General features: G+C 64.5%; 404 protein-coding genes, 18 tRNA genes, 5 pseudogenes and 1 riboswitch (1 of these 428 running past the window's edge). Of the genes and pseudogenes, 159 read left to right on the top strand and 268 right to left on the bottom strand.

Annotation, left to right across the window (positions count from 1 at the left end; translation table 11 throughout):
- Positions 1-236 precede the first annotated feature (236 nt).
- The 5 genes from AC0MAZ_RS12370 (at position 237) to AC0MAZ_RS12350 (ending at position 5,404) form a co-directional block, all read left to right on the top strand.
- Complete coding sequence (locus AC0MAZ_RS12370) at positions 237-482, top strand: hypothetical protein (RefSeq protein ID WP_203647436.1); 246 nt, start codon at positions 237-239, stop codon at positions 480-482.
- 138 nt (positions 483-620) lie between these two features.
- Complete coding sequence (locus AC0MAZ_RS12365) at positions 621-890, top strand: DUF3077 domain-containing protein (RefSeq protein ID WP_203647437.1); 270 nt, start codon at positions 621-623, stop codon at positions 888-890.
- Positions 891-1,188: 298 nt separating this feature from the next.
- Positions 1,189-2,196 (top strand): tRNA dihydrouridine(20/20a) synthase DusA, encoded by a 1,008-nt coding sequence (dusA, locus tag AC0MAZ_RS12360; RefSeq protein WP_203647438.1) that lies wholly within the window; start codon positions 1,189-1,191, stop codon positions 2,194-2,196.
- A gap of 214 nt (positions 2,197-2,410) precedes the next feature.
- Positions 2,411-3,331, top strand: coding sequence for a transaldolase (gene tal / locus AC0MAZ_RS12355; RefSeq protein ID WP_280093016.1), 921 nt, complete (start codon positions 2,411-2,413; stop codon positions 3,329-3,331).
- Between the two features lie 216 nt (positions 3,332-3,547).
- Positions 3,548-5,404, top strand: coding sequence for an alkaline phosphatase D family protein (locus tag AC0MAZ_RS12350; RefSeq protein ID WP_475861250.1), 1,857 nt, complete (start codon positions 3,548-3,550; stop codon positions 5,402-5,404).
- Between the two features lie 110 nt (positions 5,405-5,514).
- Here the strand turns inward: AC0MAZ_RS12350 and rssC are convergent, their stop codons facing one another.
- Positions 5,515-5,997, bottom strand: coding sequence for an anti-sigma factor antagonist RssC (rssC, locus tag AC0MAZ_RS12345; RefSeq protein WP_023631332.1), 483 nt, complete (start codon positions 5,995-5,997; stop codon positions 5,515-5,517).
- Entirely contained in the window at positions 5,994-7,178 is a 1,185-nt protein-coding gene (rssB, locus tag AC0MAZ_RS12340; protein ID WP_028692716.1) for a two-component system response regulator RssB, read from the bottom strand. The genes rssC and rssB overlap by 4 nt, the downstream gene beginning before the upstream one ends.
- 269 nt (positions 7,179-7,447) lie before the next feature.
- Here rssB and AC0MAZ_RS12335 point away from each other — a divergent pair, with 269 nt between their 5' ends.
- Complete coding sequence (locus AC0MAZ_RS12335; protein WP_050704859.1) at positions 7,448-7,747, top strand: PilZ domain-containing protein; 300 nt, start codon at positions 7,448-7,450, stop codon at positions 7,745-7,747.
- Between the two features lie 51 nt (positions 7,748-7,798).
- On the opposite strand, the gene AC0MAZ_RS12330 is transcribed toward AC0MAZ_RS12335, so the two are convergent.
- Positions 7,799-8,506: an MlaA family lipoprotein gene (locus tag AC0MAZ_RS12330; RefSeq protein WP_475861249.1), complete on the bottom strand. Its 708-nt coding sequence runs from the start codon at positions 8,504-8,506 to the stop codon at positions 7,799-7,801.
- A gap of 188 nt (positions 8,507-8,694) precedes the next feature.
- On the opposite strand from AC0MAZ_RS12330, the gene AC0MAZ_RS12325 reads away from it, so the two are divergent.
- Together AC0MAZ_RS12325 and AC0MAZ_RS12320 are read left to right on the top strand one after the other, a co-directional pair.
- Complete coding sequence (locus AC0MAZ_RS12325; RefSeq protein ID WP_475861247.1) at positions 8,695-9,246, top strand: phosphonoacetaldehyde phosphonohydrolase-related protein; 552 nt, start codon at positions 8,695-8,697, stop codon at positions 9,244-9,246.
- A gap of 123 nt (positions 9,247-9,369) precedes the next feature.
- Positions 9,370-9,633, top strand: a complete 264-nt coding sequence (locus AC0MAZ_RS12320) for a DUF4404 family protein (protein WP_050704856.1) — start codon at positions 9,370-9,372, stop codon at positions 9,631-9,633.
- A 33-nt stretch (positions 9,634-9,666) separates the two neighbouring features.
- Here AC0MAZ_RS12320 and queF read toward each other — a convergent pair whose 3' ends face one another.
- The gene (queF, locus tag AC0MAZ_RS12315; RefSeq protein WP_203647445.1) at positions 9,667-10,497 is read right to left on the bottom strand and encodes an NADPH-dependent 7-cyano-7-deazaguanine reductase QueF; all 831 of its coding nucleotides are present in this window, start codon (positions 10,495-10,497) and stop codon (positions 9,667-9,669) included.
- A 68-nt stretch (positions 10,498-10,565) separates the two neighbouring features.
- On the bottom strand, positions 10,566-11,081 hold the full coding sequence (locus AC0MAZ_RS12310) for a cupredoxin domain-containing protein (protein ID WP_475861246.1): 516 nt from the start codon (positions 11,079-11,081) through the stop codon (positions 10,566-10,568).
- A 157-nt stretch (positions 11,082-11,238) separates the two neighbouring features.
- Here AC0MAZ_RS12310 and AC0MAZ_RS12305 point away from each other — a divergent pair, with 157 nt between their 5' ends.
- Positions 11,239-11,919, top strand: coding sequence for a heavy metal response regulator transcription factor (locus AC0MAZ_RS12305; protein WP_203647448.1), 681 nt, complete (start codon positions 11,239-11,241; stop codon positions 11,917-11,919).
- Complete coding sequence (locus AC0MAZ_RS12300; RefSeq protein WP_475861245.1) at positions 11,919-13,262, top strand: heavy metal sensor histidine kinase; 1,344 nt, start codon at positions 11,919-11,921, stop codon at positions 13,260-13,262. Before AC0MAZ_RS12305 ends, AC0MAZ_RS12300 begins: the two co-directional genes overlap by 1 nt.
- A 132-nt stretch (positions 13,263-13,394) precedes the next feature.
- On the opposite strand, the gene AC0MAZ_RS12295 is transcribed toward AC0MAZ_RS12300, so the two are convergent.
- The 3 genes from AC0MAZ_RS12295 to AC0MAZ_RS12285 all read right to left on the bottom strand — a co-directional run bounded on the left by AC0MAZ_RS12295 (position 13,395) and on the right by AC0MAZ_RS12285 (position 16,642).
- Positions 13,395-14,639 (bottom strand): lipoprotein-releasing ABC transporter permease subunit, encoded by a 1,245-nt coding sequence (locus AC0MAZ_RS12295; RefSeq protein WP_475861243.1) that lies wholly within the window; start codon positions 14,637-14,639, stop codon positions 13,395-13,397.
- Between the two features lie 61 nt (positions 14,640-14,700).
- On the bottom strand, positions 14,701-15,384 hold the full coding sequence (gene lolD / locus AC0MAZ_RS12290) for a lipoprotein-releasing ABC transporter ATP-binding protein LolD (RefSeq protein WP_475861242.1): 684 nt from the start codon (positions 15,382-15,384) through the stop codon (positions 14,701-14,703).
- A 7-nt stretch (positions 15,385-15,391) separates the two neighbouring features.
- Positions 15,392-16,642 carry a lipoprotein-releasing ABC transporter permease subunit gene (locus tag AC0MAZ_RS12285; RefSeq protein ID WP_186733461.1) on the bottom strand — a complete coding sequence of 417 codons (1,251 nt, stop codon included), beginning with the start codon at positions 16,640-16,642 and terminating at the stop codon, positions 15,392-15,394.
- A 93-nt stretch (positions 16,643-16,735) separates the two neighbouring features.
- On the opposite strand from AC0MAZ_RS12285, the gene AC0MAZ_RS12280 reads away from it, so the two are divergent.
- The gene (locus tag AC0MAZ_RS12280; RefSeq protein WP_475861240.1) at positions 16,736-17,320 is read left to right on the top strand and encodes a PilZ domain-containing protein; all 585 of its coding nucleotides are present in this window, start codon (positions 16,736-16,738) and stop codon (positions 17,318-17,320) included.
- 31 nt (positions 17,321-17,351) lie between these two features.
- On the top strand, positions 17,352-18,068 hold the full coding sequence (locus AC0MAZ_RS12275; protein WP_475861239.1) for a glycerophosphodiester phosphodiesterase: 717 nt from the start codon (positions 17,352-17,354) through the stop codon (positions 18,066-18,068).
- Positions 18,069-18,116: 48 nt separating this feature from the next.
- Here AC0MAZ_RS12275 and sthA read toward each other — a convergent pair whose 3' ends face one another.
- The 3 genes from sthA to AC0MAZ_RS12260 all read right to left on the bottom strand — a co-directional run bounded on the left by sthA (position 18,117) and on the right by AC0MAZ_RS12260 (position 22,399).
- Positions 18,117-19,511: a Si-specific NAD(P)(+) transhydrogenase gene (gene sthA, locus AC0MAZ_RS12270; RefSeq protein WP_023631920.1), complete on the bottom strand. Its 1,395-nt coding sequence runs from the start codon at positions 19,509-19,511 to the stop codon at positions 18,117-18,119.
- Between the two features lie 203 nt (positions 19,512-19,714).
- Positions 19,715-20,713, bottom strand: coding sequence for an FAD:protein FMN transferase (locus tag AC0MAZ_RS12265; protein ID WP_475861237.1), 999 nt, complete (start codon positions 20,711-20,713; stop codon positions 19,715-19,717).
- Positions 20,714-20,935: 222 nt separating this feature from the next.
- On the bottom strand, positions 20,936-22,399 hold the full coding sequence (locus tag AC0MAZ_RS12260) for a glyceraldehyde-3-phosphate dehydrogenase (protein ID WP_110738521.1): 1,464 nt from the start codon (positions 22,397-22,399) through the stop codon (positions 20,936-20,938).
- A 167-nt stretch (positions 22,400-22,566) separates the two neighbouring features.
- On the opposite strand from AC0MAZ_RS12260, the gene mfd reads away from it, so the two are divergent.
- Genes mfd through AC0MAZ_RS12245 form a run of 3 tightly spaced genes read left to right on the top strand, consistent with a single transcriptional unit; the run spans position 22,567 to position 29,905 of the window.
- Positions 22,567-26,016 (top strand): transcription-repair coupling factor, encoded by a 3,450-nt coding sequence (gene mfd / locus AC0MAZ_RS12255; RefSeq protein ID WP_475861235.1) that lies wholly within the window; start codon positions 22,567-22,569, stop codon positions 26,014-26,016.
- A gap of 9 nt (positions 26,017-26,025) precedes the next feature.
- Positions 26,026-26,586 (top strand): CsiV family protein, encoded by a 561-nt coding sequence (locus AC0MAZ_RS12250; RefSeq protein WP_203647454.1) that lies wholly within the window; start codon positions 26,026-26,028, stop codon positions 26,584-26,586.
- 4 nt (positions 26,587-26,590) lie between these two features.
- On the top strand, positions 26,591-29,905 hold the full coding sequence (locus AC0MAZ_RS12245; RefSeq protein ID WP_475861233.1) for a DEAD/DEAH box helicase: 3,315 nt from the start codon (positions 26,591-26,593) through the stop codon (positions 29,903-29,905).
- Positions 29,906-30,025: 120 nt separating this feature from the next.
- On the opposite strand, the gene nagZ is transcribed toward AC0MAZ_RS12245, so the two are convergent.
- Together nagZ and AC0MAZ_RS12235 are read right to left on the bottom strand one after the other, a co-directional pair.
- Positions 30,026-31,024 (bottom strand): beta-N-acetylhexosaminidase, encoded by a 999-nt coding sequence (gene nagZ / locus AC0MAZ_RS12240; protein ID WP_475861416.1) that lies wholly within the window; start codon positions 31,022-31,024, stop codon positions 30,026-30,028.
- A 191-nt stretch (positions 31,025-31,215) separates the two neighbouring features.
- Positions 31,216-31,920, bottom strand: coding sequence for a TetR/AcrR family transcriptional regulator (locus AC0MAZ_RS12235; protein ID WP_203647455.1), 705 nt, complete (start codon positions 31,918-31,920; stop codon positions 31,216-31,218).
- Between the two features lie 219 nt (positions 31,921-32,139).
- On the opposite strand from AC0MAZ_RS12235, the gene lexA reads away from it, so the two are divergent.
- Together lexA and sulA are read left to right on the top strand one after the other, a co-directional pair.
- Entirely contained in the window at positions 32,140-32,748 is a 609-nt protein-coding gene (lexA, locus tag AC0MAZ_RS12230) for a transcriptional repressor LexA (protein WP_234561506.1), read from the top strand.
- Between the two features lie 13 nt (positions 32,749-32,761).
- Positions 32,762-33,238 (top strand): SOS-induced cell division inhibitor SulA, encoded by a 477-nt coding sequence (sulA, locus tag AC0MAZ_RS12225; RefSeq protein WP_203647456.1) that lies wholly within the window; start codon positions 32,762-32,764, stop codon positions 33,236-33,238.
- 51 nt (positions 33,239-33,289) lie between these two features.
- Here the strand turns inward: sulA and AC0MAZ_RS12220 are convergent, their stop codons facing one another.
- The 7 genes from AC0MAZ_RS12220 to AC0MAZ_RS12190 all read right to left on the bottom strand — a co-directional run bounded on the left by AC0MAZ_RS12220 (position 33,290) and on the right by AC0MAZ_RS12190 (position 41,558).
- The gene (locus AC0MAZ_RS12220) at positions 33,290-33,523 is read right to left on the bottom strand and encodes a hypothetical protein (protein WP_203647457.1); all 234 of its coding nucleotides are present in this window, start codon (positions 33,521-33,523) and stop codon (positions 33,290-33,292) included.
- A 51-nt stretch (positions 33,524-33,574) separates the two neighbouring features.
- A complete protein-coding gene (locus AC0MAZ_RS12215) occupies positions 33,575-34,096 on the bottom strand; it encodes a DUF6586 family protein (protein ID WP_475861230.1) in 522 nt (173 codons plus the stop codon).
- A 156-nt stretch (positions 34,097-34,252) separates the two neighbouring features.
- Entirely contained in the window at positions 34,253-36,862 is a 2,610-nt protein-coding gene (gene topA / locus AC0MAZ_RS12210) for a type I DNA topoisomerase (protein ID WP_475861229.1), read from the bottom strand.
- 100 nt (positions 36,863-36,962) lie between these two features.
- Positions 36,963-37,214, bottom strand: coding sequence for a DUF1653 domain-containing protein (locus AC0MAZ_RS12205; protein WP_050704830.1), 252 nt, complete (start codon positions 37,212-37,214; stop codon positions 36,963-36,965).
- Positions 37,215-37,292: 78 nt separating this feature from the next.
- Positions 37,293-38,468, bottom strand: coding sequence for an acetyl-CoA C-acyltransferase FadA (gene fadA, locus AC0MAZ_RS12200; protein WP_232856043.1), 1,176 nt, complete (start codon positions 38,466-38,468; stop codon positions 37,293-37,295).
- Between the two features lie 31 nt (positions 38,469-38,499).
- Positions 38,500-40,647 carry a fatty acid oxidation complex subunit alpha FadB gene (fadB, locus tag AC0MAZ_RS12195; protein WP_050704828.1) on the bottom strand — a complete coding sequence of 716 codons (2,148 nt, stop codon included), beginning with the start codon at positions 40,645-40,647 and terminating at the stop codon, positions 38,500-38,502.
- A gap of 473 nt (positions 40,648-41,120) precedes the next feature.
- On the bottom strand, positions 41,121-41,558 hold the full coding sequence (locus tag AC0MAZ_RS12190; RefSeq protein WP_203647461.1) for a hypothetical protein: 438 nt from the start codon (positions 41,556-41,558) through the stop codon (positions 41,121-41,123).
- Between the two features lie 110 nt (positions 41,559-41,668).
- Between AC0MAZ_RS12190 and AC0MAZ_RS12185 the strand changes: the two genes are divergently transcribed.
- Entirely contained in the window at positions 41,669-42,127 is a 459-nt protein-coding gene (locus tag AC0MAZ_RS12185) for a universal stress protein (protein ID WP_203647462.1), read from the top strand.
- Positions 42,128-42,336: 209 nt separating this feature from the next.
- On the opposite strand, the gene AC0MAZ_RS12180 is transcribed toward AC0MAZ_RS12185, so the two are convergent.
- On the bottom strand, positions 42,337-44,268 hold the full coding sequence (locus AC0MAZ_RS12180) for an ATP-binding cassette domain-containing protein (protein WP_203647463.1): 1,932 nt from the start codon (positions 44,266-44,268) through the stop codon (positions 42,337-42,339).
- A gap of 207 nt (positions 44,269-44,475) precedes the next feature.
- On the opposite strand from AC0MAZ_RS12180, the gene AC0MAZ_RS12175 reads away from it, so the two are divergent.
- The gene (locus AC0MAZ_RS12175; RefSeq protein WP_475861225.1) at positions 44,476-46,404 is read left to right on the top strand and encodes a transglycosylase SLT domain-containing protein; all 1,929 of its coding nucleotides are present in this window, start codon (positions 44,476-44,478) and stop codon (positions 46,402-46,404) included.
- A 66-nt stretch (positions 46,405-46,470) separates the two neighbouring features.
- Here AC0MAZ_RS12175 and AC0MAZ_RS12170 read toward each other — a convergent pair whose 3' ends face one another.
- Complete coding sequence (locus AC0MAZ_RS12170) at positions 46,471-47,274, bottom strand: MOSC domain-containing protein (protein WP_475861223.1); 804 nt, start codon at positions 47,272-47,274, stop codon at positions 46,471-46,473.
- Between the two features lie 40 nt (positions 47,275-47,314).
- Positions 47,315-48,244, bottom strand: coding sequence for a chemotaxis protein CheV (locus tag AC0MAZ_RS12165; RefSeq protein WP_050704823.1), 930 nt, complete (start codon positions 48,242-48,244; stop codon positions 47,315-47,317).
- 338 nt (positions 48,245-48,582) lie between these two features.
- On the opposite strand from AC0MAZ_RS12165, the gene AC0MAZ_RS12160 reads away from it, so the two are divergent.
- The 3 genes from AC0MAZ_RS12160 to AC0MAZ_RS12150 all read left to right on the top strand — a co-directional run bounded on the left by AC0MAZ_RS12160 (position 48,583) and on the right by AC0MAZ_RS12150 (position 51,007).
- Positions 48,583-49,083, top strand: a complete 501-nt coding sequence (locus AC0MAZ_RS12160) for a histidine kinase (protein ID WP_110738562.1) — start codon at positions 48,583-48,585, stop codon at positions 49,081-49,083.
- Positions 49,084-49,461: 378 nt separating this feature from the next.
- Positions 49,462-50,358, top strand: a complete 897-nt coding sequence (locus AC0MAZ_RS12155; RefSeq protein WP_110738535.1) for a sensor histidine kinase — start codon at positions 49,462-49,464, stop codon at positions 50,356-50,358.
- Positions 50,348-51,007 (top strand): response regulator, encoded by a 660-nt coding sequence (locus AC0MAZ_RS12150; RefSeq protein ID WP_203647467.1) that lies wholly within the window; start codon positions 50,348-50,350, stop codon positions 51,005-51,007. Before AC0MAZ_RS12155 ends, AC0MAZ_RS12150 begins: the two co-directional genes overlap by 11 nt.
- On the opposite strand, the gene yegS is transcribed toward AC0MAZ_RS12150, so the two are convergent.
- Positions 50,991-51,878 carry a lipid kinase YegS gene (yegS, locus tag AC0MAZ_RS12145; RefSeq protein ID WP_203647468.1) on the bottom strand — a complete coding sequence of 296 codons (888 nt, stop codon included), beginning with the start codon at positions 51,876-51,878 and terminating at the stop codon, positions 50,991-50,993. The genes AC0MAZ_RS12150 and yegS overlap by 17 nt on opposite strands.
- 266 nt (positions 51,879-52,144) lie before the next feature.
- Between yegS and AC0MAZ_RS12140 the strand changes: the two genes are divergently transcribed.
- Together AC0MAZ_RS12140 and AC0MAZ_RS12135 are read left to right on the top strand one after the other, a co-directional pair.
- Positions 52,145-53,602 (top strand): mannose-1-phosphate guanylyltransferase/mannose-6-phosphate isomerase, encoded by a 1,458-nt coding sequence (locus AC0MAZ_RS12140; RefSeq protein ID WP_475861219.1) that lies wholly within the window; start codon positions 52,145-52,147, stop codon positions 53,600-53,602.
- A gap of 63 nt (positions 53,603-53,665) precedes the next feature.
- Positions 53,666-54,901 carry a glycosyltransferase family 4 protein gene (locus AC0MAZ_RS12135; RefSeq protein ID WP_110738539.1) on the top strand — a complete coding sequence of 412 codons (1,236 nt, stop codon included), beginning with the start codon at positions 53,666-53,668 and terminating at the stop codon, positions 54,899-54,901.
- On the opposite strand, the gene AC0MAZ_RS12130 is transcribed toward AC0MAZ_RS12135, so the two are convergent.
- The gene (locus tag AC0MAZ_RS12130) at positions 54,890-56,110 is read right to left on the bottom strand and encodes a molybdopterin molybdotransferase MoeA (RefSeq protein WP_475861217.1); all 1,221 of its coding nucleotides are present in this window, start codon (positions 56,108-56,110) and stop codon (positions 54,890-54,892) included. The two genes, AC0MAZ_RS12135 and AC0MAZ_RS12130, sit on opposite strands and share 12 nt — an antisense overlap.
- Positions 56,094-56,633, bottom strand: a complete 540-nt coding sequence (moaB, locus tag AC0MAZ_RS12125; RefSeq protein ID WP_046856412.1) for a molybdenum cofactor biosynthesis protein B — start codon at positions 56,631-56,633, stop codon at positions 56,094-56,096. Before moaB ends, AC0MAZ_RS12130 begins: the two co-directional genes overlap by 17 nt.
- Positions 56,634-56,803: 170 nt before the next feature.
- Between moaB and AC0MAZ_RS12120 the strand changes: the two genes are divergently transcribed.
- Together AC0MAZ_RS12120 and AC0MAZ_RS12115 are read left to right on the top strand one after the other, a co-directional pair.
- Positions 56,804-57,025, top strand: a complete 222-nt coding sequence (locus AC0MAZ_RS12120; RefSeq protein WP_023632528.1) for a YgdI/YgdR family lipoprotein — start codon at positions 56,804-56,806, stop codon at positions 57,023-57,025.
- Positions 57,026-57,106: 81 nt separating this feature from the next.
- Positions 57,107-57,183: transfer RNA gene (locus tag AC0MAZ_RS12115), tRNA-Pro, on the top strand.
- A 236-nt stretch (positions 57,184-57,419) separates the two neighbouring features.
- On the opposite strand, the gene mqo is transcribed toward AC0MAZ_RS12115, so the two are convergent.
- The 4 genes and pseudogenes from mqo to AC0MAZ_RS12095 all read right to left on the bottom strand — a co-directional run bounded on the left by mqo (position 57,420) and on the right by AC0MAZ_RS12095 (position 62,960).
- Positions 57,420-58,985 carry a malate dehydrogenase (quinone) gene (mqo, locus tag AC0MAZ_RS12110; protein ID WP_475861215.1) on the bottom strand — a complete coding sequence of 522 codons (1,566 nt, stop codon included), beginning with the start codon at positions 58,983-58,985 and terminating at the stop codon, positions 57,420-57,422.
- Positions 58,986-59,381: 396 nt separating this feature from the next.
- The gene (locus tag AC0MAZ_RS12105; protein WP_442964130.1) at positions 59,382-60,086 is read right to left on the bottom strand and encodes a methyl-accepting chemotaxis protein; all 705 of its coding nucleotides are present in this window, start codon (positions 60,084-60,086) and stop codon (positions 59,382-59,384) included.
- 228 nt (positions 60,087-60,314) lie between these two features.
- Positions 60,315-60,425: pseudogene (locus AC0MAZ_RS12100) on the bottom strand (hypothetical protein); the annotation flags it as partial.
- Between the two features lie 771 nt (positions 60,426-61,196).
- A complete protein-coding gene (locus AC0MAZ_RS12095; protein WP_254463438.1) occupies positions 61,197-62,960 on the bottom strand; it encodes an ABC transporter transmembrane domain-containing protein in 1,764 nt (587 codons plus the stop codon).
- A gap of 248 nt (positions 62,961-63,208) precedes the next feature.
- Between AC0MAZ_RS12095 and AC0MAZ_RS12090 the strand changes: the two genes are divergently transcribed.
- A complete protein-coding gene (locus AC0MAZ_RS12090) occupies positions 63,209-63,379 on the top strand; it encodes a PA1571 family protein (protein ID WP_203647472.1) in 171 nt (56 codons plus the stop codon).
- A gap of 53 nt (positions 63,380-63,432) precedes the next feature.
- Here AC0MAZ_RS12090 and pdxB read toward each other — a convergent pair whose 3' ends face one another.
- The 3 genes from pdxB to rlmM form a co-directional block, all read right to left on the bottom strand.
- Positions 63,433-64,575: a 4-phosphoerythronate dehydrogenase PdxB gene (gene pdxB / locus AC0MAZ_RS12085; protein ID WP_203647473.1), complete on the bottom strand. Its 1,143-nt coding sequence runs from the start codon at positions 64,573-64,575 to the stop codon at positions 63,433-63,435.
- 47 nt (positions 64,576-64,622) lie between these two features.
- Complete coding sequence (tusA, locus tag AC0MAZ_RS12080) at positions 64,623-64,865, bottom strand: sulfurtransferase TusA (protein WP_050704845.1); 243 nt, start codon at positions 64,863-64,865, stop codon at positions 64,623-64,625.
- A 210-nt stretch (positions 64,866-65,075) separates the two neighbouring features.
- Positions 65,076-66,140 (bottom strand): 23S rRNA (cytidine(2498)-2'-O)-methyltransferase RlmM, encoded by a 1,065-nt coding sequence (rlmM, locus tag AC0MAZ_RS12075; protein ID WP_232856035.1) that lies wholly within the window; start codon positions 66,138-66,140, stop codon positions 65,076-65,078.
- A 219-nt stretch (positions 66,141-66,359) separates the two neighbouring features.
- Here rlmM and acnA point away from each other — a divergent pair, with 219 nt between their 5' ends.
- The 3 genes from acnA (at position 66,360) to AC0MAZ_RS12060 (ending at position 71,852) form a co-directional block, all read left to right on the top strand.
- Positions 66,360-69,113: an aconitate hydratase AcnA gene (acnA, locus tag AC0MAZ_RS12070; RefSeq protein ID WP_475861213.1), complete on the top strand. Its 2,754-nt coding sequence runs from the start codon at positions 66,360-66,362 to the stop codon at positions 69,111-69,113.
- A 196-nt stretch (positions 69,114-69,309) separates the two neighbouring features.
- On the top strand, positions 69,310-70,086 hold the full coding sequence (locus AC0MAZ_RS12065) for a CPBP family intramembrane glutamic endopeptidase (protein ID WP_203647474.1): 777 nt from the start codon (positions 69,310-69,312) through the stop codon (positions 70,084-70,086).
- Positions 70,087-70,286: 200 nt separating this feature from the next.
- The gene (locus AC0MAZ_RS12060) at positions 70,287-71,852 is read left to right on the top strand and encodes a methyl-accepting chemotaxis protein (RefSeq protein WP_110738546.1); all 1,566 of its coding nucleotides are present in this window, start codon (positions 70,287-70,289) and stop codon (positions 71,850-71,852) included.
- 224 nt (positions 71,853-72,076) lie between these two features.
- On the opposite strand, the gene AC0MAZ_RS12055 is transcribed toward AC0MAZ_RS12060, so the two are convergent.
- From AC0MAZ_RS12055 to AC0MAZ_RS12040, 4 genes are all read right to left on the bottom strand, one after another.
- A complete protein-coding gene (locus AC0MAZ_RS12055) occupies positions 72,077-72,961 on the bottom strand; it encodes a pseudouridine synthase (protein WP_203652685.1) in 885 nt (294 codons plus the stop codon).
- Positions 72,962-73,011: 50 nt separating this feature from the next.
- Complete coding sequence (locus tag AC0MAZ_RS12050; RefSeq protein WP_203647475.1) at positions 73,012-73,320, bottom strand: transcriptional regulator; 309 nt, start codon at positions 73,318-73,320, stop codon at positions 73,012-73,014.
- Between the two features lie 68 nt (positions 73,321-73,388).
- The gene (locus AC0MAZ_RS12045; RefSeq protein ID WP_050704806.1) at positions 73,389-73,625 is read right to left on the bottom strand and encodes a glutaredoxin family protein; all 237 of its coding nucleotides are present in this window, start codon (positions 73,623-73,625) and stop codon (positions 73,389-73,391) included.
- 72 nt (positions 73,626-73,697) lie between these two features.
- On the bottom strand, positions 73,698-74,906 hold the full coding sequence (locus AC0MAZ_RS12040; RefSeq protein ID WP_232856033.1) for an ammonium transporter: 1,209 nt from the start codon (positions 74,904-74,906) through the stop codon (positions 73,698-73,700).
- A gap of 304 nt (positions 74,907-75,210) precedes the next feature.
- Here AC0MAZ_RS12040 and AC0MAZ_RS12035 point away from each other — a divergent pair, with 304 nt between their 5' ends.
- From AC0MAZ_RS12035 to AC0MAZ_RS12010, 6 genes are all read left to right on the top strand, one after another.
- The gene (locus tag AC0MAZ_RS12035) at positions 75,211-75,522 is read left to right on the top strand and encodes an ElaB/YgaM/YqjD family protein (protein ID WP_186713711.1); all 312 of its coding nucleotides are present in this window, start codon (positions 75,211-75,213) and stop codon (positions 75,520-75,522) included.
- Between the two features lie 9 nt (positions 75,523-75,531).
- A complete protein-coding gene (locus AC0MAZ_RS12030) occupies positions 75,532-75,906 on the top strand; it encodes a phage holin family protein (protein WP_203647476.1) in 375 nt (124 codons plus the stop codon).
- Positions 75,903-76,232 carry a hypothetical protein gene (locus tag AC0MAZ_RS12025; RefSeq protein ID WP_203647477.1) on the top strand — a complete coding sequence of 110 codons (330 nt, stop codon included), beginning with the start codon at positions 75,903-75,905 and terminating at the stop codon, positions 76,230-76,232. Before AC0MAZ_RS12030 ends, AC0MAZ_RS12025 begins: the two co-directional genes overlap by 4 nt.
- A gap of 78 nt (positions 76,233-76,310) precedes the next feature.
- Positions 76,311-77,642, top strand: coding sequence for a deoxyguanosinetriphosphate triphosphohydrolase (locus tag AC0MAZ_RS12020; protein WP_203647478.1), 1,332 nt, complete (start codon positions 76,311-76,313; stop codon positions 77,640-77,642).
- A 792-nt stretch (positions 77,643-78,434) separates the two neighbouring features.
- Positions 78,435-79,055, top strand: coding sequence for a response regulator transcription factor (locus AC0MAZ_RS12015; RefSeq protein ID WP_050704801.1), 621 nt, complete (start codon positions 78,435-78,437; stop codon positions 79,053-79,055).
- A 7-nt stretch (positions 79,056-79,062) separates the two neighbouring features.
- Positions 79,063-82,689 carry a transporter substrate-binding domain-containing protein gene (locus AC0MAZ_RS12010; protein WP_475861413.1) on the top strand — a complete coding sequence of 1,209 codons (3,627 nt, stop codon included), beginning with the start codon at positions 79,063-79,065 and terminating at the stop codon, positions 82,687-82,689.
- Positions 82,690-82,719: 30 nt separating this feature from the next.
- Here AC0MAZ_RS12010 and AC0MAZ_RS12005 read toward each other — a convergent pair whose 3' ends face one another.
- Positions 82,720-83,064, bottom strand: coding sequence for a YggL family protein (locus tag AC0MAZ_RS12005; RefSeq protein ID WP_050704800.1), 345 nt, complete (start codon positions 83,062-83,064; stop codon positions 82,720-82,722).
- Positions 83,065-83,250: 186 nt separating this feature from the next.
- Here AC0MAZ_RS12005 and dacB point away from each other — a divergent pair, with 186 nt between their 5' ends.
- Positions 83,251-84,714 (top strand): D-alanyl-D-alanine carboxypeptidase/D-alanyl-D-alanine endopeptidase, encoded by a 1,464-nt coding sequence (dacB, locus tag AC0MAZ_RS12000; protein ID WP_186713715.1) that lies wholly within the window; start codon positions 83,251-83,253, stop codon positions 84,712-84,714.
- 889 nt (positions 84,715-85,603) lie between these two features.
- Here the strand turns inward: dacB and AC0MAZ_RS11995 are convergent.
- Both AC0MAZ_RS11995 and rlmKL read right to left on the bottom strand, forming a co-directional pair.
- The gene (locus AC0MAZ_RS11995; RefSeq protein WP_475861210.1) at positions 85,604-88,000 is read right to left on the bottom strand and encodes a sensor domain-containing diguanylate cyclase; all 2,397 of its coding nucleotides are present in this window, start codon (positions 87,998-88,000) and stop codon (positions 85,604-85,606) included.
- A 95-nt stretch (positions 88,001-88,095) separates the two neighbouring features.
- Entirely contained in the window at positions 88,096-90,294 is a 2,199-nt protein-coding gene (gene rlmKL / locus AC0MAZ_RS11990) for a bifunctional 23S rRNA (guanine(2069)-N(7))-methyltransferase RlmK/23S rRNA (guanine(2445)-N(2))-methyltransferase RlmL (protein ID WP_475861209.1), read from the bottom strand.
- Between the two features lie 565 nt (positions 90,295-90,859).
- Here rlmKL and rmf point away from each other — a divergent pair.
- Entirely contained in the window at positions 90,860-91,069 is a 210-nt protein-coding gene (gene rmf, locus AC0MAZ_RS11985) for a ribosome modulation factor (protein WP_232856030.1), read from the top strand.
- Between the two features lie 214 nt (positions 91,070-91,283).
- Here rmf and AC0MAZ_RS11980 read toward each other — a convergent pair whose 3' ends face one another.
- A complete protein-coding gene (locus tag AC0MAZ_RS11980; protein WP_203647482.1) occupies positions 91,284-92,309 on the bottom strand; it encodes a quinone-dependent dihydroorotate dehydrogenase in 1,026 nt (341 codons plus the stop codon).
- A gap of 126 nt (positions 92,310-92,435) precedes the next feature.
- Here AC0MAZ_RS11980 and AC0MAZ_RS11975 point away from each other — a divergent pair, with 126 nt between their 5' ends.
- The 4 genes from AC0MAZ_RS11975 (at position 92,436) to AC0MAZ_RS11960 (ending at position 97,420) form a co-directional block, all read left to right on the top strand.
- The gene (locus AC0MAZ_RS11975; protein WP_475861206.1) at positions 92,436-93,650 is read left to right on the top strand and encodes a CmpA/NrtA family ABC transporter substrate-binding protein; all 1,215 of its coding nucleotides are present in this window, start codon (positions 92,436-92,438) and stop codon (positions 93,648-93,650) included.
- A gap of 10 nt (positions 93,651-93,660) precedes the next feature.
- Positions 93,661-94,236, top strand: a complete 576-nt coding sequence (locus AC0MAZ_RS11970; RefSeq protein WP_203647484.1) for an ANTAR domain-containing response regulator — start codon at positions 93,661-93,663, stop codon at positions 94,234-94,236.
- A 304-nt stretch (positions 94,237-94,540) separates the two neighbouring features.
- The gene (locus AC0MAZ_RS11965) at positions 94,541-95,752 is read left to right on the top strand and encodes a nitrate/nitrite transporter (protein ID WP_234561248.1); all 1,212 of its coding nucleotides are present in this window, start codon (positions 94,541-94,543) and stop codon (positions 95,750-95,752) included.
- Positions 95,753-95,761: 9 nt separating this feature from the next.
- A complete protein-coding gene (locus tag AC0MAZ_RS11960) occupies positions 95,762-97,420 on the top strand; it encodes a bifunctional protein-serine/threonine kinase/phosphatase (protein ID WP_475861204.1) in 1,659 nt (552 codons plus the stop codon).
- Positions 97,421-97,643: 223 nt separating this feature from the next.
- On the opposite strand, the gene AC0MAZ_RS11955 is transcribed toward AC0MAZ_RS11960, so the two are convergent.
- The 8 genes from AC0MAZ_RS11955 to ppsA all read right to left on the bottom strand — a co-directional run bounded on the left by AC0MAZ_RS11955 (position 97,644) and on the right by ppsA (position 105,943).
- Positions 97,644-98,684 carry an OmpA family protein gene (locus AC0MAZ_RS11955; RefSeq protein WP_203647486.1) on the bottom strand — a complete coding sequence of 347 codons (1,041 nt, stop codon included), beginning with the start codon at positions 98,682-98,684 and terminating at the stop codon, positions 97,644-97,646.
- Positions 98,685-98,794: 110 nt separating this feature from the next.
- Positions 98,795-99,361 (bottom strand): RNA polymerase sigma factor SigX, encoded by a 567-nt coding sequence (gene sigX, locus AC0MAZ_RS11950; protein WP_050704759.1) that lies wholly within the window; start codon positions 99,359-99,361, stop codon positions 98,795-98,797.
- A 113-nt stretch (positions 99,362-99,474) separates the two neighbouring features.
- The gene (locus tag AC0MAZ_RS11945; RefSeq protein WP_110739094.1) at positions 99,475-100,299 is read right to left on the bottom strand and encodes a mechanosensitive ion channel family protein; all 825 of its coding nucleotides are present in this window, start codon (positions 100,297-100,299) and stop codon (positions 99,475-99,477) included.
- 2 nt (positions 100,300-100,301) lie between these two features.
- A complete protein-coding gene (locus AC0MAZ_RS11940; protein WP_028692938.1) occupies positions 100,302-100,565 on the bottom strand; it encodes a hypothetical protein in 264 nt (87 codons plus the stop codon).
- A 168-nt stretch (positions 100,566-100,733) separates the two neighbouring features.
- Positions 100,734-101,729, bottom strand: a complete 996-nt coding sequence (locus tag AC0MAZ_RS11935) for a zinc transporter ZntB (RefSeq protein ID WP_254463431.1) — start codon at positions 101,727-101,729, stop codon at positions 100,734-100,736.
- 25 nt (positions 101,730-101,754) lie between these two features.
- Complete coding sequence (gene rraA / locus AC0MAZ_RS11930; RefSeq protein ID WP_254463429.1) at positions 101,755-102,246, bottom strand: ribonuclease E activity regulator RraA; 492 nt, start codon at positions 102,244-102,246, stop codon at positions 101,755-101,757.
- 192 nt (positions 102,247-102,438) lie between these two features.
- Complete coding sequence (locus tag AC0MAZ_RS11925; protein WP_203647487.1) at positions 102,439-103,431, bottom strand: alpha/beta fold hydrolase; 993 nt, start codon at positions 103,429-103,431, stop codon at positions 102,439-102,441.
- A 136-nt stretch (positions 103,432-103,567) separates the two neighbouring features.
- Positions 103,568-105,943, bottom strand: coding sequence for a phosphoenolpyruvate synthase (gene ppsA / locus AC0MAZ_RS11920; RefSeq protein ID WP_203647488.1), 2,376 nt, complete (start codon positions 105,941-105,943; stop codon positions 103,568-103,570).
- A 182-nt stretch (positions 105,944-106,125) separates the two neighbouring features.
- Here ppsA and ppsR point away from each other — a divergent pair, with 182 nt between their 5' ends.
- Positions 106,126-106,944, top strand: a complete 819-nt coding sequence (ppsR, locus tag AC0MAZ_RS11915) for a posphoenolpyruvate synthetase regulatory kinase/phosphorylase PpsR (RefSeq protein WP_028692934.1) — start codon at positions 106,126-106,128, stop codon at positions 106,942-106,944.
- Between the two features lie 176 nt (positions 106,945-107,120).
- Here ppsR and AC0MAZ_RS11910 read toward each other — a convergent pair whose 3' ends face one another.
- Entirely contained in the window at positions 107,121-111,986 is a 4,866-nt protein-coding gene (locus AC0MAZ_RS11910; protein WP_234561251.1) for an NAD-glutamate dehydrogenase, read from the bottom strand.
- A gap of 271 nt (positions 111,987-112,257) precedes the next feature.
- Here AC0MAZ_RS11910 and AC0MAZ_RS11905 point away from each other — a divergent pair, with 271 nt between their 5' ends.
- From AC0MAZ_RS11905 to alkB, 5 genes are all read left to right on the top strand, one after another.
- Positions 112,258-112,611: a hypothetical protein gene (locus tag AC0MAZ_RS11905; protein ID WP_203647490.1), complete on the top strand. Its 354-nt coding sequence runs from the start codon at positions 112,258-112,260 to the stop codon at positions 112,609-112,611.
- 218 nt (positions 112,612-112,829) lie between these two features.
- On the top strand, positions 112,830-113,540 hold the full coding sequence (locus AC0MAZ_RS11900; protein WP_232856067.1) for a FadR/GntR family transcriptional regulator: 711 nt from the start codon (positions 112,830-112,832) through the stop codon (positions 113,538-113,540).
- Between the two features lie 102 nt (positions 113,541-113,642).
- Positions 113,643-114,836, top strand: coding sequence for an L-2-hydroxyglutarate oxidase (gene lhgO / locus AC0MAZ_RS11895; protein WP_232856022.1), 1,194 nt, complete (start codon positions 113,643-113,645; stop codon positions 114,834-114,836).
- Between the two features lie 46 nt (positions 114,837-114,882).
- Positions 114,883-116,211: an MFS transporter gene (locus tag AC0MAZ_RS11890; protein WP_203647492.1), complete on the top strand. Its 1,329-nt coding sequence runs from the start codon at positions 114,883-114,885 to the stop codon at positions 116,209-116,211.
- A gap of 336 nt (positions 116,212-116,547) precedes the next feature.
- Complete coding sequence (gene alkB / locus AC0MAZ_RS11885; RefSeq protein WP_198744761.1) at positions 116,548-117,192, top strand: DNA oxidative demethylase AlkB; 645 nt, start codon at positions 116,548-116,550, stop codon at positions 117,190-117,192.
- A gap of 9 nt (positions 117,193-117,201) precedes the next feature.
- Here the strand turns inward: alkB and AC0MAZ_RS11880 are convergent, their stop codons facing one another.
- The 10 genes from AC0MAZ_RS11880 to AC0MAZ_RS11835 form a co-directional block, all read right to left on the bottom strand.
- Positions 117,202-118,164 (bottom strand): LysR family transcriptional regulator, encoded by a 963-nt coding sequence (locus AC0MAZ_RS11880; RefSeq protein ID WP_232856020.1) that lies wholly within the window; start codon positions 118,162-118,164, stop codon positions 117,202-117,204.
- A gap of 57 nt (positions 118,165-118,221) precedes the next feature.
- Complete coding sequence (locus AC0MAZ_RS11875) at positions 118,222-119,181, bottom strand: peptidylprolyl isomerase (RefSeq protein WP_254463418.1); 960 nt, start codon at positions 119,179-119,181, stop codon at positions 118,222-118,224.
- Positions 119,178-119,654: a YbjN domain-containing protein gene (locus tag AC0MAZ_RS11870; protein ID WP_232856018.1), complete on the bottom strand. Its 477-nt coding sequence runs from the start codon at positions 119,652-119,654 to the stop codon at positions 119,178-119,180. The genes AC0MAZ_RS11875 and AC0MAZ_RS11870 overlap by 4 nt, the downstream gene beginning before the upstream one ends.
- 28 nt (positions 119,655-119,682) lie before the next feature.
- Positions 119,683-120,330, bottom strand: a complete 648-nt coding sequence (locus tag AC0MAZ_RS11865; protein WP_203647496.1) for a DNA repair protein — start codon at positions 120,328-120,330, stop codon at positions 119,683-119,685.
- A gap of 15 nt (positions 120,331-120,345) precedes the next feature.
- The gene (locus AC0MAZ_RS11860) at positions 120,346-122,046 is read right to left on the bottom strand and encodes a putative porin (RefSeq protein ID WP_232856017.1); all 1,701 of its coding nucleotides are present in this window, start codon (positions 122,044-122,046) and stop codon (positions 120,346-120,348) included.
- Between the two features lie 38 nt (positions 122,047-122,084).
- Entirely contained in the window at positions 122,085-122,759 is a 675-nt protein-coding gene (locus tag AC0MAZ_RS11855) for an energy transducer TonB family protein (protein ID WP_232856016.1), read from the bottom strand.
- Positions 122,760-122,767: 8 nt separating this feature from the next.
- Positions 122,768-123,193 (bottom strand): ExbD/TolR family protein, encoded by a 426-nt coding sequence (locus tag AC0MAZ_RS11850; RefSeq protein ID WP_050707632.1) that lies wholly within the window; start codon positions 123,191-123,193, stop codon positions 122,768-122,770.
- 10 nt (positions 123,194-123,203) lie between these two features.
- Positions 123,204-125,009 carry a DUF2341 domain-containing protein gene (locus tag AC0MAZ_RS11845; protein ID WP_475861198.1) on the bottom strand — a complete coding sequence of 602 codons (1,806 nt, stop codon included), beginning with the start codon at positions 125,007-125,009 and terminating at the stop codon, positions 123,204-123,206.
- Positions 125,010-125,042: 33 nt separating this feature from the next.
- On the bottom strand, positions 125,043-126,593 hold the full coding sequence (locus AC0MAZ_RS11840; RefSeq protein ID WP_475861197.1) for a ShlB/FhaC/HecB family hemolysin secretion/activation protein: 1,551 nt from the start codon (positions 126,591-126,593) through the stop codon (positions 125,043-125,045).
- A gap of 65 nt (positions 126,594-126,658) precedes the next feature.
- Entirely contained in the window at positions 126,659-127,267 is a 609-nt protein-coding gene (locus tag AC0MAZ_RS11835; protein ID WP_254463413.1) for a transposase, read from the bottom strand.
- A 305-nt stretch (positions 127,268-127,572) separates the two neighbouring features.
- Here AC0MAZ_RS11835 and AC0MAZ_RS11830 point away from each other — a divergent pair, with 305 nt between their 5' ends.
- The 9 genes from AC0MAZ_RS11830 (at position 127,573) to AC0MAZ_RS11790 (ending at position 140,032) form a co-directional block, all read left to right on the top strand.
- Positions 127,573-128,532: an AAA family ATPase gene (locus AC0MAZ_RS11830; RefSeq protein ID WP_203647500.1), complete on the top strand. Its 960-nt coding sequence runs from the start codon at positions 127,573-127,575 to the stop codon at positions 128,530-128,532.
- Between the two features lie 4 nt (positions 128,533-128,536).
- On the top strand, positions 128,537-129,481 hold the full coding sequence (locus AC0MAZ_RS11825; protein WP_203647501.1) for a DUF58 domain-containing protein: 945 nt from the start codon (positions 128,537-128,539) through the stop codon (positions 129,479-129,481).
- Positions 129,478-129,972 (top strand): DUF4381 domain-containing protein, encoded by a 495-nt coding sequence (locus tag AC0MAZ_RS11820; RefSeq protein WP_232856012.1) that lies wholly within the window; start codon positions 129,478-129,480, stop codon positions 129,970-129,972. Before AC0MAZ_RS11825 ends, AC0MAZ_RS11820 begins: the two co-directional genes overlap by 4 nt.
- Positions 129,965-131,041 (top strand): vWA domain-containing protein, encoded by a 1,077-nt coding sequence (locus AC0MAZ_RS11815; protein ID WP_475861194.1) that lies wholly within the window; start codon positions 129,965-129,967, stop codon positions 131,039-131,041. Before AC0MAZ_RS11820 ends, AC0MAZ_RS11815 begins: the two co-directional genes overlap by 8 nt.
- Entirely contained in the window at positions 131,038-132,756 is a 1,719-nt protein-coding gene (locus AC0MAZ_RS11810) for a vWA domain-containing protein (protein WP_475861193.1), read from the top strand. The genes AC0MAZ_RS11815 and AC0MAZ_RS11810 overlap by 4 nt, the downstream gene beginning before the upstream one ends.
- The gene (locus AC0MAZ_RS11805; RefSeq protein ID WP_475861192.1) at positions 132,753-134,378 is read left to right on the top strand and encodes a BatD family protein; all 1,626 of its coding nucleotides are present in this window, start codon (positions 132,753-132,755) and stop codon (positions 134,376-134,378) included. Before AC0MAZ_RS11810 ends, AC0MAZ_RS11805 begins: the two co-directional genes overlap by 4 nt.
- Before the next feature lie 184 nt (positions 134,379-134,562).
- Positions 134,563-135,801: an exonuclease SbcCD subunit D C-terminal domain-containing protein gene (locus tag AC0MAZ_RS11800; protein ID WP_203647505.1), complete on the top strand. Its 1,239-nt coding sequence runs from the start codon at positions 134,563-134,565 to the stop codon at positions 135,799-135,801.
- A complete protein-coding gene (locus tag AC0MAZ_RS11795) occupies positions 135,798-139,442 on the top strand; it encodes an AAA family ATPase (RefSeq protein ID WP_475861191.1) in 3,645 nt (1,214 codons plus the stop codon). Before AC0MAZ_RS11800 ends, AC0MAZ_RS11795 begins: the two co-directional genes overlap by 4 nt.
- Complete coding sequence (locus AC0MAZ_RS11790; RefSeq protein WP_203647506.1) at positions 139,439-140,032, top strand: glutathione S-transferase; 594 nt, start codon at positions 139,439-139,441, stop codon at positions 140,030-140,032. Before AC0MAZ_RS11795 ends, AC0MAZ_RS11790 begins: the two co-directional genes overlap by 4 nt.
- 157 nt (positions 140,033-140,189) lie before the next feature.
- On the opposite strand, the gene AC0MAZ_RS11785 is transcribed toward AC0MAZ_RS11790, so the two are convergent.
- From AC0MAZ_RS11785 to AC0MAZ_RS11735, 11 genes are all read right to left on the bottom strand, one after another.
- Positions 140,190-140,366 (bottom strand): hypothetical protein, encoded by a 177-nt coding sequence (locus AC0MAZ_RS11785; protein WP_167388412.1) that lies wholly within the window; start codon positions 140,364-140,366, stop codon positions 140,190-140,192.
- 270 nt (positions 140,367-140,636) lie between these two features.
- Entirely contained in the window at positions 140,637-141,767 is a 1,131-nt protein-coding gene (locus AC0MAZ_RS11780; RefSeq protein WP_475861189.1) for a lactonase family protein, read from the bottom strand.
- Positions 141,733-142,023 carry a DUF5629 family protein gene (locus tag AC0MAZ_RS11775; RefSeq protein WP_475861188.1) on the bottom strand — a complete coding sequence of 97 codons (291 nt, stop codon included), beginning with the start codon at positions 142,021-142,023 and terminating at the stop codon, positions 141,733-141,735. The genes AC0MAZ_RS11780 and AC0MAZ_RS11775 overlap by 35 nt, the downstream gene beginning before the upstream one ends.
- Positions 142,024-142,158: 135 nt before the next feature.
- Positions 142,159-144,552 carry an efflux RND transporter permease subunit gene (locus tag AC0MAZ_RS11770; RefSeq protein WP_203647508.1) on the bottom strand — a complete coding sequence of 798 codons (2,394 nt, stop codon included), beginning with the start codon at positions 144,550-144,552 and terminating at the stop codon, positions 142,159-142,161.
- On the bottom strand, positions 144,549-145,565 hold the full coding sequence (locus AC0MAZ_RS11765; protein ID WP_475861186.1) for a WD40/YVTN/BNR-like repeat-containing protein: 1,017 nt from the start codon (positions 145,563-145,565) through the stop codon (positions 144,549-144,551). The genes AC0MAZ_RS11770 and AC0MAZ_RS11765 overlap by 4 nt, the downstream gene beginning before the upstream one ends.
- Positions 145,566-145,835: 270 nt before the next feature.
- A complete protein-coding gene (gene pepN / locus AC0MAZ_RS11760; protein ID WP_475861185.1) occupies positions 145,836-148,493 on the bottom strand; it encodes an aminopeptidase N in 2,658 nt (885 codons plus the stop codon).
- A 13-nt stretch (positions 148,494-148,506) separates the two neighbouring features.
- Positions 148,507-149,337 (bottom strand): DUF2797 domain-containing protein, encoded by an 831-nt coding sequence (locus AC0MAZ_RS11755; RefSeq protein WP_028692915.1) that lies wholly within the window; start codon positions 149,335-149,337, stop codon positions 148,507-148,509.
- Positions 149,334-149,594, bottom strand: a complete 261-nt coding sequence (locus AC0MAZ_RS11750; protein WP_011532970.1) for a YeaC family protein — start codon at positions 149,592-149,594, stop codon at positions 149,334-149,336. Before AC0MAZ_RS11750 ends, AC0MAZ_RS11755 begins: the two co-directional genes overlap by 4 nt.
- A gap of 13 nt (positions 149,595-149,607) precedes the next feature.
- Complete coding sequence (locus AC0MAZ_RS11745) at positions 149,608-150,480, bottom strand: rhomboid family intramembrane serine protease (RefSeq protein ID WP_475861183.1); 873 nt, start codon at positions 150,478-150,480, stop codon at positions 149,608-149,610.
- The gene (locus tag AC0MAZ_RS11740; protein ID WP_203647512.1) at positions 150,477-151,448 is read right to left on the bottom strand and encodes a metallophosphoesterase; all 972 of its coding nucleotides are present in this window, start codon (positions 151,446-151,448) and stop codon (positions 150,477-150,479) included. Before AC0MAZ_RS11740 ends, AC0MAZ_RS11745 begins: the two co-directional genes overlap by 4 nt.
- Positions 151,448-152,338: an NAD(+) kinase gene (locus tag AC0MAZ_RS11735; RefSeq protein WP_023632574.1), complete on the bottom strand. Its 891-nt coding sequence runs from the start codon at positions 152,336-152,338 to the stop codon at positions 151,448-151,450. Before AC0MAZ_RS11735 ends, AC0MAZ_RS11740 begins: the two co-directional genes overlap by 1 nt.
- A gap of 44 nt (positions 152,339-152,382) precedes the next feature.
- On the opposite strand from AC0MAZ_RS11735, the gene AC0MAZ_RS11730 reads away from it, so the two are divergent.
- On the top strand, positions 152,383-153,363 hold the full coding sequence (locus tag AC0MAZ_RS11730) for a DUF1853 family protein (protein ID WP_475861181.1): 981 nt from the start codon (positions 152,383-152,385) through the stop codon (positions 153,361-153,363).
- Positions 153,364-153,406: 43 nt separating this feature from the next.
- On the opposite strand, the gene AC0MAZ_RS11725 is transcribed toward AC0MAZ_RS11730, so the two are convergent.
- Positions 153,407-155,026 carry a WG repeat-containing protein gene (locus tag AC0MAZ_RS11725; RefSeq protein WP_475861179.1) on the bottom strand — a complete coding sequence of 540 codons (1,620 nt, stop codon included), beginning with the start codon at positions 155,024-155,026 and terminating at the stop codon, positions 153,407-153,409.
- A gap of 175 nt (positions 155,027-155,201) precedes the next feature.
- On the opposite strand from AC0MAZ_RS11725, the gene AC0MAZ_RS11720 reads away from it, so the two are divergent.
- Positions 155,202-155,747, top strand: a complete 546-nt coding sequence (locus AC0MAZ_RS11720) for a cytochrome b (RefSeq protein ID WP_475861178.1) — start codon at positions 155,202-155,204, stop codon at positions 155,745-155,747.
- On the opposite strand, the gene AC0MAZ_RS11715 is transcribed toward AC0MAZ_RS11720, so the two are convergent.
- The 3 genes from AC0MAZ_RS11715 to AC0MAZ_RS11705 all read right to left on the bottom strand — a co-directional run bounded on the left by AC0MAZ_RS11715 (position 155,738) and on the right by AC0MAZ_RS11705 (position 159,711).
- Positions 155,738-156,631: a 1-aminocyclopropane-1-carboxylate deaminase/D-cysteine desulfhydrase gene (locus AC0MAZ_RS11715; protein ID WP_475861177.1), complete on the bottom strand. Its 894-nt coding sequence runs from the start codon at positions 156,629-156,631 to the stop codon at positions 155,738-155,740. The two genes, AC0MAZ_RS11720 and AC0MAZ_RS11715, sit on opposite strands and share 10 nt — an antisense overlap.
- Positions 156,632-156,640: 9 nt before the next feature.
- A complete protein-coding gene (locus AC0MAZ_RS11710) occupies positions 156,641-156,856 on the bottom strand; it encodes a hypothetical protein (protein ID WP_475861175.1) in 216 nt (71 codons plus the stop codon).
- Between the two features lie 818 nt (positions 156,857-157,674).
- A complete protein-coding gene (locus AC0MAZ_RS11705; protein WP_475861174.1) occupies positions 157,675-159,711 on the bottom strand; it encodes an oxidoreductase in 2,037 nt (678 codons plus the stop codon).
- Positions 159,712-159,917: 206 nt separating this feature from the next.
- Between AC0MAZ_RS11705 and AC0MAZ_RS11700 the strand changes: the two genes are divergently transcribed.
- Both AC0MAZ_RS11700 and AC0MAZ_RS11695 read left to right on the top strand, forming a co-directional pair.
- The gene (locus AC0MAZ_RS11700; RefSeq protein WP_203647518.1) at positions 159,918-161,036 is read left to right on the top strand and encodes a nitrilase-related carbon-nitrogen hydrolase; all 1,119 of its coding nucleotides are present in this window, start codon (positions 159,918-159,920) and stop codon (positions 161,034-161,036) included.
- A 4-nt stretch (positions 161,037-161,040) separates the two neighbouring features.
- Positions 161,041-162,081: an AraC family transcriptional regulator gene (locus AC0MAZ_RS11695; protein ID WP_203647519.1), complete on the top strand. Its 1,041-nt coding sequence runs from the start codon at positions 161,041-161,043 to the stop codon at positions 162,079-162,081.
- Between the two features lie 204 nt (positions 162,082-162,285).
- On the opposite strand, the gene AC0MAZ_RS11690 is transcribed toward AC0MAZ_RS11695, so the two are convergent.
- From AC0MAZ_RS11690 to leuC, 20 genes are all read right to left on the bottom strand, one after another.
- Positions 162,286-163,164: a DUF2242 domain-containing protein gene (locus AC0MAZ_RS11690; protein WP_475861171.1), complete on the bottom strand. Its 879-nt coding sequence runs from the start codon at positions 163,162-163,164 to the stop codon at positions 162,286-162,288.
- Positions 163,165-163,360: 196 nt separating this feature from the next.
- Positions 163,361-163,437: transfer RNA gene (locus AC0MAZ_RS11685), tRNA-Asp, on the bottom strand.
- A 141-nt stretch (positions 163,438-163,578) separates the two neighbouring features.
- Positions 163,579-163,655, bottom strand: a tRNA-Asp gene (locus AC0MAZ_RS11680).
- A gap of 83 nt (positions 163,656-163,738) precedes the next feature.
- Positions 163,739-163,815 (bottom strand) — tRNA-Asp (locus tag AC0MAZ_RS11675).
- Positions 163,816-163,894: 79 nt separating this feature from the next.
- Positions 163,895-163,970 (bottom strand) — tRNA-Val (locus AC0MAZ_RS11670).
- Positions 163,971-164,219: 249 nt separating this feature from the next.
- Entirely contained in the window at positions 164,220-164,993 is a 774-nt protein-coding gene (locus AC0MAZ_RS11665; protein ID WP_203647521.1) for an SDR family oxidoreductase, read from the bottom strand.
- Entirely contained in the window at positions 164,990-166,201 is a 1,212-nt protein-coding gene (locus AC0MAZ_RS11660; protein WP_028690444.1) for an O-succinylhomoserine sulfhydrylase, read from the bottom strand. Before AC0MAZ_RS11660 ends, AC0MAZ_RS11665 begins: the two co-directional genes overlap by 4 nt.
- Before the next feature lie 15 nt (positions 166,202-166,216).
- On the bottom strand, positions 166,217-167,722 hold the full coding sequence (gene purF, locus AC0MAZ_RS11655; RefSeq protein WP_203647522.1) for an amidophosphoribosyltransferase: 1,506 nt from the start codon (positions 167,720-167,722) through the stop codon (positions 166,217-166,219).
- Between the two features lie 42 nt (positions 167,723-167,764).
- Positions 167,765-168,319 (bottom strand): CvpA family protein, encoded by a 555-nt coding sequence (locus AC0MAZ_RS11650; RefSeq protein WP_050704773.1) that lies wholly within the window; start codon positions 168,317-168,319, stop codon positions 167,765-167,767.
- Positions 168,320-168,585: 266 nt separating this feature from the next.
- Complete coding sequence (locus AC0MAZ_RS11645) at positions 168,586-169,260, bottom strand: SPOR domain-containing protein (protein ID WP_232857757.1); 675 nt, start codon at positions 169,258-169,260, stop codon at positions 168,586-168,588.
- Positions 169,244-170,551, bottom strand: a complete 1,308-nt coding sequence (folC, locus tag AC0MAZ_RS11640) for a bifunctional tetrahydrofolate synthase/dihydrofolate synthase (RefSeq protein ID WP_232857756.1) — start codon at positions 170,549-170,551, stop codon at positions 169,244-169,246. The genes AC0MAZ_RS11645 and folC overlap by 17 nt, the downstream gene beginning before the upstream one ends.
- Positions 170,551-171,444, bottom strand: a complete 894-nt coding sequence (gene accD, locus AC0MAZ_RS11635) for an acetyl-CoA carboxylase, carboxyltransferase subunit beta (RefSeq protein WP_028690439.1) — start codon at positions 171,442-171,444, stop codon at positions 170,551-170,553. Before accD ends, folC begins: the two co-directional genes overlap by 1 nt.
- Positions 171,445-171,651: 207 nt before the next feature.
- On the bottom strand, positions 171,652-172,272 hold the full coding sequence (locus AC0MAZ_RS11630) for a phosphoribosylanthranilate isomerase (protein WP_050704770.1): 621 nt from the start codon (positions 172,270-172,272) through the stop codon (positions 171,652-171,654).
- A 59-nt stretch (positions 172,273-172,331) separates the two neighbouring features.
- On the bottom strand, positions 172,332-173,186 hold the full coding sequence (gene truA / locus AC0MAZ_RS11625; RefSeq protein ID WP_475861168.1) for a tRNA pseudouridine(38-40) synthase TruA: 855 nt from the start codon (positions 173,184-173,186) through the stop codon (positions 172,332-172,334).
- A 135-nt stretch (positions 173,187-173,321) separates the two neighbouring features.
- Positions 173,322-176,012: a motility hub landmark protein FimV gene (locus tag AC0MAZ_RS11620; RefSeq protein ID WP_475861167.1), complete on the bottom strand. Its 2,691-nt coding sequence runs from the start codon at positions 176,010-176,012 to the stop codon at positions 173,322-173,324.
- Between the two features lie 71 nt (positions 176,013-176,083).
- Positions 176,084-177,091 carry an aspartate-semialdehyde dehydrogenase gene (locus AC0MAZ_RS11615; protein ID WP_475861165.1) on the bottom strand — a complete coding sequence of 336 codons (1,008 nt, stop codon included), beginning with the start codon at positions 177,089-177,091 and terminating at the stop codon, positions 176,084-176,086.
- Between the two features lie 1,159 nt (positions 177,092-178,250).
- Positions 178,251-179,363, bottom strand: a complete 1,113-nt coding sequence (gene asd, locus AC0MAZ_RS11610; RefSeq protein WP_198743661.1) for an aspartate-semialdehyde dehydrogenase — start codon at positions 179,361-179,363, stop codon at positions 178,251-178,253.
- A 63-nt stretch (positions 179,364-179,426) separates the two neighbouring features.
- Entirely contained in the window at positions 179,427-180,509 is a 1,083-nt protein-coding gene (leuB, locus tag AC0MAZ_RS11605) for a 3-isopropylmalate dehydrogenase (RefSeq protein WP_203647530.1), read from the bottom strand.
- A gap of 90 nt (positions 180,510-180,599) precedes the next feature.
- A complete protein-coding gene (leuD, locus tag AC0MAZ_RS11600; RefSeq protein WP_110739341.1) occupies positions 180,600-181,244 on the bottom strand; it encodes a 3-isopropylmalate dehydratase small subunit in 645 nt (214 codons plus the stop codon).
- A complete protein-coding gene (gene leuC / locus AC0MAZ_RS11595) occupies positions 181,241-182,674 on the bottom strand; it encodes a 3-isopropylmalate dehydratase large subunit (RefSeq protein ID WP_203647531.1) in 1,434 nt (477 codons plus the stop codon). Before leuC ends, leuD begins: the two co-directional genes overlap by 4 nt.
- A gap of 131 nt (positions 182,675-182,805) precedes the next feature.
- Between leuC and AC0MAZ_RS11590 the strand changes: the two genes are divergently transcribed.
- Together AC0MAZ_RS11590 and AC0MAZ_RS11585 are read left to right on the top strand one after the other, a co-directional pair.
- The gene (locus AC0MAZ_RS11590; RefSeq protein ID WP_028690430.1) at positions 182,806-183,684 is read left to right on the top strand and encodes a LysR family transcriptional regulator; all 879 of its coding nucleotides are present in this window, start codon (positions 182,806-182,808) and stop codon (positions 183,682-183,684) included.
- A 61-nt stretch (positions 183,685-183,745) separates the two neighbouring features.
- Complete coding sequence (locus AC0MAZ_RS11585) at positions 183,746-187,042, top strand: PAS domain S-box protein (protein WP_203647532.1); 3,297 nt, start codon at positions 183,746-183,748, stop codon at positions 187,040-187,042.
- A 201-nt stretch (positions 187,043-187,243) separates the two neighbouring features.
- Here AC0MAZ_RS11585 and AC0MAZ_RS11580 read toward each other — a convergent pair whose 3' ends face one another.
- The 12 genes from AC0MAZ_RS11580 to gltX form a co-directional block, all read right to left on the bottom strand.
- The gene (locus tag AC0MAZ_RS11580) at positions 187,244-187,687 is read right to left on the bottom strand and encodes an Hsp20 family protein (RefSeq protein ID WP_198743665.1); all 444 of its coding nucleotides are present in this window, start codon (positions 187,685-187,687) and stop codon (positions 187,244-187,246) included.
- Positions 187,688-187,854: 167 nt separating this feature from the next.
- The gene (locus AC0MAZ_RS11575; RefSeq protein WP_203647533.1) at positions 187,855-188,826 is read right to left on the bottom strand and encodes a tRNA dihydrouridine synthase; all 972 of its coding nucleotides are present in this window, start codon (positions 188,824-188,826) and stop codon (positions 187,855-187,857) included.
- Positions 188,827-188,878: 52 nt separating this feature from the next.
- Positions 188,879-189,313 carry an acyl-CoA thioesterase gene (locus AC0MAZ_RS11570; RefSeq protein ID WP_050704724.1) on the bottom strand — a complete coding sequence of 145 codons (435 nt, stop codon included), beginning with the start codon at positions 189,311-189,313 and terminating at the stop codon, positions 188,879-188,881.
- Positions 189,314-189,464: 151 nt separating this feature from the next.
- Positions 189,465-190,298 carry an alpha/beta fold hydrolase gene (locus AC0MAZ_RS11565; RefSeq protein WP_203647534.1) on the bottom strand — a complete coding sequence of 278 codons (834 nt, stop codon included), beginning with the start codon at positions 190,296-190,298 and terminating at the stop codon, positions 189,465-189,467.
- A gap of 24 nt (positions 190,299-190,322) precedes the next feature.
- Positions 190,323-190,862 carry a TetR/AcrR family transcriptional regulator gene (locus AC0MAZ_RS11560; RefSeq protein ID WP_050704722.1) on the bottom strand — a complete coding sequence of 180 codons (540 nt, stop codon included), beginning with the start codon at positions 190,860-190,862 and terminating at the stop codon, positions 190,323-190,325.
- Positions 190,863-191,033: 171 nt separating this feature from the next.
- A tRNA-Glu gene (locus AC0MAZ_RS11555) sits at positions 191,034-191,109 on the bottom strand.
- Between the two features lie 42 nt (positions 191,110-191,151).
- Positions 191,152-191,227 (bottom strand) — tRNA-Ala (locus AC0MAZ_RS11550).
- Between the two features lie 66 nt (positions 191,228-191,293).
- Positions 191,294-191,369 (bottom strand) — tRNA-Glu (locus tag AC0MAZ_RS11545).
- A 42-nt stretch (positions 191,370-191,411) separates the two neighbouring features.
- Positions 191,412-191,487 (bottom strand) — tRNA-Ala (locus AC0MAZ_RS11540).
- 53 nt (positions 191,488-191,540) lie between these two features.
- A tRNA-Glu gene (locus AC0MAZ_RS11535) sits at positions 191,541-191,616 on the bottom strand.
- Between the two features lie 72 nt (positions 191,617-191,688).
- Positions 191,689-191,764 (bottom strand) — tRNA-Ala (locus tag AC0MAZ_RS11530).
- Positions 191,765-192,088: 324 nt separating this feature from the next.
- The gene (gltX, locus tag AC0MAZ_RS11525) at positions 192,089-193,570 is read right to left on the bottom strand and encodes a glutamate--tRNA ligase (protein WP_203647535.1); all 1,482 of its coding nucleotides are present in this window, start codon (positions 193,568-193,570) and stop codon (positions 192,089-192,091) included.
- A gap of 142 nt (positions 193,571-193,712) precedes the next feature.
- On the opposite strand from gltX, the gene AC0MAZ_RS11520 reads away from it, so the two are divergent.
- Together AC0MAZ_RS11520 and AC0MAZ_RS11515 are read left to right on the top strand one after the other, a co-directional pair.
- Entirely contained in the window at positions 193,713-194,762 is a 1,050-nt protein-coding gene (locus AC0MAZ_RS11520; RefSeq protein WP_232857728.1) for an HlyD family secretion protein, read from the top strand.
- On the top strand, positions 194,752-196,302 hold the full coding sequence (locus AC0MAZ_RS11515) for an MDR family MFS transporter (RefSeq protein ID WP_475861163.1): 1,551 nt from the start codon (positions 194,752-194,754) through the stop codon (positions 196,300-196,302). The genes AC0MAZ_RS11520 and AC0MAZ_RS11515 overlap by 11 nt, the downstream gene beginning before the upstream one ends.
- 135 nt (positions 196,303-196,437) lie before the next feature.
- On the opposite strand, the gene uvrB is transcribed toward AC0MAZ_RS11515, so the two are convergent.
- Complete coding sequence (gene uvrB, locus AC0MAZ_RS11510) at positions 196,438-198,453, bottom strand: excinuclease ABC subunit UvrB (RefSeq protein ID WP_232857729.1); 2,016 nt, start codon at positions 198,451-198,453, stop codon at positions 196,438-196,440.
- A gap of 289 nt (positions 198,454-198,742) precedes the next feature.
- Here uvrB and AC0MAZ_RS11505 point away from each other — a divergent pair, with 289 nt between their 5' ends.
- The 3 genes from AC0MAZ_RS11505 to AC0MAZ_RS11495 all read left to right on the top strand — a co-directional run bounded on the left by AC0MAZ_RS11505 (position 198,743) and on the right by AC0MAZ_RS11495 (position 201,449).
- Positions 198,743-199,939 (top strand): amino acid aminotransferase, encoded by a 1,197-nt coding sequence (locus AC0MAZ_RS11505; RefSeq protein ID WP_186716432.1) that lies wholly within the window; start codon positions 198,743-198,745, stop codon positions 199,937-199,939.
- A gap of 62 nt (positions 199,940-200,001) precedes the next feature.
- A tRNA-Asn gene (locus AC0MAZ_RS11500) sits at positions 200,002-200,077 on the top strand.
- A gap of 127 nt (positions 200,078-200,204) precedes the next feature.
- A complete protein-coding gene (locus AC0MAZ_RS11495) occupies positions 200,205-201,449 on the top strand; it encodes a cytidine/deoxycytidylate deaminase family protein (protein ID WP_475861161.1) in 1,245 nt (414 codons plus the stop codon).
- A gap of 13 nt (positions 201,450-201,462) precedes the next feature.
- Here the strand turns inward: AC0MAZ_RS11495 and AC0MAZ_RS11490 are convergent, their stop codons facing one another.
- The 5 genes from AC0MAZ_RS11490 to AC0MAZ_RS11470 all read right to left on the bottom strand — a co-directional run bounded on the left by AC0MAZ_RS11490 (position 201,463) and on the right by AC0MAZ_RS11470 (position 205,831).
- On the bottom strand, positions 201,463-201,876 hold the full coding sequence (locus tag AC0MAZ_RS11490; protein WP_232857731.1) for a cupin domain-containing protein: 414 nt from the start codon (positions 201,874-201,876) through the stop codon (positions 201,463-201,465).
- Positions 201,877-202,853: 977 nt separating this feature from the next.
- Entirely contained in the window at positions 202,854-203,414 is a 561-nt protein-coding gene (locus AC0MAZ_RS11485; protein ID WP_475861160.1) for a DUF1285 domain-containing protein, read from the bottom strand.
- Positions 203,415-203,425: 11 nt separating this feature from the next.
- Positions 203,426-204,031 carry a DUF4823 domain-containing protein gene (locus AC0MAZ_RS11480; protein WP_050704713.1) on the bottom strand — a complete coding sequence of 202 codons (606 nt, stop codon included), beginning with the start codon at positions 204,029-204,031 and terminating at the stop codon, positions 203,426-203,428.
- A 66-nt stretch (positions 204,032-204,097) separates the two neighbouring features.
- Entirely contained in the window at positions 204,098-205,066 is a 969-nt protein-coding gene (locus AC0MAZ_RS11475) for a GTP 3',8-cyclase MoaA (protein WP_203647540.1), read from the bottom strand.
- Between the two features lie 129 nt (positions 205,067-205,195).
- Positions 205,196-205,831 carry a TetR/AcrR family transcriptional regulator gene (locus AC0MAZ_RS11470; RefSeq protein WP_011532895.1) on the bottom strand — a complete coding sequence of 212 codons (636 nt, stop codon included), beginning with the start codon at positions 205,829-205,831 and terminating at the stop codon, positions 205,196-205,198.
- A 74-nt stretch (positions 205,832-205,905) separates the two neighbouring features.
- Here AC0MAZ_RS11470 and AC0MAZ_RS11465 point away from each other — a divergent pair, with 74 nt between their 5' ends.
- Positions 205,906-207,039: an aminotransferase class V-fold PLP-dependent enzyme gene (locus AC0MAZ_RS11465; RefSeq protein WP_203647541.1), complete on the top strand. Its 1,134-nt coding sequence runs from the start codon at positions 205,906-205,908 to the stop codon at positions 207,037-207,039.
- A 364-nt stretch (positions 207,040-207,403) separates the two neighbouring features.
- Here AC0MAZ_RS11465 and AC0MAZ_RS11460 read toward each other — a convergent pair whose 3' ends face one another.
- Both AC0MAZ_RS11460 and AC0MAZ_RS11455 read right to left on the bottom strand, forming a co-directional pair.
- Positions 207,404-208,186, bottom strand: a complete 783-nt coding sequence (locus AC0MAZ_RS11460; RefSeq protein ID WP_203647542.1) for a TatD family hydrolase — start codon at positions 208,184-208,186, stop codon at positions 207,404-207,406.
- 33 nt (positions 208,187-208,219) lie between these two features.
- The gene (locus AC0MAZ_RS11455) at positions 208,220-209,206 is read right to left on the bottom strand and encodes a DNA polymerase III subunit delta' (RefSeq protein ID WP_475861159.1); all 987 of its coding nucleotides are present in this window, start codon (positions 209,204-209,206) and stop codon (positions 208,220-208,222) included.
- 29 nt (positions 209,207-209,235) lie between these two features.
- Between AC0MAZ_RS11455 and AC0MAZ_RS11450 the strand changes: the two genes are divergently transcribed.
- From AC0MAZ_RS11450 to AC0MAZ_RS11435, 4 genes are all read left to right on the top strand, one after another.
- Positions 209,236-210,147 (top strand): deoxynucleotide monophosphate kinase family protein, encoded by a 912-nt coding sequence (locus AC0MAZ_RS11450; protein ID WP_475861157.1) that lies wholly within the window; start codon positions 209,236-209,238, stop codon positions 210,145-210,147.
- A 93-nt stretch (positions 210,148-210,240) separates the two neighbouring features.
- Complete coding sequence (locus tag AC0MAZ_RS11445; protein WP_475861155.1) at positions 210,241-211,023, top strand: hypothetical protein; 783 nt, start codon at positions 210,241-210,243, stop codon at positions 211,021-211,023.
- A gap of 180 nt (positions 211,024-211,203) precedes the next feature.
- Positions 211,204-211,713 (top strand): AAA family ATPase, encoded by a 510-nt coding sequence (locus AC0MAZ_RS11440; protein ID WP_475861153.1) that lies wholly within the window; start codon positions 211,204-211,206, stop codon positions 211,711-211,713.
- The gene (locus tag AC0MAZ_RS11435) at positions 211,710-212,687 is read left to right on the top strand and encodes an HNH endonuclease (protein WP_475861152.1); all 978 of its coding nucleotides are present in this window, start codon (positions 211,710-211,712) and stop codon (positions 212,685-212,687) included. The genes AC0MAZ_RS11440 and AC0MAZ_RS11435 overlap by 4 nt, the downstream gene beginning before the upstream one ends.
- On the opposite strand, the gene mltG is transcribed toward AC0MAZ_RS11435, so the two are convergent.
- The 9 genes from mltG to AC0MAZ_RS11390 form a co-directional block, all read right to left on the bottom strand.
- Positions 212,605-213,765, bottom strand: coding sequence for an endolytic transglycosylase MltG (mltG, locus tag AC0MAZ_RS11430; RefSeq protein WP_475861150.1), 1,161 nt, complete (start codon positions 213,763-213,765; stop codon positions 212,605-212,607). The genes AC0MAZ_RS11435 and mltG overlap by 83 nt on opposite strands.
- A gap of 4 nt (positions 213,766-213,769) precedes the next feature.
- Positions 213,770-214,585: an aminodeoxychorismate lyase gene (gene pabC, locus AC0MAZ_RS11425; protein WP_475861148.1), complete on the bottom strand. Its 816-nt coding sequence runs from the start codon at positions 214,583-214,585 to the stop codon at positions 213,770-213,772.
- Positions 214,585-215,829 carry a beta-ketoacyl-ACP synthase II gene (gene fabF, locus AC0MAZ_RS11420; protein ID WP_050704704.1) on the bottom strand — a complete coding sequence of 415 codons (1,245 nt, stop codon included), beginning with the start codon at positions 215,827-215,829 and terminating at the stop codon, positions 214,585-214,587. The genes pabC and fabF overlap by 1 nt, the downstream gene beginning before the upstream one ends.
- A gap of 162 nt (positions 215,830-215,991) precedes the next feature.
- Complete coding sequence (gene acpP / locus AC0MAZ_RS11415) at positions 215,992-216,228, bottom strand: acyl carrier protein (protein ID WP_028690990.1); 237 nt, start codon at positions 216,226-216,228, stop codon at positions 215,992-215,994.
- A 204-nt stretch (positions 216,229-216,432) separates the two neighbouring features.
- Complete coding sequence (gene fabG, locus AC0MAZ_RS11410) at positions 216,433-217,173, bottom strand: 3-oxoacyl-ACP reductase FabG (RefSeq protein WP_203647546.1); 741 nt, start codon at positions 217,171-217,173, stop codon at positions 216,433-216,435.
- A gap of 16 nt (positions 217,174-217,189) precedes the next feature.
- A complete protein-coding gene (gene fabD, locus AC0MAZ_RS11405; RefSeq protein ID WP_232857557.1) occupies positions 217,190-218,128 on the bottom strand; it encodes an ACP S-malonyltransferase in 939 nt (312 codons plus the stop codon).
- A gap of 252 nt (positions 218,129-218,380) precedes the next feature.
- Positions 218,381-219,391 carry a phosphate acyltransferase PlsX gene (plsX, locus tag AC0MAZ_RS11400; protein ID WP_442964154.1) on the bottom strand — a complete coding sequence of 337 codons (1,011 nt, stop codon included), beginning with the start codon at positions 219,389-219,391 and terminating at the stop codon, positions 218,381-218,383.
- 3 nt (positions 219,392-219,394) lie between these two features.
- On the bottom strand, positions 219,395-219,577 hold the full coding sequence (gene rpmF / locus AC0MAZ_RS11395) for a 50S ribosomal protein L32 (protein ID WP_028690987.1): 183 nt from the start codon (positions 219,575-219,577) through the stop codon (positions 219,395-219,397).
- A 13-nt stretch (positions 219,578-219,590) separates the two neighbouring features.
- On the bottom strand, positions 219,591-220,118 hold the full coding sequence (locus AC0MAZ_RS11390) for a YceD family protein (RefSeq protein WP_023630499.1): 528 nt from the start codon (positions 220,116-220,118) through the stop codon (positions 219,591-219,593).
- Between the two features lie 96 nt (positions 220,119-220,214).
- Here AC0MAZ_RS11390 and AC0MAZ_RS11385 point away from each other — a divergent pair, with 96 nt between their 5' ends.
- A complete protein-coding gene (locus AC0MAZ_RS11385) occupies positions 220,215-220,793 on the top strand; it encodes a Maf family protein (protein ID WP_232857558.1) in 579 nt (192 codons plus the stop codon).
- Positions 220,794-220,983: 190 nt separating this feature from the next.
- Here the strand turns inward: AC0MAZ_RS11385 and AC0MAZ_RS11380 are convergent, their stop codons facing one another.
- From AC0MAZ_RS11380 to rluC, 3 genes are read right to left on the bottom strand one after another with little or no spacing between them, the layout of a single operon-like run.
- Positions 220,984-221,970: a S49 family peptidase gene (locus AC0MAZ_RS11380; protein WP_232857560.1), complete on the bottom strand. Its 987-nt coding sequence runs from the start codon at positions 221,968-221,970 to the stop codon at positions 220,984-220,986.
- Positions 221,971-221,972: 2 nt separating this feature from the next.
- The gene (locus AC0MAZ_RS11375) at positions 221,973-222,653 is read right to left on the bottom strand and encodes an HAD family hydrolase (RefSeq protein WP_475861145.1); all 681 of its coding nucleotides are present in this window, start codon (positions 222,651-222,653) and stop codon (positions 221,973-221,975) included.
- Between the two features lie 3 nt (positions 222,654-222,656).
- Positions 222,657-223,610, bottom strand: a complete 954-nt coding sequence (gene rluC, locus AC0MAZ_RS11370) for a 23S rRNA pseudouridine(955/2504/2580) synthase RluC (RefSeq protein ID WP_203647551.1) — start codon at positions 223,608-223,610, stop codon at positions 222,657-222,659.
- A 796-nt stretch (positions 223,611-224,406) separates the two neighbouring features.
- Between rluC and rne the strand changes: the two genes are divergently transcribed.
- Entirely contained in the window at positions 224,407-227,634 is a 3,228-nt protein-coding gene (gene rne, locus AC0MAZ_RS11365) for a ribonuclease E (protein ID WP_475861144.1), read from the top strand.
- Between the two features lie 175 nt (positions 227,635-227,809).
- Here the strand turns inward: rne and murB are convergent, their stop codons facing one another.
- The 8 genes from murB to AC0MAZ_RS11325 form a co-directional block, all read right to left on the bottom strand.
- A complete protein-coding gene (gene murB / locus AC0MAZ_RS11360; RefSeq protein WP_203647552.1) occupies positions 227,810-228,829 on the bottom strand; it encodes a UDP-N-acetylmuramate dehydrogenase in 1,020 nt (339 codons plus the stop codon).
- Positions 228,826-229,290, bottom strand: coding sequence for a low molecular weight protein-tyrosine-phosphatase (locus AC0MAZ_RS11355; protein ID WP_232857564.1), 465 nt, complete (start codon positions 229,288-229,290; stop codon positions 228,826-228,828). Before AC0MAZ_RS11355 ends, murB begins: the two co-directional genes overlap by 4 nt.
- A complete protein-coding gene (kdsB, locus tag AC0MAZ_RS11350; protein WP_232857566.1) occupies positions 229,290-230,054 on the bottom strand; it encodes a 3-deoxy-manno-octulosonate cytidylyltransferase in 765 nt (254 codons plus the stop codon). The genes AC0MAZ_RS11355 and kdsB overlap by 1 nt, the downstream gene beginning before the upstream one ends.
- On the bottom strand, positions 230,051-230,236 hold the full coding sequence (locus tag AC0MAZ_RS11345; protein WP_011532874.1) for a Trm112 family protein: 186 nt from the start codon (positions 230,234-230,236) through the stop codon (positions 230,051-230,053). The genes kdsB and AC0MAZ_RS11345 overlap by 4 nt, the downstream gene beginning before the upstream one ends.
- A gap of 34 nt (positions 230,237-230,270) precedes the next feature.
- The gene (gene lpxK / locus AC0MAZ_RS11340; protein WP_475861141.1) at positions 230,271-231,275 is read right to left on the bottom strand and encodes a tetraacyldisaccharide 4'-kinase; all 1,005 of its coding nucleotides are present in this window, start codon (positions 231,273-231,275) and stop codon (positions 230,271-230,273) included.
- A complete protein-coding gene (locus AC0MAZ_RS11335; RefSeq protein WP_110739307.1) occupies positions 231,275-231,709 on the bottom strand; it encodes an ExbD/TolR family protein in 435 nt (144 codons plus the stop codon). Before AC0MAZ_RS11335 ends, lpxK begins: the two co-directional genes overlap by 1 nt.
- Positions 231,706-232,341 carry a MotA/TolQ/ExbB proton channel family protein gene (locus AC0MAZ_RS11330; RefSeq protein ID WP_028690976.1) on the bottom strand — a complete coding sequence of 212 codons (636 nt, stop codon included), beginning with the start codon at positions 232,339-232,341 and terminating at the stop codon, positions 231,706-231,708. Before AC0MAZ_RS11330 ends, AC0MAZ_RS11335 begins: the two co-directional genes overlap by 4 nt.
- A gap of 188 nt (positions 232,342-232,529) precedes the next feature.
- The gene (locus AC0MAZ_RS11325; protein ID WP_475861139.1) at positions 232,530-234,734 is read right to left on the bottom strand and encodes a DNA internalization-related competence protein ComEC/Rec2; all 2,205 of its coding nucleotides are present in this window, start codon (positions 234,732-234,734) and stop codon (positions 232,530-232,532) included.
- 144 nt (positions 234,735-234,878) lie between these two features.
- On the opposite strand from AC0MAZ_RS11325, the gene AC0MAZ_RS11320 reads away from it, so the two are divergent.
- A complete protein-coding gene (locus tag AC0MAZ_RS11320; RefSeq protein WP_139121109.1) occupies positions 234,879-235,520 on the top strand; it encodes a DUF2062 domain-containing protein in 642 nt (213 codons plus the stop codon).
- On the opposite strand, the gene AC0MAZ_RS11315 is transcribed toward AC0MAZ_RS11320, so the two are convergent.
- From AC0MAZ_RS11315 to AC0MAZ_RS11305, 3 genes are all read right to left on the bottom strand, one after another.
- Positions 235,404-236,183 (bottom strand): ABC transporter permease, encoded by a 780-nt coding sequence (locus AC0MAZ_RS11315; protein WP_186716199.1) that lies wholly within the window; start codon positions 236,181-236,183, stop codon positions 235,404-235,406. The genes AC0MAZ_RS11320 and AC0MAZ_RS11315 overlap by 117 nt on opposite strands.
- Positions 236,180-237,112: an ABC transporter ATP-binding protein gene (locus AC0MAZ_RS11310; RefSeq protein ID WP_028690973.1), complete on the bottom strand. Its 933-nt coding sequence runs from the start codon at positions 237,110-237,112 to the stop codon at positions 236,180-236,182. The genes AC0MAZ_RS11315 and AC0MAZ_RS11310 overlap by 4 nt, the downstream gene beginning before the upstream one ends.
- Before the next feature lie 132 nt (positions 237,113-237,244).
- Entirely contained in the window at positions 237,245-237,868 is a 624-nt protein-coding gene (locus tag AC0MAZ_RS11305; RefSeq protein WP_232857570.1) for a glutathione S-transferase, read from the bottom strand.
- Positions 237,869-238,400: 532 nt separating this feature from the next.
- On the opposite strand from AC0MAZ_RS11305, the gene AC0MAZ_RS11300 reads away from it, so the two are divergent.
- The 4 genes from AC0MAZ_RS11300 to AC0MAZ_RS11285 all read left to right on the top strand — a co-directional run bounded on the left by AC0MAZ_RS11300 (position 238,401) and on the right by AC0MAZ_RS11285 (position 242,143).
- The gene (locus AC0MAZ_RS11300) at positions 238,401-238,640 is read left to right on the top strand and encodes a hypothetical protein (protein ID WP_267967160.1); all 240 of its coding nucleotides are present in this window, start codon (positions 238,401-238,403) and stop codon (positions 238,638-238,640) included.
- Entirely contained in the window at positions 238,637-238,876 is a 240-nt protein-coding gene (locus AC0MAZ_RS11295) for a DUF3077 domain-containing protein (RefSeq protein WP_203647563.1), read from the top strand. The genes AC0MAZ_RS11300 and AC0MAZ_RS11295 overlap by 4 nt, the downstream gene beginning before the upstream one ends.
- Positions 238,877-239,110: 234 nt before the next feature.
- Positions 239,111-241,558, top strand: coding sequence for an acyl-CoA dehydrogenase (locus AC0MAZ_RS11290; protein WP_203647564.1), 2,448 nt, complete (start codon positions 239,111-239,113; stop codon positions 241,556-241,558).
- Positions 241,559-241,732: 174 nt separating this feature from the next.
- On the top strand, positions 241,733-242,143 hold the full coding sequence (locus AC0MAZ_RS11285) for a PA2817 family protein (RefSeq protein ID WP_232857572.1): 411 nt from the start codon (positions 241,733-241,735) through the stop codon (positions 242,141-242,143).
- Positions 242,144-242,206: 63 nt separating this feature from the next.
- Here AC0MAZ_RS11285 and AC0MAZ_RS11280 read toward each other — a convergent pair whose 3' ends face one another.
- The 6 genes from AC0MAZ_RS11280 to AC0MAZ_RS11255 form a co-directional block, all read right to left on the bottom strand.
- On the bottom strand, positions 242,207-242,431 hold the full coding sequence (locus AC0MAZ_RS11280) for a hypothetical protein (protein ID WP_232857574.1): 225 nt from the start codon (positions 242,429-242,431) through the stop codon (positions 242,207-242,209).
- 248 nt (positions 242,432-242,679) lie between these two features.
- Positions 242,680-242,755 (bottom strand) — tRNA-Gly (locus AC0MAZ_RS11275).
- Positions 242,756-242,836: 81 nt separating this feature from the next.
- A tRNA-Gly gene (locus AC0MAZ_RS11270) sits at positions 242,837-242,912 on the bottom strand.
- Positions 242,913-242,917: 5 nt separating this feature from the next.
- A tRNA-Glu gene (locus AC0MAZ_RS11265) sits at positions 242,918-242,993 on the bottom strand.
- A gap of 92 nt (positions 242,994-243,085) precedes the next feature.
- Positions 243,086-243,161: transfer RNA gene (locus AC0MAZ_RS11260), tRNA-Gly, on the bottom strand.
- 5 nt (positions 243,162-243,166) lie between these two features.
- A tRNA-Glu gene (locus tag AC0MAZ_RS11255) sits at positions 243,167-243,242 on the bottom strand.
- A 433-nt stretch (positions 243,243-243,675) separates the two neighbouring features.
- On the opposite strand from AC0MAZ_RS11255, the gene AC0MAZ_RS11250 reads away from it, so the two are divergent.
- Positions 243,676-244,443, top strand: a complete 768-nt coding sequence (locus AC0MAZ_RS11250; RefSeq protein WP_050704683.1) for a hypothetical protein — start codon at positions 243,676-243,678, stop codon at positions 244,441-244,443.
- A gap of 162 nt (positions 244,444-244,605) precedes the next feature.
- Here the strand turns inward: AC0MAZ_RS11250 and AC0MAZ_RS11245 are convergent, their stop codons facing one another.
- Positions 244,606-245,088 carry a GAF domain-containing protein gene (locus AC0MAZ_RS11245; RefSeq protein WP_232856389.1) on the bottom strand — a complete coding sequence of 161 codons (483 nt, stop codon included), beginning with the start codon at positions 245,086-245,088 and terminating at the stop codon, positions 244,606-244,608.
- Entirely contained in the window at positions 245,089-245,976 is an 888-nt protein-coding gene (locus tag AC0MAZ_RS11240; RefSeq protein WP_254463839.1) for an ATP-binding protein, read from the bottom strand. It lies immediately after the preceding gene.
- A gap of 167 nt (positions 245,977-246,143) precedes the next feature.
- Here AC0MAZ_RS11240 and AC0MAZ_RS11235 point away from each other — a divergent pair, with 167 nt between their 5' ends.
- Positions 246,144-248,498: a response regulator gene (locus AC0MAZ_RS11235; protein WP_475861135.1), complete on the top strand. Its 2,355-nt coding sequence runs from the start codon at positions 246,144-246,146 to the stop codon at positions 248,496-248,498.
- On the opposite strand, the gene AC0MAZ_RS11230 is transcribed toward AC0MAZ_RS11235, so the two are convergent.
- On the bottom strand, positions 248,488-248,976 hold the full coding sequence (locus tag AC0MAZ_RS11230) for a glutathione peroxidase (protein WP_203647569.1): 489 nt from the start codon (positions 248,974-248,976) through the stop codon (positions 248,488-248,490). The genes AC0MAZ_RS11235 and AC0MAZ_RS11230 overlap by 11 nt on opposite strands.
- Positions 248,977-248,988: 12 nt before the next feature.
- Positions 248,989-249,384 carry a peptide-methionine (R)-S-oxide reductase MsrB gene (gene msrB, locus AC0MAZ_RS11225; protein WP_110736678.1) on the bottom strand — a complete coding sequence of 132 codons (396 nt, stop codon included), beginning with the start codon at positions 249,382-249,384 and terminating at the stop codon, positions 248,989-248,991.
- A gap of 167 nt (positions 249,385-249,551) precedes the next feature.
- Between msrB and AC0MAZ_RS11220 the strand changes: the two genes are divergently transcribed.
- Both AC0MAZ_RS11220 and htpX read left to right on the top strand, forming a co-directional pair.
- Positions 249,552-250,763 carry a pyridoxal phosphate-dependent aminotransferase gene (locus AC0MAZ_RS11220; protein WP_050704677.1) on the top strand — a complete coding sequence of 404 codons (1,212 nt, stop codon included), beginning with the start codon at positions 249,552-249,554 and terminating at the stop codon, positions 250,761-250,763.
- Positions 250,764-251,017: 254 nt separating this feature from the next.
- Positions 251,018-251,905: a protease HtpX gene (gene htpX, locus AC0MAZ_RS11215; RefSeq protein ID WP_038705666.1), complete on the top strand. Its 888-nt coding sequence runs from the start codon at positions 251,018-251,020 to the stop codon at positions 251,903-251,905.
- Between the two features lie 192 nt (positions 251,906-252,097).
- Here htpX and AC0MAZ_RS11210 read toward each other — a convergent pair whose 3' ends face one another.
- Positions 252,098-252,748, bottom strand: coding sequence for a thiopurine S-methyltransferase (locus AC0MAZ_RS11210; protein WP_475861134.1), 651 nt, complete (start codon positions 252,746-252,748; stop codon positions 252,098-252,100).
- Positions 252,749-252,849: 101 nt separating this feature from the next.
- Here AC0MAZ_RS11210 and AC0MAZ_RS11205 point away from each other — a divergent pair, with 101 nt between their 5' ends.
- Positions 252,850-253,602 carry a DODA-type extradiol aromatic ring-opening family dioxygenase gene (locus tag AC0MAZ_RS11205; protein WP_232856395.1) on the top strand — a complete coding sequence of 251 codons (753 nt, stop codon included), beginning with the start codon at positions 252,850-252,852 and terminating at the stop codon, positions 253,600-253,602.
- A gap of 138 nt (positions 253,603-253,740) precedes the next feature.
- On the opposite strand, the gene AC0MAZ_RS11200 is transcribed toward AC0MAZ_RS11205, so the two are convergent.
- Positions 253,741-255,417, bottom strand: coding sequence for a DEAD/DEAH box helicase (locus AC0MAZ_RS11200; protein ID WP_203647573.1), 1,677 nt, complete (start codon positions 255,415-255,417; stop codon positions 253,741-253,743).
- Positions 255,418-255,848: 431 nt separating this feature from the next.
- Positions 255,849-256,604, bottom strand: a complete 756-nt coding sequence (locus tag AC0MAZ_RS11195; RefSeq protein ID WP_475861131.1) for a spermidine synthase — start codon at positions 256,602-256,604, stop codon at positions 255,849-255,851.
- A gap of 116 nt (positions 256,605-256,720) precedes the next feature.
- Between AC0MAZ_RS11195 and AC0MAZ_RS11190 the strand changes: the two genes are divergently transcribed.
- Positions 256,721-258,067: a class II 3-deoxy-7-phosphoheptulonate synthase gene (locus AC0MAZ_RS11190; RefSeq protein ID WP_028691729.1), complete on the top strand. Its 1,347-nt coding sequence runs from the start codon at positions 256,721-256,723 to the stop codon at positions 258,065-258,067.
- Here AC0MAZ_RS11190 and AC0MAZ_RS11185 read toward each other — a convergent pair.
- Entirely contained in the window at positions 258,048-259,316 is a 1,269-nt protein-coding gene (locus tag AC0MAZ_RS11185) for a winged helix-turn-helix domain-containing protein (protein ID WP_475861130.1), read from the bottom strand. The two genes, AC0MAZ_RS11190 and AC0MAZ_RS11185, sit on opposite strands and share 20 nt — an antisense overlap.
- A gap of 108 nt (positions 259,317-259,424) precedes the next feature.
- Complete coding sequence (locus AC0MAZ_RS11180) at positions 259,425-259,643, bottom strand: DUF1127 domain-containing protein (protein ID WP_028691731.1); 219 nt, start codon at positions 259,641-259,643, stop codon at positions 259,425-259,427.
- 96 nt (positions 259,644-259,739) lie between these two features.
- Between AC0MAZ_RS11180 and AC0MAZ_RS11175 the strand changes: the two genes are divergently transcribed.
- A complete protein-coding gene (locus AC0MAZ_RS11175; protein ID WP_028691732.1) occupies positions 259,740-260,591 on the top strand; it encodes a LysR substrate-binding domain-containing protein in 852 nt (283 codons plus the stop codon).
- 66 nt (positions 260,592-260,657) lie between these two features.
- On the opposite strand, the gene AC0MAZ_RS11170 is transcribed toward AC0MAZ_RS11175, so the two are convergent.
- Complete coding sequence (locus AC0MAZ_RS11170; protein ID WP_203647577.1) at positions 260,658-261,407, bottom strand: sulfite exporter TauE/SafE family protein; 750 nt, start codon at positions 261,405-261,407, stop codon at positions 260,658-260,660.
- Between the two features lie 117 nt (positions 261,408-261,524).
- On the opposite strand from AC0MAZ_RS11170, the gene AC0MAZ_RS11165 reads away from it, so the two are divergent.
- The 3 genes from AC0MAZ_RS11165 (at position 261,525) to AC0MAZ_RS11155 (ending at position 263,551) form a co-directional block, all read left to right on the top strand.
- Positions 261,525-262,481 carry a LysR family transcriptional regulator gene (locus AC0MAZ_RS11165; RefSeq protein WP_232856398.1) on the top strand — a complete coding sequence of 319 codons (957 nt, stop codon included), beginning with the start codon at positions 261,525-261,527 and terminating at the stop codon, positions 262,479-262,481.
- A 55-nt stretch (positions 262,482-262,536) separates the two neighbouring features.
- Entirely contained in the window at positions 262,537-262,992 is a 456-nt protein-coding gene (locus AC0MAZ_RS11160; protein WP_203647579.1) for a MarR family winged helix-turn-helix transcriptional regulator, read from the top strand.
- Positions 262,993-263,122: 130 nt separating this feature from the next.
- Entirely contained in the window at positions 263,123-263,551 is a 429-nt protein-coding gene (locus AC0MAZ_RS11155) for an organic hydroperoxide resistance protein (protein ID WP_023632623.1), read from the top strand.
- Positions 263,552-263,764: 213 nt separating this feature from the next.
- On the opposite strand, the gene efp is transcribed toward AC0MAZ_RS11155, so the two are convergent.
- A complete protein-coding gene (efp, locus tag AC0MAZ_RS11150; protein WP_060483780.1) occupies positions 263,765-264,334 on the bottom strand; it encodes an elongation factor P in 570 nt (189 codons plus the stop codon).
- Between the two features lie 48 nt (positions 264,335-264,382).
- The gene (earP, locus tag AC0MAZ_RS11145; protein ID WP_475861127.1) at positions 264,383-265,516 is read right to left on the bottom strand and encodes an elongation factor P maturation arginine rhamnosyltransferase EarP; all 1,134 of its coding nucleotides are present in this window, start codon (positions 265,514-265,516) and stop codon (positions 264,383-264,385) included.
- 134 nt (positions 265,517-265,650) lie between these two features.
- On the opposite strand from earP, the gene AC0MAZ_RS11140 reads away from it, so the two are divergent.
- Positions 265,651-266,049, top strand: coding sequence for a hypothetical protein (locus AC0MAZ_RS11140; RefSeq protein WP_475861125.1), 399 nt, complete (start codon positions 265,651-265,653; stop codon positions 266,047-266,049).
- 2 nt (positions 266,050-266,051) lie between these two features.
- Positions 266,052-266,534 carry a GreA/GreB family elongation factor gene (locus tag AC0MAZ_RS11135; protein ID WP_475861123.1) on the top strand — a complete coding sequence of 161 codons (483 nt, stop codon included), beginning with the start codon at positions 266,052-266,054 and terminating at the stop codon, positions 266,532-266,534.
- A 194-nt stretch (positions 266,535-266,728) separates the two neighbouring features.
- Here the strand turns inward: AC0MAZ_RS11135 and AC0MAZ_RS11130 are convergent, their stop codons facing one another.
- On the bottom strand, positions 266,729-267,661 hold the full coding sequence (locus AC0MAZ_RS11130; RefSeq protein ID WP_232856448.1) for a LysR family transcriptional regulator: 933 nt from the start codon (positions 267,659-267,661) through the stop codon (positions 266,729-266,731).
- Positions 267,662-267,786: 125 nt separating this feature from the next.
- Between AC0MAZ_RS11130 and AC0MAZ_RS11125 the strand changes: the two genes are divergently transcribed.
- Positions 267,787-268,536: a 3-oxoacyl-ACP reductase family protein gene (locus tag AC0MAZ_RS11125; protein ID WP_110736651.1), complete on the top strand. Its 750-nt coding sequence runs from the start codon at positions 267,787-267,789 to the stop codon at positions 268,534-268,536.
- Positions 268,537-268,807: 271 nt separating this feature from the next.
- Here AC0MAZ_RS11125 and AC0MAZ_RS11120 read toward each other — a convergent pair whose 3' ends face one another.
- Positions 268,808-269,692, bottom strand: a complete 885-nt coding sequence (locus AC0MAZ_RS11120) for a LysR family transcriptional regulator (RefSeq protein ID WP_475861122.1) — start codon at positions 269,690-269,692, stop codon at positions 268,808-268,810.
- A 108-nt stretch (positions 269,693-269,800) separates the two neighbouring features.
- Here AC0MAZ_RS11120 and AC0MAZ_RS11115 point away from each other — a divergent pair, with 108 nt between their 5' ends.
- Entirely contained in the window at positions 269,801-271,000 is a 1,200-nt protein-coding gene (locus AC0MAZ_RS11115) for an MFS transporter (protein ID WP_254463845.1), read from the top strand.
- A 131-nt stretch (positions 271,001-271,131) separates the two neighbouring features.
- Here AC0MAZ_RS11115 and AC0MAZ_RS11110 read toward each other — a convergent pair whose 3' ends face one another.
- Genes AC0MAZ_RS11110 through AC0MAZ_RS11090 form a run of 5 tightly spaced genes read right to left on the bottom strand, consistent with a single transcriptional unit; the run spans position 271,132 to position 277,438 of the window.
- Positions 271,132-272,484 (bottom strand): TolC family outer membrane protein, encoded by a 1,353-nt coding sequence (locus AC0MAZ_RS11110; RefSeq protein WP_203647583.1) that lies wholly within the window; start codon positions 272,482-272,484, stop codon positions 271,132-271,134.
- A gap of 10 nt (positions 272,485-272,494) precedes the next feature.
- Entirely contained in the window at positions 272,495-273,787 is a 1,293-nt protein-coding gene (locus tag AC0MAZ_RS11105) for an HlyD family type I secretion periplasmic adaptor subunit (RefSeq protein ID WP_203647584.1), read from the bottom strand.
- Positions 273,784-275,505, bottom strand: coding sequence for a type I secretion system permease/ATPase (locus AC0MAZ_RS11100; RefSeq protein WP_475861120.1), 1,722 nt, complete (start codon positions 275,503-275,505; stop codon positions 273,784-273,786). The genes AC0MAZ_RS11105 and AC0MAZ_RS11100 overlap by 4 nt, the downstream gene beginning before the upstream one ends.
- A 44-nt stretch (positions 275,506-275,549) precedes the next feature.
- On the bottom strand, positions 275,550-275,927 hold the full coding sequence (locus AC0MAZ_RS11095; protein WP_232856403.1) for an AprI/Inh family metalloprotease inhibitor: 378 nt from the start codon (positions 275,925-275,927) through the stop codon (positions 275,550-275,552).
- Between the two features lie 53 nt (positions 275,928-275,980).
- A complete protein-coding gene (locus AC0MAZ_RS11090) occupies positions 275,981-277,438 on the bottom strand; it encodes a serralysin family metalloprotease (protein WP_203647587.1) in 1,458 nt (485 codons plus the stop codon).
- A gap of 441 nt (positions 277,439-277,879) precedes the next feature.
- Between AC0MAZ_RS11090 and AC0MAZ_RS11085 the strand changes: the two genes are divergently transcribed.
- The gene (locus AC0MAZ_RS11085) at positions 277,880-278,257 is read left to right on the top strand and encodes a hypothetical protein (protein ID WP_186712839.1); all 378 of its coding nucleotides are present in this window, start codon (positions 277,880-277,882) and stop codon (positions 278,255-278,257) included.
- A 407-nt stretch (positions 278,258-278,664) separates the two neighbouring features.
- Positions 278,665-280,797, top strand: a complete 2,133-nt coding sequence (locus AC0MAZ_RS11080) for a TonB-dependent siderophore receptor (RefSeq protein WP_475861117.1) — start codon at positions 278,665-278,667, stop codon at positions 280,795-280,797.
- Between the two features lie 132 nt (positions 280,798-280,929).
- Here AC0MAZ_RS11080 and AC0MAZ_RS11075 read toward each other — a convergent pair.
- Positions 280,930-281,019, bottom strand: a tRNA-Ser gene (locus AC0MAZ_RS11075).
- Positions 281,020-281,309: 290 nt separating this feature from the next.
- Here AC0MAZ_RS11075 and AC0MAZ_RS11070 point away from each other — a divergent pair.
- The 3 genes from AC0MAZ_RS11070 (at position 281,310) to AC0MAZ_RS11060 (ending at position 283,950) form a co-directional block, all read left to right on the top strand.
- Entirely contained in the window at positions 281,310-281,999 is a 690-nt protein-coding gene (locus tag AC0MAZ_RS11070) for a crotonase/enoyl-CoA hydratase family protein (RefSeq protein WP_475861115.1), read from the top strand.
- 184 nt (positions 282,000-282,183) lie between these two features.
- Positions 282,184-282,903, top strand: a complete 720-nt coding sequence (locus AC0MAZ_RS11065; protein WP_203647590.1) for a lysophospholipid acyltransferase family protein — start codon at positions 282,184-282,186, stop codon at positions 282,901-282,903.
- 75 nt (positions 282,904-282,978) lie between these two features.
- A complete protein-coding gene (locus AC0MAZ_RS11060; RefSeq protein ID WP_050704649.1) occupies positions 282,979-283,950 on the top strand; it encodes a magnesium and cobalt transport protein CorA in 972 nt (323 codons plus the stop codon).
- 217 nt (positions 283,951-284,167) lie between these two features.
- Here the strand turns inward: AC0MAZ_RS11060 and AC0MAZ_RS11055 are convergent, their stop codons facing one another.
- A complete protein-coding gene (locus AC0MAZ_RS11055) occupies positions 284,168-284,893 on the bottom strand; it encodes an amidotransferase (protein ID WP_186733708.1) in 726 nt (241 codons plus the stop codon).
- Between the two features lie 528 nt (positions 284,894-285,421).
- On the opposite strand from AC0MAZ_RS11055, the gene AC0MAZ_RS11050 reads away from it, so the two are divergent.
- Complete coding sequence (locus AC0MAZ_RS11050; protein ID WP_475861113.1) at positions 285,422-286,225, top strand: c-type cytochrome; 804 nt, start codon at positions 285,422-285,424, stop codon at positions 286,223-286,225.
- A 13-nt stretch (positions 286,226-286,238) separates the two neighbouring features.
- Here AC0MAZ_RS11050 and AC0MAZ_RS11045 read toward each other — a convergent pair whose 3' ends face one another.
- The 4 genes from AC0MAZ_RS11045 to AC0MAZ_RS11030 all read right to left on the bottom strand — a co-directional run bounded on the left by AC0MAZ_RS11045 (position 286,239) and on the right by AC0MAZ_RS11030 (position 289,702).
- Positions 286,239-286,571 carry a ribonuclease E inhibitor RraB gene (locus AC0MAZ_RS11045; protein WP_186712832.1) on the bottom strand — a complete coding sequence of 111 codons (333 nt, stop codon included), beginning with the start codon at positions 286,569-286,571 and terminating at the stop codon, positions 286,239-286,241.
- Between the two features lie 185 nt (positions 286,572-286,756).
- The gene (locus tag AC0MAZ_RS11040; RefSeq protein ID WP_110736624.1) at positions 286,757-286,993 is read right to left on the bottom strand and encodes a hypothetical protein; all 237 of its coding nucleotides are present in this window, start codon (positions 286,991-286,993) and stop codon (positions 286,757-286,759) included.
- A 144-nt stretch (positions 286,994-287,137) separates the two neighbouring features.
- The gene (locus AC0MAZ_RS11035; protein ID WP_475861112.1) at positions 287,138-289,213 is read right to left on the bottom strand and encodes an LTA synthase family protein; all 2,076 of its coding nucleotides are present in this window, start codon (positions 289,211-289,213) and stop codon (positions 287,138-287,140) included.
- Between the two features lie 297 nt (positions 289,214-289,510).
- Positions 289,511-289,702: a PLDc N-terminal domain-containing protein gene (locus AC0MAZ_RS11030; RefSeq protein WP_203647593.1), complete on the bottom strand. Its 192-nt coding sequence runs from the start codon at positions 289,700-289,702 to the stop codon at positions 289,511-289,513.
- A 126-nt stretch (positions 289,703-289,828) separates the two neighbouring features.
- On the opposite strand from AC0MAZ_RS11030, the gene AC0MAZ_RS11025 reads away from it, so the two are divergent.
- Positions 289,829-290,767, top strand: coding sequence for a ZIP family metal transporter (locus AC0MAZ_RS11025; protein ID WP_203647594.1), 939 nt, complete (start codon positions 289,829-289,831; stop codon positions 290,765-290,767).
- Positions 290,768-290,916: 149 nt separating this feature from the next.
- Here AC0MAZ_RS11025 and AC0MAZ_RS11020 read toward each other — a convergent pair whose 3' ends face one another.
- Together AC0MAZ_RS11020 and AC0MAZ_RS11015 are read right to left on the bottom strand one after the other, a co-directional pair.
- Positions 290,917-291,447: a hypothetical protein gene (locus AC0MAZ_RS11020; protein ID WP_232856406.1), complete on the bottom strand. Its 531-nt coding sequence runs from the start codon at positions 291,445-291,447 to the stop codon at positions 290,917-290,919.
- 60 nt (positions 291,448-291,507) lie between these two features.
- The gene (locus AC0MAZ_RS11015; protein ID WP_232856407.1) at positions 291,508-292,029 is read right to left on the bottom strand and encodes an ankyrin repeat domain-containing protein; all 522 of its coding nucleotides are present in this window, start codon (positions 292,027-292,029) and stop codon (positions 291,508-291,510) included.
- Positions 292,030-292,297: 268 nt separating this feature from the next.
- Between AC0MAZ_RS11015 and AC0MAZ_RS11010 the strand changes: the two genes are divergently transcribed.
- Complete coding sequence (locus tag AC0MAZ_RS11010; protein ID WP_203647597.1) at positions 292,298-292,570, top strand: DUF3509 domain-containing protein; 273 nt, start codon at positions 292,298-292,300, stop codon at positions 292,568-292,570.
- Positions 292,571-292,588: 18 nt separating this feature from the next.
- On the opposite strand, the gene AC0MAZ_RS11005 is transcribed toward AC0MAZ_RS11010, so the two are convergent.
- From AC0MAZ_RS11005 to aroC, 3 genes are all read right to left on the bottom strand, one after another.
- Positions 292,589-293,125 carry an oxidase gene (locus tag AC0MAZ_RS11005; protein WP_232856409.1) on the bottom strand — a complete coding sequence of 179 codons (537 nt, stop codon included), beginning with the start codon at positions 293,123-293,125 and terminating at the stop codon, positions 292,589-292,591.
- Entirely contained in the window at positions 293,125-294,279 is a 1,155-nt protein-coding gene (locus AC0MAZ_RS11000; RefSeq protein WP_232856410.1) for an MFS transporter, read from the bottom strand. The genes AC0MAZ_RS11005 and AC0MAZ_RS11000 overlap by 1 nt, the downstream gene beginning before the upstream one ends.
- A gap of 125 nt (positions 294,280-294,404) precedes the next feature.
- Entirely contained in the window at positions 294,405-295,496 is a 1,092-nt protein-coding gene (gene aroC, locus AC0MAZ_RS10995; protein WP_203647600.1) for a chorismate synthase, read from the bottom strand.
- A gap of 276 nt (positions 295,497-295,772) precedes the next feature.
- On the opposite strand from aroC, the gene AC0MAZ_RS10990 reads away from it, so the two are divergent.
- Positions 295,773-296,732, top strand: a complete 960-nt coding sequence (locus AC0MAZ_RS10990) for an alpha/beta hydrolase (protein WP_475861109.1) — start codon at positions 295,773-295,775, stop codon at positions 296,730-296,732.
- A gap of 151 nt (positions 296,733-296,883) precedes the next feature.
- Positions 296,884-297,666 (top strand): hypothetical protein, encoded by a 783-nt coding sequence (locus AC0MAZ_RS10985; protein ID WP_254463850.1) that lies wholly within the window; start codon positions 296,884-296,886, stop codon positions 297,664-297,666.
- 170 nt (positions 297,667-297,836) lie between these two features.
- Here the strand turns inward: AC0MAZ_RS10985 and prmB are convergent, their stop codons facing one another.
- Entirely contained in the window at positions 297,837-298,745 is a 909-nt protein-coding gene (prmB, locus tag AC0MAZ_RS10980; protein ID WP_475861108.1) for a 50S ribosomal protein L3 N(5)-glutamine methyltransferase, read from the bottom strand.
- Between the two features lie 179 nt (positions 298,746-298,924).
- On the opposite strand from prmB, the gene AC0MAZ_RS10975 reads away from it, so the two are divergent.
- The 5 genes from AC0MAZ_RS10975 to AC0MAZ_RS10955 all read left to right on the top strand — a co-directional run bounded on the left by AC0MAZ_RS10975 (position 298,925) and on the right by AC0MAZ_RS10955 (position 301,735).
- Positions 298,925-299,515, top strand: coding sequence for a cysteine hydrolase family protein (locus tag AC0MAZ_RS10975; protein ID WP_050704637.1), 591 nt, complete (start codon positions 298,925-298,927; stop codon positions 299,513-299,515).
- Positions 299,516-299,603: 88 nt separating this feature from the next.
- On the top strand, positions 299,604-299,924 hold the full coding sequence (locus AC0MAZ_RS10970; protein ID WP_203647603.1) for a hypothetical protein: 321 nt from the start codon (positions 299,604-299,606) through the stop codon (positions 299,922-299,924).
- Positions 299,925-300,130: 206 nt separating this feature from the next.
- Positions 300,131-300,691 carry a Smr/MutS family protein gene (locus tag AC0MAZ_RS10965; RefSeq protein WP_232856412.1) on the top strand — a complete coding sequence of 187 codons (561 nt, stop codon included), beginning with the start codon at positions 300,131-300,133 and terminating at the stop codon, positions 300,689-300,691.
- 69 nt (positions 300,692-300,760) lie between these two features.
- Complete coding sequence (folE, locus tag AC0MAZ_RS10960; protein ID WP_110736603.1) at positions 300,761-301,306, top strand: GTP cyclohydrolase I FolE; 546 nt, start codon at positions 300,761-300,763, stop codon at positions 301,304-301,306.
- A gap of 57 nt (positions 301,307-301,363) precedes the next feature.
- Complete coding sequence (locus tag AC0MAZ_RS10955; RefSeq protein WP_232856413.1) at positions 301,364-301,735, top strand: glutathione S-transferase N-terminal domain-containing protein; 372 nt, start codon at positions 301,364-301,366, stop codon at positions 301,733-301,735.
- A gap of 169 nt (positions 301,736-301,904) precedes the next feature.
- On the opposite strand, the gene AC0MAZ_RS10950 is transcribed toward AC0MAZ_RS10955, so the two are convergent.
- Positions 301,905-302,507 (bottom strand): glutathione S-transferase family protein, encoded by a 603-nt coding sequence (locus AC0MAZ_RS10950; protein ID WP_110736600.1) that lies wholly within the window; start codon positions 302,505-302,507, stop codon positions 301,905-301,907.
- Between the two features lie 144 nt (positions 302,508-302,651).
- Between AC0MAZ_RS10950 and AC0MAZ_RS10945 the strand changes: the two genes are divergently transcribed.
- Positions 302,652-303,848 (top strand): benzoate/H(+) symporter BenE family transporter, encoded by a 1,197-nt coding sequence (locus AC0MAZ_RS10945; protein WP_475861106.1) that lies wholly within the window; start codon positions 302,652-302,654, stop codon positions 303,846-303,848.
- A 119-nt stretch (positions 303,849-303,967) separates the two neighbouring features.
- Here AC0MAZ_RS10945 and AC0MAZ_RS10940 read toward each other — a convergent pair whose 3' ends face one another.
- The 3 genes and pseudogenes from AC0MAZ_RS10940 to AC0MAZ_RS10930 all read right to left on the bottom strand — a co-directional run bounded on the left by AC0MAZ_RS10940 (position 303,968) and on the right by AC0MAZ_RS10930 (position 307,420).
- Complete coding sequence (locus AC0MAZ_RS10940) at positions 303,968-304,672, bottom strand: methyl-accepting chemotaxis protein (RefSeq protein ID WP_475861410.1); 705 nt, start codon at positions 304,670-304,672, stop codon at positions 303,968-303,970.
- A 201-nt stretch (positions 304,673-304,873) separates the two neighbouring features.
- Positions 304,874-305,053 (bottom strand): annotated as a pseudogene (locus AC0MAZ_RS10935) (hypothetical protein); the annotation flags it as partial.
- Between the two features lie 969 nt (positions 305,054-306,022).
- The gene (locus tag AC0MAZ_RS10930) at positions 306,023-307,420 is read right to left on the bottom strand and encodes an aminotransferase-like domain-containing protein (RefSeq protein ID WP_232856416.1); all 1,398 of its coding nucleotides are present in this window, start codon (positions 307,418-307,420) and stop codon (positions 306,023-306,025) included.
- A 123-nt stretch (positions 307,421-307,543) separates the two neighbouring features.
- Here AC0MAZ_RS10930 and AC0MAZ_RS10925 point away from each other — a divergent pair, with 123 nt between their 5' ends.
- Positions 307,544-308,719, top strand: a complete 1,176-nt coding sequence (locus AC0MAZ_RS10925; protein WP_475861105.1) for an MFS transporter — start codon at positions 307,544-307,546, stop codon at positions 308,717-308,719.
- 4 nt (positions 308,720-308,723) lie between these two features.
- On the opposite strand, the gene AC0MAZ_RS10920 is transcribed toward AC0MAZ_RS10925, so the two are convergent.
- Positions 308,724-309,485 (bottom strand): SDR family oxidoreductase, encoded by a 762-nt coding sequence (locus tag AC0MAZ_RS10920; protein ID WP_232856418.1) that lies wholly within the window; start codon positions 309,483-309,485, stop codon positions 308,724-308,726.
- A gap of 176 nt (positions 309,486-309,661) precedes the next feature.
- Between AC0MAZ_RS10920 and AC0MAZ_RS10915 the strand changes: the two genes are divergently transcribed.
- Entirely contained in the window at positions 309,662-310,663 is a 1,002-nt protein-coding gene (locus AC0MAZ_RS10915; protein ID WP_232856419.1) for an NADP-dependent oxidoreductase, read from the top strand.
- A gap of 100 nt (positions 310,664-310,763) precedes the next feature.
- On the opposite strand, the gene pyrF is transcribed toward AC0MAZ_RS10915, so the two are convergent.
- Complete coding sequence (gene pyrF / locus AC0MAZ_RS10910) at positions 310,764-311,465, bottom strand: orotidine-5'-phosphate decarboxylase (protein WP_232856420.1); 702 nt, start codon at positions 311,463-311,465, stop codon at positions 310,764-310,766.
- Between the two features lie 182 nt (positions 311,466-311,647).
- Here pyrF and AC0MAZ_RS10905 point away from each other — a divergent pair, with 182 nt between their 5' ends.
- Positions 311,648-311,815, top strand: coding sequence for a DUF2897 family protein (locus AC0MAZ_RS10905; protein WP_139672785.1), 168 nt, complete (start codon positions 311,648-311,650; stop codon positions 311,813-311,815).
- Between the two features lie 46 nt (positions 311,816-311,861).
- Here the strand turns inward: AC0MAZ_RS10905 and AC0MAZ_RS10900 are convergent, their stop codons facing one another.
- Complete coding sequence (locus tag AC0MAZ_RS10900; protein WP_475861102.1) at positions 311,862-312,191, bottom strand: ComEA family DNA-binding protein; 330 nt, start codon at positions 312,189-312,191, stop codon at positions 311,862-311,864.
- 180 nt (positions 312,192-312,371) lie between these two features.
- Here AC0MAZ_RS10900 and AC0MAZ_RS10895 point away from each other — a divergent pair, with 180 nt between their 5' ends.
- From AC0MAZ_RS10895 to AC0MAZ_RS10875, 5 genes and pseudogenes are all read left to right on the top strand, one after another.
- Positions 312,372-313,154, top strand: coding sequence for a metallophosphoesterase (locus tag AC0MAZ_RS10895; protein ID WP_475861101.1), 783 nt, complete (start codon positions 312,372-312,374; stop codon positions 313,152-313,154).
- A gap of 52 nt (positions 313,155-313,206) precedes the next feature.
- On the top strand, positions 313,207-314,253 hold the full coding sequence (locus AC0MAZ_RS10890; protein ID WP_475861099.1) for an acyltransferase family protein: 1,047 nt from the start codon (positions 313,207-313,209) through the stop codon (positions 314,251-314,253).
- A gap of 103 nt (positions 314,254-314,356) precedes the next feature.
- Positions 314,357-314,716 (top strand): IS66 family insertion sequence element accessory protein TnpB, encoded by a 360-nt coding sequence (gene tnpB / locus AC0MAZ_RS10885; protein WP_252090641.1) that lies wholly within the window; start codon positions 314,357-314,359, stop codon positions 314,714-314,716.
- 18 nt (positions 314,717-314,734) lie between these two features.
- Positions 314,735-316,267 (top strand): IS66 family transposase, encoded by a 1,533-nt coding sequence (gene tnpC, locus AC0MAZ_RS10880; protein ID WP_475860792.1) that lies wholly within the window; start codon positions 314,735-314,737, stop codon positions 316,265-316,267.
- Positions 316,268-316,393: 126 nt separating this feature from the next.
- A pseudogene (locus tag AC0MAZ_RS10875) lies at positions 316,394-316,561 on the top strand (transposase domain-containing protein); the annotation flags it as partial.
- A gap of 30 nt (positions 316,562-316,591) precedes the next feature.
- Here AC0MAZ_RS10875 and tnpC (AC0MAZ_RS10870) read toward each other — a convergent pair.
- The 35 genes from tnpC (AC0MAZ_RS10870) to mtnA all read right to left on the bottom strand — a co-directional run bounded on the left by tnpC (AC0MAZ_RS10870) (position 316,592) and on the right by mtnA (position 358,722).
- Positions 316,592-318,124: an IS66 family transposase gene (gene tnpC / locus AC0MAZ_RS10870; protein ID WP_475858570.1), complete on the bottom strand. Its 1,533-nt coding sequence runs from the start codon at positions 318,122-318,124 to the stop codon at positions 316,592-316,594.
- 18 nt (positions 318,125-318,142) lie between these two features.
- Positions 318,143-318,502 carry an IS66 family insertion sequence element accessory protein TnpB gene (gene tnpB / locus AC0MAZ_RS10865; RefSeq protein ID WP_009687920.1) on the bottom strand — a complete coding sequence of 120 codons (360 nt, stop codon included), beginning with the start codon at positions 318,500-318,502 and terminating at the stop codon, positions 318,143-318,145.
- Between the two features lie 216 nt (positions 318,503-318,718).
- A complete protein-coding gene (locus AC0MAZ_RS10860; RefSeq protein WP_475861097.1) occupies positions 318,719-320,743 on the bottom strand; it encodes a polysaccharide biosynthesis protein in 2,025 nt (674 codons plus the stop codon).
- Between the two features lie 57 nt (positions 320,744-320,800).
- Positions 320,801-321,811, bottom strand: a complete 1,011-nt coding sequence (locus AC0MAZ_RS10855; RefSeq protein ID WP_475861095.1) for an MraY family glycosyltransferase — start codon at positions 321,809-321,811, stop codon at positions 320,801-320,803.
- Positions 321,808-322,773 (bottom strand): UDP-glucose 4-epimerase family protein, encoded by a 966-nt coding sequence (locus AC0MAZ_RS10850; RefSeq protein ID WP_475861408.1) that lies wholly within the window; start codon positions 322,771-322,773, stop codon positions 321,808-321,810. The genes AC0MAZ_RS10855 and AC0MAZ_RS10850 overlap by 4 nt, the downstream gene beginning before the upstream one ends.
- Complete coding sequence (locus AC0MAZ_RS10845) at positions 322,773-324,026, bottom strand: glycosyltransferase family 4 protein (RefSeq protein ID WP_475861094.1); 1,254 nt, start codon at positions 324,024-324,026, stop codon at positions 322,773-322,775. The genes AC0MAZ_RS10850 and AC0MAZ_RS10845 overlap by 1 nt, the downstream gene beginning before the upstream one ends.
- A gap of 14 nt (positions 324,027-324,040) precedes the next feature.
- Positions 324,041-325,171, bottom strand: a complete 1,131-nt coding sequence (wecB, locus tag AC0MAZ_RS10840; protein ID WP_475861092.1) for a non-hydrolyzing UDP-N-acetylglucosamine 2-epimerase — start codon at positions 325,169-325,171, stop codon at positions 324,041-324,043.
- Between the two features lie 28 nt (positions 325,172-325,199).
- A complete protein-coding gene (gene wbjC, locus AC0MAZ_RS10835) occupies positions 325,200-326,306 on the bottom strand; it encodes a UDP-2-acetamido-2,6-beta-L-arabino-hexul-4-ose reductase (protein ID WP_475861090.1) in 1,107 nt (368 codons plus the stop codon).
- 3 nt (positions 326,307-326,309) lie between these two features.
- The gene (locus AC0MAZ_RS10830) at positions 326,310-327,344 is read right to left on the bottom strand and encodes a polysaccharide biosynthesis protein (RefSeq protein WP_139672811.1); all 1,035 of its coding nucleotides are present in this window, start codon (positions 327,342-327,344) and stop codon (positions 326,310-326,312) included.
- Between the two features lie 35 nt (positions 327,345-327,379).
- Complete coding sequence (locus AC0MAZ_RS10825) at positions 327,380-328,162, bottom strand: AglZ/HisF2 family acetamidino modification protein (RefSeq protein ID WP_088851836.1); 783 nt, start codon at positions 328,160-328,162, stop codon at positions 327,380-327,382.
- A gap of 1 nt (position 328,163) precedes the next feature.
- Positions 328,164-328,778: an imidazole glycerol phosphate synthase subunit HisH gene (gene hisH, locus AC0MAZ_RS10820; RefSeq protein ID WP_475861089.1), complete on the bottom strand. Its 615-nt coding sequence runs from the start codon at positions 328,776-328,778 to the stop codon at positions 328,164-328,166.
- The gene (locus AC0MAZ_RS10815) at positions 328,775-329,878 is read right to left on the bottom strand and encodes an N-acetyl sugar amidotransferase (protein WP_475861088.1); all 1,104 of its coding nucleotides are present in this window, start codon (positions 329,876-329,878) and stop codon (positions 328,775-328,777) included. Before AC0MAZ_RS10815 ends, hisH begins: the two co-directional genes overlap by 4 nt.
- Positions 329,879-329,953: 75 nt before the next feature.
- Positions 329,954-331,213, bottom strand: a complete 1,260-nt coding sequence (locus AC0MAZ_RS10810) for a hypothetical protein (protein WP_475861087.1) — start codon at positions 331,211-331,213, stop codon at positions 329,954-329,956.
- 50 nt (positions 331,214-331,263) lie between these two features.
- The gene (locus AC0MAZ_RS10805; protein WP_475861085.1) at positions 331,264-332,388 is read right to left on the bottom strand and encodes a lipopolysaccharide biosynthesis protein; all 1,125 of its coding nucleotides are present in this window, start codon (positions 332,386-332,388) and stop codon (positions 331,264-331,266) included.
- Between the two features lie 278 nt (positions 332,389-332,666).
- Complete coding sequence (locus AC0MAZ_RS10800; RefSeq protein WP_475861083.1) at positions 332,667-333,740, bottom strand: hypothetical protein; 1,074 nt, start codon at positions 333,738-333,740, stop codon at positions 332,667-332,669.
- A 255-nt stretch (positions 333,741-333,995) separates the two neighbouring features.
- Complete coding sequence (locus AC0MAZ_RS10795) at positions 333,996-334,754, bottom strand: oxidoreductase (RefSeq protein WP_475861082.1); 759 nt, start codon at positions 334,752-334,754, stop codon at positions 333,996-333,998.
- On the bottom strand, positions 334,744-335,445 hold the full coding sequence (locus tag AC0MAZ_RS10790) for an acylneuraminate cytidylyltransferase family protein (protein ID WP_475861081.1): 702 nt from the start codon (positions 335,443-335,445) through the stop codon (positions 334,744-334,746). The genes AC0MAZ_RS10795 and AC0MAZ_RS10790 overlap by 11 nt, the downstream gene beginning before the upstream one ends.
- Positions 335,445-336,455 (bottom strand): Gfo/Idh/MocA family protein, encoded by a 1,011-nt coding sequence (locus tag AC0MAZ_RS10785; protein WP_475861079.1) that lies wholly within the window; start codon positions 336,453-336,455, stop codon positions 335,445-335,447. The genes AC0MAZ_RS10790 and AC0MAZ_RS10785 overlap by 1 nt, the downstream gene beginning before the upstream one ends.
- The gene (locus tag AC0MAZ_RS10780; protein WP_475861078.1) at positions 336,452-337,498 is read right to left on the bottom strand and encodes a nucleotidyltransferase family protein; all 1,047 of its coding nucleotides are present in this window, start codon (positions 337,496-337,498) and stop codon (positions 336,452-336,454) included. Before AC0MAZ_RS10780 ends, AC0MAZ_RS10785 begins: the two co-directional genes overlap by 4 nt.
- A gap of 21 nt (positions 337,499-337,519) precedes the next feature.
- Positions 337,520-338,188, bottom strand: a complete 669-nt coding sequence (locus AC0MAZ_RS10775) for an acetyltransferase (RefSeq protein ID WP_475861077.1) — start codon at positions 338,186-338,188, stop codon at positions 337,520-337,522.
- Complete coding sequence (gene neuB, locus AC0MAZ_RS10770; protein WP_088851826.1) at positions 338,185-339,270, bottom strand: N-acetylneuraminate synthase; 1,086 nt, start codon at positions 339,268-339,270, stop codon at positions 338,185-338,187. The genes AC0MAZ_RS10775 and neuB overlap by 4 nt, the downstream gene beginning before the upstream one ends.
- 3 nt (positions 339,271-339,273) lie before the next feature.
- Positions 339,274-340,431: a UDP-N-acetylglucosamine 2-epimerase gene (gene neuC, locus AC0MAZ_RS10765; protein ID WP_475861075.1), complete on the bottom strand. Its 1,158-nt coding sequence runs from the start codon at positions 340,429-340,431 to the stop codon at positions 339,274-339,276.
- Positions 340,428-341,579, bottom strand: a complete 1,152-nt coding sequence (locus AC0MAZ_RS10760; protein ID WP_475861073.1) for a LegC family aminotransferase — start codon at positions 341,577-341,579, stop codon at positions 340,428-340,430. Before AC0MAZ_RS10760 ends, neuC begins: the two co-directional genes overlap by 4 nt.
- A gap of 9 nt (positions 341,580-341,588) precedes the next feature.
- Positions 341,589-342,569, bottom strand: coding sequence for an NAD-dependent 4,6-dehydratase LegB (locus tag AC0MAZ_RS10755; RefSeq protein WP_475861071.1), 981 nt, complete (start codon positions 342,567-342,569; stop codon positions 341,589-341,591).
- Between the two features lie 120 nt (positions 342,570-342,689).
- Positions 342,690-344,021 carry a Wzz/FepE/Etk N-terminal domain-containing protein gene (locus tag AC0MAZ_RS10750; RefSeq protein WP_475861070.1) on the bottom strand — a complete coding sequence of 444 codons (1,332 nt, stop codon included), beginning with the start codon at positions 344,019-344,021 and terminating at the stop codon, positions 342,690-342,692.
- Between the two features lie 876 nt (positions 344,022-344,897).
- Complete coding sequence (locus AC0MAZ_RS10745; protein WP_475861068.1) at positions 344,898-345,956, bottom strand: LPS O-antigen chain length determinant protein WzzB; 1,059 nt, start codon at positions 345,954-345,956, stop codon at positions 344,898-344,900.
- A 558-nt stretch (positions 345,957-346,514) separates the two neighbouring features.
- The gene (locus AC0MAZ_RS10740) at positions 346,515-346,766 is read right to left on the bottom strand and encodes a lipopolysaccharide assembly protein LapA domain-containing protein (protein ID WP_475861066.1); all 252 of its coding nucleotides are present in this window, start codon (positions 346,764-346,766) and stop codon (positions 346,515-346,517) included.
- Positions 346,767-346,784: 18 nt separating this feature from the next.
- Positions 346,785-347,081, bottom strand: a complete 297-nt coding sequence (gene ihfB, locus AC0MAZ_RS10735) for an integration host factor subunit beta (RefSeq protein ID WP_475861064.1) — start codon at positions 347,079-347,081, stop codon at positions 346,785-346,787.
- 323 nt (positions 347,082-347,404) lie between these two features.
- Positions 347,405-349,081, bottom strand: coding sequence for a 30S ribosomal protein S1 (rpsA, locus tag AC0MAZ_RS10730; protein ID WP_046856619.1), 1,677 nt, complete (start codon positions 349,079-349,081; stop codon positions 347,405-347,407).
- 123 nt (positions 349,082-349,204) lie between these two features.
- Positions 349,205-349,891: a (d)CMP kinase gene (cmk, locus tag AC0MAZ_RS10725; RefSeq protein ID WP_203647628.1), complete on the bottom strand. Its 687-nt coding sequence runs from the start codon at positions 349,889-349,891 to the stop codon at positions 349,205-349,207.
- Positions 349,888-352,095, bottom strand: a complete 2,208-nt coding sequence (locus tag AC0MAZ_RS10720) for a bifunctional prephenate dehydrogenase/3-phosphoshikimate 1-carboxyvinyltransferase (RefSeq protein WP_232856451.1) — start codon at positions 352,093-352,095, stop codon at positions 349,888-349,890. The genes cmk and AC0MAZ_RS10720 overlap by 4 nt, the downstream gene beginning before the upstream one ends.
- A 128-nt stretch (positions 352,096-352,223) precedes the next feature.
- On the bottom strand, positions 352,224-353,318 hold the full coding sequence (gene pheA / locus AC0MAZ_RS10715; protein ID WP_028690825.1) for a prephenate dehydratase: 1,095 nt from the start codon (positions 353,316-353,318) through the stop codon (positions 352,224-352,226).
- Positions 353,318-354,403 (bottom strand): 3-phosphoserine/phosphohydroxythreonine transaminase, encoded by a 1,086-nt coding sequence (gene serC / locus AC0MAZ_RS10710; protein ID WP_475861063.1) that lies wholly within the window; start codon positions 354,401-354,403, stop codon positions 353,318-353,320. Before serC ends, pheA begins: the two co-directional genes overlap by 1 nt.
- 231 nt (positions 354,404-354,634) lie before the next feature.
- Positions 354,635-357,397, bottom strand: coding sequence for a DNA gyrase subunit A (gyrA, locus tag AC0MAZ_RS10705; RefSeq protein WP_475861061.1), 2,763 nt, complete (start codon positions 357,395-357,397; stop codon positions 354,635-354,637).
- A 248-nt stretch (positions 357,398-357,645) separates the two neighbouring features.
- Complete coding sequence (mtnA, locus tag AC0MAZ_RS10700; RefSeq protein ID WP_203647632.1) at positions 357,646-358,722, bottom strand: S-methyl-5-thioribose-1-phosphate isomerase; 1,077 nt, start codon at positions 358,720-358,722, stop codon at positions 357,646-357,648.
- Positions 358,723-358,833: 111 nt separating this feature from the next.
- Here mtnA and AC0MAZ_RS10695 point away from each other — a divergent pair, with 111 nt between their 5' ends.
- The 4 genes from AC0MAZ_RS10695 (at position 358,834) to AC0MAZ_RS10680 (ending at position 362,475) form a co-directional block, all read left to right on the top strand.
- Positions 358,834-360,159: a TRZ/ATZ family hydrolase gene (locus tag AC0MAZ_RS10695; RefSeq protein ID WP_203647633.1), complete on the top strand. Its 1,326-nt coding sequence runs from the start codon at positions 358,834-358,836 to the stop codon at positions 360,157-360,159.
- A 63-nt stretch (positions 360,160-360,222) separates the two neighbouring features.
- Positions 360,223-360,921 carry a bifunctional 2-polyprenyl-6-hydroxyphenol methylase/3-demethylubiquinol 3-O-methyltransferase UbiG gene (gene ubiG, locus AC0MAZ_RS10690; RefSeq protein WP_050704607.1) on the top strand — a complete coding sequence of 233 codons (699 nt, stop codon included), beginning with the start codon at positions 360,223-360,225 and terminating at the stop codon, positions 360,919-360,921.
- Between the two features lie 2 nt (positions 360,922-360,923).
- The gene (gene mupP, locus AC0MAZ_RS10685; protein WP_475861059.1) at positions 360,924-361,595 is read left to right on the top strand and encodes an N-acetylmuramic acid 6-phosphate phosphatase MupP; all 672 of its coding nucleotides are present in this window, start codon (positions 360,924-360,926) and stop codon (positions 361,593-361,595) included.
- A gap of 139 nt (positions 361,596-361,734) precedes the next feature.
- Positions 361,735-362,475, top strand: a complete 741-nt coding sequence (locus AC0MAZ_RS10680; protein ID WP_203647634.1) for a YciK family oxidoreductase — start codon at positions 361,735-361,737, stop codon at positions 362,473-362,475.
- 244 nt (positions 362,476-362,719) lie between these two features.
- Here the strand turns inward: AC0MAZ_RS10680 and AC0MAZ_RS10675 are convergent, their stop codons facing one another.
- From AC0MAZ_RS10675 to AC0MAZ_RS10645, 7 genes are all read right to left on the bottom strand, one after another.
- Positions 362,720-363,505 (bottom strand): TenA family transcriptional regulator, encoded by a 786-nt coding sequence (locus tag AC0MAZ_RS10675; RefSeq protein WP_203647635.1) that lies wholly within the window; start codon positions 363,503-363,505, stop codon positions 362,720-362,722.
- Positions 363,506-363,543: 38 nt separating this feature from the next.
- Positions 363,544-366,000: an EAL domain-containing protein gene (locus AC0MAZ_RS10670; protein WP_203647636.1), complete on the bottom strand. Its 2,457-nt coding sequence runs from the start codon at positions 365,998-366,000 to the stop codon at positions 363,544-363,546.
- Positions 366,001-366,228: 228 nt separating this feature from the next.
- Positions 366,229-368,061, bottom strand: a complete 1,833-nt coding sequence (locus tag AC0MAZ_RS10665; protein WP_475861057.1) for an ABC transporter ATP-binding protein — start codon at positions 368,059-368,061, stop codon at positions 366,229-366,231.
- On the bottom strand, positions 368,054-368,686 hold the full coding sequence (locus AC0MAZ_RS10660) for a DsbA family protein (RefSeq protein WP_110736506.1): 633 nt from the start codon (positions 368,684-368,686) through the stop codon (positions 368,054-368,056). The genes AC0MAZ_RS10665 and AC0MAZ_RS10660 overlap by 8 nt, the downstream gene beginning before the upstream one ends.
- A gap of 3 nt (positions 368,687-368,689) precedes the next feature.
- Positions 368,690-369,622, bottom strand: a complete 933-nt coding sequence (trhO, locus tag AC0MAZ_RS10655; protein ID WP_110736504.1) for an oxygen-dependent tRNA uridine(34) hydroxylase TrhO — start codon at positions 369,620-369,622, stop codon at positions 368,690-368,692.
- 204 nt (positions 369,623-369,826) lie between these two features.
- Positions 369,827-370,123 (bottom strand): BolA family protein, encoded by a 297-nt coding sequence (locus AC0MAZ_RS10650; RefSeq protein WP_203647638.1) that lies wholly within the window; start codon positions 370,121-370,123, stop codon positions 369,827-369,829.
- 10 nt (positions 370,124-370,133) lie between these two features.
- Entirely contained in the window at positions 370,134-370,658 is a 525-nt protein-coding gene (locus AC0MAZ_RS10645; RefSeq protein ID WP_050704598.1) for a DUF2059 domain-containing protein, read from the bottom strand.
- 153 nt (positions 370,659-370,811) lie between these two features.
- On the opposite strand from AC0MAZ_RS10645, the gene AC0MAZ_RS10640 reads away from it, so the two are divergent.
- The gene (locus tag AC0MAZ_RS10640; protein ID WP_232856440.1) at positions 370,812-372,206 is read left to right on the top strand and encodes a class II fumarate hydratase; all 1,395 of its coding nucleotides are present in this window, start codon (positions 370,812-370,814) and stop codon (positions 372,204-372,206) included.
- Positions 372,207-372,237: 31 nt separating this feature from the next.
- On the opposite strand, the gene AC0MAZ_RS10635 is transcribed toward AC0MAZ_RS10640, so the two are convergent.
- The gene (locus AC0MAZ_RS10635; protein WP_475861053.1) at positions 372,238-373,191 is read right to left on the bottom strand and encodes a DMT family transporter; all 954 of its coding nucleotides are present in this window, start codon (positions 373,189-373,191) and stop codon (positions 372,238-372,240) included.
- A 259-nt stretch (positions 373,192-373,450) separates the two neighbouring features.
- Positions 373,451-374,938 (bottom strand): polyphosphate:AMP phosphotransferase, encoded by a 1,488-nt coding sequence (pap, locus tag AC0MAZ_RS10630; protein ID WP_203647640.1) that lies wholly within the window; start codon positions 374,936-374,938, stop codon positions 373,451-373,453.
- A 135-nt stretch (positions 374,939-375,073) separates the two neighbouring features.
- Between pap and mnmC the strand changes: the two genes are divergently transcribed.
- The 5 genes from mnmC (at position 375,074) to AC0MAZ_RS10605 (ending at position 382,598) form a co-directional block, all read left to right on the top strand.
- Entirely contained in the window at positions 375,074-377,044 is a 1,971-nt protein-coding gene (gene mnmC / locus AC0MAZ_RS10625; RefSeq protein WP_475861052.1) for a bifunctional tRNA (5-methylaminomethyl-2-thiouridine)(34)-methyltransferase MnmC2/FAD-dependent 5-carboxymethylaminomethyl-2-thiouridine(34) oxidoreductase MnmC1, read from the top strand.
- Positions 377,045-377,291: 247 nt separating this feature from the next.
- Entirely contained in the window at positions 377,292-379,079 is a 1,788-nt protein-coding gene (locus AC0MAZ_RS10620) for an N-acetylglutaminylglutamine amidotransferase (protein ID WP_475861050.1), read from the top strand.
- 3 nt (positions 379,080-379,082) lie between these two features.
- Positions 379,083-380,828, top strand: coding sequence for an N-acetylglutaminylglutamine synthetase (gene ngg / locus AC0MAZ_RS10615; protein ID WP_254463859.1), 1,746 nt, complete (start codon positions 379,083-379,085; stop codon positions 380,826-380,828).
- A 181-nt stretch (positions 380,829-381,009) separates the two neighbouring features.
- Entirely contained in the window at positions 381,010-382,194 is a 1,185-nt protein-coding gene (locus tag AC0MAZ_RS10610) for an osmoprotectant NAGGN system M42 family peptidase (RefSeq protein ID WP_203647644.1), read from the top strand.
- A 176-nt stretch (positions 382,195-382,370) separates the two neighbouring features.
- Positions 382,371-382,598, top strand: coding sequence for a YheU family protein (locus AC0MAZ_RS10605; RefSeq protein WP_203647645.1), 228 nt, complete (start codon positions 382,371-382,373; stop codon positions 382,596-382,598).
- A gap of 7 nt (positions 382,599-382,605) precedes the next feature.
- On the opposite strand, the gene csrA is transcribed toward AC0MAZ_RS10605, so the two are convergent.
- Positions 382,606-382,791, bottom strand: a complete 186-nt coding sequence (gene csrA, locus AC0MAZ_RS10600) for a carbon storage regulator CsrA (protein ID WP_234560817.1) — start codon at positions 382,789-382,791, stop codon at positions 382,606-382,608.
- Between the two features lie 124 nt (positions 382,792-382,915).
- The gene (locus AC0MAZ_RS10595; protein ID WP_475861048.1) at positions 382,916-383,731 is read right to left on the bottom strand and encodes an SDR family oxidoreductase; all 816 of its coding nucleotides are present in this window, start codon (positions 383,729-383,731) and stop codon (positions 382,916-382,918) included.
- Between the two features lie 202 nt (positions 383,732-383,933).
- Between AC0MAZ_RS10595 and AC0MAZ_RS10590 the strand changes: the two genes are divergently transcribed.
- Positions 383,934-384,086, top strand: coding sequence for a DUF3309 family protein (locus AC0MAZ_RS10590; protein WP_082337667.1), 153 nt, complete (start codon positions 383,934-383,936; stop codon positions 384,084-384,086).
- 80 nt (positions 384,087-384,166) lie between these two features.
- On the opposite strand, the gene AC0MAZ_RS10585 is transcribed toward AC0MAZ_RS10590, so the two are convergent.
- From AC0MAZ_RS10585 to AC0MAZ_RS10575, 3 genes are all read right to left on the bottom strand, one after another.
- Complete coding sequence (locus tag AC0MAZ_RS10585) at positions 384,167-385,831, bottom strand: cation acetate symporter (protein WP_232856443.1); 1,665 nt, start codon at positions 385,829-385,831, stop codon at positions 384,167-384,169.
- Positions 385,828-386,139, bottom strand: coding sequence for a DUF485 domain-containing protein (locus AC0MAZ_RS10580; RefSeq protein WP_110736475.1), 312 nt, complete (start codon positions 386,137-386,139; stop codon positions 385,828-385,830). The genes AC0MAZ_RS10585 and AC0MAZ_RS10580 overlap by 4 nt, the downstream gene beginning before the upstream one ends.
- Before the next feature lie 247 nt (positions 386,140-386,386).
- On the bottom strand, positions 386,387-387,247 hold the full coding sequence (locus AC0MAZ_RS10575) for a glycine betaine ABC transporter substrate-binding protein (RefSeq protein ID WP_475861045.1): 861 nt from the start codon (positions 387,245-387,247) through the stop codon (positions 386,387-386,389).
- 217 nt (positions 387,248-387,464) lie between these two features.
- On the opposite strand from AC0MAZ_RS10575, the gene AC0MAZ_RS10570 reads away from it, so the two are divergent.
- Complete coding sequence (locus tag AC0MAZ_RS10570) at positions 387,465-389,018, top strand: glycoside hydrolase family 17 protein (protein ID WP_475861043.1); 1,554 nt, start codon at positions 387,465-387,467, stop codon at positions 389,016-389,018.
- Positions 389,019-389,109: 91 nt separating this feature from the next.
- On the opposite strand, the gene AC0MAZ_RS10565 is transcribed toward AC0MAZ_RS10570, so the two are convergent.
- Positions 389,110-389,478, bottom strand: a complete 369-nt coding sequence (locus tag AC0MAZ_RS10565; RefSeq protein WP_475861041.1) for a hypothetical protein — start codon at positions 389,476-389,478, stop codon at positions 389,110-389,112.
- A 216-nt stretch (positions 389,479-389,694) separates the two neighbouring features.
- Here AC0MAZ_RS10565 and AC0MAZ_RS10560 point away from each other — a divergent pair, with 216 nt between their 5' ends.
- Positions 389,695-390,993: an alpha/beta fold hydrolase family protein gene (locus tag AC0MAZ_RS10560; protein WP_475861038.1), complete on the top strand. Its 1,299-nt coding sequence runs from the start codon at positions 389,695-389,697 to the stop codon at positions 390,991-390,993.
- Positions 390,986-391,801, top strand: coding sequence for an MlaA family lipoprotein (locus tag AC0MAZ_RS10555; protein WP_050704582.1), 816 nt, complete (start codon positions 390,986-390,988; stop codon positions 391,799-391,801). The genes AC0MAZ_RS10560 and AC0MAZ_RS10555 overlap by 8 nt, the downstream gene beginning before the upstream one ends.
- Positions 391,802-391,936: 135 nt before the next feature.
- On the opposite strand, the gene AC0MAZ_RS10550 is transcribed toward AC0MAZ_RS10555, so the two are convergent.
- Both AC0MAZ_RS10550 and AC0MAZ_RS10545 read right to left on the bottom strand, forming a co-directional pair.
- Positions 391,937-393,085, bottom strand: coding sequence for a patatin-like phospholipase family protein (locus tag AC0MAZ_RS10550; protein ID WP_232856735.1), 1,149 nt, complete (start codon positions 393,083-393,085; stop codon positions 391,937-391,939).
- Between the two features lie 144 nt (positions 393,086-393,229).
- Entirely contained in the window at positions 393,230-394,165 is a 936-nt protein-coding gene (locus AC0MAZ_RS10545) for a lipid A biosynthesis lauroyl acyltransferase (protein WP_475861037.1), read from the bottom strand.
- A gap of 100 nt (positions 394,166-394,265) precedes the next feature.
- Between AC0MAZ_RS10545 and minC the strand changes: the two genes are divergently transcribed.
- The 7 genes from minC to AC0MAZ_RS10510 all read left to right on the top strand — a co-directional run bounded on the left by minC (position 394,266) and on the right by AC0MAZ_RS10510 (position 401,024).
- Positions 394,266-395,027 carry a septum site-determining protein MinC gene (gene minC, locus AC0MAZ_RS10540; protein ID WP_203647655.1) on the top strand — a complete coding sequence of 254 codons (762 nt, stop codon included), beginning with the start codon at positions 394,266-394,268 and terminating at the stop codon, positions 395,025-395,027.
- Between the two features lie 96 nt (positions 395,028-395,123).
- The gene (gene minD, locus AC0MAZ_RS10535; protein ID WP_203647656.1) at positions 395,124-395,936 is read left to right on the top strand and encodes a septum site-determining protein MinD; all 813 of its coding nucleotides are present in this window, start codon (positions 395,124-395,126) and stop codon (positions 395,934-395,936) included.
- A 3-nt stretch (positions 395,937-395,939) separates the two neighbouring features.
- The gene (gene minE, locus AC0MAZ_RS10530; protein WP_023631120.1) at positions 395,940-396,194 is read left to right on the top strand and encodes a cell division topological specificity factor MinE; all 255 of its coding nucleotides are present in this window, start codon (positions 395,940-395,942) and stop codon (positions 396,192-396,194) included.
- Positions 396,195-396,343: 149 nt separating this feature from the next.
- A complete protein-coding gene (locus tag AC0MAZ_RS10525; protein WP_084941741.1) occupies positions 396,344-396,979 on the top strand; it encodes an RluA family pseudouridine synthase in 636 nt (211 codons plus the stop codon).
- Between the two features lie 162 nt (positions 396,980-397,141).
- Positions 397,142-398,431, top strand: coding sequence for a M18 family aminopeptidase (locus AC0MAZ_RS10520; protein ID WP_203647657.1), 1,290 nt, complete (start codon positions 397,142-397,144; stop codon positions 398,429-398,431).
- Positions 398,432-398,655: 224 nt separating this feature from the next.
- Positions 398,656-398,826, top strand: coding sequence for a hypothetical protein (locus tag AC0MAZ_RS10515; RefSeq protein ID WP_167388396.1), 171 nt, complete (start codon positions 398,656-398,658; stop codon positions 398,824-398,826).
- 44 nt (positions 398,827-398,870) lie between these two features.
- Entirely contained in the window at positions 398,871-401,024 is a 2,154-nt protein-coding gene (locus tag AC0MAZ_RS10510; protein ID WP_254463862.1) for a mechanosensitive ion channel family protein, read from the top strand.
- 99 nt (positions 401,025-401,123) lie between these two features.
- Here AC0MAZ_RS10510 and AC0MAZ_RS10505 read toward each other — a convergent pair whose 3' ends face one another.
- Positions 401,124-401,837, bottom strand: a complete 714-nt coding sequence (locus tag AC0MAZ_RS10505) for a UTRA domain-containing protein (protein WP_198744252.1) — start codon at positions 401,835-401,837, stop codon at positions 401,124-401,126.
- Between the two features lie 327 nt (positions 401,838-402,164).
- Here AC0MAZ_RS10505 and AC0MAZ_RS10500 point away from each other — a divergent pair, with 327 nt between their 5' ends.
- From AC0MAZ_RS10500 to sugE, 8 genes and pseudogenes are all read left to right on the top strand, one after another.
- Positions 402,165-403,223 (top strand): ABC transporter substrate-binding protein, encoded by a 1,059-nt coding sequence (locus tag AC0MAZ_RS10500; protein WP_475861033.1) that lies wholly within the window; start codon positions 402,165-402,167, stop codon positions 403,221-403,223.
- 146 nt (positions 403,224-403,369) lie between these two features.
- Positions 403,370-404,176: an alkaline phosphatase family protein gene (locus AC0MAZ_RS10495; RefSeq protein ID WP_186712771.1), complete on the top strand. Its 807-nt coding sequence runs from the start codon at positions 403,370-403,372 to the stop codon at positions 404,174-404,176.
- Positions 404,173-405,012: an ABC transporter permease gene (locus tag AC0MAZ_RS10490; RefSeq protein WP_475861031.1), complete on the top strand. Its 840-nt coding sequence runs from the start codon at positions 404,173-404,175 to the stop codon at positions 405,010-405,012. The genes AC0MAZ_RS10495 and AC0MAZ_RS10490 overlap by 4 nt, the downstream gene beginning before the upstream one ends.
- Entirely contained in the window at positions 405,002-405,796 is a 795-nt protein-coding gene (locus tag AC0MAZ_RS10485) for an ABC transporter permease (RefSeq protein ID WP_203647660.1), read from the top strand. Before AC0MAZ_RS10490 ends, AC0MAZ_RS10485 begins: the two co-directional genes overlap by 11 nt.
- A 1-nt stretch (position 405,797) precedes the next feature.
- On the top strand, positions 405,798-406,787 hold the full coding sequence (locus tag AC0MAZ_RS10480; RefSeq protein WP_232856727.1) for an ABC transporter ATP-binding protein: 990 nt from the start codon (positions 405,798-405,800) through the stop codon (positions 406,785-406,787).
- Between the two features lie 13 nt (positions 406,788-406,800).
- Positions 406,801-407,454, top strand: a complete 654-nt coding sequence (locus AC0MAZ_RS10475) for an HAD family hydrolase (protein WP_232856726.1) — start codon at positions 406,801-406,803, stop codon at positions 407,452-407,454.
- Between the two features lie 105 nt (positions 407,455-407,559).
- A pseudogene (locus tag AC0MAZ_RS10470) lies at positions 407,560-407,709 on the top strand (HAD family hydrolase); the annotation flags it as partial.
- A 270-nt stretch (positions 407,710-407,979) separates the two neighbouring features.
- Positions 407,980-408,297, top strand: coding sequence for a quaternary ammonium compound efflux SMR transporter SugE (gene sugE, locus AC0MAZ_RS10465; protein WP_203647663.1), 318 nt, complete (start codon positions 407,980-407,982; stop codon positions 408,295-408,297).
- Positions 408,298-408,313: 16 nt separating this feature from the next.
- On the opposite strand, the gene AC0MAZ_RS10460 is transcribed toward sugE, so the two are convergent.
- Positions 408,314-410,188, bottom strand: a complete 1,875-nt coding sequence (locus AC0MAZ_RS10460) for an MFS transporter (protein ID WP_232856725.1) — start codon at positions 410,186-410,188, stop codon at positions 408,314-408,316.
- 270 nt (positions 410,189-410,458) lie between these two features.
- Between AC0MAZ_RS10460 and AC0MAZ_RS10455 the strand changes: the two genes are divergently transcribed.
- Complete coding sequence (locus AC0MAZ_RS10455) at positions 410,459-411,574, top strand: hypothetical protein (protein ID WP_475861029.1); 1,116 nt, start codon at positions 410,459-410,461, stop codon at positions 411,572-411,574.
- 1 nt (position 411,575) lies between these two features.
- On the top strand, positions 411,576-412,145 hold the full coding sequence (locus AC0MAZ_RS10450; RefSeq protein ID WP_475861028.1) for a LemA family protein: 570 nt from the start codon (positions 411,576-411,578) through the stop codon (positions 412,143-412,145).
- Positions 412,146-412,151: 6 nt separating this feature from the next.
- Here the strand turns inward: AC0MAZ_RS10450 and AC0MAZ_RS10445 are convergent, their stop codons facing one another.
- Complete coding sequence (locus AC0MAZ_RS10445; RefSeq protein ID WP_475861026.1) at positions 412,152-413,291, bottom strand: TDT family transporter; 1,140 nt, start codon at positions 413,289-413,291, stop codon at positions 412,152-412,154.
- 172 nt (positions 413,292-413,463) lie between these two features.
- Here AC0MAZ_RS10445 and AC0MAZ_RS10440 point away from each other — a divergent pair, with 172 nt between their 5' ends.
- Together AC0MAZ_RS10440 and AC0MAZ_RS10435 are read left to right on the top strand one after the other, a co-directional pair.
- Positions 413,464-414,645 (top strand): MFS transporter, encoded by a 1,182-nt coding sequence (locus tag AC0MAZ_RS10440; protein WP_475861024.1) that lies wholly within the window; start codon positions 413,464-413,466, stop codon positions 414,643-414,645.
- A gap of 199 nt (positions 414,646-414,844) precedes the next feature.
- Positions 414,845-418,321 (top strand): hybrid sensor histidine kinase/response regulator, encoded by a 3,477-nt coding sequence (locus AC0MAZ_RS10435; protein WP_475861022.1) that lies wholly within the window; start codon positions 414,845-414,847, stop codon positions 418,319-418,321.
- Here the strand turns inward: AC0MAZ_RS10435 and AC0MAZ_RS10430 are convergent.
- Both AC0MAZ_RS10430 and AC0MAZ_RS10425 read right to left on the bottom strand, forming a co-directional pair.
- Positions 418,293-419,651 (bottom strand): DNA recombination protein RmuC, encoded by a 1,359-nt coding sequence (locus AC0MAZ_RS10430; RefSeq protein ID WP_232856738.1) that lies wholly within the window; start codon positions 419,649-419,651, stop codon positions 418,293-418,295. The genes AC0MAZ_RS10435 and AC0MAZ_RS10430 overlap by 29 nt on opposite strands.
- 329 nt (positions 419,652-419,980) lie before the next feature.
- On the bottom strand, positions 419,981-420,400 hold the full coding sequence (locus AC0MAZ_RS10425; RefSeq protein WP_203647670.1) for a tetratricopeptide repeat protein: 420 nt from the start codon (positions 420,398-420,400) through the stop codon (positions 419,981-419,983).
- Between the two features lie 940 nt (positions 420,401-421,340).
- Between AC0MAZ_RS10425 and AC0MAZ_RS10420 the strand changes: the two genes are divergently transcribed.
- From AC0MAZ_RS10420 to AC0MAZ_RS10410, 3 genes are all read left to right on the top strand, one after another.
- The gene (locus AC0MAZ_RS10420) at positions 421,341-421,565 is read left to right on the top strand and encodes a hypothetical protein (protein WP_050704563.1); all 225 of its coding nucleotides are present in this window, start codon (positions 421,341-421,343) and stop codon (positions 421,563-421,565) included.
- A gap of 258 nt (positions 421,566-421,823) precedes the next feature.
- Positions 421,824-422,306, top strand: coding sequence for a hypothetical protein (locus AC0MAZ_RS10415; protein ID WP_232856723.1), 483 nt, complete (start codon positions 421,824-421,826; stop codon positions 422,304-422,306).
- 145 nt (positions 422,307-422,451) lie between these two features.
- A complete protein-coding gene (locus tag AC0MAZ_RS10410) occupies positions 422,452-423,729 on the top strand; it encodes an OmpP1/FadL family transporter (protein ID WP_203647672.1) in 1,278 nt (425 codons plus the stop codon).
- A gap of 43 nt (positions 423,730-423,772) precedes the next feature.
- Here AC0MAZ_RS10410 and AC0MAZ_RS10405 read toward each other — a convergent pair.
- The 17 genes and pseudogenes from AC0MAZ_RS10405 to cobO form a co-directional block, all read right to left on the bottom strand.
- Positions 423,773-423,901 (bottom strand): annotated as a pseudogene (locus AC0MAZ_RS10405) (LysR family transcriptional regulator); the annotation flags it as partial.
- A gap of 128 nt (positions 423,902-424,029) precedes the next feature.
- Complete coding sequence (locus AC0MAZ_RS10400) at positions 424,030-424,809, bottom strand: RHS repeat-associated core domain-containing protein (RefSeq protein WP_475861019.1); 780 nt, start codon at positions 424,807-424,809, stop codon at positions 424,030-424,032.
- 83 nt (positions 424,810-424,892) lie between these two features.
- A complete protein-coding gene (locus tag AC0MAZ_RS10395; protein WP_186712762.1) occupies positions 424,893-425,444 on the bottom strand; it encodes a glutathione peroxidase in 552 nt (183 codons plus the stop codon).
- A 46-nt stretch (positions 425,445-425,490) separates the two neighbouring features.
- Entirely contained in the window at positions 425,491-425,613 is a 123-nt protein-coding gene (locus AC0MAZ_RS10390; protein ID WP_267813785.1) for a hypothetical protein, read from the bottom strand.
- Positions 425,610-426,812 carry an MFS transporter gene (locus AC0MAZ_RS10385; RefSeq protein WP_186712761.1) on the bottom strand — a complete coding sequence of 401 codons (1,203 nt, stop codon included), beginning with the start codon at positions 426,810-426,812 and terminating at the stop codon, positions 425,610-425,612. The genes AC0MAZ_RS10390 and AC0MAZ_RS10385 overlap by 4 nt, the downstream gene beginning before the upstream one ends.
- Before the next feature lie 64 nt (positions 426,813-426,876).
- Positions 426,877-427,281 (bottom strand): MarR family winged helix-turn-helix transcriptional regulator, encoded by a 405-nt coding sequence (locus AC0MAZ_RS10380; RefSeq protein WP_203647674.1) that lies wholly within the window; start codon positions 427,279-427,281, stop codon positions 426,877-426,879.
- Between the two features lie 42 nt (positions 427,282-427,323).
- A complete protein-coding gene (locus AC0MAZ_RS10375; RefSeq protein ID WP_475861407.1) occupies positions 427,324-428,448 on the bottom strand; it encodes a glycoside hydrolase family 5 protein in 1,125 nt (374 codons plus the stop codon).
- Positions 428,449-428,746: 298 nt separating this feature from the next.
- Positions 428,747-429,481: an adenosylcobinamide-GDP ribazoletransferase gene (locus AC0MAZ_RS10370; protein WP_254464766.1), complete on the bottom strand. Its 735-nt coding sequence runs from the start codon at positions 429,479-429,481 to the stop codon at positions 428,747-428,749.
- A gap of 1 nt (position 429,482) precedes the next feature.
- Entirely contained in the window at positions 429,483-430,052 is a 570-nt protein-coding gene (gene cobC / locus AC0MAZ_RS10365; protein WP_475861017.1) for an alpha-ribazole phosphatase family protein, read from the bottom strand.
- Positions 430,049-431,104, bottom strand: coding sequence for a nicotinate-nucleotide--dimethylbenzimidazole phosphoribosyltransferase (gene cobT, locus AC0MAZ_RS10360; protein ID WP_475861015.1), 1,056 nt, complete (start codon positions 431,102-431,104; stop codon positions 430,049-430,051). Before cobT ends, cobC begins: the two co-directional genes overlap by 4 nt.
- Complete coding sequence (gene cobU / locus AC0MAZ_RS10355) at positions 431,101-431,622, bottom strand: bifunctional adenosylcobinamide kinase/adenosylcobinamide-phosphate guanylyltransferase (protein ID WP_203647678.1); 522 nt, start codon at positions 431,620-431,622, stop codon at positions 431,101-431,103. The genes cobT and cobU overlap by 4 nt, the downstream gene beginning before the upstream one ends.
- A gap of 1 nt (position 431,623) precedes the next feature.
- A complete protein-coding gene (locus AC0MAZ_RS10350) occupies positions 431,624-433,078 on the bottom strand; it encodes a cobyric acid synthase (protein ID WP_234560835.1) in 1,455 nt (484 codons plus the stop codon).
- Positions 433,075-434,067: a threonine-phosphate decarboxylase CobD gene (gene cobD, locus AC0MAZ_RS10345; RefSeq protein ID WP_475861013.1), complete on the bottom strand. Its 993-nt coding sequence runs from the start codon at positions 434,065-434,067 to the stop codon at positions 433,075-433,077. Before cobD ends, AC0MAZ_RS10350 begins: the two co-directional genes overlap by 4 nt.
- Positions 434,060-434,968: an adenosylcobinamide-phosphate synthase CbiB gene (gene cbiB, locus AC0MAZ_RS10340; RefSeq protein WP_475861011.1), complete on the bottom strand. Its 909-nt coding sequence runs from the start codon at positions 434,966-434,968 to the stop codon at positions 434,060-434,062. The genes cobD and cbiB overlap by 8 nt, the downstream gene beginning before the upstream one ends.
- Positions 434,965-435,615 (bottom strand): 5,6-dimethylbenzimidazole synthase, encoded by a 651-nt coding sequence (gene bluB / locus AC0MAZ_RS10335; protein WP_028690901.1) that lies wholly within the window; start codon positions 435,613-435,615, stop codon positions 434,965-434,967. The genes cbiB and bluB overlap by 4 nt, the downstream gene beginning before the upstream one ends.
- Entirely contained in the window at positions 435,612-436,907 is a 1,296-nt protein-coding gene (locus AC0MAZ_RS10330; protein ID WP_203647682.1) for a cobyrinate a,c-diamide synthase, read from the bottom strand. Before AC0MAZ_RS10330 ends, bluB begins: the two co-directional genes overlap by 4 nt.
- Positions 436,904-437,515: a cob(I)yrinic acid a,c-diamide adenosyltransferase gene (gene cobO / locus AC0MAZ_RS10325; RefSeq protein WP_236247923.1), complete on the bottom strand. Its 612-nt coding sequence runs from the start codon at positions 437,513-437,515 to the stop codon at positions 436,904-436,906. The genes AC0MAZ_RS10330 and cobO overlap by 4 nt, the downstream gene beginning before the upstream one ends.
- A gap of 113 nt (positions 437,516-437,628) precedes the next feature.
- Positions 437,629-437,847, bottom strand: a riboswitch (cobalamin riboswitch).
- Positions 437,848-438,001: 154 nt separating this feature from the next.
- On the opposite strand from cobO, the gene AC0MAZ_RS10320 reads away from it, so the two are divergent.
- Complete coding sequence (locus tag AC0MAZ_RS10320) at positions 438,002-438,580, top strand: hypothetical protein (RefSeq protein WP_203647683.1); 579 nt, start codon at positions 438,002-438,004, stop codon at positions 438,578-438,580.
- Positions 438,581-438,591: 11 nt separating this feature from the next.
- On the opposite strand, the gene AC0MAZ_RS10315 is transcribed toward AC0MAZ_RS10320, so the two are convergent.
- From AC0MAZ_RS10315 to AC0MAZ_RS10290, 6 genes are all read right to left on the bottom strand, one after another.
- Positions 438,592-441,162, bottom strand: coding sequence for a dermonecrotic toxin domain-containing protein (locus tag AC0MAZ_RS10315; RefSeq protein ID WP_475861007.1), 2,571 nt, complete (start codon positions 441,160-441,162; stop codon positions 438,592-438,594).
- A gap of 152 nt (positions 441,163-441,314) precedes the next feature.
- Entirely contained in the window at positions 441,315-441,848 is a 534-nt protein-coding gene (locus AC0MAZ_RS10310) for a C40 family peptidase (RefSeq protein ID WP_232856710.1), read from the bottom strand.
- A gap of 147 nt (positions 441,849-441,995) precedes the next feature.
- Entirely contained in the window at positions 441,996-442,631 is a 636-nt protein-coding gene (locus AC0MAZ_RS10305; protein WP_110736398.1) for a C40 family peptidase, read from the bottom strand.
- 125 nt (positions 442,632-442,756) lie between these two features.
- A complete protein-coding gene (gene hda / locus AC0MAZ_RS10300; protein ID WP_203647685.1) occupies positions 442,757-443,461 on the bottom strand; it encodes a DnaA regulatory inactivator Hda in 705 nt (234 codons plus the stop codon).
- A 208-nt stretch (positions 443,462-443,669) separates the two neighbouring features.
- On the bottom strand, positions 443,670-444,743 hold the full coding sequence (locus tag AC0MAZ_RS10295) for an AI-2E family transporter (RefSeq protein ID WP_254464775.1): 1,074 nt from the start codon (positions 444,741-444,743) through the stop codon (positions 443,670-443,672).
- An 11-nt stretch (positions 444,744-444,754) separates the two neighbouring features.
- Complete coding sequence (locus AC0MAZ_RS10290; RefSeq protein WP_475861004.1) at positions 444,755-445,810, bottom strand: DUF2066 domain-containing protein; 1,056 nt, start codon at positions 445,808-445,810, stop codon at positions 444,755-444,757.
- Positions 445,811-446,152: 342 nt separating this feature from the next.
- On the opposite strand from AC0MAZ_RS10290, the gene purM reads away from it, so the two are divergent.
- The 4 genes from purM to AC0MAZ_RS10270 all read left to right on the top strand — a co-directional run bounded on the left by purM (position 446,153) and on the right by AC0MAZ_RS10270 (position 449,049).
- Entirely contained in the window at positions 446,153-447,211 is a 1,059-nt protein-coding gene (gene purM / locus AC0MAZ_RS10285; RefSeq protein ID WP_475861003.1) for a phosphoribosylformylglycinamidine cyclo-ligase, read from the top strand.
- Positions 447,211-447,855 carry a phosphoribosylglycinamide formyltransferase gene (gene purN / locus AC0MAZ_RS10280; RefSeq protein WP_203647689.1) on the top strand — a complete coding sequence of 215 codons (645 nt, stop codon included), beginning with the start codon at positions 447,211-447,213 and terminating at the stop codon, positions 447,853-447,855. The genes purM and purN overlap by 1 nt, the downstream gene beginning before the upstream one ends.
- Positions 447,856-447,863: 8 nt before the next feature.
- Positions 447,864-448,574, top strand: coding sequence for a DUF3108 domain-containing protein (locus tag AC0MAZ_RS10275; protein ID WP_050704538.1), 711 nt, complete (start codon positions 447,864-447,866; stop codon positions 448,572-448,574).
- A gap of 292 nt (positions 448,575-448,866) precedes the next feature.
- Positions 448,867-449,049, top strand: a complete 183-nt coding sequence (locus AC0MAZ_RS10270; RefSeq protein WP_203647690.1) for a hypothetical protein — start codon at positions 448,867-448,869, stop codon at positions 449,047-449,049.
- A 46-nt stretch (positions 449,050-449,095) separates the two neighbouring features.
- Here the strand turns inward: AC0MAZ_RS10270 and AC0MAZ_RS10265 are convergent, their stop codons facing one another.
- The 6 genes from AC0MAZ_RS10265 to AC0MAZ_RS10240 form a co-directional block, all read right to left on the bottom strand.
- Entirely contained in the window at positions 449,096-449,635 is a 540-nt protein-coding gene (locus AC0MAZ_RS10265; RefSeq protein ID WP_254464777.1) for a DUF2058 domain-containing protein, read from the bottom strand.
- Positions 449,636-449,661: 26 nt separating this feature from the next.
- Positions 449,662-450,495, bottom strand: coding sequence for a nucleoside triphosphate pyrophosphohydrolase (gene mazG, locus AC0MAZ_RS10260; RefSeq protein ID WP_232856705.1), 834 nt, complete (start codon positions 450,493-450,495; stop codon positions 449,662-449,664).
- Between the two features lie 125 nt (positions 450,496-450,620).
- Complete coding sequence (gene relA / locus AC0MAZ_RS10255) at positions 450,621-452,861, bottom strand: GTP diphosphokinase (protein WP_203647693.1); 2,241 nt, start codon at positions 452,859-452,861, stop codon at positions 450,621-450,623.
- Between the two features lie 99 nt (positions 452,862-452,960).
- Positions 452,961-454,319 carry a 23S rRNA (uracil(1939)-C(5))-methyltransferase RlmD gene (rlmD, locus tag AC0MAZ_RS10250; protein ID WP_203647694.1) on the bottom strand — a complete coding sequence of 453 codons (1,359 nt, stop codon included), beginning with the start codon at positions 454,317-454,319 and terminating at the stop codon, positions 452,961-452,963.
- Positions 454,319-455,218: a cysteine synthase CysM gene (gene cysM / locus AC0MAZ_RS10245; protein WP_203647695.1), complete on the bottom strand. Its 900-nt coding sequence runs from the start codon at positions 455,216-455,218 to the stop codon at positions 454,319-454,321. The genes rlmD and cysM overlap by 1 nt, the downstream gene beginning before the upstream one ends.
- A 324-nt stretch (positions 455,219-455,542) precedes the next feature.
- Positions 455,543-456,772: the 3' portion of a sensor histidine kinase gene (locus AC0MAZ_RS10240; protein ID WP_203647696.1), read on the bottom strand. The gene runs 165 nt beyond the window's last position; the window shows 1,230 of its 1,395 coding nt (coding positions 166-1,395); its start codon lies off the right edge, out of view — the gene reads right to left on this strand; the stop codon is at positions 455,543-455,545.

Raw genomic sequence — 456,772 nt, 5'->3', positions numbered from 1 at the left:
CCTCTTGGGCAGAGCTCTAGTCTCGGGCTGTCGTTGAATATCAACGACACAGCTTTGACAGGCTGTGACGGTAGAATCACGCAGGCAGTCTCCGCTTAATGGTGGCTGTACGTGTGGGCACGCTTGCGTGCGCCGGAACTTTTGCGTGATTTTCCGCCGGTCTGTCAACCCACGTACAGCTGCCACCCTTCTGTTTGACAGCAGGCTGGTGGTGGCACCGTCAACGGTAAATCACCATGTTAAAGATCGTCCCCGATCCACCCCACAACCATTACTCCCTCGAAGACACCCTCATCCAGGCCACCGAGTACGCCCTGTGCGCGCAAAGCGTGGCGCATCAAGCCGTGTTGCTGCAGCCCAAGTCACCCGCCGCGATTCTGATGCTGGCTTCCATGCATGAAATGGAGGCACTGCGCGTACTGCTCGAATCGGCATTGATCCAGGTACAGATGCCGAAGGCGCAGCCGCGTCCGTTGCACTAGATCACAAGGCATGTGGCGCCTGAGTTGACGTCATCGCGGGGCAAGCCCGCTCCCACGCCATTGCGTGCCGACGTGGGAGCGGGCTTGCTCCGCGATAGCGTCAGACCAAGCAGCGGAACACTTCTGGGAGATTCAATGATGACCACAGACACCACCACGCCCCATACCACCGTGGGCAAGACCAAGTTCTACCAGGGCGAAGGCCAGACCGACCCGCTGTTCTGCATCGAACCTGGGATCCCTTGCCAGCATGCTCGGGATCAGGCCTCGGAACTGATGGGTTGCGTTCGCGACCTGACCATCAGCGGGATCATGGAGGAGAAGCCGCAGATGCTTTGGGCAGCGTATTACCTGAGCGCATTGGCCAAGGCGCTGATGGATGATGCGGAGTTGGGGATGAGCCACTGAAGGTCAGCCCGTTTAAGGTGTTGAGCATTGGCGTTCGGCTTGGAACTGCCGGGGTCGCTTTGCGACCCTTTCGCGGCACAAGGCCGCTCCTACAAGGGGCGCGGCCACCTGTAGGAGCAAGCCCGCTCTCACACGGATGATGCTTGCAACGCTGTTCACCTTCGAACCGGCCAGCACCTGATCGCCGATCAAACCGGACGAATCCCGCCATGCTTGGTAAACTGGCAGCCATTCACTCTTTCCATCGCCAGCCAGCGCACCCCGCCGCCTGGCTTCGCTGAGTTCGTGTCCCAGACTTATGCAATCTCAAGCCGCCACACCCGCCACCCTGCGCCCCGAGCCATCCCGCCGCTTCTCCGTAGCGCCCATGATGGACTGGACAGATAGACACTGTAGATTCTTTCTGCGCCTGCTCTCCCAGCACGCCCTGCTCTACACCGAAATGGTCACCACCGGCGCCCTGCTGCACAACGATGCCCAGCGCTTCCTGCGCCATGACCAATCCGAGCACCCGCTGGCCCTGCAGCTGGGCGGCAGCGTGCCGGCGGACCTGGCCGCCTGCGCCCGCCTGGCCGAGGACGCCGGCTACGACGAGGTCAACCTCAACGTCGGCTGCCCCAGCGACCGGGTGCAGAACAACATGATCGGCGCCTGCCTGATGGGCCATCCAGCGCTGGTGGCCGATTGCGTCAAAGCCATGCAGGACGCGGTCGGCATTCCGGTCACGGTCAAGCACCGCATCGGCATCAACGGCCGCGACAGCTACGCCGAGCTGTGCGACTTCGTCGGCCAGGTGCGCGACGCCGGGTGCCGCAGCTTCACCGTGCATGCGCGCATCGCCATCCTCGAAGGCCTGTCGCCCAAGGAGAACCGCGAGATCCCGCCGCTGCGCTATGACGTGGCGGCGCAGCTGAAGGCCGACTTCCCGGACCTGGAGCTGGTGCTCAACGGTGGTATCAAGACCCTCGACGAGTGTCGCACCCACCTGCAGACCTTCGACGGCGTGATGCTCGGGCGCGAGGCGTACCACAACCCGTACCTGCTGGCCGAGGTCGACCAGCAGCTGTTCGGCAGCGCGGCGCCGGTGGTCAGCCGGGCCGAGGCGATGGAAAAGCTGCGTCCGTACATCGTCGCGCACATGCAAAGCGGCGGCGCGATGCATCACATCACCCGGCATATCCTCGGGCTCGGCCAGGGCTTCCCGGGGGCGCGGCGCTTCCGGCAGTTGCTGTCGGCGGACATTCACAAGACCAGCGAGCCATTGAAGGTGCTGGACCAGGCTGCCGAGCTGTTGCAGGGGCGCTGAGGGAACCTGGGGCGGGGTTGGCACTCGAAGGGTTAGCCTTTTACCGCGGCCCTGGCGTTGGCCGGGGCTGCTTTGCAGCCCTTCGCGGGGCAAGCCCGCTCCTACACAGGAGCGCGCGCTGCTTCGAAGGGTTTCCCGATACGCCTGCGACGGGCCTTGAGTGGCTGTCGGGGCTCGGGTAATGTCGAGTCATTGCACAGGACAGAGCACGCCCATGACCTCCAAGCTGGAACAACTCAAGCAGTTCACCACCGTCGTCGCCGACACCGGCGACCTGGACGCCATCACCCGCCTCAAGCCGGTCGACGCCACCACCAACCCTTCGCTGCTGCTCAAGGCCGCCGCCATCCCGGGTTACGCCGACTTGCTCAAGCAGGTCAAGGCCGATGCCAAGGGCAATGTCGACCTGGCCTGCGACAAGTTCGCCGTGTCGGTGGGCTCGGGCATTCTCAAGGTCATTCCGGGGCGCATCTCCACCGAGGTGGACGCGCGACTGTCGTTCGACGAGCCGGCGCTGCTGAAAAAGGCCCGTCAGCTGATCGAGCTGTACGAAGCGGCCGGTGTGCCGAAAGACCGCGTGCTGATCAAGCTGGCTTCCACCTGGGAAGGCATCCGCGCCGCCGAGAAGCTGGAGAAGGAAGGCATCCAGACCAACCTCACCCTGCTGTTCTCCTTCGCCCAGGCCCAGGCCTGTGCCGATGCCGGGGTGTTCCTGATCTCGCCGTTCGTGGGGCGCATCTACGACTGGTACAAGAAAAGCACCGGCAAGGAATACGTCGGCGCCGAGGATCCGGGCGTGCAGTCGGTCACCCGCATCTACGACTACTACAAGAGCAACGGCTACAACACCGTGGTCATGGGCGCGAGCTTCCGCAACATCGGCCAGATCGAGCAACTGGCCGGCTGCGACCGCCTGACCATCAGCCCCGAGCTGCTGCAGCAGCTGTCGGACGACCAGGGCGAGCTGCCACGCCTGCTCAAGCCGGGCAATGCCGGCGAAGCCAAGCAGCAGTTGAACGAAAGCCAGTTCCGCTGGGCGATGAACGAAGACGCCATGGCCACCGAGAAGCTGGCCGAAGGCATCCGCCAGTTCGCCCGCGACCAGGAAAAGCTGGAAGCGCTGATGGCTGGCTGACAAAGGCTGATACATCTTCGGCTTGATCGACGGGCGGTTAATGCAGAGCATTTCCCGCCCGTTTTCGTACCAGACCATAACACGCACCCTGTGGGAGCGGGTTTACCCGCGAACACCGGCGCAGCCGGTGCCAGCCACCGCAGTGCCTTCTTCGCGGGTAAACCCGCTCCCACAGGGCCTGGGCCAGACCCACTTCTCATGTTTTGCTCAAGATAGATGACACCTACCCCGTCGCTCAACCTCGTACTCGCCGGCCCCATCCTGCGCCGCCTGGAACCGCAACGTCTGGCCATCTGGCTGGTCGGCTCGCAACCGCTGCACCCCGAATTCCTCCTCGACCAGGCCGGCATCAGCGCCACTACGCGCTGCGAGGTGATCGCGGTCGGTACGCACGCCTTCATCCACCTGCTGGACATCCACTTCGACCACCCGCTGCCCAGCAACGTGGCGCTCGACTACGACCTGCGCCTGGCCAACGGCCAGGTCATCGCCGACTGGGCCCCGCACCTGCTCTACCCCGGCGCCAGCCGCCCGAGCTTCGTGCTGCGCGAGCGCCTCGACCAGTTGCTCCACGGCTCCTGCCGCAAGCCCCATCACCCGGCCGCCGACGGTCTGCTGTGCGCGGACCGCCTGCTTGCCGCCGGTCCGCGCCCTGAAGAGCGCCCCGCCGTGCTGCTGATGAGCGGCGATCAGGTCTATGCCGACGATGTCGCCGGCCCCATGCTGCGCGCCATCCACGAACTGATCGAACACCTGGGTCTGTTCGACGAGGCGCTCGATGGCGCCCTGGTCGACAGCGGCGCCGCGCTCTATCGCCACCCGGCCTGCTACTACCACCGCGCCGACCTGCTGCCAGCCCAGGAAGGCAACGAGACCCTGCGCGAACGCTTCTTCGGCGGCAAGCGCAAGCCGATCTTTTCGTCCAGCAACGCCGACAACCACCTGGTGACCTTCGCCGAGGTCATGGCCATGTACCTGCTGGTCTGGTCGCCGCTGCCGTGGACGCTGGTGCGGATGGACATGCCAGAGGGCCTGACCGACCAGCGCCAGGCCCGTTATCAGCGCGAACTGCCGCTGATCGAGGCCTTCCGCGACGGCCTCGGCCAGGTAGCGCGGGTGCTGGCCCACCTGCCCTGCCTGATGATCTTCGACGACCACGACATCACCGACGACTGGAACCTGTCGGCGCAATGGGAACAGACCGCCTACGGCCACCCGTTCTCGCGGCGCATCATCGGCAACGCCCTGCTCGGCTATCTGCTGTGCCAGGGCTGGGGCAACGACCCGGACGGTTGCGCGGCGCTGGTCGGGCAATGCCGGCAACTGAACGAGGCCCGGGACGAGCTGATCGGCGAGCTGCTGCGCTTCCAGGGCTGGCAGTACGCGCTGCCCAGCGATCCACCGCTGCTGGTGCTGGACACCCGCACCCGCCGCTGGCGCAGCGAAAGCAGCCTGGGCAAGCCTTCCGGCCTGCTCGATTGGGAGGCGCTGAGCGAACTGCAGCAGGCGCTGCTCGACCATCCTTCGGCGATCATCGTCTCGCCGGCGCCGATCTTCGGGGTCAAGCTGATCGAGACCGTGCAGCGGGTGTTCAGCGCCCTGGGCTACCCGCTGCTGGTGGATGCGGAGAACTGGATGGCCCATCGCGGCGCGGCGCAGGTGATCCTCAACATCTTCCGCCATTCGCGCACGCCGGGGCACTACGTGGTGCTGTCGGGCGACGTGCACTACTCGTTCGTCTACGAAGTGCTGATCCGCCACCGCCAGCGCAGCCCGCACCTGTGGCAGGTGACCAGCAGCGGGATCAAGAACGAGTTTCCCCGGCGCCTGCTGGATGTGCTCGACCGGCTCAACCGCTGGCTGTACTCGCCGCGCTCGCCGCTCAACTGGTTTACCAAGCGCCGGGAAATGGAGGTGGTGCCGCGGACGCCCAGCCGTAGCAAGGCCGGGGAGCGGTTGTGGAACAGCGCGGGGTTGGGGCAGGTGTTCTTCGATGGCCAGGGGCGGCCGGAGCGGGTGTTGCAGCTCAATGCCGATGGCACGGCGGCGACCGAATTCATCAGGCGGGATTGAATAGACGCTTGATACCGCGCCGGCTTCTTCGCGGGTAAACCCGCTCCCACAGGCACCGTATGCTCTGTGGGAGCGGGTTTACCCGCGAAGAAGCCGGCGCAGCACTTGAATCAGGACCGCTCGAGCGCGCTCACCAGGTCATGGAAGGCTTCACGGTTGGAGTCGTTCAAGCCCATGAGGATCTTGTGCGCCTCCAGCACCTTGGAACGCACCACGCTCTCGTCCTGGTCCTGGGACGGCAGGTCGGTCAGGCACTCCGGGCACGGCACCGGGCGGTCGACGATGTTGAACACCTGGTCGAAGCCCATGGACTGCAGCAGGCGGGAAATGTCCGGGTTGGTGGTGACCACGGTCGGCAGCAGGCCGACTTTCTGCCGGGACAGGATCGACAGCTTGGCCAGCAGGCCGAGGGTGGTGCTGTCGATGCTCTCGGTTTCGGTCAGGTCGATGACGATGGCCGAGAAGTTCAGCGCGGTGAAGATCTTCTCGATCGTCGCATCCAGCGCCGAACACAGGGTCAGGCGCACTTCACCGACAAATTTCAGAACGAAGGTCCCGCTTTGTTCGGCGAACTGGATTCTACCAGTACTCATTCAAGGTTCCTGCTCAACACCAATAGGGCGATATCATCCGGCATCTCCCCAAGCGTAGCCAATTCGAATCGTTGGCGCAGCCCCTCCAGGCTACCACCCGCCGCCTTGACGATTTCCGGCAAGGCCGCTTCCTTATCTTTGAGTGTGTCCCCGGGCAAAAGGTCCAGAATGCCATCGGACATCAGGGTGAGGCTGAACTGCGGTGGCAGCTCCAGCACCTGGTCCTGGTAACTGGCCTCGTCGAACAACCCCACCGGCAGGCCGCGGCCTTCCAGGTAGCGGGCCTGGCCCGGGGTGTACAGCACCGGCAGCGGCAAGTGGCCGCCGACGCTGTAGGTGAGCAGGCCGGTGTCCTCGTCGATGACGCCACCGACCATGGTCACATGCTTGCCCAGCTTGCAGTTGATCAGCCCGCGGTTGATGTGGCTGAGCACCTGTGAAGGCTTGAACTCGCGCATCTTGCCGCCACGCTTGAATTCGAACAGCAGGCGCGTGGTCATGAACTTGAGCAGCACCGTGACGAATGCCGACGAGGCACCGTGGCCGGAGACGTCCGCCAGGTAGAAGGCGATGCGCCGGTCATCCACGCGGAAGTAGTCGGCGAAATCGCCCGACAGGTACAGCGACGGGATGATCTGGTGCTCAAAGGCGAACTCGCCGGCCACCCAGGGGTTTTCCGGGAGCATGTTCATCTGCACCTGGCGACCGGCGGTCTGGTCCTCCTGCAGCAGGTGCAGGCTGGCCTCCAGCTCGCGGTTGGCCGCTTCGAGCTTCTCCCGGTAGCGCTGGTTCTCCAGCACCAGGCGCGAGCGATCGAGCGCGCGGCGCACCGAGTGCTCGAGCACGGCCAGGTCTTCCAGGGGCTTGATCAGGTAGTCCGCCGCGCCCAGACGCAGGGCTTCGACCGCGTCGCTCATGACGCCGGCACCGGACACCACGATCACCGGCAACTGCGGCGCGCGCTCGCTGATCCGGCGGATCAGTTCGAGGCCGCCCATCTGCGGCATGCGCAGATCGCAGATCACGAGGTCGGGCTGGTGTGCTTCGAAGACCTGGAGGCCCTGCTGGCCGTTGCCGGCCTGGAGGACGCTGAAGCCGCTGTCTTCCAGATAGGCGGCGAGACTGGCACGGACCACCTCGTCGTCATCGATGATCAGCAGCGTTGCACTGGGTTTCTGCATGTGGGCGAACGGCGCCAGATTTGGGTTGGCGTAGCGGCTGTGAAGGACCGACAGACGGCTACTGGAATGCTCTCTAGCCACTCTCTATTTGAGTTGTAGGACAAGAAGACTGGTCCGGCAAATAGCGAGGTGCCCTGTAAGGCGCTGACGGTACTCCCATCCGCCTGGCGTTTCAAGCATGGCAAGGAAGACTTCCGCGCACTTTACAGGGCAAATCACCCGGCGTTATAAGAAAGCACATCGGCGCAACCTGACGAAAGGATGCAAGCATGTCCCAGCCTCCCGTGGATTACAGCGAAAAACGCGATTTCATACGCATGCGCATTGAAACCGAGGTCAGCCTGCTGCACGCCGGCCAGGTGATCAGCGCCGTGTGCATCGACCTCTCCAGCAGTGGCATGCAGGTCCAGGCACCGCAGCGGTTCAAGGTGGGCGACCAGCTCGAGGTGCGCATCGACTCCGACCATGCCGCCCTCGCCGGCCTGCATGCCAGCACCGAGGTGGTGTGGATCGCCGACCAGCCCGGCGGCGCGCAGAAGTTCGGCCTGCGCATCCTGGCCATGCATTGAACTGTTACGAAAAAGGCGACCCGAAGGTCGCCTTTTGCGTGAGCCGATCAATCAGAAGTCGTCTTCGACCTGGCCGTCCTTGACCTTGAACTCGCGGTTCTGCAGGTAGGCGTTGCGCAGGAAGATGTACTTGTCGCCCTGGATCAGCTTCTCCGCCGACAGCAGGCTGGCGCGGGTGTCGATCACGTCCACTGCCATGAGCGAGTTGCGGGTCGGCACATGGTCGATGTAGCGGTAGGGTTCGGTGTAGGTGTCCGGGTACTTGGCCAGGCCGTCACGCACGGTGCTCGGGCCAAGGAACGGGATGACCACGTACGGCCCGCTGGGCACGCCCCAGTAGCCGAGGGTCTGGCCGAAGTCCTCGTCGTTGCGCTGCAGGCCCATCTTGGTGCCGACATCGAAGAAGCCGCCCAGGCCGAAGGTGGTGTTGACGATCAGCCGCGCCGTGTCGACACCCGCCGCATGGGGCTTGAGCTGCAGCACATTGTTGGCCAGGTTGGTAACGTCACCCAGGTTGCGGAAGACGTTGTGGATGCCATCCTCGAGGAACTGCGGGGTGACATACTGGTAACCCTGGGCCAGCGGCTTGAGGGCATAGGTGTCGAGGACATCGTTGAACCTGAAGATCGGTCGGTTGACCGACTCCCACGGATCCTCCTCGGTGGCCGCCTGGGTGGCTGCCACGGGCGCCAGCAGCAAGCTGGCGCAGACACAGGCCTGGGTGACTCGCTCGATCACTCCGGCACCGATCCTACGCATAGATGTTTCTCCATCGGATTTCACGGCGGCAACGGCCTTTGGCGCGCTGCCCGATAGGGCGCAAGTATACTGGCTTGCTGGCTGAGCGGTAGTTTTACATATCTCTGTCAAGATTTTGTGAACAACTGTAGTCGTCATCCCTTGGTCACAATCGCCGGGTAGCTTGCGGGGTATTTAGGGACGTTGCCATGCGAGACGCACCCGCCTTCACCGCCGTGCTGTTCGGACTGCGCGGCTGTCTGGTCCAGGCAACCGACGGCGGCACCCTGCCCGCCCCCGGTGCCCTGGACTCCCTTCACCACCTGCGCTCACAGGCCGTGCCGTGCATCTGGCTCGACGAACTCAGCGTCGCCCAGGGCAAGCGCCTGAGCAGCGTGCTGCCCGACTGGCTGCCAGGCCACTTGGTCAACGGCTGCAAATGGCCAGCGCCCAACGCCTGCTGGCAGGCGCTGATGAGTCTCGACAGCCAGCGCCTGGACGGCTGCGTGCTGGTCAGCGGCGAGCCGCGGCTGTTGCAGGCTGGGCTCAACGCCGGCCTGTGGACAGTGGGCCTGGCGGCCTGCGACCTGGGCTCCAGCCAATGGCAGGCCATGACCCGGCAGGAACAGGAGCGCACCCGTGGCAAGGCCACCCTGGCGCTGTTCGGCCTGGGCGTGCACTCGGTAATCGATCACCTGGAATCCCTCGACACGTGCCTGGCGGACATCGCCCAGCGCCGGCACAAGGGCGAGAAACCCTGATACATCCCCGTTGATACGGGTCATGCAAAGCTGCGGCAGGTGGATTACGCTAGAAGGCAGGCCAGAACCTTTGCCGCTTCGCCGAGGTCCATGGTTTGCCAAGCCATTGATGGAGAACGAACAATGCCTGCCCGCGAACTGCAAGAGCAACTCGATAGCCTGCGCGAGCAACTGGACCGCAATCCACCGCTCTCGCTGGAAGAGCGCGACCACCTGCATGAACTGATGCAGCAGATCGAAGCCCAGATCAAACTCGAAGAAGCGACCAAGGACAACAACCTGGTCGATGGGGTCAATACCGCCGTCGAACGCTTCGAGGCCGATCACCCAGACCTTACCGCCATCCTGCGCAATATCGCCAATCACCTGCACAGCATGGGGATCTGAACCGAATGGGGCCGCAAACGCGGCCCCATGACATTACTGACGCACCAGTCGCAGATTCTGCGGGCTGATCGCCCCGGTGCTGCGGTACGGGTTGATATCCAGTCCGCCACGGCGCACATACCGCGCATACACTGTCAGGTGCTCAGGCTTGAGCAGGTTTTTCAGGTCCAGGTAGATCCGCTCCACGCATTGTTCGTGGAAGTCGGCATGCTGACGGAAGCTGATCAGGTAGGTCAGCAGGCTGGCATGATCCAGCGCCTGGCCCTTGTACTCCACCACCACGCTACCCCAGTCCGGCTGGCCGGTGACCGGGCAGTTGGATTTGAGCAGGTGGCTGTGCACCGTCTCTTCCACCACGCGCTCCGACGCGCAACGCAGCAGCTCCGGTTGCGGCTGCTCGTAGTTGCTGATGTTCACATCCAGCGCATCGATGCACAGGCCCGGTAGCGCGGTCACGCCCTGCCCCTCGACCTCGGCCAGGGTGCTGACCTTGACCGCGACCGGCTTGCCGGCTGCGGCGGACAGGTCCTGCACCAGGCACGCCTGCAACGCCTCCACCGACTCGAACACCGTCTGGTTCAGCGAGTTGAGGTACAGCTTGAAGGACTTGGACTCGATGATGTTCGGCGAATCGCACGGGATGGCGAACTCACCGATGGCCACCACCGGCTTGCCCGAGGGCAGCAGCCAGGACAGTTCGAAGCAGTTCCAGAAGTCCACGCCCTGCCACGGCAGCGCGTCGCCGCTCACGCCCAGCTCGGCCCATTTGGCCAGGCGGGGAATCGGGAACAGCAGCGCGGGGGTGTAGGTGGCGATGTATTCGCTGGACTTGCCCAGCGGGGAGTGTTCGGCGGCGGGATGCATGGAAACTGACCTGAAGGTTCGAAATTGCCCCTAGTCTACCGGTTTTGCACCCCGCCTTGGAGCCGTTGTCACTCGATGGTCAACGGCCCGACCATGCCTGCCTGGTAGTGGCCAGTCACGTTGCAGGCGAACTCGATGGGCGCCGACTTGCGGAAGGTCCAGGTCAGCTCGGCGCGCTGGCCGGGCTGCAGCAGCACGGTGTTGCCGCCGGCATGGCCGTGGCCACCGCCCATCTTCCCGTGGTCCATCTGGCCATGGTCCATGCCTTCGTGGTTCATGCCGGCGGTGAACATCTTGCCTTGCATGGCGATCATTTCCTTCTGGTGCTCGGCGTGCATGGCCTTGTCGCCCAGGTTGAACTCGTGGGGCAGCTTGCCTTCGTTGACCAGCACGAAGCGCACGGTCTCGCCGGCCTTGACCTTGATGTTCTTGGGTTCGAAGGCGATGTCCTTGAGCACCACCTCGACGGTGCGGGTGGCCTTGGCCGCCTCGGCCGGCTCGCCGAAGGCGAAGGCTTTGCCGCTGTCGGCGAAGCTCGGCAGGCTGACCAGTGCGAGGGCGGCGGCGAAGAACAGGTGTTTCATGGGTGACTCCGGGTCGTTCTGGGAGAATGAGGCCATTCTCGAAAAGGCTGGCTGGCAGCTGGCTGACGGGAAGATTACAACTTTGTCAGCTTGGGCAGGCCGCCGGATCGTCACGTATCATTTCGGCATCACGTTGGCCCGAACCCTTGGTGAACACATGAAACTGCTGATCGTCGAAGACCAGGCCAAGACCGGCCAGTACCTGAGCCAGGGCCTGAGCGAAGCCGGCTTCGCCACTGAGCTGGCCAACGACGGCGACAGCGGCCAGCACCTGGCCCTGACCGGTGACCACGACCTGCTGATCCTCGATGTGATGCTGCCGGGGCGCAACGGCTGGCAGATCCTCCAGGCCGTGCGCCAGGCCGGGCTGGACACGCCGGTGCTGTTCCTCACCGCCCGCGATGCCGTCGAGGACCGTGTCCACGGCCTGGAGCTGGGTGCCGACGACTATCTGGTCAAGCCGTTCGCCTTCTCCGAGCTGCTGGCCCGGGTGCGCAGCCTGCTGCGCCGAGGCGCCAGCGCCAGCCAGGACACCTGCCTGAGCCTGGCCGACCTGCGCCTTGACCTGATCCGCCGCCGCGCCGAGCGGGCCGGCCAGCGCGTCGACCTGACCGCCAAGGAATTCGCCCTGCTCGAACTGCTGCTGCGCCGCCAGGGCGAGGTGCTGCCCAAGTCGCTGATCGCCTCGCAGGTGTGGGACATGAACTTCGACAGCGACACCAACGTCATCGAGGTGGCCATCCGCCGCCTGCGCCTGAAGATCGACGACCTTCACACCACCAAGCTGATCCATACCGTGCGCGGCATGGGCTACGTGCTCGAGGAGCGCCAGGACTGATGCGCCGCCTGTCCCTCGGTAGCCGCCTGGCGCTGCTGTTCGCCGCCTGCACCGCCAGCGTTTCGCTGGGCGCCGGCCTGCTGTTCAGCCGCGCCAGCGAGCAGCATTTCGTCGAACTCGACCAGCAACTGCTCAGCGGTCGTCTGTCGCTGATGCGCAGCCTGCTTGACGGCGTCACCAGTCCCGAGCAACTGGCCACGCGCCTGCCGGGGCTGCTCAACGAGTTGAGCCATCAGTCCGACCTGGCCTTGCGCGTGCGCGCGGTCGACGGCACCACCTGGTTCGCCAGCCGCAGCGACCTGCCAGACGCCCCGGATCAGCCCGGCCTGGCCACCCTGCATACCCAGGGCATCGACTACCGCGGGCTAAGCCTGCCGCTGGACGAAACCCGACCCGCCTCACCGCAGCTGACCCTGTTCCTCGACATCACCCATCACCAGCACTTCCTGCAAGGCATGCAGCGCCTGATCTGGCTCACGGTCGGCCTCAGCGCGCTGGTCACCGCGCTGCTGGGCGCCTGGGCCGTGCGCCGTGGCCTGAAGCCGCTGCGGCGGATGGGCAAGGTCGCCGCCGGCGTCAACGCGCGCTCGCTGACCACCCGCCTGCCGGTCGCCGAAATGCCCGAGGAGCTGGCCGAGCTGGCCGGCACGGTCAACGCCATGCTGCAGCGCCTGGACGACGCCTTCCAGCGCCTGTCGGCATTCTCCGCCGACATCGCCCACGAATTGCGCACACCACTGTCCAACCTGCTGACCCATACCCAGGTCACCCTCACCCGCCCGCGCAGCCTCGAGGAGTACCGCGAGGCCCTGCATGGCAATCTCGAGGAACTGCAGTGGATGGCCCAGCTGGTCAACGACATGCTCTACCTGGCCAAGGCCGACCACGGCCTGCTGATGCCCAATAGCCAGGCGCTGGACCTGGCGACCGAGATCGATGCGCTGCTGGAGTATTACGCGCCGCTGGCCGAGGAAGCCGAGGTCAGGCTGTCACGCGAGGGTCAGGCGCATGTCGAAGGCGACCGGCACATGCTGCGCCGGGCCTTGTCGAACCTGCTGGACAACGCCCTGCGCTTCACCCCGGCGGGTGGCGAGATCCGTGTGAGCCTTGCGCCGGGGTTGCGCATCGAGGTGGCCAACAGTGGGCCGGCGATCGCCCCGCAACTGCTGGAGCGGCTGTTCGACCGTTTCTATCGGGCAGACCCGGCGCGCCAGGAGGGCAGCAGCGAGCATGCGGGACTGGGGCTGGCCATCACCCGCTCGATCGTGCAGGCGCACGGCGGGAAGATTAGAGCGGAGTGTGCAAATGGGTGGACGCGGTTCGTGATCGAGTTGCCTGCGTAGGGGCTGCTGCGCAGCCCATCGCCGGCAAGCCGGCTCCCACAGGGATAGCGCAGTGCTTGAGATCTAAGCGGGCGGGGTGGGAGCCGGCTTGCCGGCGAAAGGGGCGCAAAGCGCCCCCGGTATTGCCATGTCTTACTCGTAGCGCAACGCCATCGCCGGTTCGATCTGCGAGGCGCGGTACGCAGGGTAGATGGTCGCCAGGAAGCTCATCACCAGCCCGGCCACGCAGATGATCGCCACGTCGCCCCACTGCAGTTCCGACGGCAGGCTGCTGATGAAGTAGATGTCGGAGGTGAAGATGTGCTGCCCGCTGACCCGCTCGACCCAGCCGACCACCGCACTGACATTCAGCGCCAGGATCACCCCGAGCACGCCGCCGATCAGCGTGCCGACGATGCCGATCAGACTGCCCTGGACCATGAAGGTGCCCATGATCTGCGCCGGCGTCGCGCCGATGGTGCGCAGGATGGCGATATCCGCGCCCTTGTCGTTCACCACCATCACCAGGGTGGCGATGATGTTGAACGCGGCCACGGCAATGATCATCATCAGCAGCAGGCCGATCATGGTCTTTTCCATCTTCATGGCGCTGAACAGGCTGCCCTGGGTGTGCGACCAGTCATCGGCACGGTAGCCGTCGCCCAACCCGGCGGCGATGGCCTTGGATACCTGCGGCGCGGCGTACAGGTCGTGCAGTTTCAGGCGCACGCCCTGCACCTGGCCCGGCGCCCAGCGCTGCATCTCGCCGGCGTCGGCGACATGGATATAGGCCTGGGAGCCATCCAGCTCGGCGCCGACCTTGAAGATGCCGACCACAGTCAGGCGCTGCATGCGCGGGGTGATGCCGCCTGGCTCCTTGCTGATTTCCGGAACGATCAGGGTCAGCTTGTCGCCGGTGTTCAGGCGAAAACGCCGGGCGGTCAATTCACCGATCACCACGCCGTACTCACCGGGCACCAGCGCCTGCAGGCTGCCCTGGACAATATGCTGGGTGACGATGGAGACGTTGCCCTCTTCGGCCGGGTCGATGCCGGCGACCTGGATCGGCTGCATCGCCCCCTTGTACGAGAGCATGCCTTCCATTTCGGTGATCGGCGCCGCGGCCATCACCGCCGGATTGCCTTCTGCGGCGCTGGCGACCTTGCGCCAGTCATCCAGCGGTTGCGCGCCAAGGATCGCGGCATGGGGCACCAGGCCCAGCACGCGCGAACTCATCTCGCGCTGGAAACCGTTCATCACCGACAGCACCGTGATCATCGCCAGCACGCCAAGCGACAGCCCGATCATCGAGGTCATGGAAATGAACGAGATGAAGTGGTTGCGACGCTTGGCACGGGTGTAGCGAGCACCGATGAACAAGGACAAGGGTCTGAACATGAACAGGGATACCCAATCTAAGTGTGAACCGGGACGCCTGGGGGCGCCCCGCGCAGGCGATTCAGATCGCCACCAGGCGCCCGTCTTCCAGGCTCAGCACGCGGTCCATCTGGCGCGCCAGGTTGAGGTCGTGGGTCACCACCAGGAAGGCGGTCTGCGAATGCGTGGACAGCTCTTGCATCAGCTCCTGGATACCCATGGCCGTGTGGTGGTCGAGGTTGCCGGTGGGCTCGTCGAGCATCACCAGGCCCGGGCGGTTGACCAGGGCACGGGCGATCGCCACGCGCTGGCGCTCGCCACCGGACAGCTCGGCCGGCTTGTGATTCAACCGGTGCCCCAGGCCGACGCGCTTGAGCAGCGCCTCGGCACGCTCGCGGGCCTCGGCGATCGGCGTCTTGCCGATCAGCAGCGGCATGCAGGCGTTTTCCAGGGCGGTGAACTCCGCCAGCAGGTGGTGGAACTGGTAGACGAAGCCCAGGGCGCGGTTGCGCAGCAGGCCACGGGCCCGCTCGCCCAGCGCCGACAGCTCCTCGCCGGCCAGCCAGACGCTGCCCTGGGTCGGCGTGTCGAGGCCGCCGAGCAGGTTGAGCAAGGTACTCTTGCCCGAGCCCGAGCTGCCGACGATGGCCACCCGCTCGCCCGGGTGCAGCTCGAGGTTCAACCCCGACAGGACCTGAACCGACTCCGGGCCTTCCTCGTAGCTCTTGCCCAGGTTGCGGCAGCTCAACACGGCTTTATCACTCATGCGCGACTCACTCATAACGTAGCGCCTCTGCCGGCTGGGTGCGCGAGGCGCGCCAGGCCGGATACAGGGTGGCGAAGAAACTCAGGACCAGCGCCGCGCCACAGACCATGTACACGTCCTGGGCCTGGATCTGCGATGGCAGGTAATCGATGAAGTACACGTCGGCATTGAGGAACTTGTGCCCGATCAGGGTCTCGATGCCGGCGATGGCCGCGCTCACGTTGAGCGCGCCGAGGATGCCCAGCACCGCGCCGATCAGCGTGCCGACCACGCCGATCACCGTGCCCTGGACCATGAAGATGGCCATGATCTGCCCGGGCGTGGCGCCCAGGGTGCGCAGGATGGCGATGTCGCCGCGCTTGTCGTTGACCACCATCACCAAGGTGGAAATGATGTTGAACGCCGCCACCGCGACGATCAGCAACAGCAGCAGGCCGATCATGGATTTCTCCATGCGGATCGCCTGGTACAGGTTGCCGTGGGTGCGGGTCCAGTCACGCGGATAGAACTCCTGCTCGCCCAGCTGCTGGGCGATGGCCCAGGCGGCCCGCGGGGCCTGGAACAGGTCGTCGAACTTCAGGCGCACGCCCTGGACCTGGTCGGCCTTCCAGCGGTGCAGGCGCGACAGGTCGGCTATGTTGGTCAGGCCCAGGTAGCCGTCGATCTCGCCGGCGCCGACATGGAAGGTGCCGACCACGGTGAAGCGCTTCATGCGCGGGAACATCCCCGCCGGGGTGACGCTGACCTCGGGGGCGACGAAGGTCAGCTTGTCGCCGATGCCCACGCCCAGCTTCTGCGCGGCCTTGTCGCCGATCATGATGCCCCACTCGCCCGGCGCCAGCTTGTCGAGGCTGCCGTCGAGGACGAACTTGTCGATGATCGACACCTCGCGCTCGCGGGCCGGGTCGATGCCGTTGAGCAGCACCTTCTGCACCTTGCCTTCATGGGTCAGCAGGCCCTGCATCTGGGTGAACGGCGCGACCGCCAGCACCTGCGGATTCTGCTTTACTTTAGAAGCGAGGGCCTGCCAGTCGTCGATCGGCTGGCCGGTCTCCAGCGTGGCGTGGGGGATCATCCCCAGCACACGGGTACGCATCTCGTGGTCGAACCCGTTCATCACCGAGAGCACCACGATCATCACCACCACGCCCAGGGCGAGGCCGATCATCGAGGTGAGCGAAATGAACGAGACAAAGTGATTGCGGCGCTTGGCACGGGTGTAGCGCGTACCAATGAATACGAATAGAGGTCTGAACATGTCGGGGCTTGTTCGGATGAAAGGGAACGTCCTTGTGGCGAGGCGCCTGCGGCGGCTTTACACTCGGACCACCGCCGTAACCTTGGGTTCGCCATGACGACATTAGACGAAGAAGATCGCCGCGAATACTACCGCATCGAAGATCGGATCGCACTTCAAATCAACCCCCTCAGCGCGGCCGAAGCCCTTGAGACAGAACTGTTGCAGGATGATTCAGAGCTGTTCAACCTGCTCAGCGAGCTGCACCTTTCGGACTTCGAATCACAGCACCTGCTGCGCCAGTTGAGCGAGAAGGACCGTACCCTGGCCGCCTTCCTGCGCGCCCAGAACAAACGCCTCGACCTGCTCAGCGCGGTGGTCGCCCAGAGCCTGATCGGCGAGATCGGCCAGCCGCAACCGGTGATCATCTCCGAAGGCGGCATCGAGTTCGCCCAGGCGCAGAAGATCGCCCCGGGCACCCGGGTCAAGGTAAAGATGGTGCTGATGCCCCGCGCCCATGGCCTGTTGCTGCGTGGCCGGGTCACCCACTGCGACCCGCGCCCGGATGGCAACTACGAGGTAGGCACCGAGTTCATCGACATGACCGACGCCCAGCGCCAGCTGCTGGCCCGCTACATCCTGCAGCGCCAGCAACAGCAACGCCGCCAGGCGCTGGAACAGAACGACCCCGCTTCCTGAAGCCCTTTTTCTCTGATTTGAAGGAACGAACGTGACCTTGATCTATGGCCACCGCGGCGCCAAGGGCGAAGCGCCCGAGAATACCCTGCAGAGCTTTCGCCAGTGCCTGTCCCATGGCGTGGACCGCTGCGAACTCGACCTGCACCTGTCGGCCGACAACGAGCTGATGGTGATCCACGACCCGACCCTCAAGCGCACCACCGGCAGGCGCGGCAAGGTGGTCGAGCACACCGCGGCCGACCTGGTCACCTACGACGCACGCAAGGGCGGCCCGGGCCATGTGCAGCCCTGCCCTATCCCGCGCCTCGAGGAACTGTTCGAGAAGTGCTCGTTCGAACACTGGCAGCTGGAGGTCAAGAGCGCCTCGCGCACCCGCGCCGCCAGCACCGTGCTGGCGATCCGCGAACTGGCCCAGCAGCATGGCCTGCTGGACAAGGTGACCATCACCTCGAGCTCACGAGAAGTGCTGGGCGCCGCCCTGGAACTGGTGCCCGACATCAAGCGCGGACTGGTTGCCGAGTACGCCTGGCTCGACCCGCTGAAGGTCGCGCAGAACTACGACTGCGAGATGCTGGCGCTGAACTGGACGCTGTGCACCCCAGAGCGCCTGATCAAGGCGCAGCGCCAGGGTCTGCACGTGTCGGTATGGACGGTCAACGAACCGGCGCTGATGCGCCGGCTCGCCGACTTTGGCGTGGACAGCCTGATTACAGACTTTCCCGGTTTGGCCAGGACCACCCTCGGGTAGGGCTGAAATCGGTCTCCCCGACCGGCTCAGGCCACCGGTCGGAGCCGCTCAAAAAAGCCGGTTCAGACCATCATAGGCAGCTACCCGATAGGCCTCGGCCATGGTCGGGTAGTTGAAGGTGGTGTTGACGAAGTACTTCAGGTTGTTCTGCTCGCCCGGCTGGTTCATCACCGCCTGGCCGATGTGGACGATCTCCGAGGCCTGGTAGCCGAAGCAGTGCACGCCGAGGACTTCCAGGGTCTCGCGGTGGAACAGGATCTTCAGCATGCCTTGCGGCTCGCCGGCGATCTGTGCGCGGGCCATGCTCTTGAAGAAGGCCTTGCCCACTTCGTAGGGCACCTTGGCCTGGGTCAGTTCCTGCTCGTTCTTGCCGATCGAGCTGATCTCCGGAATGGTGTAGATGCCGGTCGGCACGTCGTTGACGAAGCGCCAGCTGCCGTTGTCGACGATGCTGCCGGCGGCCGAGCGGCCCTGGTCGTGGGCGGCGCTGGCCAGGCTCGGCCAGCCGATCACGTCACCGGCGCCGTAGATGTTCGGCACGCTGGTGCGGTAGGTCTCGTCGACCTCGATCTGGCCACGGCTGTTGACCTTGATGCCGATGTTCTCCAGGCCCAGCTTGTCGGTGTTGCCGGTACGGCCGTTGCACCACAGCAATGCGTCGGCCTTGATCTTCTTGCCCGACTTCAGGTGCAGGATCACCCCGTTGTCCAGGCCTTCGACGCGGTCGTATTCCTCGTTGTGGCGCACGGTGATGTTGTTGTTGCTGAAGTGGTAGCTCAGCGCCTGGGAGATTTCCGAGTCAAGGAAGCTCAGCAGCTGGCCACGGTTGTCGACCAGTTCGACCAGCACGCCCAGGCCGCTGAAGATCGAGGCGTATTCGCAACCGATCACCCCGGCGCCGTAGACGATCAGCTTGCGCGGGGTGTGGCTCAGGCTGAGGATGGTGTCGCTGTCGTAGACGCGCGGGTGGTGGAAGTCGATGTCGGCCGGACGGTACGGGCGCGAGCCGGTGGCGATGATGATGTGCTTGGCGTTGAGCTTCTCGACCACGCCGTTGGGGCAGACCACTTCGACGGTCTGCTCGTCGGCGAAGCTGCCGGTGCCGACGAACACATCGACGCGGTTGCGCGCGTAGTAGCCGGTGCGCGAGGCGACCTGCTTGCTGATGACCTTCTCGGCGCTCTTGAGCACGTCGGGGAAGGAGAACCAGCGCGGCTCGCCGATGGCACGGAACATCGGGTTGGTGTTGAACTGCATGATCTGCCGCACGGAGTGACGCAGCGCCTTGGACGGGATGGTGCCCAGGTGGGTGCAGTTGCCGCCGACCTGGCGACGGCTGTCGACCATGGCCACCTTGCGCCCTGCTTTGGCGGCGTTCATTGCCGCGCCTTCTCCGGCCGGGCCGGAACCCAGCACCACTACGTCGTAGTTGTAGACAGCCATGCGTACTCCTTCAGAACTGGCCCGCCGGCCGGATGGCCGCGGGGCGCGATCATGTCGCCGGGGCGCCATGAGAAAATTCGGGTGCAGTCTAATCAAGCGTGAACGCCGCGCACATTAACCCTTGGTCGCGTCGTAGGCCATTATTGCCTGCACTACATGTCGTTTCACCGTTTCCCTGGCATTGATCATCCGTGGCTTGCCTTTCACTCGCCTTTCACCACCCGCTCGAAGGCCGGCGTGGAACGGGAGACGAAACCACCCTCGACTCTGGTCACCATCACCGCGGCGATGCCGTGGGCGATGGCGAAATCCCAGCCTTGCTGCGGCCCGAGGATCAGCAGCAGGGTCGAGTAGCCGTCGGCCTGCAGCGCCGAGGCGTCGAGCACCGTCACCGCCGCCAGGTCGTGCTCGACCGGACGCCCGAGACGGGCATCGAAGGTGTGCGAATAGCGCCGGCCATTGTCCTCGAAATAATGCCGATAGTCACCCGAGGTCGACACGGCCATGTCCTCCACGCCGATGACCTGGCGGGCGATCTGGCGGTCCTCGCGCGGCAGCTCCAGGGCCACCCGCCAGGCACTGCCATCGGGTTTGCGGCCCACGGCCTTGAGCTCGCCAGTGGCTTCGGCGAGAAACGCCTCGATGCCCATGGCGCGCAGGCGCTTGGCGATCAGGTCGACGGCGTGGCCGGCGGCGATACTGTTGAAATCCAGCTCGATGGGAGCGTCCTTGCACAGGGCGTCACCCTCGATGCGCAGGTGCCGGTAGCCCACGCGCTCACGCGCTCGGGCCAGCGTCTGCGGGTCGGGCACCTGCATCTCGCGGGCCTGGGGGCCGAAGCCCCAGAGGTCGAGCAGCGGCTCGACGGTGAGATCGAAGGCGCCTTGGCTCTGCTCGGCCAAGTGCTGGCCGAAGCTGGCCAGCTCGAACAGGTCGGCGTCGATGGGCAGGCACTGGTTGGCCGCAAGCTGGTTGAAACGGCTGACGGTGGAGTCGCCGCGGTAGGTGGAGTAGCGGGCGTCGATGGCCTGGAGGATGGCCTCGACCTCGGCCTGGACCTGCTCGGGCGCCGGGCCGTCGGGTTGGCGCACGTACTGGATGCTGTAGCTGCTGCCCATGGTCGGGCCGCCGAAGCGCTCGAGGGTGGGGCCTTGATTGCAGGCTGACAGCAACAACAGGCAGAACAGAAGAACTGTGCGCAATATGGATCTCTCGGTTGACCGGTCTCTTTGCAGGAGCGGCCTTGTGCCGCGAAAGGGCCGCAAGGCGGCCCCAGGTTTTCAGCGTCACTGCCACAATTGCCGGGGCTGCTACGCAGCCCTTTCGCGGCACAAGGCCGCTCCTACAAAGAGACCGCGCTGATGCGGGGAGCAAAAAAAACGGGAACCCGAAGGTTCCCGTTTTCTCAACGCATTACAAGCGGATCAGCGTGGAAACGCTGGCGGGTTCACACCGGCCATGTCTTCCATCACGCGTACCACCTGGCAGCTGTAACCGAACTCGTTGTCGTACCACACGTACAGGACAACGCGGTTGTCGTTGCAGATGGTCGCCTCGGCGTCGACCACACCGGCGTGGCGCGAACCAACGAAGTCGGTCGATACCACTTCCTGGGAGCTGACGTAGTCGATCTGCTTGTGCAGCTCCGAGTGCATGGCGGTCTGGCGCAGGTACTCGTTCAGCTCTTCGCGGTTGGTGGCCTTCTCGAGGTTCAGGTTGAGAATGGCCATCGACACGTTCGGCGTCGGCACACGAATGGCGTTGCCGGTCAGCTTGCCCTTGAGCACTGGCAGTGCCTTGGCGGCTGCGGTGGCGGCACCGGTCTCGGTGATGACCATGTTCAGCGGCGCGGCGCGGCCACGACGGCTGCCCTTGTGGAAGTTGTCGATCAGGTTCTGGTCGTTGGTGAACGAGTGAACGGTTTCGACGTGGCCGTTGACGATGCCGTACTGGTCGTTGATGGCCTTGAGCACCGGCACGATGGCGTTGGTGGTGCAGGACGCCGCCGAGATGATCTTGTCGTCGGCGCTGATGTCGCCGTGGTTGATGCCGTGCACGATGTTCTTCAGCGCGCCCTTGCCAGGTGCGGTGAGGATCACGCGGGCGGCGCCCGGGCAGGCCAGGTGCTGGCCGAGGCCGTCGGCGTCACGCCATACGCCGGTGTTGTCGACGATCAGCGCATCGTGGATGCCGTACTGGGTGTAGTCGACTTCGCTCGGGCTCTTGGCGTAGATCACCTGGATCAGGTTGCCATTGGCGGTGATGGTGTTGTTGGCTTCATCGATGACGATGGTGCCGTCGAACGGACCGTGCACCGAGTCGCGGCGCAGCAGGCTGGCGCGCTTGACCAGGTCGTTCTCGGCGCCCTTGCGCACGACGATGGCGCGCAGGCGCAGGCCGTCGCCGCCACCGGTCTTCTCGATGAGGATGCGCGCCAGCAGGCGGCCGATACGGCCGAAACCGTACAGGACGACGTCGGTGCCCTTGCGTGCGGAAGCGTTCTGCTGACCCACGACGTCGGCCAGTTCGTCACGGACGAACTGCTCGGCGCTGCGGCCGTTGCCTTCGACCTTGAACTTGTTGGCCAGCTTGCCCAGGTCCACCGAGGCGGCGCCCAGCTTCAGCTCGCTCATGGCCTTGAGCAGGGGGAACGTCTCGTGGACGGACAGCTCGGTCTCGTCGGTCTGACGGTGACGGGCAAAGCGGTGGGCTTTGAGGATCGAGATAACCGAACGGTTGATCAGGCTGCGGCCATAGATCGAGCTCACCACGTTGTTGTTGCGGTAGAGCTGACCGATAAGCGGGATCATCGCTTCAGCCAGGGCTTCACGATCGATCCACTCACCAAGACACTGGTCGGGCTTCTGAGTCACGGTAACCTTCCACATGTAGGGGAACAAAAAAGGGGCTACATTATGACGCCCCTCGGCGTATCGGGCAATGAGCGCCTGTCGCCGACGCCAGACCCCGTCGTCATGCCCTCGCGAGCCTGACAGCGAGCCCCGTCACCGGTACAATCGACCTCTTTGCCGCAACGCTTGGAGTCCGATCTCCCGTGTCAGTTCTGCGCCTACCGCAAATGTCGGCCACGGCCGGCAAACAAACCTGGGGCAACCTGCCCGGCGCCGCCTTGAGCCTGGCCATCGCCGAGGCGGCCAGTACCGCCGGTCGCTTCACCTTGCTGCTGACCGCCGACAGCCAGGCGGCCGACCGCCTCGAGCAGGAGCTGCGCTTCTTCGCGCCGGCGCTGCCGGTGCTGCCGTTCCCCGATTGGGAAACCCTGCCCTACGACCTGTTCTCGCCGCACCAGGACATCATCTCCCAGCGTATCGCCAGCCTCTACCGGCTGCCGGAGCTGGACCACGGCATCCTCGTCGTGCCGATCACCACTGCCCTGCACCGCCTGGCCCCCACGCGCTTCCTGCTGGGCAGCAGCCTGGTGCTGGACGTCGGCCAGAAGATCGACGTCGAGCAGATGCGCACGCGCCTGGAAGCCAGCGGCTACCGCTGCGTCGACACGGTCTACGAGCATGGCGAGTTCGCCGTGCGCGGCGCGCTGATCGACCTGTTCCCCATGGGCAGCAAGCAGCCGTACCGCATCGACCTGTTCGACGACGAGATCGAGACCCTGCGCACCTTCGACCCGGAGTCGCAGCGCTCGATCGACAAGGTCGACTCGATCCGCCTGTTGCCGGCGCGTGAGTTCCCCATGCAGAAGGACGAGGTTACGCGCTTCAAGGCGCGCTTCCGCGAACGCTTCGACGTGGACTTCCGCCGCAGCGCGATCTTCCAGGACCTCACCAGCGGCATCATTCCCGCCGGTATCGAGTACTACCTGCCGCTGTTCTTCGAAGAGACCGCCACCCTGTTCGACTACCTGCCGGCCGACACCCAGGTGTTCTCCCTGCCGGGCGTGGAGCAGGCCGCCGAGCACTTCTGGAACGACGTGCGCGGGCGCTATGAAGAGCGCCGCGGCGACCTCAGCCGGCCACTGCTGCCGCCGGCGGAGCTGTTCATGCCGGTGGAGGACTGCTTCGCCCGCCTCAAGCAATGGCCACGGGTGGTGATCGGTGCCGACGACGTCGAGCCCGGCGTTGGCCGCGAGCGCTTCCCGGCCCGCGCCCTGCCCAACCTGGCGATCGAGGCCAAGGCCAACCAGCCGCTGGCGGAGCTGTCGAACTTCCTCGACCAGTTCCCCGGCCGCGTGCTGTTCACGGCGGAATCGGCGGGCCGGCGCGAAGTGCTGCTGGAGCTGCTCGAACGCCTGAAGCTGCGCCCCCACACCGTCGACGGCTGGGCCGACTTCGTCAGCGGTGGCGAACGCCTGGCGATCACCATCGCGCCGCTGGACGACGGCCTGCTGCTGGACGACCCCAGCCTGGCCCTGGTCGCCGAAAGCCCGCTGTTCGGCCAGCGCGTGATGCAGCGCCGGCGCCGCGAGAAACGCGGCGAGGCGGCCAACGACGCGGTGATCAAGAACCTCACCGAGCTGCGCGAAGGCGCCCCGGTGGTGCACATCGACCACGGCGTGGGCCGCTACCTGGGCCTGGCAACCCTGGAAATCGACGGCCAGGCCGCCGAGTTCCTCACCCTCGAATACGCCGAGGGCGCCAAGCTCTACGTGCCGGTGGCCAACCTGCACCTGATCGCCCGCTACACCGGCAGCGACGACGCCCTGGCGCCGCTGCACCGGCTGGGCTCCGAAGCCTGGCAGAAAGCCAAGCGCAAGGCTGCCGAACAGGTGCGCGACGTCGCCGCCGAATTGCTCGACATCTACGCCCGCCGCGCCGCGCGCAAAGGCTACGCCTTCGCCGACCCGGCCGCCGACTACGCCACCTTCAGCGCCGGCTTCCCGTTCGAGGAAACCCCCGACCAGCAGGCCGCCATCGAGGCGGTACGCACCGACATGCTCGCCGGCCAGCCGATGGACCGCCTGGTCTGCGGCGACGTCGGCTTCGGCAAGACCGAGGTGGCCATGCGCGCCGCCTTCATCGCCGTGCACGGCGGGCGCCAGGTCGCATTGCTGGTGCCCACCACCCTGCTCGCCCAGCAGCACTACAACAGCTTCCGCGACCGCTTTGCCGACTGGCCGGTGAAGGTCGAGGTGATGAGCCGCTTCAAGTCGGCCAAGGAAGTCGCCAGCGCCGCGGCGGACCTGGCCGAGGGCAAGATCGACATTCTCATCGGCACCCACAAGCTGCTGCAGGACGATGTGCGCTTCAAGGACCTGGGCCTGGCCATCATCGACGAGGAGCACCGCTTCGGCGTGCGCCAGAAAGAGCAGCTCAAGGCCCTGCGCAGCGAGGTGGACATCCTCACCCTGACCGCAACGCCGATTCCGCGCACGCTGAACATGGCGGTGTCGGGCATGCGCGACCTGTCGATCATCGCCACCCCGCCGGCCAGGCGCCTGTCGGTGCGCACCTTCGTCATGGAGCAGAACAAGAGCACGATCAAGGAAGCGCTGCTGCGCGAACTGCTGCGCGGCGGCCAGGTGTACTACCTGCACAACGACGTCAAGACCATCGAGAAGTGCGCTGCGGAACTGGCCGAACTGGTGCCCGAGGCGCGCATCGGCATCGGCCACGGGCAGATGCGCGAGCGCGAACTCGAACAAGTGATGAGCGACTTCTACCACAAGCGCTTCAACGTGCTGATCGCCTCGACCATCATCGAGACCGGCATCGACGTGCCCAGCGCCAACACCATCGTCATCGAGCGCGCCGACAAGTTCGGCCTGGCCCAGCTGCACCAGCTGCGCGGCCGGGTCGGCCGTAGCCACCACCAGGCCTACGCCTACCTGCTGACGCCACCGCGCCAGCAGATCAGCGCCGATGCCGAAAAGCGCCTGGAGGCCATCGCCAACACCCAGGACCTGGGCGCCGGCTTTGTCCTGGCCACCAACGACCTGGAGATCCGTGGTGCCGGCGAGCTGCTCGGCGAAGGCCAGAGCGGGCAGATCCAGGCGGTCGGCTTCACCCTGTACATGGAAATGCTCGAGCGCGCGGTCAAGGCCATCCGCAAGGGCGCCCAGCCGAACCTCGAGCAGCCGCTCGGCGGCGGCCCGGAGATCAACCTGCGCCTGCCGGCGCTGATCCCCGAGGACTACCTGCCCGACGTGCATGCGCGCCTGATCCTCTACAAGCGCATCGCCTCGGCGGCCGACGAAGAGGGCCTCAAGGACCTGCAGGTGGAAATGATCGACCGCTTCGGCCTGCTGCCGGAGCCGACCAAGAACCTGATGCGCCTGACCCTGCTCAAGCTGCAGGCGGAAAAGCTCGGCATCAAGAAAGTCGACGCCGGCCCCAACGGCGGCAAGCTCGAGTTCGAGGCCGAGACACCGGTCGACCCGCTGACCCTGATCAAGCTGATCCAGGGCCAGCCCAAACGCTACAAGTTCGAAGGCGCGACCCAGTTCCGCTTCCTGGTGCCGATGGAACGCCCCGAAGAACGTTTCAACACCCTGGAAGCGCTGTTCGAGCGCCTCACTCCACAGAATCCATAAGGAAGCTTCATGCGTGCCATCCGTTGCCTGACCCTGCTGCTGGCCCTGCTCGCGCCGGCTGCCTTCGCCGCAGGACCCTACCAGGTGGAAATGATCCTGGTGCGGCAGAACGCCGTGCCGGCGATCACCAGCCCATTCGCCCCGGAAGACTGGAGCGCCGGCGCGCCACGCCTGGAAAAAGGCGCCGAGCGCCCGACCGGCCTGGGTGACGAAGTCACCCGCCTGCAGGCCACCGCCGACTACACCGTGCTTCTGCACAGGGCCTGGCAGCAGGACGGCGATGCCGTCGCCGTGAGCGCCGGTGACGAGCAGTTCGGCCACTTCCCCATCGAAGGCAACCTGACCATCAAGGAAGGCCGCTTCATCGCCGTCGACGCCAGCCTCTGGGTCAATCAGCTCGACGCCAACGGCAGTGTGCTGCGCAGCGAGCAGTTCAAGCAGAGCAACAGCAACATGAAGGCCGGCCAGCTGACCTTCCTCGATGGCGGGCACCTGGCGCTGCTGCTCAAGGTCTCGCCGGCCGGCATGCGCAAGATCCCGCTGCCGGATCCGGAAATGATGGAGCAGTGAAACCGTGAACGCCGATGTGCAGAAGCTGGCAGCCGAGAATCCGAGCTGGAAGCGCGATTTTTCCGCGGCCACCCTGCAACGTGGCGAACGCTACGCCGAACAGGGCCTGGTGCAGATCCAGTCCCACGGCGACTCGCGCATCGAGTCCACCTGCCACGGCAGCGGCGGCAACATCTACCGCCAGCGGATCATCATCACTGCCGGCCCCTCCGGGCAATGCCATGTGCGCGGCGACTGCTCCTGTCCGGTGGGCACCAACTGCAAGCACTGCGCCGCAGCGCTCTATACCCTGGCCAACAGCCACGGACACGGCGCGGCCAACGGCGACCAGTTGCCCCATCACCTGCAGCACTGGCTGCAGGGGCTGGAGCCGCCCACATCCCGACAGGGCGACGCCGAAGACAAACGGGGCCGCATGGTCTGCTACCAGCTGGCGCTCAACGACGACCACAGCAGTTGCGCATTGCGTGTGCGCAAGGGCACCCGCGAAGAGCACGGCATTCGCTACAGCCGCATCCAGTCGCTGTACGAACTGCTCTACGAGCCCCCGAAGTTCGTCAAGGAAGAGGACCTGCGCATCCTTCGCCAGCTCTCGGCGCAGACCGCGCCCTACGGCCACGAGCGCGGCTATGCGCTCAAGGGGCTCGAGGGCGGCGAGTTGCTGCAGCGGGCGCTGGACACCGGGCGCCTGATGTTCATCGAAGACCTGCCCCTGCTGACCCAGGGCGCGCCTCGTCAGGCGGACTTCCGCTGGGTACGCCTGGGCAACGGCGACTACAGGGGCATGTGGTACAACGGCGAGGAACCGCTCAATTGCGTGCTGCCGCTGGTGCCGCTGTACTACTTCGACCTCGACACCCATGAGGTCGGCAGCGTTTCCCACGACCTGGATCCGCACACTGCCCTGCAGCTGTCCCTTGCTCCCGATGTACCGGAACACCTCATCGTGCCCCTCAGCCACAAGCTCAACGCCCTCAACCATCACCTGCCGACGCCCACCACCGTGCAGCAGGAGCAGCTCGACGACATCGCGCCGACCCCGCACCTGACCCTCGGCAGCCTCGAGTTCAGCGCCTACACACCCAAGACCGGGCGCATGCAACGGCAGATGCAGCACCGCGCCGCACTGGCGTTCGACTACGACGGCCTGCGCGCCAGTGGCGGCGACGACAAGCCGCTGAGCCGTCTGGTGGGCAGCACCAGCCAACGCATCCGCCGCCAGCCCCAGGCCGAGCAGGCCCTGCGCAAGGCATTGCGCGAGCATGGCTTCAAGCCCGCCACCCGCCAGAGCAAGGCCCTGCCCGACAGCGCCGGCGAGATGTACCAGCTGCCCGACGACGAAGCCTGGCTGCGCTTCGCCCGCGAGGGCCTGCCGCGCCTGCGCGAGGCCGGCTGGGCCATCGATGTGCACCGCGACTTCGCCTTCAACCTGCACGAGGTCGACGACTGGTACGCCACCATCGACGAAGCGCCGGGCCATGAGTGGTTCGACCTGGAGCTGGGCATCGTCGTCGATGGCCAGCGCCACAGCCTGCTGCCCATCGTCCTGCAACTGCTGCGCGCCAGCCCCGAGCTGCTGCGCCCCAGCGAACTGGCACGGCGCAGTGACGACGAACACCTGCTGATCGACCTCAACCGCGCCCGCCACGACAGCCCGGCGCTGCGGGTCGCCCTGCCCTACGGGCGGATCAAGGCAGTGATGGGCACCCTGGGCGAGCTGTACCTGCACAACGACGCCAGCGGCCCGAGCCTGCGCCTGGAGCGCGCCGACGCCGCGCGCCTGAACGACATCGACCACCTGCCGTTGCAGTGGGAGGGAGGGAGTCATGTGCGCGACCTGGGCCGGCGCCTGCGCGACGCCCGCGACCTGCAGGTGGCGCCGCCCAAGGGCCTGAACGCCACCCTGCGCCCCTACCAGCAGCAAGGCCTGAACTGGCTGCAGGCCCTGCGCGAAATGGGCACCGGCGGCATCCTCGGTGACGACATGGGCCTGGGCAAGACCCTGCAGACCCTGGCCCACCTGCTGCTGGAGAAAGAAGCCGGGCGCCTGGCCCACCCGGCGCTGGCGGTGATGCCCACCAGCCTGGTGCCCAACTGGCTCGACGAGGCCCGCCGCTTCGCCCCCGACCTGCGCGTCCTGGCCCTGCACGGCCCCGGGCGCAACAAGCACTTCGCCAAGCTGGCCGACTACGACCTGGTGCTGACCACCTACGCCCTCGTCCCCCGCGACCTGGAACACCTCAAGGTCCAGCCCTGGCACCTGCTGGTGCTGGACGAGGCGCAGAACATCAAGAGCAGCACCAGCAAGGCCGCCCAGGCCGTGCGTGAGCTGCAGGCCAACCAGCGGCTGTGCCTGACCGGCACGCCGATGGAGAACAACCTCGGCGAACTGTGGTCGATCTTCCACTTCCTGATGCCCGGCTGGCTGGGCGAGAGCAAGCGCTTCACCCAGGACTACCGCACCCCGATCGAGCGCCACGGCGACGCCGAGCGCATGGGCCACCTGGCCAGCCGTATCCGCCCGTTCCTGCTGCGCCGCACCAAGGAGCAGGTGGCCACCGAGCTGCCGGCCAAGACCGAGATGATCCACTGGGTCGAGCTCAGCGACGCCCAGCGCGACACCTACGAGGCGGTGCGGGTGGCGATGGACAAGAAGGTCCGCGACGAAATCGCCCGCAACGGCGCCGCCCGCAGCCAGATCGTCATCCTCGACGCCCTGCTCAAGCTGCGCCAGGTATGCTGCGACCTGCGCCTGGTCAAGGGCACCGAGGCCAAGGGCACGTTCGCCGACAAGGGCAAGCTGGGCAGCCTGCTGGAGATGCTCGAGGAGCTGCTCAGCGAGGGGCGCAAGGTGCTGCTGTTCTCGCAGTTCACCTCGATGCTGGCACTGATCGAGTTCGAGCTGGAAAAGCGCGGCATCCGCTACAGCCTGCTGACCGGCGACACCCGCGACCGCCGCGCGCCGGTGCAACAGTTCCAGAACGGCGACAGCGAGGTGTTCCTGATCAGCCTCAAGGCCGGTGGCACCGGGCTGAACCTGACCGCCGCCGACACGGTGATCCACTACGACCCGTGGTGGAACCCGGCCAGCGAGAACCAGGCCACCGACCGCGCCTACCGCATCGGCCAGGACAAGCCGGTGTTCGTGTTCAAGCTGATCACCCGGGGGACGGTGGAGGAGAAGATCCAGCAGTTGCAGCAGGAGAAGGCGGCGCTGGCGGCCGGGCTGCTCGATGGCGGCCAGGCCGGGCAATGGCGGCTGGGCGATGACGAGATCGAGGCGCTGTTCGCACCGTTGCCGGGCAAGCGCGGGCGTTAAGCCTGGCTTTTCCCGTGCTGGCCTCTTCGCGGGTAAACCCGCTCCCACAGGGACGGCGTATTCCTTGAGAAGGACGCCGAACCTGTGGGAGCGGGTTTACCCGCGAAGAAGCCAACGCGGTCAGTCGACCAGCTGGGCTTCCTTCAACGCCCCCAACGCCTCCAGCCAACGCGGCTGCTGGCGGTAATCGGTACGCGCAAAACCCTGCCCGCGCATCCGCGCGATGCGTGGCGACGGCTTGACCTTCATCCGTTGCGCCGCGCTCAGCGCCAGCTCAGCCGCCGCCCGGTCGTTGCACACCAGGCCCATGTCGCAGCCGGCGCTCAGGGCCGCCTCGATACGACTGGCGGCGTCACCCACCACATGAGCGCCGGCCATGGACAGGTCGTCGCTGAAGATCACCCCGTCGAAGCCCAGCTCGCCGCGCAGGATGTCCTGCAGCCAGCGCCGGGAGAAGCCGGCCGGCTGGTTGTCGACCTGCGGATAGATCACATGGGCCGGCATCACCGCCGCCAACTGGCCGCTCAGGCGGGTGAACGGCACCAGGTCGGTAGCGCGCAGCTGCTCGAGGCTGCGTTCGTCGACCGGGATCGCCACATGGGAGTCGGCTTCGGCCCAGCCGTGGCCGGGGAAATGCTTGCCGCAGGCGGCCATGCCCGCGGCGTTCATGCCGCGAATGAACGCGCCGGCCAGTTCGGTGGCACGCTGCGGATTGCCTTCGAAGGCGCGGCTTCCGACCACGGCGCTGCGCTGGTGATCGAGGTCCAGCACCGGGGCGAAGCTCAGGTCCAGGCCCACCGCCAGCACCTCGGTGGCCATCAGCCAGCCGCACTGCTCGGCCAGGTACTCGGCATTGGTGTTGTCGGCGATCGCACGCATGGCCGGCAGGCGCACGAAGCCCTGGCGCAGGCGCTGGACCCGCCCGCCTTCCTGGTCCACGGCGAGGATCAGCTCGGGGCGGATGGCACGGATCGACGCGCACAGCTCGCGCACCTGGCGCGGGCTGTCGATGTTGCGGGCGAAGATGATCAGGCCGGCCACTTCGGGCTGGCGCAGCAGATGGCGGTCTTCGGCGGTCAGCCATTTACCGGCGATATCCACCATCAGGGAGCCTTGCAGGCTGGCAGTCATAGGGAATCCTTCATGGGAGGTCCAGGGGCGCTTGGCCGTGGCGCAGGCGCACGCAAACATCGGACAACGAAGTGCCCGATGGTTCAGTGGCGAAGCGGCCGTGCTGGCGGAAAATGCGGCGGGAGACAAGGTCAGGCATGCGCGCTAGCTTAGCGCAAGCGCCCTGCCCCGCCCAGTACTCAGGCCTTGGCGGGGGTGGCGGACTTGCTGCGCGGACGCAGCTGCGCCGTGGCCATGGCCTCGTCGGTGACGCCGCTGTCGGCGCGCATGCCGGCGGCCAGGAACGGCACCATCAGGCGCATGACCTGCTCGATCGAGGTGTTGATGCCGAAATCGGTCTCGGCGATGGCCCGCAGGGCCTTGATCCCCGACATGCTGAACGCCGCGGCGCCGAGCATGAAGTGCACGCGCCAGAACAGCTCCAGCGGCGGGATGCGTGGCGCGGCCTCGTTGACCAGCAGCATGTAGCGGCGGAACACCTTGCCGTACATGTCTTCCAGATAACGCCGCAGGTGCCCCTGGCTCTGGCTGAAAGCCAGGCCCAGCAGGCGCATGAAGATCGACAGGTCGTTGTTGCTGCGCGGCTGCACGGCCAGGGCCTGCTCCACCAGCATCTCCAGCAGTTCCTCGAGCGAGGCCTTCTGCTCGGGACGCGCCTGGCGGCGCTCCAGCTCGCGCTCCAGGCTTGCGCAGAACGGCCCCAGGAAGCGCGAGAACACCGCCTGGATCAGGGCCTTCTTCGAACCGAAATGGTAGTTCACCGCCGCCAGGTTGACCCCGGCCTTGCTGGTGATCAGCCGCAATGAGGTTTCCGCGAACCCACGCTCCGCGAACAGCTGCTCCGCCGCATCGAGGATGCGTTCAACGGTTTCCGATTGGGCCATGACTACTCCGCCTGACAAACAGTTGTTTGAAACATACGTTTCAGGCCTGCCGATGTCAAGGCTGGGTGACCGGTCGGTCGCCATTTAAAAGCGCCAAGAGTCAGGCTGCAAGCGACAAGATGCGTCGGCGTTTCGATCTTTCTTGGTCCGGGTGGGTTGCAGGCCGCGAGCCACTGTATATAATTCCAGTCACTGTATAAAAAGACAGAGCCCTCGCCCATGCTGAAACTGACGCCACGCCAAGCCGAGATTCTGGCCTTCATCAAGCGCTGCCTCGAAGACAACGGCTTTCCGCCGACCCGCGCCGAGATCGCCCAGGAGCTGGGCTTCAAGTCGCCCAACGCCGCCGAGGAACACCTGAAGGCCCTGGCCCGCAAGGGCGCCATCGAGATGACTCCTGGCGCTTCCCGCGGCATCCGCATTCCCGGCCTTGAGCCAAAGCACGAGGACAGCGGCCTGCCCATCATCGGCCGGGTCGCCGCCGGCGCGCCGATCCTCGCCGAGCAGCACATCGAGGAATCCTGCAACATCAACCCGGCCTTCTTCCATCCCCGTGCCGACTATCTGCTGCGCGTGCACGGCATGAGCATGAAGGACATCGGCATCTTCGACGGCGACCTACTGGCCGTGCACACCACCCGCGAAGCCCGCAATGGCCAGGTGGTGGTGGCCCGCATCGGCGACGAAGTGACCGTCAAGCGCTTCAAGCGCGAAGGCAGCAAGGTCTGGCTGCTCGCCGAAAACCCCGAATTCGCCCCCATCGAAGTTGACCTGAAGGAACAGGAACTGGTGATCGAGGGCTTGAGCGTCGGCGTCCTGCGCCGCTGAACCAGGAGGCGTCATGCAGCCGTTCACCCATGCACCCCAGCAAGCCCAGCTGCCGCTGTTCGAGGCCTTTCTCGCCCAACCGGTGCTGCCAGGCCTCAAGCCCGCCCCGGTGGCGCGCAAGAGCAGCCAGCCAGAGCTGTTCAGCGAACTGGCCCTGCGCGGCGCGCCCGGGCATTGCCAGAGCCTGCTGGCGCCGATCCTGCGCGAACTCAGCGAAGAAGACGACAGCCGCTGGCTGACGCTCATCGCCCCGCCGGGCAGCCTCACCCAGGCCTGGCTGCGCGATGCCGGCCTGAACCGTGAACGCATCCTGCTGCTGCAACCTGGTGGCAAACAGACTGCCCTGCAACTGGCCTGCGAAGCCTTGCGCCTGGGCCACAGCCATACCGTGGTCAGCTGGCTGGGCACCCTCAACGGCAGCGCCCGGCAACAGCTTCAGCGCGCCGCCGCCAGCGGAAACGCACAAAGCCTGAACATCCGCCTCGGCTGATGTTCAGGCTTTGCCTGTCAAACACTTGAAACCCTGAGCCTGTAACCTGCCTCAGTGAAGGACGCGCGGCCCTTCTTCACGCTCAAGCTCACCCTCGACGAGGCGGCCGGCCATCTGCACGCCGACACTGAGCATGGCCTTGGCCACTTCCACATGCTGTCCTTGCAGGAATGCCTTGGCATCCTCGGAGAAATCCAAGGTCACCAGGGAGCCTTCATCCTCGGCACGGCGCAGCTCGATCCGGCCATCAGGCAACTCGACAATTTCTAGAAAGGACGTTGACATAAAGGGCCTGCTTTTCACGAAAGACCATCAGTGTACCAGCCATGGCGGCGGTCAGCACTCACTCAGCGCTTCGCGGAATCGTCTCACCAGGCTTTTCAGGTTCTGTCGCCAGGCTTCAAGCTCCTCCCGGGATAGCTCGGCCGGCTCGGGCTCGTCCAGATTGACGGCCTGGATCAGCGGCTGGGTGACGTCGCCCTTCACGGCTTTCTTCGCGACCGGCGGTCGGAACAAATCGGCATAAGCGGCCAGCAGGCGCGCCAGCCAGGTTTCCGGCTGGCGAGCCAGCTCAAGTAGCTCGGCCATTTCCGGGATCGCCACGCTCTGCAGCACCTCGTCACTGAACAGCAGTTCGGCCCGTGACGCCGAGGCCTGGGGCAGACGGTAGAAGCCGGCGATCTCGTGACACAGCCCCAGCAGCGCGCCATACAGGTGGAACAGCGCCGATTCGCGCTCGGACTGAAGCAAGCCCTGGGCGTTCATGGCCTGGCTGTCGGCGGCCTTGGCCATGGATTCCAGGGCAAGGCCGGCGAAGAACAGCTTCTGGTTGGTGCGGGTGTAGAGTTCCTGGGCCATTTCGACTGACTCCTGAAGGCTGCAAGGCGATACCCCAGTTTCCGGGATTGGCCGACTTTACCGCAAGCACAAACGATCGCGGGGCAAGCCCGCTCCCACGAACACGCAACAGTTTCGTGGGAGCGGGCTTGCCCCGCGATGAGCCTGAGACTCAGATCAGCGCTTGTCTTCGACCTTCCACGCCTTGCCGTCGTAGAACGCCTTCCAGCCGGTCGGCTTGCCGTCGACTTCGGATTGCACGTACTGCTCCTTGGTCTTGCGGCTGTAGCGAATCACCGTCGGGCGACCGTCCGGGTCCTTCTGCGGCGCTTCGCAGAGGAAGTGGTACTTCGGATCGATCTCGTGCTTGTGCGGCACGATCTCCAGCACCAGCGGCGCACGGGTTTCGCGGTTCTTCGGGAACTGGCTGGCAGCCAGGAACAGGCCCGAGGCACCGTCGCGCAGCACGTAGGTGTCGTCGACCTTCTCGCACTTGAGCTCCGGCATGTCCACCTTGTCCATCTTCGGCGGCGCCGCCTCGCCGCTCTTGAGCAGCTTGCGGGTGTTCTTGCAGGCGGCATTGGTGCAACCGAAGAACTTGCCGAAACGGCCAGTCTTGAGCTGCATCTCGCTGCCGCACTTGTCGCATTCCAGGCTCGGGCCTTCGTAGCCCTTGATGCGGTAGCTGCCTTCCTCGATCTCGTAGCCGGCGCAGTCCGGGTTGTTGCCACAGATGTGCAGCTTGCGCTTCTCGTCGAGCAGGTAGGCGTCCATCGCCGTCGAGCAGATCGGGCAACGGTGCTTGCCGCGCAGCACCAGCGACTCGGATTCGCCCTCGTCGTCGGCGGCGATCTCGTCGCCCGGCACCAGGTTGACCGTGGCCTTGCAGCGCTCCTTCGGCGGCAGGCTGTAACCCGAGCAGCCGAGGAACACGCCGGTGGAAGCGGTACGGATCATCATCGGCCGGCCGCACTCCTTGCAGGCGATGTTGGTCAGGGTCGGCTGGTTGGCGCGCATGCCGTGCTCGCTGGACTCGGCCGTATGCAGCTTCTTGCTGAAATCGCCATAGAACTCGTCGAGGACGTTCTTCCAGTCACGCTCGCCCTGGGCCACGTCGTCGAGGTTTTCTTCCATGCCGGCGGTGAAGCCGTAGTCCATCAGGTTGGCGAAGCTCTCGGACAGGCGCTCGGTGACGATGTCGCCCATCTTCTCGGAGTAGAACCGGCGGTTGTGCAGCGTTACATAACCGCGATCCTGGATGGTCGAGATAATCGCCGCGTAGGTCGACGGACGGCCGATGCCGCGCTTTTCCATTTCCTTGACCAGGCTGGCTTCGGTGAAGCGCGCCGGCGGCTTGGTGAAGTGCTGGCTGGGGTCGAGCTGGATCAGCTTGAGCGCCTCACCCTGGGCCATTTCCGGCAGCACGTCGTCTTCGCCCGGCTTGCTCTGCTGCGGCAGGACACGGGTGTAACCGTCGAACTTGAGGATGCGGCCCTTGGCACGCAGCTCGAACTCGCCGGCCACCACGGTGACGCTGGTGGACAGGTATTGCGCCGGCGGCATCTGGCAGGCCAGGAACTGGCGCCAGATCAGCTCGTACAGGCGCTCGGCGTCACGCTCCATGCCGCTGAGCTTGGTCGGATGGGTTGTCACGTCCGACGGGCGAATCGCCTCGTGCGCCTCCTGGGCGCCTTCCTTGCTGCCATAGACGATCGGCGCGGCGGGCAGGTACTGCTTGCCGAATTCTTTCTCGATGTAGCTGCGCGCCATCTCGACGGCGTCGGTCGACAGGTTGGTCGAGTCGGTACGCATGTAGGTGATGTAGCCGGCTTCGTACAGACGCTGGGCCATCATCATGGTCTTCTTCACCCCGAAGCCCAGGCGGTTGCTGGCGGCCTGCTGCAGGGTGGAAGTGATGAACGGGGCCGAAGGCTTGCTGCTGGTCGGCCGGTCCTCGCGCTTGCTCACGCTGTAGCTGGAGGCCTTGAGCTTCTCCAACGCGGCCATGGCCTGGGCTTCGTTGAGCGGCTTGAAGGCCTCGCCCTTCTCGCGGGCCACCTCGAAACGCACCTTGGCGTTCTTGGCGGTGCCCAGGTCGGCGTGGACTTCCCAGTACTCTTCCGGGTTGAACGCGCGGATCTCGCGCTCACGCTCGACCACCAGCTTCACCGCCACCGACTGCACGCGGCCGGCGGACAGGCCACGGGCGATCTTGGCCCACAACAGCGGCGAGACCATGTAGCCGACCACGCGGTCGAGGAAGCGCCGCGCCTGCTGGGCGTTGACCCGGTCGATATCGAGCTCGCCCGGCTGGGAGAAGGCTTCCTGGATAGCCTTTTTGGTGATCTCGTTGAACACCACGCGCTTGTAGCGGCTGTCGTCACCACCGATGGCTTCGCGCAGGTGCCAGGCAATGGCTTCCCCCTCGCGATCCAAGTCGGTTGCGAGATAGATGGTGTCGGCATCCTTGGCCAGGCGGCGCAGCTCCTCGATCACCTTCTCCTTGCCGGGAAGGATCTCGTACTTGGCCTTCCAGCCTGCTTCCGGGTCGACGCCCATGCGCGCGACCAGGGTGCGGCGTGCCTTTTCCTTCGGCGACAAGGCCGGAGCCTCGGCCGCGGCCTTGCCGCGCTTGGCCGCCGGTTCCTTGCTCGCACTGGCGGAACCGCTGGTGGGAAGGTCACGGATGTGGCCGATACTCGACTTCACCACGTACTGGCTGCCCAGGTACTTGTTGATGGTCTTGGCCTTGGCCGGGGATTCCACAATGACCAGCGATTTGCCCATGGATCGGAGTATTCCTGAATCTGAAGATGAAAAACGCGTCAGGTGCCGGACGCGGCACCGCTATATATAGTGGCAAAAGAGTGAGGTCAAGCGTGGTCGATCACTCGTGCGCCTTGCCAAGCCGCTCGCCCAGCCCCTCTTCGGCCTTGACCAAAGCAAAGCGTGGCACCTGCTCGCCGTCAACCTCGACGGACTCCTGGAACATCGAAAGTGGCCTGACCCAGAAGCTGTAGTCACCATACAGGCACTGGTAGAAGACCATCCACTCTTCGCTCTCGGAATGGCGCGCCGCGCTGAACACGCGGTATTCAGGGCCTTTGTAATGCCGGTACACACCAGGTTGTATCTGCATGTCACTCGCCCTCTTGAACAAATCCTGTAAAAAACAAAAGCCGGGGCACATGGCCCCGGCTGCTGTCCCGCAACGCGATCAGACGCGTTCGAAGACAGTGGTGATGCCTTGGCCCAGGCCGACACACATGGTGGCGACGCCCAGGGTACCGCCATTCTGCTTCATGACGTTGAGCAGGGTGCCGGAAATCCGCGCCCCCGAGCAACCGAACGGGTGGCCCAGGGCGATGGCGCCGCCGTGCAGGTTAACCTTCTCATTCATCTTGTCGAGCACTTTCAGATCTTTCAGCACCGGCAGGGCCTGTGCGGCGAAAGCTTCGTTGAGCTCGAAGAAGTCGATGTCGGCGATGGTCAGACCAGCGCGCTTGAGGGCTTTCTGCGTCGACGGGACCGGGCCGTAGCCCATGATTGCAGGGTCTACGCCAGCAACCGCCATGGAGCGAATCACCGCCAATGGCTGGATCCCCAGGTCCATGGCACGCTGCCCGGACATGACGATCATGCACGATGCGCCATCGGTGATCTGCGACGAAGTGCCCGCCGTTACCGTACCACCTTTCGGATTGAAAGCTGGCTTGAGGGCCGCCAGGCTTTCCAGCGTAGTGTCCGGGCGAATGGTTTCATCGTAGTCGAAGACTTTGAGGAAGCCGTTTTCGTCATAGCCCTGCATCGGGATGATTTCGTCCTTGAACTTGCCTTCGAGCGTCGCCTTGTGGGCGAGCTGATGCGAGCGCATGCCGAAGGCATCCTGCTGCTCACGGGTGATCCCGTGCATCTTGCCCAGCATCTCGGCAGTCAGGCCCATCATGCCCGAGGCTTTTGCCGCATGAAGCGACATATGCGGGTTCGGGTCGACACCGTGCATCATGCTGACGTGGCCCATGTGCTCGACACCGCCGATGACGAACACATCACCGTTGCCGGTCATGATCGCCTGGGCGGCGGTGTGCAGCGCGCTCATGGACGAACCGCACAGGCGGCTGACGGTCTGGGCGGCGGAGGTGTGCGGGATCTGGGTCATCAGCGAGGCCATGCGGGCGATGTTCCAGCCCTGCTCCAGGGTCTGGTTGACGCAGCCCCAGATCACGTCCTCGACTTCCTTCGGATCGACCTTGTCGTTGCGCTCCAGCAGCTTGCTGATCAGGTGCGCGGACATGTCCTCGGCACGGGTGTTGCGGTGCATGCCACCCTTGGAACGGCCCATCGGCGTGCGACCGAAGTCGACAATCACCACGTCTCTTGGATTCAGGCTCATATCAATATTCTCGCTCTAGCTCGTTGGGCGCTCAGTTGAAGAAGCGCTGGCCGTTCTTGGCCATTTCGCGCAGCTTCGCAGTGGGGTGGTACAGCGGCCCCAGGTCGGCGTACTTGTCGGCCAGTGCGACGAACTCGGCGACCCCGATCGAATCGATGTAGCGCAGCGCGCCACCACGGAAGGGAGGGAAACCGATGCCGTAGACCAGGCCCATGTCGGCTTCGGCGGCAGTCTCGACGATGCCGTCTTCCAGGCAACGCACGGTCTCCAGGCACAGTGGCACCATCATCCAGTTGATGATGTCCTCATCGCTGACTTCACGCTGTTCGAAGATGACCGGCTTGAGCACGTCGAGCACGCTGGCGTCGGCGACCTTCTTCGGCTTGCCGCGCTTGTCGGTCTCGTAGGCATAGAAGCCCTTGCCGTTCTTCTGGCCCAGGCGGTTGGCCTCGTAGAGGGCGTCGACGGCGGAGCGACGGTCGTCCTTCATGCGGTCCGGGAAGCCTTCGGCCATCACGTCGCGGCCGTGGTGGCCGGTGTCGATGCCGACCACGTCCATCAGGTAGGCCGGGCCCATTGGCCAGCCGAACTTTTCCATGACCTTGTCGATGCGCACGAAGTCGACGCCGGCGCTGACCAGCTTGGCGAAGCCGCCGAAGTACGGGAACAGCACGCGGTTGACCAGGAAGCCCGGGCAGTCGTTGACCACGATCGGGTTCTTGCCCATCTTCTTGGCGTAGGCCACGGTGGTGGCGACAGCCACTTCACTGGACTTCTCGCCGCGGATGACTTCGACCAGCGGCATCATGTGCACCGGATTGAAGAAGTGCATGCCGACGAAGTTTTCCGGACGCTTGAGTGCCTTGGCCAGCAAGTTGATGGAGATGGTCGAGGTGTTGGAGGCCAGGATGGCATCTTCCTTCACCTGGCCTTCCACTTCAGCCAGTACCGCTTGCTTGACCTTCGGGTTCTCGACCACGGCCTCGACGACGATGTCGACGTTGGCGAAATCGCCGTAGGACAGGGTCGGGCGAATGGCATTCAGTGCCTCGGCCATCTTCGCCGGGGTCAGGCGACCCTTCTCGACGCGCTTGCCGAGCAGCTTGGAGGCCTCGTTCAGGCCCAGCTGGATGGCTTCCTCGCGGATGTCCTTCATCAGGATCGGCGTGCCCTTGACCGCCGACTGGTAGGCGATGCCGCCACCCATGATGCCGGCGCCGAGCACGGCGGCCTGCTTCACGTCGTGGGCGATCTCGTCGTGGGCCTTGGCCTTGCGCTTGAGCTCCTGGTCGTTCAGGAACAGGCCGATCAGGCTCTCGGCGACCGAGGTCTTGGCCAGTTTGGCGAAACCTGCGGCTTCGACTTCCAGGGCCTTGTCACGGCCGAAGTTGGCAGCCTTCTGGATGGTCTTGATGGCCTCGACCGGCGCTGGGTAGTTCGGGCCGGCCTGGCCGGCGACGAAGCCCTTGGCGGTCTCGAACGCCATCATCTGCTCGATGGCATTGAGCTTGAGCTTTTCCAGCTTGGGCTGGCGCTTGGCCTTGTGGTCCAGCTCGCCGCTGATGGCGCGCTTGATCAGGTCCAGGGCACCGGCCTGCAACAGCTCGGGGGCGACCACGGCGTCGACGGCGCCGACCTTCAGGGCGTCCTCGGCGCGGTTTTCCTTGCCCGAGGCGATCCATTCGATGGCGTTGTCCGAGCCGATCAGGCGCGGCAGGCGCACGGTGCCGCCGAAGCCTGGGTAGATGCCCAGCTTGACTTCCGGCAGGCCGATCTTGGCGCTGCTGGACATGACCCGGTAGTCGGCGGCCAGGCACATCTCCAGGCCGCCACCCAGGGCGATGCCGTTGATGGCGACAACGGTCGGCACCTGCAGGTCTTCGAAGTCATTGAAAATGCGGTTGGCTTCCAGGTTGCCGGCGACCAGTTCGGCCTCGGGCAGCTTGAAGTTGTCGACGAATTCGGTGATGTCGGCGCCGACGATGAACACGTCCTTGCCACTGCTGACGATCACGCCCTTGATCGAGGCATCGCCCTTGATCACGTCCACGGCCTGACGCAGCTCGTTCAGAGTGAGACGGTTGAACTTGTTGACGGACTCACCCTTGAGGTCGAACTTCAGTTCGACGATGCCGCTTTCAAGAGCCTTAACCGTGATGGCTTTACCTTCGTAAATCATCAACTGATCTCCACGATATGGAAGCTGAACAGTACACGTCGAACGCTGGTGCAAGAGCCGGTCTACCGGTCCCTCGCCCCAGGCACACCCGTCGACGCGCTAATCGGGATTCTGTAAGAGCCGTCTGACATACAAACGCTCAATTCATACGCCCGTTTGACTTGGGTGTGCACACATTCTCCGAAATGAACGGCGTTGTCAAATGCTCGCGAACACCGTGAAAACGCGACTTTCCAGTCATCTTCTACCCGCCGGGTACGAAAACTGATGACAGTGATCGCCGACCATTCATGTCAGCGATAGACCATCACCGACCGCGGACGGCGTTTTTTCTAAACGCATCCGCCAACGATGGCTACACTGGGGCTGCATGAAAGTGTTTCCGGCCTGCCTGGCCTTTTTCTGCGCTGCAGAACGCAAAACGGCGCGCAAGAGCATGGTTGCTCCTGCGCGCCGTTTTGCGTTGGCCAGCTTCAGGCGAGGGTATCGAGGGCCTGGGCAATATCCTGCAAAACAGATTTATCGCCCCGCTCGCTCCAGTACAGGGCGATCATGCGCCGGTCGGCCTCGACCTTGTAGACGGTTTCCGGCAGGCGGGCAAAGACCTCGGCCAGGCGCGGGTCCTCGCAGGGCTCGCGCCACTGGTTCCACCACACGCCAGGGGTGATCTGCCAGTAGCACCAGCAGTCTTCGCGGCCCTTGCGCCGCGCCCGGTGGTATTGCGGACAAGGGCTGGGCGGCTCCTTTTCCAGCCAGTGCGGCCACTGCTGCGGCGCCAGCTGCATGGCCAGGCCCATGCGCCGGCCCTCCAGGCGCAGGCTCATCTGCTCGCCCTGCTTGCGCGACTGGCGCAGCCAGGCCAGCGGGCTGAGCATCAGCGCAAGGATTGACACCACCAGCCATACCGTCATATCTGTAGACCTTATAAAGCGTTGCAAATGAGCGGGTTATCCAGGATTCACGAACGCCCGGCCCGAAAGCGACCATACTTCTACTATCGCGATTGTCAGGAGTACTGCACATGTCCTATGAACATCTTCTGGTCGCCGTCGACCTGACCGAAGAATGCGACCCGGTGATCAAGCGGGCCATGGCAATTGCCATGGACAACAGCGCCAACGACGCCAAAACCACCAAGGTATCCCTGGTGCATATCGTCGAACCCATGGCCATGGCCTTCGGCGGTGACGTGCCGATGGACCTGTCGCAGCTGCAGCAGCAACAGTTCGACCAGGCCAAGGAGCGCATGGAGCGCCTGTTCAACAAGTACCCGGACATCCAGCGAGGTGACTCGCATCTGGTCTATGGCCAACCGCGCCAGGAAATCCATGAACTTGCCAAGAAACAAGCCTGCGACCTGATCGTGGTCGGCAGCCATGGCCGCCATGGCCTGGCGCTGCTGCTGGGCTCCACAGCCAATGACGTGCTGCACGGCGCGCCGTGCGATGTACTGGCGGTGCGCTTGCAGAAGAAAGAATAAGTCAACCTGCTCCGGCCTCTTCGCGGGTAAACCCGCTCCCACAGGCTGGTCACTGCTCCTGAGGCAGCGGCAATCCTGTGGGAGAAATGTGTGTTTGCCTGTACCGGCCTCTTCGCGGGTAAACCCGCTCTCACAGGTTGGTCACCGCTCCTGAGGCAGTGGTAACTCTGTGGGAGCGGGTTTACCCGCGAAAAGGCCAGGACAGGAAATCAACCTTCCAGCTCGGCCCAGCGCTCCACCAGCACGTCCAGCTCGCCCTGCAGCTTCTCCAGCTTGGCCAGCACTGCGGTGGTTTCATCGATCGGACGCTGGTAGAAGTTCGAGGCGCCGACCTCTTCCTGCACCTCGGCAATCTGCCGCTCCAGCGCATCGATCTGCCCTGGCAACGCCTCCAGCTCGCGCTGCAGCTTGTAGCTGAGCTTCTTCTTGCTGGCATCGGCAGCGGGCGCGGCGACGGCCGCAGGCGCCTGCTCTTCCACCGGCTTGGCCACCACCGCACTGTTGAGTTCGGACTTGCCGCCCTTGCTCTCGGTCACGCCCAGCAGCTTCGGCGAACCACCCTGGCGGATCCAGTCCTCATAGCCGCCCACATACTCGCGCACGCGCCCCTCACCCTCGAACACCAGGGTGCTGGTCACCACGTTGTCGAGGAAGGCCCGGTCGTGGCTGACCATCAGCACCGTGCCCTTGTAGTTGGACAGCACTTCCTCGAGCAGCTCCAGGGTCTCGACGTCGAGGTCGTTGGTCGGTTCGTCCAGCACCAGCAGGTTGGCCGGCTTGCTGAACAGCTTGGCCAGCAGCAGGCGCGCACGCTCGCCACCGGACAACGCCTTGACCGGCGTGCGCGCACGCTGCGGGCTGAACAGGAAGTCGCCGAGGTAGCTCAGGACATGGCGGTTCTGGCCATCGATCTCGATGAAATCGCGGCCTTCGGCCAGGTTGTCGATGACGGTCTTTTCCAGGTCCAGCTGATGGCGCATCTGGTCGAAGTAGGCCACTTCCAGCTTGGTGCCGCGCTCGACCTTGCCGCTGGTCGGCTCCAGGTCACCGAGCATCAGCTTGAGCAGGGTGGTCTTGCCGGTACCGTTGGCGCCGAGCAGGCCGATGCGGTCTTCGCGCTGCAGGACCATGGAGAAGTCCTTGACCAGTTTCGGGCCATCCTTGTGGGCGAAGCTGACGTCCTCCAGCACCATCACCTGCTTGCCGGACTTGTCCGCCACCTCGATAAGGATGTTCGCCTTGCCCTGGCGCTCACGGCGCTCGCCGCGCTCCACGCGCAATGCCTTCAAAGCACGCACACGGCCTTCGTTGCGGGTACGCCGGGCCTTGATGCCCTGGCGGATCCACACCTCTTCCTGGGCCAGGCGCTTGTCGAACAGCGCATTGGCGGTGGCCTCGGCGGCAAGCTCGGCCTCCTTGTGCACCAGGAAGCTGGCGTAGTCGCCGTTCCAGTCGATCAGCCCGCCACGGTCCAGTTCAAGGATGCGCGTGGCCAAGTTCTGCAGGAAGGAACGGTCGTGGGTGATGAACAGCACCGCGCCGTTGAAGCCGTTCAGGGCATCTTCCAGCCAGGCGATGGCACCGATATCCAGGTGGTTGGTCGGCTCGTCGAGCAGCAGCAGGTCGGGCTCGGACACCAGCGCCTGGGCCAGCAACACGCGACGGCGCCAGCCGCCGGAGAGCTCGGCCAGGGTCTTGTCGGCCGGCAGTTGCAGGCGGCTCAGGGTGCTTTCCACCACTTGTTGCAGGCGCCAGCCGTCGCGGGCCTCCAACTCGTGCTGGACGTGCATGAGCTTTTCCAGGTCCTCGTCGCCGTGGATGTTCTGGCTCAGGTGGTGGTACTCGGCCAGCAGCTCGCCCACGCCATCCAGGCCCGCAGCCACCACGTCAAAGACGCTGCGCTCGTCGGCCACCGGCAGTTCCTGCGGCAGTTCGCCGATCTTGAGCCCCGGCGCGCGCCAGATATCGCCGTCGTCGGGCTTCTGCTCGCCCTTGACCAGGCGCAGCATGCTCGACTTGCCCGTGCCATTGCGGCCGATGATGCACACCCGCTCGCCACGGGCGATCTGCCAGGACACTTTGTCCAACAGCGGCATGGCGCCGAAGGCGAGGGACACATCGCTGAATTTGAGCAGGGTCATGATCATCTCCAAAAACCGGGCGCGCATTCTACCTGACTTGCCCCTTCACGGCATCAAAAGCCCATCACCGGCAGCAGGGCGTCGGATAACAACTCGATACAAGCACAGTGCTTTCACCGGCCACCGGCAAACGGCTAAGCTAGGCAGTAATACCCAACAGTGCTGGCTCCGCCGTCACTTTCCATGGTTCTACTGCCCGGACGTATCATGCGCAGCCGCCTGTTACAAATTGCTTCCTGCCTGCTGCTCACCGCCACCGCCGCGAGCGCCGCACAGGCCATCGATATCACCCAGCAGCGTCAGTACTATGACGAGGCCAAGCGCGCCCTGGCCAAGGGCGACAAGGGCCCTTACCTGCGTTACGCGCAGGCGCTGCGCGACTATCCGCTCACGCCCTACCTCACCTACGACGAGCTGACCGCCCGCCTGAAGAGCGCCAGCAACGAGGAGATCGAGGGCTTCCTCAAGGCCCACGGCGACCTGCCCCAGGCCAACTGGATGAAACTGCGCTGGTTGCGCTGGCTGGCCGAGCGCGGCGAGTGGAACACCTTCACCCGCTACTACGACCCCAAGCTCAATTTCACCGAACTGGACTGCCTCAACGGCCAGTACCAGCTCTCCCATGGCCTGCGCGCCGAAGGCTTCGCCACCGCCGACAAGCTGTGGAACGTCGGCAAGTCGCAACCCACCGCCTGCGACACCCTGTTCGCCATGTGGGCGGCCGAAGGCCAGCTGACCGAGGCTAAACGCTGGCAGCGCGCCAAGCTGGCGGCCCAGGCACGCAACTACGGCCTGGCCAGCAGCCTGGTCAAGACCCTCACCACCCTCGGCCCCCAGGGCAAGCTGCTGATCGACGTGGCGCAGAAGCCCGAGCTGCTCAACCAGCCGTCGCGTTTCACCCCGGTCAACGAGGCCATGTCCGACGTGGTCAGCCTCGGTCTGCGCCGCCTGGCCCGCCAGGACCCCGAGCAGGCCATGGCGCTGCTCGACGACTACGCCCAGCGCATGCACTTCTCCCGCGACGAGAAGGTCGCCATCGCCCGCGAGATCGGCCTGACCCTGGCGCGGCGCTATGACCCGCGCGCCCTCGATTTGATGACCCGCTACGACCCCGAGCTGCGCGACAACACCGTCAGCGAATGGCGCCTGCGCCTGCTGCTGCGCCTGGGCCGCTGGGAGGACGCCTACGCGCTGACCAAGCGCCTGCCCCAGGACCTGGCCAGCAGCAACCGCTGGAAGTACTGGCAGGCGCGCAGCCTGGAGCTGGCCCAGCCGAACAACCCGCAGGTTCCGCTGCTGTACAAGACCGTCGCCCGCGAGCGCGACTTCTATGGTTTCCTCGCCGCCGACCGGGCGCAGACGCCCTACCAGTTGAACAACAAGCCGCTGGCGCTCAGCCAGGCGGTGATCAACAAGGTTCGCAATACCCCGGGCGTGCGTCGCGCCCTGGAGTTCCATGCCCGCGGCCAGATCGTCGAGGGCCGCCGCGAGTGGTACCACGTCAGCCGTCACTTCAACCGTGACGAAATGGTCGCCCAGGCCCGCCTGGCCTATGACATGCGCTGGTACTTCCCGGCCATCCGCACCATCAGCCAGGCCCAGTACTGGGACGACCTGGACATCCGTTTCCCCATGGCCCACCGCGACACACTGGTGCGCGAAGCCAAGGTCCGCGGCCTGCATTCGAGCTGGGTGTTCGCCATTACCCGCCAGGAAAGCGCCTTCATGGAAGACGCCCGCTCCAGCGTCGGCGCCAGCGGCCTGATGCAGCTGATGCCGGGCACGGCCAAGGAAACCGCGCGCAAGTTCAGCATCCCGCTGGCCTCGCCGGCCCAGGTGTTCAACCCGGACAAGAACATCCAGCTCGGCGCCGCCTACCTGAGCCAGGTGCACAGCCAGTTCAACGGCAACCGAGTGTTGGCCTCGGCCGCCTACAACGCCGGCCCCGGGCGCGTGCGCCAGTGGCTCAAGGGCGCCAAGCACCTGAGCTTCGATGTATGGGTCGAGTCGATCCCGTTCGACGAGACGCGCCAGTACGTGCAGAACGTGCTGTCGTATTCGGTCATCTACGGGCAGAAGCTCAATTCACCGCAGCCGCTGGTGGATTGGCATGAGCGGTATTTCGACGATATGTGATCAGACCCTATCGCGGGGCAAGCCCGCTCCCACGGTGCGTGGGAGCGGGCTTGCCCCGCGATAGCACTATTCGAGGACCTGGACGGCCATCCCCACCTTGAGCTCCCCCTCGCCATCCACCGCCAGGTTCTGGCCAAACAGCACATCCCCTTCCTTCTCACGGAACGTCTTGAGCGTGGTCAACGGCTCACGATCAGGGCTGCGCTCGCCCGTGGCGGGATCGAGGGTGGTGAGGATGCAGCGCACGCTCGGCTTGAGCACGCGAAAAGTCATGTCGCCGATGCGGATGCGCTTCCAGCGGTCCTCGGCAAAGGCCTCGGCCCCCTCGACCACCAGGTTCGGGCGAAAACGCAGCATCTCCATGGAGCGCCCGACCCGACGGCTCAACTCATCCAGCGAGGCCTGACCGATCAGTAGCAATGGAAAACCATCGGGAAAGGCTGCCCGGTCACTATTCAGGCCGTAGCCGCTGGGCAGGTAGCGGGCCCGCTGCTCGGGGCAGTACACCAGCCTTACTGGCTTGCCCAGCAGCTCGCTGAGCCAGGCCGCGGCGGCATCGCCGGCATCGGGCACGCGCAAGGTATCGCGCCAGATGGTGACGCCGCGCAGGGCGTCGTCGGCAGGCGGCACGGGCACCTCCAAGGGTGCCCGCCCCGGCGCCTGGAGCAGCAGTTGGCCCTGCTTGCCATAATCGGCGCCAACCTGCCCCAGCCGGGGCCAGGCCCGCTGGGTCAGGAAGCGGCCATTCTCCTCCTCCACCACCAACCAGCGGCGGTCACCGTCCAGGCCCAGATTGCCGACCGCGGACGCTTGCAGGCCCTGGGCCCGCCCCGATTTCACCGGGTATCGATACAACGCACTCAGAAACATCCCTGCTCACCTGGTTTCCATGGAAAAACCAAGCTTACACCTAGGCGTGATCCATGTTCAGACGCTGACGCACCACATCCACCAGGCGGTCGGGCTGGAACTTGGACAGGAAGTTGTCGCAGCCGACCTTCTTGACCATCGATTCGTTGAAGCTGCCCGACAGCGAGGTGTGCAGCACCACGTAGAGGCCGCGCAGGCGCGGGTCGTTGCGAATCTCGGTGGTCAGCCGGTAACCATCCATCTCGGGCATTTCGGCATCGGTGAAGATCATCAGCAGCTTCTCGCAGACATTCTCCCCGGCGTCGGCCCAGCCCTTGAGCAGGCGCAGGGCCTTGAGGCCGTCACTGGCCACGTGCAGCTTCACCCCCAGTTGCGACAGGGTGTCGCGCAACTGCGCCAGGGCCACGCTGGAGTCGTCCACCAGCAGCACTTCGCGGCCACGCGCACGGGCCAGCACCGGATCTTCCAGCTTGTCGCGGGACACCTTGGCGCTGTACGGCACGATCTCGGCCAGCACCTTCTCCACGTCGATGACCTCAACCAGCTTCTCGTCGACCTTGGTGATCGCCGTGAGGTAGTGCTGGCGACCGGCGCTGGCCGGTGGCGGCATGATGGCTTCCCAGTTCATGTTGACGATACGATCAACGCCGCCCACCAGGAATGCCTGCACCGAGCGGTTGTACTCGGTGACGATGATGGTGCTGTCCGGCCCAGGCTGCAGCGGGCGCATGCCGATCGCCTGGGACAGGTCGATCACCGGCAGCGTCTGGCCACGCAGGTTGACCACGCCGCAGACGAAGGAGTGGCGCTGTGGCATGAGGGTCAGCTTGGGCAGTTGCAGCACCTCCTGGACCTTGAACACGTTGATGGCGAACAACTGTCGGCCGGCCAGGCGGAACATGAGGATTTCCAGGCGGTTCTCACCCACCAGTTGCGTGCGTTGGTCTACCGTGTCGAGAATGCCAGCCATTGGAAAGCCCCCAGGCTTGAGTCGGGAAAAGTGGATGCATCCCCCTGTATCGGCGGATGCGCGCGCAGCTTGACCCCTGATGGAAAAAGCCGCGCCGGGTGATTGATATCACTTTACCATCATGCTTTACTGCTGCCACATCCCGCCGCGTCCGTCGCTCGCAACGAACGACCCACCTGAATCCTCATCAGGGAATCCCCTAGTAGCAATCGGGTGCAACCTGATGTTCGCAATATCCATTAGCCATTAATGTGACGCCATTCTCACTGCATGAACGGAGTCAGGCTTTTGCGAGCGATCATCTTGGTACGGCCAATCCCTGACCACGGGGCGCCATGATGGATAGCACACCACTGCACAACGCCGCCGTGGCGGCCTTTCTGCAGGACGCACAGGTCCTGCTGGCCCGATCCCAGGAATGCCTGCAGCACCTGGAACTGATCGCCAACGACCCGGACGCCTGCCACAGTCTCACCACGGCACTTGATACCCTGGCCCGCCGTGCCGACGCGCTCGGCCTGCTCGAGGTCGCCCACTATGCGTTCGCCTTGCAAAAGCTGCTCGCGCCCACCTGTGCCCAGCAGCACCTGCACGGCAGCAGCCTGCCCGCACTGGACGCCTGCCTGACCCTGCTCGACTGGCAACTGGAGCTGCTGGACCCGCAGACCGGCCAGCTAGGCATGGACACCGACGAACAACGGCTGCTGCTGGGCGAACTGGCCACCTCCCTGGGCCAGCCGTCCACGCAGCTGTGCGCGGACTGCCAGCAGACAGGGGTGTACTGCGCCCACCCTCATACGGCAAGCACCGGCATCGACTCGCCCGACCGGCAACATTAAATGCAGCCAACTGAGTCACAACTAAGGTCGGCTCAGGATGAAACTTGCAAAGTTGGACAAGTTTTTCCAAATGTTTTTGCGAAGCGGGATTATTAGTTGCCCTGCGCGCACTGGAAACATCATTTAATAATGGCACTCTGCTAGCCAAGCCCTCGACCGCCAGGCCCGCCACAGCCCGGAAAATACGAGGTTTCAAGCAGTTATCCCCCCGCGACCAAATTCAATCAAAGTGATAACATGCGCCCACTCGAACATGCGCGCCCAGGTTATCGGGCGATTGGATCCGCATTCCGCACTTGATTGCAAGCGGGGCGGTAAAACCCCTGGTCAGACGTGTGCAATGCCCCTAACCGCTATAATTCAGTGGCTTCCCTATCTATGCTCCCACGCTTGAAGTTTCTCCAGCGTTGCCGTTCCAGCGTTGCCCTGCTGCGCTGGACGACAGCGCTGCTGTGCGTTGCATCGCTGGCGGCGAACCTGGTGGTATACCTGAGCACCCAGCCCCTGTCGGCCAGCCTGCTGCTGCTGCAACTACTGGCGATGCTCGGCGTCGGCTGGCACCTGCGCCACTGGGCGCGTTCGATCAGCCTGCGCCCGGCGGAACTGGCCACGCGCATGCTCAAGGTGCAGGAGAGCGAGCGCCAGCGCCTGAGCCGCGAGCTGCACGACGATATCGGCCAGTTGCTGACCGCCGCCAAACTGCAGGTCGACTGGCTGCAACGCCGGGTACCGGCCGAGCTGCAGGAGCACTGCAGCACCTTGCGCAGCACCCTGGACCTGACCCTGAGCAACGTGCGCGACGTTTCCACCATTCTCAACCCGCGCCAGCTGGCCAGCCTGGGCCTGGAGGCAAGCCTGCGCGCGCATCTGCTGCGCACCCTGGAAAACACCGAGGTGCACTGGAGCCTGGAATGCAAGCAGCGCCTGGGCGGCATCAGCGAAGAGGTGGCCATGGCCGCCTTCCGCATCACCCAGGAGGCGGTCACCAACATGTTGCGCCATGCCGGTGCCCGCAACCTGGTGGTTCGCCTGCAACGCACCTCGGCCGGCCTTGCCCTGTCGATCCACGACGACGGCGGCGGCTTCGTGCCGGCCCAGTCCCCCGCGGATTACGGCCAGCGCGGCATGGCCGGCATGCAGGAGCGGGTGACCGCCCTGCGAGGCAGCCTGACCATCACCAGCCAGCCCGGCCAAGGCACCCAGATCGAAGCCCTCTTTCCATGGCCACCCCGCAGCCAAGAACGCGCCAGGACCCCTGCCCCCGATGACCTGTAGATTACTGCTGGTGGACGACCACTCCCTGATTCGCGCAGGCGTCAGGGCACTGGTATCGGACATCCCCGGTTACACCGTGATCGGCGAGGCCGACGACGGCAGCCAGCTTCTGGACCACGTCCTGCGCCTGGCGCCGGACATCGTCCTGCTGGACATTTCCATGCGTTCGACCAGCGGTCTCGACGCGCTCACGCAATTGCGCGCAAACGGTTGCACCTGCAAGGTCCTGATCCTGTCGATGCACACCGACCCGGAAATGATCATGCGCGCCCTGGAAAGCGGCGCCCACGGCTACCTGCTCAAGGACACCACGGCCACCGAGCTGGAACAGGCGCTCACCGCGCTGCGCAACGACGAACGCTACCTCAGCCCGGCCATCGCCCACACCGTCATCAACCAGGCCCTGCTACGCGCGCAGAACGGCCGCCAGCCGAGCAGCGAAGGTCATAACCTGACGGGGCGTCAGCTGGAGATCCTGCGCCTGATCGTGCGCGGCAAGTCGACCCGGGAGATCGCCGCCGGCCTGGGCCTGTCGATCAAGACCGTGGAGACCCACCGCTCGCAGATCATGAAGCGCCTGCAGATCTACGACGTGGCAGGGCTGGTGCTGTTCGCCGTGCGCGAGAAGATCATCAGCCTGGACGACTGAGCAGCGGCGAGTCCGTCGGCAGGTGCACGCGCAACGCTCGTGGCATGGCCTCGAAGCGCAGGCTGGCGGCCTGCAGCGGCTCGCCGTCGAGGTTCATGTCCAGCCCCTGGGCGCCCTTGATTTCCACCCATGGCAACCGCGCACGGACGAACAGCCCGTCGCCGGCCAACAGGTCGCGCAGGGCGCCGGCCATCTCCTGTGGCGCAGGCAGGATGCCGATGTCCAACAGGCCGTCGTCCACCGTCGCCTCCGGGCACAGCACGTGCCCGCCGCCGGCCTGGCGGCCGTTGCCGATGCCCAGCGCCAGCAACTCGCCCTGCCACTGGAAACCGGGGCCCTGCAGTTCCACCGAGGCGGCCTGCAGTTCGCTGAAGCGTGACAGGCCGGTGAACAGGTAGGCCGCCGCGCCGAGCACTTTCTTCAGGTCTTCCGAGGTGTTGGCCGTGACCTGACTGCCGAAGCCGCCGGTGGCCATGTTCAGGAACAACTGGTCACCCACCCGCCCCAGGTCGATCGGCCGCGCCGGCACCTCCAGCAGGTCGAGAGCCGCCTGCGGCTCGAGGGGCACGCCGGCCGCCCTGGCGAAGTCGTTGGCGGTGCCCAGCGGCAACAGGGCCAGGCTGACCTGGGTCGCGGCCAGACCCATCGCTTCGGCCACGTCACGCAAGGTGCCGTCACCACCACCGGCCACCACCTGGCCATAGCCTGCGGCCAGGGCCTCGCCGACCAGGCGCTGGGCGTCGCCGCCCTCCCAGGTCAGCCGCACGTCCAGGGTCCAGCCCCGCTCGCGCAGCTGGCCCACCGCGGCTCGCACCTCGTCGTTGCCGGCCTGTTTGCCATGCAGGATCAACAGTGCCTTGCGCTCGCTCATGCCGTTCTCCCCGAATAGAAATGCCCTACCGCAATCTCGACCACTGCGACGAGCAGATTGCTCCCGGCGACGCCGAAAAACCGCCGCCTCACACAAATACCATTGAAAGCCGGCCGCCACAGGTGCATCATCTGACAAATATTTGGCCATCACGGACGAAGCCGACTCGAAAAGTCATTTTATTGACTTTGTGCCGCCAGACGCCTGACAGGTCGTGATTTCCTTGCATTGCGCTGCCCCCGGCGCCCTGATTCGAGGCTGTGACTATGAGCGTTCTGATTCCCTGCATCATCGCTGGCGGCGCCGGTACCCGATTGTGGCCGGTCTCCCGCGAGGCCATGCCCAAGCCCTTCATGCGCCTGCCCGATGGCATGAGCCTGCTGCAGAAGACCTTCAGCCGCGCCAGCAGCCTGCCCGGCGTCGAACGGGTGCTCACGGTGACCAACCGCGAAGTGGTGTTCCGTACCCAGGACGAGTATCGCCAGGTCAGTACCCAGCGTATCGCCCTCGACTTCATCCTCGAACCTTTCGGCCGCAACACCGCCCCCGCCATCGCCGCCGCGGCGCTGCACTGCGCCCGCCTGCATGGCGAGGACAGCCTGCTGCTGGTGCTGCCCGCCGACCACCTGATCCAGGACCAGGGCGCCTTCGAGGCGGCCGTCCAGCGGGCCATGGCCCTGGCCGGAAAAGGTTGGCTGACCACCTTCGGCCTGCTGCCGACCCGCGCCGAAACCGGCTTCGGCTACATCGAACAAGGAGAGGTACTGGGTGACGACGGCTATCGGGTCGCCCGCTTCGTCGAAAAGCCCGACGCCGACACCGCCCAGGCCTACCTGGACGGAGGCCGGTACCTGTGGAACGCCGGCATGTTCTGCCTGCGCGCGGGCACCGTGCTGCAGGAGCTGCAGGCCCATGCCCCCGAGGTGCTGCACAACGTGACCCATTGCCTGGCGCAGAGCCTGTTCAAGGAGGGGACGTGCGGCCAGCAGGTGGAACTCGACGCCGACAGTTTCGCGCAGGCCCCCGACATCTCCATCGACTACGCACTCATGGAGCCCTCCACCCAGGTGGCCGTGGTGCCCTGCGCCATCGGCTGGAGTGATATCGGCAGTTGGGAAGCGGTGCGCGAGCTGCGCCCGGCCGACAGCCAGGGCAATCATTGCAACGGCGAAACCGTGCTGCATGACGTGAGCAACTGCTACATCGACTCACCGCGTCGGCTGGTGGGCGCGGTGGGCCTGGACAACCTGATCGTCATCGACACCCCCGACGCCCTGCTGATCGCCGATGCCGCGCGCAGCCAGGAGGTCAAGGTGATCGCCCAGCAACTCAAGCGCCAGGGCCACGACGCCTACCGCCTGCACCGCACCGTGACCCGCCCCTGGGGCCTGTACACCGTGCTCGAGGAAGGGCCACGGTTCAAGATCAAGCGCATCATGGTCCGCCCCGGCGAATCGCTGTCGCTGCAGATGCACCATCACCGCAGCGAGCACTGGATCGTGGTCAGCGGCATGGCCTGCGTGACCAACGGTGAAGAGGAGTTTCTGCTCGACACCAACGAGTCGACCTTCATCAAGCCCGGACGCAGCCACCGCCTGACCAACCCCGGCGTCATCGACCTGGTGATGATCGAGGTGCAAAGCGGCGAATACCTGGGCGAAGACGACATCGTACGCTTTACTGATATCTATGGACGCGCCCCGGCAGCAGCAGCACCTGCTTGACTGCCAGAGGGCGCGTTTTGCCATCCAGGGCCGACACCCGGCCAACCGCGAGGATTCGGGCTCATGCGCATACTCTGGACCCTGCCCTACCTGCCCTGGCCCACCACCAGCGGCAGCAAGACCCGGCAATACCACCTGCTGCGCGCCCTGGCGCAGCATGGCCACCGGATCACCTTGCTGGTGCAGTCCAAGGTCCCGTTGAGCGACGCGGCGCGCGAGGCCCTGGAGCCGCTGGTGGAGCGCCTGGTGGTGCTGCCCCGGCGCGCGCTGCACAGCCCGCTGAACCTGCTGGCCTCGCCCATCATCGACTACCCCATGCGGGCCATCATCAATGGCCTGGCGCCCTGCCTGAGGCACCGCTTCGAGCAGTTGCTGGACGAACCCTGGGACGTGATCCAGATCGAGCACAGCTACAGTTTCCAGCCGTTCGAGAAGGCCTTGCAGGCCCGTGGCCTGCCCTACATGCTCAGCGAGCACTACCTGGAATCGGTGATGGGCGCCGCCTGCCACGACCGCTTGCCCCTGTGGCTACGGCCGCTGAACGCCTTCGACCGCTGGCGCTACCGGCGCTGGGAGCAGCGAGTGCTGCGCCAGCCCACCGAGGTGGTGGCGGTCAGCGCCCATGATGCCGAGCTTATCGGCCAGATCAGCGGGCGCCCGGTGAACGTGGTGGTCAATGGCGTGGACTGCGACCACTACCAGGAGGTTCGCCCCACGCCGCACAGCCAGCGTCTGCTGTTCGTCGGCAATTTCGAGTACGGCGCCAACCTGGAGGCCATCGAATGGGCGCTGGAAGAGATCCTGCCTCAGGTGTGGATGAGCAATCCGGCGGTGCGCCTGGCCATTGCCGGCCACGCCCTGCCGGCCAGCTGGAAGCTGCACTGGAACGACCCGCGCATCGAGTGGGTGGGCTATCGCCCCGACCTGCGCGAGCTGCAACGGCGCTCGGCGCTTTTTTTCGCGCCGCTGCGCCATGCTGGCGGCTCCAAGGTGAAGATCCTCGAAGCCATGGCCGCCGGGCTGCCGGTGATCACCACCAGCAAGGGCGCCTCGGGCCTGGCCATGAACAACGGCGAGCACTACCTGGGCAGCGACGACAGCGGCCAACTGGCGCTGCTGGTCACCCAGCTGCTCAACCAGCCATGGCGCATGTGCCAGCTCAGTGAGGCCGGGCGCCAGTTCGCCCGCCAGCGTCATGACTGGAGCGTCGCCGCCCAGCAGCTGGAGAACGTGCACATGCGCCTGACCCAGCTGGCGCCGGCCGGCGCCGCAGCCGCCGGCGGCGTGCTAGCCAAGTAGCTCGCTGAACGGAATGAACGTCACCGCATCGCCCTGTTGCGGCGTCGTGCCTTCGAGCACCTCCACCACGCCATCGGCCCATGCCGCGCTGCGCAGCACGCCGGAGCTCTGGTTCTTGTAGATGCGCACGCGACCGTCCTCGATGCGTGCCCGCAGGTACTCGCGGCGCGTTCCGGCCTTGGGCCAGTCGAAACCCGCCGGCACGCTGAAGCGCAGCGGCGCGACATGGGCCACGCCCATTCGACGCAGCAAGTAGGGCCGGGTCAGCAGGCCGAAGGTGACCAGGGTCGAGGCCGGATTGCCCGGCAGGCCGATCACCGGCACCCCCTGGTAATGGCCGAAGGTCAGCGGCTTGCCCGGCTTGATCGCCAGCTTCCACAGCGCCAGCTCGCCCGCCTCGCGCAGGGCCAGGCCGAGGAAATCGGCCTCGCCCACCGACACGCCTCCGGTGGACAGGATCAGGTCGACATCGCCCAGCCCGCCCAGGCACTGGCGGGTGCGCTCGAGATCGTCCGGGAGGATGCCGGCGTCGACCACCGTGCAGCCCAGGCGTTGCAGCCAGCTGACCAGCAGGCGTCGGTTGCTGTTGTAGATCTGCCCGGGGCCCAGGGCCAGGCCCGGCTCGACCAGTTCGTCGCCGGTCGACAGCACCGCCACCCGGGGCCGACGCCGCACTTCGAGCGTGCCGAAACCCAGGGTCGCGGCCAGCCCGAGCTGGATCGGGCCCAGCCGCGTGCCGGCGCTCATCACCTGTTCGCCGAAACGGGTTTCCTGGCCCTTGGGGCGAACGTTCTGCGCCAGCGCCAGCGGTTCGAGGAAACGCACCCGACCATCCTCGAGCACCTCGGTGTTTTCCTGCATCTCGACGCAATCGGCACCTTCCGGCAGCGGCGCGCCGGTGAAGATCCGTGCGCAGGTGCCAGGTTCCAGGGGCTGTGGTGCATGCCCGGCGAAGATGCGCTGGGTCACCCGCAGCGGTTCGCCCTGACAGTCGGCCAGGCGCAGCGCGTAGCCGTCCATGGCGCTGTTGGGCCACGGCGGCAGGTCGAGGCCAGCCACCAGCTCATGGGCCAGGACCCGCCCTTCGGCCTCGGCCAGCGGTACCTGTTCGGTCTCGGCGATGGGCGCCGTGTCGGCCAGCGCCAGCAGGCGCTCCAGGGCCTCTTCCACCGGCATCAAGGGCCGGGCCACCTCAGCCACGGCTGTCACAGGCCGCCGCCTGCTTCAGGTGCGGCACGAAATTGCACGGCCGATGACGGGCGTCCAGCTGCTCGGCAAGGATGCCGTCCCAACCGGTGCGCACGGCGTTGGTCGAGCCCGGCAGGCAGCAGACCAGGGTGCCGTTGGCAAGCCCGGCCAGGGCGCGGGACTGCACGGTGGAGGTGCCGATATCGGCCACCGAGATCTGCCGGAACAGCTCGCCGAAGCCCTCGACCTGCTTGTCCAGCAGGCACGCCACGGCTTCCGGGGTACTGTCGCGGCCGGTGAAACCGGTGCCGCCGGTGATCAGCACCACCTGCACCTGGTCGTCGGCGATCCAGGTCGCGACCTGGGCGCGGATCTTGTACAGGTCGTCCTTGAGCAGCACCCGCTCGGCCAAGCGGTGGCCGGCGGCGCTCAGGCGATCGACGAACAGCTGGCCGGAGGTGTCGGTGTCAAAGGTGCGGGTGTCGCTGACCGTCAGCACGGCGATGTTCAGCGCAACGAAAGGGGTATCTGCCTTGGCTTTCATGGGAGTCCGTCGCAGGGTAACTGGGAATGTGCGCTGTTATATCACAGGCCGCCCGCGGCGTTGTTCTTGGTCAATGCCGCCGCGATGGCGCTATGCTGCACTGTGCAAGGAACTTGCGTGGACGCCCTGCGTCTTAATGACATCTAGCACCATCGCACTGGAGAAACACGATGATCCAACGGACCCTTCCCGCCTTCCTGCTTGCCCTGGGCCTGGGCGCCCTCGCCGGCTGCGCCTCGCCAACCGTCATCACCCTCAACGACGGCCGCGAGATCCAGGCGGTGGACACCCCATCCTATGACGACGATTCCGGTTTCTACGAATTCGAGCAGCTCGACGGCAAGCGCACGCGCATCAACAAGGACCAGATCCGCACCGTCAAGGAGCTGTGATCCAGTCCCGCTTTTTAGCGCAACTCCTTTTTGCAACAAGGGGTTGCGTTGAAAAAAGCGATGCAGTAGCATTTTGGACATCGGAGTGTAGCGCAGCCAGGTAGCGCGTCTCGTTCGGGACGAGAAGGCCGCAGGTTCGAATCCTGTCTCTCCGACCATATCCCGCAAAAAACCCGCTTCGAGCGGGTTTTTTGTTGCCTGCGAAAAGGCCTGGTGGCGCCCTGCATCAGGCAACACTGGGCCCTGTAGGAGCGGCCTTGTGCCGCGAAAGGGCTGCACAGCAGCCCCGGGATTTCAGCGTTGTTGCAAAGATCGCCAGGGCCGCTTTGCGGCCCTTTCGCGGCGCAAGGCCGCTCCTACAGGCTGGCGCCGCTCCCACGCTCAGCTCACACGGTTACTCCGGCAACACCGGCACGTACAGCAGTTGCAGGCGCGCACTGCTCCACTCACGGGTCTTGTTGGTCAGCTCGAGGTCGTTGTTCAGCTTCTGGCCGTAGGTCGGCACGATCTCCTTGAGCTTGGCTTGCCACTCGGCACTCTTGATCCGATCCTTGAAGGTCTTCTCCAGCACGCTCAGCATGATCGGCGCGGCGGTCGAGGCGCCGGGCGAAGCGCCTAGCAGCGCGGCAATGCTGCCGTCCTCGGCGGCCACCACTTCGGTACCGAACTGCAGCACGCCACCGTGCTCGGGATCCTTCTTGATCACCTGCACGCGCTGGCCGGCCTGGAGCAGTTTCCAGTCTTCGTTCTTGGCGTTGGGGAAGTACTCGCGCAGGGCCGCCATGCGGTCATCGAAACTGAGCATCAGCTGACCCATCAGGTAGGTGCTCAGGTCAATGTTGTCGATGCCGGCATGCATCATCGGGCTGATGTTGTGGGTGGTCAGCGAGCTGAACATGTCCAGCAGCGAGCCGTGCTTGAGGTACTTGGTGGAGAAGGTCGCGAACGGACCGAACAGCAGCACTTCCTTGCCATCGATCACCCGGGTGTCCAGGTGCGGCACCGACATCGGCGGCGCGCCGACCGAGGCCTTGCCGTACAGCTTGGCCTTGTGGCGGGCAACCAGGTCAGCGTTGTCGGTCATCAGGAACTGGCCACCGACCGGGAAGCCTGCATAGCCTTCAGCTTCCGCAATACCGGACTTCTGCAGCAGCTTGAGCGCGCCGCCACCGGCACCGATGAAGACGAACCTGGCCTTGACCGAAGACTCCTTGCCGCCGTTGGCCAGGTCGGCCACTACCACGTTCCAGCTGCCATCGTCGTTGCGCACGATGTCGCGCACTTCATGGCTCAGGTGCAGTTGCACATTGGGATTGCGGGTCATGGAGGCGAACAGCTGGCGGGTGATCTCGCCGAAGTTCACGTCGGTGCCGATGGCCATGCGGGTCGCGGCCACTTTCTGCCCGGGATCACGGCCTTCCATTACCAGCGGCACCCACTTGCGGATCTGCTCGTGGTCCTCGGTGATCTCCATGCCACGGAACAGCGAGCTGTGTTGCAGGGCCTCGACGCGCTTGTGCAGGAAGGCGACGTTGTCGTCACCCCAGACGAAGCTCATGTGCGGCACATTGTTGATGAACGAACGCGGGTTGCTCAGCACGCCCTGCTCGACCTGGTAGGCCCAGAACTGCTTGGACACCTCGAACTGCTCGTTGACGTTGACCGCCTTGCTGATGTCGATGCTGCCGTCCTTGCCGACGCTGGTGTAGTTCAGCTCGCAGAACGCCGAGTGGCCGGTGCCGGCGTTGTTCCAGGCGTTGGAACTTTCCTCGGCGACCTGGTCCATGCGCTCGTAGACGTCGACCTTCCAGTTCGGTTCCAGCTCGGTGAGGTAGGTCCCCAGGCTCGCACTCATGATGCCGCCGCCGATCAGCAGGACATCGACGGACTTCTGTGGCTCCGCGGGCTTGGAGCAGCCGATGACGCTCAGGCACAGGAGCGTCAGCAGGATTTTTTTCATTAGCTCAATCCAATTGAAGTGAAGGACTGGCAGTCGTTGCCCCCGGCGTGCACGCCCGGATGTTGTTGTTCTGGTCAGCAGGAGTCTTGCGAAATCGGGGCACGATCGCCTCGGGCCGTGGCCCGGAGCGCCGTAAAGCAGGGAGTGTGCCAGGTTGGCCTGGGCCAATGGCGCAGTGGGCTTGGCAGGGGCGGGTTGGCGGCAATCCGCCAAATGGATGGGTACTTTGCCTGAGGAATGGCGGTTTTCCCCCGAACGCCTGTAGGAGCGGCCTCGTGCCGCGAAAGGGTTGCGCAGCAGCCCCAGGATATCAGCGCCATGGCGAAAATAGCCGGGGCCGCTTTGCGGCCCGTTCGCGGCACAAGGCCGCTCCTACACAGGGATCGTGCAGGCTTGTCAGGCAGTGAGGCGGGAAGTGACTTCGCCCAACTGGCCCGACAACCCATGCAGGCGCTGCCCGGCTTGCTCGGTGTGCTGCACGGCCTCCTGGTTGGCGGTGGCGATGCGGGTGATCTCGACCAGGTTGCGCGAGATGTCCTCGGCGACGCTGGTCTGTTCCTCTGCGGCGGTGGCGATCTGCCGGTTCATGTCGCGGATCGCTTCAACCGCCGTGGTGATGCGCTGCAGCATCTGCCCGGCCTGCTGCACCTGCTCGGCGCCCTCCTCGCTGCGCTGCTGGCCGCTCTCGATGGCCTTGACCGCCTCCACCGCGCCCGATTGCACCGCCTCGATGATCTGGTGGATCTCGGCGATCGACGCCGCGGTGCGCTGGGCGAGGCTGCGCACCTCGTCGGCCACCACCGCAAAACCACGCCCGGCCTCGCCGGCACGGGCGGCCTCGATGGCGGCGTTGAGCGCCAGCAGGTTGGTCTGCTCGGCGATGCCGCGAATCACTTCGAGCACCTTGCCGATCCGCGTGCTGTCGTGTTCCAGGTGACGGATCACCGTCGCGGTACCGGCGATCTCGCGGTTGACCACGGCAATGGTATCGATGGTCCGCTGCATGACCTGCTCGCCGGCCTGGGCGCTGTGGTCGGCCTCGTCCGCGGCGCGGGCGGCGTCGGCGGCGTGGCGCGCCACTTCCTGGGCGGTGGCCGACATCTCGTGCATGGCCGTGGCGACCTGGTCGGTGCGCTGGAACTGGTCGTGGGTGCCATGGGCCATGTCGCCGGCGATGCTGCGCAGCCGGCCGCTGGCACTTTCCAGCTCCTCGGCGTTGTCCTTGAGGCGGCCGACGGTGTCAGCGAGGAAGTCGCGCAGGGTGTTGGCGGCCAGCGCCAGGCGCCCCAGTTCATCCTCGCGGCGGCTGTCGACGCGGGCGGCGAAACGCCCCTGGCTGAGCTGGGCGACATAGTCGATCAGCTGGCGAATCGGCTCGACCAGGCTGCGATTGACCAGCCACAGGCTGAACAGCCCGACCAGCACGGCCGAGCCCAGCATCACCAGCACGCCCAGCCACACCGTGCGCTCGGCGCTGGCGCTGATGGCGCCGGCACGCCCGTGGGCGTCGGCGCGCAACTGCTCCACCAGCGCGCTCATCTGGTCGCTGGTGGCCCGGTCCACGCCCTTGACCGCCAGGTCGCCCGCCACCGGGTCGCCGCCGGCGGCCAGGAACGCCTGGCGTCCCTGCTCATAGGCCGAGCCCAGCTGCCGGTGGCTGGCCTTGAGCTGCTCCAGGCGCGCCTTGAGCGCCGGCTCACTGCTGTCGATCAATTGCCCCAGCAACTGCTGCACCTGCTGCTCGCGGCTCTGGAACTGCTGCCAGTACTTGTCCAGCTCCGCCGGCTGGCGACCGCGCAGCAGCACGTTCTTCCACTCCTGCACCTGGATCTTGAACTGCAGGTTGGCTTCGTCGATCAGTTGCGAGGCACGCAACGGCCCGTCCACCAGCTCGGCATAGCCGCGCACGCTGGACGACAGGAACTGGAAACACACCAGGGCGATCAGCAGGATCGCCACCAGGCTGCCACCGAGCAGGGAGAGAATTTGCACTCTGAGGGATTTACGCAAGATTGCGGATCTCGGAACAAGGAAGAGGGAAAACGGCGCGCGACGGCACCGCCGACGGAGGCATCCTTGTCCTCGTTCGCTGGCCCCAAAAAAGCCGCCATCGGGCGATGGCAGCCAGGGCGAGCACCTGCGCAACCGCCGAGGCAGATAGTCTCAGGCAATTGCTACAGAATTGTTACAAAACAGCGACAACCAAGCCGCTCAGGCCGGGTTGAATTGCAGCGCGGCCAGGCGTGCGTAGAGTGGGCTTTGCTCGATCAATTGTCGATGGCTGCCGACTGCAGCCAGTCGGCCTTTGTCGATCACCGCGATGCGGTCGGCATGCTGCACCGTCGCCAGGCGGTGGGCGATGACCAGCGTGGTGCGCCCGGCCATCAACTGCGGCAACGCCTGCTGGATCAGGTGCTCGCTCTGCGCGTCCAGGGCGCTGGTGGCCTCGTCCAGCAGCAGGATCGGCGCATCCACCAGCAACGCCCGGGCGATCGCCAGGCGCTGGCGCTGGCCGCCGGACAAACCCACGCCGCCTTCACCCAGGAGCGTCTGGTAGCCCTGGGGCAACTGGGCGATGAACTCATGGGCATGGGCGCCGCGCGCCGCCGCCTCGACCTCGGCCAGACTGGCCTCGGGCCGACCGTAGCGGATGTTGGCCTCGACCGTGCCACGGAACAGCGCCGGCTGCTGGGCCACCAGGGCGAACTGGCGACGCAGCTCGGCCGGCTCCAGCCCGGTGATCGGTTGGCCGTCGAGCAGAATCGCGCCGCCCTGCGGGTCGTAGAAGCGCAGCAGCAGGTCGAACAGGGTCGACTTGCCGGCCCCCGACGGCCCGACCAGGGCCACGGTCTCGCCCGGGCGGATGTGCAGGCTCAGGCCATCGATGGCAGCGGCAGTGGGGCGTGACGGGTAGGCGAAGCGCACGTCGCACAGCTGGATGTCACCCGTGGCACGGCCCTGCGCCAGCCCCTGCGGTCGTGCCGGCGCCAGGATAGCCGTCTGCGCCGCCAGCAGCTCGGCGATGCGCTCGGCGGCACCGGCGGCACGCTGCAGTTCGCCGATCACCTCGCTCAGGGTGCCGAAGGCGCTGCCGACGATCAGGCTGTAGAACACGAAGGCGGCCAGCTCGCCGCCGGAGATGCGTCCGGCGATCACGTCCATGCCGCCGACCCAGAGCATCACCCCTACCGCCCCGAGCACCAGCACGATCACCAGGGTGATCAGCCAGGCACGCTGGGCGATGCGCCGGCGCGCCACGCCGAACGCCGCCTCCACGGTCTCGGCGAAGCGCGCCTGGTCATGCCCTTGATGGTTGTAGGCCTGCACCGTCTTGATCTGACCGAGGGTCTCGGCGACATAGCTGCCCACGTCGGCCACCCGGTCCTGGCTCTGCCGCGACAGGCTGCGCACGCGCCGCCCGAACAGCAGGATCGGCGCCAGCACCAGGGGCAAGGCCAGCACCACGATGCTGGTCAGCTTGGGGTTGGTGACGAACAGCAGGATCACCCCGCCCAGCACCATCAGCGCGTTGCGCAGGAACATCGACAGCGACGAACCGATCACCGACTGCAGCAAGGTGGTGTCGGCGGTCAGCCGCGACTGGATTTCCGAGCTGCGGTTGTCCTCGAAAAATCCCGGGTGCAGGCCGATCAGGTGGTCGAATACCGCCCGGCGGATATCGGCCACGCAGCGCTCGCCGATCCACGACACCAGGTAGAAACGGGCAAAGGTCCCCACCGCCAGCGCCATCACCAGCAGCAGGAACAGGCCGATGGTCTGGTTGAGCTGGTGCGCCGAACCGGTCATGAACCCCTGGTCGACCAACAGGCGGATGCCCTGCCCCATGGACAGGGTGATGGCGGCGGTGACCACCAGCGCCAGCAAGGCCAGTAGCGCCTGGCGGCGATAGGGGCGCACGAAATGCCAGCCCAGGTGCAGGGCGCGGCGCTGGCGGGGAGAGATTGGCTCGGGCATGGCGAAAGTCGTTCTTTGCACGGATTAGACCAAGACTACCACTCGTCGGCCCCATGCAACGCCTGGGAATCCGTCGCCGTCCCATGATCGAACAGAACAACAGTGACTATGCTCATTCGTTCTAACCTGTGTCTGGAGCTTTGTCGCGCTTTCTGTTGGACTGTTCCGGCATGACGCCGAAGAAACTGTCACAGACCAGTCACGGCGAAGCACTACCTTGAGCTTGAACCTGAAAGAGGAGACAGGATATGAGCTTGCAGCACACCGATACGCCCAAGAACCAGAACCGTCCGCAACCTCAGGTCTGCGGCTCGATCATCGATGCCCAGGGCCGCGAGGTCCCGATCACCGAGCAGATGATCCAGAAGGCCTGCAAGGACCTGGAAGACAGCCGGGTCAAGAAAGTCGGCAAGGCCTGACCCCCGAATTGCGTGCAACCCGGCGCTTGCGCCGGGTTTTTATTGGCTGGCCGTCAGGCCAGCACCGCCCCCAGTGCGCTGACCAGTTGCACCAGCTGCGGCGCCTCTCCACGGACACGTACCGCCAGCCCCTCGATCTCGCGCCTTACCGGGTAGTGCTTGCGCAGCAGGTCGAACGCTGCACGCTGTTCGGCCGGCTCTTCGCTCAGGCTGCGACGAAAATCCGCATCGTCGCGACGTGGGTCGTAGACCGCCCGGCACAGGGTGGCCAATGCCCACGCCGGATCCGCGCTCGGGTCAAACTCGATCTGCGCCAGACCCGGCGCCGGCAACAGGTCGGCCAGGCGCACCTGCTCGGGCTCCCCGCGCCAGCGGCAGAAGGCCTGGTAGATCTGCGCCGTGCCCCGCTGCTTGCCGTCCAGGCTGTAGCCGGCGATATGCGGCGTGGCCAGGGTGCACAGGTCGGCCAGTTGCAGGTCCACCTGCGGCTCGCCCTCCCACACATCAAGCACCGCGTGCAGATCCTCGCGATCCAGCAGCAGTTCGCGCAGGGCCGCGTTGTCCACCACCGGGCCGCGGCTGGCGTTGATCAGCCAGGCGCCGGCACGCAAGCGGGCCAGGCGCGGCTGGTCGAGCAGGTGCCAGGTCGGGTGATCGCCGCCGCGTTGCAGCGGCGTGTGCAGGCTGATCACGTCGCACTGCTCGAGGATCGTCTGAAGGTCGACAAAGTCGCCGCCCTCGCTGGCCTGGCGCACCGGGTCGCACACCAGCACCTTCCAGCCCAGGCCATGCAGCACCCGCACCAGGCGCCCGCCGACCTCGCCGGCGCCGACCACGCCATAGACGCGCTTGGCCAGGTCAACGCCGTCGAGTTCGGCCAGGGTCAGCAGGCTGCCCAGCACGTAGTCCACCACGCCACGGGCGTTGCAGCCCGGCGCGCTGCTCCAGTGGATACCGGCCTGGGCGAAATAGTCGAGGTCGAGGTGATCGGTGCCGATGGTGCAGGTGCCGACAAAGCGCACCCGGCTGCCTTCGAGCAGTTGCCGGTCGACGCGGGTCACCGAGCGCACCAGCAGCACGTCGGCGTCCTTGACGCAGGCGGCGTCGATGGCCCGGCCGGGGTAGCGGCGGATCTCGCCGAAACCGGCGAAGAAGGCATCGAGCAGCGGGATATTCTCGTCGGCAACTATCAGCATGGTGCTCTCCTGTCAGGGGAGCGCAGTGTAGCGCGATCGCAGCCGGCTCAGTCGGCCTTCTTGCGGATCCAGTACAGGTAGGTGCCGGCCTCTTCCTGCTGGCCGAGCAACTCGTGGCCGAGGAAGATGCAGAACTTGGGAATGTCGCGACGGGTCGACGGGTCGGTGGCGATCACCTTGAGCACGCCGCCGCCGGCCAGCTCGCGCACGTGCTTGTGCAGCATCATCACCGGCTCCGGGCAGTTCAGGCCGGTGGCGTCGAGGATCGCGTCGTGGGTGAAATCGGTCATGTAGGGCTCCGCAAAATGATCGTCATTGTGGCGCATCGGTCGAGGTGCTCCAAGGGGCTGAGAACCGAAGCCCCCTGTAGGAGCGGCCTTGTGCCGCGAAAGGGCTGCAGAGCAGCCCCGGCAATTTCTGCTTTCACGCTGAAATCCTGGGGCCGCTTTGCGGCCCTTTCGCGGCACAAGGCCGCTCCTACAGTGGCCGGGCAAACCCGTTTAACGCGGTTTCAGGTCCAACCGGCGCAGGTGGCAGGTCACTTCCTCGCGGTCGTGATACAGCTGCTTGCAGGCGATCGACACCTTCACCTTGCGCGCCTTGAACCCGGCCTCGATGCGCTCGAGCAGCTTGCGCACCTCGGCATGGCGCTGCTTCATCGGCAGCTTCAGGTTGACCACTGCCTCGCGGCACAGTCCTTCGCCCAGCCAGGTCTCGATCAGCGAGGCGGTGCGCGCCGGCTTCTCGACGATGTCGCAGACCATCCAGTCCACGGTCTGGCGGGGTTTCCAGGTGAAGCCGTCAGCCATCAGGTGGGTGACCAGGCCAGTGTCCATCAGGCTTTCGGCCATCGGCCCGTTGTCGATGGCGGTCACCAGCATGCCGCGCTTGACCAGCTGGTAGGTCCAGCCGCCGGGGGCGGCGCCCAGGTCGACGCCGGTCATGTCGTCGTTCAGGCGCTGGTCCCACTGCTCGCGGGGAATGAACTGGTGCCACGCCTCCTCGAGCTTGAGGGTCGAGCGGCTGGGGGCTTCGCGGGGGAACTTCAGGCGCGGGATGCCCATCGGCCACAGCGCCGAGTTGTCGGCCTCGGCCAGCCCCAGGAACACCCGCCGGCCACTGATGAAGGTCAGCAGCAGGCGCGGCCGCCGGGCGTCGTCCACCAGCCGTCCGGCCTTTTCCAGGGCCTTGCGCAGCGGTACTTCGAACTTGCGGCAGAAGGTCGACAGTTCCTTGCCGTCGTTGCTGTCGAGCACTTCCAGCCAAAGGCTGCCGCACACCGGCAGCGCGGCAAGGTGCTCGAGCAGCACGCTGATGCGGTCGGTCTCCGGCAGCTCGACGTAGGCGCCGCGGGCCCACTGGCGCGGGAAGATCAGCTGCGAAAAGCGCAGCGTCTGCATCATGCGTTGGGCACCGTCCGCCTCGCTGCAGACGAACTCGGCACAGGCACTCTGCGGCTTGCCCTTGGCATAGCCGGCCACGCCCAGGTGGGCGGCGTGTTCGCTGATTTCGGCGCAGACCTCGCCCTCGAAGCCGGGCCGGCAATGCATGAACAGGGTATTCATTTCTCACTCCACATCACTGGCGCAGACGGCGCCAGGGCGGCGAATGATAAAGGAAGATCGGAACCGACGACACGCCCCATCGGTCCAGAAAAGGGTCAGGGCGGACAAACCGGTCTAACCTGACTGTTCAGCCAGGTCCGTGCCGTGCGGACCGGTCCAGAGCGGTGACACCGGCGAGCGACCCGCAGTCGCCGGGCACCGGAGCACAAGGAGTTGTAAATGCCCTCGCTCGATAGCCTGAAAACCCTCAAGACCCTCCAGGTGGCCGACCGCGCCTACCACTATTTCAGCCTGCCCGACGCCGCGCGCCAGCTCGGCGACCTGCAACGCCTGCCCATGTCGCTGAAGGTGCTGCTGGAAAACCTGCTGCGCTGGGAAGACGGCAAGACCGTCACCGGCGACGACCTGCGCGCCCTGGCCCAGTGGCTGCAGGAGCGTCGCTCCGATCGCGAGATCCAGTACCGCCCGGCGCGGGTGCTGATGCAGGACTTCACCGGCGTACCGGCGGTGGTCGACCTGGCCGCCATGCGCGCTGCGATGGCCAAGGCCGGCGGCGACCCGCAGCGGATCAACCCGTTGTCGCCGGTGGACCTGGTGATCGACCACTCGGTAATGGTCGACCGCTACGCCAGCCCCAATGCCTTCGCCCAGAACGTCGACATCGAGATGCAACGCAACGGCGAGCGCTACGCCTTCCTGCGCTGGGGCCAGAGCGCCTTCGACAACTTCCGCGTGGTACCGCCGGGCACCGGCATCTGCCACCAGGTCAACCTCGAGTACCTGGGCCGCACCGTGTGGACCCGCGAAGCGGACGGCCGCACCTATGCCTTCCCCGACACCCTGGTCGGCACCGACTCGCACACCACCATGATCAACGGCCTGGGCGTGCTCGGCTGGGGCGTGGGCGGCATCGAAGCCGAGGCGGCAATGCTCGGCCAGCCGGTGTCGATGCTGATCCCCGAGGTGATCGGCTTCAAGCTCACCGGCAAGCTGCGCGAGGGCATCACCGCCACCGACCTGGTGCTGACGGTGACGCAGATGCTGCGCAAGAAGGGCGTGGTGGGCAAGTTCGTCGAGTTCTATGGTGACGGCCTGGCCGACCTGCCGCTGGCCGACCGCGCCACCATCGCCAACATGGCTCCCGAGTACGGCGCCACCTGCGGCTTCTTCCCGGTGGACCAGGTAACCCTGGACTACCTGCGCCTGTCCGGTCGCCCCGAGGAGGCCGTGCAACTGGTCGAGGCCTACAGCAAGGCCCAGGGCCTGTGGCGCCTGCCGGGCCAGGAGCCGCTGTTCAGCGATACCCTGGCGCTGGACATGAACGACGTCGAAGCCAGCCTCGCCGGGCCCAAGCGCCCGCAGGACCGGGTCGCCCTGGGCCAGGTCGCCCAGGCCTTCGACCACTTCATCGAGCTGCAGCCCAAACCACTGGCCAAGGAGGTCGGCCGCCTGGAAAGCGAGGGCGGCGGCGGTGTGGCGGTGGGCAATGCCGACCAGGCCGGCGAGATCGACTACACCCACGAAAACCAGACTCACACCCTGCGCGACGGCGCCGTGGTGATCGCCGCCATCACCTCCTGCACCAATACCTCGAACCCCAGCGTGATGATGGCGGCCGGGTTGGTGGCGAAAAAAGCCGTGGAGAAGGGCCTGACCCGCAAACCCTGGGTCAAGAGCTCACTGGCGCCAGGTTCCAAGGTGGTCACCGACTACTACAAGGCCGCGGGCCTGACACCTTACCTCGACCAGCTTGGCTTCGACCTGGTTGGCTATGGCTGCACCACCTGCATCGGCAACTCCGGCCCCCTGGACGAGGCGATCGAGAAAGCCATCGGCAGCGCCGACCTCACCGTCGCTTCGGTGCTGTCGGGCAACCGCAACTTCGAAGGCCGGGTGCACCCGCTGGTCAAGACCAACTGGCTGGCCTCGCCGCCGCTGGTAGTGGCCTATGCCCTGGCCGGCAGCGTGCGGCTGGACCTGACCAAGGACGCCCTGGGTACCGGCAAGGACGGCAAGCCCGTGTACCTGCGCGATATCTGGCCAAGCCAGCAGGAAATCGCCGAGGCCGTGCGCAAGGTCGACACGGGCATGTTCCACAAGGAGTACGCCGAAGTGTTCGCCGGCGACGCCCAGTGGCAGGCCATCGAGGTGCCCCAGGCGGCCACCTATGTCTGGCAGGACGACTCCACCTATATCCAGCACCCGCCGTTCTTCGACGATATCGGTGGTCCACTGCCGGAAATCGGCGATATCCACGGCGCGCGCATCCTCGCCCTGCTCGGCGACTCGGTGACCACCGACCATATCTCCCCGGCCGGCAACATCAAGGCCGACAGCCCGGCCGGCCGCTACCTGCGCGGCAAGGGCGTGGAACCACGGGACTTCAACTCCTACGGTTCACGGCGCGGCAACCATGAGGTGATGATGCGCGGCACCTTCGCCAACATTCGCATCCGCAACGAGATGCTCGGTGGCGAGGAAGGCGGCAACACCCTGTACGTACCCACGGGCGAAAAACTGTCGATCTACGATGCCGCCATGCGCTACCAGCAGGACGGCACGCCACTGGTGGTGATCGCCGGGCAGGAATACGGCACCGGCTCCAGCCGCGACTGGGCGGCCAAGGGCACCAACCTGCTGGGGGTCAAGGCGGTGCTGGCGGAGAGTTTCGAGCGCATCCACCGCTCAAACCTGGTGGGCATGGGCGTGCTGCCGCTGCAGTTCAAGGCCGGCGACGACCGCAAGCGCCTGGGGCTGACCGGCAAGGAACGCATCGATGTGCTGGGCCTTGGCGGCGCGCAGATCCGCCCGGGCATGAGCCTGCCGGTGCGCATCACCCACGAGGACGGGCGCCAGGAGCAGATCGAGGTGCTGTGCCGGATCGATACCCTCAATGAGGTGGAGTACTTCAAGTCGGGAGGGATCCTGCATTATGTGCTGCGGCAATTGATCGCGGAGCAAAGCAGGCGATAGTTGGCTTCGCAGCCCTTTCGCGGCACAAGGCCGCTCCTACAGGGGAACGCGATCTCTTGTAGGAGCGGCCTTGTGCCGCGAAAGGACCGCAAAGCGGTCCCGGCATTACCCGCCCAAGCGCGTAAACATCCAAGTGTCCTGAAGGCCATGGGGTAAGTCCTACCCTCCTCGGATTCACCGGCACTAAGGAAATGTCATGCCTCTTCCCCACTGGATCGCCCTGCTCCTGCTCGCCCTCGGCTATGCAATCGCCCTGACCTACGGCAGCCTCGGCCTCGCCGCCCTGCCCGCCTTGCTCGCCCTGCTGTGCAGCGCACTGCTCGCCCGCCGTCCGGTACGCTGGCAACAAAGCCTCGGCCACTTGCTGTTCATCCTGCTCGCCCTCGCCCTGGCCCTGCACTGGCTGCCCGGCTTCCACAGCGCCAAAGTGATCGACAAGGCCGTGCTCAGCGACGGCGCCGTGCCCTTCTCCCTGTACCTCAACCTGGACAAGCCTCTGATCGGTCTGTGGTTGCTGCTGGCCTGCCCGTGGCTGGTGATGCTGCGCCCACGCGGCCTGCTGCCCGGCCTGGCACTGACCCTGCCATTGACCCTGCTCGCCTGCCTGGGCGGCGCCTGGGCACTGGGCATGGTCGCCTGGGCACCGAAATGGCCCGACCAGGCCTGGCTGTGGCTGCTGAACAACCTGCTGTTGGTGAGCCTGACCGAAGAACTGTTGTTCCGTGGCTATATCCAGGGCGGCCTGCAACGTCTGTTCAGGCATGAAGGGCTGGCGTTGCTGGTGGCCGCGCTGTTGTTCGGCCTCGCCCACCTGGCCGGTGGCTGGCAATGGTTCTACCTGGCCACCCTGGCCGGGGTGGGGTATGGTCTGGCCTATCGCCATGGCGGGCTGGCGGCGGCGGTGCTGTGCCACACCTGCGTCAACCTGGCGCACTTCGCCGCTTTCAGCTACCCGATGCTGGCCCCGAATTGAACAATCGGTCATGATCAGACCTGATCGTCATTATTTATAAAGAAAACTGCAATATTGGCGGCAACGGCTGCGATCAGGTGGGCTGCATTAGCTCAGCCGCACTGATGGCACCTTGCCCCAGATCAAGCCAGTTAAATATTCATTCAATAAAACCAGAGGCTTGCCGATACCCGTCGAAAGCCTTGCGGATTGAACAGCCAATGCGTAACAACCAGCCGATTACCCAGAGAGAACGGACTTTCCCTGCCCAGCAGCGGTTGATCTCCACCACCAACGCCAAGGGCGTGATCACCTACTGCAACGATGCCTTCATCGAGATCAGCGGTTTTTCCCGCGAGGACCTGATGGGGGCGCCGCACAATCTGGTGCGCCACCCCGATGTGCCGCCGGCCGTGTTCGCCCACATGTGGCAGACCCTCAAGCAAGGCCTGCCGTGGATGGGCATCGTCAAGAACCGCTGCAAGTCGGGCGACCATTACTGGGTCAACGCCTACGTCACGCCGATCTTCGACAGCAACCAGGTGGTCGGCTACGAGTCGGTGCGGGTCAAGCCCACCGCCGAGCAGATCCGCCGCGCCGAAGCGCTGTACCAGCGCATCAACCAGGGCCGCTCGGCCATCCCGAAACGCGACAAGTGGCTGCCGGTGCTGCAGGACTGGCTGCCGTTCATCCTGGTCAGCCAGATCGGCTTCCTGATCGGCAACTGGCTCGGCCATTCCTGGGGCTTCGCCCTGGCCGCCGGCCTGTCGGTGCCGCTCGGCCTGCTCGGCCTGAGCTGGCAGCAGCGCGGCCTCAAGCGCCTGCTGCGCCTGGCCGAACAGACCACCTCCGACCCGCTGATCGCGCAGATGTACACCGACAGCCGCGGCGTCCAGGCGCGCCTGGAAATGGCCATGCTCAGCCAGGACGCACGGATGAAGACCTGCCTGACCCGCCTGCAGGACAGCGCCGAGCAGCTCAGCGACCAGGCCCGCCAGTCCGACGCCTTGGCCCACCAGAGCTCTTCGGGCCTGGAGCGCCAGCGGGTGGAGACCGAGCAGGTCGCCGCCGCCGTCAACCAGATGGCCGCCACCACCCAGGAAGTGGCCAACCATGTCCAGCGCACCGCCGACGCCACCCAGGAAGCCAATCGCCTGACCAGCCAGGGCCGCAACATCGCCGGCGAGACCCGTGACGCCATCGAGCGGCTGTCCGCCGCCGTGGGCGAGACCGGGCTGACCGTCACCCAGCTGGCCAAGGACAGCGACGAGATCGGCGGCGTGGTCGATGTGATCAAGGGCATTGCCGACCAGACCAACCTGCTGGCGCTCAACGCCGCCATCGAAGCGGCACGTGCCGGCGAGATGGGCCGCGGCTTTGCCGTGGTGGCCGACGAGGTCCGTCAGCTGGCCCAGCGCACCGCCGAATCCACCGGGCAGATCCACACCCTGATCGCCAAGCTGCAGCAGACCGCCAACAACGCGGTGCAGACCATGGAAACCGGCCACCGCCAGGCCCAGGAAGGCGTCGAGCGGGTGATGGAGGCCGACCAGGCGCTGGTGGGTATCAGCGAGGCGGTGGCCAATATCACCGACATGGCCACCCAGATCGCCGCCGCCACCGAGGAGCAGTCCGCGGTGGCCGAGGAGATCAGCCGCAACATCAGCACCATCGCCGACCTGGCCGACCAGACCTCCGGCCAGGCCCAGCGCTCGGCGCTGCTCAGCGAAGAGCTGACCAGCACGGCGGGTACCCAGTACTCGCTGGTGGAACGCTTCAACCGCTGACCAGCGGTGACAGACTGTAGGCGCCAGCCGTGCTGGCGCCTACAGCGGCGGTGCCGGCCTCAAGCCATGCCCCATGCCTGTGGGAGCGGGTTTACCCGCGAAGCAAGCGACGCGGTGCCTGGCACCGGCTGCGCCGGTTCGCGGGCAAGCCCGCTCCCACAGGGATCGCGCCAGCTTGAGACATTTGCCCAAGACAGCGCCGGGCGAAGATGTGGGACTGGCCTTTACCAATCCAACTTCAAGCGGCTCTCGAAATAACGCACCTCACCCGTCAACGGATCCTCGAAGCGCAGGCTGTGGGCCAGCAGCTTGAGTGGCCGCGCGTAATCATCCTGTTCGTTGACCAGCTGCGGATAAAAAGGATCGTTGCAGATCCCCGCGCCCAACGCCGCCATATGCACCCGCAACTGATGGGTCTTGCCGGTGACCGGTGACAGGCCATAGCGCCACAGCTCGCCATTCTTCTCCAGCACACAGGCGTGGGTTTCGCTGTTGTCGGCCCCTTCCACTTCATGCATGCGGAAGAACGGCTCGCCATGCACCAGACGGCTGCGGTGCACCAGCGGGTAGTCATGCTGCGGCATGGCCGCGGCGATGGCCTGGTAGTGCTTGTCGATGCGCCGCTCGGGGAACAGGCGCTGATAGGCGCCACGGCTTTGCGGGTTGGCGGAAAACAGCACCAGCCCGGCGGTGTGCCGGTCGATGCGGTGCAGCGGCACCAGGTGCGGGTTGTCCAGGCGCCGGATGAGCCGGCGCAGCAGCGTCTGTTCGACGTACTCGCCGGTGGGCGTGACGGGTAGGAAGTGCGGCTTGTCCGCCACCACCAGGTGCTCGTCGACATGCAGGATTTCTTCCTGCACCGGGATCACCTTCTCGTTGGGCACTTCACGAAAATAGTGCAAGCGCATGCCCCGCCGATAGAGCGTATCCGCCGCAATAGGCTGGCCGTCGGCATTCAGCACCCGGCCCCGGGCGAAGCGGTCAAGCCACTGCTCACGCGCGATGCCCTTGAAGTGATCGCACAGGCAGTCGAGCACGTTTGCCCAGGGCCCCGGAGGCAGGCATACGGTACTGGCTTGCTGGTGGGCGGGGTCGAAAGGCGTGGTCATCATCGGGCTCGGTTCTACGTGGGCGGACATTATCTCCTACCCCCTGCCCCTCAACCAGCCTCGCTGGCCGGCTCGCAGCGCGCCTTGAGCCAGCGCAGCACCTGCACCGCGTCCCAGCGCCCCGGATCGTAGAGGGCGTAGCTCAGGCCCTGGTAGCCCACCACGTCCAGCGGACGGTGGAAGCCGGCGCGCTGGAACAGCGCCTCGATCTCGGCAAAGCAGGTGTTGAAATGCACCTTGCCGAACGGCGTGCGTTCGTCGGTGACGATGCCGTCGAGGCGCAATTCCAGCACGGCCTCGCACACACGCTCGGGAGCCATGTGATTGACGCTGTACTTGAGTTGCTCGACATTGAGCATGGCTTCACCACGGATACTGTATTTATATACAGCATACGGAGCGAGCCACCCGCTCGTCAATGCGCGACTCAGCCGAGGAAGGCCACCACCTGCTCGGCATCGAACGGCCAGCCCAGCTCGGCGCCGGTATCGCAACGGCGCAGCACCGGGATGCTCAGCCCGTAGCGTTCGAACAGCGCCTCGCTGTCGGCGATATCGACCAGCTCGACCAGCAGGCCGTGCTCGACGAACGGCATCAGCACGGCCTCGGCCACTTCACACAGGTGGCACCCCACGGTGCCGAACAACTGGGTTTCAGGGAGCATGCAGACATCCGTAATTCGCATGAATGGATGCTCATTCTAGGTCCGTCCCCGCCAACGCGCACCTGACCTGGCTCAATCCTGGCTGGTGGCGCCGATCCGGTGCACGGCCAGGTCCGCGCCCTGGAACTCCTCCTCGTGGCTCAGGCGCAGGCCATGCAGCGCCTTGATCAAGCCATACACGGCAAAACCGCCGACCAACGCCACCAGCACACCCGCCAGGCTCCCCAGCAGCTGGCTGACCAGGCTGACGCCGCCCAGGCCACCCAGGGCCGCCTGGCCGAACACGCCGCAGGCAATGCCGCCCCAGATGCCACACACGCCGTGCAAGGGCCATACCCCCAGCACGTCGTCGATCTTCCAGCGGTTCTGCGCGGCAGTGAAGCACCAGACGAACAGGCCACCGGCCACCAGCCCGGTGACCAGCGCGCCCACCGGGTGCATCAGGTCGGAGCCCGCGCACACCGCCACCAGGCCGGCCAACGGGCCGTTGTGCAGAAAGCCCGGGTCGTTACGCCCGGCCAGCAGGGCCGACAGCGTGCCGCCGACCATGGCCATCAGCGAGTTGATCGCCACCAGCCCGCTCACCCCCTGCAGGGTCTGCGCGCTCATGACGTTGAAGCCGAACCAGCCGATGATCAGGATCCACGAGCCCAGCGCCAGGAACGGAATGCTTGACGGCGCGAACGCCACCAGGCGCCCGTCGCGGTAGCGGCCACGGCGCGCGCCGAGCAGCAACACCGCCGCCAGCGCCAGCCAGCCGCCCATGGCGTGTACCACCACGGATCCGGCAAAATCATGGAACGGCGCGCCGAAACGCGCCTGCAACCAGGCCTGCAGGCCAAAGTTGCCATTCCACACCACGCCTTCGAAGAACGGGTAGATGAACGCCACGATCAACGCCGTCGCGCACAGTTGCGGCGCAAAGCGCGCGCGCTCGGCGATACCGCCGGAGATGATCGCCGGAATGGCCGCGGCGAAGGTCAGCAGGAAGAAACACTTGACCAGCGCATAGCCGTGATCGCTGGCCAGCGTCGCCGCCGGTTGCAGGAAACTCACGCCATAAGCGATCCAGTAGCCGATGAAAAAATACACCAGGGCCGAGACGGCGAAGTCGCTGAGGATCTTCGACAGGGCGTTGACCTGGTTCTTGTGCCGCACCGTGCCGACCTCGAGAAAGGCGAACCCCGCGTGCATGGCCAGGACCAGGATCGCGCCCATGAGGATGAACAAGGTGTTGGAGCCATGGACCAGGGAGTCCATCGCGCTGTGCATGTTTTCCATGAAGTGGCAGACCTGCAAAAAGGCACCAGGACAGTTCAAGAACCGGCATCCATGCACCGGATCGGTGCCAGGCCCCTGCCCCGTTTCGGTGAACCGGGTGGCGCCTGCGTGGTTTTTTCTTGGGTTTGTCGTGGATTGGGTTAAGGTTTAGCGGTATCCGCGGCGCTGGCGCATGGTTTCGGCGCAAGCCTCGGCGGACACGCACCGCTTTTTAGCAAGCGCTGTACCAACACATCCCGCTGAACCTTCCGCGCCACCGATCACTCGAAATAACCAGTACACATCCACAGGGAGAGGCCCATCCATGGCCAGCAAATCGGCAAAGACTGCACAGGAAATATTGATGGCTGACTTCCAGGCCCTGGTCCGCGATACCGAGAAGCTGCTCGCCGACACCGCCAACCTGGCCGGCGACCAGGCCGACGAACTGCGCGAGCAGATCCACGAACGCCTGGTGCAGGCCCGCGAGACCCTGCAGTTGACCCAGGATTCGGTGCGCGCTCGCGGCCAGGCGGCCCTTGGCAGCGCCGAGGAGTACGTGCAGGAGAACCCGTGGCAGGCCATCGGCATCGCCGCCGGCGTCGGCCTGCTGATCGGCCTGCTGGCCAAGCGCTGAGGAGCCGGCATGGACAACGACGCCATCGGCACGGGCGCCTCCGGCCGGCGCCTGGGTGCGGCCATATTGGGCCTGCTGCACAGCCATATCGAGCTGTTCGGCATCGAGTTGCAGGAGCAGAAGGCCCGCACCCTCAGTCTGCTGTTGTTCGCAGGTCTGGCCCTGGTGTTCGCCCTGCTGCTGCTGACCGCGCTGTCGGGCCTGGTGCTGGTGCTGCTGTGGGACAGTTACCGACTGGCCGGGATCATCGGCCTGTGCGTGTTCTACGGACTCGCCGCGCTGTACTGCGGCCTGCGCCTGAAAGCCGCGGTGTTCGATGAATCCTCGCCGTTCAATGCCACCCTCGAGGAGTTGGCCAAGGATCGGGAGCGCCTGCTGCCATGAGCCTGCCCGAACTGCCCAACACCCGTAACCCCCGTGAGCTGCGCAAGGCGCTGCTGCGCCTGCGCATGGAAATGCACCGCCAGGAAATCCGCCACGAGTCCGGCCAGTTGCTCGAACCGGTCCGCCGCCTGCGCGGCATGGGCGGCTCGTTCGGCGAGGGCCTTGGGGTCAAGCACGGCTCGCTGTGGGGGATCGGCGCCGTCGTCGCCCTGGGTTTTCTCACCGGCAAGGGCGTGCGCAGCGGCAACCTGGCGCGCCTGGTGCGCCTGGGCACCAGCCTGGTACCGCTGATCCGCCTGTTCCTCGGCAACAGCCGCCGCCCCTGAGGCCAAGGCGCGTCCGACGCTTGCGCGGGCGCGCCGGACGCAGGAAGCTATCCCGACTCTACGATGGGAGATCACGCCTTGGACTGGCACACCCTGCTGACCCGCGAACGACTGGGCAAGGCCCTCTACAGCCCCGAGGAACTCGGCCGCAGCCCGTTCCACAAGGACCACGACCGCATCATCTTCTCCGGCGCCTTCCGCCGCCTGGGGCGCAAGACCCAGGTGCACCCCGTATCCAGCAACGACCATATCCACACCCGCCTGACCCACTCCCTGGAGGTCAGCTGCGTCGGCCGCTCGCTGGGCATGCGCGTCGGCGAGACCCTGCGCGAGCAACTGCCGGACTGGTGCGAACCCAGCGATCTGGGAATGATCGTGCAATCGGCCTGCCTGGCCCACGACATCGGCAACCCGCCGTTCGGCCATTCCGGCGAGGACGCCATCCGTCACTGGTTCCAGCAGGCCGCCGGGCGCGGCTGGCTGGACGACATGAGCGACGATCAACGCACCGATTTCCTCAACTTCGAAGGCAATGCCCAGGGCTTTCGCGTGCTCACCCAGCTCGAATACCACCAGTTCGACGGCGGCATGCGCCTGACCTATGCCACCCTTGGCGCCTACCTCAAGTACCCATGGGCGGCACGCCACGCCGACGCCCTGGGCTACAAGAAGCACAAGTTCGGCTGCTACCAGAGCGAACTGGGGCTGCTTGAGCAGATCGCCGGCAAGCTCGGCCTGCCGCAGCTGGAGCACCAGCGCTGGGCCCGTCACCCCCTGGTGTACCTGATGGAGGCCGCGGACGACATCTGCTACGCCCTGATCGACCTCGAGGATGGGCTGGAGATGGACCTGCTGCAATACGCCGAGGTCGAGGCGCTGCTGCTGGACCTGGTGGGCGATGACCTGCCGGAAACCTATCGCCTGCTGGGGCCCGGCGAATCACGTCGGCGCAAGCTGGCGATCCTGCGCGGCAAGGCCATCGAGCACCTGACCAATGCCGCCGCCCAGGCCTTCGTCGAACAGCAGCAGGCCCTGCTCGCCGGCAGCCTGGCGGGTGACCTGGTCGAGCACATGCATGGCCCGGCGCAACGCTGCGTACTGCAGGCCAAGGACATGGCGCGCAAGAAGATCTTCCAGGACAAGCGCAAGACCCTGCACGAGATCGGCGCCTACACGACCCTGGAGATCCTGCTCAATACCTTCTGTGGCGCGGCGCTGGAACAGCATGGCGGGCGTACCCCGTCGTTCAAGAGCCGGCGGGTGCTGGACCTGATCGGCAACAACGCCCCCGACCCGCATGGTTCGCTGCACGACGCCTTCCTGCGCATGATCGACTTCATCGCCGGGATGACCGACAGCTACGCCAGCGAAATGGCCCTGGAAATGACCGGGCGGTCCAGTCCGAAGTGAGGGGATGACGGGGTGTTCGGCGCGAAGCTTTCGGCGCCTATGAGATCGAGCGCCGCCCGCGCGGCGCATCGCGACGCAAGGCCGCTCCCACATCTGTTTCGGGCCAGTCAATCCTGTGCCATTACCTGGTCCGCCTTGTTGGCCCGACGCAATTTCAGCATGGACACCAATGCCGCCCCGCAGGACTTGAGGCATGCACCAAGGCGGGCGCCGTCTCATTCACAGGAATAATTGGCCCGAAACAGATGTGGGAGCAACTGTCTTGCTCAATTTCTAGAATCTGGCGCGATCCCTGTGGGAGCGGGTTTACCCGCGAAGCAGACGACGCGGTGCCTGGCACCGGCTGCGCCGGTGTTCGCGGCTGAAGCCGCTCCCACAGCGACCGCGCGGCCCTCAAGCCACGCGCTATGCCAGTGTGAGCGGCCTTGTGCCGCGATGCGCCGCGCGGGCGGCGCTCGATCTCATAGGCGCTGCATGGATCGCGGCGGACACCTGGTGGCCCTCACCCGGTCAAGAACCTCGCGCCCAAACATCCTTGAAACGACTGACGTTTAATACGCATGAAATTTCCCACGCAATATTGATTCCCAATAAACACGCTCACTACGCAACCCCACCAAAACGATCAAACCCTGACAAATCCCTGTCAATATCTACATCACTCGTAGCAATGTTTCGCCAACACTGTAAGTAAATTCCTATATCCCGGTTTTGGCAGCCACTTCCCTGCCCGTCGACATTCAACTGAGCTAATGTGCCGGCTGCCTTCACGCGCCGCATGGAATGTTGAATATGCACTCAGTCTTTATAGTTGATGACCATCCCGTCATACGTTTGGCGATACGGATGTTGCTGGAAAACCAGGGATACAAGGTGGTCGGGGAATCGGACAACGGCGTGGACGCCATGCAGTTGATCCGCGAGACCCCGCCGGACCTGGTCATCCTCGACATCAGCATTCCCAAGCTCGACGGCCTGGAGATGCTCTCGCGCCTGCAGGCCATGGCCATCCCGCTGAAGGTCCTGGTGCTCACAGCCCAATCGCCGGCACTGTTCGCCGTGCGCTGCATGCACTCCGGCGCGGCCGGGTACGTGTGCAAGCAGGAAGACCTCAGCGAACTGCTCAGCGCGATCAAGGCCGTGCTGTCCGGGTACAACTATTTCCCCAGCCAGGCGCTCAATCCACCGCCGACGGGCAGCAACCAGGAGCTGGAACTGTTCCGCCAGGTCAATGATCGGGAACTCATGGTCCTGCAACTTTTTGCCCAGGGGCGCAGCAACAAGGAGATTGCCAAGGGCATGTTTCTCAGCAACAAGACCGTCAGCACTTACAAGAAACGTCTCATGCACAAGTTGCGCGCCAGCACTTTGGTGGAATTGATCGACGTCGCCAAACGCAACGCGCTGGTCTGAGGTCATGATGTGGAGGTGCATCGTTACATCGCTGCTGTGCCTGGGCATGCCGCTGCAAGGTGCCGGCGTGACCGTCGACACGGGGCGAACCTATACCCTGCTCAGCCGTTCAGCGCCGGCATCGGTCCAGCCCAGCCTGACACCGGCCCAGCGCGACTGGCTCGCGCAGCGCCGGGAACTGGTGCTGGGCACCTCGGCCCCTGACTACCCGCCGTTCGATATCGCCACGGGCGGGCGCGAGTACCAGGGGCTGACGGCCGACTACGCCGGCCTGATCGGCAGCGCCCTGGGCCTGCCGGTGCGGGTGCAGCGCTTTCCCAGCCGGCCGGCGGCGGTCGCGGCGCTCAAGAGTGGGCATATCGACCTGCTGGGCAGCGCCAACGGCTATGAAGCGGTGACCCAGGGCCTGGCGCTGTCGCGGCCCTACGCCATCGACCAACCGGTGCTGGTGACCCGCGAGGATGAAACCCGGGCGCTGGACACGGGCCTGACGGGCATGCGCCTGAGCATGCTGTATCACTACCTGCCGCCCGGGGAGATTCACGCCAACTACCCCAAGGCCGAGCTGCTTACCTTCGAATCGTCCACCCAGGCGCTGAATGCCGTGGCCTTCGAGCAGGCCGACGTGTTCATCGGCGATACCATTTCCACCCACTACCTGATCAGCCAGGGGCACCTGCCGCACCTGCGCATGGCCAATTTCGGCAAGCACGAAGCCGTGGGCTTCAGCTTCGCCATGCGCGAGGACGCACTCACCCTCCAGTCCCTGGTGGACGCCGCCCTCGACGCCCAGCCCAACACCACCCGCAACGATATCTTCAAGCGCTGGAGTGCCAGCAGCGGTAGCCTGCTGACCGATCGCAAGCTGCAGTTGTCGGCGCGCGAGGAACAGTGGCTGAGCGAACATCCGATCATGCGCGTGGTGGTCAACGACACCGCCGCGCCCCTGACCTTCTTCGACAACAATGACCGCCTGCGTGGCATCGTCGCCGACCTGCTAGAACTCATCCGCCTGCGCACCGGCCTGCGCTTCGAGATCCGGCGCGCCAGCGGCGATGGCGACATGGTCGACCAGCTCGAGTCCGGTCGCGCCGATATCATCGCCAGCCTCTCCACCGACGCCCGTCGCGGCAGCCCGCTGCAGGTCAGCCGGCCCTACCTCGAAAGCGCCTACGTGCTGGTCAGCCACACCGGCAAAGACCAGCCCAGCAACCTCAAGCAACTCAAGGGCAAGCGCGTCGCCGTGCCACGCGACAGCAGCGTGGCCGCCCTGCTCGCGGCACGTCACCCACGGATTCACCAGGTCGCCACCGAAAGCACCTACTACTCCATGGTGCTGCTCGGCAGCGGCGCGGTGGATGCGGCAATCGCCACCCTGATCGACGCCAACCACATGCTCGCCACCAGCAACAACCTGGTGATCCGCAGCACGGTGGGCACGGAACCGGCAGCCTTCACCATGGCGACCGCCGCCGGGGCCAGCGAGCTGGCGGCGATCCTCGACAAGGCTCTGTTGAGCATTTCGCCGGAGGAACTGGGGGTGATCAACAGCCGCTGGCGCGACCATGGCCTGCGTGACGACGCCTACTGGCGCAGCTACCGCCGGCTGATCCTTCAGGTGGCGGGTGGCATTGCGGTGCTGCTGGTCCTCGCACTGGTGTGGAACGCCCGGCTGCGCCGTCAGATCAAGCAGCGTCAGCGGGCCGAACGAGCGCTCAACGACCAACTGGAATTCATGGGTGCGCTGCTCAATGGCACGCCTCATCCGATGTATGTTCGCGACCGTGACGGACGGCTGCAAAGCTGCAACGACAGCTACCTGCAGGCCGTCGGCGCCAGTCTCGAGGAAGTCCTGGGCAAGAGCCTGGACGAGGCCCCCTTCAGCGACTGCGACTATACCCGCCAGGTCCAGGACGACTACCAGCGGGTGATGGCCCAGGGCAAACCCTTGATCCTCGATCGCCCCCTGCGCCTGCGGGACCGCGAGCTGACGATCTATCACTGGATCCTGCCCTACCGCGACTCGGTGGGCGAGATGCAGGGCATCATCGGTGGCTGGATCGATATCAGCGAGCGCCGCAATCTGGTCCAGGACCTGCGCCTGGCCAAGCAACAGGCCGATGACGCCAATCGGGCCAAGAGCACCTTCCTGGCCACCATCAGCCATGAGATCCGCACGCCGATGAACGCCCTCATCGGCATGCTGGAACTGGCCCTCAAGCGCGCCGACCAGGGCAAGCTGGACCGCCCTGCGCTGGAGGTCGCCCATCATTCGGCCAGTGACCTACTGGGGCTGATCGGCGACATCCTGGATATCGCCCGGATCGAGTCCGGACAGATGTCCCTGGTCCCCGAAGCAGTCGACCTTGCGGCCCTGGTCGAGTCGGTCGGCCGCGTATTCGACGGCCTGGCCCGGCACAAGGGCCTGGTGCTGGACGTGGTGATTGCTCCCGAGGCCCGCTGCCACGCCATGCTCGATCCGCTACGGTTCAAGCAGGTGCTGTCGAACCTGGTGAGCAATGCGATCAAGTTCACCGAACAGGGGCAAGTGCGCATCACCGCCAGGTTGCGCAACGATGGCGAACCTGCCATGCCGACGCTCGACCTGGAGGTGCGCGACAGCGGTATCGGGATCCACGAGCAAGACCTGCAACGCCTGTTCTCCCCCTTCGTGCAGGCCAACCCCTACAGCGACGGCGCCAGGGCCGGCACCGGGTTAGGACTGGTCATCAGCCGCGACCTGTGCACGATGATGGGCGGCGAGCTCACCCTGCAGAGCCTGCAGGGTGTCGGTACCCGGGTCCGTCTGGTGATGCCGCTGCAATGCGTCGATCCGGTCACGCCCCAGCCCCGATCGCCCACGGAAATCCCGCAACCGGACCAGCAGCTGCGCATCCTGGTGATCGACGACCACCCGGCCAACCTGTTGCTGATGGCACAGCAACTGAACTACCTGGGCCTTGGTCAGGAAAGCGCCGAAGATGGACGCGAAGGGCTGCGCAAGTGGCGCGAGGGTTGCTTCGATATACTCATCGTCGACTGCAACATGCCGCTGATGAATGGCTTCGAACTGGCCAGGACCGTGCGCCTGGAGGAGCAACTGCGCAACCGGCCACGCTGCACCATCCTCGGCTACACCGCCAACGCCCAGCCCGAGGTGCGCCAGCAATGCCTGGATGCAGGCATGGACGATTGCCTGCTCAAGCCCATCGGCCTGCAGGTGCTGGGGCAGCGGTTGAAGGCCCTTGCACGGATTGCCTACCAGGAAGACGAGCACCATACGCCCGCCGTGCGGTTCGATCTCGATGGCCTGTCGGCGATCGTTGGCGACAACCTCGCCGACCGCGACCGCATCCTCGACACCCTGCTGCTGAGCCTGCGCCAGGACCTGCAGGCGCTGATGGCCATCGACCCGCAACGCGAGGGCGGCGAGCTGGCATTACAGGCACACAAGATCCTCAGCGCGGGACGGATGCTGGATGCTCAGGCTTTGATCGAGGCGTGCGAGGCGCTGGAGGTGACGGACTTGCCCCAGGCTGAACTGAAACGGCGCCGTCAGGCGCTGGCGCGGCACATGCGCCGCGTGGAGAAAGCCCTGGCCAGGCAACGGGAGCACCTGGCCGAGGTCGGATGAGGGCGGTACAAGGCGTACCGCCGCCATTCATCAGGAAGCCGGGTTGACCGGTTTTTCCGGGTACCAGGCGTCCAGCAGCGGGCTGACTTCGATATTGGTCAGTTCGCTGCGGCCCTTGAGCCAGGCTTCGACAGCGGCGCGCTGTTCTTCGTTGACCGAACCACGGGTGGCCTTGCAAACCAGGCCGAAGTCGTCGCCACCGACGTAGTCCAGGCCGTTGGCATCCATGGCTTCAGCCAGGAAGGCGTCGAGGAAGGCATCGATGGCTTCATCGGACAGGTCTTCCTTGAAGCCCAGGTTCAGTTCGAAACCCAGCTCCTGGAATTCGTCCACGCACAGTTTCTTGCGCAGACGACGGGAACGGTTGGTAGCCATGAAACAATCCTCTCAATTAATTACGCGCGGCACTTTACCAGTTTCCGGCGCCTAGCGGCGCTTTTCCGTCGAATGAGGCCCATGCTCGTGCTGCTTGGGGCATAATGCGCACTACATTTTGTCCTGGGGCCATCACTTCCTACAGCCCCGTTGTCTTTTCCCCTCGCCTGCAGGGTTTGTCCATTTATGATCAAGACGCTCCGCCCTCTGCTGCTCGCCGGCCTGTTCCTGCCCCTGTCGCTGTCCGTGCAGGCCGCCGCCGTCAACACCAGCCTGCCACCTAAGGTGCAGCAGGCGCTCAAGACCAACAAGCTGCAGGATTCGGCCCTGTCGCTGGTCATGCTGCCGCTGGACGGCCCGGGCACGGCGACCGTGTTCAACGCCGATGTGTCGGTCAACCCGGCCTCGACCATGAAGCTGGTCACCACCTACGCCGCGCTGGAACTGCTGGGCCCCACTTTCCAATGGAAAACCGAGTTCTACACCGACGGCACCCTGAGCAACGGCGTGCTTAACGGCAACCTGTACCTCAAGGGTGGCGGCGACCCCAAGCTGAACATGGAGAAACTCTGGCTGCTGATGCGCGACCTGCGCGCCAATGGCGTTCGTACCGTGACCGGCGACCTGGTCCTGGACCGTAGCCATTTCGTGCAGCCCAACTTGCCGCAGTTCGATGACGACGGCGGCGACGAGAACAAGCCTTTCCTGGTCAAGCCGGACTCGCTGCTGGTCAACCTCAAGGCTTTGCGCTTCGTTGCCCGCAACGACGGTGGCAAGGTCAACGTCTCGGTCGAGCCGCCGATCGCCAGCATCCGCATCGACAACCAGGTCAAGGCCGTGGCCGGCAAGCAGTGCACCGGAGAGGTGCGCTACAACCCGGTAGTCCAGCCGGACGGTGTCAGCGTCACGGTCAGTGGCCAGCTCGCCGACGGCTGCAACTCGCAGACCTATCTGTCGCTGCTGGACCACCCGACCTACGCGGCCGGTGCCGTGCGGGCGATCTGGAACGAGCTGGGCGGCAGCATCCAGGGTCGCGATCGCATCGAAAACGTGCCCAAGAGCGCCCGCCTGCTGGCCCGCGCCTTCTCGCCGGACCTGGTGGAAGTGATCCGCGACATCAACAAGTACAGCAACAACACCATGGCCCAGCAGCTGTTCCTGAGCCTTGGCGCGCAGTTCCGCACCGACGCCGACGGCGACGATGCCCGTGCCGCCCAGCGTGTGGTGCGTCAGTGGATGGCGAAGAAAGGCATCACCTCGCCGCACCTGGTGATGGAGAACGGCTCGGGGCTGTCCCGCGCCGAGCGGGTCAGCACCCGCGAGATGGCGGCGCTGTTGCAGGCGGCCTGGAAGAGCCCTTACGCGGCGGAGTTCATCAGCTCGATGCCGCTGGTGGGGATGGACGGCACCATGCGCAAGCGGCTCAAGCGCACGGCCATGACGGGCGAAGGGCACATCAAGACCGGGACCCTGAATACCGTGCGGGCGATTGCCGGGTTCAGCCGGGACAGCAACGGGCACACCTGGGCGGTGGCGGCCATTCTCAATGATCCCAAGCCTTGGGGGGCTTCGCAGGTTCTCGACCAAGTGTTGCTGGATCTTTATCGGCAGCCTAAGGCAGGGAATGGGACTGTTGGGGTGATGCCTTGATTTGAGTGGGGTTGGGGCTTGGCCTTGGCTTTAAGGTGCTGGTTTTGAGGGTTGTAAGCGCATTCATTGGCGATGGTGACGCATAGTCACCTTTTCGCCCTTACGGCGACCTACTTTTGCTCTTGGGCAAAAGTAGGCAAAAACCGCTCGCTCCATTCATCCGGCCCCTACGCTTCGCTCCGGGGTCCCCTCGCTCCGTTCTTGCTCCCGGGAGGACCGCGCTGAACGCCCCATCCTGGGGCGCAGCGCTTGACGGCCATCCATGGCCGTCACCTCCCTCCGCAAGAACTCCGCTCGGCCTCCTGAAGTCGCAATTGGTGTTGCCTGAACTATTGCGCGCTTAGAAGCAAGGGCAAGAGCAAGAGCAAGAGCAAGAGATGCGAAGTTAGTTATTTGACAGTTAGTTATATATTGGCTGTTCCGGCCCTTTCGCGGGGCAAGCCCGCTCCTACAGAGATCTATATAACGACGACTATTGCGTGGGAGCGGGCTTGCCCCGCGATACAATAGAAAGATAAATTAAGTTTCAGCTAGCGACAGCTGCGCCAGCCCAGGCGCCGCCCGTAACTTCGCGACTTCAGGAGGCCGAACGGAGGTCTTGCGCAGGGAGGTGACGGGCATGGATGCCCGTCAAGCGCTGGGGCCCAGGATGGGCCCTGCAGCGCGGTCCTCCCGGGAGCAAGGCCGGAGTGAGGGGACCCGGAGCGAAGCGTAGGGCCGGATGAATGGAGCGCAACGGCTTTGGTTACTTTGGCCAAGACCAAAGTAACCCGCCGTAAGGGCGGAAAGGTGAATAAGCGTCGACATCACAAATGAATACGCATACAACTCTCAACACCAACTAAAACAACCAAACAACCAAACAACCAAACAACAGACCAAACTCAACTCAAGACAACTCCCCCTCAACCCGATCCCTCCCCCCCTGCTTGGCCACATAAACCCCAGCATCCGCCCGCAACAACAACGCATCCGCCCCTTCCCCAACCCGCCACCCCGCCACCCCAAAACTCGCCGTCACCCGCCCCACCCCCTCGACCGGCACACTGCGCACCCCCTGCCACAACTCCTGCGCCAACATCCGCGCCTGCTCGGCATTACTCCCCGGACACAACACCATGAACTCCTCCCCCCCCAACCGACAAAACACATCGGTCCGCCGCAACCGCTGCCCGATCCGCTGGCACAGGCTGCGCAGCACATGATCCCCCACCGCATGCCCGTATTGATCGTTGATCCGCTTGAAGTGATCGATATCCAGCATGATCACCGCCAGGTCCAACCCATCCCGCTGCGCCCGATCCAGTTCGTTGCGCAGCCGCTCCTGGAAATACCGCCGGTTGTAGATCCCGGTCAGCGCATCGGTCACCGACAGCGCCCGCAGCTCCTCCTCCACCCGCTTGAGGTCCGAGATATCGGTCAGGTAACCATGCCAGAGCGTGCTGCCGTGCTCGCCGACCTCCGGCGTCGCCTCCCCACGCACCCAGCGCAACCCCGCCCGCGGCAGGCACACCCGGTACTCCTCCCGCCACGGCGTCAGGTACTCGGCGGAGTAACGCACCGAGCGCCGCACTCGCTCCAGGTCGTCCGGGTGGATACGTTCGAACACCGCCGCGGCGTCCTCGCGCAGCACTGCCAGGTCCACCTCGTAGATGTCGTGCAGACCTTGGCTGGCGTAGGGGAAACAGGAATGACCATCGGCGTCCAGGCGATACTGGTAGATCCCGCCAGGCACCTCGGCGCTGAGTTTTTCCAACAGCCGGTCGCGGGCCGCCAGGGCTTCGTGCACCCGGCGCCGCTCGGTGACATCGATGCAGATCGCCAGATAGCCCACCCATAACCCCTGCTCGTCCAGCACCGCCGTCACCAGCATGTTGGCCAGCAGGTGGCTGCCATCCTTGCGCACCAGGGTCCAGTCCGCCGGCTCCGCGCCGCCCTCCTGCACCGTCTCGGCGAACATCGCCTGGCCCGCGCCAACCTCGCGCCCGAAGCGCACGCTCAAGGCATGGGCCCGCTGGCGCAGCTCCTCGGGCAAGACCAGGTCCTCAAGGCGCAGCTGGCCCAGCGCTTCGCCGGCCGAATAGCCCAGCATGCGCTCGGCGCCCGCGTTGAACGTGCCGATCACCCCGCGCAGGCTGGTGGCGATGATCGCCACCTGGGTCGCGGCATCAAGCACGCTGCGCAACTGGTTGTGGGTCTCGCGCAATGACTGCTCGCTGATACGCAGCTCGGCGGTACGCCGGGCCACCAGGCCCAGGGCACGCTGGCGCTGGCTGAACAGGCTGTACAGCAGCAGCGCCAGCAAGACACTGAGCAGGCCACCGAGCAACGCCACCACCGGCACCGCCGACGAGCGGTTGGCGGCGAGAAAGCCCTGGCTGGGACGAATGTCGAGCTGGTAGTGGTGGTCCGCCAGGTGCAGCAGGTGACTGCTGGCAAAGCCCATGCGCGCCGGCGGCATCCCTGAGTCGAACAGCACCTCGTGACCACCCTCTGTGGACAGGTCGAGGATGCGCACCACCAGGTTGTCGTCAGCCACCGTCGGCAGGCTCTCGGCGATCAGCTGATGCAGGCTCAGCAAGGCCATGACGTACCCTCGAAGGGGATCGCCCACAGACGCTTCATCGGCGAACACCGGGGCGACTATCAGCAGGCCACGGGTATAAGTCGGTTCGACGTTGATCATGTCCAGCGGCGCCGACACCGCCATGCTGCCGGGGCTGGCGGCCCGGGCCAAGGTCGCGGCGCGCAGCGGCTGCCCACCCAGGTCGAAGCCGTAGGGCTGGGCCTGGCGACTCGCCGCCTGGGTGTACAGCACCGGATAGTAGTGATCACGCGCAGGCGCGGCCTGCCAATCGCCCTGGGCGTCCAGGTCGCGGATCTGATAGGGCTGGCCCAGCCAGGCACTGGCGCGCCGCTCGAAGTCCTCGCGCTGCGCGGCCGCTACCCGCGGTGCCCAGGAGTAAGCCTGGGTGCGGTGCAGCAAGGGACGTGCGTAGCCATCGAACTCGCGGGGGGTGATTTCAGTGGAATAGGCGAAGAACCGGCGCAAGCCATCCAGGCGTTGCTCCTGCTCCTCGAAACGCTCGGCGATGCGGCTGTAGCGCTCACTGGCCAGCAGCTCGAAGCGCTGGCGCAGTTGCTGCTGGTAGAAGGTCTGGGTGGCGATCGCCAGGGCGGCCGTGAGCAACGCCCCGGCGACCAGCGCCGCCAGGGCCACGCCCCAGGCCGACAACTCGTCGCCGAGCAGGCCAAGCCGCTTTGCAGGTACGCCCGGGTTCGACATAGAGGACTCCAACCAAGGTCAGCGTCCTGCGTATTGTCCCGCCCTGTCCTGAGTTATAGCCACTGGCCAGCAGGCGTGCCACGTACCTCGTCGGCTCAGCGCAGACGCAGCTGCCAGGCGCGGTGGATACGATTGTTGCGGGCGAAGTCCGGGTCCAGGGTCTGGGCACTGATCTCCTCCACTACGTAGCGCGCGGCCAAATGCTCGTCGAGCTGGAACTTGCGGAAGTTGTTGGAGAAGTACAGCACACCCCCCGGGGCCAGGCGCGCCATGGCCAGGTCGAGCAGTTGCACATGGTCGCGCTGCACATCGAATACCCCTTCCATGCGCTTGGAGTTGGAGAAGGTCGGCGGGTCGATGAAGATCAGGTCGTAGCTGTCCTGGGCGTTCTCCAGCCAGGCCATGACATCGCCCTGCTCCAGGCGGTTGCGCTCGGAGAAACCGTTGAGCGACAGGTTGCGCCGGGCCCAGTCCAGGTAGGTCTTCGACAGGTCCACGCTGGTGGTGCTGCGCGCGCCGCCCTTGGCTGCGTGCACGGTGGCCGTGGCGGTGTAGCAGAACAGGTTGAGGACGCGCTTGCCCGCCGCCTCGCGCTGGATGCGCATGCGCATCGGCCGGTGATCGAGGAACAGCCCGGTATCCAGGTAGTCGGTGAGGTTGACCAGCAGCTTGACGCCGCCTTCGTTGACCTCCTGGAAGCGCCCTTCGGTGGCCTGGCGCTCGTACTGGCGGGTGCCGCTCTGGCGCTCCCGGCGCTTGAGCACCACACGCTGCGGATCGACGCCCAGGGCCTGGGGAATCGCGCTCAGCGCGTCGAGCAGGCGCGCCTGGGCCTTGTCCGGATCAATCGAACGCGGCGCGGCGTACTCCTGCACGTGCACCCAGTCGTGGTACAGGTCCACTGCCAGGGCGTACTCGGGCATGTCGGCATCGTACACACGGTAGCAATCGACCTTCTCGCGGCGGGCCCACTTGCCCAGCTGCTTGAAGTTCTTCTGCAGGCGGTTGGCGAACATCTGCGCGCCTTCCGACAGGCGCGCCGGCTCGCTGGCCACCGGGGCCTGGCGACGAGGCTCGCCCTCAGCCGCCTCGGCCTGGGCCGAACGACGATCACCGGTGACGAACTGGTCGGGCTGGACCTTGAACAGCAACAGCTTGCACGGCAACGCGCCGTTCCAGAAGGCGTATTGCTTGTGGCTGCGGATGCCCATGCGCTTGCCCAGCTCCGGCGCGCCGGTGAACACCGCCGCTTCCCAGCCCATGCAGGCCTGGCGCAGGCGCTCGCCGAGGTTCTGGTAGAGGTACAGCAGGCTGGCTTCGTCGCCCAGGCGCTCGCCGTAGGGCGGGTTGCTGATCACCAGGCCTTTCTGGTTCTGGTCCGGACGCGGCTCGAAACTGGCCACCTCGCCCTGGTAGATCTTCACCCAGTCGCCCAGGCCCGCGCGCTCAACGTTGTTGCGCCCCGGCTGGATCAACCGTGGGTCGGCCTCATAGCCGCGGATCCACAGCGGCGGCTTGGCCAGGCCGGCTTGAGTACGGGCCTGGGCCTCGTCGTGGACCTTGCGCCACAGCGCCGGCACATGGCCGAGCCAGGCGCTGAAGCCCCAGCGCTCGCGCTTGAGGTTGGGAGCGATATCGGCGGCGATCATCGCCGCCTCGACCAGGAAGGTGCCCACGCCGCACATCGGGTCGGCCAGGGCGCCGCCCTCGGCCGCGATACGTGGCCAGCCGGCGCGGATCAGCACCGCCGCCGCCAGGTTCTCCTTCAGGGGCGCAGCACCCTGCTGCAAGCGATAGCCACGCTGGTGCAGGCTGTGGCCGGACAGGTCGAGGGAAAGGATCGCCTCGCCACGGTCCAGGCGCAGGTGCACGCGCACATCCGGGTCGACCTTCTCCACCGACGGGCGCAGGCCTTCGCGGTTGCGCAGCTTGTCGACGATCGCATCCTTGACCTTGAGCGCGCCGAAGTGGGTGTTGTCGATGCCTGAGCCATGGCCGCTGAACTCCACCGCCAAGGTGCCATCAGCCGCCAGGTGGTCGGCCCAGTCGACGGCATTCACGCCGTCGTACAGGTCGTCGGCGTTCTTCATCGAGAAGCGCTTGAGCACCAGCAGCACGCGGTTAGCCAGGCGCGACCAGAGGCACAGGCGATAGGCGGTTTCCATGTCGGCGTCGCCGCGAATGGCCGAGGTGTGCTCACGCACCTCGTTCAGGCCCAGTTGACGGGCTTCCTCGGCGAGCAGGCCTTCAAGACCCTTGGGGCAGGTAAGGTAAAGTTCGAAACGGTCCGACATGTGCAATCCAGAGCCTTTGGCTAGGTAGATGGCGAGCCGACGCATCGGCTGCCGCTGTTAGCCCGCACGCCTTTCCAGCAGGCGTCCGGGTGGCCCGACGAAACGCTCGCCAGGCCTGGCCGCCCGGTCGATCATGCCTTTGCCGGGTGGCGAAAGAGGCTTTGATCGTCGGGCAGTATGAAAATTGCGTGGACGTCGGGCTCAGATGTGACCCTTCGTCGCATTACCAAATATTACTGTCATCATCCAGCAACGCTGGCCAATTGACGTCAAGGTTGGGTAAACCCTGATCATAGCGGGCTCAACGGCAAACAAGGTTGAGTCGCATTTATTTACTTATCCCCTCACCTTCGGAAAGGTTACGTCCTTATGACAAATCGATCATTCACACTGTGACCTGCATTCGTTAGAACTGATCTCAGGTCGCACCGCAACGGGGCGGCACTTTCAACCCGCCACGCCAGCAGCGGGTGCACTTCGGCAGAACGATTCTGCCCGGCCTCGGAGAGGCCGACGGGACATTTCAGTCAACAAGTGAGGGCAATACCTTATGAGTGGAAAAAGAATGAAACGTAGTTCCGAGGAGAAAGAAAAAGCACGCGGTTTTCTTTACGGCATACAAGGTAAATCCCGAGAACTGTGCCCAAAACAGGAAGGTACAGCTGGCCATCAAAACTGGATGAACGGTTGGCGCAACGGCCGTGAAGCATACTGGAATGCAGAGACCGGCATCGCTGGCATTTCTACCCGAAACGAGAACCACGCACTTGGCTGAACGAGGACACTGAATTCGAGTCACCATGCGCGCCCTATCCGGGCGGCGGGCTGCGGCCCAGGGGCCCCTTTGAAGGGGCCCTTTTTTATGCCCTTTTTTTCATCCTATCCGGCGGGCAACGTGGGAGCGGGCTTGCCCCGCGATGGCGTCCGCCCAGGCAACTTGTCCTGGCGCCATCGCGGGACAAGCCCGCCCCCACGGCTACCGGTTCATTTCATGCTTTCGGCATCGCGGCAATGGCATCCACTGCTTCACGAATCAGCGACGGGCCTTTATAGATGAAGCCCGAATAGATCTGCACCAGACTCGCCCCTGCGGCGATCTTCTCGGCCGCATGACGCCCCTCGGTGATCCCGCCCGCCGCAATGATCGGCAGCTTGCCACCCAGCTCACCAGCGAGCACTTTCACCGTGTGAGTGCTCTTTTCCAGCACCGGCGCACCCGACAAACCACCAGCCTCGCCACCGAACGGCAGGCCTTCGACGCCCTCGCGCCCCAGGGTGGTGTTGGTGGCGATCACCGCATCCATCCCCGATTCGACCAACGCCGCCGCCACCAGGGCGGTCTCCTCGTCACTCATGTCCGGCGCGATCTTGATCGCCAGCGGTACGCGCTTGCCGTTTGCCTGCGCCAATTGCTCACGGCGCTCGGCCAGGGCATCGAGCAGTTGCTTGAGCGAATCGCCGAACTGCAGCGAACGCAGGCCGGGGGTATTCGGCGAGCTGACGTTGACGGTGATGTAGCTGGCGTCGTTGTAGACCTTCTCCAGGCAGATCAGGTAGTCGTCCTGGGCCCGCTCGACCGGGGTGTCGAAGTTTTTGCCGATGTTGATACCCAACACGCCGGTGTACTTCGCGGCACGCACCCGCGCCAGCAGGTGGTCGACGCCCAGGTTGTTGAAACCCATGCGGTTGATGATGGCCGTGGCCTCCGGCAAGCGGAACAGCCGCGGCTTTGGGTTGCCCGGCTGCGGGCGCGGCGTCACGGTGCCGATCTCGACAAAGCCGAAGCCCAGCTGGGCAAAGCCGTCGATGGCCGCGCCGTTCTTGTCCAGGCCGGCGGCCAGGCCGACCGGGTTGGCGAAGTTCAAGCCCATCACCGTTACCGGCAACGCCGCCGGCTGCTTGCACAGCAGGCCGTTGAGCCCGAGACGGCCACCGGCGCCGATCAGGTCCAGCGAGAGGTCGTGGGAGGTTTCCGGGGAGAGCTTGAACAGCAGCTGGCGGGCCAGGGTATACATGGGCGGGCGGACTCGCGGTGTGTGAGGGGGCGATTATAGCCAGCGCGTCGCCGGGGCGACAGGGCAATGGCACATGGGTTGCTAAGTCCGTTGCATGCAGTCAATCGCGAACGCCCGAGGATTCTCGTGAACACAGCCCTCCCGACAACGCCCCTGGCCTGGGTCAACGGCAGCGACGCGCCGGAAAAGCCCAGCCTGGACATCGGTTTCATGGCCCTGACCGACTGCGCCTCGGTGGTGGTCGCCGCCACCCAGGGCTTCGCCCAGCAGTTCGGCCTGACCCTCAACCTGCGCCGCCAGGCCTCCTGGGCCGGGCTGCGCGACAAGCTGGTCAGTGGCGAACTGGACGCCGCCCATTGCCTCTATGGCCTGGTGTACGCGGTGCACCTGGGCATCGGCGGCGTGCCCGCCAGCCCCCTGGCCGTGCTCATGGGCCTTAACCAGAACGCCCAGGCCATCAATCTCTCCCCCGCGCTGCAGTGCAAGGGCGTGACCAGCCCCGAGGCACTGGCGCGGCTGGTGCACCAACAGGGCGCACAACTGACGTTCGCCCAGACCTTTCCGACTGGCACCCATGCCCTGTGGCTTTACTACTGGCTGGCCAGCCAGGGCATCCACCCGCTGCGCGACGTGACCAGCGTGGTGGTGCCCCCTGCGCAGATGGCCGCCCACCTGCAGGCCGGGCGCATCGACGGCTTCTGTGTCGGCGAACCCTGGTCGGCGGACGCCGTCGCCAAGGGGCAGGGCTTCACCCTGGCCACCAGCCAGTCGATCTGGCCCGACCATCCGGAAAAGGTCCTGGCCAGTGCCCGCGGCTTCGTCGAACAGTACCCCAACAGCACCCGGGCGCTAATCAAGTCGGTACTCGCCGCCGCACGCTTCATCGAGCAGAGCCAGGAGAATCGCCGTGGCACGGCGCAACTGCTCAGCGGCAGCGCCTACCTGGGCTCCCCGGTCGGCAGCATCGAGCCGCGCCTGATCGGCGACTACCAGGATGGCCTGGGCCATCGCTGGCACGATCCCCACGGCCTGCGCCTGTTCGACCAGGGTCGGGCCAACCTGCCGTACCTGTCCGATGGCATGTGGTTCATGACCCAGTTCCGCCGCTGGGGCCTGCTGCGTGACGACCCGGACTACCTGGCGGTCGCCAGCCAGGTGCAGCAGCTGACGCTGTACCGCGAAGCCGCCACGGCGTTGGGCGTACCTTGTGCCGACCCGCCCATGCGCAGCAGCCTGCTGATCGACGGCAGCCGCTGGGACGGCAGCGACCCCCATGGCTATGCGCGCAGCTTCGCACTGCACGCCCTGGACGCGGCGCCTGACGCCCGCGCCCATCGCTGAGGGTCCAGCCATGTTGCGTATCCTGCTGATCGACGACACGGAAAAAAAAGTCGGCCGCCTCAAGGCCGCCCTGATCGAGGCCGGCTTCGAGGTGATCGAGGCCAGCAGCCTGAGCATCGACCTGCCCGCGTGTGTCGAAACGGTGCACCCGGACGTGGTGCTGATCGATACCGAGTCACCAGGCCGGGACGTGATGGAACAGGTGGTGCTGGTCAGCCGCGACCGCCCGCGTCCCATCGTGCTGTTCACCGACGAGCATGACCCCGGTGTGATGCGCCAGGCGATCCAGGCCGGGGTCAGCGCCTACATCGTCGAGGGTATCCAGACCACGCGGCTGCAACCGATCCTTGATGTGGCCATGGCCCGCTTCGAAAGCGACCAGGCGCTCAAGGCTCAACTGCTGGCCCGCGACCAGCAGTTGGCCGAGCGCAAGCTCATCGAGCAGGCCAAGGGCCTGCTGATGAAGATGAAGGACTGCAACGAGGAACAGGCCTACACCCTGATGCGCCGCCAGGCCATGAGCCGCCAGCAGAAGCTGATCCAGGTGGCGGAACAGATCATTGCCATGTCGCAGATGCTGGGGTAGCGCCATCCGTACCGACGTTACGCCCCTCTGTAGGAGCGGCCTTGTGCCGCGAAAGGGGCGCGCAGCGGCCCCAAGATTTCAGGGTTTACATAAAGATCGCTGGGGCCGCTTTGCGGCCCTTTCGCGACACAAGGCCGCTCCTACAGGGTTCGCGCGAGACTGGATATTGGCCCGCCTCTTGCTCTGAAAACCCCGGTAGCCAACGGCGGTTGCCCCCATACCCTGACAAAGACGTCGCTCGCCCCTCCACAGCCATGGACCGGGCAGCGGCGTCTTTTCGTTTCCGCGCCCAACGAGGTGTTCGATGAATACGAGCTTCTGGAAATCCGGGCATGTGCCCACGCTGTTCGCCGCCTTCCTGTATTTCGACCTGAGCTTCATGGTCTGGTACCTGCTCGGCCCCCTGGCGGTGCAGATCGCCGCCGACCTGCAACTGAGCGCACAACAGCGGGGCCTGATGGTGGCCACGCCGATCCTCGCCGGCGCGGTACTGCGCTTCGCCATGGGCCTGCTGGTCGATCGCCTGTCACCCAAGACCGCCGGGCTGATCGGCCAGGTCATCGTGATCGTCGCCCTGGCCTGCGCCTGGCACCTGGGGGTGCGCAGCTACGAGCAGGCGTTGCTGCTGGGTGTGTTCCTCGGCTTCGCTGGGGCCTCGTTCGCCGTGTCCCTGCCACTGGCCTCGCAGTGGTATCCACCCCAGCACCAGGGCAAGGCCATGGGCATCGCCGGCGCCGGCAACTCCGGCACGGTGTTCGCCGCGCTGCTGGCCCCGGCGCTGGCGGCAGGCTTCGGCTGGAACAATGTGTTCGGCTTCGCCGTGCTGCCCTTGCTGCTGACCCTTGTGCTGTTCGCCCTGCTGGCGCGCAATGCCCCGCAACGGCCTAAGCCCAAGGCCATGGCCGACTACCTGAAGGCCCTGGGAGATCGCGACAGCTGGTGGTTCATGTTCTTCTACAGCGTGACCTTCGGCGGCTTCATCGGCCTGGCCAGTGCCCTGCCCGGCTACTTCAGCGACCAGTACGGGCTGAGCCCGGTGACCGCCGGCTACTACACCGCCGCCTGCGTGTTCGCTGGCAGCCTGATGCGCCCACTCGGCGGTGCTCTGGCCGATCGCTTCGGCGGGATCCGCACCCTGCTGGCGATGTACGGCGTGGCCGCCGTATGCATCGCCGCAGTGGGCTTCAACCTGCCCAGCGCGGCGGCGGCCCTGGCGCTGTTCGTCAGCGCCATGCTCGGATTGGGCGCCGGCAATGGCGCAGTGTTCCAGCTGGTGCCACAGCGTTTTCGCCAGGAGATCGGTGTGATGACCGGGCTGATCGGTATGGCCGGTGGCATCGGCGGCTTCCTGCTTGCCGCAGGCCTGGGCACCATCAAGCAGCATACCGGCGACTACCAGCTCGGCCTGTGGCTGTTCGCCAGCCTCGGCCTGCTGGCCTGGTTCGGTCTGCACGGGGTCAAGCAACGCTGGCGCACCACCTGGGGCTCGGCGGCAGTGACGGCGGCGCGGGTCTGAGGCCGCGCCATGAGCCTGCAACTGAGCTTTGCCCAGGCCAGCGCCACCGGGCCGCGTCCGGAAAACCAGGACGCCCTGCGCCTGGTAACACCCGTGCCGGAGCTGGCCGCCAGCAAGGGTTACCTGTGCGCGCTGGCAGACGGCGTCAGCCAGTGCGCCGATGGCGGCCTGGCGGCGCGCGCCAGCCTGCAGGCCCTGGCTCTGGACTATTACGCCACGCCCGCCACCTGGAGCGTTGCCCAGGCCCTGGACCGCCTGCTCACGGCACAGAATCGCTGGCTGCGCGCCCAAGGCAATGGCCAGCCGCTGCTGACCACCCTCAGCGCCCTGGTGCTGCGCGGGCGACGTTTCACCCTGGCCCATGTCGGCGATTGTCGGGTGTACCGCTGGCAGGCCGACCAGCTGCACTGCCTGAGCGAAGACCATGTCTGGGACCAGCCCGGCATGCAGCATGTGCTCAAGCGCGCGCTGGGGCTGGACCAGCAACTGCTGGTGGACTACCTGGAGGGCGACCTGCGCGAGGGCGAGTGCTTCGTGCTGCTCAGCGACGGCATATGGGCCAGCCTGAGCGATGCGCATATCCAGTCGATCCTGCGCGAACAACCCGACCTGCAGGTGGCCGCCGACACCCTGGTGGCCAGCGCCCACCATCGCGGCAGCCAGGACAACGCCAGCGCCTTGCTGGTGCGAGTGGATCAACTGGGCGCCAGCAACCTGGGCGATACCCTGGCGCAACTTCAGCAGTGGCCGCTGCCAGGCGCGCTGCGTGACGGTCAGTCGATCGATGGCTGGCAGGTCGACAGCTTGCTGACCCAGAGCCGGCAATCGCTGCTGTACCGGGTCCGCGACCCGCACGGCCAGCCCTGGCTGCTAAAGACCCTGCCGCAGTCTCGCGACCAGGAGCCCGGGGCCGCCCAGGCCCTGCTGCTGGAGGAGTGGTTCCTGCGCCGGGTCGCCGGCCGCCACTTCCCTGAAGTGCACCCGGCCAGCCAACGCCAGCACCTGTACTACCTGATGCGCGAGTACCCGGGCACGACCCTGGCCGGACAACCCCCACTACCGCTGGCGCAATGGCTGGAGGTCGCCCGCCAGCTGTTGCAAGCGGTGGGCGTACTGCATCGGCGCAACCTGCTGCACCGCGACATCAAGCCGGACAACCTGCACCATGGCAGCGATGGCCAGCTGCGTCTGCTGGACTTCGGGCTGGCGTACTGCCCGGGGCTTTCCGAGGACCCGCCCCATGCCCTGCCGGGCACGCCTTCGTTCCTCGCCCCTGAAGCCTTCGACGGCCTGCCCCCCGCACCGCGCCAGGACCTCTATGCCGTGGGCGTGACGCTTTATCATCTGCTCACCGGGCACTACCCCTACGGCGAGGTCGAAGCGTTCCAGCGCCCACGCTTCGGCACGCCAGTGAACCCGGCGCGTTATCGGCCGGATTTGCCGGAGTGGTTGCAGCGCAACCTGTTACAGGCGGTGGCGGCAGACCCGGCGCAGCGCTTCGAGACCGCCGAGCAGTGGTTGCTGTTGCTGGAACGGGGAGATCGCCAGGAGCTGGCCGAGCGGCCACGGCCGCTGCTGGAGCGCGAGCCGTTGAAGGTGTGGCGCACGATTGGGTTGCTGTCGCTGCTGTTGAACCTGGTGTTGTTGCTGGTGCTGCTCAAACGCTAAGCGCGCAGGCGCACCACAGTTCGTGTAGGAGCGGCCTTGTGCCGCGAAAGGGCTGCGTAGCAGCCCCGGCAATCCGCGTGATGCTGAAATCCTGGGGGCGCTGCGCACCCCTTTCGCGGCACGAGGCCGCTCCTACAAAGGGGGGGGACCAGGTGTATCTCGAAAAATCTCGGGCAAAGAAAAACCCGGCCGAGGCCGGGTTTTTCGTGAAGCGTCAAACCAATTACTTGGCCTGGGCTTCTACCTGAGCTTCTACGCGACGGTTGACGGCGCGGCCAGCATCGGTGGCGTTGTCGGCGACCGGACGGGTCTCACCGTAGCCAACCGAGTCAACACGGCTCGATTCGATGCCGTACTGCTGGGTCAGGACTTGCTTGACAGCGCTGGCGCGACGCTCGGACAGCTTCTGGTTGTAAGCGTCTGGACCGACGGAGTCAGTGTGACCTTCCACGGTGGTGGTGGTCTGTGGGTACTGCTTCATGAAGTCAGCCAGGTTCTTGATGTCGCCGTAGCTGTTAGGCTTGACGACCGACTTGTCGAAGTCGAACTTGACGTCCAGCTCAACGCGAACGACTTCGGCAACAGCCGGGCAGCCATCAGCGTCAACGGTAACGTTGGCTGGGGTGTCAGGGCACTTGTCGACGTTGTCGCAGACGCCATCGTTGTCGCTGTCGGAGCAGACTTCGGCAACTGGAGCTGGCGCAGGAGCGGCTTTCTGGCCACCGCTGCCACCGAAGTTCAGACCCAGACCAACGGTCGGACCCCACTCGGTGTTGCCGTTGTCGATGTTGTACATGGCTTCGACGCCGGCACGGGCGAAGAACATGTCGGTGATGTACCACTTGGCGCCAGCGCCAACGTTGGCGAAGGTGGAGTGGTCACGGCCGCCACGAGTGGCCTGGCCCAGGCTTTCGTGAGCGAAACCAGCGGAAACGTACGGACGCAGGGCGTCACCGACGGTACCGAAGTGGTAGGTGGCGTCCAGCTTGGTCTTGGAGCCTTTGATGTCTTTGTTGAAGACTTCACCACGAGCGTTGTGGGTCTCGTTGTAGCCCAGGTCCAGGGACACGTCGTCGGTCAGGAAGTAACCGAGGCGGACACCAGGGTTGGTGCCGGTGTTCTTGAAGTTACGCTCGCTGTCGTAGTACTGCTTGGTGACGTTGCCTTCGATTTCGACAGCGCCTTGGCCTTGAGCCAGAACGCCGAACGAAGTAGCGGCCACGAGCGAGCCAATGGCCAAGCCCAAGGTGTTTTTCAATTTCATCCGTTAAATCCCCATCTGGTGATAGTTAAGCAGTCCCACCAACATCCGGGGGACAACTCGACGGCAAGTCTAGCAGAACTTGCCGGTTGGTTAGAGGTATTTGCTGGCCACTAAGTTTCAGCCAGGCCTGCAAATTTCTCTCTAAGCTTGTCGAGCGCACGCTTGTAGCGCATTTTCGTGGCGCTCAGGCCCATGTGCATGATGTCCGCGATCTCCTGGAATTCCAGCTCTGCGACAAATCGCAGCACCAGGATTTCCCGGTCGATCGGGTTCACATGCACCAGCCATTTGTCCAGCCCGCCCTTCTCCTCCGGCTTCGGTGCCTTGTCCTCGGACGCCTCTTCGACAGGGTCCAGGCTCAGGGCATCCATCAACCGGCGCTTGCGGCGCTCCTTGCGGTACTGGGTGATGCATTCGTTGTAGGTGATGCTGTAGAGCCAGGTCTTGAACTTGGACTTGCCCTCGAAGTTCTTCAACCCGTACAGCACCTTGAGCATCACCTCCTGACAGACATCGTCGGCATCCCGATCGTTCCCCAGGTAGCGCGCGCAGACGTTGAACAGCGTGCGCTGGTAGCGGCGCATCAGTTCCTCGTAGGCGCGGGTGACGTGAAACAGCTCCTCATGCGAACGCGCCACCAACTCCTCGTCGGTGAGCTCGCGGGGGTCATAGCGCATGGGCGGCGAATGAACTTTATTCAAAACGGATCTGGCCGACAGTCAGGTCAATGTCGCCGCTCGGCCCCGTGGGCCGATTTTTGCGGCGGCATACATTAACAGCTTTTGTGCGGTTAGCGGCTATTCACGCGCTGCTCGAGCAGCTCGCGATTAGACAACGACACCAGTTCGCCATCATCGGTCAGCAGGGTCGTCTTGACCGTGCCGATTTCCTCGATGTGCCCCTCGACCTCGCCAATACGCACCTGCTGGCCGACTTGATACAACTCGCGCACATAGATGCCGGCCAGGATCTGCCCGGCGATTTCCCGGCTGCCCAGGCCCATCGCCAGTGCAACGGCCAGACCAACGGTAATCAGCCCGATGACGATCACATGGTTCAGCAGGTCGGTCTTGACCTCGAGCTGGCTGATGGCCACCGAGATGCTGATGATGATCACCAGGCCCTGGGCGATGCGCCCGACGCCGGCGGCGTACTCCAGGCCGATACCCTCGGCGGCGCCGCGCACCAGACCGTTGACCAGTTGCGCCAGGAGCACGCCGGCCAGCAGCACCAGGGCCGCGCCGAACACCTTGGGCAGGTACAGGGCGAGCATGTCGAGGGTCGCCGAGACCCGCTCGAGCCCCAGGGATTCCGCGGCCGAGACCAGGAAGATCAGCAGCACGAACCAGTAGACGATCTTGCCGATCAAGGTCGAGATCGGCACCTGGATGCCGACCCGGGCGAGCATCTTGGTCAGCCCGGTGCCACTCATCAGGCGATCCAGGCCGAACTTGGCCAGCACCTTGGACAGCAGGGTGTCGAGCAGCTTGGCCACGACGAAACCGAGCAGCACCACGACCAGCGCGCCGAACAGGTTGGGGATGAAGTTCGCCACCTTGGTCCAAAGGGCAGTCATGGCGGTGACCAGGCTCTGGGTCCAGAGATCGAGTTCCATATTCAATCGGCCTTATCTGCGTTGCTGCCGGCGGCAGGTTTGCGGGTAGAGTTGCGACGGACCGGCGCGACATGCGCCGAGCCATTGTTCACGGCGATCAGCAGCGCCTGGCTCCAGCGGCCAAGCAGGCTGAACAGATCGCCCGCGCCGACCTGGCGGTTGGCGGTCTTGAGCACGCGACCCAGGCAGGCGGCGTCGTCGCGGTCCTGGCCGGACGGCGACGCCTTGAGCAGGTCGCGCAGGGATTCTTCAAACGGATCGTGCATGGGCACCTCGCGCAATGTCAGTCAAAGACGAGGGCGCCGAGCAATGGGTCACACAGGGATGTGGGACGAGTGTTTCAAAATGAGTGTGCGAGCCCATCGCGGGGCAAGCCCGCTCCCACGGAACCACGCTGAGAGCGTGGGAGCGGGCTTGCCCCGCGACAAGATACATCACACCCACCGCAACCGCCGGAACAACCACCACTGCCCTGCTGCCAGCCCCAGCACGACCATGCAGGCGAACAGGAAGCCATAGGGGTTTTCCGCGCCCGGAATACCGCCGACATTGATGCCCAGCAGCCCGGTGATGAAGCTCATGGGCAGGAAAATGCAGGTGATGATGCCGAACCGGTACATGGTCCGGTTCATCCGCTCGCTGCGCCGCCGGTCCTCGCTTTCCAGCACCAGCGCGGCGCGCTCGCGGGCCAGTTCGAGCTCTTCGAGGTAGCGGATCAGGCTGTTGTTCAACTCGTTCCAGTAGTCGGCGTCGGCATCGGCGAACCAGCTGTATTTGCTGCGCGACAGCTGGGCATAGATGTCGCGCTGGGGGGCGAGGAAACGCCGCAGGCCGGCGGCGCGGCGCCGGATCTGCTGCAGGCTGCCCTGGGCCGGAGAATACCGTTCGTCGGATTCTACCTTTTCTTCTTCCAGATCGACCGCTTCGGACAGGTCGCTGACCAGCGCCTGGACCTTTTCGGTCAACAGTTCACCCATCAGCAACAGCAGTTCGGAGGCGGTCTTCGGCCCCCTGCCCTCGTCCAGTTTCTGCAGGACCTCGTCGCTCGCCCGAAGGGGCCGCAGACGCAGGGAAATGACCCGACGCGCCTCGGCGAAGATACGCACCGAGACCATGTCCTCAGGCTCGGCGCCCGGGTTGAGGTTGACCCCGCGCAGGAACAGCAGCATCTGCTCGTCGGCCAATGGCAGCAGGCGCGGGCGGGTGTTCTCCTCCAGCAGCAATTCGCAGGCGAACTCGCTCAGGCCACTGTCGTGGAGCAACCAGGTGCGGGTCTGCGGGTGACTGCGGTCCCAGTGCAGCCACAGGCTCTCCTGGGGCTGCAGCTGCAGGTCGTCCAGCTCGGTGCGGGCGATCGAGCGCGCGCCACCCTTGCCATCGAGCACCAGGGCATGCACCAGGCCCCACTGCGCGTTGTCTTCCTCGAACATCAAAGCTCCATCGGTGTACGGCGCGTCACTCGGGCATCTTCAGCGGGCTCGGCGAGACCAGCACGCCGTTGTTGTCGGCATACACATACTCGCCTGGGCGGAAGGTCACGCCAGCGAAGGTCACCGCGACATTGAGGTCGCCGATGCCACGCTTGTCGGTCTTCATCGGGTGACTGGCCAGGGCCTGGATGCCGACATCGGTCTGCGCCAGCACGTCCACGTCACGCACGCAGCCGTAGATCAGCAGGCCTTCCCAGCCATTTTTCGCCGCTTTCTCGGCGAGCATGTCGCCCAGCAGCGCGCGGCGCAGCGAGCCGCCGCCGTCGACCACCAGAACCTTGCCCTTGCCGTCGAGCTCGACCTGCTCCTTGACCAGCGAATTGTCCTCGAAGCACTTGATGGTGACGATCTGGCCACCGAACGAGTCGTGGCCGCCGAAGTTGCTGAACATGGGTTCGAGCACCTGGACCAGGTCCGGGTAAACGTCGCACAGGTCGGGCGTTACGTAATGCTGCATGGGAAACTCCTGTCAGTCACAACGAAAGCGGATGTGGAGCAAGGCTACACCGCAGGAGGCCGGCAGTCATCCGGGACCGAGCAGTCAGTTTGCTTTTGTCTGCTCCGGCCTCTTCGCGGGTAAACCCGCTCCCACAGGGTTTCGCACCTCACCTGTGGGAGCGGGTTTACCCGCGAAGAACCCCACGCGGAATCAACTGGCGGGCACCGGCTCCATCACCACCGTCGAGGCATGCACCGGCACCTGCGGATCCCTCAGCCAGCGCTCCACCAGCGGCCACACCTGGGTTTGCGCCGCCTTGCTGACCAGCATGTCGACATGCCCGAAGGCCTCGAAGCCCTCCTCGCGCCCCAACCGCAGGAACTGCCTGGCGTCACCGCCGAACTGCTCGAACAGCTTGCGACAGGCCCACACCGGGTCCTGGAAGTCACCGGCCCCGGCCACCGCCAGCAGCGGCACCTCGATCTCGGCCAGCCCCGCCCACCAGTCCTTGTCCTTGTCGCCGAAGCGGCCGAACAGGCCATTCCAGCGCAGGCTCTCCAGGGCCAGGCCGATGGGTTCGTCCTCCGGGCCACGCTTGAGGCGCGAACCCGAGATCTGCGCGAAGCGCTTGAGCAACACGCGCGCGCCCCACTCCACCGGCGGCACTTTCAGCGGCCAGTAGACCCGGCTGACCTGGGTGCCGAACAGTGCCGCGCTGGCCACCAGCGCGGTGTCCAGGTAACCGCTGCCCAGCGCCGCCGCCAGGGTGGTGCCGCCCAGCGAGTGGCCGACCCAGTGCGGCGCCTGCCCGGCCTGCTCGCGAACGAAAGCGCCGATCACCGGCAGGTCGTAGCGCGCATAGTCGGCCACACGGTTCTGTCGCCAATCGCGGTTGCGCGGCGACAGGCCGTGGCCGCGCATCTCCGGGATCCACACATCGAACCCGGCGCGGGCCAGATAGGCGCCCAGGCCGATGCCCTTGGGCGAATACCAGAAGCGCCGGTTGGAGAAACTGCCGTGCAGGAGAATGACCGGCACGCCCTGGGCGTGGTCCTGATCGGCCAGGCCCAGGCGGGTGACGGCCAGCTCAACGCTCGGATCGGGGCTGTTGCCGGCCTTGATCCGGTAGACGTCTTCGCTGAGGTCGCCGCGGCGCTCGGCACTGAGCAACGCGACGGGAAATTGGGTGGAGCTGCTTTGCATGGGTTCACGAACAAACTGAGGATATGAACGTGGGAGCGGGCTTGCCCCGCGATTGAACCAGACCTGCAGACACTGCTGTCCCATCTGGCGCTATCGCGGGCCAAGCCCGCTCCCACAGTGTGTTGCCTTCAGCGCATCACGCCGCGCCCTGGCCCTCGGCCAGGAAGAACCAGGTCTCGAGCACCGAGTCCGGGTTCAGCGACACGCTCTCGATGCCCTGCTCCATCAGCCACTTGGCCAGGTCCGGGTGGTCCGACGGGCCTTGACCGCAGATGCCGATGTACTTGCCGGCCTTGTTGCACGCGGCAATGGCGTTGGCCAGCAGCTTCTTCACGGCCGGGTTACGTTCATCGAACAGGTGGGCGATGATGCCGGAGTCGCGGTCCAGGCCCAGGGTCAGCTGGGTCAGGTCGTTGGAGCCGATGGAGAAGCCGTCGAAGTACTCGAGGAACTCTTCGGCGAGGATGGCGTTGGACGGCAGCTCGCACATCATGATCACGCGCAGGCCGTTGTCACCGCGGGCCAGGCCATTCTCGGCGAGCAGGTCGACAACCTGGCTGGCTTCGCCCAGGGTGCGCACGAACGGCACCATGATCTCGACGTTGGTCAGGCCCATCTCGTTGCGCACGCGCTTCAGCGCACGGCACTCGAGCTCGAAGCAGTCACGGAACGACTCGCTGATGTAGCGCGAGGCGCCGCGGAAGCCCAGCATCGGGTTTTCTTCTTCCGGCTCGTAGAGTTTGCCGCCGATCAGGTTGGCGTACTCGTTGGACTTGAAGTCCGACAGGCGCACGATGACCTTTTTCGGGTAGAAGGCCGCAGCCAGGGTGCTGATGCCCTCGACCAGCTTCTCGACATAGAAGCCAACCGGGTCGTCGTAGCCGGCGATGCGCTTGTCGACGCTTTCCTTCAGCTCCGGCGGCAGGCCGGCGTAGTTGAGCAGCGCCTTGGGGTGCACGCCGATCATGCGGTTGATGATGAACTCCAGGCGCGCAAGGCCGACACCGGCGTTGGGCAGCTGGGCGAAGTCGAAGGCGCGGTCCGGGTTGCCGACGTTCATCATGATCTTGAACGGCAGTTCCGGCATGGCATCGACCGAGTTCTGCTTGACGTCGAAGCCCAGCTCGCCTTCGAAGATGAAGCCGGTGTCGCCTTCGGCGCAGGACACGGTGACGCCCTGGCCGTCTTTCAGGACCTGGGTGGCGTTGCCGCAGCCGACAACGGCCGGAATGCCCAGTTCACGGGCGATGATCGCCGCGTGGCAGGTACGCCCGCCGCGGTTGGTGACGATGGCGCTGGCGCGCTTCATCACCGGTTCCCAGTCCGGGTCGGTCATGTCCGAAACCAGCACGTCGCCCGGCTGGACCTTGTCCATTTCCGAGACATCGTTGATTACGCGGACCTTGCCGGCGCCGATGCGCTGGCCGATGGCGCGCCCCTCGACCAGCACGGTGCCCTTCTCTTTCAGCAGGTAGCGCTCCATGACATTGGCGCTGGAACGGCTCTTCACGGTCTCGGGGCGGGCCTGGACGATGTACAGCTTGCCGTCGTCACCGTCCTTGGCCCACTCGATGTCCATCGGGCGCTGGTAGTGCTGCTCGATGATCATCGCCTGCTTGGCCAGTTCGTTGACCTCGGCGTCGCTCAGGCAGAAGCGCGCGCGCTCGGCACGCTCGACCTCGACGGTCTTGACCGAGCGCCCGGCCTTGGCTTCGTCGCCATAGACCATCTTGATTGCCTTGCTGCCCAGGTTGCGGCGCAGGATCGCCGGACGGCCGGCCTGCAGGGTCTGCTTGTGCACGTAGAATTCGTCCGGGTTGACCGCACCCTGTACCACGGTTTCGCCCAGGCCGTAGGCGCCGGTGATGAACACCACGTCGCGGAAGCCCGACTCGGTGTCGAGGGTGAACATCACGCCGGCGGTGCCGGTCTCGGAGCGGACCATGCGCTGCACGCCCGCGGACAGGGCCACCAGCTTGTGGTCGAAGCCCTGGTGCACGCGGTAGGAAATGGCGCGGTCGTTGAACAGCGAGGCGAACACTTCCTTGGCCGCGCGGATCACGTTGTCGACGCCGCGGATGTTGAGGAAGGTCTCCTGCTGGCCGGCGAAGGAGGCATCCGGCAGGTCCTCGGCGGTGGCCGAGGAACGCACGGCCACGGCCATGTTGTCGTTGCCGCCGGCCATCTCGGCGAAGGCCGTACGGATTTCTGCGTCCAGACGCGCCGGGAAATCGGCTTCCATCACCCACTGGCGGATCTGCGCGCCGGTCTTGGCCAGGGCGTTGACGTCATCGACGTCCAGCGCATCGAGCGCCGCGTGGATGCGCTCGTTCAGGCCACTTTGCTCGAGAAAATCGCGGTACGCCTGAGCCGTAGTGGCAAAGCCGCCCGGCACCGAGACACCGGCACCTGCGAGGTTACTGATCATCTCGCCCAGGGATGCGTTCTTGCCCCCCACATGCTCCACATCATGGACGCCGAGCTTATCGAGGGAAACTACGTACTCTACCAAGGTGATCTCTCCACTAACTGTATTGGAAAAGCTCAAGGGCGCCCGCCTGCCTGCCTGACTGACTGGGCCGGACGCTTGTGGCCTGGACCTGGAAAATAAGTGAGAATGCCGAGCAACCGCGTTCGGCAAACCGAACCTATCATATCCAGAAATCTTCGGCAGCTTAAGGCCCCCAGGTGCAAATGAAACGAACCGCGTTCTTCATCTCCGACGGTACCGGCATCACTGCAGAAACGCTGGGCCAGAGCCTGCTCGCACAATTCGAGAGCATTCCGTTCAATAAATTCACGCGCCCCTACATCGATACGCTGGACAAGGCCCGGGCCATGGTCCAGCAGATCAACGCCGCGGCCGAGCGCGACGGAGTGCGTCCGATCATTTTCGACACCATCGTCAACCAGGACATCCGTGAGGTCATGGCCACGTCCAATGGCTTCATGATCGACATCTTCTCGACGTTTTTATCCCCGCTCGAGCAGGAATTGACCGCCCATTCGTCGTATTCCGTGGGCAAATCCCACTCGATCGGCGGCAATTCCAACTACATGGAGCGCATCGAGGCGGTCAACTTCGCCCTGGACAACGATGACGGCGCGCGCACCCACTACTACGACAAGGCCGACCTGATCCTGGTCGGCGTGTCGCGCTGCGGCAAGACCCCGACCTGCCTGTACATGGCCATGCAGTTCGGCATCCGCGCCGCCAACTACCCGCTGACCGAGGACGACATGGAGCGCCTGCAACTGCCGGCGGTGCTGAAGAAGCACCACAGCAAGCTGTTCGGCCTGACCATCGACCCCGACCGCCTGACCGCCATCCGCCACGAGCGCAAGCCCAACAGCCGCTACTCGAGCTTTGCCCAGTGCGAGTTCGAGGTGCGCGAGGTGGAGAACCTGTTCCGTCGGGAGAACATTCCCAACATCAACTCCACGCATTTCTCGGTGGAGGAGATCTCGGCGAAGATCCTGGTGGAAAAAGGCGTGGAACGGCGGTTCAAGTAAGCCTGAACCGGCCTCTTCGCGGGTAAACCCGCTCCCACAGGGATATCACAGGGCTTGAGGCAGTGAGGTCCCTGTGGGAGCGGGTTTACCCGCGAAAGGGCCAGACCTGCTGACAGAAGGCCCAAAGAAAAGCCCCGGCATCACTGCCGGGGCTTTCTTTTACCTCAACGCAAGGCTCAGGACGGAATCACCGCCGCCTGCCCGCTCATCGCCAGGTCGACCAGCTCGCGGTTGGCCACCGCGTACATCGCATAGTCGGTGCCGGTGGCGTTGCGCAGGTCGTCGAGCATGGCGCGCCAGCGCTCGACCATCACCCGGTGCTGCTCGCACCACAACGCCACCCGGGCATCCATGTCCTGCGGCGCGTCGGCCATCTGCAGCACGGAGATGGTGATCGCCCGCTGCTGCAGGTCGATGTCGTCGCGGAACGCCTCGCGGGCCAGGGCCTGCCAGTTGTTCTCCACCGGCAGGTTGCTGATCTCCTGCAGGTACCAGGTCAGGTCCAGCGAGCTGCCCACGGCGAAGAACGCCTTGGCCACCTGCGCAGGATCATGCCCGGTCACGTCGGACGCTTCGATGATCGGCAACAGGGTGTACAGGTGCGTGGTGCCAGCAACCATGCGCGCCAGCAACTCCGGCACACCGGCCTCGACGAAGCCCTGGTAGCGGACCATCCAGCGCTCGCGGGTCGGGCCTTCCAGCAGTTCATCCAGCTTGAGCCCCAGCTGGGCGAGCACCGGCCCGAAGTGGGCGACGTCACGACCCGCGTCCTGCTCGTTGCGACGGCTGCGCAGGAACCAGCGGGTGGCGCGGCGGCCCAGGCGCATCAGCTCGTCCATCAGGGTCAGCTGGATCTCGGCCGGGACCTGATAATCCAGGGCCTCGATCTGGCGGAACCAGTGCGGCAGGTGGAAGATGTCACGCACGATCACATAGGCGCCGGCGACGTTGGCCGGGCTCATGCCGGTGGACTCCTTCAGGCGCTGGACGAAGGTGATGCCCATGTTGTTGACCAGGTCGTTGGCGATCTGGGTGCTGACGATCTCGCGCTTGAGGCGGTGACGGCGCATCGAGTCGGCGAACTTGCTCACCAGCGACGGCGGGAAGGCCGTCTCCATGTCGCGGGTCAGGTAGTCGTCGTCCGGCACCAACGACTTGAGCAGCTGCTCCTTGAGGTCGATCTTGCTGTACGAGATCAGCACCGACAGCTCGGCGCGGGTCAGGCCCTGCCCTGCCGCCAGGCGCTCGGCCAGCTGCTCCTCGGTGGGCAGGAACTCGATGGCGCGGTCCAGCTTGCCACGAGACTCGAGGTCGGCCATCAGGCGCTTGTACTCGGCGATCCGCTCGCGGGCGCGGCGGGCGGCCAGCGACAGCGCCTGGGTCTGCTTGTAGTTGTTGCCCAGCACCAGGCCTGCGACTTCGTCGGTCATGCTGCCCAGCAGCTGGTTGCGCTGCTTCTCGGTCATGTCGCCACCCTGCACCACCTCGTTGAGCAGGATCTTGATGTTGACCTCGTGGTCGGAGCAGTCCACGCCGCCGGCGTTGTCGATGAAGTCGGTGTTGGTGGCGCCGCCGTTGAGGCCGAACTCGACCCGGCCGAGCTGGGTCATGCCCAGGTTGCCGCCCTCGCCCACCACCTTGCAGCGCAGCTCGTTGCCGTTGACGCGCAGGGCGTCGTTGGCCTTGTCGCCGACATCGGCGTGGCTTTCGCTGCTGGCCTTGACGTAAGTGCCGATACCGCCGTTCCACAACAGGTCCACCGGCGCCTGCAGCAACGCGTGCAGCAGTTCGGTCGGGGTCAGGCGATCCGCTTCGATGGCGAAGCGTTCCTTCATCTGCGGGCTGATGGCGATGCTCTTGGCGCTGCGCGGGAAGATCCCGCCGCCTTCGGACATGATGCCGGTGTCGTAGTCACTCCAGGCCGAGCGCGGCAGGTCGAACAGGCGCTTGCGCTCGACGAAGCTGGTGGCCGGATCCGGATTCGGGTCGATGAAGATGTGCAGGTGGTTGAACGCGGCCACCAGCTGCAGCTTGTCGGACATCAGCAGGCCGTTGCCGAACACGTCGCCGGCCATGTCGCCGACCCCGACCACAGTGATCGGGTCTTCCTGCACGTTGATGCCGCGTTCGCGGAAGTGACGCTGCACGCCGACCCAGGCGCCACGGGCGGTGATGCCCATCTTCTTGTGGTCGTAGCCGGCCGAGCCACCGGAGGCGAAAGCGTCGCCCAGCCAGAAGCCGTAGTCGATGGCGATGCCGTTGGCGATGTCGGAGAAGGTCGCGGTGCCCTTGTCGGCCGCCACCACCAGGTACGGGTCGTCGTCATCGTGACGCACCACGTTGGCCGGCGGCACCACGCCACCGTCCTTGAGGTTGTCGGTGATGTCGAGCAGGCCGGAAATGAAGATGCGGTAGCACGCCACGCCTTCGGCGGCGATCTCGTCACGGCTGCCGCCCAGCGGCAGGCGGCGCGGCAGGAAGCCGCCCTTGGCGCCCACCGGCACGATCACCGAGTTCTTCACCTGCTGGGCCTTGACCAGGCCGAGCACTTCGGTGCGGAAGTCCTCTTCGCGGTCCGACCAGCGCAGGCCGCCGCGGGCGACGTTGCCGAAGCGCAGGTGCACGCCCTCGACCCGTGGCGAATAGACGAAGATCTCGAACTTCGGCACCGGTTTCGGCAGTTCCGGGATCAGCTTGGGATTGAACTTGAAGCTGAAGTACGACTTGTTCTGGCCGTTGGCGTCGGGCTGGTAGAAGTTGGTGCGCAGGGTGGCCTTGATCAGGTCCAGGTAGCGGCGCAGGATGCGGTCCTCGTTGAGCACCTGGACCTCGTCCAGGGCGCTGAGGATCGCCTGCTCCAGACGCTGCTGCTTGTCGTCCAGATCCTCCTGGGTCAGCTTGCGCGCCAGGTAGAAGCGGGTCTTGAACAACCGGGTCAGCTCGCGGGCGATGTCGGTGTGGTTGTTCAGGGTACTGGCGATGTAGCCCAGGTCGAAGCCCAGGCGGATCTGCTTGAGGTAGCGGGCGTAGGCGCGCAGCAGCGCCACGTCGCGCCACGGCAGGCCGGCGGTCAGCACCAGGCGGTTGAAAGCGTCGTTCTCGGCGTCGCCCTTGACGATATGGACGAAGGCGTCCTGGAAGGTGTCGTTGAGCTGCTGGATATCAAGGTTGAGGCCTTCGCTGTAGGTGAAGGCGAAGTCGTGGATCCAGAACTCGCGGCCGCTGGCGTGGCGCAGGCGGTACGGGAACTCGCCGAGCACGCGCAGGCCGAGGTTTTCCAGGATCGGCAGCACGTCCGACAGCGCCAGCGGCGTATCGGCGTGGTACAGCTTGCAGTGCAGCTGGCGCTCGCCCAACTGGGTCAGCGGCTGGTAGAAGCTCATGGCCAGCGGCTTGGCTTCCGACAGGTTCAGCACATGCTGCATGTCGACCACCGCCGAGTGCGCGGCGAAGCGCTCGCGGTAACCGGCCGGGAAGCCCTTCGGGAAGTCGGCCAGGATGTTGGTGCCATGGGCCTCGCCGAAGTTCTCCACCACCAGCGCCGAGAAGTCGTCCTGCCACGAACGGCAGGCCTGGATCACTTCGTTTTCCAGCTGCTGCGGGTCGATGTCGATGCGGTTCTTCGGGTCCACCCGCAGGATCAGCTGCACGCGGGCCAACACCGATTCGGAGAAGAAGGTCCAGAACTCGCAGTCGGTGGCCTTCAGACGCTCCATCAGCACCTGCTGGATCTTCTGCCGCACCTCGGTGGAGTAGATCTCGCGTGGCACATAGGCCAGGCAGTAGCAGAAGCGGCCGTACGGGTCCTTGCGCAGGAACACGCGGATCTTGTTGCGCTCCTGGATCTGCACGATCGACATGACGGTACTGAGCAGTTCGTCGACCGGGGTCTGGAACAGGTCGTCGCGCGGCAGTACCTCGAGGACCTGGGCCAGCTCCTTGCCCAGGTGGGCTTTGGGGTCGAAGTTGGAACGGCGTTCGACTTCGGCGACCTTGCCACGGATGTACGGGATGGTATGCACGCTCTCGCCGTACACCGACGAGGTGTACAGGCCCATGAAGCGGCATTCCTTGATGACCTTGCCATCCTGGTCGATCTGGCGGATCGACACGTAGTCCGGGTACGCCGGGCGGTGCACGCGGCTCGGCTGCGAGGCCTTGGCGAACGACAGCAGGCGCGGCTCGCGCAGGTAGGCGACGGCGTAGTCCTCGATGCGCAGGTCGTCGGCGCCCAGGCCTGCGCGCAGCAGGCGGGCCAGGCCCAGGAACGAGGCCTCGTCGTAGACCAGATGGCCGCCGTCGGCATCGGACTCGACAGTGAATTCCTCATAGCCGAGGAAGGTGAAATGGTTGTCCAGCAGCCACGACAGGAAGCTCTTCACCTCGGCCTTGTCGTTCTGCGCCGGGCCGAAGGCGTTCTGCTCCACCAGTTCCAGCAGCTCGCGGATCTTGGCTTTCATCGGCTCGAAGTCGGCGACCACGCCGCGCACTTCGGCCAGTACCTGCTCCAGCTCCATGCTCAGGGTGTTGAGCTCGGCGGCATTGGCGCAGCGGTCGATCTCCAGGTACATCAGCGACTCATGGCTGACGCCCTCGCCCTGGGTGCCCTTGGGCAGCAGTTCGACCAGCTCGCCCTTGGCGCCACGGCGCACGCTGAGCACGGTGGTCTGCAGGGTGTGGATGCTGTAGCCGCGGCGGTTGAGCTCGGTGCGTACCGAGTCGACCAGGAACGGCAGGTCGTGGTGCAGCACCTCGACCACGGTGTGGGTCGATTGCCAGCCGTGGCGTTCGTAATCGGGGTTGTAGACCCGCACCTGCGGGTGTTCGGGGTCGAAGCGCTCGATGATGCGCCAGGCGGACAGCGTGCAGCCGGCCAGGTCCGACAGCCTGCGCTGTGTGAGTTCGTCCAGAGAGATGATGCCGAAGAACTGCTCGGCGAACAGCGCCACTTGTGGCAGGGACTGTTCGCTGATGTGCTGCGCCAGGGCCACCTGCAGTTGATGCTGGAAGTCGGCTTTGCTGGCTGCGGTGAAAAACGCCATCTGTGGTACTCCGCTTGGGCTTTGTTATAGGTGAAGCGTCGCGTACGTCCGCCGGGTACGGATCAACGATAGCCAACCCGCGGCAAGCCGGACGGTAAAACCAGGCGTTGGACACGAGCGTCATGTCCACCGACTGGGGAGCTTAACGACTGAACGGTCACTGCGGCTTGCAGCGCTGCGACAATTTCGGTCAATGCGCGGTAACTTTACGTTTATCACGGCCGCCAAGGCTGTCAGAATTCCTTTCCCTTGCCATTGACCCGAGCCGCCCATGCAACTGAAAACCGCCCTGCTCTTCGCCACTCCCTGCGACGACGAGGAAGACAACATGGCGACCCTGTGCTGCCACAGCGACAAGGGCCAGATGTTCCTGCTGACCCGTTATCCGGACGAGGACACCGTCGACCTGACCCTGGATGACGAGCCGTCGACCCTGGACGGGCTGAAGGTGACCCTGAGCGCGCAGCGGCTGTTGATCGAGGTGGCGGCTGGGGATCGTGATGCGTTGAAGGGGGATGAAACGCTGGAGATCATCCTGACCAGCGCCGGGACCGACCTGGAGGAAGTAGCGCTGACCTTGCGCAATATCCTCGACGGGACCGGAACGTTCGTGTCCGAAATCTAAGCAGTTACATCGCCCGTGTAGGAGCGGCCTTGTGCCGCGAAAGGGGTGCGAAGCGCCCCCTTATTGGTGCATCACGCTGATATAGCCGGGGCCGCTATGCGGCCCTTTCGCGGCACAAGGCCGCTCCTACAGGTAGCGCGCAAGCTTCCAGGACATTGACAGGCCACTATCGACACAGGCATTGTCTGACAACCTGACCAATAAGAACTTCCATGTCCATGCTAGAGCTCCAGCGCCCCGACACCCTCGTCGAACGGGTCGTCAACGCCATCCGCGCCGAGATCGATTCCGGCCGCCTGGCCGCCGAATCGCGCCTGCCCACCGAACAGCAACTGGCTGAACAGCTCAATGTCAGCCGCTCGGTGGTGCGCGAGGCCGTGGCGCAGCTCAAGGCCGACGGGGTGCTGATCGCCCGCCGCGGGCTCGGCTCGTACATCTCGCAGACGCCCAGCGGCACGGTGTTCCGTTTCCCCGGCAGCCAGGGGCGCAAGCCGGACCTGGTGCAGATGTTCGAGATGCGCCTGTGGATCGAGACCCAGGCCGCCGCCATCGCCGCCCGCCGCCGCGACGCCGACGACCTCGCGCGCATGGCCGCAGCCCTGGGCACCATGGAAGACCCGCGCAGCGACTTCGCCACGGCCTCGGCCGCCGATGTGGCCTTTCACCGCGCCATCGCCGAAGCCAGCAAGAACGACTACTTCGTCGCTTTCCACGATTTCCTCGGCGGCCAGTTGGCCGCCGCCCGCCGCACCGCCTGGGAAAACTCCGCCACCCCGGCAGTGGGCGGTTCGGCCGATGCCCTGCGCGAGCACCGGGCGCTGTACCAGGCCATCGCCGACGGCGACCGCCAGGCGGCGGCCGGCTGCGCCGAAGCCCACCTGCGCGCCTCGGCCAAGCGCCTGAAACTCGACCTTCCCGACCTCGACTGACCCCGGAGAACCCCATCGCGGCCTGGCGAGGCTTTCACACGCACTACTTAGTCTGACAACCTGACAAGCAGATTCACCGACAAGAATACCAAGGTACCCTGCATGACCTACGACTACTGCATCATCGGCGGCGGCATCGTCGGCCTCGCCACCGCGATGGCCCTGCTTGAACGACGCCCCGGCGCTTCGCTGCTGATTCTGGAAAAGGAGGCCAGCCTCGGCCGCCACCAGACCGGCCACAACAGCGGCGTGATCCATGCCGGCATCTACTACGCGCCCGGCAGCCTCAAGGCCGACCTGTGCAAGCGCGGCGCCCAGGCCACCAAGGATTTCTGCAGCGCGCACGGCATTGCCTTCGAGGTCTGCGGCAAGCTGCTGGTGGCCTCCAACGACCTGGAGGTGCAGCGCATGCAGGCGCTGTACGAACGCTCCCAGCAGAACGGCCTGAAGGTCGAGCGCCTGGATGCCGGCGCCCTGCGCGAGCGGGAGCCGAACATCGTCGGCAAGGGCGCGCTGTTCCTCGATGCCACCGGCATCGTCGACTACCAGCAGGTGTGCGACTCCATGGCCAAGGTGATCCGCCAGGCCGGTGGCGAACTGCGCCTGTCCACCACCGTGCGCGCCATCCAGGAGCATGCCGACCACGTCGCGATCAGTGCCGACGGCAACGCCTGGCGCGCCCGTCAGCTGGTGGCCTGCGCCGGCCTGCAGTCCGACCGCCTGGCGCGTCTGGCAGGGGTGAAGATCGACCACCAGATCATCCCTTTCCGCGGCGAGTACTACCGCCTGCCGGCGAGCAAGAACCAGATCGTCAACCACCTGATCTACCCGATCCCCGACCCGGAGCTGCCGTTCCTCGGCGTGCACCTGACGCGGATGATCGACGGCAGCGTCACCGTCGGCCCCAACGCGGTGCTCGGCTTCGGCCGGGAAAACTATCGCAAGTTCTCGGTGAACTGGCGCGATGTCGCCGAGTACGCGCGCTTCCCGGGTTTCTGGAAAACCATCTGGAACAACCTCGGTTCCGGCACCACCGAGATGAAGAACTCGCTGTTCAAGCGCGGCTACCTGGAACAGTGCCGCAAGTATTGCCCGTCTCTCGAAGTCGAGGACCTGCTGCCCTATGAGGCCGGCATCCGTGCCCAGGCGGTGATGCGCGACGGCACCCTGGTGCACGACTTCCTGTTCGCCGAGACCCCGCGCATGGTGCATGTGTGCAATGCGCCATCGCCCGCCGCCACCTCGGCGATCCCCATCGGCCAGATGATCGCCGAGAAGATTCTCCAGGCCCGCTGATCCACCCGCTGCATCCACAATTACAAAGACAACAAGGAAAACCCCAATGTCGGTACACGAGACGGCCCTGGCCGCGAGCGAAACCCCCGAACAGCAACGCAAGCGCCTGCGCAAGGTGGCGGCGGCGACCATCTTCGGCTCGATGCTGGAGTGGTACGACTTCTACCTCTACGCGACCATGGCGGCGATCGTCTTCTCGAAGATCTTCTTTGACCCGAGCAACCCGGCGGTGGCCTCGCTGCTGGCGTTCTCCACCTTCGCCATCGGCTTCATCGCCCGACCCTTCGGCGGCGTGCTGTTCGGCTACCTGGGCGATCGCTTCGGGCGCAAGCACGTGCTGGTGATCACCTTCTGCATGATGGGCCTGTGCACCATGCTGATCGGCCTGATCCCCGGCTACGCCACCATCGGCATCTGGGCGCCGATCCTGCTGGTGATCATCCGCATCATCCAGGGCCTGGGCGCCGGCGCCGAGCTGTCCGGCGCGGCGGTGACCTCCTACGAGCACGCCAGCGAAGGCAAGCGCGGCAGCCAGGGCGCCTGGCCGGCGCTGGGGCTGAACCTGGGCCTGCTGCTGTCGTCGCTGACCGTGTACCTGCTGACCATGAACGGCAACGAGTTCCTGCTGGCCGGCGGCTGGCGCATCCCGTTCATCGCCAGCATCGCCCTGGTGGCGGTGGGCCTGTGGGTGCGCAAGAGCATCCCCGAGACCCCGGACTTCAAGGAACTGGACAAGGCCGACGACAAGCCGCAGGTGTCGCCGCTCAAGCTGCTGTTCAGGAATGACCTCAAGGGCCTGGCGGTGGTGTTCTTCGTGGCCGTGGGCTACAACGCCCTGAGCTACATCTTCAAGACCTTCTCGCTGGCCTACCTGACCCAGTTCAAGGGCGTCGAGGCCCATGTCACCTCGCTGTCGGTGACCCTGGCCAGCCTGGTGGCGATCTTTGCCGTGCCGTTCTTCGGCTGGCTGTGCGACAAGTGGAGCAGCAAGACCGTGCTGATGCTCGGCGGGCTGTTGTCGGCGCTGTTCGCCTACCCGTTCCTGCAACTGCTGTCGACCGGCGAGCCGATGATGATCTACCTGGCCATCGCCGTGGGCACCGGGATCCTGGCGCCGATGATGTTCGCCCCGCAGGGCTCGTTCCTCAGTCGCCAGTTCCCGACCCAGACGCGCTCGTCGGGGTTCGGCACCGGGCGCGAGGTCGGTACCGCCGTGGCCGGCGGTTTGGCGCCGCTGGGCGGGCTGGCGCTGGTGGCTGGTTCGGCGACTCATTCCACCGATGGCGTGGCGTTGATCCTGGCGGTGGCCGGGGTGCTGGTGGTGGTGTTTGCGTTCCTTGACCAGGGCTGGCGGCATTCGAAGTCGAAGAACTGACCTGGCGATAGACGGGTAAACCCGCTCCCACAGCTGGCCATGAAGGCATCGATGAACCTGTGGGAGCGGCCTTGTGCCGCGCAAGGGCCGCAAAGCGGCGCCGGCAATTTCTGCGTCGGTGCTGACATCCTGGGGCTGCTTTGCAGACCTTTCGCGGCACAAGGCCGCTCCTACAGGTTGGCGTAGGAGCGGCCTTGTGCCGCGAAAGGGCCCGACCAGGCAATACATGGATCGAGGACAATCCCAGGCATTGCCCAGGTTTTCCCAGGTGGACCACCGCCAACTGCTGTCTCGGGAGGATATAATGGCCCCCTCCCCAGGCAGCAGCCTCCAGACATGATCCAGTCCAGCCTCGATCTCTTCGACCCCCACCCCCAGCGCCTGGCGCGCCATACCCTGCTGCTGCCCGGCTTCGCCCTGCCCGAACTCGAGGCCCTGCTCGACGCCCTGCGCCCGGTGCTGCGCGCGGCACCGTTTCGCCACATGCACACCCCCGGCGGCCTGCGCATGGCCGTGGCCCTGACCAACTGTGGCGCGCTGGGCTGGGTCAGCGACGAGAACGGCTACCGCTACACCCCCATCGACCCGGTCAGCGCAAAACCCTGGCCCGCCCTGCCCCCGCTGCTGGTCGACCTGGCCACCCGCGCCGCCGCGCAGGCGGGCTTCGATGGCTTCGTGGCCGATGCCTGCCTGGTCAACCACTACCTGCCCGGTACCCGCCTGAGCCTGCATCAGGACCGCGACGAACAGGACTACGGGCAGCCGATCGTCTCGATCTCGCTGGGCTTGCCTGCGGTATTCCTGTTCGGCGGGCTGCAACGCTCGGACCGCCCCCGGCACATCCCGCTGAGCCACGGCGATGTGCTCGTCTGGGGTGGCGAGGACCGCCTGCGCTTTCATGGCGTATTGCCGATCAAGCCGGGCGTGCACCCGCGCATGGGCGAGCGGCGGATCAACCTCACGCTGCGCAAGGCGGGATAAGCCGCCCGCCTACAGGCTGGCGAACCATTCGCGGCGTTCCTCGAACGCCGCCCGGATCGCCCCGACCATCACCTGCACCAGCGGATCACCTTCGGTCTGCCCGTTGACCGCCAGCCACACCCGCCGCCGCATCGGCTCGCGGAACAGGCCCGGCAGGGCCAGCAATCCACGGTCCAGGTGCGTCGCATAATGCGGCAGCAAGCCGACACTGGCGCTGCATTTGATCAGCTGGCAGTACATTTCGTAATCCTCGATCTGGGTCACCCCGGCCGAGCGCGTGCGCAGCAATGCCTGCCAGGGCATCAGCGCCTGCACACCTACCTCGCCCTGCCATTGCACCAGCATGTAGTCCTGCAGGTCCGCCAGGCTGGTCGGTCGGTTGGCCTCGCGGGCGTAGCGCTTGGCAATATGCGGCAGGTACTCGAGGGTGGCCAGGGCCTCGGGGGCGGCACCGGCAAAGCTGCCGGCGCGGGCACCGTGGCTGGCGTCGCCCAACCACAGGGCGACATCGGCAACCTGTTCGGGTACCTGGCGACCGTCGAGGGTGGCCACCTCCAGGCGCATGCCGGCATGCTGGCGCACGAAGTTGATCAGGTTGCGGCCCAGCAGGTCCTGCAGCAGCGGTTCGGCCACGGCCAGGCGCACGCTGGCGCTTTGCTCTCGCGGCAGCGGCACGACCGGCTCGCGCGCCTGGAGTATCTGCAGCAAGCGTTCGCCCTGCTGGCTGAGCACCGGGTTGTTGTTGCGGTTGACGAACAGGCTGTAGCCCAGGCGCGCTTCCAGCGCCGCCAGGCGTTTGCGCAGGGCCACCGGCTTGAGGTTGAGTCGCCGCGCCGCCTGCATGAAGCAGCCGCAGCGCGCGGTGACCAGGAAACAGTTCAGGGTCTGTTCGTCCAGGGCCAGCGGCACCTGGCGACGAACGACAGGCACGGCGGTATCCGGGGCTCGCCCCCGGGGCAGATCGATCGGCATTCCTCGCCTCCCGCGGGCCCGCCTGGGCAGGCCCGGTTCTTCCATGGTTGTTGGCGACTAGCGGCTGCTGCTCTCCAGCACCTGATTCAGCGCCGCGCCATCGATACTCAGGGTGGCGGTGTCGAACATGCCCTCGACATAGGCCTTGGCCACCTGCTCCTGGCGCTGGGCCCGCAACAGCTCGCGCAGGCGTGGCGCCACCTCCTCGAAGGTCGCCGCCCGGGCGGGCTGTTGCTCGACCAGCTTGATGATGTGGTAGCCCGCCGCGCTCTGCACCGGTTCGCTGACCGTGCCCACCTTGAGCTTTGGCACCACCCCACGCACCTCGGGCAACAACTGCGCCAGGGCCTGCAGGCCGGTGTCGCCACCGCCGGCGGCCGTGCCGGCATCCTGGGAGTGCTCACGGGCCAGCGCGGCGAAGTCGGCATCCGCAGCCTGGGCCTGCTTGGCCAGCGCCTGGGCCTGCTTGCGCACGGCCTCGTCGTCCCTGGGGTTCTCCACCCGCAGGAAGATCTGGCTCAGGCGGTAGCGCACCGGCAGCTGCAAACCGGCCTTGCCTGCCTCATAGGCCTGCTTGAGCTCCGCCTCGCCGGGGTAGTCGTCGGGCACCTTGCTCACCGAGTTCAGGTAGTCGCGCAGGACGATCTGCTCGGTGGCCGCGCGGGTCTGCACCTGGATTTCCGGGCGCTGCAACCAGCCCTGGGCCTCGGCCTGCTGGTACAGGGCCTTTTCCGCCAGGCGAGCGCGGATCCAGGCCTCCAGTGCCGGGCGGTCGCCGCGCAGGCTGGCACGGGCTTCCTCGGGCAACTGGGCGAACAGCGCCTTGAGTTCGCCGCTGCCGACCTGTTGCTCGCCCAGACGCGCCAGTACCGGGCCGTTGTCGGTGGCCACCAGGGCGGCGGGCGACACCGGACGCGCCGCCGCCACCGGCTCGTCGCCCGGGCGCAAGGCCAGGGCGACCGCCACCGCGACAATGGCCAGCGCGCCAGCGCCGGCCCAGAGAGTGCGCGCCGTCACGAGGCGCGCTCTTGGTCGTGGGCGACCTGGACTTTCTGCTGGTCGGCCACATTACGGCTGTAGTCACGCAGATAGACGATCAGCTCCTGCAGCAGCCGGTCCCACAGCACCAGGCTGCCCAGCAGGTGCTGCTGACTGACACCATCGGCGACCACCACGTCCTGCTCCATCACCAGGAACTCGCCCTGCACCGACAGGCGGGCGAAGCGCCGGCTGGCATTCCAGTGCTCGGCCAGGCCCGCCGGCAGCTCGCCCTGGATACGCAGGGCACAGCTGAAGGTGAAGTCGAGGAATTCGCCCTCCTTGCCCGCGGCCCGGTTGCCGAAACGAACGGCATAACCCACGCCCTGGCTGGCGCTGAGCAACTGCACCACGGCGTTCTGCTCGGTGCGGTTGACCCGGCAGCCGGCATCCTGCAGCAACTGGGTCAGGGAGTCGGCGCTAACGGTTTCGATCAGGGTGACTTCGGTCATGTGCTTACTTCCTTGCGTTGAGAAAACATCACTGGGTCACGCCCTTGGGGGCGTCGAACTGGCTTTCGTAGAGCTTGTCGCCGTAGGCCTGGGCCAGTTCCTCGAACTTGACCCGGGCGCCACCGGCGAACGGCTGGCGCATCTTCATGACATCGGCGATATCGACCTTCTCGTAGGCGGCCAGCATCTCCTTGGCCACCCCGTACATCTGCTGGTTGCGGGCCTGGCATTGCTGCACCTGGCCATCACGTTCGCCCAGCTGCGCCTGCAGGGTGGCGCGCTCGCTTTCCTTGGTGCGCGCCATCGCCAGCAGCTCGTCGTAGGCCTGCTTGTACTTGTGCAGTTGTTCGTTGCTGCTGGCCACCAGCGCCTGGGCCTGGCTGTGCACGGCCTGTTGCTGGCCGGCCAGTTGCTCGCTGTGACCGCGGGCCTTGGCCAGTTGCGCGGTCAGTTCGCGCACCTGGCCCTGGGCCGCGTCGCGCTGCTGCTCGGCCGCCTGGCGGGCGGCGCTGGCCTGGGCCTGCTCGCTCTGCAGGGCCTGCAGCTGTTGCGTGGTGCTGCGCAGTTGGGCGCGCAGGCGTTCCTCGAGGGTCTCGGCCGACGCCGAGGCCGCCAGGCTTGCGCCCAGGGCCAGCATCAACCAGGCGCAGCGGTGGCGATAAGCTCCCTTGTTCATGCCCGTGCTCCTTCCCTAGAACCGCGTGTTGACTTCAAGTTGTAGCACATCGATGTCAAACGGCGCGCCGTAGACCGCCTCGCTGCTCAACCAACGGGCTGTAGCGTAGACGTTGTCGGCCAGGCCGTAGTTGCCACCGAGGAAATAACCCTTGGCGTTGGTGCCGCCGAGGTGGAAGCTCGAGTCGTTGAAACCGTCCGGCAGCGCGTCGGGCTCAATGCGCTTGTAGCCGGCGAACAGGTTCCAGTCGCCGGCCTTGCGCATGTCCAGGGCGTTGCCCAGGGTGAACTGGAGCATCCAGGCGTCGCCGCCGCTCTTGATATTGCCGTTTTCGTCGACGTTGTTGGCCAACTGCCCGGCCGAGCGCTTGCGCATGTCGCCCTCGTCGTAGGCCAGGTTGTGGATGTAGTTGGCCTGGCTGCGCAGCTTGAAGTCATGAGGCAGGTCGGCGTCCCATACCAGGTTCAGGTCGAGCAGCTCGAATTCCGAGGCGATGCCGACGAACTGCGGCTGCGGCGTGGCCGTCGGGTTGGCCGGGTTCGGCGTGATGTCGCGCAGCAGGAACACGGTGTTGCCCTTCTGCATGAAGGTCGGCCGGCTCTCGTCACTGTCGCAGGCCGGCTGGCCGTCCCACGGGGCGCAGGGGCTGGAGCGCTCGCCGGCGATGTCATCGAAGCGGTAGTAGGCCATCGCGCCCTTGAGCCGGTTGTTGTCGTTGAGCGCCCATTTCGCGCCCAGTTGCGCGCCGTACAGCCACTTGTTGTCGCTGTCTTCCTTGTCAAAGCCGTTGCTGGTGGCGTTGTCGTCGCTGTACTGCACGGGGAATGCGCCGACGGTGCCGAACAGGCTGAGGTCGCGGCCCAGCGGCTGGTCGAACAGCGCCGCCACGCCGTCGAAGTTGAGGTCGTGGGAATACAGGATGTCGGTGGACATGAACGGATTGGCGATCCGCCCGCCGGTCAGTGTCAGGCGCTCACTCGGCGTCCAGGTGACGTAGCCCTGGTCGAGCCAGATGTCCTTCTTGCCGAAGCCGCCACCGAGGTTCTGGGTGGTCGAGACCGGGTTGTTGTTGGAGCCGGTGGCGACGCGGATGCCGGCCACCCAGTTTTCCGCCAACTGCGCCTTGAGGCCGAAGCGCGCCCGCAGGCGCAGGAGGCTGTCGCGGTCCTCGCGGGTGTTGAGCAAGGGCGGCAGGCTCGAGCTGCTGTTGGGGTTGACGTCGTAGGGGCCCTTTTCGTTGAGCTTGGCGAAATCGACGATCTCGTTGCTGTTGCCGTCGGCGTACGAGCGCGACTCGTAGCGCAGGCGCAGGTCACCGTCGAAGCTGATGCGCGAGGCCCAGTCGGGGAAGGTGTTGGGCGCGGCCCAGTTTTCCTGCTTGGCGGTGTTCATCACCTCGGCCTTGATCTCGTCGCGGATCTGCTGGCGGACGATGGCCGGCACATACTGCACGCGCACCTCGCCGTTGGCCGCCGGGGCCTGGGCGACAATCGGCGCGGCGCTGCCGGCGACGCGCGCCTGCTGGGCTTCACGTTCGGCCTGGGCGATCAGCGCATCGGCCTTGTCCTGCTTGAGCACGCCCTGCTCCACCAGCAGGCGGATCAGGTTGACGGTCGCGTTCTCCGACGGCGCGGCGTGGACGACGGTCGGACCGACCGCGGTGGCGGCGGCCAGCAGGCCGAGCGCCAGGGTCAATCGGTTGACTGGGCACTTCATGGGTTTGCAACTCCTGTGGGTCAGTCGTGCTTCGTTGTTCATGGCCGGCGCCCCTGCAGGGCGATCTTCACCGGCAAGGTCAGGTTGGCGGGCGGACGCTGGTCGAGGGCGCCGGCACCGCGCAGGGCGGCGAGCACTTGGGCGTCCACCTCCGGCTCGCCGCTGCCGCGCAGCAACTCGACACGGGTGATCTCGCCGGCGGCGCTGAGCCAGATCTCGGCTTGCAGGTTGAACACCAGGTTGCGCAGCTCGGGGTTGTCGCGCAGCAGGCGTTGGAAGGCGTAGGCCAGGTACTGGCTGTAGGTACCGCTGCCCAGGCCCCCACCGCCGCCACCGGCCATGCCGCCGCCCTTGCCGGCGCCGACGTTGAAACTGTCGCCGCCCGCTTGCGCGTCGCCGTCCATCTGCATCGGCTCGGCCAGGTCCTGGGCCGGGTCGGGCGCCTCCTCGGCGGGCTTGACCTCCTCGGCCTCGGGCACCGGCTGCGGCTCGACGATCTTCTCCTCGACCGGCGGCTCGGGCTCCTTGGGCGGTTCGGGCGGTGGCGGCGGCGGAGGGGGTGGTAGCGGGATGATCGCCGGCACCTTGGGCGCCTCGCGGCGCACCCCGGCCATGTCATTGGCCCACTGCCACAGCAGCCAGGCCAGGCCGGCGCCGGCGACGGCGAGCACGGCCCAGGTCAGCAGGCGGCGGGGGTTGGTTGTACGTTCCATGCCTGCGCTCATCCCTGGTTCGGCTTGCCGGTGACCAGCCCGACCTGGGCCAGCTCGAGACGGCGCAGCAGGTCGAGCACCTCGACCACCTTCTGGTACTGCACGCCCGCGTCACCGCGCACGATCAGCGGGAAGTCGGGATTGCGCGCCTTCTCGCTGCGCAGGCGGTCCTCCAGCTCCTGCAGCGTCACCGGGTAGGCGTCGAGGAATACCTGGCCGGCGTCGTTGATCGAGATCGCCTTGGTCTTGGGCTGGGCCAGCGACACCGTGGCGCTGGCCTTGGGCAACTGCACCTGGATCCCGGAAACCTGCGCGGTAGCGGTGAGGATGAACATCACCAGCACCACCATCAGCACGTCCACCAGCGGGGTGATGTTGATGCTGTCGACCGCGGCGTCGGCGTCGTCGTCATGGGCGTTGTTCACGGATGCCATGGCTGCGCCCTCACGCCGGAACCGACGGGTTGATGCTGCGCCCGGCCGGGTGCTGCGCCGCTTCACCGGCCTGGCCCTCGCCGTGCAATTCGGCCAGGCGGGTGATGAACTCGTCGACGAACACCCGCATGTCGGCGCTGACCTCGCGGTTGCGCGTGGTCAGGCGGTTGTAGCCGAACAGCGCGGGGATGGCGACGAACAGCCCCATGGCGGTGGCCAGCAGCGCTGCGGCCATGCCCGGGGCGATGGCGTTGATGTTGACGTCGCCGGCCATGGCGGTGCCGAGGAACACCACCATGATCCCCAGCACCGTGCCCAGCAGGCCGATGTAGGGGCCGCCGGCGATGGCGTTGGACAGGGTCGACAGCTTCGACGACAACGCCTGGTTCTCGCGGGTGCGCACGCCGTCCATGGAGCAGCGGATGGCCTCGATGGTGGCTGCGGACACTTCACGGGTGTCGGCGCCTTGGGCGCGGCGGGTGCGCAGTTCCTGCACGGCCACCAGGTACAGGCGCCACAGCGAGGAGTCGGTCAGCCGCGCATGCAGGTCCTGATCGTCGGCGAACTGCTCCAGGCGTGTGCCGACCGTGGCGAAGCGCTCGCGAAAGCGAGTGTTGGCGGCGGTGACGCGGTTGAGGGTGCGCTGCTTGCGCAGCATGATCACCCACGACTGCACCATCATCAGCACCAGGATGGCGATGATCACCCAGGCGTCCACCGGCACCGCCTTGAGCAGGAAGCCCAGGCCGCCGAAGCCGAAGCCTGACTGTTCCTCGTCGACACCGTACGCCACCAGGCGCGACTCGGCGCCCTGGGCCAGTACGTCGGCCTGCAGGCTGGCCTGGCTGCGGGCCACGCGGGACAGGCGCAGTTCGTCCAGGGCGCCCACGAACGGCGCGAATTGACTGGCCGCCTCGCCTTCGGTCGCCGGCAGGTCGCCGCCGACGCCGATGGCACCGCTGAAGGCCGCCAGGCTGGCGGCCAGGCGCGCCACCGGCTGGCCTTCGAGCAGCAGGCTCAGGTTGCCGCCCTCGCCCACCAGGGCCAGGTGTTGCCACTGACCGGCGCTCACGGCCTGATTGGCGCTGACGCGCTGGCCGTCGACCTCGATGAAAGGCACGCCCTGGGCCAGGCCCAGCAGCAGACTGTGGCCGGCCTCGCGACGGGCCAGCAGCAACTGCTCGCCCACCGCCTGGTCCTGGCGCAGCCAGGCGCTGAAGGTGAACGCCGCACCTGCCGGCAACTGCAGCGAGGCGCTGGCCGGCAGTTGCAGGCCCTGGCCGCCGAGCTGGATGGCCCGCCCGATCACGCCGTCGACGCTCACCGTCGGCCCTTGCAACGGATTGCCATAGGGGCTGGCGTCGCGGGCGGTGGCACCGTCGAAGTGGTAGAGCGCGGTGTAGTCGGCGTCGAAGCTGGGCTGGCCGACAGGCGCCTGGGCTTTCGGGTTGCCGTAGTACATCCACAGGTCCTGGCGCTGGCCCGCTTCTATACGGGGCACGTCCACCCAGATCAGCGCCATGCCCATCAGCGGATCGAACTGCTCGACATGGTGATTGAGTACCGTCTTGTCATCGGCGCTGACAAAGCGGATGTCCGCGCCGGTCTCGCTGACGCCGTCGAAGCTGAAGTTGCCGGTATGCAGGCGCACCAGCAGCGCGGTGCGCCCCAGCGCCTGGGTCAGGCCGGCGCCCTGGGGCGTGGTGTCCACGGCGATCTGCTTGCGGTACATCCAGTCGTCCTGCCACCAGGCGCTGGCGCTGCCCGGCAGGGCGAAGCCCAGGCACAGCAGCAAGGTCAATATCAGGCGTTGCATGAGAGGTCTCCAGGTCGATGCCGGTCAGTGAGTTCAGAAGGTCGCCTGCACGCTGAAGTGCACACGGGAAGCGTTCTTGTCGGTGTTGGGGCCATCCTTGAGCGGCACGGCCCAGTCGACGCTGCCGGACAGCCAGTCGTTGAGCGTGGCGCGAGTGCCGACGCCAACACTGGCCAGGCTGTAGCGGTCGTCCTGCTCGGGCAGCGCGTCCTGCAGGCGCAGCTGGGCGCCTTCGGCGAACAGGTAGAAGCGCCAGTCGCTGATGTAGCTGCCGACGTAGCGGCCGATGGACGGGGTGCGCAGCTCCTGGGAGAACAGCAGGCCGTCGTCCCCGGTGCGCTCGGCGGCCAGGTAACCGCGCACCGAGGTGGCACCGCCGGCGGCGAACTGCTCGTTCGACACCAGTGGCCCCGAGGCCAGCTGGAAGGCCAGCTTGGAGGCGCTCTGCCAGGAGCCTGCGAAGTCGAAGGTGTAGCTGCCGTCGCCCTTGAGCGCGGCGAAGCTGGAATCGGCGCGGTAGCGCTTGTAGTCGAACTCGGCGTCATCGCTGCCGTAGCCCAGCAGGCTGCGGGTGCCGGCCACCAGGCTCAGGCCCAGGCTCAGCTGGTCCTGTTCGGTAAAGCGGTAGCCGGTGTAGCCCAGGGTGATCGGGGCGTACTTGAGCGGGACCTTGTCGCTGCTGCCGCCCAGGCCGACCTGCTCGTCGAAGTCCTTGAAGTCCACGCCGATCGACAGGGCGTTGGCCCAGGCACCGACGCCGGGCAGGTTGTAGATCGCCGAAACACCGTAGGAATGGCCCTTGCCCAGGACGTTGGTGCCGCCCACCGTGGCGACGTTGCTGTCGGAGTGGTAGCCGGAGAACTGCACGGTCCAGCGCTCATTGAGCGGCGCGGCGTAGGAACCGGACCAGACCTCGGCGTTGTCACGGTCCTGGGGTGCGGTGAACCAGCTCAGCGAGACGCTGTGGCCGGCCTGCCAGAGATTGTTGTAGCCCAGGCTGACGACGCTGCGCAGCTTCTCGGTGTCGGCGCTGTGGTCGTTGTTCAGGCCCAGGCTCAGGTTCCAGGGGTGCTTGTCCTCGACCTGCAGGTCGACGTCCATGGTGCCCGGGCGCTGCCCTTCGCGCACTAGCGGCATGACCTGCCGTCCCGGGGTGCGATTGAGGGTGGCCAGCTCGTCCTGCACCTGGGCGAAGTCGGGTACCTTGCCCTCCTCCAGTGCCGGGACCTGCTCGCGAATCTCCAACGGCGAGTAATGCCTGGCACCTACCACGCGCACGCGGCCGACCTTGGTTTCGCTCACTTGCAGGTAGACCACGCCGCCCTCGACCTTCTGCTCGGGCAGCTCGACGAACACCGACTGGTAGCCACGGGCCTGGTAGCTTTTCTGCAGGGCCTCGCGGGCGCCTTCGAGGTCGGCCAGGGTCTTGTCCGGCCCCAGGTAGGGATAGACCGCCTCTTCGATGGCCTGGGCGTCGAGCACCGTATTGCCGCGCACCACGTACTCGTTGATCTCGACCCGGCGCTGCGCCTCGTCGGCGGCCACGTTGCCCGCCAACAGGCACGCCAGCAGCCCTGCGCCCATGCCGCATCGCTTGAAGAAAAAATGCTCCACACCGCCCCCTTGAGCGCCAGGAATTCGTTGGGTTTCTAGTGGTTTGCGTCAGGCGCGGCCTGACCTTGGTGACGTGCCAGCCAGCTGTGCAGCAGGGCCAGGTTGAGGCTGAACTCGGGCATGGCCTGCAAGCTTGCGCCGAGCACCTCGTCGACCATGCGCTGCAGCAGTGACACGGCCATGGCACTGCCCAGCAGCACACCGAGGTCATGACTGAACAGGCTGAAGTTCCACACCCGCGACTTCAGTTCCAGGCCGGCGAACCAGCGGAACAGCAGGTTGTAGTTGAGTTGCTCGTAGAGCTGCTTCTCACTGGGCACCGAATACAGCAGTTGCAGCAGCAACACATGCATCAGCGTGTGCGGGGCGATGATCATGCCCTGCTGTTCGGCCAGCTGGGACAGCGCGGTCCGGTGCTCGTCCAGCAAGGCTTCGATGCGCGGCTTGAGCAGCGCCAGCGAATGCCCGGGCGGCACGCAACTGGCCACCTCGCGCAGGGCGCCCTGCCAGTCTTCCTGGGAGACGATCCAGACCCAGGGCGCGCCGTAGCGGTAGACCGAGACCGGCTGCTTGCGCGCGGCCTCGACGATCTTCGCCAGGCGCTGGTCAAGCTCCTGCATTCCCACCTTCGTGTAGCGTTCCATAGTCCCCATCGCCCCGCTCCCAGGCCGTTCCCCAAGGCTCGACCGGCCTGATGGCCAGATGCCTTGTCGGTATCCATGGCTTTGACGGGGGTGGCGCTTTGCTACCGAAGTTTTGTCATGAAAGGTTCATCAGTGGGCCAGGCTTGCAGGCGAACGGCTCGCAACGTCTTCGGACCCCACTCGCTGCTTTACACTAATTTTGCAAACCGCCATTGGTCCCCGCACCCCCGGATGGATTAAAGTATCCACCCCCGCCCGGCCACCGCTCACAGCGCGCCAGGGCCCATCCCCAGGAACCGCCAACGATGGAACACCGTGAAGCGCTGATCGCGCTGCGCACCTTTCTCTCCTCCCAGATCCTCGGCCAGGAAAAACTGGTGGAGCGCCTGCTGATCGTGCTCCTGGCCGACGGCCACATGCTGGTCGAGGGCGCCCCGGGCCTGGCCAAGACCAAGGCCATCAAGGAGCTCGCCGAAGGCATCGAGGCGCAATTCCATCGCATCCAGTTCACCCCCGACCTGCTCCCGGCCGACATTACCGGCACCGAGATCTACCGCCCGGAAACCGGCAGCTTCGTGTTCCAGCAAGGGCCTATCTTCCACAACCTGGTGCTGGCCGACGAAATCAACCGCGCCCCGGCCAAGGTGCAGTCGGCGTTGCTCGAAGCCATGGCCGAACGCCAGGTCAGCGTCGGGCGCAGCACCTATGAACTGTCGCCGTTGTTCCTGGTGATGGCCACGCAGAACCCGATCGAGCAGGAAGGCACCTACCCGTTGCCCGAGGCCCAGCTCGACCGTTTCCTGATGCACGTGAAGATCGGCTTCCCGGATGCCGCGGTCGAGCGGCGCATTCTTCTGCAGGCCCGCGGCGAAGCGCTGGGCGGCGAGGTGAAGCCCGAACGGCGGGTCAGCCAACAGGCGATCTTTGCCGCGCGCAAGGAAATCCTCGGCCTGTACATGGCCGATGCGGTGGAGGAATACCTGGTGCAACTGGTCATGGCCACCCGCACTCCGGCCAAGTTCGACGGTGAACTGGCCGACTGGATCGCCTACGGCGCCAGCCCCCGTGGCTCGATCGCCCTGGACCGCTGCGCGCGTGCCCACGCCTGGCTGGCCGGGCGCGACTTCGTCAGCCCCGAGGATATCCAGGCGGTGCTGTTCGACGTGCTGCGCCACCGCATCATCCTCTCGTTCGAGGCCGAGGCGGCCGGGGTCGACCAGGACCGCGTGGTCCAGCGCATCCTCGACGTCGTTGCCGTCGCCTGACCCCATGCCCACCACCCCGCAGGCCGAACCCGGCATCCGCATCGGCCTGGCCGAACTGATCGACATGCGCCACCGCGTGCGCGAGATCCAGCTGTTTTCCCGGCCCGGCCAGCGCAGCCCGTTGGTGGGCCTGCACCACTCCAAGCTGCGTGGCCGCGGCGTGGACTTCGACCAGGTGCGTGTCTACCAGGCCGGCGATGACGTGCGCAATATCGACTGGCGCGTCACCGCGCGCACCCAGGAGCCGCACACCAAGCTCTTCCACGAAGAGCGCGAGCGGCCGATCTTCATCATGGTCGAACAGAGCCAGCGGCTGTTCTTCGGCTCCGGACTGGTGTTCAAATCGGTGCTGGCGGCCCAGGCCGCGGCGCTGTTCGGCTGGGCGGCGCTGGGCCACAACGACCGCATCGGCGGGCTGGTGTTCGGCGACAGCGAGCCCCACGAGATCAAGCCACGGCGCAGCAAGCAGAGCCTGCTGCAACTGCTCAACCGCCTGGCCAAGGTCAACCAGGCCCTGCACACCGAGGCCGTGCCGCAGCCCGACAGCCTGGGCCTGGCCCTGCGCCGGGCGCGCGAGGTGCTGCGCCCGGGCAGCCTGGCCATCGTCATCTGCGACGAGCGCGCCCTCAGTGCCAGTGTCGAGCAGCACCTGGCCATGCTGTCGCGCCACTGCGACGTGCTGCTGATGCCGATCAGCGACCCGCTCGACCATGCCCTGCCCGCCGCCGGCCTGCTGCGCTTCGCCCAGCGCGGCGCGCAACTGGAACTCGACACGCTGGATGCCAACCTGCGCCAGGCCTATCGCCAGCAAGCCGAGGCGCGCATCGAGCGCTGGGAACTGCTGGCGCAGAAACTGCGGGTGGTGCTGATGCCACTGAGCACCCAGAGTGAGATGATCGAGCAATTGCGCGAGTACCTGAACGCGCAGCGTCCCGGGAGTACCCGATGAATCCGCTGGACCAGCTGCAGCCGCTGATCGCGCCGTCGGCCATCGGCCTGTGGCCGCCCGCGCCCGGCTGGTGGCTGCTGCTGGCCCTGCTGCCGCTGCTCGGCTGGGGCGCCTGGCGCCTGCGTCGCTGGCGCCCGGGCAAGCGCAAGGTGGTGCGCGCCGAACTGCCGCTGGACCCGATCCGTGTCGAGGCTCTCGCCGAGCTGGCACGCCTGCCGCGCCCCTACGACGGCGCGCCGGCCGGCGCCTGGCTGCAACAGATCAATGCCTTGCTCAAGCGCCTGTGCCGCAACCAGTACCCCGGCGCCAACAGTCACACCCTCAGCGGCCGTAAATGGCTGGCATTTCTCGACAACCGCTGCCCGGCCGCCGGCCTGACCCGTTGGATGGTGCTGGTCGAAGGCACCTACAAACCCGAGTGCAAGCTCGACGACAAGGCCATCGCCGGGCTCGCCCAGGCGGTCGAAACCTGGATCCGCAAGCATGTTTGAACTGGCCTGGCCGTGGATCTTCCTGCTGTTGCCGCTGCCCTGGCTGGCGCGTCTGGCGCTGCCCGCCGCCGACAGCGGCGAGCCGGTGCTCAAGGTGGGCTTCCTTGATGAACTCGAGGGCCTGGCCGGGCGCCGCGCGCGGCTGAACCTGCCGACCTGGCGCCAGCAGGCGCCGTTCATCCTGATCTGGCTGCTGCTGTTGCTGGCCGCCGCCCGCCCGCAGTGGCTGGGCGATCCGCTGCCGGTGTCGGCCAGCGGGCGCGACCTGCTGGTGGCGGTGGACGTGTCGGGCTCCATGGACTTCCCCGACATGCAGTGGAGGGAAGATGAAATCAGCCGCCTGGACCTGGTCAAGGCGCTGATGGGTGACTTCCTCCAGGACCGCCAGGGCGACCGTGTCGGCCTGATCCTGTTCGGCAGCCAGGCCTACCTGCAGGCCCCGCTGACCTTCGACCGGCGCACAGTGCGAACCTTTCTCGACGAGGCGCAGATCGGCATCGCCGGCAAGAACACCGCCATCGGCGACGCCATCGGCCTGGCGGTCAAGCGCCTGCGCCAGCGCCCGTCGCAGAGCCGGGTGCTGATCCTGATCACCGACGGCGCCAACAACGGTGGGCAGATCCACCCACTGACCGCCGCCCGCCTGGCCGCCCAGGAAGGCGTGCGTATCTACACCATCGGCATCGGCGCCAACCCTGAGGCCAGCGGCACACCGGGCCTGCTCGGGCTGAACCCGAGCCTGGACCTGGACGAAGCCTCGCTCAAGGAGATCGCCGAGATCACCCACGGCAGCTACTTCCGCGCCCACGACGGCGCCGAGCTGGACGCCATCGGCGACACCCTCGACCAGCTGGAACCGGTGGCCCAGCAGCCGACCCAGGCGCGCACCGCCCACGCCCTGTACGCCTGGCCACTGGCCCTGGCGCTGCTGCTCAGCGTGCTGCTGGTGGTGGCCGTGCAGTGGCCGGACAACCTGCTGCAACGCCTGCTGCGCAAGCCACGCTTCCTGCAGCCCCACCCGGAATGGCGCCAGCGCCTCAAGCGCCTGCGCCTGAGGAGGCGGCGATGATCGAACTCTGGCCACAATGGCTGCGCCCGCTCTGGCTGCTGGTGCTGCCCCTGCTCGGCTGGCTGCTGTTCAAGCTCTGGCACCGGCGCAAACGCGCCGGGCGCTGGCAGCTGATCCTGCCGCAGCCGTTCCATGCGGTCTTGCTCGGCGGCGGCAGCGGCAGCACCAGCAAGCTGCCGTGGATCGCCCTGGGCCTGGCCTGGCTGCTGATCGTCCTGGCCCTGCTCGGACCCAGCTGGCAGCGCCTGGAGGAAACCCGCCAGCGCCCGGCCGACCCGCTGGTGATCCTGCTCGAGCTGACGCCGCAGATGCTCGCCGAGGACAGCGCGCCGAACCGCCTGGAACAGGCCCGGCGCAAGGTCCTCGACCTGCTTGAGCACCGTCGTGACAGCCAGACCGCGCTGATCGTCTACGCAGGCTCCGCCCACACCCTGGTACCGCTGTCCGATGACCTGGGCACCACGCGCAACCTGCTCGAGGCCGTCGACCCGTCGATCATGCCGCAGCCCGGCCAGCGCGCCGATCTCGCCGTGCACAAGGGCCTGGCCCTGCTCGCCCAGAGCGGTCTAGGCCAGGGCCGCCTGCTGCTGATCGGCTCGTCACTGAGCGAACCCGAGCGCGAAAGCATTCGCCAGGCCCTCGGGCGCCAGGGCCCGAGCCTGCTGATGCTGGGCGTCGGCAGCGGCGAAGGCGCCCCGGTGCGCCAGGCCAATGGCGAGTACCTCAAGGACGATCAGGGCGGCATCCTCCTGCCACGCCTGGACAGCGCCTCGCTGAAGAGCTTCATCGCCTCGACCGGCGGGCGCTACCGCCACGCCCGCATCGACGACCTCGACCTGCGCGGCCTGGGCCTGTTCGACAACCCGCGGCTGCTGCACAACGATGGCCAGACCCTGCAACTGGACAGCTGGGCCGATCAGGGCTACTGGCTGCTGTTGCCCCTGCTGCTGCTCGCCGCCTGCGCCGGCCGGCGTGGCTGGCTGTTCTGCCTGCCCCTGTTGCTAGCCCTGCCGCAACCGAGCCAGGCCTTCGAGTTCAACGACCTGTGGCTGCGCCCCGACCAGCAGGGCCAGCGCCTGCTGGAGCGGCAACGCCCCGCCGAGGCAGCCCGGCACTTCGAGGACAGCCAATGGCGCGGCATGGCCTTGTACCAGGCCGGCGATTTCGAAGGCGCCGCTGCCGCGTTTGCCCAGGCCGGCACGGCGGCCGCCCACTACAATCGTGGCAACGCCCTGGCCCGCGCCGGCGAGCTGGAGGCGGCGCTGGACGCCTATGAGCAGGCGCTGGAGCGCCAGCCCGACCTGAAGGCGGCACTGGACAATCAGGCCCTGGTCCAGCAATTGTTGCAACAGCGCCAGGCCAGCGCCGAGACACAACCGAGCAACGCCGATGCCCAAGGCACCCCCGGTAACGAGACCGAAGGCAACAGCAGCTCGACCAGCAGCCAGGCCCAAGGCACGCCCGGCAGCGACGAACAGGCCCAGGGCCAGCAGAACGGCGACAGCCAGGGCAACGCCCAGGCCCCGCCCGGCGCTGCCGGCGGCGATGACGACAACCTCACCCAGCCGCCCCAGCGGCCGCTCTCCACCAGCCTTGACGCCGAACAGCGCCAGGCCCTGGAGCAATGGCTGCGGGAGATCCCCGACAACCCGGCGGAACTGCTACGGCGCAAATTCTGGTACGAACAGCAATTGCATCAGGAAACCCCACGATGAGTCGCCTCGGCGTCTTTCTCCTAGGCCTGTTGTGGAGCCTCGCGGCCCAGGCCGAACCGATCCTGCAGGCCAGCGTCGACCGCACGCGCCTGGAAGCCGGTGAAACCCTGGAACTCACCCTCGAGAGCCAGGACGTCACCCAGTTCGGCAAGCCCGACCTGCGCACCCTCGAACCCGACTTCGAGGTGCGCGGCACGCGCCAGCTCAACAGCCTGCACACCCTGGACGGCGAAACCCGCGCCAGCACCCGCTGGATCATCACCCTGCTGCCCCGGCGCAGCGGCAGCTTGCGCATCCCCGAGCTGCAGCTGGGCCAGTCGCGCAGCCAGGCCATCGAGCTGCAGGTGCAGCAGGCCGACAGCCAGCGCCCCGACGCGGCGGCGCAGGTGTTCGTCGAGGCCACCCTGGACAGCAGCGAGGTCTATGTCCAGGCCCAGGCCGTGCTGACCCTGCGCATCTACCATTCGGTGGCGCTGTACGACGACAGCAGCCTCAGCCCACTGCAGCTGGAAAACGCCAAGGTCGACCCGCTGGGCGAGTCGCGCACCTATGAGAAAGAGATCAACGGCGTGCGCCACGGGGTGATCGAGACCCGCTATGCGATCTATCCGCAACAGAGCGGCAGCCTTGACGTGCCGCCGCTGCGCTTCACCGCCACCGCCGCCGACAATGGCGAACAGCCGGCCGGCACACCGCGGGTCGGCCGCCAGGTGCAGGTCAGCTCGCTGCCGCTGCGCCTGACGGTCAAACCGATCCCGGCCAGCTACCCGGCCGACCGCCCCTGGCTGCCGGCCCGCAGCCTGACCCTGGAAGAACACTGGAACCCCGACCCGGAGCGCCAGCCGACGCAGATCGGCGACTCGCTGACGCGCAACATCACCGTGCGCGCAGAGGGTCTGTCGAGCACCCAGTTGCCGCCACTGCCGGCTACCGAGGCCACCGGCCTGCGCCGCTACCCCGACCAGCCATTGCTGCGCAACGAGATCGGCGAACGCGGCATGGTCGCCAACCGCGAGGAACGCGAGGCGCTGGTGCCGACCCACGCCGGCGACCTGGCCCTGCCGGCGCTGGAGGTGACCTGGTGGAACACCCGCGAAGACCACCTGGAACACAGCAGTCTGCCGGCGCGCACCCTGAACGTGCAGGACAACCCGGCGCTGAGCGCCGACACCCCGGTCGGCGACGGCAACCTGAGCCCCGGCCCGCTCTGGCCCTGGCAACTGGCCACGCTGGTCCTGGCCCTGACCACCCTGCTCGGCTTCACCCTGTGGTGGCGGGCCCGCTCGCAACCGGCGGTGCTGCGCGCGGCGCAGGCCGGCCCGAGCCCGCGCACGCTGCTCGACGACCTCAAGCGCGCCTGCCAGGCCAACGACCCGCAGGCCACCCGCCAGGCGCTGGACGCCTGGGCCCGGCAGCAGCCGGAAACCCTGGCCGAGATGGCGGCGCGCTTCGTGCCATTGTCCGATGCGCTGGATGGCCTGAACGGCGCGCTGTACAGCGAGAGTGGCCAGTATTGGCACGGCGACGAGCTGTGGCGGGCGATCGGCGCGATTCCGCCGGCCGAGCAGGTGCTGGCGCCGTCGGGGGAAGCGGGTAGCTTGCCGCCGTTGTATCCGAAGTAGCCGAGCATGCCTTGAGCCTTGCAGCGTGTTCGAAATCGCGCGCCGCGCGGGCGGCGCTCGATCTCATCGGCGCTGCAACTCTTTCGCCAGACACATAGGGAACGCCACTCGGTGCCCGCCCCGCGATGAGTTACCATAGCGCCCTTGTCCATAAGCCCCCTGCCGCTCACCCAACGGATCTTCCATGCGTCTGTTTCATACCTCCGACTGGCACCTGGGTCAAAGCCTGCACGGCCAGGAACGCGACTTCGAACACGCCTGCTTCATCGACTGGCTGCTCGGCCAACTGCGCCTGCGCCAGCCCGACGCGCTGCTGATCGCCGGCGACATCTTCGACACGGTCAACCCGCCGGTCAAAGCCCAGGAGCGCCTCTACGACTTCATCGTCCAGGCCCACGAGCAACAGCCCAAGCTGGACATCGTGATGATCGCCGGCAACCACGACTCCGGCTCGCGCATCGAGCTGCCGGCGCCGCTGATGCGCCGCCTGCGCACCCACGCCCTGGGCCGGGTGCACTGGCTCGACGAGGGCCAGCTGGACACCGAGCGGCTGCTGATCCCGTTGACCAACGCCCGCGGCAAGGTCGGCGCCTGGTGCCTGGCCCTGCCCTTCCTGCGTCCGGCCGAAGTCACCGGCCCCGCGCTGGGCGACGACTACCTGCAGGGCATCAACCAGGTCCATGAGCAACTGATCGCCGCGGCGCAGAAGAAGCGCAAGAAAGACCAGGCGCTGGTCGCCATCAGCCACGCGCACATGGCCGGAGGCAGTATCTCGGAGGACTCCGAGCGCAGCCTGATCATCGGCAATGCCGAGGCCCTGCCGGCCAAACTGTTCGACAAGGCCATCAGCTATGTCGCCCTCGGCCACCTGCACAAGCCGCAGAAGGTCAACCGCGAGAACCGCATCCGCTACAGCGGCGCGCCGATCCCGTTGTCGTTCGCCGAGATCAACTACCCGCACCAGGTCCTGGAAGTCGAGCTGGACGGCGCCGAGCTGGTCAGCATCGAGCCGCGTCCGGTACCCCGCGCGGTGGCCCTGCAACGGGTCGGCCCGGCGCCGCTGGGCGAACTGCTTGAACAGCTCGGGCAACTGCCGGTGATCGACCTGCTCGAAGACCCCAACCGCCAGCCCTGGCTGGAAGTACGGGTGCGCCTGGACGAGCCGCAGCCCGACCTGCGCCAGCAGATCGAAGGCGCCCTGCAGGGCAAGGCCGTGCGCCTGGTGCGCATCAGCGCCGAATACGCCGGCAGCGGCCGCGCCGAAGACGACGAGCAAGCCTTCGTCGAGCTGGCCCAGATGACCCCGCAGGACCTGTTCGGCCGCGCCTGGGAGCAGGCCTACGGCAACCCCGCCGACGACCAGGCCCTGGCCGATTTCGCCGAATTGCTGCAGGACGTCCTGCAAGAGGAGGAGCAGGCATGAAGATCCTCGCCATCCGCCTGAAAAACCTGGCCTCGTTGGCCGGCCCGGTCGATATCGACTTCACCGCCGAGCCCCTGGCCAGCGCTGGCCTGTTCGCCATCACCGGGCCCACCGGCGCCGGCAAGAGCACCCTGCTCGACGCCCTGTGCCTGGCGCTGTTCGGCAGCGTGCCGCGCCTGAACGACATCGCCCGGGAAGCCAAGGTGCCGGACGCCGACGGCGAGATCCCCACCTCGGATCCGCGCAATTTGCTGCGCCGCGGCACCGGCAGCGGCTTCGCCGAAGTCGATTTCGTCGGCATCGACGGCGGCCGCTACCGCGCCCGCTGGGAAGCCAACCGCGCCCGCGAAAAAGCCACCGGCAAGCTGCAGAACAGCCGCCAGAGCCTCTACGACCTGGACAGCGAGCAGCTGCTGGGCAGCGGCAAGAACGAATACAAGCAACTGGTCGAGGCCCGCCTGGGCCTGAACTTCGAGCAGTTCACCCGCGCGGTGATGCTGGCCCAGAGCGAATTCGGCGCCTTCCTCAAGGCCGACGACCGCGAGCGCAGCGAACTGCTGGAAAAACTCACCAACACCGCGATCTACACCCGCCTGGGCCAACGCGCCTTCAGCAAGGCGCGGGAAACCGGCGAGGTTCACAACGACCTGAAGAAGCAGGCTGAACACCTGCTGCCGATGCAAGCCGAAGCCCGCGCCGCCCTCGACCAGGCACTGGAACAGGCCCAGCAGCAGTTCAAGGCCGAACAGGCGCGCCAGCGCCAACTGGAACAGCAGCGCATCTGGTTTGCCGAACAGCAGCGCCTGCAGGCCCAGCACAGCGAAGCCGGCACGGCCCTGCAAAATGCGCAACACGAGTGGCAGCAACTGGCCGAGCAGCGCGTCGACCTGCAACGCCTGGAGCGCCTGGCGCCCCAGCGCCACCAGTTCCACCGCCAGCAGCACCTGGCCGGGCAACTGGCCCCGGTGCTGGCCGATATCGACCGGCAACTGCGCCAGCAAACCGAACTGCAGCAACACACCAACGCGCTGCAGCAGGCTCTGGAAACGGCCCGCCAGCACCTGGTCCAGCACCAGGCCCTGCACGGCGAAAACGCCCCGCGCCTGCGCCAGGCCTTCGCCGCCCAGGGCGACCTGACGCGCCTGGACAAGGAGCTTGCCGAACAACGGGAAGCCTGCACCCAGGCCGAACAGGAAGTCGATGCAGCCCAGCAGCAACTGCAGCAGCTGGAAGACAACCAGCAGCGCAGCCTGGAGCAACTGGCCCAAATCGACAGCGCTCTGGCCGAAAGCGAACCGCTCGGCAGCCTGGCCGACGCCTGGCAGGCCTATCTGCCGCAACTCAAGCAGGTGATGCTGATCGGCGGCCGCCTGGCCAAGGGCCGCGAAGAGCTGCCCGGCCTGCAGGCCCAGGCCAGCCAGGCCAACGCCCAGCTGCAAGCCCAGCGCGAACATTTCGAGTTGCTGTTCCGCGAGGCGGGGGCCGAACCCCAGGCGCTGGCCGAGCAGATCGACCTGCTCGGCGCCATGCTCCAGGACAACCGCAAGGAGCAACGCGCGGTCGAGGAACTGTCGCGCCTGCATGGCCGCGAAATGGAACTGCGCAACGGCCTCAATACACTGCGCGAGCGCCAGCAACAGGCCATGCAGCAGCGCCAGCAACTGATCGGCGAAGGCACGGCGGCCAAGGCAGAACTGGAGGGCGCCGAGCAGGCGCTGACCCTGACCCGCCAGTTGCTCGAGCGCCAGCGCCTGGCGCGTAACACCAGCGTCGAGGAACTGCGCGCCCAACTGCGCGATGGCGAGCCCTGCCCGGTGTGTGGCAGCGCCGAGCACCCGTTCCATCAGCCCGAAGCGTTGCTGCACAGCCTCGGTCGCCACGACCAGGCTGAGGAAGCGGCGGCGCAGCGGCAGGTCGAACAGCTCAATACCAGGTTGGTGGAGCTGCGCACCGAGTTGGGCGTGGTCAACGCCCAGCTCAAGGACTACCAGCAGCAACAGCAGCAGTTGGGCGAGCAGTTGCAGCCCGTGCTCGAGCAGGTTCAGGCCCATGCCCTGTGGCCAGCGCTGGCGCCGCAGGACGACAGCGCCCGTGGCAAGTGGCTCGACGGTCAGCTGCGCCGCCTCGGCGACGAGATCGACCGCGACGAGAAACGCCAGGGCGCCCTGCTCGCCCTGCAAAGGGATGCCGCCCGTCTCACCCAGCAATTGCAGGCCGCCGGCGAAGCCCAGCAACAGGCCCAGCGCCACCTCGACCAGCAGCACCAGGCCCTGGCCGCCGACGAGCAACAACTCGCGCAGGCCCTCGAAAGCCTCGAAAGCGTGCTGCCCCCGGACATTCTCCAGGCCCTGCGCGACGACCCGGCCAATGCGTTCCTCGGCCTCGACCAGCAGATTGCCCAGCGCCGCCAGCAACTCGACCTGCGCAAGGACGAGCTGGAAGAACAACAGGCTCGCCAGGTCCAGCTGGACAAACAGCGCGATCAGCAACAGGCACGCCTGCACAGCCAGCAGCAGCTGCAACAGAAACTCGCCGTGCTGGAGGAGCAACGCCACAAGGCCCAGGCCACCCTGGGCGAGCTGCTCGGCGACCAGCCCAGCGCCGAAGCCTGGCAGCAGCACATGGACACCCAGTTGGAACAGGCCCGCGCCGCCGAGGCAGACAGCGCCCGGCAACTGCAGGCGCTGCACACCCAGGGCGTGCAACTGGCCGGCGAGCTCAAGGCCAACCAGCAGCGCCAGCAGGCACTGGAGCAGGAGCACCAGCAGCTACAGGGCGAAATCGCCCAGTGGCGCAGCGAACACCCGGAGTTGGACGACGCCGGCCTCGACCGCCTGCTGGCCATCGACGACAGCCAGGTGGGCGAGCTGCGTCAACGCCTGCAGGCCGCAGAAAAAGCCGTCGAGCAAGGCCGCGTGTTGCTAGGAGAGCGTGAGCAGCGACTGCAGCAACACACTGCCCAGGCCCACGGCGAGTTGCCCGTCGAAGCGTTGGAAACCGCCCTCGCCGAACTGGCCGCACAGCTGGCAGCCCAGGAGCAGCAATGCGCCGAGCTGCGCGCCCAACAGGCCGAGGACCAGCGCCGGCAACAGGCCAGCCAGGCCCTGGCCGAACAGATTGAACAGGCCTACCAGCAATGGCAACGCTGGGCACGTCTGAATGCGTTGATCGGCTCGGCCTCGGGTGATGTGTTCCGCAAGATCGCCCAGGGCTACAACCTCGACCTGCTGCTGCATCACGCCAACAGCCAGTTGCGCCAGCTGGCCCGGCGTTATCGCCTCAAGCGCGGCGGTAGTGCCCTGGGCCTGCTGGTGCTGGACACCGAGATGGGCGACGAACTGCGCTCGGTGCATTCGCTGTCGGGCGGCGAGACCTTCCTGGTGTCGCTGGCCCTGGCCCTGGGCCTGGCATCCATGGCGTCGAGCACTCTGCGTATCGAATCGCTGTTCATCGACGAAGGCTTCGGCAGCCTCGACCCCGAGTCGCTGCAACTGGCCATGGACGCCCTCGACGGCCTGCAGGCCCAGGGGCGCAAGGTGGCAGTGATCTCCCACGTGCAGGAGATGCACGAGCGCATTCCGGTGCAGATCCAGGTGCGCCGCCAGGGCAATGGCCTGAGCGACGTGGAGGTGTGCGGGTGATCCTCTACTCGTTCCGTCGCTGCCCCTGGGCCATGCGCGCGCGCCTGGCCCTGCGCTACGCCGGCTGCGACGTGCAGGTCCACGAGGTGAAGATGAAGGAAAAGCCGGCCGTGCTGCTGGCACTGTCGCCCAAAGGCACGGTGCCGGTGCTCGATACCGGGGATGTGGTGCTGGAGGAAAGCCTGGACATCATGCGCTGGGCGCTCGCCCGACATGACCCCGAGGACTGGCGCCTGCAGGCCGATCCCACTGCCGCGCAGCAGGCCGAAACGCTGATCACGCGCAACGACAGCACCTTCAAGGCGCAGGTGAACCTGTACAAGTACGCCGAGCGCTACCCCGAGCACACCCGGGCGCACTACCGCGCCCAGGCCGAGCCCTGGCTGGCCGAGCTGGAACGCCTGCTCGAAGGCAGGCCCTACCTGCTGGCCGCTCACCCGAGCCTGGCCGACGCCGCCTTGCTGCCCCTGATGCGCCAGTTTGCCGGGGTCGAACCCGAATGGTTCGCCGAGGCGGCTTATCCGCGGTTGCGGAGCTGGTTGCAGGGCTGGCTGGCATCGCCGCTGTTCAAGGCCGTGATGGCCAAGTGAGACAGCGTATCGCTCAAAGCGCCAGGATCGGCGCGGACATCAACAACAGCACTACCGCCGTGATACGCCACATCATGCTCTGCCCCTTTGGAGAGTCAAAAAATTAGCGTCAAATTAAATCACTTGGCGTTGTGCTATTACCAATGGCTTTACACACTCAATTGGCATGCTTGCTCAGGGCGGCATGGAAATGCGCGCTCTGCTGCAGGTACTTCTGGGTGTAGCTGTGGGTGTTCGATGCCTTGGCGCTTTGCTCCAGTTGGGCGTGGGCCGGCAGCACGACGGAGGCGGAGATGGCGGAAGCGGCGATGACCGGGAAGAGATTGAAGTTCATGTGGGCTGACCTCGACTTCGGTGGTTGACGTTAGCCCGTTGGGGCCTTGGGTCAAAACTTACGCCGATGCATCTGCCTGGAAAAATTCATTGCAGCAGTAGCGAATATCACCCCCATCGATAATTGGACACGCGCCCCCTGTAGGAGCGGCCTTGTGCCGCGAAAGGGCTGCACAGCAGCCCCGGCGATTGATGCATTAACGCTGAAATCCTGGGGCCGCTCTGCGGCCCTTTCGCGGCACAAGGCCGCTCCTACAGGGCAAACGCAGGTTCATTCCAAAAACTTGAGATCCGAAGGCGCCTGCTGGGGCAGTTTCTGCACCGTATCCCCCAACTTGCCGCTGCGCGGATCGCGGCGCATGACCACGATCTGGTTGCTCTTCTGGTTTGCCACCAGCAGGTAGTTGCCATCCGGATCGAGGGCAAACTCCCGGGGATGGTCGCCCTCCACCGAGCGGCGCTGCAGCAGGGTAAGTTGGCCATCGTCCTTGCCCACGGCGTACACCACGATCTCGTTGGCAGTGCCACGATTGCTGACATAGAGGAAGCGCCCATCGGCCGATAGGTGCAGGCCACCAGCGGCCTTCGCCGCAGCGTCCTTGCTCTCGGTCAGCGGCAGGCGCTGGCGTTCAGTCAACGCGCCGTCCTGCACATCGAACACCACCACCTCGGCGCTCATCTCCAGGGTCAGGTAGGCATGCCGACCCTTGGCATCGAACAGCAGGTGACGTGGCCCGCTGCCAGGCGGCAACTCGACCGAGGGCGGAATCGCCGGGCTCAGCGGATGCTCGGGGCTGGCGCCGTCGTAGCGGTAGATGAACACCTTGTCGGCGCCCAGGTCGCTGGCGTACAGGTGGCGGCCATCGGGCGACAGCACCAGCGAATGCACATGGGCACCGGCCTGGCGTTCGGGGTTGACCTTGCTCGGCGCATGCCGGGCCTGCTGCACCACCGGTTTGAGCTTGCCGTCCCGGGCCACCGGGATCACCACCAGGCTGCCACCGGGGTCGGGGGCGACGGCGTAGTTGGCAACGAACAGGTAGCGCTGGTCGTGGCTGAGGCTGGCGTGGGTCGGCTCGTCGCCCTGGCTGGGCACCTGGTTCAGCAGCTTGATCTCGCCCTGCTTGCCCAGCGAGAAACTGCTGACCTGGCCCTTGGGCGTTTCATTGACCGCGAACAACTGGCGCTGGTCGGCAGACAGCACCAGCCACGAGGGGCTGACGCTCTTGACCACTTGCCGGGGTTTGGCGTCAATCTGGCCCGTGCGAGAGTTGAAGTCGTAGCGGTAGATCCCTTCGCTGCCGTTGTCGGTGTAGCTGCCCACCAGCAATGTGGCGGCCTGGGCGTTGACTGACAAAGCCATGAGGCTAGCGGTCAGCAGGTGTGTCCATTTCCTGTTCATCGTCTTCTTCATCCGGGGCACGAAAGGCACTCATACAGACTAGACGATGCTCGCCTCCGTCACTGACCAGGCTCCAGTCATCGCCCGCGCCGGTGGCGGCGCTGATCTGGTCGGGGGTGAAGGTCCAGCGACGCAGCTGACGGCCATCCATGCACTCGATGGTGAGGCCGGATGCGTCGAAGGTGAAGTCGAAGGCGTGCAGGCCGTCGATCAGGAGCATGTCGCAGGATGCGAGGGCGGTGGCGAGGGTGGACATGGGACGAGAGATTACCGATGGAAAAAAGAGCCGACAGTATACGCTGTGGGAGCGGGTTTACCCGCGAATGCGTCGGTGAGTGCACCATCGTATTCGCGGGTAAACCCGCTCCCACAGACTCTACTGCCGCCTTGGTCAGTGAGCGAAGATCGACCCGCCTTCCTTGCCCGCCAGCTTCTCAGGCTTGATCAGGAACCGCGCCAGCGCCGGCAGCAGCCACAGGGCGCCGAACATGTTCCACAACAGCATGAAGGTCAGCATCAGGCCCATGTCGGCCTGGAACTTGATGGCCGAGAAGATCCAGGTGCACACGCCGATGGCCAGGCACAGGCCGGTGAACAGCACTGCCTTGCCGGTGGAGCGCAGGGTTTCGTAGTAGGCCTCCTGCAACGGCAGGCCGGCGCGCAGGAAGCTCTCCAGGCGGCTGTAGATGTAGATGCCGTAGTCCACGCCGATGCCCACGCCCAGCGCCACCACCGGCAGCGTGGCGACCTTCACGCCGATGCCCATGAACGCCATCAGTGCGTTGCCGAGCACCGAGGTCAGCACCAGCGGCAGGACGATGCACAGCGTCGCGGCGAAGGAGCGGAAGGTGATCATGCACATCACCGCCACGCAGATGTAGACCAGGATGAGAATGGTCAGCTCGGCCGACTTGATCACTTCGTTGGTGGCCGCCTCGATGCCGGCGTTACCCGCCGCCAGGAGGAACTGCAGGCCGTCCTTGTTGTGGCTGTCGGCAAAGGCCTTGGCCGCGGCGGTGACCCGCTCCAGGGTCTCGGCCTTGTGGTCGTTGAGGAACACCAGCACCGGCGCCAGCGAGCAGTCGGCGTTGTACAGGCCATCGGCGCGGGCGATGGAGTTGTTGAGGATGTCCGGGTTGCGCGACAGGGTTTCCCATTTCAGGCTGCCCTCGTTCATGCCCTTGATGACCTGTTTCGACACGGTCACCAGGGAAATGGTCGACTGCACCCCCGGGGTGTTGTCCATGGTCCACATCAACTCGTCGATCGGCGCCATGGTCGAGTGGATCGAGCAGCTCTCGGCCGGGGTCTTGACCATGATCACCAGCACATCGGAACTGGTCGAGTAGTTGCTGATGATGAAGCTGTTGTCCTGGTTGTAGCGCGAGTCCGGGCGCAGCTCCGGCGCGCCCTGGTCAAGGTCGCCGATCTTCAGGTTCTGGCTGTACCAGAGGCCGCCGGCGAAGGCCAGCAGCGCCAGCACCACCGACACCGGCGCCACCTTGGCGCTGGCGAAGTTGGACAGCAGGCGCCAGAACGGGTGCTCGCGGGTGGCGTCCTTCTTGCTGCGGGCGATGGCCTTCTGGCTGATGCCGACGTAGCTGATCGCCACTGGCAACAGGATCAAGTTGGTGAAGACGATCACCGCCACGCCGATCGAGGCGCCGATGGCCAGCTCGCGGATCACCCCGATGTCGATGATCAGCAGGGTGATGAAGCCCACGGCGTCGGCGAGAATGGCGATCATCCCCGGCAGGAACAGCTGGCGGAAGGTGCGCCGCGCCGCGGTCAGGGCGTTGTCGGCGTCGCTGGACTGCAGGGCGATGCCGTTGATCTTCTGCACCCCGTGGGAGATGCCGATGGCGAAGATCAGGAACGGCACCAGCATCGAGTACGGGTCCAGGCCGAAGCCCACCGCATGCATCAGCCCCAGCTGCCAGACCACCGCCACCAGGGTGGTGATGAGCACGGCGATGGTGCTGCGGATGCACCAGGTGAACCAGTACAGCAGCGCCCAGGTGATCACCAGCGCCACGCCGAAGAACATCGCCACCATCACCAGGCCGTCGATCAGGTCGCCGACCTTCTTGGCAAAGCCGACGATGTGGATCTTCACATTGGGGTTCTGTGCCTGGAACTTGTCGCGGATCTTCTCTTCCAGCTGATGCGAGAACTGCTGGTAGTCGAGCTTGACCTGCTTGCCCGGATCCTGCGGATCGGGGTGGCTCTCCAACAGCGGAATGTCGATGATGCTGGACTTGAAGTTGTTGGCCACCAGGCGCCCGACCTGGCCGGACTTGAGCACGTTGTCGCGCAGGGTGTCGAGGCTGTCCTGGGAGCCGTTGTAGGTGTTGGGGATCACCTCGCCGCCGGAGAAGCCTTCCTCGGTGACCTCGCTCCAGCGCACGCTGGGGCTCCACAGCGACTTGAGGCCGGCGCGGTCGACGCCGGGGATGTAGAAGACTTCGTCATGGATCTGGCGCAGGGTCTCCATGTAGTCCTTGTCGAAGATGTCACCCTTGGTCGACTCCACCGACACACGCACGGTGTTGCCGAGGTTGGCCAGGTCGTTGCGGTGCTCGAGCATCTGCTCGATGAACGGATGCTGCAGCGGGATCATCTTCTCGAAGCTGGTGGAGGGGCGGATCTGCGTGGCCTGCCAGAACAGGAAGATGCTCACCAGCACGCAGATGGCGATGACGATGGGGCGGTTGTTGAAAATCAGGCGTTCCAGCAGGGTGGCCTTGTCCTTGTGCTGCATGTCGAAGCTCTCCCGGCTGGTCATGGACGCGCCTCCTGGGTGCCGTCGGCCGAGGCCAGGTGCACGCCCCCTTGCCCGACCAGCAGCAGGCCGCCACCGCCCAGGCCGCTGACGCCCGACAGGGCGATGCGGTCGGCGCGGTTGCGCACGCTGAAGGTCTGCCCGTCATCATGGCTGCGCAGTACGCTGCCGCCGTTGCCGACCAGCACCAGGCTGCCGTCTTCGAGAAGCGTAGCGCTTGCCAGGCCGAATTCGAGCGGGCCGCGTTCGGCCTTGAGCTCGATCGGCTGCCAGCTGTCGCCGAAATCAGTGGAGCGGAACAGGTTGCCGCGCAGGCCGTAGGCCAGCAGGGTGTTGGGGTGGGCGGTGCCGATCACGCCGAACAGCGAGCCCTCGTAGGGGCCCTGGACTTTGGTCCAGCGCTGGCCGGCATCGCTGGAGCGGAACATGCCGCCCTGCTCGCCGACAATGAACAGGCCGGCGTCCTTCACCTGGGTGATGGCGTTGAGGTGCAACTGCTCGGGGTTGTCCAGGCGCTCGGCGACGTCCTGCCAGTGCTGGCCGCCATCGAGGGTTTCCAGCACGGCACCGTAGGCGCCCACGGCGAAGCCGTGCTGCGGGTCGAGGAAGCGCACATCGAGCAAGGGGGCTTCGCGGGACAGGTCTTCGAACTGCTTGCTCCAGGTCGCGCCGCCGTCGCTGCTGGCGAGGATCTGCGCGTCGTGGCCGACGGCCCAGCCGCGCTTGTCGTCAAGGAAAAACACGGCGGTGAGCAGTTGCCGGGTGGGGACCCGGGCCTGGGTCCAGGTCTGGCCCTGGTCGTCGGAGAACAGAATGTGGCCGCGGTCGCCGACCACCACCAGGCGCTGCCCGGCGTGGGTGGCGCCGATCAACAGGCTCTGGCTGGCCTTGGCCGACTCTACCGAGTATTCCTCGGCGGCCACCGCCGCCAGGACTTGCCCGGCCCCGATACTCAGCGTCAGCGCCAGCATCGCGCTGGCCGCCAGGCTGTAGCGTGCCCTTGCCCGCTCTCTCATGACTGCCCCCTGTTGTGTTCTTGTGGTGGGTCAATCTATTGCCAGGTACTGCGAAAACCCTGTTCCAGAGCCCTGGAATAGCTTCGGGTCATCGTATCGGGGTTGTTCGGCGGAACACAACGAGCGGGACGTTATGTTTTGTTAACCACAAGAACAATTGGGGCCGCTGCGCGGCCCTTTCGCGGCACAAGGCCGCTCCTACAGAGGATCGCGGCCCCCTGTAGGAGCGGCCTTGTGCCGCGAAAGGGCTGCGCAGCAGCCCCAGGTGTCTCAAGCGAGACTCTTGCTCACCACCTCATACACATCGCTGGACAGCGCCCCGGACGCGAGAATCCGCTCCAGCTCGCCCTTCATCAGCGCCTGGCGCTTGTCGTCGTACTTGCGCCAGCGGGTCAGCGGTGCGAGTAGACGCGAAGCGATCTGCGGATTCAGCGCGTTGAGCTCGATCACCAGGTCCGCCAGGAAGCGGTACCCCGAACCATCTGCGGCGTGGAAATTGACCAGGTTCTGCCCGGCGAAGGCGCCGACCAGCGCCCGCACCTTGTTCGGGTTCTTCAGGGTAAAGGCCGGGTGCTGCATCAACGACTGGACCCGCGCCAGGCCGCCCGGCAGTGCACTGGCCGCCTGTACGCTGAACCACTGATCCATGACCAGCGGGTTGTCCTTGAAGTGCTCGGCGAAGGCCTCCAGCGCCTTGGCCCGCTCGGGCTCGAACGGCGAGTTGACCAGCACCGCCAGGGCGGTGAGGCGCTCGGTCATGTTGTCGCACTGGTCGAACTGCTCCAGGGTCGCCTCCAGTACCTGCGGCTTACCACTGAGCATCAGGTAGGACAGGGCGATGTTCTGCAGGCTGCGACGGGCGAAGTGCTCGGCAGAGGCCACGTAGGCCGTCTTGCGCGACACCTCGCGGTTGGCCTGGTAGCGCGACCACAGGGCGTCGAACAGCTGCTCGGCGATCTGCTGGCGGGCGAACTCGCGGGCGGCGTGGATCGCCTCGACATCGGCCACCTGGCTGATCTCGGTGAGGTAGGCCTCGCCCGGCAGCGAGAGCATCTCGGCGACCATGGCAGGGTCCAGCGACGCATTGCCAAGCACGGTGCCCAGGGCGGTGATCAGGCGCTGGTCAAGCGTGAGCGCTTCGCCGCGCTGATGCTGGCCGATCAGTTCCTGCAGTACCTGTACCGACAGCTGCTGGCCAGCTTCCCAGCGGTTGAAGCCGTCGCTGTCGTGCTGCATCAGGAACATCAGCTGATCGCGGTCGTACGGGAAGCCCAGCTTGACCGGCGCGCTGAAGCCGCGCAGCAGTGACGGCAACGGCTTGGCCTTGATCCCCTCAAAGGTGAAGGTCTGCTCGGCCTCGGTCACCGACAGCACGCGGCTGCTGCCGACGGCCTGCGCCTCGCCCACCAGGCGCAGCGGCAGGTCGTTGCCCTCGGCGTCCAGCAGGCCCAGGGCCACCGGGATCACGAACGGTAGTTTCTCGACCTTGTCCGGGGTCTGCGGGCAGCTCTGGCGGAAGGTCAGGCTGTAGGTCTGCGCGGCGCCGTCATAGGCCTCGCTGACCTCCAGGCGCGGCGTGCCGGCCTGACTGTACCAGCGCTTGAACTGGGTCAGGTCGACGCCGTTGGCGTCTTCCATGGCCTTGATGAAGTCGTCGGTGGTCACCGCCTGGCCGTCGTGACGCTCGAAGTACAGGTCGCTGCCCTTGCGGAAGCCCTCGGCGCCCAGCAGGGTATGGACCATGCCCACGACCTCGGCGCCCTTCTCGTACACGGTCAGGGTGTAGAAGTTGGAGATCTCGATGAAGCTCGCCGGACGCACCGGGTGGGCCATGGGGCCGGCATCCTCGGCGAACTGGTGGGTGCGCAGGTAGGCGACATCCTCGATGCGCTTGACCGTGCGCGAGTTCATGTCGGCGCTGAACTCGGCATCGCGGTACACCGTGAAGCCTTCCTTGAGCGACAGCTGGAACCAGTCGCGGCAGGTCACGCGGTTGCCCGACCAGTTGTGGAAGTACTCGTGGGCGACCACGCCCTCGACACGCTGGTGGGCGGCGTCGGTGGCGGTCTCGGCGCGGGCCAGCACGCAGCTGGAGTTGAAGATGTTCAGGCCCTTGTTTTCCATGGCGCCCATGTTGAAGTCGTTGACCGCGACGATCATGAAGATGTCCAGGTCGTACTCGCGACCATAGACTTCCTCGTCCCAGCGCATCGACTTCTTCAGGCTGACCATGGCGTGGTCGCACTTGTCGAGGTTTTCCGGCTCGACATAGATGCGCAGGGTCACCTCGCGGCCTGACTGGCGAACGAACGTGTCTTCCTTGCACCAGAGGTCCCCGGCCACCAGCGCGAACAGGTAGGCCGGCTTCTTGAACGGGTCTTCCCAGGTCGCCCAGTGGCGGCCGCCTTCAGCCGGGCCGTCACCGACCGGGTTGCCGTTGGACAGCAGCACCGGATAGCGATGCTGCTCGGCGATCACCGTGGTGGTGAAGGTGCTCATCACGTCCGGGCGGTCGAGGTAGTAGGTGATCTTGCGGAAGCCCTCGGCCTCGCACTGGGTGCAGAACATCTTGCCGGACTTGTACAGGCCTTCCAGTGCGGTGTTGCTTTCCGGGTGGATCTTCACGCTGGTATCCAGGGTGAAACGTTCGGCCTTGGGATGCACGGTGAGGCTGTCGTCATCGAGCTGGTAGTCGTTGGCGCCCAGCGCCTGATCGTCCAGCTGCACGCTCAGCAGCTCCAGGTGCTGGCCATCGAGCACCAGCGGCGGCAGGCCGGCGCCGCGCTCGGGGTTGCGGCGCATGACCAGCTGCGCATGGACCAGGCTGTGGTCCTCGAACAGTTCGAAGGTCAGGTGGGTCTCGTCGATCAGGTATTCGGGGGCCTGATAGTCCTTGAGGTAGATCACTTGCGGTTGTTCGGTACGCATGGTGACGATCCTTTTACTGGAGCACGGCCAGCTGGTAGGCCGTGTACTTGCGAATGTTGATCACGCCGGTGTCGAAGATCAGGTACTGACCCTTGATGCCCAACAGGGTGCCTTCCACGACCGGGTCCTTGTCGAGGTTGAAGCTGACGATCTTTTTCGGGTAGGCCTCGACCGGGTAGCGCATCTGCACCACCTCGGCGTCGGGCAACGGCTGGATGGCCTGCAACCCGAAGCGCTCCTGCAGGCCGCGGATGCCGTCGGCGCAGGCGTCGAAGATCTGTTCGCGGATGGCCGGCAGGTCGAGCACCTCGGCGTCGCCCTTGAGCAACGCGCGCCAGTTGGTGCGGTCCGGCACCTGGCTGCGCAGCACGTCCTCGACCAGCCCGGATTGCTGACGAGTGGCCACGCGCATGATCGGCAGCGCCTGGCTGGCACCCTGGTCGAGCCAGCGGGTGGGCAGCTGGGTGGCGCGGGTGATGCCGACCTTGATGCCCGACGAGTTGGCCAGGTAGACCACGTGGTCGGTCATGCAGAACTGCTCGCCCCACGAAGGCTCCCGGCAGGTGCCTGCGTCGTAGTGGCATTTCTCCGGGGCCATGATGCACACGTCGCACTGGGCCAGCTTGGTCATGCACGGGTAGCAGTAACCCTGGCTGAAGCTGGTCTTGGTGCGCTTGCCGCAGTGGGTGCAGTGGATCGCGCCGAGGTATTCCAGGCGGATCGACTGGCCGATCAGCGGGTTGACCGGCACCTCGGCGTCATCCAGGCGGAAACTGTATTGAACGACCGGTGCGTCCAGACGCACCGCCATCTTGCTCAAAGAGCCACGAGCGAGTTCGATCAATGTACCGAGTCCGACTTGAACAGGATGTTGGCGATCGGCGCCGACTTCGAGGCGCACTCCTGCGGGCCCATGTAGCCGGTGCGCTGCTCTTCGGGGAGGTTTTTCATCTCCCAGGCGATCACCGCCTGCAGCGACAGCTCCTTCTGTTCGGCGGTCAGCTTGCGGCCGTCGGACCATTTGCCGATCTCCACGGCCGTCTTCAGGCTCTCGTAGATCTCGGGGGTGATGTTTTCGATCATTTGCGCGAACGTGGACATGGTGTCTCCTCAGTCAGGCGGTCAGTTTACGCCGGGCAAGCCATCCGCCCAAGAGGCCGGTCAGGCATCCGATGAGCAACCCGCCGACATGGGCGGCGTTGGCGATCTGGCCGAAGCCCAGTTGGCCGACCACGCCGCTCAGGCAGATCACCAGCCAGATCAGCATCATCACCAGCACGCCTTTGGGCAGGTTGAACTGCGGATTGGGCGCCAGCCACTGGTACAGCCAGACATGCCCGAGCAAGCCGTAAAGCACCCCGGACAGGCCGCCGAACAGGCTCGGGCCGCTGGTGAAATGCTGGGCCAGGTTGGACACCAGGCTGAACAGCAAGGTCAGCCCCAGCAGCATCCACGGGCCCTGGCGCAACTCGATGCGCTTGCCCAGCTCCCAATACCACAGGCCGTTCATTGCCAGGTGCAGCACGCCGAAGTGCAGCAGCATCGGTGACACCAGGCGCCACCATTGGCCTTCGGCCAGGCCCTGGAGCAACGGGGTGAAGTACAGGTAATCGCCCTGCACCTTGAACGACAGGAAGGTGAACCAGCCGATGGTCGACAGGTTATCGCCCAGGCCGGTTACCCCGGCGACCACCAGGCTCAGGATCAGCACCGCGGCGGTGACCTTGCAGGCCATGGCCTGCTCCTTCAGCGAAGGCGCCGCCGGAGCGACCTCCACGGGTTCCGGCAAGGCTTGCAGATCGGCATTGCCATCAGGGAAACGCCGGTAGAGTTCGAGCACATCCCCGGCCATGGCCGGCGGCGCCCACAGCACCTGCTCCTCGCCCTCCTCCACCACCCGGTGCGGTACCTGCAGGCGCCGCAGCAAGGCGACGAAACCGCTGAGGTCGACCGCCAGCGGCAGGCGCAGTACTTCGATCACGTTCATTGGCTGGCCTGCGGACGGTCGACGTCGACCCAGACGAACTTGTGCGGGTCAATGCGGGTTTCGTCATCCAGGCGGTAGGCCGCCAGCTTGCCGTAGAGCACGGCGCTGTAGTCCAGGCACGCCAGGTTGCCCCGGATCGGCGCCGGGCGTCCGCTGCGCCAGTAGTGGCCGACAAACAGCAGCGGCTCGTCCTCGTCGTAGCGCAGCAGGGCGTTCTTCTGGCTGTGGCTGAGGGGCGTGCGGGCCACTTCGTCGGGCAGCGCGTCGGGCTGGAAAACGATGTCGCCGTAGGTCTGCGGGTCTTCCTCCCAGAACTTGGTGCGGAAGAAGGCGCGGGTCAGGCCGTCGCCGCCGGTCAGCGTCAGGCCGTCCGGCAGGCGCATGTCGGTGCCGCGCAGCAGGCGGTTGCACACCGTCGCGGCGAAACTGCCGGACACCGCCGACGCCTGCACGAAGTGCTCGTCGATGCGGCCCGTGGGGTACTGCTGGCGCAGCGGCTCGATCAGCCGCGGGTCCCAGCAGGCGTGCACCAGGCGGAAGCGCCCGGCGTCGACGAACAACGGCAGCTCATAGAACCACTGGATGAAATCGTGCCAGTCGCCAGGATGCTGGGCGAACTGGGTGAGGGTCTCGTCGATCAGCCGGGCATGGCGCGGGGTGTGCTCGCGCACGAAAGCCTTGCCGCTGCCGGGCAGTGCCGGGGTGACCCAGCCCAGGGCGTTGTACTCATGGTTGCCCATGATGCAGAAGGCCTGGCCGGCCTCGACCATGTCATGGACGATGTGCAGCGCCTCGCGGATGCGCGGACCGCGGTCGACGATATCGCCGAGGAACAGCGCCTGGCGCCGCGGGTGGCGCCAGACCCCGCCGACCCGCTTGTAGCCGAGCGCGTCGAGCAGGCGTTCGAGGGTGAGCGCACAACCATGCACGTCACCGATGATGTCGAAACTGCGCGCCGGATCGAGCATCAGTCGTCCCTGCCGCCCAGGCGGCTGCCCCAGCCGAGCTTGGTGCGGCAGACCTCGTAGTAGTTGTGGTCCAGCGGATGGATCAAGCGCAGCTTCTGCGGTTTCTTGCTCACCGTGATGGTGTCGCCGGGGGCGCAGGTGAAGTGGTTCTGGCCGTCACAGGAGACCTGCGGGTAGATCTGCAGGTCCTTGGACACGACGATCTTCAGCTCGCTGTTGCCGTCCACCACGATCGGCCGGCCCGACAGCGTGTGCGGGTACATCGGCACGATGACGATGGCGTCGAGCTTGGGGTGCATGATCGGGCCGCCGGCTGACAACGCATAGGCGGTGGAGCCGGTCGGGGTGGCGACGATCAGGCCATCGGCCTTCTGGCTGCAGACGAACTGGCCGTCGATGTAGATCTCGAACTCGATCATCCGCGTCGACTTGCCCGGGTGCAGCACCACATCGTTGAGCGCATCGCCCTGGCCGATGGCCTCGTGGTGGCGGCGTACCTCGGCTTGCAGCAGGAAGCGGTTCTCCACCAGGTAGTGGCCGTCGAGCACCTCGGCGACTTTCTCTTCCAGTTCATCGGGGCGGATGTCGGTGAGAAAGCCCAGGTTGCCGCGGTTGATCCCCAGTACCGGGATGTTGTGCCGGGCCAGGGCGCGGGCGGCGCCAAGCAGGCTGCCGTCGCCGCCGACCACGATGACCAGGTCGCAGACCTCGCCCAGCAGCTTGCGCGTGGAGGTCTGCAGGCCGTGGCCGGGCAGGACTTCGGCGATGGTGTCCTCGAGGATCACGTGCAGGTGGCGCTCGAGGAGGAATTTTTTCAGTCGGCGAATGGTGTCGAGCACCTGGGAGCTGCCAAGGCGTCCGATGATACCGATATTGCGAAATTGCTCCATGGTGCTCCTGCAAGGCTCTGCGGCGGGGTGACAATGCCGGGATTATGGGCGAAAGGACCGGCCAGCGGCAAACCGGCTATGCTCGCAGGATGATGCCCTTCGCCGACCTCGAGTCCCTGCCCCGCCAACTGCGCCACCCTGCCGTGCGCGACCTGGCCTGGGTGCTGCTGTCGCCCCCGCTGCTGGCGCAGGCCGGCTGCCCCCAGCGCCACCCGCTGCAGGGCAGTGCCTGGGCCGATGATCCGCAGCGCCTGGGCCAATGGCTCGCGTCGCTCGACCAGGAGCCTGCGCCGCTGCTGGCCTGGCTGACACGCCTGAACAGCCGGCGCCTGGGCCTGTACTACGAAAGCCTGTGGCAGTTCGCCCTGCAGCAGGCGCCGGGCATCGAGCTGCTGGCGGCCAACCTGGCGATCCGCGACGGCGGGCACACCCTGGGCGAACTGGACATCCTGCTGCGCGACCGCGAAGGCGATCATCACCTGGAGCTGGCCATCAAGCTCTATCTGGGACCACCGAGCGGTGACGGCGGCAACCCGGACCTCTGGCTCGGCCCCGGTTGCCATGACCGGCTGGGGCGCAAGCTGGCGCACCTGGTACAGCACCAGTTGCCCATGTCGAGCGGATCGCGGAGTCACTCGGTGCTGGCCGGACTGGGCCTGGATCGGGTGCAGGCCCACCTGTGGCTTGGCGGCTACCTGTTCTACCCACGGTCGGGACAGACCCACTCGCCTGACGGCGCCAACCCCCGGCACCTGCGCGGTGGCTGGCTACGTCAATCGCAATGGAGCGAAGCCGATAATGGATGCTGGCAGCCCCTGCCCCGCCACGCATGGCTGGCACCGGCGCGGTTCGAAGCACAAGCCTGCTGGAATGCAGCGCGCTTCACCGCCTGGCGGGAAGGGCTGGAGCCCGATGCCCACGCACACCTGCTGAGCAGGGTGGAGGAACAGCCGGACGGGACATGGGCAGAGGTCGAACGGATGTTCCTGGTGGCCGACAACTGGCCAGACCTCCCCCCACGCTGAAGCAGCCCCCACCGCCGATTCGCCGGCGACGGGAGCTCAAGCGTCAGGACGCCTCGGCCACTGGCTCAGGCGCCGGGCAGTGGGCCTGGGCATCCTTCGGCCACAGCACCTGGCCCTTGCCGTCGACCACCTGTTCCGCGCCGCAGGGCAGGCGGTTGGTATCGAACACCACGCTGCCATCCAGACGATACAGGGCGCGCAGCGTGCGCACGGCGTCGTCGCCATTGCCCTCGACCCGATAGGCGAAGATCGCGCCACGCGCCTCGTCGACTTCCAGGTCTTGCCATTTGGCGGGCACCAGCAGTTTGCCATCGAGGTCATACAGTGCGCGCAAGTTGTCCGACCTGCTACCCTCGGCAGCGAGCAGGTGATGGCCATCGGCCAACAGCTTGAACGACACGAACTGTTCCGGCTTGACCAACACCTTGCCCTGCTCGTCCATCAGGCCCACGGTATCAGTCTCACTCGGGCTACCGAGGAGCATGACCGTCTTCTTCGGCGATTTCAGCTCGGTGAAGGCATAGCGCTTGGGCGCGACCACACCGATCTGCTTGTAGGTGGGCTGGAACACAACCTTCCCCTGGTCCAGGTCGATGGTTCCGTAGGTTGCCAGGAACATGTTCTGCAGCTTGCCGATATGGTTGAAACCAGGGCGGTGCCCACTCATGCCGAGCAGGCCAATACCCGCGTCGCCGATCGAGTCGTACTCGGGCTCGATCAGCCATTTGCCGTCATGCCCGATCATCCCGGCTTTGCCCCGGTCTTCGTCGGTACGCGGCAACTGCACCATGCCGCCAACCTTGCCGAACGTCTCGCAGTTCTGATACTGCGCCTCGATCACGACCTTGCCTTGATAATCCAGGTAGCCACAAGGTTTGTCGTAACCATCCCGATACGCCACCAGGCCACCGCCTGGCGTGCCCAGCCAGCCCTTGTCGAGCGCAATCACCAGGTTGCCGGTGGCATCAGCCAGGCCCTTGCCTGCGCCGCCTTCGCGGGAGACCACCAGATACCCGTCGGCCGCGCTGACAATGGTGTCGAAGTCCAGCTTGCGCAACACCTTGGTCTTGAGGTTGTATCCCCAGCTTTCGCCTTGGCGCTCGGCGAGCACCCAGTTGCCGCGCTTGGCGAAATCCTCGCGCACGTACATTGAGTCGAATACCGCCTCGCTGACCTTCTCGCCCTGAGGCGTGAGGATGCCGCGCAGTTCGTCGATCTCGTAGACGATAAAGTCGTTGTCGCCACCGACATAGACATTGTCGAAGATGGCCGGCTGGACTTCCTTGCCCTGCTCGTCCATCACCCCGACCTTGCCATTGCGGACGTAGCCGAACAGGCCAGGGGTCAGGGTGTAGAGCTCGTCGGTGAGGTCGGCGCGAATCACCTGCTTGCCGTCACCACTTGCCAGGTGCCAGTAGTCGCCACGCCCGAAGATGAAGGCGTTGGTGAAGGGTTGGGTATAGATCTGGGTGAACTCGCTGCCTGGGGCGACTCGGAATGCGCCGTTCTGGTCCAGTACGGCGCATTCGTCGTTCACGCACAGCGGAATGGTCAGGGCGGCAATCGGTGGCGTCTTGACCGCCGGGTTTTGCTCGCAGCCGGCGAGCAACAGGGACAGGGCGCCGAACAGCGCTACCCGAGGGGTGGAGATGAAGCGTTTCATTGACACAGGATCCTTCTGCGATGGAGATCGGGTGCAGGCCCAAAGCCATCACCCAAGCCCGCTGTGTCGGCCGCGTTTGATAGATCTGAAGCAAACACATTTCCACGCCAGCGATTAGAGTTAGGGGCAGGCGCCAGCAAGAGCGCCCTTTTTGACCTGATGACGAGGATCCCCCATGGTTTCACCCACTCCCGCGACCCATTACGCGCGGCTGTCGATCGTCCTGCACTGGCTGATGCTGGTGCTGCTGGCCGCCGTCTACGCCTGCATCGAGCTGCGCGGCCTGTTCCCCAAGGGCAGCGCCGAACGCGACCTGATGAAAGACCTGCACTTCATGCTCGGGCTGACGGTATTCGTGCTGGTCTGGCTGCGCCTGGCCCTGCGCCTGTCGCGCCCCACCCCGCCGATCGTGCCCAGGCCGCCAGCCTGGCAGACGGGCCTGTCGCACCTGGTGCACCTGCTGCTGTACCTGATGATGATCGGCCTGCCGCTGGCCGGCTGGGCAATCCTCAGCGCCGCCGACAAGCCGATCCCGTTCTATGGCCTGGAGCTGCCGGCCATCGTCGCCCCGGATCCGGACCTGAGCAAGTTCATCAAGGGCTGGCACGAGCGCATCGGTAGCTGGGGCTACTGGCTGATCGGCCTGCACGCGCTGGCCGGGCTTTATCACCACTATGTGCGGCGCGACAACACACTGCTGCGCATGCTTCCCTACAAGTAGCCGCGTCGTCCCTGCAGGCCTCCGGTGTGCAGGAACACCAGGCGGGTGCCGGGGGCGAAACGCCCGGCCTCGACCTGGTCGCGCAGGGACAGCAGGGCCTTGCCGGTGTAGAGCGCCTCCAGCGGCATGCCGGTTTGCCGTTCGGTGTCGGCGATGAACGCCAGCAGCGCGTCATCGATACGGGCAAAGCCGCCACGGCTGGCGTCGTGCAGCTGGTAGCCCTGCACGCCCGCCAATGTTGCGACGGTTTCCGGCACGCCGTGGTCCAGGGGCACGGCCAGGGCGCCATGGACCACATGCCTGCCCGCCTCCTCCAGCACCAGGCCCGCCAGGGTCGTGCCGGTTCCCGCCGCCAGCCACCAGGCGTCGTAGTCGGTCCAGCCGAGCGTTGCCAGTTGCGCCCGGCATTGCTCGACGATCAACCCGCAGCCCTGGGCACCGGCCAGGCCGCCACCGCCTTCGGGGATACAGTGCCAACCTGGGTACCGGGCCTGCCAGGGCTGCCAGAAACCGGGCTCATGGCGGGCGCGGTAGCCGCCGAAACCGAGCCAGTGCAGTTCCATGCCCAGGGCTCGCAGGTCTAGCACCGTCGGTGTTTCCTGCGGGTGGCCACGCAGCAGGCCGGCGGTGGCGAAGCCGAAGCGCTTGCCGGCGGCCGCCAGGGCGTGGAGATGGTTGGAATGGTTGCCGCCCAGGCTGATCAGGCCCGGGGCATTGGCCTTGCGGGCCTGGATCAGGTGATGACGCAGCTTGAACCATTTGTTGCCGCTGATCAGCGGGTCGATCAGGTCCAGACGCAGGACCGCGGCTTCGATTCCCGCGTGGCGCAACCAAGGCAGGTCCAGGCGTTGCAGAGGGGCTTGGGGGAGAGAAAAATCAGACATGAAGGCAGTTTATCTGATCACGCAGATGCAGACGTGCTGCTCGTTGCCGTTGCCGTTGCCGTTGCCGTTGCCGTTGCCGTTGCCGTTGCCGTTGCCGTTGCCGTTGCCGATCAGGAGTCTATCCTCATACCTCGCTAGCGACAGCTGCGTCAGTCCAGGCGCCGCCCGTACTTTCGCGACTTCAGGAGGCCGAACGCAGGCCTTGCGGAGGGAGGTGACGGGCATGGATGCCCGTCAAGCGCTGGGGCCCAGGATGGGCCCTGCAGCGCGGTCCTCCCGGGAGCAAGGCCGGAGTGAGGGAACCCGGAGCGTAGCGGAGGGCCGGATGAATGGAGCGCAGCGTTTTTTGGTTACTTTTTGTCGCGTTTGACAAAAAGTGACTCGCCGTAAGGGCGAAAAGGTGACTATGCGTCATTATAGCAAATGAATGCGCTTACACCTGTTAAAACCCACGCCGATCGCATTTGACTTTGACTTTGACTTTGACTTTGACTTTGACTTTGACTTTGACTTTGACTTTGACTTTGACTTTGACTTTGACTTTGACTTTGACTTTGACTTTGACTTTGACTTTGACTTTTAGAGTCATGTGTTTTGAAAGTTATATGCGCATTCATTTGCGATGGTGACGCATAGTCACCTTTCCGCCCTTACGGCGGGTAACTTTTTGAAGGATCAAAAAGTCACCAAAAAATCCTCGCTCCATTCATCCGGCCCCTACGCTTCGCTCCGGGGTCCCCTCGCTCCGTTCTTGCTCCCGGGAGGACCGCGCTGAACGCCCCATCCTGGGGCGCAGCGCTTGACGGGCATCCATGCCCGTCACCTCCCTTCGCAAGAACTCCGCTCGGCCTCCTGAAGTCGCAATTGGCGTTGCCTGAACTATCGCGCGCTTAGAAGCAAGATCAAGATCAACAGACATGGAGTAAGTGTAGACTACTGGCAATGTTTCTTCAGTTACAACCACTCGCTGACAAGCTAACCTCCACAGAAAAGGTGTATTACCACCTCAACTGTGGAAGTTGGCTCACCAACGATTCAAACAATCACAGTTCCGCCGCCAACCTCGACCCTTGGTTAATCGCCCGCTTGGCATCCAGCTCGGCCGCCACATCAGCGCCTCCGATCAGGTGTACCGACTGCCCGGCCGCAACAAGGCCATCATGCAACTCACGCAGCGGATCCTGCCCCGCGCAGACTACGATGTTGTCCACCGCCAGCAACTGCGGCTCGCCCTCGCCAACCCGCAGATGCAGGCCAGCATCGTCCACGCTCAGGTATTCGACGCTGTTGAGCATCTGCACCTGCTTGTTCTTCAGCCCCGTGCGATGAATCCAGCCGGTGGTCTTGCCCAGGCCGTCGCCGACCTTGGTTTTCTTGCGCTGCAACAGGTACACCTGGCGCGCCGGCGCATGAGGCTCGGCCTTGACCCCGGCCACACCACCACGGGCCTGCAAACGCGTATCGATGCCCCACTCCTTCCAGAACGCCTCACGGTCCTGGCTGGTGGCCACGCCTTTGTGCACCAGGTATTCGGACACATCGAAGCCAATGCCACCAGCACCGATCACCGCCACCCGCTCGCCCACCGGCTTGCGCTCCAGCAGCACGTCCAGGTAGCTCAGCACCTTGGCATTGTCGATGCCGGGAATGGCCGGCGTGCGCGGGGCGATGCCAGTGGCCAGGATGACCTCGTCGAACTCGCCGGCCACCAGCGCGGCCACATCGACACGGGTATTCAGGCGCAGGTCGACACCCGTGGACTTCACCTTGTTGCGGAAGTAACGCAGGGTCTCGTAGAACTCCTCCTTGCCCGGCACGCGCTTGGCCACGTTGAACTGCCCACCGATCTCAGCGGCGCCATCGAACAACGTCACTTCATGACCGCGCTCGGCGGCCACGGTGGCGGCTGCCAGGCCCGCAGGGCCTGCGCCGACCACCGCGATGCGCTTCACCGCCCGCACCGGCAGGTAGTTGAGTTCGGTCTCATGGCAGGCCCGCGGGTTGACCAGGCAGCTGGTCAGCTTGCCGCCGAAAGTGTGGTCCAGGCAGGCCTGGTTGCAGCCGATGCAAGTGTTGATCTCGTCGCCACGACCTTCAGCGGCCTTGTTGACGAAATCCGGGTCGGCCAGGAATGGCCGGGCCATCGAGACCATGTCGGCATCGCCCTCAGCCAGCACCGCCTCGGCCACCTCCGGGGTGTTGATGCGGTTGGTGGTGATCAGCGGGATCTTCACCGCGCCACGCAGCTTGGCGGTGACCTTGCTGAACGCCGCGCGCGGCACCTTGGTGGCGATGGTCGGGATGCGCGCCTCATGCCAGCCGATACCAGTGTTGATCAGCGTGGCGCCGGCCTGCTCGATGGCCTTGGCCAGCAGCTCGATCTCGTCCCAGGTGCTGCCGCCCTCGACCAGGTCGAGCATCGACAGACGGAAGATGATGATGAAGTTCGGCCCCACCGCCTCGCGCACCCGGCTCACGATCTCCACCGCCAGGCGCATGCGGTTCTCGTAGCTGCCGCCCCAGCGATCGGTGCGGTGGTTGGTGTGGGCGGCGAGGAACTGGTTGATGAAGTAGCCTTCCGATCCCATGATCTCGACACCGTCGTAGCCGGCACGCTGGGCCAGGCTTGCGCAGGTGACGAAGTCGCGGATCTGCTTCTCGATGCCCTCTTCGTCCAGCTCCCTGGGCTTGAACGGGTTGATCGGCGCCTGGATGGCGCTGGGCGCCACCTGTTTCGGGCTGTAGGCATAGCGCCCGGCATGCAGGATCTGCAGGCAGATCTTGCCACCGGCGGCATGCACCGCCTCGGTGACGATCCGGTGCTTGTCGGCCTCTTCCTCGGTGCTGAGCTTGGCCGCGCCCGAATACACGCCACCTTCGTCGTTCGGCGCGATGCCACCGGTAACCATCAGCCCGACGCCGCCACGGGCGCGCTCGGCAAAGTAGGCAGCCATGCGCTCGAAGCCGCCCGGGCGCTCCTCGAGGCCGGTGTGCATCGAGCCCATCAGGGTGCGGTTGCGCAGGGTGGTGAAGCCCAGGTCGAGGGGGGCCAGCAGGTGCGGGTAACGGTCGGTAGCCATGGATGGACTCCACAGGTGGCGTGATCACGGAATGCGGGCACCTCTACCCGCGCTCTACAGCAGCGCAGCGGGACCCGTCGTTTGTCTGAGGACGACATTAAACAGGCGTTTGAACCCGCTCAATGATCGAAACTGACAACTTATTGATCCTGCTGCACAGCAGGACTACCCTAGGGCACTCCTTCTGCACAACGCTGGACCGCTCCATGCGAAAACTGCTAGCCGGCGCCCTGGCGCTGGTCACCCTTGCCGCCCTCTGCGGCTACGGCTTCTGGACCCTGCAGCGCCCGGAGGGTCATTACTTGTCCGACCTGCGCATCGAACTGGCCCTCAACCAGGGCGTGCCGGGTGAGCACGGCAACCTGCTGGGGGTCGAGCCGCTGCTGTATCCGGGGGACTACCAGAACCTCACGCGCCTGCACCGCAAGCTCTCGGCCTACCTGGAACAGGCCCGCGCCCAGGGCCTGGTCAACCCGCGCACCGTGGTGGTGTTGCCGGAGCATATCGGCACCTGGCTGTGGGCCCGGGGCGAGAAGCGCGAGCTGTACCAGGTCACCCAGCGCAACGAGGCCTGGCAGTGGCTGGAGCTGAGCAACCCGCTGCGCTACGGCCTGGCGATGCTCGCCGCCAGCGGCGACGATCGCCGTTCGGACGCGCACCTGCGCATGAAGGCCGCGCAGATGGCCGCCGACTACCAGCAGGTGTTCGGCAACCTGGCCCGGGAGTTCGGCGTCACCCTGGTCGCCGGCTCCATCGTCCTGCCCGCGCCCTATGTGGAGAACGGCGTGCTGCGCACCGGCAACGGTCCGCTGTACAACAGCAGCCTGGTGTTCGCCAGCGACGGTTCGGTGCTCGGGCAACCCCAGCACCAGCAGTACCCCGACAGCGAAAGCCGGCGCTACATCCACGACGGCCAGCAGCATCCGCTGCAGGTGCTGCAGACTCCCGCCGGACGCCTGGGCGTGCTGATCGGCAGCGACAGCTGGTACCCCGCCAACTACCGGCAACTGGCCGCGCAATCGGTGCAACTGGTTGCCAACCCGGTCTTCCTCAGTGGCAAGCAGAGCTGGCAGGCGCCCTGGCGTGGCAACCGCCACCAGGCCCAGGCCGCCGACCTGCCCCTGCGCCGCGGCGCAGTGAGCGAACAACGCGCCTGGCAGCAACTGCCGCTGGCCGCCAACGCCGCCACCCCAAGCATGAGCGTGTTCATGCGTGGTCAGTTCTGGGAGCTGGGCAGCGATGGGCAGGGCTTTGTCAGCCAGGGTGGCACGCTGTGGGTCGGCAACGACAGCCACGGCGCGCGCCTGCTCAACCTGTGGCTGTGACGCCATGCCCCGCCCCCGCGTACGCCTGGGTGAACTGTCGGTAGGTTTCGTCCAGCCCCTGGCCGAGGCGCTGACGGCACTCGGTCACGATCCACACCCCCTGCTGCTGCGCTATGGCCTCGACTCCAGGCGCCTGGCCGAGCCGGGTGCGCGGCTGTCGATCCCGCGCTACATGCACCTGGGGCACGCGGCGATCGCCTTGTCCACCGAGCCGGCGCTGGGCCTGCACATGGGGCGCCTGAGCCGCCTGGCCCAGGCCGGCCTGGCCGGCGTCGCCGCCGCCCAGGCCCCGACCCTTGGCGATGCCGCCCGCACCCTGCTGCGTTTCGAGCCGCTGTATGCCGCCAACTACCGGGGCCAGTCGAGCTTTCAGGAAGACGCCCAGGGCGCTTGGCTGCGGTTCTATTCCATCAGCCCCTACAACGACTACAACCGCTTCGTGGTCGACTCGCTGCTGGCTGGCTGGCTGGCGCAGCTTGGCGCCCTGGCGGCCAGGCCGGTGCAGGCCGAGCGCCTGGAAATCGAGTTCGACGCCCCCGCCTACGCCGCGCAGTACCAAAGCCTGTGCGCAGGCCCGGTGCATTTCGGCGCCACGGCCAACCAGCTGCGCCTGAGCCAGGCCACCCTGGCCCTGCCCAACCCGCAGCACTGCCCCAGTACCTGGCAGCACCTGCTGCAGCTGTGCGAGGCGGAACTGGCCCAGCGCACCCGCGTGCGCAGCCTGGGCGAGCGCATCACCCACCTGCTGGGACCGCTGTTGAACGGTGGGCGCGAGCCGGATCTGGAAGAAGTGGCGCGGCACCTGCAGCTGCCGACCTGGACCTTGCGCCGCAAACTCGCCGAGGAAGGCACGCGCTTTCGCAACCTGCTCAACGACACGCGGCGCGACCTGGCCGAGACCTATATCCGCGACACGGAGCTGGCCTTCGGCGAGATCGCCTATCTGTTGGGGTTCGCCTCGGCCGAGGCCTTCCAGCGCGCATTCAAGCGCTGGACGGGGCTGACGCCCGGGGAGTTTCGCCGCAATCAGCGACAGGTGGGTTAAAGCTCGGTGGCGTCGTCGGCCGGCTCCGGCAGGTCCAGTTCATAGGCCTGGAATTCGAGCAGTTCTTCCTGGTAATCGTCCATCTTCACGCCCCTTCATTCATCGTTCTTCAGTCATTGCGCCAACCTAAGCCAGCGAAATGACGGAATGATTACAGCCCTATGAACGATAAACGTAGCAGGCGCCCGGGAAGTTATCGACGTGTCAGAGTGGCGCGGGAGCCTGCTCCACTGCCGGTGCTTCCTGCTGCACCTGGATCGGTGCCGGCTCGACGGGCGGCGCGATGGGCTGCGAGCCCTTGCTGTCGTCCACAATCGGGGCCGCAGGGGCTTCGCTAGCCGGTACAGAAGCCGCTGGAGCGGCAACAGGCGCGGGAGCAGCGGCAGCAACCGGAGTCGGTACCGGGGCCGGTGCCTCTGCCACGCTCTCGGCGACCGGCGTGGCAGGCTGCGCCGCGGGCGCCAGGGCAGCGGGCGCAGGCTCCGGCAGGCCCAGGTCGGCGGCCGGTTTTTCAACCTTCGGCTCGGCGGCGGGCTCGGTTTTCTCCGGCTTCTTCTGCTTCGGCAGGTAGCTTTCCACCAAAGCGAAGTAGCGGTCATAGAACTGCGCGGCAGTGACTGTCTCGCTGGCGACCTTGACCATGGAATCGTCGGTGGAGCCGATCGGCATCGATACCGAACCCAGTACACCCACGCCAAGGCTGGCGGAAGTGTTGGACTTCTTCAGGGTGTAGCGGTCCTGCAGGGCGTTGGCGAACATGGTCGAGCGCTGCTTGTCGCTCATGTCCGGCACGCAGGTGATGTTGAAGCTGATCTGCAGGTGGTTCTCGGCGTTCTGCTGGAAGCTCTTGTTGCCGGCGACCTGATTGGCGTCGCTGCTGGTGATGATGTAGCCCTGGCTGAGCAGCGCGCGCCGCGCCGCCTCGCAGGAGCCCGCCTCGCTGGTGGCGAAACTGCGGGAGAAGGTGCCCGAGTCATCGAAGTTCTCGTGCTCGTAGACGGCGGCCTTTTTCGAGGAACAGCCGGACACACCCGCCAGCACGACGGCCAGCCCGAGCGCGCCATAGACGGTTGATCTAGACATTGCCAATTCCGGGAAGAAACGAATGGGGCGTATTGTGCAACACATCGATCAGTGGCTGAAACCATTGATCGGTGAAGACTCTGTCAGCTTGGTGTAAATCCTTGCCCGTGTCTGTGCAAGGCGCTGAAACGAAAAAAGCGACCCGAGGGTCGCTTTTTCGAAGCTTCAAGGTGTTCTAGGGACCTCGAGGCGAAGATGGCGCAGCGGACGGGACTCGAACCCGCGACCCCCGGCGTGACAGGCCGGTATTCTAACCGACTGAACTACCGCTGCGTATCGTTCGGGCTTGCACCCGATTGAAACTGGGATCTGAGCTTTCAAGCGCTGTGGCGCGAAAGCCAGGCACAAAAAAAGCGACTTTGATATCGCCTTTTCTGTTTTGCCTTGAGCGTTCATGGGGCTCTTGGCAGAAGATGGCGCAGCGGACGGGACTCGAACCCGCGACCCCCGGCGTGACAGGCCGGTATTCTAACCGACTGAACTACCGCTGCGTATCGTTCAGGCTTGCGCCTGATTGAAACTGGGATCTGGCCTTGCGGCCTCAGACCGGTGCAAGCACCCATCTGGAGAAAAATGGCGCGGCGGACGGGACTCGAACCCGCGACCCCCGGCGTGACAGGCCGGTATTCTAACCGACTGAACTACCGCCGCGCATAGTTGGACTTGCGTCCTGTTCCTCTCTGCCAGCGTGTTTCTTTCGAAACCACTGAACCAGGAACGTCTCAGGAAGTGGTGGGTGATGACGGGATCGAACCGCCGACCCTCTGCTTGTAAGGCAGATGCTCTCCCGGCTGAGCTAATCACCCCCGCGATGTTGCTTGTTGCGTTTGCTTCGCTGAGGCCGCGAAATTTACGCAGGTACCGATGCTAAGTCAATACCCCCATTGAAGTTTTTTTCAAAAAGGGCAAAAAAGGCAGCCTGATCGCAGGGCCAGCTCGCTCCCACAACCAGACGCCCGCAGCGTGGGAGCGGGCTTGCCCCGCGATAGAGCCGGTACAGCTGACAAAAAAAGGGGCTCTCGGCCCCTTTCTCTTGCATCTCAACAGGTTACAACTCAGGTGTAGATCATCTTGCGGGTCATCCCGCCATCGACCACGAACTCTTGGCCGGTGACGAACCCCGCCTGGCGCGACAACAACCACGCCACCAGCGCCGCCACATCCTCGACCGTCCCTACCCTGCCAGCCGGATGCTGGGCATGGTCGGCGTCGCTCAGCGGATCGGCGCGCCGCTGCGAAGGGTCACGGGCATCGATCCAGCCCGGGCTCACCGCATTGACGCGGATCTCCGGCCCCAGGCTCATGGCCAGGGCGTGGGTCAAGGCGACCAGGCCGCCCTTGCTGGCGGCATAGGCCTCGGTGTCCGGCTCGGACTGCCGGGCGCGGGTGGAGGTCAGGTTGACGATCGCGCCACCATGGGCGCGCAGATAAGGTGCGCAATGCTTGGCCAGCAGCATCGGGCCATTGAGGTTGACCGCCAGCACCCGGTTCCATTGGGCCAGGGACAGGCTTTCCAGGGTCTGGTTATGCGGATTGGCGATCGCCGCGTTGCACACCAGCGCATCCAGCCGGCCGAACTGCCCGAGCACCTCGGACACCCCGGCACTGACCTGGGCCTCGTCGGCCACGTCCATGGTGATGAACCAGGCATTGTCGCCCAGGGCCTTGGCGACCTTGGTGCCGCGCGGGCGGTCCAGATCGCTCAGCACCACCTGCCAGCCCTCGCAGATCAACCAGGCGGCGATGCCCAGGCCGATGCCGCGGGCGGCACCGGTCACCAGGGCCACCCGGCCGTTATGGCCGGGTTCGCCACCCTTCCAGTCGATCACAGCGCCGCCAGGCCGCGGGCCAGATCGGCTTGCAGGTCGGCCACGTCTTCCAGTCCGACCGCCACGCGCACCAGGCTGTCACGGATACCCGCCGCTTCACGCTCCTGCGGCGTCAGACGGCCGTGAGAGGTGGTGGCCGGGTGGGCGATGGTGGTCTTGCTGTCACCGAGGTTGGTGGTGATGGAGATCACCCGGGTGGCGTCGATGAAGCGCCAGGCGCCTTCCTTGCCGCCCTTGACCTCGAAGCTGACCACCGCGCCGAAGCCGCTCATCTGGCGCTTGGCCAGTTCATGCTGCGGGTGGCTCGGCAGGCCGGCGTAGTGGACCTTCTCGATGCCGTCCTGTTGCTCGAGCCACTCGGCCAACGCCTGGGCGCTCTCGCAGTGGGCGCGCATGCGCAGCTTGAGAGTCTCCAACCCCTTGGTGAAGACCCAGGCGTTGAACGGGCTGAGGGTCGGGCCGGCGGTGCGCAGGAAGCCCACCACTTCCTTCATCTGCTCGCTGCGCCCGGCTACCACGCCGCCCATGCAACGGCCCTGGCCGTCGATGAACTTGGTGGCCGAGTGGAACACGATGTCGGCGCCGAGCTTGAGCGGCTGCTGCAAGGCCGGGGTGCTGAAGCAGTTGTCCACCACCAGCATGGCGCCACGGGCATGGGCGATCTCGGCGAGTGCGGTGATGTCCACCAGCTCGGCCAGCGGGTTGGAGGGCGACTCGACGACCAGCAGCTTGGTATTGGCCTTGATGGCCTTTTCCCAGCCGTTCAGGTCGACCAGCGGCACGTAGTCCACCTGCACGCCGAAACGCTTGAAGTACTTCTCGAACAGGCTGATGGTCGAGCCGAACACGCTCTGCGATACCAGCACATGGTCGCCAGCGCTGCACAGCGACATGACCACGGCGAGAATCGCCGCCATGCCGGTGGAAGTGGCCACAGCCTGCTCGGCGCCCTCCATGGCCGCCAGGCGCTCCTCGAAGGCGCGCACGGTCGGGTTGGTGTAGCGCGAGTAGACGTTGCCCGGCGTTTCGCCGGCAAAGCGCGCGGCGGCGTCGGCGGCCGTGCGAAAGACATAGCTGGAGGTCAGGAACAGCGCTTCGCTGTGCTCGGCCTCCGGTGTACGGTTCTGACCGGCGCGCACCGCCAGGGTGTCGAAACCGACACCCTCGAGGTCACTGTCCAGTCGACCGGCATCCCATTGATCGGTCATGCCGTCGCTCCCAAATCAGTTGTTGTACAGGTCGATGATCGCGCTGACCGCCTGGTTCTTCACCTTGGCCAGGTCGTTACGGGCCTGCTCGATGCGCTCGAGGTAGGCTTCGTCGATATCGCCGGTGACATACTCACCGTTGAACACCGCGCAATCGAAATGCTCGATCTTGATCTTGCCGCCACCGACCGATTCGATCAGGTCCGGGAGGTCCTGATAGATCAGCCAGTCGGCGCCGATCAACTCGGCCACCTGTTCGGTGGTACGGTTGTGGGCGATCAGTTCGTGAGCGCTCGGCATGTCGATGCCGTAGACGTTGGGGTAGCGCACCGCGGGGGCCGCGGAGCAGAAGTAGACATTCTTGGCGCCGGCTTCGCGGGCCATCTGGATGATCTGCTTGCAGGTGGTGCCGCGCACGATCGAGTCGTCCACCAGCATCACGTTCTTGCCGCGGAATTCCAGCTCGATGGCGTTGAGCTTCTGGCGTACCGATTTCTTGCGCGCGGCCTGGCCGGGCATGATGAAGGTACGGCCGATGTAGCGGTTCTTGACGAAGCCTTCGCGGAACTTGACGCCCAGGTGGTTGGCCAGCTCCAGCGCCGCGGTGCGGCTGGTGTCGGGAATCGGGATGACCACGTCGATGTCGTGGTCCGGGCGCTCGCGCTGGATCTTCTCGGCCAGCTTCTCGCCCATGCGCAGGCGCGCCTTGTACACCGAGACGCCGTCGATGATCGAATCCGGACGGGCCAGGTAGACGTGCTCGAAGATGCACGGCTGCAATTTCGGGCTTTCGGCGCACTGCTTGGTGAACATCTGGCCGCCTTCGGTGATGTACACCGCCTCGCCCGGCGCCAGGTCGCGGATCAGGGTGAAGCCGAGCACGTCCAGGGCCACGCTTTCCGAGGCGATCATGTACTCGACGCCTTCATCGGTGTGACGCTGGCCGAACACCACCGGACGGATGCCGTTGGGGTCGCGGAAGCCGACAATGCCGTAGCCGGTGATCATCGCCACCACCGCGTAGCCACCGACGCAACGGCTGTGCACGTGGGAAACCGCGGCGAACACGTCTTCTTCGGTCGGCTGCAGCTTGCCGCGCACGGCCAGCTCGTGGGCGAACACGTTCAGCAGCACTTCGGAGTCGGAGTTGGTGTTGACGTGGCGCAGGTCGGACTCGTAGATCTCCTTGGCCAGCTGCTCGACGTTGGTCAGGTTGCCGTTGTGCGCCAGGGTGATGCCGTAGGGCGAGTTGACGTAGAACGGCTGGGCCTCGGCCGAAGTGGAGCTGCCGGCGGTCGGGTAACGCACGTGACCGATGCCGATGCTGCCGACCAGGCGCTGCATGTGGCGCTGCTGGAAGACGTCGCGCACCAGGCCGTTATCCTTGCGCAGGAACAACCGGCCGTCGTGGCTGGTCACGATACCGGCAGCATCCTGGCCGCGGTGCTGGAGGACCGTAAGCGCGTCATACAGCGCCTGATTGACGTTCGACTTACCGACGATACCGACGATGCCACACATGCGACGCAACCCCTACTTTGATGAAACTTGAGTGAAGAGCGCTCAGGGCTTGGTCGGCCCGAGCAACTGCTCCTTGAACGGAAGGTCAACGGGTGCGCTGACCCCACTGGACATCCACTGGCCGCTGAACCCGAGAATGAGGTTCTTCGACCAATCGGCTACCAATAGAAATTGTGGTATCAGGCGTGATTCCTGCCACCACGGATCCTGTTGCACCGGCCCCAGGCTCAGCAGCCCGACCGCCACCACCACCAGCAAGCCCCCGCGCGCGGCGCCGAAGGCCATGCCGAGGAAGCGATCAGTGCCGGACAACCCGGTCACGCGGATCAGTTCGCCGATGAGGAAATTGAGCATCGCCCCGACCAGCAGCGTGGCGACGAAAAGAATGGCGCAGCCGGCAATGACCCGTGCTGAAGGCATCTGGATATAGCTTTCAAGATACTGCGCAAGCGAGCCGCCGAACATCCAGGCCACCGCACCGGCGACAATCCAGATGAGCAGGGACAAGGCTTCCTTGACGAAGCCGCGCTTGAGACTGATCAGTGATGAAATGACGACGATCGCGATGATCGCCCAATCAACCCAGGTAAATGCCACGGTGTTGCCTGCCGACGTTAGAGGCGGCGCATTTTACCAGAGCCAGGGGCTTGGAGTAAGCGGAATGTCAGGCGTTTGAAGGGCTGCGGGCTGACTCCGGGGACAGCTTTACGCCCTGAAACAGACCGCCTGGCCTGCGCTGACTCTGTAGGAGCGGCCTTGTGCCGCGAAAGGGCTGCGCAGCAGCCCCAAGGTGTGAGCGGGGGCCGCGTTGCGGCCCTTTCGCGGCACAAGGCCGCTCCTACAGGGAGGGCGTGAGATGTGCGTCAGCCACGCTCCGGCTGGAAGCGCACCACGATACCCTTGAGGTTTTGCTGGCGGCTGATCACATCACGCAGGCGCTCGGCCTCGGCGCGCTCGATCAGCGGCCCGACGAACACCCGGTTCATGCCGTCCGCCGAACGGATATAGGCGTTGTAGCCCTGGCTGCGCAGGGTCTTCTGCAGATTCTCGGCACCGGCCCGGTTGGACAGGCTGGCCAACTGGATCGACCAGCTCACCGGCAGGCCGTTGGCATCGATCTTCGACGGCGCGGCCGGCTTGGCGGCAGGCGCAACGCTCGGTGCAGGCACCGGACGCGCCTCCACCTTGGCGACCGGCGGCGTCGGCACTGGTGTCTGCGGCTTGGGCTGTACAGGTGGCGCCACGGTCGCGACCGGCGCGATGGGCTGGCTCGGCGCCGTCACCGGCGCCGTGGACTCGTCGACCACTACCGGCGGCTGCGCGTTCTGCTCCGGCAACGGCTGAGGCTCCGGCACCTGAACCGGCTCCACCTGCACCTGGGGCAGACTCGGCATGGCCGGCGCCTCCGGCGCCTCGACTCGCACCTGGCGCAGCTCGTCCTCGCGGGTGAACAACATCGGCAGGAAGATCACCGCCAGCGCCACCAGCACCAGCGCACCGACCATGCGCTGTTTCATCCCTTTATCCAGCACTGCCATCTACTCCATCCTCGGGGACCTGCCGCTCGAGCCAGGCCAAGGCCTCGCCGACGCAGAAAAACGAACCGAACAGCAGGATCTGGTCATCCGCCGTCGCCTGGGCGCACTGCCCTTCGAGGGCAGCCGCGACACTGGCGTAAGACTTCACTGTCGCACCCAGGTTCGTCAAGGCATCCGCCAGCTCCGTGGCCGGGCGACTACGCGGCGTGTCCAGCGGCGCCACCGCCCAGTCGGCGACCTGGTCGCGCAGCGGCGCGAGCACACCGGCCAGGTCCTTGTCGGCCAACAGGCCGAACACCGCCAAGCGCCGCCCCTTCACCGGGCGCGCCGCCAGACGGCGGGCCAGGTACTCAGCGGCGTGCGGGTTGTGGCCGACATCCAGCAGCAACTCCACGCGCTTGCCTTGCAGCAACAGCTCGCGCCGGTCGAGACGACCGGTGATACGGGTGTCCAGCAAGGCCTGACGAACCTTGCCGCTATCCCACGGCAGGCCCGTCAGCAGGAAGGCCTGCAAGGCCAGGGCGGCATTCTCCATAGGCAGGTCGAGCAACGGCAGGTCGCGCAGTTCAACGGGCGAACCGTCGAGCTGGCGACCACGCCAATGCCAGTGGTCGACGCTGCTATCCAGGTCGAAATCACGCCCGCGCAGGAAGAACGGGCAATCCAGCTCGCGCACCTTGTCCAGCAAAGGCTGCGGCGGATCCAGGTCACCGCACAGCGCAGGCTTGCCCCGGCGGAAGATCCCCGCCTTCTCGTAGGCCACCGACTCGCGGCTATCACCCAGGTAGTCAACGTGGTCGACGCCGATGCTGGTGACCAGCGACACGTCGGCATCCACCAGGTTAACTGCATCCAGCCGACCACCCAGGCCGACCTCAAGCACCACCGCGTCCAACGCGGAGTGCTTGAACAGCCAGAACGCCGCCAGGGTGCCCATTTCGAAATAGGTCAGCGAGATCTCGCCGCGCGCCGCTTCCACCGCGGCGAACGCTTCGCACAGGCGCTCATCGCTGGCCTCGCGGCCTTCGATCAGCACCCGCTCGTTGTAACGCAGCAGGTGCGGCGAACTGTACACCCCGACCTTGAGCCCCTGGGCGCGCAGCAACGCGGCCACGAAAGCGCAGGTCGAGCCCTTGCCGTTGGTACCGGTCACCGTCACCACCCGCGGCGCCAGCTTGCCCAGCCCCAGGCGCGCCAGCACCTGTTGCGAGCGCTCCAGGCCCATGTCGATGGCCGAGGGGTGCAACTGTTCGAGGTAGGCGAGCCAGTCGCCCAGGCTGCGCTGGTTCATCACGCGACCGCGGCGACCTCTTTGGCCGCTTCCGGGGTCGGCTGGCCGGTCATCTGCGCCAGCAGGCGCGCCAGGCGCGGACGCAGCTCGTCACGGGAGATGATCAGATCGATGGCGCCGTGTTCCAGCAGGAACTCGCTGCGCTGGAAGCCTTCGGGCAGTTTCTCGCGCACGGTCTGCTCGATCACCCGCGGACCGGCGAAGCCGATCAGCGCCTTCGGCTCGCCGACGATCACGTCGCCGAGCATCGCCAGGCTGGCGGAAACGCCGCCGTAGACCGGGTCGGTCAGCACCGAGATGAATGGAATGCCTTCTTCGCGCAGACGCGCCAGCACCGCGGAGGTCTTGGCCATCTGCATCAGCGAGATCAGCGCTTCCTGCATGCGCGCGCCACCGGAAGCGGAGAAGCAGACCATCGGGCAACGGTTTTCCAGGGCGTAGTTGGCGGCGCGCACGAAACGCTCACCAACGATGGCACCCATGGAGCCGCCCATGAAGGAGAACTCGAAGGCGCTGACCACGATCGGCATGCCCATCAGGGTGCCGCTCATGGAGATCAGCGCGTCCTTCTCGCCGGTCTGCTTCTGCGCGGCGGTCAGGCGGTCCTTGTACTTCTTGCCGTCACGGAACTTCAGGCGGTCGACCGGCTCCAGGTCGGCGCCCAGCTCGGCACGGCCTTCTGGATCGAGGAAGATATCGATGCGCGCGCGGGCGCCGATACGCATGTGGTGGTTGCACTTAGGGCAGACGTCGAGGGTCTTTTCCAGCTCCGGGCGATACAGCACGGCTTCGCAGGACGGGCACTTGTGCCACAGCCCTTCCGGCACCGAGCTCTTCTTCACCTCGGAACGCATGATCGAAGGGATCAGTTTGTCTACCAACCAGTTGCTCATGCTTGCTTTCTCCAGTATTGGCCAGGGAGACCTGCGCGGCCCCGCCCTGCCCTTGAGCTCAAATTCTTCTGTAAAGCGACGATGGGCCGGCCACGACCGCCCCACCTCCAATTCTTCCCCGGCATGCCCCGCGCTCTGGCGCGGCCTGGCAGCACCGGGCTGCGAAAGCTATGGACGATGGCGCGCGGCCAGCCGTCACATTAGCGTTCACGCGTGTTTCACCGCCTGCATGAAGGCTTCGATCTTCGCCGCATCCTTGATGCCCTTGGCCTGCTCCACGCCGCCGCTGACATCCACCGCGTACGGGCGCACCTGGCGAATGGCCGCCGCCACGTTGTCGGCCGACAGGCCACCGGCAAGGATGATCGGCTTGCTCAGGCGCTGCGGAATCAGTGACCAGTCGAAGGCCTCGCCGGTTCCCCCCGGCACGCCCGGCACATAGGCGTCCAGCAGGATGCCGCGGGCGCCGGCGTAGTGGCGGCAGGCGGCCTCCAGGTCATCCCCCGGGCGCACCCGCAGGGCCTTGATCCAGGGGCGGTGGTAGCCCTCGCAATCGGCCGGGGTTTCATCGCCGTGGAACTGTAGCAGGTCCAGGGAAACCACTTCGAGGATCTCGTTGAGCTCGCAACGCGAGGCGTTGACGAACAACCCCACGGTGGTCACGAACGGCGGCAGCGCATCGATGATCGCCCGCGCCTGGCGCACGTCCACCGCGCGTGGGCTTTTCGCATAGAAGACGAAGCCGAGGGCATCGGCGCCGGCCTCGACCGCGGCCAGGGCGTCCTCGATACGGGTAATCCCGCAGATCTTGCTGCGAACGTTGCTCATGGACGGCGAACCTTGGGTGATCGGGAAAGCGTCGATGGTAGCAAATGACCCGTGCCCCGTCAGTCTGCCAGCGCCTCGTAACCGCTAAGAAAGTGTGGGCCGATGTAACGCTGCGGCAGCGCGTATTCCTGCGGATACTCCACCTGCACCAGGTAGAGGCCGTAAGGGTGCGCGGTCACTCCGCCGTCACGGCGGTTGCGCCCCTCCAGCACCTCGCGGGCCCACTCCACCGGACGCTCTCCGGCGCCGATGGTCATCAGCACGCCGGCGATGTTGCGCACCATGTGGTGCAGGAACGCGGTGGCGCGCACGTCCAGCACGATCATCCGCCCATGACGGGTCACGCGCAGGTGGTGGATGTGCTTGATCGGCGACTTGGCCTGGCACTGGCTGGCGCGGAAGGCGCTGAAATCATGGGTGCCCAGCAGATACTGCGCGGCCTCGGCCATGCGCTCGACGTCCAGCGGGCGATGGTTCCAGGTCACTTCCTCGGCCAGGTGGGCCGGGCGGATCGGATCGTTGTAGATGACGTAGCGATAGCGCCGCGCGGTGGCCTTGAAGCGGGCATGAAAGTGCGAAGGCATCGGCGCCGACCAGACCACGCTGATGTCGTGGGGCAGGTTGAAGTTGGTGCCCAGGGTCCAGGCGCGCTCGTCGCGCACGGCGCGGGTATCGAAATGCACGATCTGCCCGCAACCATGGACGCCGGCATCGGTACGCCCGGCGCAGATCACCGAGATCGGCTCGTTGGCCACCGTCGACAGCGCCTGCTCCAGGGCCTGCTGGACACTGGGCACGCCGCTGGCCTGGCGCTGCCAGCCGCGGTAGCGCGAACCTTTGTATTCCACGCCCAGGGCGATGCGGGTGTAGCCTTCGGCGGCCGATTCGGCGGCGGCGGTGTCGATGATGTCCAAGAGCGGCAAACCTGATGCTGAAACGAAAGGCGGGAGTATACCGGCAAACCGTGCAGGGGCCGAAATGATCGCGGGGCAAGCCCGCTCCCACGTGTTCTGTGGGAATGGGCTTGCCCCGCGCGGTGCAACGTCGCCTCAGACCAGGCGCGAGAGCATCTCGTTGGCTTCCTGGCGCTGGCTGTCGTCGCCGTCCTTGACGACTTCGTCGAGGATGTCACGGGCGCCCTGGTGGTCGCCCATGTCGATGTAGGCGCGAGCCAGGTCGAGCTTGGTGGCCACCTCGTCGGCGCCGGAGAAGAAGTCGAAGTCCAGGTCGTCCAGCGGCTCGGGCTCCAGTGCCGCATCCTCGGCGGTGAACTGTGGCTCAGGCGCCGCTGCCGGGACATCGAGGTTCTGCGACAGCTTGTCGAGTTCGGCGTTGACGTCGTCCAGTTCCGAGGCGAAGTTCTTCGCCGCCGGCGAGTCGTCGTCCAGCGACAGCGACAGATCGAAGTCCTCGGGCAGCTCCAGCTCGGAGATCGGGTCGAACTCCGGAATGGCCTCGAAGGCCGCGAGCTCGGCCGCCACGTCCACCGGGGCTTCCTCGCTGCTGGCCGGGGCCACCGGTTCGTCGGCGACATCCAGGTCGAACTCGGCCAGGTCGTCGACATTCTGCGGCGTCGCCTGGGCCTGGGCAAGCAAAGCCTCGAAGTCGTCGTCGGCATCGGTTTCGGCAACCGCAGGCGCAGGCTCGGCCTCGATCTCGGGCGCTTCGACAACCAAGTCCTCAAGACCAGCCAGGTCCAGATGGTCATCTACCGGCAAGTCATCACCCAGGCTCAGGTCGAAGGCGCTGTCCAGGTCGGCCTCTTCGACGACAGGCTCAGGCTCAGGTTCCGGCTCGGCCGCCACGACAGGCTCAGGTTCCGGCTCGGCCGCCACGACAGGCTCAGGTTCCGGCTCCACGACGAGTTCCGGCGCGCTTTCGCCCAGCTCCAGCTCCTTGTCCTGCAGCAGGTCCTGGACATACTGCTCATCCAGCTCGGCTGCCAGGGCAGCGGCCCCGGCAGCGCCTGCCGCCACCGCCGCGACACCCAGCATGGCCGGGAAGCGCTCCTTGAGCGCGGCGACCTCGGCCTGGTTCGCGTCATTGACTGCCAGCTTGCGCTCCTGGCCGGCGAAGGCGTCCTGGTCACCCTGGCGGGCATAGACTTCCATCAGCTTCAGGCGCAGGTCGCTGCGCTGAGGCTCGGAAGCCACCGCCGCTTCCAGCAGGTCGGCGGCATGGTTGAGACGGCCACGGGCCAGGCTGTCGTCCACTTCGGCCAGCAGCGCGGCGCGCGGATCGACCGCCGGCGCGGCGGCTTCGACGGCGGCCGCAGGCTTTTCCGCTGCAACGGCCGCAGCCGCCGAGGCCGCCACCACCGCAGGCGACAGGGTCACGGTCGGCGCCGACACGTCGAGGCCTTCGAAGCTGCTGGGTGGCAGCTCCAGGTCAGGGCCGCGCTCGCCATCCTCGGCCAGGGCACGCGCCATGCGCAGGTGCTTTTCGGCTTCCTGCTGGGCCTTGCGCTTGCGCGCCAGGAGCAGCAGCAACAGCAGCAGGACCAGGAACGCGGAGCCGGCGATCAGGCCCAGCAGCAGCGGGTTGCCCAGCAACTGGTCGAGCATGCCGGGCTCTTCGCTGGCAGGTGCTTCGGCGGCTACATCCTGCGGGGCGGTGTCGGCGGCGGCCGGCGCTGGGGCAACCACCGGTTCGGCCGGGGTCAGCTGGGCGTTTACCGCAGGCTGTGCCGGAGCCGGCTCGCCCGGCAGCGCGCCAGCTGGCGGCTGCGGCGCCGCTGCGCCCTGGGCCTCCAGGCGCGCCAACTGGTCGTTCTTCAGCTCGATCAGACGCTGCAGCTTGTCCAGCTGGCTCTGCAGGTCGACCATGCGGCTCTTGAGTTCATCGTTGTCGCGACGGCTGGTGTCGAGGCTTTCCTGGGCCACGGCCAGCTTGTCGCCCAGCGCCTTGGCCTCACCGGCCGCGCCCTTGCCGCCCGGCGCCACCAGGCGCAGGTTGTCGCCCTGGGCGATGCGTGCCGGCGCGGCGCCAGCCTCGCCACGGCGGGTGGCGTCCAGTTGCCGTGCGCGCGGGCCGAGGCGACGGCCTTCGCGCCAGGCGGCGTACTGCTCGGCCACTTCGCGGTTGGCCTGGGCCTGGGGAATGCTCTGCGCCTGCTGCTGATCGGGCAGGCGCAGGACCTGCCCGGTCTTGAGCTGGTTGATGTTGTTGCCGATGAAGGCATCCGGGTTCAGCGCCTGGATGGCCAGCATGGTCTGCTGGATCGAGCCGCCGTTGCTGTTGCGCGCCGCAATCTGCCAGAGGGTGTCGCGGCGCTTGGTGGTGTAGCTGCCCGCGCTGACCGCCGGGTTGATATTGGCCTGGGTCGGCTGGCTGCCCTGGGCCTGCGCCTGGTCGAGCAACACGCTGTAGTCGCGCAGCAGACGGCCCTGGGGCCACATGACCTGGACCAGGAACTTGACCACCGGCTCCGGCAGCGCCTTGCTGGAGGTGACCCGCAGCACGCTCTTGCCGTTGGGGTTGACCACCGGGGTGAACGAGAGGTCTTCGAGGTACGGCGGGAAGGCTACCCCGGCCTTGGCGAACTCTTCCGGCGACGCCAGGCTGGGCGCCATCTGCGCTGCGGTGAGGTCGCGCACATCGAGCAGTTCGATCTCGGCATCCAGCGGCTGGTTCTGCGCCGACTTGAGGGTCAGCTCGCCCAACCCCAGAGCGTTAGCCATGCCGGACGACAGCGCCGAGGCTGCCGCGATGGCCAGAACCAGTTTGCGAATTCGAAGCATGAACTCTTCCCTTGTATGAAGCGTCCCGAAAACCTTTGCGCGGTGCAGGACAAAATTGCTCGCAGTATCTTTTACGCCATGTGTTTTATCAACAATTGTGCCGCCTGCACGGCATTCAGCGCCGCGCCCTTGCGCACATTGTCGGTGGTCAGCCACAGGTTCAGTTGCTGGTCTTCATCGACACCATGGCGTACACGACCAACATAGACCACGTCCTGGCCCACTGCGTCACCTACCGGTGTCGGATAATCCCCCAATTCGACCAGTTCGATGCCGTCGGCGGCCTCCAGCGCGGCGTTGACGGCCGCCAGATCGACCGGATTACGGCTTTGCACCGCCACACTGAAGCTATCGCCGAAAAACACCGGGACTTGAATGCAGGTCACGGAAATCTTCAGCTGCGGCAGGTCGAGCACCTGGCGCAGCTCGCCAACCAGGCGCCGCTCCACCGTTGTGTGACCCTGTGCGTCGGGGGTGCCGACCTGGGGCAGCAGGTTGAAGGCGACCTGGCGATCGAAGAAGCGCGGCTCCAGCGGGCGTGCGTTGAGCAGCTCGGCGGTCTGCCGGGCGAGCTCGGTGACGGCCTCCCTGCCCTGCTCCGAAACCGCCAGGCAAGCGTTGACCTGCACGCGCTCGATGTCGAGCAGTCCCTTGAGCGGCGCCAGCGCCACAGCCAGGGCCACCGCGCCGGCGCTCGGGCTGGTGATCAGCGCGGGCCGCGCGAGTTCGGCGATGCGCTCGCCGTTGGCTTCCGGGACCAGGGCGGTGGCGCCGTCCAGGACGCCGGACAGGTCGATCACCGCGCAACCGGCGGCGATGGCCTTGGGCGCGAAGCTGCGGCTCACGGCGGGGCTGGCGGCGAAGAACACCAGCTGGGCCTGGGAGAAGTCGAAGCTGTCCACTTCGCGGACTTTCAGTTTCTTGCCGGCGAACATGACGCTGCTGCCGGCGGATTCCATGCTGGCCAGCAGGTGCAGGGTGGAGACCGGGAAGGCCACTTCCTCGAGGATCTGGACGAGGGATTCACCGACGGTGCCGGTGGCGCCGATTACGGCGATGTCTAGGGCGGGGGTGGTCATGGGATCGGTTCCTTTCTGCGGGGGTACGGCGGGGGAGCGGCACTTTACTTGGATTGTGGGGTGGGAGGTAGGTTCGGGTTCGGGTTCGGGTTCGGGTTCGGGTTCGGGTTCGGGTTCGGGTTCGGGTTCGGGTTCGGGTTCGGGTTCGGGTTCGGGTTCGGGTTCGGGTTCGGGTTCGGGTTCGGGTTCGGGTTCGGGTTTAAGAGTGTGGGTTTTGATTTATTTATGCGCATTCATTGGCGATGTCGACGCATTATCCCCCTTCCGCCCTTACGGCGGCCTACTTTTCTCGTGGGAAAAGTAGGCAAAACCGTTCCGCTCCATTCATCCGGCCCCTACGCTTCGCTCCGGGGTTCCCTCGCTCCGTTCTTGCTCCCGGGAGGACCGCGCTGAACGCCCCATCCTGGGGCGCAGCGCTTGACGGCCATCCATGGCCGTCACCTCCCTCCGCAAGAACTCCGCTCGGCCTCCTGAAGTCGCAATTGGCGGCGCCTGGACTATCGCGCGCTTAGAAGCAAAAGCAAAAGCAAAAGCAAAAGCAAAAGCAAGAGCAAGAGCAGGAGCAGGAGCAGGAGCAGGAGCAGGAGCAGGAGCAGGAGCAGGAGCAGGAGATGCGAAGTTAGTTGTTTGACGGTTAGTTATACATTGGCTGTTCCGGCCCTTTCGCGGGGCGAGCCCGCTCCTACAGGGTTATATATAACGGCGACTATTGCGTGGGAGCGGGCTTGCCCCGCGATGGGATCGAGAGGTTAATTAAGTGTGCAACTAGCGACAGCTGCGCCAGTTCAGGCGCCGCCCGTAACTTCGCGACTTCAGGAGGCCGAACGCAGGACTTGCGGAGGGAGGTGACGGGCATGGATGCCCGTCAAGCGCTGGGGCCCAGGATGGGCCCTGCAGCGCGGTCCTCCCGGGAGCAAGGCCGGAGTGAGGGAACCCGGAGCGAAGCGCAGGGCCGGATGAATGGAGCGAGGATTTTTTGGTGACTTTTTGATCCTTCAAAAAGTTACCCGCCGTAAGGGCGGAAAGGTGACTATGCGTCAACATCGCAAATGAATGCGAATAAAAACATCAAAACAAACAACGAATCTAACACCAATAAAAAAACCCGCATCACTCTCGCAACACGGGTTCTTCAAAATCCAAACTCAAACCACCCAGATCACCGCTCCAGCAGAATCCGCAACATCCGCCGCAACGGCTCCGCAGCCCCCCACAGCAACTGGTCGCCAACAGTGAAGGCCCCAAGATACTGCGACCCCATGTTCAGCTTGCGCAAACGCCCGACCGGCACGTTCAGGGTCCCGGTCACCTGGGTAGGACTCAGCTCCTGCATGCTGATCTCCCGCTGGTTAGGCACCAGCTTCACCCAGGGATTGTGCTGGCTGATCATGCCTTCGATATCCGCCAAAGGCACATCCTTGTTCAGCTTGATGGTCAGCGCCTGGCTGTGGCAACGCATGGCGCCGATCCGCACGCAGATGCCGTCGACCGGAATCGGGCTCTTGAAGCGCCCAAGGATCTTGTTGGTCTCGGCCTGGGCCTTCCACTCTTCACGGCTCTGCCCGTTCGGCAGCTCCTTGTCGATCCACGGGATCAGGCTGCCAGCCAGCGGCACGCCGAAGTTGTCGGTCGGGAAGCCCTCGCCGCGCATGGCCTCGGCCACCTTGCGGTCGATGTCGAGGATGGCGCTGGCCGGGTTGGCCAGGTCGTCGGCGACCGCCGCGTGGATACCGCCCATCTGCTTGATCAGCTCACGCATGTTCTGCGCGCCGGCACCCGAGGCCGCCTGGTAGGTCATGGCGCTCATCCACTCGACCAGGCCGGCTTCGAACAGGCCGCCCAGGCCCATCAGCATCAGGCTGACGGTGCAGTTGCCGCCGATGTAGTTCTTGGTGCCCGCGTCCAGCTGCTGGTCGATGACCTTGCGGTTGACCGGGTCGAGGATGATCACCGCATCGTCCTGCATGCGCAGGGACGAGGCCGCGTCGATCCAGTAGCCCTGCCAGCCCGCTTCGCGCAGCTTGGGGAAGACTTCGTTGGTGTAGTCGCCGCCCTGGCAGGTCAGGATCACGTCGAGGGTCTTGAGCTCGTCGATGCTGTAGGCGTCCTTGAGCGGGCCAGTGTCCTTGCCCACGGCAGGGCCTTGGCCACCGACGTTGGAGGTGGTGAAGAACACCGGCTCGATCAGGTCGAAGTCCTGCTCTTCGAGCATCCGCTGCATGAGCACGGAACCGACCATTCCACGCCAACCGATCAGACCTACACGTTTCATCGCAACTACACCTTTGCTAAAAGTGGGCCGCCACCGGGAGTTTTTGGTGGCGGGCCAGAGAGATTACAGATTCCGCAGCGCTGCGACTACTGCGTCGCCCATTTCCTGCGTACCCACCTTGCTACAGCCCTCGGAGAAGATATCGCCGGTGCGCAGGCCCTGGTCCAGCACCCGGCTCACCGCCTGCTCGATCGCCTCGGCGGCGGCCGTCTGGTTGAAGCTGTAGCGCAGCATCATCGACACCGAGAGAATGGTCGCCAGCGGGTTGGCGATGCCCTGCCCGGCGATGTCCGGCGCCGAACCGTGGCACGGCTCGTACATGCCCTTGTTGTCGGCATCCAGCGACGCCGACGGCAGCATGCCGATGGAACCGGTGAGCATGGAAGCCTCATCCGACAGGATGTCGCCGAACATGTTGTCGGTCACCACCACGTCGAACTGCTTGGGCGCGCGCACCAGTTGCATGGCGGCGTTGTCCACGTACATGTGGCTCAGCTCGACGTCCGGGTAGTCCTTGGCCACCTCTTCGACCACTTCGCGCCACAGCTGGCTGGAGGCCAGGACGTTGGCCTTGTCCACCGAGCACAGCTTCTTGCCGCGCACGCGGGCCATGTCGAAGCCGACACGGGCGATGCGGCGCACTTCGCTCTCGCTGTACGGCAGGGTGTCATAGGCCTGGCGCTCGCCGCCTTCGAGCTCGCGCTGGCCGCGTGGCGCGCCGAAGTAGATGCCGCCGGTCAGCTCGCGGACGATGAGGATATCCAGGCCGGAAACGATCTCGGGCTTGAGCGACGAGGCATCGGCCAGTTGCGGGTAGAGGATGGCCGGGCGCAGGTTGGCGAACAGGCCCAGTTGCGAACGGATCTTCAGCAGGCCGCGCTCCGGACGGATGTCACGCTCGATCTTGTCCCACTTCGGGCCGCCCACGGCGCCCAGCAGCACGGCGTCGGCCTGGCGCGCGCGCGCCAGGGTCTCGTCGGCCAGGGGCACGCCGTGCTTGTCGATGGCGGCGCCGCCGATCACGTCGTGGGTGAGGCTGAAGCCGAGCTGGAACTTGTCGTTGGCCAGTTCCAGCACCTTGACCGCCTCGGCCATGATTTCCGGGCCAATGCCGTCACCTGGGAGAATCAGAATCTGCTTGCTCATGCGTTCCTCTATCCAATCAAGCGGCGCGCCTCGCAGGCGCGCCGAAGTACTTCAGTGTCCAATGCCCCTCTGCGCGGGGCAAGCAGTCAATCACGCGTCGCGGAACAACCAGGGCTGGCTGGCGCGGTGCTTGCCCTCGAACGCCTTGATCGCGTCGCTGTCCTGCAGGGTCAGGCCGATATCGTCCAGGCCGTTGAGCAGGCAGTGCTTGCGGAACGCGTCGATCTCGAACTTCAGCACCTTGCCGTCCGGACGAGTCACCGCCTGGGCCTCGAGATCGATGGTCAGCTGGTAACCCGGGTTGGCCTCGACCTGCTTGAACAGCTCGTCGACTTCGGCAGCGTCAAGAATGATCGGCAACAGGCCGTTCTTGAAGCTGTTGTTGAAGAAGATGTCGGCGAAACTCGGCGCGATCACGCTGCGAAAACCATACTCGTCGAGCGCCCATGGGGCATGCTCGCGGCTCGAGCCGCAACCGAAGTTCTCCCGCGCCAGCAACACGCTGGCACCCTGGTAACGCGCATGGTTGAGCACGAAATCCTGGTTCAACGGGCGCTTGCTGTTGTCCTGGTAAGGCTGGCCGACGTCCAGGTAACGCCACTCGTCGAACAGGTTGGGGCCGAAGCCGGTGCGCTTGATCGACTTGAGGAACTGCTTGGGAATGATCTGGTCGGTGTCGACGTTGGCACGATCCAATGGCGCGACAAGACCGGTGTGCTGGGTAAAGGCTTTCATGCTGCGCTCCCTTGGATCAACTCGCGGACATCGATGAAGTGGCCGGTCACCGCGGCGGCGGCGGCCATGGCCGGGCTGACCAGGTGGGTACGACCACCGGCGCCCTGACGGCCTTCGAAGTTGCGGTTGGAGGTGGACGCGCAGTGCTCGCCGCTCTCCAGGCGGTCCGGGTTCATCGCCAGGCACATCGAGCAGCCTGGTTCACGCCATTCGAAGCCGGCTTCGAGGAAGATCTTGTCCAGCCCTTCGCGCTCGGCCTGGGCCTTGACCAGGCCCGAGCCCGGCACCACCAGCGCCTGCTTGACGTTGGCGGCGACCTTGCGGCCCTTGGCGATTTCGGCGGCGGCGCGCAGGTCTTCGATGCGCGAGTTGGTGCACGAACCGATGAACACGCGGTCGAGCTTGATCTCGGTGATCGCCTGGTTGGCGGCCAGGCCCATGTACTTGAGGGCGCGCTCGATCGAGCCGCGCTTGATCAGGTCGGGCTCGGCGGCCGGGTCCGGCACGCGCTGGTCGACGGCCAGGACCATCTCCGGCGAGGTGCCCCAGCTGACCTGCGGCTTGATCTGCGCGGCGTCGAGCTCGACCACCGTGTCGAACACGGCATCGGCGTCGGACACCAGGCCTTTCCAGGCCTCGACGGCCTGCGTCCACTGCTCGCCCTTCGGCGCGTACGGACGGCCTTCGACATAGGCGACGGTGGTGCCGTCGACAGCCACCAGGCCTACCCGGGCACCGGCTTCGATGGACATGTTGCAGATGGTCATGCGGCCTTCCATCGACAGCTCGCGGATGGCGCTGCCGGCGAACTCCATGGCATGGCCGTTGCCGCCAGCGGTGCCGATCTTGCCGATCACGGCGAGGACGATGTCCTTGGCGGTGACGCCAGCGGGCAATTGACCCTCGACGCGCACCAGCATGTTCTTCATTTTCTTGGCCACCAGGCACTGGGTGGCGAGCACGTGCTCGACCTCGGAGGTGCCGATGCCATGGGCCAGGGCGCCGAACGCGCCGTGGGTGGAGGTGTGCGAGTCGCCGCAGACCACGGTCATGCCCGGCAAGGTCGCGCCCTGCTCCGGGCTGATGACATGGACGATACCCTGACGCTCGTCATTCATCTTGAATTCGACGATGCCATATTCGTCACAGTTCTCATCGAGGGTCTGCACCTGAAGGCGCGACACCTGGTCGACGATGGCCTCGATGCCGCCCTTGCGCTCCGGCGTGGTCGGTACGTTGTGGTCGGGGGTGGCGATGTTGGCGTCGATGCGCCACGGTTTGCGGCTGGCCAGGCGCAGGCCTTCGAAAGCCTGGGGCGAAGTCACTTCGTGGATGATGTGGCGGTCGATGTAGATCAAGGACGAGCCGTCATCGCGGCGCTTGACCTCATGAGCTTCCCAGAGTTTGTCGTAGAGCGTTTTGCCAGCCATCAGACTGTTCCTCATCAGCGTCTTTCTATGCCAAAGACCCCTTGGCTTGTACGGACGATGCTATGGCGATAGATTGAATAACTCAAATTCATAATTTTCATGCTTTGCATAACCATCAGGAATTCAAATAGATGGACCTGGCCAACCTCAGCGCCTTCATCGCCATCGCCGAAACCGGCAGTTTTTCCGGGGCGGGCGAACGCCTGCACCTGACCCAGCCGGCCATCAGCAAGCGCATCGCCGGCCTCGAGCAGCAGCTGGACGTGCGCCTGTTCGACCGCCTGGGCCGCGAGGTCACCCTCACCGAGGCCGGCCGCGCCCTGCTGCCCCGCGCTTATCAGATCCTCAACGTACTCGATGATACCCGCCGCGCCCTGACCAACCTCACCGGGGCGGTGAGCGGTCGCCTGACCCTGGCTACAAGCCATCACATCGGCCTGCACCGCCTGCCGCCGCTGCTGCGTGCCTTTACCCGCCAGTACCCGGCGGTGGCCCTGGATATCCAGTTCCTCGACTCGGAGGCGGCCTACGACGAGGTGCTGCACGGCCGCGCCGAAATTGCCGTGATCACCCTGGCGCCCGAGCCGCACCATTTGGTGCGGGCCGTGCCGGTATGGGACGACGCCCTGGACTTCGTCGCCTCGCCCGAGCACCCGCTGGCCAGCAACGGCGCGGTCAGCCTGGCCGACGTGGCGCGCCATCCGGCGGTGTTCCCCGGCGGCAACACCTTCACCCACCATATCGTCCAGCGCCTGTTCGAAAGCCAGGGCCTGGTGCCGAACATCGCCATGAGCACCAACTACCTGGAAACCATCAAGATGATGGTGTCGATCGGCCTGGCGTGGAGTGTGCTGCCACGTACTATGCTCGATGAACAAGTGGCGCCCATCGCCCTGCCCGGCATACAGCTGTCACGCCAGCTAGGCTACATACTGCATACCGAACGCACGCTGTCGAACGCGGCCAGGGCTTTCATGGCCCTGCTCGACAGCCATGCAGGGTCCGCCTGACCGCTCGTCAGCACGGCATGACATCCACAAGGACGCGTTTTCCGCCAAAGGTCTGGTACCGATGCCCAAATCAGCAAACCGCTTTCCGCGCCTGCCACGCATCCCTGCGGCTGATCCCCAGGAGTCGGAGCTGGCCTGGCAGAACGCTCCCCAGCTGCTGGCCGCGCTCAACGGCGCGCGCCTGGGCGCCTGGCTGTGGGACATCGAGAGTGGCCGGGTGAGCTGGTCACGGGGCACCCAGGCACTGTTCGGCTTCGATCCGCAGCGCCCGCTACCCAACGACGTCGACTACCTGGACCTGCTGCCCGAGGAAGACCGCGCCCGCACCCGCCAGGCGTTCCAGGCCGTGGTCAACGGCGAGCCGGTGGAACAGGCCATGCGCCACCGCATCCGCTGGCCCGATGGCAGCGTGCACTGGCTGGAGATCAACGGCAGCCTGACCCACGATCCCCATGGCCGGCCACAGATGATCGGGGTCATTCGCGAGATCACCCGCCAGCGCGAGCGGGAAACCGCGCTGATCAACTCGGAAAAGCGCTTCGCCACCCTGTTCCACCTCAGCCCCAACGCCATCCTCCTGACCCGCCGCCACGACGGCCTGATCATCGAGGTCAACCAGCATTTCGAGCACATGTTCGGCTGGCCGGGCGCCCAGGTGGTCGGCAAGACCAGCCTGGAGCTGGGCCTGTGGGTCAATCCCGAGCAGCGCCACCTGGTGATGGACGCCACCCGCGCCGGCAGCGGGCCGTTCACCCTGGAGGTGCAGTTCCGCGCCACCAGCGGCAAGATCCACGACGGCATCCTCTGCACCCAGGGCATCGAACTCGAAGGCGTCACCTACCTGATCAGCACCTTCGTCGACACCACCGAGCGCAAACGTGCCGAACAGGCGCTAAAGGACAGCCAGGAGCGCCTCGACCTGGCCCTGGACTCGGCCCAGCTCGGCACCTGGGACTGGCATATTCCCAGCGGCATGCTCTACGGCTCGGCCCGCGCCGCCCAGCTACACGGGCTGGACCCGGTGCCGTTCCACGAGTCATTCGAGGCGTTCTTCGAAGGCGTGCCCGAGCACGAGCGCAGCGTCATGCGCCAGGCCTACCGCAGCCTGCGCGAGGGGCCGGCGGGCAACTACCAGATCACCTACCGCGTGCAGCTGGACAACGGCGCCTCGCGCTATATCGAAAGCCGCGCCCGGCTGTACCGCGACGACCAGGGCAACCCGCTGCGCATGGCCGGCACCCTGCTCGACATCACCGACCAGGTCGAGCGCGAACAACGCCTGACCGCCTCGGAAGAAAAATTCGCCAGCCTGTTCCAGGTCAGCCCCGACCCGATCTGCGTGACCCGCCAGGACACCGGCCAGTTCATCGAGATCAACCCGGCCTTCAGCCAGACCTTCGGCTGGAACCCGGAGCAGATCCTCGGCCAGACCGCCGAGGAGATCGGCCTGTGGGCCGAATCCGCCGAACGCGCCCAGCGCATCGAGCGGGTGATCCGCGACCAGGCCCTGAGCAACGTGGCGGTGGTGGTCAACCACCGCAACGGCACGCCGCTGACCTGCGTGATCTCCAGCCGCCTGATCAGCGTCGACAGCCAGCCCTGCAGCGTCACCACCCTGCGCGACATCACCCAGCAGCAACGCGCCGAGGCGGCGCTCAAGGCCAGCGAAGAGAAATTCGCCAAGGCCTTCCACTCCAGCCCCGACGCCATCACCATCACCGAGCGCCAGAGCGGGCGCTACGTGGAGGTCAACGACGGTTTCAGCCGGCTGACCGGCTACAGCCCCGAGGAAGTGGTGGGGCGCACGGTCTACGAGATCGGCATCTGGGCCGATGAAAAGCAGCGCGCCGCCCTGCTCAACGAGCTGCGCGAGCGCGGCCGGGTGCATCACCGCGAGATGCTTGGGCGCAACAAGCGCGGCGACATCCTCACCGTGGAAGTCTCGGTCGAGCCGATCAGCCTCAACGAGACAGACTGCCTGCTGATCAATGCCCGCGACGTCAGCCTGCTGAAGAACGCCCAGGCGCAGATCCGCCACCTGGCCTACCACGACCCGCTGACCAACCTGCCCAACCGCGCCCTGCTGATGGACCGCCTGAGCCAGCAGATCGCCCTGCTCAAGCGCCATAACCTGCGCGGTGCGCTGCTGTTCCTCGACCTCGACCACTTCAAGCACATCAACGACTCACTCGGCCATCCGGTGGGCGACACGGTGCTGAAGATCATCACCGCGCGCCTCGAGGCCAGCGTGCGCCTGGAGGACACCGTGGCGCGCCTGGGCGGCGACGAGTTCGTGGTGCTGCTCAGCGGCCTGGAGGGCAGCCGCGAGGTGGTCGAGACCCGGGTCCGCGAGCTGGCCGACACCCTGCGCGAGCTGCTGGCCGAGCCGATGTCGCTGGACGGCCAGCGCCTGCAGGTGACGCCGAGCATCGGCGTGGCGCTGATCCCCGACCATGGTGCCACCCCCGCCGACCTGCTCAAGCGCGCCGACATCGCCCTGTACCGGGCCAAGGACTCCGGCCGCAACACCACCCAGCTGTTCCACACCACCATGCAGAAGGCCGCCAGCGAGCGCCTGCGCATGGAGAGCGACCTGCGCCTGGCCCTGGCCCGGGGCGAACTGGCCCTGCACTTCCAGCCCCAGGTCGATGCCCGCGACAACCGCATTGTCGGCGCCGAGGTGCTGCTGCGCTGGCACCATCCGCAACTGGGCCAGCAACCGCCGGCGCAGTTCATCCAGGTGCTGGAGGAAAGCGGCCTGATCCTCGAAGTCGGCAGCTGGATCCTCGACGAAGCCTGCGATGCCTGCGCGCGCATGCTCGCGGACGGCCTGATCGACGCCGACGACTTCAGCCTGTGCGTCAACATCAGCCCGCGGCAATTCCGCCAGAACGACTTCGTCGAGCGGGTGCTGCGCAGCCTCGACGACTACCGCCTGCCGCGACGCATGCTGACGCTGGAGATCACCGAAGGCATCGTCATCCAGAACCTGGAGGACACCATCAGCAAGATGCGCGAACTCAAGGGCTATGGCGTGAGCTTCGCCATGGACGACTTCGGCACCGGGTATTCCTCGCTCACCTACCTCAAGCGCCTGCCGGTGGATGCGCTGAAGATCGACCAGACCTTCGTGCGCGACGCGCCGGTCGATCCCAACGACGCCGAGATCGTCCGCGCCATCGTCGCCATGGCCCGCAGCCTGGAACTGGCGGTGATTGCCGAGGGGGTGGAGCTGAGCGAGCAGCTGGAGTTCCTCGAGCGGCTGGGTTGCCACCTGTACCAGGGCTACCTGCACAGCCGGCCGCTGCCGTTGCCGGAGTTCCGCCAGATGCTGCTGGAGGCGCCGGCGGATTACTGATTAAGTTAGGAGCTTACGCGATCCCCTGTAGGAGCGGCCTTGTGCCGCGAAAGGGCTGCTCAGCAGCCCCGGCGATTACTGCTTTAACGCTGAAACCCTGGGGCCGCTACGCGCCCCTTTCGCGGCACAAGGCCGCTCCTACAGGGTCCGCATAAAGCAGAAAGGGCACCCGAAGGTGCCCTTTTTTTTATCCCGCCGAACTCAGTTCAGCACCGGCTTTTCGCCGTTGATCGGGATGCGCTTGGCCTTGGCTTCTTCCGGCACGATGCGCAGCAGTTCGATGCTGAGCAGGCCGTTGGCCAGGCCCGCGCCCTTGACCTCGATATGGTCGGCCAGGCGGAACGACAGCTTGAAAGCGCGCTGGGCAATGCCCTGGTGCAGGAAGGTGACACCTTCGCTGGCGTTGTCGCGCTTGCCGCCGGTCACAGTCAGGACACCTTTTTCGACCTGCAGGTCGAGGTCCTGCTCCTGGAAGCCGGCTGCGGCAACCACGATGCGATAGTGGTCATCGCCATGCTTTTCCACGTTGTAGGGCGGGTAGCTGCTACCGGCCTCGTTACGGGCGGCGGCTTCGAACAGGTCGTTGAAACGGTCGAAACCGACGGAGTTGCGAAAAAGCGGTGCGAGAGAGAAAGCGGTAGTCATGGTCATGAACTCCTGAGATTCAGCAAGTAAAGTCACTACGCGACCCGACTTCGGCATCGCGTACTCAAGAGATATGTCCGGGCAAACGCCTTTCAAGGGCTGGCCTAAAAAATTTTACGACTGGGCATGGCTTCGTGGGAGCGGGCTTGCCCCGCGATAGCGCCAGCTCAGGCGACACAAACCTCGACGGCCTGCAGCTCCACCCCCAGCAACCCACTGATCCGCTGGCAGTCATCCTCCCGACGCAACTCGGCGAACAACGCCACCGCCTCGGGATAGCCACGGGTCAGCATCGCCAGCCACTGCTTCATCCGCCCCGGCGCGTAGCGCGGCGACAGCTTGTCCTGGGCCTGGCGCCAGAACTCGCGCAGCAGCGGCAGCAACTCGTCCCAGCTCATCGGCTGGTATTCGACGCCATCGCGGGCCGCGGCGATCTGCAAGGCCAGGTCCGGACGCGACACCAGCCCACGGCCCAGCATGATGTCCCTGGCGCCACTGACCTCGCGGCAACGCCGCCAGTCGTCGACCGTCCAGATCTCGCCATTGGCGAACACCGGCACCGCGACCACATCCTGCACCCGTGCCACCCACTCCCAATGGGCCGGAGGCTTGTAGCCCTCGACCTTGGTCCGCGCATGCACCACCAGGTGCGCCGAGCCGCCTTCGGCGAGCGCCCTGGCGCAGTCCAGCGCGCCGTCGGGGCTGTCGTAGCCCAGGCGCATCTTCGAGGTCACCGGGATATGCGCCGGCACCGCGCGACGTACCTCGCGGACGATGGCATGCAGCAGCTCGGGCTCCTTGAGCAGCACCGCCCCGCCCCGGGACTTGTTGACGGTCTTGGCCGGGCAGCCGAAGTTCAGGTCGATGACCGGCGCGCCCAGCTCGCAGGCCAGGGCCGCGTTTTCAGCCAGGCACACCGGATCCGAGCCGAGCAGTTGCACGCGCATCGGCACGCCGGCGGCGGTGCGCGCGCCCTGGCGCAGCTCCGGCGCCAGCTTGTCGAACGACGACGCCGGCAGCAGACGGTCGCAGACGCGGATGAACTCGGTGACGCACCAATCGATACCGCCCACCCGGGTCAGGACGTCGCGCAGGATGTTGTCGACCAGCCCCTCCATCGGGGCCAGGGCAATTTGCATTTCAGGGTCTCGCCACGCAAAAGGCGGCAGTCTAGCAAAAAACCGCCCCGTTTCAGCGGCCGGTCAGCGCCGGACCGTAGCCGTCGAGGAATTCCGCCGGCATGCGCTTTGGCTTGCCGCTGGACAGCTCGATGCAGGCGAAGGTGGTCTGTGCCCGCAGCAGGGTCACGCCGTCACTCGGGCGCTTGAGCTGGAAGCGTCGGGTCATGCGCAGGCGCTGGTCCCAGTCGACGATCCAGGTGCCCAACTGCAGCTCGTCGTCCTCATAGGCGGCGGCGAGGTAGTCGATTTCATGGCGGACCACGGCCATCGCCCGGTCCAGCCGGCGATACTCGGCCAGGTCCAGCCCCAGGCGCTGGGAATGGCGCCAGGCGCAGCGCTCCAGCCAGGTGACATAGACGGCGTTGTTGGCGTGGCCGAGGCCGTCGATGTCCTCGCTGCCGACGCGTAGGTCGATGATGAATGGTGCTGCCAGATCCCAGCTCATGCCCGCTCCATTGGGAAACTGCCCATTGAAATGCCCAACCCTGTGGGAGCGGGTTTACCCGCGAACACCAGCGAAGCTGGTGCCAGGCAACGCAATGCCTGCTCCCGTAGCGTTTTGCACACCGATCAAACGGGCACAGTGTAACGGATGCTCAGGCGCTTTGCCGCGCGTGCTGGGTAGAACGCGCCAGCAGCTCCATCACCGCCTCGCCCAGGCGCGGGTCGGCCAGCACCCGCTGATGACCACCCTCTTCCAGCAGCAGCAGGCGGCTGTCGAACCAGGCCTGGTGAATCACCGGCGCCTCGCCGGCCGGCACCACCGGATCGTCCTCGGCGTGCACCACCAGGCCCGGCACATCCAGCTGATAGCCACTGACATCCAGGCGCGCCACCTGGACGCCGACATCCCGCTCCACCTGACGGATGAACGCGGCCCGAGCCCGGGCCGGCAGACCCAAGCGCCGGGCAAAACCGCGCAGCACGCCAAGCAGGCGGGCCGGCGCGGCGATGCTGACCGCCGCATCGGTGCGCAGCCCCCATTGCAGGGCCAGCAACAGGCTGGCGCCGCCCATGGAGTGGCCAATCACCGCCCGCAGCGGCGGCAGCTCGGCGGCGGCCTCCAGCAAGGCGCGGGCGAACGCCACCACATGCGCCTGCTCGCCGGGCGAGCGCCCATGGGCCGGCCCTTCCAGCGAAACCACGGTATGGCCGCTGTCGACCAGCCGCTCGATCAACGCCGCGAACTGAGTCGGGCGCCCTTCCCAGCCATGCATCAGCAACACCGTCGGCCCCTGCCCCCAGCGCAGCGCCGACAGCCCGAAGCGCAGGGTAATGCGCTCGGCGCGGGCCAGCAGCGGCAGTTCCCAGGCTTTGGGTGGCAAGGTGCGCGGCGTCATGAAGGCACGACGCATCTTGCCGGCGACATGTTCGGGGACCAGGTGGCCGAGGGTGCCATTGACGCCACGAATCCAGCTCAGGGTAGTCATCGCCTTGCTCCAGGGTCAGGTTGCTCAGATCACCGCCGACTTGGCGGCGCGCAGGATACGGTCGGACAGCTCGCCATCGCCCAGGGCACGGGCCACGGCCAGGCCACCCACCATCAGGGCGAAATCGGCGAGCGCCTTGTCGATGTCTTCGGGGCGATCGACCATCTGTGCGGTCATCAGCTCGATGTGTTCGGCCAGCACGTTGCGAAACGCCTCCGGCAGGCGTTGCATCTCGCTCAGCGCATTGGGAATCGGGCACGCCTGCACCTCGGAATCACGGTGCTTGCGCGACAGGTAGAAGGCGGCGACCAGGGCCCGACGCCCGGCGCCGTCAAGGGCGGGATCGACCTGAGCGAGCAAGGCCCGGCGCTCGCCGAGCAACTGGCTGAACGCCTCGAGCATGAGCTCGTCCTTGCTGTCGAAGTGGGCATAGAAGCCGCCGACTGTCAGCCCCGCGGCGCCCATGACCTGGCTGACGCTCGGCTCGGCCGGCCCCTGCTGCACCAACGCGCTACGGGCGGCATCGAGGATGCGTTCGCGGGTCTTGCTCTTCTTGTCGCTCATGGCTCACCTCAAAACATTATGACCATCATATTATGCTCATAATATTTTCTGGCAAGCGGAATCTGCGGCCATTGATCGGCGCAGCGACACTTTTCGGGAGGCAGAAAAAACAAAAGGCCCATTCAATAATCGAATGAGCCTTATAAGTCCTGCAAAACGCAGGTAAAAAATTGGCGTCCCCTAGGGGACTCGAACCCCTGTTACCGCCGTGAAAGGGCGGTGTCCTAGGCCACTAGACGAAGGGGACTTAAACCTTCGTGCCGACTCGCTGCTGCGAATCGTGGCGAATTGGTGGAGCTAAGCGGGATCGAACCGCTGACCTCCTGCATGCCATGCAGGCGCTCTCCCAGCTGAGCTATAGCCCCGAGTAAAACAAATGACTCACCGATCTGGATGATGAGTCATTCAACTCCCGCAAACGCGGGTAAAAGTGGCGTCCCCTAGGGGACTCGAACCCCTGTTACCGCCGTGAAAGGGCGGTGTCCTAGGCCACTAGACGAAGGGGACGTAACCTTCGTGCCGACCCGCTTTCGCGAATCGCGGCAAAATTGGTGGAGCTAAGCGGGATCGAACCGCTGACCTCCTGCATGCCATGCAGGCGCTCTCCCAGCTGAGCTATAGCCCCGGATTTCTAGCCTCGCGGCCCAGCGACATCGTGAAACATCGCTTGTGTGAAACTGGCGTCCCCTAGGGGACTCGAACCCCTGTTACCGCCGTGAAAGGGCGGTGTCCTAGGCCACTAGACGAAGGGGACGAACCTTCTTACCTTCAAGACCCGTTTACTGGAACCGGTCTTGCCTGACTGCCTTGGCCATCAAGCGGAATTTGGTGGAGCTAAGCGGGATCGAACCGCTGACCTCCTGCATGCCATGCAGGCGCTCTCCCAGCTGAGCTATAGCCCCACAATGTCGCTTTGAACCGAACCGCTGGCTGGGTGCCTGGCGTTTCGTTTTCGTTCATCGCTGTGGACGGGGCGCATATTAAGATCGGATTGCAGGGCTGTCAAACGAATTTTTGAAAATATTCAAAATTTTTTTCACAGATAACAATCACTTACCGCCCTGCCCTGCTGAATCAGAGCGCCGCTCCCTTGTAGGAGCGGCCTTGTGCCGCGAAAGGACCGCAACGCGGTCCCACAATCTGTGCATTGACGCAGAATCGCCGGGGCCGCTTTGCGGCCCTTTCGCGGCACAAGGCCGCTCCTACAGGGGGCACGATAGCCGCTGTCAGGCGATATTCGCCAGCAGCTTCTCCCACTCCTTGTTTTCCTTCTTCGACACGCCACCGAGCAGGTCGATGGCCTGGCGCAGGCGGTAGCGGGTCAGGTCGGGGCCGAGGATTTCCATGGCGTCGAGCACCGACACCGAGCTGGCCTGGCCGGTGATGGCGGCGAACATCAGTGGCATGGCATCGCGCAGTTTGAACTCCAGCGACTCGACCACGGCCTGGATGCAGCCGGTGATGCGGTCCTTTTCCCACTGACGCAGGCTTTCCAGCTTCCACAGGATCAGCTGCATCACCTGGCGCACCTGGTCGGCCGACAGCTTCTTGCTCTCGAACAGCTTGGCGTCAAGCTTGAGCGCGCCTTCGAAGAAGAAGCCACCCAGCGGGGCGACCTGGCTGAAGGTCTCGACCCGGCCCTGCACGTGCGGGGCGATCTTCATCATGTAGTCGCTGTTGAACGCCCACTTCTGCACGCGCGCGGCGAACTCTTCCACCGGCAGCTCACGCAGCCACTGGCCGTTCAGCCACGACAGCTTCTCGATGTCGAAGATCGGACCGCCCAGGGAGATGCGCGACAGGTCGAAGTGCTCGACCATCTCGTCCAGCGAGAACTTCTCGCGCTCGTCCGGCATCGACCAGCCCATGCGGCCCAGGTAGTTGAGCATGGCTTCGGGCATGAAGCCCATGCGCTCGTAGAAGGTCACCGAGGTCGGGTTCTTGCGCTTGGACAGCTTGCTCTTGTCGGGGTTGCGCAAAAGCGGCATGTAGCACAGCTTGGGCTGTTCCCAGCCGAAGTACTCGTACAGCTTGATCAGCTTGGGCGCCGACGGCAGCCACTCTTCGCCGCGCAGCACGTGGGTGATGCCCATCAGGTGGTCGTCGACCACGTTGGCCAGGAAGTACGTCGGCAGGCCGTCGTTCTTCATCAGCACCTGCATGTCCATGCGGTCCCACGGGATCTCGACGTCGCCACGGAGCATGTCCGGCACCACGCAGACGCCTTCGCTCGGCACCTTCATGCGGATCACGTGCGGCTCGCCAGCGGCCAGGCGGCGCTGCACTTCCTCGTCGCTCAGCAGCAGGGCGCGGCCGTCGTAGCGCGGGGTTTCGCCGCGGGCCATCTGCTCGGCACGCATCTGCTCCAGCTCTTCGGCGGTGCAGAAGCAGTAGAAGGCGTGGCCGGCATCGACCAGCTGCTTGGCGTATTTGGCATAGATCTCGCCACGCTCGCTCTGCCGGTACGGGCCGTGCGGGCCGCCGACGTCCGGGCCTTCGTTCCATTCGATGCCGAGCCAGCGCAGGGCGTCGAAGATCTGCTGCTCGGACTCGCGGGTGGAGCGCAACTGGTCGGTGTCTTCGATCCGCAGGATGAACTCACCGCCATGCTGCTTGGCGAAGCAGTAGTTGAACAGGGCGATGTAGGCGGTGCCGACATGGGGGTCGCCGGTGGGCGATGGCGCGATGCGCGTGCGAACGGTGGTCATGGAGAGTCTCGGACAAAGAGAAACAAAGGCGGAATGTTAGCAGGGAGCGGGCACCGGGCTCCAGCAATGGCGCGATCGCCACTTGTGAGCGCCCTGCCGGGCGCTGTTAAATTTGCTTACATTTTCGCAATGACAGCCTCCCATGCCCACTCCACTCAAACGTCGCCTGCTGGTCTTCATCACCTTGGTACTGCTGGTCGGCCTTGCCTTCCTGGCCCACTGGTACTTCAAGGGGCGCTTCTACGAGAGCACCGACAACGCCTATGTGCAAGGCGAGATCACCCGCATCTCCAGCCAACTGGGCGCGCGCATCGACGAGGTGCGGGTCGAGGACAACCAGCATGTGAGCAAGGGCGACCTGCTGGTGCGCCTGGAAGCCGCCGACTTCGAGCTGGCCGTCGAGCGCGCCCGCGCGGCCCTGGCCACCCGCGAGGCGGAACTGGCCCAGGCGCGCAGCCGCCTGACCCAGCAAGGCAGCCTGATCGCGGCCGGCCAGGCCCAGGTCGCCGCCAGCCAGGCCACCCTCGACCGCTCGCAGCTGGACCTCAACCGCGCCCAGGCCCTGCGCAAGCCCGGCTTCGTCTCCGAAGAGCGGGTCACCACCCTGTCGGCGGAAAGCCATGTCGCCCGCTCCCAGGTGGACAAGGCCCAGGCCGACCTCAAGGGCCAGCGCCAGCAGGTCGACGCCCTGAACGCCGAACTCAAGCGCCTCGACGCGCAGATCGCCAACGCCCGCGCCGACCTGGCCCAGGCCGAGCTGAACCTGACCCGCTGCGCGATCCACGCGCCGATCAGCGGCACCATTGGCCAGCGCAACGCCCGCAACGGCCAGGTGGTGCAGGCCGGCGCCTACCTGCTGTCGATCGTCCCCGACGAGGACATCTGGGTGCAGGCCAACTTCAAGGAGACCCAGATCGGCCGCATGCACCCCGGCCAGCGTGCCGAACTGCTGTTCGACAGCTACCCCGACACCCCGATCGAGGGCCGCGTGAACAGCCTGTTCGCCGCTTCCGGCGCGCAGTTCAGCCTGTTGCCGCCGGACAACGCCACCGGCAACTTCACCAAGGTGGTGCAGCGCATTCCGGTCAAGCTGACCTTCGCCGCCGACAACCCGCTGCATGGGCGCATCCGCCCGGGCATGTCGGTCACAGCCACGGTCGACCTGCGCGATGGGGATGCGGATGGCCGGTGACGCGCTGCTGCGCCCCACCGCGGAGCCGACCCGGCGCGACTGGATCGCGGTGATGAGCGTGATGCTCGGCGCCTTCATGGCGGTGCTGGACATCCAGATCACCAACTCTTCGCTCAAGGACATCCAGGGCGCGCTGTCGGCGACCCTCGAGGAAGGCTCGTGGATCTCCACCTCCTACCTGGTGGCCGAGATCATCATGATCCCGCTGACCGCCTGGCTGGTGCAGCTGCTCTCGGCCCGGCGCCTGGCGGTGTGGGTGTCGCTGGGTTTCCTGGTCTCGTCGCTGCTGTGCTCGATGGCCTGGAACCTCGAGAGCATGATCGTGTTCCGCGCCCTGCAGGGCTTCACCGGCGGCGCGCTGATCCCGCTGGCGTTCACCCTGACGTTGATCAAGCTGCCCGAACACCACCGCGCCAAAGGCATGGCCATGTTCGCCATGACCGCCACCTTCGCCCCTTCCATCGGCCCGACCCTGGGCGGCTGGCTCACCGAGAACTGGGGCTGGGAATACATCTTCTACATCAACATCCCGCCGGGGCTGGTGATGATCGCCGGCCTGCTCTACGGGCTGGAGAAGAAGGAAGCGCACTGGGAACTGCTCAAGAGCACCGACTACGCCGGCATCGTCACCCTCGGCCTGGGCCTGGGCTGCCTGCAGGTGTTTCTCGAGGAGGGGCATCGCAAGGACTGGCTGGAGTCGAGCCTGATCGTCAGCCTGGGCAGCGTCGCCCTGCTCAGCCTGATCCTGTTCGTGATCCTGCAGTTCTCCCGCCCGAACCCGCTGATCAACCTGCGCATCCTCGGCAACCGCAACTTCGGTTTGTCGAGCATTGCCAGCCTGGGCATGGGCGTCGGCCTGTACGGGTCGATCTACCTGCTGCCGCTGTACCTGGCGCAGATCCAGGGCTACAACGCCCTGCAGATCGGCGAGGTGATCATGTGGATGGGCGTGCCGCAGCTGTTCCTGATCCCGCTGGTGCCGCAGTTGATGAAGGTGATCCCGCCCAAGGTGCTGTGCGCCCTGGGCTTTTGCCTGTTCGGCGCGGCCAGCTTCGGCTCCGGAGTGCTCAATCCGGACTTCGCCGGCCCGCAGTTCAACCAGATCCAGGTGATCCGCGCCCTTGGCCAGCCGATGATCATGGTGACCGTCTCGCTGATCGCCACGGCCTATATCCAGCCCCAGGACGCGGGCTCGGCGTCGAGCCTGTTCAACATCCTGCGCAACCTGGGCGGCGCCATCGGCATTGCCTTGCTGGCGACGCTGCTGGATGCGCGGACCAAGGAATACTTCGACTACCTGCGCGAGGCGGTGGTGCCGAGCAACCCACAGGTGGCGGAGCGCCTGGCGCAGCTAGCCGAGCGGCTAGGCAGCGATAGCGCGGCGCTGGGCAAGCTGTCCGAGATTACCCACCAGCAGGCCTTGATCATGGCCTACAACGATGCCTTCCATTTTGTCGGGATCGGGCTGGCGGTGAGCATGCTGGCGGTGTTGCTGACGCGCACGTTGCCGCAGGGGTTGAAGGCGGGTGAGGCTCACTGACACAGCCCACAAGCAAAATCTGTCGTGCGGCTGCCGGCCTCTTCGCGGGTAAACCCGCTCCCACAGGTTCAGCGTCTACGCGAATCCTGTGGGAGCGGGTTTACCCGCGAAGGGGCCGGCACTGATAGACGCCGCTCAACTGGCGATCAGCCGCTCGCGCAGCTTGCCGATCTCGTCGCGCAACTGCGCGGCGGCCTCGAACTCCAGGTCGCGGGCGAACTGGAACATCTTTTCTTCCAACTGCTTGATGCGCTTGGTGATCTGCGCCGGGGTCTGCAGCTCGGCCTCGTAGCGCTCGGCCTCCTCCGCCGCCTTGGCCATGCCCTTGCGCTTCTTGCTCCGTGCGCCCGGCACTGTGGCGCCTTCCATGATGTCGGTGATGTCCTTGACCACACCCTTGGGCACGATGCCATTGGCTTCGTTGAACGCCACCTGCTTGGCCCGGCGCCGCTCGGTCTCGTCGATGGCCCGCTGCATGGAGCCGGTGATGTTGTCGGCGTAGAGAATCGCCTTGCCGTTGAGGTTGCGCGCGGCGCGACCAATGGTCTGGATCAGCGAGCGCTCGGAGCGCAGGAAGCCTTCCTTGTCAGCATCGAGGATCGCCACCAGCGACACCTCGGGCATGTCCAGGCCCTCACGCAGCAAGTTGATCCCCACCAGTACATCAAAGGTGCCCAGCCGCAGGTCGCGGATGATCTCGACCCGCTCGACGGTGTCGATGTCCGAGTGCAGGTAGCGCACCCGCACATCGTGGTCAGCCAGGTAGTCGGTGAGGTCCTCGGCCATGCGCTTGGTCAGCGTGGTAGCCAGTACCCGCTCGCCCATGGCCACGCGCTTGCCGATCTCCGACAGCAGGTCGTCCACCTGGGTCAGCGCCGGGCGCACCTCGACCTGCGGATCGACCAGGCCGGTCGGCCGCACCACCTGCTCCACCACCCGCCCGGCGTGCTCGGCCTCGTAGGTACCGGGGGTGGCGGAGACGAAGATGGTCTGTGGGCTGACCGCCTCCCATTCGTCGAAGCGCATCGGCCGGTTATCCAGTGCCGACGGCAGGCGGAAGCCGTACTCCACCAGGGTCTCCTTGCGCGAACGGTCACCCTTGTACATCGCACCGACCTGCGGAACGCTGACGTGGGACTCGTCGATCACCAGCAGCGCGTCATCCGGCAGGTAGTCGTAGAGCGTGGGCGGCGGCGCACCGGCCGGGCGCCCGGAAAGGTAGCGCGAGTAGTTCTCGATGCCGTTGCAGTAGCCCAGCTCGAGGATCATCTCCAGGTCGAACCGGGTGCGTTGCTCCAGGCGCTGGGCCTCGACCAGCTTGTTGTGTGTGTTCAGGTACTCCAGTCGATCCTTGAGCTCGTCCTTGATGCCCTCCACCGCGTCGAGCAGGGTCTCCCGCGGGGTCACGTAGTGGCTCTTGGGGTAGAAAGTGAAACGCGGCAACTTGCGAATCACCTCGCCGGTCAGCGGATCGAAGGCAGCGATGTTCTCCACCTCGTCGTCGAACAGCTCGATACGAATGGCCTCGAGGTCCGATTCGGCCGGGAAGATATCGATCACGTCGCCGCGCACGCGGAAGGTGGCGCGGGCGAAGTCCATCTCGTTGCGGGTGTACTGCAGGTCGGCCAGGCGCCGCAGCAGGGCGCGCTGGTCGAGCTTGTCGCCGCGGTCGACGTGCAGGACCATCTTCAGGTACGTCTCGGGGCTGCCCAGGCCGTAGATGCACGACACGGTGGTGACGATGATCGCGTCGCGCCGCTCCAGCAGCGCCTTGGTCGCCGACAGGCGCATCTGCTCGATGTGATCGTTGATCGACGCGTCCTTCTCGATGAAGGTGTCCGACGACGGTACGTAGGCCTCGGGCTGGTAGTAGTCGTAGTAGGAGACGAAGTACTCCACCGCGTTGTTCGGGAAGAACGCCTTGAACTCGCCGTACAACTGCGCTGCCAGGGTCTTGTTCGGCGCCAGCACCATGGTCGGGCGCTGCACCTGCTGGATGACGTTGGCGATGCTGAAGGTCTTGCCCGAGCCGGTCACCCCGAGCAGGGTCTGGTGCGACAGGCCCGCGTCGATGCCCTCGACCATCTGGCGGATGGCCTCGGGCTGGTCGCCGGCCGGCTGGAATCGGGTGACGAGCTGGAACTCGGACATGACGGACCTCGTGGATGTCGCGGCAACTGTAAATTTAGCCAGTAGTCTATACCCAAATGCGCGCCCCGGGCGCGGGATTCAAGCCCGACCTGTGAACGTTCATGTCTATGGACCGGGCAATTCGACCAATGGTCGAAAAATATTTGCGCAAACAGCCGGAAAAGCTGCGCCAGACTGTCGCAGTGACCGGTCGGTATCACTATACTGACTCCCCGTTTGTGCACCGCTTCAGTGCCTTCGGCTGGAGCGTGGCGCCCCCTATCACTCTCCTATCAGAGCCAAGGTAACAATGAGCCTGTTTTCCGCTGTCGAGCTGGCACCCCGCGACCCTATCCTGGGCCTCAACGAAGCATTCAACGCCGACCCACGCACCGACAAGGTGAACCTGGGCGTGGGCGTCTACTGCAATGAGGAAGGCCGCATCCCGCTGCTGCGCGCGGTAATCGAAGCCGAGACCGCCCGTGCCGCCCAGCACGCTTCGCGCGGCTACCTGCCGATCGACGGCATCGCCCAGTACGACCAGGCCGTGCAGAAGCTGATCTTCGGCGCCGAGTCGCCACTGCTGGCCGCCGGCCGCGTGGTCACCGTGCAGGCCGTGGGCGGCACCGGCGCGCTGAAGATCGGCGCCGACTTCCTCAAGCGCCTGCAGCCGGGCGCCGTGGTGGCCATCAGCGACCCGAGCTGGGAAAACCACCGTGCCCTGTTCGAGAGCGCCGGTTTCCCGGTACAGACCTACCGTTACTACGACGCCGCCAGCCAAGACGTCAACCGCGCCGGCATGCTCGAAGACCTGAACAAGCTGCCGGCCGGCTCGGTCATCGTCCTGCACGCCTGCTGCCACAACCCGACCGGCGTCGACCTGTCGCTGGACGACTGGAAAAACGTCCTGGAAGTGGTCAAGGCCAAGGGCCACATCCCGTTCCTCGACATGGCCTACCAGGGCTTCGGTGCCGGCATCGACGAAGACGCCTTCGCCGTGCGCCTGTTCGCCGAATCGGGCCTTGAGTTCTTCGTTTCCAGCTCGTTCTCCAAGTCGTTCTCGCTGTACGGCGAGCGCGTCGGCGCGCTGTCGATCGTCACCGCCTCGAAGGACGAGAGCACCCGCGTGCTGTCGCAGGTCAAGCGGGTAATCCGTACCACCTACTCCAACCCGCCGACCCACGGTGCCAGCATCGTCGCCGCCGTGCTCAACAGCCCCGAGCTGCGCCAGATGTGGGAAACCGAGCTGGCCGAGATGCGCGAGCGCATCCACGGCATGCGCAAGCAGATGGTCGAGCTGCTGGCCGAATACGGCGCCAAGCGCGACTTCAGCTTCGTCGGTCGCCAGTGCGGCATGTTCTCCTACTCGGGCCTGACCGTTGAGCAAGTGGCGCGCCTGAAGAACGAGTTCGGCATCTACGCCCTGGACACCGGCCGCATCGCAGTCGCCGCACTGAACCAGAGCAACATTCACGTGGTCACCAAGGCCATCGTCGAAGTGCTGTAACTGCTTGATTGTCTTGGGGGAAGCTTGACTTCCCCCAAGCAGTCAGTAAGATACGCGCAGATTCCGCGATAGCTCAGTCGGTAGAGCAAATGACTGTTAATCATTGGGTCCCTGGTTCGAGTCCAGGTCGCGGAGCCAAACACTGAAAACCTCCAGATGCGCAAGCACTGGAGGTTTTTTCTTTTCAGGATCCGCTGCTTGTTTTCCGACTGCCCTGGACTATCGTCTGCCTGCGCACCTCGCGCAGCAACGACAGGGAGTCAACATGGACACCGTTCGCAATGCCCAGCAAGCCGTGGAAGTGGTCGCCGATCAATCCATCCTCGCCGCACTGCAGAAGACGTTCGCGGTAGGCGGCTGCATCATCGAAAATGCCACCGGCAAGGTGTTGAAGGCCATGCACAACAATGTGCTGATGCCCTACCCCGACAGCACCGCGCAACCCCCGTTCCTGCCTCATGACCCGACAGCCCACGGCGAACGCCAGCTGGTGCAGTGGTACTACGACAATCGCCAGGCCCTGAACCTGCCGCCGCCCGGCGCGCTCACCGTGGCCACTACCCTGGACCCCTGCGCGATGTGCGCAGGCTCGCTGCTGACCGCCGGTTTCAATGTGGCGGTCAGCGCCATCGACACCTATGCCGGGGTCAACTACAACAGTCAGTTCGACTTCCCGACCCTGCCGCCGGAAGTGCGCCAGAAAGCCCAGCAAACCTGGGGCTACTACGCGGTAGACAAGCCTATCGATCGGCAGTACCAAGGCTCGACAGGCCCCGTCTTCGCGAAGGAAACCATCGACTCGCGAGTATTCAGCCTGACCGGCTCGATCTTCGACGCCAGCGTCAACACGGTACGCGATGCGAGCAACAATAGTGGCCTGGCGCCTGACAAACTGAAGAACCCGGCATCGCTGCCGGCCAACAGCGCGGTGCGCAAGGCATTGACCGAACTCAGCCCATGGGCATTGACGGTCAAGTTCGACGACCCGCGCATGCCGGGCGCGGCCTTGGCCAAGCCATTGACGGAAACCGCTCGCCATGCCGACACGATGAATGCCGTGGCCTTGCTGGATCCGTTCGGCAACCTGCTGGCCTGCCTTGGCGGCCAGGAAAAACAGTCGCCCATCCGCACGGCGTTCATGGAAACCACACGCCGCTATGCCCTGATGCGCTGGCAGTTGATGAACAGCAACGACCCGCAGGTCCGCGCTGAGGCGCAGCAGTACCTCACCCATCCCAAGTACGGCACGTTCGTCTTCCTGTACATCCCTGATCCGCGCACCAGTGAAGCAGTGATGACCTTCGGTGCGTATGGCTCGACCATGGAGGGGCCTGTGCCGCAGTCGTTCCCGTCCAACCTGCAATATGTGCTGCTGCACCCAGGTGTGACGCCGCAGGCCGTGGCGCAGCTGGCGCAGAAGCTGCCGCCCTTCTACACCCAGAGCGTTCAGGTCGCCCCCAGCCAGGTGCTGGACGACGCCCTGATCCAAGCTGCGAAGGGCGCGCTGTAACCCCCTCGGTTAATCATTGGGACAGGGGTTCGGTCACTGGCCGCCCCTCGTCCACCAGGCTCCAGACCAGCAGTTTGGCCGACTGGGTCTTGCTGGCATTGCGCGACACGCTGTGCACGGTGCCCGGCGCCTCGTACCAGAACTCGCCGGCCTTGTAGGTTTTCTCCGGTTCGTCGTTGAGCTTGGAGGTCACCGCCCCTTCCAGCACATAGGCCATGACCGCTCCCGGATGCTGATGGGCGGGCGATGCCTGGCCGGGGCCATAGCTGACCGTGAGCATCACGGCTTTCTTGCCGGGGGCGTTGGTGGGGAGTTGTTCCTGGAGAATCTTGACCTGGTCGGGCTTCTCGCCGTGGGCCCAGGTAGGTGACAACGGGGCGAGCAGGCCTAATGTCAACAGGGCAATAGGTAGACGGATGGATCGCATGGGGTTTCTCCTGAGGGGTATCTGCCTGCAGGTTAAGCCCAGGGTTATGAGGGGCAAATGGCCAATTCGCGGAAAAAACGGGAGGCCGATTGCCGGTTTATCGTTTTGGCCGTTGCCGTTGCCGTTGCCGTTGCCGTTGCCGTTGCCGTTGCCGTTGCCGTTGCCGTTGCCGTTGCCGATCAAAAGTCTAGCGCCAAACCCAACTAGCGACAGCTGCGTCAGCCCAGGCGCCGCCCGTACCTTCGCGACTTCAGGAGGCCGAACGCAGGCCTTGCGGAGGGAGGTGACGGGCATGGATGCCCGTCAAGCGCTGGGGCCCAGGATGGGCCCTGCAGCGCGGTCCTCCCGGGAGCAAGGCCGGAGTGAGGGGACCCGGAGCGTAGCGGAGGGCCGGATGAATGGAGCGAGGATTTTTTGGTTCCTTTTTGATCCTTCAAAAAGGAACTCGCCGTAAGGGCGAAAAGGTGACTATGCGTCGACATCGCAAATGAATGCACTTACAACTATTAAAACTAGCACAGACCGACTTTGACTTTGACTTTGACTTTGACTTTGACTTTTAGAGTCATGTGTTTTGAAAGTTATATGCGCATTCATTTGCGATGGTGACGCATAGTCACCTTTCCGCCCTTACGGCGGCTCACTTTTTGAAGGATCAAAAAGTAAGCAAAAAATCCTCGCTCCATTCATCCGGCCCCTACGCTTCGCTCCGGGGTCCCCTCGCTCCGTTCTTGCTCCCGGGAGGACCGCGCTGAACGCCCCATCCTGGGGCGCAGCGCTTGACGGCCATCCATGGCCGTCACCTCCCTCCGCAAGAACTCCGCTCGGCCTCCTGAAGTCGCAATTGGCGGTGCCTGAACTATCGCGCGCTTAGAAGCAAGATCAAGATCAAGATCAAGATCAAGATCAAGATCAAGAAATATGAGTTGATGGCCGGCTGTTGTATCTGTAATGAGGTGGGGATTCAGAAACAGTTATTATATACTACGCCCAATTGGATAGAACTCACCCCGACTCCAAACTCCAAGCCAAACTTCCCCATCAATCTCCCGCGCCACCGCCAGTTCCACCAACTGATAGAACACATTGCGATGAATCAACGCCTCGAGGTTGCTGCGCATCAGCACATAGGGAGAAGGCTCCTGGGTAACCGGATCAAGCTCAACCCGCAGGGGATTATCAGGCCCAGCCTCGACCTGATCGTCGACATTGCTGGTAAACCGCAGCACCTGCTGCTCCCCACTGCCCTCGACATCCAGCAGCACAGCAACAAACGGCGCATCATCGACCCGGATCCCGACCTTCTCCACCGGCGTGACCAGGAAGTAATCGTCCCCGTCACGCCGAATGATGGTAGAGAACAACCGCACCATCGGCTTGCGCCCGATCGGCGTCCCCAGGTAGTACCAGGTCCCGTTCCGGGCGATCCGCATGTCGATGTCACCGCAGAAGTCCGGGTTCCACAGGTGCACCGGGGGCAGCCCCTTGTGCGCGGGGATCTGCGCCAGCAGATCGTTGGCCTTGCCGGAATCGCTCATGACGCGCTCGCTCAGTTGCTCATGCCCAGAAGACTACGAGCGTACTCGCGCATCGGCGCGGCAAGCAAATCCTGTGGCGTGTTGTCGTGGAACGTCAACAAACCGCCGCGGCTCTTGATGCGCGCGGTGTCGATCAGGTAGCGGGTGCTGGTCTCGATCAGCATCATCTGCACCACGCCACGGTCCCAGCCCAGGCGATCGACAGCCTGCTCGTCATACCACTCGTCACCGTTGCCGATACGGTCGTCGGTGCGGGCGAAACGGGTGTACAACACATAGTCGGCACCCACCGCGCGGGCCTCGGCGATCGCGTCTTCCAGACCCAGCGGGCCCTGGGCGCGACGCACCAGCGGGAAGTACTCGACGAAGCTCTTGAAGGCCTCCTCGGCCACCGCGTTCTGCTGCGGCACCGGCCCCTTGCCCGGCGGCACGAACGCGCCCTGGCCGATGAAGATGAACGAGTCCGGCTGCAGACGGATCGACAGGGTACGGGTGGTGTCGCTGTGGTCCAGCAGGCCCGCATCACTCATGTGGTAACGGACGCCCTCGCCCATATCGCTGACATTCATGCAGCCGCCCAACGCCATCAGCGCCAGCAGCAAGACCAGGCTACGCATCTTTCCTCCAGAAACCGGTGACGAAAAACCGGCGAATAGCCGCAGGATGCAGCTTTTGCGCCAGAGTCAGCCGCCGATCACCTTCATCACCATCACATCGCCGGAAAACGCCACATCCTGCTTGTCCGCCAGGGCCTTCACCAGCAGCCGCTGCAGCGCCGGAAGCGCCTGATGGCGGGGCTTGTCGAGCAGGTCGCCGACAAAGTGACGGTTACTCGACGACAGGCAGCCATGCAGCCAGCCGGTGGACGACAGGCGCAGGCGCGAACAGGTGCGGCAGAACGGCACGCTCTCGTTGGCGATCACGCCGAAATGGCCCTTGCCGGGAATGCGGTAGCGCAGGGCCGTGGCATCCAGCGGGCGCGGCGCCTGCTCATAGCTGTGTGACTGACCGATCAACGCCAGCAGTTGCTCAAGGCCGACGAACTGCTGCAGGAAAGCATTGCCGTCGCGCGCCAGGTGGCCCATGCGCATCAGCTCGATGAAGCGCAGCTCGTAGCCGCGTTCGAGGCAGTAGTCGAGCAAAGGCAGCACCTGATCGAGGTTCTGCCCGCGCATGGGCACCATGTTGACCTTGATCGCCATGCCCGCGGCGCTGGCCTGCGCCATGCCCGCCAAGACGCTGGCCAGGTCGCCACCCCGGGCGATCCGGCGAAAGGTACTGGCGTCGAGGGTGTCGAGGGAAACGTTGAGCCGGCGGATGCCGGCGTCGCGCAGCAGCGGCAGCTTGCGGGTGAGCAGCTGGCCGTTGGTGGTCAGGCTGATGTCTTCCAGCCCCAGGCCCGCCACCGCGCCGAGAAAGGCTTCCAGTCGCGGACTGACCAGCGGCTCGCCGCCGGTGATGCGCAGCCGTTCGACCCCGGCCGCCTCCACCAGGTAGGCCACGCCCCGGGCCAGGGCATCCGCCGTGAGCTCGTCCTGCGCCGCCACCAGGCGCTTGCCATCGGGCACGCAGTAGGTGCAGGCATAGTTGCAGGCAGCAGTCAGGCTGACGCGCAGGTTGCGAAAGCGCCTGCCTTGACGATCGACGATCATGGATGACTCCGGCGTGGAAGATTCTGGCGAGCAAAACCTGACTCAAAAATCAGGTTTTTGCAAGCCTTCCCGGCGAAGCCTTGAGCGAAGGCGCCCGCCGGATGTGCGGTGGGCGCTGCTTGAACGGCTTTAGTTCGCGGCTTCCGGATCGCGCTTGCGCTTGTTGCCCATGCGCACGCCGATGTCCATGAGGAACTGGAAGAAACCTTCCTGATCCTCGAGCACATTGCTCCAGAACGGCGAGTGGTACAGCGCCACCGCGCCATGGACCAGCGCCCAGGCCGCACAGTAGTGGAAGTACGGCGGCACGTCCTCGAGCTTGCCCTCGCTGATGCGCCCCTTGATCAACTGGGTGAGGCGATCAAAGTTGGAGGCGCGGATGCTGTGCAGCTGCTCGACCATTTCCGGCACCTGGTTGCCCTTGACCACCTTCTCTTCCAGGCGGTCGAACAGCCGGTAGCGCTGCGGGTCGCGCATGCGGAACTCGAAGTAGGCACGCGACAGGGCTTCCTTGTCACGGTCGACGTCGGCCGAATGCAACAGCTCATTCAGGTCGCGCTCGTAGTCGAGCATCAGGCGCAGGTAGATCTCCGCCTTGGACTTGAAGTGCTTGTAGATCGTGCCTTTGCCGATACCCACGGCGTCGGCGATCATCTCGACGGTGACGCTGTCTTCACCTTGTTCGAGAAACAGCTTGAGCGCCGTGTCGAGGATCTCTTGTTCGCGACGGCGAAACTCACGGACCTTGCGAGGTTCTTTCTGCATAAAGAAGGACTGGGATGACAATCGAAGCGGATTATTATGCCTAACTGGCGGCAAATTGCACGGATCTTCCAACCATGTCTGTGTTTCTTGATGAGTTCGAGCAGGCGCCGGGCCTGTGCTACCTGAATCACGCGGCGATCGCCCCCTGGCCGCGGCGGACCGCCGAGGCCGTGGCGCGCTTCGCCCAGGAAAACGTGCGTCTGGGCGCCCGCGAGTATCCGGCCTGGCTGGCCACCGAGCGCCGCCTGCGCGAGCGCCTGGCACGCCTGCTGAATGCGCCCAGCACCGGCGACATCGCCCTGGTGGGCAACACCTCCCAGGCGCTGTCGCTGGTGGCCTTCGGCCTCGACTGGCGGCCCGGCGACCAGGTCGTCATCAGCGACGAGGAGTTCCCCTCCAACCGCGTGGTCTGGCAGGCCCTGGCTGATCGCGGGGTCGAAGTGGTTGAGGCAGGCCTGGCCGTCGCCGATCCGGAAGCGGCACTGCTCGCCGCCTGCGGCCCGCGAACGCGCTTGCTGTCGGTCAGCGCCGTGCAGTTCGCCAGCGGCCTGCGCCTGGACCTGGCACGCCTGGGCGCCGCCTGTCGCCAACGCGGCGTGCTGTTCTGCGTCGACGCGATCCAGCAGGTCGGCGCCCTGCCCTTCGATGTGCAGCACTACCAATGCGACTTCGCCATGGCCGACGGCCACAAGTGGATGCTCGGCCCCGAGGGGCTGGGAGTGTTCTATTGCCGCAGCGAGCTGCGCCGGCAGTTGAAGCTGCACGCTTATGGCTGGCACATGCTCGAACACCTTGGCGATTTCGAACGCCGCCAGTGGCAACCGGCGCGCAGTGCGCGGCGCTTCGAGTGCGGCAGCCCGAACATGCTCGGCGCCTGCGCACTGGAGGCCAGCCTGTCGCTGCTGGAGGAGGTTGGCATGACGGTGGTCGCCGAACAGCTGGGGCAGCGGGTCGAGCAGCTGCATCAAGGGCTGACGGCCATCCCCGGGGCGCAGTTGCATAGCCCGGATGATCCTTCACGGCGGGCCGGCATCGTCAGTTTCAGCCTGGATGGTCATGCCAACGCCGACATTTATCGAGCCCTGGGCAAAAACGGGGTGATATGCGCCGTACGCGGCCCCGGGGTACGGTTTTCCCCACATTTCTATACCGACCGCCGCCTGATCGACGAAGTACTGCGACAGGTCCGACAGATTGCCATGCATTGAACGCGCAAGGGACTGCGGACGTATTCCAAATCTGTTTAAAAAACGATCAATCACTGCTGGCGGGGCGCCAATCCTGGCCAATACTTGAAGTGTTGGCGCGGCGCATACCCCCAAGTGGCGCGCCGATAAAGGTACCCAGGGAGCGTGTGCCTTTGTTTTACTCCTAATGGTCTTAACCCGGATTCCCCCCCCAGAACCCGGGTTTTTTTTGCCCGGTTCGGGGTGGGTGGCGCTTGGTAGCGTTGGGGGGAGGCTTGCAGGTGTTCGCCGACAGATTTTCAGCACTCTCGAGATCGAGCGCCGCGCGGGCGGCGCTCGATTTCAACGCCCCCATCCAACTTGAGCCTTACCCCACGAAACGACCTCAGGCCACCCTTGCCAGCGGGAACAGGCGCTTGAAGTTGCTGGTCGTCTGCTCGGCCAGCTGCTCGTAGCTCACCCCACGCAACGACGCCACATACTCGGCCACTTCCCGCACGTACTGCGGCAGGTTCGGCTTGCCGCGATGCGGGATCGGCGCCAGGTACGGCGAGTCGGTCTCCACCAGCAGGCGATCCACCGGCACCTGCCGGGCCACCTCGCGCAAGGCGTCGGCATTGCGGAAGGTGACGATGCCGGACAGCGAAATGTAGTAGCCCAGGTCGAGCGCGGCCTTGGCCATCGGCCAGTCCTCGGTGAAGCAGTGCAGCACCCCGGCCTGGGGCAGGTTGGCCTCGCGCAGCAGCGCCAGGGTGTCCTCGCGGGCCGCCCGGGTGTGCACGATGACCGGCTTGCCGGTCTGCCGCGAAGCCTCCAGGTGCAGGCGGAACGAGGCCTGCTGCAGTTCGGCGGCCTCTGGCTCGTAGTGGTAGTCCAGCCCGGTCTCGCCAATGGCCACCACATGGGGGTGGGCCAGTTCGCGCAACAGCCACTCCAGGGCCGGCGTTTCCCCGGGCGCCAGGTCGAGCGGGTGCACGCCCACCGAGCAGTCCACGTCGGCGTAGCGCTCGCTTAGCGCCTTGACCGCGCCGGCGTTCTCGGCGCTCACGCCGATGCACAGGAAGTGCCCTACCCCGCGCTCACGGGCCGCCTGCAGGGCGGCGTCGAGGGAGCCCTGGTGGGCGCTCAGGTCGAGACGGTCGAGGTGGCAATGGGAATCTACGAGCATGGGAACACGACACACATGAATGAACGGTGGAAATCAGCGCATGCCCGGCAGCTGCACCCAATGGGCGAGCAAGGCTTCGAGCAGCAGTACACGGTTGAGGTTGGCCTTGCCCAGCACCTTCTGGCGCTGCTCGAGGATCCACGCCTGGACCTCCAGCACCTTGCCCTGGCGGCTCTTCTGCGCCAAGTACTGCAGCACCTTGCGCATGTCGGCCAAGCCTAGTCCTTCCTCATCCTGGGTCAACTGGTAGCGCAGGATCAGGTGCGACCAGTCGCAGAACCAGTCGAACAGCAACAGCAACGGCACGCTGTTCCAGGCCTCGGCCAGTTGGCTGGGCGACTGCTGCTGCTTGAGCAGCTTCTTCACCCCCTCGGTCACCAGCGCCCGCTGCTCGCGCACGCCCTGGGCCTGCAAGCTCACGGCCATCAGCGGCGAACCGGCGGCCAGGGTCAGCAGCTCCTCGCGCTCCTCCTCGCCACTGTCGGCAAGGGCGGCGGCCAGCCAGGCGCGGCTCTGCTCCAGGCTCGGCTGCGGGCAGGCAACCTGCTGGCAGCGGCTCTTGATGGTCGCCAGCAGACGGCTGGGCTGGTGGCTGACCAGCAGTAGCACGGTATCGCCGGAGGGCTCCTCCAGGCTCTTGAGCAGGGCGTTGGAGGCATTGATGTTCATCGCCTCCACCGGCTCGATCAGCACCACCTTGCGCCCGCCCTGCTGGGCGGTCTGCACCACGAATGACACCAGATCACGCACCTGGTCGATCTTGATCGGCTTGTCGGCCTCTTCCGGCTCCAGTACGAAGTTGTCCGGGTGGCTGCCGGCCTTGAGCAACAGGCACGACTTGCATTGGCCGCAAGCATCCAGGCCCTGCGGCTGCTGGCACAGCAGCCGCGCCATCAGGCGCTCGGCCAGTGCGCGCTTGCCGATGCCCTGGGGCCCGTGCAGCAAGTAGGCATGGGCATGCTGGGCGCGCCCGGCCAATTGCTGCCAGAGCGCCTGCTGCCAGGGGTACTGCTTATCCATGGTCGGTACGCCTGAAATGGTTTGCACATGTGAATGTGCCGCGCTGGATCTTTGCAAACATCATCTATGACAAATTAAAATCGGGCCGAAGCCTTCCATTGTACCTGCGCAATCACACTGAAGACACCGGAGCCTACGTGAGGAAAATTATCGGCCTGGCCGCCCCCGCCAGATCGGGAAAGGACACCGTCGCCGCGATGCTGCTCGCATACCCCGGCGTTGCTGCCTATGCGCTCGCCGACCCCCTGAAGATGGGCTGCCAGGCATTGTTCGGCCTGACCGACGAGGAAACCTGGGCCGACGCGCTCAAGGAGCAGAAACTCGATGACTGGGCACGTTCCCCACGCGAGTTTTTCCAACAGGTCGGTACCGAATGGATGCGAGTCTTCAACTCAGACCACTGGCTGATGCGAGCGGAACGGGCGATCGAGCCACAACCACAATCTGCGCAACCACTGGCCCAGGCAACACTCTCAGAAGCCGATGCCCCAATCAGGCTTGCCGCCCAGGCATTCTTTGGTTTTACCGAACAACAGACATGGGACCCGCATTGCTCAAGGCAAATTGACCCATTCTGGCAGGTCACGCCCGAGGACACGTTCGCTTTCATCTCGCAAAAGGCAGTTGAGCTGGACCGGGATTATCTGCTCAAGCGAGCACTGCGACCGGTGATGCGACCCAAGCCGTTGCCATTCCTGCCAGCGCAGATCAACACCATCGTCATCAAGGACATTCGTTTCGAGAACGAAGCCAGCTTCCTGCGTAGCCACAACGGCGTTATCTGGCATGTTCGCCGACCTGACGCCCTGCGAGTCAACGCACATAGCTCCGAGTCGGGCATACAGCAGAATGAGCAGGATATCCTGATCGTCAATGATGGAACGATCGCAGACCTTGAACACAAGGTGGCCAAGGCCTGGGCTATTCAGCAGAGCCGTTGAAGCGCGCTGCCGCGACCGCCGCCCTTCCCGCTCGAGACACTTGACGGGACACCTGCCCGCTCACCGATACACCGTGACGATGGATCGTACGCAATGCTGAGAAGTTTCCAGATCAAGTCCTCCAAGCTTCACGCCACCCTTTCACTCGCCGATGATCGACACTTGGAGCAGGGCTCCTGGATTTCCGTACTGATCGGACAGAATGGCAGCCGCAAGAGCTACGTACTCAGGCAGCTCATGGAGTCCTCGCTGGGCAAGCGCTCTTACACAGATCTGAAAAGACGCAAGGTGGTGACCGAGACCACAGGATGGCCACAAGACAAACCGTCAGGTGGCACTATCTGTATATCCGGAACACCACTCGACCGCTTCTCTCGTGTCGGCAGCCCGCTGCTCAGCGCTCCAACCCCTCGGCAATTCTGGTACCTGGGACAACGCGCATCCAATGGCATGGCTGGCACCGGGCAAAGCGAAAGAGCACTGATCACCGCCCTGCTGGAAAATGCCGACCTGCTGCCAGAACGCCGACACCTGCTTGAAGGTGTCTTCTCGCACCTGGGGTTGAGACCGCAAATCATCATTCAGCTCAAATTGTCAAAAGAGTTCGCCAAAGCGGTCAAGAGTTACCATGCGGCTACCTATTTCGCATCTGACATCCTCGAAGATGTCGCGAAGAAACTCAAAACGCAGTATATGGGCACCTCCAGGCTCAAACACCTTCATACTCGCCTGCACGCAGCGTTTGAAAAGCTCGACAGCAATGAGCATTTCAGTGTGTTCAAGTTGGCAAACCGATTCGACACGTCGAAATCACCGGCTTCGCTGAAATTCGAGCACGGCTCCTTTCAAATGGAAAATAGCCCCTCGCATGAGTAGGCTACAGCCGAACTGGAACTTCTGCTCCACGCAGGGTTTCTCGAAGTCGATAAAACGTTTTTCACCCGAGCCTCAAATGCCGACGACTCTCCGATCCTGCCCGAAGAGTGCCTGGAGGGTGAAGACCTGAGCTCCGGACAATGGAGCTGGCTCTGTGGTTTTGCCGGCCTTTGTGCCACCGTGAACCCGAACAGCCTCGTGCTTATAGACGAACCCGAGAACAGCCTGCACCCGGCGTGGCAGCTGCAATATATCCCCATGCTGAACAGCATTCTGCGAGAATTTCAGGGCGCCCAGGCAGTGATCGCAACGCATTCCCCCTTGATCGCTTCTGGCGTAGCGCCTGAATGGGGGAACGTCCAAACCCTGGAATACACCGAGGCTGATGAACATGGCACTCACCGACTCAGCACCCGGACAATAGCTTCAACCTTTGGCTGGACGGCATCCGACGTTTATCAAGAGGTATTCCAACTCGACTCGGCCCGGGCACCGGCATTCACCAAGACTGCCGAATATGCCCTGTCGCTTATTCGCTCCAACCAAAGCCTCGACGACAATGCATGCAAGATTATCGCCGATGATCTCTTCAAGGATGTCGACACGCTGCCTGTACATGACCCGCTGCGAAATGTGCTGCTCGACATCACCGACGAGTTGAAACTGCGTGCTGGAGACGAACGACAATGACGTGGTTCGACACCATCATCTTCACCGCCAAAGACAATGCCCTGCTAGCCCCGATCAGGCTGCATCAGGGAAGCGACTGGGAAATCACCGCGGCGGTAAGAGACTACAGGACACGGCTTCTGGAACTGCAGAACTACCGCTGCGCCTACTGCCAGAACGTCATCGAGCAGGACCTGGTCGGCCATCGTGAACTTGACCATATCCTGCCGAAGTCTCCTTCGAAGAAATGCGAGCAGCCAAAAGGCAGCAGTAACGCGTTCGAGGACCGCCAGCACACGTTCGGTTATCCCCAGTTCACCTACGAGCCTTACAACCTCATCGTGACCTGCAAGATATGCAATTCCTACAAGAAGAACTTTGACCCGCTACGCAACCGCTCAAGCGGCTGGACTACCGGCAGCTACCCCACCCAAGCCGACCTGTTATGGTTCTACCCCTATAGCGAACGCTACTCAGACCACATCGAACTGAGCGATAAATGGCTGTACAGCAAACGGACCGATGAAGGTGACGCGGTCATCCGAACCTGCAAGCTCGATCAGGTGGAAAGCCTCGCACAACGGTACTCGGCTCGCGCGCTCATACGGGCCAGGCAAACGAAAAAGCTCAAGATTGCCGTGATGCACATGGCCACCGTCGTGGAGATGAACATGCTCAGCGCCATTAGCGCGAAGCAGGCAATTGCTCTGGCATTTGACATTACTGAAGCGCAGTCGGAGGAGCTGCTATCACTCTTTCGCCAGGTTGGACTATCGGAAAATGGCATCCCTGCCCTGACCAAAGCGCAAATGCTCCTGGCCTCGATTACCGAGGCAAAGAACAGTGCTCCCGATCAAGCAGAATCCCCTCCCGACTCCACCGCTTACCTGACGCCATCCTCGGCTCATCTACTCATTGAGGCAGAGACGGGTCCGCAGGCTGAGCCTCCTGCTGCGCAGGCTCAACTGGCACTTCCAGCACCTCCTCGGACTTGACCGCAGGTTGCGCGGATGATGGTTCATCCGTGGACTCCTTTGGCACAGGCGCGGGGCTGGAACGGTAATCCGCCCGACGCTTGAGCTGGAACTCACGCACCGCGCTGTTGTGATCGTCCAGGTCGTCGGAGAACACATGGCTGCCATCGCCGCGGGCGACGAAGTACAGGCTCGAGCCGTTGCTGGGGTTGAGCGCGGCATGGATCGCCTCGCGCCCGACCATGGCGATCGGCGTCGGCGGCAGGCCGGTCATGGTGTAGGTGTTGTAGGGGGTCGGCTCGCGCAGGTCGGCGCGGGTGATCTTGCCGTTGTAGCGCTCGCCCATGCCATAGATCACGGTCGGGTCGGTCTGCAGCATCATGCCCAGGCGCATGCGCCGCACGAACACGCCGGCGATCTGCCCGCGCTCCTGGGGAATGCCGGTTTCCTTCTCCACCAGCGAGGCCATGATCAGCGCCTGGTACGGGTCGCGATACGGCAGGTCGGTGCTGCGCTCGGCCCATTCCTTGGCCAACACTTCGTCCAGGCGCATATAAGCCTGCTGCAACAGCTCGATGTCACTCATGCCGCGCACGAAGCGATAGGTGTCGGGGAAGAAGCGGCCTTCGGGGAACACACCGGTATGGCCGAGCTTATCCATCACTTCGGCATCGGACAGCCCCTCGAGGGTGTGCTTGAGCTTTTCGTGCTTCGCGACTGCGGCACGCACCTGGCGGAAGGTCCAGCCCTCGACCAGGGTGATGTTGTACTGCACCACGTCGCCGCGCTTCCAGGCGTCGAACAGCTGCCCCACGGTCATGCCCGGGGTCACGCGGTACTCGCCGGTATGCAGCGGCGTGCCCGCCATGTTGAAGCGCCAGTAAAGGCGCAGCCACAGCGGATCGTCGAGCAGGCCTTCGCTCTGCATGCGATAGAACATACGGTTGGGCGTCGTGCCGCTGGGCACGTCGAGCAGGCGCTCCTGCGCCACTTGCAGGGGCTGCTCCAGGACCGAGTTGACCTTCCAGGCGGCCCAGCCCAGTGCCAGGCCGGCGAGGATCAAGCTCATTTCCAGCAGCAGCAGGAATTTGCGTCTCACGAATTCAGGTATCCAGTAACGTACGGGCAACGGCCTGCAGTTTACGGGTGAGCGGCCCGGCCGGCCAGTTCAGCGCGGCGAATTCACGCACGGGCCAGATGCCGTAGACACTGTTGCAGAGGAACACTTCGTCGGCCTGCTCCAGCGCCGCCAGCGGCAAGTCCCGCACCTGGGTGGCAATGCCCAGCAACGCCGCCTGCTCCAGCAACGCCGCGCGCATCACCCCGGCCACGCCGCAACGGCTCAGCTCGGCGGTCAGCAGCACGCCGTCACGCACCAGGAACAGGTTGCTGTACACCCCTTCGATCACCCGCCCTTGGCCGTCACGCATCAAGCCTTCGGCAAACGCCGGATCCTGCCATTCGGCACGGGCCAGCACCTGCTCGAGGCGGTTGAGGTGTTTGAGCCCGGCCAGCAGCGGTTGTTCCGCCAGCCGCGTCTGACAGGCGTACAGGCGCACGCCCTGTTCGGCGTTTTCGGCGGGATAAGCCGGCAAGGGGCTGCCCTGGAGAATGCGCCGCGCCTGGGCGCCAGCCACCGGGGCATAGCCGCGCTGGCTGTCGCCACGGGTCAGGATCAGCTTGGCGACGCCCTCGCCCAGTAGCTGGGCGAATTGCAACAGTTCATTGCGAACCAGCGTCAGATCGGCTTCGATCGCCAGGCGCTGGCAACCCAGCGCCAGGCGGTCGAGGTGCAGGGCCAGCAGGCTGGGCCTGCCGCCGCGCACGGCAATGGTCTCGAACAGGCCATCGCCGTAGGCCAGGCCACGATTCTGCAGATTGACCGCAGCCGCGTCCTGGCCATCGATCCAGCTGTGCATCAGTCGGCGAACCGACGGAATACCAGCGAGCCGTTGGTGCCACCGAAGCCGAACGAGTTGGACAGCACGACGTCGATCGGCATGCTGCGCGCCTGGTGCGGCACGAAGTCCAGGTCGCAGCCTTCGTCGGGCTCGTCCAGGTTGATGGTCGGCGGCGCCATCTGGCTGTTGATCGCCAGGACGCTGAAGATCGCCTCCACCGCGCCGGCGGCGCCGAGCAGGTGGCCGGTCATCGACTTGGTCGAACTGACCGCCAGCTTGTAGGCGTGCTCGCCGAACACGCGCTTGATCGCGGCCACTTCGGCAATGTCGCCGGCCGGCGTCGAGGTGCCGTGGGCGTTGATGTAGCTGACGTCCTCAGGCTGGATGCCGGCATCGCGCAAGGCGTTGGCCATGCAGCGGGCGGCACCTTCGCCGGAATCGGGCGGCGAGGTCATGTGGTAGGCGTCACCGCTCATGCCGAAACCGACCAGCTCGGCGTAGATGGTGGCGCCACGGGCCTTGGCATGCTCCAGCTCTTCGAGCACCAGGGCGCCGGCACCGTCGGACAGCACGAAGCCGTCACGGCCCTTGTCCCACGGACGGCTGGCACGGGCCGGCTCGTCGTTGCGGGTCGACAACGCGCGGGACGCGCCGAAGCCGCCCATGCCCAGGCCGCAGGCGGCCATTTCGGCACCGCCGGCGATCATCACGTCGGCTTCACCGTAAGCGATATTGCGCGCGGCCATGCCGATGCAATGGGTACCGGTGGTGCAGGCGGTGGCGATCGCGTAGTTCGGCCCTTGCAGACCCAGGTGGATCGACAGGAAGCCGGAGATCATGTTGATGATCGAACCCGGCACGAAGAACGGCGAGATCCGGCGCGGCCCTTGCTCGTGCAGGGTCTTGCTGGTCTCTTCGATGTTGGTCAGCCCACCAATGCCCGAACCCATGGCCACGCCGATGCGCTCGCGGTTGGCGTCGGTGATTTCCAGGCCGGCGTTGCGCACCGCCTGGAAGCCGGCCGCCAGGCCGTACTGGATGAACAGGTCGAGCTTGCGGGCCTCCTTGGCCGACAGGTACTGCTCGACTTCGAAGCCCTTTACCGAGCCGCCAAAACGGGTGGAGTAGGCAGACAGATCCGTATGCTCGATCGGACCGATGCCACTGCGGCCAGCCAGAATGCCCTGCCAGGTGCTCGGTACATCGGTACCCAGTGGCGACAGCATACCCATACCAGTGACCACGACGCGTCTACGCGACACAGTACTCTCCTCATTTCCAAATTACAGAGTCTCTTGCCAGTGCACTGGCGCGGCCAATGGCCTGGCAACAGACTCCGCTGATTGCAGGGCTTGCAAAGAAAAAACCGCACGCCGGCGACGGCAGTGCGGTTTTTCCCGACAAGTAGCGTCGACTGAAACGTCTTAGGCCTGGTGGGCGTTGACGTAGTCGATGGCAGCTTGAACGGTAGTGATCTTCTCGGCTTCTTCGTCAGGGATTTCGGTCTCGAATTCCTCTTCCAGAGCCATCACCAGCTCAACGGTGTCAAGCGAATCGGCACCCAGGTCCTCAACGAAGGAAGAGGTGTTCTTCACTTCATCTTCCTTGACGCCCAGTTGCTCGGCGACGATTTTCTTGACGCGTTCTTCGATGGTGCTCATACCTAGTTTTCACTCCTAATGGACATATGTCAGGCAGCTGGCCGGTGACCAAGTTTATAGGAAGACGCCTGCTTTTCAAGCGTAACGCGCCTTCCACCAGGCCACCGGGCCCTCTGCCCGGAATCTGGTTGCAGCTTTATAACGGATTTTAGGCTCGCAGTATGACTCTTTTTTGAAGCAATCCGTCACATTGAGTTGCGGTTTTTACATGTACATCCCGCCGTTCACCGGCACGGTGGCGCCGGTGACATAGGCTGCACCGTCGGAAGCCAGGAAGGAAACCACTTTCGCGATCTCCTCGGCCTGGCCCAGGCGGCCCAGCGGAATCTCTTTCTGCAGGGCCTCGCGCTGCGCTTCGGGCAGTTCGCGGGTCATGTCGGTGTCGATGAAGCCCGGGGTCACCGAGTTGACGGTGATGCCACGCGAGCCCACTTCACGGGCCAGGGCACGGCTGAAGCCTTCCAGGCCAGCCTTGGCGGCGGCGTAGTTGGCCTGGCCGGCGTTGCCCATGGCACCCACCACCGAGCCGATGCTGATGATACGACCCCAGCGGGCCTTGGTCATGCCGCGCAGCACGCCCTTGGACAGACGGTAGAGGCTGTTGAGGTTGGTGTCGATCACGTCGAACCACTCGTCGTCCTTCATCCGCAGCATCAGGTTGTCGCGGGTGATGCCGGCGTTGTTGACCAGGATGGCCGGTGCGCCGAACTGCTCGCCGATGGCGCCCAGCACCGCCTCCACGGACTCGGCGCTGGTGACGTTCAGCTCCAGGCCGGTACCGTTGATGCCGTGCTCTTTCAGGGTGGCGGCAATGCGCTCGGCGCCCGACGCGGTGGTGGCGGTACCGATCACGGTCGCGCCCTGACGGCCCAGCTCGAGGGCGATGGCCTGGCCGATACCACGGCTGGCGCCGGTGACCAGTGCAACTTTACCTTGCAGGCTCATGCAAGCTTCTCCGAATTCAGGCCAGCGCCGCACGGGTGGCGGCGACGGCGTCTGGGGTGTTGAGGTTGTAGGTGGTCACGCCGTCGGCGCAACGCTTGTTCAGGCCGGCCAGGACCTTGCCCGGACCGCATTCGACCAGGTTCACCGCGCCGCGCTCGGCCAGGGCCTGCACGCACTCGACCCAGCGTACCGGCTGGTACAGCTGTGCCAGCAGATCGTGCTTGAGGGCGTCGAGGTCGGCGGCGATGGCGGCGGTGACGTTCTGCACCACCGGGATCTGCGGGGCCTTCCATTCGATGGCATTGACCGACTCGGCGAAACGCTCGGCGGCCGGCTTCATCAGCGCGCAGTGCGATGGCACGCTGACCGCCAGCGGCAGGGCGCGCTTGGCGCCAGCCACTTTGCACAGCTCCATGGCGCGATCCACCGCCGCCTTGTTGCCAGCAATGACCACCTGGCCAGGGGAGTTGAAGTTCACCGCGCTGACCACTTGGTCTTCGGCGGCCTTGGCACAGATTTCGACCACGACCGCGTCGTCCAGGCCGAGGATCGCGGCCATGGCGCCGTGACCGGCCGGCACGGCTTCCTGCATCAGCTGACCGCGGCGCTCGACAAGGCGCACGGCGTCTTTGAGCGACAGGCTGCCAGCGGCGACCAGGGCGCTGTATTCACCCAGGCTGTGACCGGAGACAAACGCAGGCTGCGCGCCACCCTCTTCCAGCCACAGGCGCCACAGGGCGATCGAGGCGGTCAGGATGGCCGGCTGGGTCTTGTCGGTCTGGTTGAGTTGTTCTTCCGGGCCTTCCTGGACCAGTTTCCACAGGTCATAGCCCAGGGCCTCGGACGCTTCCTTGAAGGTCTCGACGATTACCGGTTTTTCGGCGCCCAGCTCTTTGAGCATGCCCAGCGACTGGGAACCTTGACCAGGAAAGACGAATGCGAGGGATGCAGACATTGAACAAGCCCTTATGATCTTGTCGTCGGATAGGGTGCGCCAAGCCCTGGGCTGGACGCAGAATCTGAAAGCTTGGATGGATACACAGACCAAGCGGTCACATTTAAGCACTTCATCGGCGATATGCCTAAGATCTTTGCTTGTCTGTGCCGGCCCTTTCGCGGGTAAACCCGCTCCCACAGGATTGCCACAGGCCTGAAGGTTACAGGGCACCTGTGGCAGCGGGTTTACCCGCGAAGAGGCCGGCGCAGGCTACGGCAGCAAGTCCTCCAGACGCCCGTGCAGGCGTTGTGGCAGGTTCTCCTGGATCTCGATCAGCGCCCGCTGGATCGCACTCTGCAACCCCTGCACGCCCGCCGAGCCATGACTCTTGATGACGATGCCCTGCAACCCCAGGAAGCTTGCGCCATTGTGTCGCGCCGGCGCCAGGTCGGCCTGCAGGCGCTTGAGCAACGGCATGGCCATGGCCCCCGCCGCCCGCGCCAGCAGCCCGCCACGGAACAACGCCTCGATGCGCGCACCGATCATGGTTGCCAGGCCTTCGCTGGACTTGAGCAGGATATTGCCGACAAAACCGTCGCACACCACCACGTCCGCCTCGCCACGGTACAGCCCGTCGCCCTCGACGAAGCCGATGTAGTTCAGGCCCCGGGCGTTCTGCAGCAGACTGGCGGCCAGTTTGACCTGCTGGTTGCCCTTGATGTCCTCGGTGCCGATATTGAGCAGTGCCACCCGCGGCCGGTTCACGCCCAGGGCCTGGGCGGCCACCGAGCCCATCACGGCGAACTGGTAGAGGTTTTCCGCGCTGCAATCGACATTGGCGCCGAGGTCGAGTAGCTGACAATAGCCGGCCTGGGTCGGAATCGCCGCCACCATCGCCGGGCGATCGATGCCGGGCAGGGTCTTGAGCACCAGGCGCGACAGGGCCATGAGCGCACCGGTATTGCCGGCACTCACGCAGGCCTGGGCCTTGCCATCACGCACCAGTTCGAGGGCGACGCGCATCGACGAGTCCGGCTTGCCCCGCAACGCCTGCGATGGCCGCTCGTCCATGCCGATCACTTCGCTGGCCGCGACAATCTGCAGGCGCGCGCGATCCGCAGCCGCAAGGCCGCTGAGCAGATCTTCAAGGAGGGAGGGTTGACCGACGAGGGTCAGGTGCAGCGAGGGGGTAGCCGAAAGGCAGGCAATGCTAGCCTGGACAATGTTGCGGGGACCGAAGTCCCCGCCCATTGCGTCGATCGCGATGATCTGAGCGGACAAGGATTACTCGTCGGCGCCCTTGTCGATCACTTTGCGACCACGGTATACGCCTTCTGGCGATACGTGGTGACGCAGGTGTACTTCACCGGTGCTCTTCTCTACCGACAGAGCTTCTGCCGACAGGGCGTCGTGCGAACGGCGCATGTCACGGGCAGAGCGGGATTTTTTGTTCTGCTGAACAGCCATAATTGATTAACTCCTAAACGTTTGGGTCACGCTTTAACTGCGCCAATACACTGAACGGGTTGGACCGCGATACCTCGTCCTTGCTCGGCTCGGGCTCATCGAGTCCCGCCGGCTGCTGGCATTCTTCCGGATGATGAGCAGGCACGATCGGCAGGGCGAGCAACAGCTCTTCCTCGACCAACGCCTGCAGATCCAAAGGATCTTCGCCCAGTTCCAGCACGTCATAGCCTTTCGGCAACGACTGGGTGTTCGCACCCTCCTTCACCACGGCGTATGTACATTCGCTGTGGATCGGCAGGGTGACCAGCTCAAGACAACGCTGGCAAACCATCTTGACTTCGACATCCAGCGCGCTGTGGATAACCACCACGTGCTGTTCATCTCGTTCAAAATCGAACTTCGCCTGCACCGTACCGACATTGTCGGAAAGCGGGTCGCAGAGTCTTTCCAAATCAGCGAGTTGCAGCGAACCTTCGAGGGTTACGCCACGATCAGCCAATTTGCGCGGGTCAACGTGAGGTGGAATCGGGTCATTCAACATAGGCGCAGCATTCTAGGGATGCACCCCCTCCCTGTCAAAGGAAATTAGGTGCCATCTCGCATGTTAGAATTCGGGGTAATTGCCCAGGAGTCTACCATGCTTCCCTTGTTACTGGCTTCCAGCTCTGCGTACCGCCGCGAACTGCTCACCCGCCTGCGCCTGCCCTTCACCTGGGCGAGCCCCGACCTTGACGAACGGCGCCTCGATGACGAGCCCGCCGTCGAGCTGGTCCGCCGCCTGGCCCGACAGAAGGCCGAAGCCCTGGCCGCCAGCCACCCCGACCACCTGATCATTGGTTCCGACCAGGTGGCGGTGCTGGGCGAGCAGATCCTCGGCAAGCCCCACACCTTCGAACGCGCCTGCGAGCAGTTGCTGGAGGCCAGCGGGCAGCAGGTCACCTTCCTCACCGGGCTGGCGCTGCTGAACAGCGCCACAGGCCACTGCCAGGTCGATTGCGTGCCGTTTACCGTGACGATGCGCGAGCTGGATCGGGAGCGCGTGGAGCGCTATGTGACGGCCGAGCAGCCGCTGGACTGCGCCGGCAGCTTCAAGGCGGAGGGATTGGGGGTCAGCCTGTTCCAGAGCACCCATGGCTGCGATGCCACGAGCCTGATCGGGCTGCCTCTGATTAGACTGGTGGACATGCTGCACAAGGAAGGTGTGCGGGTGCCCTGAGCACCAGCCCTCTCAAGGCATTAAAAATTAGCGCCTGACTTGGAATTGCCGGGGCTGCTTTGCAGCCCTTTCGCGGCACAAGGCCGCTCCTACAGACGAGCGTGACCCCTGTAGGAGCGGCCTTGTGCCGCGAAAGGGTCGCAAAGCGACCCCTGCATCTTGGACCGATCCACGACGATGAACCTTCAGCTCAACGCAGCGAAGGCCCCTGGAAGCCCATGTACAGCGCCAGGCGCTCAGCCACGCTGGCACCGATGCGCTTGGAGAAGCGATCGAACGGCGACTCCTGAACGGTGAAGTCAACCAACTCCTTCTCACCCACGATGTCGCGGGCGACATAGCTGGCACTGCCCAGCCCATCCACCAGCCCCAGCACCTTGGCCTGCTCGCCGGACCAGATCAGCCCGCTGAACAGCTCCGGATGCTCCTTGTCCTTCAAACGCTCGCCCCGCCCCTGCTTGACCATGGCGATAAACTGGCGATGAGTGGTGTCCAGCACACCCTGCCAGAACGCGGTCTCCTCGGGTTTCTGTGGCGAGAACGGATCGAGGAACGCCTTATGCTCGCCAGCCGTATAGGTACGACGCTCCACCCCCAGCTTGTCCATGGTCCCGACGAAGCCATAACCGGCCGCGGTGACACCAATGGAGCCGACCAGGCTGGCCTTGTCGGCATAGATCTCGTCGGCGGCGCTGGCGATGTAGTAGGCGCCGGACGCGCCCAGGTCGGCGATCACCGCATACAGCTTGATGGCCGGGTACTCGGCGCGCAGGCGACGGATCTCGTCATACACGTAGCCCGACTGCACCGGACTGCCGCCCGGGCTGTTGATGCGCATGACCACGGCCTTGGTCTTCGGATCCTTGAACGCCTCGCGCAGGCTCTTGACGATATTGTCGGCACTGGCCGGCTCCTGGTCGGCAATCACCCCGCGCACCTCAACCAGCGCGGTATGGTTGCCGCTGCGCGAGGCCGCCTTGTCCACATCCATCAACGGCGTGAACAGGAACAGGATGCCGAACAGGTAAACGAAGGTCAGCAGCTTGAAGAAGATCCCCCAGCGCCGCGCCCGGCGCTGCTCCTGGACGCCGGCCAGCAAGGTCTTCTCCAGCAGCTTCCAGCTCTTGCGCTCCTCGCCGGTTTCGTCCGGCTCGGGCGCCTTCCATTCGTCAGTCATGCTCACCTACCTTGGAAATTGATCTGCGCAGGCTCGGCCAGCCATTCGCGCAACTGGGAAAAATGCTCGATGCACACTTGCGGACCGAATTCGGCCAGGGCCTGCAGCGACATGGCGCCGTAGCCCACGGCAACCGAATGCATGCCGGCATTGCTGGCCATCTGCAGGTCGAACGCCGAATCTCCGACCATCAGCGCCCGTCCAGGTTCGACCCGGCAATGGGCGAGAATTTCTTCGAGCATCAGCGGATGCGGCTTGCCACGGGTTTCGTCGGCCGCCCGGGTGATATCGAAATAACCTTCCCAGCCATTGGCCTTGAGCACCCGATCCAGGCCGCGTCGCGCCTTGCCGGTGGCCACCGCCAGGCGATAGCCCTCGGCACGGAACGCTTCCAGCGACTCGACCACGCCGTCGAACAACGGCGACGGCTGTTGGTCCAGCGCCATGTAGACGTCGGCGTAGTGCTGACGGAACGCCTCGACCTGCGGCACATCAAGATGCGGGTACAGGATGGCGATCGCCTCCCCCAGCGCCAGGCCGATGATGCCCTTGACCGCCTCGTCGCTACTGGCGACCTCGCCGGCACGCCCGGCGGCCACGTTCATGGCCTCGACGATGCGCCCGATGGAGTCGGCCAAGGTGCCATCCCAGTCGAAGATCAGCAGGTCATAACTTTTATTCATGGCTCAGGACGCCAGCCGCTCGATGGTCTTGGCCCACATCTCGTCCACCGGCGCCTCGAGCTTGAGCTCGCCACCGTCGGGCAGCGGCACGGTCAGCTGGTAGGCATGCAGGAACAGACGCTTGCCGCCCAGCTCGCGGATCTCGCGACTGAAGTCTTCATCGCCGTACTTGCTGTCGCCGGCGATCATGTGCCCGGCATGCAGGGTATGCACGCGGATCTGGTGGGTACGCCCGGTGATCGGCCGCGCCTCGACGATGGTGGCGAACTCGCCGAAGCGGCGCAGCACGCGGAACATCGTCAGCGCGTCCTTGCCCTCGTCATTGACCTCGACCATGCGTTCGCCGGAACGCAGGTTGCTCTTTTGCAGCGGCGCGTTGACCTGCTTCTTCGAGGTCGGCCAGTGGCCGCGCACCAGCGCCATGTAGCGCTTGTCGACGCCATCACCGCGCAGGGCGGCGTGCAGGTGGCGCAGCATGCTGCGCTTCTTGGCGATCATCAGCAGGCCCGAGGTGTCGCGGTCCAGGCGATGCACCAGCTCGAGCTCCTTGGCGTCCGGGCGCAACTGGCGCAGCGCCTCGATCACGCCGAAGCTCAGGCCGCTGCCGCCATGCACGGCGATGCCGGCCGGCTTGTTCATCACGATCAGCGCCTTGTCCTCGTAGACAATCGCGGCCTCCAGGCGCTGCAGCAGCCCCTGGGCCACCGGCGCCGGCTCGTCGCGCTCGGGCAGGCGCACCGGCGGCACGCGCACGATATCGCCGGCCTGCAGCTTGTACTCGGGCTTGATCCGGCCCTTGTTGACCCGCACCTCACCCTTGCGCAGGATGCGGTAGACCAGGGTCTTGGGCACGCCCTTGAGGGCCGTGATGAGGAAATTGTCGATGCGCTGGCCGGCAAGCTCCGGCGGGACTTCGATCAGCTGAACGCCGGAAGTCGGGGGGGTATTGGTCGTCATGGCGGGATCATAACAATTTTTTATGGAATTGAAGCACTTAATCATTGCTGCTATAGTCGCGAACGCCGCCAAAAGCGGCAGGCCAGCGGCACCAGGCTCTACGCCGGCCCTGACCATCGCAATTCCCGAGGACGCGAGGCCGTCCTACGGAGCGTTCGCCAGTTTAACTAAATGCCTGGAATCGCCACCAGCGCTGTGTAGAGAAGACCGAAAAAAAACGACAAGTGCGGTGTTTCACCTGCTTACCCGATTCTTTTCGCCGTACCTCTGCCCGCCACCGTCGTCTCCGCGCATTTGGGCGAATGCCTCGGAAATTCCTGCCTTGGATATGTTATGGCGCCAGCCCGGAACCGGGCTGGCGAAAAATGCAACCCGTTGCGGATTCAGCGCGCGGCAGCACCGAATTTTCAAGGGATACGTGCAGGGTGGAGATGCACAGCCCTCGGACCGTGTGGCACCGAACCCGCCCCAGCGCCCCACTCAACGGGCGATGAGCGGACAAGGTCCTCAACAGACGCCCTAGTGGCGTCCACGGCCGACCGGTTGATTCCTCCTCCTGACTGAGTGCACCAGGCCCGCTCGATTGATTCGGATAACCTTCGAAAAGCTCGACAGGTCTTTTGGCACCGCAAAACAGGACGCGTCGTCGCGACAACGGCAGGCTGGGCAACCGGCTGGTGCCGAACGTCGCCAGACACGGGGGTGGCCCGCCACCCTTTGCGCACCTTGGCACCGACCCTGAGAAGTCGTGTGTGCCGCACGCCGTTTCCGGCAGCCCGGAAACCGACGGTACAACATGAAAAGAATGCTGATTAACGCAACTCAGCCCGAAGAGTTGCGTGTAGCCCTGGTGGACGGCCAACGTCTCTACGACCTGGACATCGAGTCCGGCGCCCGTGAGCAGAAAAAGGCCAACATCTACAAAGGCAAGATCACCCGGATCGAGCCCAGCCTCGAAGCCGCCTTCGTCGACTTCGGCTCCGACCGTCACGGCTTCCTGCCGCTGAAGGAAATCTCCCGCGAATACTTCAAGAAAGCCCCTGAAGGCCGGGTCAACATCAAGGAAGTCCTGAGCGAAGGCCAGGAAGTCATCGTCCAGGTCGAGAAGGAAGAGCGCGGCAACAAAGGCGCCGCCCTGACCACCTTCATCAGCCTGGCCGGCCGCTACCTGGTGCTGATGCCCAACAACCCGCGCGCCGGTGGCATCTCCCGCCGCATCGAAGGCGAAGAGCGCAACGAACTGCGCGAAGCGCTGAACGGCCTGACCGTTCCGGGCGACATGGGCCTGATCGTGCGCACCGCGGGCCTCGGCCGCAGCAGCGAAGAAATGCAGTGGGACCTCGACTACCTGCTGCAGCTGTGGACCGCCATCAAGGAAGCCTCGCAAGACCGCGCCGCGCCGTTCCTGATCTACCAGGAAAGCAACGTCATCATCCGCGCCATCCGCGACTACCTGCGCCAGGACATCGGCGAAGTGCTGATCGACAGCATCGACGCCCAGGAAGAAGCCCTGACCTTCATCCGCCAGGTGATGCCGCAGTACGCCAGCAAGGTCAAGCTGTACGAAGACAGCGTGCCGCTGTTCAACCGCTTCCAGATCGAAAGCCAGATCGAAACCGCCTTCCAGCGCGTGGTCGACCTGCCGTCCGGCGGCTCGATCGTCATCGACCCGACCGAAGCCCTGGTGTCCATCGACATCAACTCGGCGCGCGCCACCAAAGGCAGCGACATCGAAGAAACCGCCCTGCAGACCAACCTGGAAGCGGCCGAAGAGATCGCCCGTCAGCTGCGCCTGCGTGACATCGGCGGCCTGATCGTCATCGACTTCATCGACATGACCCCGGCCAAGAACCAGCGCGCCGTCGAAGAACGCGTGCGCGAATGCCTCGAGGCCGACCGTGCCCGCGTGCAGGTGGGCCGCATCTCGCGCTTCGGCCTGCTGGAAATGTCCCGTCAGCGCCTGCGCCCATCGCTGGGCGAAAGCAGCGGCATCGTCTGCCCGCGCTGCTCCGGCACCGGCATCATCCGTGACGTCGAGTCGCTGTCGCTGGCGATCCTGCGCCTGATCGAGGAAGAAGCGCTGAAGGACCGCACCGCCGAAGTGCGCGCCCAGGTGCCGATCCCGGTGGCCGCCTTCCTGCTCAACGAGAAACGCAACTCGATCACCAAGATCGAACTGCGTACTCGCGCACGCATCATCATCCTGCCGAACGATCACCTGGAAACCCCGCACTTCGAAGTCCAGCGCCTGCGCGACGACAACCCGGACGTGCTGACCAACCAGTCCAGCTACGAGATCGCCTCGGCCGAGACCGAAGAAGCGCCGCAGCCGACCGCCACCCGCACCCTGGTGCGCCAGGAAGCCGCGGTCAAGACCGCGCCGGCCCGTGCCAACGCACCGGTTCCGGCCACCGTTGAAGAACAGCCTGCCCCTGCCGCGCCGGTCGCTGCCCCTGCCGCCGCCGAGCCGAGCCTGTTCAAGGGCCTGGTCAAGTCGCTGGTCAGCCTGTTCGCCGGCAAGGAAGAGCCCGCCGCCGCACCGGCCGCCGCCACCGAGAAGCCAGCCACCGAGCGCTCGCCACGCAATGAAGAGCGTCGCAACGGTCGCCAGCAGAGCCGCAACCGCAACGGCCGTCGCGAAGAAGACCGCAAGCCACGCGAAGAGCGCGGCGAGCGCGCCCCGCGTGAAGAGCGTCAGCCTCGCGAAGAGCGTGCCCCGCGTGAAGAACGCGCGCCACGTGAAGAGCGTCAACCGCGCCAGCCGCGTGAAGACCGCCGCGGCAACCGCGAAGAGCGTGTGCGCGAACTGCGCGAGCCGCTGGACGCCGCGCCGGTTGCCCGCGAAGAACGCGCCCCGCGTGAAGAGCGTGCGCCACGCGAAGAACGCGTAGCCCGTGAAGAGCGCGCACCACGTGAAGAACGTGCTCCACGTGAAGAACGTGCCCCTCGCGAAGAACGCGCTCCACGTGAAGAACGCGCCCCTCGCGAAGAGCGTGCTCCACGTGAAGAACGTGCCCCTCGCGAAGAACGCGCTCCACGTGAAGAACGTACCCCTCGCGAAGAGCGTGCCCCACGCGAGGAACGCGCTCCACGCGAAGAGCGCCAGCTGCGCCCTGAGGTGCAAGCCGCCGAACAGGTTGCCGAGCTCGCCGAGGAAGAACTGCCGAACGAAGAGCTGCTGCAGGACGAGCAGGAAGGTGCCGATGGCGAGCGTCCGCGCCGTCGTTCCCGTGGCCAGCGTCGTCGCAGCAACCGTCGTGAGCGCCAGCGCAACGCCAATGGCGAGCTGATCGAAGGCAGCGACGAAGACGCCGGCGAAGAGCAGCCACAACAGCACCAGGCCACCGAGCTGGGTGCCGAACTGGCCGCCGGCACTGCCGTCATCGCCGCTGTCGCCACCAGCAACATCAGCGCTGACGCCGAGGCCGAAGCCAACCAGCAGGCCGAACGCGCCAGCGCCGCTGTCGCCGAGACCCAGGTGGAAATCACCGAAGTCGTGGCCGAGCAGGTCGCCATCGCCCCGGTGGTCGAGCAGCCTGTCAGCGAGCCTGTGGTCGCCGCCGAGCCAAGCATCGAGCCTGTAGTTGAAGTGGCGCCGCAGCCAGTGGTTGAAGAAGCCGCCGCCGAGCAGCCGGCCGCCGCCGTTGTCGAGGCAGCCGTCGAGCCTGCAGCGGTCGTGGAAGCCCCTGTGGTGGAAGCGGGCGAGATCGAGAAGGCACCGGTTGCCGAAGTGGTCGAAGCCCAGGCGCCAGTCGCCGAGCAGCCTGCTCCGGTGGTCGAAGCCGTCGAAGCCCAGCCTGAAGTGGTCGAAGCCCCGGTGGCCGAGCCTGCGCCAGCCGTGGTTGCCGAAGAAGCGCCAGTCGAGCCGTCCACCATCATGCTGTCGAACGGCCGTGCGCCGAACGACCCGCGTGAAGTGCGTCGCCGCAAGCGTGAAGCCGAAGCAGCCGCCGCTGCCCTGGCCGCCGCTGCCCCGGCCGAAGCCCTGGAAACCGCTGATGAGCACAAGCCTCATCACGGTTGATAGCCTCGGCTGAATGAAAAAGCCCCGCCAGTGCGAACTGGCGGGGCTTTTTCTTTGTCGACTTGGATGGCACCGGCTTCGCCGGTGTTCGCGGGACAAGCCCGCTCCTACAAGGGCAACACCCTACCGGTAGGAGCGGGCTTGCCCCGCGATAGGGCCGGCACAGGCCAGCCCATCAGTACAAGTTTGGTTCCATCTCCAGCTCGACCCCGAAGCGCTCGAGGATATCCGCCTGGATCCGCCGAGCCAGCGCATGCAACTGCGCCCCGCTCGCCTGGCCGTAGTTCACCAGCACCAGCGACTGCAAGCGGTGCACCCCGGCATCACCATCGCGATAGCCTTTCCACCCCGCCTGCTCGATCAGCCAGCCGGCCGCCAGCTTCACCTGGCCATCGGCCTGGGGATAGGCCACCACGCCAGGGTGCCCGGCACGGATGCGCTCGACCAATTCAGCGGGCACCACGGGGTTCTTGAAGAAGCTCCCAGCGTTACCCAGCTCAGCCGGATCCGGCAGCTTTTCCCGACGGATACTGCAGATCGCGTCGCTGATCGCCTGCGCGCTCGGCTGCTCGACGCCCTGCTCCGCCAGGCGCTGACGCACCGGGCCGTAGTCCAGGTGTGCCTGCAAGGTGCGGCTCAAGGCAAAGCGCACGCGCAGGATCAGCCAGCGCCCGGGGCTGCGCTTGAACAGGCTGTCGCGATAACCGAACGCGCAGTCCTCCAGCGAGAAGTCCCGCAGCTCGCCGGTCTCGCGGTCCAGCGCGGTCAAGCCGGCGAACACATCCTTGATCTCCACGCCATAGGCACCGACGTTCTGCATCGGCGCGGCGCCCACGGTGCCGGGGATCAGGCTGAGGTTTTCCAGCCCGCACAGCCCCTGCCCAAGGCTCCACTGCACAAACGGGTGCCAGGGCTCGCCGGCCTCGGCCTCGACCACCACCCGCTCGCCGTCGTCGCTGAGCAGGCGTCGGCCACGGCTGGCCATATGCAGCACCAGGGCCTCGACATCGCGTGACAGCAACAGGTTGCTACCGCCGCCGATCACCAGCACCGGCACCTGCCGCTCGGCGGCCTGGGCCAGGGCCTGGCGGACTTCGTCGTCGTCATGGGCCTGGGTGAAGTAGCGGGCACTGACATCGATGCCGAAGGTGTTGTAGGGCTTGAGCGACACCCGCTCCTGCCAGTGCGTCGTCATAACCGCCCCTTGATTTCCACGACCAGCTCGCGACAGGCCGCCTCGATCAGGTCCAGGACCTGCTCGAAGCCTTCGACACCGCCGTAGTAAGGGTCCGGCACTTCGTCCAGGGCCGCGCCATAGCGGCGCAGGAACAGGTCGAGCTCGCCCTTGGCGTTGTGCGGGCGCAGGGCCTGCAGGTGGCCCAGGTTGCTCTTGTCCATGGCCAGGACCAGGTCGTACTCGGCGAAGTGCGCCGCCTTGACCTGCTGGGCGCGCTGGCGCGACAGGTCGTAGCCACGGGCCAGGGCGGCCTTGCAGGTACGGCTGTCGGGCGCCTTGCCGACATGCCAGTCGCCGGTGCCGGCGGAGGCCACCTGCACCACATCACCCAGGCCTGCGGCCTCGAGCTGGTGGCGCAGCACGCCTTCGGCGGTCGGAGAACGGCAGATATTGCCGAGGCAGACGAACAAAACGCGCATCAGGCCTCCAGCAAGCGCCGTACGCGCTCCAGGTCTTCAGGGGTGTCCACACCCACGGCCGGTGCCTCGATGGCGTCGGCGACATGGATGCGCACGCCGTGCCACAGGGCGCGCAGCTGCTCCAGCGATTCGGTCTGCTCCAGCCAGCACGGGCCCCAGGCGACGAAGTCCTGGAGGAAGCCCACGCGGTAGGCGTACATGCCGATATGGCGGCGATAGGGCACGCCCTCCGGCAACTGGTCGCGGTTTTTGGCGAAGGCGTCGCGGGCCCAGGGCAGCGGCGCGCGGCTGAAGGTCAGGGCCAGGCCGTGCTTGTCGCTGACCACCTTGACCGCGTTGGGATTGAAGATGGTTTCTGGCGCGTGGATCGGCTCGGCCAGGGTGGCGATGCCGGCTTCCGCGTGCGCCGCCAGGTTGGCCGCCACCTGGTCGATGATCACTGGCGGAATCAGCGGCTCGTCGCCTTGCACGTTGACCACGATGGCATCGGCGGCCAGGCCCAGCTGGGCAGCCACCTCGGCCAGGCGATCGGTGCCCGACTCGTGGTCGGCGCGGGTCAGCAGCACTTCGGCGCCGAACGCTTGGCAGGCTTCGACAATGCTGGTGTCGTCGGTGGCGATGACCACGCGGCTGGCACTGCTCTTGCGCGCCTGCTCCCACACATGCTGGACCATCGGCTTGCCGGCGATCGGCAGCAATGGCTTGCCCGGCAGGCGCGTGGAGCGCAGCCGGGCGGGAATCACCACGGTGAAGTCCAGGCTCATTTGTCCAGGCGCTCTTCGTCGGTCAGGGTGCGCGCCTCGCTTTCCAGCATCACCGGGATGCCGTCGCGGATCGGATAGGCCAGGCCCGCGCCCTTGCTGATCAGCTCGGTCTTGTCGGCGCTGAGCTTGAGCGGGCCCTTGGTGATCGGGCAGGCCAGGATATCGAGCAGTTTGGTGTCCATGGAGGTGTCCTTGCGACGGAAAATGAAAAAAGGCTCAGGGGCGGCCGGGCAGCAGGCGGTCGAGCTGGGCGTCGAACCAGGCGCTGAAGGCGGGCGTCGGCACGGCGTCGACCGCCAGGTACCACCAGTCGTCGGCGGCGAAAGGCCGACACTTCACCGCATCCTTCTCGGTCATCACCAGCGGCAGCGGCGGGCTGAACGACAGCACTTCACGGCTGTAGGGCGCATGGTCGGCGAAAGGGTGCGGCACCGGCTGCCAGTGTAGCCCCAGCAGGGTGTTGAAGAAACGTTGCGGATTACCGATGCCGGCCACGGCGTGCAGCGCCTGGCCAGGCGGGAACAGGTCGAGCTCGCGGCGCTCGCCGCTGCGCAGGTTGATCAGCGCCGAGGGTTGCAGGCGGAAGGCGAAGCCGTCGTCGCGGTCGCTCTCGGCGCCGTTGAACAGCACCGCGTCGGCCTCGCCCAAGCGCTCGGCCGGCTCGCGCAACGGACCGGCCGGCAGGCAGCGGCGATTGCCCAGGCCACGGGCGGCGTCGATCAGCACCAGCTCCAGGTCGCGGGCCAGGCGGTAATGCTGCATACCGTCGTCGCACAGGATCAGGTCGGGTGCGTCGCTGGCCAGCAAGGCCTGCACGGCGCGGGAACGGTCGGGGTCGATCACCAGCGGCACGCCGGTGCGCTGGACGATCAGCAAGGGCTCGTCGCCGGCCTGCTCCGCAGGCTGGTCAGCCTGGACGCGCCAGGGATAGTGCGGCGGCTTGGCGCCATAGCCACGACTGACCACGCCGACCTTGAGCCCCTGCCGGCGGCAGTGCTCGATCAGCCAAAGGATCATCGGTGTCTTGCCGGTACCGCCGACGGTGATGTTGCCCACCACGATCACCGGTACCGGGGCACGGTAACTGGGGCTTTCGCCACTGAGAAAACGCGCGCGCTTGCGCGTCACCACGCGCCGGTACAGCGCCTCCAGCGGACGCAACAGGGCCAGCGCCGGGTGCCCGGCGTACCAGGCGGTGAGCAGACGGTCGGCGAAGGCCATCAGGGCTTGCCCTGCGCGGCCTCGACGGTGGTCATGCGCAACTTGCTGAAGCCGAGCTTGCCGGCCGCGTCCATTGCGGTGATCACAGCCTGGTGCGGGGTCTTGCCGTCGGCGCTGATGGCCAGCGGCAGGGTGATGTCACCGCCGGACTCCTTCTCGATCGCCTCGGTCAGGGTGTCCAGGTCGCTCTTGGGCAGCAGGTGGTTGTTCACCGAGTACACGCCGTCGGCGCTGATGGAGATCTCCACCAGCTTGCCCTGGTCGGCCGGCGGCTGCTCGGCGCTGCTGGCCTCGGGCAGCTCGACGCGCAGCTGGGTCTCGCGGGTGAAGGTGGTGGTGACCACGAAGAACAGCAGCAGCACGAACACCACGTCGATCAACGACGCCAGGTTGATGTCGACGTTCTCGCGCTGGCGATTGCGCCGGAACTTCACGCCTTGCCTCCGGCCACTTCCACTTCGCGGTCGCCCTGCAGCACTTCCACCAGCTTGATCGCCTCTTGCTCCATGCCCACCACCAGCTCATCGATGCGGCGCAGCAGGAAGCGGTGGAAGAACACCGCCGGGATACCGACCATCAGGCCGGCCGCGGTGGTGACCAGGGCCTTGGAGATACCTCCGGCCAGAACGGCGGCGTTGGCGGTCATCTGCGAGCCCATGAAGGCGCTGAAGATGTCGATCATGCCCAGCACGGTACCCAGCAGGCCCAGCAGCGGGGCCATGGCAGCGATGGTGCCGAGGGTGCTGATGTAGCGTTCCAGCTCGTGGATGACCCGCGAGGCGGCCTCCTCGATGCACTCCTTCATGATCTCGCGGCCGTGGCGCGAGTTGGCCAGGCCCGCGGCAAGGATCTCGCCCAGCGGCGAGTCGGCGCGCAGGGCCTTGAGCTTGTCACTGGTGAGTTGTTTGTCCTTGATCCACATCCACACCTGGCCCAGCAGGTGCGGCGGGGTGACACGGCTGGCGCGCAGGGTCCACAGGCGCTCGACGACGATCGCCATGGCGGCGATGGAACTCAGGATGATCGGCAGCATCATCCAGCCACCGGACTTGACCAATTCCCACACAGTTAGCATCCCCTCGGAAAAAGGCCGCCACTCTACCATAGGACCGCCTGGGGCTCATCTGCCGGAGGTCAGGGAAATCGCCGGGCTTGGCTTGGAAGCTGTGGGGTGGCGGATACCGAGCGCCGCGCGGGCGGCGCTCGATTTACGCACCAAAGAAAAACTCACGACATGCCCCCCAAAAACCCCTCCTAATCACGCCAGAACCGCCGCTCCCTGCGCACACCCTCCACCCCGCCCTGGCTCCCCAGCACCAATCGCAACGCCCCCTCCACCGCCGTGTCATGCACCGACACCCCATGCCGCCGATAGCGCGCGATCACCTGCCCATGGGGATGCCCGAAACCATTGTGCCGCCCTCGGGAAATCAGCACCCCGCGCGGCGCCGTGGCCTGGACGAACGGCTCGCTGGACGACGTGCGGCTGCCATGGTGCGGCGCCTGCAGCCAGTCCACCCGAGGATCCTCGACCGTGGCCAGCCAGGCGCGCTCCGCCCCGGCCTCCATATCCCCGGCCAGCAGCAGGCGCTCGCCCTTGGCGTGCACCCGCAACACACAGGAGCGCTCGTTACTTGAAGCCCCCTGCGGCCAATGCCAGAGCTCGAAATCAACGCCATCCCACCGCCAGCGCTCGCCACTGCGGCACAGCGACGCCGCCTCAAGCCCGGCGACCTCGCCGGCCAGCACCCGTGCCACCGGCAGCCCACGCCGCACGGCCGCCGCCCCACCGGCATGGTCGGCATGGCCATGGCTGATCAGCATCACATCCAGCGCCTTAACCCCGAGCTTGCGCAAGGTCGGCAGTACTACCGTCTCGCCCAGGTCACTGCCACCCTGGGCCGGACCTGCGTCATACAGCAGCGCGTGATTTCGCGTACGCAGCAACACCGCCAGGCCCTGCCCCACATCCAGCTGCCAGACTTCCGCCTGACCCAAAGGCAGCTGTTCGCGTGGCGCCCATAGCGCCAACAGCATGACCGCGCCCGGTGCCCGCAACGGCACGCCACGGGGCAGCAGCACCAGCAAGGCGCCAAGGCATACCAGCAGCCAGGCCCACAACGGCAGTGGCTCGGGTATCCAGGCCGGCTGCAGCCCTGCCAATCGCGTCAGCACGGCAAACAGGCCGTCCAACGACAGGCCCGCCAACCACAGCATCCCCTCCCCCAGCCCAGGCACCGGCAGCAGGGCCGTACCCAGCAACGCCAACGGCAGCACGCCCAAACTAAGCCACGGCACCGCCAGCAGATTGGCCAGCGGCGCGCTGAGGCTGACGGGCAGCCCCAAGGCCAGCAATACCGGCAACAACCCTACGGCGATCACCCACTGGGCACGGGTCCAGGCCTGCCAGGGCCGCCAGGCGCCCAGCCGTGCGGCAAAACACAACACCAGCACCGCAACGGCAGCGAACGACAGCCAGAACCCCGGCAACAAGCTGGCCAGCGGCTCGACCAGCAGCACGCCCGACAGCGCCATCAGCAACGGCACCCAGGCGCCCAGGTGACGAAAACGCAAGCGCCAGAGCAGCACCACCGCCAGCATCAGGCACGCCCGCTGCACCGGCACGCCGAACCCCGCCAGCCAGCCGTACCCTAGCGCCGCCGTCATCGCCAGGCCGCAGGCCCAGGGCAGCCACGGCAACCGCCGGGGCCAGGCCCCCAGACGCGCCAACCCTGCCACCAGCCCATAGACCAATCCGGCCAGCAAGCCGATGTGCTGTCCGGAAATCACCAGCAGGTGCACCGTGCCGGTGGCCTGCAGCACCTGCCAATCCTCCCGTGCCAGGCCTGCCCCATCCCCGAGCACCAGGGCGGTCAACGCCGCCTCCCGGCCATGGGCATCGGTGGCCAGCAAGCGCTGGCGCAGGCCGTCGCGCCAACTGCTGGCCTCCTCCCTCTGGCGTGTACCGGCCTTGACCGTGCCGGTAGCGCCGACCCGCCGTGCCAACAGCGTGGCCTCCTGATCCGGGCCATGGGGGTTGAGCAGGCCCTGCGGCCGACGCAGGTTGACCGCCAGCCGCCAGTGCTCCCCCGCGCGCAGCGGCGGCCCGTCGAACCAGCTCAGTTGCACACGTTGCGGCAACCGGGCCCGGCGCGACTGCGGCTGCTCCAGCTCGAAACGCACGCCGCGCTCGGTACGGGTCGGCAGGCCGACCACCCGCCCCTCCAGCCACAGCGTGCGACCGTCCAGTGCGGCCGGCAGGCGGTCGTCCAGGGCCTGCTGCGCCGACCAGCAGGCCCAGCAGACACCCAGCAGGAACCCGCCCAGCGGCCAGGCCCGGGTACGCAGGCAGGCCAGGGCCAGCAACAGCAGTGGAATCAGCCATCCGACCGGTGGCAAGGCAGGCAAGAAGCGCAGGCTCAACAGCCCGAGGACCAGCGCCAGCATCCCTGTGCGCATGAGATAGAGCTCCAGAAGCGAAAACGCCCCCTGAGGCTTAGCCGATTGGCGGGAAAAACCTGCTAATCAATTGTCACAAACTCTGAACGAGGTTGCGCTTGAATGAAGGCATACTGACGCCCTTCAACCCCGCCGGGAGCCCACATGCCGCGCCGTCTGTTCAAACGCTACATGCCGGACCCGACCAGCATCCGCGAACACAAGTCCTTACGTTTTTTCGGCAAGCTGCTGCACGACCCCAACCTGTGGCACCTCAATCGCCATTCGGTGGCGCGGGCCATGGGCGTCGGCCTGTTCGCGGCGTTGATCCCCATCCCCATGCAGATGCTGCTGGCCGCCGCGCTGGCGATCCCGGTGCGCGGCAACCTGCCGATCGCGGTGAGCCTGGTGTGGCTGACCAACCCGCTGACCATGCCGCCGGTGTTCTTCGTCACCTACATGACCGGCGCCTGGCTGATGCAGGTGCCGCCGCGCACCCTGCCCGAGGAAATCACCGTCGACTGGGTCACCGACCAGCTGGCGACGATCTGGCAACCATTCCTGCTCGGCTCGGTGGTGTGCGGGGTGGTGCTCGGCGTGCTCGCCTACTTCACCACCATGGGCTACTGGCGCTGGTGGGTGGGCCGGCAGTGGCGCCGGCGCCAGTGCCGCTGTGCCCTCACCCGCAGCTCAGGCACGCATGCCGCGGCCGCTGACCAGCAGGCGCACGCACAGCAGGTAGAGCAGCGCGGTGGCCACCAGCATGAAGCTGATCGCCGTGCCGATGCTGATGTCCGACACCCCTAGGATGCCGTAGCGGAACGAGTTGACCATGTGCAGCACGGGGTTGGCCAACGACACGGTCTGCCAGAACGGCGGCAGCAGGTTGATCGAGTAGAACACCCCGCCCAGGTAGGTCAGCGGCGTCAGCACGAAGGTCGGAATGATCGAGATGTCGTCGAAGTTGCGGGCGAATACTGCGTTGACAAAGCCCAGCAGCGAAAAGATCGTCGCCGTCAGCAGCACCACGATGACCGTCACCCCCAGGTGATGCACCTGCAAATCGGTGAAGAACAGCGACAGGAAAGTCACGATCACCCCCACCGCCAAGCCGCGCAGCACGCCACCCAGCACATAACCGACGAGGATGGTGTGCGGCGACACCGGCGAGACCATCAGTTCCTCGATGGAGCGCTGGAACTTGCTGCCAAAGAAGCTCGACACCACGTTGCCGTAGGAGTTGGTGATCACCGACATCATGATCAGCCCCGGCACGATGTACTCCATGTAGGTGAAGCCGCCCATGTCACCGATCTGCCGGCCGATCAGGTTACCGAAGATCACGAAGTACAGGACCATGGTGATCGCCGGCGGCAGCAGGGTCTGCGGCCAGATGCGCAGGAAGCGCCGCACTTCGCGGTAGACGATGGTGTTCAGGGCGACCCAGTTGGTGCGCAGCTCCACACTCATACGGCCACCTTCGACAGGTTCTTTTCCACCAGGGACACGAACAGCTCCTCGAGTCGGTTGGTCTTGTTGCGCAGGCTTTGCACCTCGATGTTCTTCAACGCCAGCTGGCCGAACAGCGCGGTGATGCCGATGTCCTTGTCCACCTGCACCTCCAGGGTGTGCGGGGTGATCAGCCGGCACGGGTAGCCCTGCAGCTCAGGGGCGGCGGGCAGGTCGTGCTTGAGGTCGAGGACGAAGGTCTCGACATGCAGCTTGCCCAGCAGCTGGCGCATGCTGGTGTTCTCGACGATGGTGCCGTGGTCGATGATGCCGATGTTGCGGCACAGCTGCTCGGCCTCTTCGAGGTAGTGGGTGGTGAGGATGATGGTGATGCCCTTCTGGTTGAGCTCGGTGAGGAAGCTCCACATCGAACGGCGCAGCTCGATGTCGACCCCCGCGGTCGGCTCGTCGAGGATCAACAGGCGCGGCTCGTGGATCAGCGCCCGGGCGATCATCAGCCGGCGCTTCATGCCGCCGGACAGCGAACGCGACGGCACGTCGCGCTTGTCCCACAGCCCGAGTTGCGTCAGGTACTGCTCGGCGCGTTCCTTGGCCACCTTGGGCGGGATGCCGTAGTAGCCGGCCTGGGTGACGACGATGTCGAAGGTCTTCTCGAACTGGTTGAAGTTGAACTCCTGGGGCACCACGCCCAGGCAGCGCTTGAGCGCCGCCGGCTCGCGGTCCAGGTCGTGGCCGAACACGTTGACCGTGCCGCTGGTCTTGTTCACCAGGGTCGAGAGAATGCCGATGGTGGTGGACTTGCCGGCGCCGTTGGGGCCGAGCAAGGCGAAGAAGTCGCCTTCGGAAACGTCCAGGTCGATGCCCTTGAGGGCCTGGAAACCGTTGCCGTAGGTCTTGGTCAGCTGTCGGATGGACAGGGCGGAACTCATAGCGGGTCGGGTACCGAGAAAAGGGTTCGGGACACGCCAGGCAAAGTCACTGGCGCAGTGAGTGCGGCCATGGTGCAAGGGCTGGCCGCACAAGTACAGTCACATCTATTGATAATGACTATCGAAGTGGCGTCACGTCAGGGCGGTCATCACCGCCGCCTGGTAGGCCGGGCGCTGCTTGAGGCGCGCGTACCAGGCTTCGAGGTGGTGCATGGCCGGGCGTTCGATGGGCATTTCGAACCAGGCGTAGATGAAGCTGCCCAGGGGGATGTCGCCCATGCCGATCTGCTCGCCGGAGAGGTACGGCTGCCTGGCCAGGGTCTCGTCGGCGATGGCCAGCAGTTGCGCGCACTGCTTGTGCGCGGCGTTGATCGCCACCCAGTCGCGCTGCTCCTCGGGGGTGCGCAGCAGGCCCCAGAACAGCGGACGGAAGGGGCCGGCGAAGGACGAGGTGGTCCAGTCCATCCACTTGTCGGCCAGGGCGCGCTGGCGCGGGTCGTCGAGGTACCAGCCTTGTTCTTCGCCGTACTCGGCGCACAGGTAGCGCACGATGGTGTTGGACTCCCACAGCACCAGGTCGGCGTCTTCGAGCATGGGCACCAGGCCGTTGGGATTGAGTGCCCGGTAATGCGGTTCGTTGACCACGCCGAAGGCGCCGCCGGCATCGATGGACTCGAAGTCCAGGCCCAGCTCGTGGGCGATCCACAACGCCTTGCGCACATTGCTCGAATTCTTGCGGCCCCAGATCTTCAGCATGGCAACGTCCTTAATGAATGCGGGAGGGGGCCAGTCTACCCCAAGCGGTGGGCGGTGCCAGTGAAACCGGGGGGCCGCTTTGCGGCCCTTTCGCGGCACAAGGCCGCTCCTACAGGGACCGCACCACGGCAGAACTGGCGCATATCCTGTAGGAGCGGCCTTGTGCCGCGAAAGGGCTGCGCAGCAGCCCCAGCGACCTCAGAGACTGTCAGATCTTTCCGAACCTGAAACCAAATGCTTCAGCCAGCAAAGCTTGGGAACTATCCTACGCGCTTGCCGGAAGCCGCCACGTTGTCGGGGAAATACCCCGGGGATAACTTCATCGGGTCGCCACATTGGGTGACCGGGTGTGAGAAACCCGACTACATATGACAACCAGCGGCTTCGTCATGGTGGCCGTGTGCGGGCAGGCTTCGGTCTGGCCGGGTTTGTCCTATGTCCCGGTTTTCTCACCTCGTACACGGCCGCCACCCTTACCTCGTGAGAAAGGACCTGGCTGGTGGTTTTCAGTAACCACATAGGACTCTTGACCATGAAAAAAATCGTCCCAGACCCACCCCGTCTCTGCCACTTCATCACCATCCGCCCCACCCTCCCCCGCGACGACGCCATGGCCGCCGCCGTCGAAGTGGCCACCGCCATCTCCGACGTCCTCGACATCTACTTCAAGACCGAGCCCGGCGAAGCCCAGGACCGCCTGTTCACCGCCAGCGACTACCTCGGCCAGCTCGCCTGCGCCCTGCTCGAGCACAAGCCGCAGGTGCAGCCATGAGCCGCGGGCATACCGCAGGCCGCATCACCTGCCTGGACCTGTTCAAGGTCGAGCCGGGCGTTACGTTCGAAGACGCCTTCAGCGAGTTGTCGGTGCTGCTCGGCTGCATCCGCCACCTGACCTGCGAAGCGGAGATGGAAGGCGACCTGCTGGCCGGCAGCTCGGCGCGGATCCTCAGCGCCATGGCCAAGGCGCTGATCGATGACATGGAGGTGGGGTTGAACAGAAGTAAATGATCCCCGGGGCCGCTTTGCGGCCCTTTCGCGCCACAAGGCCGCTCCTACATGGGATCGCGGCCGTCTGTAGGAGCGGCCTTGTGCCGCGAAAGGGCTGCAACGCAGCCCCACAATCCCCCAACCGCCACCGAACTCCCGCCACCCAACCCGGTCAGTCTTCTAAGCAGGCCATCCACCCCAACACGTCTAAGCTCTGTGGATCGCCCCCCGCCCCGCTTCCAAGGAGGAAGAATCATGCTGCTGTTGTGGTTGCTGGTCCTGGTGCTAGGCGCCGCGTATCTCCTGCATCGACGCCTGGCGCCGTTGCAGATCCTCGCGGCAATCGCCGCCTACACCCTGCTCATGGGCCTGTTCAGCACGGCGCCGGGCTGGCTGCTGACGCTGATCTGGGTGGTGATCGCCCTCAAGGTCGCCTTCTTCGTCCTGCCAGAAATGCGCCGCAAACTGTTCACCGCGCCGATGTTCAGCTGGTTCCAGCGCACCCTGCCGCCGATGTCGCAGACCGAGCGCGAAGCCATCGACGCCGGCACCGTGTGGTGGGACGGCCACCTGTTCAGCGGCCGCCCCGACTGGAACACCCTGCTCGACTACCCCGCGCCCAAGCTCAGCGAGGAAGAACAGGCCTTCATCGACGGCCCCACCGAGCAGCTGTGCGCCATGGTCAGCGACTGGCAGATCGGCCAGGACCTCGACCTGCCGCCGCAAGCCTGGGACTTCATCAAGCAGCACGGCTTCTTCGCCCTGATCATCCCCAAGGAATACGGCGGCAAGGGTTTCTCGGCCTACGCCCACTCCCAGGTGGCGATGAAACTGGCCACCCGCAGCGGCGACCTGGCCTCCACGGTGATGGTGCCCAACTCCCTGGGCCCGGCCGAACTGCTGCTGCACTACGGCACCGACGAACAGCGCAGCCACTACCTGCCGCGCCTGGCCCGTGGCGACGACATCCCCTGCTTCGCCCTCACCGGCCCCCTGGCCGGCTCCGACGCCGGGGCCATGCCCGACACCGGCGTCATCTGCAAAGGCCAGTGGCAGGGTGAAGAAGTCATCGGCCTGCGCCTGAACTGGGAAAAGCGCTACATCACCCTCGGCCCGGTCGCCACCCTGCTGGGCCTGGCCTTCAAGGCCTACGACCCCGACCACCTGTTGGGCGAGCAGACCGAGCTGGGCATCAGCCTGGCGCTGATCCCCACCGACCTCCCCGGCGTGGAGATCGGCCAGCGCCACCTGCCGCTGGGCGCCGCGTTCATGAACGGCCCCAACAGCGGCAAGGACGTATTCGTGCCGCTGGACTGCCTGATCGGCGGCCAGGCCATGCTCGGCAAGGGCTGGATGATGCTGATGAACTGCCTGTCAGTGGGCCGCTCGATCTCCCTGCCGGCGGTCGGCACGGGCGCGGCCAAGTACACCAGCCTGGTCACCGGCCAATACGCCCGCGTGCGCGAACAGTTCAACGTACCGCTGGCCGCCTTCGAAGGCATCCAGGAATCCCTGGCACGCATCGGCGGCAACGCCTGGCTGATGGACAGCGCCCGCCTGCTCACCGCCAAGGCTGTCGACCTGGGGGAAAAACCCTCGGTGCTGTCGGCGATCCTCAAGTACCACCTCACCGAGCGCGGCCGCGAGTGCATCCAGCACGCCATGGACGTGCACGGCGGCAAGGGCATCATCATGGGCCCGAACAACTACCTGGGCCGCAACTGGCAAGGCGCGCCGATCTTCATCACCGTCGAGGGGGCCAACATCCTGTCGCGCAACCTGATGATCTTCGGCCAGGGCGCGATCCGCTGCCACCCGTTCGTGCTCAGGGAAATGGCCCTGGCCGGACGCGAGGACCACGACCAGGCGCTGAACGAGTTCGACGACCTGCTGCTGCAGCACATCCTGTTCGCCGCCGGCAACGCCGCCAGCACCCTGGTGCTGGGCCTGGGCCTGGGGCATTTCGAGAAGGTCCCGGGCGATGCCTTGAGCCAGGGCTACTTCCGCGCCCTCAACCGCCAGGCGGCGGCGTTCGCCCTGCTGGCCGACCTGTCGATGATGCTGCTGGGCGGCGCGCTCAAGCGCCGCGAACGCCTGAGCGCCCGGCTGGGTGATGTGCTCAGCTACCTGTACCTGTCCAGCGCCGCGCTCAAGCGCTACCACGACCTCGGCTCGCCCGAACACCTGCGCCCCCTGCTGCGCTGGGCCCTGGAGGAAAGCCTGGGGCAGGCCGAGAAAGCACTCGATGCGTTGCTCGACAACTTCCCCAACCGCTTCCTGGGCTGCGCCCTGCGCGTGCTGGTGTTCCCGTTCGGCCGCCGACATACCGGGCCCAGCGATGAGCTGGATGCCGAGGTGGCGGCGCTGATCGGCCGCCGCAAAGGCGACCCGGCGCTGGAAGAGCTGCTGGCGGGTTGCTTCAGGCCTCAGGCCGACGGCGACCCGGTGGCCGCGCTGCAGACCGCCTGCGACCTGCTGGACGATGCCGCCCCACTGCACAAGGCGCTGCATCAGGCCATCAAGGAAGGTAAGGTGCAGGCGACACCAGGGCAATCGGTGATCGACGCCGCCATCGAAGCGGGCGCCTTGCAAGCGGAGGAAGGCCAACGCCTGCATCAGGCCGAGCAGGCGCGGCGGGTGGTGATCGATGTGGATGCGTTCGACAAGGAAGTGCTGTTGCCCGAAGCAGGCAAAGTGCGCTGAACATTCATCGACAACATCGCGGGGCAAGCCCGCTCCCACGAACAAGCCGTGAACATGTGTTCGTGGGAGCGGGCTTGCCCCGCGATAGCGCCAGCACAGGCAGCTACGCTGCCAGCCTATGCAAAACCGGCGTATACTCCGCCCCCCGTTTCAACCACCCCGAGGACCGCCGCCATGGCCAACCCCCACCTGGACTACCACCTGCAACTGCTCCACCACCTGCGCACCATCCTGGCCGCGCTGGGTGAAGCCGAACAGGTCCCGGAGGAAAGCCACGCCCTGTTCCTCGAGCGCTTCGACGAACTGCTCACCCTGCTGCCCCAGGACCCGCTGCAAAGCCAGTACCTGGGCCAAGACCTGATCTGCCAGGTGATCCAGCGCTACCCGCAGATCGCCCATCTGGTGCCGCGTGACCTGCTGTGGTTCTTTGGTGGCGATTGCCTGCACTTCATGCCGGATGAAGAGTTGGAGCTTTACCAAACGCTGGAAGAGCGCCGCTACGAGGCCGAGCAGAACGGTGAAGCGTTTGATTGGCACCAAGAAAAGCAACTGCTAGCCAAGCCTGCTCAGGGTGATATTCACTGATATAGATGCATCCCGGCCCCATCTGGGCCGGGAACCCCAATCACCTGAGCGGGACAAGTGAATTCACTCCGCCAAATCACGATCTAGCAAGTCAGGGGGAATCCTAGCCTCACCCCCGAAAAAATGATGCGCCGAAGAACATAAGAACTCTGCTTCCAGTCGAAGTCGTTCTACCTGCGAAGGGGGCTGCTTCCCTTTACTTTCTTCATAACGCCTCCACGCATCGACCGCCCGTTTACATATCTCCAGCTGGACTTCCAAATCCGTCGTTTCGATCGTCACGGTCATTGCTCCTTCCTTGTTCAAGGCAGAATGGAGTGTGATCAGGCGCGCCCAACATTCTCCCCCGACAGAGTAATAACTGATGGTATGAGTACGAACATCGGGCGTAACGAGTAGCGCCATGCCGTTGTACGCCCCCAGACGACATTAGCCAACTAGTAAAATTGATAGGTGTGCAGAGCCAGCTCGCCCCAAAAAACCAATCTCGCGAGCAAAAAAAAAACGCCACTTCAAACGAAGTGGCGTTTTCAATTTGGAGCGGGAAACGAGACTCGAACTCGCGACCCCGACCTTGGCAAGGTCGTGCTCTACCAACTGAGCTATTCCCGCAGGGTGAAGCTTTACCGCATGTGGCGTGAAGCGCCTTGACGACCTTCACCACCTGCACCGTCGGAAACGATGCGTTGAAACTGGAGCGGGAAACGAGACTCGAACTCGCGACCCCGACCTTGGCAAGGTCGTGCTCTACCAACTGAGCTATTCCCGCAAATATGGCGTCCCCTAGGGGACTCGAACCCCTGTTACCGCCGTGAAAGGGCGGTGTCCTAGGCCACTAGACGAAGGGGACTAAGCCGACGCTTTTCAGCGCACCAGAACATGAACCTCACGATTCAGCCTGGATTTTCTTTTCCTGCCCTGCCTAAGCAGTGCCGGAGAAACTGGAGCGGGAAACGAGACTCGAACTCGCGACCCCGACCTTGGCAAGGTCGTGCTCTACCAACTGAGCTATTCCCGCAAATATGGCGTCCCCTAGGGGACTCGAACCCCTGTTACCGCCGTGAAAGGGCGGTGTCCTAGGCCACTAGACGAAGGGGACACGCTGCTCGCATTACCTATTAAAGTACTGCTTGCTTTCACTCCCTGCCGCGTTTCGCTGTGTGCTTTACGCTGCAAGTGGCGCGCATTCTATGGATGCCTTGGAAGGTCGTCAACCCCTTTGTAGAAATTTATTTAAATCAATGACTTCCCGTCGTCATGGGCGGTGGTGCAGGATGCGTCCGGGGATTGGCGTTGCTTTTCTGACGTTGGCTCGGCAAGCTCGTAGCGATGTGCCACTATCTGTAGGTTTTGGATGATGGGCCGATACATATAAGCAAGGCTTGAGGGCCTCATCGCGGGGCTAGCCCGCTCCCACGAATGCTTCACGGATTCAAGGGCGCGCAGGACTGTCCGCCAGGCTGCACTGTTCGCTTTCGGGCGGACTCACTACACTCTCGATAGATGCAAAACTTCTTCATGAGGCGTTAACGGTGACACCACTTCTGATCACCCTGCTTATCGTTGCGGGTATCGCGCTGCTGATCGTGATCGGCTACCTCAACAATGTGGTCGAGAACGGCAAGCTCGAGCGTGCACGGCTCAAGGTCGAGCTGGCCGACCGCCTGCGCCGCTGCGGCGAAATCACCGAGACCTTCCCCGGGCAGTTCATGACGCCTGCGCTCAAGCTGCTGTTGACCCGCCTCGAACTGAACCTCAACCAGCGCCAGCTGGCGCTGGACAAGCACAGTGGTGACCTCAAGGCACGTATCGCCGAGCTGGAGGGGCTGATCGGCCAGGGTGAGAGAATCCCGGTCAGCAACCCGCCCTCGCCGATCCAAACCGAGGTCAAGGCCAAGGATGTGCGCTTTTTGCTGGAGCTGCTGCACAACCAGATCGTGCGCGCCACCCAGGAAGGGTTCCTCGCGACCAACGAGGGCAAGTACTGGGTCAAGGAGATCCGCCATATCCTGGTGTTGCTGCATATCGAGTTCTTCAACAACCTCGGCCAGCAGGCCCTGCAGCAAAACCAGCCGGGGCAGGCGCGCCTGGCGTTCGAGCGTGGCGTGCAGTACCTGCGCAAGCAGCCTGAGCCCAAGCAGTATGAAGAGCAGCTGACTTACCTTGAGAAACTGCTGAACCGGGCCAACGCCCAGGTGCTGGACCAGATGGAGCCGGCGGAGAACGAACAGAATGCGCTGACCCAGGGGCTCAAGACTGATGAGGATGAGACCTGGAAGAAGAAGGTTATTTACGACTGACCGGGATTCTGGGGGGCGCTTTGCGCCCCTATCGCGGCACAAGGCCGCTCCTACAGAGGGTTGCGATTGCCTGTAGGAGCGGCCTTGTGCCGCGAAAGGGCTGCGAAGCAGCCCCCAGCGATCTTGATAAAGAAAGGGGCCTTCGCAGGCCCCTTCTTCATTTCAGCAATCGGTCAACTCGAGGAACACCTCGACCAACCGCTCCAGCCCCACCTGGTCGGCCTCGCTGAAGCGCGCCAGCTTCGGGCTGTCCAGGTCGAGCACGCCGATCAGCCTGCCGGCCTTGACCAACGGGATCACCAACTCGCTGTTGGACGCGCTGTCACAGGCGATATGCCCGGGGAACGCATGCACATCCTCGACCCGCTGGGTCGTGCGGGTAGCCGCCGCGGCACCGCACACGCCCCGGCCGAAGGGGATGCGCACGCAGGCCACCTGGCCCTGGAACGGGCCGAGCACCAGTTCTTCGTTGCGGTTGATATAGAAGCCCGCCCAGTTCAGGTCCTCTACCTGGTTGTACAAAAAGGCCGAGAACTGCGCGGCGTTGGCGATGAAGTCGCGCTCGTCGGCGAACAGCGCCTGCACTTGCGCGGCCAGCAGGTCGTAGCCATCGAGGCCTTGGCCACTGGCGTTGAGGTCGATCATTTATTTCTGCTCCAGCAATTGCAGCCCGACCCAGTAGCGGGCGAACTGATAGGCACAACGGCCATTACGGTTGCCGCGGCCGGTGGCCCAGCGTACGGCGAGGATGTCGAGCGCTTCGCTGCGCTGCCACTGCAGCCCGGCCGGGCGCGCCAGCTGGCCGATCCAGTGCTCGACCACGTTGAGGAAATGCTCCTGGCTGAACGGGTAGAACGACAGCCACAGGCCGAAACGGTCGGACAGGGCGATCTTGTCCTCCACCGCCTCGTTGGGGTGCAGCTCGCCGTCGACCATCTTCCAGTTCTCGTTGTCGCTCTGCTTCTCCGGCACCAGGTGGCGGCGGTTGGAGGTGGCGTACAGCAGCACGTTGTCCGGGGCTTGCTCCAGCGAGCCGTCGAGCACGCTCTTGAGCACCCGGTAGTCACCCTCCCCGGCTTCGAACGACAGGTCGTCGCAGAACAGGATGAAGCGTTGTTCAAGTTTTTGCAGTTGCTCGACCACCCGCGGCAGGTCGGCCAGGTGGTCGCGCTCGATTTCGATCAGGCGCAGGCCGGCGCCGGCATGCTCGGCCAACAGCGCACGCACCAGCGACGACTTGCCGGTGCCGCGCGAACCCCACAAGAGGGCGTGGTTGGCCGGCATGCCGTTGATGAACTGGTGGGTGTTGCGGCCCAGCTGTTCACGCTGCTGATCGACGCCGATCAGGTCGGACAGGCGGATGTCGAGGCTGACTTCGAGGGGCATCAGGTAGCCGCTGCGGCCGTCGCGCTGCCAGCGGGCGGCCAGGGTGCGGGTCCAGTCGATGTCCGGGCGCGGGGCCGGCAGCAGGGGTTCGAGGCGGGCGAGGACGGATTCTGCGCGGTCAAGGAAAGCGGTAAGGCGGGTGTCCATGAGGGCTCCTGCAAATCAGGTTTCGGTACCGTGCCGGCCCCTTCGCGGGTAAACCCGCTCCCACAGCAGGCAGTGGACCCTGTGGGAGCGGGTTTACCCGCGAAGGGGCCGGCACGGACAAAAGCTGAATGTTCGACAGACCCGCCAGCAGCCAGGGCTGATCGGCTATGCTTGCGCAGCGCACGGAGCAAGTAACCGGCTTGGGACCCATGGATATCAAGTTCACCAATCGCCTGTCATACAAGCAAGCCCGGTTGACAGTCCTGGTCGGCTTCATCCTGGGAACATTGCTCAGTCTCATCCAGATCGGCATCGATTATGCCAGCGAAGACGCGTCCATCAACCGTGAAATTCAGGCACTGTTGAAGATCAGCCACGACACGGCCTCGCGCATCGCCTACAACATCGACACGGAGCTGGCCCAGGAGCTGACCGGCGGCCTGCTGAAATCGCCAGCGCTGATCCGTGCGCGGCTGATCGACAACAACGACACCGTGCTGGCCGACGTGCAGCGCCCCAGCACGGAGAGCCGCTACCGACCGCTGTCGGACTTCCTGTTCGGCGAGCAGCGCCAGTTCCAGGACCGACTGTTCCTCGCCCACATGCCCGACGAATACCTCGGCACCCTTTACCTGGATGTCGACACCTACACCTTCGGCGGGCGCTTCCTCGACCGCGCCGGGGTCACCCTGGTCAACGGCTTTGCCCGCAGCCTGGTGCTCACCGGCATTCTCCTGGGGCTGTTCTACCTGATGCTGACCAAGCCGCTGGTGACGGTGATCGGCGCGCTCAGCGGCAACGATGCGCGCACGCCCAGGCAGAACCGCGTGGACTGCCCCAAGGGCCACGAGAACGACGAGATCGGCGTGCTGGTGCGGGTCGCCAACCAGCAGTTCGTCAGCATGGCCACCGAGATCCAGCAGCGGCGCACCGCCGAGAACCGTCTGACCCAGTACCTCAACGAGCTGGAGGACATCGTCTCGGCGCGCACCACCGAGCTCAAGGCCAGCAACAGCCGCCTGAGCCTGTCCAACCAGGAGCTGGACGAGGCGCGCCAGCGCGCCCTGGACATGGCCCAGGCCCGCGCCGCCTTCCTGGCCAACATGAGCCACGAGATCCGCACCCCGCTCAACGGCATGCTGGGCATGATCGCCCTGGCCCTGGACAGTGGCCTGGCGCCCGAGCAGCGCCAGCAGCTGTCGATCGCCCACGACTCGGGCAAGGTACTGGTGGAGTTGCTCAACGATATCCTCGACCTGTCCAAGTTCGACGCTGGCCAGCTGGAGCTCGAGCGCATTCCGTTCGACCTCGGCGCCATGGTCGAGGACACCGCCAACCTGCTGTCGCAAAACGCCGCGCCCAGCGTCGAGCTGACCTGCCTGGTCGCCCCTGACTTCCCCAGCACGGTGCTGGGCGACCCGACCCGGGTGCGGCAGATCGTCAGCAACCTATTGTCCAACGCCCTCAAGTTCACCCGTTTCGGCCGCGTCGACGTGCGCCTTGGCAGCATCGTCGGCGGTATCCGCCTGGAGGTGAGCGACACCGGCATCGGCATCCCCGAGGAGGCCCAGGCGCGGATCTTCCAGCCGTTCACCCAGGCCGGCGCCGGCATCACTCGCCAGTACGGCGGCACTGGCCTGGGCCTGGCCCTGACCCGCAACCTGTGCAAGGCCATGCAGGGGCATCTGCATATCCAGTCCGAAACCGGCTTCGGCAGCCGCTTCAGCGCCGACCTGCCGCTACCGGCGCACACCGAGGCGATCCCGCCGGCGCCATTGAACGGGCGGGTGGTGGCCCTGGGCAACCCCGGCAGTGGCCTGGCCGAGCTGCTGGAGGGGCTGTTGCCGCGCTGGGGGCTGGAATACGTGCGTCATGAGGATGCCAAGGACCTGGCCGGCACGGCTGTCGACCTGCTGATTACCGACGACCTGGACCACGTGCTCGACCTGCGCCCGGCCATCGAGGCACCGATCCTGCTGGTGACCGCCTACGGTAACTTCCTGCCCACCGAGCAGGCCGAGCAACTGGCGCCCTTGCAGCAACTGGCCCGCCCCCTGGCACGCAATGCCTTGTACCAGACCCTGCGCCGCACCTTGCAGGGCGAGCCCAACGCGCCACTGCCCCACGAGGTACCGGCCTCCAGGGAGCTGAGGGCGCGCATCCTGCTGGTGGAGGACAACCCGGTGAACCAGCTGGTGGCCAAGGGCATGCTGGGCAAGCTCGGCTGCCAGGTGCAGGTGGCTGCCCACGGCCAGGAGGCCCTGGACTGCCTGGAGCGGGACAGCTTCGACCTGGTGCTGATGGACTGCAACATGCCGGTGATGGATGGCTACGAGGCCAGCCGACGGATCCGCCAGAGCAGCCGCTGGCCGGAGCTGCCGATCGTCGCGCTGACCGCCAACGCCATGCCCGAGGAGCGCGAGCGCTGCCGCGCCGCAGGCATGAACGACTACCTGGCCAAGCCGTTCCGCCGCGAGGAACTGCTGGCGCTGATCGAGCACTGGGTGCCGGTCAGCGGTTGAGCAGCGGCTCGATCGCCGACTTCAGCGCCTCGGGCTTGGTGGTCGGGGCAAAGCGGCTGACCTTGCCGGTGCGCGGGTCGACCAGGAACTTGGTGAAGTTCCACTTGATCTTCTGCGTGCCCAGCACGCCCGGCGCCCGGCGCTTGAGCTCGGCGAACAGCGGGTGGGCACCGGGGCCGTTGACCTCGACCTTGCGAAACAGCGGAAAACTCACGCCGAAGTTGAGCTCGCAGAACTGCGCGATCTCCCGGGCGTCGCCCGGCTCCTGCTTGCCGAACTGGTTGCAGGGGAAGCCCAGCACCACCAGGCCCTGGTCGCGGTACTCCTGCCACAGGCGTTCGAGGCCCTTGTATTGCGGGGTGAAACCGCACTGGCTGGCGGTGTTGACCACCAGCAGCGCCTTGCCGGCGAAGTCGCCCAGCACTTTCTGTTCGCCACCGAGGGTGACGCAGGGGATGTCCAGCAGCGCATCGGCCATGTTCGCTCTCCGTCAATCGCGTGGCTTGAGGTCCAGGCACACCGAGTTGATGCAGTAGCGTAGCCCGGTCGGCGGCGGGCCGTCGGGAAATACATGGCCCAGGTGGGCATCACACTGCGCGCAGGTGACTTCGGTGCGGATCATGCCGTGGGAGGTGTCGCGGATCTCGATCATCGCGGCCTCTTCGATCGGCTCGTAGAAGCTCGGCCAGCCGCAGCCGGAATCGAACTTGGCCTTGGCGTCGAACAGCGGCAGGTCGCAGCAGATGCAGTGGTAGATGCCGTCGCGGCGCTCGCTGTTGTACTTGCCGCTGAACGGCCGCTCGGTGCCCTTGAGCCGGCACACCTGGTACTGGGCCGGATCGAGCATGGCGCGCCATTCGTCCAGGGTTTTGTCGATCTTTTGCATGATGGGACCTCGGCAGGCTGAATTTCACCTCGCACCGGCTTTTCCCTGGCGCGGGTGGCACGTATATTAGTTGGCTTCGTGTGCAAGGCAGCCAGTCTGGCACCCGCTTCCCGCCCTTTCAAACCTTTCGAGCAAGGGCGGCGCGTATTCTCACTCGGGATCTCATCATGCAGTTCAGCAAATCGAACAAGCTCGCCAATGTCTGCTACGACATTCGCGGCCCAGTGCTCAAGCACGCCAAACGCCTGGAAGAGGAAGGCCACCGCATCCTCAAGCTGAACATCGGCAACCCGGCGCCGTTTGGTTTCGAGGCGCCGGACGAGATCCTCCAGGACGTGATCCGCAACCTGCCCACCGCCCAGGGCTACAGCGACTCCAAGGGTCTGTTCAGCGCGCGCAAGGCGGTGATGCAGTACTGCCAGCAGAAGGAAATCGAAGGCGTCACCATCGAGGACATCTACCTCGGCAACGGTGTGTCCGAGCTGATCGTGATGTCGATGCAGGCGCTGCTCAACAACGGCGACGAGGTGCTGATCCCGGCTCCCGACTACCCGCTGTGGACCGCCGCGGTGAGCCTGGCCGGCGGCAAGCCGGTGCACTACCTGTGCGACGAGCAGGCCGACTGGTTCCCCGACCTGGACGACATCAAGGCCAAGATCACCCCGAACACCAAGGCCCTGGTGATCATCAACCCGAACAACCCGACCGGCGCTGTGTATTCCAAGGAATTGCTGCTGGGCATGCTGGAGCTGGCGCGCCAGCACAACCTGGTGGTGTTCTCCGACGAGATCTACGACAAGATCCTCTACGACGAGGCCGTGCACATCAGCACCGCGTCGCTGGCCCCGGACCTGCTGTGCCTGACCTTCAACGGCCTGTCCAAGTCGTACCGGGTGGCGGGCTTCCGCTCCGGCTGGCTGATCATCTCCGGGCCCAAGCACCACGCCCAGAGCTACATCGAAGGCATCGACATGCTGGCCAACATGCGCCTGTGCGCCAACGTGCCGGCCCAGCACGCGATCCAGACCGCCCTGGGCGGCTACCAGAGCATCAACGACCTGGTGCTGCCGCCGGGCCGCCTGCTGGAGCAGCGCAACCGCACCTACGAGCTGCTCAATGCCATCCCCGGGGTGAGCTGCGTCAAGCCGATGGGCGCGCTGTACGCGTTTCCGAAGATCGACCCGAAGGTCTGCCCGATCTTCAACGACGAGAAGTTCGTGCTCGACCTGCTGCTGTCGGAGAAGCTGCTGATCGTCCAGGGCACGGCGTTCAACTGGCCATGGCCGGACCACTTCCGCGTGGTGACGCTGCCGCGGGTGGATGACCTGGAACAGGCCATTGGCCGGATCGGCAATTTCCTGCGCACTTATTCGCAATGATTGATGGCCTTTTCGCGGGTAAACCCGCTCCCACAGGTTCGGCGCCGAACCTGTGGGAGCGGGTTTACCCGCGAAGGGGTTGACCCGATCCCTCTTACATCCTGCAACGCTCTATCCCACGGTACGCCCGGCATCCTCTGCCATACTCCTCGCGTACACAGTTTGAAATAGTCGCCCGGTTGAATAGCCGCGCCCTCCCCCTTATATACCCCGCAGTACGCAACGAACTTATCCGTCAGGAGAACGTAACAACCATGATGCGCATTCTGTTGTTTGTAGCCACCAACCTCGCGGTGGTGCTGGTTGCAAGCATTACCCTGAGCCTGTTCGGCTTCAACGGGTTCATGGCGGCCAACGGGGTTGACCTCAACCTCGGCCAGCTGCTGGTCTTCTGCGCCGTGTTCGGTTTCGCTGGCTCGCTCGTCTCGCTGTTCATCTCCAAGTGGATGGCGAAGATGACCACCGGCACCCAGATCATCACCCAGCCCCGCACCCGTCACGAACAGTGGCTGCTGCAGACCGTCGAGGAACTGTCCCGCGAGGCCGGCATCAAGATGCCCGAGGTGGGTATCTTCCCGGCCTACGAGGCCAACGCCTTCGCCACCGGCTGGAACCGCAACGACGCGCTGGTCGCCGTCTCCCAGGGCCTGCTGGAGCGCTTCTCGCCCGATGAGGTGCGTGCGGTGCTGGCCCACGAGATCGGCCACGTGGCCAATGGCGACATGGTCACCATGGCGCTGGTGCAGGGCGTGGTGAACACCTTCGTGATGTTCTTCGCCCGCATCATCGGCAACTTCGTCGACCGGGTGATCTTCAAGAACGAAGAAGGCCACGGCATTGCCTACTTCATCGCGACCATCGTCGCCGAGCTGGTCCTGGGCATCCTCGCCAGCATCATCGTCATGTGGTACTCGCGTCGCCGCGAGTTCCGCGCCGACGAAGCCGGCGCCCACCTGGCCGGTACCGGCGCGATGATCGGCGCGCTGCAGCGCCTGCGCTCGGAACAAGGCCTGCCGGTGCACATGCCCGACACCATGAAGGCCTTCGGCATCAATGGCGGCCTCAAGCATGGCCTGGCCGGCCTGCTGATGAGCCACCCGCCGCTGGAAGACCGCATCGACGCGCTGCGCCGTCGCGGTTGATCCAGGCAGCAATAAGAAAGGGCGACTTCGGTCGCCCTTTTTCATTGCCATGTCGCCCTCCCCTGTAGGAGCGGCCTTGTGCCGCGAAAGGGCTGCGCAGCAGCCCCGGCGATTTTGCATGATGCCAAGATCCTGGGGCTGCTGCGCAGCCCTTTCGCGGCACAAGGCCGCTCCTACAGGGTTGAAGCCAGCTTAGCGCCGAACGCTGTAGACTCGCTCAACCAAACTTTCGACACCAGCTTTGAGAAACTTCGGACTCTCGTCGAGAATCTCCCGCGCCTCGACATCGTCGACCCACCACCCGGAAAACCCTGCCCGCACTTCGGCGTCCGGCACCGAAAACGGCGGCCCGTCGATCAATCCCTGGTCGTAATCCAGGGTCACCAACAGCCCGCGACAGGCCGCCGGCAACTGCTCACCCAACAACGCCATGTAGCGCTCGCGCATCGCCACCGGCAAGGCGATCAGCGCCGCCCGGTCATATACCCCCGCGCAGCCCGCCAGATCCTCGGCGCGCAGGGCGAACACATCCCCGCACCACAGCTCCACCTCGTCGCTGCGCCACACCTCGAAGGCACCGTGCCGGGCAATCTGCGCCACCAGGCCATGTTCGGTGAAGAAGTCCGCCACCGCCCTGCGCGACAGCTCCACCCCCAGCACCCGATAACCCTGGGCGGCCAACCAGAGCAGGTCCAGGCTCTTGCCACACAGCGGCACCAGCACCTGCGCGCCCGGGGCCAGCCCCAAGGTCGGCCAGTGCGCCTGCAGGTACGGGTTCACCTGGGATTGGTGAAAGCCGATCTGGTTGTCCGCCCACCGCTTGTGCCAGAACGCTGGCTCCATGATTCCTCCCGGTTTTTCGATAAAAGCCTGTGAAAACTTATATTGGATCTCGATCGAAGGCTGATCGAAGATGGCAGCATCTTACCTGCCAGGACCCCGCCATGCTGCCCAGCCTGTTCATCTCCCACGGATCGCCCATGCTCGCCCTGCAACCCGGTGCCAGTGGCCCGGCCCTGGCCGCGCTGGCCCGTGCCCTGCCCCGGCCGAAGGCGATCGTGGTGGTGTCGGCGCACTGGGAAAGCCGCGAGCTGCTGGTGATGGGCAACGCTCAGCCGCAGACCTGGCATGACTTCCATGGTTTTCCGCCGGCGCTGTATGCCGTGCAATACCCCGCGCCCGGCGCGCCGGAACTGGCCCAGCGGATCGCCGAGCGCCTGGGCGCGCAGCTGGACTCGCAGCGACCCTTCGACCATGGTGCCTGGGTGCCGCTTTCACTGATGTATCCCGAGGCGGATATTCCGGTGGTTCAGGTGTCGCTGCCCAGCCAGGCCGGTCCTGATCTGCAACTGAAGGTTGGCCGGGCGCTGTCGGCACTGCGCGAGGAAGGCATCCTGCTGGTCGGCTCGGGCAGCATCACCCACAACCTGGGCGAGCTGGACTGGCATGCCGGGCCGGACGCAGTCGAGCCCTGGGCGCTGGCGTTTCGTGACTGGGTGGTGGAGCGGTTGAACGCTGGGGATGAGGCGGCGCTGGTGGATTATCGGCGGCAGGCGCCGTTTGCGCTGCGTAACCATCCCAGTGATGAGCATCTGTTGCCGTTGTTCTTCGCCATGGGGGCTGGTGGGCGGTGTGGGGTCGTGCACCAGGGGTTTACGCTGGGGGCGCTGGGGATGGATATCTATCGGTTCGACTGACGGGCCTCTTCGCGGGTAAACCCGCTCCCACAGGTACAGCGCGATACCTGTGGGAGCGGGCTTACCCGCGAAGAGGCCGGGACAGGCAAAAAAAATCCCCGACCAAAAGGCCGGGGATTTTTTATTGCAGCGCCAGGATCAGTCTTCGCGGTAACGGCGCAGCTTCAGCTGCTTGCCGGCCACGCGGGTGTCCTTGAGCTTGGTCAGCAGGCGCTCGAGGCCGTCTTCCGGCAGCTCGACCAGGCTGAAGCTGTCACGCACCTGGATACGACCGATGGCGTCACGCGCCAGGCCACCCTCGTTGAGGATCGCGCCCAGCAGGTTCTTGGCGGCGATGCCGTCACGGGCACCCAGGGCGGTACGGCAACGCACGCGGCCTTCGGCCAGCGGCATCGGCGCGCGGCGCTCGCGGTCACCACGGTCCGGACGCTCGCCACGCTCGGTACGCTCAGTGCGCTCACGCGGGCTGTAGGTCGGTACCAGCGGCTGCTCGCGCTCCACCGAAGCCAGGTCCAGCGCCTGACCGTTGGTGGCCTTGCGCAGCAGGGCCGAGGCCAGGGCACGGGCACTGCAACCCAGGTCGGCGGTCAGGCGGTCGAACAGCTCGCCGTGGCTGGCCTCGGATTCGGCCACCAGCGGCGCCAGGCTCTTGGTCAGCTTCTTGATGCGCGCATCCAGCACGGCTTGCGGGTTAGGCAGGCGGGCTTCGGCGACTTTCTGACCGGTGACACGCTCGATCACCTGCAGCATGCGGCGCTCACGCGGGGTGACCAGCAGCAGCGCGCGGCCATCGCGACCGGCACGGCCGGTACGGCCGATACGGTGCACGTAGGACTCCGGATCGTACGGCATGTCGACGTTGAACACGTGGGTGATGCGCGGTACGTCCAGACCACGGGCAGCGACGTCGGTGGCGACGACGATGTCCAGGCGACCGTCCTTGAGCGAGTCGATCACGCGCTCACGCTGGTTCTGGGCGATGTCGCCGTTCAGCGCGGCAGCCTTGTAGCCTTTGGCTTCCAGGGCGGCGGCCAGGTCCAGTGTGGCCTGCTTGGTACGCACGAAGGCGATCAGCGCGTCGAACTCTTCCACTTCCAGCAGGCGCAGCACGGCCGGGATCTTCTGGTCGGCGTGGACCATCAGGTGGGCCTGCTCGATCGCGGTCACGGTCTGGGTCTTGCTCTGGATCTTGACGTGCTTCGGCTCGCGCAGGTGGCGCTCGGCGATGGCACGGATCGAGGCCGGCAGGGTGGCGGAGAACAGCACGGTCTGGCGGGTGGCAGGGATGGCGTCGAAGATCACTTCGAGGTCATCCATGAAGCCCAGCTTGAGCATCTCGTCGGCTTCGTCGAGTACCAGGTACTGGACGGTGGACAGGACTTTCTCGTCGCGGCGCAGGTGGTCGCACAGGCGGCCCGGGGTGGCGACGACGATCTGTGCGCCATTGCGAATGGCACGCAGCTGTGGGCCCATCGGGGCACCACCGTACACGGCCACCACGTTAACGCCCGGCATCTGCTTGGCGTAGGTTTCGAAAGCGGTGGCTACTTGCAGCGCCAACTCACGGGTTGGCGCCAGGATCAGGGCTTGCGGTTCGCGCTTGCTCACGTCGATCTTGTTGAGGATCGGCAGGGCGAAGGCAGCGGTCTTGCCGGTGCCAGTCTGCGCCTGGCCGATCATGTCGTGACCGGCGAGGATGATCGGGATCGACTGTTGCTGGATGGCCGACGGCTCTTCATAGCCGGTGGCCAGGACGGCAGCAACGATGTTCGGATTGAGTTCGAGAGCGGCGAATCCGCCGGTTTCCTGGGTCATGGGTCTGCCTCTAGGTGCATCCGCAAAGACCCATGCTCCAAAGCTGCACATGCCTTGAAAGACCAGTCGGTCACCCAGGCAGCTTTGGCGGCGGGGATTTGCGAAAACGATTGAAATAGGAACGTCTTGGGAAGGTCCGCCTAGCGGACGCGCAGCCGAAGCTGGATTCGGAGGATTTGCACCACCTGATTTTGAGGTCCGCTAAAAGACCGGCGCGTACTATACCCGAAATAGCCGTGAATTGTGAGAAATATTTCGAAGATCAAGGGCCATATTGGATCCAGGCTGAATCGTTTCCCTGTAGGAGCGGCCTTGTGCCGCGAATGGGCCGCAATGCGGCCCCAGGATGTGTGCCTACCTCAAGATCGCCGGGGCCGCTGTGCGGCCCTTTCGCGGCACAAGGCCGCTCCTACAGGGGGCGCACACTCGGATCAGGTCGCCGGGCGGATTTCCTTGATCAGGTATTCCAGCGAATAGCCCAGGCGCGGCGCCAAGGCTGCAGCCCGGGCCCGCACGGCATCGATATCCAGCGTCTGCTCCAGGTCCGCCGGCACCAGCACGATCACGTTGCCCTCCTTCACCGGCAGCTCCCAGTAATGGCGGTGGTACAAACCACGCAACAAGGCTGCGCCCAGCGGCTTGCCGTCGTCCCCGGCCCACTGGTTGATCACCAGCCAGCCATCGGGGTTCAGCTGCTTCTGGCAGTTCTCCAGGAAGCCCCAGGCCAGGTGGCCGACACCGGGACCATAGTCGGTATAAAGGTCGACGAACAGCAGGTCGGCCTTCTCCGCGCTGGGCAGCAGCTCAAGGGCGTCGCCCACCCGCACATACAGCCGCGGGTCGTCGTCCAGGCCCATGTACTCCATGGCCAGGCGCGGCACGTCGGGGCGCAGCTCGATGGCCTCGACATCCTCCAGCGGCAGGAACTTCAGGCACGCCTGGGTCAGGGTGCCGGCGCCAAGGCCGAGGAACAGCGCGCTCTCCGGCTGCCCGTGGCACAGCGCGCCGACCAGCATGGCGCGGGTGTAGTCGTACTCCAGCCAGCTCGGGTCGGCGGTGAAGGTGCAGCTCTGCTCGATGGCGTCGCCGAACTCGAGGAAGCGATAGTCATCCACCTCGTACACGCTGATGACGCCAAAGGCGTCCTCGACCCGTGCCAGCAGCCGCTCTTCCCGCTCCGTCGCCATCCTTACCACCTGCCCGCGCAAAACGTGCATTGTCCGCCAATGCCGGTGGTGCAACAAGCACACCGGGGCGTACCATGGCTGGCAGGCCTTAACGACACTTATGGATAGAGCTTGCGATGACCCGACAATGGACCCCTGACAGCTGGCGCGCCCTGCCGATCCAGCAGCAACCGATCTACCCCGACGCCGCGCACCTGCTGAAGGTGGAGCAGACCCTGGCCAGCTACCCGCCACTGGTGTTTGCCGGCGAGGCACGCGAGCTGCGCCGGCAGTTCGCCGAAGTGACCCAGGGCCGGGCGTTCCTACTGCAGGGCGGCGACTGCGCCGAGAGCTTCGCCGAATTCTCCGCGGCGAAGATCCGCGACACCTTCAAGGTGCTGCTGCAGATGGCCATTGTCATGACCTTCGCCGCCGGCTGCCCGGTGGTCAAGGTCGGGCGCATGGCCGGCCAGTTCGCCAAGCCGCGCTCGGCCAATGACGAGACCATCGGCGACATCACCCTGCCCGCCTACCGTGGCGACATCGTCAACGGCATCGGTTTCGACGAAAAGAGCCGCGTTCCCGACCCCGAGCGCCTGCTGCAGGCCTACCACCAGGCCACCGCCAGCCTCAACCTGCTGCGCGCCTTCGCCCAGGGCGGCTTCGCCGACCTGCACCAGGTGCACAAGTGGAACCTGGACTTCATCGCCAACTCGGCGCTGGCCGACAAGTACCACCAGTTGGCCAACCGCATCGACGAGACCCTGGCCTTCATGCGCGCCTGCGGCCTGGACACCGCGCCGCAACTGCGCGAGACCAGCTTCTTCACCGCCCACGAAGCGTTGCTGCTCAACTACGAGGAAGCCTTCGTGCGCAGCGACAGCCTGACCGGCGACTACTACGACTGCTCGGCGCACATGCTGTGGATCGGCGACCGCACCCGCCAGCTCGACGGCGCCCATGTCGAGTTCCTGCGCGGCGTGCACAACCCGATCGGGGTCAAGGTCGGCCCGAGCATGAACCCCGAGGAGCTGATCCGCCTGATCGATGTGCTCAACCCGGACAACGACCCGGGCCGCCTGAACCTGATCGTGCGCATGGGCGCCGGCAAGGTCGGCGACCACCTGCCGGGGCTGATCCGCACCGTGCAGCGCGAAGGGCGCCAGGTGCTGTGGAGCTCCGACCCGATGCACGGCAACACCATCAAGGCCAGCAGCGGCTACAAGACCCGCGATTTCGCGCAGATCCTCGATGAGGTCAAGCAGTTCTTCCAGGTGCACCAGGCCGAGGGCAGCCACGCTGGCGGCATTCATATCGAGATGACCGGGCAGAACGTCACCGAGTGCATCGGCGGCGCCCGGCCGATCACCGAAGATGCCCTGTCAGACCGCTACCACACCCACTGCGACCCGCGGATGAACGCCGATCAGTCGCTGGAGCTGGCGTTCCTGATCGCCGAAACCCTCAAGCAGGTACGCCGCTGAGAAATGCCTGACGCAGCCGGCTGCCCTCGGCGCGGGGGCAGTTGAGCTGCACCTGCGCCAGGCCCAGCCAGTTGGCCAGCTGCCGCAGGCTGAGCGCCAGCGCCTGGTAGCCCGCCTCGTCCAGCCCCAACGCCTCTTCGTGCACCGCATGCACCGCCAGGCGCCCGTGGGCGCGCTCGGCACGCAGGTCCAGGCGGGCGGCGATGCGCCCGTCGTGCAGGAATGGCAGCACGTAGTAGCCGTACACCCGCTTATGCGCCGGCGTGTAGATCTCCAGGCGGTAGCGGAAATCGAACAGGCGCTCGGTACGCTCGCGCGCCCAGACCAGCGAATCGAACGGCGAGAGCAAGGCGCTGGCTTCGATGCGCCTGGGAATCCGTGGCACCCCCGCGACATAGGCCGGTTGTTTCCAGCCCTGCACGGTGCAGGCCTGCAGGTGCCCGGCCTCGACCAATACGGCCAGGGCGGCCTTGCTCTGCTGCGGCGAGAGGCGAAAGTAGTCGCGCAGGTCCTGTTCGGTGGCCACGCCCAGGGCGCCGGCGGCATGCAGCAGCAAGCCCTGGTGCGCTTCGGCCTCGCTGGGCCGGGCCTGATCGAGGATGGCCGCCGGCAGCACCCGCTCGGGCAGGTCGTACAGGCGCTCGAAACCGCGACGCCCGGCCACGGTGACCTCGCCGGCGGCGAACAGCCATTCCAGCGCGTGCTTCTCTTCGCTCCAGTCCCACCAGGGGCCGGCGCGCTCTTCGCGGGTGGACAGGCTGCCCGCGCCCAGCGCGCCCTGGTCGCGCACCGCCGCCAGCACCCGCTCGATCACCTCGCGCCGCTCGCGGCCGAACGCGGCCAGTTGCCGGTAGATGCCCTTGCCGTCGGCGGCGTGGGCCATGCGCCAGCGCATCAGCGGGTACAGCGCCAGCGGCAGCAGCGATGCTTCATGGCCCCAATACTCGAACAATCGGCGCTGGCGGCGCTGGCCCCAGGCGAGCTGGTCAAGCAGGTCGTGCGGGTAGTCGCCCAGGCGCGAAAACAGCGGCAGGTAGTGGGAGCGCACCAGGGCATTGACCGAGTCGATCTGCACCACGCCCAGGCGCTGGAACATGCGCGTGAGACTGCCAAGGGTCGGCGGGCTGCCGGGCGACTTGCCGAAGCCCTGGGCGGACAGGGCCAGACGGCGGGCCTGGTGGATAGACAGTTCGAGGGGCAATGGAGGTACCTCACAGTGGCTCTGCAACTCATTCTGTGTCTGCACCATAGCATTCGCGGGTAAACCCGCTCCCACAGGGTTAGCGTTGACCAGGGAACAACAGCGAACCTGTGGGAGCGGGTTTACCCGCGAAGAGGCTAGCAAAGCCTTCACGGCCTATTTACGCAACGGATCCTCCCAGAAATGCCGGTCGGCCTCCTGCTGGATATCCGCCCGCGACAACCCCAGGTCGTGCAGCGTGGCATCGCTCAGGCGCGCCAGTTCGTCGCGTTGGCGGTGCAGCTCGTACCAGCGCAGCAGCCGCCCGCCGGCATCGTGCAGCAGGTGGCCGAGGGTAGACCCAGGCTGGTGAGCAACGTTGAAATGACCTTTCATCTTGACGCCCTCCTTGTGGATGGCTCCAGTCTCTGCCCAGGCCTAAGATCAATCCAACGAATGTTTCTGATGTCATGCATCTCGGAGATTGATGCCATGTCCCAGTATCAGAGTCTCGACGCGGACGTGCTGCGCACCTTCGTCGCCATCGCCGAGCAAGGCGGCTTCACCCGCGCCGGCGAGGTGGTCAACCGCACCCAGTCGGCGGTGAGCATGCAGATGAAGCGCCTGGAAGAGGACATCCTGCAGCGCCAGCTGTTCGAGCGCGACGGCCGCCAGGTGCGCCTCACCGCCGAGGGCCAGGTCCTGCTGGGCTATGCCCGGCGCATCCTCAAGCTGCACGGCGAGGTGTTCAACACCCTGCGCATGCCGCACATGGTTGGCGTGGTGCGCATCGGCACCCCGGACGACTACGCCATGCGCTACCTGCCGGGCATCCTCACCCGCTTCGCCCAGGCGTACCCGTTGATCCATGTCGAGGTGCACTGCGACTCGTCCAAGCAGCTGATGCTGCGCCAGGACCTGGACCTGACCATCGTCACCCGCGAGCCGGGCAACGAGGTCGGCCAGCTGCTGCGCCAGGAACGCCTGGTGTGGGCCGCGGCCAAGGGCTTCTGCCCCCACGAGCAGCGGCCGATGCCGCTGGCGCTGTTCAACACCGACTGTTTCTGCCGCGCCTGGACCTGCAACGCCCTGGAGCGCCAGGGCATCGAGTACCGCATCGCCTACACCAGCCCGAGCCTGGCGGCGATCTTCGCCATCGTGCATGCCGGCCTGGCGGTGACCGCGCAGCTGCAGAGCCTGATCGGCGGCGACCTGCGCATCCTCGGCGCGGACGACGGTCTGCCGCAGTTGCACATGGCCAATGTGATGCTGCTGCGCAACGACCAGCAGCATTCGCCGATCACCGACTGCATGGCCGAGTACATCGTCGAAGGGTTCAAATAAGCATCCCGCCCGCCCCCTGTAGGAGCGGGCTTGTCCCGCGATGGGCCGCAACGCGGCCCCGGCTATCTAGAGCTCGAACCCAAGCATCACCGCACACACCACCAAAAACCCGCAGAACAGCGTGCGTAACACCCTCTCCGGCAACGCATGGGCCAGCTTCACCCCCCAGCTGATGCTCAGCAACCCACCCACAGCCAGCGGAACTCCGATGCTCCAGTCGACACTCTGGTGCAGCCCATAGGTCAGCAAGGTCACCATGGTGCTAGGCGCCGCCAACGCCAGCGATAACCCCTGGGCCACCACTTGGGTGGTGCCGAACACCGAGGTCAAGATCGGTGTGGCCACCACCGCCCCGCCCACGCCGAACAGCCCGCCCATGGTCCCGGCGAAGCTGCCCAGCACGCCCAGCCAGGGCCACGGATAACGCAGTTGGTTGCTCGGCGGCCTGACCGGCAGAAACATCCGCGCCACGTTCCAGATCGCCAGCGCCACCAGGAAACCGACGAAGTACAGGCGCATCGACTGGGCATCGATGCCCACCGCCCAGATCGACCCCAGCCAGGCGAACACAAAGCTGCACAGCGACAACGGCACCGCGTGGCGCAGCTCGATGCGGTTACGCTGGTGATAGCGCCACAGCGCCAGCAACACGTTGGGCACCACCATCACCAGGGCGGTGCCCTGGGCCAGCTGTTGGTCAAGGCCGAACAGCACGCCCAGCGCCGGAATGGCGATCAACCCGCCGCCGATGCCGAACAGCCCACCCAGGGTGCCGAGCGCGGCACCCAGCACGATATACATCACCCACTCGATCATCAGCGCCTCTTCCGCCTGCTTTCAGAGAATGAGGGCATGCTAGCCAGTCGCGGCTGGCGGGGAAACGCACAGCAGCGCACAATGGCTTTGCGTATTTCGCACAAGCACCGAGCCGCCATGAGCCCCGACATCCTTACCGAACAACTCAGCCTGTTCCTCGACGTGCTGGAAACCGGCAGTTTCTCCGCCGCCGCCCGGCGCCACCCGTTGACGCCCTCCGCCGTGGCGCGGCGCATCGACAACCTGGAAAGCGCGGTGGGCAGCCGCCTGTTCTCGCGCAGCACCCATGCCGTGCGCCCGACGCCGGCCGGCAACGCCTTCGCCGAGCGAGCCCGGCGCATCATCGAAGAGCTGCGCCTGGCGCGCGCCGAGGCGGTGTCGTTGAGCAACGCCCCGGAAGGCTTGATCCGCATCGACGCACCGGCCGCCTTCGGCCGTCGTCACCTGGCCCCGGCCATCGCCGACTTCCTGGTGGCCTACCCCGGGCTCGACGTGCAGTTGCGTCTGATCGACAGCTTCGTCGACCTGCATGGCAGCCACCTGGGCGAAGTGGACCTGGTGCTGCGCGCCGGCCCCCTGGCCGATACCCGTCTGGTGGCCACGCCCCTGGCCTACATGGTGCGCATCGCCTGTGCCAGCCCCGCTTACCTGGCCAGCCGCGGGGTGCCGGCCTGCCCCAGCGAACTGCCCGGGCACGACGGCCTCGACTGGGACGGGCTGGCCCCGCCGTTCGCCTGGCGTTTCGCGGTCGACGGCCAGACCCGCCTGTACCGTCCGGCGCGCATGCGCATGGCCGCCAACAACGCCGAGACCCTGCTGTTCGGCGCCCTGGCCGGCCTGGGCATCGCCCACCTGCCGACCTGGCTGATCAGCGACTACCTGCTGCGCGGCGAACTGGTCCCGCTGTTCTGCGACAACGGCCTGCCGCAACCTGAGACCAGCGGCATCTATGCCCTGCGCCTGGAACATGAAACGAACTCTCGCAGCCGCTTGCTGCTCGAATTTCTCAAGAGCCGTTTCAGCCCGGTGCCGCCCTGGGACCTGGCGCTGAGAAGCGAGCTGCGCTGGCAATGAGCGCACCAAGCTTTGGCGTGCTAGATTTTAACCCTTACCGATTCCAAGGACCTGCATGAACGCCGACACCCAAGCCCCCTGCAACGCGCTGCTGCTGGACAACCAGGTCTGCTTCGCCCTGCACTCGACCTCGTTGCTGATGACCAAGGTCTACAAGCCCCTGCTGCAGGCGCTGGGCCTGACCTACCCGCAGTACCTGGCCATGCTGGTCCTGTGGGAACAGGACGGCCTGACCGTGGGCGAGATCAGCCAGCGCCTGCTCACCGACCCCGGTTCGCTGACGCCGCTGCTCAAGCGCCTTGAGAGCGAAGGCCTGCTCAAGCGCAGCCGCAGCCGCGAGGATGAACGGGTGGTGCTGGTGCAACTGACCGACAAAGGCCGCGCCCTGCAGGTCGAGGCCCAGCGCGTGCCACAGTGCATTCTGCAGGCCAGCGGCCATAGCGCCGAGCAACTGCGCAAGCTGCAGGCCGACCTGCTCGCCCTGCGTGCGCAGCTGCAAGAAAACCTCTGACGTCTAAGCTGTGAGATGGCTGTTCGGATGAATGGTCGAATATTTAACTTGCGCACTAAATAATTGCGCGCTAAGTTAAGCCCATACCCACTCAGCGCCGACGGCGCACAGCACCCAAGCGAGGCTCAAGATGCAAAAGGTCACTCCGCTGTACATCGCAGAAGCCACTTCCACCGGTGGTCGTGATGGCAAATCCCGCTCCAGCGACGGCAAGCTGGAAGTCAAGCTGAGCACCCCCAAGGAGCTGGGTGGCGCGGGCGGTGACGGCACCAACCCCGAGCAGATGTTCGCCGCCGGCTACTCGGCCTGCTTCATCGGCGCGCTGAAATTCGTCGCCGGCCAGGAGAAAAAGGCCCTGCCGGCGGATGCGTCGATCACCGCCAAGGTCGGCATCGGCCAGATCCCGGGCGGTTTCGGCCTGGACATCGACCTGCACATCAACCTGCCGGGCCTGGCCCAGGCCGACGCCGAAGGGCTGGTGGAGAAGGCGCACAAGGTCTGCCCTTACTCCAACGCCACCCGCGGCAATGTGGATGTGCGGTTGCATGTGACGGTGTGATACACGATCGATGTGTAGGAGCGGCCTCGTGCCGCGAAAGGACCGCAGAGCGGTCCCGGAATGCACGAGGGCTGCTTCTTAGGTTTGCCTGATCCATGGTCGGGGGCGCTTCGCGCCCCTTTCGCGGCGCAAGGCCGCTCCTACAGGGGCCAGACAACCCGCCATAAAAAACCCGGCCAAGGCCGGGTTTTTTTGTGCTTATCGCAAGAAGGATTACTTCTTGGAACGGCCCTTGAAGCTGTTGTCGCGAGTGTCGATGTCGATCCACTCGTCGATCTGGATGAAGTCGGCAACCGAGATCTCGGTACCGTTCTTCAGCTTGGCAGGCTTCATGACCTTGCCCGAGGTGTCGCCACGCGCGGCGTTCTCGGTGTAGACGACCTGGCGGCTGATGGTGGTCGGCAGTTCTACCGAGACCAGACGGCCTTCGAAGAACACGGCTTCGCAGATGTCTTCCATGCCTTCTTCGATGTACGGCAGAACGGCGTCGATGTCTTCGGCGTTCAGTTCGTACATGGTGTAGTCGGTGGTGTCCATGAAGGTGTACGAGTCACCGCTGATGAACGACAGGGTCGCTTCTTTGCGATCCAGGATCACGTCGTCCAGCTTGTCGTCCGCACCGTATACGGTTTCGGTCTTGTAGCCGGTCAGCAGGTTCTTCAGCTTGGTCTTCATGATCGCGCTGTTACGGCCCGACTTGGTGAACTCAGCTTTCTGAACCAGCCACGGGTCGTTGTCGATCCGCAGTACGGTACCGGGTTTCAGTTCTTTACCAGTTTTCATTACGAAGTATCCGAATCTGGATGGATTTATAAAAATCGAGGCCGCGTATCATAGCGAATTTCGGTAAAACTGTACCAGCCTCGTAGCAAGGTCCGGCCGAGCGGCCTGCGCGGCCTGCCACTGGCGGGCATGTTCGCGCACTTCGTCCCAGTGCGGCTGCAGCGCCTGCCAGGCCTGGCCCATCGGGCGATCCATGTTCCAGGCACGCCACAGTTCGGTCAGCGCCTGGCCGGCGGCGGCCGACAGGCCTTGGCGATAAAGGGCGAGGAATGCCTCGAGCTTTTCCCAGTGGGCGTTCTCTTCCTGGATGTAGATGTGCCAGAGCATCGGCACGCCAGCCCATTGCGCGCGCACGAACGAGTCTTCGCCGCGCACGGCGTTGAAATCGCAGCTCCACAGCAGCCGGTCGTAGTCCTCCTGGCTGACGAAAGGCAGGACCTGCACGGTCAAGGCTCCGCGCCGATGCAGCGCGCCCACGGGCAGGTCAGCCACGCCCAGCCAGTTGCCGAGGTCACCCAGGATGCGCCCCTGCGGTACCAGCAGATGGGTGGGATGCACATCGGCGGCCAGCACATCGAGCCAGTTGCCCAGCTGCGGGTTCTCGTAGGCGAACAGCGAGATCAGCCGGGCCCCTTCCTGGGGATGCACAGCCAATCCCGCCAGGAACTTCGCCCGCTCGCCGGGCGACTGCCGGAACGCCTGGCAACGCGGTAGCAAGGTGGCTTCACGCAGCAACCCACCGGTGTTCTCGGTGAAGCCCGGGAAGAAGAAGAACTTGCGCAGCCCATTGGCCTGGGGCGAGGGCAAGCCATGGCAGCCCTCCACCCAGTCTTCGGCACTGAGGTAGTCCAGGTTCAGCCACAAAGGCGGCGTGGGCTGACGGGCCATGGCCTCGACGTAGCCGTCCGGCAGTTGGCAAGCAAAGGCGCCTACCACCACCTGGGCTGGCTCCGCCCCTTGCCACGTGACAGGCCAGTGGCGTACCTCGACCCCTTGCCGCCACTGCTGCCCGGCCTGGCTGTCGGCGTCCGGACACAGGCGCGCGAAAGCCTGCAGGTCGTCCACCCACAGGCGCACCGCCAGGTCGTGCTCGGCCGCCAGCTGGCGCGCCAGACGCCAGGTGACGCCGATGTCGCCATAGTTGTCGACGACCGTGCAGAAGATGTCCCAGGTGGTTTTCATCGCCACGTTCCGTTACCTGCGAAAAAAGACCGCGGATTTTGCGGATATTTGCCCACCAGCAAAAGCGCGGCGCTGAAAAAACCTCTCGCACCATGCGAGAATGGCACCCTCGACCCGCCTGCCAGGAGGCCGCCATGCCCCGCCCCCGCGAATTGAAGATCACCCTCAGACCCATGCAACTGGTGCTGTGCGTCGCCCTGGGTCTGTGGCTCGGCGCCGTGGCCATCGCCCTGAGCCTGTGGCTGGCCCTGCGCCTGTGGCCGGCACAGGTGCAGCCGCTGGTCGAGGCCGCCGTCCCCGCCGTGATCCAGCCTGCGCCTGCCGCCGCGCCAGCACAACCGGCCGACGCCCAGGCGCAGATGTTCGAACACTACAAGGACATCCTGCACAAGCAGGAACTGCAACAGGCTGCCGAGGCCGCCCAGGGCAATCCGCGCAACCTCAACAGCCCCAAGTGCCAGTTCTGGCTGCAGCAGAACCGCACCGCACCGACCGACAAGAGCCAGGCCAACGTGCTGGAGTTCTGCTACTGACCATGGACAAGGCCAGCCTGCTGCAATGCATCATCGCCACCCTCGAGCTCGACATGGAGGTGCTGCGCCGCGCCGCCCAGACCGCCTACGAGGCCGCCACCGCCGAAGAGAACATCGCCGAGAACAAGTACGACACCCTGGGGCTTGAGGCGTCGTACCTGGCCACCGGGCAGGCGCGGCGCACGGCCGAGATCCGCCAGGCGTTGCACACCTACCAGCAGTGGGTGCTGCGCGATTACGACCCGGCGCGGGGGATCCAGATCGGTTGCCTGGTGACCCTGGAAGATGAGTCGGGCCAACGGCGCCGGCTGTTCCTCGGGCCGGAAGGAGCCGGGCTGAAGGTCGGCGAGGGGGATGGGCTGGTGACGGTGATCACGCCACGCGCGCCGCTGGGACAACAACTGCTCGGCAAGCGGGTGGATGACGAGGTGAGCCTGGTGGTGGCTGGAGTGGCGCAGGTGCAGTTCATCATCGATATCGCCTGAGTGAGCCCATTGATTTAGCAGGCCCCTGTGGGAGCGGGTTTACCCGCGAAGCAGGCAGCGCGGTGACTGGCACCAGCTTCGCTGGTGTTCGCGGGTAAACCCGCTCCCACAGGAATTACGCAAGCTATTAGATTTTGAGCAAGACAGTTGCTCCCACAGGGTTGGCAATTCCCTACAGGGCTGTGCGATGGCCATCAATGACTCTGCAACGCATCGAACCGCCCCGCCAGCCCCTGCTCGGCGAACTGCTCCACCACGAAATCGATGAAGGCCCGGGTCTTGCCCGGCAACAGCTTGCGCTCGGCGTAGTACAGGCTGATATGTCCATCGTCGACGTACCAGTCCGGTAGCACCCGACTCAGGCGCCCGGCAGTCAGATAGGGCAAGGCGAACGGCAGGCTGACCAGGGCGATGCCCAGGCCTTGCTCGGCCACCGCGCAGGCGGCGTCTGAATCGCTCATGGTCAGGCGCTGGGGCAGTTGCAGCGGCTGTTGCTCCTGCCAGCGACTGGTCAGCGGCCAACTGCGCACCCGGCCGGTCTGCGGCGAGCGGATAAGGATGCCGGCGCACGCCTGCAACTGCTCCGGGCGGCTCAGTGGTCCGTGCTGTTGCAGGTAGCCCGGCGAAGCGACCAGCACTCGGTGTGCCGGGGTCAGCTTGCGCGCCACCACCCCCGGCGGCAGTTCGAAGCCGCCACCGATGGCGGCGTCGAAGCCCTGGCCGATCAGGTCGACCTGGCGATTGTCGAAGTGCCAGTCCGCCGTCACCGCCGGAAAACGGGCCAGGAACTCGCCCAGCAGCGGCAACACGTACAGGCGCCCGAATACCGTGCCCATGCTGACCCGCAACACGCCCGAGGGATGCCCTTCGCAGTTGGCGAGGTTGGCCACCGCGTACTGGATGGTGCGAAAGCTCTCGCTCACTTCGGCCAGAAAGCGCTGACCGGCCTCGGTCAGGGTCAACTTGCGCGTGCTGCGCAGGAACAACCGCACACCGAGCCGCGCCTCCAGCTGGGCGACGTTCTTGCCGACCGCCGCCGGGGTGAGCGACAGGCGCCTGGCCGCCTCGGCAAAGCTGCCGACTTCGGCGCTGCGAATAAAGCATTCCAGGCTGCTGAAGGATTCCATCACGGCCATTATCAACTCCTGGTTTATTCTGAGTAACTCGATTGCCATCTTATCAACAGGTAATCGAGCGCCGATACTGCGTCCATCCCAAGGCATCCGGCCTTGCTTCACTGCAGGAGATCAGCATGTCCCAAGCACTTCCCCTCACCGGTAAGGTGGCCCTGGTCCAGGGCGGTTCCCGCGGTATCGGCGCGGCCATCGTCCGCCGCCTGGCCCGCGACGGCGCCAAGGTCGCCTTCACCTATGTCAGTTCCAGCGCCAGCGCCGAAGCCCTGGCGGGTGAAATCAACAACGCCGGCGGCCAGGCCCTGGCCCTGCGCGCCGACAGCGCCGACATCCAGGCCGTGCAACAGGCCGTGGCCGACACCGCCAAGGCCTTCGGCGGTCTCGATATCCTGGTCAACAACGCCGGCGTGCTGGCGGTGGCGCCAGTGGCCGAATTCGACCTGGCCGACTTCGACCGCCTGCTGGCGATCAACGTGCGCAGCGTGTTCGTGGCCACCCAGGCAGCGGTGAAGCACATGGGCAAGGGTGGACGGATCATCAACATCGGCAGTACCAACGCCGAGCGCATGCCGTTCGCCGGCGGCGCACCCTATGCCATGAGCAAGTCGGCGCTGGTGGGCCTGACCAAGGGCCTGGCCCGGGACCTGGGGCCGCAGGGGATCACCGTCAACAATGTGCAGCCGGGGCCGGTGGACACCGACATGAACCCGGCCAGCGGCGAGTTCGCCGAGAGCCTGATTCCGTTGATGGCCATCGGGCGCTACGGGCAGGCGGATGAAATCGCCAGCTTTGTTGCCTACCTGGCGGGGCCTGAAGCGGGATACATCACCGGGGCGAGCCTGCTGGCCGATGGTGGGTTTGCGGCCTGATCGACCGGTTTACCTGTACCGGCCCTTTCGCGGGCAAGCCCGCTCCCACAGGGAAAGTGCAATACCTGTGGGAGCAACTGTCTTGCTCAATTTTTAGAATCTGGCGCGATCCCTGTGGGAGCGGGTTTACCCGCGAAGCAGGCGACGCGGTGCCTGGCACCGGCTGCGCCGGTGTTCGCGGCTGAAGCCGCTCCCACAGCGACCGTGCAGCCCTCAAGCCACGCGCCACGCCTGTGGGAGCGGGCTATGCCCGCGAAAGGGCCGGTGCAGGTCACATTTGAGTGGCCGCCAGACGCTCTTCCAGAACATCGAGAAAAGCCCGCGCCGCGGGCGTGGGGCTCGGCGACCAGACCGCGTACAGATGCCGCACCGGCGCATCCACCAGCGGCACCATGGCCACCCCCTGAAAACCCCGGGCGATACGCTCGGGCACCAACCCCAGCGCCATCCCGCGCTGGACGAATTTTTCCACCAGGCGAATATGGCCAATCTCGAACTGCACCCGATGCTGCAACCCCGCCGCCTGGAACGCCTCATCGGTCTGCCGGCGCGCCCCGGTGCCCTCGGGAAAGTCCACCAGCACCTCGTCGGCCAGATCGGCCAGGGCCAGCCGCGCCCTGCCCGCCAGCCGATGGCCGGGCGGCAACACCGCCACCAGTTCCTCCCGCGCCAGCAGGCGATGCTGCACGCCATGCAGCGCCTCGCCCTGCCACAGGCCGATGAAACCCACGTCCAGGCGCCGTTCGCAGACGTCCGCCATCAGCAACTCGCTCTTGGCGGTCAACCAGCGCACGTCCACATCCGGATAACGCTCATGGAACACCGCCAGCAGATCGACCAGGTCGAGCGCTGTGAGCGAGCTGATCTCGCCGATCGACAGGCGTCCACGCACCTGTCCGCAGGCGGCGGCGACATCCTCGGCCACCCGCCGTGCCGCCGCCACCGCCGGCCGGGCGCTGAGCACGAAGGCCTCGCCGGCCGGAGTCAGGCGCACGCGCCGCGAACTGCGCTCGAACAGGCTCACCCCCAACTGTGCCTCCAGCCGCGCCACCTGGTGGCTGAGGGCCGACTGCACCACATGGCAGCGCTCGGCGGCGCGGGTGAAACTGCCGGTGTCGGCCACGGCCAGGGCGTATTCGAGCTGCTTGAGGTTCATCAATCTATCTGCTTTCAAGATGGATAAGTTGAAAACTATACATTGGCGTCATGCAAGACACTTCCTGATACTTGTCGCCACACAACCTTGCCTGCAACGAGACAACCCATGAACACCCCGACTCTCGGCCGCGCCCTGATCCTGCTGATGGCCACCGCAACCGGCCTGGCCGTGGCCAGCAACTACTACGCGCAACCGCTGCTGCACAGCATCGCCCAACAGTTCGGCCTGAGCACCGCCAGCGCCGGCACCATTGTCATCGCCGCCCAGCTCAGCTACGGCGCCGGGCTGCTGTTGCTGGCGCCGCTGGGTGACCTGTTCGAGCAGCGCCGGCTGATCGTCACCATGGTGCTGATCGCCACCGCCGGGCTGCTGATCAGCGCCTGCGCGCCAAGCCTGCCGTGGCTGCTGTTCGGCACCGCGCTGACCGGGCTGTTCTCGGTGGTGGCCCAGGTATTGGTGCCCATGGCCGCCGCCCTGAGCGCCCCGGAGCAACGCGGCCGCGCCGTGGGCACGCTGATGAGCGGGCTGTTGCTGGGCATCCTGCTGGCGCGCACCGCCGCCGGCTTCATGGCCGAGCTGGGTGGCTGGCGCAGCATCTACGTGCTGGCGGCGGTGCTGATGGCGATCAGCGCCATCGCCCTGTACCGCAGCCTGCCGCAACACCACAGCCATGCGGGGCTCAAGTACCCGGCGCTGATCGGCTCGGTGTTCCGCCTGTTCGTCGAGGAGCCGGTGTTGCGCCTGCGCTCGCTGCTGGGGTTGCTGGCGTTCAGCCTGTTCGCGCTGTTCTGGACGCCGCTGGCGTTCCTGCTGAGCGATGCGCCCTATCACTATTCCGACGCGGTGATCGGCCTGTTTGGCCTGGCCGGGGCGGTCGGTGCGCTGGCAGCCAACTGGGCCGGGCGCCTGGCTGATCGAGGCAAGGGGCCGCTGGGCACCACCGTGGGGCTGGTGGCGCTGCTGCTGTCGTGGGTACCGCTGGGGTTCGCGCAGAGCTCGCTGGTGGCGTTGCTGGTGGGGGTGCTGCTGCTCGACCTGGCAGTGCAGCTGGTGCACGTGAGCAACCAGAACGCGGTGATCGTGCTGCGGCCGGAGGCGCGTACGCGGCTCAATGCCGGGTATATCACCTGTTACTTCATTGGTGGGGCGCTGGGGTCGTTGCTGGGGACGCAGCTGTTCGAGGTGCATGGCTGGGACGGGATCGTGGTGGCCGGGCTGGTGATCGGCGCGCTGGCGCTGGTGGTGTGGGGGTTGGCTGAGCGCAAGCGGGGGAAACGCCTGAGCGCCGGGATGTCCCCCCTGTAGGAGCGGCCTTGTGTCGCGAAAGGGCTGCGTAGCGACCCCGGCAGTATCAGCTTGATGCTCGAATCCTGGGGGCGCTTCGCACCCCTTTCGCGGCACGAGGCCGCTCCTACGGGGATTTGCGCATGGTCTGGTCAGCCTGACTTGCCCTCGATGAACGCTTCATCCACCCGCGCCAGCTGCGTCTCGCTCAGCACCCCGGCCTGGTAATGCAGTTTGATCCAAGCCAGCAGGTAGTCGTAGCGCGCCTGGGCCAGGTCGCGGCGGGTAGTGGCCAACTGCTGCTCGGCGTTGAGCACGTCCAGGTTGACCCGCTCGCCGCCCTGCACGCTCTTGCGCGTGGAGACCACCAGCGCTTCGGCCGCCACCAGCGCCCGTTCGTAGGCGCGCAGGCGGCTGGCGCCGGACTCGCAAGCGTTGTACTGCCTGCGCAGCTCGATCAGCGCGCTGCGGGTGTTGCCATCAAGCTCGTACTCGGCCTGCTCCAGGTGCCGGCTGGCCTGGCGGGTCGAGGCCAGCACGCCGCCCCCGGCGAAGATCGGCACGCTGACTTCGATACCCACGGTGTTGGTGTCGTAGCGCTGGTTGTAGGTGTTACCGCTGTCCGACTCCTGGCGCCGCGAGGTGGCGAACGCGGTGACCTTGGGCAGGTGCCCGGCACGGTTGCGCTCGACTTCGTAACGCGCCACTTCCAGCGCCTGGCGTGACGAGGCCAGTTGTGGGTTGTTGGCCAGGGCCCGCTCCTGCCACGCCTCGTAGCCGCTGGGGTCGACCACCGGCAGGGCGAAGCCCAGGCGCAGCGGCGCCAGGTCCTCGACCCGCACCGCCGGCTCGCCGATCAACGCGCCCAGCTCGCGCAGCGCGGCATCCTGCTCGTTGCGCGCCTTGATCTCCTCGGCGTCGGCCAGCTCGTAGCGGGCCTGGGCTTCGAGGATGTCGGTGCGGGTGCCTTCGCCGGCGTCGAACAGACGCTGGTTCTGCTGGAACTGCTGGCGGTAGGCCTGCTTGCTGGCCACGCTGATGGCAATCTGGTCCTGGGCGAACAACGCCTGGGTGTAGTTGGTCATCACCCGCACCAGCAACTGCTGGCTCTGGTCACGGAAGCTTTCGTCGGCGAACAACGCCTGGGCCACACCCTTGCGGTAGCTCGAATACGCCTCGTAGTCGAACAGCGGCTGCTGGAGGATGAAGGTCGAACCCATGCTGTTGTAGTTGCGGTCTTCCTTTTGCCGCCGCGAATCCCCCAGGTAGCGCACCTCGGAATCGTTGCGCCCCTTGTTGTAGCTGTACGAGATGTTCGGCAGCAGGCCAGCGCGGCCGATGGCCCGGTATTCCTGACCAGCCTCGCGGGCCTTGAAGGCGGCGAGGTAGGTCGGGTCGCGGCGCAGGGCCTGCTCGTACACCTGGAACGGCCCCATGCCGGCCAGGGCGATGGTCGGCAGCCAGGCGCAGGCCAGCAGCAGCCCGGTCAGTGGGAACTTCTTCACTGGGCGGTCCTTATTGTTCGGTCAAGGCGGTACCTGCACGGTCGAGCAGGGGTTTGAACAGGTAGTTGAGCAGCGAGCGCTCACCGGTACGCACGAACAGCTCGGCAGGCATGCCCGGACGGATTGCCAACCCCTCGAGACGCGCCAGCGCTTCTTCGCTGACGGTGCTGCGCAGCACGTAGTACGGCTGGCCGCTGCGCTCGTCGATCAGCTGGTCGGCCGACACCAGCGCCACCTCCCCGGTCACCCGTGGCGTGCGGTTCTGGTTGAAGGCGGTGAACAGGATGTCCACCGGCAGTTGCGGCGCCACCTTGTCCACCAGGTTCACCGGCAGGCGCCCTTCCACTTCCAGCGCGGTGCCCTGGGGCACGATTTCCAGCAGGGTGTCGCCAGCTCGCACCACGGCGCCTTCGGTATGTACGCCGAGGTTGACCGCCACGCCGTCGGCCGGCGCCAGGATCTCGCTGTGCTGCAACTCGAAGTGCGCGGAGTTGAGCTGCTGTTCCAGGGTCGCGGCCTTGACCTGAGCGTCGGCCAGTTGCGTGCGCACCTCCTTCTGGTACTCCTCGCGGCGCTGTTGCAGGTTGAGCCGGGACTCGACGATCACCTGCTCCAGGCGCGCGCTCTCGCCGGCGTTCTGCGCCAGGTCGCGCTGCACCTGCGACAACTGGCGCTGGTACTCGAGCACGCGGTTGCGCGGGATGTAGCCGTCGCCGGCCAGCGGGCGCAGGCTGTCGAGCTGCTCGCGCAGCGAATCGGCCTGAGCCTGCAGGTCGCTGCGCGCGCGGCGCATGCCGGTCAGCTGGGCCTGGGAGCCGTCGATGCTGGCGGCCAGGGCGCCCTGCTCGCGAGCCTGGGCCTGGCGGCGGCTGTCGAACAGCTGGCGCTGGCCTTCGACAATCAGTGCCAGGCGGGCGTCGGAATCTTCCAGCAGCTCTGCGGGAAACTGCACCTGCCCCAGGTTGTCGCGCTCGCTCTGCCAGCGCGCCAGGGCGGCGCGGGTCATGCGGTACTGGGCCTGCAGCGCGTCGACATCGGCCTGCACCTGGGTGCGGTCGAGGCGGAACAGCGGCTCGCCCTGGCGTACCTGCTGGCCTTCGCTGACCAGAATGCGGCTGACCACCCCGGCGGCCATCGACTGCACCGCCTTGCGCTTGCCCGATACCACCACGGTGCCCTGCACCGGCACGCCCTGGTCGAGCGGGGCGAGGCTGGCCCAGGCCATGAAACCGCCGAAACCGACCAGGGTCAGCAACCACCCCAGGCGAACATGGAAACGTGCATCACGGGTGTGCTGGCTCATGCGCCACCTCCGGCTTGCAGCGGGCGTTGCGCCGGGGCCTGGCCCATGGCGTGGAGAATGTCGCGGGCCGGGCCGAAGCCCTGCATGCGCCCTTCGTTCATCACCAGCAGCTTGTCGGCCTGGGCCAGCGCCGCGCTGCGGTGGGTCACCAGCACCACGGTGCGACCCTGGGCCTTGAGCTGGACGATGGCGCTGGCCAGCGCGGCCTCGCCGTGGCTGTCGAGGTTGGAGTTGGGCTCGTCGAGCACGATCAGCCGGGCATCGCCGTACAGGGCGCGGGCCAGGGCGATGCGCTGCTTCTGCCCGCCGGAGAGGTCGACGCCCTCCTCGCCCAGGCGCGTGTCGTAGCCCTGGGGCAGGCGCAGGATCAAATCATGCACGCCGGCCAGCCGGGCCGCCTCGACCACCTTGATGCCGTCCAGCTCGCCGAAGCGGGCGATGTTCTCGGCGATGCTGCCGCGCAGCAGTTCGATATTCTGCGGCAGGTAGCCGATGTGCGGGCCCAGGGCATCGCGGTCCCACTGACTGAGCTCGGCGCCGTCGAGGCGCACATGGCCGCTCATCGTCGGCCACACGCCGACCAGCACCTTGGCCAAGGTCGACTTGCCCGAGCCCGAAGCGCCCAGCACGCCGAGCAGTTCACCCGGTGCCAGGGCGAAGTTCACCTGCTGCAGGGTGGCCAGGTTGCGCCCGGGCGGGCCGGCGCTGACCTGCTCCACCGCCAGTTGTCCGGTAGGCACCGGCAGCGGCATCGGCGTCGGCGGCTCGGGGTGCTCGCGCAGCAGGACGTCCAGGCGCTGGTAGGCCAGCTGCGCGCCGCTCCACTGCTTCCACACCGCGATCAGCTGGTCGATCGGGGCGAGTACCCGGCCCATCAGGATGGAGCCGGCGATCATCATGCCCGGGGTCATCTGCCCCTCGATCACCAGCAGCGCGCCCAGCCCCAGCACCAGCGATTGCAGGCACAGGCGCAGGCCCTTGCTGGTGGCGGTGATCACCGCCGACGTATCGCTGGCCTTGTTCTGCAGGTCGAGGAAGCGCCCGTGCAAGGTGTACCAGCGCTGGCGCAGGGCGCCGAGCATGCCCATGGCCTGGATGCTCTCGGCGCTTTGCAGCTGGCTGCCGGCCAACTGCGTCGATTGCAACTGGAAGCCACTGGCCTCGGCCAGGGTGGCATGGGTGAGGCGTTCGTTGAGGATCGCCAGGGCGATCAGCAGCAGCGCGCCGACCGTGGCCATCACCCCCAGCCAGACGTTGAAGGCGAAGATCACCGCCAGGTAGATGGGGAACCAGGGCGCATCGAAGAAGGCGAACAGCGCGGGGCCGGTGATGAACTGGCGCAGCTGGGTCAGATCGCCCAGGGCCTGCCCGGCGGAGCCGTCGCGCTGGCGCAAGTTGCGCTCGAAGGCGGCGCGGTAGACCTTCAAGTTGAAACTTTTCTCCAACTGGTTGCCCACGCGGATGACAATGAAACTGCGGACTGCTTCAAGCCCGCCTATATAAACGAAGAAGCCGACCACCATCAGGGTAAGCACCCACAAAGTTGTGGTGCTCTGCGAACTCAGTACACGGTCGTACACTTGAAGCATATAAATCGACGGCACCAGCATGAGCAAGTTGATCAATGCCGTGAAACAGCCCACGCTGATCAAGGTTGACTTATGTTCGCCGAGTGCCGCCCACAAAGGCGCCCCGGGCTTTTGGCTCGGTAGTTTCATGTTTCGCCCTGGCTCGCCTGGAACTTTTTAGTTCCAGGTGGGAATTATTTGTCGAGGCGCTCGAGCACCAGTTGCTTGCCGTCCGGGGTGGTCCAGGCGTAGCGCTGGGCACCTTCGCGGCTGAAATGCACCACGCTGCTGCCGTCACCGCCCACCAGGGCCAGGGTGTCGGGGGTCACCAGCCAGCTGCCGGGGCGCAGGCCTATCAGCCCCTTGGCGCACTCCAGGTCACCTTCGATTTCGCCTTCCGTGGCGCCAAGACGCAGGTCGCAGGCCTGCGTCTGCTGCTGTTCGGGGTAAAGCTGCCAACGGCCGGCCAGTTGCGCGGCGTTGGGGAGTAACAGGCTGCTCGCCATGACTACCTCGGTCATCGACACCATGGGGATCGCGGCCAGCGCGATCGTTTTCAGGTTTGCTTTCATTGGTTCGCCTCACCGGCAAAAGGGGCGACGCGCGAGCGCCGCCCCCTGTTGCATCAGACCACGATGTCGGTGACAGCGGCCTGGCCAACGGTGGTCACCAGGAAGTCAGCCGAGCTGTTTCCGGTGAAGTCGATGGACAGGCTGCCCAGGTTGGTGGCCTGGTCGTAGGTCAGCAGCGCCTCGCCGGCATGACCGGTAAAGGCGTTGACGAACTGCAGCGGCAGCTTGTTCACGGCGAACGCGGAGATGGCCGACAGGTCGATCTTGTCCACGCCCGAGGTGAAGTCCATGATGCGATCCGGCGCCGCCTTGGTCGAGTCGCTGACAGCCGCGAACACGAAGGTGTCCGAGCCGCTGCCGCCCCACAGTTGGTCGGCACCGCCGCCGCCGTAGATGATGTCGTTGCCGGCACCACCCTTGAGCACGTTGGCCAGCGCGTTGCCGATCAGCAGGTCGTTGCCCGAGCCACCGAAGGCGTTTTCAATGGTCACGCCCTTGGCGATGGAGACGTTGCCGACCATGCCGCCGACGTCGGAGAACGACGCTTCGTTGAGGTTGATCTTCTGGTTCTGGGTGAACCCGGAGAAGTCGAAGGTGTCGTTGCCGCCACCGTCCCACACCGAGAACACCAGCTTCGACGAGGCCGAGGTGGCCGAGTAGAAGTCGCGATCAGCGGTGGAGTTGAAGCCGTAGGTGGTGTCGTTGGCACGGGTGGCGTAGTTGGCGCCGTAGAGCTTCTGGATCGCCAGGATGTCGTCCATCAGCGGGGCCGAGGCGTAGTACTGACCGCCACCCTTGATGAAGTTCTGGCCGTTGTTGCTCTCGCTCCAGTAGCTCATGATGCTGTAGCCACGGGTGTCCTGGGCGTAGTCGGCATCACGGTAGGTCGGGTTGCCCTCGCCGGCGTTGTAGTCGCCAGGGTGGGACAGGCCCAGTACGTGACCGATCTCGTGGGTCAGGGTCTGACGACCGTAGTTGCCGGTGCCCGGGTTGATGTTGACCTGGTAGCCGCTGTTGATCAGGTACCAGGATTCACCCTTGTGCGAGCCCGGGCCGTCGAACGGCAGGTAGGCGAATGCCGCGCCGCCGTTGCTGGCGCTGAAGTTGCCGTAGGTCATGTGGCCATCGCCACCCGATGCCGCCTCGGTGAAGGTGACCTTGGCCACGTCCGCCCAGGACTGCATGGACAGCTTGGCTTGTTGCTTCTGCAGGTCGCTGAACTGGCTGAAGGTGCCCAGTCCGCGGCTGTAGAAGTCCGCCGGTGCCTTGGTCAGGAAGGTGTAGGTGAGGCTGATCGTGCCGTCCTTGTTCAGGTCTTTCCAGGAAGCGCCGTCACGCAGGATGTGATCGGCGGCCTGGTCGGCCGTGAAGGACTTCTTGCCATTGATGTTCGCGCCGCCGCGGTCGTACTGGTGGGCAAAGCTGTCGATCAGGCCGAAGGAAGAACTTGGGCCCTTCGGTTGCAGTGCGGAAACGGCGGAAACAATGGCGTTTTCTTTGACTTTCGACATGCAGATTACTTCCTTGTGTACAAAAAAGCAGTTGATGTCCGACAGGGTTCTCCCACCGGGCGAGAACTTCCTGTCACTCGCCTTTATGAGGCGCAAAAAAACTGACACACATTGAAACTTGATGTCCAGCGTTTTTTGACGTCATTTTTTCGTTTTCGAAAATTAAACTGCGCCGTACTAATTTGCGCAAACTGCGATGGATCAACGGCGCCAGCGATAAGCATTAGTTACAGTCATGCCCCATGACAGTTATAGACAACGGTTCGAAGTTTACTTTCGAAAATGCGACTTTCACTTGTTGAGCACCACCGCTCGCTCGTCTATGCGCTTTACTGCGCGACAACCCGCCACACGACCCTCCGTCGCCTGCTCGTTGACTTGCCGGCGTGGCAAGCGCTCAGTAGGCGTTGGTCAACGACCCCTTCCTGACAGGACGACGCAATGACAAGACTCACGGTGCAATCCGGCGATTTCTTGCAAGGTGAAGGCGAGTATCGCAATGGAGCGCTCACTCTCAAGACCCCGCGCAGCCCCTCGCCCGGCGAGCGCATTTCGCTGGCGCGGATCAAGGACCTGAAGCTGGCCAACCTCGAATCGACCCGCAGCCTCGGTGGCGCCCTGGGCTGGGGCGTGGCCGGCGCCCTGGTGGCCGGCCCGGTCGGCCTGCTGGCTGGCCTGCTGCTGGGCGGCAAGGAGGAGGAAGTCACCTTCCTCGCCACCTTCAAGGATGGCCGCAAGCTGCTGGCCATCACCGACGGCAAGACCTGGTCGAAGATCGACGACAACTGGCGCCGGCACCAGCGGCCGGCGGCGGCCTGAATCAACGGCCGCTTCGTTCGTTCTGACATTACAAGCCCGATTACCGGCAAGCCGGCTCCAACAGGGGCAGATGCATCTGTAGGAGATCACACAGCCTTCCGGGCTGCGCTGTCGCGCAGGGAACAAGGTTCCAGCGTGGGAGCGGCGGTGCGCCGATGCGACTTGCCCCGCGATCACCGGCGAAGCCGGTGCCAAACGCCGCATCGCGGGGCAAGCCCGCTCCCACGCTGCCCCAGTCAAATCAAAGAATTATGTTTTGTTCCATGAGAGCGGGCTTGCATCAGCCATACGAACGTTTCCCCTGAAACCTCGAATCCCTCCCCTGGCAGCCTGCTACCATGGCGCCCTTCTGCCTGCCCGACAGCTGCCGAGCGATAACGGCGCGTCCACTTTTCAAGGAGCCTTGCATGACCCCGCTTCGCCCCCGCCTGCCCCTTGGCCTGCTCGGCCTGGGCCTTGCCCTGCACACTGGCCAGGGCCTGGCCGAGGACAGCGTGACCCTGGCCCCGGTGCGCATCTCCGAGGTTCAGGACAACAGCGGCTACCAGGCACGCGAAGCCCAGGTCGGCGGCCTGCACAGCGCGCCGCTGCTCGACACCCCGGCCTCGGTCAGCGTGTTCAGCCGCCAGCTGCTGGACGACCGCCAGGTGCGCAAGCTGAGCGAAGTGCTGCAAAGCGATGCCTCGGTGGGCGAAAGCTACGCGCCGATCGGCTACTACGAGAACTTCAACGTGCGCGGCTTCGAGCTCAACGCCGCCAGCAGCTACCGGATCAACGGCCAGACCATCGCCGGCGAGCAGAACGTGGCGCTGGAGAACAAGCAGCAGGTGGAGCTGCTCAAGGGGCTGTCGGGGCTGCAGAGCGGCGTGTCGGAGCCCGGTGGGCTGGTCAACTATGTGACCAAGCGTGCCGAGGACGTACGCTCGGTCACGGTTTCGAGCAACGAGCAGGGCGAACGCTACCTGGCCACCGACCTGGGCGGCTGGTTCGGCGCCGAGCGCCAGTTCGGTCTGCGGGTCAACCTGGCCCACGAGGACATCCGCTCCTATGTCGACCACGCCGACGGCAAGCGGGATTTCGCCTCCCTGGCGCTCGACTGGCAGATCAACCCGAATGCCGTGCTGGAGCTGGACGCTGAATACCAGCACCGTGAGCAATATTCGGTACCAGGTTACCAACTGCTCGGCGGCAAGCAGTTGCCCCACAACGTCGACCCCAAGGATCACCTGGCCTGGCAGTCCTGGGCCAAGCCGGTGCAGAACGACTCGCTGAACCTGGGCGGGCGCTTCAAGTATCAGTTCAACGACAACTGGAACGGCACCTTGAGCGCTTCGCGCAGCAAGGTGGTGATCGACGACTACAGTGCCTTTGCCTGGGGTTCGAGCGAAGGCGCCTTCTTCGGCAGCAACGGCGACTACGACATCTACGATTTCCGCAGTCCCGACGACACCCGGCGCATCGACGAGGCACAGGCCACCCTCGATGGGCGCTTCGACGCCCTGGGCGTGAGCCATGAGCTGACCGTGGGTACCAGCGCGCAACGCCGCACGCTGGATCAGCGCCCGTACTACAACGAATGGATCGGCAGCGGCAATATCAACACCAATGCGCCAGCCTACGCACCTTCCGGCAAACCGATCGGCGCCAGCGAGCGCCGCCTCGACAGCCGCCAGTACGGCCTGTTCTTCAGCGACCGCATCACCTTCAACGAACACTGGCAGACCGTGATCGGTGCCCGGGAGGTCCGGCTGGACGAGAAGACCTGGAACGAGAACGGTGTCGCCGGACGGCATACCCAGCAGTACCAGTTGCTGCCCAATGCGGCACTGATCTACAAGCCACAGTCCGATACCACGCTCTACGCCAGTTATTCGAAAGGCCTTTCCGCAGGCGGCACTGCGCCCTGGTTCGCCAGCAACGCCGCCGAGATCCTCGCCCCGACCCTGTCGCGCCAGCTCGAAGTCGGCATCAAACGTGAATGGCAGGGCATGAGCTTCAGCGCGGCGCTGTTCCAGATCCGCCAGGCCTACCAATATGCCCGCCCCGACGACACCCCGGCGCCGACCTACGTGCAATCGGGCCAGCAGAAAAATACAGGTCTAGAACTCGGCGCCAGCGGCTGGGTGACCTCCAACCTGCAGATCCAGGCCAGCGCCGCAGCGATCCGCGCCCGCGTGCAGAACAGCGACACCGACGCCTACGAAGGTCACCAGGCAATCAACGTCCCGCGCCTGCGCGCGGCGCTGCAGGCCGACTACGCCCTGCCCGTGCCCGGCCTGGCCCTGCTCGGCGGCGCCCGCTACAGCGCCAGCAAGTACGCCAGCCACACGAGCGACGCCGAAGTCGGCGGCTATACCGTGTTCGATGTCGGCAGCCGCTACCGCACGACCATCGGCGGCTACGACACCGTGCTGCGCCTGACCGTGGACAACGTCTTCGACAAGCGCTACTGGCGCGACGTGGGCGACTACCTGGGCGACAACTACCTGTTCCAGGGGGCGCCGCGCACGGCACGGCTGTCGGCTTCCGTCAGTTTCTGACAGCGCCATCGCGGGGCAAGCCCGCTCCCACGCCAAAGGGAGCGGGCTTGCCCCGCGATCAGGGCTTCAACAAAAACGCGAGACAAACAAAAAGCCCCCGAACCTTTCGATTCGGGGGCTTCTCGTAGAATGTGGCGGTGAAGAAGGGATTTGAACCCTTGATACGATTTCTCGTATACACACTTTCCAGGCGTGCTCCTTCGACCACTCGGACACTTCACCGTTTTCTCTTCAAGCTATTCAGCCTGTCGAGGCGCGCTAATTTAGTAGAAGCCTTTTCCTTTGGCAAGCATTTTTTTCAGAATTTTCATGCGCTTAAGCCAATCGACCGAAATACCGGGGCAATCAGGGCAATGCTGCCATTGTGCCCAGCGCTTTTCCCACTCCCCGCGCCCCTGCCCCGATGGCACAAGGCACAAGCTCCCGCCGCTGACTGACCAGTCAGTCTTGGCGCTTTACCTGGCCGGTGCCGCTGGGTAACGTCACCGCCACGCCCTCCAAAGGACTCTGCCATGAGCGAGCTGATTACCTACCACGCCGAAGACGGCATCGCCACCCTGACCCTGAACAACGGCAAGGTCAACGCCATCTCCCCGGATGTCATTAAAGCCTTTAATGCCGCGCTCGACCGCGCCGTCGAGGAGCGCGCGGTGGTGATCATCACCGGCCAGCCGGGCATTCTCTCTGGCGGCTACGACCTCAAGGTGATGACCGCCGGCCCCAAGGAGGCCGTCGGCCTGGTCACCGCCGGCTCCACCCTGGCCCGTCGCCTGCTGTCGCACCCCTTCCCGGTGATCGTCGCCTGCCCCGGCAATGCCGTGGCCAAGGGCGCCTTCCTGCTGCTGTCGGGTGATTACCGCATCGGGGTCGAAGGCCCCTACAAGATCTGCCTGAACGAAGTGCAGATCGGCATGACCATGCACCATGCCGGTATCGAACTGGCCCGTGACCGCCTGGGCCGTGCGGCCTTCCAGCGCTCGGTGAACAATGCCGAGGTATTCGATCCGCAGGGCGCCCGTGAAGCCGGCTTCCTCGACAAGGTGGTGCCTGCCGAGCAGTTGCTGGAAACCGCCCTGACCGCGGCCCGCGAAATGAAGAAACTGAACATGCTGGCGCACAAGAACACCAAGCTCAAAGTGCGCAAGGCGCTGCTGGAGGCGCTGGACGAGGCGATCCTGGCGGATCAGAACCACCTGGGCTGATCTGAACAGCTGATGCAAGACCTGTGGGAGCGGGTTTACCCGCGAATGCGTCGGTGGATCCACCAACGCATTCGCGGGTAAACCCGCTCCCACAGATGCCCTGCCAACAAGAGGCACTGCAGTGTTTGCCCCTGACAGTGCACATCCGTACACTGCGCCGCGACTGTCCGGTGTGAGTCGTACCATGCTTTATATGCTTCGCATGCTCCTGTTGGCGCTGCACTTCCTGCTCGTGGGTGTCGTCGGTCTGGTGATCGGCCTGCTGCGTCCGTTCAACCCCGATAACAGCCGCCTGTTCGCCCGCCTGTACAGCGTGCCGGCCGCCTGGCTCATGCGCATCAAGGTCAAGGCCGAGGTCGGCCCGCTGTGGGACCAGCCCCCTGGCTGCGTGATCATCGCCAACCACCAATCCAACTACGACCTGTTCATCATCGGCCAGGTGGTGCCGCGCCGCACCGTGGCCATCGGCAAGAAGAGCCTGGGCTGGGTCCCGCTGTTCGGCCAGCTGTTCTGGCTGGGCGGCAATGTGCTGATCGACCGCAAGAACGCCTACCAGGCGCGCAAGGCCATGCAGACCACCACCCGGACCCTGCGCGACGACACCTCGATCTGGATCTTCCCCGAAGGCACGCGCAACCCCGGCGAGCAGTTGCTGGCGTTCAAGAAGGGCGCTTTCCACATGGCCATCGAGGCCGGCGTACCCATCGTGCCGGTGTGCGTCAGCCGCTACACCCAACGCCTGGGCCTGAACAGCTGGCGCCAGCGCACCGTGGTCATTCGCTCGCTGGCCCCCATCGCCACCGCAGGCCTGACCCAACAGGACCTGCCCGCGCTGATCGAGCAATGCCGCAGCCAGATGCAGCATTGCATCGACCATATGGAAAGCGAGCTCACCGCGCCCTGATCGGCGTGCGGACTTGCCCCGTGCCGCGACACAGCCCAAGCTGTGTAGCGTGTTCAATCGGATAAGCGGACAACCATGGGTCGAGTCGTCGCATCGGCGGTGTACAGCGCCGGCAGGAAGGTCACCAACATCAGCCTCGACGAGGGCGCCGAATGGGCGCGCAAGCCCGGGCACTTTGTCTGGATCGGCCTGGAAGAGCCCAACGCCGAGGAACTGGCCAACCTGCAGCGCCAGTTCGGCCTGCACGAGCTGGCCATCGAGGACGCCCTGGAGAAACACAGCCGGCCCAAGCTTGAGACCTTCGGCGACGCGCTGTTCATCGTCACCTACTCGCCGGTGCGCCACGAGGGAAAGCTCGAGTTCATCGAGACCCATATCTTCGCCGGCAACGGCTACATCATCACCTGCCGCAACGGTCACTCGAAGTCCTATGCCCTGGTGCGCCAGCGCTGCGAGGCGCGTCCGCTGCTGCTCGAGCACGGCGAGGACTTCGTGCTCTACGCCCTGCTGGATTTCGTCACCGAGAACTACCAGCCGGTGAGCGAGGCGATCCACGGCGAGATCGAGGAGCTGGAACAGAGCGTGCTGAGCAATTCGCTCAAGGAAGAGGACATCCAGCGCCTGCACAGCCTGCGCCGCGACATCCTGCGCCTGCGCCGCTACGTGGCGCCGATGGTGGAGATCAGCGAGGAACTGCAGCGCCTGAGCTTCCCGTTCATCGACAAGAACATGCGCCCGTACTTTCGCGACGTGCAAATCCATGTCACGCGGCAGATGGAAGACCTGGCCGGGATCCGCGACATCGCCAGCCAGACCATCGAGATCGGCATGCTGCTGGAGTCGTCACGGCAAAGCATCACCCAGCGCAAGTTCGCCGCCTGGGCGGCGATCCTGGCGTTTCCCACGGCGGTCGCCGGAATCTACGGGATGAACTTCGAGAACATGCCGGAGCTGGCATGGCGCTACGGTTACTTCGGCGTCCTGGGGGTGATCGCCCTGGGCTGTTCGGGGCTGTATTACAGCTTCAAGCGTTCGGGCTGGCTGTAACGCCAATCGCGGGCGAGCCCGTTCTAATGGAATAAAAGTAACTTGCAGATTTCACTGAAACAGCGTGGGAGCGGGCTTGCCCCGCGATGCGATGTATGGCACCGGCTGCGCCGGTGATCCGGGCGGTGCGGCGTTCCGACAAGCCCGCTCCCACGCAGCCTCAGTCAAATCAAAGAATTGCGATTGTTCCATGAGTGCGGGCTTGCCGATGCGGATCTCAGATCGCGCGGCTGCCGGGCTGCTGGACGAAACGCAGCATCCACTCGCCCACCAGATCCCCCTGGTGCTCGGTGGCCAGGCTGGCCACCGCCTTCTCATAGACTTCATTACCCAGCGACGCCTGTCGCGCGTCGAGCAATGCCCGGGAGTAGTCATGGACGAACTCCGGGTGTCCCTGGAAGCACAGCACCTGGTCACGGATGTGGTAGGCGGCGTTCGGGCAGAAGTCACTGGAGGCGATCACCGTGGCCCCTTCGGGCAGCTCGGTGACCTGGTCCTGGTGGCTGATCAACAAGGTCAGCTCGGACACCTGCGGGTCCATCCACGGCGCATGGGCCGCCAGGCTGTAGCGGTGAACGCCCACGCCCCAGCCTTTGTCGGCGCGCTCGGCCTTGCCGCCGAGGGTCAGCGCCAGCAGCTGGTGACCGAAACACACGCCCAACAGCTTCTCGCCACGTTCGTAGAGCTTGAGCAGGTAGGCCTTGAGCGTCTGGATCCACGGATCGTCGCCGAACGAGTCGGCCTTGCTGCCGGTCACCAGGTACGCATCGAAGCGTTCGCCGTCCGGGGGATAGTCGCCGTTCATCACGTTGTACACATCGAATTCGGCCGCGATCGGCTGGCGCGAGAACAGCTGCTCGAACATCCTGCCGTAGCCCTGGTACTGCGCGATCAACTCCGGTCGCAGGACATCGGTTTCAAGGATGCAGATGCGTAACGACATAGGGGTAGTCCTGAACGACATGTGGGTGGGATTTGCTGTAGAGACTGACGCGAAAGGGCCGTACAAGCAAGTAGGATGTCCGGACGAACGGTAGGCCCTGTAACCCTTGGTAACCCCTGCCGCGCACTCGTCTAGCCTGAGCGTGCCAGCGGGGTGGCCAGTGGCCTTAATGCCATGAGGAATCGACATGAAAATTGTTAGAACAAAGGGTTCTGAAACAGGGATGACGCGGGCCCTACTGTTGGTTGTATATCCAGATATACGCGGCAAGCAGGAACGGCGTGCCATCACGCCGCTGCGATCGACCCGACGCTAGACAAGGAAGCCAAGGGTTATTCAGGAATAACAACAAGAAGGCGGTCCGCCATGTTCAGACAATCCAAGGTACGCCAAGCCGGCCTCATACTCTTCGCCACGACGCTGTTGCTGATCCTGCCGAACCTCACCCGGCTGTTCGGCTGAACGCGGCGGTGGCCTTTTCCGAGCACGCGTGGGTAATCTGCCGACCTTGATGGTTGGAGATCGTCCATGCGCCTGTGTCTTGCCCTGCTCTGCCTACTGCTCGCCCCGACATTGTCGGCGGCGCAGTTGAACCTCGAACTGGGCGGCGACAGCCGGCGCTGGAGCAGTGAACAGCTACTTGCCCATCCGCAGGCGCGAAACATCACCATCGAACAGGACGTGGCCTACAAGCGCACCTTGCATTACCGCGCCGTGCCCCTGGCGGTGCTGCTGCAGGGCGTGAACCCGAGCGATCACCTGCAGGCCGTGGCCCTCGATGGCTTCGCCGCCGAGATGCCCGCCGGGCCGCTGTTGCAGGCGGGCCCCGCGCAGGCCTGGCTGGCCATCGAAGACCCCAGCCACCCTTGGCCCGCGCTGAGCAAGGGCAAGCCAGGCGCCGGGCCGTTCTACCTGGTATGGACCCAACCCCAGGCCAGCGGTATTCGCCCGGAACAATGGCCGTATCAGATCGCCAGCATCCGCCGCCTGCCCCCGGTCGAGACGCGCTTCCCCGCCCTGCTGCCCGACCCGGCCGTGGCCGAGAACGACCCGGTGCGCCAGGGTTTTGCCCTGTTCCAGCAGAACTGCCTGGCCTGTCATCGCCTCAATGGCGCCGGCGACGCGCACCTGGGCCCGGACCTGAACCTGCCGCACAACCCCACCGAGTATTTCCAGCCGGCCTACCTGCGCCAGTACATTCGCGACCCGCAGAGCCTGCGGCAGTGGCCGCAGGCGACGATGCCCGGGTTTTCCACCCAGGTGCTGGATGAGCCGGCGCTCGATGCCGTGCTGGCGTACCTGAAGCATATGGCGGGGCGCAAAGCGCACTGATGCCCTTGCGGGCCTAGGCAATCGGCCTTTCCTGCTTGACGCCCCAGCCCTCGACTTCGCCGCCGTAGGGCGAGACGACCTGTTCAAAGGCCTGCTCGAAGGCGCCGATGCCGCCATGGGTGGCGTACATCACCTTGCTCAACTCCAGGTGCCAGGCGCCGTCGTCGCGCTCGCTCACCTGGGCGTTGAGCGATTCGCCACGAAACTGCCCCGCCGCCCGGCGGGCACCTGCCTCGCTGGGAAACACGGCGTAGAACTCGATGGGATGGATGCGGGTGAAATCGAAACCGCCAGCTTTCATCTGGCGCAGGACACTGCTGCTGATGTCGTCGTTCTGGCTGCTCATGAAACGTCCTCCTGCAAAGCAATGGATAGACTTTCCGTGCACAACGCACCTGCCTGGCACACAAGGAATGCCTGACAATACGAGCGGATTGCAAGACGCGATGAAAACGGCGGCGGCCCGCAGAGAAGGCCGGCGCCTGACTTGAGCGTAGCGCCTGAGACAGCGCTACGCCAGAGACACCCGGTTCAGGGCGCTTCGCGAATGGTGGTGATGGTCACGCCGCTCTGTTCCTTGAGCCAGCGCGCCGTGGGGGAAAAGCTGCGGTCCTGGAAGTCGTTGAGGTCCAGTTCGTCCATGAGCGGGAACAGGCGCGAACGGATGGCGCGGGCGGCATCTTCCTCGCTGGGGCGCTGCTCGGCATTGAGCAACAGCGTTTGCGGCTCGCCTTTCTGGTCTGCAAAGCTGACTTCCCATGCTTTCATCGATCAGCCCTCGCTGGCGCAACGGTGAATGGAACGGCGTACTCACTTGACCATGGTGCAGGGATGAATGTTCAGCCGCATACGTGAAACCGCATGAAAAAAGCCCGCCGGTTCAGGGCGGGCTTCATGGGGCAGGCGGCGGCCTTACTTCGGCGTGCCGTGGACGACACCGGCGGTGTTGTCCAGCAGGCTCTTGGTCGCGGTCTGGATATAGGCCTCGAGTTTCTTGAGCATTTCCGGCTGGTCGGGGCTTTCGATCAGTTCGGCCTTGAACTCACGGCCCAACTGGTAGCGGTACATCCGCGGGGTCATGTCCTTGGACTCGATGAGGATGCGATCGCCCTGCACCAGGCCGACGATCTGCTCGCTGCCCGACGGCTTGATCATGCCCACGCCCTGGTCGCCCTCAGGCAGGTTGAGCAGGTCGCGGCCCCAGCACTGGTGGCGGGCCTGGCCGCCGAGACGGCCCATGATGGTCGGCACGATGTCCACCTGGGTACCCACGGTGTGGTTGACCGCGCCGAACTTCTCCTGGATGCCCGGGGCAATCAGCAACAGCGGCACGTTGAAGCGGCCCAGGTCCAGCTCGGTGACCTGCTGGTGGTTGCCGAAGCCATGGTCGCCGACGATGACGAACAGGGTGTCCTTGAAGTACGGCTCCTTGCGGGCCTTCTCGAAGAACTGGCCCAGCGCCCAGTCGGAATAGCGCATGGCGGTCAGGTGCTCGTCCAGGCGCCCTTGGCCGGTGACCTTCTCCACCGGCAGGTCCTTGGGCAAGGCGTACGGCGTGTGGTTGGAGAGGGTCTGCAGCAGCGCGTAGATCGGCTTCTTGCCGTCGTGCTTGGCCAGCTCTTCATTGCCACGGTCGAACATGTCCTGGTCGGACACGCCCCAGGTCGGGTCGGAGAACACCGGGTCGACGAAGTCGTTGCGACCAATGAAGGTGGTCATGCCCTGGTTGCCGAAGAACCCGGACTGGTTGTCCCAGGCGAAGTCGCCGTTGTAGACGTAGACATCGTCATAGTCGCGGGCGCTGAGCAGTGCCGGCAGGCCGGACAGCTTGTGGCCGCCTTCCGGGGTCTGCATCAGGTACTCGAAGCCCGGCAGGTTGGGGAAGCAGGCCATGGTGGCGAACATGCCCTGGTGGGTATGGGTGCCGTTGGAGAAGAAGCGGTCGAACAGCACACCCTCCTTGGCCAGCTTGTCGAAGTACGGGGTGATGTTGTTCGGGCTGCCCAGGGCGCCCACCGAGTGGCCGGCGAAGCTTTCCATGAGGATGACCACCACGTTCTTGACCGGCAGCGTGTTCGCCACCGGCGGCACGAAGTCGCGACGGATCGCGGCCTCGTCGGCATCGACCAGGGTGTCGTTGGCGGTCAGCAGCTGCTCGCGCACGGTCTGGGTGGCCAGCGGCTGCTCGAGTACCGGCTTCCAGATGTTGGCGCGGTCTTCGCCGAAGCGGCTCTTGGCGGCGTCGATCAGGGTCAGCGTGCCGTTCAGGCCCAGCTGGTTGACGAAGTTCGAGTCGGTGGTGAAGGCATCGCCCCAGCGCATCGGCGGGCCCTGGCGCAGGGTGCCGCGGGCGGCGACCACAGCCACCAGCAGCACGACCATGAACACGGCCAGGCGGCCATACCACGGCGCGAACTTGCGGCTGCCGGCAGGCTGGAGGCTTTGCTCGCCACGGGTCAGGCGATCGATGCCCTTGAACAGCAGGCTCAGCAGCCAGGTGCCGACCAGCCAGGCCAGCAGGTAGCGGACCACCGGGAAACCGTACCAGAGCATGCTCATGACGGTCTTGGGGTCTTCCTTGATGTACTGGAACACCAGGCCATTCAGGCGCTGGTGGAACTCGCGGTAGAAGTCCATCTCCATCAGGCCGAGGAACATCACCACGCTCGAGGCAATGGTCAGCCAGAAGCGGAAGAAGCCACGGCGGGCCATCAGCCAGGGGCTGAGCAGCGCCAGCAGCAACGGAATGCTGATGTACACCACCACCCGCAGGTCGAAGCGCAGGCCGTTGAGGAAGCCCTCGGCGACGGTCGAGTTCGGCGTGTCGCCGATCATGTCGCTGTTGTAGACCAGCAGCGCCAGGCGCACCAGGCTGAGCATCAGCATGATCACCAGGCCACTGAGCAACGTGTAGGCCAGGTGGGATTTCAGGGTCGGCGAGAACGAGCCTCGCACGCCCTGTTGCTTCAAGGCGTCCGTGTTAGCCATGAATGGAGAGGTCCTAGGATTGCGGTTTGCGGGAAGGCGAAGTCGCCAACAGCCTGGTGGTCGCCCCCTCGAACGCGAGGTGAGACCAAGGCCGCATTGTGCGGCGCGGATTTTCAAAAATCGAGTGTGAAAATTTTGTCGAGAGCAACTATCGCTTACATAACCTGTAGGAGCGGGCTTGCCCCGCGATCACCGGCGATGCCGGTGCCATAAACCGCATCGCGGGGCAGCCCGCTCCCACGCCGTTCCGGTTGACTCAACTGAATCAACAGACAAAGCCGGTGCCAAGATCAATACTCAGATCCGCACATTGCCCCGCGGCCCGGCGATTGCCCAGATGATCAGCCCCAGCACCGGCAGCAGCAGGATCAGCAGGATCCACAGCACCTTGCTGCCGACCTCGGCGCCGCTCTTGAGCACATTGAGAATGGCCCAGATATCCAGGGCCAGGATGATCAGACCGACCAGGCTGTTGAAGGTGGACCCCATGGCGCCGCTCCCGCACGGTGTGTGTGCCCCAGAGCATAGCTGGCTATGGCCTCGATAGAAGGGAATCCTTGGCCGGGCGTACGGGTCAGTGGATAGACTGCTGTCATTCACTGCTCCGAGGTTCGCATGCCCCCTGCCCACACCCAAAGTGCCGTCCCCGACTCAATGTTCAGCGCCTGGCGGCAACAGGCCCTGGCCACGCCCTGGCTCAGCGCCGGCCTGGCCCTGAGCCTGCTGGCCGTCGCCGCGCTGTTGCTGGCGAGCCTGTGGAACGCGGTCAACGGTGACCACGCCGACAACCTGCACCTGGCCCTGCTCGGTGGGCTGTCGGGCTTCGGCGCCACCGCCCTGGGCGCGGTGCTCGCGGTGATCCTGCGCGACGTCAACGCCCGCACCCAGGATGTGATGCTGGGCTTTGCCGCCGGCATGATGCTCGCCGCCAGTTCGTTCTCGCTGATCCTGCCGGGCCTGGACGCCGCCCGCGAAATCACCGGCAACGGCCCGGCGGCGGCCTTCACCGTGGTCCTGGGCATGGGCCTCGGGGTGCTACTGATGCTCGGCCTGGACCGCTTCACCCCGCACGAGCATGAAAGCACCGGCCCTTGTGGCCCGCAGGCCGAGCGGGTCAGCCGGGTATGGCTGTTCGTGCTGGCCATCACCCTGCACAACCTGCCCGAGGGCATGGCCATCGGTGTGAGCTTCGCCAACGGCGACATGAACATCGGCCTGCCGCTGACCAGCGCCATCGCCATCCAGGACATACCCGAGGGACTGGCCGTGGCCCTGGCCCTGCGCGCCACGGGGCTGTCGAACTTCAAGGCGATGATGGTGGCGATCGGTTCAGGCCTGATGGAGCCTCTCGGCGCGGTGATCGGCCTGGGCATTTCCACCGGCTTCGCCCTGGCCTACCCGATCAGCATGGGCCTGGCGGCGGGGGCGATGATCTTCGTGGTGTCCCACGAGGTGATTCCGGAGACCCATCGCAATGGGCACCAGACCGCGGCGACACTGGGGCTGATGGGCGGGTTCGCGGTGATGATGTTTCTTGATACCGCGTTGGGCTGAAAGGCCAATGCGCAATCCCTGTAGGAGCGGCCTTGTGCCGCGAAAGGGCCGCAAAGCGGCCCCGCGATCCGTGTATTAACGCTGGAATCCCGGGGCTGCTTCGCAGCCCTTTCGCGGCACAAGGCTGCTCCTACAGGGGGAATCGTTGCTTAGACGTGCACCGCCACCTTCAGCGCCTCCAGCGCCGGCTCCACCTTGATGCCTACGGCCTCGCCCAACTCCAGCACACGGGCCAGGTCATTCTGCCCCACCATCACCATCTGCAGCTCGTCATCGAGCAGCTGGCTGAAGTTCAGCAGCACGTAGCCCCCGGCTTCCTTGTTCAGCGCGCCCATCTGCACCTGGATGCGGTTGAGCGCGGTCAGCGCCTCGGTGCGCGCCAGCTGCTTGGACTTGAGGGTGAACGGCACGCTCTTGTCGAACGAGTCGCTGATCTGCTGGAACAGGTCCTGGTAGCTGTCGGCCTGGAACAGCACGGTATCGGGCAGGCTGCCGACCACCACCCATTCGCCCAGCGGGAACGGGAAGCTGTCGTCGTAGTTGATGTCCGGGTTGGCGGCGAGGAAGGCGGCGGGGTCGGCGTAGGCCTGGGCGGCCTCGGCGGCGATGCGCTCGATCTCCTCATCGCGCATGCAGCCGGCGCCGATGAGGCGGATGAGTTCGAGCAACTGGTCTTTCATGGGGGGCCCTGCGGGTTGGCGTGAAAGGCGCCAAGGATAGCCGCAAACGCCCCCGAAGGGTTAGCCGGCCTTCGCCTCCAGGCGTGCGGCGGCATCCACCGCGCCCATGGTCCGCGCGGCCGCCAGCGCGGTGGCGCCGGCCGCGTCACGCCGTGCCGGATCGGCCCCCTGGGCCAGCAGGTAGTCGATGATCTCCAGGCGGTTGAACATCGCCGCCAGCATCAGCGCGGTGCGGCCGTCCGCGGCGGCGGCATCCACCGGCACGCCGTGCTCGAGCAGCAGGCGGATCATCGCCAGGTCGCCCTTGAAAGCGGCGCCGGCCATGGGCAACTGGCCGTTGTCATTGGCGATCAGTGCGTCGGCGCCATGGGCCAGCAGCACTCGCACGGCGTCGTGGTGGCCGTGGTAACTGGCCAGCATCAGCAAGGTGTCGCCCTTGTGGTTGCGCAGGTCGGCGGGCAGGCCACCGTCGAGCAGGCGACCGAGCATGTTCGCGTCGCCGCGGCGGGCGCGCTCGAAGACCTCCTCGGCGAAGGCCGCGGTTTCTTCGGCGGTCATGGTGGCGGGCTGGTGATCGGACATCGGGAACCTCCTGGCATCTGGCAATGGCCCAAGTGTCCATCAGGCAGCGGAGAGCGGTCCAAGGTTCAGATTCTATCGGAGGCAGAGAGCCAGGCTATGACCGTGCAAAATGCACTGTGCAAAATGCACGGGCGTGCAGATTGCAATGCGCAACCTTATAAAAACAAATTTAAGTAATTGATTTTAAAGGTTTTTTACTTGAGCAAAGGCTGGCACGGTCGCTGCAATCATCAACTCAAGTCTGCCAGTACAACAGTCAGGAGTTGATATGGACCTCATCCAGGAAAAATTCGCCTCGGTCTTCGCCGCCTACCAGGTCACCACCCAGCCGCGTCCGGACGGCGGTGTCCTGCTGACCCTGCGCGCCAGCGACGGCATCGTCACCCGCCGCGTGCTGACCTATGCGCAGCTGCACAGCGCCGAGCAACTGTCCTGGGCTATCAGCGCCATCCGCCGCGACCTGGCCGGGCAGCCGAGCGAGCTGCCGGTGATCTCGATGCTGCAGAGCCAGCAACGCTTCGCACTGCCGACCTACCGCTGATTGCGCGACCCGACCCTTTCAGAGTTCGTCGAGCCCGGCAAATTGCCGGGCTGTTCCATCACCGGTGAACCGCGGCTGCACCGCCTGCTCGCTGGCGAACAGGCGCAGGGCCAGGCAGAACGGGGTGTCGCCCAGGTCCAGCCAGCGCCGTGTACCGGCGGGCACCACCAGCACATCGTCCTTCTCGCACAACACGGCGTACACCGCGTCTCCCAAACGCAGGCTGACCTGCCCGCGCCCGCTGATCAGCGCGAACACTTCCTCGCCCTCATGCACATGCTCGTCGCGCAGGTCGACCTGGCTTGGGTCGACGCCATCGCGGCTGAGCACACCGAACACCACGCTGCCATGGGCGGTCATCAGCTGGTCGAGCGGCTCACCGCACGCCGCGACCACTTCTTCCTGGCTGCTGCCCGGACGCAGGCGCGCACCGGACTGCCAGCGGCCGAAGCGCACGCCCTGCTCAGCCAGGGTCGCGGCAATGTCGTCGTGGTGGGTCAGCACCTTGTGCGGCAGTTCCGGGCTGGACGGGTCGAATACGCTGAGGATGCTCATCAGGGGTGGTTCCTGCTGTCTTTGAGTCGGAAGGCTATGATAACGGCTGCCGCGAGTGCCGCGACGCTGGCCATACCAAAGGTGAAGTGCGGGCCCAGCAGTTTCCAGCTGTAACCCGAGTACAAGGCGCCCAGCGCGCCGCCGGTGCCCGAGAGCGCCGCGTACAGCGCCTGGCCCTGGCCCTGCTGACGGGCGCCGAAACTGGCCCCGACAAAGGCAATGGCCGCGGCGTGGAAACAGCCGAACGTGGCCGCGTGCAGCACCTGGGCGAACACCAGCGCCGCCGGGATATCGGCCAGGTTGCCCAGCAACAGCCAGCGCACGGCGGCCAGCAGGAAACTCGCCAGCAGCACCTTGCGCACGGAAAAACGGGCGAAAATCCGGCTCATGCCCATGAACACCAGCACCTCGGCCACCACCCCCAGCGCCCACAGCAGACCGATGGCACCACGGCTGTAGCCCAGGTGCTCCAGGTGCAGGGTGAGGAAGGTGTAGTACGGCCCGTGGCTGAGCTGCATGAGGGCCACGCACACATAGAAGGCCAGCACGCCGGGCGCCCGCACCTGCGCGAGAAAGCCCCCTGCCCCGCGCCGCTCGGCCTGTTCCACCGGTTGCGCGTTGGGCACCCAGAGGCTGGCGGCGACGATCCCGGCCATGATCGCCACCAGTGCCACCGGGTAGATGTCCAGGCTCAGCCATTCGAACAGGCGCCCAAGACCGACCACGGCGAGGATGAAGCCGATCGAGCCCCACAGTCGCACCTGGCTGTAGCGCGCGGTCTGGCCATGCAGGTGGGCCAGGGTGATCACCTCGAACTGCGGCAGCACCGCGTGCCAGAAGAACGCGTGCAGGGCCATGACCATCGCCAGCCAGGCATAGCTGTTGCCGAAGAAGATCAGCGAAAAGGTCGCCAGGGTCGACAGCGCGCCCAGACGCACGATCAGCAGGCGCTGGCCACTGCGGTCGCCCAGCCAGCCCCACAGGTTGGGTGCGACGCAGCGCATCAGCATGGGGATGGCCACCAGCTCGCCGATGCGTGCCGGGGAGAAGCCCAGGTGGTCGAAGTACAGGGCCAGGAACGGCGCGGTGGAGCCGAGCAGGGCGAAGTAGAAGAGGTAGAAGCTGGAGAGGCGCCAGTAAGGGATCGGGGGCATGGGATGGGCCTTGTGTGAGCCTGCACCGGCCTCTTCGCGGGTAAACCCGCTCCCACAGGGATCTCGCAGCATTGGAGATCCCTGTGGGAGCGGGTTTACCCGCGAAGAGGCCGACCCTGGCTAAGTCAGAGCTGGCCCAGTACCGGGGTGCCCACTTTCACGTCGGCATTCTGCGCCCGGTGGCGCAGCAGGTGGTCCATCAAGGCGATGGCCATCATCGCCTCGGCGATCGGCGTGGCGCGGATGCCGACGCACGGGTCGTGACGGCCCTTGGTGATCACCTCGACCGGGTTGCCGTCGACGTCGATCGAACGGCCCGGGGTGGTGATGCTCGAGGTCGGCTTGAGCGCCAGGTGAGCGACGATCGGCTGGCCCGAAGAGATACCGCCGAGGATGCCGCCGGCATTGTTGCTGAGGAAGCCCTCGGGGGTCAGTTCGTCACGGTGCTCGGTGCCACGCTGGGCGACGCTGGCAAAGCCGGCGCCGATTTCCACGCCCTTGACCGCGTTGATGCTCATCAGCGCATGGGCAAGCTCGGCGTCGAGGCGGTCGAAGATCGGCTCGCCCAGGCCCGGCATCACGCCTTCGGCGACCACGGTGATCTTCGCCCCCACCGAGTCCTGGTCGCGGCGCAACTGGTCCATGTAGGCCTCGAGCTCCGGCACCTTGTCCGGGTCGGGGCTGAAGAAGGCGTTGTGCTCGACCGAGTCCCAGGTCTTGAACGGGATCTCGATCGGGCCGAGCTGGCTCATGTAGCCGCGCACGCGGATGCCCTGGGTGGCCAGGTACTTCTTGGCGATGGCGCCGGCCGCCACGCGCATGGCGGTCTCGCGCGCCGAGCTGCGGCCACCGCCGCGGTAGTCGCGGATGCCGTACTTGTGGTGGTAGGTGTAGTCGGCGTGGGCCGGGCGGAACAGGTCCTTGATCGCCGAATAGTCCTTGGACTTCTGGTCGGTGTTGCGGATCAAGAGGCCGATCGAGCAGCCGGTGGTACGCCCTTCGAACACGCCGGAGAGGATCTCCACTTCATCCGGCTCCTGGCGCTGGGTGGTGTGCCGGCTGGTGCCGGGCTTGCGCCGATCGAGGTCGTGCTGCAGGTCGGCGAGGGAGATTTCCAGGCCTGGCGGGCAGCCGTCGACAATGGCGACCAACGCCGGGCCATGGCTCTCGCCAGCGGTGGTGACAGTGAACAGCTTGCCGTAGGTATTGCCGGACATGGACGCTCCGCGAATCTGCCTGAGGTGATCGAAAGCGGCAGTATACGGAAAACGCTACAGGATGGGTTGCCCATGCCGGCCTCTTCGCGGGTAAACCCGCTCCCACAGGGATCGCGCCAGATTCTAAAAATTGAGCAAGACAGTTGCTCCCACAGGCCGGCCCATCTCACTGTGGGAGCGGGTTTACCCGCGAAGAGGCCGGCACGGCAAGCGAGCCATGCGAACCTTCATCGCGCTGCAATGTCTCAATGACACCTAGCCATATAGTACCCCTCCATGAAGTCGCGCCTCGCCGCCCTGCTCCTGATGTTCTGCGCCAGCCTCGCCCAGGCCGCGCCCACCGTACTGCAACGCCCCATCGACCTGGACACCGGCCAGGGCGTGCTGCACGGCAGCCTGCTGCTGCCCCAGCAAACCACCCCGCCACCGGTGGTGCTGATCATCGCCGGCTCCGGCCCTACCGACCGCGATGGCAACAACCCTGCCTCCGGACGCATCGACAACCTCAAGCGCCTGGCCCTGCTGCTGGCCGGCGAGCACATCGCCAGCGTGCGCTTCGACAAGCGCGGCGTGGCCGCCAGCCAGCCGGCCACCCCCGACGAACGCGACCTCAGCGTCGAACGCTATGTCGCCGACGTGGTGGCCTGGGGGCGCGCGTTGCGCCAGGACGCGCGCTTCGGTCCGCTGATCCTGGTCGGCCACAGCGAAGGCGCGCTGATCGCCAGCCTGGCCGCCGAGCAGGCCGGCGCCAGCGCGGTGATCACCCTGGCCGGCAGCGGCCGGCCGGTGGCCGACGTGCTGCGTGAACAACTGGCCCAGCGCCTGCCCCCGGCGCAACTGGCCGGTGGCGTGGCACTGATCGACCGGTTGCAGGCCGGGCAGACCAGCCTCGACGTGCCCGCCCCGCTGCGCCAGGTATTTCGCCCCAGCGTGCAGCCGTATCTGATCACCCTGCTGCACCAGGACCCGGCGGCCGCATTCGCCCGGCTCACGGTGCCCGCGCTGATCGTCCAGGGCCGCAACGACATCCAGGTGGAGGTGGCCGACGCCGAGCGCCTCAAGGCCGCCAAACCCGACGCCCAGCTGGCGCTGATCGACGGCATGAACCACATGCTGCGCATCAGCCCCCGGGAGATGGGCCAGCAGCGTGAGAGCTACCGCAATCCCGAACTACCGCTGGCCCGTGAGTTGGGGGAGCGCATCGTCCTGTTCATCCACGGGCTGCCGCAGGCCTGAAAGCGCCCTCAGGTATTGGCCCGGCCTGCCGATAACGCGGCTAAGAAGGCAGTGATCCAGGGGCATGCGCGCCCCGATCGCGGGCAAGCCCACATCTGCGATGTCCTTGCAGGTACCGGCACCCGGCCGCCGTGCACCTGAGGATTCCCTGATGACCGATGCCCCCGCCGCCGAGGCGACCGAAGAACAAGCCCCGGAAAGCGCCCCGCTGCCCTGGGCAGACCTTGCCGCCGAGCATTTCCAGTTGCTGCGCCTGGCGCCGCTGCCGACCGACCGCAACAGCGGCGCCCGCCCGCTGCGTTTCGTCCAGTTCGGCTACGCCGAGCGCCACGACAAGGCCCACAGCCTGCTGCGCATGGAAATCCGCCTGCCGGGGCAGAAGGTGCGCAAGGAACAGAACCAGCTGGATATCCGCGTCGACCACGAAGCGCGCACGGTGCGTATCGGCGACCCGGCCGGTCTGCAGCTGGAACCGCTGAACCGTGGCCTTGGCCGCTACCTGCTGGCGCAGGCGGTGCAGTGGCTGCAGCAGCGTTGCTCGCACTACCGGGTCGAGGGCATGAGCCTGCCGAACAAGGACGCCCTGAACGAAGACACCCGCCTGCGCCGCGACCATGTGTTGGGCAGCGTCGGCCTGGCGGTGGAGTACACCGACGGCCAGTTGCTCAAGGGGCGCGTGGTGGAGACGCCGGTGGGCCAGCTCAAGGGCGGCTGGAACACCGAGAAGGTGCAGCGCGTGGACAACCTCGAGGCCGCCGGCATGCTGCAGCAGGCCGAGCAGAACCTGATGGAGAAGGAAGCCCAGCTGCGCGAGCGTGACGAGCGGGTGGCCAAGTACCGTCGCGAGGACAGCGGCCTGCGCTTCACCATCACCTGCCTGGTGGCGTTCGCGGTGTTCCAGGCCGGGTTGCTGATCTGGATCGCCACCCGCTGACCTGCCCTGCGCGATCCGTGTAGGAGCGGCCTCGTGCCGCGAAAGGGCCGCAAAGCGGCCCCGGCGATCTTTGCATCAACACTGATATCCTGGGGCCGCTACGCAGCCCTTTCCGGCCGGTCCGACGCCTCGGCAAGGCCGCTCCTACAGCAGGGGGCGGTGTGAATCCTTCAGACCCGCGCCTTGAACAGCTCCTGATGCTGCCGGCACTGCTCGGCGGTCAGCATGAACACCCCGTGGCCACCGCGCTCGAACTCCAGCCAGGCGAAGTCCACCTCGGGATAGAGCGACTCGACATGCACCTGGCTGTTGCCCACCTCGACGATCATCAGGCCCTTGTCGGTCAAGTGGTCGGCCGCCTCGGCCAGCATGCGCCGCACCAGGTCCAGGCCATCGTTGCCGCAGGCCAGGCCCAGCTCGGGCTCGTGATGGTACTCGGCCGGCATGTCGCCGAAATCCTCGGCGTCGACATACGGCGGGTTGGACAGGATCAGGTCGAAGCGCTGCCCCGGCAGGCCAGCGAAACCATCGCCCTGCACGGTGTACACCCGCTCATCGAGGCCATGGCGCTCGATGTTCTGGTTGGCCACCTCCAGCGCGTCGAAGGACAGGTCGGCCAGCACTACCTCGGCATCCTGGAACACCTCGGCGGCGACAATGCCGATGCAGCCGGAGCCGGCGCACAGGTCGAGGATGCGCGCAGGCTCGCCGGCCAGCCACGGCTCGAAGCGTTTCTCGATCAACTCGCCGATGGGCGAGCGCGGCACCAGCACCCGCTCGTCGACGATGAACGACATGCCGCAGAACCAGGCCTCGCCCAGCAGGTAGGCGGTGGGCACGCGTTCTTCAATACGGCGCTTGAGCAGGTGCTGCAGGCGTACCGTTTCGTCATCCTCGAGCGCGCAGTCCAGGTAGCTGTCGGCTACCTCCCAGGGCAGGTGCACCGCGCCGAGCACCAGCAGGCGAGCTTCGTCCCAGGCGTTGTCGGCACCGTGGCCGAAGAACAGTTCATGCTCATGGAAGCGGCTGACCGCCCAGCGGATATGGTCGCGCAGGGTGCGCAGGCGGGATGTGATCACGGGGTACTCCTTTTCAGACAGGACAAAAGTCTAACAGCCCACACCGCACATTTGTTTCCTCTGATAGCCAAACCGATAGCCACAAGCCAGCAACCACGCTGTCTGCGCTGTCAACCATTCACATTGGCGTCAAGGCAAGGGAGAATAGGCGTACAAAAGCCCTACCCAAGGAGCCCTTGATGTCCGTTCCAACCACGATGTTCCGCCTCACTGGCCGCGACTACCCGCCGGCGAAGCTGGGCCAAGCCAGCCTGATCGTCATCGACGCGCAGAAGGAATACCTGAGCGGTCCGCTGGCGCTGTCGGGCATGGACGAGGCCGTGGCGAACATTGCCAGGTTGCTCGATGCCGCCCGCAAGGCCGGTCGCCCGATCATCCACGTGCGCCACCTCGGCACCGTCGGCGGTCGCTTCGACCCCCAGGGGCCGGCCGGCGAGTTCATCCCGGGCCTGGAGCCACTGGCCGGTGAAACCATCATCGACAAGCGCATGCCCAACGCCTTCAAGAACACCAAGCTGCACGAGACGCTGCAGGCCTTCGGCCCGCTGGACCTGATCGTCTGCGGTTTCATGAGCCACTCCAGCGTCAGCACCACCGTACGCCGCGCCAAGGACTATGGTTATCGCTGCACCCTGGTGGAAGACGCCTCGGCGACCCGCGACCTGGCCCTGAAGGACACCGTGATCCCCGCCGCGCAGATCCACCAGTGCGAGATGGCCGTGATGGCCGACAACTTCGCCTGCGTCGCCCCCACCGCCAGCCTGGTCTGAGCCACGACCGCCCGGCGGACGGGCGGAACCCCGAGGTGACCCGCAGGTCGAAATCCGGATCAGCTCTACCAGATCCTGAGGAATTCGAATGAAGCTCAAAGGCAGTTTCGATGCCAAGCGCCTGCGCCAGCGCGAGCCAAGCAACTGGGGCGCGCGGGTTTCCGCCGCTTTCTCGGTGCTGCTGGCCACCCTGGGCATTTTGCTCGCCATGGCCGGTTTCGCCGGCCTGCTGGGCAATTACGCAGCGCTCGCCGAGCTCAATGCCAACCGCCCGCTGTCGGCGATTCTCGTCGTGGTCGGGTTGTTGCTGTTGTGGATCGGCGTGCGCGTCTGGCGACGCAGCCGCATCCGCCTGCGCCGAGGGCGCGAGCTGAACCTGTCGCCGCACCTGATGAAGAAGCACGACTGACAGATTTACACATCCCCCTGTAGGAGCGGCCTTGTGTCGCGAAGGGCCGCAACGCGGCCCCGGCGATCTATGCATCGAAGCGGAAATCCTGGGGCTGCTTTGCAGCCCTTTCGCGGCACGAGGCCGCTCCTACACAAACCGCGCGCAGCTCAGGGCTTCACGCCGACGCACAGTCGCGTAAACTACGCCGCCCACGTGGAGGCACCATGCAAGACGACGACTTTTCCCTCTTCCGCAGCCAAGTGCAGGGCGTCAAGCCAATCAAGCACGACCGCGCCGAAGTCGGCAAACCAAAGGCCGACCGCAAGCAGCTGGCCGGCCTGCGCCAGGCGGCGACCATCCGCAGCGACCAGGCGTTGGTGATCGACGGCCTGTCCGACCAGTTCGTCATCGACGTCGGCGCCGAGGATGAACTGATGTGGCGCCGCGACGGCGTCCAGGAAACCCAGATCCGCAAGCTCAAGCTCGGCCAGATTGCCTTCGAGGGCAGCCTCGACCTGCACGGCATGAGCGTCGAGAAGGCCCGCGAGACGCTGTGGGCCTTCATCGCCGAGGCGACCAAGCTCGAAGTGCGCTGCGTGCGCGTCACCCACGGCAAGGCCGCGCGCCTGGACGGCAAGCGCCCGATGATCAAGAGCCACGTCAACACCTGGCTGCGCCAGCACCCGCAAGTGCTCGGTTTTGCCTCGTGCCAGGCCCGCCACGGCGGCACCGGCGCGGTGTACGTGATGCTCAAGCGAACCATGCTCGAAGGGCGCGACGAGTGACATCGCGCTTGCAGCGCCGCCGTCGCCGCCGTACCCTTCGTCTTTGCGAAAAATCCCACAGGTAGATCCATGTCCCTGGAACAGAACTACACCGCGATTCTCAGCCAGATCGGCGAGGACGTCTCCCGCGAGGGCCTGCTCGACACGCCCAAGCGGGCCGCAAAGGCCATGAAGTACCTTTGCCGCGGTTATGAGCAAACCCTGGAAGAAGTCACCAACGGCGCGCTGTTCACCTCCGACAACAGCGAAATGGTGCTAGTCCGGGATATCGAGCTGTACTCGATGTGCGAACACCACATGCTGCCGTTCATCGGCAAGGCCCACGTGGCTTACCTGCCCAAGGGCAAGGTGCTGGGCCTGTCCAAGGTGGCGCGGATCGTCGACATGTACGCCCGTCGCCTGCAGATCCAGGAAAACCTCAGCCGCCAGATCGCCGAGGCCGTGCAGCAGGTAACTGGCGCCGCGGGCGTGGCGGTGGTCATCGAAGCCAAGCACATGTGCATGATGATGCGCGGTGTCGAAAAGCAGAACTCGACCATGCTCACCTCGGTGATGCTCGGCGAGTTCCGCGACAACGCCTCCACCCGCAGCGAGTTCCTCAGCCTGATCAAGTGATCGGCCTGTATCCCGAGCCGACCCCATGGGTCGGCTTTTTCATTTCAGGAGTTGCCCATGATCGTCAAAGCCCTGCGGGTCGGCCTCGGCCAGCTAATCGTGTTCGGCGACTGGATCAGCCGCCCGGCGAAAAAGCAGCGCGATGCCGCGGCCCAGGCCCAGGTCGAGCAGCAGACCAAGGGTCTGGCGCTGTACCAGTTCCATGCCTGCCCGTTCTGCGTGAAGACCCGCCGCACCCTGCACCGCCTGAACGTGCCGGTGGCACTGCGCGATGCCAAGAACGACGCCCAGCACCGCCAGGCGCTGCTCGAAGGCGGCGGCCGGGTGAAAGTGCCGTGCCTGCGGATCGAGGAGGACGGCAAGGTGACCTGGATGTATGAATCCAAGGACATCATTGCCTATCTGGACAAACGCTTCGCGGCGGTCTGACCCGCACGCACGCCCCACACTGTAGGAGCGGCCTTGTGCCGCGAAAGGGCTGCGCAGCAGCCCCCGGTCTCAGCGTCGACGCCTCAATCGCCGGGGCCGCATTGCGGCCCTTTCCGGCCGGTCCGACGCCTCGGCAAGGCCGCTCCTACAAAGGCGGGGCGACAGCGAGTCAATCCACCATCGGCACATGCCGTGGATGGCTGGCCACCCGCGCCAGCCAGGCCTGCACGGCCGGGTAACCCGCCAGGTCGAAACCGCCCTGGTGCGCCACATGGGTATAGGCGTACAACGCCACATCGGCGATCGAATACTGCTCGCCAACCAGGTAGGGCGTCATTTCCAGCTGCTTGTTCATCACCTTGAGCGCCTTGTAGCCGCCCTTGTGCAGCCCCTTGTATTCCTCCAGCCGGTCCTGCGGCAGCCCCAGGTAGAACTGGATGAAACGCGCCACGGCAATGTACGGCTCGTGGCTGTACTGCTCGAAGAACTGCCACTGCAGCACCTGGGTACGCAGGCGTGGTTCGCTGGGCAGGAACTCGCTGCCATCGGCCAGGTAGTTGAGAATCGCGTTGGACTCCCACAGGCAGGTGCCGTCCTCGAGCTTGAGCACCGGCACCTTGCCGTTGGGGTTCATGGCCAGGAACTCGGGCGTTTCGGTTTCGCCCTTGAGAATATCCACCGGGTGCCACTCATACGGGCGGTCGAGCAGGCTCAGCATCAGCTTGACCTTGTAGCAGTTGCCCGACTGGTAATCCCCATACACCTTGTACATCGCCCCTCCCCTTTCACGCAGTTGCGCAGTAATACCCCATAGTTGGCGACTGTACGGCTAAATGCAATGCCTGCTGTATGGCAAGGATCACGCCATTGCACGGTAGCCTGAAAAAACTGCTTACACCTGCACAAGGAATTCCCCATGACCGATGCCACCTCCGCGCGCCTGCGGCCGCTGGCGGACAGCTCCCCGTCGGCGGTCGTCGCCGGCTTCATCGCCATGCTCACCGGCTATACCAGCTCGCTGGTGCTGATGTTCCAGGCCGGCCAGGCCGCCGGCCTGACCAGCGCGCAGATCTCGTCGTGGATCTGGGCCCTGTCGATCGGCATGGCGGTGTGCAGCATCGGCCTGTCGCTGCGCTACCGTACCCCGGTCACCGTGGCCTGGTCGACACCCGGCGCGGCGCTGCTGATCACCAGCCTCGGTGGCGTCAGCTACGGCGAGGCCATCGGTGCCTATATCACCTGCGCCGTGCTGGTGCTGGTGTGCGGCCTGACCGGCAGCTTCGAGCGCCTGGTGCGGCGCATCCCCGCTTCGCTCGCCTCGGCCCTGCTGGCCGGGATCCTGTTCAAGATCGGCAGCGAGATCTTCGTCGCCGCCCAGCACCGCACGGTGTTGGTGCTGGGGATGTTCTTCAGCTACCTGCTGGTCAAGCGCCTGTCACCGCGCTACTGCGTGCTGGCCGCGTTGCTGGTCGGCACGGCATTGTCCGGCGCCCTGGGGCTGCTGGACTTCAGCGGCTTCCAGCTGGAGATCGCCACCCCGGTGTGGACCACGCCGAGCTTCTCGCTGGCGGCGACCATCAGCATCGGCATCCCGCTGTTCGTGGTGGCCATGACTTCGCAGAACATGCCCGGCGTCGCCGTGCTGCGCGCCGACGGCTACCAGGTGCCGGCCTCGCCGCTGATCTCGGCCACCGGGTTCGCCTCGCTGCTGCTGGCGCCGTTCGGCTCCCACGGGATCAACCTGGCGGCGATCAGCGCGGCGATCTGCACCGGGCCGCATGCCCATGAAGACCCGGCCAAGCGCTACACGGCAGCGGTCTGGTGCGGGATCTTCTACGGTATCGCCGGCACCTTCGGCGCGACCCTGGCGGCGCTGTTCGGCGCCCTGCCCAAGGAGCTGGTGCTGTCGATCGCCGCCCTGGCGCTGTTCGGTTCGATCATGAACGGCCTGAGCGTGGCCATGGGCGAGGCACGCGAGCGCGAGGCGGCGCTGATCACCTTCATGGTCACGGCGTCGGGCTTCACCCTGTTCTCGATCGGCTCGGCGTTCTGGGGAATCGTGGCGGGGGTGCTGACCTTGCTGATCCTGAAGCCCAGCGCACGTCCGCTGTAGGAGCGGCCTTGTGCCGCGAAAGGGCCGTGCAACGGCCCCGGGGATTCATATTGACGCAAAGATCGCCGGGGCCGCTATGCGGCCCTTTCGCGGCACAAGGCCGCTCCTACAAGGGCCCCTCACAGCCTGAAGTGGCCAACCATCCCCTTCAGGTCACTGCCCAGCTGCGCCAACTCGACGCTTGAGCGGGCATTGTCCTCCATCGCCAGCGCCGCCTGGTCGGCACTGCCACGGATCTGCGTGACGCTGCGGCTGATCTCCTCGGCGACCGAGCTCTGCTGCTCGGCCGCCGCGGCGATCTGCTGGTTCATCTGCTGGATCAACGACACCGCCGCGGCGATGCTGCCCAGGGCGCTCTCGGTCTTCAGCGTGTCGGCCACCGCCAGGCGCACCAGCTCGGTGCTGCCACGGATCTGCGTCACCGACTGCTGGGCGTTGCCGCGCAGGCTGGCGACCAGCCGTTCGATCTCCTCGGTGGACTGGCGGGTACGCCGGGCCAGGGCGCGCACCTCGTCGGCCACCACGGCGAAGCCACGGCCCTGCTCGCCGGCGCGGGCCGCCTCGATCGCCGCGTTGAGCGCCAGCAGGTTGGTCTGTTCGGCCACGCTCTTGATCACCTCGAGCACGTCACCGATGGTATGGATCTCGGCGCTGAGGCTGTCGATACCGCTGCTGGCGGTCTCGGCTGCCACCGCCAGCTGCTCGATGCGCTGCATGCTCTGGCGCACCACCTGCTGCCCCGACTCGACCTTGTCGTCGGCATCCTGTGCCGCCTGGGCCGCCTGCTCGGCGTTGCGCGCCACGTCATGGACGGTGGCGGTCATCTGCTGCATGGCAGTGGCCACCTGCTCGGTCTCATCCTTCTGGCTACCGACTTCGCGGTTGGTCTGCTCGGTGACCGCCGACAAGGCCTGGGCGCTGCCGGCCAGCTGATCGATGCCCTGCTGCAGGCCACTGACGATGCCGGACAGCCCCTCGGCCATCTGCTGCATGGCCTGCAGCAGCTGACCGACCTCGTCGGCACGCGGCGGCTCGGCCTCGATCCCCAGCTCGCCCGCGGCTATGCGCCGGGCACGGCTGATCACCCGCTTGAGCGGCGCGACCACGGCCCGGGTGATCAACCAGGCCGCCAGCACGCCCACCAGCAGTGCCAGGGCCGTGGCCGCGGCGATGGCCACGGTGTTGCGCGCAAGCTCCGCCTGCATGGCCTGCTCCTGGGCGAGGTAGGCCTGGTCGACCCGCGTGGTGACCTGCTCGGCCCGGGCCTGCAACTGATCCTTGATACCCCGCTCCTGGCCCAGCAGGTCGGTGTACTCGTTGAGCTTCTCGGAGAAACTGGCGATATGCCCGGCCACTTCGCCCAGCACGCTCTGGTAGCCGGCATCGGTCACCGCCGACTTGAGCTGGTCCACCAGGCCGGCGGCCTCCACCGTCTGGGCGATGCGCCCCTCGGCGACAGCCTCGCCGCCCTTGCGGCTCTGCTCCAGGCGCACCCGGGCCTCGTCCATGGCCTGCAGCATCAGCCGCGACACCTGCGCCACCTGTCCGGCCTGCTCAAGGAACTCGCCGCCTTGCTGGCCCTGGGACTGCTTGAGGGTGTAGGTGCCGTCGTCGGCCAGGCCGGCCTGCAGCACATCGAGGTTGTTGGCCACGCTCGATACCGACCAGCTGGCCATGTCCAGCGCCAGCTCCTTGGCCTGCACCGCCTGGACGAACTGGTCGAAGGCCTGCCCGTAGGCACTGAGGTCGGCCTCGGCGGAAGTCAGCGCAGGCGCGGCGCGGGCCCGCTCCACCAGCCCTTGAAGGCCCATGCGCAGGGCATCGGCCTCCTTGATATCCGAACGCAGGGCGAAGGCCTGCTCATGTTGGCGCAGCTTCAACAGGTCGGTGTTGAACTGGGCCATCTGCCGCAGCCCCTCGAAGCGCTGGCCGACGTTGGCCAGGGCGTATACGCCGATGGCGGCCACCACCAGAGTGAGCAGCAACACCAGGGCAAAACCCAGGCCCAGCTTGCGCGCCATGCCCAGGTTGGCCAATACACCGTGCTTGGTCGCCGTCATCACCGCCCTCCTCGCTTTTTGGCCCTCCGCCGGCGACAAGAGTGACAATGGCGCCGACCTGGTCACAAGGGCCGCGTGCGCGAATGGTGTCATTTAGCTATGAGCGTGTCGCTTTCAGACCGCCAAAGGTCGCCCTGCATGCCGGAAGAACGCCTGGGCCCGGGAATCCTGCCCATAGGCGACATTGATCCGTAGCCAGTCACTGGCCCGCCCCTGCGGATCGAAAGCGCTGCCCGGGGTGAGCAACACCGCATGCTCCAGCGCCAATCGCTCCAGCTCGGCAAAGTCGCGTCCGGGCACCCGGGCCCAGACGAACATGCCGCCGACCGGCTCACAGAACACCTCCCAGCCACAGGCCTCCAGTTGCCCCAGCGTCCTGGCCCGGTGCTGCCCCAGGCGCAGCCGCAGGCGCTGCACACTCTTGCGGTAGCCGCCATTGGCAAGCATCTGCCCGACCACCTGCTCGGCGAAGCGCGAAGTGCCGATGCCGGCGACCATCTTCAGTTCGGCCAGGCGCGCGATCAACGGTGGGTCGGCCACCAGATAGCCGACCCGCAACGAACTGCTGAGGGTCTTGGAGAAGCTGCCGATGTAGATCACCCGCTGCTCGCTGTCGAGGGTCGCCAGGCGCGTGGCCGGACCGTCCTGGAAATCCGCGTACAGATCGTCCTCGACGATCCGCAGGTCATGCTCGCGGGCCAGTTCCAGCAGGCGGTAGGCGACCCTGGGCGTCAGGCAGCTGCCGGTCGGGTTCTGGTACAGGCTGTTGATGAACAGGCAACGGGGCTGGTACTCGGCCAGCAACTGCTCAAGCACCACCAGGTCCGGGCCAGTGGCAGTGCGCGGCACCTCGAGCATGTGCACACCGTGCACGCGCAGCAAGTTGTACAGGTTGTAGTAGCCGGGGCGCTCCACCAGCACCGTGTCACCCGGTTTCAGCAAGGTCCGCACCAGCAGGTCGAGGGCATGGCTGGCGCCCTGGGTGGTGAGGATCCGCTCCGGCTCGGCGGCAATATCCAGCCGCGCCAGCCCCTTGTGCAGTTGCAGGCGCAGGCTGGCCAGGCCCTGGGGCGGGCAGTAGTCGAACAGCGCCTCGGGCGCGCCGCGGCTGACCTGGCGGATGGCCTGGGCCAGCTCGGCTTCGGCCCGCCAGGCCACCGGTAGCCAGCCGCAGCCGAGCTTGAGCAATTGTTCATGCCCTTCGCGAAACTGCCGCCAACTGCCGTCGATTGCCTCGCCCCAGGGCTCGCCGGGGTCGGGCCGCAAGCCCGGCTTGCGCTCGGCGACGAAGAAGCCCGCGCCATGTCGCGCCTCCAGCCAGCCGTTGGCCGCCAGGCGGTCGTAGGCCTCGATCACGCACGAGGCGCTTACCGACTGCGCCTTGGCCAGCGCGCGGATCGACGGCAGGCGCGCGCCGGGGCGCAGGCGCTGCTGTTCGATCCAGGCCTGCAGGTGCTCGGTCAGCTGCTGGACCAAGGGGGTGGGAAGGTCGCGATCAAGATGAAAATGCATGGCAAGTGTTCGCTGTTTTCAGGCAAACAGTTAAGCATAAATGCCCCGCGAGTGTGCCTTGGCGAGCACCGCTGCCAAGGCCGATGCTGCCAGTCACCGTCACTGCCTTGCGGATCCGTCCCGATGCCCACTCGTAATGCCCCTGCCCTGCTGGCTTTCGCCCTGTGCCTGATCACCCTCGCGGTGAACCTGCAGGCCCCGCTGTACATCACCTACGCCGACCTGTCCGGGCAAGGCGCGGCGGCGACCGCCGTGGCCTTCTCCGGCTATGTGCTCGGCGTGCTGCCGGTGCTGCTGGCCCTCGGCGGCCTGGCCGACCGGGTAGGTCGGCGCCCGCTGATCCTGGTCGCGCTAGCCCTGTCGATGGTCGCCACGCTGCTCATGCTGCTGGCGCCGAGCCTGCAGATGCTGGGCTTGGCGCGCCTGTTCCTGGGCCTGGGCACAGGCCTTGCCTCGGCCACCGCCACCGCCTACATGAGCGAACTGATGGCGCCGGATGCCAGTGGCCGCGCCGCCACCTGGGTCACCGCCAGCACGTCGCTCGGTTTCGGCCTGGGCGCGGCACTGACCAGCCTGTTCCTGCTAAGCGGGCCGACCCTCACCCCCGGCAGTTTCCACCTGCAGCTGGTGCTGGCCGCCGTCGCCCTGCTGCTGGTCTGGCGCCTGCCCGACCCTCGCCCGGCGCAGCGCAGCGCCATGCTGCGCCTGCCCTGCTACCCCGCCGGCAGCCTGGCCTACGGCCTGGCGATCCTTCTGGCCTGGGCCTGTGTCGGGCTGGTCATCGCCCTGCTGCCGGGAATCCTGCGTCAGCATGGGCTGAGCGCCTGGTCGGGGTTCTCGACCTTTTGCGTGATCAGCTGCGGCTTGCTGTTCCAGCCGCTGGCGCGGCGCCTGGCCAGTGCCCAGGCGACCTTGCTGGGGCTGCTGATCCTGCCGTGCAGCTACGCGCTGCTGGCCTGGGGGGCTGACAGCGGCAATCTGCTGGGTGTGCTGCTGGGCGCCGTGGCTGCGAGCAGCGCCTGCTATGGCTTTATCTACCTGGGCGGATTGGCGGCGGTGAACGAGCAGGCCGGGAGCGAGAAGCCCCGGGCCAGTGCCGGGTTCTTCCTGCTCGCCTACCTGGGGTTCAGCCTGCCGGTGATCTTTACCGGATTGCTCAGCGATCGGCTGGGATCGCGCATGGCGCTGGAAGTGTTCGGCGGCGTCCTGCTGGTGGGCTGTGCCGCCGTGGCATTGGGCCTGTGGAAAACCTCGCGGGCCTCTTCGCGGGTAAACCCGCTCCCACAGGGGTCGAATTAGTCGGTCAGATCGCTAAGGCGCCGCCATCGACAGTCAGGCTGTGCCCCGTCGTGAACGCCGCGCCATCGCTGCACAGGTACAGCACCGCGCTAGCGATCTCCTCGACCTTGCCGATGCGCCCGACCGGATGCATCGCCGCGGCAAACTCGGCCTTGCGCGGATCGGCCTCGTAGGCGCGGCGGAACATGTCGGTATCGATCACCGCCGGGCACACCGCGTTGACCCGAATGCCCTTCTTCGCATACTCGATGGCCGCCGACTTGGTCAGGCCGATCACCGCATGCTTGGATGCCGCATAGATGCTCATCTTCGGTGCCGCCGACAGGCCGGCCACCGAGGCCGTGTTGACGATGGCGCCGCCGCCCTGGGCCAGCAGCAAGGGCAGTTGGTACTTCAGGCACAGCCACACACCCTTGACGTTGACCCCCATGATCGCATCGAACTCCGCCTCGCTGCCCTCCGCCAGCCGCCCCTTCTCGATCTCGATACCGGCGTTGTTGAAGGCGTAGTCGAGGCGGCCATAGGCCTTGATGACCTGCTCGTGCAGCTGGCGCACGTCACTGTCACGGGTGACGTCGCAGGCGACGAACAGCGCCTCGCCGCCAGCCTGGCGAATCAGCGCCACGGTGGCTTCGCCCCCGCTCGCGTCACGGTCGGCCACCACCACCTTGAGCCCCTCGGCGGCGAATGCCTGGGCCGTTGCCCGGCCGATACCCGCCGCGCCACCGGTGACCAGGGCAACCTGGCCGGAGAAAGTCATGCTCATCACTGGCTCCTGCAAAAGGATGGGAAGTCGTGGCTGAGTCTAGTCAGGGCACCGCCGGGCTGGGCAGCATCATCAAGGGCACGGTTGGACTACTATCGTTCGCGGTGATCTTGCGTGACGCGGCCCATTCAACCCGCCGATCATCAGCCCCTCACACTCGTTCAGGAGAACTCGCCATGCCCCACACCAACCGCCGCTTCCTGCTGACCCGCCGCCCGGTCGGCGCCGTGCGCCGTGACGACTTCACCTACGAGCAGGTGCCCGCCAGCGAGCCGGGGGAAGGCCAGGTGCTGGTGAAGAACCTCTACCTGTCGCTGGATCCGGCCATGCGCGGCTGGATGAACGAAGGCAAGTCGTATATCCCACCCGTGGGCCTGGGCCAGGTCATGCGCGCCCTCGGCGTCGGCGAGGTGGTCAGCTCCAATCACCCGGACTACAAGCCCGGCGACCATGTCAGCGGTGCCCTTGGCGTACAGGACTACTTCACTGGCGAACCCCAGGGCCTGCACCGGATCGACCCGCGCCTGGCGCCCCTGCCCCGCTACCTGTCCGCCCTGGGCATGACCGGCATGACCGCCTACTTCGCCCTGCTCGATGTCGGCCAACCCAAGGCCGGCGAAACCGTGGTGATCTCCGGCGCCGCCGGCGCGGTCGGCAGCATTGCCGGGCAGATCGCCAAGCTCAAGGGCTGCCGCGTGGTGGGCATCGCCGGGGGCGCGCAGAAGTGCCAGTACCTGCTGGATGAACTGGGCTTCGACGGGGTCATCGACTACAAAACCGAAGACGTACTGGCCGGCCTCAAGCGTGAGTGTCCCAATGGCGTGGATGTGTACTTCGACAACGTCGGCGGCGATATCCTCGATGCCGTGCTGTCGCGCCTGAACTTCAAGGCCCGGGTGGTGATCTGCGGCGCCATCAGCCAGTACAACAACAAGGAAGCGGTCAAGGGCCCGGCCAACTACCTGTCGCTGCTGGTCAACCGTGCGCGCATGGAAGGCTTCGTGGTGATGGACTACGTCAAGGAGTACGGCAAGGCCGCGCAGGAAATGGCCGGCTGGCTGGCCAGCGGCAAGGTGAAGAGCAAGGAGGATGTGGTGGAAGGCCTGGAGACCTTCCCCGAGACGCTGCTCAAGCTGTTCAGCGGGGAGAATTTCGGCAAGTTGGTGCTGAAGGTCTGAGATCAGCAGCCAAGCGCTTTGTGGGAGCGGGCTTGCCCCGCAATGGCGATTGCCTGGACTTGCGCCATCGCGGGGCAAGCCCGCTCCCACAGTCCCTGATTCAACCGCGGATTTCAGCCACCACGGCAGCCAGCGCCTTGGCCGGATCTGCCGCCTGGCTGATCGGACGCCCGATCACCAGGTAATCGGAACCGGCGTCCAGTGCCTGACGCGGCGTCAGAATCCGGCGCTGGTCATCCTGGGCACTGCCCGCTGGGCGAATACCCGGGGTCACCAGCTGCAGCGACGGGTGCGCCGCCTTCAGTGCCGGCGCTTCCAGTGCCGAGCACACCAGGCCGTCCATGCCGGCTTTTTGCGCCAGCGCCGCCAGGCGCAGCACCTGCTCCTGCGGATCGACATCCAGGCCGATGCCGGCCAGGTCCTCGCGCTCCATGCTGGTCAGCACGGTCACGCCGATCAGCAGCGGCTGCGGGCCGCTGCGCTTGTCCAGCTCCTCACGGCAGGCCGACATCATGCGCAGGCCACCGGAGCAGTGCACGTTGACCATCCACACACCCATCTCGGCCGCGGCCTTGACCGCCATGGCGGTGGTGTTGGGGATATCGTGGAACTTGAGGTCGAGGAACACTTCGAAGCCCTTGCCGCACAGGGTTTCGACTATCCCTGAGGCGCTGCTGGTAAACAGTTCCTTGCCCACCTTGACCCGGCACAGGGCGGGGTCGAGCTGGTCGGCCAGCTTCAGGGCGGCGTCACGGGTGGGGAAATCCAGGGCGACGATCAGGGGCGTCTGGCAGGCGGACATGGGCAGGGTCTCTTGGCAAGTCGTAAACGGCGCGCATTGTAAACGAAGTGGCGCGGGGTTTGGGGGCCGCGGGTCATGAGATTTGGCCCGGGCGGGAGCGGCTCCTATAATTGAACCAACGGCTGCGGCAATGGCTCGAATGCCATGTAAGCGGTGCCCTGTACGCTTTTTGGAGAATCTCGATGCCTTGGTATGCCTGGTTGATACTGCTGGTTGCTCTCGGGTCGATTGTCGGCGGGTTGATGCTGCTGCGCGATACGGCGAAGAAGTTGCCGTTGACGGAGGAGCAACTCAAAAAGATTCATGAGCGAAATGCCGAAATGGATGCCAAGGAAGCGAAGGACCGTTAAGTCCGCTCATTCGTGGGGCAGACTTGCACACCTGCCCCAACCAGTCTCAATTGACCGTTAACTTGTCACGATTACGCTCCAAGATAGCCTTTCCGATGCCTTCGACCTCAAGTAACTCCTCTACCGTAGCGAAATCCCCATTATTGTCGCGATAGGCGACAATGGCTTCGGACTTGGATTGGCCGACCCCTGACAACTCACGCTGCAAGGTCGAGGCATCGGCGGTATTGATATTGAGTTTGCCAACAGCCTGCTCCGCGGTGACCGCTGCCGACGGCAGTTCGGCCACCATCGGCGTGTTTTGTACAGCACCGGCACCCAGGGTGAAAGAAGCAGCGATAGCCGTCAGCAAGGCGGTGAAAATATTGTGGCGCATAGGAATTTCTCCATGGTTTCTTGGGTTCGAGAAGCAGCTTTTCCTTAGCTGCTTCTCAACGCTAGACGCCAGAATTTCGACTAGCAAACTGGGACAGGCTGGAATTGCTTTCCAAATAATTCAACGAGTTGTCGCACCGCCCAGGACACCTTCCTGCGACACTTGGATACTGGTAAGATCGTGCCCCACGCCAACGCCATTGGACCAGGCGATCCTCAGAGTGCCGCCTTGCATACTCCAACCCACAGTACGTTCTTTCGCTCCTTTGCGGCCAATACCAAAGGGCGGGATTTCGTCGTTGGTGACATCCACGGGCATTTCGAGTTGCTGGAGGAGCTGCTGGCGCAGATTCATTTCCAGCCCACAGCAGACCGCATATTTGTTACTGGCGATTTAATAGATCGTGGACCTCGGTCACATGACGTCCTGACATGGCTGGACAAACCGTGGTTCCACTCGATCAGGGGCAATCACGAGCAGATGGTGCTCGATTACGTGGCTGGCGTGGGGGACCCTCCACGTCACGCACGCAACGGCGGAGCGTGGTTCTATGAGCTTGCGTCGCTGGAACAGCAGCAAATTGCCGAACGGCTGCTTGAGCTGCCCATTGCCATGCAGGTTTTTCTGCCTTCGGGAGAAAACGTCGGGATTATCCATGCCGAATCTCCGTGCTGGAAAGACGACCTGAGTTGGCCCAATGCCGTCGCATCGCTGAGCTCCCCCGATCACGAGATCCAGCGCGCGGCCCTGACCCAGGCACTATATGCCAGAGGCCGGATCAGTTCACATGACGAACAACCCATAAGGGACGTGGATCGCTTGTATGTCGGACATTCGACTACCCCTGATGTCCTGCACCTGGGTAACGTGATTTACATTGACACCGGATGCTCCTTTGCCGACGGGAGGTTGACTGCAATTAACCTGTTGAATGGCAAGGCTTGGTCCTGCCCCCCAATCTAATCAATCTATGCCTGACGGAGTCCACCTCGTGCTGCTTGGAGCCCACCAAACAATGAGACCCCTGAGCGAGAAATGTGTAACGTTTTTCGACTTCTTGAGATTTGGTCTCGCTCAAGTTGTCCTGATCGGGCACGGCATCGGAATGTTCTACAGCTACTGGGGCGGTTTCTTCCCAGATCGTATTCCGTACCTGCAGCAGATCGCCGTAGTCGGATTTTTCTTCGTCTCCGGCTTTCTGATCTGCCGTAGTGTCATGACGAACTTCAAATACAAGGGAGGCGATGCCACACACTATTTTGTAGATCGCTTTGCGCGCATCTACACGACACTGATCCCATCCTTGCTGTTTGTACTGGTGGCCGACCTTCTGTTCTCCTGCGCCTACCCTGAGGCTGCACTGCTGACCTACGTCAGTGCGAAGAACTTCATATACAACCTGGGTTTGATACCTTCAATGCCACTTGGTACTTTGCGGCCCATTTGGAGCCTGATGTTCGAGTGGTGGATTTATATACTGTTCGGCGGCCTGGTGTTCTTCCGCAAGCGTTGGTTCCTTTGCCTGATATGCATCTGGATGGGCGCCAAATACACCTTCACGGTCAATGCTCAGGGTGAGGCCGGGCACCTTGAGGTGATATGGTTTGCCGGTGCTCTAGGGGCCTTCTGGTTCGACCGCCTGACCCAGCGCACGGAAATCGCACGCTTGAGCTGGCCCGCGTTCATCGGCGCCGTCGCCATTTACCTATATACCAAAAACAGCTACCACTTGGTCGCAGGCCTGCTGATGACGCTCGGGTTGGTTCTGCTGGCAGCCAGGCAAAATAGCGATGAAAAAGCCGTAAGCCAGGTAAAGAAGCAGCGCTACGCAGCGCTGGCAGGTTTCAGCTTCACCCTGTTCATGACCCATTACACTGTCCTTTACTGGATGCAACAAGCGCTCGGTAGCACCACGATCGGCTTCCTGTCGTCCATATTGCTGGCCAACCTTCTGGCATTTGCCCTCGCCTACTGTACCGAGCGACACCACAAGACAGTTGCCGTACTTTTGCTTGAGCTCGTTCGCCGGCGTCGCTGGCGCTTGAGCCAATCCTCCAACTGACACCCAAGCAAAAAATTCGTAAGCGCTCCATGAACCCCACATTCAAAGCGCTTACCTGATCCCCGATGCTGTGCTCCCGATTTCTTTCTGGAGCTCGCCGACCATGATGCGACCCGACGCCAAAGTCGAAAAAGTGTACCTCTACCCCAAGCCCGTCGACTTTCGAAAATCCATCGATGGCCTGGCCGCGCTGGTCGAACTCGATATCAAGGTGGCGGTGTTCGACCCGGTGCTTTTCGTCTTCCTCAACAAGCCGCGCAACCGCGTGAAGATCCTGTATTGGGAGCGCAACGGTTTCTGCCTGTGGCTCAAGCGCCTGGACTCCGAACGGTTCAAAACTTCACCCGATCCGACTGACGTCGCCATCGTCCTGACCGTCCAGGAACTGAACTGGCTACTCGATGGCTTCGACCTCTGGCGTAACCGTCCGCATCAGGTTTTGACCCCTCGTTTCGTCGCCTGATTCGGTATAATCCGCGGCATGATTTCCATGCCCGAAACCCTCCCTGCCGATCCTGTTCTGCTCAAGCAACTGCTTGAGCAGATGATCGACGAGCGCGCGTCCGACAAAGGCAAGATCGTTCATCTCGAAGAGGAAGTTGCGCTGTTGCGCCAGCGCTTGTTCGGGCGCAAGACCGAGCAGACGGGCGATGCGGCGGCACCACAATTGCCTCTCTTCAACGAAGCGGAAAGCCTGGCCGAACCCTTGGATGAGGCTGGCGACGAAGAAGTCGTTGCGCCGACCAAACGCCGTGGCAAGCGCAAGCCGCTGCCAGCTGATTTGCCGCGTATCGAAGTTGTCCACGAACTGCCCGAGCATGAACTGACCTGCGCTTGCGGCTGCCGCAAACATGCCATCGGTGAAGAAGTCAGCGAACAGCTTGAAATCGTCCCGATGCAGATTCGCGTCATCAAGCATGTGCGCAAGGTGTACGGCTGCCGCGACTGCGAGTCAGCGCCCATGACGGCGGACAAGCCCGCCCAGGTGATCGAGAAAAGCATGGCCAGCCCGAGTGTGCTGGCTATGCTGCTGACCACCAAATACGTAGACGGCTTGCCGCTTCACCGCTTCGAAAAAGTGCTGGGGCGTCACGGTATCGATATCCCGCGCCAAACCCTGGCACGCTGGGTGATTCAATGCAGCGAGCACTTTCAGCCGCTGCTGAATCTGATGCGCGAAAGCCTGTTGAACAGTCGGATCATCCACTGTGACGAAACCCGCGTGCAGGTGTTGAAAGAGCCGGGTCGTGAGCCCAGCAGCCAATCCTGGATGTGGGTACAAACCGGCGGCCCACCTGATCGCCCGGTGATCCTTTTCGACTACGCCACCAGCCGAGCGCAGGAGGTGCCCATGCGCCTGCTGGATGGCTATCGCGGTTATGTCATGACCGACGATTACGCCGGTTACAACGCACTGGCCACACAGAACGGCGTGGAGCGGTTGGGCTGCTGGGCGCATGCGCGGCGCAAGTTCGTCGAAGCGCAGAAAGTGCAGCCCAAGGGTAAAACCGGGCGTGCAGATATCGCCCTGAATTTGATCAACAAGCTGTATGGCATTGAGCGCGACCATAAGGACAGCAGCGATGAAGATCGCAAGCTGGCCCGCCAAGCGCGCAGCCAACCGGTGCTGACTCAGCTGAAAAACTGGGTAGAGAAAACGCAACCTCAGGTCACGACGCAGAATGCCTTGGGCAAGGCCATCGGTTACTTGGCCAGCAACTGGAGCAAGTTGGAACGCTACGTCGAGCAGGGTGACTTGCCGATCGACAACAACGCCGCCGAGCGTGCGATCCGCCCGTTTGTGATTGGCAGAAAGAACTGGTTGTTCAGTGACACGCCCAAAGGTGCCACTACCAGCGCACAACTTTACAGCTTGGTAGAAACGGCCAAAGCCAACGGCCAAGAACCCTATGCGTGGCTGCGCCACGCACTGGAACGCCTGCCGCAGGCGTGCTCAGTGGAAGACTACGAAGCGCTGCTGCCGTGGAATTGCACGCCTCAAATACATAGCTAAGTACTCTGCCCATCGTTGGCTAGGTGGGGTTCATGGAGCGCTTACGTTTATGGAGCGCTTACATTGCACGCACAGCATCGGGGATCAGGTAAGCGCTTTGAATGTGGGGTTTATGGAGCGCTTACGGTAGAAACGGCCAAAGCCAACGGCCAAGAACCCTATGCGTGGCTGCGCCACGCACTGGAACGCTTGCCGCAGGCGTCCTCAGTGGAAGACTACGAAGCGCTACTGCCATGGAATTGCACACACAGCATCGGGGATCAGGTAAGCGCTTTGAATGTAACCGATCCATGAACCCCACCTACCGCAAGGTGGGAACCAAGGTTACCGTGGCACCTCTGGCGAACAGTTCCATGGCAGCAGCGCTTCGTAGTCTGCTACTGACGACGCATGGGGCAGTCGCTCAAATACGTGGCGCAGCCATGTATAGGGCTCTTGGCCGTTGGCTTTGGCGGTTTCGACCAAGCTGTAGATCCGAGCGCTGGCCGTGGCTCCCTTGGGCGTGTCACTGAACAGCCAAGCCTTGCGCCCGATCACAAACGGCTTTATGGCCCGCTCTGCCAGGTTGTTGTCGATCGGCAGGTGGCCCGCCTCGACGTAGCGCTCCAGGCGGTTCCAGTTGTTTGCCAGGTAATGCACCGCCTTGCCCAGTACGCTTTGCAGTGTCACTTGCGAGTGTGTCTTGTCGAGCCAACTTTTCAACTGCTCGAGGATCGGCAGGCTTCGTTCCTGACGACCAATGAATCGCTGTTCATCGCTGGCATCCTTGAGGTCGCGTTCGATGCCATACAATTTGTTGATCATCGCCAGCGCGACATCGGCGCGACCGGTCTTGCCCTTGGGCTGCACTTTCTGCGCCTCGACGAATTTACGGCGGGCGTGCGCCATACACGCCAGTCGTTCAACGCCTGGCTGTAACCCCAAAGCGTTATAACCGGCGTAATCATCGGTCATCACGTAGCCGCGATAGCCCTCCAGCAGGCGCAGCGGCACATCCTGCGCGCGGCTGGTGGTGTAATCGAACAGCACAACTTGTCGATCAGGCGGGCCACTGGCCTGCACCCACATCCAGGATTGAGTGGTCGGATCACGATCCGGCTCTTTGAGCACCTGCACTCGTGTTTCGTCGCAATGAATCACCGGGCTTTCCAGCAGGCGGTCACGCATCAGGTTCAGCAGTGGCTGGAAGTGTTCGCTGCACTGGATGACCCAGCGGGCCAGGGTTTGCCGAGGGATCTCGATGCCATGTCGGTTCAGCACCGTCTCGAAGCGGTGCAGTGGCAGACCATCAACGTACTTGGTGGTCAGCAACATGGCCAGCACGCTGGGACTGGCCATGCTCTTTTCGATCAACTGGGCCGGCTTGTCAGCAGTGACCGGCGCGGCTTCGCAACCATGGCAGCCATAGACTTTGCGCACGTGTTTGAGCACACGGATCTGCATCGGCACGATGTCGAGTTGTTCGCTGGTTTGCTCGCCAATCACATGCTTGCGGCAACCACAGGCGCAAGTCAGTTCGTGCTCAGGCAAGTCATGAATGACTTCAATACGTGGCAGGTCGGCCGACAGTGGTTTGCGTTTGCCGCGTTTTTTGGTTGGCGCAACAACTTCTTCGTCGGCATCATCAGCGGCAGGTACCCACTGGCTTTCGGGTTCGTTGAACAACGCCAGTTGGGGTGTGTTGGACTCGACGGTTTGCTCGGACTTGCGATTGAACAGTCGATCGCGCAGCAGCTTGACCTGTTCTTTAAGATCGACGATCTGGCCTTTATCGACCGTGCGCTCGGCCAACAACTGCGTAAGCAGTAGTTTGAGCGCGTCAGGGTCGTCAGGAAGGTCATCGGGTACTGAAATCATGTCCCGGATTATACCGGGTCAGGCGACGAAACGGGGTGTCAAAACCTGATGCGGACGGTTGCGCCAGAGATCGAAACCGTCGAGGAGCCAATTCAGTTCCTGGACGGTCAGAACGATGGCTTCGTCGGTGGCGTCGGGTGAGGTTTTGAAACGCTCGGCTTCGAGGCGCTTGAGCCAAAGGCAGAAGCCGTTGCGCTCCCAATACAACACCTTGATGCGGTTGCGGGCTTTATTGAGGAAGACGAAAAGTACGGGGTCGAATACCGCGACTTTGATATCCAGCTCGACCAGCGCGGTGAGGCCGTCGATGGACTTTCGAAAGTCCACGGGTTTGGGATAGAGGTAGACTTTTTCAACTTTGCTGTCGGGGCGCATCATGACTTGCGGGCTCCAGAAAGAAATCGGGAGCGCAGCATCGGGCGTCAGCTATTCAGTTGGAATGTGGGTTTCATGGAGCGGATACCTTTGAATGTGGGGTTCATGGAACGCTTACCTTTGAATGTGAGATTCATGGAGCGCTTACGCCCATCTTTGGTTAGGTGGGGTTTATGGAGCGCTTACAAAAATTCCCGGCAAATGCCGGGAATTTTCAAGTCAGGGGTCCAGTCGCCGCTGCTGATAGATCCAGTCAACAATCTCTCCATCCGGGGTATAGCCACTGACCGTTTCACGCAACAGCTGCCGAACGTGGGCATAGTCATCGCCCTTGACCGCACTCTGCAACTCGTCGAGCCGCTCTTTCAAGACATCCCAGGACAGATAGTCCTCATGAGCACTCATGATCATGGGATGGCGCGTGGCCACAACGTTGTCACCGATCAGCAACTCCTCGTAGAGTTTTTCCCCGGGACGCAGCCCCGTAAACTCAATGGCAATATCACCATGAGGGTTGCGCTCAGAGCGCGTGCTGAAGCCGGACAGATGAATCATCTTTTCCGCGAGTTCGACGATCCGTACCGGCTCCCCCATATCCAACACAAAGACGTCCCCACCCTGCCCCATGGAGCCGGCCTGAATGACCAGCTGTGCAGCTTCCGGAATGGTCATGAAATAGCGAGTAATCTTAGGATGGGTGACCGTCAATGGGCCACCCGCTTTGATCTGCCTGTGAAACAGCGGAATAACCGACCCAGAAGAGCCCAGCACATTGCCGAAGCGAACCATCGTGAAACGGGTCTTGTTGACGTGCGATACATTAGCGGTATCGCCAAACAACACCGGAGCCAGCTCACGGCTAAGCGCCTGTAGCGTCATTTCCGCCAAGCGCTTGGTACTCCCCATGACATTGGTCGGGCGTACAGCCTTGTCGGTGGAGATGAGCACGAAGTTCGAGACTCCGGCCTGCAAAGCAGCCTGCGCAGTATTCAAGGTACCAATGACATTGTTCAGCACGCCTTCAGCGATGTTGTGCTCGACCATTGGTACATGCTTGTAGGCCGCGGCGTGATACACCGTGTCGACACGCCAGGCTTTCATGATGTCAAGCATCTGAGCCTGATTGCGCACCGAACCGAGAAATGGCAGCAGCTTGATCGCCAGCGACTCTCTTGCGATGCGTTGCTCCAGCTCGGAGAGAATACTATAGAGGTTGAATTCACTGTGTTCGAACAACAACAACACACGAGGTTTCAGGCCAATAATCTGTCTGCACAACTCTGATCCGATCGAACCGCCGGCTCCAGTCACCATGACCGACTGACCAGCAATACAACGTTCCAGCAGGTCAGCCTGCGCAGGGACCGCATCGCGCCCCAGCAAGTCGGCGATGTCGACCTCCTGGATGTCGTCAAGCTTTACCCGACCGCTGGCAAGATCCATGAACCCTGGGATGCTACGAACATGCAAGGGAAAACCCTCGAGAAAGCCGAGAATTTCCCGACGCCGCCCCCGTGTTGCCGAGGGAATGGCCAGGAGAATTTCCTGCGCCCCAGTGTGATCGATCATCCGCTGTAAATGACGTGGCTTGTAAACCTGCAACCCTGAAATCACGCGATCCGCAATGCTACTGTCGTCATCTATGAAAGCCACTGGGCGCATTACCTTGCCAAGGCGCAATGCGGCTACTAACTGGTTGCCCGCCGCACCAGCGCCATAAATCGCTACTTTGGGCAGGCCATCATCACGACTGGTGAAGGGTACATGCTGCGCCGCAGTGAACCAGTCACCCAGAAAGTATTGCCGCATAGCCAGCCGCAAACCACCTACCATCACCAGGCTCAACCACCAGTAGTTGAAAATGATCGAGCGCGGCACCACGTTCTGGTGATTGCTGTACCAATAGACGACAACACCCAGGATCAGTGAGGAAAGGCTGACAGCCTTGATGATGGCAATGAGGGCATCATTCCCGAAATAACGCATGACCGCGCGGTACATGCCAAAACGGATAAACAAAGGGACAGCGACGATTGGCGCACTGGTGAACAGCCAGAAGTGGTCCTTGATGGGGTTGGCCATTTCGTCGATACCTAGACGCACGACAAACGCCAGCCACAACGCAACCCAGACCAATATGACGTCAGTCGACACCTGCAACAGGCGCTTTTGACGACGTGGCAAGCCCACTAGAAATGCCCGCAACCTATCCATAACCCCCTCGAACACCTTTGCTGCTCCCATAATTATCTACAGCTGTAACCAGATACGGGCTGCACACTGGCATCACGTGAATCTGTCTCACTCCAGCGCACCGGCTCGATAGCGGACAGCTATCACAACCAGCGGTACATAAGCGATCACCACGCCCAGCGCACCATCCAAGTCCAGCAGGATGACGCACATGGCGATTGGCAACAACCAGAACAGATTCAGCCCACCCACCGCCAGTGTGACAGGGAGATGCTTACCGTACCGCCGCGAGGCAAACTGGTAGGCGTGACTGCGATGCGCCTCATAGACCCTATCGCCTCGGGACAGGCGACGAATAAGTGTATAAGTGGCATCGACGATGAATACACCAAGCAAAATCAGCCAGCACCAAAACAGTTGTGAGGACGTCCAAGCCGCCTGCAACGACAGCACGCCCAGGGCAATCCCGAGAAACCCGCTCCCCGCATCGCCCATGAAAATGCGTGCAGGCGGGAAGTTCCAGTATAGGAAACCGACAACCGCCATGGCCAGCAGCAATGGCAACATCACCAACTGCTCGAACCCTGCGAGCCAGTAAAGCAGGCACGCGCCCAGGCAGGCACAAATAGCCTCGACGCTGGCGATGCCGTCGATACCGTCCATGAAGTTGTAGAGGTTCAATATCCAAACCAAGTAGAAGGCAGCAATCCCCCCCCCGAACCAGCCAAGATCGACTTGCACCCCAAACACATGGACAGCTGGAAAGCCCCCCAACCAGACCAGCGCCCAAACTGCCGCCAGGAAATGCCCGAGCAATCGCCAACGGGCAGCGATATGGCCGTGGTCATCCATGAATCCAATGACTGCGATCAGTGCACCAGACCCGCCCAAAGCACCCAGCACGCTCATCTGCGCGCTGCCTCCCGCGGCCAACACCACCAGCGCAACAAGAAAGGCAACCACGATCGCAACACCGCCACCTCGTGGCGTCGGAACGGCATGTGAACTGCGCGCATTTGGAATATCAATGATACTTCTGGCCAGTGCGTAGCGTCGTAAAACAGCAGTCAACGCCAAAGACAGCACCGCGACCAGTGGAATCAGCCATCCTAAAGTCATTTTTTTGTTTTTTCCTGATAGTCACGAGCAGTCAGAGCGAGTGCTTCTTCAACACTAAGCGGCGGCTTCCAGCCCAGCAGCGAACACGTTTTTTCAATATCGACTTGAAGTGAGCCACACAAGCGCTGCGACAGGGAATGCTTGCCCAGCACAACCGCGCCCACCTCCAGGAGACGACTGGGGACAGGCAGCAGTCGAGCAGGTCGCCCCAGTGCCTTGGCCATGCGGCGAAGCAGCGCGGAAGTCGAAAGATCCTCTGCGTCACTGACCAAAAACGTCTGGTTCGCAGCCGCAGGGTGATCCACGCAAGTAACCACAAGATCGGCCAGATTACCCAACGCCACCAAGCTGCGACGGTTATCGATCGCGCCGAAAGGCAGAGGTACCCCTTTGTCCAGCCAACGCATCATGGCCAGGAAGTTGGCTTTGACCCCCGGCCCATAGACCAAGACCGGGCGGATAATCACTACCTCCAACCCGACTTCCCGAGCCAAAGCCCGCAGCCCCTCCTCCGCCTCCATTTTTGAAACACCATAGGGATCTACAGGAGCTGGCAAGTCATCAGCGGTATAGGGGCTGCCCTTGGGCGTACCCTCACCATTAACCTTGATAGAACTTACGAAGACAAATCGCCTGACCCCAGCTGTCGCAGCTTGCCGTGCTAGCCTCAACGTCCCCTCGACATTGACCTTGCGAAAAGCTGCCAATGGGTCGCTCTCTGTATCGTTCATTACGTGAACACGAGCAGCAGAGTGAATGACGACGTCCACACCGGCAAGCGCAGCATGCCAGTCGGTAACACCGTCCAGAGACTCAATGCAGACCGGCACCACGCGAGGGTCCAGTTGCATTGGGGGCTGACGAAATGCCGCAACCACGGACTGCCCCTCGGCGAGAAGCAACTCAAGAATTGCGTTGCCCACAAAACCGGAAGCCCCGGTCAACAACACGGTATGCGACATCATTTCCCTGCCTTGCGTAGGGTAGCTTCACAAAAAAGAGTTTCCAGGCGCGCCATCAACTTAGGCTTGGAATAATGCTCCAGGTAATACTCCCGCCCGGCCTCGCCCATCTGCCTGCGCTGCGCACTCGGAGTGCAGGCAAGGTCACTGACAATCCGGGCAAGCCCCTGGGCATCACCGGAATCACAGGCAAAGCCGGCACCAGACTCGTGAATGACCCGGGCTGCCTCACCGTTGATCATCCCCAGCAGCGGCCGTCCAGAAGCCAGGTATGCCTGAACCTTGCCTGGGATAGTCTTCTGGAATACATCGTTGGTCTTCAATGTGACCAGCAAGGCATCGGCCTGGGCGAACAGCGCAGGCATGGCCTCCAGAGGGTGACGGCCAAGCAATCTCACGTTGTCCAAGCCACGTGCCTGCACTTGCTCAGCCAGCCAGGCACTCATGCGCCCATCACCAACGATGGCCCAGCGGACCGAAGCTTCACCGCGCAGTGCCTCGGCGGCATCCAGCACTGCCGGGAAATCCTGAGCCTCCCCCAGGTTACCGGCAAAAACCACAGTAAATACCGACGGATCTGACTCCAGCAAACTACTAGTAACAGTCCCTGGCACAGAGAAATCGTCCTCGGCCCAACTGGGAAAGTACACCAGACGCTCATCAGCAATAGGACGTGTACAGTATTGCTTGACGTTCTCCAGAAACCCATGGGACTGCAAAAGCAAATAATCGGTGCGGTTATAGATCCATGAAACCATTCGTCCAACCAGTGACAACAAACGCGGGTTGCGGAGAACGCCGACCGCCCTGAGAGTTTCAGGCCACAGATCCAGTACCCAGACAAATACTGGGGCTTGCTTCAGACGCCCGATCACAATGGCAGGTATTGCCGCCATGATCGGCGATACGGCGTAGACGAACAGGACGTCGAACTTTCGACCACGCAACTTGAACGCGCCTACCGTGGAGGCACTTAGGAAAAACGAGGCGTAGTTCATGATCAACCGAAGACTGCGTTTACCACGCGACAACATCGGGACCCTGACGACATCGGCCCCGTGGTAGGACGCAAAATCGCCAGGCGATGCCCGATAGCTGGCAAATACATGGCCTTCCGGATAGTTCGGCAAACCGGTCAGTATGGTCACCTCGTGACCTTTTTCCCTCAGGTCGCGGACCAAGTCATTGATCCGCATGTTCTCCGGCCAAAAATACTGGGTAACGACTAGCACTCTCAGCTTCTTATCAGGCATGCCTACCACTCAGTTCAGTAACGCTTCCATACAGTACGGTTCACATAATCGGTATAACTATGAAGAATGCGAACAACTTTGCTCGAAACATTTGGCATGCTGTAGTCAGCCACCAGGCGCAGGCTCCGCTCATCCCCACGCGCCTGGCTATCGAGAATGCTCAAGCCCTGCAGGACCCGCTCCACCTCGAGCCCGACCATCATTACAGCTCCTTCCTCCATGCCTTCGGGGCGCTCGTGGGCCTCACGAATGTTCAGAGCTGGGAAGTTCAGGATAGAAGCCTCCTCACTGATCGTGCCACTGTCCGAAAGTACTGCTTTGGCCTCAAGTTGCAGCTTGTTGTAATCTTTAAAACCCAGAGGCTTCAACAAGCGAACATTGGAGTGGAACGTAACGCCCATGGCGTCAACACGCTTCTGTGTACGTGGGTGAGTCGACACAATGACCGGTAAATTAAACTGCAGAGCAACCGTATTCAGCACCTCAACCAGCTTCAAAAAATTTTTATCAGAATCGATATTTTCTTCACGATGGGCGCTAACAACAAAAAACTTACCCGGCTCCAAGCCAAGGCGTGCCAACACGTCCGATGCATCGATCCCCTGACGGTAATGATCAAGCACCTCGAACATCGGGCTGCCAGTCTTTATCACGCGGTCTGGCGGCAAACCTTCGCGCAAAAGATAATCACGGGCGATGGCGCTGTAGGTAAGGTTGATATCGGCCGTGTGGTCTACGATACGCCGATTGATTTCTTCCGGTACCCGCATATCGAAGCAGCGATTTCCCGCCTCCATGTGGAAAGTAGGAATTTTACGGCGCTTGGCAGGAATGACAGCCATGCAGCTATTCGTATCACCTAAAACCAACAAAGCCTCGGGATTCACCTCGGCCAACACTCGATCCACCGCAATTATCACATTACCAATGGTCTCGCAGCCGCTGCTGCCAGCAGCATTGAGGAAATGATCGGGCTTGCGGATACCCAAATCCTGGAAGAATATCTCGTTCAATTCGTAATCATAATTCTGTCCGGTATGAACAAGAACATGATCACAATGTTGATCCAGTGCACTCATCACTCGGGACAGACGAATGATCTCAGGACGGGTCCCGACGACGGTAACAACCTTCAGCTTTTTCATACAACCTCAACCTCCTGATCAATCGAAATCACGAACACACAGGCAATGCGTACGTATCCGGTTGTTCACGGTCAAAAATTTCATTGGCCCACAACATTACGATCATTTCGTCATCGCCAATGTTCGTGATGTCATGCGTCCATCCTGGAACTGTCTCGACGATGACGGGTTTCTCACCCGTTGTTTGCAACTCATAAAAATCGCCGGAAATAATATTCCGGAAGCGGAAACTGGCATGCCCCTTGATCACAAGAAATTTTTCGGTTTTCGAGTGATGATAGTGGCCACCTCGGGTGATCCCTGGATGCGCCGTGAAATAGGAGAACTGCCCCGAATCCGGTGTCTTCAACATTTCCACAAACACACCGCGAGGGTCACTGTGCGCGGGCACTTCGTAAGTAAAGGACTGCTCGGGCAAGTAGCTCAGATAGGTGGAATACAGCGCGCGCACGAGACCTGTACCCACGCGCTCGGTCACCAGCGTGGTACGGCTATCGCGAAAGGCCAGCAACTGCTCGGCAAGCGCACCCACCGTCGTCGAGTAGACAGGCTGAACCTGGGTATTTCCGTCAATGACTGCGCCATCGAGAATCGCCAGGCAATGACGTACGACATCGTCAATGTAGACCAACTCCAGAGGGGCCTGTTTATCATTGATCTGAATCGGCAGATCTCGGGCGATATTGTGACAGAAGGTAGCGACCGCAGAATTGTAGTTTGGCCGCGCCCACTTACCGAACACATTAGGCAAACGCAAGACGTGCAACTGTATTGCCTGCTGAGAAGCGAGTACCTGCAACGTATCTTCGGCAGCACGCTTACTGTTACCGTAAGCGTTATCACGGTCGGCTTGTATCGAAGAGCTATAGACTACGGGTATACATTTTCCACAATCGCGGAGCGCATCACAGAGCACTTGGGTAAAATCGCTATTACCACGCGTAAACTCGGCAGGATCCTGAGGACGGTTAACCCCCGCGAAGTGGAAAATACAGTCTGCCTCAGCCACCAAGGCTCTCAGACCGCACAGGTCATCACGCACGCAGCGCAGCACTTCAACATCCTGACGCTCTCGTAGATGACTTTCCAGGTTCTTGCCAATAAAACCATTGACACCCGTGATCAGAACCTTCATCAATCACTCCTCCGGCGTAGCGTGCTCACCACGCTGAATGGCACGAATAAAGTCCAGCTTTAACAGCAGCTTTTGCATGCCTGCGATATCAAGGCGTTCGGTGTTATGCGAATTATAGTCTTCGGTATGAGAAATTTTTTCTTCACCGTGCTCGACAAATTTGCTGTAATTCAGATCGCGCAGATCAGGTGGAATCCGGAAGTAATTGCCCATGTCTTCGGCGCACGCCATTTCTTCACGGCTCAGTAGCGCTTCGTATAGTTTCTCGCCGTGGCGAGTACCAATTACCTGGATAGGGTGATCCGGTTGGCCTATCAATTCGGCCAACGCCTTAGCCAACACTTGCACAGTCGCTGCCGGGGCCTTCTGGACGAACAGGTCACCGTTGTTACCGTGTTCAAAGGCATACAGCACCAGGTCGACCGCATCGGCAAGCGTCATCATGAAGCGGGTCATATTCGGATCGGTAATCGAAAGCGCCTGCCCCTGCCTGATCTGATCGACAAACAACGGGATGACAGAGCCGCGCGAGGCCATTACATTGCCATAGCGGGTACCGCAAATAACTGTTTTGCTTTCGTCAACGTTTCGCGACTTGGCAACCATGACCTTTTCCATCATGGCCTTGGAGATGCCCATCGCATTGATCGGATAGACCGCTTTATCGGTACTGAGGCAAACAACGCGGCGCACCTCGTTCTGGATCGAGGCCTCCAGCAAGTTCTCGGTGCCAATCACGTTGGTCTTGACCGCTTCCATCGGATGAAATTCGCACGAGGGCACCTGTTTCAGTGCTGCGGCATGGAATATATAATCGACACCACGGGTAGCATTAAGGATGCTTTGATAATCTCGCACATCGCCGATATAGAACTTTAATTTGCTGTTGGCGTAGCGCTTACGCATGTCATCCTGCTTCTTCTCATCACGGCTGAAAATGCGGATTTCAGCGATATCCGTATCGAGGAAGCGCTTGAGCACCGCGTTGCCAAAGGAACCGGTACCGCCAGAGATGAGGAGTTTCTTTCCGCTAAACATAATTATTCCCGAATTGAATGCAGACGATTCCAGCACTACCGTTGATCAAGGGCTGAAAAAATCATTTCGTCCTTTTGCCTTGCGCTCGGATAACTGATCAACACAGCTCGGTAGCTCCCTTTAAACACAAAAAAGCTACCAGCCGCGACCCCGACAACCCCACAGGCAGCAACGAGGTTATGCATGTCTTGCAAGGATCCACATCCGCCCAGAATGGTGACAGGGATATTTACATGACTTCTCAGCTGGGTAGCAAGCGTAACGTCATAACCCTTCATCCGGCCATCAAGATCGATGGAGTTTATTACAATCTCCCCCGCTCCAGCTGCCTCCATTTCTCTGGCCACATCAAGGACGCTCCGCTTGGAGTTCCGTGTGCCATTGTGTGTCCAGACATCGTGTTGCTTGCTCAACATACGCTGCTTGTGATCAAGGACCACCACGACACTTTGACTTCCGATCTCTTCGGCGATGCGAGTAACCAGGCTCGTATCTTCAATAGCCGCCGCACTGATGGCCACTTTCTCGACACCCAAAGCGATAATAGCGCGCGCCTGCTCTGGAGTATGGATACCACCACCGTAGCACAGCGGCATTCTGCACTCTGCTGCCAGATTAGCGATCTTCCGGTGATCGGGAGCACGGCCATTAACAGTAGCGTCAATATCAAGAACGATCAGCTCATCCGCTTCTTTTTCGTTGAAAATCTTTACGGCATTGATTGGATCCCCTACGTACTTTGGGTCTTTAAAACGTACTGTTTTGACTAACCCGCCGTCCTGCATCAACAGGCAGGGAATTATACGAGGCCTCAGCATGTCAGAGTTCCGCAAAATTTTTCAGAAGACCAACCCCAAAGTGATGACTTTTTTCAGGATGGAATTGGACACCGTAGACATTATCTGCCGCCACCGCACAACTAAAGCCTAACCCATACTGAGACTGTGCGATAATATGCGCAGGATCCTGGCATTCGAAATAAAAGGAGTGCAGGAAATAATAGCGAATGTGATCCTCGAGATCGTCAAATAGCGGGCACGTACCAACGGGATTGACATCATTCCATCCCATATGCGGCAAGGCCATGCGCTCCAGCCCGGCGACGGAACGAAATGAACGAACCTTCCCAGGCACCCAGCCAAGGCCCGGCAATATGCCCTCCTCACTACTATCGGCAAGCATCTGCATCCCAACGCAAATACCCAGCACCGGTACCTTATCGCGATGAACCAACGCCTCCACCTGAGTTCGCATACCCGAATCATTGAAGCGCTGCATCGCATGATCAAAGGCGCCAACGCCAGGAAGAATCAGCTTCTTCGCCCCGGCTAGCGCATCTAGATCACTCGCTACCCGCACCGGGATGTGTAAGCGCCGATAGACATTGACGAATGCTTGAATGTTGCCCAGTCCGTAATCAATGATGGTTATCATCTGAACAGCCTTCTTTCAAGCCCCAGCATATTCATTACCCGGGCGCCCATCCCGATCAAAAAGTGCTTATTCTTGTAGTCTCGGAATGTCTTGTTCTCACCTTCGAAAATAGTCTGCAGCTCCTCAACAGACAGATCCAGCTTGTTGGCGACATACTCGAATTCGCTCGCCAGAAATTGCTGATCCATCTCTGGCCTGGCAATTCGCTCAAGCGCATTTTCACGCGTCATCTGCCCTGTCATGATCAGGCTGGAGAAATGCGCACGACGCTTCTCATAGCCGAATTTTCTGGGCATCCAGTAATCTTCATAAAAACGAGTAAACCGTGACTCATGATGCTTGTGCTGGAAAGGCTGCCAACCATAAAGCTGCTCAAGCGTTTCCTCCGCTTCCCTCTTAATGTAAGGCACCAAGTTTAGTGGCCTCACAACTTGCATACCAAGTACGTACCGATAAAAAACCTTATACATCAAAATATCGACAAGTGGGAACGACCTCATTGCCCGCCCACCGAATAGCCCGTGAATACTATTGAACAAACGCTTGTCGATACCTGGGTAGCCGCCCCACTCTTCGGGCTCTCGGCAGCATTCAGTCGAGAAGTTACCACCCGTGAGCACATATTTAATCTTGTGCGAGCGTGCGAATTTATAGAGCGCCGAGAAGAACGCCGCATCCTGCGGGAGATCCTGATCAGGAATCTGAGATTTAAGAAATGCTGTTTGCAAATCTTTCATTTCTTCCCAATTGATCACCTCGGTATAGAGCTCCAGACCAAGACCATCAACCAGCTTTTCAATATTCCCCACAGCTTGGTCGGTATTCCAGCCCGCATCGACATGGAAAAGCAGCGGCCGCAAGCCCATCTTTTCTTTCGCAACGTAACTGACGTAGGAGCTGTCCAGACCACCGCTGAGCCCAATGATGCAATCAAACTCCTTGCCTTGGCCGTCTTTCTTGATCAGCTGGGCGAGGCGCTGGAGCTCTGCCTCGCCGCGCTGGTCGGTATGCCAGTTCGGCAGAATTTGGTCGTCAAAGTTTTGACAGTACTCGCAAACACCACGATCATCAAAACGGATATTGGGATCGGACGTGTCCATGATGCAACGTGTGCAAATCTTGTAGCTACTAGTCACTGCTCGTATCCCCGAAAAACAGTCATCCGTGTGCGCCTCCTAGCGCTTAGCTGCCAAGCCGATGCTTCGCCTGATCGATGCAATCAGTTCGCCAGCCTCTGCGGGAGGCATGTTGAGGGGATGGATGATAGCAGGAATGTGCATCCCTTCGTACTCTGCCACCAACGTGGAGGGGTATGATATGAGAAGGTCGACATCAGGAAAAACATCTTTTTGCGTGATCACATTCCACCCCATCGAGCTAATACGCTTCGTTGCTGGGTTGGCGGGGTGTGGCTTATAAAAACTCTGGACCTCCGGCCCTATCGCCTGAAGGATCTGAATATGCAGTTCTTCACACAACGGATGCCCTACAAACAAGAGTGACGGCAAACTTGTAGGCGCGACTTTGGCCAACTTTAATGCAGGTGAGTAAAAGCACGCACCGACCGCACGAAGTGGGGAAAGAGCTGACAGAATAGACGCCTTGAACGTGGCAACAGCATCTTCATTGAACGTATAGAGTCTAGTAACACTTCGCAAGCGATAAGCCAGCCTCACCGAAAACTCATTAGAGGCAGATAGCTTGTTGCTCCCTAAGGAGACCAACGTACCGTGTTGAACCATTACCAGGCCAGAGCCATCACTAAAATTATTTCTACAGGTTTCCAAGACCACGCGATCAGACAAAACTGCCCATCGATCATAGTGCTCAGCAATTACTAGTTTTTTTGCGCTGAGCCGTCTCAAGGCCAACCTGACACAAAACCAGCGGAAGGCTGTATAGCTCTGTAATGACCAGCAGGAATATTTTTTAGATTCACTTAACTTTCGCGAAGCCACCACCGAATGGATAAAAGCATTTCTCAAATCACTTTGATTGAGCAATTTCAGAACGCTCAACGTGCTGCCACCATCATGCCTTGACTCTACCCAGGGCAAGGTAACTTTATAGAGTTCCTGACCAAGCAGCTGAGGCGTTATTAGATCCATAGCACGGGATGAATAACAGACAGTATAGCAATCACACCGAGGCGGCTCAGCCACTATTTCCTTGGCAACTTTCGAACGTAGAGCTCGCCATTGCAGCATAAAAAATAACACCGCGCCCCCATTACTCCACAGGACACGAATCGCTTTCATGGCAGTGCTCAGCAGCAAACTCCGACGACTAATACTCAGCAATTTACTGGGTCGAGGTGCGCAACCCAGCTGCTCAGGTAAAATACCAGCAAGCGCGTAAACACTACGATCAACTGCAATTTCGTTTTTAGTAGCCAGCAGATACTCGACGAGCAGTTTTTTTTCTATTCTAGCCACGCCTATTCACCCGCCCCGCACGATTAACTATAAATATACACAACACGAAATCAGACCACCTTATTAAGTTGACTGAAGTACACCACGCTCTTCCAAAGCAATACAACAAAAAATGCCGATGCCATCGCCCAGGCCACCGAGATAGCACCAAACGTAGTACCAAACGCATAGGAGACACCTACGAAGACCGCTAACCCAATCAACTGAGAGTACATCAAATGCCGATCTTTTCCCAGTGCATACAACCCGAGATGCGGAACAGTGCTCAACCCATAGAAGACACTTGCCAGCAGCAACCAATACAAGATATTGAGTTCCTGACTATAGACAGGTGAAGACAACCAGTCGACGACAAAAAAACTCCCGCCCCAGCATAGCCCAGCCAGCACAAGCACAACGATCACGACGTTCAATGCCAAGGAGCGCATCTCGCTTCGAAACGCTGGAAAGTCATGCATCTTGACAGAGTGCACCAACCGCGGCATGAAGAAAACTACAACCCCAGCGTCCAGAAACGAAAGGATTGCAGTTGATATGCCAACGTACAAAGTATAAGCACCCAATACCTCCAAACCGGCCAGGTGCTCAACCCAATAACGATCAAACGTGTATATACCCCTAATCGCCAGACTCGCAAGCAGGAATGGGATTGCGACATATACACCTCGTCTCACCCATGCCCACTGGATAGGCCTCCACTGTATTACCCCACACACTCGCAAAATTGATACAGCCGCAATGAGGCAAGCAATAACACAACACAGAAGCCAACTTAAAAGTACAAAGCCAAGATTACGAAAAGCCGAATCCCATGCCATACAGGCGATAACGATAAAACACCAAATACCGCTTCGAACAAACAAAACTACGCTAGCCAGCAACGGCCTGGAAATGGCCACGAGAATCCGATTGGCCTCTTGAGCGACGTGTTCAAACAACAGCAGAACGATAAAAACGAAAAAGTACTCGAACGGAAGCCAACCCTGAAGAAAGACAAATCCTAGGATTGGTAAAAAAAACAGATAGATAATGGCATAAAGCACAAATTGATCGCGAATCACACATAATAATTGACTCGACGGTAGCCCTATCAACTCACGATTGGCATAGGTATAAAATTCAAAACCAACTACATATATACCGTAGCCAATCGTTGCAGCCAACAACCCGTACATACCGACAGCGTCAGCCGCTAGATATCGCGCCAAAAAAAATATCAGCAAAAACTTACTCAGCAATGTAACAGCGCGCAACCCAATATTAACAAACCTATACACGCTCACACCCCACCCTAATTTTGATCACACCCCTCAGTCAGCTAGGCTCTGTACGAAATGTATCTGCACGTGCCCAGACTACATTGAAACGGGGCTCAGAGTGCTCATGTACTCCAGTATACTCCGCCCCCGTTTCGCCTAGTCTGGCCTTCGTGCAGACATATTTCGTACAGACCCTAGGCGGTAGCAGACCTGGTGAACATCACACGCTGGGCTAACATGATAAATATATAAAAACAAAAATTAAACAACGCAATCCACTGCAGCATACTGCCCCTGAACATACTCAAAAACAAGAAAATCTCAGACATGAAGATAAACAAGAAAACCGGGCCACCTTTAAACCTAAGGGCATACAGGGTACAGATGAAGACCGAGTAGACGAAAATCGGAATAAACCAGAATATGTATGCGCCGTAGTTTAGATACAACTCAGTCTCAATCGGCCACTGCTGAGTCGCAGACTCATCAAACCATTGCGATGGAAAATAAATAGAAGTCAGCCACCGACTAATGTCATGAAGATAGTCAGGCGAAGGAACGCCGACAAACGTCAGCCACTTGTTAACAGGATACCCCATGGTCATGAAGTACTCGGGTGACATATCCCTCAAAATACTATCATGCAGAAATATAGTATTAAAGTAAGTCAAGAAGTACTCAAGCAACATCTCCGGCGTACTATAGAAGCCATTGGATCGCACATACATGGCCCCAGAAAACAAAAGAACAAAACCGAAGAACAAAAACGCACCTTGCCGAAGGCTAAGCCTGGCAACAGCCAACCAAGGGAGGCTAAAGAAGATTCCAAATAGAAATATTCTGCTCTTGACACCCTGCAAGTAGGCACAGAAGGCAAGCACCATTACCACAAACACAAAAAGCACCACACTGCGGCGCTCCGCAGTACGGCAATAGAACCCAAGCCAAAAAGCCAGGAAATTTGACCACATGATAAGTAGATAATTAACGACCCCATATCCCTTTTTCTTCGAAAGGTAAGTTTCGCTGTAATCACCCACCCAGGCTTCCACCCCTCCTGTCACCTGGAGAAAATAGAAACAGCCCAACAGCAAAGCAAGCGCGCAAACAAATATTGCATAAGGTCTCGCCCGGTAACTGTAGACAACATCCACTTTCTCGACACTGTCCAGCAATACTTCCAACAACCGAACAAAATAGAAAAACAAGGTAAAAACGTATAGATAGGAAAGTATCGCCTCCTGCGAAACCTTGCTCCAATCGTTCATCTTCCCCCATGGCAATACGTAATCCCAAGACAACCACTCCAGGACATAAAAGAGTGTCGCGGGAAAAACCAGATATAAAAAATAATTACCAAAGACGACATTAGACGGACATATGATCCTCTTGTTCCTGAAAAGAACAAAGGAAAACAGTATAAACAGTATGGTAACTAGTATCATTTACGCAGAACGTCCTTGCGCAATATCACAAGCTCAGGCGTGTTATTTATGCGACTCATTGGGCTCAACCTTGGACGGTCACAATGTAAAGCCGTCATCTACTACAACATTTTGCCCATTCACATAGCGCGACTGATCGGAGAGCAAGAACACAATAGTTCCAAGCACATCTTCGATATCCAGCATCCCTTTGCCCAGACAAGAACTTTTATATCGACTCAGAAACGCCTCAGGTTGCTTATCGCGAATACCACCCGGACTTACACAGTTAGAGCGGAAACGGCTATCAGAAACAAATGTGGTCACGTATTTGCTCAGGTGGATCAATGCCGACTTTATCGCGGCGTACTCCACTGGCATGGTCATTGGCGTCCCTTCATACACTTCAAACTTTGGCGGAATGACACCATATACGGATGAGATATTTACAAGCGAAAACTCCCGCTGACTCCGCTTGAAGTAGCGCGCACATTCCTGAATAAATAAGAATGACGAACCAAGGTGCATCGAAACATTATCATTAAAGTCCTCTAGCTCCACCTCGAAGAAGCCTCGACCGTACTGCTTGTTGCGGGGGTAGGCACAGTTTACTGCGCCATCCAGCCCACGGGTATTGCTGAAAAAATCAACAACATCGGCTTTCCTGCCAATGTCCATGGCGCATACTGTCAATCCCGGATTAGTTGAATAGCCGGACGCGCTCAAACGATCAAGCAGTCGCGCTTCCTCAAGATCGACAGCCACAACCTGGGCACCTTCGTCCAGTAACCGGCATACCAAGCTACTTCCCAACAATCCAGCAGCGCCTGCTACCAGAATTTTCTTATTATTCAGCATTCTTCAGTTCCGCTTCCGCGAGAAATATCTCGGCCAATTTAAAATCATAGATATCGTCTATATCGACAGCCCGCTCTCGCGGAACGATAACTGAACTGACAGTGCCTGCGAAAAGTTTTTCTTGCTGAAGAACAAATTCAGGCCGGACGACATAAGCAACCGTGGTCATGTCATAGACTTTTGGTGCATCTTGACGACGATGAAATGTCCTATCAGCGCACACGAGAGAGCTGAGTCCCTCATCATCACGCACCACCATATTAAAATATGGGCTCCGTGCCGCCTCGGTAACGGTAACCACCACATCAACCTCAGCTTTTACAGCCTCAAGACAACGCAACACGTCCTCCTTGCTACGCAGCGGGCTGGTAGCCGGCAAGCTCACAAAAAGGTCGAAGTGTTCACCTCTACTTTCTAAGTAGCGTATTGCGTGCTGCCAGGCGTGCCACTCTGAGGCATGATCGGTTGCCAGTTCGTCAGGGCGCTCAATGACTTCTGCACCATACTGCCTGGCGACAGAGGCAATCGCTTCACAGTCAGTGGATACAAATACCTTGCTTACTTGAGGCAGCGCTTTGGCAACCTCAATAGATCTTGCCAGCAGCGGTTTACCGCCAAGGAGCTTGATGTTTTTTCCGGGCAACCCTTTGGAGTTTCCCCGTGCAAAAACGAATGCGTATACTCTAGTCATTAAAACTCCCTCATGACGATGACAGAACTTGTTGTAGAGGACTGTTTTAGTGCCTCTACGAGCCTGAGAGTTTCAATGCCTTGCTCCAAGGTAACCCAAGGTGCCTGCCTGCCATGCGCCATATCAACGAACGCATTCAGTTCGTCAACATACATTTGATTCCGGTCATACTCCGGATCATCATGAAGAACGCTATCTACTCCACCACAGCTTCTCAATACAACTCGATTTTCGAGGATATCCCACTCCAGCGTTGCATTTTCCGCTACGATCTTACACCGCCGAACGGGCGCTCGCTGCAGGAAGTCCATGTGTAAATTTACGATGTAACCCTCTTGGGTTCTCATCAGTGCATCTACAGTGTCCTCGACATCAAGCTGTAAACGACCGGATATCCGCGCATCACAATAAACAGACTCAATCCGTCCAAATAACCACTGTAAATAATCGAGCTCATGACTCAGTTCCAACAGTGCGCCCCCGCCCAGCGCTCGCTGTGCAGAAACATTCTTCCGATAATCACTACCTGGACGCCAATCAGGAAGGTACTGGCCCACCTCGCTCGAGACAGAGAGAATAGAGCCTAAGCTTGTGCTTTCTACAACAGCCTTGACCACAGCCGCGGACGGCATGAATCTCAAGTTGTAGGCCACTGCGAGTTTGTCATTATAAAGACGCAAAGTTTCCGCGTGGGTACTGAAATTGATCAGGGAATCACTGAGAGGCTTTTCCACCAGTACCGTGAATCCCGCAGACAATAGTAGCGCCGCTTGTGTAACGTGAAGTGGCGCGGGAGATGCGATAATGGCATAACCCGGCCCGCCTTCAATGGCATGAGCCAGGGACGGGCAAGCCATTACACTCTCCGGAAGTTCGGAGATATTCAGCTCACGACCCGACGCGGAAACACACTGTATCTTGGCCTCGGGATAGGTGGCGCGAATGTTGCTCATATGGCGACGAGCAATACTCCCACTGCCCACGACGACAAAACGCTCAGGAATGGTCATAAGCTCGAAAATTCCTGCTGGGCACGCTGAAAATCTTCCATACGACCAATATCCAACCAATATTCGTGGACAGGGAACATATTCACATGATATTGCTGCGCAATCTGCTGCTCAAGTAATGTTGGCATGTCAATATGCGTGCCTGGTCTTACGCTCTTCACAAGCTCAGGAGACAACAAATAGATCCCTGCATTAATGAAAAACTTGTGAACCGGTTTCTCAACCATTGATCGAATCCGGTGCCCTTCACTCTCAACTACACCATAGGGTACAGTGTATTCATACTCTCGAACGCACATGGTCGCTACGGCACCATTGCCCTCATGGAAATCCAATAAATTCAGGAAATTGAGGGTTGTCAACAAATCGCCATTCATCAGGAACAGAGGCATGTCAATTTCGTCCTGAGGCAGGAGGCCCAAAGCCCCTCCTGTGCCTAGAGGCTGCTCTTCATGAACATAGCGAATCTCAACTCCCCACTGGCTTCCATCACCGAAATGTTCTCGAATCATTTCCGGCATGTAATGCGTCGAAATAAAGAAACGATGGAACCCAGCACTGATAAACCGTTCAAGTATGATTTCAAGGATGGGTTTCTCTCCGACCTTGAGCAAGGGTTTCGGGCAGTGCTGGGTCAATGGTCGCAAACGGGTACCAAAACCACCGGCCATCAAGAAAACCGGATTATCTAATCGGGGCTTATTCAGCAAGTCATGCAGTGTTTGCAGGCCAATGACTCTTCGTTGCTCATCCAGCACAGGCAACTGTAAAAGCGAGTACTTTTCCATCACTGACAGGATGCGATCCTTCCCCCAGTCGCGCTCAGCAGTACGTGGTGTCGTGCACATGATTTGATGCACAGGCGTGTTCAAGGGGCACTGTTTAAGCAGTGCCCTCCTTACATCTCCGTCAGTGAGAGTTCCCAGAAGCTGCCGGTGACCATCTACAATCATCACAATACGAACAGCAACACGATCTAGAGTCGCAATCGCCTCTTCAATAGTGCAACCAGGACTGATAAGCGTTTTTTCCCACTGCTTCATTGCATTCCTTCTCTAGAAAAATCAGCCTTCCCGCAACGGGCGAGGGTAAACCGAAGGCCCTTTGATGACGCTGCGAGGCGGCACGTCTCTCACGACAACCGTGCCTGCACCAATCACTGCATATTCGCCAACTACAACACCTGGTGTAACCGTGGCACCGCTACCGACGTATGAGCCATGAGCCACCGTCACGCCACCACACAGAACAACCCCAGGGGCAATATGGACCTGCGAAGCGATGGTACAATCATGATCTAGGCTAGCTCGCGTATTGATAGTCGAATTCGCCCCTATTCGCACGTCCGGCTGAACAATGGCCCCCGCCATGATTTGGACGCCATCGCTTAAATCGACCGATTCGTCTACCCATGCACTGGGATGAATCAGCGGCGGAAAAACGAAACCTAAAGCCCGAGCCTTATCATAGATGCGCTTGCGAAGGTCCTTGCCAACGAGTTGGCCGACGCCATTGACCAACCCAACACTTGAGATGTCGAGCCCATCGAGCACTTCATCTCCTCCTAGCACCTTGACTCCTCGCCAGAGACTCGTGCCTGCATGGACAAGATTAGGATCGCAAACCCCAAGGAGCTTTCTCCCAGAAACATCGATCAGTGACCTTAGCACCTTTGCATGCCCACCTGCTCCAAGCAGGACCAGCGGCATGTCCTCATGGGCGAACGGCTTCATTTTTCCAGAGTCTCACCTGCCAAAAAGGCCCGTTTGCTCGTGCTGCCCACCAGCTCCCACAACACAGTGGGCGGCAATCCGAAGCCGCTACGAGCAGTAGTGAGATCGTCTCTCGAGATAACACTACCGGCAGCAATATCTCGAGCTGCAACTACCTGCTGGCGCGCAGCCTTTCTGGTGTCCCACTCACTGGGTTGTGGTGCTTTACAGGGATCCCCCAGCGCCAGTTGCAATGAACGTATCTGGCTCACCATCATACTCAGCTCGTGGGGCTCCAACGATGCCTTGTGATCAGGTCCTGGTAGGCCTCGATCAATAGTGAAGTGCTTTTCTATCACTGTAGCTCCTCGAGCCACGGCAGCGATGGGGATAAGACAGCCTTCTGTGTGATCCGAATAGCCTACTGCGAGCCCAAAAGCTCTAAGTGTATCCATTGCCAAGAGGTTAACCTCTTCGGGCGGAGTCGGATACTGGGAAGTACAATGAAGCAATGTGACATGCCCCTGCAGCCGCAGTCGACTGGAAGGCAGACTCCAGTTGCGCCAGACTTCCTCCATGCAACCAGGCTCAGAATCGCTATTCAACGCATGCGCTACAATAGCAAGCCCCTGCTCTACCTCGCTCAGCGTTGCCATTCCGGTGGAAAGAATCAACGGCTTTCCAGTCTTGGCGAACTGCCACAGTAGAGGGCCATTTGTCAACTCACCGGAGGGCACCTTAAATACGGGTAAATCCATTTCAGTCAGAAATTTCAAACTCCCCGTATCAAACGCTGTAGAAAGAAATTGAATACCTTGGGATCGCGCATATGCTTGCAATTCATAATGCCACTCTTGGGGCAGTTCGAGCTGTCTCAGCATCGCCAACTGGCTTTCATCGGCGTCAGTACTACGTGTTTGATACTTAGCTTTTGGAGCCGATTTCGAAGCAAGTCGCTTGGCATCGAACGTCTGAAACTTTACCGCATCCGCACCTGCCCGCGCAGCGGCATCGATTAACTCAAATGCCAGCTCGCGCTTGCCATTATGATTGACACCGGCTTCAGCAATAACGAAGACTGATTGGTCACTCGATAATTTCATAATTTAACTCAAGTCGTAGAATGGCTTCACAATGGTGGCGGGTTGGAAGCGCTCAAGAGCGTTCACAATCTGCTTCGAAGCATCACCGCATCCATAGGGGTTTACAACTGACTGACAAAGCAGTTCAAAATCTGCCGTCAGAACATGACGTAACGCCTCTACTATAGCTTCGACCTCCGGCTTGCAGTCAAACACCGACTTGGCGGCCAACCGCCCTTTTTGTCTGACGCCTATATTGACAGTCGGCACGTGAAATGAGGGTACTTCAATGATACCGCTAGAAGAGTTACCCACTACGGCATCGGCCAACGCTACAACACTCAGGTAACGCTTGAAACCAAGCGACGGAATAGCAAGCACTCGGCCGGCGGATTGATGAGCATAGGCCTCTAGCATCGGGATGATTGCTCGCCCGCCATTGTCAGCATTAGGATAAGTGATAATCACCTTATGCTCAGGAAAACGATCCAATGCCTCCAGCAGCGCCTTGAAGCTGAGCTCCGGACTTTCTTCCGCCAATGTCACAGGATGATACGTCACCAAAAAGAACGGTGACGAGAGGTCAAACTGGAGGCTTTCGGAAAGCTCATCACGCCCCATCAACGGGGTACGTTTCAAGTGGTCGATCCCAATCGCTCCAACATTGAAAACCCGATCGGGTGACTCACCCAGCTGAATAACTCGCAGGCGATAAGGCTCGGCCGATACAAAGTGCAGATAGGATAGTTTACTGATCGCATGACGAATAGCATCATCATAGGCACCTTCTGTCACTTCCCCGCCATGGAGGTGTGCGACCGGTATTTTCATAATCAACGCAGACTGAACGATTGCCAGCGCTTCAAAACGATCACCTAGAACCACCAGCACGTCTGGACGAAGGCGATCCAGGGCATCGGCAAAGCCCAAGATGCCTACACCTATAGATTTGACGACCCCCACATCCGAATCGGAGGAAAGTAGCATCTCTACTTTTGCATCAATTGGAAAGCCATCACGCTCGATATCTTTCCATGTATCCCCAAACTCTGGGGACAGATGCATACCTCCAACAACGACCTGGAGCTGAAGTCGAGCACTTGCCTTAACATCGCTCATCAAGCTATGCAGCAATCCGTACTCGGCGCGCGTCCCAGTGAAAATCGCCACCTTGACCTTCAAACTGCATGCTCCGGCAAAACACTACTGGGTAGATTAACGATACGCTCCTCCAGCCATTGAGCATTCGGCAGCTCTCCGCGCAGGCAATGAGAATATGCTGGCAAGTGAGTCATTAGCTGCCAAATGGGCCGCGTCATGACACCGGAACGATTGCTGTACTCCAGCAATGCATCACGCTGCTGTACATCCGGGCACAAAACAGCATTCAGCCAATAGTTGGAACGGCACCCCTCCGGCTCTACCACAAAGGTCAGCGGGGTCTCTGAGAAAAATGCCTGATAACGCTCAGCCAACAGTCGCTTTGACGCGATGAAGCCCTCTAAACGCTCGAGTTGCGCACACCCCAAAGCGGCATTTATGTTGGGCATTCGGTAATTGTAACCAACCTCATCATGCATGTATTCGAAAGCATGTGGCACTTTGGCGGTCGTTGTGAGGTGTTTAGCGCGCACGGCTAAAGCCTCCCCTGCCAGTATCATGCCCCCGCCCCCAGTCGTTATGATTTTGTTGCCATTAAAGCTCAGCGTACCGATCAGGCCAAACGTTCCCGTCTGCCGACCTTTATAGAGACTGCCTAACGATTCTGCAGCATCCTCCACCATAGCCAGGCCCCAACGACTACAAACGTCCACCAACGCATCGAGTTCAACAGGATGACCGAAGGTATGCATAGGTACACAAGCCCGAAGGACACGACCGCCAGTGCGTGTACGACAGACGCCGTCGATATCCCGGAATGCATTCTCGTGAAGCCATGCCTCAACAGCGGCGGGGGAAAGGCCAAGCGTATGACGATCCACATCAATAAAAACTGGCTCTGCGCCACAATAGGCTATCGCATTACAGGTCGCAACAAAGGTGAGCGGCTGAGTAATAACCAGATCGCCAGGCTTGACACCAGCCAGCAACAAGCCAATGTGCAGAGCCGCAGTACCATTCACGGTCGCGACAGCACGAGGCGAACCGCTGTATACAGCCATGTCTCGCTCAAACCGGTCAACGAATGCGCCGACACTGGAAACGAAAGTCGATTCTACAGTCTCAACCACGTACTGCTTTTCCGCTCCAGTGAACGTGGGAGCATGAAGCGGGATGAAATCGTTTGTCGCGTACTGATCTCGGACAAAACCGATAAGCGCTTCGAACATGGACAGTCCTCAAACGTTGTAAAGATCAGCCTTATACTTAGCCAGATTCTCTGGCTTAGTGAACCAATCGATTGTTTCTTGCAGACCCTGGCGAATCGAAAAACTGGGCTCAAACCCGGTCAAATTTCGAATTTTTGTATTATCGCACCACAGCCGGAAAACTTCGGACTTCCCGGGACGGAAGCGTTGCTCATCCGTAATGAACTTAACATCACTGTGCATCAGCTCACGAATAAGCTCCAGCGTGTCACCCACTGAGATTTCATAATTCGAGCCTATATTAACTGTCTCTCCGACAGCCTTCTCGCATTGCGCGAGCTCGAGAAAACCGCGACAAGTATCAGCCACGTAGTTAAAGTCGCGCGTAGGCGATACATCACCCAGCTTTATTTCCTTCTTACCACTGGCAATTTGCGTAATGATAGTCGGGATCACCGCCCTGGCCGATTGACGTGGCCCATAAGTATTGAAGGGGCGCGCTATCGTCAGCGGAAGATCAAAAGCATTGAAAAAGCTCATCGCCATAGCATCAGCGCCAATCTTCGACGCACTGTAGGGCGACTGCGGCTGGATGGGATGCTTTTCATCAATAGGCACATACTGAGCCGTTCCATACACTTCACTAGTAGAAGTGTGAATCACGCGCCCAACACCATTATCAAGCGCCGCCTGACAAATATTAAGAGTACCCTTTACATTAGTATCAACATAACTATCGGGAGCTACATAAGAATAAGGAATCGCAATCAGTGCCGCCAGATGAAAAACAGTATCTACACCCTTGGTAATATGCTTACAGTAATGAGGGTCGCGCACATCACCATTCAGGATCTCTACCTGACCCAGGCAATCCACATCCTCAAGCCAACCCCAGTAATTGAAGGAGTTATACTGGGAGAGCGCCTTGACCTCAAACCCCTGTCGAACAAGGAGCTCTGTCAGATGAGAACCAATAAAACCATCCGCCCCGGTAACCAATACTTTCTTCATGCACTGACCCTAATTCATTTCAATACTGACACACCGAGATGAGCATCAGAAAATTCGTATCATTTCACCAAAAGATGGCAATAGGCTTGCAACCATCCGGCACCATGAGCTACTGAAGACTCAATCTACCGCCTTCAGCGCCTGGATGCTAGCCTCCACAATCTTCGGCCTATCAGACGTAAACGCTACGCTTCTGAGCGCTACATAACGTCGCAAAACAGCCATTATAGCGCCTAAGATCACACCGAGAAGCGCTCCAAATGAAATCAAAATCAGCCTCATCGGCTTGATGGGCTCCGACGGCGCCAGCGCCGGTTGCTCAACCTCCACCAGACGCAACCCCGCCAATGTCGAGTCCTGCGCTCCGAGAAGCGCCTGCTCCGTACGCTTAGCACTCGTCCCCGCCACGAACAAAGCGTCCTCTTTACGTCGCTGGAGCACTTCAATCTGCCGATCAACACTCAACATTTGAAGCTCTTTCTGTATCTCGGCAACCCGTCGGTTGGTAAAGTCATCAGAATCACGCTTGCGCAAGACTGCTTGCTCCGCCTCAAGCACGTCCGTGCCAAGAAAGTAAAGCGGCTCCTTCTGACTGCTGATTTCGGTGCGAATGACATTCCCTCCCGCTGCCATACCCGACTCGCCCAGGAGCGATGCAGTCGTTGGGCGCTTAAGCCCCAAAGACCTGGCCACCGCAATGGCCTCTTCCAGCTCATGCAGTCGATTGGCCCGCTGCGTTTTCAGCTCAACGCGAAGTGCACCCAGCTCATCCTGCAAAACCGCACGCCGAAGGATATTTTGCTCACGCAACTTAGCAATCTGCGCAGATTTTTCGTGCTCATATACCATTTGCAAGGAGTCGATCTGGGAGGCCAACCCCTCCACTCGACTACGTCGGGTACTCTCGACATCGTGACGAACAGCCTCCTCCTCCCCTTTCACAACGAATGCGACGTAGTCATTGAGCATACGAACACCATCGACCCCCTCAGGATAGGTCATGGTGATTTGCAGACGCCCCTGCCCAAAGTCCCGCTCCGCAACAGGCATTACAACCTTGAGCATCTCGGTGTTAAACATCCGAAGCACTTGCTCATCAGTGAGCCCAGCGCGCTTGTAAGGGGAAAAGAGATCTTGATGCTGCTCGTAAAATGCCTTACGAATATCATATGACTCCAATGCCGCACCGAACCGAAGCAATGCTGACGCAGGAGAAACGTCGTAGAGCCCCGTTCTTTTCAACGCATCTAGACTGGATTGAGAAGCAGGGCGTAATATATTTTTTACCTGATAAACAGGCGTCGCCAGGAAATAAGCATAGACCACGCACATCGCCGTAAAAACCAACGCCACAGTCGCAACCAACAAGCGCTGCCGCCAAATAGTCTGAGCAATAATAAACAGATCAAACTCAACACGACGAGAAAGAGAAACACCACCTAGACTTTCCACAATTACCTGCCTTGAATTAATCCGTATTCGCCTACAGGCTAATCTCGATCAGCACTCGAGGATAGCGCACACACCACCCCCATTAGCCAGATGGAGCAAGACTTAGCATTTTGCCACACCTTTGACAAAACTCAAATCTTTTGCCGCAATGAGGCCAGGTAACTGCCTTTGCGTCCGATGACATCCTTCAAAACGCCCTCGAAGCCTCTGGACGCCCGTTTTCCATAGCCCACATCAGCCCCTCAAGCAACATTTACCCTCCCAAGCCGGCCTGACATAGGCGCAGTTTTTTTGCAGAACATCGACGAATCAAGCTTCGCCACCCGATAACAGCCTGATGAGCAGAGCACCATGGACACGTTGCCCCGACGCATTAGCATTAGCAGCAGGAGCGCCACGCCCGACCACCCCTCTCTTGCCACGGCCTATTTGCACGCCCGCAATCAGCCAAACCACCCACCGACCAAGCGCTAAAGCAGCCGCACGCCAAACTCACACTCAAGATCTCACTGCCTCGGAGAGTGGACATACGATAACCAATACCGTCCGCACCCCAACCACAGAAAGGGCAATGATGACCAAGGAAACAAGAACACCTGGAGAGCTCGCACCCGAGCGAGCCAAGATGAAGATCAATCATCTACTCAGGCTCACGTAGCCGCTACCGCACAGAAAATACAATCCATCTTATTTATAAAGCGACCAGCCATAGCGCCGCAACCAGAGCCAAACTAATCTGCCTGCACTCACTGATGAATATTGAATCAGACAAGCCACCCCGACACATGAATGATATTTTTGGAGGCGACCGGGCGAAAGGGCTACAACTCAACCCTGAAGGACCGCCCTTAGCAATACCACTCACGAATCAATTATTTACTCGCTCTTGCACCTAAAGCGATGCAGATTCCCTCTCAGATAAAAAAGCAGAGCCAGAACCACCCCCAACACCGCCCCCAGCATCACCCCGAACACAACGATGAGCAGCTTTTTAGGCTTGATCGGAGCATCCGGCAACTCGATACCCCCATCCTGTCGAAAGACCTGCAGATTCTCCGAAGCAACATTCAATTTACGTAGAAAATGAATTTGCCCCTCACGCCTCCGAAGCCCATCAATGAACGAATCATCCGAGACTCGATTCGCCAGGTTGTCGATCTCCGCCTCCAGAGCCCTGCTACCCCTCATATACAGCCGCGCCCCACCCTCATCGGCTGACAACCCACCATACAAACTATTAGAGACAATAGGCGGAGACTCAATATTCACCGCCCGCGCAACCTTCAACGCCTCTTTTAACTGAGCAATGCGGTCCTTGCGCTGCCTGGCCGAACTTTCCCTGGCCATCTCGACCTGCTGCTCAAGACTCTCAGCCAGCACAAGAGCATCCGAACGAGCATCCTCGATCACTTCAAGTTTTGTACGGGCTGCCGCCATCTCCACAAACGCCTGCGCCCACTCTACTGAGCGCCGAGCATCAGAAGACCGCACCACAACAGTGAAACGCCCAGACGCCTCCTTTCCATCCCCCTTAAGAGTGACAGCCTCTTTGAAAAGACGATAGAGTCCATCCTGCGATCCTGCGCGCTCCCGACTTGACAGACTGGGAAGGTAATATCTCAAGAAAAAGTCTCTAGACAAGGATTCGGACTGAAGATTTCGAACATATACACCATAAACATCCTTGATCAAAAACAAACTTAAGCCACTTCCATCTCCTCTGCCGTAGTTTAATCGAGCGATATCAGCCTGCACGGGCGGCTGCACGATGACTTTAGACTCATATACAGGAGCAACCATCCACGCGTATATAGCCGCCAGCACCCCTCCCGCAAGGGTCGCGAGAAACATTGTGACTTTTCGCAACCACAGCCACTCAAGCAAGTCGAACAAGTCAGATTCACCACCACTCCGGCGCTCACGTTCATTGCGCATTTCTCTCTAATTCCTTGGGTCCGTATAATTTTGAGCACAAGTCAAATTCTTAACCATCCCCAGCATAGTAGATGGCATTATGAAATGTCCCACCCCATGCATGAGACTAGCCATTCATGGAGCACTCAACCGAAATTTAGTTCCATCGAACCGATCAACGCGCCCAAGCCCAGCAGAGAGGTCTTGCGAGCTTGTGACACTCCTTGCCTTGCCCGACCTAAACTTACACACCACAACCAATCATCTTAAGAATAGATGACAATTGACTTGCCGGAGTAGATTCAGATGTTTGGCGCCTCGACGACGAGCCACTACCACGGGCAATGCAAGGCCTACCTGAGCAAGCCCCAAATATACTCAAGCAGATTGAAGGAAGAGTGAAAAAACAGAAAATGGATGCCGCCCATTGCGAATCGAACAAGAGAGATATCCGTCGCAGCTTGACCAGCCCTGACGCCCTCTTGAAGATACCCCTGCCAGCCCAGCAAGATAACGAAATTAGCGCATTACCCCCCACCAGCAAAGGGAAAAGTCTATTTCATATGTAGGAAAGTTCTTTTAATTATTATGCGATGTTGCAAGATGCGCCCTGCGCCTCTTACGCTTCGATCCGTAAGCACCAAATAATGTACCAACAACTAACCCAACAAGCAAAGTCGCCAATACCAGCACCGCCAAAGGAATAGCCGGCGCAACCCAACCAAACATGATCAATGAAACATCCTGACGATTCTCCAGCACGAAGAACAACACCACAGCCGCCAGCAACAGCACGAACAGCACCGCCAGGGCGCGCTTGAGACTACGCATCAAATCGCTCCTTTTCACTCAATGGGGCTCGTGCTCATCTTCATTGACCCGATCACGCAGCTCCTTGCCGGGCTTGAAGTGCGGCACATACTTGCCTTCGAGGCTGACCGACTGGCCGGTCTTGGGATTGCGCCCTACCCGCGGTGCGCGGTAGTGCAGGGAAAAGCTGCCAAAGCCACGGATCTCGATACGATCCCCGGTCGCCAGGCACTGCGACATCTGCTCGAGCATGGTCTTGATGGCCAGCTCGACGTCCTTGGACGAGAGCAGCCCCTGATGGGTGACAATACGTTCGATCAGCTCCGACTTCGTCATATTTTTCCCTTCGTTATCAAGCAGCTAGATCATTGCTTAATCAGTTTGTAGCACGCCCCGGCGGATTTGAACAGGGTGGTTCTTGACTAAACAAAAAAATTCAAGATAAGCCGCAGCACAGGCGATCCCCACCCTACACGAACGCGAGCGCACTGCGGCGCGACTTTGCCAGCGAGCGGTAAAGCCTACTGCCCGTACACCGCTCACGAGCCCAGAAACATCTACAAACCCTGTAGGAACAATCTGCTTCTGCTCGACCAGGCAAATCGCAGGCACAAAAAAGGGCGACCCGAGGGTCGCCCTTTTTACCGATCAAACAGAACTCAGTTCTGCTTGGCCATTGCTTCGCGCAGCAGCGCAGCCATGGTGGTATCGGCAGCCGCTTCCGGAGCGTTTTTCAGGCTCTGGATGGCTTCGCGCTCTTCAGCGTCGTCCTTCGATTTGATGGACAGGCTGATAACGCGGGACTTGCGGTCGACGCTGATGATCTTGGCTTCGATCTCTTCGCCTTCCTTCAGCACGTTACGGGCGTCTTCAACGCGGTCACGGCTGATTTCGGAAGCTTTCAGAGTAGCTTCGATGTCGTCGGCCAGGGTCACGATAGCGCCCTTGGCGTCAACTTCCTTGACGATACCCTTGACGATAGCGCCCTTGTCGTTGACAGCAACGAAGTTGGAGAACGGATCGTCTTCCAGCTGCTTGATGCCCAGGGAGATGCGCTCGCGCTCTGGGTCAACCGACAGGATGACGGTTTCCAGCTCGTCGCCCTTCTTGAAGCGACGCACGGCTTCTTCGCCGGCTTCGTTCCAGGAGATGTCGGACAGGTGAACCAGACCGTCGATGCCGCCGTCCAGGCCGATGAAGATACCGAAGTCGGTGATCGACTTGATGGTACCGGTGATCTTGTCACCCTTGTTGAACTGGCCGGAGAAGTCTTCCCATGGGTTCGATTTGCACTGCTTGATACCCAGGGAGATACGACGACGCTCTTCGTCGATGTCCAGAACCATGACTTCCACTTCGTCGCCAACCTGAACGACTTTCGACGGGTGGATGTTCTTGTTGGTCCAGTCCATTTCGGAAACGTGCACCAGACCTTCAACGCCTTCTTCCAGCTCAGCGAAGCAGCCGTAGTCGGTCAGGTTGGTGACGCGAGCAGTCACGCGGGTGCTCTCTGGGTAACGGGCTTTGATAGCAACCCATGGGTCTTCGCCCAGTTGCTTCAGACCCAGCGAAACGCGGTTGCGCTCGCGATCGTACTTCAGGACCTTGACGTCGATCTCGTCACCAACGTTGACGATCTCCGACGGGTGCTTGATACGCTTCCAGGCCATGTCGGTGATGTGCAGCAGACCATCGACGCCGCCCAGGTCGACGAACGCACCGTAGTCGGTGAGGTTCTTGACGATACCTTTGACCTGCTGGCCTTCCTGCAGCGATTCCAGCAGAGCTTCGCGCTCGGCGCTGTTTTCGGCTTCCAGGACGCTGCGACGGGAAACGACAACGTTGTTGCGCTTCTGGTCCAGCTTGATGACCTTGAATTCCAGCTCTTTGCCTTCGAGGTGGGTGGTGTCGCGCACTGGGCGGACATCAACCAGGGAGCCCGGCAGGAACGCACGGATGCCGTTAACGTCGACAGTGAAGCCGCCTTTAACCTTACCGTTGATAACGCCCTTGACCACTTCTTCAGCAGCGAAAGCAGCTTCCAGAACAATCCAGCACTCGGCGCGCTTGGCTTTCTCACGGGACAGCTTGGTTTCGCCGAAGCCGTCTTCGACCGCGTCCAGCGCAACGTGAACTTCGTCACCGACCTTGATGGTCAGTTCGCCAGTTTCGTTGTAGAACTGCTCGAGCGGGATGACACCCTCGGACTTCAGGCCAGCGTGTACGGTAACCCAGTCGCCGTCGATGTCGACAACGATACCGGTGATGATTGCACCCGGCTGAAGATTGAGGGTTTTCAGGCTTTCTTCAAAGAGTTCTGCAAAGCTTTCGCTCATTTTAATTCCTGTAGATTCGGGCGAAAAAGACGCCCATAGCCACATTCCAGACAATGTGGGTTTCGTTAAGTTAAGAAGCGCTGGCAGGACGTTGACTGGTGCCCCTGCCCGCTCTCCTCTCCATCAGGCCAGGTCGCGCAGGGCGAGCTCGCTTCTGATGCGTTGCAGCACCTGCTCGATGGACAACTCCGTGGAATCCAGCTGAATGGCATCGGCCGCCGGCTTGAGCGGGGCCACTGCGCGCTGGGTGTCACGCTCATCGCGCGCACGGATCTCATCTAGCAGACTTGACAGACTAACATCTTCACCCTTGCCCTTCAACTGCAGGTAGCGGCGACGGGCACGCTCCTCGGCACTGGCGGTGAGGAACACCTTGAGCGGCGCGTCGGGGAACACCACGGTACCCATGTCGCGACCGTCGGCGATCAACCCCGGGGCCTCGCGGAAGGCGCGCTGGCGCTGCAGCAGCGCTTCGCGCACGGCCGGCAGCGAGGCGACCATCGAGGCGCCGGCGCCGACGGTCTCGGTACGGATGACGTGGCTGACATCCTCGCCCTCGAGAATGATCTGCTGCAGCTTGCCCGGCTCGGCGGCGATGAACTGCACATCCAGATGGGCGGCCAGGGCCTTGAGCAGCTCTTCGTTGGTCAGGTCGACACCATGGTTGCTGGCGTTGAACGCCAGCAGGCGGTAAAGCGCGCCGGAGTCCAGCAGCTTCCAGCCCAGCTCGCGGGCCAGCAGGCCCGCCACGGTACCCTTGCCCGAGCCGCTCGGCCCGTCGATGGTGATGACCGGTGCTTGGGAATTCACGACTTGCCCTCTTCGGCGACGCGGATGCCGACTTCCTTGCACAGCGCCAGGAAGTTGGGGAACGACGTGGCGACGTTGGCGCAGTCATGAATCACGATCGGCGCGCTGGCGCGCAGCGAGGCGATGCTGAAGGCCATGGCGATGCGGTGATCGCCGTGACCGTGCACTTCGCCGCCGCCGATCTGGCCGCCGTCGATGATGATGCCGTCCGGGGTCGGCTCGCACTTCACGCCCAGGGCGATCAGGCCGTCGGCCATCACCTGGATGCGGTCCGACTCCTTGACCCGCAGCTCTTCGGCGCCACGCAGCACGGTGCGCCCTTCGGCGCAGGCGGCGGCGACGAACAGCACCGGGAATTCGTCGATGGCCAGTGGCACCAGGTGCTCGGGAATATCAATGCCCTTGAGCTTGGCGCCGCGCACGCGCAGGTCGGCTACCGGCTCGCCGCCGACTTCACGCTGGTTCTCCAGGGTGATGTCGCCGCCCATCAGGCGCAGGATGTCGATCACGCCGGTGCGGGTCGGGTTGATGCCGACGTGCTCCAGAACCAGCTCGGAACCTTCGGCGATGGACGCCGCCACCAGGAAGAACGCTGAGGAGGAAATGTCCGCCGGCACTTCGATGCGGGTGGCGGTGAGCTTGCCGCCGGACTGCAGGGAGGCCACGGCACCGTTCGACTCGACCGCGTAGCCGAAGCCGCGCAGCATGCGCTCGGTGTGATCACGGGTCGGCGCCGGCTCGGTGACGGTGGTGGTGCCTTCGGCGTACAGGCCAGCCAGCAGCAGGCAGGACTTGACCTGGGCACTGGCCATCGGCAGAGCGTAGTTCAGCGCCTTGAGCTTGTGCCCGCCACGAATGGTCAGCGGCGGACGCCCTTCAGGGCCCGTCTCGACCACCGCGCCCATTTCGCGCAGCGGATTGGCCACGCGGTTCATCGGGCGCTTGGACAGCGAGGCGTCGCCGGTCATGGTGGTGTCGAACGACTGCGCCGCCAGCAGGCCGGACAGCAGGCGCATCGAGGTGCCGGAGTTGCCGACGTACAGCGGCCCGGGTGGCGGCTTGAGGCCGTGCAGGCCAACGCCATGGATGGTCACGCGGCCGTGGTGCGGGCCTTCAATGACCACACCCATGTCACGGAAGGCCTGCAAGGTGGCCAGGGCGTCCTCGCCCTCGAGGAAACCTTCCACCTCGGTGGTGCCTTCGGCCAGCGAGCCGAGCATGATCGAGCGGTGGGAAATCGACTTGTCGCCAGGTACGCGGATCCGTCCGGACACGCGGCCACCCGGTTGGGCCAGGAAAATCAGATCGTTGGCGTTCATAGCGTCCACATAGGCCCGGCGGGCCAGGATTTTACTGAAATGCTCGCGGGCAACCCGGGCGCGGGTGAACACGCCCAGCAATTGGTGCCCGTCCCCAGCATCGACCGCGTCGCGCAAGGCGTCGAGGTCGCTGCGAAATGTATCGAGAGTGCGCAGGACCGCCTCGCGGTTGGCGAGGAAGATGTCGTGCCACATGATCGGGTCGCTGCCGGCGATTCTCGTGAAATCGCGAAAGCCCCCCGCAGCGTACCGGAAGATCTCCAGGTTTTCATTGCGCTTGGCCAGCGAATCGACCAGGCCGAAGGCCAGCAGGTGCGGCAGGTGACTGGTGGCGGCCAGAACTTCGTCATGGCGCTCCACCGGCATGTGCTCGACATCGGCGTCCAGCGCGCGCCAGAGGCGATCGACCAGGTGCAGCGCTTGCGGATCGGTTTCCGCCAGCGGCGTGAGGATCACCTTGTGGCGACGGAACAACGCGGCATTGGAAGCCTCCACGCCACTTTGCTCGGAACCGGCGATCGGGTGTCCGGGCACGAAGCGCGGCAGGCGCTCGGCGAACGCTTCGCGAGCGGCGCGCACGACATTGCCCTTGGCACTGCCCACGTCAGTGATCACCGCGTCACCCAGGTCGAGCTGGGCGAGGCGGGCCAGGACTTTCTCCATGGCCAGGATCGGCACCGCCAGCTGGATGACGTCGGCGCCGACACAGGCGGCGGCCAGGTCGGCCTCGCAACGATCGACCACGCCCAGCACCACGGCCTGCTTGCGCGACTCGGCATCCAGATCGACGCCGACCACTTCGCGGCACAGGCCGCTTTCACGCAGCCCCTTGGCGAAGGAGCCGCCGATCAGGCCGAGACCGACCACGACCAGGCGACCGACAATCGGTGCGGATTTGTTTGTTACAGCATCAACCACGAGTGCGAACCCTGTTCAGAAATCAAGACAGCCTGTAAGCCCATCGCGGGACAAGCACGCTCCCACGAGGCCCGCGATGAACCTTGAAACATACGTCAGAGCACCGCCTTCGGATACGAACCCAGCACCTTCAGCGCCACAGCCTCCTGGCTGATCTGCTCCAGCACCGCCTTGATCAGCGGATCGCGGTGATGGCCGACGAAGTCGATGAAGAACACGTAGGTCCACTTGCCGCTGCGCGACGGACGGGTCTCGATGCGCGTCAGGTCGATGCCGTTCTCGTGGAACGGTACCAGCAGTTCATGCAGCGCGCCCGGCTTGTTGCTCATGGAAACGATGATCGAGGTCTTGTCGTCACCGGTCGGCGGCACTTCCTGGCTGCCGATCATGAGGAAGCGCGTGGAGTTGTCCGGGCGGTCCTCGATCTTCTCGGCCAGACGGGTCAGCCCGTACAGGTTGGCCGCCATGTCACCGGCGATCGCCGCCGAATTCCACTCGCCCTTGACCCGCTTGGCCGCCTCGGCGTTGCTGGAGACAGCCACGCGCTCGACGTTCGGGTAATGGGCATCCAGCCACTTGCGGCACTGGGCCAGCGACTGGGCATGGGAGTAGATGCGGGTAATGCTGTCGGTCTTGGTGTTCTCGCCCACCAGCAGGTGGTGGTGGATACGCAGCTCCACCTCGCCGCAGATGACCATGTCGTGCTCGAGGAAGCTGTCCAGCGTATGGCTGACCGCGCCCTCGGTGGAGTTTTCCACCGGCACCACGCCGAAGTTGACGGCACCGGCCGCCACTTCGCGGAACACCTCGTCGATGGCCGCCATCGGACGGCTGACCACGGCGTGACCGAAGTGCTTCATGGCCGCCGCCTGGGTGAAGGTGCCTTCCGGGCCGAGATAGGCGACTTTCAGCGGCTCTTCCAGGGCCAGGCACGAGGACATGATCTCGCGGAACAACCGCGCCATCTCTTCGTTGTCCAGCGGCCCCTTGTTGCGCTCCATGACGCGCTTGAGCACCGCGGCTTCACGCTCGGGGCGATAGAACACCGGCGCCTCGCCTTCGGCCAGCGACGCGGTCTTGACCTTGGCCACTTCCTGGGCGCAACGGGCGCGCTCGCTGATCAGCTCGAGGATCTTCTCGTCGAGGCTGTCGATGCGCACGCGCAGGGCCTTGAGTTCCTGGTCGGACATCAGCCGTGCTCCTTCTCGAATTCAGCCATGTACTGCACCAGCGCCTCGACGGCCTCCAGGCCCAGGGCGTTGTAGATCGACGCGCGCATGCCGCCGACCGAACGGTGCCCCTTGAGATTGAGCAGGCCACGGGCGTCGGCGCCGGCCAGGAAGGCCTTGTCCAGGCGCTCGTCGGCCAGGCGGAACGGCACGTTCATCCACGAACGGGCGTTGTGGCTGATCGGGTTGGTGTAGAACTCGCTGGCGTCGATGAAGCCGTACAGGCGGTCCTTCTTGGCGCGGTTGCGCTGCTCCATGGCCTCGACGCCACCCTGCTCCTTGAGCCATTCGAACACCAGGCCCGAAAGGTACCAGGAATAGGTGGCCGGGGTGTTGTACATCGAACCGTTGTCGGCCGCGATCTTGTAGTCGAGCATGGTCGGGCAGCTGCTGCGGGCGTGGCCCAGCAGGTCTTCACGGACGATCACCACCACCAGGCCGCTGGGGCCGATGTTCTTCTGCGCGCCGGCGTAGATCATGCCGAACTGCGACACGTCGGTCGGACGCGAGAGGATGTCGGAGGACATGTCGACCACCAGCGGCACGTCGCCGGTCTCGGGCACCCAGTCGAACTGCAGGCCGCCGATGGTCTCGTTGGACGCATAGTGGACGTAGGCCGCGTTCTTGCTCAGCTGCCACTCGTTCTGGCCCGGGATGGCCAGGTAGTCGTAGGGCTTGGCGCTGGCGGCGACGTTGACGTTGCCGAAGCGACGCGCTTCCTCGATGGCCTTCTTCGACCAGATGCCGGTCTCGATGTAGTCGGCGGTGCCGTTCTCCGGCAGCAGGTTCAGCGGAATCTCGGCGAACTGCTGGCTGGCGCCGCCCTGCAGGAACAGCACCTTGTAGTTGGAGGGGACGGACAGCAGGTCGCGCAGGTCCTGCTCGGCCTTTTCGGCGATGGCCACGTAGTCGTCGCTGCGATGGCTCATTTCCATCACCGACAGGCCCTTGCCGTGCCAGTCCAGCATTTCGGCCTGGGCACGCTGCAGGACAGCATCGGGAAGCGCGGCGGGGCCGGCGCAGAAGTTAAAGGCTCGTTTGCTCACATCCACTCTCGCTCTGCCAAATAGAACAAATCGTAAATCTTCGATGCCAGCGGAAACCCTGTGGGAGCGGGTTTACCCGCGAACAAGGGCGAAGCCCTTGCCATGCACCGCGGTGTCTTCTTCGCGGGTAAACCCGTTCCCACAGGTTATGCGACCAACCTGCGGATCGGGCCAGGCCCTTATCAGTCAAACGGGGCGACCTTGGTCGCCCCGTTCGGGTTGTTGCTTCGGTTATTCCTGAGGCGCCTCTTCGGCACCGGCGTTGTCCTCGCCCGCCGCATCGAGCGGGGCGCCCTCCTCGTCCGTCTCGACCAGGTCGTCGAGCTCTTCCTCGGATGGCTCCTGGACACGCTCCAGGCCTACCAGCGTTTCGTCGGTGGCCAGCTTGATCAGCGTCACACCCTGGGTGTTACGGCTCAGGCTGGACACCTCGCCGACCCGGGTACGCACCAGGGTGCCCTGGTCGGAAATCAGCATGATCTCCTCGCCTTCCTGCACCTGGATGGCGCCGATCAGCAAGCCGTTGCGCCCCTTGGTGCCCATGGCGATCACGCCCTGGCCGCCACGGCCGCGACGCGGGAACTTGGACAGCGGGGTGCGCTTGCCGAAGCCACGCTCGGAGGCGGTGAGGATCTGCGCGCCGGACTCGGGAATCAGCATGGAGATGATCTGCTGACCCTTGCCCAGTTTCATGCCGCGCACGCCACGGGCGGTACGGCCCATTTCGCGGACCACGCTCTCGGCGAAGCGGATCACCTTGCCGGCGTCGGAGAACATCATGACTTCCTTGGCGCCGTCGGTGATGGCCGCGGCGATCAGGGTGTCACCTTCCTTGAGCTTCAGGGCGATCAGGCCGTTGGAGCGCGGACGGGCGAACTGCACCAGCGGGGTCTTCTTCACGGTGCCGGAGGCGGTGGCCATGAAGATGTAGGCGCCGCTCGGTTCGGCGGCCCACTCAGGGGTGTCGCCGTCTTCCTCGTCGATCTCTTCGGCTTCCACCAGCTCGCCTTCGATCACGCTGTCGTCGCTGTCTTCCAGTTCCTCGTCGGGATCTGCGTGCTGCTGCAGCGCCTCCAGGTCGATCTGCAGCATGGCGGTGATGCGCTCACCTTCCTCCAGCGGCAGCAGGTTGACCAGCGGTCGACCGCGGGCGGCGCGAGAGGCCTCGGGGATTTCGTAGGTCTTCTTCCAGTACACCTTGCCCTTGCTGGAGAACAGCAGCAGGGTGGCGTGGCTGTTGGCGACCAGCAGGTGCTCGATGTAGTCCTCGTCCTTGACGCCGGTGGCCGACTTGCCCTTGCCGCCGCGGCGTTGGGCCTGGTACGCGGACAATGGCTGGGTCTTGGCGTAACCACCGTGGGAGATGGTCACCACGCGCTCTTCTTCCGGGATCATGTCGCCGTAGTTGAGGTCGTGGCTGGCGTTGAGGATCTCGGTGCGGCGGGCATCGCCGTACTCGGCACGGATCGCTTCGAGTTCTTCGCGGATCACTTCCATCAGGCGCTCGGCGCTGCTGAGGATGCGGATCAGCTCACCGATCTGCTCGAGGATCTCCTGGTACTCGGCCAGCAGCTTCTCGTGCTCCAGGCCGGTCAGGCGGTGCAGGCGCAGCTCAAGGATGGCCTGGGCCTGCTCCGGCGACAGGTAGTACTTGCCTTCACGCAGGCCGTACTGCTCCGGCAGGTCTTCCGGACGGCAGGACTCGGCACCGGCGCGCTCGACCATGACCTGCACCGCGCTGGATTCCCAAGCGGTGCTGATCAGCGCTTCCTTGGCTTCGGACGGCGTCGGCGAGGCCTTGATCAGGGCGATGACCGGGTCGATGTTGGACAGCGCGACCGCCTGGCCTTCGAGGATGTGGCCACGCTCGCGGGCCTTGCGCAGCTCGAACACGGTGCGGCGGGTGACCACTTCGCGACGGTGGCGAACGAACGCTTCGAGCAGGTCCTTGAGGTTCAGCAGGCGCGGGCGACCGTCGATCAGCGCGACGATGTTGATGCCGAACACGCTCTGCAGCTGGGTCTGCTGGTAGAGGTTGTTGAGCACCACCTCCGGCACCTCGCCGCGACGCAGCTCGATGACGATGCGCATGCCGTCCTTGTCGGACTCGTCGCGCAGCTCGGTGATGCCTTCGATCTTCTTCTCTTTGACCAGCTCGGCGATCTTCTCGATCAGCCGCGCCTTGTTCAGCTGGTACGGCAGCTCGGTGACGACGATCTGCTGGCGGCCACCGACCTTGTCGATATCCTCGATCTCGGAACGGGCGCGCATATAGATGCGGCCACGGCCGGTGCGGTAGGCCTCGATGATGCCCTGGCGACCGTTGATCTGGCCGGCGGTGGGGAAGTCCGGACCCGGGATGAACTGCATCAGCTCATCGACCGTGATGTCGGAGTTGTCGATCAGCGCCAGGCAGCCATCGATCACTTCGCCGAGGTTGTGCGGCGGGATGTTGGTGGCCATGCCCACGGCGATACCGCTGGAACCGTTGACCAGCAGGTTGGGGATCCTGGTCGGCATGACCGCCGGGATCTGCTCGGTGCCGTCGTAGTTGGGCACCCAGTCGACGGTTTCCTTGTGCAGGTCGGCCAGCAGCTCGTGGGCCAGCTTGGACATACGCACTTCGGTGTATCGCATGGCCGCGGCGTTGTCGCCGTCCACCGAACCGAAGTTGCCCTGGCCATCGACCAGCAGGTAGCGCAGCGAGAAGGGCTGGGCCATGCGCACGATGGTGTCGTACACGGCGGTGTCGCCGTGCGGGTGGTACTTACCGATCACGTCACCGACCACACGGGCGGATTTCTTGTACGGCTTGTTCCAGTCGTTGCCCAGTTCGCTCATCGCATACAGAACGCGGCGATGCACGGGCTTCAAGCCGTCACGCGCATCGGGCAGCGCTCGCCCGACAATAACGCTCATCGCGTAGTCGAGGTAAGACTGTCTCAGTTCGTCTTCGATATTGACCGGGAGGATTTCTTTGGCCAGTTCGCCCATGAGAAGCCTGATTCCTTTTTCTGGTGAAACTTCGCCTGATCCCTCGAAGGACGAACGAAGCTCGCCGCCGCAGCGCATATAGGGTGCGACGACTTACGACAAATCAATGAGTTGTGACATGGATCTGCGCAATGAAGGCCGCCGTAAAGAGCAGCCTTGGAAACTGCCGGATGGTATCACAAACACGGGACGCATGGGAGATGTGGCAGGTTGCCTTGCAGTGCCATCCAAACGGGTGAAAAAACGCCTCAATGGAGGCGCTTTCGACACATCAACTGGGCGATTTTCGCCGTATCCGGGCGCTCGACCACACCCTTCTCGGTAATGATCACGTCAATCAGGTCCGCCGGCGTGACATCGACCACCGGATTGTAGGCCTCGACATCGGCCGTCACCTGGATGCCCGCCACTTCCAGCAGCTCTTCCTCGCCACGGGTCTCCAGCGGAATGTCCTCGCCGGTGGCCAGGTTCAGGTCGATGCTGGTGCTCGGCGCCACCACCATGAAGCGCAGGCCGTGGTGCATGGCGGTCACCGCCATCTGGTAGGTGCCGATCTTCGCCGCCACGTCGCCATTGGCGGCGATGCAGTCGGCACCGACCACCACCCAGGTGATGCCCTTGGTCTTCATCAGGTGGCCCATGGCCGCGTCGGCGACCACGGTCACCGGCACGCCGTCGGCGGCCAGCTCCCAGGCGGTCAGGCGCGAGCCCTGCAGCCAGGGCCGCGACTCGCAGGCGTAGACCTGTTCGACCATGCCCTCCAGGGTCGCGGCGCGGATCACCCCCAGGGCGGTGCCGAAGCCACCGGTGGCCAAGGCGCCGGCGTTGCCGTGGGTGAGCAGGGCCTGTTCGCTGCCCTGATGGCGGCGGATCTGCTCGACGCCGAACTGGGCCATGGTCAGGTTGGCCTCGCGATCGCTTTCGTGGATGGCCACCGCCTCGGCCTCCATCACCGCCAGCACGTCCTCGCCGGGACGCAGGCGCTGCAGGCGTTCGCGCATGCGATTGAGCGCCCAGAACAGGTTGGCCGGGGTCGGACGCGCCTCGCCCAGCAACATGAAGTCTTCCTCGAGGGATTCCTCCCAGCCTTCGCCCTCGGCCAGTCTCCGGCGCAACGCCAGCACCAGGCCGTAGGCGGCGCAGATGCCGATCGCCGGGGCACCGCGCACGGCCATGTCGCTGATCGCCTCGGCCACCTCGGCCGCCTCGGTGCAGGCCAGCCAGCACTGTTCCAGCGGCAGCAGGCGCTGGTCGAGCAGGTACAGCACGCCGTCGCGCCACTCGATGCCCGTCACCGTCTCCGCCGCCATCAGTTGCTCGCGCATCGCCTCTCCCCGTCGCCCTGGCATCAAAAGCCGGCGATTATAGCGACCCTCAGCCGCGGACGCTCGGGTATACTGCGCGTTTAGCCGAACCGACCCAGGTATATGCCGCGCATGCCCACCGCCACTCCCCTCCTCGACCTGCTGCTTGTGCCGGACTGGCTGGTCCCCGTGGAGCCGGCCGGCGTGGTGCTCGAAGGCCATGCGCTGGGCGTTCTGGACGGCCGGATCGCCTGGCTCGGCCCCCGCGAGCGGGCGCCCATGGCCCGGGAGGTACGCGAGCTGCCCGACTGCGTGCTGACGCCCGGACTGGTCAACGCCCACGGCCACGCCGCCATGGCCCTGTTCCGCGGCCTGGCCGACGACCTGCCGCTGATGACCTGGCTGCAGGAACACATCTGGCCGGCCGAGGGCCGCTGGGTGGATGAAGCCTTCGTGCGCGACGGCACCGACCTTGCCATTGCCGAGCAGCTCAAGGGCGGCATCACCTGCTTTGCCGACATGTACTTCTTCCCCCGCGAGGCCTGCGACCGCGTGCACCAGAGCGGCATCCGCGCGCAGATCGCCGTGCCGTTGCTGGACTTCCCGATCCCCGGCGCGCGCACCCCGGACGAGGGCCTGCACCTGGCCATCGAGCTGTTCGGCGACCTGCGGCACCACCCGCGCATCACCGTCGCCCTCGGCCCGCACGCGCCGTACACGGTCAGCGATGCGAACCTGGAGAAGATCCGGGTGATCGCCGACCAGCTCGACGCACCGCTGCACATGCATATCCACGAGACCGCCGGCGAAGTCGAGCAGGCGCTCAAGGACAACGGCGAGCGCCCGCTGGCCCGCCTCGCCCGCCTGGGCCTGCTGGGGCCAAACCTGCAGGCGGTGCACATGACCCAGGTCAGCGACGAGGATCTGGCCCTGCTGGTAGAAAGCAACACCAGCGTGGTCCACTGCCCCGAATCCAACCTCAAGCTGGCCAGCGGCTTCTGTCCGGTGGAGCGCCTGTGGCAGGCCGGGGTGAACGTGGCGGTGGGCACCGACGGCGCCGCCAGCAACAACGACCTCGACCTGCTCGGCGAAACCCGTACCGCCGCGCTGCTGGCCAAGGCCGTCGCCGGCTCGGCCACCGCCCTGGACGCCCACCGGGCGCTGCGCATGGCCACGCTCAACGGCGCCCGGGCGCTGGGTCTGGAGGCGACGACCGGCTCGCTGGAAGTGGGCAAGGCCGCCGACCTGGTGGCCTTCGACCTGTCGGGGCTGGCGCAGCAGCCGGTGCACGACCCGGTCTCGCAACTGATCTACGCCACCGGCCGCGATTGCGTGAAGGACGTCTGGGTCGCCGGCCACGCCCTGGTGCTGGACCGCCGCCTGACGCGAATGGACGAGCAGGCCCTGGCCGCCAATGCCCGCGCCTGGGGAGCCCGCATCGGCGGGCGCAACGAATAACCGGGCGCCAGCCACGGCTGGCGCCCCGTGACACTTTCATAGAAGCTTCAGAGGACTGTTCAGATGAGCAACGTCGACCACGCCGAAATCGCCAAGTTCGAAGCCCTGGCCCACCGCTGGTGGGACCGCGAGAGCGAGTTCAAGCCACTGCACGACATCAACCCGCTGCGGGTCAACTGGATCGACGAGCGCGTCGCCCTCGCCGGCAAGAAGGTGCTGGACGTCGGCTGCGGTGGCGGCATCCTCAGCGAGGCGATGGCCCAGCGCGGCGCCACCGTGACCGGCATCGACATGGGCGAGGCGCCACTGGCGGTGGCCCAGCTGCACCAGCTGGAGTCCGGCGTGGCGGTGGAATACCGGCAGATCACCGCCGAGGCCCTGGCCGAGGAGATGCCTGAACAGTTCGACGTGGTCACCTGCCTGGAGATGCTCGAGCATGTGCCCGATCCTTCGTCGGTGATCCGCGCCTGCTACCGCATGGTCAAGCCGGGCGGCCAGGTGTTCTTCTCGACCATCAACCGCAACCCCAAGGCCTACCTGCTGGCGATCATCGGCGCCGAGTACATCCTCAAGATGCTGCCGCGCGGCACCCATGACTTCAAGAAGTTCATCCGCCCCTCCGAGCTGGGCGCCTGGAGCCGCGCCGCGGGCCTCGAGGTCAAGGACATCATCGGCCTGACCTACAACCCGCTGACCAAGCACTACAAGCTGAACAACGACGTCGACGTCAACTACATGATCCAGACCCTGCGCGAGGAATGAGCATGCGCCTGCGAGCAGTACTCTTCGACATGGACGGCACCCTGCTGGACACAGCGCCCGACTTCATCGCCATCTGCCAGGCGATGCTCGCCGACCGCGGCCTGCCGGCCATCGACGACGCGCGCATCCGCGAGGTGATCTCCGGCGGCGCCCGCGCCATGGTCGCCGCGACCTTCGCCATGGCCCCCGAGGCCGACGGCTTCGAGGCCCTGCGCCTGGAATTCCTCGAGCGCTACCAGCGCGACTGCGCGGTGCACAGCAAGCTGTTCGACGGCATGCCGGAGCTGCTGGCCGACATCGAGAAAGGCAACCTGTTGTGGGGCGTGGTCACCAACAAGCCGGTGCGCTTCGCCGAGCCGATCATGCAGCGCCTGGGCCTGGCCAAGCGCTCGGCCCTGCTGATCTGCCCGGACCACGTGAAGAACAGCAAGCCCGATCCCGAGCCGCTGATCCTGGCGTGCAAGACCCTGGACCTGGACCCGGCCAGCGTACTGTTCGTCGGCGACGACCTGCGCGACATCGAGTCCGGCCGCGACGCCGGCACCCGCACTGCGGCGGTGCGCTACGGCTATATTCATCCAGAGGACAACCCCAACAACTGGGGCGCCGACGTGGTGGTGGACCACCCGCTGGAACTGCGCAAGGTGATCGACAGCGCGCTGTGCGGCTGCTGAAGAACCAACAGTTATAGACGCCCGTGGGAGCGGGCTTGCCCCGCGAGGCTGCCCGTCCAGGCAATTATGGTGTCCGCCCTGACGCCATCGCGGGGCAAGCCCGCTCCCACGGAGCTATGCCATCAACAGGGAACCCGTTATGTTCGACTACACCGCCCGCCCCGACCTGCTCAAGGGCCGGATCATCCTGGTCACCGGCGCCGGCCGCGGCATCGGCGCCGCCGCCGCCAAGGCCTACGCCGGCCTGGGCGCCACCGTGCTGCTGCTGGGCAAGACCGAGGCCAACCTCAACGAGGTCTACGACCAGATCGAGGCCGCCGGCCATCCGCAACCAGTGGTGATCCCGTTCAACCTGGAAACCGCCCTACCCCACCAGTACGACGAACTGGCGGTGATGATCGAGGAGCAGTTCGGTCGCCTCGACGGCCTGCTTAACAACGCCTCGATCATCGGCCCGCGCACGCCGCTGGAGCAGCTGTCGGGCGACAACTTCATGCGCGTGATGCACATCAACGTCGACGCCACCTTCATGCTCACCAGCACCCTGCTGCCGCTGCTCAAACTGTCGGAGGACGCCTCGGTGGTGTTCACCTCCAGCAGCGTCGGGCGCAAGGGCCGGGCCTACTGGGGTGCGTACGGGGTGTCGAAGTTCGCCACCGAGGGGCTGATGCAGACCCTGGCCGACGAACTGGAAGGCGTGGCGCCGGTGCGCTCGAACAGCATCAACCCGGGCGCCACACGCACGGCGATGCGCGCCCAGGCCTATCCGAGCGAGAATCCGCAGAACAACCCGCTGCCCGAGGACATCATGCCGGTGTACCTGTACCTGATGGGGCCGGACAGCAAGGATGTGAACGGGCAGGCGCTGAACGCGCAGTAAAACCCATCGCGGAGCAAGTCGCATCGGCGAACCGCCGCTCCCACATATGCTGCACGACAACTGTAGGAGCGGCCTTGTGCCGCGATAGGGCTGCGCAGCAGCCCCAGGATTTCAGCGTTGATGCAGTAAAGCTGGGGCTGCTGTGCAGCCCTATCGCGGCACAAGGCCGCTCCTACAGCGAACGTGCAAGTTCATTGAGTGTGCGGTTTGCCGGCGAATAGGCCTGCAAATCCAACGACTATCCTCAGCCCGCCGCCAATGCCGGGCGCAGACGCCCCTGCTGGCGCCCTTCGAGTTGCATGCAACGCTCCAGGAACAGGAACATGCAGTCGTAGCTCTTGCAGATCGCCCGACGCAGCTCGGTACGCAGCCCCAGCGTGGGGCTCTCGCCTGCCAGGGTGCAGATGATCTCCAGCGCCTCCCACGGGTGCGCGTCATCGTACTGCGCATGCATCTTCAGCCACTTCATCGCGCGCTTGCGGGTGTCCTCGGGGAAACCCTGGGCGTAGGTGTCCTCGGCGCAGACCACCGCCGACCACTCGCCGGTGGCACCTTCGATGGCGTAATTGGTGGCCGCCATGGCGATGGCCAGCGACTCCGTGGCGCACACCCGCCAGCACCAGTCGTTGAGGCCATTGAGCTCTGGCGGCACCTCCTGGGACTGCAGCTCATGCAGATGGACGCCGTGCGCCTGGCACCAGTGCACCCAGTAGTCGGCATGGTTGAGCTCGACCCGGATGTTGCGCATCAGCCAGCGACGCGCCATGTCTTCGCCGGGGTGTCGGGCGTAGCGGGTCTTGGTCAGGTTGTGGGCCATGTAGAGGGAGAACTGCTCGACCACCGGCCAGCCGCCGATCAGGTACTGGCGGATGGTCGACTGCTTGAGCTGGCCATCGCGCAGTCGCTGGTAGAACTCATGCTCCACCACCCGGCGCTTGCTTTCGCGGCAATCCTCTATCAGTTGTTGGGCCCACTGCGGATAACTGGCCGGATCCATCAATGGTCCGATCCTTACGAACGCGTCGATCACTGTCAGCTCCTTGATTCCCTGTGATTTCCGGGCGTTGTTCAGCGAAAGGTCCCCGGCGCCCGGTGCAGAAGGGGCCTCGCGGCAATCCGTTGGCGCTGCAGGCTGTCGCAGGTGAAGACCTGCGGGCGTTCGATGAGGTATCCCTGGGCGTAGTCCACGCCGATCTCCTGCAAAGCCTGCTCGATCAGCGGCGTCTCGACGAACTCGGCAATGGTCCGCTTGCCCATGACGTGACCGATGTGATTGATCACTTCGACCATCGCCCGGTTGATCGGGTCATCGAGCATGTCTTTGACGAAACTTCCGTCGATCTTCAGGAAGTCTACAGGCAAATGCTTCAAATAGGCGAATGACGACATTCCGGCGCAGAAGTCGTCGAGGGAGAATCTGCAGCCCAGTCCTTTCAATTCATTGATGAATCGGATCGCGCTGCCCAGATTGGCGATGGCGCTGGTTTCGGTAATTTCAAAACAGATCAGCCGTGGCGGGATGTCGAACTCGCTGAACAGCCGTTGCAGGTACTCGAGGAACTTGTCGTCGCCGATGCTCGAGCCCGATAAATTGATGGCGCACATCGCCAAGGGCCCCTCCCGACCTTCGTCCAGGCACTGGCGGATTACCTGGAACACGCTGCGCACCACCCAACGGTCGAGCGCGGTCATCAGGCCATAGCGCTCCGCTGCGGGGATGAAACTGTCGGGCAGGATGGTGCGCCCGCTTTCGTCGTGCAGGCGCAGGAGAATCTCGATATGCCCGGGGCTCTCGTGGGGGTGCAGGGGGGCGATCTCCTGGGCGTAGAGGCAGAAGCGGTTTTCCTCCAGCGCCACATGCAGCCGCTGGATCCAGGCCATTTCGCCAAAGCGCATGGACAACTCGCTGTCGTCGGCGTGATACACCTGGACCCGGTTGCGGCCCTTCTCCTTGGCCATGTAGCAGGCCATGTCCGCCGCGCGCAACGACGCCTCCAGGGTGCTGGGCACCTGGGCGATGTGCACCAGGCCGAGGCTGACCGTGGTCACGAAGGGGCGCCCCTTCCACACGAAATGCAGGCTCTGCACGGCCTGGCGTAACTGCTCGGCAATCCGCTCGGCCTGCTCCGGCGGGCAGTTCTCCAGGAGCACGCCGAACTCGTCGCCGCCCAGGCGTGCCAGGGTGTCGCCCTCGCGCAGGCCCGACTGCAGTACCGCGCAGATATGCCGCAGCAGCTCGTCGCCGGCGGCATGGCCGCAGGTATCGTTGACCAGCTTGAACTGGTCGAGGTCGAGGAACATCAGCGAATGGCGCCCGGCCTGGCGGGCCAGGCCGTTGAGCGCCTGCTCCAGGCGGTATTCGAACTCGCGGCGGTTGGCCAGCCCGGTCAGGGCGTCGTGAGTGGCCTGCCAGGACAGGTTGGCGATGTACTGGCGCTCCTGGGTCATGTCGTGCAGCACCACCACGATGCCACTGACCTGCCCCTCGGTAAGAATGGGCGAGCCCACCAGGTTGACCGACACCGTACTGCCGTCCAGGCGCTGGATCAGCCGGGCATGCTCGGCGCCGCCCTTGAGGCTGCCGCTGAGCACCTGCTCGACCAGCGTCAGGCTGTCGCCCTCGGCATTCTCGTCCAACAGACTGAACAGCGCCGCCAGCGGCAGGCCCTGGGCCTGCACCGCCTGCCAGTGGGTCAACTGCTCGGCGGCCGGGTTCATGTAGCTGATGCAACCATCGACATCGGCGGTGATCACCGCATCGCCGATCGACTCCAGGGTGATCTGCGCCCGCTCCTTCTCCTCCTGCAGCGCGCTGGCGAACGCCTGGCGCTGGGCCAGCAGCTTGCTTGAACGCCGCCAGGCCATGGCGATCAGGAACAGCGCGGTGGCCAGGTTGGTCAGCATCAGCACCTTGAGCAGCATCCGCGAGCCTTCGCCCAGGGCATCGCTGAAGGCCTTGGCGGCGGGGGTCACGCCGTCATTGATGGCGACGATGCGCGCCTTCCAGTTGGCCACCTGGTGCGGGTCGATCACGCCGCCGGCGAAGCCTTCGCGCATCTGCTGGGCCAGCACGTCGAGCTGACGCAGGTAATCGTCACCGATGTCCCAGTAATCGATGGCGGTCTCCATATAGCTGATATGCCGGAAATTGCGATAGAACCAGATGATCCGGGCGACGTCCTCGGGATGGTTGCCACCCTGCAGCACACCCTGGCGCGCTGCCTCCAGGTCCGGTTCAGGTCGGTCCAGGGCCAGGCGCAGGTTGTGATCGCCCTGGGGTACCAGGATCGCCCGGCGGTAGCGGGCATAGGTCAGCGGATCGCGGTCGTCGGCGTAGAGGTTGAGGTAATAGATGGCGTCCTTCTGTGCCTTGGACCACAGGCTCTCGCCCGCCACGTAGGCGCGCACGGCGGACAATGCATAAAGGCTCAGACTGCCCAGCAGTACCTGGAAAACCACAACGGCGACGAAGGGCCAGATGATACCCAGCAGCCTTGGCGCTTCGAGAGTCCGATTTCCCTTCATGTAATCCCTGTCATGGCGGCAGATAAGGCACGAATCGACCTAGACAAGCACAGCGTAGGCCATTTGCCATGCCTGTGGCGTGGTTTTTGATGACGGGGAAAGGGGCGCAGCACCTGTAGGAGCGGCCTTGTGCCGCGAAAGGGCTGCGCAGCAGCCCCACAAGATCGCCGGGGGCCGCTCTGCGGCCCTTTCGCGGCACAAGGCCGCTCCTACATGGACGTAGGTGGCTCAGGTCTGCTGCAGGTGACCGTAAAGCTTGGCGTACAGGCCGCCCTCGGCGATCAGTTGCTGGTGGCCGCCGTCCTCGGCCACATGGCCGCCGTCGAACACCAGCACGCGGTCGGCCTGCTTCACCGCCGACAGGCGGTGGGCGATGATCAGCGTGGTGCGGCCGCTGAGGAAGCGCGCCAGGGCCAGGTGCAGGTTGTACTCGGTGGCGGCGTCCAGCGCCGAGGTGGCCTCGTCGAGGATGACCACCTTGGGCTCGGCCAACACCATGCGGGCGATCGCCAGGCGCTGGCGCTGGCCGCCGGACAGGCGCACGCCGGAGCGCCCGACGATGCTGTCCAGGCCCTGGGGCAGCGCGGCGATGGTGCCGTCCAACTGGGCGATGCGCAGCGCCTGCCAGCAGGCATCGTCGCTGCAATCGCGGCCCATGGTCAGGTTGGCGCGCACGCTGTCGTTGAACAGCGACGGATGCTGCAGCACCACCGCGACGTTCTCGCGCAGGGTCTCCAGGCCGATCTCCTGCAGGCTGGCGCCGCCGAAGCGAATGGTCCCGGCCTGGGCGCTGTACAACCCCAGCAGCAGTTGCACCAGGGTGCTCTTGCCACCGCCACTGGCGCCGACGATGGCGACCTTCTCGCCCGGGGCGATGGACAGGTTCAGCTGATCCAGCACCGGCTCGTCGGCGTAGGCGAAGCGCAGGTCGCGCACCTCGATGCCGACCGTCTCGCGCCCGGCGAACGGGTCGCTGCCCGCGGGGTACTGCGGCTCGTCGGCCCGCGCCAGCAGCTCGTTCAAGCGGCTCAGCGCGCCACCGGCGGCGTAGTAGGCATATTGCAGGTTCAGCAATTGCTCCACCGGGCCGATCATGAACCACAGGTAGCTGAACACCGCCAGCATCTGGCCGATCGACAAGTCGGAGAACAGCACGGTGAGCATCGCCGCGGCGCGGAAGATGTCGATGCCGAACTGGAACAACAAGCCACTGGCCCGGCCACTGGCGTCGCTCTTCCACTGCGAGGCCACCGCGTAGTCGCGCACCTCGCGGGCACGCAGGCCAAGGCGACCGAGGAAATAGCCCTGGCGGTTGCCGGCGCGGATTTCCTGGATCGCATCGAGGGTCTCGGTCAGCGCCTGGGTGAAACGCGCGGTGCTGTCGTTCTCGAGTTTCTTCAGGTGCTTGACGCGCTTGCCCAGCTGCACAGTGAAGAAGATCACCAGCGGGTTGAACAGCAGGATCAACAGCGCCAGCTGCCAGTGCATCCAGATCAGGATGGCGGCGGTACCCGTCAGCGTAAGCACGGCCACCAGGAAGCGGCTCAGGGTTTCGCCGACGAACTTGTCGAGGGTGTCCAGGTCGGTGACCAGGTGGGTGGTCACCGTACCGCTGCCCAGGCTTTCATATTCCTTGAGCGAAATGCGCTTGAGCCGCTCGATCAGGCGGATACGCAGGCGGTAGACGATGTCCTTGGCCAGGCCGGCGAACAGCTTGGCCTGGACCACGTTGAACGCCAGCGCCGCCAGGCGCAGGCCCAAGGTGGCGCAGAGCATCAGGCCGATATAGCCCGCGGCCACCTGCCAGCCAGCGGGCAGGAAGTTGTTCATCCACTTAAGCGCGGCGTCACCATGGCCCAGCAGCACTTCGTCCACCAGCAGCGGCAGCAGCAACGGGATCGGCACACTGCACAGGGCGGCGAGCACGGCTACCAGGTTGGCAGTCCACAAAGCCTTCTTGTGGTGCAGGGCCAGGCGGCGGATTTCCGCCCAGCTCAGGCGATCAGGCACAGCGGGGGACTTCCCTGGCACAGGGTCTGGCGACCCTGGCAGGTCAAGCACAGGCGGCCTGCTGCAGCCAGCGGCCGAGCAGCGGCTGCAGGCTGTCCAGCGACTGGTAGCCGTTGGTCAGCAGGGCCAGCTGACCATTGCGCTCGGCCAGCAGCGTGGGGAAACCGGCGATGCCCAGGTCCTGTACCCAGCCGAAGTCGGCGCTGGTGGCGGCGCGGGTATCGGCATTGGTGAAGCACTGCGAGAACGACTCGCGGTCGAAACCGGCCTGTTCGGCCAGCTCCACCAGCTGCGGGGCGCGGGTGACATCGAGCCCCTGCTCGTAGAACGAGCGCTGGATCAGCTTGAGCAGCGTCCAGGCCCGCTTGTCGTCCAGCTCACGCGCCGCGACCAATGCGCGGCACGCAGGCTCGGTGTCGTAGACAAAGCCGTCGGGCATCGCGCCGTCGAAGCGGAACGGCTGCCCGGTGGCGTCATGCACCGCCTGCCAGTGCTCGAGGATGTACTTGCGGGTCGAGGCATCCAGGGCGCTGCCGCCGCTGCGCAGGCCACCGGGCACCAGGCGGGTGACGACACCCGCCTCACGCGCCTGGGCGATCAGCGCCTCGGCCACCGGGGCGAAACCCCAGCACCAGGAACACATCGGGTCCATCACATAGAGCAGGCGTGCGGACATGCATCAGGCCTCGGCTTTGTAGTTGTAGCCGATCGGGTGTGGCTGGTTGCGCGCCTTGGCCAGTTCGATCTGCTTCTGGCGGTCGATGGCGCTGCGCCGGGTCTTCTCGCTCAGGCTGTCCCAGCAATGCGGGCAGCTCACGCCTGGCGAATAGTGTTCCGACTCCCGGTCCTTCACGTCGATCGGGTGGCGGCAGGCATGGCACTGGTCGTACTCGCCCTCGCTCAGGTCGTGACGCACGGTGACCCGGTTGTCGAAGACGAAGCAGTCGCCGTCCCAGAGGCTTTCTTCCTGGGCTACTTCCTCGAAGTATTTCAGGATGCCGCCCTTAAGATGATAGACGGCTTCATAGCCCTCACCGAGCATGTAGCTGGAGGCCTTCTCGCAGCGGATGCCACCGGTGCAGAACATGGCGACCTTCTTGTGCTTGCTCGGGTCGAAGTTGGCCTTGATGTAGTCGGGAAACTCGCGGAAGGTCTCGGTCTTCGGGTCGATGGCGCCCTTGAAGGTGCCGATGGCCACTTCGTAGTCGTTGCGGGTGTCGATCAGCAGCACTTCCGGGTCGCTGATCAAGGCGTTCCAGTCTTTCGGATCGACGTAGGTGCCGACCGCCTTGTTCGGGTCCACGCCCGGCACGCCGAGGGTGACGATCTCTTTCTTGAGCTTGACCTTGGTGCGGTAGAACGGCTGCTCGTCGCAATACGACTCTTTGTGGTCGACATCCACCAGGCGTGGGTCGCTGCGCAGCCAGGCCAGCAGCGCGTCGATGCCTTCACGGGTGGCCGAGACCGTGCCGTTGATGCCTTCGTTAGCCAGCAGCAGGGTGCCTTTGACGCCGTTGTCGGCCATGGCCTTGAGCAGCGGCTCGCGCAGTTCGACGTAGTCTTCCAGGGTGACGAACTTGTACAGCGCCGCCACGACGATCGGTTGGGTCATGAATCTGAAACTCCTGGTGGTTGCCCTCGTAAGGGGCGGACCGGGTTTGACATAAAAAGCATGGGGGCGCTTTGCGCCCCTTTCGCGGCACAAGGCCGCTCCTACAGGGAACTGCATACTCCTGTAGGAGCGGCCTTGTGCCGCGAAAGGGCTGCAAAGCAGCCCCCGGATTTTGCGAGATTGTACCAGAACGACGGAAAGGATTCAGTGCCCGCCGCCGGCGCACACCGGCGAGGCTGGCGCCGCGCCGACTGCCGCCCATTCCTCGGGCGTGTAGGTGTGGATCGCCAGGGCGTGGATCTCGCCCATCAGCTCACCCATGGTGGCGTAGACCTTCTGGTGGCGCTTGACGCTGTTCAGCCCGGCGAACTGCTCGCTGACCAGCACCGCCTTGTAGTGCGTTTCCTGGCCACGGCTGTGCATGTGGCTTTCGTTGCGCACTTCGAGGTGGTCGGTGCCCAGCGGCGCCAGCTGCTGTTCGATGCGTTGCTGCATGTTCATCGCGTCAGGCTCACTTCTTCGCCGGAGCGGCTGCCTTGCCGGCGCTTGGGTCGAGTTCCTTGGTCATGTCGTCGAGCAGCTTGTTGACCACCGGCACCGCCGGTTCCAGGCTCTGCTGGGTCAGCTGGGCCGACTGCTGGGTGACCTTGGGCATCTCGCGCAGGACTTTCTTGCCCAGCGGCGACTCGTAGAACTTGACCAGGTCGTTCAGCTCGGCCTCGGTGAAGGTCGCGGTGTACAGGTCGACCATCTTCGGCTTGAGCTTCTTCCAGCCGATGGCGTTGTCCAGGGCGGCGTTGGCCTTGGCCTGATAGCTGTCGAGCACGGTTTTCTTGGCAGCCGGCGCCTTGGTCTGTTCGAAACGCTGGGCGAACATCTGCTGGACCTGCATGTACACCGGGGTGCCCAGCTTGTCGGCATTGGCCAGGGTCAGGAATTTCTCGGCGGCGGCATTGTGGCTCGCGGTGGCGGCGAGTACCTGGCCGCTGGCGCAGGCCAGGGCAACGGCGGCAAAGAGGACACGAAGACGGGTCATTGCATTTCCTTCAAGAAAGGGAGGCGAGTACCTCAGGGTAGAGCATTCTGCGCCGTGATGGCGAAGTGCTCAAGTGGCACGACGAGCGACTGAACCGCTGTGTCGAATCAGGGCCTAAACTGCGATTTCTGACTACAAAGGAGTGAGCGCAGCATGAGCCGTATCGAGACAGACAGCCTGGGCCCGGTCGAAGTTCCAGAGGACGCCTACTGGGGTGCGCAGACCCAGCGTTCGCTGATCAACTTCGCCATCGGCAAGGAGCGCATGCCGCTGGCGGTGCTGCACGCCCTGGCGCTGGTCAAGAAAGCCGCTGCCCGGGTCAACGACCGCAACGGCGACCTGCCCGCCGACATCGCCCGGCTGATCGAGCAGGCCGCCGACGAAGTGCTTGCCGGCGACCACGACGAGCAGTTCCCGCTGGTGGTGTGGCAGACCGGCAGCGGCACCCAGAGCAACATGAACGTCAACGAGGTGATCGCCGGACGCGCCAACGAACTGGCCGGCAAGGGTCGCGGCGGCAAGCTGCCAGTGCACCCCAACGATCACGTCAACCGCTCACAGAGCTCCAACGACTGCTTCCCCACCGCCATGCACATCGCCGCCGTCCAGGCCGTGCATGAACGACTGCTGCCGGCGATCACCGAGCTGTCGGGGGGGCTGGCCGAACTGTCGGCGCGCCACACGCACCTGGTCAAGACCGGGCGCACGCACATGATGGACGCGACGCCGATCACCTTCGGCCAGGAGGTCTCGGCCTTCGTCGCCCAGCTCGACTACGCCCAGCGCGCCATCCGCGCGACGCTGCCGGCGGTCTGCGAGCTGGCCCAGGGCGGCACCGCCGTGGGTACCGGCCTCAACGCCCCGCACGGTTTCGCCGAAGCCATCGCCGCGGAGCTGGCGGCGCTGTCCGGCCTGCCGTTCGTCACCGCGCCGAACAAGTTCGCCGCCCTCGCCGGACACGAGCCGCTGACCAGCCTGGCCGGCGCGCTGAAGACCCTGGCCGTGGCCCTGATGAAGATCGCCAACGACCTGCGCCTGCTGGGCTCCGGCCCGCGCGCGGGGCTTGCCGAGGTGCGCCTGCCGGCCAACGAGCCGGGCAGCTCGATCATGCCCGGCAAGGTCAACCCGACCCAGTGCGAGGCACTGTCGATGCTGGCCTGCCAGGTGCTGGGCAACGACGCGGCGATCGGCTTTGCCGCAAGCCAGGGCCATCTGCAGCTGAACGTGTTCAAGCCGGTGATCATCCACAACCTGCTGCAGTCGATCGAGCTGCTGGCCGATGGCTGTCGCAACTTCCAGCAGCACTGCGTGGCCGGCATCGAGCCGGATGCCGGGCAGATGGCCGCGCACCTGGAGCGCGGGCTGATGCTGGTGACGGCGCTAAACCCGCACATCGGCTATGACAAGGCGGCGGAAATCGCCAAGAAGGCCTACAGCGAGGGCAAGACCCTGCGCGAAGCGGCGCTGGAGCTGAAGTACCTGACCAATGAGCAGTTCGACCAGTGGGTAAGGCCGGAGAACATGCTGGCGCCTGGCGGGAAAGGCTGATCTGAAACCGCGAAGAAGCCAGCACCAGCCTTCAGCGAACCTGCGCTAACCGCGCCCGCCATCCCGCGATCAGCGACGGCCCCAACGCCACCAATGCCGACCCCAGCACCACCGTCACCGCCCCGACATAGCCCAGGCCATTGATCTGCTCGGCATGCACGTAATCCGGCCACAGCCAGGCCGCCAGCGCCACCGCGACGAACGTCACCAGCGGCGTCAGTGCCAGGGTCGCGCTGACCCGCGAGGCCTCCCAATGTGCCAGCGCCTCGGCGAACGCGCCATAGGCCACCAGCGTGTTCAGGCAGCAGGCCAGCAGCAACCAGCCCTGCAACGGGCTGAGCTGCAACACCTCCAGCGGATGCACCCAGGGCGTGAGCAGCAGTGCGCAGCACAGGTAGATCACCATCATCACCTGCTGCGAGTTCCACACCGTCAGCAGCTGCTTCTGGCTCAGGGCATAGAACACCCAGATGCTGGTCGCCAGGATGATGGTCAGCACGCCGGTAGTGTAGGTGCCGAGCGAAGTGAGCAGCTCTTCCAGGCGCTGGTTGAAGAACAGCCCGAACCCCGCCAGCAACACCAGCAGGCCCAGGCCCTGCCCCAGGCTGAAGCGCTCCTTGAACACGAACACGCTGGCCACCAGCAACAGCACCGGCCCCAGCTGCACCACCAGCTGCGCGGTGCCGGGGCTGAGCAGGTTGAGGCCGACCAGGTACAGCACATAGTTGCCGACCAGGCCGGCCACCGCGACGGCCACCAGGCCCTTGCCCTTCATTCCAAGACGACTGAACGACGGCAGCCGCCGATTGGCCGCCAGCCAGGCGAACAACAGGCCGCCGGAAACGCTCAGGCGGTACCAGGTGACGGTTACCGGGTCCATCACCTGCAGCACCTGCTTGAGCTTGATCGGCAGGATGCCCCAGAGCAACGCGGTCAACAGCGCCAGCAGAAGGCCCTGGACCCAGCGTCCGGAAGAAATGTGCATGGTGTCCTCGAGTCGAGCCTTGGTGGGGGAAGGTGCAGTCTACGGGCTTGGCGGGGAACGTGTGGCGGGAAAAGATTTCATCAGGTCATTCCCTGGATGCATGTCTGATTACCCCAGCAGGGCTGACACCGTCACTGTAGGAGCGGCCTTGTGCCGCGAATGGGGCGCGTAGCGGCCCCGGCAATCCATGGGTAAACGCCGATCCTGGGGCCGCCTTGCGGCCCTTTCCGGCCGGTCCGACGCCTCGGCAAGGCCGCTCCTACCTCTTGGCGAACGCCGCCTCCAGTGCCTGGTTGATCGTGCGCAGCACCTTCACCCGCGCCCAGCGCTTGTCGTTGGCCTCCACCAGGGTCCACGGCGCGATCTCGGTGCTGGTGCGGTCGACCATGTCGCCCACCGCCTCGGAATAGACGTCCCACTTGTCGCGGTTGCGCCAGTCCTCCTCGGTGATCTTGTAGCGCTTGAACGGGATCTGCTCACGCTCCTCGAAGCGCTCCAGCTGGGTCTGCTGGTCGATGGCCAGCCAGAACTTGACCACCACCACCCCGGCGTTGCTCAACTGCTCCTCGAAGTCATTGATCTCGCCATAGGCGCGCATCCAGTCCGCCGGGCTGCAGAAGCCCTCGACCCGCTCCACCAGCACCCGGCCATACCAGGAGCGGTCGAAGATGGTGAACTTGCCCCGCGCCGGAATGTGTCGCCAGAACCGCCACAGGTATGGCTGGGCACGCTCTTCCTCGGTGGGCGCGGCGATTGGCACGATGCGGTACTGGCGCGGATCCAGCGCCGCCGCCACGCGGCGGATCGCCCCGCCCTTGCCGGCCGCGTCGTTGCCTTCGAACACCGCCACCAGGGCGTGGCGGCGCATGCGCTTGTCGCGCAGCAGACCGGCCAGGCGCGCCTGTTCGGTGACCAGCTGTTCCTGGTAGTCGTGCTTGTCCAGGCGCAGGGTCATGTCCAGGGCGCCGAGCAGGCTCTTCTGGTCGATGCTGCGCCCCAGCGGCGTGACGTTACCCTGATGCTTGCCCTTGGGGTTGTTGGCCAGGGCGGCCTGCAGGCCCTCCAGCAGGATGCGCCCGACTGCCAGGCTGCGGTAGTGCGGGTCGACGCCCTCGATCACATGCCAGGGCGCGTAGTCGCGGCTGGTGCGGCGCAGCACACGCTCGCCGAAACGCACGAAACGGTCGTAGGTTTCCGACTGCTGCCAGTCCAGCGGGCTGATGCGCCAGTTGTGCAGCGGATCTTCCTTGAGCGCCTTGAGTCGCGCCTTCATCTGCTTCTTGGACAGGTGGAACCAGAACTTGATGATCAGCGCGCCTTCGTCGCAGAGCATCTGCTCCAGGCGCTCGGCGCCGGCGATGGCCTGGTCGAGCACGGCATCCTTGAACTGGCCGTGCACGCGGCCTTCGAGCATCTGGCTGTACCAGTTGCCGAAAAACACGCCCATCCGCCCTTTCGGCGGCAACGCCCGCCAGTAGCGCCAGGCCGGTGGCCGGGCCAGTTCCTCGTCGGTCTGCTGGTCGAAGGTGCGCACTTCGATCAGTCGCGGGTCCATCCACTCGTTGAGCAGCTTGACCGTCTCGCCCTTGCCGGCGCCCTCGATGCCGTTGATCAGCACGATCACCGGGAAGCGCGCCTGCTGCTTGAGTTCGTACTGGGCTTCGAGCAGCGCCTCGCGCAGGGCGGGGACTTCTGCTTCGTAGGTGTCCTTGTCGATGCTGTGACCGATTTCGGCGGATTCGAACATGGAGGGCTCCTTCAATGGATAAGCAAGATTAGCGGATTTGCGCCATCCGTATCGATCCTGTCGCGCCTTGCGATAAGACCGGCACTCGCCGCTCGGATCGCTTAAAATCCGTCATCCGCTGCAACCGAGCCGACCATGTCCGACACCACCCTCCCCCTGCACGCCCAGATCGACTGGGACGACCAGGGCCGCCCCCACTCCCGGCAATACGACGATGTCTATTTCGCCGTCAACGAAGGCATCGACGAGACCCTGCACGTGTTCATCGAGCAGAACCACCTGCGCCAGCGCTTCGCCGAGCTGGCGCCGCGGGACTGCCTGGTGATCGGGGAAACGGGCTTCGGCACCGGCATGAATTTCTTCTGCGCCTGGCAGCTGTTCGCCGAGCTGGCCCACGCCGAGGCGCGCCTGCACTTCGTCAGCGTGGAAAAGTACCCCCTGAGCCGCGACGACCTGGAGCGCGCCATGCAACTGTGGCCGGCGCTGGCGGCCTTCACCCGGCCCCTGCTCGATCAGTACGTGGCGATCCATCCGGGTTTCCAGCAACTGAGCCTCGATGACGGCCGCGTCACCCTCACGCTGATGATCGGCGATGCGCTGGCGCAACTGCCGCAACTGGACGCGTGCATCGACGCCTGGTTTCTCGACGGCTTCGCCCCGGCGAAGAACCCCGACATGTGGACGCCGGAGCTGTTCGCCCAGTTGGCGCGGCTATCGCACCCCGGCACCACCCTCGGCACCTTCACCACCACCGGCTGGGTCCGCCGCTCGCTGATCGAGGCCGGCTTCACCATGAAGAAGGTGCCCGGTATCGGCAAGAAGTGGGAGGTGATGCATGGCGTCTACAGCGGCGCGCCAGCCGCCCCCGCGGCGCCCTGGTACGCACGCCCGGCGCCCTTGCCGGGGCCACGCGAGGCGCTGGTGATCGGTGCCGGCCTGGCGGGCAGCGCCACGGCGCGCAGCCTGGCGGCCCGGGGTTGGCAGGTCAGCGTGCTGGAGCGTCACGACGGGCCGGCCCAGGAGGCCTCGGGCAATCCCCAGGGCGTGTTGTATCTCAAACTGTCCGCCCATGGCACCGCCCTGTCGCAGATGATCCTTTCCGGCTTCGGTTACACCCGTCGCTGGCTCGAGTACCTGCAACGTGGCCAGGACTGGGATGCCTGCGGTGTGCTGCAACTGGCCTTCGACAACAAGGAAGGCGAACGCCAGGCCAAGCTGGCGACCGCCTTCGACAACAGCCTGCTGCGCCAGCTCGACCGCGAACAGGCCGAAGCCGTGGCAGGCGTGGCGCTGGCCAGCGGCGGCCTGTTCTACCCCGAGGGTGGCTGGGTGCACCCGCCGGCGCTGTGCCAGGCGCAGCTGGACCATCCGCGCATCCGCCTGCTCGGCCATGCCAACGTCATCGCGCTGCGCAAGGCCGACGGTCTGTGGCAGGCCTGGGACGGCGAGCGCCTGCTGGCCAGTGCGCCGCTGGTGGTGCTGGCCGGGGCTGCCGATGTCCGTGACTTCCCGGCTTGCGCCGGGTTGCCGCTCAAGCGCATTCGCGGGCAGATCACCCGCCTGCCGGCCACCGTGGCCAGCCAGGAACTACGCACGGTGGTCTGCGCCGACGGCTACGTCGCGCCACCTCGCGGCGATGAGCACACCCTGGGCGCCAGCTTCGACTTCCACAGCGAGGACCTGGCGCCGACCGTGGCCGAGCACCAGGGCAACCTGGCGCTACTGGATGATATTTCCGCAGACCTGGCCACCCGCCTGCGCACCGCCGAGCTGGATCCGGCGCAACTACAGGGTCGGGCAGCGTTCCGTTGCACCAGCCCGGACTACCTGCCCATCATCGGGCCGCTGGCCGATGTCGAGGCGTTCAACCAGGCCTACGCCATGTTGGCCAAGGATGCGCGACAGGTGCCCGATGTGGCCTGTCAGTGGCTGGAGGGGCTGTATGTGAACAGTGGGCATGGGTCGCGGGGATTGATTACTGCACCGCTGTCCGGGGAGCTGATTGCGGCGTGGGTCAGTGGTGAACCATTGCCGGTGCCCCGAGCCGTGGCCGAGGCCTGCCACCCGAACAGGTTCGCGTTGCGCCGGTTGATTCGCGGTAAATAGCGGGATTGCTGGGGGCGCTGCGCGCCCCTTTCCGGCCGGTCCGACGCCTCGGCAAGGCCGCTCCTACACAGGCGACCGCGATCTCCTGTAGGAGCGGCCTCGTGCCGTGAAAGGACCGCACAGCGGTCCCAGTCCCCGACAACCACATATAACAGATTGATCTAAAACTCTCACAAGCTACCCCGGTCCCTACCTAAGTGCCCACCTTCGCGGCACACCTCCCCAACGGCAAAACCGGTAAGGACTTATGTGCGGATTAGCAGGAGAGTTACGTTTCCCCCCCATCGACCAAGCCCCACGCCCGGCGGACCTCGCCGCGGTGGAGCGCATCACCCACCACCTGGCGCCCCGCGGCCCCGACGCCTGGGGCTTCCATAGCCAGGGCGCGATTGCCCTCGGCCATCGGCGCCTGAAGATCATGGACCTGTCCGACGGCTCGGCCCAGCCCATGGTCGACAGCACCCTGGGCCTGGCCCTGGCCTTCAACGGCGCCATCTACAACTTCCCCGAACTGCGCGAGGAACTGCAGGCCCTGGGCTACAGCTTCTGGTCCGACGGCGACACCGAAGTGCTGCTCAAGGGCTACCACGCCTGGGGCGCGGCGCTGCTGCCCAAGCTCAACGGCATGTTCGCCCTGGCCATCTGGGAGCGCGACAACCAGCGCCTGTTCCTGGCCCGCGATCGCCTGGGGGTCAAGCCCCTGTACCTGTCACGCAACGGCGAGCGCCTGCGCTTCGCCTCGACCCTGCCGGCGCTGCTCAAGGGCGGCGATATCGACCCGGTGATCGACCCGGTGGCACTGAACCACTACCTGAACTTCCACGCCGTGGTACCGGCGCCACGCACCCTGCTGGCCAATGTGCAAAAGCTCGAGCCCGGCACCTGGATGCGCATCGACCGCCATGGCGAGGTCGAGCGCCAGACCTGGTGGCAACTGCACTACGGCCCGAACCCGGACGAACGCGAACTCGACCTGGAGGGCTGGACCAGCCGCGTGCTCGATGCCACCCGCGACGCCGTGGCGATCCGCCAGCGCGCCGCGGTGGACGTCGGCGTGCTGCTCTCCGGCGGCGTCGACTCCAGCCTGCTGGTCGGCCTGCTGCGCGAGGCCGGCGTGGACGACCTGTCGACCTTCTCCATCGGTTTCGAGGACGCCGGCGGCGAGCGCGGTGACGAGTTCCAGTACTCCGACCTGATCGCCAGGCACTACCACACCCGCCACCACAAGCTGCGCATCGCCGAGCACGAGATCATCGAACAGTTACCGGCGGCCTTCCGCGCCATGAGCGAGCCGATGGTCAGCCATGACTGCATCGCCTTCTACCTGCTCTCGCGGGAGGTGGCCAAGCATTGCAAGGGCGTGCAGAGCGGCCAGGGCGCCGACGAGCTATTCGCCGGCTACCACTGGTACCCGCAGGTGAACGGCGCCGAGGATGCCTTCGGCGCCTATCGCGAGGCGTTCTTCGACCGCAGCCACGCCGAATACCGCGCCACCGTGCAGGCGCCGTGGCGCCTGGACAACGACGCGGCCGGCGACTTCGTCCGCGAACACTTCGCCCGCCCCGGCGCGCCGGACGCGGTGGACAAGGCCCTGCGCCTGGACAGCACGGTGATGTTGGTGGACGACCCGGTCAAGCGGGTGGACAACATGACCATGGCCTGGGGCCTGGAGGCGCGCACGCCGTTCCTCGACTACCGCCTGGTGGAGCTGTCGGCGCGCATTCCGGCACGCTTCAAGCTGCCCGACGGCGGCAAGCAGGTGCTCAAGCAGGCGGCGCGTCGGGTCATTCCCCACGAAGTGATCGACCGCAAGAAGGGCTATTTCCCGGTTCCCGGCCTCAAGCACCTGCAAGGCGCCACCCTGGACTGGGTACGCGAGCTGCTGACCGACCCCAGCCAGGATCGCGGGCTGTTCGACCCGGCCATGCTCGACCGCCTGCTGAGCAACCCCCACGGCCAGCTAACCCCGCTGCGCGGCTCCAAGCTGTGGCAGTTGGCGGCCCTGAACCTGTGGCTCAGCGAACAAGGAATCTGACCGATGAAAGCCCACGAGATCGCCTATGGCCAGCGCCTGCTGCGCGGCCAGGCGCCGTCCTACGAGCGCTTGCAGGCACGCCTGGCCGGCGACGGCAGCGACCCCCACGACCAGCCGCGAGCCGTGCATTGCGGCTGGGGGCGGCTGCTGATCGGGCATACCTACCCCGATCCGCTCAGCCTGGCCGAAGCGCTGCTGCAAGAGCAGGCCGGCGAGCGCGACATCGCCCTGTACGTCGCCGCCCCGCAGCAGGTACTGGCCCAGGCGCCGCAACAGCTGTTCCTTGACCCGTCGGATACCCTGCGCCTGTGGTTCACCGACTACCGGCCGGCGCGGCGCGTGTTTCGCGGCTTTCGCATTCGCCGGGCGCAAGGACCGGCGGACTGGCAGGCGATCAATGCGCTGTACCAGGCCCGCGGCATGCTGCCGGTCGACCCCGAACTGCTCACCCCACGCCACCTCGGCGGGCCGGTGTACTGGCTGGCCGAGGACGAAGACAGCCACGCGGTGATCGGCAGCGTAATGGGCCTGGACCACAGCAAGGCCTTCGACGACCCCGAGCACGGCTGCAGCCTGTGGTGCCTGGCGGTGGACCCACAGTGCACCCGCCCGGGCGTCGGCGAAGTGCTGGTGCGTCACCTGATCGAGCACTTCATGAGCCGTGGCCTGGCCTGCCTCGACCTGTCGGTGCTGCACGACAACCGCCAGGCCAAGCGGCTGTACAAGAAGCTTGGTTTGCGTACCCTGCCGACCTTCGCCATCAAGCGCAAGAACGGCATCAACCAGCCGCTGTTCCTCGGCCCCGGTCCCGAGGCCGGGCTCAACCCCTATGCACGGATCATTGTCGACGAGGCGCTGCGCCGGGGCATCGAGGTGCAGGTGGAGGACGCGGGTGTAGGGCTGTTCACCCTGACCCTGGGCGGACGGCGCATCCGCTGTCGGGAATCGTTGAGCGACCTGACCAGCGCCGTGACCATGACCCTCTGCCAGGACAAGCGTCTGACCCGCCAAGCCCTGTACAACGCGGGTCTGCAGGTACCGGCGCAGCAACTGGCGGGCAATGCCGATGACAACCAGGCATTCCTCGACGAGCACGACACGGTGGTGGTCAAGCCGGTGGATGGAGAGCAGGGCCAGGGGGTGGCGGTCAATATCACCACGCTTGAAGCGCTGAGCCATGCCGTGGAACAGGCCCGCGTCTTCGACAGCCGCGTGCTGCTGGAGAGTTTCCATGCAGGCGTCGACCTGCGCATCGTGGTGATCGGCTACGAGGTGGTGGCGGCTGCAATCCGCCATCCGGCCCAGGTGATCGGCGACGGCAAGCACAGCCTCCGTGCGCTGATCGAAGCCCAGAGCCGGCGCCGCCAGGTGGCCACCGGCGGCGAGAGCCGCATTCCACTGGACGAAGAGACCGAGCGCACGCTCAAGGACGCGGGGCTGGGCTACGACGACATCCTGCCCGCCGGGCAACGATTGGCCGTGCGCCGCACCGCCAACCTGCACACCGGCGGTACCCTGGAGGATGTCACCGCGCGCCTGCACCCGGTACTGGCCGATGCCGCCGTGCGTGCTGCCCGCGCCCTGGAAATCCCGGTGGTGGGCCTGGATTTGATGGTCCGCGATGCCGAACATCCGGACTACGTGATCATCGAGGCCAACGAGCGTGCGGGATTGGCCAATCATGAACCGCAGCCTACGGCCGAGCGCTTTGTCGATTTGTTGTTCCCACATAGCCGACCTGTGGCCTGACAACCCCTCGTTATTTGTAGGAGCGGCCTTGTGCCGCGAAAGGGGTGCGAAGCGCCCCCAGGATTTCAGCTTCGCTGCATCTATCGCCGGGCCCGCTTTGCGGGCCTTTCGCGGCACAAGGCCGCTCCTACAAAGGCCTTGCCCGCAGTTTGGAAATTTCACCCCGACCGGAGACCTGGACATGTCCGAACGACTCCCCGAACCCGATCTCGACTACCTCAAACGTGTGCTGCTGGAGATGCTCGCCATCCCCAGCCCCACCGGCTTCACCGACACCATCGTGCGCTATGTCGCCGAGCGCCTGGACGAACTGGGCATCCCCTTCGAGCTGACCCGTCGCGGCACCATACGCGCCACGCTGAAGGGCCGCCAGAACTCGCCCGACCGCGCCGTCTCGGCGCACCTGGACACCATCGGCGCCAGCGTGCGCCAGTTGCAGGACAACGGTCGCCTGGCCCTGGCACCGGTGGGTTGCTGGTCGAGCCGCTTCGCCGAGGGCAGCCGGGTCAGTGTGTTCACCGATACCGGCGTGTACCGCGGCAGCGTGTTGCCACTGATGGCCAGCGGGCACGCCTTCAACACCGCCATCGACCAGATGCCGATCAGCTGGGAACACGTTGAAGTGCGCCTGGACGCCTACTGCGCCACCCGCGCCGATTGCGAGGCGCTGGGGATCGCCATCGGTGACTGCGTTGCCTTCGATCCGCTGCCGGAGTTCACCGAAAGCGGCCATATCAGCGCCCGCCACCTGGACGACAAGGCCGGCGTGGCGGCCTTGCTGGCGGCGCTCAAGGCCGTGGTGCAAAGCGGCCGTCAGCCACTGATCGACTGCCACCCCTTGTTTACCATCACCGAGGAGACCGGCTCGGGCGCCGCGGCCGCCCTGCCCTGGGACGTCAGCGAATTCGTCGGCATCGACATCGCCCCGGTGGCGCCGGGGCAGGCCTCCAGCGAGCACGCGGTGAGCGTGGCCATGCAGGATTCGTCCGGTCCCTACGACTATCACCTGTCGCGCCACTTGCTGAAGCTGGCCGGCGATGCTGATTTGCCGGTACGCCGCGACCTGTTCCGCTACTACTTCAGCGACGCCCACTCGGCGGTGACCGCCGGGCACGATATCCGCACCGCCCTGGTGGCCTTCGGCTGTGATGCCACCCATGGCTACGAGCGCACCCATATCGACAGCCTGGCGGCGCTCAGCCGGCTGCTCGGCGCCTACCTGCTCAGCCCGCCGGTGTTCGCCAGCGACTCGCAGCCGGCCAATGCCTCACTGGAGCGCTTCAGCCACCAGCTGGAACACGACGCGCAGATGGAAAGCGATACCCGGGTGCCGGCGGTGGACAGCCTGGTGGGCAACAAAGGCTAAGCTCAAACGCCTATCCCTGTAGGAGCGGCCTTGCGCCGCGAACGGGTCGCGTAGCGGCCCCTGGATCAAAGATCGCCGGGGCCGCTTTGCGGCCCGTTCGCGGCACAAGGCCGCTCCTACAAGGGAATTGCAAATTCACGTAGCATGCCCCCATTCCCACAACCACTGCCCAGACCATGCTGATCCCCTACGACCAACTCGAAGCCGAAACCCTGACCCGCCTGATCGAGGACTTCGTCACCCGCGACGGCACCGACAACGGCGACGACACCCCACTGGAAACCCGCGTGCTGCGGGTACGCCAGGCCCTGGCCAAGGGGCAGGCGTTCATCCTGTTCGACATGGACAGCCAGCAGTGCCAGTTGCTGGCCAAGCATGACGTGCCGCGGGAGCTCTTCGAGTAGCCGGCCTTCAGGCCTGCTGCTTCTCCAGCTCCAGTGCCTTGATGCGCTTGTACACCTCGACCCGGTGCACCTCCACTTCGCGCGGCGCGCAAATGCCGAAACGGACCTGGCCGTTCTCCACGGACATCACCTGGATCCTGATGTTGTCGGCAATGACGATGACCTCGCCCACTTCTCGTCCGATTACCAGCATGCTCCGTTCCTCCCGCTCAATGGAAAATCGGAGACTGCCCCGCCAGCTTTGGCCTACTCAATCCTTCTTCGGATAAATAGACACGCCCTACTGGCGAGGGTAAAAAAACCTACAGAAACTTCCCTCAATGTGCGGCTTTGCGTGCCTTCGCCCGCATTTTCACCGCCATGTCCGCCATTTCATCGTACAGCCGCTGGGGCGACTGGCATTTGAGCTGCCAGGCCTGACGCCCGGATTCATGGGGCAGGATCAGGAACTCGCCAGCCGCAACCCGCTGATGGATATACTCGGCGATATCGGCGGCATTGATCGGCGAGCCTTCCAGCAGTTTGCCCACCTGCGCCTTCATCGCCGGATCCGGCCCGCGGAACGAGTCGAGCAGGTTGGTCTGGAAGAACGACGGGCACACCACATGCACCGCCACCTCGACCTGGCGCAGCTCCACCAGCAGGCTCTCGGACAAGGCCAGCACCCCGGCCTTGGCCACGTTGTAGTTGCTCATGCCCGGCCCCTGCATCAGGGCGGCCATGGAGGCAATATTGATGATCCGCCCACGGCTGCGCTCGAGCAGCGGCAGGAACGCCTTGCAGCCCTTGACCACGCCCATCAGGTTGACCGCGATCTGCCAGTCCCAGTCCTCCAGGGACAAATCGGCGAAGAACCCGCCCGACGCCACCCCGGCATTGTTGACGATCACGTCGATGCCGCCGAGCTTCTCCTCGCAGGCCTGGGCCAGGGCGGTGAGCTGGCTGTAGTCGCGCACGTCGCAGCGCTGGATGAAGCCGTCACCACCGGCGCCACGCACCAGCTCCAAGGTCTCGCGCAGGCCCGCTTCATTGACATCGGCCAAGGCCAGGCGCCAGCCATCGCGGGCCCAGCGCAGGGCGATCTCGCGACCAAGGCCGGAGCCGGCGCCAGTGATCATCATTCGGTTGTGCATGGTCAGCTGCCTTGAACAGTGGGATTGGCCTGGAGTCTAGCCAGAACGCGGGCCACAGCGGTGCAGCATCAGAATGCTGAATGAGGATTCATCCACCCGGGGCCTGCACAACCGATGGAATCTTTGCCCACCGCCAACGGTCGGAACAGTAAGCGCCCAGCATTCCGAGGCCCTTGACCCTCAACCACGCAAGGACTCCATCATGACCACGATCCTCATCATCATCCTGATCCTGCTGCTGGTCGGTGGCTTACCGGTCTTCCCGCACTCGCGCAGTTGGGGCTACGGTCCTTCCGGCATCATCGGCGTGGTGCTGGTGGTGTTGTTGATCCTGTTGCTGCTCGGTCGGATCTGAGCCAGCCATTGCAGCTGGCTCCCTGTTGAACGAAAACGCCCCGGCAAGCCGGGGCGTTTTCGTTCAGGCAACAACCAGGATCAGTGGGAAACCGCCCCGCTGGCCCCAAGGCCGGTCTGCGAACGGACGAACTGTGGGAAGAACAGCGCGCGCTCGTTCTCGGCAGCCTTGGACTTGTCGGTGACCGAGAAGAACCAGATGCCGGCGAAGGCAATGATCATCGAGAACAAAGCCGGGTACTCGTACGGGTAGATGGCTTTCTCGTGACCGAGGATCTGCACCCAGATGGTCGGGCCCAGGACCATCAGGCCCACCGCGCTGACCAGGCCCATCCAGCCGCCGATCATGGCGCCGCGGGTGGTCAGTTTCTTCCAGTACATCGAGAGCAGCAGCACCGGGAAGTTGCAGCTGGCGGCGATGGAGAAGGCCAGGCCGACCATGAAGGCGATGTTCTGCTTCTCGAACAGGATACCCAGGCCGATCGCCAGCACGCCCAGGGCGATGGTGGTGATCTTCGACACGCGGATCTCGTCCTTGTCGTTGGCCTTGCCCTTGCGCCAGACGCTGGCATACAGGTCATGGGACACCGCCGAGGCACCGGCCAGGGTCAGGCCGGCGACCACCGCCAGTATGGTGGCGAAGGCAACCGCCGAGATGAAGCCGAGGAACACGCTGCCGCCCACGGCATCGGCCAGGTGCACCGCCGCCATGTTGTTGCCGCCGATCAGGGCGCCGGCGGCGTCCTTGAAGTCGGGGTTGGTGCTGACCAGCAGGATCGCGCCGAAGCCGATGATGAAGGTCAGGATGTAGAAGTAGCCGATGAAGCCGGTGGCGTACAGCACGCTCTTGCGCGCTTCCTTGGCATCGCTGACGGTGAAGAAGCGCATCAGGATGTGCGGCAGGCCTGCGGTGCCGAACATCAGCGCCAGGCCCAGCGAGAACGCCGAGATCGGGTCCTTGACCAGGCCGCCCGGGCTCATGATCGCCTCGCCCTTGGCATGCACCTTGATCGCCTCGGAGAACAGGGTGTTGAAGTCAAAGCCCACGTGCTTCATCACCATCAGCGCCATGAAGCTGGCACCGGACAGCAGCAGCACCGCCTTGATGATCTGCACCCAGGTGGTGGCGAGCATGCCGCCGAACAGCACGTACAGGCACATCAGGATGCCCACCAGGATCACCGCCACGTGGTAGTCCAGGCCGAACAGCAGCTCGATGAGCTTGCCGGCACCGACCATCTGCGCGATCAGGTAGAACGCCACCACCACCAGCGAGCCGGAGGCCGACAGGGTGCGGATCTCCTTCTGCCCGAGGCGGTACGAGGCCACGTCGGCGAAGGTGTACTTGCCCAGGTTGCGCAGGCGCTCGGCGATCAGGAACAGGATGATCGGCCAGCCGACCAGGAAGCCGATGGAGTAGATCAGGCCGTCGTAGCCCGAGGTGAACACCAGCGCGGAAATACCCAGGAACGAGGCCGCCGACATGTAGTCACCGGCAATCGCCAGGCCGTTCTGGAAGCCGGTGATCTTACCGCCGGCGGCGTAGTAGTCGGCCGCCGACTTGTTGCGTTTGGAGGCCCAGTAGGTAATGCCCAGGGTGAAGGCGACGAAGGCCACGAACATGGCAATCGCCGAGACGTTCAGCGGCTGTTTCTGCACCTCGCCGGTCAGGGCATCGGCGGCCCACACGGCGGGTGCGAAGGCACCGCAGGCCAGGACGGCCAGGGTTTTGGCGTGACGGATCATTGCTTGGCCTCCTCGAGAATGGCCTTGTTCAGTTCATCGAACTCGCCGTTGGCGCGACGCACGTAGAGCGCGGTGAGCACGAAGGCCGAGAGGATCAGGCCGACGCCCAGTGGAATGCCCCAGGTGATCGACGACTCGGGGCTGAGCTTGGCGCCCAGCACGTGCGGGCCATAGGCGATGAGGAGGATGAAGGCGCAGTAAAGGCCGAGCATGATCGCCGAGAGAATCCAGGCGAAGCGCTCGCGCTTGGTGACCAGTTCCTTGAAGCGCGGACTGTTCTGTATCGATTGGTAAATGCTGTCGTTCATTGTTTTTGTCCTAGCAGCACAGAGTAGGGAGAACCCGACTCCAACTTTATGCTGCCGCTGGACGCCAACCAGACGACCTTAGTCTTAGATGCAACGGTGTTTTACAGATTTCGCAACAACCAAAACCCGAGTAGGGCCATTCGCGGGTAAACCCGCTCCCACAGGTAAGCCACAATGTTCAAGTTTGTGGTGATCCTGTGGGAGCGGGTTTACCCGCGAAATAGTCGTACTGGCCTCTACGGCGAGGTTACTTGCCGGTCCACTCCTTGACCCGCTCCGGATGCTTGGCCACCCAGTCCTTGGCAGCGGCCTCGGGCTTGGCGCCTTCCTGGATCGCCAGCATCACCTCGCCGATCTCATCCTTGGACTGCCACTGGAACTTCTTCAGGAACTCGGCCACTTCCGGCGCCTTGCTCGCCAGTTCCTTGCTGCCGATGCTGTTGACGGTTTCGGCGGCGCCATACACGCCTTTCGGATCCTCGAGGAACTTGAGCTTCCACTTGGCGAACATCCAGTGCGGCACCCAGCCGGTCACGGCGATGGACTCGTTCTTCTTGTAGGAGCGGCCCAGCTCGGCGGTCATCGCCGCGCCGGAGCTGGCGGTCAGTTTGTAGCCGGTCAGGTCGTAGTCCTTGATGGCTTGCTCGGTCTTGAGCATGACCCCGGAGCCGGCATCAATGCCGACGATCTTGTTCTTGAAGCTGGCATCGGTCTTGAGGTCGGTGATGCTGTTGGCCTTGACGTACTCGGGAACGATCAGGCCGATCTTGGCATCCTTGAAGTTCGGCCCGTAGTCGACGACGTTGTCCTTGTTCTTGGCCCAGTACTCGCCATGGGTCACCGGCAGCCAGGCCGAGAGCATGGCGTCGAGCTTGCCGGTGGCCACGCCCTGCCACATGATCCCGGTGGCCACGGCCTGCAGCTTCACGTCATAGCCGAGTTTCTGCCTGATCACCTCGGCGGCCACGTTGGTGGTGGCCACGCTGTCCGACCAGCCGTCCACGTAACCGATGCTCACTTCCTTGGCCATGGCCTGCGCAGTGCTCATGGTCAATACCAGGGCGGCGCCCACACTCAGGAAACGTCGTACTCTTGTAAAAGTCGCCATCAAAGCATCCCCTCGTCAGGTCTTGGAGAGAGCATCATCGACCTGCCCCCGCGCACGACCTGCTCTGTCAGCGACCTCCAGCGAACGATCAGCGACAGCACTGTGCCATTAACGCCATGCCAGCCGAGCGGCCTGCGCGATCCTTGCATGCCAAAGGCTTGGCGCCGGTCATTTGCGGCTATCATCTAGCCCTTTGTGCTTGCCGACGGACCGCCCGATGCCCAGTAACACCCGACTGCTCCTGCCTGCTTACCTGCTCGCCTGCCTGCTCGCCCTCATCGGGCTGTGGGCGCTCTGGTACGGCCTCGGCAAGCCGGTGCACCTGCCCGATGCGGCGAGCCCGACGCACAAATTGCAGTGCGCGTCCTACACCCCGTTCGACAAGGACCAGTCGCCGTTCGACCAGCCGTTTCGCCTGCGCCCGGCGCGCATGGACGCCGACCTGGCGTTGCTGAGCGAGCGATTCCAGTGCATCCGCACCTATTCGATGACCGGCCTGGAGGCGATCCCGGCGCTGGCCCGCAAGCATGGCCTGAAGGTGATGCTCGGTGCCTGGGTCAACTCAAGCCCCGTGGACACCGACAAGGAAATCGAATTGCTGATCGCCGCGGCCAACGCCAACCCCGACGTGGTCAGCGCGGTGATCGTCGGCAACGAGGCGCTGCTGCGCAAGGAAATCACCGGCGAGCGCCTGGCCGGGCTGATCGAGAAAGTGAAAAGCCAGGTGAAGGTGCCGGTGACCTACGCCGATGTCTGGGAGTTCTGGCTGCAACACCCGCAGATCGCACCGGCGGTGGACTTCCTCACCATCCACCTGTTGCCCTACTGGGAAGACGATCCACGTGGCATCGATGCGGCGCTGGCCCATGTGGCCGAAGTGCGCCAGGTATTCGGCAACCGCTTCGCGCCCAAGGACATCCTGATCGGCGAGACCGGCTGGCCCAGCGAAGGACGCCAGCGTGAGACGGCGGAGCCGAGTCGGATCAACGAGGCGCGTTTCATCCGCGGCTTCGTCGCCCTGGCCGAGGCTAACGGCTGGCGCTACAACCTGATCGAGGCGTTCGACCAGCCCTGGAAGCGTGCCAGCGAAGGCGCCGTGGGCGGCTACTGGGGGCTGTACGATGCCGACCGCCAGGACAAGGGCGTGCTTGAAGGGCCGGTGAGCAACCTGGCGCTGTGGCCGCAGTGGTTATTGGCCAGTGTGATACTGATGCTGACGACCCTGGCTCTGGCCGGGCGCCCGGCAAGCCGCCGTGCCGCCCTGCTGCTGCCGTTGCTGGCGGCCCTGGGCGCCGGCAGCCTCGGGCTGTGGGGGGAGCTGATGCGCACCAATGCCCGCTTTGCCGGGGAATGGCTGTGGGCGGTGGCCCTGGCCGGTTTGAACCTGTTGGTGCTGGCCCATGGCGCGCTGGCCCTGGCTCGCAGAGACGGCTGGCGCCAGCGGTTGTTCGCCTGGCTGGAAAAGCATGCCGGCACATGGCTGCTGGCGGCCGGATTCGCCGCGGCGGTGAGCATGCTGGCGATGGTGTTCGACCCGCGCTATCGCAGCTTCCCCAGTGCGGCGCTGCTGCTGCCGGCAGTGGTCTATCTGCTGCGGCCGGTCCCGGCGCGGCGGGCGGAGGTGGCGTTGCTGGCCTTTATCGTGGGCGCTGGAGTGGCGCCGCAGTTGTTCCAGGAAGGGTTGGCGAATCGACAGGCCTGGGGTTGGGCGGTGGTCAGCGTGTTGATGACCACCGCCTTGTGGCGCAGCCTGCGTTTGCGCAAGGCCTGAATAATGCGTTGCTTTCTTCGCGGGTAAACCCGCTCCCACAGAGGGTACTCCGCTACCCTGTGGGAGCGGGTTTACCCGCGAATAGGCCCTGTCAGGCAACCAGTGATCGGCGCACCAGCCGCAACCCCGCCAGCACCACGGCAAACACCGCGATGCTCGCGGTATACAGCACCAGCGCCGGAATCCCGAACAGCAGCGCCAGCGCCGCCAGCCACCATCCGCCTCGGCCAGGCACCAGTTGGCAGAGCAACGCCAACCCCAATGCCCCCCAGGCAATTATCTGGAAATGTATCCCCAGCCCCAGCAGCGAACGCACCTGGCATTGCCAGACCTCTCCCGGCACGCTGCACAGCCCGACCCACCGAGCATCCTCCATCAGCCCATAGCGCACGCCATAACTGGCCGCGAGCCACAGCGGCAGGAACAGCAACAGGGCAACGACCGGCCTCCAACGCGCCATGCGGATCTCCAATAGCGGTAATCGAAACGTTGCATGATCGCCCAGGGGCCGCGACAAGGCAAAATCATGGCCCGGCAGCTATGTTGCACAAGACAAACGTTGTCCGGCGCGGCAACATCTTGTGCGACGAACGACAGGGCAACGGGCAACTTTGTCCGACATGCCGTGGTCCTAGCCTGCGTACTGCACGACCTTGCGTTTTCCTTGGGGGACTACATGCTTCGATCTTTGCGCCTCGCCGCCCTGCTGGGTGGCCTGCTCATGGCTGCGGCCGCTTCGGCGCGGGATATCGACGCGGCGAGCTACGGCTATCCGTTGACCAACCCGTTCGAGGCGACCATCGCCACCACACCGCCGGAACAGCGCCCGACGCTGCCCAGCGACGACGACATCGACCAGGCCGACTACAGCCTCACCCTGCGCCCGGAGCGCGAGTTCACCCTGCCCGACAACTTCTGGTCGGTGAAGAAACTGCGCTACCGCCTGGCCAAGCAGGACCACAAAGCGCCGTTGATCTTCCTGATCGCCGGCACCGGCGCGCCCTACTCCAGCAGCATCAACGAGTACCTGAAGAAGCTGTTCTACCAGGCCGGCTACCACGTGGTGCAACTGTCCTCGCCGACCAGCTGGGACTTCATGAGCGCCGCCTCGCGCTTCGCTACCCCCGGGGTGACCAGCGAGGATGCCAAGGACCTGTACCGGGTCATGCAGGCGGTGCGCGCCCAGCAGGCACACCTGCCGGTCAGCGAGTACTACCTCACCGGCTACAGCCTCGGGGCGCTGGACGCGGCGTTCGTCAGCAAGCTCGACGAGACCCGCCAGAGCTTCAACTTCAAGCGCGTACTGCTGCTCAACCCACCGGTCAACCTGTACACCTCGATCAGCAACCTGGACAAGCTGGTGCAGACCCGGGTCAAGGGCATCGATCGCAGCACCACGTTCTACGAGTTGATGCTGGAGAAACTCACCCGATATTTCCAGGACAAGGGCTACATCGACCTCAACGAAGCGCTGCTGTACGACTTCCAGAAGTCGCGCCAGCACCTGTCCAATGAACAGATGGCCATGCTCATCGGCACCTCGTTCCGCTTCTCGGCCGCCGACATCGCCTTCACCTCCGACCTGATCAACCGCCGCGGCCTGATCATCCCGCCGAAATTCCCGATCACCGAGGGCAGCAGCCTGGAGCCGTTCTTCAAACGGGCCCTGCAATGCGACTTCGACTGCTACCTGACCGAGCAGGTAATCCCCATGTGGCGAGCGCGCACCGACGGCAACAGCCTGCTGCAACTGGTCGACCAGGTGAGCCTGTACGCACTGGAGGACTACCTGCGCGCCAGCCCCAAGATCGCCGTGATGCACAATGCCGACGATGTGATCCTCGGCCCCGGCGACATCGGTTTCCTGCGCCGGGTGTTCGGCGAACGCCTGACGCTCTACCCCCATGGCGGCCATTGCGGCAACCTCAACTACCGCGTCAACAGCGACGCCATGCTGGAGTTCTTCCGTGGTTAACAGACTGCTGCTCGTCACCGCCCTGCTCGCCAGCGGCTGCGCCCTGGCCGAGGAAGTCGCGCCGCGTGCCAGCGTGGTCGAGGCCGACAAGACCGAAACCCTCACCGTGGAGGCCGACGGTTTCGTCGATCCGCTGCGCGAGCTCAAGTTCAACCCTGGCCTTGACCAGCGCGAGTTCGAACGCTCGACCCTCGCCGCGCTGAACATCTACGACCCGCTGGAATCGCTGAACCGGCGCATCTACCACTTCAACTACCGCTTCGACCAGTGGGTGTTCCTGCCGGTGGTCGATGGCTACCGCTATGTCACCCCAGGCTTCGTGCGCACCGGGGTGAGCAACTTCTTCAACAACCTGGGTGATGTGCCCAACCTGTTCAACAGCGTGCTGCAGCTCAAGCCCAAGCGCTCGGCGGAAATTACCGCGCGGCTGATGTTCAACACCATCATCGGTGTCGGCGGCCTGTGGGACCCGGCGACCAAGATGGGCCTGCCCCGCCAGAGCGAGGACTTCGGCCAGACCCTGGGCTTCTACGGGGTGCCGGACGGGCCATACCTGATGCTGCCGATCCTCGGGCCGTCGAACCTGCGCGACACCACCGGGCTGGTGGTCGATTATGTGGGAGAGAAGGAGATCAACTACCTGAACGTGCCCGACACCGCCAGCGACCACCCGGAACTCACTGTGCTGCGGGCGGTGGACAAGCGCTACACCACCAACTTCCGCTACGGGCAGACCAACTCGCCGTTCGAGTACGAGAAGCTGCGTTACGTGTATACCCAGGCGCGCAAGTTGCAGATTGCTGAATAACGGCAACCCCGATCCCCTGTAGGAGCGGCCTTGCGCCGCGAAAGGGCCGCAAAGCGGCCCCGGCAATCTTGAGATGGGCACACATCCTGGGGCTGTTCTGCAGCTCTTTCGCGGCACAAGGCCGCTCCTACAGGGTCAGGCGGGCAATCCCAGGAACTGACACAACTCCCGCTTCTTGGCCAATGCATCCTTGCGCCCCAGTTCGATCAGCTCGCTGCAATAGCTCGCCTCGAACAGCAGGTAGCTCAGCACCCCCGCGCCGCTGGTCTTGGTAGCGCCAGGCCCACGCAGGAACAGCCTCAGCGCCGCCGGCAGCTCGCGCCGATGACGGGCGGCGATCTCGTCCAGCGGCTGGCTGGGCGCTACCACCAGCACCTCGATCGGCGCCAGCCCCAGGCGCCGGGCGTCCAGGTGCGCCGGCATCAGGTGGCTCAGATGGTTGAGCCGCTGCAGCAGCTCGATATCGTCCTCGAGGCTGTCGATGAAGGTGCTGTTGAGCATGTGCCCGCCGATCTGCGCCAGGCTTGGCTGCTGGCCGCTGAACACGCGCTGGGTCGGCAAGGGCGGCGCCGGGCGCTGGGGGTTGCCACTGACGCCGACCACCAGCACGCGGCTGGCGCCCAGGTGCAGCGCCGGGCTGATCGGCGCCGACTGGCGCACCGCGCCGTCGCCGAAGAACTCATCGCCCAGGCGCACTGGCGCGAACAGCAGCGGGATCGCCGAGCTGGCCAGCAGGTGGTCGATGGTCAGCGGCGTGGGCATGCCGATGCGCCGGTGGCGCAGCCAGGGTTCGATGGTGTCGCGGCCCTGGTAGAAGGTCACCGCCTGGCCGGACTCGTAGCCGAACGCGGTCACGGCGATGGCGCGCAGCTGATTGGCCGCCAGGGAGTGGGCAATGCCGTCCAGGTCCAGGTGTTCATGCAACAGGCGGCGTAGCGGGCGGCTGTCGAGCAGCGCCACCGGCACCTGGCCGCCGAGCCCCAAGAGGCTGTGGCCGACAAAGCGGCTGGCCTGGCGGATCACCCCGGGCCAGTCGCTGCGCAGCACCAGGTGGCTGCGAAAATTCTGCCAGAAGGCGGTGAGGTGCTGCACCGATTCGGCGAAGCGGGTGGCGCCACTGGCCAGCTTGACGGCATTGATGGCGCCAGCGGAGGTACCGACGATCACCGGGAAGGGATTCGCCGCCCCAGGGGGCAGCAGTTCGGCGATGCCGGCCAGCACGCCGACCTGGTAGGCGGCGCGGGCACCGCCGCCGGAGAGGATCAGGCCGGTGGTTGGGGACATGCTTCCTTCCTGGATAATGGTTGACAGGTCTGGCCTCTTCGCGGGTAAACCCGCTCCCACAGGTACAGTGCCGGCCTTAGCATATACATACCCCCTGTGGGAGCGGGTTTACCCGCGAAGAGGCCGGCCCTGCTATAGCAACAGTCAGCGTTTCTTCTTGTCGTACAGCCGTGGCTCGCCCTCGGGCCGCGACTTGAAGCGCCGGTGCGCCCACAGGTACTGCTCGGGACACTCGCGCAGCACGCCCTCGACCCACTGGTTGATACGCAGGCAGTCGGCTTCCTCGGTTTCGCCGGGGAAGTCCTCGAGCGGCGGGTGCACCACCAGACGATAGCCGCTGCCGTCCTCAAGCCGTCGCTGGGTAAACGGAATCACCCGGGCCTTGCCCAGCCGGGCGAACTTGGTGGTGGCCGTGACCGTGGCTGCGGGGATGCCGAACAGCGGCACGAAGATGCTCTGCTTGGCGCCATAGTCCTGGTCCGGCGCGTACCAGATCGCCCGGCCCTTGCGCAGCAGCTTGAGCATGCCGCGCACGTCATCACGCTCCACGGCCAGCGAATCGAGGTTGTGGCGCTCGCGGCCACGGCGCTGGATGAAGTCGAACACCGGGTTGCCATGCTCGCGGTACATGCCGTCGATGGTGTGGGCCTGGCCCAGCAGCGCAGCGCCGATCTCCAGGGTGGTGAAGTGCACGGCCATGAGGATGGCGCCCTCGCCTTCGCGCTGGGCGGCCTGCAGGTGCTCGATGCCCTCGATGTGGGCCAGGCGTGCAAGACGGGCCTTTGGCCACCACCAGCTCATGGCCATCTCGAAGAAGGCGATGCCGGTGGAGGCGAAGTTTTCCTTGAGCAGGCGTTGCCGTTCGTCGCCGGACAGTTCGGGGAAACACAGTTCGAGATTGCGCGCGGCAATGCGCCGGCGCTCGCCGGCCACCCGGTACATCACCGCGCCCAGGGCGCGACCCAGCCCCAGCAGGGCGCGGTACGGCAGCTGGGCGACCAGCCACAGCAGGCCCAGGCCCAGCCACAGGCCCCAGAATCGCGGGTGGAGGAAAGAGGATCGAAAACGCGGGCGTTCCATTGAAGCTTCCGGCAAGACATGAGCCCGGCATTCTACATCGGTTGCGGGCAATCGGTCTTATCGCTATAAGTCAGGGCACTTTTTTCGCAACAAGCCGTCTATGCAGACCATGAGCCCCAACCAGACACCCGACAACGCCCCCGTGTTCCAGCTCAAGGGCAGCATGCTTGCCATCACCGTGCTGGAACTGGCGCGCAACGACCTCGAATCCCTCGACCGCCAGCTGGCGGCGAAGGTGGCGCAGGCGCCGAATTTCTTCAGCAACACCCCGCTGGTGCTGGCCCTGGACAAGCTGCCCCATGACTCGGGCGCCATCGACCTGCCCGGGCTGATGCGCATCTGCCGTCATCATGGCCTGCGCACCCTGGCGATCCGTGCCAGCCGCATCGAGGACATCGCCGCGGCGATCGCCATCGACCTGCCGGTGCTGCCGCCGTCCGGGGCCCGCGAACGCCCGCTGGAACCCGAGCCGGAAGTGAAGACGCCCGAGCCTGCACCCGCTCCACCAGCGGCACCGGCCGAACCCGAGGTACGCCCGACGCGGATCATCACCTCGACCGTGCGCGGCGGCCAGCAGATCTACGCCCAGGGCGGCGACCTCGTGGTCACGGGCTCCGTCAGCCCCGGCGCGGAACTTCTCGCCGATGGCAACATCCATGTGTACGGCGCCATGCGCGGCCGTGCCTTGGCGGGTATCAAAGGCAATACCAAGGCGCGCATCTTCTGCCTGCAGATGACCGCGGAAATGGTCTCGATCGCCGGCCAGTACAAAGTCTGCGAAGACCTGCGCCGCGACCCGCTGTGGGGATCGGGCGTGCAGGTCAGCCTGTCCGGCGACGTGTTGAACATCACCCGTCTTTAACGGATACTTGCCGGCATTTTTAGCGCAACTTTTTTCCAGTTGCCGTTTTTTGTATTTGCAGGGACGCCTGTCCCGATTATTTAGGGGTGAAACACCTTGGCCAAGATTCTCGTGGTTACTTCCGGCAAGGGGGGTGTGGGCAAGACCACCACCAGCGCCGCTATCGGTACCGGCCTCGCGCTGCGCGGGCACAAGACTGTCATCGTCGACTTCGACGTCGGCCTGCGTAACCTCGACCTGATCATGGGCTGCGAACGCCGCGTGGTGTACGACTTCGTCAACGTGGTCAATGGCGAAGCCAACCTGCAACAGGCCCTGATCAAGGACAAGCGCCTCGAGAACCTGTTCGTCCTGGCCGCCAGCCAGACCCGCGACAAGGACGCCCTGACCAAGGAAGGCGTCGAAAAGGTCCTGATGGAGCTCAAGGAGCAGTTCGAGTTCGTGGTCTGCGACTCGCCGGCCGGTATCGAAAAAGGTGCTCACCTGGCGATGTACTTCGCCGACGAAGCCATTGTCGTGACCAACCCGGAAGTCTCGTCGGTGCGTGACTCCGACCGCATGATCGGCCTGCTGTCCAGCAAGTCGCGCCGTGCCGAGCAAGGTGACGACCCGATCAAGGAACACCTGCTGATCACCCGCTATCACCCGGAGCGCGTCGAGAAAGGCGAAATGCTTGGCGTCGAAGACGTCAAGGAAATCCTCTCGGTCGAATTGCTGGGTGTGATTCCCGAATCCCAAGCCGTACTCAAGGCCTCCAACCAGGGCATCCCGGTCATCCTTGACGACCAGAGCGATGCCGGCCAGGCCTACAGCGACACCGTCGACCGCCTGCTGGGCAAGCCAAAGCCGCTGCGGTTCATCGAAGTGCCGAAGCAAGGATTCTTCGCGCGCCTGTTTGGAGGCAAATAAACCATGAACCTTTTTGACTTCTTTCGTGGCAGACAGAAACAGAGCAGCGCGTCGGTAGCGAAAGAGCGTCTACAGATCATCGTGGCGCACGAGCGTGGCCAGCGCAGCACCCCGGACTACCTGCCAGCCTTGCAGAAGGAGCTGGTCGAGGTGATCCGCAAGTACGTCAATATCGGCAACGATGACGTGCAGATCGAGCTGGAAAACCAGGGCAGTTGCTCGATTCTGGAACTGAACATCACTTTGCCTGATCGCTGATTCAAGCACTTCCGGCTGATCCTGGGGCTGCCTTGCAGCCCTTTCGCGGCACAAGGCCGCTCCTACACAGGCCCTGCCCCCCCTGTAGGAGCGGCCTTGTGCCGCGAAAGGGCCGCAAAGCGGCCCCGATTGTCTATAGAGAACCTGCAATGCCGCTGTCGAACATCCAGATCCTTCACGAAGACGCCGCCATCCTGGTGATCAACAAACCGACCCTGCTGTTGTCGGTGCCGGGCCGCGCCGAGGACAACAAGGACTGCCTGATCACCCGCCTGCAGGAAAACGGCTACCCGGATGCCCTGATCGTCCACCGCCTGGACTGGGAAACCTCGGGGATCATCCTGCTCGCCCGCGACGCCGACAGCCACCGCGAGCTGTCGCGCCAGTTCCACGACCGCGAGACGGAAAAGGCCTATACCGCGCTGTGCTGGGGCCAACCGACCCTGGACAGCGGCAGCATCGACCTGCCGCTGCGCTACGACCCGCCGACCAAGCCGCGTCATGTGGTCGACCATGAACAGGGCAAGCACGCCCTGACCTTCTGGCGCATCGTCGAGCGCTGTGGCGATCATTGCCGGGTCGAGCTGACACCGATCACCGGACGCTCGCACCAGTTGCGCGTGCACATGCTGTCGATCGGCCACCCGCTGCTGGGCGACCGGCTGTACGCCAACCCCGAGGCGCTGGCGGCCCATGAGCGGCTGTGCCTGCATGCGTCGATGCTGAGCTTTACCCATCCGGTTTCGGGTGAGCGGTTGAAGTTCGAGTGTCCGGCACCGTTCTGATCCATCGGCGCTGGATTCTTCGCGGGTAAACCCGCTCCCACAGGAGAGTGCCTAACTTGAAATCTGCGCGGCAGCTGTGGGAGCGGGTTTACCCGCGAAGAGGCCGACACAAATTTTCGAGTATTTACGCTAAACTCGCGCCACTGCTGTCTGGAGTGACTTATGCGCGATGCCCTGAACGCCGGCCTGATCGAATTCCTCAAGGCCTCCCCGACGCCCTTCCATGCCACCGCCAGCCTCGCGCAGCGCCTCGAGGCCGCCGGTTACCAGCGCCTGGACGAACGCGACAGCTGGGCCACCGTGCCCGGTGGTCGCTACTACGTGACCCGCAACGATTCCTCGATCATCGCCATCAAGCTCGGCAAGCTCTCGCCGCTGCTGGGCGGCATCCGCATGGTCGGCGCCCACACCGACAGCCCGTGCCTGCGGGTCAAGCCGCAGCCCGAGCTGCAACGCCAGGGCTTCCTGCAACTGGGCGTGGAAGTGTACGGCGGCGCCCTGCTCGCGCCCTGGTTCGACCGCGACCTGTCGCTGGCAGGGCGGGTCACCTTCCGCCGTGACGGCAAGGTCGAGAGCCAGCTGATCGACTTCAAGCTGCCGATCGCGGTGATCCCGAACCTGGCGATCCACCTCAACCGCACCGCCAACGAAGGCTGGCAGATCAACCCGCAGACCGAGCTGCCGCCGATCCTGGCCCAGGTGGCCGGCGACGAGCGCATCGACTTCCGCGCCCTGCTCACCGAGCAGCTGGCCCGCGAGCACGACCTCAATGCCGACGTGGTGCTGGACTACGAGCTGAGCTTCTACGACACCCAGGACGCCGCGCTGATCGGCCTGAACGGCGATTTCATCGCCGCCGCCCGCCTGGACAACCTGCTGTCATGCTATGCCGGCCTGCAGGCATTGCTGGGTGCCGACAGCGACGAGACCTGCGTGCTGGTGTGCAACGACCACGAGGAAGTCGGCTCGTGCTCGGCCTGCGGCGCCGACGGCCCGATGCTCGAGCAGACCCTGCAGCGCCTGCTGCCCGAGGGCGACGAATACGTGCGCACCATCCAGCGCTCGCTGATGGTCTCGGCCGACAACGCCCACGGCGTGCACCCCAACTACGCCGACAAGCACGACGGCAACCACGGTCCCAAGCTCAACGCCGGCCCCGTGATCAAGGTCAACAACAACCAGCGCTACGCCACCAACAGCGAAACCGCCGGTTTCTTCCGCCACCTGTGCATGGCCGAGGAAGTACCGGTGCAGAGCTTCGTGGTGCGCAGCGACATGGGCTGCGGCTCGACCATAGGCCCGATCACCGCCAGCCACCTGGGCGTGCGCACGGTCGACATCGGCCTGCCGACCTTCGCCATGCACTCGATCCGCGAGCTGTGCGGCAGCCATGACCTGGCACACCTGGTGAAGGTGCTCAGCGCGTTCTACCGCAGTCGCGAACTGCCCTGAGACCGAGTCGCCTTCTTCGCGGGTAAATCGCATCGGCGCACCGCCACTCCCACAGGGATATCACTGTTATTGAGCCCAGTGATATTCCTGTGGGAGTGGCGGTGCGCCGATGCGATTCACCCGCGAAGAGGCCGGCACAGGCGACGCAACTGTCCCGGATCAACGCCCTCCGCGCGCAACCCGCTATGCTTAAGACATGCCCCACAGCAAAAGGATTGCCGTCCATGTCATCCCCCTTCCTCTCCCTCTTCGTGCCGGTGTTCCTGTTCCTGATGCTGCTGACCATCGGCTTCAGCCTGCGCGAGCGCAATGTCGGCGTGCTGATGATGTGGATCGGCACCCTCGGCATCTTTGGCCTCACCTGCTGGAAGATCCTCGAGAAACTGCCGTCGTAAACCACTACACTCGGGCAAACGTTTGACCTGAGGTAGAGTTTCCGGTGCCAGCCCTTCTGCGTTGCATCACGCTGCTGTTCCTGCTGTTCGTCACCCCGGCGCACGCCGCCGGCCTGCCCGGCCTGCTCGGCTCCAGCACACCCGCCCAGCCCGAAGCCAGCGAACCGCTGGGCAAGTCGCTGGACGAGGTGATCAAGAACCTGGAGAACGACCAGCAACGGACCAAGCTGCTGGCCGACCTGAAGAAGCTGCGCGACGCCACCAAACAATCGCAACCCACCGTCGAGCAGGGCGTGCTCGGCCTGATCGGCGGCGCCCTGCACGATTTCGAGCAGCAGTTCAGCGGCGATGCCAGCCCGTTCAAGCGCTGGTCGCTGGAAATCGACCAGGCGCAGGACGAGCTGGCCGCGCTGGTGGTGCCGGTGCACCAGTGGCCGGCGATCCTGTTCGGCTTTGCCGGGGTGATCCTGGTCTGGAGCCTGTTGGCCTACACCTTCAACTGGATCGGCCACCGCGTGCGCCTGCGCTTCGGCCTGACCGAGGAACTGCCCCAGCACCCACGTACCTGGGACCTGGTGCGCTTCGCCCTGCGCAAGCTGGGACCGTGGCTGGTGGCGCTGGTGTTCACCGTGTACCTGAGCTTCGCCCTGCCCTCCTCGCTGGGCAAGTCGATGGCCATGGTGCTGGCCTACGCGCTGGTGGTCGGCACGCTGTTCTCGGCGATCTGCGTGATCGCCTTCTCGCTGCTCGACGGCCCGCATCGCCACCGCGCCCTGCACATCCTGCGCCACCAGGCATTCCGCCCGCTGTGGCTGATCGGCAGCTTCGCCGCGTTCGGCGAGGCGATGAGCGACCCGCGCCTGACCACCGCGCTGGGCAGCCACCTGGCCCACGCCCTGGCCACCCTGGCCAATGTCGTCGCCGCGCTGTGCACCGGGCTGTTCATCCTGCGCTTTCGCCGCCCGATCGCCCACCTGATCCGCAACCAGCCCCTGTCCCGACGACTGACCCGGCGCACCCTGAGCGACACCATCGAGCTGCTCGGCAGTTTCTGGTACGTCCCGGCGCTGATCCTGGTGGCGATCTCGCTGTTCGCCACCTTCGTCTCCGCCGGCGACACCAGCACCGCCCTGCGCCAATCGCTGATGTGCACGGTGCTGGTGGTGGTGTGCATGGTGCTCAACGGCCTGGTCCGACGCCACGCCGCCAAGCCCAGGCGCGCCAACAAGCGCCAGGCGGTCTACACCGAACGCCTGCGCAACTTCGGCTACGTGCTGGTGCACCTGTTCATCTGGCTGGTGTTCATCGAACTGGGCCTGCGTGTGTGGGGTCGCTCGATGATCAGCTTCGCCGAAGGCGACGGCCATGAGGTCAGCCTGCGCCTGCTGGGCCTGGCCGGCACGCTGATCGTCGCCTGGCTGGTGTGGATCCTCGCCGACACCGCCGTGCACCATGCCCTGGTGCGCTCGCGCCGGGGCCTGGCCAACGCCCGGGCGCAGACCATGATGCCGCTGATCCGCAACGTGATGTTCGTGGTGATCTTCATCATCGCGGTGATCGTCGCCCTGGCCAACATGGGCATGAACGTCACCCCGCTGCTGGCCGGTGCCGGCGTCATCGGCCTGGCCATCGGTTTCGGCGCCCAGTCGCTGGTGGCCGACCTGATCACCGGGCTGTTCATCATCATCGAGGACTCGCTGGCGATCGACGACTACGTCGACGTCGGCGGCCACCTGGGCACGGTCGAGGGCCTGACCATCCGCACCGTGCGCCTGCGGGACATCGACGGCATCGTGCACACCATCCCGTTCAGCGAGATCAAGAGCATCAAGAACTACTCGCGGGAGTTCGGCTATGCGATCTTCCGCGTGGCCATTCCGCACAGCATGAACATCGACCAGGCCATCACGCTGATCCGCGAAGTGGGGCAGAAGTTGCGCAACGACCCGCTGATGCGCCGCAACATCTGGTCGCCGCTGGAGCTGCAGGGGGTGGAGAGTTTCGAGTCGGGTTCGGCGATCCTGCGGGCGCGGTTCAAGACTGCGCCGATCAAGCAGTGGGAGGTGTCGCGGGCGTTCAACCTGGCGTTGAAGCGGCAGCTGGACGAGGCGGGGCTGGACCTGGCGACGCCGCGGTTGTCGGTGCAGGTGGTGACGGCCGGAGGGGGCCAGATGGCGGAAACCGGGTCCTCCAGTTAGGGCCCTTTCGCGGGTAAACCCGCTCCCACAGGATTGCCACACATTCGAAAATTGTGGGGTCCCTGTGGGAGCGGGTTTACCCGCGAAGAATCCAACACCTTATCCCGCCTGGGCACGGATGCGGATCGCATCGTGGCGCCAATATTCCAGGTCACAGTCAATCAGATGCCCATGCTGGTCACTGTTGACCCGGGTGATATGCAAGCCCGGACTGCCCGCCGAGACCTTCAGCGCCCCCGCCGCCGCCACCGGCAACGCGGTCGGCAGGATCTCGAAACACACCTGCCCATAGTGAATAGCGTACTCCCGCGCGTAGATCTCGGTCAGCGACCGTGCCAGGTCCAGCTCGAGGATCCCCGGGAAGTAGCGCGGGTTGAGGTAGTGCTCGGCATACAGCACCGCCCTGCCGTCGATGCGCCGCAAACGGCAGATCCGCACCACGCTGGACAACGCCGGCAGGCGCAGGCGCGCGCAGATCGACGCCGAGGCCGGCTGCAGGCGCGCCGACAACAACTCGGTGCTCGGTACCCGCCCCTGGTCGCGGACCATCGCATGGAAATGGCTGCGCTCGATCAGGTCGTAGGTCAGCCGCTCGGGCGCGACGAACCAGCCACGGCGCTCCTCGCGGTAGATCAGCCCCTGGGCCTCCAGCTGCACCAGCGCCTCGCGCAGGGTGATGCGCGTGGTGTCGAACACTTCGCTGAGCCTGCGCTCGGCCGGCAGCTTGCCGCCGGGGGCCAGCAGGCCGTGTTCGATCTGCTCCTGCAGGGCATGGCAGATGGCTGTTACCGCGCGCGGTGGCGTCGCTTGCATCAAAGGTTACCTATCTGGACTAGTCCAGCCCCATAACAGGGCATGTGGCGATGGCTACAAGCCTAGGCATGGCTGATGAACATCCTGTGACAAAGCCTCGCCCAGGGACTTGCCAGATCCGGGCCAGGCCACGCGATTCAAGGCTTTCGATGTGGTCTACGCTGTATTCCCAGAGCCATCGGCCTGCCACCCGCGCCCTCTCCTTACATCAAACTGTCACGCAACAGGCCTACCTTGGCTCAAGGTTTGCTGACCTAGACCAAGGGTTCGCAAGCACCGCTTCTGTTCATAACAACGAATGCAAGGCACCCACCAAAGGAGCTTCGGATGAAAAAGTTGTTCATGGCGTCACTGCTCGGTTCGGCCATCGCTTTTTGCACCTCGGCCATGGCCCAGGACCTCAAGGCCCTTGAAGACGCCGCCCGCAAGGAAGGCACCGTCAACAGCGTGGGCATGCCCGATGCCTGGGCCAACTGGAAAGGCACCTGGGAAGACCTGGCCAAGAAGTACGGCCTCAAGCACAGCGACACCGACATGAGCTCGGCCCAGGAGATCGCCAAGTTCGACGCCGAGAAGGACAACGCCAGCGCCGATATCGGCGACGTCGGCGCCGCCTTCGGCCCGATCGCGGTCGCCAAGGGCGTCACCCAGGCCTACAAGCCGAGCACCTGGGACCAGGTGCCGGCGTGGGCCAAGGACCAGGACGGCCACTGGGCGCTGGCCTACACCGGCACCATCGCCTTCATCATCAACAAGGACCTGGTCAAGGAAGGCGAACGCCCCACCAGTTGGCACGACCTGGAAAAGGGCAAGTACAAGGTCGCCATCGGTGACGTCGGCACCGCCGCCCAGGCCGCCAACGGCGTGCTCGCCGCCGCCATCGCCTACAAGGGCGACGAAAGCAACATCGAGCCGGGCCTGCAGCTGTTCACCAAGCTGGCCCAACAGAAGCGCCTGTCGCTGGCCAACCCGACCATCCAGACCCTGGAGAAGGGCGAGGTGGAAGTGGGCGTGGTGTGGGACTTCAACGGCCTGAGCTACCGCGAGCAGATCGACCCCAAGCGCTTCGAAGTGCTGATCCCGTCCGATGGTTCGGTGATTTCCGGTTACACCACCATCATCAACAAGTATGCCAAGCACCCGAACGCAGCCAAGCTTGCGCGTGAGTACATCTTCAGCGACGCCGGGCAGACCAACCTGGCCATCGGCCACGCCCGGCCGATCCGTGCCGAGCACCTGAAGCTGCCAGCGGACGTGCAGGCCAAGCTGCTGCCCAACGAACAGTACAAGGCCGCCCAGCCGATCAAAGACGCCGCAGTCTGGGAAACGACCTCCAAGGCCCTGCCGCAGAAATGGCAGGAGCAGGTGATCATCGAGATGGAGTAAGGGGCGAGTTGTCTAGCGCCTGAACCGGCCCTTTCGCGGGTAAACCCGCTCCCACAGGTGCCGTGCTGACCTTGAGGACAGCATCACTTCCTGTGGGAGCAGGTTTACCCGCGAAGAAGGCAACGCGGTATATGACTGGAGCCACCATGCAACACAACGTCATCCTGGTCCTGCTCGACGGCCTCAACCACCAGGTCGCGCACCATGCCATGGGCCACCTGCACGCCTACGTCGAGGCCGACCGCGCCGCGCTGTACCGGCTTGAATGCGAACTGCCGTCACTGTCGCGACCGCTGTACGAATGCATCCTCACCGGCGTGCCGCCGATCGACAGCGGCATCGTGCACAACAACGTCAACCGCCTGTCCAACCAGCGCAGCGTGTTCCACTACGCCCGCGAGGCTGGCCTGGGCACTGCCGCCGCGGCCTATCACTGGATGAGCGAGCTGTACAACCGCTCGCCCTTCGACCCGCTGCGCGACCGCCATACCCACGCGCCGAAGCTGCCGATCCAGCACGGCCTGTTCTACTACGCCGACCATTACCCCGATTCGCACCTGCTGGCCGACGCCGAGTACCTGCGCCGCCGCCACGCCCCGAACTTCCTGCTGGTGCACCCGATGAACATCGACGACGCCGGCCACCGCCACGGCCTGGACAGCAGCCAATACCGCAATGCCGCGCGCAGCGCCGACATCCTCCTGGCCGACTACCTGCCACGCTGGCTCGAGGAGGGCTACCAGGTGCTGGTCACCGCCGACCACGGCATGAACAACGACCGCTCGCACAACGGCCTGCTGGCCGAGGAGCGCGAAGTGCCGCTGTTCGTGTTCGGCGAGGCGTTCAGCCTCGATCCCGCGGCCAAGCCGTTGCAGACCGAACTGTGCGGCACGATCTGCGAACTGCTTGGCGCCGCCCACGACAAACCGGTCTGCCGGGAGCTGCTCAAGTGAATGCAAGCCATCGTGGCCGCTACCTGGCCCTGCTCTGCCTGCTGCCGTTCACCGTGTTCTTCATCATCTTCCAGGTCGCGCCGCTGGCCTGGGTCGCCCTCAACAGCCTGCAGAGCGAGAGCGGCTGGGGCCTGGCCAATTTCAGCAAGATCTTCGCCTCGAAGTTCTACCTGCAGGCGCTGCAACGCAGCCTGGAGATCAGCTTCTGGTCGAGCCTGTTCGGCATCGTCATCGCCACCCTGGGCGCCTATTCGCTGCGCCGGGTCGACTCGAAGCTGCGCGACTTCGTCAGCGCCTTCGCCAACATGACCAGCAACTTCGCCGGCGTGCCCCTGGCGTTCGCCTTCATCATCCTGCTCGGCTTTAACGGTGCACTGACGCTGCTGCTCAAGCAGATGGGCCTGCTCGGCGACTTCAGCATCTACTCCAAGACCGGCCTGATCCTGGTGTACACCTACTTCCAGATCCCCCTGGGCGTGTTGCTGCTCTACCCGGCCTTCGACGCCCTGCGCGAGGACTGGCGCGAATCCGCCGCACTGCTCGGCGCCAGCCACTGGCAGTTCTGGCGGCATATCGGCCTGCCGGTGCTGACCCCGGCGCTGCTCGGCACCTTCGTCATCCTGCTGGCCAACGCCCTGGGCGCCTACGCCACCGTCTACGCCCTGACCACCGGCAACTTCAACGTGCTGCCGATCCGCATCGCCGGGCTGGTGGCCGGCGACATCAGCCTCGACCCGAACCTGGCCAGCGCCCTGGCGATGGTGCTGGTGGGCCTGATGACGGTGGTCACGGTGGTCCATCAATGGCTGCTCAAGAGGAGCTACCATGCGCGCTGAGAACAACGCCGGCGGACTCTACCACCGCGTGGTGGTGTATCTGCTGTTCCTCATCCTGCTACTGCCGCTGGCCGGCACCCTGCTCTACTCGCTGGCCACCAGCTGGTCGGCGACCCTGCTGCCCAGCGGGCTGACCTTCAAGTGGTACCTGGCGCTGTGGAGCGAGCCGCGCTTTCTCGCCGCCTTCGGCCAGTCATTGCTGGTGTGCGTGGGTGCGCTGGTGCTTTCGGTGGTGCTGATCCTGCCGCTCCTGTTCGTGGTGCACTACCACTTCCCGAAACTCGACGCGCTGATGAACGTGCTGATCCTGCTGCCCTTCGCGGTGCCGCCGGTGGTGTCGGCGGTGGGCCTGCTGCAGCTGTATGGCAGCGGGCCGCTGGCCATGGTCGGCACGCCGTGGATCCTGATCGGCTGCTACTTCACCATCGCCCTGCCGTTCATGTACCGGGCGATCACCAACAACCTGCAAGCCATCAACCTGCGCGACCTGATGGACGCCGCCCAGTTGCTTGGCGCCAGCCCTCTGAAGGCGGCGCTGCTGGTGGTGCTGCCGAACCTGCGCAAGGGCCTGATGGTGGCGCTGCTGCTGTCGTTCTCGTTCCTGTTCGGCGAGTTCGTGTTCGCCAACCTGCTGGTGGGCACCCGCTACGAGACCCTGCAGGTGTACCTGAACAACATGCGCAACAGCAGCGGCCACTTCAACAGCGCGCTGGTCATCTCCTACTTCGCCTTCGTGCTGGTGCTGACCTGGGTCGCCAACCGCCTGAACAAGGACAAGACCTGACATGAGCTTCGTCAGCGTACAGAAACTGCAAAAGAGCTACGCCGGCAGCCCGGTGTTCGAGAACATCGACTGCCAGATCGAGCGCGGCGAGTTCGTCACCCTGCTCGGCCCTTCGGGCTGCGGCAAGTCCACGCTGCTGCGCTGCATCGCCGGCCTGACCCCGGTGGACAGCGGGCGAATCCTCCTCGACGGCCAGGACATCGTGCCAGTGAGCCCGCAGAAGCGCGGCATCGGCATGGTGTTCCAGAGCTACGCGCTGTTCCCCAACATGACCGTGGAACAGAACGTCGCCTTCGGCCTGCGCATGCAGAAGGTCAAGGCCGACGAAAGCCAGGCGCGGGTGCGCGAAGTACTCGATCTGGTCGAACTCGGCAGCTTCGCCGGGCGCTACCCGCACCAGCTGTCCGGTGGCCAGTGCCAGCGTGTGGCCCTGGCCCGCTCGCTGGTCACCCGCCCGCGCCTACTGCTGCTCGACGAACCGCTGTCGGCGCTGGATGCGCGCATCCGCAAGCACCTGCGCGAACAGATTCGCGCCATCCAGCGCGAGCTGGGGCTGACCACCATCTTCGTCACCCACGACCAGGAAGAGGCGCTGACCATGTCGGACCGCATCGTCCTGATGAACCAGGGCCGCATCGTCCAGAGCGGCGATGCCGAGACCCTCTACACCGCGCCCGTGGACCTGTTCGCCGCAGGCTTCATCGGCAATTACAATCTGCTCGACGCCGACAGCGCCAGCCGCCTGCTGCAACGCCCGGTCAACGGTCGCCTGGCGATCCGCCCGGAGTCCATCACCCTGGGCCTGAACGGCGAACTGGACGGCGAGATCCGCAGCCACAGCCTGCTGGGCAACGTCATCCGCTACCGGGTACGGGTGCGCGACGTCGAGCTGGTGGTGGACGTGCTCAACCGCTGCGCGGCCGACCTGCACGCGGACGGGCAGCGGGTATCCTTGTCGATCGACCCCACGGCGCTACGGGAAGTGGCCTAAGGAGATACAACGCATGGCACTGGCAATCTTCGATCTTGACGAAACCCTGATCCACGGCGACTGCGCGTCGCTGTGGAGCGAGCAGATGGCCCGGCTGGGTTGGGTCGACGGCAAGGCTTTCCTCAAGCGCGATCATGAGCTGATGGAAGCCTACGGCAAGGGCCACCTGGCGATGGAGGACTATATGGCCTTCAGCCTGGAGCCCATCGCCGGGCGCACCCTGGAAGAGGTGGAGCACCTGGTCGAGCCCTGGGTGGAGGATGTGATCGAGCCGATCATTTTCGGTGACGCCTGCCGCTGCATCGCCGAGCACCGCAAGCGCGGTGACCGGATCCTGATCATTTCGGCCAGCGGCACCCACCTGGTCGGGCCGATCGCGGCAAGGCTGGGGGTGGACGAATACCTGGCCATCGAGCTGGAGGCGGTCAACGGTGTCTATACCGGCAAGACCCACGGCGTGCTCACCTACCGCGAGGGCAAGATCACCCGCCTGCTGGAGTGGCTGGACCAGGAACAGGAGAACCTGGAGGGGGCGAGTTTCTACTCCGATTCGCGCAACGACCTGCCGCTGCTGCTGAAGGTCGATCACCCGCACGTGGTGAATCCGGACTCGGTGCTGCGCGAGCATGCGCAGACCAATGGCTGGCCGATTCTGAGCTGGTCTTGAGCGGCCTGGTCCGGTCAGACATTGACAGAGACTGTGCGGGCCCTTTCGCGGGTAAACCCGCTCCCACAGGTATCGCGCAGTTTCAAGGCTGTGGTGATCTTGTGGGAGAACCTGGAGGGGGCGAGTTTCTACTCGGATTCGCGCAACGACCGGCCATTGCTGCTGAAGGTGGATCACCCGCACGTGGTGAACCCGGACGCGGAGCTGCGCGAGCATGCGCAGACCAATGGCTGGCCGATTCTGAGCTGGTCTTGAGCGGCCTGGTCCGGTCAGACATTAATAGGGACTGTGCCGGCCCTTTCGCGGGTAAACCCGCTCCCACAGGTAACGCGCAGTTTCAAGGCTGTGATGATCCTGTGGGAGCGGGTTTACCCGCGAAGAGGCCGGCACAGGCACCATTGATCCGTCACACTTGCCACTCCCGCCACAAATGTGCAGTATAGTGCGCACTGTGAGGACGGCCTCACGACGCTGTGCGTGAACATACCGGGGACGGCCCCATCATTGAATCGATGGAGACTCACCATGTCCTGGATCATCCTGTTGTTCGCCGGCCTGTTCGAAGTTGGCTGGGCTGTCGGCCTCAAGTACACCGACGGCTTCACCCGCCCCATGCCCACCATCCTCACCGTCGGTGCCATGGTCATCAGCCTTGGCCTGTTGGGCCTGGCCATGAAGGAGCTGCCGCTGGGCACCGCCTATGCCATCTGGACCGGCGTCGGCGCGGTCGGCACGGTGATCGCCGGGATCATCCTGTTCGGCGAATCCATGGCGCTGATCCGCCTGGCCAGTGTCGCCCTGATCATCACCGGCCTGGTCGGCCTGAAGGTCAGCGCCAGCTGACCTCCCTCCTTTTCCCTTAGCGCATGTCGCCGCGCAGCAGGCTCACCTGCTCGCGCAGCGCCTCGGGCTGCGCCGCCTCCACCGGGATGGCGGCGCCAGCCACCAGGGTCACCCGCGACCACAGGCGCTTGAAGAAGCCCTTGTTCGGGTCGCGACTGAAGAAACTGCCCCACAGCCCCTGCAGCGCCAGCGGAATCACCGGCACCGGCGTCTCCTGCAGGATGCGGTTCACCCCGCCCTTGAACACATCGATCTCACCGTCCGCGCTCAGCTTGCCTTCGGGGAAGATGCACACCAACTCGCCGTCGGCCAGGTACTGGGCAATGCGGGCAAAGGCGCGCTCGTAGGTGGCCTCGTCCTCGCCGCGCCCGGCGATGGGAATGGCGCCGGCGGTGCGGAACACGAAGTTGAGCACCGGCAGGTTGTAGATCTTGTAGTACATGACGAAACGGATCGGCCGGCGGATCGCCCCACCGATCAGCAGCGCATCGACGAACGACACATGGTTGCACACCAGCAGCGCCGCGCCCTCGTCGGGAATGCGCTGCAGCTCGCGGTGCTCGACCCGGTACATCGAGTGGCTGAGCAGCCAGATCAGGAAGCGCATGGTGAATTCCGGCACGATGCGGAAGATGTAGGCGTTGACCGCGATATTGAGCAGCGACACCACCAGGAACAGCTGCGGGATGCTCAGCTTGGCCAGGCTCAGCAGGACGATGGTGATGATCGCCGAGACCACCATGAACAACGCGTTGAGGATGTTGTTGGCGGCGATCACCCGGGCCCGCTGGTCTTCCGGGGTGCGCGCCTGGATCAGCGCATACAGTGGCACGATGTAGAAACCACCGAAGATGCCCAGGCCGACGATCGACAGCATGATCCACCAGGCCTGGCTCATGCCCAGCAACGCCAGCCAGTCATGGGGCACGACGCCGACCGGCACATCGCCCGAATGCCACCACCAGAGCAGGCCGAACAACGTCAGGCCGAACGAGCCGAACGGCACCAGGCCGATCTCCACCTTGCGCCCGCTCAGGCGCTCGCACAGCAGCGAGCCGACGGCGATGCCCACCGAGAACAGGGTCAGCACCAGGGTGACCACGGTCTCGTCGCCGTGCAGCCAGTCCTTGGCATAGGCCGGAATCTGCGTGAGGTAGATGGCGCCGACGAACCAGAACCACGAGTTGCCGACGATCGAGCGCGACACCGCCGGGGTCTGGCCCAGGCCCAGGCGCAGGGTCAGCCACGACTGCTTGAAGATGTTCCAGTCCAGTTTCATTTGCGGCGCGGCGGCGGCGGCGCGGGGGATCCAGCGGCTGGCCAGGTAGCCCAGCACGGCGGTGGCCACCACCCCGGCGGCAGCCAGCACCGCGTACTGGCTGGAGGACATCAGCATCCCGGCGCCGATGGTCCCGGCCAGGATCGCCAGGAAGGTACCCATCTCCACCAGGCCGTTGCCGCCCACCAGTTCCTCCTCGCGCAGGGCCTGGGGCAGGATCGAGTACTTCACCGGGCCGAACAGCGCCGAGTGGGTGCCCATGGCGAACAACGCCACCAGCATCAGTTCCAGGTGATGGGTGACAAACCCGGTCGCGCCGATGGCCATGATGACGATCTCGGCCAGCTTGATCGCGCGGATCAACCGGTCCTTGGCGAACTTTTCGCCGAACTGTCCGGCCAGTGCCGAGAACAGGAAGAACGGCAGGATGAACAGCAAGGCGCAGAGGTTGACCCAGATCGAGCGGTCGCCTTCCAGGCTCAGCTTGTAGAGGATCGCCAGGATCAGCGACTGCTTGAACAGGTTGTCGTTGAAGGCGCCCAGCGACTGGGTGATGAAGAACGGCAGGAAGCGCCGCTTGCCGAGCAGGGTGAATTGCGAGGGGTGACTCATCGTCCGTGTACCTGGTTGGGCTTTGTCATTGGAGGCACGTACAGCGCATAAAGCCACAAATCTGCACGGGAATGGACGATGAAGGCAAGCCCGTTGCTCCTCCACAGGTTTCGGCTGCGCCACGCCTGTGGCAGAAACAGCGGCTGTCAGTTTGCCGCCTGTCGCTCGATGCGATGGAACGGCAACCGCGAAGCTGGCAGACTGCCGCCCCTCACCAACACGGAAGGTGCGCCCCTTGGGGTCGAACTGGACAGGGATGAAGGCCCGCCATTGATTCAATTGAATACCCACAACGCCCGGCTCAAACGCACACTGCGCGCGGCCAGCCACACCGCACGCACAGCGACGAACAAGCAGCAACTGCTGGCCGCCGTGGACGCCATGGCCGCCTTTTACGGCAACATGCAGTTCGACAACCGGTTGCCCTGGCTGATTGCCCTGCTCTGTGGACCACTGGCCATTGCCAGCATCGCAGGCTACTTGCAGGCGTACGAGCCGCTGCTGGCGCCGCTGGCCAAGCTGCTGGGCCAGAGCCAGGCGCAGCTTGCGTCCAACCTCACGCTCGGCCTGCTCGGTGCCGCTGCGTTCAGCCTGATCGTCCTTTACCAGCGCAGGAAGCTCATCCCCAACCTTGCCCACGACCTGGCCGAGCGCTCCAGCCTGATCACCGCCGGCCTGCAGGAAATCCCGGTGACCGACAGCCAGTTGCTCAAGGGCCTGCAAATCGAGTTTCGCGACTATGTGCGCGGCAACCACAAGCGTTTCCTGCGCCGCGCCGTGCAGGGCCACTATCAGGGCCGGCTGCACAGCTTCAACTACCGCTGGTACCACCTGCATTACGTGGACAAACAGACCCACCAGGAAACCGAGTCCGATGGCAAGGGCGGCACAACCTCGAAAACCGTGACCTCCTATCAGGAATACGATCGCTACAGCCTGGTGATCGACTTCCCTTGGGTGCAGGGCATCGCCCTGGGTGGCGGTAGCGGCGGCCGCTCATCCATGGTCGACCTGGAGCACCACTTCAAGACCGCATCAAGCGACTTCGACCGCGCCTTCAGCCTCACTGGCAGCTCGGCCATGGCCTGCGCCCGCTTCGCCAAGCCGGTGACGGTGCTGCACCTGGTCGACCTGCATCGCCAGCTTGATACGCCCAACCTTGAGTTCTCGCAGCACGGGCAACTGTGCCTGAGCAGCAACGACAACCCGCTCGCTTTCAAGCTGACTTGCGAGCTGACCCGCGCGAGCGATTTCCGCTTGCTGATCGACCACGGCGTGCACCTGCCACAGCTCAGCGCTCTGCTCGACGCCGTGCACACCCTGGCCGAGCAGCACGATGACAACTTCACCGTGCCTACCCCGGCACAGCTACAGACGGAGCACTGACATGGACCTTTTCGCCCTTATCCTGCTAGCCGTGCTGATCGGCGTACCGCTGATCGTCATCAGCCTGTACAACGGCATCGTCGGCAACCATAACCGGGTCAAACGCGCCTGGGCCGATGTGCTGACCTATGAGCGGCAGAAGACCAAGGTGCTCGATGCGCTGCAAGAGCAGGCCGGCCTGTACCGTGACCATGAACAAGGCGTGCTGGCCGGGATCACTCGCCTGCGCAGCGCCATTGCCGAGCTGCCTGTCGAGGCGGACGGCAAGACCCTGGCCAAGGCCGAGGACGCCACCCGTTCGCTGCTCGGCGGGCTGCGCGTGGCCTTCGAGGCCTACCCCGAGCTCAAGGCCTCGGAGCTGATGAACAACCTCATGCGTGAAATCGCCGAGCAGCAGCAGAACGTCGGCGCGGCCATCGTGATCTTCAACGGCGAAGTGGAGCGCTTCAACAACGGCATCCAGATGTTCCCAGGCTCCCTGGTCAACAGCGTGATGAACAAGCATGTGGCCGTCACCCCGTTCACCGATATCCAAGCCGCCAGCGCCTTCGACTACACACCCAACCTGTAAGGCCGATCAGCGCTGGGCAATGCACGGCGACACGAACAGCTCGCCGCGCCACGCCCCGCGCAAGGTGCGGCTGGCCACCAGCAGCCAGAGCAGCGCCAGCGCCACTACCAGCACCTGGCCGAAAACGCTGAAGAAGCCGAGCTGCAGCCAGGCCGCCAGTTTCAAAGTGGCCAGGCAGTACACCCCCAGCGGGAAGGTGAACCCCCACCAGCCCAGGTTGAACGGCATGCCCTGGCGCATGTAGCGCAAGGTGATCAGCACCGCCGTCAGCAACCACCACAACCCGGCGCCCCACAGCACGATACCGGCCACCAACCCCAGCCCACGGGCCACCTCGCCGAGGCCACCCAGGCCATTGGCGGCAAATACTGCGGGGGCATCGCCGCCGAGCACCAGCATGCCCAGCGCCCCAGTACCGATCGGGCCCAGCGCCAACCAGCTGGAGGCGGCCATGTTGGCCGGCGGCAGTTTATGCAGGGCCATGCGCAGCATGAGGATGGTGAGGATGCTGAATGCCACCGGCAACGACACCGCCCACATCACATAGCTGGTGATCACCACCTGGAACTGCCGGTGCGCATCCACCAGGTGCGGCGCCAGCAGCCCGCCGCTGGCGGCGGCGACTTCGGCAGCCACCACCGGCAGCAGCCACACCGCGGTCATCTGGTCGATGCTGTGCTCCTGGCGGGTGAACATCAGGTAGGGAATGGCCACGCCGCACAGCAGCGCCAGGCCAACGTCCAGCCACCAGAGCATCTCGACCCACGGCACCACCGCCTCGCCCCAGCGCGCCAGGCCGAACACCAGGGCGCCATTGAGGATGGTGGCCAGGCCCATGGGGATGGTGCCGAAGAACATCGACACGGTGGAATGGGCGAAAATCCGCCGCGCCTCGTCGAAGAACATCACCCAGCGGGCGCCATACAAGACGCAGAACAGGGTGAACAGGCCAATGGTCAGCCACCACAGGCCCTCGGCAAGCGCGTCCAGCAGTGGCACCTGCACCTGGTGCAACGCCAGGGCCAGCACGCCGGTGCCCATGGTCGCGGCGAACCAGTTGGGGGTGAACTGGCGGATCACTTCGCGGGGATGGGCCAGATGGCTCAACGGGCGCCACGACGGGGCGCGGGTCTGGGTGCATGGCATGGGATGTCTCCTGGCCTTGTGTAAGGTGGATTCATCTTATGCCTTCGAAGAATATCTATATAACGGGTAATTTCTCTATCTGTTATCTGTTTTGTAGATATAGCTAAAACCCCAGGCCCTGGAATATGCTTGGCGCGGTTTTCCTGATGACAATAATGACAAGGACCTGTCGATGCTCACCGCCCTCAAGCGCTACCCCAACCCGGTACGCCTGCTCCTGCTCACCACCTTTACCCTGACCATGGCGCGGGCGATCACCCTGCCTTACCTGGTGGTCTACCTGGCCGACAACTTCCAGCTTTCAGTCGGCCGTATCGGCCTGGTGGTCGGCGGCGCGCTGATCGTCGCCTCGCTGCTGAGCCTGTATGGCGGGCACCTGGTCGACACCGTGCGCAACCACACCCTGGTGATCGCCAGCCTGCTGGTGTTCGCCCTGGCCTTCGTCGGCGCCATCGCCAGTCGCTCGGCCGCCCTGTTCTTTCTCTGCCTGGTGGTGATCAACCTGGCCCTGGCGCTGGTCGACATCGCCGCCAAGGCCGCCTTCTGCGCCCTGTTGCCGGTGGAGCAGCGCGCCGAGGTGTTCGCCATCAAGTACACCCTGAGCAACATCGCCTATGCCGTGGGGCCGATGCTCGGCGTGGCCCTGATCGAGGTGGACGGCCACCTGCCCTTTGTGGTCTCGGCACTCATTGGGCTTGCCATGTGCCTGGCTTACCAGCGCCTGGGCGTTCGCGACCTGCAGCCCCAGGACCGGCCGCAGCCCGGCGCCGGCTTCGGCCAGGTGGCGCTGGGCCTGCTGCGCGACCGGCGGCTGGTATGCTTCACCCTGGGCGGCGTGCTCAGCGCGGTGGTGTTCGGCCAGTTCACCGCCTACCTGTCGCAGTACCTGGTGGTGACCCGCAACCCCGCCGAGGCGGCGCGGCTGGTCGGCTACCTGGTGACCACCAACGCGGTGACGGTAATCGCCTTGCAGTACCTGATCGGCAAGCGCATCGACCGGCGCCGGCTGATGCCCTGGCTGATGGCCGGCATGGGCCTGTTCGTCGCCGGGCTGCTGGGTTTTTCCCTGGCCGGCACGGCGCTGGCCTGGTGCCTGGCGATGCTGGTGTTCACCCTGGGCGAGATCATCGTGATTCCGGCCGAGTACATGTTCATCGACCTCATCGCCCCGGAGCACCTGCGCGGCATCTATTACGGCGCACAGAACCTGGGCAACCTGGGCGCGGCACTGGGGCCGGTGCTGGTGGGCGTCGCGCTCGGGCACCTGGTGCCGGTGGCGGTGTTCTATCTGCTGATCGGGTCGGTGATACTGGCCGGTGTGTTCTACTGGCTGGGGACGCGCCGAGCTGAGTGATGCCATCGCGGGGCAAACCCGCTCCCACGCCCAAGGGCAGCTCGACATTCGTGGGAGCGGCGGTGCGCCGATGCGACTTGCCCCGCGATGGTCCCTGCGACGTCCTGCCACTGCGACCATGGTCGGCGCTGACGAACCGCGCCCTGCGTGCCAGACTGATTGATCGTGACCGCGTTTCATTTTTTGCTCCGGAGTTTGCATGTCGTTGTCCAGCGGGCTGATCGCCGTGGTCGCCCTGGCCTACATGGCCATCATGTTCGCCATCGCCTTCTATGGCGACCGCCGCAGCACGCCGTTGCCGCCGCGCCTGCGTGCCTGGGTGTACAGCCTGTCGCTGGCGGTGTACTGCACCAGCTGGACCTTCTTCGGCGCGGTCGGCCAGGCCGCCGAACAATTGTGGGCGTTCCTGCCCATCTACCTGGGCCCGGTGCTGCTGTTGATCTTCGCGCCCTGGGTGCTGCAGAAGATGGTGCTGATCAGCAAGCAGCAGAACATCACCTCGATCGCCGACTTCATCGCCGCCCGCTACGGCAAGTCGCAGACCCTGGCGGTGGTGGTGGCGCTGATCTGCCTGGTCGGCGTGCTGCCGTATATCGCCCTGCAGCTCAAGGGCATCGTGCTGGGGGTGAACCTGTTGATCGGTGCCAACGCCGATGCCACCGGCAGCCGGGTGCAGGACACCGCGCTGGTGGTGTCGCTGGTGCTGGCGCTGTTCGCCATCGTCTTCGGCACCCGCAGCCTGGACGTCACCGAGCACCACCGCGGCATGGTCCTGGCGATCGCCTTCGAGTCGCTGGTCAAGCTGCTGGCCTTCCTCGCCGTGGGCGCCTTCGTGGTGTTCAACCTGTATGACGGCTTCGACGACCTGTTCACCCAGGCCCGGCAGTCGGTGCACCTGAACGATTATTGGGAAGAAACCATCAACTGGCCGTCGATGGTGGTGCAGACCGCCGTGGCGATGATGGCGATCATCTGCCTGCCGCGGCAGTTCCACGTCACCGTGGTGGAGAACATCGAGCCCCAGGACATGCGCCTGGCGCGCTGGGTGTTCCCGCTGTACCTGGCCCTGGCCGCGCTGTTCGTGGTGCCCATCGCCCTGGCCGGGCAGATGCTGCTGCCGGGCACGGTGATCTCCGACTCGTTCGTGATCAGCCTGCCACTGGCCGAGGCCCACCCGAGCCTGGCCCTGCTAGCGTTCATCGGCGGCGCCTCGGCGGCCACCGGCATGGTCATCGTCGAGGCCGTGGCGCTGTCGACCATGGTCTCCAACGACATGCTGCTGCCCTGGCTGCTGCGACGCAACAACGCCGAGCGGCCGTTCGAGGTGTTCCGCCACTGGATGCTCTCGGTGCGCCGGGTGACCATCGTGGTCATCCTGCTGCTGGCCTACGTCAGCTACCGCCTGCTCGGCTCCACCGCGAGCCTGGCGACCATCGGCCAGATCGCCTTCGCCGCGGTGACCCAGCTGACCCCGGCGATGCTCGGCGCGCTGTACTGGAAACAGGCCAACCGCCGCGGCGTGTTCGCCGGCCTGGCCGCCGGCATCTTCCTGTGGTTCTACACCCTGGTGCTGCCGATCGCCGCCCACAGCCTGGGCTGGTCGCTGCAGTTGTTCCCGGGGCTGGCCTGGTTGCACGGCAACCCGCTCAACCTGCCGATCACCCCGCTCACCCAGGGCGTGGTGCTGTCGCTGGCGGGCAACTTCACCCTGTTCGCCTGGGTCTCGATCCTCTCCCGTACACGGGTTTCCGAGCACTGGCAGGCCGGGCGCTTCATTGGCCAGCAGACCAGCGCCCGACCTTCCAGCAAACCCCTGCTGGCGGTGCAGATCGACGACCTGCTCAAGCTTGCCGCGCGCTTCGTCGGCGAGGAGCGCGCCCGGCAAAGCTTCATCCGCTTCGCCTACCGCCAGGGCAAGGGTTTCAACCCCAACCAGAACGCCGACGGCGACTGGATCGAGCACACCGAGCGGCTGCTGGCCGGCGTGCTCGGCACCTCCTCGACCCGCGCCGTGGTCAAGGCTGCCATCGAAGGCCGCGACATGCAGCTCGAGGACGTGGTGCGCATCGCCGACGAAGCCAGCGAGGTGCTGCAGTTCAACCGCGCGCTGCTGCAGGGCGCCATCGAGAACATCAACCAGGGCATCAGCGTGGTCGACCAGAACCTGCGCCTGGTGGCCTGGAACCGGCGTTACCTGGAGCTGTTCAACTACCCCGACGGGCTGATCAGCGTCGGCCGGCCGATCGCCGACATCATCCGCTACAACGCCGAGCGCGGCCTGTGCGGCCCGGGCGAGGCCCAGGTGCATGTGGCGCGGCGCCTGCACTGGATGCGCCAGGGCCGGGCCCACTCCTCCGAACGGCTGTTCCCCAATGGCCGGGTGATCGAGCTGATCGGCAACCCGATGCCCGGCGGCGGCTTCGTCATGAGCTTCACCGACATCACCCCGTTCCGCGAGGCCGAGCAAGCCCTGCGCGACTCCAACGAGGGCCTGGAGCAGCGCGTCGCCGAGCGCACCCACGAACTGTCGCAGCTCAACCAGGCGCTGACCGAGGCCAAGAGCCGCGCCGAGGCGGTCAGCCAGTCCAAGACCCGCTTCCTCGCCGCCGTCAGCCACGACCTGATGCAACCGCTCAACGCCGCCCGGCTGTTCTCCGCCGCCTTGTCGCAACAGGCCGAGGCCATGAACGACGAGGCCCGGCAGCTGGTGCAGCACATGGACAGCTCGCTGCGCTCGGCCGAGGAGCTGATCAGCGACCTGCTCGACATCTCGCGCCTGGAGAACGGCAAGGTCACCCCCGACATCAAACCCTTCGCCCTCAACGAGCTGTTCGATACCCTCGGCGCCGAGTTCAAGGTACTGGCCGCCGAAAAAGGCCTGGAGTTCCGCCTGCGCGGCAGCCGCCTGCGGGTGGACAGCGACATGAAGCTGCTGCGCCGGGTGCTGCAGAACTTCCTCACCAACGCCCTGCGCTACGGCAAGAGCCCGCTGCTGCTGGGCGCACGGCGCCAGGGCGAACGCCTGTGGCTGGAGGTGTGGGACCGCGGCCCGGGCATCGCCGACGACAAGCTGCAGGTGATCTTCCAGGAGTTCAAGCGCCTGGACAGCCACCAGACCCGCGCCGAGAAAGGCCTGGGCCTGGGCCTGGCGATCGCCGACGGCCTGTGCCGGGTGCTCGGGCATTCGCTGGAGGTGCGCTCCTGGCCGGGCAAGGGCAGCGTGTTCCGCGTCAGCGTGCCCATCGCCCACAGCCCCGCGCCCGCGACGCCCGCCCCCGTGGAGCAGGCCGGGCAGCCGCTGGCCGGGCTGCAGGTGCTGTGCGTGGACAACGAGGACAGCATCCTGATCGGCATGAACAGCCTGCTCAGCCGTTGGGGTTGCCAGGTGTGGACGGCGCGTAACCAGGCCGAATGCGAGGCCCTGCTCGGCAAGGGTCTGCGCCCGCACCTGGCGCTGGTGGACTACCACCTGGATGACGGCGAGACCGGCACCGGGCTGATGGGCTGGCTACGGACGCGCCTGGGCGAGCCGGTGCCCGGGGTGGTGATCAGCGCTGACGGACGCAACGAGACCATCGCCCTGGTGCATGCCGCGGGCCTGGACTACCTGGCCAAGCCGGTCAAGCCGGCGGCCCTGCGCGCCCTGCTCAATCGGCATCTGAGCCTGGTTCAGTAAGCGCTTCGTCGGCCAGGGCGCGCTCGATCAGCTCGGCGGGCAGGCTCTTGCTGGCCCGGGCACCGAGCAGCTTGAGCTGCTCGCTGCGGCTGACCAGGTTGCCGCGCCCCTCGCACAACTTGTTGCGCGCCGCGGCGTAGGCCTTGTCCACCTGGGCCAGGCGCGCGCCGAGCTCGTCCAGGTCCTGGATGAACAGCACGAACTTGTCGTACAGCCAGCCGGCGCGCTCGGCGATCTCCCGGGCGTTCTGCCCCTGGCGTTCCTGCTTCCACAGGCTGTCGATCACCCGCAGGGTAGCGAGCAGGGTGGTAGGGCTGACGATCACGATCTGCCGGTCGAAGGCCTCCTGGAACAGGTTGGGCTCGGCCTGCAGCGCCGCCGAGAAGGCCGCCTCGATGGGCACGAACAGCAGCACGAAGTCGAGGCTGTGCAAGCCCTCGAGGCGGTTGTAGTCCTTGCTCGACAAGCCCTTGACGTGGTTGCGCAACGACTGCACATGCTGCTTGAGCGCGGCTTCGTCGTTGTTGCCGACGAACTGCTGGTAGGCCGTCAGGCTGACCTTGGCGTCCACCACCACCTGCTTGTCGCCCGGCAGCATGATCAGTACATCGGGCTGGAAGCGCTCGCCGTCGGCGCTGCGCAGGCTGACCTGGGTCTGGTACTCGCGGCCCTTCTCCAGGCCCGCGTGCTCCAGCACCCGCTCCAGGATCAGCTCGCCCCAGTTGCCCTGGGTCTTCTGGCCCTTGAGCGCCTGGGTGAGGTTGGTGGCCTCGTCGGACAGGCGCAGGTTGAGCTGCTGCAGGCGCTCGAGCTCCTTGCCCAGGGAGAAGCGTTCGCGGGCCTCCTGCTGGTAGCTTTCCTCGACGCGCTTCTCGAACGCCTGGATACGCTCCTTGAGCGGATCGAGCAATTGCCCCAGGTGCTGCTGGCTGGTCTGGGCGAAGCGTTGTTCGCGCTCGTCGAAGATCTTGGTGGCCAGGTCGGCGAACTGCGCGCGCAGGGTGTCGCGGGCCTCCTGCAGGTCCTCGAGGCGTTGCTGGTGGCTCTCCTGCTGTTCACGCAGCTCGGCCTCCAGGCGTGCGGTTTGGGCCTCGAGGCGACGCAGCTCGGCCTCGCGGTTGGCGCGCTCGAGGTGCCAGGCATGGGCGGCGTCACGGGCGTTGTCGCGGTCGATCTGCAGCAGTTCCAGTTCACGGCCCTGGGCGGCCAGTTGGGTCTGCTTGACGGTGTTGGCCTCGCTGAGGTCGCTGACCTCGTCGCGGCTGGCCTCCAACTGCGCCTGCAGGCCGGCCTGGGTCAACTGGGCGGCATTCAGGCGCTCCTCGAGCAAAGCCTGCTCGGCCTTGCGCGCGCCCTGGCCGCGCTGCACCTGCATGACCCAGCCCAGGCAGGGCACGGCGCCCGCCACCAAGCCCAGCAGAATGCTGGTCAGATCCACTGTCATGCTTACCCCGATCGAACATTGACGAATGCTGCGCAGCTTATCAGCCTGGTGGCAGGGCTGCCTGGTCAGTGCCCCTGTAGTAGCGGCCTTGTGCCGCGAAAGGGCCGTGCAACGGCCCCGGGGATTCGGTGTTGACGCAAAGATCGCCGGGGCCGCTGTGCGGCCCTTTCGCGGCACAAGGCCGCTCCTACAGGGGGACGCGAGGATCGATACCCCTAACCACCGAACCACTGGCGCAACAACCGCCGCGCCTCCTGCGAGCCCTGCCCCGCCGCCAGCTCCAACCAGTAGCGGGCCTGCTCCGGCTCCTGGGACTGGCACAACCGGCCATATTCCAACTGGGCCCGCCGATCACCGGCACGGGCCGCCTGGCGCAGCAATTCATGGCCGATGCGCCGGTCGCGGGCATTGCCGCAATCGCGGCAGAGCATCTGCCCCAGGCGACTCTGGGCCACCACCACGCCCTGGCGCGCCGGCTGCTTGAGCATGCGCCCGGCCAGGTGCTTGACGCTGGGCTTGTCGCCCAGGCGTGGGCTGTCGAGCAGCCACAGGGCCACTTTCAGGGAAAAGCGCTTGGGGGAAGGCAGCGATGGCGAGGCATCAGGACTGGCGAGGTGTTTACCGCGAAGCTTCATGACCAACAGCAAGGGTGACTCGAGAGGCGCGCCACTCTACTCCATTTTTCGTGGTCTGGCCCGGGCGACCTTCGGCTGATCGACATTTTTTTCCATGATTTTTTCTTGACGTTTTCCCAGGGAAAATGCCCATGCCACCTCAATCCACCGATTGTCGGACAATCGATGAAACAGCTGGCACGCCCGTCCTAGAGCAAGCGCCCGGGACAATCCACAGAACCTGTGGATAACTCGGTGGACAACCCCTTGAGGCAGCCCGCAAACCCCTGTGAAATGGGGCTTTCGCTCAAACTGTCGATTTTTTCACCAGCAAAAATTAGTGTTTTTTTTCATTGACTTAAGCCCCCAGTCAAGTCATTGGCGAGCCGTCCACAGGATGTTGCAGGAGGGTTACAACTGTTCAGCCGAGTGTGTACAAGTGCACCAACAAACGGCAGCACGGTGCACGAAAACGGTACAGCCGGGCGATTGCCGGGGCATTTCCCCCTCTTCACAGCAGGCGCGATTGACGACATAATGATCGGCTTCCCGCCAGAATGCCAAAAGCTTGCCAACCCCGAAATGTTCGTGTAGGGTTGCGCCCTGTTAGTACCCAGCTGAAGTCATTCTGGCCACTCAGTCCCCGCAGCCCACCGCTCGACAACGAGCAGGCACTGCCCCATCGGGACCGGCCCATTCGATGATTCACTCGGCAGACCTTGCCCAGCACGAATCACGTTTCAGATTGATCAGGATCTTCCCCGACGCCCAGAACCCTGGTGTCGGTGTGCTGCCTGCCTTCTGTCGTACCTACCAGTCAGCCCAGCGCCCACCTATTGCATGCGCCCCTCTGGCTGCCCTGTTCCAGTCAGGTTCTGCGTCTCCTTAATAAAGACGTCACTGGAACGTTTCTATTGTGCACGGATCAAACACCGTGTCTTACGCAGGAACATCCAACAATATGAGTAACCATCAACAGATCCAGGCTGCCTTTGGCACCCTTTCCCAGGCCTTCGCCCCACTGAAGTGCCTTATCGTTGCCCCTCGCAAGGGCAGCTTCAGCTTCACCCTGGTCGACGAGCATGGCATCGCCTGCCACAGCGAGCGCCTCTACCCGGAACAATACAACCGGGCCGAACCGCTGCAGGCGGTGATCGAGCGCACCCGCCAGTCGCTGACCGCATGAACGAATGGCGGGTGATTCACGCCATGAATACGCCATGCAAAACCCAGCCTGAAGGCAATTGGCCTAATCGCCAGCGGGCATATGCCCCGCGCCTTCGGGCTGCAATCGATTTAAAAACAGCCCTTTACACCACAGTTATCACACTACACTTCAACTCGAGCGGCTCCTGCCGCTTCCGGCGGGCCTGACCACTCACCAGCTGCCAAGCTCCAGCGCCCGTCGGCCCTTTCCAGCAGAGGGCATCCAGCAGAGGGCATCATGGGCATCGCTGCGAACGAGTTGAGTCGATATGTGATCCGGCCGACCCTGGTCTACCTGGGTCGTCACTGCGACAGCGCAGAAGCTTTGTTACTGGGCGTTGCCGCAAGCCAGTCTGCGCTGGGGGCCGCCCTGCATGACCGACGCGGCCATGGGCTCTACAGGATCGGTGGGAATCGTCACCGCTGCCTGTGGGACGAATACCTGGCCCGCGACCCCGAACTGGCCAGCCTGGTACGTGGCCTGGCCAGCCAGCACGCCTTCCTCGGCGGCCCGCACCTCGAGCTGACTGTCAACCTGCGCTACGCCACTGCCATCGCCTGGATGCTCATCGAAGAGCAGGCCATGCCGTTGCCGGCGGCCGACGATCTGCTGGGCCTGGCGCGGATCTGGCGGCAGACCTTCCAGCCCCAGGGACGCCTGCGGGATTTCACCCAGGCCTGGCAACACTGTATCGAGCCAATGCTCACCCCAGCCTCCTGAGCCAACACGTCCTACAACCGAAATAAACGGAATTTTGGTCGGATTGTCCTACAAAACCGCTCTATCTCCTGTGTTTCAGCCTATGGCGCAGCGCGGCATTTGTTGGTAGCTTTTCGCCCCGGAGATCCCAAGGAGTTTTCTAATAATGAAAAAAGTTATGCTCAAAACCTCTCTCGGCATTGCCGTTGCCCTCGCTTCCAGCCAATTGCTCGCCAGCGGCTTTGCCCTGAACGAACAGAGCGTCAGCGGCATGGGGACAGGTTTCGCGGGTCGTTCTTCTTCTGCCGAAGATGCCAGCACCGTGTATGGCAACCCGGCGGGCATGGCCCGCCTGAAGCGCGACCAGATGACCGTCGGTGGTGCCGCGGTCATCGCCAAGTCCGATATTTCCGGACGCGGCAGTAACAAAGGGGGGGAAATGGACGGTGACATGGTGCCCGTGGTCGGCGTGCCGATGGGTTACTACGTCAAGTCCATCGATGACCACTGGAGCGTCGGTTTCGGCGTCTACGTGCCGTTCGGCCTGGTCACCGACTACGGTAGCGACGATGCCGCGCGCTACTGGGGCAAGAAGAGCCATGTCGAGGTCGTGACCTTCCAGCCGACCGTGAGCTATGCGTTCAACGACAAGGTCTCGATCGGCTTCGGCCCGACCATCAACCGCATCAAGGGCGAGCTGGGTTCGAACCTGGCCAGTATCTCGCCGCTGCGTCCGGCTGATGGCGAGGTGAAGATCAAGGGCGACGACACCGCCGTCGGCTACAACATCGGTGTCCTGGTGCAGGCCACCGACCGCACCCGCGTCGGCCTGACCTACCACTCGATGGTCGACTACAAGCTCGAAGGCAAGACCAAGGTCAGCTACCCGCTGCTCGGCCTGGACGGCAACAAGTTCGATGCCACCCTGAAGATCAAGACCCCCGAGTCGGTGGACTTCTCGGTCACCCACGAACTGGACGACCAGTGGACCCTGTACGCAGGCAGCACCTGGACCCGCTGGAGCCGCCTGGAAAACATCACGGTCAACAACGAAGTGCCGGCAGGCCCTGCCGGGCAGTTCAAGACCATCAACGAGGAACAGAACTGGCACGACACCTGGGCTCACGCCATCGGCGCCTCCTACAAGGTGAACAAGGAGTGGGTCCTGCGCACCGGTTTCTCGGTTGACCAGTCGCCGACCAACAACACCAACCGCTCCCCGCGCATCCCTACTGGTGATCGCAAGATCTTCAGCATCGGTGCCGGCTGGAGCCCGACCGACGACATGACCATCGACGTGGCCTACTCCTACCTGTGGGAAGAAGACACCAAGGTCAACAACCAGCCGCACAGCGCGACGGAAGCTGGCCTCAAGGGCAGCTACCAGGCCAAGTACGAAAACAGCGCCCACGGCGTTGGTGCTTCGCTGACCTACCGCTTCTGAGTGGCACCCGCAGCATGAAAAAACCGCCCTCGTGGCGGTTTTTTCATGCCTGCACCCGCCACTGCTCGCCCAGGCATCGCTGCAGGTAATCCATGAACTCCCGCACCTTGGTCGTCAGGGCAAAGCGGTCGGCCAGGCAGACGTCTATCAGTTCGGTCTGGGCATAGGCCTGGCGTTGTCTTTACACAGGAGCAGATACCTCCCCAGGCCAAAGCAACATTGTCGCGCGATACCAGCCATACCGAGATGCGACCTCACCAATCAACAATCAAAAGCCGTCAACACCAATTAATTGAACCGTTAACCTCGATCTATATTATTCGTGTTAGCTGCTGACTCTATGTCCGTATCACGAAGAATCGTCTTCAACTCTATAGGCTTATCTGTTTCCCCTGAACGATCCGAAACGCCAAAACCTGGGTAGTATTTCTTGTTATTTTTGAATGCAACAATCCTCGCAGGAACCGCTAGAGCATTCATTATGATAACACCCCGTGCAGTTATACCTTTCTGGCCTTTATCATGAGTTTTTCCGGGATAGGCCGATTTAGGCGCGAAGCCGGAAAGTACAGCAAACGAAACTACATCAGTGGCTCCTGTATAAATAGTCACCCCGACCTGAAGAGCTATCTGCGAAATTGTTGGCGCATTATCTCCCCCCTTTGCTCGCGCGATCGTCATATTGATAGCCGCCCCCCCCTCTGCCAGCGTCAGCGGACTCAGCACTCCACCAACCGTCGCAGCAGCTTTGGCCGCAAAGATAAACCCATCAATACGCCCATTACGATCCTCGCGATTGATCGGATCCCCACTGCAATATGCATATGCATTGATACCGCCACCTCCAAACGGACTCAGCCGATCAGGAGAGTGGAATCGTTTCAATAAAGGATCATAAGTCCGGTGCCCATTCCCCGGAGAATAGTTACCCGTCAGCACCTCACAAGGCATCCCACAATAGGCCAATCGGGGGCCGGCAACCTGCGGCAACGCGCCATAGGGTGTATAGCGCCTGCCCACCTGGCCATCACCAAGCACCGATTGCTGCCAGTCACACATTGCAAGATAGGTAGTCGACATGTCAGACCCAACCGAGCGGTAGATGCCGACAACCTAACATCTGCTCGACCAGCGAATAACTGGCAAAAATGCCAGGTACCCCCTCAAGGCTGCGAAGCAATCGCCTTGTCGATCGCCGCCCTGAACGCCGGATCATCCGGCTTGGTCAGGCTGGAGAAGTTGCCGATCACCTTGCCCTTGCGGTCCACCACATACTTGTAGAAATTCCACTTCGGCGCGCTGCTCTGCCGGGCCAGCTCGACGAACAGCGGGATCGCGTCCTTGCCGCGCACCGGCTGGGCCTTGGTCATGGTGAAGGTCACGCCGTAGTTGGCGTAACAGACCTTGGCGGTCTTGTCGCTGTCAGCGTCTTCCTGCTTGAAGTCGTTGGACGGCACGCCGAGCATTTCCAGGCCCTGTTCGTGGTAGTCCTTGTAGGTCGCCTCGAGTCCTTCGAACTGCGGGGCGAAGCCACAGTAGCTGGCGGTGTTGATCACCACCAGCGGCTTGCCGGCGAAGCGCTGGCACAGGTCGATCTGCTCCTTGCCACGCAGCTCCGGCAGGCTGCCCTGGAGCAGTGCCGGGCAGTCGGCTGCCCAGCTCGAAGTGGCGGCGGCCAGGGCCAGCAGGGGGAGGGTCAGCCAGCGGGCATGCATGATAGCGGTCTCCTGCACATGATTCCTTGAATGTGCAGGGTAGCGCTTAACACAGGCTCATGCCCAACTGCATCAACGCCAGCCCGCCCTTGTGCCAGCCCCACCACACCAACGCCAGCACCAGCACGGCGGCGACCAGCATCAGGCCACGCCCGAGCAGGCGGTTCATGCGGCCTGGGCCTGCAGACGGGCGACCGGGCGTTCACGCACTGGCCAGTTGAGGGCCGCGGCCAGCAGGCTGAGCAGGATCGAGATCTGCCATACCAGGTCGTAGCTGCCGGTCTGGTCATAGACCACCCCGCCCAGCCAGCCACCCAGGAACGCGCCCAACTGGTGGAACAGGAACACAATGCCGCCGAGCATCGACAGGTTGCGCACGCCAAACAGCGTGGCCACGGTGCCATTGGTCAGCGGCACCGTGGACAGCCACAGCAGGCCCATGGCAATGCCGAACAGGTAGGCGCTGAACTGGGTCACCGGCGCCCAGAGGAACAGCACGATGACCACGGCGCGCAGCAGGTACAGGCCGGTCAGCAGGCGCGGCTTGGACATGCGCCCGCCGAGCCAGCCGGCGGTATAGGTGCCGACGATATTGAACAGGCCGACCAGCGCCAGCACGGTGGTGCCGGTGATCGCCGGCAGGTGCTGGTCGACCAGGTAGGCCGGCAGGTGCACGCCGATGAACACCACCTGGAAGCCGCAGACGAAAAAGCCCAGCGCCAACAGCCAGAAGCCGGAGTGCGAACAGGCCTCGCGCAGCGCCTGGCCGAGGCTCTGCTCGGCGCCATGGCTGGGCAGCGGTCGATCACGCAGCATACCTACGAACGGCACGATCAGCGCCACCATCAGGCCCAGCACCAGCAAGGCCGCCGACCAGCCCAGCCACTGGATCAGGCCGAGGGTGCCGGGGAGCATGGCGAACTGGCCGAAGGAGCCGGCGGCGCTGGCGATGCCCATGGCCATGCTGCGTTTCTCCGGCGGCACGGCGCGCCCGACCACGCCAAGGATCACCGAGAACGAAGTGCCGGACAGGCCGATGCCGATCAGCAGGCCGGCGCTCAGCGACAGCGACCAGGCCGAGTCGGCCATGCCCATCATCACCAGTCCGGCGGTGTAGAGGATGCCGCCGATCACCACCACCTTGGCCGCGCCCAGACGGTCGGCCAGGGCGCCGGTGAACGGCTGGGCCAGGCCCCAGATCAGGTTCTGCAGGGCGATGGCGAAGGCGAACACCTCACGACCCCAGCCGAATTCGGCACTCATCGGCGCCAGGAACAGGCCGAAACCATGTCGCACCCCCAGCGACAACGCCAGGATCAGCGCCGCCCCCACAAGTACCCAACCGCTGCTCCGCCAAAGGGAAGTCATTGTCGTTGTCTCCAGCCCATCGCAAGGTTGATACGGGTATATACCCGCTTTCTATCGTGGTCGTTCAGGCAAGCTGCTCCAGCAAGCGCACCAACTCGTCACGCTGGCTTTCACCCAGTCGCTCCACCAACTGCCTCTGAGCCTGCTGCCAGGCCGGGTAGGCGGCGTCCAGGCGCGCCCTGCCCGCTTCGCTCAGCAGCACCACGCGGTTGCGCTGGTCGTCGCCGTCGGCAAGACGCACCAGGCCATCGGCCTCGAGCACCTTGAGGTTACGGCCCAGGGTGCTGCGCTCAAGGCCCATGGCCTCGGCCAGGCAGGTGATGCTGGGGCGGTCGAGGCGCTGTACATGGCGCAGCAGGGAAAACTGGGCGACATTGATGCCGAAGCCGGCAAGGGCCTCGTCGTAATGCCGGCTCACCCCACGGGCGGCGCGACGCAGATGGGTACAGATGCATTCACTGGTCAGCATGGTTACGTGTATATACCCGCATTATGGATGTTGCAAGAAATTTCACGGTGTCGGTTCAGGCTGCAGGCGCTGGCGGATCGGCTCGAACTCGGCCGTGGCCTTGCGCGGCAAGGGGTCCGGCGCTGCATTTTCGATAGCCTGCCAATAGCGCCATGGCACCTTGGCCGAACCCAGTTCGTAATCCATGCCATCCCAACTGTCCTCGCGGAAGCTGTAGAAGGCCCAATGCAATTGCTGGCGATCCAGCACCGCGAGCACATCCTCCAGGTATTGTCGGCACCCGGGCAACCGACGCATGCAGCCAAACTCCCCCACCACAAGGCGCGAACGCGGCAACTTGATCGAATCGGCCCAATCCACCGGCTGTTGCAGATAGCGGGCGACCTGCTCGGCATCCCACTGCCGGGTCTGCCCGGCAAACGGCACAGGCCCCGGATAGGCGAAAGGTTGCTCGCGAGCAAGATTAGGCGCACTGGTGGCGGCATAGGGTTCGTACATGTGCACGCTGTACAGCACACGCTCATCCGCCAACGCCTTGGGCCAGTAGCCGAAGGCATCGGCGGCGGCGTACCAGCCGGCATCGACCATGACCGGCGTCTTGCCGTCGACCTTGCGGATCGCCGCCAGCAACTGCCGATAGAGCGCTGGCAAGTCACGCGCCCCGCCCTGCTCGCGGGCGTACCACTGCTTCATCCGATCGAGGTCGGCGTGCTCGGCCAGGTTTCCCTGTTTCTCTGGAGCGGGCTCGTTGATGAGGTTGTACGCGGCAACAGCCGGGTGGTCCTTGAGGGCCTGGGCAACGTCTCGCCAGAAACGGGTGGACTGGGTCCAGTAACGCTTGTCCTGCCATAGCCGGTCGTCGAAGCGGTTCTGGTTGTTCTGCGCCCAGCGCATGCCGGGGAGCGACAGCGGCGTGATGACCACCTTGAGGCCGGCGGCGTGGGCGCGGTCCAGCACCGCGATGAGCTGCTTCAGGTCGGCGTCGGCCAGGCCCTGGTAATCGTCGGCGTTGCCCAGCAGGAAGTCGCGTTCGGCCGGGTGCCATTTATCGTAGGAGAGGCGTACCCAGCTGGCGCCGTAGCCTTTCAGCGCATCGAAGTAGGCCTGGTCCGGGGGCAGGCGGTTGAAGCTGTTGCCGCCGTGGCGGGGGGTGTTCCAGAAATCGATCAGGTCGGCGGCGGTGGCGGGTATGGCGGCAAGGGCCAGCAGGCTGGCGAGTATCCAGGGGTGCATGGCGGGGGCTCCTGATATTTGGAGGGGCGAACGAGGATAGCCGCATTACGTGGGGATGGTTTCCGAGATCCATGCAGGACACGTCCGCTTTCTGTAGGAGCGGCCTTGTGCCGCGAAAGGGCCGCAAAGCGGCCCCGGCGATCATTGCATTAACGCTGAAATCCTGGGGCCGCTAGGCGGCCCTTTCGCGGCACAAGGCCGCTCCTACACAGGGGAACGTGTCGGCCTGAAGCTATGCGCGTAGTGCCAGGGTAATTACCACCGTCAATTCCAGCAGTTCCAACAGCGCCCCGGCCGTGTCCCCTGTGGTTCCACCCAAGCGACGGCACATCAGCTTACGCAGCCACACGAATACCACCAACGCCGCCAGCAGTGGCCACAGCACCGCCCAGCCTCCCAGCGCCAGTCCGGCCAGCGCAGAAACCAACAATACCCAGATCGCGCCGCGCCGGGGCAGGTGTTCGGCCAGGGCCGCACCCAACCCACCCGCACGCACGTAAGGCGTGCCGAGAAACAGCCCAAGCATCGCCGCCCTTCCCACGACCGGCGCCAGTACCAGCAGGCCGCCAGCGCCCCGCTCGACCAGCACCCAGAGGGCACAGAACTTCAGCAGCAATACCAGCACCAGCGTGACCACGGCAATCGGCCCGCTGCGCGGGTCCTTCATGATCTGCAAAGTGCGCTCGCGATCACCGAAGCCCCCCAGCCATGCGTCGGCGCTGTCAGCCAGGCCGTCCAGGTGCAGCCCGCCGCTGAGCAGCACCCACAGCGCCAGCAGCAAGGCCGCGTGCAAGGGCGCCGCGGTGCCTTGCAGCAGATGGCTGGCCAGCCACAACAACAGGCCGAACAGCAGCCCCACCAGCGGATAGCACAGCAGCGAACGCCCCATCTCGCGAGGCTCCGGCATGCCCGGCAAGCGTACCGGCAAGCTACTGAGGAACTGCAGGGCGATCCAGAACGGCAGCATCTCAACCCACCTCGCGCATCTGGCCGTCGTTATCCAGCAGCAGGCGCACCAGCGCCCCATGCCCGACCTCGACCTGCAGCAATTGCTCACGCGGCAAGCCACGCGCCCGCGCCAGCAACAGCCGCATCACCCCGCCGTGGGTGACCAGCAGCACGCGCTGGCCCGCATACCTGCGGCGCAAGCCCGCGACCGCATCCAGCACCCGTTCGGCAAAGGCCAGCACCGGCTCGCCGCCCGGCGGGGTGAACGCATACGGGTCATTCCAGAACTGCCCCAGGGCATCGGCGTCAACCTGCATGATCTGCGCGGCGCTTTGCCCTTCCCACTCGCCGAAGTGCAGCTCGCGCACACCGGCCTCGCGCAGCACCGGCAAGTTCAGGCGCGCACCCAGCTCATCGGCGAACGCCGCACAGCGCTGCAACGGCGAACTGACCAGCACATCCCAAGGGCCGGCCTCGGCGACAGCCTGGCGCATCTGCGCCCAGCCAGTCTCGGTCAGGGCGTCGTCGAGGCTGCCGCGCAAGCCGCCACCCAGTTCCGTCTCGCCATGGCGCAGCAGTTCGAGGATCATGCCGGGCGATCCGCCACCGCCGCCTCGGCGAAGGTCGCCATCTGTCCGTGCAGGGCGCAGGCCAGGCGGATCAGCGGCACCGCCAGCGCCGCGCCGCTGCCCTCGCCCAGGCGCAGCCCCAGGACCAGCAGCGGCTCGGCCTCCAGGGCCGCCAGCAGGACCTTGTGCCCCGGCTCGGCGCCCTGGTGGGCGAACAGCAACCACGGCAGGCACTGTGGATTGAGGCGTACCGCCACCAGGGCGGCGACACTGCAGATGAAGCCATCGACCAGCACTGCCACGCCATGCTGGGCGCACGCCAGGTAGGCACCGGCCAGGGCGGCGATCTCGAAGCCGCCGACACAGGCCAGCGCCTGCAGCGGCTGGTCGGCACGCAGGCCGTGCAGCACCAAGGCACGTTCGATCACTTCGGCCTTGTGCCGCACGCCGGCGCTGTCCAGGCCGGTGCCCGGCCCGCTCAGCTCACGCGCCGGGCAGCCCAGCAACGTACTGGCCAGTGCCGCCGCGGCGGTGGTGTTGCCGATGCCCATTTCCCCGCCGATGAACAACTGGGTGTCGTTGTCGAGTGCGCGCAGGGCACTGTCGCGCCCCGCCTGCAACGCCGCCGCCAATTGCGCGTCGGTCATCGCCGGCTGACGGGCGAAGTTGGCGGTGCCGGGCCCGAGGTTCAGGTGATGGACACCGGGCAGTTGCAGGGTCGGGTCGATGGTACCGAGGTCGACCACTTCCAGTTGAGCATCCAGTTGGCGCGCCAGCACGCTGATCGCCGCGCCACCGCCGACGAAGTTGCGCAGCATCTGCCCGGTCACCGCCTGTGGATAGGCGGAGATGCCCTCCTCCACCACGCCATGGTCACCGGCAAAGACCGTGATGGCGATGCGTTCCAGGCTGGGACGCTCGCGCCCTTGCAGGCCGGCCAGGCGGATTGCAAGGTCTTCGAGCTGGCCGAGGGAGCCGGCCGGCTTGGTCAGTTGCTGCTGACGGGCGCGGGCCTGGTCCATGGCGGCGGTGTCGAGGGGTTGGCAGGCATCACGCCACCACATCTGGGTCATAGGGCAGGTCCTTTGAGCATGAGAGGGAGGCCGGCCACGGTCAACACCACGCGCTGGCAGCGTTCGGCCACAGCCTGGTGCAGCGTGCCCGCCAGGTCGACGTAGCGACGGGTCAGTTCACCCATGGGCACCACGCCCAGGCCGGTTTCGTTGCTGACCAGGATGACGGTGCCCGGCAACTGCACCAGGCACTCGAGCAGTGCGTCGCGCTCCTGCGCCAAGCGCAGGTCATCCTCGAGCATCAGCAGGTTGGTCAGCCACAGGGTCAGGCAGTCCACCAGCAGACAGCGTCCTTCGGCGGCTTCGGCACGCAGCACATCAGCCAGCGCCACGGGCTCCTCCACCAGCCCCCAATGGGCCGGACGGCGCTCGCGGTGCAGGCGCACGCGTTCATTCATCTCGCCATCCAGCGGCCGGCTGGTGGCGATGTAGGTCACCGACAGGCCGCTGGCCTCGGCCAGTTGCTCGGCCAGGCGGCTCTTGCCCGAACGGGCGCCGCCGAGGATCAGGTTGCGCATGTCAGACGACTCCACACAGTTGGCGCAGGCGCGCGGTGTCCAGGTGCTGCTCGACCAGGTCGGCCAGGCGCTCGATATCGCGTTCGCGCAGGGCCTCGTAGTCGATGGGCTGCACATCGGCCAAACCTGCCCAGCGCAGCAGCGCGGCGCACGACTGGCTGCCCTCGAACAGGCCATGCAGGTAGGTGGCGAGGATCTGTCCGTCGGCGCTTATGGCGCCGTCGGCACGGCCATCGGCCAGTTGCACCGCCGGACGCTCCAGCGCCGGCCCCTGAGTGACACCGGCATGGATCTCGTAACCCGACACCGGGCTCTGTTCGAGGTACAGCGTGCCTGTGACATTGCGCAGTTGCTTCTCGGCCTCCAGCACGGTGCTGTAGGCCAGCAGGCCGAGGCCCGCGCTGGAGCCGGCGGGCCCTTCCAGGCCCAGTGGGTCATGCACCTGCTCGCCGAGCATCTGCAGGCCGCCGCAAATGCCGATGAGCTTGCCGCCGTAGCGCAGGTGCCGGGCGATGGCGGTGTCCCAGCCACGCTCGCGCAGTTGCGCCAGGTCGCCGCGCACGCTCTTGGAGCCTGGCAGGATGATCAGGTCGGCGGGCGGGATCGGCTGGCCCGGGCCGATGAACTGCAGGTCCACCTGCGGATGCAGGCGCAGCGGGTCGAAGTCGGTGTGGTTGCTGATCCGCGGCAGCACCGGGACGATCACCTTGAGCACGCGCTCGCCCTTCGTCCCCTGGCGGGTATCGATACCGTCCTCGGCCTCCAGGTGCAGGTCGGTGACATAGGGCAGCACCCCCAGCACTGGCTTGCCGGTGCGCTGCTCCAGCCAGTCCAGGCCCGGTTGCAGCAAGGCGATGTCGCCACGGAAACGGTTGATGACAAAGCCCTTGACCCGCGCCTGTTCGCTTGCCGACAGCAGCTCCAGGGTGCCGACCAGGTGGGCGAACACGCCGCCCCGGTTGATATCGGCCACCAGGATCACCGGGCAGTCGACCGCCTCGGCGAAGCCCATGTTGGCGATGTCGCCGGCCCGCAGGTTGATCTCCGCCGGGGAGCCGGCACCTTCGACCATCACTACCGGATAGGCTGCGCTCAGGCGCTCGTGGGACGCCAGCACCGCCTGCATGGCGATGGCCTTGTAGTCGTGGTAGGCGACGGCGTTCATGCTGGTCACCGCGCGGCCATGGACGATCACCTGGGCACCAGTATCGCTGTTGGGCTTGAGCAGCACCGGGTTCATGTCGGTGTGCGGCGCCAGCCGGCAGGCCTGGGCCTGCACCGCCTGGGCGCGGCCGATCTCGCCGCCGTCGGCGGTCACGGCGCTGTTGAGGGCCATGTTCTGCGGCTTGAACGGCACCACGGCAACGCCCTGGCGCAGCAGCCAGCGGCACAGGGCGGTGACCAGCGTGCTCTTGCCGGCATCGGAGGTGGTGCCTTGCACCATGAGGGTGGTCATGCCGATTCCTTCTGGTAGTCCGCCAGGGCCTGGGCCAGACGTTGTTCGTCCGACGCCGTGGCAGGCAGGCCGAAACGCAGCGCGGGCGGCTGCTCGAACAAGCGCACCAGGATGCCACGGCGGGCGAGAAATTCATGCAGGTGCGCGGCACGCTCATCACGCACGTACTGGAACAGGTCGCAGCCACCGCTGGGTGGCAGGCCTGCACCATCAAGCAAGGTGGCCATACGCTGGCTGGCCTGGGCGCAACGGGCAATTTGTGCCTGGTGCGCCGCGTCGTCGGCAAAACACGCCTGCCCCAGCTCACGGGTCGGGCCGCTGACGGTCCAGGGCCCGAGTGCCTCGGCCAGGCGTCGCAGCACATCCACCTGGGCGACGACAAACCCCAGCCGCACGCCGGCCAGGCCGAAGAACTTGCCGAACGAGCGCAACACGATCAAGCCCGGTTGCCCGGCCTGATCGACCACACTGTGTTCGGGCGTGTTGTCCATGAAGGCTTCGTCCACCAGCAGCCAGCTACCGCGCTCGGCCAGGCGCGTATGCCAGGCCAGCAGGCGTTCGCGGGTCACCCGGCGGCCAGTGGGGTTGTTGGGGTTGACCAGCACCAGCACGTCGAGGCTGTCGAGCACGTCCTCGACCTCGGTCTCGTCCAGTTCGACCAGCGTGTGCCCTGCCCGTGCCCAGGCATGCGGATGCTCGGCATAGCACGGCGACAGGACCCCGACCCGCCCGACCGGGCGCAAGTACGGCAAGGCCTGGATCGCCGCCTGGGAACCGGCCACCGCCAGCAACGGCTGCGCGCCGTAGTACTGCCGCGCCGCCGCCTCCAGGCCATCCTCGGTCTCCGGCAGGCGGGCCCAGGCCTCCAGCGGAATCGGCGGTATCGGGTAAGGCCATGGCGCGATACCGCTGGACAGGTCGAGCCACTGCTCCCGAGGGATGGCGTACTGTTTCACCGCCCGCAGCAGGCGGCCACCGTGTTCAAGCATTCATATAGGCTCCCACGCAGATCAACAGCACCCACAGCCACACGCCGCGCTGCACCAGGCTCCAGCCGCGCTCGATGGCATCGGCGTCGGCCATTGGCCCTTCACCCAGGCGCGGCCGTTCGTGCAACTCGCCGTGATACACCGCCGGGCCGCCCAGCTCCACGCCCAGCGCACCGGCCCCCGTCGCCATCACCGGGCCGGCGTTCGGGCTGTCCCACAGCGGCGCCTGGCTGCGCCAGCAGGCCAGGGCCAGGCGGGTCTTGCCCAGCAGCGCATAGGTCAGCGCCACCAGCCTGGCGGGAATATAGTTCAGGCCATCGTCGATGCGCGCCGCGCACCAGCCAAAGCGCTCGAAGCGCTCGTTACGATAGCCCCACATCGCGTCCAGGGTATTGCTCAGGCGATACAGCACCACCCCCGGCGCGCCGGCCACGACGAACCAGAACAGCGCGGCGAACACCGCGTCGCTGCCGTTCTCCAACACCGACTCGGTAGCCGCCCGGGCCACGGCGGGCTCGTCCAGCTCGCGGGTCTCGCGGCTGACCAGGTAACCGACGCGCCGCCGCGCCTCGGCCAGGTCGCCCTGGCGCAGCGCCTGGGCCACCGGCAGCACATGCTCGCCCAGGCTGCGCAGGCCCAAGGCGCAGTACAGCGCCAGCACATCCACCAGCCAGCCGATATACGGCAGCCACGACAGGATCAGCGCCAGCAGAGTCAGCGGCACCACGGCCAGGAACCACGCGGTAACGCCATGGCTGCGCCAGCCGCGCCCGCCGGCGTTGAAACGTTGTTCCAGGCGCGAGGCGAAGTTGCCGAAACCCACCAGCGGATGACGTCGACGCGGCTCGCCCAGCAGCGCATCCAGGGCCACGCCCGCCACGGTCAGCAAGGCCACGCTCATGGACGCTCTCCCCAATGGTTTTCGTACAGCATCTCGCTCAACGGTCGTTGCTCGGCCCAGTCTTCCAGTACCAACATCGGTGCCGGATAGAACTCGGTCACCGGCCCCAGGCACAGCACCGCCATGGGCTTGGCGCCGGCGGGCATGCCCAGCAGCTCGGCCAGGGCCTCGGGGTCGAACAGCGACACCCAGCCCATGCCCAGCCCTTCGGCACGCGCCGCCAGCCACAGGTTCTGGATGGCGCAGGCCAGCGAGGCCAGGTCCATCTCGGGCAAGGTGCGGCGACCGAAGACGTGCGCCTCGCGCTTGTCCATCAACGCCGCCACCAGCACTTCGGCGCAGTCGTTGATGCCTTCGACCTTGAGCTTCATGAATTCATCGGAGCGCTCGCCCAGGGCCTCGGCGGTGCGTACCCGCTCCTGCTCCACCAGCGCCTGGATCCGCTCGCGCAATGCACGCTGGCTGATACGGATGAAGCGCCACGGCTGCATCAGGCCCACGCTGGGTGCCTGATGGGCGGCGGCGAGCAGGCGCCCGAGCAACTCGGGGGCCACCTCGCCCCCGGCGAAATGGCGCATGTCGCGGCGTTCGCCAATGGCCCGGTAGATGGCCTGGCGTTCGGCTTCACTGTAGGCGTGTCGGCTCATGGTCGCAGCAGCGCCGCCGCCGCATCGGGGTTGGAGGGGAAATAGAAGTGCACGTAGGAGGCGGTCAGGCGCCCCAGGCGATAGACCGCCTCGTTGCCCCGCCCACCGTTGGGGCTCAGGCCACGGGCGATCGGCGCCAGCTCGGTGCTGGTCAGCGAATGGTGGTAGGTGTGGCCACGCAGGGTGCCTTCAGGCAGTTCGACCGCCTGCAGGGCCAGGGCCGCCAGGCGCTTCTGCATGGTTGCCTCGCCCGGCAGCAGGCCCAGCAGCGCGGCGCGCTCGCCCGCCACGTCGGTCAGTGCGTCGAGCAGGTAGAGCATGCCACCGCACTCGGCCAGCAGCGGCTTGCCGGCGGCATGATGGGCGCGGATCGCCTCCAGCATCGGCGCGTTGGCGGCCAGGGCCTGGTGATGCAGCTCAGGGTAGCCGCCGGGCAGGTAGAGGCTGTCCACCACGGGAAGCTCGCGATCATGCACCGGCGAGAAGAACTCCAGCTGCGCACCGAGGCCGCGCAGCAGGTCGAGGTTGGCACCGTAGGTGAACGCAAAGGCTTCGTCGCGGGCCACGCCGATGCGCACCCCGGTCAGCGACGAGGTCACGCTCACCGGCTCAGGCCCGGCAAAACTGACCGGTGGCGGCAACGCGGCATCGCAGCTGGCACCGAGCGCTTCGGCGGCAGCGTCCAGTCGAGCATCCAGATCGTTCAACTCGCTGGCCTGGACCAGGCCGAGGTGGCGGCTGGGCAGCTCGATGCCGCGCTCGCGGGACAACCCGCCGTACCAGCGCAGGCCTTCGGTCAGGCTGCCTTCGAGCAGTTGCGCATGGCGCAGGCTGCCGACCCGGTTGGCCAGCACCCCGGCGAACGGCAGGTCGGGCTGGTAGCGCGCCAGGCCCAGGGCCAGGGCGCCGAAGGTCTGGGCCATGGCCGTGCCGTCGATCACCGCCAGCACCGGCACGCCGAAGTGGCGTGCCAGGTCGGCGCTTGACGGGGTACCGTCGAACAGGCCCATCACGCCTTCGATCAGGATCAGGTCGGCCTCGCCCGCCGCTTCCCACAACAGGCGACGACTTTCCTCGGCGCCAATCATCCACAGGTCGAGCTGGTAGACCGGCGCGCCGCTGGCGCGCTCCAGGATCATCGGATCGAGAAAGTCAGGCCCGCACTTGAACACCCGCACCTTACGCCCGAGGTTGCGGTGCAGGCGAGCCAGGGCGGCGGTGACCGTGGTCTTGCCTTGGCCCGAGGCCGGGGCCGCGATCAGCACGGCGGGACACTGGCGCGACTCACTCACAGTTCGACGCCCTTCTGCGCGCGGATACCGGCCTGGAAGGCGTGCTTGAGCATGCCCATCTCGGTGACGGTGTCGGCCAGTTCGATCATTTCCGGCTTGGCGGCGCGACCGGTGACGATCACATGCTGCATCGGTGGACGGGCCTGGATATCCGAAAGCACCTGATCGAGGTCCAGGTAGCCATGTTTGAGGGCGATATTCAGCTCATCGAGCACGACGAACTGGATCGACGAGTCCTGCAGCAACTGCCGCGACACCGCCCAGGCTGCCTCGGCGGCGGCAATGTCACGCTGGCGGTCCTGGGTTTCCCAGGTAAAGCCCTCGCCCATCACGTGGTAGCGCACCTGCTCGGGGAAACGACGGAAGAACAGCTCCTCGCCGGTACTGTTGCGGCCCTTGATGAACTGCACCACGCCGCATTGCATGCCGTGGCCCAGGGCGCGGGCGAGCATGCCGAAGGCCGAGCTGCTCTTGCCCTTGCCATTGCCGGTCAGCACCAGCAGCAGGCCGCATTCGTTGGGGGAATTGGCGATGCGCTCGTCGATGATCGCCTTCTTGCGCTGCATGCGCGCCAGGTGACGTTCGTCGCGTTCGATGGATTCGCTCATCAGGGGTCTCCGCAGGCTGTCGCGGCGGCGGCGACAGATAAAAGGCAGGCAGACGAGGAGCGCGCAGGGGGCATGGCAACGGCCACATCGCACCGCGCATCACCCTCCGTGATGCCGTTTGGCAGTGACAGGCCGGTCTCCGGGCTCATGAGCGGGCGCAGGCCCTGGCCACGCGCCTTCCCGGACTTGGAAATCCAGTGGCCTTGCGTAACCGTCGACTCATCTACCGTTGCGGGGGCAGCGCCGGGCTCGCGCCTGCTGGCGCCCACCGGCTTCCCAGTTTCACCCTGCCGAACCGCGGCTCGCAGGGCACCTGAAACACGCCGCGAAGGTTAGAGGGTTGAATCGGGAGCGTCAATCGAACGAGGGCCGATCTGGCCTGGATCAATGGCCGATCCGCCAGCTTGTGCCACACTCAAAGCAGTGATATCACATAGCCACCATTTTATCGGCTGACCTCGATCACAATGACAAGGAGAGCGCAGCATGCAAGGCCTGATCATCAACAACCCGCGCCTGGAGTTCCTGCGCCCGGCCCTGGAACGCTGGGTCGACTGCATCGACCGCTTCAACCAGCTGCAGGGCGACAACGAGGCACCCTACTGGCACGGCACCGCCGCCAACGTCGGCCTGCTCGCCGCGGCCGCCTGGCAGGGTGAGCTGGTGGCGTTGGAACGGCACATGAGCAAGAAGCAGCGCGACGAGGGCGAGCGCGATGGGCGCTGCGACCTGTCGATCAGCAGCGCCGAGGAGTCGCTGTACCTGCACGCCGGCCAGCGCTGGCCACGCATCGCCCGCCTCGACCTGACAGCAGCCCTGCAGGAAACCGCCGCCCTGGCCAAGCCGATCGCCTATGGCAGCCAGCTCAAGGCCGGGGCGCTGTTCGTCACCCCGTGGAAGGCCGGCCAGCATGCCAGCCCCGAGGAATTGCAGGACCTGGTGGACGACCTGCAAAAGCACACGGCCTGCGCGATAGCCTGGTACTTCCCGTATGCCTACCGCAAGCTGCATAACGAACTGGGACAGTACTATCCCGGGGTGGCATTGCTGCTCAAGCAGGCTTGATCGGCGCCGCCTCAGTTGGCAGCGGCAGCCGGCGGGTCGACGGGAAAGAAACGCTCTGCCAGCCCAGGCGTCCTGAATCGCACCTTGTAGGCCTGTTCGTCGAACAACAGGCCTGTGCGCAGATCGTAGACCGGCCCGACAGCAGGCTTGGGCACCTGCTGGAGCGTGACATGGACGAAGCGATAGTGCTCACCGTAGACCTGCTCCAGGTTGTCGATCCGGAAGTAGTGGCCCGGCAGGAACAGGGTCTCCCCTTCGTCCCAGTAAAGCGAGAATGCGCTGATCGGCGTGCCCTCCTGGTAACGCCCCAGGGGCAGCTCGAACACCACCGACGTGTCGTCGAACACCCCCGGCAGGTGACCGGGTGCATTGACCGAAGGTTGCGAGGCGAACTCGGCGACCTTGTAGGGATTCTCGGTAAACGAGGTCAGGTCGGTATTGACCAGCACATCGCCAACCCGTATCCGGCCATTGCGATAGTGTTCGCCACTGGTGCCACGCGAAGCATGCCCGCCACGATACAGGCTCACCTCACTGCTCTCGGGCAGTTGCTCCAGGGTATCGGCCAGCTTGGCGATGTAGTCATCCTCGTCGCCATAGCGGTACGTGCCTGAGCGGAACACATCGTTCACCCTCGACTCGTCGCTGGTGTAGTACTCGATCAACGAATTGAAGTACTCGCGATCGTAACGGTAGGAATACTGGACAACGCCCTCCATCCGCACGCAATCCAGGCCATGCTCGTCCAGCTCGGGAACCTGGTCGCGCGCCAGGCGTGGAATAGGCTGGGGCTCCAGCAATGCCTTCTGGCGGTGCAAGGCATTGGCGGAAAACGCCTTGGCCCGCGCGTCATCCACCACCACGTGGCGGTTCCAGAAGCGCGAGGTGGCGCTGGGCATGCCTTCGACGACGGGAGGCGCGCCACCGGCCAGCCGCGGCGGCACCAGCAGCTCCCATTCGTTACTGTCGCTCAGACGTACCGGATACAGGGGGCCGAAGGCAAAGGGATTGTGCGCGGGCACCACCTGCCAGACCCGCAGTTCATGGTTGTAGCGCACCCGGTAGGACAGGCCGTTGAGCACGATCCAGCAGCTGCCGTGCGCATCGACCCTGATACCCCGCAAGCGCCCGCTGCCTTGCAGCTCCCCCCTCGGCAACACGTTGCTCTCTCGTCCTTCCACCGGCAGCGTGGCGGTCTGCGCCACCTGCCAGCGCTCCAGGTGCACATCCATCTCGCCGGCCGGCGTTTCATAGGCCAGTGAGGCAAAGCTCGACTGAAACCCCAGATCGACCATGTTCAAGGCGGCGAACAGGCTGTCGAGCATGGCATCGCGCAGGGCGCTCTTGCGGCTCTGCTCATCCGCGGCATGCAACGCCGCATCGATGTCCAGGCCCACCTTGCCCAGGCTTGCCCCCAGAAGCATCAGGGTCATTGGCCAACCTAGCGGGGCAAAGCCGCCGAACACCTTGATGAATACCGACAGGTAACCGCTCCACATCGCCTTGCGCAGGTCGGCATTGCCAAGCATCGCCGCGGCGTTGTCATTCATCTCGCCGGTGGCCTGGCTGGCCAGGTAGATGAAGATATCGTCGCTGATCGGCCTTTTCAGGTAACCGAGCAACACCCGTGCCGCTTGCTCGCTCGCACTGTTGGCGATGCTTAGCAGGTGGGTCCTCACCGAGTGGGCGCGCGCGGGATCGCGGGCATCGGTGTGCGCCGCCTTGACGTAGCTGGCCAGGGTGTCGGCATCCTGCAACTGTTCACGCAGCCAGCCCGCCATGGCCTGCTCGGAGTCGAAGCTCTTGAAAGCGTCGCTCGCCCAAGGGCGGTACAGCAGCGTCCGCCCCGTGTCGGTCGCAAAGCTGTAGAGGCAACCACGATCGCCGCGATCGAGCACGTAGCGACAGGCCGAAAACGGGTGCGTGGTGCTGGCCTGTTTCAGCTTGTCCAGGGTCGGCAGCACGCCGCCCTGCAGGCCGTCGGCGACCATCGACCGCAGCAGCGCCCAGTCGCTTCGACTGATACGTCCGGCCCGCACCGCGCCCGCCCCCTGCCCCAGCAGGTTGACCTTGGCCAGTACGCGAAAATGCTGCGAGTAGGTGTTCCAGAAGCGGCTGATCGCGCCGCGGTAGGCAACGGCGAAGTCCAACGCCCAGAGATCCTCCTGGACCTTGCTGGCAAGCATTGGCACTTCATTGCGTTCGTCGAAACAATCGGCTTGCCGACCCTGGCGGTAGAAACCACCGTACAGGTCGAGTTCGTCGGTCGCTTCCTGGAAATGCGCATCGAAGCGCTTGATCACCAGCTCGGCCAGGTGCATCGACTTCAGCGGCGGGCCGCTGTGCTGCCAGCCGGTGAAACTGCGGTGACTGGAACTGGCGGTGGCGAACTGGTGCCACCAGATGAACCGTGGATCGATCGGCTTGCCCGTGTGCTTGAGCACGATGCGTTGCGCATGCTGGGAGGCCAGCACATAGGGGTCGGGGTATTCGCGAATGATCTCGTCGACCAGGCGTACCAGCGGCCGCCCCGCATCCAACGCCTCGAGACTGCGCTCCACGCGCTCCTTGATACTGCTCATGCTCCACTCCCGGGATGTCGTTGTCGGACGGACATCCTGGCTCAGCGGGAAATGGCAGACGCGGTAGAAGATTGTCGCAGCACCCGCGAAGGCGGTGGATCCTATGACGCGATTGCGGGTAAATCCGCTCCCACAGGCTTAATGAAGCGCCATCAAGGATTCTGCGCCAGGTGGCCCGGCGGCAGTACGCGCTTGGCCTGGAGGTAGGCCTTGGCCCAGTAGCTGTTGGACAGGTAGTCCAGGCGCACGGTCCCGCCCGTCGACGGCGCGTGCACGAAGCGCCCTTCACCGACGTAGATGCCGGCGTGGCTGACCTGCGAACCGCCGCTGGTGGCGAAGAACACCAGATCGCCCGACTGCAGCGCATTGATATCCACGTTCGGCGCGCGCATGACGATCATCTCGCGGGTCGAGCGCGGCAGGCTGATACCCGCCGCGTCACGGTAGACGTAGCCGATCAGGCCGCTGCAATCGAACCCGGCATCCGGCGTGTTGCCCCCCCAGCGATACGGGGTGCCCACCAGGCCGATGGCGCGGAACAGCACATCGTCCGCCGCCGGCGATGAAGGCGCCTGATTGAACACCATCGGCTGTTTGGGCATGGGCGCCGGCGCAGGTGCACGGCTGGAACAGGCCGCGAGCAGGGCCAGCAGGGAGAGGAATGCGAAGCGCGCCAACATCGCCATGATGCGAACGTCCTGTCAGGAACCCTGCGGCCACGGCCGAAGGTCGAAAAGAGTTGAGAATTTAGATTAGACGCTTTCTGTAAATGCGCACGGCGGCGAGCTTTTCAGCTACGCCGCCGTGCGAGGTTACAGCATTTTGATATCAAATCAATTGCGCGAGATCGTGGTCGGCGCCATGGCGAGCGCGCGTTTGGCCTCGATGAAGGTCTTGCTCCAGTAGCGATCGCCCAGGCTGTCGATGCGCACGCCACCGCTGCGGCGGCTGCTGGAGTGGATGAACTGGTTGTCACCCAGGTAGATGCCGGCGTGGCTGACGCGGCCACGGCCGTTGGTGCTGAAGAACAGCAGGTCGCCGGGCTTGAGCTTGTTGCGAGCGACCTTGGGCGCGTCGACGTTGATCATCTCGCGGGTCGAGCGTGGCAGGTTCATGCCCGCCTCTTCGCGGAACAGGTAGCCGATGAAGCCGCTGCAATCGAAGCCGGACTTCTCGGAGGTGCCGCCGAAGCGGTAGCGGGTACCGATCAGGGCCATGCCGCGCTCGAGAATGCTGTCGGCCAGCACAGGCAGCTGGTACGGCTTGCTGTTGCTGGAGAAGGCCTCGAGGTCGTCTTCGCTGGCCAGTTCTTCCTCGGTGAATACGGAAGAGGCGGAAGCCTTGGCCTTGACCGATTGCTCGGCGGCCACGCGGTGATCCTGCGAGGGTGCGACCGGGCCGGTGGAGGCGCAGCCGTAAAGTAGGGTGACAAGTGCAAGTGGCACGAGGGGTGCGAAGCGCTTCAGCATGGGCACGACCGTGTCTGTAGTCCTTTAGAAGGGGGAAACTATGCCTTCTATCGGACTCATTTGCAAATTTTATCGAAAAAGATGTGACTTTTCCGTTTTGGCGCTCTGGCACCGCGTTCCCAAGGTCACCAGCCTAGGGTTTCCTTGAGGAACGGGATGGTCAGTTTGCGCTGGGCCTGCAGGGAAGCCTGGTCGAGGCGCTCGAGCAGGTCGAACAGCGCGCTCATGCTGCGCGTGCCGCGGGTGAGGATGAAGTGACCGACCTCGTCGGTCAGGTGCAGCCCGCGGCGCGAGGCACGCAGTTGCAGGGCACGCAGTTTGTCCTCGTCGGACATCCCGCGCATCTGGAAGATCAGTGCCAAGGTCAGCCGCGATTTCAAGTCTGCCAGCTTGATCGGCAGCTCCCGTGGCGAACTGGACGCTGCCAGCAGCAAGCGCCGGCCGCTGTCGCGCAGGCGGTTGAACAGGTGGAACATGGCCTCTTCCCAGTCCGCCTTGCCGGCAATCACATGCAGGTCGTCGATGCACACCAGTTCGTACTGTTCCAGGCGGTCAAGCAGTTCGACGCCGCGATCGAGCAGTTGCGCCAGGGGCAGGTAGACGGCGGGCTCACCCAACTGCTGGAAACGGTGGGTGGCGGCCTGCAACAGATGGGTACGGCCCACGCCCTGTTTGCCCCACAGGTAGATGAGGCTCTCGGTCCAGCCGGCGTCGGCTTCGCACAGCCGCTCGACATAGCCCAGTGCCGCGGCATTGGCGCCGGGGTAGTAGTTGATGAAGGTGGCGTCGTCGCGCAGACGCACACCCAGGGGCAACTGGATCGGTTTCATGCTCGCGGGCGGTCGCGGGGACCACAGGGGGCCTTTGATTAACAGTGTGCAAAGTCTATACCCGCAGCGCGGACGGCACAATCGGCGAGGGGAATAGCGCAAGTAAAATCAATTAGTTGCACTACTTTTAAAGCATCGCGGGGCAAGCCCGCTCCCACGCTGGTACCCCTCACAGGTCGGCGTGGGAGCGGGCTTGCCCCGCGATGGGTCATAGCTCCGGGTCGATCTCCCCGGCATACATGTCCGATTCCTTGTACAGGTCATGCACATGCCGCAGCAGCACCATGATCACCGCCGCCACCGGCAACGCCAGCAACACCCCGGTGAAACCAAACAGCTCACCGCCGGCCAGGATCGCGAAGATCACCGCCACCGGGTGCAGGCCGATGCGGTCGCCTACCAGCAGCGGCGTCAGCACCATGCCTTCGAGGGCCTGCCCGACCATGAACACCGCAACGATGCCCAGCATCGGGTAAAGCTCGCCGCCGAACTGGAACAACCCGGCGACCAGCGCCGCGCCGATGCCGATGATGAAGCCCATGTACGGCACGATCGCCGCCAGCCCCGCGAGCATGCCGATCAGCAGGCCCAGTTCCAGGCCCACCAGCATCAGGCCGCTGGAATAGATGACGCCCAGCGCCAGCATCACCAGCAACTGCCCACGCACGAACGCCCCCAGCACCTCGTGGCACTCGCCGGCCAACCCCACTACCTGCGGCTCGCGCTGGCGCGGCAGCAGGCTGCGCAGCTTGGCCATCATCAGGTCCCAGTCGCGCAGCAGGTAGAAGCCCACCACCGGGATCAGCACCAGGTTGGCCAGCCAGCCGATCAGCGCCAGGCTCGAGGCGGTGGCCTGGGACAGCAGCACGCCGACGATGTCGGTGGTCTGGCCCATGTGCTCGCCGATGGCGGCCTTGATCTTGTCGAACTTCCAGAAGCCATCGGCCAGGCCCAGGCGGCTCTGCACCCAGGGCAGCGCCACGTGCTGCAACCAGTCGAGCATCTGCGGCGCCAGCTCGTACAGGCGTAGCAGCTGCTTGGCCAGCATCGGTACCAGCACCAGCAGCAGGGCCAGGAAGATCAGGGTGAACAGGCTGAACACCACCACCACGCCCCAGGTGCGCGACAGGCCGAGCCGCTCCAGGCGGTCGACCAACGGGTCGGCCAGGTAGGCCAGCAGGATGCCCACCAGGAACGGCGAGAGGATGTTGTGCAAAAAGTACAGCAGCCCGGCGACCACAAAAGCCGCGCCCAGCCAGATCCAGCGACGCATATCAATCATTCAAGTATTCCTTACCAGCGAAAACGCAGGCCGTCGAACGGCTTGGCGGCGGTGGCCGGCGGCGTTGCGCCGGCCGGGTCCTGCGCGCTTGGCACAGGTGTGGCGGGAGCAGGCTCGGCGGGCAGCTCCTGGAGCTTGGCCAGGCTCAACTGCGCGCGCAGCTGTTCGCGATTGCCGCTGACGCGGTAGGTCAGGGTGCCACCATCGGCCATCTGCAGCCGCGCGCCATAAGGCTCGAGCACCCGGCTCAGCTCGGCGTAGCGTTGCAGGTTCATGCCCTGGACCTGCACCTGCAGGTCGCTGCTGGCGCCGGGACGGGTGACGTAACGCGGCGCCAGGCGATTGCTCACCGCCAGCAACACGGCATCGGCCAGGGCCGCCTGGTCGGCGCCCTCGGCACTGCCCTGCTCGCGCTGATCGCCCAGCCACAGCTGCCATTTACCCTGCCACTTGCCGTCGGCCTCGTGGGCGTGCACCGCCAGCAGGGCATCGGCGCCATAGCGCTCGGAGGCCTCGCGCAGCGGCGCCGGGTCGTTGCCTTCGAGCAGCTTGGCATTGGCCACCAGTTGCTCCTGCAGGTCGGCCAACGGCAGGCGCAGGGGCAGGCCACGGTGCTGGGCGGCCCGACGCAGGGGTTCGGCGACGGCCTGGCCATCGCCGACCAGGTTGCTGCCCTCGACGCTGTCATTCAGCCACCAGCCAAGGATCGACGGCCGGTTGCTGCCCCACAGCGCCAGGCCAGCCTGGCGCAGGGCGCGCTCGGTGCTGCCGGGGTCGAATTCGACCAGCACCGACTCCGGCGGCCCGGCTTCGGTGCCGACCTGGTTGATGATCTGCTGCGGGTCCTTGCGCAGCGCGGCCAGTGCCGGGTTCTGCGCCGCCTTGGCATCGCCGGTCAGGCGCAGCACCAGGGTATCCAGGGCCTTGCCGGTGGCCTGGGCGCGGGCTTCTCTGCCCTGCCCTTCGACCGGTTCGCGCACCTGATACAAGCCGGAGACGGTTTCGGCCTGGGCGACGGTGCCGGCCACAGCCAGGCAGGCGCCCGCGAGGAAATTGAGAAGACGCATTGAGGATTCCTGTCCAGATGACCTTGGGGCGACACGCCCTTGCCTGTCGGCTGTGACCGCGCAACCACGGAAAATGCTCCGCGTTGCCGGCCCGTTACGTGGGTCGCCATGCCTATACCTTATACAGGCACCGGCGCGGCAACCAGTCGCACGGGGTGAAACACGGTTTTTTGACCAGATTTCCCGCCTGCCCGTCGGCCTGAGGATGGCCGCCTTGGGGCAACCCTGATAAAATCGCGCGCCTTCGCAGACCAGTGACGTACAGGCAGCCGCCGTTTCTGAAACCGGCCTTGGCCGTCCCGGTCGTTTTTCTGAATCCCTCCCTCCTAAAGGCCTGGATCAATGAGCAAGCAACCCTCCCTGAGCTACAAAGACGCCGGTGTAGACATCGACGCCGGCGAAGCACTGGTCGAACGCATCAAGGGCGTCGCCAAGCGCACCGCACGTCCTGAAGTCATGGGTGGCCTGGGCGGCTTCGGCGCCCTCTGCGAGATCCCGGCCGGCTACAAGCAGCCGGTGCTGGTCTCCGGCACCGACGGCGTCGGTACCAAGCTGCGCCTGGCGCTGAACCTGAACAAGCACGACAGCATCGGCCAGGACCTGGTCGCCATGTGCGTCAACGACCTGGTGGTGTGCGGCGCCGAGCCGCTGTTCTTCCTCGACTACTACGCCACCGGCAAGCTCAACGTCGACGTGGCCGCCACCGTGGTCACCGGCATCGGCGCCGGTTGCGAACTGGCCGGTTGCTCGCTGGTCGGTGGTGAAACCGCCGAGATGCCAGGCATGTACGAAGGCGAAGACTACGACCTGGCTGGCTTCTGCGTCGGCGTGGTGGAAAAGGCCGAGATCATCGACGGCTCGAAAGTGGTCACCGGCGACGCCCTGATCGCCCTGCCGTCCTCCGGCCCGCACTCCAACGGCTACTCGCTGATCCGCAAGATCCTCGAGGTTTCCGGCACCGACATCGACAACACCCAGCTCGACGGCAAGCCGCTGGCCGACCTGCTGATGGCGCCGACCCGCATCTACGTCAAGCCGCTGCTGCAGTTGATCAAGCAGACCGGCGCGGTCAAGGCCATGGCCCACATCACCGGCGGCGGCCTGCTGGACAACATCCCGCGCGTGCTGCCAAAAGGCGCCCAGGCCGTGGTCGACGTGGCCAGCTGGCAGCGCCCGGCGGTGTTCGACTTCCTGCAGGAAAAAGGCAACGTCGACGAGCATGAAATGCACCGCGTGCTGAACTGCGGCGTGGGCATGGTCATCTGCGTGGCCCAGGACCAGGTCGACAGCGCCCTGAACGTGCTGCGCGCCGAAGGCGAGCAACCGTGGGTGATCGGCCGTATCGACGTGGCCGCCGAAGGCGCCGCCCAGGTCGAGCTGCAGAACCTCAAGGCACACTGATGCCCTGCAATGTAGTCGTGTTGCTGTCGGGTTCCGGCAGCAACCTGCAGGCACTGATCGACAGCAACAGCGCCAGCGACAGCCCGGCACGCATCCGCGCGGTCATCTCGAACCGTGCCGACGCCTATGGCCTCGAGCGCGCCAAGGGCGCCGGCATCGAAACCGCCGTGTTGTCGCACACCGGGTTCGACGGGCGCGAAGCCTTCGACGCGGCGCTGATGGCGCTGATCGATGGCTTCCAGCCCGACCTGGTGGTGCTGGCCGGTTTCATGCGCATCCTCAGTGGCGATTTCGTGCGCCACTACCAGGGCCGCCTGCTGAACATCCATCCGTCACTGTTGCCGAAGTACAAAGGCCTGCACACCCACCAGCGCGCGCTGGAAGCGGGTGACGCCGAGCACGGCTGCAGCGTGCACTTCGTCACCGAGGAACTCGATGGCGGGCCTCTGGTCGTACAGGCTGTGGTACCCGTGGCAACGGATGACACCGCGCAGACGCTCGCCCAGCGCGTGCACCTGCAGGAACACCAGATCTACCCGCTGGCGGTGCGCTGGTTCGCCGAAGGACGCTTGCGTCTGGGCGAACAGGGTGCATTACTGGATGGCCAGCCGCTGGCGGCCAGCGGTCACTTGATTCGATCCTAGGAGAATTTATGCGTCGCGCCCTGCTCTTGGCTCTCGCCGTGCTCGCCCTGCCCCTCCAGGCAGCTGATCTGAAGCCTTTCGCGGCGAGCTACACCGCCGACTGGAAACAGCTGCCGATGAGCGGCACCGCCGCGCGCAGCCTGGAAAAGAACGCCAACGGTACCTGGAGCCTGAACTTCAAGGCTTCGATGATGATCGCCAGCCTGACCGAGCAAAGCACCCTCAAGTTCGAGAACGACACCCTGCTGCCGCAGCAGTATCACTTCGAACGCGGCGGCCTGGGCAAGGCGAAGAAGGTCGACCTGAACTTCGACTGGGCCGGCAAGAAGATCACCGGCAGCGACCGTGGCGACGCCATCAACCTGCCGCTCAACCGCGGCGTGCTGGACAAGTCGTCCTACCAGCTGGCCCTGCAGCATGACGTGGCCGCCGGCAAGAAAAGCATGACCTATCAGGTGGTCGACGGTGACGAGATCGACACCTACGACTTCCGCGTGCTGGGCACCGAAAAAGTGACCACCAAGACCGGCCAGGTCGACGCGATCAAGGTCGAGCGCGTGCGCGACCCGAGCCAGAGCAAGCGCATCACCGAGCTGTGGTTCGCCAAGGACTGGGACTACCTGCTGGTCCAGCTGCGCCAGGTCGAGACCGATGGCAAGGAGTACGTGATCGTGCTGCAGGATGGCACGGTCGATGGCAAGGCGGTCAAGGGTAACTGATCGTCAAGCCTGCAATGCCCGAAGCCCCGCCCTGTGCGGGGCTTTTTTTTGCTGCTGTCCGCCCTCCCCTGTGTAGGAGCGGCCTTGTGCCGCGAAAGGGCCGCAAAGCGGCCCCGGCAATTTCTGCGTCGGTGCTGACATCCTGGGGCTGCTGCGCAGCCCTTTCGCGGCACAAGGCCGCTCCTACATGAAACTTGTTTCATCGCTGTTTTATTTACTTAGCCTGCTAACAAATTCTATAAAGAAGGCCTGCGACACAGTGCCGCAGCCAACCAAGCAGTGGAGTTTGACGATGACAGTCCAAGTAACCGAACGCGACGAATCGAAAATGTCCCACGAAGGCCAGGCCGCTGGCCTGCGGATCTGGGACGTGCATCAGCAAGGCCAACTGGTCGGCATGTTCCATGACGAGCAACAGGCTCACCAGTACCGCATGGAGCTGGAATGCCTCGAGCGCCAACGCCCGGCGCAGTGACCCGGCCCTGCAATAAAAAACCCCGCCAAGGCGGGGTTTTTCGTGCTTACCACATCAGATCGTCTGGGATCTTGTAGGCCGCGTATGGATCGTCCTCGTCCGCTTCCTCGACATGGGTGTTGAGCAGCAGGATACGGTTGGGGTCGCGCTCCTGGATCTTCACTGCCGCCTCGCGCGGGATCACTTCGTAGCCGCCACCATGGGCGACGATGGCCAGCGCGCCATTGCTCAGCTTGCTGCGCATCAGGGCGTTGACGGCGATGCGCTTGACCTTCTTGTCATCGACGAAGTTGTAGTAATCCTCGGTGGTCAGCTTGGGCAGCCGGGTCGCTTCGATCAGTTGCTTGACCTGCGCGGCACGGGCCTTCTGCTCGGCCTTTTCCTGGACCTGGCGGTTCAGCTCCTGGTCCTTCTTGGCCTTCTCGGCCTGGGCTTCCTTGGCCAGGCGCTGCTGGCTGTCGTCCACCTCGACCTGGCCCTTGTGTTCCAGGCGTTTCTGTTTCTTCTCGGCTTTGTTGGTCTGCGAGACCTGTTTCTGGTTGACCAGGCCGGCTTTGAGCAATTGGTCGCGAAGGGAAAGGCTCATGGGTGTTCACTCACTTATGCATCGGCTCAGCCGCAGCTGGGCAGGTTCTTTTCCTGACGCTTGGCCTCGCCCCATAAGGCGTCCAGCTCGTCGAGGGTACGATCTTGAATGTTCAGGCCCTGCTCGCGCAATGCCTGTTCGATAAAACGGAAACGGCGCTCGAATTTACGGTTGGCGCGGCGCAAGGCGTTTTCCGGGTCGTGCTTGAGGTGCCGGGCCAGGTTGACGGTGGCGAACAGCAGGTCGCCCAGCTCGTCCTCCAGCGCCTCGCTGTCTCCATCGGCCATGGCCTGCAGCACTTCGTCGAGCTCCTCGCGGACCTTGTCCAGCACCGGCAACGCCTCGGGCCAGTCGAAGCCGACCGTGGCGGCGCGCTTCTGCAGTTTGGCGGCGCGAGACAGCGCGGGCAAGGCCGCGGGCACGTCGTCGAGCAGCGACAACTGCTCGGGCTCGCTCTTTTCGGCACGCTCCTCGGCCTTGATCTCCTCCCAGCGCGACTTGACCTGGGCCTCGTCGAGCTTGGGTGTGTCCAACGGTGCGTACAGCTCGCCGGTGGGGAATACATGGGGATGGCGGCGGATCAGCTTGCGGGTGATCGAATCGACCACGCCATCGAACTCGAAGCGCCCTTCCTCGCGGGCCAGCTGGCTGTAGTAGACCACCTGGAACAGCAGATCGCCCAGCTCGCCCTGAAGGTGCTCGAAGTCGCCGCGCTCGATGGTATCGGCGACTTCGTAGGCTTCCTCGAGGGTGTGCGGGACGATACTGGCGTAGTCCTGCTTGAGGTCCCAGGGGCAGCCATATTGCGGATCGCGCAGGCGGGCCATGAGGTGCAGCAGGTCTTCAAGGGTGTAGGTCATTGTTAAACAGGTCCTTTGGTGTAAGCCCCTTCGCGGGTGAACCCGCTCCCACAGGGATCGCACATAGCCCGAAGCTTGCACTCAACTGTGGGAGCGGGTTCACCCGCGAAGAAGCCACCTCGGTATCAAGGGGTACGATTACGCCGCGTCTCGATGATGTTGGGCAACTGCGAGATCCGCCCCAGCAAGCGCCCAAGGGCGTCCAGGCCTGGGATCTCGATGGTCAGCGACATCAGCGCGGTGTTGTCTTCCTTGTTCGAGCGGGTGTTGACCGCCAGCACGTTGATCTTCTCGTTGAGCAGCACCTGCGACACGTCGCGCAGCAGCCCCGGGCGGTCGTAGGCACGGATGACGATGTCGACCGGATAGGTCTGCACCGGGATCGGTCCCCAGCTGACCTGGATCATGCGCTCCGGCTCCTTGCCCGCCAGTTGCAGCACCGAGGCACAATCCTGGCGGTGAATGCTCACGCCACGGCCCTGGGTGATATAGCCGACGATGGCGTCGCCCGGCAGCGGCTGGCAGCACCCGGCCATCTGCGTAAGCAGGTTGCCGACACCCTGGATCTGGATGTCGCTGCGCTTGCCCGCGCGGATGCCCCGGGCCTGGCGCGGGATCAGCTCGACCGGCTCCAGGCGCTCGGGTTCGAGCAACTGCTGCGCGGCGTTGACCATGTGCGCCAGGCGCAGGTCGCCGGCGCCAAGGGCGGCGAACATGTCCTCGGCAGTCTTGACGTTGGCCTTTTCCGCCAGGCGTTCGAAATCCACCTGGGGCAGGCCCAGGCGGCTCAGTTCGCGCTCGATCAGGGTCTTGCCGGCGGCCACGTTCTGGTCGCGGGCCTGCAACTTGAACCAGTGGACGATCTTGGCCCGGGCCCGCGAGGTGGTCACGTAGCCCAGGTTGGAGTTCAGCCAGTCGCGGCTCGGGTTGCCATGCTTGCTGGTGATGATCTCCACCTGCTCGCCGGTCTGCAGGCTGTAGTTCAGCGGCACGATACGGCCGTTGATCTTGGCACCCCGGCAGTTGTGGCCGATCTCGGTGTGCACCCGGTAGGCGAAGTCCAGCGGCGTGGCGCCCTTGGGCAGGTCGATGGCGTGGCCGTCGGGGGTGAACACGTAGACCCGGTCCGGCTCGATATCGACGCGCAGCTGTTCGGCCAGGCCGCCGATGTCGCCCAGTTCCTCGTGCCACTCGAGCACCTGGCGCAGCCAGGAGATCTTCTCTTCGTAGTGGTTGGAGCTGGGCTTGACGTCGGTGCCCTTGTAGCGCCAGTGCGCACACACGCCCAGCTCGGCTTCCTCATGCATGGCGTGGGTGCGGATCTGCACCTCCAGTACCTTGCCCTCAGGGCCAATCACTGCGGTATGCAAGGAGCGGTAGCCGTTTTCCTTGGGGTTGGCGATGTAGTCGTCGAACTCCTTCGGAATGTGCCGCCACAGGGTGTGCACGATGCCCAGCGCGGTGTAGCAGTCGCGCACTTCCGGCACCAGCACGCGCACCGCGCGCACGTCGTAGATCTGGCTGAACTCCAGGCCCTTGCGCTGCATCTTGCGCCAGATCGAATAGATGTGTTTTGCCCGGCCGCTGATGTCGGCGTTGACACCGGTGGCCAGCAGCTCGTTCTGCAGCTGGTTCATCACGTCGCTGATGAAGCGCTCGCGGTCCAGCCGGCGCTCGTGCAGCAGCTTGGCGATCTGCTTGTACTGGTCGGGCTCGAGGTAGCGGAACGACAGGTCCTCGAGTTCCCACTTGATATGGCCGATACCCAGCCGGTGCGCCAGCGGCGCATAGATGTCGAACACCTCGCGGGCCACGCGCAGGCGCTTCTCGTCATCGGCGGCCTTGACCGCACGAATGGCGCAGGTACGTTCGGCGAGCTTGATCAGCGCCACGCGCACATCGTCGACCATGGCCACCAGCATCTTGCGCAGGTTCTCGACCTGCGCCTGGGAGCCGAGCACCAGCGACTGGCGCGGGCTGAGGCTGGCACTGATGGCCGCCATGCGCAGCACGCCGTCGATCAGCTTGGACACCACCGGGCCGAAACGCTGGCCGACCTCGGCCAGGGTCACCTTGCCTTCGCGCACCGAACGGTAGATGACCGCCGCCACCAGCGAATCCTGGTCGAGCTTTAGGTCGGCGAGAATTTCGGCGATCTCCAGCCCCGCCTGGAAACTGGAGGTACCGTCGGCCCAGGAATGCTTGGCCGGATTACCCTTCCTCTCGACTTCATGGGCAAACTCGCAGGCCTCTTTCAGCCCAGGGCGATCGAGCTGCGAATCGACGCTCACCACATGATCGAGCCATGCTTCGAGATTGATACTGCCGTCGTTGTTGACCGGCTGGTGCACTCTCACCTGTACCATCTTTGTTCTACCTTTCCATACAGCGCACCACACGGGTGCACTGGCTATCACCTGTGCGCCCCTCACTCCCTGAAGGGCGCACCAAGAGGGCCAGCCCAGCTAGCCCGCTTCGAATAACGCCATGGCCTCGACATGCGCCGTCTGAGGAAACATGTCGAGAATCCCGGCCCTTTTTAACCGGTACCCCTGTCCGACCAGCACCTGCGCGTCTCGCGCCAGCGTGGCCGGGTTGCACGATACGTAGACCAGCCGCTTCGCGCCCAGCCGGGCGATGCCTTGCACCACCTCGAAAGCCCCGTCGCGCGGTGGATCCAAGAGTACCGCAGAAAAGCCCTCGGCGACCCATCCGGCGCCCGCCAAAGGCTGCGATAAATCGGCCTGAAAAAACCGAGCGTTATGCACATTGTTGCCATCGGCGTTGGCCGCGGCGCGCTCGACCATGGCCTGCACGCCCTCCACCGCCACCACCTCGCGCGCCTGGCGGGCCAGGGGCAAGGCGAAGTTGCCCAGGCCACAGAACAGGTCCAGGACCCGCTCGTGCGCCTCGGGCGCCAGCCAGGCCAGGGCCTGCTGGATCATCAAGGTGTTGACCTGGGCGTTGACCTGGACGAAGTCACCCGGCCGCCAGGCCAGTTCCAGGCCCCAGGGCTGCAGGGCAAAGCCCAGTTGCGCCGCGGCATCCACCGGCGCCGGCTCGCCCTCGCCCTGCAGCCACAGCTGGGCGCCGGCCTCGCGGCAGAAGGCCTCGAGCCGCGCCAGGTCGTCACTTGGCAGGGGCGCTACATGCCGCACCAGCACCGCCTCGGCGGTGCCGCTGAAAAGCTCCACGTGCCCCAGCGCCTGTGGCTTGCCCAGGCTGCGCAGCACGGTTGGCAGGTGGCGCATGATCGTTTGCAAGGGTTGTACCAGCACCGCGCATTCGTCGATGCCGACGATGTCCTGGCTGGCCTCGGCGCGAAACCCCACGTCCAGTTGGCGCGCCTTGGTGTCCCAGCGTACCGCGACCCGCGCCCGGCGGCGGTAGCCGAATTCCGGTCCGCTCAGGGGAACAGCCCACTCCTCGGGCTGCACGCCAGCCACCCGCTGCAGTTGCTCGGCGAGCAGGCGCTGCTTGAGTGCCAGCTGGCCGTCATGGGGCAGGTGCTGGAGGTTGCAGCCACCGCAGCGGGCGTAGTGCCGGCAAGGCGCTTCACGGCGCTCGGGGCTGGCCTGGAACACGCGCTCCAGGCGCGCCTCGACCACCTTGCCGCGGGCGGCGAGCACCCGCGCCTCGACGTCCTCGCCGGCCAGCGCGCCGCTGACGAACCAGGTACGTCCTTCAATGAAGGCGATGCCGCGACCGTCACCGGCCACGCGCTCGATCGACAGACGTTGCTTCTTGCCCACGGGCAGCTGTGCGGCACGGTTGCCGCCGGCCGGCTGGAAGCGCAGGCCGGTGTTGCTTTTCTTTCTGGACATCAGGTCGGGTCGAACAGGCCGGTGGAGAGGTAACGGTCGCCGCGGTCGCAGATGATGGCGACCATCACCGCATTCTCGACTTCACGGGACAGGCGCAGCATGGCTGCCACCGCGCCGCCGGAAGATACGCCACAGAAAATGCCCTCTTCGCGGGCCAGGCGACGGGTGGTCTCCTCAGCCTCCTGCTGGGACATGTCGACCACGCGGTCGACGCGGGTGGCGTCGAAGATCTTCGGCAGGTACTCGTGGGGCCAGCGGCGGATGCCGGGGATGGCCGAGCCTTCCATCGGCTGCAGGCCGACGATCTGCACCGCCGGGTTCTGCTCCTTGAGGTACTGCGAGCAGCCCATGATGGTGCCGGTGGTGCCCATGGAGCTGATGAAATGAGTGATGCTGCCCTGGGTCTGCTGCCAGATTTCCGGGCCGGTGCTGTTGTAGTGGGCGATCGGGTTGTCGCCGTTGGCGAACTGGTCGAGGACCAGGCCGCGGCCTTCGGCCTGCATCTTCTCGGCGAGGTCGCGCGCGCCCTCCATGCCCTCTTCCTTGGTCACCAGGATCAGCTCGGCGCCATAAGCGGTCATCGCCGCCTTGCGTTCGGCGGTGGAGTTGTCCGGCATGATCAGGATCATCTTGTAGCCTTTGATCGCCGCGGCCATGGCCAGGGCGATACCGGTGTTGCCGGAGGTGGCTTCGATGAGGGTGTCGCCGGGCTTGATCTGGCCACGCAGCTCGGCGCGAGTGATCATCGACAGCGCCGGGCGGTCCTTGACCGAACCTGCCGGATTGTTGCCTTCGAGCTTGAGCAGCAAGGTGTTGCTGGTGTCCCCGGCGATGCGCTGCAGGCGAACCAGTGGCGTATGGCCGATGCAATCGGCGATGGTTGGGTACTGCAGGGTCATGGGCGTTTTCGCAATCCGGACGGCAGGGGCGTCTATCATACCGGCAAACCCTGCTCGGCCATATCACGCAATTGCTGGATGTTATAGCTCATGGCTATAAGGGCATGGGCCTGGCACCCGCTTTGCGGGTGATCGCTGGGCAAGCCCGCTCCCATGGAACAAACCGTAACTCATAGATTTAGGTGGACCCTGTGGGAGCGGGTTTACCCGCGAAGAATCCAGCGCGGTGTATGGCACCGGCTCCGCCGGTGTTCGCGGCGGTGCGGCGGTCCGATAAGCCCGCTCCCACAGGAGGACAGTTCCCAGCGCGGCAACGCAAGTTTCCTACAGGGTGTGCGAAGCCTTTGTGGGTGCGGGTTTGTCCCGCGATGAGCTCGACTCCCCCGCAGCCAGGCGCATGCACAAGCGCAGGCCATGCTCGCCATTGACCGCCCACACGCTCCCGCCCTGGCGCCGGATCGCATTGCGGGCAATGCTCAAGCCCAGGCCGAAACCACCATCCCCGGGCCGCGAACCCTCCAGCCTGGAAAACGGCGCGAATATCCGCTCCAGGTCTTCCTCGGCCACGCCACCGCCCTCGTCCTCCAGGTCGATACGCCAGTACCCGCCCTCTCGCCAACCGCTCAGGCGCACCACGCCCGCCTCCGGGGAATGACGGATGGCGTTGCGCAGCATGTTCTCCAATGCCTGGGCCAGGTCGTTGAGGCTGCCCTGCACCCAGCAGCCGGCCGGCAAGTCGCAGCGCAGCCGCTGCGGCGCCCAGCCACTTTCGTAGCAGGCGTTCTCGCTGAGCAGATCCCACAGCGCCGCCACCTGGATCGGCTCGAGGTTCACCGGTGCGCGTTCGGCGTCCTGCCAGGCCAGTTGCAAGGTGTCCTCGACCAGTTGCTGCATGCCATCCACCTCGCGGTGCAGGCGTTCGCGCAGGCGCTGCAGGTCGGTCTCGCCATCGCAGGCCACGCGCAGGCGGCTGAGCGGCGTGCGCATCTCGTGGGACAGATCGCGCAGCAACTGCTGCTGCAAGGCCACGGTGCCCTGCAGGCGCTCGGCCATCTGGTCGAAGGCCCGGGCCAGTTCGCCCAGTTCGTCCTTGCGCCGGGTGGTGCGCGAATCCAGGCGCGCGGCCAGCTGGTCGGCCCGCCAGGCATTGGCCTGCTCGCGCAACTGGTTGAGCGGCACGATCAGCATGCGGTACAGGCCGACGCACAGCAGCAGGGTGAACAACCCGGGGATGATGCCGTTGGTGACGACGCGCCAGAACAAGCGGTACTGGCCGGGGTTGAAGCGCTCCGGCAGCTCGATCACCAGCATGCCCTGCTCCGGCGCGCCGGGGAACGGCAGGCGCAACCAGGGCTGGCCGACACTGCGTCGGCTCATGGGCCAGTCGACGCCACGCAGGCGGGTCAGGCGCTGGGCCTGGCCGGCGCTCAGGTCGGCGCTGCCCAACGGTTGCAGGTCACCGTCGAGCACGCCCACCCAGCCCTGCTCGCGCTCGCGCATCTCGGCCAGCCAGGCGTCCACGCCCTCGCGGTCGCCACTGCGCCAGGCCTGCTC

Source organism: Pseudomonas sp. A, from assembly GCF_056270345.1.
Note: the sequence above shows the minus strand (reverse complement) of the source record. Positions and strands in the feature narration are given on the sequence as shown.

Coding starts and splice junctions, on each gene's coding strand:
- AC0MAZ_RS12370 (WP_203647436.1), top strand. CDS start 237: ATGTTAAAGATCGTCCCCGATCCACCCCACAACCATTACTCCCTCGAA.
- AC0MAZ_RS12365 (WP_203647437.1), top strand. CDS start 621: ATGACCACAGACACCACCACGCCCCATACCACCGTGGGCAAGACCAAG.
- dusA (WP_203647438.1), top strand. CDS start 1,189: ATGCAATCTCAAGCCGCCACACCCGCCACCCTGCGCCCCGAGCCATCC.
- tal (WP_280093016.1), top strand. CDS start 2,411: ATGACCTCCAAGCTGGAACAACTCAAGCAGTTCACCACCGTCGTCGCC.
- AC0MAZ_RS12350 (WP_475861250.1), top strand. CDS start 3,548: ATGACACCTACCCCGTCGCTCAACCTCGTACTCGCCGGCCCCATCCTG.
- rssC (WP_023631332.1), bottom strand. CDS start 5,997: ATGAGTACTGGTAGAATCCAGTTCGCCGAACAAAGCGGGACCTTCGTT.
- rssB (WP_028692716.1), bottom strand. CDS start 7,178: ATGCAGAAACCCAGTGCAACGCTGCTGATCATCGATGACGACGAGGTG.
- AC0MAZ_RS12335 (WP_050704859.1), top strand. CDS start 7,448: ATGTCCCAGCCTCCCGTGGATTACAGCGAAAAACGCGATTTCATACGC.
- AC0MAZ_RS12330 (WP_475861249.1), bottom strand. CDS start 8,506: ATGCGTAGGATCGGTGCCGGAGTGATCGAGCGAGTCACCCAGGCCTGT.
- AC0MAZ_RS12325 (WP_475861247.1), top strand. CDS start 8,695: ATGCGAGACGCACCCGCCTTCACCGCCGTGCTGTTCGGACTGCGCGGC.
- AC0MAZ_RS12320 (WP_050704856.1), top strand. CDS start 9,370: ATGCCTGCCCGCGAACTGCAAGAGCAACTCGATAGCCTGCGCGAGCAA.
- queF (WP_203647445.1), bottom strand. CDS start 10,497: ATGCATCCCGCCGCCGAACACTCCCCGCTGGGCAAGTCCAGCGAATAC.
- AC0MAZ_RS12310 (WP_475861246.1), bottom strand. CDS start 11,081: ATGAAACACCTGTTCTTCGCCGCCGCCCTCGCACTGGTCAGCCTGCCG.
- AC0MAZ_RS12305 (WP_203647448.1), top strand. CDS start 11,239: ATGAAACTGCTGATCGTCGAAGACCAGGCCAAGACCGGCCAGTACCTG.
- AC0MAZ_RS12300 (WP_475861245.1), top strand. CDS start 11,919: ATGCGCCGCCTGTCCCTCGGTAGCCGCCTGGCGCTGCTGTTCGCCGCC.
- AC0MAZ_RS12295 (WP_475861243.1), bottom strand. CDS start 14,639: ATGTTCAGACCCTTGTCCTTGTTCATCGGTGCTCGCTACACCCGTGCC.
- lolD (WP_475861242.1), bottom strand. CDS start 15,384: ATGAGTGATAAAGCCGTGTTGAGCTGCCGCAACCTGGGCAAGAGCTAC.
- AC0MAZ_RS12285 (WP_186733461.1), bottom strand. CDS start 16,642: ATGTTCAGACCTCTATTCGTATTCATTGGTACGCGCTACACCCGTGCC.
- AC0MAZ_RS12280 (WP_475861240.1), top strand. CDS start 16,736: ATGACGACATTAGACGAAGAAGATCGCCGCGAATACTACCGCATCGAA.
- sthA (WP_023631920.1), bottom strand. CDS start 19,511: ATGGCTGTCTACAACTACGACGTAGTGGTGCTGGGTTCCGGCCCGGCC.
- AC0MAZ_RS12260 (WP_110738521.1), bottom strand. CDS start 22,399: ATGTGGAAGGTTACCGTGACTCAGAAGCCCGACCAGTGTCTTGGTGAG.
- AC0MAZ_RS12250 (WP_203647454.1), top strand. CDS start 26,026: ATGCGTGCCATCCGTTGCCTGACCCTGCTGCTGGCCCTGCTCGCGCCG.
- AC0MAZ_RS12235 (WP_203647455.1), bottom strand. CDS start 31,920: ATGGCCCAATCGGAAACCGTTGAACGCATCCTCGATGCGGCGGAGCAG.
- lexA (WP_234561506.1), top strand. CDS start 32,140: ATGCTGAAACTGACGCCACGCCAAGCCGAGATTCTGGCCTTCATCAAG.
- sulA (WP_203647456.1), top strand. CDS start 32,762: ATGCAGCCGTTCACCCATGCACCCCAGCAAGCCCAGCTGCCGCTGTTC.
- AC0MAZ_RS12220 (WP_203647457.1), bottom strand. CDS start 33,523: ATGTCAACGTCCTTTCTAGAAATTGTCGAGTTGCCTGATGGCCGGATC.
- AC0MAZ_RS12215 (WP_475861230.1), bottom strand. CDS start 34,096: ATGGCCCAGGAACTCTACACCCGCACCAACCAGAAGCTGTTCTTCGCC.
- topA (WP_475861229.1), bottom strand. CDS start 36,862: ATGGGCAAATCGCTGGTCATTGTGGAATCCCCGGCCAAGGCCAAGACC.
- AC0MAZ_RS12205 (WP_050704830.1), bottom strand. CDS start 37,214: ATGCAGATACAACCTGGTGTGTACCGGCATTACAAAGGCCCTGAATAC.
- fadA (WP_232856043.1), bottom strand. CDS start 38,468: ATGAGCCTGAATCCAAGAGACGTGGTGATTGTCGACTTCGGTCGCACG.
- fadB (WP_050704828.1), bottom strand. CDS start 40,647: ATGATTTACGAAGGTAAAGCCATCACGGTTAAGGCTCTTGAAAGCGGC.
- AC0MAZ_RS12190 (WP_203647461.1), bottom strand. CDS start 41,558: ATGACGGTATGGCTGGTGGTGTCAATCCTTGCGCTGATGCTCAGCCCG.
- AC0MAZ_RS12185 (WP_203647462.1), top strand. CDS start 41,669: ATGTCCTATGAACATCTTCTGGTCGCCGTCGACCTGACCGAAGAATGC.
- AC0MAZ_RS12180 (WP_203647463.1), bottom strand. CDS start 44,268: ATGACCCTGCTCAAATTCAGCGATGTGTCCCTCGCCTTCGGCGCCATG.
- AC0MAZ_RS12175 (WP_475861225.1), top strand. CDS start 44,476: ATGCGCAGCCGCCTGTTACAAATTGCTTCCTGCCTGCTGCTCACCGCC.
- AC0MAZ_RS12170 (WP_475861223.1), bottom strand. CDS start 47,274: ATGTTTCTGAGTGCGTTGTATCGATACCCGGTGAAATCGGGGCGGGCC.
- AC0MAZ_RS12165 (WP_050704823.1), bottom strand. CDS start 48,244: ATGGCTGGCATTCTCGACACGGTAGACCAACGCACGCAACTGGTGGGT.
- AC0MAZ_RS12160 (WP_110738562.1), top strand. CDS start 48,583: ATGGATAGCACACCACTGCACAACGCCGCCGTGGCGGCCTTTCTGCAG.
- AC0MAZ_RS12155 (WP_110738535.1), top strand. CDS start 49,462: ATGCTCCCACGCTTGAAGTTTCTCCAGCGTTGCCGTTCCAGCGTTGCC.
- AC0MAZ_RS12150 (WP_203647467.1), top strand. CDS start 50,348: ATGACCTGTAGATTACTGCTGGTGGACGACCACTCCCTGATTCGCGCA.
- yegS (WP_203647468.1), bottom strand. CDS start 51,878: ATGAGCGAGCGCAAGGCACTGTTGATCCTGCATGGCAAACAGGCCGGC.
- AC0MAZ_RS12140 (WP_475861219.1), top strand. CDS start 52,145: ATGAGCGTTCTGATTCCCTGCATCATCGCTGGCGGCGCCGGTACCCGA.
- AC0MAZ_RS12135 (WP_110738539.1), top strand. CDS start 53,666: ATGCGCATACTCTGGACCCTGCCCTACCTGCCCTGGCCCACCACCAGC.
- moaB (WP_046856412.1), bottom strand. CDS start 56,633: ATGAAAGCCAAGGCAGATACCCCTTTCGTTGCGCTGAACATCGCCGTG.
- AC0MAZ_RS12120 (WP_023632528.1), top strand. CDS start 56,804: ATGATCCAACGGACCCTTCCCGCCTTCCTGCTTGCCCTGGGCCTGGGC.
- mqo (WP_475861215.1), bottom strand. CDS start 58,985: ATGAAAAAAATCCTGCTGACGCTCCTGTGCCTGAGCGTCATCGGCTGC.
- AC0MAZ_RS12105 (WP_442964130.1), bottom strand. CDS start 60,086: ATGTCGGCCACCGCCCAGGAAGTGGCGCGCCACGCCGCCGACGCCGCC.
- AC0MAZ_RS12095 (WP_254463438.1), bottom strand. CDS start 62,960: ATGCCCGAGCCAATCTCTCCCCGCCAGCGCCGCGCCCTGCACCTGGGC.
- AC0MAZ_RS12090 (WP_203647472.1), top strand. CDS start 63,209: ATGAGCTTGCAGCACACCGATACGCCCAAGAACCAGAACCGTCCGCAA.
- pdxB (WP_203647473.1), bottom strand. CDS start 64,575: ATGCTGATAGTTGCCGACGAGAATATCCCGCTGCTCGATGCCTTCTTC.
- tusA (WP_050704845.1), bottom strand. CDS start 64,865: ATGACCGATTTCACCCACGACGCGATCCTCGACGCCACCGGCCTGAAC.
- rlmM (WP_232856035.1), bottom strand. CDS start 66,140: ATGAATACCCTGTTCATGCATTGCCGGCCCGGCTTCGAGGGCGAGGTC.
- acnA (WP_475861213.1), top strand. CDS start 66,360: ATGCCCTCGCTCGATAGCCTGAAAACCCTCAAGACCCTCCAGGTGGCC.
- AC0MAZ_RS12065 (WP_203647474.1), top strand. CDS start 69,310: ATGCCTCTTCCCCACTGGATCGCCCTGCTCCTGCTCGCCCTCGGCTAT.
- AC0MAZ_RS12060 (WP_110738546.1), top strand. CDS start 70,287: ATGCGTAACAACCAGCCGATTACCCAGAGAGAACGGACTTTCCCTGCC.
- AC0MAZ_RS12055 (WP_203652685.1), bottom strand. CDS start 72,961: ATGACCACGCCTTTCGACCCCGCCCACCAGCAAGCCAGTACCGTATGC.
- AC0MAZ_RS12050 (WP_203647475.1), bottom strand. CDS start 73,320: ATGCTCAATGTCGAGCAACTCAAGTACAGCGTCAATCACATGGCTCCC.
- AC0MAZ_RS12045 (WP_050704806.1), bottom strand. CDS start 73,625: ATGCTCCCTGAAACCCAGTTGTTCGGCACCGTGGGGTGCCACCTGTGT.
- AC0MAZ_RS12040 (WP_232856033.1), bottom strand. CDS start 74,906: ATGGAAAACATGCACAGCGCGATGGACTCCCTGGTCCATGGCTCCAAC.
- AC0MAZ_RS12035 (WP_186713711.1), top strand. CDS start 75,211: ATGGCCAGCAAATCGGCAAAGACTGCACAGGAAATATTGATGGCTGAC.
- AC0MAZ_RS12030 (WP_203647476.1), top strand. CDS start 75,532: ATGGACAACGACGCCATCGGCACGGGCGCCTCCGGCCGGCGCCTGGGT.
- AC0MAZ_RS12025 (WP_203647477.1), top strand. CDS start 75,903: ATGAGCCTGCCCGAACTGCCCAACACCCGTAACCCCCGTGAGCTGCGC.
- AC0MAZ_RS12015 (WP_050704801.1), top strand. CDS start 78,435: ATGCACTCAGTCTTTATAGTTGATGACCATCCCGTCATACGTTTGGCG.
- AC0MAZ_RS12010 (WP_475861413.1), top strand. CDS start 79,063: ATGTGGAGGTGCATCGTTACATCGCTGCTGTGCCTGGGCATGCCGCTG.
- AC0MAZ_RS12005 (WP_050704800.1), bottom strand. CDS start 83,064: ATGGCTACCAACCGTTCCCGTCGTCTGCGCAAGAAACTGTGCGTGGAC.
- dacB (WP_186713715.1), top strand. CDS start 83,251: ATGATCAAGACGCTCCGCCCTCTGCTGCTCGCCGGCCTGTTCCTGCCC.
- AC0MAZ_RS11995 (WP_475861210.1), bottom strand. CDS start 88,000: ATGTCGAACCCGGGCGTACCTGCAAAGCGGCTTGGCCTGCTCGGCGAC.
- rlmKL (WP_475861209.1), bottom strand. CDS start 90,294: ATGTCGGACCGTTTCGAACTTTACCTTACCTGCCCCAAGGGTCTTGAA.
- rmf (WP_232856030.1), top strand. CDS start 90,860: ATGAAACGTAGTTCCGAGGAGAAAGAAAAAGCACGCGGTTTTCTTTAC.
- AC0MAZ_RS11980 (WP_203647482.1), bottom strand. CDS start 92,309: ATGTATACCCTGGCCCGCCAGCTGCTGTTCAAGCTCTCCCCGGAAACC.
- AC0MAZ_RS11970 (WP_203647484.1), top strand. CDS start 93,661: ATGTTGCGTATCCTGCTGATCGACGACACGGAAAAAAAAGTCGGCCGC.
- AC0MAZ_RS11965 (WP_234561248.1), top strand. CDS start 94,541: ATGAATACGAGCTTCTGGAAATCCGGGCATGTGCCCACGCTGTTCGCC.
- AC0MAZ_RS11960 (WP_475861204.1), top strand. CDS start 95,762: ATGAGCCTGCAACTGAGCTTTGCCCAGGCCAGCGCCACCGGGCCGCGT.
- AC0MAZ_RS11955 (WP_203647486.1), bottom strand. CDS start 98,684: ATGAAATTGAAAAACACCTTGGGCTTGGCCATTGGCTCGCTCGTGGCC.
- sigX (WP_050704759.1), bottom strand. CDS start 99,361: ATGCGCTATGACCCCCGCGAGCTCACCGACGAGGAGTTGGTGGCGCGT.
- AC0MAZ_RS11945 (WP_110739094.1), bottom strand. CDS start 100,299: ATGGAACTCGATCTCTGGACCCAGAGCCTGGTCACCGCCATGACTGCC.
- AC0MAZ_RS11940 (WP_028692938.1), bottom strand. CDS start 100,565: ATGCACGATCCGTTTGAAGAATCCCTGCGCGACCTGCTCAAGGCGTCG.
- AC0MAZ_RS11935 (WP_254463431.1), bottom strand. CDS start 101,729: ATGTTCGAGGAAGACAACGCGCAGTGGGGCCTGGTGCATGCCCTGGTG.
- rraA (WP_254463429.1), bottom strand. CDS start 102,246: ATGCAGCATTACGTAACGCCCGACCTGTGCGACGTTTACCCGGACCTG.
- AC0MAZ_RS11925 (WP_203647487.1), bottom strand. CDS start 103,431: ATGCAAAGCAGCTCCACCCAATTTCCCGTCGCGTTGCTCAGTGCCGAG.
- ppsR (WP_028692934.1), top strand. CDS start 106,126: ATGAAACGAACCGCGTTCTTCATCTCCGACGGTACCGGCATCACTGCA.
- AC0MAZ_RS11910 (WP_234561251.1), bottom strand. CDS start 111,986: ATGGCGTTTTTCACCGCAGCCAGCAAAGCCGACTTCCAGCATCAACTG.
- AC0MAZ_RS11905 (WP_203647490.1), top strand. CDS start 112,258: ATGCAACTGAAAACCGCCCTGCTCTTCGCCACTCCCTGCGACGACGAG.
- AC0MAZ_RS11900 (WP_232856067.1), top strand. CDS start 112,830: ATGCTAGAGCTCCAGCGCCCCGACACCCTCGTCGAACGGGTCGTCAAC.
- lhgO (WP_232856022.1), top strand. CDS start 113,643: ATGACCTACGACTACTGCATCATCGGCGGCGGCATCGTCGGCCTCGCC.
- AC0MAZ_RS11890 (WP_203647492.1), top strand. CDS start 114,883: ATGTCGGTACACGAGACGGCCCTGGCCGCGAGCGAAACCCCCGAACAG.
- alkB (WP_198744761.1), top strand. CDS start 116,548: ATGATCCAGTCCAGCCTCGATCTCTTCGACCCCCACCCCCAGCGCCTG.
- AC0MAZ_RS11880 (WP_232856020.1), bottom strand. CDS start 118,164: ATGCCGATCGATCTGCCCCGGGGGCGAGCCCCGGATACCGCCGTGCCT.
- AC0MAZ_RS11870 (WP_232856018.1), bottom strand. CDS start 119,654: ATGACCGAAGTCACCCTGATCGAAACCGTTAGCGCCGACTCCCTGACC.
- AC0MAZ_RS11865 (WP_203647496.1), bottom strand. CDS start 120,330: ATGAACAAGGGAGCTTATCGCCACCGCTGCGCCTGGTTGATGCTGGCC.
- AC0MAZ_RS11860 (WP_232856017.1), bottom strand. CDS start 122,046: ATGAAGTGCCCAGTCAACCGATTGACCCTGGCGCTCGGCCTGCTGGCC.
- AC0MAZ_RS11855 (WP_232856016.1), bottom strand. CDS start 122,759: ATGGAACGTACAACCAACCCCCGCCGCCTGCTGACCTGGGCCGTGCTC.
- AC0MAZ_RS11850 (WP_050707632.1), bottom strand. CDS start 123,193: ATGGCATCCGTGAACAACGCCCATGACGACGACGCCGACGCCGCGGTC.
- AC0MAZ_RS11845 (WP_475861198.1), bottom strand. CDS start 125,009: ATGCAACGCCTGATATTGACCTTGCTGCTGTGCCTGGGCTTCGCCCTG.
- AC0MAZ_RS11840 (WP_475861197.1), bottom strand. CDS start 126,593: ATGGGCGCAGGGCTGCTGGCGTGCCTGTTGGCGGGCAACGTGGCCGCC.
- AC0MAZ_RS11835 (WP_254463413.1), bottom strand. CDS start 127,267: ATGGAACGCTACACGAAGGTGGGAATGCAGGAGCTTGACCAGCGCCTG.
- AC0MAZ_RS11830 (WP_203647500.1), top strand. CDS start 127,573: ATGGAACACCGTGAAGCGCTGATCGCGCTGCGCACCTTTCTCTCCTCC.
- AC0MAZ_RS11825 (WP_203647501.1), top strand. CDS start 128,537: ATGCCCACCACCCCGCAGGCCGAACCCGGCATCCGCATCGGCCTGGCC.
- AC0MAZ_RS11820 (WP_232856012.1), top strand. CDS start 129,478: ATGAATCCGCTGGACCAGCTGCAGCCGCTGATCGCGCCGTCGGCCATC.
- AC0MAZ_RS11815 (WP_475861194.1), top strand. CDS start 129,965: ATGTTTGAACTGGCCTGGCCGTGGATCTTCCTGCTGTTGCCGCTGCCC.
- AC0MAZ_RS11810 (WP_475861193.1), top strand. CDS start 131,038: ATGATCGAACTCTGGCCACAATGGCTGCGCCCGCTCTGGCTGCTGGTG.
- AC0MAZ_RS11805 (WP_475861192.1), top strand. CDS start 132,753: ATGAGTCGCCTCGGCGTCTTTCTCCTAGGCCTGTTGTGGAGCCTCGCG.
- AC0MAZ_RS11800 (WP_203647505.1), top strand. CDS start 134,563: ATGCGTCTGTTTCATACCTCCGACTGGCACCTGGGTCAAAGCCTGCAC.
- AC0MAZ_RS11795 (WP_475861191.1), top strand. CDS start 135,798: ATGAAGATCCTCGCCATCCGCCTGAAAAACCTGGCCTCGTTGGCCGGC.
- AC0MAZ_RS11785 (WP_167388412.1), bottom strand. CDS start 140,366: ATGAACTTCAATCTCTTCCCGGTCATCGCCGCTTCCGCCATCTCCGCC.
- AC0MAZ_RS11780 (WP_475861189.1), bottom strand. CDS start 141,767: ATGAACAGGAAATGGACACACCTGCTGACCGCTAGCCTCATGGCTTTG.
- AC0MAZ_RS11775 (WP_475861188.1), bottom strand. CDS start 142,023: ATGTCCACCCTCGCCACCGCCCTCGCATCCTGCGACATGCTCCTGATC.
- AC0MAZ_RS11770 (WP_203647508.1), bottom strand. CDS start 144,552: ATGACCAGCCGGGAGAGCTTCGACATGCAGCACAAGGACAAGGCCACC.
- AC0MAZ_RS11765 (WP_475861186.1), bottom strand. CDS start 145,565: ATGAGAGAGCGGGCAAGGGCACGCTACAGCCTGGCGGCCAGCGCGATG.
- pepN (WP_475861185.1), bottom strand. CDS start 148,493: ATGCGTACCGAACAACCGCAAGTGATCTACCTCAAGGACTATCAGGCC.
- AC0MAZ_RS11750 (WP_011532970.1), bottom strand. CDS start 149,594: ATGTCCACGTTCGCGCAAATGATCGAAAACATCACCCCCGAGATCTAC.
- AC0MAZ_RS11745 (WP_475861183.1), bottom strand. CDS start 150,480: ATGAACGTGATCGAAGTACTGCGCCTGCCGCTGGCGGTCGACCTCAGC.
- AC0MAZ_RS11740 (WP_203647512.1), bottom strand. CDS start 151,448: ATGCTCGATCCGGCGCGCAGTTTCGACATCATCGGTGACGTGCATGGT.
- AC0MAZ_RS11735 (WP_023632574.1), bottom strand. CDS start 152,338: ATGGAGCAATTTCGCAATATCGGTATCATCGGACGCCTTGGCAGCTCC.
- AC0MAZ_RS11730 (WP_475861181.1), top strand. CDS start 152,383: ATGGGCGAAAGGACCGGCCAGCGGCAAACCGGCTATGCTCGCAGGATG.
- AC0MAZ_RS11725 (WP_475861179.1), bottom strand. CDS start 155,026: ATGAAACGCTTCATCTCCACCCCTCGGGTAGCGCTGTTCGGCGCCCTG.
- AC0MAZ_RS11720 (WP_475861178.1), top strand. CDS start 155,202: ATGGTTTCACCCACTCCCGCGACCCATTACGCGCGGCTGTCGATCGTC.
- AC0MAZ_RS11715 (WP_475861177.1), bottom strand. CDS start 156,631: ATGTCTGATTTTTCTCTCCCCCAAGCCCCTCTGCAACGCCTGGACCTG.
- AC0MAZ_RS11710 (WP_475861175.1), bottom strand. CDS start 156,856: ATGCCCGTCACCTCCCTCCGCAAGGCCTGCGTTCGGCCTCCTGAAGTC.
- AC0MAZ_RS11705 (WP_475861174.1), bottom strand. CDS start 159,711: ATGGCTACCGACCGTTACCCGCACCTGCTGGCCCCCCTCGACCTGGGC.
- AC0MAZ_RS11700 (WP_203647518.1), top strand. CDS start 159,918: ATGCGAAAACTGCTAGCCGGCGCCCTGGCGCTGGTCACCCTTGCCGCC.
- AC0MAZ_RS11695 (WP_203647519.1), top strand. CDS start 161,041: ATGCCCCGCCCCCGCGTACGCCTGGGTGAACTGTCGGTAGGTTTCGTC.
- AC0MAZ_RS11690 (WP_475861171.1), bottom strand. CDS start 163,164: ATGTCTAGATCAACCGTCTATGGCGCGCTCGGGCTGGCCGTCGTGCTG.
- AC0MAZ_RS11660 (WP_028690444.1), bottom strand. CDS start 166,201: ATGACCGATCAATGGGATGCCGGTCGACTGGACAGTGACCTCGAGGGT.
- purF (WP_203647522.1), bottom strand. CDS start 167,722: ATGTGTGGCATCGTCGGTATCGTCGGTAAGTCGAACGTCAATCAGGCG.
- AC0MAZ_RS11645 (WP_232857757.1), bottom strand. CDS start 169,260: ATGGCAGTGCTGGATAAAGGGATGAAACAGCGCATGGTCGGTGCGCTG.
- folC (WP_232857756.1), bottom strand. CDS start 170,551: ATGAACCAGCGCAGCCTGGGCGACTGGCTCGCCTACCTCGAACAGTTG.
- accD (WP_028690439.1), bottom strand. CDS start 171,444: ATGAGCAACTGGTTGGTAGACAAACTGATCCCTTCGATCATGCGTTCC.
- AC0MAZ_RS11630 (WP_050704770.1), bottom strand. CDS start 172,272: ATGAGCAACGTTCGCAGCAAGATCTGCGGGATTACCCGTATCGAGGAC.
- AC0MAZ_RS11620 (WP_475861167.1), bottom strand. CDS start 176,012: ATGCTTCGAATTCGCAAACTGGTTCTGGCCATCGCGGCAGCCTCGGCG.
- AC0MAZ_RS11615 (WP_475861165.1), bottom strand. CDS start 177,091: ATGACCACCCCCGCCCTAGACATCGCCGTAATCGGCGCCACCGGCACC.
- asd (WP_198743661.1), bottom strand. CDS start 179,363: ATGAAACGTGTAGGTCTGATCGGTTGGCGTGGAATGGTCGGTTCCGTG.
- leuB (WP_203647530.1), bottom strand. CDS start 180,509: ATGAGCAAGCAGATTCTGATTCTCCCAGGTGACGGCATTGGCCCGGAA.
- leuD (WP_110739341.1), bottom strand. CDS start 181,244: ATGAAAGCCTTTACCCAGCACACCGGTCTTGTCGCGCCATTGGATCGT.
- leuC (WP_203647531.1), bottom strand. CDS start 182,674: ATGGCTGGCAAAACGCTCTACGACAAACTCTGGGAAGCTCATGAGGTC.
- AC0MAZ_RS11590 (WP_028690430.1), top strand. CDS start 182,806: ATGGACCTGGCCAACCTCAGCGCCTTCATCGCCATCGCCGAAACCGGC.
- AC0MAZ_RS11585 (WP_203647532.1), top strand. CDS start 183,746: ATGCCCAAATCAGCAAACCGCTTTCCGCGCCTGCCACGCATCCCTGCG.
- AC0MAZ_RS11580 (WP_198743665.1), bottom strand. CDS start 187,687: ATGACTACCGCTTTCTCTCTCGCACCGCTTTTTCGCAACTCCGTCGGT.
- AC0MAZ_RS11575 (WP_203647533.1), bottom strand. CDS start 188,826: ATGCAAATTGCCCTGGCCCCGATGGAGGGGCTGGTCGACAACATCCTG.
- AC0MAZ_RS11570 (WP_050704724.1), bottom strand. CDS start 189,313: ATGAGCTGGGATCTGGCAGCACCATTCATCATCGACCTACGCGTCGGC.
- AC0MAZ_RS11565 (WP_203647534.1), bottom strand. CDS start 190,298: ATGACTACCCTGAGCTGGATTCGTGGCGTCAATGGCACCCTCGGCCAC.
- AC0MAZ_RS11560 (WP_050704722.1), bottom strand. CDS start 190,862: ATGAGCGACAAGAAGAGCAAGACCCGCGAACGCATCCTCGATGCCGCC.
- gltX (WP_203647535.1), bottom strand. CDS start 193,570: ATGACCACCGTTCGCACGCGCATCGCGCCATCGCCCACCGGCGACCCC.
- AC0MAZ_RS11520 (WP_232857728.1), top strand. CDS start 193,713: ATGCCCACTCCACTCAAACGTCGCCTGCTGGTCTTCATCACCTTGGTA.
- AC0MAZ_RS11515 (WP_475861163.1), top strand. CDS start 194,752: ATGGCCGGTGACGCGCTGCTGCGCCCCACCGCGGAGCCGACCCGGCGC.
- uvrB (WP_232857729.1), bottom strand. CDS start 198,453: ATGTCCGAGTTCCAGCTCGTCACCCGATTCCAGCCGGCCGGCGACCAG.
- AC0MAZ_RS11505 (WP_186716432.1), top strand. CDS start 198,743: ATGAGCCTGTTTTCCGCTGTCGAGCTGGCACCCCGCGACCCTATCCTG.
- AC0MAZ_RS11495 (WP_475861161.1), top strand. CDS start 200,205: ATGGACACCGTTCGCAATGCCCAGCAAGCCGTGGAAGTGGTCGCCGAT.
- AC0MAZ_RS11490 (WP_232857731.1), bottom strand. CDS start 201,876: ATGCGATCCATCCGTCTACCTATTGCCCTGTTGACATTAGGCCTGCTC.
- AC0MAZ_RS11485 (WP_475861160.1), bottom strand. CDS start 203,414: ATGAGCGATTCCGGCAAGGCCAACGATCTGCTGGCGCAGATCCCCGCG.
- AC0MAZ_RS11480 (WP_050704713.1), bottom strand. CDS start 204,031: ATGCGTAGCCTGGTCTTGCTGCTGGCGCTGATGGCGTTGGGCGGCTGC.
- AC0MAZ_RS11475 (WP_203647540.1), bottom strand. CDS start 205,066: ATGATCGTCGATCGTCAAGGCAGGCGCTTTCGCAACCTGCGCGTCAGC.
- AC0MAZ_RS11470 (WP_011532895.1), bottom strand. CDS start 205,831: ATGCAGAAAGAACCTCGCAAGGTCCGTGAGTTTCGCCGTCGCGAACAA.
- AC0MAZ_RS11465 (WP_203647541.1), top strand. CDS start 205,906: ATGTCTGTGTTTCTTGATGAGTTCGAGCAGGCGCCGGGCCTGTGCTAC.
- AC0MAZ_RS11460 (WP_203647542.1), bottom strand. CDS start 208,186: ATGCTCGTAGATTCCCATTGCCACCTCGACCGTCTCGACCTGAGCGCC.
- AC0MAZ_RS11455 (WP_475861159.1), bottom strand. CDS start 209,206: ATGGATAAGCAGTACCCCTGGCAGCAGGCGCTCTGGCAGCAATTGGCC.
- AC0MAZ_RS11445 (WP_475861155.1), top strand. CDS start 210,241: ATGCTGAGAAGTTTCCAGATCAAGTCCTCCAAGCTTCACGCCACCCTT.
- AC0MAZ_RS11435 (WP_475861152.1), top strand. CDS start 211,710: ATGACGTGGTTCGACACCATCATCTTCACCGCCAAAGACAATGCCCTG.
- pabC (WP_475861148.1), bottom strand. CDS start 214,585: ATGCACAGCTGGATCGATGGCCAGGACGCGGCTGCGGTCAATCTGCAG.
- acpP (WP_028690990.1), bottom strand. CDS start 216,228: ATGAGCACCATCGAAGAACGCGTCAAGAAAATCGTCGCCGAGCAACTG.
- fabG (WP_203647546.1), bottom strand. CDS start 217,173: ATGAGCCTGCAAGGTAAAGTTGCACTGGTCACCGGCGCCAGCCGTGGT.
- fabD (WP_232857557.1), bottom strand. CDS start 218,128: ATGTCTGCATCCCTCGCATTCGTCTTTCCTGGTCAAGGTTCCCAGTCG.
- rpmF (WP_028690987.1), bottom strand. CDS start 219,577: ATGGCTGTTCAGCAGAACAAAAAATCCCGCTCTGCCCGTGACATGCGC.
- AC0MAZ_RS11390 (WP_023630499.1), bottom strand. CDS start 220,118: ATGTTGAATGACCCGATTCCACCTCACGTTGACCCGCGCAAATTGGCT.
- AC0MAZ_RS11385 (WP_232857558.1), top strand. CDS start 220,215: ATGCTTCCCTTGTTACTGGCTTCCAGCTCTGCGTACCGCCGCGAACTG.
- AC0MAZ_RS11380 (WP_232857560.1), bottom strand. CDS start 221,970: ATGACTGACGAATGGAAGGCGCCCGAGCCGGACGAAACCGGCGAGGAG.
- AC0MAZ_RS11375 (WP_475861145.1), bottom strand. CDS start 222,653: ATGAATAAAAGTTATGACCTGCTGATCTTCGACTGGGATGGCACCTTG.
- rluC (WP_203647551.1), bottom strand. CDS start 223,610: ATGACGACCAATACCCCCCCGACTTCCGGCGTTCAGCTGATCGAAGTC.
- rne (WP_475861144.1), top strand. CDS start 224,407: ATGAAAAGAATGCTGATTAACGCAACTCAGCCCGAAGAGTTGCGTGTA.
- murB (WP_203647552.1), bottom strand. CDS start 228,829: ATGACGACGCACTGGCAGGAGCGGGTGTCGCTCAAGCCCTACAACACC.
- AC0MAZ_RS11355 (WP_232857564.1), bottom strand. CDS start 229,290: ATGCGCGTTTTGTTCGTCTGCCTCGGCAATATCTGCCGTTCTCCGACC.
- kdsB (WP_232857566.1), bottom strand. CDS start 230,054: ATGAGCCTGGACTTCACCGTGGTGATTCCCGCCCGGCTGCGCTCCACG.
- AC0MAZ_RS11345 (WP_011532874.1), bottom strand. CDS start 230,236: ATGGACACCAAACTGCTCGATATCCTGGCCTGCCCGATCACCAAGGGC.
- lpxK (WP_475861141.1), bottom strand. CDS start 231,275: ATGGCCTTCGCCGACCGTCTGCTCACCGCCTGGTACGCCGGGCACCCG.
- AC0MAZ_RS11325 (WP_475861139.1), bottom strand. CDS start 234,734: ATGCGCACAGGGATGCTGGCGCTGGTCCTCGGGCTGTTGAGCCTGCGC.
- AC0MAZ_RS11320 (WP_139121109.1), top strand. CDS start 234,879: ATGCCGCGCCGTCTGTTCAAACGCTACATGCCGGACCCGACCAGCATC.
- AC0MAZ_RS11315 (WP_186716199.1), bottom strand. CDS start 236,183: ATGAGTGTGGAGCTGCGCACCAACTGGGTCGCCCTGAACACCATCGTC.
- AC0MAZ_RS11310 (WP_028690973.1), bottom strand. CDS start 237,112: ATGAGTTCCGCCCTGTCCATCCGACAGCTGACCAAGACCTACGGCAAC.
- AC0MAZ_RS11305 (WP_232857570.1), bottom strand. CDS start 237,868: ATGCTGAAGATCTGGGGCCGCAAGAATTCGAGCAATGTGCGCAAGGCG.
- AC0MAZ_RS11300 (WP_267967160.1), top strand. CDS start 238,401: ATGAAAAAAATCGTCCCAGACCCACCCCGTCTCTGCCACTTCATCACC.
- AC0MAZ_RS11295 (WP_203647563.1), top strand. CDS start 238,637: ATGAGCCGCGGGCATACCGCAGGCCGCATCACCTGCCTGGACCTGTTC.
- AC0MAZ_RS11290 (WP_203647564.1), top strand. CDS start 239,111: ATGCTGCTGTTGTGGTTGCTGGTCCTGGTGCTAGGCGCCGCGTATCTC.
- AC0MAZ_RS11285 (WP_232857572.1), top strand. CDS start 241,733: ATGGCCAACCCCCACCTGGACTACCACCTGCAACTGCTCCACCACCTG.
- AC0MAZ_RS11280 (WP_232857574.1), bottom strand. CDS start 242,431: ATGACCGTGACGATCGAAACGACGGATTTGGAAGTCCAGCTGGAGATA.
- AC0MAZ_RS11245 (WP_232856389.1), bottom strand. CDS start 245,088: ATGATCGACCTCAACGCCAGTGGCCAAGGCCTCGATGGCTACGACCTG.
- AC0MAZ_RS11240 (WP_254463839.1), bottom strand. CDS start 245,976: ATGGACACCCGCCTTACCGCTTTCCTTGACCGCGCAGAATCCGTCCTC.
- AC0MAZ_RS11235 (WP_475861135.1), top strand. CDS start 246,144: ATGCTTGCGCAGCGCACGGAGCAAGTAACCGGCTTGGGACCCATGGAT.
- AC0MAZ_RS11230 (WP_203647569.1), bottom strand. CDS start 248,976: ATGGCCGATGCGCTGCTGGACATCCCCTGCGTCACCCTCGGTGGCGAA.
- msrB (WP_110736678.1), bottom strand. CDS start 249,384: ATGCAAAAGATCGACAAAACCCTGGACGAATGGCGCGCCATGCTCGAT.
- AC0MAZ_RS11220 (WP_050704677.1), top strand. CDS start 249,552: ATGCAGTTCAGCAAATCGAACAAGCTCGCCAATGTCTGCTACGACATT.
- htpX (WP_038705666.1), top strand. CDS start 251,018: ATGATGCGCATTCTGTTGTTTGTAGCCACCAACCTCGCGGTGGTGCTG.
- AC0MAZ_RS11210 (WP_475861134.1), bottom strand. CDS start 252,748: ATGGAGCCAGCGTTCTGGCACAAGCGGTGGGCGGACAACCAGATCGGC.
- AC0MAZ_RS11205 (WP_232856395.1), top strand. CDS start 252,850: ATGCTGCCCAGCCTGTTCATCTCCCACGGATCGCCCATGCTCGCCCTG.
- AC0MAZ_RS11200 (WP_203647573.1), bottom strand. CDS start 255,417: ATGACCCAGGAAACCGGCGGATTCGCCGCTCTCGAACTCAATCCGAAC.
- AC0MAZ_RS11195 (WP_475861131.1), bottom strand. CDS start 256,604: ATGGCGACGGAGCGGGAAGAGCGGCTGCTGGCACGGGTCGAGGACGCC.
- AC0MAZ_RS11190 (WP_028691729.1), top strand. CDS start 256,721: ATGACCCGACAATGGACCCCTGACAGCTGGCGCGCCCTGCCGATCCAG.
- AC0MAZ_RS11185 (WP_475861130.1), bottom strand. CDS start 259,316: ATGGTGCAGACACAGAATGAGTTGCAGAGCCACTGTGAGGTACCTCCA.
- AC0MAZ_RS11180 (WP_028691731.1), bottom strand. CDS start 259,643: ATGAAAGGTCATTTCAACGTTGCTCACCAGCCTGGGTCTACCCTCGGC.
- AC0MAZ_RS11175 (WP_028691732.1), top strand. CDS start 259,740: ATGTCCCAGTATCAGAGTCTCGACGCGGACGTGCTGCGCACCTTCGTC.
- AC0MAZ_RS11170 (WP_203647577.1), bottom strand. CDS start 261,407: ATGATCGAGTGGGTGATGTATATCGTGCTGGGTGCCGCGCTCGGCACC.
- AC0MAZ_RS11165 (WP_232856398.1), top strand. CDS start 261,525: ATGAGCCCCGACATCCTTACCGAACAACTCAGCCTGTTCCTCGACGTG.
- AC0MAZ_RS11160 (WP_203647579.1), top strand. CDS start 262,537: ATGAACGCCGACACCCAAGCCCCCTGCAACGCGCTGCTGCTGGACAAC.
- AC0MAZ_RS11155 (WP_023632623.1), top strand. CDS start 263,123: ATGCAAAAGGTCACTCCGCTGTACATCGCAGAAGCCACTTCCACCGGT.
- efp (WP_060483780.1), bottom strand. CDS start 264,334: ATGAAAACTGGTAAAGAACTGAAACCCGGTACCGTACTGCGGATCGAC.
- earP (WP_475861127.1), bottom strand. CDS start 265,516: ATGAAAACCACCTGGGACATCTTCTGCACGGTCGTCGACAACTATGGC.
- AC0MAZ_RS11140 (WP_475861125.1), top strand. CDS start 265,651: ATGCCCCGCCCCCGCGAATTGAAGATCACCCTCAGACCCATGCAACTG.
- AC0MAZ_RS11135 (WP_475861123.1), top strand. CDS start 266,052: ATGGACAAGGCCAGCCTGCTGCAATGCATCATCGCCACCCTCGAGCTC.
- AC0MAZ_RS11130 (WP_232856448.1), bottom strand. CDS start 267,661: ATGGAATCCTTCAGCAGCCTGGAATGCTTTATTCGCAGCGCCGAAGTC.
- AC0MAZ_RS11125 (WP_110736651.1), top strand. CDS start 267,787: ATGTCCCAAGCACTTCCCCTCACCGGTAAGGTGGCCCTGGTCCAGGGC.
- AC0MAZ_RS11120 (WP_475861122.1), bottom strand. CDS start 269,692: ATGAACCTCAAGCAGCTCGAATACGCCCTGGCCGTGGCCGACACCGGC.
- AC0MAZ_RS11115 (WP_254463845.1), top strand. CDS start 269,801: ATGAACACCCCGACTCTCGGCCGCGCCCTGATCCTGCTGATGGCCACC.
- AC0MAZ_RS11105 (WP_203647584.1), bottom strand. CDS start 273,787: ATGAGCCAGCACACCCGTGATGCACGTTTCCATGTTCGCCTGGGGTGG.
- AC0MAZ_RS11100 (WP_475861120.1), bottom strand. CDS start 275,505: ATGAAACTACCGAGCCAAAAGCCCGGGGCGCCTTTGTGGGCGGCACTC.
- AC0MAZ_RS11095 (WP_232856403.1), bottom strand. CDS start 275,927: ATGAAAGCAAACCTGAAAACGATCGCGCTGGCCGCGATCCCCATGGTG.
- AC0MAZ_RS11090 (WP_203647587.1), bottom strand. CDS start 277,438: ATGTCGAAAGTCAAAGAAAACGCCATTGTTTCCGCCGTTTCCGCACTG.
- AC0MAZ_RS11085 (WP_186712839.1), top strand. CDS start 277,880: ATGACAAGACTCACGGTGCAATCCGGCGATTTCTTGCAAGGTGAAGGC.
- AC0MAZ_RS11080 (WP_475861117.1), top strand. CDS start 278,665: ATGACCCCGCTTCGCCCCCGCCTGCCCCTTGGCCTGCTCGGCCTGGGC.
- AC0MAZ_RS11070 (WP_475861115.1), top strand. CDS start 281,310: ATGAGCGAGCTGATTACCTACCACGCCGAAGACGGCATCGCCACCCTG.
- AC0MAZ_RS11065 (WP_203647590.1), top strand. CDS start 282,184: ATGCTTTATATGCTTCGCATGCTCCTGTTGGCGCTGCACTTCCTGCTC.
- AC0MAZ_RS11060 (WP_050704649.1), top strand. CDS start 282,979: ATGGGTCGAGTCGTCGCATCGGCGGTGTACAGCGCCGGCAGGAAGGTC.
- AC0MAZ_RS11055 (WP_186733708.1), bottom strand. CDS start 284,893: ATGTCGTTACGCATCTGCATCCTTGAAACCGATGTCCTGCGACCGGAG.
- AC0MAZ_RS11050 (WP_475861113.1), top strand. CDS start 285,422: ATGCGCCTGTGTCTTGCCCTGCTCTGCCTACTGCTCGCCCCGACATTG.
- AC0MAZ_RS11045 (WP_186712832.1), bottom strand. CDS start 286,571: ATGAGCAGCCAGAACGACGACATCAGCAGCAGTGTCCTGCGCCAGATG.
- AC0MAZ_RS11040 (WP_110736624.1), bottom strand. CDS start 286,993: ATGAAAGCATGGGAAGTCAGCTTTGCAGACCAGAAAGGCGAGCCGCAA.
- AC0MAZ_RS11035 (WP_475861112.1), bottom strand. CDS start 289,213: ATGGCTAACACGGACGCCTTGAAGCAACAGGGCGTGCGAGGCTCGTTC.
- AC0MAZ_RS11030 (WP_203647593.1), bottom strand. CDS start 289,702: ATGGGGTCCACCTTCAACAGCCTGGTCGGTCTGATCATCCTGGCCCTG.
- AC0MAZ_RS11025 (WP_203647594.1), top strand. CDS start 289,829: ATGCCCCCTGCCCACACCCAAAGTGCCGTCCCCGACTCAATGTTCAGC.
- AC0MAZ_RS11020 (WP_232856406.1), bottom strand. CDS start 291,447: ATGAAAGACCAGTTGCTCGAACTCATCCGCCTCATCGGCGCCGGCTGC.
- AC0MAZ_RS11015 (WP_232856407.1), bottom strand. CDS start 292,029: ATGTCCGATCACCAGCCCGCCACCATGACCGCCGAAGAAACCGCGGCC.
- AC0MAZ_RS11010 (WP_203647597.1), top strand. CDS start 292,298: ATGGACCTCATCCAGGAAAAATTCGCCTCGGTCTTCGCCGCCTACCAG.
- AC0MAZ_RS11005 (WP_232856409.1), bottom strand. CDS start 293,125: ATGAGCATCCTCAGCGTATTCGACCCGTCCAGCCCGGAACTGCCGCAC.
- AC0MAZ_RS11000 (WP_232856410.1), bottom strand. CDS start 294,279: ATGCCCCCGATCCCTTACTGGCGCCTCTCCAGCTTCTACCTCTTCTAC.
- aroC (WP_203647600.1), bottom strand. CDS start 295,496: ATGTCCGGCAATACCTACGGCAAGCTGTTCACTGTCACCACCGCTGGC.
- AC0MAZ_RS10990 (WP_475861109.1), top strand. CDS start 295,773: ATGAAGTCGCGCCTCGCCGCCCTGCTCCTGATGTTCTGCGCCAGCCTC.
- AC0MAZ_RS10985 (WP_254463850.1), top strand. CDS start 296,884: ATGACCGATGCCCCCGCCGCCGAGGCGACCGAAGAACAAGCCCCGGAA.
- AC0MAZ_RS10975 (WP_050704637.1), top strand. CDS start 298,925: ATGTCCGTTCCAACCACGATGTTCCGCCTCACTGGCCGCGACTACCCG.
- AC0MAZ_RS10970 (WP_203647603.1), top strand. CDS start 299,604: ATGAAGCTCAAAGGCAGTTTCGATGCCAAGCGCCTGCGCCAGCGCGAG.
- AC0MAZ_RS10965 (WP_232856412.1), top strand. CDS start 300,131: ATGCAAGACGACGACTTTTCCCTCTTCCGCAGCCAAGTGCAGGGCGTC.
- folE (WP_110736603.1), top strand. CDS start 300,761: ATGTCCCTGGAACAGAACTACACCGCGATTCTCAGCCAGATCGGCGAG.
- AC0MAZ_RS10955 (WP_232856413.1), top strand. CDS start 301,364: ATGATCGTCAAAGCCCTGCGGGTCGGCCTCGGCCAGCTAATCGTGTTC.
- AC0MAZ_RS10950 (WP_110736600.1), bottom strand. CDS start 302,507: ATGTACAAGGTGTATGGGGATTACCAGTCGGGCAACTGCTACAAGGTC.
- AC0MAZ_RS10945 (WP_475861106.1), top strand. CDS start 302,652: ATGACCGATGCCACCTCCGCGCGCCTGCGGCCGCTGGCGGACAGCTCC.
- AC0MAZ_RS10940 (WP_475861410.1), bottom strand. CDS start 304,672: ATGACCGCCACCGTCCATGACGTGGCGCGCAACGCCGAGCAGGCGGCC.
- AC0MAZ_RS10930 (WP_232856416.1), bottom strand. CDS start 307,420: ATGCATTTTCATCTTGATCGCGACCTTCCCACCCCCTTGGTCCAGCAG.
- AC0MAZ_RS10925 (WP_475861105.1), top strand. CDS start 307,544: ATGCCCACTCGTAATGCCCCTGCCCTGCTGGCTTTCGCCCTGTGCCTG.
- AC0MAZ_RS10920 (WP_232856418.1), bottom strand. CDS start 309,485: ATGAGCATGACTTTCTCCGGCCAGGTTGCCCTGGTCACCGGTGGCGCG.
- AC0MAZ_RS10915 (WP_232856419.1), top strand. CDS start 309,662: ATGCCCCACACCAACCGCCGCTTCCTGCTGACCCGCCGCCCGGTCGGC.
- pyrF (WP_232856420.1), bottom strand. CDS start 311,465: ATGTCCGCCTGCCAGACGCCCCTGATCGTCGCCCTGGATTTCCCCACC.
- AC0MAZ_RS10905 (WP_139672785.1), top strand. CDS start 311,648: ATGCCTTGGTATGCCTGGTTGATACTGCTGGTTGCTCTCGGGTCGATT.
- AC0MAZ_RS10900 (WP_475861102.1), bottom strand. CDS start 312,191: ATGCGCCACAATATTTTCACCGCCTTGCTGACGGCTATCGCTGCTTCT.
- AC0MAZ_RS10890 (WP_475861099.1), top strand. CDS start 313,207: ATGAGACCCCTGAGCGAGAAATGTGTAACGTTTTTCGACTTCTTGAGA.
- tnpB (WP_252090641.1), top strand. CDS start 314,357: ATGATGCGACCCGACGCCAAAGTCGAAAAAGTGTACCTCTACCCCAAG.
- tnpC (WP_475860792.1), top strand. CDS start 314,735: ATGATTTCCATGCCCGAAACCCTCCCTGCCGATCCTGTTCTGCTCAAG.
- tnpC (WP_475858570.1), bottom strand. CDS start 318,124: ATGATTTCAGTACCCGATGACCTTCCTGACGACCCTGACGCGCTCAAA.
- tnpB (WP_009687920.1), bottom strand. CDS start 318,502: ATGATGCGCCCCGACAGCAAAGTTGAAAAAGTCTACCTCTATCCCAAA.
- AC0MAZ_RS10860 (WP_475861097.1), bottom strand. CDS start 320,743: ATGGGAGCAGCAAAGGTGTTCGAGGGGGTTATGGATAGGTTGCGGGCA.
- AC0MAZ_RS10855 (WP_475861095.1), bottom strand. CDS start 321,811: ATGACTTTAGGATGGCTGATTCCACTGGTCGCGGTGCTGTCTTTGGCG.
- AC0MAZ_RS10850 (WP_475861408.1), bottom strand. CDS start 322,773: ATGTCGCATACCGTGTTGTTGACCGGGGCTTCCGGTTTTGTGGGCAAC.
- AC0MAZ_RS10845 (WP_475861094.1), bottom strand. CDS start 324,026: ATGCCTGATAAGAAGCTGAGAGTGCTAGTCGTTACCCAGTATTTTTGG.
- wecB (WP_475861092.1), bottom strand. CDS start 325,171: ATGAAAAAGCTGAAGGTTGTTACCGTCGTCGGGACCCGTCCTGAGATC.
- wbjC (WP_475861090.1), bottom strand. CDS start 326,306: ATGAAGGTTCTGATCACGGGTGTCAATGGTTTTATTGGCAAGAACCTG.
- AC0MAZ_RS10830 (WP_139672811.1), bottom strand. CDS start 327,344: ATGTTTAGCGGAAAGAAACTCCTCATCTCTGGCGGTACCGGTTCCTTT.
- AC0MAZ_RS10825 (WP_088851836.1), bottom strand. CDS start 328,162: ATGCTGAGGCCTCGTATAATTCCCTGCCTGTTGATGCAGGACGGCGGG.
- hisH (WP_475861089.1), bottom strand. CDS start 328,778: ATGATAACCATCATTGATTACGGACTGGGCAACATTCAAGCATTCGTC.
- AC0MAZ_RS10815 (WP_475861088.1), bottom strand. CDS start 329,878: ATGGACACGTCCGATCCCAATATCCGTTTTGATGATCGTGGTGTTTGC.
- AC0MAZ_RS10805 (WP_475861085.1), bottom strand. CDS start 332,388: ATGTACGGGTTGTTGGCTGCAACGATTGGCTACGGTATATATGTAGTT.
- AC0MAZ_RS10800 (WP_475861083.1), bottom strand. CDS start 333,740: ATGAACGATTGGAGCAAGGTTTCGCAGGAGGCGATACTTTCCTATCTA.
- AC0MAZ_RS10795 (WP_475861082.1), bottom strand. CDS start 334,754: ATGCTGAATAATAAGAAAATTCTGGTAGCAGGCGCTGCTGGATTGTTG.
- AC0MAZ_RS10790 (WP_475861081.1), bottom strand. CDS start 335,445: ATGACTAGAGTATACGCATTCGTTTTTGCACGGGGAAACTCCAAAGGG.
- AC0MAZ_RS10785 (WP_475861079.1), bottom strand. CDS start 336,455: ATGACCATTCCTGAGCGTTTTGTCGTCGTGGGCAGTGGGAGTATTGCT.
- AC0MAZ_RS10780 (WP_475861078.1), bottom strand. CDS start 337,498: ATGAAGCAGTGGGAAAAAACGCTTATCAGTCCTGGTTGCACTATTGAA.
- AC0MAZ_RS10775 (WP_475861077.1), bottom strand. CDS start 338,188: ATGAAGCCGTTCGCCCATGAGGACATGCCGCTGGTCCTGCTTGGAGCA.
- neuB (WP_088851826.1), bottom strand. CDS start 339,270: ATGAAATTATCGAGTGACCAATCAGTCTTCGTTATTGCTGAAGCCGGT.
- AC0MAZ_RS10760 (WP_475861073.1), bottom strand. CDS start 341,579: ATGTTCGAAGCGCTTATCGGTTTTGTCCGAGATCAGTACGCGACAAAC.
- AC0MAZ_RS10755 (WP_475861071.1), bottom strand. CDS start 342,569: ATGAAGAAAGTATTGGTTACCGGGGCGGATGGTTTTATTGGTTCTCAT.
- AC0MAZ_RS10745 (WP_475861068.1), bottom strand. CDS start 345,956: ATGCGCAATGAACGTGAGCGCCGGAGTGGTGGTGAATCTGACTTGTTC.
- AC0MAZ_RS10740 (WP_475861066.1), bottom strand. CDS start 346,766: ATGCGTAGTCTCAAGCGCGCCCTGGCGGTGCTGTTCGTGCTGTTGCTG.
- ihfB (WP_475861064.1), bottom strand. CDS start 347,081: ATGACGAAGTCGGAGCTGATCGAACGTATTGTCACCCATCAGGGGCTG.
- rpsA (WP_046856619.1), bottom strand. CDS start 349,081: ATGAGCGAAAGCTTTGCAGAACTCTTTGAAGAAAGCCTGAAAACCCTC.
- pheA (WP_028690825.1), bottom strand. CDS start 353,318: ATGTCCGACCAGGAACTCAAGGCCCTGCGCGTGCGCATCGACAGCCTC.
- gyrA (WP_475861061.1), bottom strand. CDS start 357,397: ATGGGCGAACTGGCCAAAGAAATCCTCCCGGTCAATATCGAAGACGAA.
- mtnA (WP_203647632.1), bottom strand. CDS start 358,722: ATGCGCGAGCAACTGATGGCGGCGGAGACGGTGACGGGCATCGAGTGG.
- AC0MAZ_RS10695 (WP_203647633.1), top strand. CDS start 358,834: ATGCCCACCGCCACTCCCCTCCTCGACCTGCTGCTTGTGCCGGACTGG.
- ubiG (WP_050704607.1), top strand. CDS start 360,223: ATGAGCAACGTCGACCACGCCGAAATCGCCAAGTTCGAAGCCCTGGCC.
- mupP (WP_475861059.1), top strand. CDS start 360,924: ATGCGCCTGCGAGCAGTACTCTTCGACATGGACGGCACCCTGCTGGAC.
- AC0MAZ_RS10680 (WP_203647634.1), top strand. CDS start 361,735: ATGTTCGACTACACCGCCCGCCCCGACCTGCTCAAGGGCCGGATCATC.
- AC0MAZ_RS10670 (WP_203647636.1), bottom strand. CDS start 366,000: ATGAAGGGAAATCGGACTCTCGAAGCGCCAAGGCTGCTGGGTATCATC.
- AC0MAZ_RS10660 (WP_110736506.1), bottom strand. CDS start 368,686: ATGTCCGCACGCCTGCTCTATGTGATGGACCCGATGTGTTCCTGGTGC.
- trhO (WP_110736504.1), bottom strand. CDS start 369,622: ATGACCCAACCGATCGTCGTGGCGGCGCTGTACAAGTTCGTCACCCTG.
- AC0MAZ_RS10650 (WP_203647638.1), bottom strand. CDS start 370,123: ATGAACATGCAGCAACGCATCGAACAGCAGCTGGCGCCGCTGGGCACC.
- AC0MAZ_RS10645 (WP_050704598.1), bottom strand. CDS start 370,658: ATGACCCGTCTTCGTGTCCTCTTTGCCGCCGTTGCCCTGGCCTGCGCC.
- AC0MAZ_RS10640 (WP_232856440.1), top strand. CDS start 370,812: ATGAGCCGTATCGAGACAGACAGCCTGGGCCCGGTCGAAGTTCCAGAG.
- AC0MAZ_RS10635 (WP_475861053.1), bottom strand. CDS start 373,191: ATGCACATTTCTTCCGGACGCTGGGTCCAGGGCCTTCTGCTGGCGCTG.
- pap (WP_203647640.1), bottom strand. CDS start 374,938: ATGTTCGAATCCGCCGAAATCGGTCACAGCATCGACAAGGACACCTAC.
- mnmC (WP_475861052.1), top strand. CDS start 375,074: ATGTCCGACACCACCCTCCCCCTGCACGCCCAGATCGACTGGGACGAC.
- AC0MAZ_RS10620 (WP_475861050.1), top strand. CDS start 377,292: ATGTGCGGATTAGCAGGAGAGTTACGTTTCCCCCCCATCGACCAAGCC.
- ngg (WP_254463859.1), top strand. CDS start 379,083: ATGAAAGCCCACGAGATCGCCTATGGCCAGCGCCTGCTGCGCGGCCAG.
- AC0MAZ_RS10610 (WP_203647644.1), top strand. CDS start 381,010: ATGTCCGAACGACTCCCCGAACCCGATCTCGACTACCTCAAACGTGTG.
- AC0MAZ_RS10605 (WP_203647645.1), top strand. CDS start 382,371: ATGCTGATCCCCTACGACCAACTCGAAGCCGAAACCCTGACCCGCCTG.
- csrA (WP_234560817.1), bottom strand. CDS start 382,791: ATGCTGGTAATCGGACGAGAAGTGGGCGAGGTCATCGTCATTGCCGAC.
- AC0MAZ_RS10595 (WP_475861048.1), bottom strand. CDS start 383,731: ATGCACAACCGAATGATGATCACTGGCGCCGGCTCCGGCCTTGGTCGC.
- AC0MAZ_RS10590 (WP_082337667.1), top strand. CDS start 383,934: ATGACCACGATCCTCATCATCATCCTGATCCTGCTGCTGGTCGGTGGC.
- AC0MAZ_RS10585 (WP_232856443.1), bottom strand. CDS start 385,831: ATGATCCGTCACGCCAAAACCCTGGCCGTCCTGGCCTGCGGTGCCTTC.
- AC0MAZ_RS10580 (WP_110736475.1), bottom strand. CDS start 386,139: ATGAACGACAGCATTTACCAATCGATACAGAACAGTCCGCGCTTCAAG.
- AC0MAZ_RS10575 (WP_475861045.1), bottom strand. CDS start 387,247: ATGGCGACTTTTACAAGAGTACGACGTTTCCTGAGTGTGGGCGCCGCC.
- AC0MAZ_RS10570 (WP_475861043.1), top strand. CDS start 387,465: ATGCCCAGTAACACCCGACTGCTCCTGCCTGCTTACCTGCTCGCCTGC.
- AC0MAZ_RS10565 (WP_475861041.1), bottom strand. CDS start 389,478: ATGGCGCGTTGGAGGCCGGTCGTTGCCCTGTTGCTGTTCCTGCCGCTG.
- AC0MAZ_RS10560 (WP_475861038.1), top strand. CDS start 389,695: ATGCTTCGATCTTTGCGCCTCGCCGCCCTGCTGGGTGGCCTGCTCATG.
- AC0MAZ_RS10550 (WP_232856735.1), bottom strand. CDS start 393,085: ATGTCCCCAACCACCGGCCTGATCCTCTCCGGCGGCGGTGCCCGCGCC.
- AC0MAZ_RS10545 (WP_475861037.1), bottom strand. CDS start 394,165: ATGGAACGCCCGCGTTTTCGATCCTCTTTCCTCCACCCGCGATTCTGG.
- minC (WP_203647655.1), top strand. CDS start 394,266: ATGCAGACCATGAGCCCCAACCAGACACCCGACAACGCCCCCGTGTTC.
- minE (WP_023631120.1), top strand. CDS start 395,940: ATGAACCTTTTTGACTTCTTTCGTGGCAGACAGAAACAGAGCAGCGCG.
- AC0MAZ_RS10525 (WP_084941741.1), top strand. CDS start 396,344: ATGCCGCTGTCGAACATCCAGATCCTTCACGAAGACGCCGCCATCCTG.
- AC0MAZ_RS10520 (WP_203647657.1), top strand. CDS start 397,142: ATGCGCGATGCCCTGAACGCCGGCCTGATCGAATTCCTCAAGGCCTCC.
- AC0MAZ_RS10515 (WP_167388396.1), top strand. CDS start 398,656: ATGTCATCCCCCTTCCTCTCCCTCTTCGTGCCGGTGTTCCTGTTCCTG.
- AC0MAZ_RS10505 (WP_198744252.1), bottom strand. CDS start 401,837: ATGCAAGCGACGCCACCGCGCGCGGTAACAGCCATCTGCCATGCCCTG.
- AC0MAZ_RS10500 (WP_475861033.1), top strand. CDS start 402,165: ATGAAAAAGTTGTTCATGGCGTCACTGCTCGGTTCGGCCATCGCTTTT.
- AC0MAZ_RS10495 (WP_186712771.1), top strand. CDS start 403,370: ATGCAACACAACGTCATCCTGGTCCTGCTCGACGGCCTCAACCACCAG.
- AC0MAZ_RS10485 (WP_203647660.1), top strand. CDS start 405,002: ATGCGCGCTGAGAACAACGCCGGCGGACTCTACCACCGCGTGGTGGTG.
- AC0MAZ_RS10480 (WP_232856727.1), top strand. CDS start 405,798: ATGAGCTTCGTCAGCGTACAGAAACTGCAAAAGAGCTACGCCGGCAGC.
- AC0MAZ_RS10475 (WP_232856726.1), top strand. CDS start 406,801: ATGGCACTGGCAATCTTCGATCTTGACGAAACCCTGATCCACGGCGAC.
- sugE (WP_203647663.1), top strand. CDS start 407,980: ATGTCCTGGATCATCCTGTTGTTCGCCGGCCTGTTCGAAGTTGGCTGG.
- AC0MAZ_RS10460 (WP_232856725.1), bottom strand. CDS start 410,188: ATGAGTCACCCCTCGCAATTCACCCTGCTCGGCAAGCGGCGCTTCCTG.
- AC0MAZ_RS10450 (WP_475861028.1), top strand. CDS start 411,576: ATGGACCTTTTCGCCCTTATCCTGCTAGCCGTGCTGATCGGCGTACCG.
- AC0MAZ_RS10445 (WP_475861026.1), bottom strand. CDS start 413,291: ATGCCATGCACCCAGACCCGCGCCCCGTCGTGGCGCCCGTTGAGCCAT.
- AC0MAZ_RS10440 (WP_475861024.1), top strand. CDS start 413,464: ATGCTCACCGCCCTCAAGCGCTACCCCAACCCGGTACGCCTGCTCCTG.
- AC0MAZ_RS10435 (WP_475861022.1), top strand. CDS start 414,845: ATGTCGTTGTCCAGCGGGCTGATCGCCGTGGTCGCCCTGGCCTACATG.
- AC0MAZ_RS10425 (WP_203647670.1), bottom strand. CDS start 420,400: ATGAAGCTTCGCGGTAAACACCTCGCCAGTCCTGATGCCTCGCCATCG.
- AC0MAZ_RS10420 (WP_050704563.1), top strand. CDS start 421,341: ATGAGTAACCATCAACAGATCCAGGCTGCCTTTGGCACCCTTTCCCAG.
- AC0MAZ_RS10415 (WP_232856723.1), top strand. CDS start 421,824: ATGGGCATCGCTGCGAACGAGTTGAGTCGATATGTGATCCGGCCGACC.
- AC0MAZ_RS10410 (WP_203647672.1), top strand. CDS start 422,452: ATGAAAAAAGTTATGCTCAAAACCTCTCTCGGCATTGCCGTTGCCCTC.
- AC0MAZ_RS10400 (WP_475861019.1), bottom strand. CDS start 424,809: ATGTCGACTACCTATCTTGCAATGTGTGACTGGCAGCAATCGGTGCTT.
- AC0MAZ_RS10395 (WP_186712762.1), bottom strand. CDS start 425,444: ATGCATGCCCGCTGGCTGACCCTCCCCCTGCTGGCCCTGGCCGCCGCC.
- AC0MAZ_RS10390 (WP_267813785.1), bottom strand. CDS start 425,613: ATGAACCGCCTGCTCGGGCGTGGCCTGATGCTGGTCGCCGCCGTGCTG.
- AC0MAZ_RS10385 (WP_186712761.1), bottom strand. CDS start 426,812: ATGACTTCCCTTTGGCGGAGCAGCGGTTGGGTACTTGTGGGGGCGGCG.
- AC0MAZ_RS10380 (WP_203647674.1), bottom strand. CDS start 427,281: ATGCTGACCAGTGAATGCATCTGTACCCATCTGCGTCGCGCCGCCCGT.
- AC0MAZ_RS10370 (WP_254464766.1), bottom strand. CDS start 429,481: ATGCTGCCGTTCTGGATCGCCCTGCAGTTCCTCAGTAGCTTGCCGGTA.
- cobC (WP_475861017.1), bottom strand. CDS start 430,052: ATGATCCTCGAACTGCTGCGCCATGGCGAGACGGAACTGGGTGGCGGC.
- cobT (WP_475861015.1), bottom strand. CDS start 431,104: ATGACCCAGATGTGGTGGCGTGATGCCTGCCAACCCCTCGACACCGCC.
- cobU (WP_203647678.1), bottom strand. CDS start 431,622: ATGCGCAACCTGATCCTCGGCGGCGCCCGTTCGGGCAAGAGCCGCCTG.
- AC0MAZ_RS10350 (WP_234560835.1), bottom strand. CDS start 433,078: ATGACCACCCTCATGGTGCAAGGCACCACCTCCGATGCCGGCAAGAGC.
- cobD (WP_475861013.1), bottom strand. CDS start 434,067: ATGCTTGAACACGGTGGCCGCCTGCTGCGGGCGGTGAAACAGTACGCC.
- cbiB (WP_475861011.1), bottom strand. CDS start 434,968: ATGAGCGTGGCCTTGCTGACCGTGGCGGGCGTGGCCCTGGATGCGCTG.
- bluB (WP_028690901.1), bottom strand. CDS start 435,615: ATGAGCCGACACGCCTACAGTGAAGCCGAACGCCAGGCCATCTACCGG.
- cobO (WP_236247923.1), bottom strand. CDS start 437,515: ATGAGCGAATCCATCGAACGCGACGAACGTCACCTGGCGCGCATGCAG.
- AC0MAZ_RS10320 (WP_203647683.1), top strand. CDS start 438,002: ATGCAAGGCCTGATCATCAACAACCCGCGCCTGGAGTTCCTGCGCCCG.
- AC0MAZ_RS10315 (WP_475861007.1), bottom strand. CDS start 441,162: ATGAGCAGTATCAAGGAGCGCGTGGAGCGCAGTCTCGAGGCGTTGGAT.
- AC0MAZ_RS10310 (WP_232856710.1), bottom strand. CDS start 441,848: ATGGCGATGTTGGCGCGCTTCGCATTCCTCTCCCTGCTGGCCCTGCTC.
- AC0MAZ_RS10305 (WP_110736398.1), bottom strand. CDS start 442,631: ATGCTGAAGCGCTTCGCACCCCTCGTGCCACTTGCACTTGTCACCCTA.
- hda (WP_203647685.1), bottom strand. CDS start 443,461: ATGAAACCGATCCAGTTGCCCCTGGGTGTGCGTCTGCGCGACGACGCC.
- AC0MAZ_RS10295 (WP_254464775.1), bottom strand. CDS start 444,743: ATGATTGATATGCGTCGCTGGATCTGGCTGGGCGCGGCTTTTGTGGTC.
- AC0MAZ_RS10290 (WP_475861004.1), bottom strand. CDS start 445,810: ATGCGTCTTCTCAATTTCCTCGCGGGCGCCTGCCTGGCTGTGGCCGGC.
- purM (WP_475861003.1), top strand. CDS start 446,153: ATGAGCAAGCAACCCTCCCTGAGCTACAAAGACGCCGGTGTAGACATC.
- purN (WP_203647689.1), top strand. CDS start 447,211: ATGCCCTGCAATGTAGTCGTGTTGCTGTCGGGTTCCGGCAGCAACCTG.
- AC0MAZ_RS10275 (WP_050704538.1), top strand. CDS start 447,864: ATGCGTCGCGCCCTGCTCTTGGCTCTCGCCGTGCTCGCCCTGCCCCTC.
- AC0MAZ_RS10270 (WP_203647690.1), top strand. CDS start 448,867: ATGACAGTCCAAGTAACCGAACGCGACGAATCGAAAATGTCCCACGAA.
- AC0MAZ_RS10265 (WP_254464777.1), bottom strand. CDS start 449,635: ATGAGCCTTTCCCTTCGCGACCAATTGCTCAAAGCCGGCCTGGTCAAC.
- mazG (WP_232856705.1), bottom strand. CDS start 450,495: ATGACCTACACCCTTGAAGACCTGCTGCACCTCATGGCCCGCCTGCGC.
- relA (WP_203647693.1), bottom strand. CDS start 452,861: ATGGTACAGGTGAGAGTGCACCAGCCGGTCAACAACGACGGCAGTATC.
- rlmD (WP_203647694.1), bottom strand. CDS start 454,319: ATGTCCAGAAAGAAAAGCAACACCGGCCTGCGCTTCCAGCCGGCCGGC.
- cysM (WP_203647695.1), bottom strand. CDS start 455,218: ATGACCCTGCAGTACCCAACCATCGCCGATTGCATCGGCCATACGCCA.